Annotated in this window: 304 protein-coding genes, 10 tRNA genes and 2 other RNA genes (1 of these 316 only partly in view); 118 read left to right on the plus strand and 198 right to left on the minus strand. The window is 59.7% G+C overall.

Going from position 1 to position 323424, the window contains the following annotated elements; translation table 11 throughout:
* Positions 1-677, minus strand: partial view of a glutamine synthetase family protein gene (locus ACJ8IP_RS08070; protein ID WP_033643789.1) — the 5' end (the start) only. The gene continues 742 nt to the left of window position 1, outside the view; the window shows 677 of its 1419 coding nt (coding positions 1-677); its start codon is at positions 675-677; its stop codon lies off the left edge, out of view.
* A 394-nt stretch (positions 678-1071) separates the two neighbouring features.
* Here ACJ8IP_RS08070 and puuR point away from each other — a divergent pair, with 394 nt between their 5' ends.
* The 5 genes from puuR to ACJ8IP_RS08095 all read left to right on the plus strand — a co-directional run bounded on the left by puuR (position 1072) and on the right by ACJ8IP_RS08095 (position 7524).
* Positions 1072-1629 (plus strand): HTH-type transcriptional regulator PuuR, encoded by a 558-nt coding sequence (puuR, locus tag ACJ8IP_RS08075; protein ID WP_016927000.1) that lies wholly within the window; start codon positions 1072-1074, stop codon positions 1627-1629.
* 155 nt (positions 1630-1784) lie between these two features.
* The gene (locus ACJ8IP_RS08080) at positions 1785-3296 is read left to right on the plus strand and encodes a sugar ABC transporter ATP-binding protein (protein WP_129992838.1); all 1512 of its coding nucleotides are present in this window, start codon (positions 1785-1787) and stop codon (positions 3294-3296) included.
* Positions 3293-4288, plus strand: a complete 996-nt coding sequence (locus tag ACJ8IP_RS08085; protein WP_046687512.1) for an ABC transporter permease — start codon at positions 3293-3295, stop codon at positions 4286-4288. Before ACJ8IP_RS08080 ends, ACJ8IP_RS08085 begins: the two co-directional genes overlap by 4 nt.
* A 244-nt stretch (positions 4289-4532) precedes the next feature.
* A complete protein-coding gene (locus ACJ8IP_RS08090) occupies positions 4533-6521 on the plus strand; it encodes a ligand-gated channel protein (protein WP_273974266.1) in 1989 nt (662 codons plus the stop codon).
* A gap of 55 nt (positions 6522-6576) precedes the next feature.
* Positions 6577-7524, plus strand: coding sequence for a siderophore ABC transporter substrate-binding protein (locus ACJ8IP_RS08095; protein WP_108681568.1), 948 nt, complete (start codon positions 6577-6579; stop codon positions 7522-7524).
* 32 nt (positions 7525-7556) lie between these two features.
* Here ACJ8IP_RS08095 and ACJ8IP_RS08100 read toward each other — a convergent pair whose 3' ends face one another.
* Together ACJ8IP_RS08100 and ACJ8IP_RS08105 are read right to left on the minus strand one after the other, a co-directional pair.
* Positions 7557-8345, minus strand: coding sequence for an ABC transporter ATP-binding protein (locus ACJ8IP_RS08100; RefSeq protein ID WP_033643795.1), 789 nt, complete (start codon positions 8343-8345; stop codon positions 7557-7559).
* Complete coding sequence (locus ACJ8IP_RS08105) at positions 8342-9424, minus strand: FecCD family ABC transporter permease (protein ID WP_033643796.1); 1083 nt, start codon at positions 9422-9424, stop codon at positions 8342-8344. Before ACJ8IP_RS08105 ends, ACJ8IP_RS08100 begins: the two co-directional genes overlap by 4 nt.
* A 369-nt stretch (positions 9425-9793) precedes the next feature.
* Between ACJ8IP_RS08105 and ACJ8IP_RS08110 the strand changes: the two genes are divergently transcribed.
* A complete protein-coding gene (locus tag ACJ8IP_RS08110) occupies positions 9794-10894 on the plus strand; it encodes a GGDEF domain-containing protein (protein WP_089192030.1) in 1101 nt (366 codons plus the stop codon).
* A 45-nt stretch (positions 10895-10939) separates the two neighbouring features.
* Here the strand turns inward: ACJ8IP_RS08110 and ACJ8IP_RS08115 are convergent, their stop codons facing one another.
* The 3 genes from ACJ8IP_RS08115 to ACJ8IP_RS08125 form a co-directional block, all read right to left on the minus strand.
* Positions 10940-12418: an amino acid permease gene (locus tag ACJ8IP_RS08115; protein WP_033643798.1), complete on the minus strand. Its 1479-nt coding sequence runs from the start codon at positions 12416-12418 to the stop codon at positions 10940-10942.
* Positions 12419-12639: 221 nt separating this feature from the next.
* Entirely contained in the window at positions 12640-13506 is an 867-nt protein-coding gene (gene yieE / locus ACJ8IP_RS08120) for a DNA-binding transcriptional regulator YeiE (protein WP_021505917.1), read from the minus strand.
* Between the two features lie 99 nt (positions 13507-13605).
* Positions 13606-13803 carry a hypothetical protein gene (locus ACJ8IP_RS08125; RefSeq protein ID WP_164107135.1) on the minus strand — a complete coding sequence of 66 codons (198 nt, stop codon included), beginning with the start codon at positions 13801-13803 and terminating at the stop codon, positions 13606-13608.
* A 193-nt stretch (positions 13804-13996) separates the two neighbouring features.
* Here ACJ8IP_RS08125 and ACJ8IP_RS08130 point away from each other — a divergent pair, with 193 nt between their 5' ends.
* A complete protein-coding gene (locus ACJ8IP_RS08130; RefSeq protein WP_033652542.1) occupies positions 13997-15070 on the plus strand; it encodes a YeiH family putative sulfate export transporter in 1074 nt (357 codons plus the stop codon).
* Positions 15071-15168: 98 nt separating this feature from the next.
* Positions 15169-16008, plus strand: a complete 840-nt coding sequence (gene nfo, locus ACJ8IP_RS08135) for a deoxyribonuclease IV (protein ID WP_033643802.1) — start codon at positions 15169-15171, stop codon at positions 16006-16008.
* A gap of 17 nt (positions 16009-16025) precedes the next feature.
* On the opposite strand, the gene ACJ8IP_RS08140 is transcribed toward nfo, so the two are convergent.
* From ACJ8IP_RS08140 to fruB, 4 genes are all read right to left on the minus strand, one after another.
* Positions 16026-16619 carry a DJ-1/PfpI family protein gene (locus tag ACJ8IP_RS08140; RefSeq protein ID WP_084819325.1) on the minus strand — a complete coding sequence of 198 codons (594 nt, stop codon included), beginning with the start codon at positions 16617-16619 and terminating at the stop codon, positions 16026-16028.
* Between the two features lie 161 nt (positions 16620-16780).
* Positions 16781-18463, minus strand: a complete 1683-nt coding sequence (fruA, locus tag ACJ8IP_RS08145) for a PTS fructose transporter subunit IIBC (protein WP_442524367.1) — start codon at positions 18461-18463, stop codon at positions 16781-16783.
* An 11-nt stretch (positions 18464-18474) separates the two neighbouring features.
* Positions 18475-19416: a 1-phosphofructokinase gene (gene fruK, locus ACJ8IP_RS08150; protein WP_015378523.1), complete on the minus strand. Its 942-nt coding sequence runs from the start codon at positions 19414-19416 to the stop codon at positions 18475-18477.
* The gene (gene fruB / locus ACJ8IP_RS08155; RefSeq protein ID WP_442524368.1) at positions 19413-20546 is read right to left on the minus strand and encodes a fused PTS fructose transporter subunit IIA/HPr protein; all 1134 of its coding nucleotides are present in this window, start codon (positions 20544-20546) and stop codon (positions 19413-19415) included. Before fruB ends, fruK begins: the two co-directional genes overlap by 4 nt.
* A gap of 247 nt (positions 20547-20793) precedes the next feature.
* On the opposite strand from fruB, the gene ACJ8IP_RS08160 reads away from it, so the two are divergent.
* The 4 genes from ACJ8IP_RS08160 (at position 20794) to ACJ8IP_RS08175 (ending at position 26426) form a co-directional block, all read left to right on the plus strand.
* Entirely contained in the window at positions 20794-21216 is a 423-nt protein-coding gene (locus ACJ8IP_RS08160; RefSeq protein WP_033652539.1) for a nucleotide triphosphate diphosphatase NUDT15, read from the plus strand.
* A 231-nt stretch (positions 21217-21447) separates the two neighbouring features.
* A complete protein-coding gene (locus ACJ8IP_RS08165) occupies positions 21448-22608 on the plus strand; it encodes a NapC/NirT family cytochrome c (protein ID WP_033652538.1) in 1161 nt (386 codons plus the stop codon).
* Between the two features lie 12 nt (positions 22609-22620).
* Positions 22621-25095 (plus strand): trimethylamine-N-oxide reductase TorA, encoded by a 2475-nt coding sequence (torA, locus tag ACJ8IP_RS08170; protein WP_033652537.1) that lies wholly within the window; start codon positions 22621-22623, stop codon positions 25093-25095.
* Positions 25096-25250: 155 nt separating this feature from the next.
* Entirely contained in the window at positions 25251-26426 is a 1176-nt protein-coding gene (locus tag ACJ8IP_RS08175; RefSeq protein ID WP_117189009.1) for a sugar efflux transporter, read from the plus strand.
* Here the strand turns inward: ACJ8IP_RS08175 and ACJ8IP_RS08180 are convergent.
* Positions 26423-26677, minus strand: a complete 255-nt coding sequence (locus ACJ8IP_RS08180; protein WP_019453627.1) for a YkgJ family cysteine cluster protein — start codon at positions 26675-26677, stop codon at positions 26423-26425. The genes ACJ8IP_RS08175 and ACJ8IP_RS08180 overlap by 4 nt on opposite strands.
* A 271-nt stretch (positions 26678-26948) precedes the next feature.
* Between ACJ8IP_RS08180 and mtr the strand changes: the two genes are divergently transcribed.
* Both mtr and yeiP read left to right on the plus strand, forming a co-directional pair.
* On the plus strand, positions 26949-28193 hold the full coding sequence (gene mtr / locus ACJ8IP_RS08185) for a tryptophan permease (protein WP_164107137.1): 1245 nt from the start codon (positions 26949-26951) through the stop codon (positions 28191-28193).
* A 126-nt stretch (positions 28194-28319) separates the two neighbouring features.
* Complete coding sequence (gene yeiP / locus ACJ8IP_RS08190; protein ID WP_004935725.1) at positions 28320-28892, plus strand: elongation factor P-like protein YeiP; 573 nt, start codon at positions 28320-28322, stop codon at positions 28890-28892.
* 42 nt (positions 28893-28934) lie between these two features.
* On the opposite strand, the gene uxuA is transcribed toward yeiP, so the two are convergent.
* Entirely contained in the window at positions 28935-30125 is a 1191-nt protein-coding gene (uxuA, locus tag ACJ8IP_RS08195) for a mannonate dehydratase (RefSeq protein WP_164107138.1), read from the minus strand.
* 291 nt (positions 30126-30416) lie between these two features.
* Between uxuA and ACJ8IP_RS08200 the strand changes: the two genes are divergently transcribed.
* Positions 30417-31889 (plus strand): mannitol dehydrogenase family protein, encoded by a 1473-nt coding sequence (locus tag ACJ8IP_RS08200; RefSeq protein ID WP_047574310.1) that lies wholly within the window; start codon positions 30417-30419, stop codon positions 31887-31889.
* A gap of 61 nt (positions 31890-31950) precedes the next feature.
* Here ACJ8IP_RS08200 and ACJ8IP_RS08205 read toward each other — a convergent pair whose 3' ends face one another.
* Positions 31951-32259 (minus strand): type 1 fimbrial protein, encoded by a 309-nt coding sequence (locus ACJ8IP_RS08205; protein WP_004935734.1) that lies wholly within the window; start codon positions 32257-32259, stop codon positions 31951-31953.
* Positions 32260-32578: 319 nt separating this feature from the next.
* On the opposite strand from ACJ8IP_RS08205, the gene ACJ8IP_RS08210 reads away from it, so the two are divergent.
* From ACJ8IP_RS08210 to yejF, 8 genes are all read left to right on the plus strand, one after another.
* Entirely contained in the window at positions 32579-33553 is a 975-nt protein-coding gene (locus ACJ8IP_RS08210) for a CobW family GTP-binding protein (RefSeq protein ID WP_164107139.1), read from the plus strand.
* A 78-nt stretch (positions 33554-33631) separates the two neighbouring features.
* Positions 33632-34342, plus strand: a complete 711-nt coding sequence (locus ACJ8IP_RS08215) for a phosphatase PAP2 family protein (RefSeq protein WP_033643814.1) — start codon at positions 33632-33634, stop codon at positions 34340-34342.
* 410 nt (positions 34343-34752) lie between these two features.
* Positions 34753-35328 (plus strand): bifunctional murein DD-endopeptidase/murein LD-carboxypeptidase, encoded by a 576-nt coding sequence (mepS, locus tag ACJ8IP_RS08220; protein WP_033643815.1) that lies wholly within the window; start codon positions 34753-34755, stop codon positions 35326-35328.
* A 389-nt stretch (positions 35329-35717) separates the two neighbouring features.
* The gene (locus ACJ8IP_RS08225; protein ID WP_033652531.1) at positions 35718-37304 is read left to right on the plus strand and encodes a cyclic di-GMP phosphodiesterase; all 1587 of its coding nucleotides are present in this window, start codon (positions 35718-35720) and stop codon (positions 37302-37304) included.
* Between the two features lie 89 nt (positions 37305-37393).
* Entirely contained in the window at positions 37394-39205 is a 1812-nt protein-coding gene (locus ACJ8IP_RS08230) for an extracellular solute-binding protein (RefSeq protein ID WP_164107140.1), read from the plus strand.
* Between the two features lie 9 nt (positions 39206-39214).
* Positions 39215-40309: a microcin C ABC transporter permease YejB gene (locus tag ACJ8IP_RS08235; protein ID WP_033643818.1), complete on the plus strand. Its 1095-nt coding sequence runs from the start codon at positions 39215-39217 to the stop codon at positions 40307-40309.
* Positions 40306-41331, plus strand: a complete 1026-nt coding sequence (locus tag ACJ8IP_RS08240; protein ID WP_042785062.1) for an ABC transporter permease — start codon at positions 40306-40308, stop codon at positions 41329-41331. Before ACJ8IP_RS08235 ends, ACJ8IP_RS08240 begins: the two co-directional genes overlap by 4 nt.
* Before the next feature lies 1 nt (position 41332).
* Complete coding sequence (yejF, locus tag ACJ8IP_RS08245) at positions 41333-42943, plus strand: microcin C ABC transporter ATP-binding protein YejF (protein ID WP_164107141.1); 1611 nt, start codon at positions 41333-41335, stop codon at positions 42941-42943.
* Positions 42944-42951: 8 nt separating this feature from the next.
* On the opposite strand, the gene ACJ8IP_RS08250 is transcribed toward yejF, so the two are convergent.
* The 3 genes from ACJ8IP_RS08250 to rsuA form a co-directional block, all read right to left on the minus strand.
* Positions 42952-43296: a YejG family protein gene (locus ACJ8IP_RS08250; RefSeq protein WP_004935763.1), complete on the minus strand. Its 345-nt coding sequence runs from the start codon at positions 43294-43296 to the stop codon at positions 42952-42954.
* Between the two features lie 594 nt (positions 43297-43890).
* Positions 43891-45087, minus strand: a complete 1197-nt coding sequence (locus ACJ8IP_RS08255) for a Bcr/CflA family multidrug efflux MFS transporter (RefSeq protein WP_033643821.1) — start codon at positions 45085-45087, stop codon at positions 43891-43893.
* A 41-nt stretch (positions 45088-45128) separates the two neighbouring features.
* Positions 45129-45842 carry a 16S rRNA pseudouridine(516) synthase RsuA gene (rsuA, locus tag ACJ8IP_RS08260; protein WP_033652527.1) on the minus strand — a complete coding sequence of 238 codons (714 nt, stop codon included), beginning with the start codon at positions 45840-45842 and terminating at the stop codon, positions 45129-45131.
* A gap of 316 nt (positions 45843-46158) precedes the next feature.
* Between rsuA and ACJ8IP_RS08265 the strand changes: the two genes are divergently transcribed.
* Together ACJ8IP_RS08265 and rplY are read left to right on the plus strand one after the other, a co-directional pair.
* A complete protein-coding gene (locus ACJ8IP_RS08265) occupies positions 46159-47916 on the plus strand; it encodes a DEAD/DEAH box helicase (RefSeq protein ID WP_042785066.1) in 1758 nt (585 codons plus the stop codon).
* Between the two features lie 162 nt (positions 47917-48078).
* Positions 48079-48363, plus strand: coding sequence for a 50S ribosomal protein L25 (gene rplY / locus ACJ8IP_RS08270; protein WP_004935776.1), 285 nt, complete (start codon positions 48079-48081; stop codon positions 48361-48363).
* 84 nt (positions 48364-48447) lie between these two features.
* On the opposite strand, the gene yejK is transcribed toward rplY, so the two are convergent.
* On the minus strand, positions 48448-49455 hold the full coding sequence (yejK, locus tag ACJ8IP_RS08275) for a nucleoid-associated protein YejK (protein ID WP_042785067.1): 1008 nt from the start codon (positions 49453-49455) through the stop codon (positions 48448-48450).
* Between the two features lie 211 nt (positions 49456-49666).
* Between yejK and ACJ8IP_RS08280 the strand changes: the two genes are divergently transcribed.
* The 4 genes from ACJ8IP_RS08280 (at position 49667) to ACJ8IP_RS08295 (ending at position 52003) form a co-directional block, all read left to right on the plus strand.
* Positions 49667-49894, plus strand: a complete 228-nt coding sequence (locus tag ACJ8IP_RS08280; RefSeq protein ID WP_004935782.1) for a YejL family protein — start codon at positions 49667-49669, stop codon at positions 49892-49894.
* Positions 49895-49903: 9 nt separating this feature from the next.
* Complete coding sequence (yejM, locus tag ACJ8IP_RS08285) at positions 49904-51685, plus strand: LPS biosynthesis-modulating metalloenzyme YejM (RefSeq protein ID WP_033652524.1); 1782 nt, start codon at positions 49904-49906, stop codon at positions 51683-51685.
* Between the two features lie 78 nt (positions 51686-51763).
* Positions 51764-51840, plus strand: a tRNA-Pro gene (locus ACJ8IP_RS08290).
* Positions 51841-51873: 33 nt separating this feature from the next.
* Positions 51874-52003: non-coding RNA, RtT sRNA (locus ACJ8IP_RS08295), on the plus strand.
* Between the two features lie 138 nt (positions 52004-52141).
* On the opposite strand, the gene maiA is transcribed toward ACJ8IP_RS08295, so the two are convergent.
* Genes maiA through mhbT form a run of 4 tightly spaced genes read right to left on the minus strand, consistent with a single transcriptional unit; the run spans position 52142 to position 55930 of the window.
* Positions 52142-52786, minus strand: coding sequence for a maleylacetoacetate isomerase (maiA, locus tag ACJ8IP_RS08300; RefSeq protein ID WP_033643826.1), 645 nt, complete (start codon positions 52784-52786; stop codon positions 52142-52144).
* 20 nt (positions 52787-52806) lie between these two features.
* The gene (locus tag ACJ8IP_RS08305) at positions 52807-53508 is read right to left on the minus strand and encodes a fumarylacetoacetate hydrolase family protein (protein ID WP_164107143.1); all 702 of its coding nucleotides are present in this window, start codon (positions 53506-53508) and stop codon (positions 52807-52809) included.
* A 15-nt stretch (positions 53509-53523) separates the two neighbouring features.
* A complete protein-coding gene (gene gtdA / locus ACJ8IP_RS08310; protein ID WP_042785069.1) occupies positions 53524-54561 on the minus strand; it encodes a gentisate 1,2-dioxygenase in 1038 nt (345 codons plus the stop codon).
* Positions 54562-54580: 19 nt separating this feature from the next.
* Positions 54581-55930: a 3-hydroxybenzoate transporter MhbT gene (gene mhbT / locus ACJ8IP_RS08315; protein ID WP_042785071.1), complete on the minus strand. Its 1350-nt coding sequence runs from the start codon at positions 55928-55930 to the stop codon at positions 54581-54583.
* A 125-nt stretch (positions 55931-56055) separates the two neighbouring features.
* On the opposite strand from mhbT, the gene ACJ8IP_RS08320 reads away from it, so the two are divergent.
* On the plus strand, positions 56056-56967 hold the full coding sequence (locus tag ACJ8IP_RS08320) for a LysR family transcriptional regulator (RefSeq protein ID WP_033643831.1): 912 nt from the start codon (positions 56056-56058) through the stop codon (positions 56965-56967).
* Between the two features lie 178 nt (positions 56968-57145).
* The gene (locus ACJ8IP_RS08325) at positions 57146-57388 is read left to right on the plus strand and encodes a DinI family protein (RefSeq protein WP_042785072.1); all 243 of its coding nucleotides are present in this window, start codon (positions 57146-57148) and stop codon (positions 57386-57388) included.
* Between the two features lie 157 nt (positions 57389-57545).
* Here ACJ8IP_RS08325 and ACJ8IP_RS08330 read toward each other — a convergent pair whose 3' ends face one another.
* The 17 genes from ACJ8IP_RS08330 to ACJ8IP_RS08410 form a co-directional block, all read right to left on the minus strand.
* Positions 57546-59567, minus strand: a complete 2022-nt coding sequence (locus ACJ8IP_RS08330) for a phage tail fiber protein (protein WP_108681597.1) — start codon at positions 59565-59567, stop codon at positions 57546-57548.
* Complete coding sequence (locus tag ACJ8IP_RS08335) at positions 59564-60724, minus strand: tail fiber domain-containing protein (protein ID WP_108681599.1); 1161 nt, start codon at positions 60722-60724, stop codon at positions 59564-59566. Before ACJ8IP_RS08335 ends, ACJ8IP_RS08330 begins: the two co-directional genes overlap by 4 nt.
* 50 nt (positions 60725-60774) lie before the next feature.
* A complete protein-coding gene (gene gpJ / locus ACJ8IP_RS08340) occupies positions 60775-64362 on the minus strand; it encodes a TipJ family phage tail tip protein (RefSeq protein WP_089192041.1) in 3588 nt (1195 codons plus the stop codon).
* Between the two features lie 53 nt (positions 64363-64415).
* On the minus strand, positions 64416-64916 hold the full coding sequence (locus tag ACJ8IP_RS08345) for a tail assembly protein (protein WP_404757993.1): 501 nt from the start codon (positions 64914-64916) through the stop codon (positions 64416-64418).
* Between the two features lie 168 nt (positions 64917-65084).
* Complete coding sequence (locus ACJ8IP_RS08350) at positions 65085-65423, minus strand: hypothetical protein (RefSeq protein ID WP_143557036.1); 339 nt, start codon at positions 65421-65423, stop codon at positions 65085-65087.
* A 36-nt stretch (positions 65424-65459) separates the two neighbouring features.
* Positions 65460-66164: a C40 family peptidase gene (locus ACJ8IP_RS08355; RefSeq protein WP_108681601.1), complete on the minus strand. Its 705-nt coding sequence runs from the start codon at positions 66162-66164 to the stop codon at positions 65460-65462.
* Positions 66165-66173: 9 nt separating this feature from the next.
* Positions 66174-66926, minus strand: a complete 753-nt coding sequence (locus ACJ8IP_RS08360; protein ID WP_033639816.1) for a phage minor tail protein L — start codon at positions 66924-66926, stop codon at positions 66174-66176.
* A 9-nt stretch (positions 66927-66935) separates the two neighbouring features.
* On the minus strand, positions 66936-67274 hold the full coding sequence (locus ACJ8IP_RS08365) for a phage tail protein (protein WP_072627296.1): 339 nt from the start codon (positions 67272-67274) through the stop codon (positions 66936-66938).
* Positions 67274-69565: a phage tail tape measure protein gene (locus ACJ8IP_RS08370; RefSeq protein ID WP_072627295.1), complete on the minus strand. Its 2292-nt coding sequence runs from the start codon at positions 69563-69565 to the stop codon at positions 67274-67276. The genes ACJ8IP_RS08365 and ACJ8IP_RS08370 overlap by 1 nt, the downstream gene beginning before the upstream one ends.
* Positions 69558-69779 carry a hypothetical protein gene (locus ACJ8IP_RS08375; protein WP_004935830.1) on the minus strand — a complete coding sequence of 74 codons (222 nt, stop codon included), beginning with the start codon at positions 69777-69779 and terminating at the stop codon, positions 69558-69560. The genes ACJ8IP_RS08370 and ACJ8IP_RS08375 overlap by 8 nt, the downstream gene beginning before the upstream one ends.
* Positions 69780-69796: 17 nt before the next feature.
* The gene (locus tag ACJ8IP_RS08380; protein ID WP_025160180.1) at positions 69797-70162 is read right to left on the minus strand and encodes a phage tail protein; all 366 of its coding nucleotides are present in this window, start codon (positions 70160-70162) and stop codon (positions 69797-69799) included.
* 126 nt (positions 70163-70288) lie between these two features.
* Entirely contained in the window at positions 70289-70744 is a 456-nt protein-coding gene (locus ACJ8IP_RS08385) for a major tail shaft subunit (protein ID WP_033652513.1), read from the minus strand.
* A 40-nt stretch (positions 70745-70784) separates the two neighbouring features.
* Positions 70785-71177 (minus strand): HK97-gp10 family putative phage morphogenesis protein, encoded by a 393-nt coding sequence (locus ACJ8IP_RS08390; protein WP_033652512.1) that lies wholly within the window; start codon positions 71175-71177, stop codon positions 70785-70787.
* Positions 71174-71563 (minus strand): hypothetical protein, encoded by a 390-nt coding sequence (locus ACJ8IP_RS08395; protein WP_042785078.1) that lies wholly within the window; start codon positions 71561-71563, stop codon positions 71174-71176. The genes ACJ8IP_RS08390 and ACJ8IP_RS08395 overlap by 4 nt, the downstream gene beginning before the upstream one ends.
* A 57-nt stretch (positions 71564-71620) precedes the next feature.
* On the minus strand, positions 71621-72061 hold the full coding sequence (locus ACJ8IP_RS08400) for a lysozyme (protein WP_042785079.1): 441 nt from the start codon (positions 72059-72061) through the stop codon (positions 71621-71623).
* On the minus strand, positions 72048-72368 hold the full coding sequence (locus ACJ8IP_RS08405; RefSeq protein WP_033652509.1) for a phage holin family protein: 321 nt from the start codon (positions 72366-72368) through the stop codon (positions 72048-72050). Before ACJ8IP_RS08405 ends, ACJ8IP_RS08400 begins: the two co-directional genes overlap by 14 nt.
* 901 nt (positions 72369-73269) lie before the next feature.
* Positions 73270-73632, minus strand: coding sequence for an antiterminator Q family protein (locus ACJ8IP_RS08410; protein WP_042785760.1), 363 nt, complete (start codon positions 73630-73632; stop codon positions 73270-73272).
* 242 nt (positions 73633-73874) lie between these two features.
* Between ACJ8IP_RS08410 and ACJ8IP_RS08415 the strand changes: the two genes are divergently transcribed.
* Positions 73875-74552: a LexA family protein gene (locus tag ACJ8IP_RS08415; RefSeq protein ID WP_089192046.1), complete on the plus strand. Its 678-nt coding sequence runs from the start codon at positions 73875-73877 to the stop codon at positions 74550-74552.
* Between the two features lie 91 nt (positions 74553-74643).
* Here the strand turns inward: ACJ8IP_RS08415 and ACJ8IP_RS08420 are convergent.
* The 4 genes from ACJ8IP_RS08420 to ACJ8IP_RS08435 all read right to left on the minus strand — a co-directional run bounded on the left by ACJ8IP_RS08420 (position 74644) and on the right by ACJ8IP_RS08435 (position 75895).
* Positions 74644-74719, minus strand: a tRNA-Thr gene (locus ACJ8IP_RS08420).
* A 6-nt stretch (positions 74720-74725) separates the two neighbouring features.
* Positions 74726-74813: transfer RNA gene (locus ACJ8IP_RS08425), tRNA-Ser, on the minus strand.
* A gap of 157 nt (positions 74814-74970) precedes the next feature.
* A complete protein-coding gene (gene osmE, locus ACJ8IP_RS08430; RefSeq protein WP_004935874.1) occupies positions 74971-75300 on the minus strand; it encodes an osmotically-inducible lipoprotein OsmE in 330 nt (109 codons plus the stop codon).
* A gap of 127 nt (positions 75301-75427) precedes the next feature.
* Positions 75428-75895: a nuclear transport factor 2 family protein gene (locus tag ACJ8IP_RS08435; RefSeq protein ID WP_033643833.1), complete on the minus strand. Its 468-nt coding sequence runs from the start codon at positions 75893-75895 to the stop codon at positions 75428-75430.
* Positions 75896-76003: 108 nt separating this feature from the next.
* Between ACJ8IP_RS08435 and ACJ8IP_RS08440 the strand changes: the two genes are divergently transcribed.
* Complete coding sequence (locus ACJ8IP_RS08440) at positions 76004-76582, plus strand: TetR/AcrR family transcriptional regulator (RefSeq protein WP_072627291.1); 579 nt, start codon at positions 76004-76006, stop codon at positions 76580-76582.
* Here the strand turns inward: ACJ8IP_RS08440 and ACJ8IP_RS08445 are convergent.
* Positions 76576-76992, minus strand: a complete 417-nt coding sequence (locus ACJ8IP_RS08445) for a VOC family protein (protein ID WP_164107145.1) — start codon at positions 76990-76992, stop codon at positions 76576-76578. The genes ACJ8IP_RS08440 and ACJ8IP_RS08445 overlap by 7 nt on opposite strands.
* A gap of 159 nt (positions 76993-77151) precedes the next feature.
* On the minus strand, positions 77152-78282 hold the full coding sequence (gene ompC, locus ACJ8IP_RS08450; RefSeq protein WP_033643836.1) for a porin OmpC: 1131 nt from the start codon (positions 78280-78282) through the stop codon (positions 77152-77154).
* A 695-nt stretch (positions 78283-78977) separates the two neighbouring features.
* Between ompC and ACJ8IP_RS08455 the strand changes: the two genes are divergently transcribed.
* From ACJ8IP_RS08455 to rcsB, 4 genes are read left to right on the plus strand one after another with little or no spacing between them, the layout of a single operon-like run.
* On the plus strand, positions 78978-79385 hold the full coding sequence (locus ACJ8IP_RS08455) for a DUF4186 domain-containing protein (RefSeq protein WP_071991658.1): 408 nt from the start codon (positions 78978-78980) through the stop codon (positions 79383-79385).
* A gap of 54 nt (positions 79386-79439) precedes the next feature.
* The gene (locus tag ACJ8IP_RS08460) at positions 79440-80594 is read left to right on the plus strand and encodes an MFS transporter (protein WP_047025315.1); all 1155 of its coding nucleotides are present in this window, start codon (positions 79440-79442) and stop codon (positions 80592-80594) included.
* 20 nt (positions 80595-80614) lie between these two features.
* The gene (rcsD, locus tag ACJ8IP_RS08465) at positions 80615-83317 is read left to right on the plus strand and encodes a phosphotransferase RcsD (RefSeq protein WP_047025314.1); all 2703 of its coding nucleotides are present in this window, start codon (positions 80615-80617) and stop codon (positions 83315-83317) included.
* Complete coding sequence (gene rcsB / locus ACJ8IP_RS08470) at positions 83310-83960, plus strand: response regulator transcription factor RcsB (protein ID WP_004935900.1); 651 nt, start codon at positions 83310-83312, stop codon at positions 83958-83960. Before rcsD ends, rcsB begins: the two co-directional genes overlap by 8 nt.
* Before the next feature lie 62 nt (positions 83961-84022).
* Here rcsB and rcsC read toward each other — a convergent pair whose 3' ends face one another.
* Together rcsC and gyrA are read right to left on the minus strand one after the other, a co-directional pair.
* A complete protein-coding gene (gene rcsC / locus ACJ8IP_RS08475; protein WP_033643839.1) occupies positions 84023-86884 on the minus strand; it encodes a two-component system sensor histidine kinase RcsC in 2862 nt (953 codons plus the stop codon).
* 166 nt (positions 86885-87050) lie between these two features.
* Positions 87051-89693, minus strand: coding sequence for a DNA topoisomerase (ATP-hydrolyzing) subunit A (gene gyrA, locus ACJ8IP_RS08480; protein ID WP_033643840.1), 2643 nt, complete (start codon positions 89691-89693; stop codon positions 87051-87053).
* Between the two features lie 212 nt (positions 89694-89905).
* On the opposite strand from gyrA, the gene ubiG reads away from it, so the two are divergent.
* From ubiG to yfaE, 4 genes are all read left to right on the plus strand, one after another.
* Positions 89906-90631: a bifunctional 2-polyprenyl-6-hydroxyphenol methylase/3-demethylubiquinol 3-O-methyltransferase UbiG gene (ubiG, locus tag ACJ8IP_RS08485; RefSeq protein ID WP_033644327.1), complete on the plus strand. Its 726-nt coding sequence runs from the start codon at positions 89906-89908 to the stop codon at positions 90629-90631.
* 438 nt (positions 90632-91069) lie between these two features.
* Positions 91070-93358 carry a class 1a ribonucleoside-diphosphate reductase subunit alpha gene (nrdA, locus tag ACJ8IP_RS08490; protein ID WP_033632525.1) on the plus strand — a complete coding sequence of 763 codons (2289 nt, stop codon included), beginning with the start codon at positions 91070-91072 and terminating at the stop codon, positions 93356-93358.
* Positions 93359-93425: 67 nt separating this feature from the next.
* Positions 93426-94556: a class Ia ribonucleoside-diphosphate reductase subunit beta gene (gene nrdB, locus ACJ8IP_RS08495; RefSeq protein WP_019453694.1), complete on the plus strand. Its 1131-nt coding sequence runs from the start codon at positions 93426-93428 to the stop codon at positions 94554-94556.
* A gap of 3 nt (positions 94557-94559) precedes the next feature.
* Positions 94560-94820: a class I ribonucleotide reductase maintenance protein YfaE gene (yfaE, locus tag ACJ8IP_RS08500; RefSeq protein WP_015378558.1), complete on the plus strand. Its 261-nt coding sequence runs from the start codon at positions 94560-94562 to the stop codon at positions 94818-94820.
* Between the two features lie 59 nt (positions 94821-94879).
* Here yfaE and ACJ8IP_RS08505 read toward each other — a convergent pair whose 3' ends face one another.
* Positions 94880-95032, minus strand: coding sequence for a Hok/Gef family protein (locus ACJ8IP_RS08505; RefSeq protein ID WP_004935921.1), 153 nt, complete (start codon positions 95030-95032; stop codon positions 94880-94882).
* A gap of 231 nt (positions 95033-95263) precedes the next feature.
* A complete protein-coding gene (locus ACJ8IP_RS08510; protein WP_164107146.1) occupies positions 95264-96085 on the minus strand; it encodes an AraC family transcriptional regulator in 822 nt (273 codons plus the stop codon).
* A gap of 116 nt (positions 96086-96201) precedes the next feature.
* On the opposite strand from ACJ8IP_RS08510, the gene ACJ8IP_RS08515 reads away from it, so the two are divergent.
* Positions 96202-97410 (plus strand): FAD-dependent oxidoreductase, encoded by a 1209-nt coding sequence (locus ACJ8IP_RS08515; RefSeq protein WP_233092647.1) that lies wholly within the window; start codon positions 96202-96204, stop codon positions 97408-97410.
* Positions 97411-97413: 3 nt separating this feature from the next.
* Here ACJ8IP_RS08515 and ACJ8IP_RS08520 read toward each other — a convergent pair whose 3' ends face one another.
* Positions 97414-98610, minus strand: a complete 1197-nt coding sequence (locus ACJ8IP_RS08520; protein ID WP_164107147.1) for a nicotinamide mononucleotide deamidase-related protein YfaY — start codon at positions 98608-98610, stop codon at positions 97414-97416.
* Positions 98611-98855: 245 nt separating this feature from the next.
* Between ACJ8IP_RS08520 and tyrP the strand changes: the two genes are divergently transcribed.
* Positions 98856-100064, plus strand: a complete 1209-nt coding sequence (tyrP, locus tag ACJ8IP_RS08525) for a tyrosine transporter TyrP (protein ID WP_004935940.1) — start codon at positions 98856-98858, stop codon at positions 100062-100064.
* A gap of 61 nt (positions 100065-100125) precedes the next feature.
* On the opposite strand, the gene ACJ8IP_RS08530 is transcribed toward tyrP, so the two are convergent.
* Entirely contained in the window at positions 100126-100665 is a 540-nt protein-coding gene (locus tag ACJ8IP_RS08530; protein ID WP_033643844.1) for a YfaZ family outer membrane protein, read from the minus strand.
* Between the two features lie 338 nt (positions 100666-101003).
* Between ACJ8IP_RS08530 and katA the strand changes: the two genes are divergently transcribed.
* A complete protein-coding gene (katA, locus tag ACJ8IP_RS08535) occupies positions 101004-102440 on the plus strand; it encodes a catalase KatA (RefSeq protein WP_033651930.1) in 1437 nt (478 codons plus the stop codon).
* A 44-nt stretch (positions 102441-102484) separates the two neighbouring features.
* On the opposite strand, the gene menE is transcribed toward katA, so the two are convergent.
* From menE to idnO, 8 genes are all read right to left on the minus strand, one after another.
* Entirely contained in the window at positions 102485-103870 is a 1386-nt protein-coding gene (menE, locus tag ACJ8IP_RS08540) for an o-succinylbenzoate--CoA ligase (protein WP_164107148.1), read from the minus strand.
* Positions 103858-104841 (minus strand): o-succinylbenzoate synthase, encoded by a 984-nt coding sequence (gene menC / locus ACJ8IP_RS08545; protein ID WP_033651932.1) that lies wholly within the window; start codon positions 104839-104841, stop codon positions 103858-103860. Before menC ends, menE begins: the two co-directional genes overlap by 13 nt.
* Entirely contained in the window at positions 104841-105698 is an 858-nt protein-coding gene (gene menB / locus ACJ8IP_RS08550) for a 1,4-dihydroxy-2-naphthoyl-CoA synthase (RefSeq protein ID WP_033639797.1), read from the minus strand. The genes menC and menB overlap by 1 nt, the downstream gene beginning before the upstream one ends.
* Positions 105699-105709: 11 nt before the next feature.
* Entirely contained in the window at positions 105710-106480 is a 771-nt protein-coding gene (gene menH, locus ACJ8IP_RS08555; RefSeq protein WP_033643848.1) for a 2-succinyl-6-hydroxy-2,4-cyclohexadiene-1-carboxylate synthase, read from the minus strand.
* Entirely contained in the window at positions 106477-108153 is a 1677-nt protein-coding gene (gene menD, locus ACJ8IP_RS08560) for a 2-succinyl-5-enolpyruvyl-6-hydroxy-3-cyclohexene-1-carboxylic-acid synthase (RefSeq protein ID WP_164107149.1), read from the minus strand. The genes menH and menD overlap by 4 nt, the downstream gene beginning before the upstream one ends.
* A gap of 380 nt (positions 108154-108533) precedes the next feature.
* Positions 108534-108845: a stress response protein ElaB gene (elaB, locus tag ACJ8IP_RS08565; RefSeq protein WP_033643850.1), complete on the minus strand. Its 312-nt coding sequence runs from the start codon at positions 108843-108845 to the stop codon at positions 108534-108536.
* An 81-nt stretch (positions 108846-108926) separates the two neighbouring features.
* Positions 108927-109958 (minus strand): L-idonate 5-dehydrogenase, encoded by a 1032-nt coding sequence (gene idnD, locus ACJ8IP_RS08570; protein ID WP_033643851.1) that lies wholly within the window; start codon positions 109956-109958, stop codon positions 108927-108929.
* A gap of 23 nt (positions 109959-109981) precedes the next feature.
* Entirely contained in the window at positions 109982-110746 is a 765-nt protein-coding gene (gene idnO / locus ACJ8IP_RS08575; RefSeq protein WP_033643852.1) for a gluconate 5-dehydrogenase, read from the minus strand.
* Between the two features lie 268 nt (positions 110747-111014).
* Here idnO and ACJ8IP_RS08580 point away from each other — a divergent pair, with 268 nt between their 5' ends.
* Positions 111015-111998: a LacI family DNA-binding transcriptional regulator gene (locus ACJ8IP_RS08580; RefSeq protein ID WP_033643853.1), complete on the plus strand. Its 984-nt coding sequence runs from the start codon at positions 111015-111017 to the stop codon at positions 111996-111998.
* Here ACJ8IP_RS08580 and ACJ8IP_RS08585 read toward each other — a convergent pair.
* Complete coding sequence (locus ACJ8IP_RS08585; RefSeq protein WP_033643854.1) at positions 111978-112487, minus strand: DUF1097 domain-containing protein; 510 nt, start codon at positions 112485-112487, stop codon at positions 111978-111980. The two genes, ACJ8IP_RS08580 and ACJ8IP_RS08585, sit on opposite strands and share 21 nt — an antisense overlap.
* A gap of 130 nt (positions 112488-112617) precedes the next feature.
* Positions 112618-113853 (minus strand): MFS transporter, encoded by a 1236-nt coding sequence (locus ACJ8IP_RS08590; protein WP_042785096.1) that lies wholly within the window; start codon positions 113851-113853, stop codon positions 112618-112620.
* Positions 113854-114141: 288 nt separating this feature from the next.
* Here ACJ8IP_RS08590 and ACJ8IP_RS08595 point away from each other — a divergent pair, with 288 nt between their 5' ends.
* Positions 114142-115017 carry a LysR family transcriptional regulator gene (locus ACJ8IP_RS08595; RefSeq protein ID WP_033643856.1) on the plus strand — a complete coding sequence of 292 codons (876 nt, stop codon included), beginning with the start codon at positions 114142-114144 and terminating at the stop codon, positions 115015-115017.
* 59 nt (positions 115018-115076) lie between these two features.
* On the opposite strand, the gene nuoN is transcribed toward ACJ8IP_RS08595, so the two are convergent.
* The 14 genes from nuoN to lrhA form a co-directional block, all read right to left on the minus strand.
* Positions 115077-116534 carry an NADH-quinone oxidoreductase subunit NuoN gene (gene nuoN / locus ACJ8IP_RS08600; protein WP_033635324.1) on the minus strand — a complete coding sequence of 486 codons (1458 nt, stop codon included), beginning with the start codon at positions 116532-116534 and terminating at the stop codon, positions 115077-115079.
* A gap of 6 nt (positions 116535-116540) precedes the next feature.
* Complete coding sequence (nuoM, locus tag ACJ8IP_RS08605) at positions 116541-118070, minus strand: NADH-quinone oxidoreductase subunit M (protein ID WP_033643857.1); 1530 nt, start codon at positions 118068-118070, stop codon at positions 116541-116543.
* A 95-nt stretch (positions 118071-118165) separates the two neighbouring features.
* Complete coding sequence (nuoL, locus tag ACJ8IP_RS08610; RefSeq protein ID WP_004936005.1) at positions 118166-120013, minus strand: NADH-quinone oxidoreductase subunit L; 1848 nt, start codon at positions 120011-120013, stop codon at positions 118166-118168.
* Complete coding sequence (gene nuoK, locus ACJ8IP_RS08615; protein WP_004936014.1) at positions 120010-120312, minus strand: NADH-quinone oxidoreductase subunit NuoK; 303 nt, start codon at positions 120310-120312, stop codon at positions 120010-120012. Before nuoK ends, nuoL begins: the two co-directional genes overlap by 4 nt.
* Entirely contained in the window at positions 120309-120866 is a 558-nt protein-coding gene (gene nuoJ / locus ACJ8IP_RS08620; RefSeq protein ID WP_019453717.1) for an NADH-quinone oxidoreductase subunit J, read from the minus strand. The genes nuoK and nuoJ overlap by 4 nt, the downstream gene beginning before the upstream one ends.
* Positions 120867-120879: 13 nt before the next feature.
* Positions 120880-121422, minus strand: coding sequence for an NADH-quinone oxidoreductase subunit NuoI (nuoI, locus tag ACJ8IP_RS08625; protein WP_025160170.1), 543 nt, complete (start codon positions 121420-121422; stop codon positions 120880-120882).
* A 14-nt stretch (positions 121423-121436) separates the two neighbouring features.
* Positions 121437-122414: an NADH-quinone oxidoreductase subunit NuoH gene (gene nuoH / locus ACJ8IP_RS08630; protein ID WP_442524369.1), complete on the minus strand. Its 978-nt coding sequence runs from the start codon at positions 122412-122414 to the stop codon at positions 121437-121439.
* Positions 122411-125149, minus strand: a complete 2739-nt coding sequence (gene nuoG / locus ACJ8IP_RS08635; protein WP_084587990.1) for an NADH-quinone oxidoreductase subunit NuoG — start codon at positions 125147-125149, stop codon at positions 122411-122413. Before nuoG ends, nuoH begins: the two co-directional genes overlap by 4 nt.
* A 76-nt stretch (positions 125150-125225) precedes the next feature.
* The gene (gene nuoF, locus ACJ8IP_RS08640; RefSeq protein ID WP_015378579.1) at positions 125226-126572 is read right to left on the minus strand and encodes an NADH-quinone oxidoreductase subunit NuoF; all 1347 of its coding nucleotides are present in this window, start codon (positions 126570-126572) and stop codon (positions 125226-125228) included.
* On the minus strand, positions 126569-127120 hold the full coding sequence (nuoE, locus tag ACJ8IP_RS08645) for an NADH-quinone oxidoreductase subunit NuoE (protein ID WP_033651941.1): 552 nt from the start codon (positions 127118-127120) through the stop codon (positions 126569-126571). Before nuoE ends, nuoF begins: the two co-directional genes overlap by 4 nt.
* A gap of 2 nt (positions 127121-127122) precedes the next feature.
* Positions 127123-128919 (minus strand): NADH-quinone oxidoreductase subunit C/D, encoded by a 1797-nt coding sequence (nuoC, locus tag ACJ8IP_RS08650; protein ID WP_033651942.1) that lies wholly within the window; start codon positions 128917-128919, stop codon positions 127123-127125.
* A 96-nt stretch (positions 128920-129015) separates the two neighbouring features.
* Complete coding sequence (locus ACJ8IP_RS08655; protein ID WP_004936039.1) at positions 129016-129690, minus strand: NuoB/complex I 20 kDa subunit family protein; 675 nt, start codon at positions 129688-129690, stop codon at positions 129016-129018.
* A gap of 15 nt (positions 129691-129705) precedes the next feature.
* Positions 129706-130143: an NADH-quinone oxidoreductase subunit NuoA gene (nuoA, locus tag ACJ8IP_RS08660; protein ID WP_004936040.1), complete on the minus strand. Its 438-nt coding sequence runs from the start codon at positions 130141-130143 to the stop codon at positions 129706-129708.
* A 723-nt stretch (positions 130144-130866) separates the two neighbouring features.
* On the minus strand, positions 130867-131811 hold the full coding sequence (lrhA, locus tag ACJ8IP_RS08665) for a transcriptional regulator LrhA (protein WP_033643860.1): 945 nt from the start codon (positions 131809-131811) through the stop codon (positions 130867-130869).
* Positions 131812-132667: 856 nt separating this feature from the next.
* Between lrhA and ACJ8IP_RS08670 the strand changes: the two genes are divergently transcribed.
* Both ACJ8IP_RS08670 and yfbR read left to right on the plus strand, forming a co-directional pair.
* Positions 132668-133882 carry a pyridoxal phosphate-dependent aminotransferase gene (locus ACJ8IP_RS08670; RefSeq protein WP_019453720.1) on the plus strand — a complete coding sequence of 405 codons (1215 nt, stop codon included), beginning with the start codon at positions 132668-132670 and terminating at the stop codon, positions 133880-133882.
* 107 nt (positions 133883-133989) lie between these two features.
* Positions 133990-134589, plus strand: a complete 600-nt coding sequence (yfbR, locus tag ACJ8IP_RS08675) for a 5'-deoxynucleotidase (RefSeq protein WP_015378582.1) — start codon at positions 133990-133992, stop codon at positions 134587-134589.
* 27 nt (positions 134590-134616) lie between these two features.
* On the opposite strand, the gene ACJ8IP_RS08680 is transcribed toward yfbR, so the two are convergent.
* The 4 genes from ACJ8IP_RS08680 to yfbV all read right to left on the minus strand — a co-directional run bounded on the left by ACJ8IP_RS08680 (position 134617) and on the right by yfbV (position 138311).
* Entirely contained in the window at positions 134617-136449 is a 1833-nt protein-coding gene (locus ACJ8IP_RS08680; RefSeq protein WP_233092645.1) for an SLC13 family permease, read from the minus strand.
* 97 nt (positions 136450-136546) lie between these two features.
* Positions 136547-137203 (minus strand): sugar phosphatase, encoded by a 657-nt coding sequence (locus tag ACJ8IP_RS08685; RefSeq protein WP_033643863.1) that lies wholly within the window; start codon positions 137201-137203, stop codon positions 136547-136549.
* Between the two features lie 17 nt (positions 137204-137220).
* Positions 137221-137715 carry a YfbU family protein gene (locus ACJ8IP_RS08690; RefSeq protein ID WP_033643864.1) on the minus strand — a complete coding sequence of 165 codons (495 nt, stop codon included), beginning with the start codon at positions 137713-137715 and terminating at the stop codon, positions 137221-137223.
* Between the two features lie 140 nt (positions 137716-137855).
* The gene (gene yfbV, locus ACJ8IP_RS08695; RefSeq protein WP_004936061.1) at positions 137856-138311 is read right to left on the minus strand and encodes a terminus macrodomain insulation protein YfbV; all 456 of its coding nucleotides are present in this window, start codon (positions 138309-138311) and stop codon (positions 137856-137858) included.
* A 358-nt stretch (positions 138312-138669) separates the two neighbouring features.
* Here yfbV and ackA point away from each other — a divergent pair, with 358 nt between their 5' ends.
* Together ackA and pta are read left to right on the plus strand one after the other, a co-directional pair.
* Complete coding sequence (gene ackA, locus ACJ8IP_RS08700) at positions 138670-139872, plus strand: acetate kinase (RefSeq protein ID WP_004936063.1); 1203 nt, start codon at positions 138670-138672, stop codon at positions 139870-139872.
* Positions 139873-139946: 74 nt separating this feature from the next.
* On the plus strand, positions 139947-142106 hold the full coding sequence (pta, locus tag ACJ8IP_RS08705) for a phosphate acetyltransferase (RefSeq protein ID WP_004936066.1): 2160 nt from the start codon (positions 139947-139949) through the stop codon (positions 142104-142106).
* 111 nt (positions 142107-142217) lie between these two features.
* Here pta and ACJ8IP_RS08710 read toward each other — a convergent pair whose 3' ends face one another.
* From ACJ8IP_RS08710 to ACJ8IP_RS08740, 7 genes are all read right to left on the minus strand, one after another.
* Positions 142218-142664 carry a hypothetical protein gene (locus ACJ8IP_RS08710; RefSeq protein ID WP_046687549.1) on the minus strand — a complete coding sequence of 149 codons (447 nt, stop codon included), beginning with the start codon at positions 142662-142664 and terminating at the stop codon, positions 142218-142220.
* Between the two features lie 89 nt (positions 142665-142753).
* Positions 142754-143224, minus strand: a complete 471-nt coding sequence (locus tag ACJ8IP_RS08715) for a putative T6SS immunity periplasmic lipoprotein (RefSeq protein WP_229597901.1) — start codon at positions 143222-143224, stop codon at positions 142754-142756.
* A gap of 223 nt (positions 143225-143447) precedes the next feature.
* A complete protein-coding gene (locus tag ACJ8IP_RS08720; protein WP_442524370.1) occupies positions 143448-144407 on the minus strand; it encodes a transketolase family protein in 960 nt (319 codons plus the stop codon).
* Entirely contained in the window at positions 144400-145251 is an 852-nt protein-coding gene (locus ACJ8IP_RS08725) for a transketolase (RefSeq protein ID WP_122004446.1), read from the minus strand. Before ACJ8IP_RS08725 ends, ACJ8IP_RS08720 begins: the two co-directional genes overlap by 8 nt.
* A 13-nt stretch (positions 145252-145264) precedes the next feature.
* Positions 145265-146644: a PTS ascorbate transporter subunit IIC gene (locus tag ACJ8IP_RS08730; RefSeq protein ID WP_004936074.1), complete on the minus strand. Its 1380-nt coding sequence runs from the start codon at positions 146642-146644 to the stop codon at positions 145265-145267.
* 23 nt (positions 146645-146667) lie between these two features.
* Positions 146668-146949: a PTS sugar transporter subunit IIB gene (locus tag ACJ8IP_RS08735; RefSeq protein WP_025303676.1), complete on the minus strand. Its 282-nt coding sequence runs from the start codon at positions 146947-146949 to the stop codon at positions 146668-146670.
* 92 nt (positions 146950-147041) lie between these two features.
* Positions 147042-147485 (minus strand): PTS sugar transporter subunit IIA, encoded by a 444-nt coding sequence (locus tag ACJ8IP_RS08740; protein WP_033643869.1) that lies wholly within the window; start codon positions 147483-147485, stop codon positions 147042-147044.
* Positions 147486-147795: 310 nt separating this feature from the next.
* Between ACJ8IP_RS08740 and ACJ8IP_RS08745 the strand changes: the two genes are divergently transcribed.
* Positions 147796-148815: a LacI family DNA-binding transcriptional regulator gene (locus tag ACJ8IP_RS08745; RefSeq protein WP_033651947.1), complete on the plus strand. Its 1020-nt coding sequence runs from the start codon at positions 147796-147798 to the stop codon at positions 148813-148815.
* A gap of 54 nt (positions 148816-148869) precedes the next feature.
* Here ACJ8IP_RS08745 and yfcD read toward each other — a convergent pair whose 3' ends face one another.
* Both yfcD and yfcE read right to left on the minus strand, forming a co-directional pair.
* Positions 148870-149415, minus strand: coding sequence for an NUDIX hydrolase YfcD (gene yfcD, locus ACJ8IP_RS08750; RefSeq protein WP_004936086.1), 546 nt, complete (start codon positions 149413-149415; stop codon positions 148870-148872).
* Between the two features lie 100 nt (positions 149416-149515).
* Positions 149516-150067, minus strand: a complete 552-nt coding sequence (yfcE, locus tag ACJ8IP_RS08755; protein WP_033643871.1) for a phosphodiesterase — start codon at positions 150065-150067, stop codon at positions 149516-149518.
* Positions 150068-150300: 233 nt separating this feature from the next.
* Between yfcE and yfcG the strand changes: the two genes are divergently transcribed.
* The 3 genes from yfcG (at position 150301) to ACJ8IP_RS08770 (ending at position 152344) form a co-directional block, all read left to right on the plus strand.
* Positions 150301-150930 carry a GSH-dependent disulfide bond oxidoreductase gene (gene yfcG, locus ACJ8IP_RS08760; protein WP_016926886.1) on the plus strand — a complete coding sequence of 210 codons (630 nt, stop codon included), beginning with the start codon at positions 150301-150303 and terminating at the stop codon, positions 150928-150930.
* Positions 150931-151041: 111 nt separating this feature from the next.
* Positions 151042-151413: a dihydroneopterin triphosphate 2'-epimerase gene (gene folX, locus ACJ8IP_RS08765; protein ID WP_025303682.1), complete on the plus strand. Its 372-nt coding sequence runs from the start codon at positions 151042-151044 to the stop codon at positions 151411-151413.
* Positions 151414-151429: 16 nt separating this feature from the next.
* A complete protein-coding gene (locus ACJ8IP_RS08770; RefSeq protein WP_033643873.1) occupies positions 151430-152344 on the plus strand; it encodes a TIGR01777 family oxidoreductase in 915 nt (304 codons plus the stop codon).
* A 7-nt stretch (positions 152345-152351) separates the two neighbouring features.
* Here ACJ8IP_RS08770 and hisP read toward each other — a convergent pair whose 3' ends face one another.
* The 15 genes from hisP to ACJ8IP_RS08845 all read right to left on the minus strand — a co-directional run bounded on the left by hisP (position 152352) and on the right by ACJ8IP_RS08845 (position 166672).
* Complete coding sequence (gene hisP / locus ACJ8IP_RS08775) at positions 152352-153125, minus strand: histidine ABC transporter ATP-binding protein HisP (protein ID WP_004936098.1); 774 nt, start codon at positions 153123-153125, stop codon at positions 152352-152354.
* A gap of 21 nt (positions 153126-153146) precedes the next feature.
* Positions 153147-153851 (minus strand): ABC transporter permease, encoded by a 705-nt coding sequence (locus tag ACJ8IP_RS08780; RefSeq protein ID WP_033643875.1) that lies wholly within the window; start codon positions 153849-153851, stop codon positions 153147-153149.
* Positions 153848-154534, minus strand: a complete 687-nt coding sequence (locus ACJ8IP_RS08785; RefSeq protein WP_033635345.1) for a histidine ABC transporter permease HisQ — start codon at positions 154532-154534, stop codon at positions 153848-153850. The genes ACJ8IP_RS08780 and ACJ8IP_RS08785 overlap by 4 nt, the downstream gene beginning before the upstream one ends.
* Before the next feature lie 82 nt (positions 154535-154616).
* Complete coding sequence (gene hisJ, locus ACJ8IP_RS08790; protein WP_033643876.1) at positions 154617-155399, minus strand: histidine ABC transporter substrate-binding protein HisJ; 783 nt, start codon at positions 155397-155399, stop codon at positions 154617-154619.
* A 304-nt stretch (positions 155400-155703) separates the two neighbouring features.
* A complete protein-coding gene (locus ACJ8IP_RS08795) occupies positions 155704-156276 on the minus strand; it encodes a UbiX family flavin prenyltransferase (protein ID WP_033643877.1) in 573 nt (190 codons plus the stop codon).
* A gap of 139 nt (positions 156277-156415) precedes the next feature.
* A complete protein-coding gene (gene purF, locus ACJ8IP_RS08800; RefSeq protein WP_033632500.1) occupies positions 156416-157933 on the minus strand; it encodes an amidophosphoribosyltransferase in 1518 nt (505 codons plus the stop codon).
* Between the two features lie 21 nt (positions 157934-157954).
* Positions 157955-158455 (minus strand): colicin V production protein, encoded by a 501-nt coding sequence (cvpA, locus tag ACJ8IP_RS08805; RefSeq protein WP_004936119.1) that lies wholly within the window; start codon positions 158453-158455, stop codon positions 157955-157957.
* 234 nt (positions 158456-158689) lie between these two features.
* Positions 158690-159442, minus strand: coding sequence for a cell division protein DedD (gene dedD, locus ACJ8IP_RS08810; protein WP_033643878.1), 753 nt, complete (start codon positions 159440-159442; stop codon positions 158690-158692).
* Positions 159443-160708 carry a bifunctional tetrahydrofolate synthase/dihydrofolate synthase gene (folC, locus tag ACJ8IP_RS08815; RefSeq protein ID WP_033643879.1) on the minus strand — a complete coding sequence of 422 codons (1266 nt, stop codon included), beginning with the start codon at positions 160706-160708 and terminating at the stop codon, positions 159443-159445. It abuts the gene before it with no gap.
* 191 nt (positions 160709-160899) lie between these two features.
* Positions 160900-161808 (minus strand): acetyl-CoA carboxylase, carboxyltransferase subunit beta, encoded by a 909-nt coding sequence (gene accD / locus ACJ8IP_RS08820; protein ID WP_033643880.1) that lies wholly within the window; start codon positions 161806-161808, stop codon positions 160900-160902.
* Between the two features lie 232 nt (positions 161809-162040).
* Positions 162041-162703, minus strand: a complete 663-nt coding sequence (locus ACJ8IP_RS08825) for a DedA family protein (protein ID WP_004936130.1) — start codon at positions 162701-162703, stop codon at positions 162041-162043.
* A 78-nt stretch (positions 162704-162781) separates the two neighbouring features.
* Positions 162782-163603, minus strand: coding sequence for a tRNA pseudouridine(38-40) synthase TruA (gene truA / locus ACJ8IP_RS08830; protein WP_033651950.1), 822 nt, complete (start codon positions 163601-163603; stop codon positions 162782-162784).
* The gene (locus tag ACJ8IP_RS08835) at positions 163603-164613 is read right to left on the minus strand and encodes an aspartate-semialdehyde dehydrogenase (protein WP_164107069.1); all 1011 of its coding nucleotides are present in this window, start codon (positions 164611-164613) and stop codon (positions 163603-163605) included. Before ACJ8IP_RS08835 ends, truA begins: the two co-directional genes overlap by 1 nt.
* 110 nt (positions 164614-164723) lie before the next feature.
* On the minus strand, positions 164724-165845 hold the full coding sequence (gene pdxB, locus ACJ8IP_RS08840) for a 4-phosphoerythronate dehydrogenase PdxB (RefSeq protein WP_442524371.1): 1122 nt from the start codon (positions 165843-165845) through the stop codon (positions 164724-164726).
* Positions 165846-165898: 53 nt separating this feature from the next.
* Positions 165899-166672 (minus strand): AraC family transcriptional regulator, encoded by a 774-nt coding sequence (locus tag ACJ8IP_RS08845; protein ID WP_033643885.1) that lies wholly within the window; start codon positions 166670-166672, stop codon positions 165899-165901.
* Positions 166673-166789: 117 nt separating this feature from the next.
* Here ACJ8IP_RS08845 and ACJ8IP_RS08850 point away from each other — a divergent pair, with 117 nt between their 5' ends.
* Positions 166790-167710, plus strand: a complete 921-nt coding sequence (locus ACJ8IP_RS08850; protein WP_164107071.1) for a DMT family transporter — start codon at positions 166790-166792, stop codon at positions 167708-167710.
* Here ACJ8IP_RS08850 and ACJ8IP_RS08855 read toward each other — a convergent pair.
* From ACJ8IP_RS08855 to ACJ8IP_RS08865, 3 genes are all read right to left on the minus strand, one after another.
* Positions 167707-169125, minus strand: coding sequence for a sensor histidine kinase (locus ACJ8IP_RS08855; protein ID WP_033651954.1), 1419 nt, complete (start codon positions 169123-169125; stop codon positions 167707-167709). The two genes, ACJ8IP_RS08850 and ACJ8IP_RS08855, sit on opposite strands and share 4 nt — an antisense overlap.
* A complete protein-coding gene (gene tctD / locus ACJ8IP_RS08860; protein ID WP_033643888.1) occupies positions 169112-169786 on the minus strand; it encodes a transcriptional regulator TctD in 675 nt (224 codons plus the stop codon). Before tctD ends, ACJ8IP_RS08855 begins: the two co-directional genes overlap by 14 nt.
* A gap of 167 nt (positions 169787-169953) precedes the next feature.
* Entirely contained in the window at positions 169954-170283 is a 330-nt protein-coding gene (locus tag ACJ8IP_RS08865; protein ID WP_164107072.1) for a hypothetical protein, read from the minus strand.
* Positions 170284-170557: 274 nt separating this feature from the next.
* Here ACJ8IP_RS08865 and ACJ8IP_RS08870 point away from each other — a divergent pair, with 274 nt between their 5' ends.
* The 3 genes from ACJ8IP_RS08870 to ACJ8IP_RS08880 are packed head-to-tail and all read left to right on the plus strand — an operon-like array spanning position 170558 to position 173514.
* Entirely contained in the window at positions 170558-171538 is a 981-nt protein-coding gene (locus ACJ8IP_RS08870; RefSeq protein ID WP_033651957.1) for a Bug family tripartite tricarboxylate transporter substrate binding protein, read from the plus strand.
* Positions 171539-171553: 15 nt separating this feature from the next.
* Positions 171554-171985, plus strand: coding sequence for a tripartite tricarboxylate transporter TctB family protein (locus ACJ8IP_RS08875; protein ID WP_033643891.1), 432 nt, complete (start codon positions 171554-171556; stop codon positions 171983-171985).
* 11 nt (positions 171986-171996) lie between these two features.
* Positions 171997-173514 carry a tripartite tricarboxylate transporter permease gene (locus ACJ8IP_RS08880; protein ID WP_033643892.1) on the plus strand — a complete coding sequence of 506 codons (1518 nt, stop codon included), beginning with the start codon at positions 171997-171999 and terminating at the stop codon, positions 173512-173514.
* 34 nt (positions 173515-173548) lie between these two features.
* On the opposite strand, the gene ACJ8IP_RS08885 is transcribed toward ACJ8IP_RS08880, so the two are convergent.
* Positions 173549-174178, minus strand: a complete 630-nt coding sequence (locus ACJ8IP_RS08885; RefSeq protein ID WP_164107073.1) for a CatB-related O-acetyltransferase — start codon at positions 174176-174178, stop codon at positions 173549-173551.
* A 156-nt stretch (positions 174179-174334) separates the two neighbouring features.
* A complete protein-coding gene (locus tag ACJ8IP_RS08890; protein ID WP_164107074.1) occupies positions 174335-175330 on the minus strand; it encodes a DMT family transporter in 996 nt (331 codons plus the stop codon).
* Between the two features lie 172 nt (positions 175331-175502).
* Here ACJ8IP_RS08890 and pdxR (ACJ8IP_RS08895) point away from each other — a divergent pair, with 172 nt between their 5' ends.
* Entirely contained in the window at positions 175503-176969 is a 1467-nt protein-coding gene (pdxR, locus tag ACJ8IP_RS08895) for a MocR-like pyridoxine biosynthesis transcription factor PdxR (protein WP_164107075.1), read from the plus strand.
* Here pdxR (ACJ8IP_RS08895) and ACJ8IP_RS08900 read toward each other — a convergent pair.
* The 4 genes from ACJ8IP_RS08900 to ACJ8IP_RS08915 are packed head-to-tail and all read right to left on the minus strand — an operon-like array spanning position 176966 to position 180620.
* On the minus strand, positions 176966-177466 hold the full coding sequence (locus ACJ8IP_RS08900) for a protein disulfide oxidoreductase (RefSeq protein WP_147880753.1): 501 nt from the start codon (positions 177464-177466) through the stop codon (positions 176966-176968). The genes pdxR (ACJ8IP_RS08895) and ACJ8IP_RS08900 overlap by 4 nt on opposite strands.
* The gene (locus ACJ8IP_RS08905) at positions 177459-178175 is read right to left on the minus strand and encodes a DsbA family protein (RefSeq protein WP_033651962.1); all 717 of its coding nucleotides are present in this window, start codon (positions 178173-178175) and stop codon (positions 177459-177461) included. The genes ACJ8IP_RS08900 and ACJ8IP_RS08905 overlap by 8 nt, the downstream gene beginning before the upstream one ends.
* On the minus strand, positions 178172-180208 hold the full coding sequence (locus ACJ8IP_RS08910; protein WP_164107076.1) for a protein-disulfide reductase DsbD family protein: 2037 nt from the start codon (positions 180206-180208) through the stop codon (positions 178172-178174). Before ACJ8IP_RS08910 ends, ACJ8IP_RS08905 begins: the two co-directional genes overlap by 4 nt.
* 49 nt (positions 180209-180257) lie before the next feature.
* Positions 180258-180620, minus strand: a complete 363-nt coding sequence (locus tag ACJ8IP_RS08915; RefSeq protein ID WP_033639760.1) for a hypothetical protein — start codon at positions 180618-180620, stop codon at positions 180258-180260.
* 205 nt (positions 180621-180825) lie between these two features.
* On the opposite strand from ACJ8IP_RS08915, the gene flk reads away from it, so the two are divergent.
* Positions 180826-181854 carry a flagella biosynthesis regulator Flk gene (flk, locus tag ACJ8IP_RS08920; RefSeq protein WP_164107077.1) on the plus strand — a complete coding sequence of 343 codons (1029 nt, stop codon included), beginning with the start codon at positions 180826-180828 and terminating at the stop codon, positions 181852-181854.
* A gap of 4 nt (positions 181855-181858) precedes the next feature.
* Here flk and ACJ8IP_RS08925 read toward each other — a convergent pair whose 3' ends face one another.
* A complete protein-coding gene (locus ACJ8IP_RS08925) occupies positions 181859-182314 on the minus strand; it encodes a rhodanese-like domain-containing protein (RefSeq protein WP_047025289.1) in 456 nt (151 codons plus the stop codon).
* 93 nt (positions 182315-182407) lie between these two features.
* Between ACJ8IP_RS08925 and pdxR (ACJ8IP_RS08930) the strand changes: the two genes are divergently transcribed.
* Positions 182408-183841 carry a MocR-like pyridoxine biosynthesis transcription factor PdxR gene (pdxR, locus tag ACJ8IP_RS08930; protein WP_198793278.1) on the plus strand — a complete coding sequence of 478 codons (1434 nt, stop codon included), beginning with the start codon at positions 182408-182410 and terminating at the stop codon, positions 183839-183841.
* Positions 183842-183868: 27 nt separating this feature from the next.
* Here the strand turns inward: pdxR (ACJ8IP_RS08930) and ACJ8IP_RS08935 are convergent, their stop codons facing one another.
* The gene (locus ACJ8IP_RS08935) at positions 183869-184765 is read right to left on the minus strand and encodes an endonuclease/exonuclease/phosphatase family protein (RefSeq protein WP_016926861.1); all 897 of its coding nucleotides are present in this window, start codon (positions 184763-184765) and stop codon (positions 183869-183871) included.
* A gap of 217 nt (positions 184766-184982) precedes the next feature.
* On the opposite strand from ACJ8IP_RS08935, the gene pepT reads away from it, so the two are divergent.
* Positions 184983-186230: a peptidase T gene (gene pepT / locus ACJ8IP_RS08940; protein WP_164107079.1), complete on the plus strand. Its 1248-nt coding sequence runs from the start codon at positions 184983-184985 to the stop codon at positions 186228-186230.
* Here the strand turns inward: pepT and ACJ8IP_RS08945 are convergent.
* Positions 186227-187339 carry an SLC13 family permease gene (locus ACJ8IP_RS08945; RefSeq protein WP_033643905.1) on the minus strand — a complete coding sequence of 371 codons (1113 nt, stop codon included), beginning with the start codon at positions 187337-187339 and terminating at the stop codon, positions 186227-186229. The two genes, pepT and ACJ8IP_RS08945, sit on opposite strands and share 4 nt — an antisense overlap.
* A 153-nt stretch (positions 187340-187492) precedes the next feature.
* On the opposite strand from ACJ8IP_RS08945, the gene apbE reads away from it, so the two are divergent.
* Positions 187493-188524: an FAD:protein FMN transferase ApbE gene (gene apbE / locus ACJ8IP_RS08950; protein ID WP_047025285.1), complete on the plus strand. Its 1032-nt coding sequence runs from the start codon at positions 187493-187495 to the stop codon at positions 188522-188524.
* A 51-nt stretch (positions 188525-188575) separates the two neighbouring features.
* Here apbE and ACJ8IP_RS08955 read toward each other — a convergent pair whose 3' ends face one another.
* Complete coding sequence (locus ACJ8IP_RS08955) at positions 188576-188797, minus strand: hypothetical protein (RefSeq protein WP_004936201.1); 222 nt, start codon at positions 188795-188797, stop codon at positions 188576-188578.
* A gap of 212 nt (positions 188798-189009) precedes the next feature.
* A complete protein-coding gene (gene fabB / locus ACJ8IP_RS08960) occupies positions 189010-190230 on the minus strand; it encodes a beta-ketoacyl-ACP synthase I (RefSeq protein WP_016926857.1) in 1221 nt (406 codons plus the stop codon).
* A gap of 170 nt (positions 190231-190400) precedes the next feature.
* Between fabB and mnmC the strand changes: the two genes are divergently transcribed.
* The gene (gene mnmC, locus ACJ8IP_RS08965; protein ID WP_164107080.1) at positions 190401-192422 is read left to right on the plus strand and encodes a bifunctional tRNA (5-methylaminomethyl-2-thiouridine)(34)-methyltransferase MnmD/FAD-dependent 5-carboxymethylaminomethyl-2-thiouridine(34) oxidoreductase MnmC; all 2022 of its coding nucleotides are present in this window, start codon (positions 190401-190403) and stop codon (positions 192420-192422) included.
* A 40-nt stretch (positions 192423-192462) separates the two neighbouring features.
* On the opposite strand, the gene ACJ8IP_RS08970 is transcribed toward mnmC, so the two are convergent.
* The 6 genes from ACJ8IP_RS08970 to prmB all read right to left on the minus strand — a co-directional run bounded on the left by ACJ8IP_RS08970 (position 192463) and on the right by prmB (position 197152).
* Positions 192463-192744 carry a YfcL family protein gene (locus ACJ8IP_RS08970; protein ID WP_016926855.1) on the minus strand — a complete coding sequence of 94 codons (282 nt, stop codon included), beginning with the start codon at positions 192742-192744 and terminating at the stop codon, positions 192463-192465.
* Between the two features lie 32 nt (positions 192745-192776).
* On the minus strand, positions 192777-193334 hold the full coding sequence (locus ACJ8IP_RS08975) for an elongation factor P hydroxylase (RefSeq protein ID WP_033651970.1): 558 nt from the start codon (positions 193332-193334) through the stop codon (positions 192777-192779).
* 91 nt (positions 193335-193425) lie between these two features.
* Positions 193426-194232 (minus strand): sulfite exporter TauE/SafE family protein, encoded by an 807-nt coding sequence (locus ACJ8IP_RS08980; protein ID WP_033651971.1) that lies wholly within the window; start codon positions 194230-194232, stop codon positions 193426-193428.
* A 3-nt stretch (positions 194233-194235) separates the two neighbouring features.
* Positions 194236-195063, minus strand: a complete 828-nt coding sequence (mepA, locus tag ACJ8IP_RS08985) for a penicillin-insensitive murein endopeptidase (RefSeq protein ID WP_025303719.1) — start codon at positions 195061-195063, stop codon at positions 194236-194238.
* 5 nt (positions 195064-195068) lie between these two features.
* Positions 195069-196154: a chorismate synthase gene (gene aroC / locus ACJ8IP_RS08990; protein ID WP_033643909.1), complete on the minus strand. Its 1086-nt coding sequence runs from the start codon at positions 196152-196154 to the stop codon at positions 195069-195071.
* Positions 196155-196219: 65 nt separating this feature from the next.
* Positions 196220-197152 carry a 50S ribosomal protein L3 N(5)-glutamine methyltransferase gene (prmB, locus tag ACJ8IP_RS08995; protein ID WP_025160157.1) on the minus strand — a complete coding sequence of 311 codons (933 nt, stop codon included), beginning with the start codon at positions 197150-197152 and terminating at the stop codon, positions 196220-196222.
* 170 nt (positions 197153-197322) lie between these two features.
* Between prmB and smrB the strand changes: the two genes are divergently transcribed.
* Complete coding sequence (gene smrB / locus ACJ8IP_RS09000) at positions 197323-197853, plus strand: endonuclease SmrB (protein WP_089192081.1); 531 nt, start codon at positions 197323-197325, stop codon at positions 197851-197853.
* A gap of 69 nt (positions 197854-197922) precedes the next feature.
* Here smrB and sixA read toward each other — a convergent pair whose 3' ends face one another.
* The 4 genes from sixA to ACJ8IP_RS09020 form a co-directional block, all read right to left on the minus strand.
* Positions 197923-198405: a phosphohistidine phosphatase SixA gene (gene sixA / locus ACJ8IP_RS09005; protein ID WP_004936230.1), complete on the minus strand. Its 483-nt coding sequence runs from the start codon at positions 198403-198405 to the stop codon at positions 197923-197925.
* Between the two features lie 389 nt (positions 198406-198794).
* Entirely contained in the window at positions 198795-200960 is a 2166-nt protein-coding gene (gene fadJ / locus ACJ8IP_RS09010) for a fatty acid oxidation complex subunit alpha FadJ (RefSeq protein ID WP_164107088.1), read from the minus strand.
* Positions 200960-202270, minus strand: coding sequence for an acetyl-CoA C-acyltransferase FadI (fadI, locus tag ACJ8IP_RS09015; protein ID WP_046896287.1), 1311 nt, complete (start codon positions 202268-202270; stop codon positions 200960-200962). The genes fadJ and fadI overlap by 1 nt, the downstream gene beginning before the upstream one ends.
* A 195-nt stretch (positions 202271-202465) precedes the next feature.
* Positions 202466-202762 (minus strand): YfcZ/YiiS family protein, encoded by a 297-nt coding sequence (locus tag ACJ8IP_RS09020; RefSeq protein WP_072145088.1) that lies wholly within the window; start codon positions 202760-202762, stop codon positions 202466-202468.
* A gap of 405 nt (positions 202763-203167) precedes the next feature.
* Here ACJ8IP_RS09020 and fadL point away from each other — a divergent pair, with 405 nt between their 5' ends.
* The gene (gene fadL, locus ACJ8IP_RS09025) at positions 203168-204490 is read left to right on the plus strand and encodes a long-chain fatty acid transporter FadL (RefSeq protein WP_033651974.1); all 1323 of its coding nucleotides are present in this window, start codon (positions 203168-203170) and stop codon (positions 204488-204490) included.
* Between the two features lie 117 nt (positions 204491-204607).
* On the opposite strand, the gene mlaA is transcribed toward fadL, so the two are convergent.
* From mlaA to ccmA, 10 genes are all read right to left on the minus strand, one after another.
* Positions 204608-205366, minus strand: coding sequence for a phospholipid-binding lipoprotein MlaA (gene mlaA, locus ACJ8IP_RS09030; RefSeq protein WP_033643913.1), 759 nt, complete (start codon positions 205364-205366; stop codon positions 204608-204610).
* Positions 205367-205394: 28 nt separating this feature from the next.
* Positions 205395-206609 (minus strand): c-type cytochrome biogenesis protein CcmI, encoded by a 1215-nt coding sequence (gene ccmI, locus ACJ8IP_RS09035; protein WP_042785125.1) that lies wholly within the window; start codon positions 206607-206609, stop codon positions 205395-205397.
* Positions 206609-207076 carry a cytochrome c-type biogenesis protein gene (locus ACJ8IP_RS09040; protein ID WP_033643915.1) on the minus strand — a complete coding sequence of 156 codons (468 nt, stop codon included), beginning with the start codon at positions 207074-207076 and terminating at the stop codon, positions 206609-206611. Before ACJ8IP_RS09040 ends, ccmI begins: the two co-directional genes overlap by 1 nt.
* Positions 207073-207624, minus strand: a complete 552-nt coding sequence (locus ACJ8IP_RS09045) for a DsbE family thiol:disulfide interchange protein (protein WP_033643916.1) — start codon at positions 207622-207624, stop codon at positions 207073-207075. Before ACJ8IP_RS09045 ends, ACJ8IP_RS09040 begins: the two co-directional genes overlap by 4 nt.
* The gene (locus ACJ8IP_RS09050; RefSeq protein ID WP_033632468.1) at positions 207621-209591 is read right to left on the minus strand and encodes a heme lyase CcmF/NrfE family subunit; all 1971 of its coding nucleotides are present in this window, start codon (positions 209589-209591) and stop codon (positions 207621-207623) included. The genes ACJ8IP_RS09045 and ACJ8IP_RS09050 overlap by 4 nt, the downstream gene beginning before the upstream one ends.
* On the minus strand, positions 209588-210082 hold the full coding sequence (ccmE, locus tag ACJ8IP_RS09055; RefSeq protein WP_042785126.1) for a cytochrome c maturation protein CcmE: 495 nt from the start codon (positions 210080-210082) through the stop codon (positions 209588-209590). The genes ACJ8IP_RS09050 and ccmE overlap by 4 nt, the downstream gene beginning before the upstream one ends.
* Positions 210079-210315: a heme exporter protein CcmD gene (ccmD, locus tag ACJ8IP_RS09060; RefSeq protein ID WP_033651976.1), complete on the minus strand. Its 237-nt coding sequence runs from the start codon at positions 210313-210315 to the stop codon at positions 210079-210081. Before ccmD ends, ccmE begins: the two co-directional genes overlap by 4 nt.
* On the minus strand, positions 210312-211049 hold the full coding sequence (locus tag ACJ8IP_RS09065; protein ID WP_004936270.1) for a heme ABC transporter permease: 738 nt from the start codon (positions 211047-211049) through the stop codon (positions 210312-210314). The genes ccmD and ACJ8IP_RS09065 overlap by 4 nt, the downstream gene beginning before the upstream one ends.
* Before the next feature lie 120 nt (positions 211050-211169).
* Positions 211170-211829, minus strand: a complete 660-nt coding sequence (ccmB, locus tag ACJ8IP_RS09070; protein ID WP_025303731.1) for a heme exporter protein CcmB — start codon at positions 211827-211829, stop codon at positions 211170-211172.
* On the minus strand, positions 211829-212461 hold the full coding sequence (gene ccmA / locus ACJ8IP_RS09075) for a cytochrome c biogenesis heme-transporting ATPase CcmA (RefSeq protein WP_015378626.1): 633 nt from the start codon (positions 212459-212461) through the stop codon (positions 211829-211831). The genes ccmB and ccmA overlap by 1 nt, the downstream gene beginning before the upstream one ends.
* Before the next feature lie 229 nt (positions 212462-212690).
* Here ccmA and ACJ8IP_RS09080 point away from each other — a divergent pair, with 229 nt between their 5' ends.
* Positions 212691-213617 carry a formate/nitrite transporter family protein gene (locus ACJ8IP_RS09080; RefSeq protein ID WP_046687571.1) on the plus strand — a complete coding sequence of 309 codons (927 nt, stop codon included), beginning with the start codon at positions 212691-212693 and terminating at the stop codon, positions 213615-213617.
* Between the two features lie 129 nt (positions 213618-213746).
* Positions 213747-213821 (plus strand) — tRNA-Arg (locus ACJ8IP_RS09085).
* A gap of 71 nt (positions 213822-213892) precedes the next feature.
* Here the strand turns inward: ACJ8IP_RS09085 and ACJ8IP_RS09090 are convergent.
* From ACJ8IP_RS09090 to ACJ8IP_RS09105, 4 genes are all read right to left on the minus strand, one after another.
* Positions 213893-214135: a hypothetical protein gene (locus ACJ8IP_RS09090; RefSeq protein ID WP_442524372.1), complete on the minus strand. Its 243-nt coding sequence runs from the start codon at positions 214133-214135 to the stop codon at positions 213893-213895.
* A gap of 19 nt (positions 214136-214154) precedes the next feature.
* Positions 214155-214955: a helix-turn-helix domain-containing protein gene (locus ACJ8IP_RS09095; RefSeq protein WP_047574208.1), complete on the minus strand. Its 801-nt coding sequence runs from the start codon at positions 214953-214955 to the stop codon at positions 214155-214157.
* Positions 214956-215654: 699 nt separating this feature from the next.
* A complete protein-coding gene (locus ACJ8IP_RS09100) occupies positions 215655-215876 on the minus strand; it encodes a hypothetical protein (RefSeq protein WP_033643922.1) in 222 nt (73 codons plus the stop codon).
* A 1-nt stretch (position 215877) separates the two neighbouring features.
* A complete protein-coding gene (locus ACJ8IP_RS09105) occupies positions 215878-216849 on the minus strand; it encodes a hypothetical protein (protein WP_442524373.1) in 972 nt (323 codons plus the stop codon).
* A 227-nt stretch (positions 216850-217076) separates the two neighbouring features.
* On the opposite strand from ACJ8IP_RS09105, the gene ACJ8IP_RS09110 reads away from it, so the two are divergent.
* From ACJ8IP_RS09110 to dsdC, 3 genes are all read left to right on the plus strand, one after another.
* Complete coding sequence (locus ACJ8IP_RS09110) at positions 217077-218573, plus strand: PAS domain S-box protein (protein ID WP_042785130.1); 1497 nt, start codon at positions 217077-217079, stop codon at positions 218571-218573.
* Between the two features lie 134 nt (positions 218574-218707).
* Positions 218708-218959, plus strand: coding sequence for a CsbD family protein (locus tag ACJ8IP_RS09115; RefSeq protein WP_273974283.1), 252 nt, complete (start codon positions 218708-218710; stop codon positions 218957-218959).
* A 453-nt stretch (positions 218960-219412) separates the two neighbouring features.
* Positions 219413-220342, plus strand: coding sequence for a DNA-binding transcriptional regulator DsdC (gene dsdC / locus ACJ8IP_RS09120; protein WP_273974284.1), 930 nt, complete (start codon positions 219413-219415; stop codon positions 220340-220342).
* Between the two features lie 11 nt (positions 220343-220353).
* On the opposite strand, the gene ACJ8IP_RS09125 is transcribed toward dsdC, so the two are convergent.
* The 3 genes from ACJ8IP_RS09125 to ACJ8IP_RS09135 are packed head-to-tail and all read right to left on the minus strand — an operon-like array spanning position 220354 to position 221920.
* The gene (locus tag ACJ8IP_RS09125; protein WP_047025277.1) at positions 220354-220656 is read right to left on the minus strand and encodes a hypothetical protein; all 303 of its coding nucleotides are present in this window, start codon (positions 220654-220656) and stop codon (positions 220354-220356) included.
* A gap of 3 nt (positions 220657-220659) precedes the next feature.
* Complete coding sequence (locus ACJ8IP_RS09130; protein WP_072627247.1) at positions 220660-221583, minus strand: DMT family transporter; 924 nt, start codon at positions 221581-221583, stop codon at positions 220660-220662.
* Between the two features lie 46 nt (positions 221584-221629).
* Positions 221630-221920: a hypothetical protein gene (locus tag ACJ8IP_RS09135; protein WP_033643929.1), complete on the minus strand. Its 291-nt coding sequence runs from the start codon at positions 221918-221920 to the stop codon at positions 221630-221632.
* 403 nt (positions 221921-222323) lie between these two features.
* Here ACJ8IP_RS09135 and ACJ8IP_RS09140 point away from each other — a divergent pair, with 403 nt between their 5' ends.
* Positions 222324-223469: a porin gene (locus tag ACJ8IP_RS09140; RefSeq protein WP_376697688.1), complete on the plus strand. Its 1146-nt coding sequence runs from the start codon at positions 222324-222326 to the stop codon at positions 223467-223469.
* A gap of 56 nt (positions 223470-223525) precedes the next feature.
* Here ACJ8IP_RS09140 and mltB read toward each other — a convergent pair whose 3' ends face one another.
* Positions 223526-224614 carry a lytic murein transglycosylase B gene (gene mltB, locus ACJ8IP_RS09145; RefSeq protein WP_033632457.1) on the minus strand — a complete coding sequence of 363 codons (1089 nt, stop codon included), beginning with the start codon at positions 224612-224614 and terminating at the stop codon, positions 223526-223528.
* A 279-nt stretch (positions 224615-224893) separates the two neighbouring features.
* Between mltB and ACJ8IP_RS09150 the strand changes: the two genes are divergently transcribed.
* The 3 genes from ACJ8IP_RS09150 to ypdK all read left to right on the plus strand — a co-directional run bounded on the left by ACJ8IP_RS09150 (position 224894) and on the right by ypdK (position 226500).
* Positions 224894-225346, plus strand: a complete 453-nt coding sequence (locus ACJ8IP_RS09150; RefSeq protein WP_033651987.1) for a DUF805 domain-containing protein — start codon at positions 224894-224896, stop codon at positions 225344-225346.
* Positions 225347-225429: 83 nt separating this feature from the next.
* A complete protein-coding gene (locus tag ACJ8IP_RS09155) occupies positions 225430-225867 on the plus strand; it encodes an antitoxin HicB (RefSeq protein WP_033651988.1) in 438 nt (145 codons plus the stop codon).
* A gap of 558 nt (positions 225868-226425) precedes the next feature.
* Positions 226426-226500, plus strand: coding sequence for a membrane protein YpdK (gene ypdK, locus ACJ8IP_RS09160; RefSeq protein WP_099782600.1), 75 nt, complete (start codon positions 226426-226428; stop codon positions 226498-226500).
* Positions 226501-226558: 58 nt separating this feature from the next.
* Here ypdK and ACJ8IP_RS09165 read toward each other — a convergent pair whose 3' ends face one another.
* The 3 genes from ACJ8IP_RS09165 to ACJ8IP_RS09175 form a co-directional block, all read right to left on the minus strand.
* The gene (locus ACJ8IP_RS09165; protein WP_033643933.1) at positions 226559-227083 is read right to left on the minus strand and encodes a cytochrome b; all 525 of its coding nucleotides are present in this window, start codon (positions 227081-227083) and stop codon (positions 226559-226561) included.
* Between the two features lie 112 nt (positions 227084-227195).
* Positions 227196-228425, minus strand: a complete 1230-nt coding sequence (gene alaC, locus ACJ8IP_RS09170) for an alanine transaminase (protein WP_033643934.1) — start codon at positions 228423-228425, stop codon at positions 227196-227198.
* A gap of 119 nt (positions 228426-228544) precedes the next feature.
* Positions 228545-229084 (minus strand): GNAT family N-acetyltransferase, encoded by a 540-nt coding sequence (locus tag ACJ8IP_RS09175; RefSeq protein WP_033643935.1) that lies wholly within the window; start codon positions 229082-229084, stop codon positions 228545-228547.
* A gap of 168 nt (positions 229085-229252) precedes the next feature.
* Here ACJ8IP_RS09175 and ACJ8IP_RS09180 point away from each other — a divergent pair, with 168 nt between their 5' ends.
* From ACJ8IP_RS09180 to ACJ8IP_RS09190, 3 genes are all read left to right on the plus strand, one after another.
* Positions 229253-230497 (plus strand): DUF1479 domain-containing protein, encoded by a 1245-nt coding sequence (locus tag ACJ8IP_RS09180; RefSeq protein ID WP_033651992.1) that lies wholly within the window; start codon positions 229253-229255, stop codon positions 230495-230497.
* Positions 230498-230589: 92 nt separating this feature from the next.
* The gene (locus tag ACJ8IP_RS09185) at positions 230590-232281 is read left to right on the plus strand and encodes a sensor histidine kinase (RefSeq protein WP_025303750.1); all 1692 of its coding nucleotides are present in this window, start codon (positions 230590-230592) and stop codon (positions 232279-232281) included.
* Positions 232278-233012 (plus strand): LytR/AlgR family response regulator transcription factor, encoded by a 735-nt coding sequence (locus tag ACJ8IP_RS09190; protein WP_025303751.1) that lies wholly within the window; start codon positions 232278-232280, stop codon positions 233010-233012. The genes ACJ8IP_RS09185 and ACJ8IP_RS09190 overlap by 4 nt, the downstream gene beginning before the upstream one ends.
* Before the next feature lie 4 nt (positions 233013-233016).
* Here ACJ8IP_RS09190 and ACJ8IP_RS09195 read toward each other — a convergent pair whose 3' ends face one another.
* Positions 233017-233349, minus strand: a complete 333-nt coding sequence (locus ACJ8IP_RS09195) for a DUF2502 domain-containing protein (RefSeq protein WP_033643938.1) — start codon at positions 233347-233349, stop codon at positions 233017-233019.
* A gap of 396 nt (positions 233350-233745) precedes the next feature.
* On the opposite strand from ACJ8IP_RS09195, the gene ACJ8IP_RS09200 reads away from it, so the two are divergent.
* Complete coding sequence (locus ACJ8IP_RS09200) at positions 233746-234975, plus strand: L-lactate MFS transporter (protein ID WP_033643939.1); 1230 nt, start codon at positions 233746-233748, stop codon at positions 234973-234975.
* A gap of 70 nt (positions 234976-235045) precedes the next feature.
* Here the strand turns inward: ACJ8IP_RS09200 and glk are convergent, their stop codons facing one another.
* Complete coding sequence (glk, locus tag ACJ8IP_RS09205) at positions 235046-236008, minus strand: glucokinase (protein ID WP_025303754.1); 963 nt, start codon at positions 236006-236008, stop codon at positions 235046-235048.
* Between the two features lie 310 nt (positions 236009-236318).
* Between glk and ACJ8IP_RS09210 the strand changes: the two genes are divergently transcribed.
* Entirely contained in the window at positions 236319-237566 is a 1248-nt protein-coding gene (locus tag ACJ8IP_RS09210; RefSeq protein WP_033643940.1) for an ion channel protein, read from the plus strand.
* Here the strand turns inward: ACJ8IP_RS09210 and ACJ8IP_RS09215 are convergent.
* Together ACJ8IP_RS09215 and ACJ8IP_RS09220 are read right to left on the minus strand one after the other, a co-directional pair.
* A complete protein-coding gene (locus tag ACJ8IP_RS09215; protein ID WP_087763440.1) occupies positions 237563-238255 on the minus strand; it encodes an aspartate/glutamate racemase family protein in 693 nt (230 codons plus the stop codon). The genes ACJ8IP_RS09210 and ACJ8IP_RS09215 overlap by 4 nt on opposite strands.
* 67 nt (positions 238256-238322) lie before the next feature.
* On the minus strand, positions 238323-238775 hold the full coding sequence (locus ACJ8IP_RS09220; protein WP_016926809.1) for a multidrug/biocide efflux PACE transporter: 453 nt from the start codon (positions 238773-238775) through the stop codon (positions 238323-238325).
* A 96-nt stretch (positions 238776-238871) separates the two neighbouring features.
* Between ACJ8IP_RS09220 and ACJ8IP_RS09225 the strand changes: the two genes are divergently transcribed.
* Positions 238872-239762 (plus strand): LysR family transcriptional regulator, encoded by an 891-nt coding sequence (locus ACJ8IP_RS09225; protein WP_198793275.1) that lies wholly within the window; start codon positions 238872-238874, stop codon positions 239760-239762.
* Here the strand turns inward: ACJ8IP_RS09225 and ACJ8IP_RS09230 are convergent.
* Positions 239738-241399, minus strand: a complete 1662-nt coding sequence (locus ACJ8IP_RS09230) for an alpha-keto acid decarboxylase family protein (RefSeq protein WP_198793274.1) — start codon at positions 241397-241399, stop codon at positions 239738-239740. The genes ACJ8IP_RS09225 and ACJ8IP_RS09230 overlap by 25 nt on opposite strands.
* 191 nt (positions 241400-241590) lie before the next feature.
* Here ACJ8IP_RS09230 and mgrA point away from each other — a divergent pair, with 191 nt between their 5' ends.
* On the plus strand, positions 241591-242580 hold the full coding sequence (mgrA, locus tag ACJ8IP_RS09235) for an L-glyceraldehyde 3-phosphate reductase (protein ID WP_198793273.1): 990 nt from the start codon (positions 241591-241593) through the stop codon (positions 242578-242580).
* Here the strand turns inward: mgrA and ACJ8IP_RS09240 are convergent.
* A complete protein-coding gene (locus ACJ8IP_RS09240; protein WP_127897177.1) occupies positions 242572-242805 on the minus strand; it encodes a hypothetical protein in 234 nt (77 codons plus the stop codon). The genes mgrA and ACJ8IP_RS09240 overlap by 9 nt on opposite strands.
* On the opposite strand from ACJ8IP_RS09240, the gene ACJ8IP_RS09245 reads away from it, so the two are divergent.
* A complete protein-coding gene (locus tag ACJ8IP_RS09245; protein WP_197752176.1) occupies positions 242804-243214 on the plus strand; it encodes a DUF2502 domain-containing protein in 411 nt (136 codons plus the stop codon). The genes ACJ8IP_RS09240 and ACJ8IP_RS09245 overlap by 2 nt on opposite strands.
* A gap of 41 nt (positions 243215-243255) precedes the next feature.
* Here the strand turns inward: ACJ8IP_RS09245 and ACJ8IP_RS09250 are convergent, their stop codons facing one another.
* Entirely contained in the window at positions 243256-244491 is a 1236-nt protein-coding gene (locus tag ACJ8IP_RS09250; RefSeq protein ID WP_042785141.1) for an Nramp family divalent metal transporter, read from the minus strand.
* A 377-nt stretch (positions 244492-244868) separates the two neighbouring features.
* Here ACJ8IP_RS09250 and ACJ8IP_RS09255 point away from each other — a divergent pair, with 377 nt between their 5' ends.
* Complete coding sequence (locus ACJ8IP_RS09255) at positions 244869-246056, plus strand: NupC/NupG family nucleoside CNT transporter (protein WP_004936373.1); 1188 nt, start codon at positions 244869-244871, stop codon at positions 246054-246056.
* A 311-nt stretch (positions 246057-246367) separates the two neighbouring features.
* Here ACJ8IP_RS09255 and ACJ8IP_RS09260 read toward each other — a convergent pair whose 3' ends face one another.
* A complete protein-coding gene (locus ACJ8IP_RS09260) occupies positions 246368-247432 on the minus strand; it encodes a hypothetical protein (RefSeq protein WP_046896264.1) in 1065 nt (354 codons plus the stop codon).
* 472 nt (positions 247433-247904) lie between these two features.
* Here ACJ8IP_RS09260 and ACJ8IP_RS09265 point away from each other — a divergent pair, with 472 nt between their 5' ends.
* The 4 genes from ACJ8IP_RS09265 to ACJ8IP_RS09280 all read left to right on the plus strand — a co-directional run bounded on the left by ACJ8IP_RS09265 (position 247905) and on the right by ACJ8IP_RS09280 (position 252767).
* On the plus strand, positions 247905-248441 hold the full coding sequence (locus ACJ8IP_RS09265) for a fimbrial protein (protein ID WP_049866699.1): 537 nt from the start codon (positions 247905-247907) through the stop codon (positions 248439-248441).
* Positions 248442-248510: 69 nt separating this feature from the next.
* Positions 248511-249191: a fimbrial biogenesis chaperone gene (locus ACJ8IP_RS09270; RefSeq protein WP_072628514.1), complete on the plus strand. Its 681-nt coding sequence runs from the start codon at positions 248511-248513 to the stop codon at positions 249189-249191.
* Positions 249192-249217: 26 nt separating this feature from the next.
* Positions 249218-251674, plus strand: coding sequence for a fimbria/pilus outer membrane usher protein (locus tag ACJ8IP_RS09275; RefSeq protein WP_147838356.1), 2457 nt, complete (start codon positions 249218-249220; stop codon positions 251672-251674).
* A 112-nt stretch (positions 251675-251786) separates the two neighbouring features.
* Positions 251787-252767: a fimbrial protein gene (locus tag ACJ8IP_RS09280; protein ID WP_442524374.1), complete on the plus strand. Its 981-nt coding sequence runs from the start codon at positions 251787-251789 to the stop codon at positions 252765-252767.
* Positions 252768-252924: 157 nt separating this feature from the next.
* On the opposite strand, the gene ACJ8IP_RS09285 is transcribed toward ACJ8IP_RS09280, so the two are convergent.
* Positions 252925-253000 (minus strand) — tRNA-Ala (locus tag ACJ8IP_RS09285).
* Positions 253001-253060: 60 nt separating this feature from the next.
* Positions 253061-253136, minus strand: a tRNA-Ala gene (locus ACJ8IP_RS09290).
* A 308-nt stretch (positions 253137-253444) separates the two neighbouring features.
* On the opposite strand from ACJ8IP_RS09290, the gene ACJ8IP_RS09295 reads away from it, so the two are divergent.
* A complete protein-coding gene (locus ACJ8IP_RS09295) occupies positions 253445-254230 on the plus strand; it encodes a formate/nitrite transporter family protein (RefSeq protein WP_042785144.1) in 786 nt (261 codons plus the stop codon).
* Between the two features lie 66 nt (positions 254231-254296).
* Here the strand turns inward: ACJ8IP_RS09295 and gltX are convergent, their stop codons facing one another.
* A complete protein-coding gene (gltX, locus tag ACJ8IP_RS09300; protein ID WP_033643946.1) occupies positions 254297-255712 on the minus strand; it encodes a glutamate--tRNA ligase in 1416 nt (471 codons plus the stop codon).
* A 294-nt stretch (positions 255713-256006) separates the two neighbouring features.
* Here gltX and ACJ8IP_RS09305 point away from each other — a divergent pair.
* The 5 genes from ACJ8IP_RS09305 (at position 256007) to ACJ8IP_RS09325 (ending at position 256583) form a co-directional block, all read left to right on the plus strand.
* A tRNA-Val gene (locus ACJ8IP_RS09305) sits at positions 256007-256082 on the plus strand.
* 28 nt (positions 256083-256110) lie between these two features.
* A tRNA-Val gene (locus ACJ8IP_RS09310) sits at positions 256111-256186 on the plus strand.
* Between the two features lie 38 nt (positions 256187-256224).
* Positions 256225-256300: transfer RNA gene (locus ACJ8IP_RS09315), tRNA-Val, on the plus strand.
* A gap of 7 nt (positions 256301-256307) precedes the next feature.
* Positions 256308-256383: transfer RNA gene (locus ACJ8IP_RS09320), tRNA-Lys, on the plus strand.
* 75 nt (positions 256384-256458) lie between these two features.
* Positions 256459-256583, plus strand: a non-coding RNA gene (locus ACJ8IP_RS09325) — RtT sRNA.
* An 84-nt stretch (positions 256584-256667) separates the two neighbouring features.
* Here the strand turns inward: ACJ8IP_RS09325 and ACJ8IP_RS09330 are convergent.
* Positions 256668-257078 carry a GNAT family N-acetyltransferase gene (locus ACJ8IP_RS09330; RefSeq protein ID WP_071883572.1) on the minus strand — a complete coding sequence of 137 codons (411 nt, stop codon included), beginning with the start codon at positions 257076-257078 and terminating at the stop codon, positions 256668-256670.
* 216 nt (positions 257079-257294) lie between these two features.
* Here ACJ8IP_RS09330 and fepB point away from each other — a divergent pair, with 216 nt between their 5' ends.
* The 4 genes from fepB (at position 257295) to ACJ8IP_RS09350 (ending at position 261438) form a co-directional block, all read left to right on the plus strand.
* Entirely contained in the window at positions 257295-258302 is a 1008-nt protein-coding gene (gene fepB, locus ACJ8IP_RS09335) for a Fe2+-enterobactin ABC transporter substrate-binding protein (RefSeq protein ID WP_042785145.1), read from the plus strand.
* A 215-nt stretch (positions 258303-258517) separates the two neighbouring features.
* The gene (gene fepD, locus ACJ8IP_RS09340) at positions 258518-259573 is read left to right on the plus strand and encodes a Fe(3+)-siderophore ABC transporter permease (protein WP_108681673.1); all 1056 of its coding nucleotides are present in this window, start codon (positions 258518-258520) and stop codon (positions 259571-259573) included.
* Positions 259573-260610 carry an iron-enterobactin ABC transporter permease gene (fepG, locus tag ACJ8IP_RS09345; RefSeq protein ID WP_108681675.1) on the plus strand — a complete coding sequence of 346 codons (1038 nt, stop codon included), beginning with the start codon at positions 259573-259575 and terminating at the stop codon, positions 260608-260610. The genes fepD and fepG overlap by 1 nt, the downstream gene beginning before the upstream one ends.
* A gap of 21 nt (positions 260611-260631) precedes the next feature.
* On the plus strand, positions 260632-261438 hold the full coding sequence (locus ACJ8IP_RS09350) for an ABC transporter ATP-binding protein (RefSeq protein WP_004936408.1): 807 nt from the start codon (positions 260632-260634) through the stop codon (positions 261436-261438).
* 28 nt (positions 261439-261466) lie between these two features.
* On the opposite strand, the gene ACJ8IP_RS09355 is transcribed toward ACJ8IP_RS09350, so the two are convergent.
* From ACJ8IP_RS09355 to budA, 3 genes are all read right to left on the minus strand, one after another.
* Positions 261467-263053 (minus strand): ABC transporter substrate-binding protein, encoded by a 1587-nt coding sequence (locus ACJ8IP_RS09355; protein WP_442524375.1) that lies wholly within the window; start codon positions 263051-263053, stop codon positions 261467-261469.
* A gap of 143 nt (positions 263054-263196) precedes the next feature.
* Complete coding sequence (gene alsS / locus ACJ8IP_RS09360) at positions 263197-264882, minus strand: acetolactate synthase AlsS (protein WP_033643950.1); 1686 nt, start codon at positions 264880-264882, stop codon at positions 263197-263199.
* Positions 264883-264914: 32 nt separating this feature from the next.
* Positions 264915-265694, minus strand: coding sequence for an acetolactate decarboxylase (budA, locus tag ACJ8IP_RS09365; RefSeq protein WP_033643951.1), 780 nt, complete (start codon positions 265692-265694; stop codon positions 264915-264917).
* A 449-nt stretch (positions 265695-266143) separates the two neighbouring features.
* On the opposite strand from budA, the gene ACJ8IP_RS09370 reads away from it, so the two are divergent.
* Positions 266144-267046, plus strand: coding sequence for a LysR family transcriptional regulator (locus ACJ8IP_RS09370; RefSeq protein WP_042785148.1), 903 nt, complete (start codon positions 266144-266146; stop codon positions 267044-267046).
* Here the strand turns inward: ACJ8IP_RS09370 and eutC are convergent.
* Both eutC and ACJ8IP_RS09380 read right to left on the minus strand, forming a co-directional pair.
* The gene (eutC, locus tag ACJ8IP_RS09375) at positions 267025-267816 is read right to left on the minus strand and encodes an ethanolamine ammonia-lyase subunit EutC (protein WP_042785149.1); all 792 of its coding nucleotides are present in this window, start codon (positions 267814-267816) and stop codon (positions 267025-267027) included. The two genes, ACJ8IP_RS09370 and eutC, sit on opposite strands and share 22 nt — an antisense overlap.
* Positions 267813-269198: an ethanolamine ammonia-lyase subunit EutB gene (locus tag ACJ8IP_RS09380; protein ID WP_060660400.1), complete on the minus strand. Its 1386-nt coding sequence runs from the start codon at positions 269196-269198 to the stop codon at positions 267813-267815. The genes eutC and ACJ8IP_RS09380 overlap by 4 nt, the downstream gene beginning before the upstream one ends.
* Before the next feature lie 160 nt (positions 269199-269358).
* On the opposite strand from ACJ8IP_RS09380, the gene ACJ8IP_RS09385 reads away from it, so the two are divergent.
* Positions 269359-269907, plus strand: coding sequence for a nucleotidyltransferase family protein (locus ACJ8IP_RS09385; RefSeq protein WP_072627219.1), 549 nt, complete (start codon positions 269359-269361; stop codon positions 269905-269907).
* A gap of 52 nt (positions 269908-269959) precedes the next feature.
* A complete protein-coding gene (locus ACJ8IP_RS09390; RefSeq protein WP_016926792.1) occupies positions 269960-270427 on the plus strand; it encodes a FlxA-like family protein in 468 nt (155 codons plus the stop codon).
* Between the two features lies 1 nt (position 270428).
* Here ACJ8IP_RS09390 and ACJ8IP_RS09395 read toward each other — a convergent pair whose 3' ends face one another.
* Complete coding sequence (locus ACJ8IP_RS09395; RefSeq protein WP_442524376.1) at positions 270429-271349, minus strand: LysR family transcriptional regulator; 921 nt, start codon at positions 271347-271349, stop codon at positions 270429-270431.
* 97 nt (positions 271350-271446) lie between these two features.
* Here ACJ8IP_RS09395 and ACJ8IP_RS09400 point away from each other — a divergent pair, with 97 nt between their 5' ends.
* Positions 271447-272439, plus strand: a complete 993-nt coding sequence (locus ACJ8IP_RS09400) for a bile acid:sodium symporter family protein (RefSeq protein WP_042785152.1) — start codon at positions 271447-271449, stop codon at positions 272437-272439.
* A 27-nt stretch (positions 272440-272466) separates the two neighbouring features.
* Here the strand turns inward: ACJ8IP_RS09400 and ACJ8IP_RS09405 are convergent, their stop codons facing one another.
* From ACJ8IP_RS09405 to zipA, 3 genes are all read right to left on the minus strand, one after another.
* Complete coding sequence (locus ACJ8IP_RS09405) at positions 272467-272682, minus strand: DUF3820 family protein (RefSeq protein ID WP_172755763.1); 216 nt, start codon at positions 272680-272682, stop codon at positions 272467-272469.
* Positions 272682-274703: an NAD-dependent DNA ligase LigA gene (gene ligA / locus ACJ8IP_RS09410; protein ID WP_047025266.1), complete on the minus strand. Its 2022-nt coding sequence runs from the start codon at positions 274701-274703 to the stop codon at positions 272682-272684. Before ligA ends, ACJ8IP_RS09405 begins: the two co-directional genes overlap by 1 nt.
* Before the next feature lie 79 nt (positions 274704-274782).
* Positions 274783-275808: a cell division protein ZipA gene (gene zipA, locus ACJ8IP_RS09415; RefSeq protein ID WP_442524377.1), complete on the minus strand. Its 1026-nt coding sequence runs from the start codon at positions 275806-275808 to the stop codon at positions 274783-274785.
* Between the two features lie 221 nt (positions 275809-276029).
* Here zipA and cysZ point away from each other — a divergent pair, with 221 nt between their 5' ends.
* From cysZ to crr, 5 genes are all read left to right on the plus strand, one after another.
* Positions 276030-276788 (plus strand): sulfate transporter CysZ, encoded by a 759-nt coding sequence (gene cysZ / locus ACJ8IP_RS09420; protein ID WP_047574154.1) that lies wholly within the window; start codon positions 276030-276032, stop codon positions 276786-276788.
* A gap of 185 nt (positions 276789-276973) precedes the next feature.
* Positions 276974-277942 carry a cysteine synthase A gene (cysK, locus tag ACJ8IP_RS09425; RefSeq protein WP_016926786.1) on the plus strand — a complete coding sequence of 323 codons (969 nt, stop codon included), beginning with the start codon at positions 276974-276976 and terminating at the stop codon, positions 277940-277942.
* 399 nt (positions 277943-278341) lie between these two features.
* A complete protein-coding gene (gene ptsH, locus ACJ8IP_RS09430; RefSeq protein ID WP_004936458.1) occupies positions 278342-278599 on the plus strand; it encodes a phosphocarrier protein Hpr in 258 nt (85 codons plus the stop codon).
* 46 nt (positions 278600-278645) lie between these two features.
* The gene (ptsI, locus tag ACJ8IP_RS09435) at positions 278646-280373 is read left to right on the plus strand and encodes a phosphoenolpyruvate-protein phosphotransferase PtsI (protein WP_004936461.1); all 1728 of its coding nucleotides are present in this window, start codon (positions 278646-278648) and stop codon (positions 280371-280373) included.
* Positions 280374-280422: 49 nt separating this feature from the next.
* Entirely contained in the window at positions 280423-280932 is a 510-nt protein-coding gene (gene crr / locus ACJ8IP_RS09440; protein WP_004936467.1) for a PTS glucose transporter subunit IIA, read from the plus strand.
* A gap of 76 nt (positions 280933-281008) precedes the next feature.
* Here the strand turns inward: crr and ACJ8IP_RS09445 are convergent, their stop codons facing one another.
* The 10 genes from ACJ8IP_RS09445 to ACJ8IP_RS09490 form a co-directional block, all read right to left on the minus strand.
* Positions 281009-282334 (minus strand): ATP-binding protein, encoded by a 1326-nt coding sequence (locus ACJ8IP_RS09445; protein WP_099782511.1) that lies wholly within the window; start codon positions 282332-282334, stop codon positions 281009-281011.
* A gap of 6 nt (positions 282335-282340) precedes the next feature.
* Positions 282341-283021, minus strand: coding sequence for a response regulator transcription factor (locus ACJ8IP_RS09450; RefSeq protein ID WP_033652557.1), 681 nt, complete (start codon positions 283019-283021; stop codon positions 282341-282343).
* A gap of 250 nt (positions 283022-283271) precedes the next feature.
* Positions 283272-284153: a cysteine synthase CysM gene (gene cysM, locus ACJ8IP_RS09455; protein ID WP_033644334.1), complete on the minus strand. Its 882-nt coding sequence runs from the start codon at positions 284151-284153 to the stop codon at positions 283272-283274.
* Positions 284154-284233: 80 nt separating this feature from the next.
* Positions 284234-285322 carry a sulfate/thiosulfate ABC transporter ATP-binding protein CysA gene (cysA, locus tag ACJ8IP_RS09460; RefSeq protein WP_033643965.1) on the minus strand — a complete coding sequence of 363 codons (1089 nt, stop codon included), beginning with the start codon at positions 285320-285322 and terminating at the stop codon, positions 284234-284236.
* Entirely contained in the window at positions 285312-286187 is an 876-nt protein-coding gene (cysW, locus tag ACJ8IP_RS09465) for a sulfate/thiosulfate ABC transporter permease CysW (RefSeq protein WP_033643966.1), read from the minus strand. The genes cysA and cysW overlap by 11 nt, the downstream gene beginning before the upstream one ends.
* Positions 286187-287026 (minus strand): sulfate/thiosulfate ABC transporter permease CysT, encoded by an 840-nt coding sequence (gene cysT, locus ACJ8IP_RS09470; RefSeq protein ID WP_164107351.1) that lies wholly within the window; start codon positions 287024-287026, stop codon positions 286187-286189. Before cysT ends, cysW begins: the two co-directional genes overlap by 1 nt.
* Complete coding sequence (locus tag ACJ8IP_RS09475; RefSeq protein ID WP_164107353.1) at positions 287027-288049, minus strand: sulfate ABC transporter substrate-binding protein; 1023 nt, start codon at positions 288047-288049, stop codon at positions 287027-287029.
* 200 nt (positions 288050-288249) lie between these two features.
* A complete protein-coding gene (locus tag ACJ8IP_RS09480) occupies positions 288250-289149 on the minus strand; it encodes a Dyp-type peroxidase (RefSeq protein ID WP_198793266.1) in 900 nt (299 codons plus the stop codon).
* Between the two features lie 182 nt (positions 289150-289331).
* Entirely contained in the window at positions 289332-289919 is a 588-nt protein-coding gene (locus tag ACJ8IP_RS09485; RefSeq protein ID WP_004936494.1) for an RpoE-regulated lipoprotein, read from the minus strand.
* 157 nt (positions 289920-290076) lie between these two features.
* A complete protein-coding gene (locus ACJ8IP_RS09490) occupies positions 290077-290541 on the minus strand; it encodes a DUF2919 domain-containing protein (protein ID WP_072627209.1) in 465 nt (154 codons plus the stop codon).
* A 174-nt stretch (positions 290542-290715) separates the two neighbouring features.
* Between ACJ8IP_RS09490 and ACJ8IP_RS09495 the strand changes: the two genes are divergently transcribed.
* Entirely contained in the window at positions 290716-291114 is a 399-nt protein-coding gene (locus ACJ8IP_RS09495; RefSeq protein ID WP_016926776.1) for a YgiW/YdeI family stress tolerance OB fold protein, read from the plus strand.
* 42 nt (positions 291115-291156) lie between these two features.
* Here ACJ8IP_RS09495 and ACJ8IP_RS09500 read toward each other — a convergent pair whose 3' ends face one another.
* Entirely contained in the window at positions 291157-291582 is a 426-nt protein-coding gene (locus tag ACJ8IP_RS09500; protein WP_004936504.1) for a GNAT family acetyltransferase, read from the minus strand.
* 204 nt (positions 291583-291786) lie between these two features.
* On the opposite strand from ACJ8IP_RS09500, the gene amiA reads away from it, so the two are divergent.
* From amiA to ACJ8IP_RS09515, 3 genes are all read left to right on the plus strand, one after another.
* Entirely contained in the window at positions 291787-292668 is an 882-nt protein-coding gene (gene amiA, locus ACJ8IP_RS09505) for an N-acetylmuramoyl-L-alanine amidase AmiA (RefSeq protein WP_033652564.1), read from the plus strand.
* Positions 292669-292733: 65 nt separating this feature from the next.
* Positions 292734-293654, plus strand: a complete 921-nt coding sequence (gene hemF, locus ACJ8IP_RS09510) for an oxygen-dependent coproporphyrinogen oxidase (protein WP_069100654.1) — start codon at positions 292734-292736, stop codon at positions 293652-293654.
* Positions 293654-294109, plus strand: coding sequence for a YaiI/YqxD family protein (locus ACJ8IP_RS09515; RefSeq protein ID WP_004936514.1), 456 nt, complete (start codon positions 293654-293656; stop codon positions 294107-294109). Before hemF ends, ACJ8IP_RS09515 begins: the two co-directional genes overlap by 1 nt.
* 22 nt (positions 294110-294131) lie before the next feature.
* On the opposite strand, the gene ACJ8IP_RS09520 is transcribed toward ACJ8IP_RS09515, so the two are convergent.
* The 4 genes from ACJ8IP_RS09520 to ACJ8IP_RS09535 form a co-directional block, all read right to left on the minus strand.
* The gene (locus ACJ8IP_RS09520; RefSeq protein ID WP_164107357.1) at positions 294132-296372 is read right to left on the minus strand and encodes a TonB-dependent receptor domain-containing protein; all 2241 of its coding nucleotides are present in this window, start codon (positions 296370-296372) and stop codon (positions 294132-294134) included.
* Between the two features lie 121 nt (positions 296373-296493).
* Positions 296494-298620 carry a S9 family peptidase gene (locus ACJ8IP_RS09525; protein WP_164107359.1) on the minus strand — a complete coding sequence of 709 codons (2127 nt, stop codon included), beginning with the start codon at positions 298618-298620 and terminating at the stop codon, positions 296494-296496.
* A gap of 54 nt (positions 298621-298674) precedes the next feature.
* Positions 298675-299472, minus strand: a complete 798-nt coding sequence (locus ACJ8IP_RS09530; protein ID WP_094143245.1) for an energy transducer TonB family protein — start codon at positions 299470-299472, stop codon at positions 298675-298677.
* A gap of 102 nt (positions 299473-299574) precedes the next feature.
* Entirely contained in the window at positions 299575-300414 is an 840-nt protein-coding gene (locus tag ACJ8IP_RS09535) for a ChaN family lipoprotein (protein ID WP_164107375.1), read from the minus strand.
* A gap of 177 nt (positions 300415-300591) precedes the next feature.
* Here ACJ8IP_RS09535 and mmuP point away from each other — a divergent pair, with 177 nt between their 5' ends.
* Positions 300592-302001, plus strand: coding sequence for an S-methylmethionine permease (mmuP, locus tag ACJ8IP_RS09540; protein ID WP_033643976.1), 1410 nt, complete (start codon positions 300592-300594; stop codon positions 301999-302001).
* A complete protein-coding gene (mmuM, locus tag ACJ8IP_RS09545) occupies positions 301991-302929 on the plus strand; it encodes a homocysteine S-methyltransferase (protein ID WP_164107361.1) in 939 nt (312 codons plus the stop codon). Before mmuP ends, mmuM begins: the two co-directional genes overlap by 11 nt.
* A gap of 195 nt (positions 302930-303124) precedes the next feature.
* Here mmuM and ACJ8IP_RS09550 read toward each other — a convergent pair whose 3' ends face one another.
* From ACJ8IP_RS09550 to ACJ8IP_RS09585, 8 genes are all read right to left on the minus strand, one after another.
* Positions 303125-303379 (minus strand): colicin E3-like toxin immunity protein, encoded by a 255-nt coding sequence (locus tag ACJ8IP_RS09550; protein WP_047571055.1) that lies wholly within the window; start codon positions 303377-303379, stop codon positions 303125-303127.
* Positions 303380-303392: 13 nt separating this feature from the next.
* Complete coding sequence (locus ACJ8IP_RS09555; RefSeq protein ID WP_164107363.1) at positions 303393-305918, minus strand: colicin-like bacteriocin tRNase domain-containing protein; 2526 nt, start codon at positions 305916-305918, stop codon at positions 303393-303395.
* A gap of 391 nt (positions 305919-306309) precedes the next feature.
* A complete protein-coding gene (locus ACJ8IP_RS09560) occupies positions 306310-306519 on the minus strand; it encodes a type II toxin-antitoxin system Phd/YefM family antitoxin (protein WP_004936539.1) in 210 nt (69 codons plus the stop codon).
* 109 nt (positions 306520-306628) lie between these two features.
* The gene (gene maeB / locus ACJ8IP_RS09565) at positions 306629-308908 is read right to left on the minus strand and encodes an NADP-dependent oxaloacetate-decarboxylating malate dehydrogenase (RefSeq protein WP_016926766.1); all 2280 of its coding nucleotides are present in this window, start codon (positions 308906-308908) and stop codon (positions 306629-306631) included.
* 215 nt (positions 308909-309123) lie between these two features.
* Positions 309124-309297, minus strand: a complete 174-nt coding sequence (gene lysC / locus ACJ8IP_RS09570; RefSeq protein ID WP_004936544.1) for an Rz1-like lysis system protein LysC — start codon at positions 309295-309297, stop codon at positions 309124-309126.
* A complete protein-coding gene (locus ACJ8IP_RS09575; protein ID WP_164107366.1) occupies positions 309278-309658 on the minus strand; it encodes a DUF2570 family protein in 381 nt (126 codons plus the stop codon). The genes lysC and ACJ8IP_RS09575 overlap by 20 nt, the downstream gene beginning before the upstream one ends.
* Positions 309655-310056, minus strand: coding sequence for a M15 family metallopeptidase (locus tag ACJ8IP_RS09580; protein ID WP_033643981.1), 402 nt, complete (start codon positions 310054-310056; stop codon positions 309655-309657). Before ACJ8IP_RS09580 ends, ACJ8IP_RS09575 begins: the two co-directional genes overlap by 4 nt.
* Positions 310046-310372 (minus strand): phage holin, lambda family, encoded by a 327-nt coding sequence (locus ACJ8IP_RS09585; protein ID WP_033643982.1) that lies wholly within the window; start codon positions 310370-310372, stop codon positions 310046-310048. The genes ACJ8IP_RS09580 and ACJ8IP_RS09585 overlap by 11 nt, the downstream gene beginning before the upstream one ends.
* 293 nt (positions 310373-310665) lie before the next feature.
* Between ACJ8IP_RS09585 and ACJ8IP_RS09590 the strand changes: the two genes are divergently transcribed.
* Positions 310666-312165, plus strand: a complete 1500-nt coding sequence (locus ACJ8IP_RS09590) for a glycosyl hydrolase family 18 protein (RefSeq protein ID WP_164107370.1) — start codon at positions 310666-310668, stop codon at positions 312163-312165.
* 85 nt (positions 312166-312250) lie between these two features.
* On the opposite strand, the gene ACJ8IP_RS09595 is transcribed toward ACJ8IP_RS09590, so the two are convergent.
* The gene (locus ACJ8IP_RS09595) at positions 312251-313192 is read right to left on the minus strand and encodes a LysR family transcriptional regulator (protein WP_025303805.1); all 942 of its coding nucleotides are present in this window, start codon (positions 313190-313192) and stop codon (positions 312251-312253) included.
* Between the two features lie 404 nt (positions 313193-313596).
* Between ACJ8IP_RS09595 and ACJ8IP_RS09600 the strand changes: the two genes are divergently transcribed.
* Positions 313597-314190 carry a lytic polysaccharide monooxygenase gene (locus ACJ8IP_RS09600; RefSeq protein ID WP_033643984.1) on the plus strand — a complete coding sequence of 198 codons (594 nt, stop codon included), beginning with the start codon at positions 313597-313599 and terminating at the stop codon, positions 314188-314190.
* A gap of 66 nt (positions 314191-314256) precedes the next feature.
* Here the strand turns inward: ACJ8IP_RS09600 and ACJ8IP_RS09605 are convergent, their stop codons facing one another.
* From ACJ8IP_RS09605 to ACJ8IP_RS09630, 6 genes are all read right to left on the minus strand, one after another.
* A complete protein-coding gene (locus tag ACJ8IP_RS09605) occupies positions 314257-315219 on the minus strand; it encodes a sugar-binding transcriptional regulator (protein ID WP_004936575.1) in 963 nt (320 codons plus the stop codon).
* A gap of 95 nt (positions 315220-315314) precedes the next feature.
* Positions 315315-315971, minus strand: coding sequence for a dihydroxyacetone kinase subunit DhaL (gene dhaL, locus ACJ8IP_RS09610; protein WP_033643985.1), 657 nt, complete (start codon positions 315969-315971; stop codon positions 315315-315317).
* A 3-nt stretch (positions 315972-315974) separates the two neighbouring features.
* On the minus strand, positions 315975-316976 hold the full coding sequence (locus tag ACJ8IP_RS09615; RefSeq protein ID WP_442524378.1) for a dihydroxyacetone kinase subunit DhaK: 1002 nt from the start codon (positions 316974-316976) through the stop codon (positions 315975-315977).
* 29 nt (positions 316977-317005) lie between these two features.
* Positions 317006-317776 carry an SDR family oxidoreductase gene (locus ACJ8IP_RS09620; protein ID WP_089192109.1) on the minus strand — a complete coding sequence of 257 codons (771 nt, stop codon included), beginning with the start codon at positions 317774-317776 and terminating at the stop codon, positions 317006-317008.
* A 35-nt stretch (positions 317777-317811) separates the two neighbouring features.
* Positions 317812-319080 carry an MFS transporter gene (locus tag ACJ8IP_RS09625; RefSeq protein WP_004936588.1) on the minus strand — a complete coding sequence of 423 codons (1269 nt, stop codon included), beginning with the start codon at positions 319078-319080 and terminating at the stop codon, positions 317812-317814.
* A 66-nt stretch (positions 319081-319146) separates the two neighbouring features.
* Complete coding sequence (locus ACJ8IP_RS09630; protein WP_089192110.1) at positions 319147-320259, minus strand: MDR/zinc-dependent alcohol dehydrogenase-like family protein; 1113 nt, start codon at positions 320257-320259, stop codon at positions 319147-319149.
* 318 nt (positions 320260-320577) lie between these two features.
* Between ACJ8IP_RS09630 and rpiB the strand changes: the two genes are divergently transcribed.
* From rpiB to ACJ8IP_RS09645, 3 genes are all read left to right on the plus strand, one after another.
* Positions 320578-321036: a ribose 5-phosphate isomerase B gene (gene rpiB / locus ACJ8IP_RS09635; protein ID WP_033643988.1), complete on the plus strand. Its 459-nt coding sequence runs from the start codon at positions 320578-320580 to the stop codon at positions 321034-321036.
* Positions 321037-321229: 193 nt separating this feature from the next.
* A complete protein-coding gene (tal, locus tag ACJ8IP_RS09640) occupies positions 321230-322180 on the plus strand; it encodes a transaldolase (RefSeq protein WP_016926754.1) in 951 nt (316 codons plus the stop codon).
* 18 nt (positions 322181-322198) lie between these two features.
* A partial coding sequence (locus tag ACJ8IP_RS09645) for a transketolase family protein (protein WP_442524379.1) occupies positions 322199-323424 on the plus strand: 1226 nt, incomplete at its 3' end.

Genomic DNA, 323424 nt, shown 5'->3' on the forward strand with positions numbered 1-323424 from the left:
GCCTCCGCCACCGCGCCGTCCGCCGGCAGCCCCTGCAGCTTCGCCAGCGCGTCGATATCGTTCAGCACCTCGGCGAAATGGTTCAGGTTATCGACGGAGTACACCTGGCTTTGGGTGTTGCGCTCCTGCGTGCCGGGCGCACACGGCGGTTGCAAATCGCCTTCCGCGTCGCGCTGCCGATCGATGAGATAAAACTCCAGCTCTACCGCTGCCACCGGGAACAAGCCGCGCTGTCGCAGCGCCTGCCACACGCGGTTCAGCACATTGCGGGGTTCAACGTCAAAGGGAGTGCCATCTTCATCCAGCATGGTGAGCAGCACCTGGCCGATGTGCTGCGGATCGGCCGCCGACGGCGTCAGCGAACCGGGCACCGGCAGGCATACGCGATCCGGTTCGCCGAGTTCCTGCCCAAGGCCGGCCTCCTCCACCACGTTGCCGAGGATGTCCATAGCGAACACCGACGCGGGGAAGTAGCTGCCTTTTTCCAGTTTTTTCAACCCTGAGACGGGTATGCGTTTGCCGCGGAAGGAACCATTGAGATCGGTGAGAAGGATATCGATATACTGCGTGGCGGGATGGCGTTCCAAATAATGAGCGACCTCATTTTGGAACGCGCTACTTCGCCTCTCTTCATGATGCTGTGCAAAATGTTCAACTGCTGCGCTATTGGTTTGCATACGTCACCCGCCATTATGCTCTTAAGGCGCGTTGGCGCCCGTCCGCCGTTCGATTCAACACATGATTGGATTTCTCGCCAGGTCGCGCCGCTGCGGGCGCTCAAAATAACATCCACAACATGAAACATAGTCTTAACAGAATGGGTTTGCAAATGTTACAATCCTGTTTGATTATTCGCCACCGGCTGCTAAATTGATAAAATATTGACCGAAAAGGCCTTGCCGCCATTTTCACGTCAACTATTTTGTCCGCCGCGCCGACGGTGAGCATGGGCAATATATTTTCCAAACCTACCCTAACTACCGATATCATGCAGCATCGTTATCGACCAGGCAGGCGCCCGATACCGATCGTCATTTCAGCCTGTCGCCCTTACCAGAAGGAAGTACCGCTATGAGCGAAGCCAGCTTGGCACCGGGCAAACGCCTGTCGCAGATCCGCCAGCAATTGGGTTTGTCGCAGCGCCGGGTCGCCGAACTGTCCGGGTTAACCCACAGTGCGATCAGCACCATCGAACAGGACAAAGTCAGCCCGGCCATCAGCACGCTGCAAAAGTTGCTTAAGGTGTATGGCCTGTCGCTGTCGGAATTCTTTGCCGAACCGGAGGCCGTCGACGAGCCGCGCGTGGTGATCGACGCCGAGGATCTGATTGAGATCGGCAGCCAGGGGGTGTCGATGAAGCTGGTGCACAACGGCAGCCCGACGCGCAACCTGGCGATGATGCTGGAAACCTACCAGCCCGGCACCACCACCGGCGAAAAGATCAAGCATCAGGGCGAAGAGATAGGCACCCTGCTGGAGGGCGAGATCGTGCTGACCATCAACGGCCAGAGTTACTGCCTGACCGCCGGTCAGAGCTACGCCATCAACACCGGCATTCCGCACAGCTTCAGCAATACCTCGGCGCGCATCTGCCGCATCGTCAGCGCACACACCCCCACCACCTTCTGACCGTTTATCGCTCCGGCGCAGCCTGACGCGGGTTGCGCCCCTGTCCGCCCACGCTTTTCATCGCCGTTATGCCATTTTGTTGGTTGCCAACGGCGCAATCTGTGTTACAACAGAGCAAAACAGCCATCTAAACATCTAAACGGCCTCACTACGCAATGTCAACCGCAACGCCTTCGCGCCTCGAGATGCGCAATATCTCGATCGCCTTCGCCGGCTTCAACGCGCTGCAGGACGTGGACTTCACGCTGCACGGCGGCTCAATCCACGCGCTGGTCGGCGCCAACGGCGCGGGCAAATCGACGCTAATGGCGATCCTCTCCGGCGCCCACGATCACTACCGCGGCGAGATCCTGATCGACGGCCGGGCAGTGGAAATTCATTCCCCGCTGCAGGCGCGCCGCCACGGCATCCACGTGGTGCAGCAAGAAGTCGATGTCGCGCTGATCCCCACGCTGTCGGTGGCGGAAAACATCATGCTGGACTGGCTGAACGAACCGGGCCACTGGCTGAACTGGGCGGAGCTGCACCGCCGCGCCGCACAGCTGCTGCAGCAATGGGCGCTGCCACTCAACCCGCGCAGACGCCTGGCGGACTGCACGCTGGCGGAAAAACAGCAGGTGCTGCTGGCGCGCGCGCTGTCGCACCGCTGCCGTTTTCTGGTGCTCGATGAACCGACCGCGCCGCTCGATCGCGCCGAGAGCGAGCGCCTGTTCAACGTGGTGCGCCGCCTGCAATCTGAAGGCATCGGCATCGTGTTCATTTCTCACCGCATCCACGAACTGAGCGACATTTGCGATCGGCTGACGGTGCTGCGCGACGGCCGCCGCGTCAGCGAAGACGCCATGCGCGGCCTCGGCGGCGAACAGATCGTCGAGAAAATGCTCGGCCACCGGCTGGACGACATTTTCCCGCCGCCGCGCCCGCCGCACGCGGAGCGTACGCTGCTGCAGGTGGAGGGCTTGCGCGATCGCCATAAGCTGCGCGACGTTTCGCTGCGGCTGCATGAAGGCGAGATCCTCGGCATCGCCGGGCTGGCCGGGGCCGGGAAAAGCGAGCTGTGCAAGGCATTGTTCGGCGCCGGCGCCGCGCTGCTGGAACGCGGCGAACTGCGCGGGCAGCCCTGGGCGCCGCGTGCGCCGCATCTGTCGGTCGAACAGGGGCTGGCGCTGGTGCCGGAAGAACGCCGCAAAGAAGGCATTTTTATCGATGAGGCGATCCCGATGAACCTGAGCGTCAGCGCCGATGACAGCTTCTCGCGCTGGAGCCTGTTCAGCCGGCGGCAAGAGCTGCGCTGGGCGCGCGAGATCATGCAGCGTCTGAACATTCGCGCCTCCGGTCCGCAACAGCGGCTGGCGCGCCTGTCCGGCGGCAATCAGCAAAAAGTGGCGATCGGCAAGTGGCTGCGCGGCGACGCCGACGTGCTGATCTTCGATGAGCCGACCAAGGGCGTGGACATCAAGGCCAAACAGGAACTGTTCAGCCTAATCGACGGCCTGGCCCGCGCCGGCAAAGGCGTGATTTACGCCTCCGGCGAGTTCGCCGAGCTGGTTGGCCTGTGCGATCGCATCTGCGTGCTGTGGGATGGCCGCATCGTGGCGGAGCTGAACGCCGCCGATACCGACGAAGAAACCTTATTGCTCTATTCCACCGGAGGAACCCCTGCGTGAGTAAAGAATTTGCCTTGCGGCCTGCGCTGCCCTGGCGCCAACAGCTGTTTGATTTCCTCTACAAGTGGGGCATGCTGCTGACCGTCGCGGCGCTGGTCGCCCTGTTTGGCCTGGCGTCGGACAACTTTCTCGATGCCAACAACATCATCAATATCCTGCGTTCGATCGCCATCGTGACGGTGATCGCCATCGGCGTCTCTATCTCGCTGTCGGTCGGCGGTTTCGATCTGTCGGTCGGCTCGACCGCCTCGCTGGCCAACGCGCTGGTGATTTCCCTGTTCGTCTGGCACGGGTTCGGCACCGCCGGCGCCATCGTGGTGACGCTGTTGCTGTGCACGCTGGTCGGCCTGTTCAACGCCCTGCTAATAGTGGTGCTCAAAATCCCCGATATGCTGGCGACGCTGGCCAGCCTGTTCGTGATCCAGGGCGTGGCGATGACCTACAGCTACGGCGGCTCCATCACCCAAAACATGGTGCTGCCGAATGGCGACATGGCGGAAGGCCTGATCCCGGAAGTGTTTTCCGCCCTCGGCCAGGTGCCGGTGATCGTGCTGATCATGCTGGCGGTCACCGTGGCGGTACAGCTGTTCCTGTCGTTGACCAAGCACGGCCGCCGCATGTACGCCATCGGCGGCAACCCCGAGGCGGCACGCCTGTCGGGCATTCGCACCGTACGTTACAGGGTTGCCGCTTACGTCATTTCTTCTTGGCTGGCGGCGCTTGGCGGCATCCTGCTGGCGTCACGTATCGGCTCTTCGCAGGTCAATGCCGGCGGTGGCTATCTGATGGATGCGGTGGCGGCGGCCTACATCGGCTTCTCGCTGGCCGGCGCCGGCAAACCCAATGCGCTCGGCACCCTGATCGGCGCGGTGATCCTCGGCGTGCTGCAAAACGGCCTGGTGATGCTGTCGGTGCCCTACTACGCCATGGACATTATCAAAGGCCTGGTGTTGGCGCTGGCGCTGGCCATCACCTATATCCAGAAACGCTGATCCTCTCCGGCGCACGTCTGCTGCGCCGCTTTTCCCTTTAATTCATCCGGTTACTCTTTCCCGCCAGAATAACAAGCATACAAATGATATGAATTATCATTAGCGTTTACATTCAGTAAAAAATCCTTACAATGGCCTCACGCAACGCTGACGAAGCGACGGATTTCTCAGCGAACGATGAATTATTTCATTAGAAATTCAATTGGTTAATTACTTTCACTTCAATCCAGGAAAGGTTTACCTCATGGAAACGCCACGTTACAGCAAGCTCGCCGCTCTGGTGATCGCCTCACTCAGCGCCACCGCCGCACTGGCCGCGCCGCAGGACGACACCCAAGACACCATGGTCGTCACCGCCTCCGGCTTCCAGCAAAAAATTCAGGACTCCGCCGCCTCCATCTCGGTGATCCCGCGCCAGCAGATCGAAGATAAGGCCTATCGCGACGTGACCGACGCGCTGAAAGACGTGCCGGGCGTGGTCGTCACCGGCGGCGCCAGCAGCAGCGACATCAGCATCCGCGGCATGTCCTCCAAGTACACGCTGATCCTGGTGGACGGCAAGCGCGTTGACACCCGCGGCACCCGGCCGAACAGCGATAACGCCGGCATCGAACAGGGCTGGCTGCCGCCGATGGAAGCCATCGAGCGCATCGAAGTGGTGCGCGGGCCGATGTCTTCGCTGTACGGTTCCGACGCCATGGGCGGCGTGATCAACGTCATCACCCGCAAGACTTCCCGCACCGAGTGGAAAGGCTCGCTGCACGGCGACGCCACCCTTCAGGAAAACCGCGATTCCGGCGATCTGTTCCAGACCAACGCCTACGCCTCCGGCCCACTGATTGAAGGCCTGCTCGGCGTGCGGGTCAACGGCCTGCTGTCGCGCCGCGCGGAAGATAAAATCGCCAACGGTTACAACGAACAGCGCATGCGCAGCGGCACCGCGGTGTTCACCCTGACCCCGGACGAGAAAAACGAATTCGACTTTGAAATCGGCCGCTCGCTGCAGGATCGCAACAGCACGCCGGGCAAATCGGTGGCGGCGGAGCGCTGCAGCAGAGGCAAGTGCAAACCGTCCTCACGCAGCGAAGATCTCTACACCCGCACCAACTACTCGCTGACCCACAACGGTTATTACGACTTCGGCAACTCCACCAGCTACGTTCAGCGCGAAGAGACCAACAACCCGGGCCGCAAGATGAAGATGTACAACACCATCTTCAACACCCAGAACCAGTTCGAGCTGGGTGCCCACATGCTGAACCTCGGCGGCCAATACCGCTATGAGAAACTGGGCGACAGCGGCAACCAGCTGAGCTCGGCGCAAGACGTCAACCAGCTGACGCGCTGGAGCTGGGCGCTGTTCGCCGAAGACGAATGGGCGCTGACCAACGACTTCAGTCTGACCAGCGGCATCCGTATGGATCGCGATCAGAACTTCGGCAGCCACTGGTCGCCGCGCATGTACGGCGTGTGGCACCTGACCGAACAGTGGACAATGAAAGGCGGCGTCTCCGCCGGCTACCGTTCGCCGGATCTGCGCCAATCCTCCGCCAGCTGGGGCCAGTCGACGGGCGGCGGCGTGCGTAAAGGCATCATCGTCGGCAACCCGGATCTGCAGCCGGAGAAGAGCCTGAGCGAAGAGATCGGCCTGATGTGGGATAGCCTGAAAGGCGTCAATGCCGGGGTGACGGTCTTCAACACCGACTTCAAGAACAAGATCACCGAAGTGCGCCGCTGCGAAGACACGCCGGATTGCACCATCGGCGGTACGCCCTACGACTTTATCAGCGATCGCGTCAACGTCGACAAAGCCAATATGCGCGGCGTAGAGGCCACCTTCGGCTGGCAGATCAATAAAGACTGGAAGTGGAACACCAATTACACCTACACCGCTTCCGAGCAGAAGAGCGGCGAGTTCCAGGGCAAGGCGCTGAACCAGATGCCTAAGCACATGATCAACACCGTGCTGGACTGGCAGGCCACGCAAGACCTCAGCCTGTGGTCGCGCGTTAACTTCCGCAGCCGCACCTCAGACTACCTGAGCCGCACGTCGATGGAGACCAGCACCCCATCCTACACCTTCGTCGATGCGGGCCTGAGCTACCAGGCGGCGAAAAACCTGCAGCTGACCGGCGGGGTCTACAACATTCTCGACAAGACCGTGGATTACGATCACTACCGCACCACGCTGGACGGCCGCCGTTACACCGTCGGCATGACCTACAACTTCTGATGCCCCCGGGCGCGCGCTGCGCGCCCTTTTCATTCCATCACCGAGAGGAAGCCCCATGAGATTACGCCGCTCCCCCCTGATGATCGCCCTGCTGGCCGCGATGGCGCTGGCGGGTTGCCACAGTAAAACCGACGCACCGGCGGCCTCGGCCACCGTCAACGTCCAGCACCTGAACGGCAGCACCGAGGTGAAGAAGCACCCGCAGCGCATCGTGGTGCTGGATTACGCCTCGCTGGAAACGCTGCAGCTGCTGGGCGTCGAGCCGCTGGCGCTACCCGGCAACCGTAAGAACTTGCCGGATAGCCTGAAGCGCTATCAGGATGACAAATACCTCAATGCCGGCACCCTGTTCGAACCGGATATGGCCGTGCTGCGCGCCGCCAAACCGGATCTGATCCTGATCGCCGGCCGGGCGTCCAAAGCCTATGACGAGCTGAACGCGCTGGCGCCGACGTTGAACATGTCCGTCGATCAGCAGGATCAGTTGGGCAGCCTGAAACAGCGCACCCGCCAGCTGGGCGAGCTGTTCGATAAACCGCAACAGGCGCAGGCAGCGATCGATAAGCTGGATGCGCAGATCGCGGCGGTCAAACCGCAGGCCGCCCAGGCCGGACGCGGGCTGGTGGTGCTGTTCTCCGGCGGCAAGATCAGCGCTTACGCCCCCAAGAGCCGTTTCAGCTTCGTCTATGACGCCCTCGGCTTCTCGTCCGCGCTGCACTCCGATGAAAAAGACGTGCGCGGCAATAAGCTGACGCCTGAGCAGGTCGCCAAACTGAACCCGGACTGGCTGTTCGTCATCGACAGAGATGCCGCGACCGGTCGGCCGAACGCGGTGGCGCCGCAGAAAATCCTCACCGGCACCGCGCTGAAGAAAACCACGGCGGTGAAAAAAGGCCAGGTGGTTTACCTGCCGGCGGCCGAGGTCTATCTGTCCGGCGGCATCGTCACCGCCCAGCACGTCGTCGAACGCGTGAGCGAAGCACTGAACCGCGCTGCGCGATAAAAAAAGCCCGGTGATGCCGGGCTTTTCTTGGACTATATCGTCGGCTGGTTCACCAGACCGTCTATCAGCACCTGCGGCGTGCCCTGCGAGCAACGCTCGATGCGCCCGCGCACGCCATAGACCCGCGCCAGGCTCTGCGGCGTAATCACCTGATCCGGCGCGCCGTCGGCGATCAGATCGCCATCCTGCAGCATCAGCACGTGGTCGCCGTGACGCAGCGCAATGTTGATGTCATGCACCACCACCACCGTCACGATATCGCGCTTGCGGGTTTCGCGGCGCACCAAATCCATCACGTGGAACTGGTAGTTGAGATCGAGCGCGCTCAGCGGCTCATCCAGCAGCAGCAGCGACGGCTGACGGATCAGCGACTGCGCCAACCCCACCAACTGTTTCTGGCCGCCGGACAGCTGATCGAGATAACTCAGCGCCAGGTGGGCGATGCCCAGCTGTTCCAGCAAAGCCATCACTTCCGCTTCGCTGCCGGCGTTGCTGCGGCCGCCCGAGGCGCGCTGCGCCACGATGATCGACTCCAGCACGTGCAGATGCACCCCGGCGGGCAGCGACTGCGGCAGGTACACCACTTTCTCCGCCCGACGGGCGAACGGCATCTGCATCAAATCGCCGTCGTCCAGCCACAGCTTGCCCTGCGCCGGGTTCAGCCCGGCCAGCGAGCGCAGCAATGTCGATTTGCCGCTGCCGTTCGGCCCCAGCAACACGGTGATTTGCCCGCGCGGCAGCATCGGCACCGAGAGATTGTCGATCACCTGGCGTTTCGGGTAACCCGCCGAGAAGTTTTCTATCCGTAAACCCTGGCTCATACGTTCCCCCGGTGGCGCAGAATAATGCTCAGGAAGAACGGCACCCCGACCAACGACGTCACGATCCCCACCGGGATGATTACCCCAGGCACCAGGTTTTTCGACGCCACCGAGGCCATCGACAGCACCAGCGCGCCAATCAGCGCACTGGCCGGCAGGTAGAAACGGTGATCTTCGCCGAAGATCATGCGGGCGATGTGCGGCGCCACCAGACCGATAAAGCCGATCGGCCCGACGAAAGCCACCGCCAGCGCCGAGAGCATGCTGATGCGCAGCAGCGTGGTCAAACGCAGCCGACGCACGTCGATGCCGAAGCTCACCGCCCGGTCTTCACCCAGACGCAGCGCGGTCAGTTTCCACGAGCTCATCATCGACAGCGGCAGCAGCACGGCGAACACCCCGAACAGAATGCCCAGCTTGTCCCACGAGGCGCGCGCCAGGCTGCCCATGGTCCAGAACACCAGCCCCTGCAGCGTGTCCTCGCTGGCGATGAACTGCATCATCGAGACCAGCGCGTTGAAGGTAAACACCAGCGCGATGCCGAACAGCACCACGCCGGAGGTGGCGACCCGCGTCCAGCGCGTGATGCCGTCCAGCATCAGCGCGGCGAACAGCGCGAAGATAAAGGCGTTGGCGGAGATGAACCACTGATCGGGGATCCCCGGAATGCCGATGCCGAGCACGATCGCCAGCGCGGCGCCAAAGGCCGCGGCGGAAGACACCCCGAGGGTGAAGGGGCTGGCCAGCGGGTTATTCAGGATGGTCTGCATTTCCGCCCCGGCCAGGCCGAGCGCAAAGCCCACCACCACCGCCATCAACGCATAGGGCAAACGGATGTCCCAGACGATCACCCGCGTGCCGGCATCGGCCGCGGCGGGATCAAGCAGCGTTTGCCATAAGGATGACAACGACAGGCCGGACGGCCCCATGGTGAAATCCAGCAGCAGCGAGCCCAGGATCGCCAATGCCAATACGCCCATCATCAACAGGCGATGGCGAAGAATATGCTGATAACGCCCCATCACGCCGGCGTCGGGTTGCCCCTTGGCTTCAGTCATGGGATCGGTGGATACGCTCATTAGTTAAGATACCTGTTGCAACCATCATGACAGCGGCGCGAAAGCGGCCGCCGTGAACCGAAAAGTGTGCGGCAGCAGCCTGCTGCACAGCCGTTAACAATAAAACAAACGATAATACTTATCAATCATATCAATAGGTGAAAACGGCGTTGTCGAAATGTAATAATTTGTTTTTTATCGCCATTTTTCAAACCACCACGCTTTCCCCCGCCAACGGCCAGTAGGTTAATTATTCTGAAAATTCTTCCTGATCCGACCAGACTCTGACAAATAACGGCAAAACCACATAGAATCCAAAATCACAGCACCGCGCGTGCAAAAAAACTTCAGGCCGCCGCAAGAGCGGCCTTATTGATTGACGAGGCTGTAATGAGAAGTCCATCTCCGGCGGTAACGCCCAAACGCCCGGCGCTGCTGAACTGGCTGTTATACAGCCCGCTGCACGCCGATGACGAGCCGTTTCAACGCCAGCTGCGTCTCACGCTGACGCCCTCTCCTCTCACGCCCTGGCTGAATGCCGCGGGGCCGGCCGCGCTGCTGGCGGGGTACGCCTGGCTGGTCCAGCGGCCGCTCGGCATCGGTTTGTTGCTGCTGCTGTTGTTGTTGACCGCCGGGCGAGCCTGGCTGGCGCGCCGGCGTCAACCGGCCTGGCCGAACGCCATGCTGGTGACGGTGCTGCTGTGGGCGCTGCTGGTCGGCGCCAGCGCCGCTCTGGCGATGCTCTCGGGCCGCTTCGTCTTAATGCTGTTCGCCGGCCTGACGATCACCGCCCTGGCCTGCTGGCTGATGCAACGCCACGCCGCCGCCCCGCGCTTCGCGCTGCTTGAGGTGATCGCTCTGACTCTGCCTTACCTGCTGGCGGCGCCGCTGTCGCGCGTGCAAAACCTGTTTGTCCTGGCGGACCTCGCGCCGCTGTGGCTGGTGCTGGCCCACGGCATGATCGCGCGCTACCACCGCCAGCTGGTGCAGCACGTCACGCTGGCGTGGGAGAAGCAGCAGGCGTCGCACCGCGATCGCCTGACCGGCTTTCTCAACCGCGCAGGCGGCGAGACGGTGATGCGCAGCATCTGCCGTCCCGGAACGGCGCAGCCGATCTCCCACCTGTTCATTCTTGAATTCGGCCCGCTGGCGGCGCTCTACCAAAGCCACGGCGTCCAGATCGGCGACGACGTGCTGCGCACCGTCGGCGAGCGCCTCAAGACGCTGATCCGCCCCAGCGACTATATCTGCCGCTATACCGGCGGCCAGTTTCTGATTCTGGTGCACGATCTGCCCTACGGCGCGGAAAGCGAGTTTCTGGCGCGCATTGTGCCGCCGCTGGAGGCGCCCTACGATTTTGGCGCGTTCGGCGAGGTGAACATGCAGCTTAACGCCGGCATTGTGGCGCTGACGCAGGATTACGCGACGGTAGAGAGTTTGATGAGCTCGGCGCAGCAGGCGCTGGCGGAAGCCAAAGGCGGGAAAAAGTAAAACAAAACGCGGCGGGAGCCCCCGCCGCGTGTCACTCACCGAAAATTACTTCACGTCCATCTTCGGGAATTCCATCTCGCTGTACTTCACGACACGGGTGCCTTGCGACAGCTTGTAACCAAACCAAATCAGCAGGAACAGCGGAATACCGATGTAGGTCGCGGTCACGCCGTACCAGTCGATCTTGTCTTGCAGGAAGGCCTGGTAGTTCTGCCCCAGGGTGATGATCAGACACAGCACGAAGGCGAAGATCGGCCCCAGCGGGAAGAAACCGGAACGGTACGGCAAATCGTTCAGATCGCGCCCCTGCAGCATGTAGCCGCGACGGAAACGGTAGTGGCTGATGGCGATGCCCAACCAGGCGATGAAACCGGTCATGCCCGAGGTATTCAGCAGCCACAGGTAAACCGACTGGTTACCGAACATCGACGTCAGGAAGCACAGGCCGGCCACCACGCAGGTCGCGTACAGCGCGTTGCGCGGCACGCCGCCTTTCGACAGCTTGGCGAAGATGCGCGGCGCCTTGCCTTCCGAAGCCAGGGTGTACAGCATTCGGGTCGACGCATACATGCCCGAGTTACCGGCCGACAGCACCGCCGTCAGGATCACCGCGTTCATCACCGCCGCCGCCGACAGCAGGCCGGCATGTTGGAACACCAGCGTGAACGGGCTGACGCTGATGTCTTTCACGTCGTTGCGCAGCAGGCTCGGATCGGTGTACGGAATGATCAGGCTGATGATCAGAATGGCGAAGATATAGAACAGCAGGATACGCCAAAATACCTGACGCACCGCGCGCGGGATGTTTTTACCCGGGTTTTCCGATTCGCCGGCCGCGATGCCGATAAGTTCGGTGCCCTGGAACGAGAAGCCGACGATCATGGCCACGCCGATCATCGCCGAGAAGCCACCGGCAAACGGCGCGTCTCCTATTGTCCAGTTCTGCCAGCCGGCATGCTCGCCGCCCTTCAGAATGCCGACGATCATCATCACGCCGACGGCGATGAAGATAATCACGGTGCTGACCTTGATCAGCGCGAACCAGTATTCCGCCTCGCCGAACCCTTTCACCGAAATGTAGTTCAGCAGGAACATCAGGCCGAGGAACAGCGCGCTCCAGATCCAACCCGGGGTGTCCGGGAACCAGTAGCTCATCACCAACTGCGAGGCCACCAGGTCAACGGCGATGGTCACCGCCCAGTTGTACCAGTAGTTCCAGCCCAGCGCGAAGCCGAAGCCTTCTTCTACGTATTTGGCGCCGTAGGTGGAGAATGAACCGGAGACCGGCATAAAGGCCGCCAGTTCGCCCAGGCTGGTCATCAGGAAGTACACCATCAAACCGATCAGAGCGTAAGACAGCAGCGCCCCGCCGGGGCCTGCCTGAGAAACCGTGGCGCCCGAGGCGACGAAGAGGCCGGTGCCGATGGAGCCGCCGATGGCGATCATGGTCAAATGCCGGGCTTTCAATTCACGGCGCAATCCGGGTGCTTGCTGCCCCGATGTTTTTATATCCTGCTGAGCCATTCGTTCCCTATCTATCTGCTCTTCGAAAAATGAGGGCGGATTGTAACAAATACCCGCCGGTGAACTAGCAACATTGCACCGATATAAGATAGCTTCATAATTCAGAGGCAATTATTAGCTGCGGCCCTTATAGCCTTACTTACTCTCATTAATGTGAGCGCGCGCAGGTTTTTATGCTTTTTCCGGCCTGCGCGGCAGCAGAGCGCTTGACGTGCCGCCGGTTACAGCACGCAATAGCTGAGAAAACGTTGCAACGCGTTGGAGACGTGCTTTTGCCGATGGCGGATCAGGTACAGGGTGCGGCGCAGCGGCGGCAACGGCACCGGCAGTTCCACCAGCGCGCCGCTGGCCAGCTGTTCCGCCACCACCCGCCGCGACAGGCAGCTGATGCCGATGCCGTGCCTCACCGCATGCTTGATCGCCTCCGAGTTGCCCAGCTCCATCACCAGTTGGAAGTGCGGCAAATGCGCCAACAGCAGATGGTCCAACACCTCACGAGTGCCGGAACCGCGCTCGCGCAGGATCCACGGCGCATTGGCCAGCGCCTCCAGCGTCGGCGGTTGACGGGTCAGCGGGTTATCCGGCGCGGCGAACACCACCAGCTCGTCCTCCAGCCACGGCTGCGTCACCAGCTCCGGCATATGGCAAGGCCCTTCGATCAGCCCCAGATCGACGCGAAAATCCGCCACCGCCACGATCACGTCCTGGCTGTTGCCGACGTTCAGCTCCAGCGGCGTGGCGGGAAAATCCCGGCGGTAGCGGGCGATCATCTCCGGCAGCATGTAGTTGCCGATGGTGCTGCTGGCGGCGATGCGCAACGCCCCGCCGTCATGGCGAAACAGCTGCTCTATCTCCCCCGCCTGTTCCAACAGCGCCAGCGCCTTGGGATACAGCAACCGGCCGTGCTCGTTGATCACCAGCCGTTTACCGACGCGATCGAACAGCTGCACGCCCAATTGCCCCTCCAGATCCGCCAGCGCCGCGCTGACCGCCGACTGCGACAGCGCCAGCACCACAGAGGCCTGCGTGGTCGAACCGCTTTTCAGCACTTCGGTAAAGACTTCCAGTTGACGCAACGTGATATGCATAGCTGTCCCGGTATTGAAAGAAGGTTCTGCCAGAGAACCCCAACATGGTGTTGTGGGCAGCCCGGCCAGGCTACCCCTGTTTGCGGCCAGATCGACGCGCTATTTGCCCAACGCAACCAGCTGCGCCGCCTCAGCCAGCACCGGCTCTCGCGGCGTGCCGGTTTCGTCCCGCAGTATCAATTGCAGCATCGCCGCGAGATGGTCGCGGTCGATCGCCTTGTTTTCTTCAATCAACCGCCGCACCGCGCGGCCCACTTCCTGATCTACCTGCTCTCTGCGTTGATCGTCGGTATCCATCGCCTGCTCCTGTTAGTTGGAAAATTGACGGCGGCTCGCCGCTCCTCCACACCCTAGCCGCAATGCGGCGTTATGCCAATGGCTGACCCCATACCACTTATTCAGATAGGTTATAAATATATAATCAATTTCTCTTTTATTCAGCCCAAACGTACTCTTGACCGCAAGAAACAGACTGAAGGACTGACTTTATATGGCGACTGATACCACTCACACTTACCCCGAGCGACGCTTCCCGCTGTTCGGCCTGCCGCGGCTGGTGCCGGGGCTGGCGCTGACCGGCGCGCTCACCGCGCTGGCCGTCTGGGCCGGCGACATTCCCTGGGTGGCGGAGCTGGGGCTGGGGGCGCTGACGCTGGCGATCCTGCTCGGCATTCTGGTGGGCAACACGCTGTACCCCCGCTGGCAAACCGTTTGTCACAGCGGCGTACAGCTGGCCAAACAGCGCCTGCTGCGTCTGGGCATTATCCTTTACGGCTTCCGGCTGACCTTTCAGCAGATCGCCGACGTGGGCGCCAGCGGCATCATCATCGATGCGCTGACCCTGATCACCACTTTCCTGCTGGCCTGCTGGCTCGGCAAGAAAGTGTTCGGCATCGACAGCCAAACCGCGATACTGATTGGCGCCGGCAGCAGCATTTGCGGCGCGGCGGCGGTGATGGCCACCGAGCCGGTGCTGAAGGCCGATTCCAGCAAAGTGGCGGTGGCGGTTTCGACCGTGGTGGTGTTCGGCACCCTGGCGATCTTCGCCTATCCGTGGCTGTATCAGTTGAATGAGCACTTCCAGTGGCTGCCGTTCAGCCAGGAAACCTTCGGCATCTACGCCGGCTCCACCATCCACGAAGTGGCTCAGGTGGTCGCCGCCGGGCACGCCATCGGGCCTGACGCCGAAAATGCGGCGGTGATCGCCAAGATGATCCGCGTGATGATGCTGGCGCCGTTCCTGCTGCTGCTGTCGGGCTACATCAGCCGCGGCAGCGCAGGAAAGGCGGAAAAATCCGCCATCACCATTCCGTGGTTCGCCGTGCTGTTTATCGCCGTCGCCGGGCTGAACTCCTTCAACCTGCTGCCAGCCACGCTGGTGCGGCACCTGATCACCGCCGACACCTGGATGCTGGCGATGGCGATGGCGGCGCTGGGGCTGACCACCCACATCAGCGCCGTGCGCCAGGCCGGGATGAAACCGATTCTGCTGGCGACGCTGCTGTTCGTCTGGCTGCTGGTCGGCGGCGGCGCGATAAACCAACTGGTGCAACACCTGCTGTAATCTCCCTCGGCGGCCCGCTTCGGCAGGCCGCCGCTTTTCGCCATTCAATCCGCCCGCCATCAATGCCATAATGTCACCGATAACACAGGAGAATGAAGATGAAGTTTGTCGGTGCACATGTCAGCGCGTCAGGCGGCGTGGATCAGGCGGTTATCCGCGCGCACGAATTGGAGGCGACCGCGTTCGCCCTGTTCACCAAAAATCAGCGTCAATGGAAGGCCGCCCCGCTGGCCGCCGACGTGATCGATAAGTTCAAGAGCGCCTGCGCCCAGTACGGTTACGGGCCGGGGCAAATCCTGCCGCACGACAGCTACCTGATCAATCTGGGGCACCCGGTAGCCGACGCGTTGGAAAAATCGCGCGAGGCGTTTATCGACGAGCTGCAGCGCTGCGAACAGCTGGGGCTGACGCTGCTGAACTTCCACCCCGGCAGCCACCTGCTGCAAATCGACGAAGATAAGTGCCTGGCGCGCATCGCCGAATCGATCAACATCGCGCTGGATAAAACCGCCGGCGTGACGGCCGTGATCGAGAACACCGCCGGCCAGGGCAGCAACCTGGGCTTCAAATTCGAGCACCTGGCGGCGATCATCGACGGCGTCGAAGACAAAAGCCGCGTCGGCGTTTGCATCGACACCTGCCACGCCTTCGCCGCCGGGTACGATCTGCGCACCGAAGAAGAGTGCGAGCGCACCTTCAAGCAGTTGGGCGACATCGTCGGTTTCAACTACCTGCGCGGCATGCACCTGAACGACGCCAAGAGCGAGTTCAACAGCCGCGTCGACCGCCATCACAGCCTGGGGGAAGGCAACATCGGCAAAACGGTGTTCAGCTACATCATGCGCGATCCGCGTTTCGACAACATCCCGCTGATTCTGGAAACGGTAAATCCGGATATCTGGGCCGAAGAGATCGCCTGGCTGAAGGCGCAGCAGTAACCCCCCTGGCCGCTCGCTTAAGCGCGAGCGGTTTCCCCCACCGCGTGCTCCGCCGCCAGCATGGCGCCGAACTGACGCAGCGTTTCTTCATCCAGGCCCGCAGCCCTGAACACCGCGGTGGTAAAACTGACCGGCGCCGATCCCGGTGACGTAATGACGCGGTCATCCACAACGGCGACGGCGCTCGCAACGTAATGGCGCTGCCCGCTGTAGCCCGCAACGTTGCGCGTCAAGAACTCAGCATCGTTGGAGGTATGCGCCCTGCTGTTCAACAGGCCGGCCCGCGCCAACGCCAACGTCCCGCCGCAAATGCCCGCCAGGGTCGCGCCGCGTTGACGCTGCTCATTGAGCAACGCGCGGATATCCGGCGCCCGTTCGGTTTCCCACAGGGTGCCGCCGACCACCACCAGCACCTCGGGGCGCCAGTCCGCCAATTCAGCCACGCCGTGAGCAACGTCCACCGTCAACCCGCCCTGTGAGCGAAGCGTTCCGGCCCGCGGCGCAAAAAACGCCACATCCAGCCCATAAAACGGGCCGCCAACGCCGGCAATCAGCGCGTATTCCCAATCGGCGAAACCGGATGTCAGTACGATCGCCACTTTTTTAGCCACTGATGAATCTCCTTGAGTCATTCCTTGTTCGCAGGAACAAAGTCGCGCTATCAGCTTAGAAAGCCTTGTGGTTTCTGACCAGGGGTAAATCGTGCTAACTGCCTAAGACACAAATAAAAACGCGCAGCTCTGGGCTGCGCGTTTTGCGGTATCGGCGAGGCTTACGCCGCGGCGGCGACCGGCGTTTCAGCACGTTTCAGCAGGGCATAAGCCCCCCCGGCCAACAGCGTGCCGGCGGCGATCGCCACCAGGTACAGCAACACCGGCGAAATCGCGCCCGGGATCAGCAGCACGAACAAGCCGCCGTGCGGCGCCATCAGCTTGGCGCCGAAGGCCATCGACAGCGCGCCGGTCAGCGCCCCGCCGGCGATGCAGCACGGCAACACGCGCATCGGATCGCGGGCGGCGAACGGAATCGCCCCTTCGGTGATGAAGCACAGCCCCAGCACCAACGCCGCCTTGCCGCCTTCCTGTTCGGATTTCGGGAACTTGCGGCGCGCCAGCAGCGTCGCCAGGCCCATCGCCAGCGGTGGCACCATGCCCGCCGCCATGATGGCCGCCATCGGCGCATACACCGAGGAGCTGAGCAGCGCCACGCCGAACGCGTAGGCCGCTTTGTTCACCGGGCCGCCCATGTCGGTGCACATCATGCCGCCCAGGATCGCCCCCAGCAGTACGGCGTTGGCGGTGCCCAGCGATTGCAGCCAATGGGTCAGGCCTTCCATGATTTTCGCCACCGGCGTACCAACCACGTAAATCATGATGAGACCGGTGATCAGGCTGGCCACCAGCGGAATGATCAAGATGGGCTTCAGCGCTTCCATACTCTGCGGCAGACGCAGCTTGCTGCTGATCGCCTTGGCGACGTAACCCGCCAGAAAACCGGCGATGATGCCGCCAAGGAACCCGGCGCCGGTGCTCACCGCCAGCATGCCGCCGATCAGGCCCGGCGTCAGGCCCGGACGATCCGCAATGGAGAAGGCGATGAAACCGGCCAACACCGGCACCATCAGCGCGAAGGCGGAGCCGCCGCCGATCTGCATCAGCGCCGCCGCCAGGGTGCCCTTGACCTCAAAGGCCTTGATGCCGAACACGAACGACAGCGCGATGCACAAACCGCCCGCCACCACCATCGGCAGCATGTAGGACACGCCGGTCAGCAGGTGACGATACGGGCCGTTGCCCTCTTTCTTCTTCGCCGTCGGCGCCGCGCCGCTGCGCTGCTGCGGCTGGAACACTTCGGCTTCGGCCAGCGCCTTGTCCAGTTCCTGCGCGGTTTTCTTCAGCGCCAGACCGGTGGAAGTACGATACATCGGCTTACCGGCAAACTTGTCCAGATCCACTTCGATGTCCGCCGCGACGATCACCAGATCCGCCGCCGCCACTTCTTCCGGGGTGATGGCGTTGCCGGCACCGACGGAGCCGCGCGTTTCCACCTTCACCCACCATCCGCGTTTCTTGGCTTCACTTTCAATGGCTTCGGCCGCCATAAAGGTGTGCGCCACGCCGGTTGGGCAAGCGGTGATCGCCACGATGCGTTTTTGTCCATCGGCTTTCACCGCAGCCGCCTGCGGCGCCTGATAGGTTTCAGCTTCGGCCTGGGCGCGCGCCAGAAACGCGTCCGGTTCACGTACCGCCTGTTCTACCTCGCCCACATAGATCAATTTGCCGTTCAGCGCGGCGTCAGCAGGAGCAGCCTGCCCCGCCACCGCCACCAGTTCGGCGTCCTGCAGCGACTCGACCAGCGTCAGGCCGGCTTTGGCCGCGGCGGCCTCCAGCATGCGTTTCGCCAGGTGGCCACGGGCCTGTCCCTGCGAACTGTCTACCATCAGCAGCGTTTTCATTCTGCCTCCTGCTATTGATTGAAAGGTTTCAGATCGACGCGCGCCATCATCGCGGCCAACTGGGGACGATCGGTCACGCCGACATTGCTCTGGCTGACCGCCAGCGCCGCTACCGCCGTGGCCAGACGCAGGGTGTGTTCGCTGGATTCGCGCATCAGCAGGCCATAAATCAGGCCGCCGACCATCGAATCGCCGGCGCCCACGGTGCTGACCACCTCACAGGACGGCGGTTTGGCGATCCAGGCGCCGGATGCGTTAACCCACAGCGCGCCTTCCGCGCCGAGGGAGATGACCACGTGGGCGATGCCCTGTTCGCGCAGCGCATGCGCGGCCTCGACCACGTCTGCCAGCGTCGGCAGCGGGCGCCCGGCCCAGATTTCCAGCTCGCGGCGGTTCGGTTTGACCAGCCACGGCGAGGCCTTCAGCCCGGCGACCAGCGCTTCGCGGCTGCTGTCGAAAATGATGCACGGGCACTTGGCGCGCAGTTGGGTCATCCAGTCGGTAAACGCGTCAGGATCGACGCCGGCCGGCAGGCTGCCGCTCACCGCCACCATGTCAAACTGGCCCAGCCAGCTCAGCGAGTCGCTGACGAAGCGATCCCAGTCCTGCGGCGTCACTTCGAAGCCGGAGAAGTTGAAGTCAGTGACTTCGCCGTCTTTTTCCGTCAGCTTGACGTTGATGCGGGTGCGCCCCGGCACCACCTGAAAGCGGTTGGCGATCCCCAGATCGCTGAACAGCAGCTGGAAACCGTCCTGATTATCTTTGCCCAGGAAGCCGCCGACGGTGACGTCGATGCCTAAATCTTTCAACACTTTGGCGACGTTGATGCCCTTACCGGCGGCGTGCAGGCCGGCGGTTTTTACCCGGTTGACTTCCCCGCGTTCAATCTGCGGGCAGAAACCCACCAGATCGTACGCCGGGTTCAGGGTGATTGTTGCTACTCTTCTGCTCATGCTGCGCCCTCGCCCAGTCCTTCATTAATCGCTTCGCCAATCGCCTTCAGCGCGGCTTCAGCATCTTCTCCATTGGCGGTAAAGCGCAGGTGATGCCCTTTCTTCACGCCCAACGCCACCACCTTCATCAGGCTGCGCCCGTTGGCCGGCTTGCCGCTGCCGTCCAGGTTGGTGACGGTGATGTCACTGTTGAAACTTTTGATCACGTTGACCAGCGCCGTGCCCGGCCGCGCGTGCAGACCGTGCTCGTTGCGGATCACGAATTCGGCGCTCAGCACGCTGCTCTCTTCCGCCACGTCGCTGGTCAGCAGCGCCAGCACGCCGGCGGCATCCGCCTTCAGCAAGCGTTCAGCTTTGTTGGCCAGCAGCAGATCGCTGAGGTAGTTGATCACCGCCAGCGGCTGCGCATCGGCGACCGACACCGTCAGCAGCAGCGCCACCGGCTCGCCGTCTTCCACGAAAGCCTGCGCCGGGCGGCTGACGGTGGCCGCGCTGGCCAGGTTGCCTTCAACGCTGTCGCTGAGCCAAATGCCCTGCCCCAGATTCAGCGGTTTGCGGGTGATGGCATCGCTGACGAACTGCGCGTTGACCGCCCCGATTTTTTGCAGACGGCCGGCGTTCAGCGCCTGCAGCGTCATCAGGCTGTCGGCGGCGACGTCGAGCGCAATCAGCGAAACGTCGAACTGGAATTCGGCGCTCTGCCGTTCGCCCATCAACAGGCTGCGCAGCTCTTCCGCGGAGGTGGTTTTCGCCAGCCGCTCCGCCACGCTGTCATCGCTCAGCACGTGGGTGAGCTGACGCAGCAGCGCCAAATGCTCGTCGGAACGGGCGGCGATGCCGATCGCCACATAGGCGGTCTGGCCCTCCCCCCACGCGATGCCCTGCGGGAACTGGAACACCTGCACGCCGGTTTTCAACACCAGATCGCGGGTATCGGTGGTGCCGTGCGGAATGGCGATGCCGTTGCCCAGGTAGGTGGACGTCTGCAGTTCGCGCTGCAGCATGCCGTCCACATAACCGGCGCTGACGCAGCCGGCGTCGGTCAGCGCGGCGGCCACCTGACGGATGGCCTCCTGCTTATCGGCGGCAGCGGCGCCCAGATGAATGTCTTGCGGTGACAACTGGAACATGATTCTCCTCTCCTGCTGAATTGAATCGTTTCAGCTTCATTGAGAAAAAGGAGCGTTACCCGCTGCCCACAAGCGGTCGGATAACGCTGAAACGTTTCAAGGAGTGTGTAAGCAGCGCAAGATGAAAGCAAGTTTTCTCCCTTTCGCCATTGCAGATTTTTGAGCTTACGCACACTTTCATCGGCGCATTGGTCAGCGCCGGGGCAAAATGACATACTGTGCTGAAACTTTGCTGACGGAGAAAAGCATGAATGTAGTGACGGGCGTCGGGGTGATCATCGTGAACCCGCAAGGCGAGATTTTGCTGGGCAAACGCTGCGGCTCCCACGCGCCCTTTTGGTCGATCCCCGGCGGGCATCTGGATGCCGGTGAAACCTTCGAGCAGTGCGCCCAGCGCGAAATTGCCGAAGAAACCGGGTTGATCATCGATCCGCCGCGCTTCGTTGGCGTCAGCAACAATCTGCAAACCTGGCGCGCCGAAGGCAAACACACGGTGTCCATCTGTCTGCAGGTGGCGCATCCCGGCGGCGAAGCCGAGCTGAAAGAACCCGAAAAATGCGCCGAATGGCGCTGGTGCGCGCCAGACTCTCTGCCGGAACCCCATTTCGAAGCCAGCCGCACGGCGATCCGCCTGTGGCTGAGCGGCCAAACCTACTTGCCAACGGCCTGAGCCCTTCGCGAGCGCGCGGCGTTCGCGTTGCCTGCCTCACAGCCCATCGCTATATAAAATAGAATATAACGCTATTTTTTGCGATATACGCCATTTTTTTGACTACGGATAACCCCATGGGGTTAACCCTCTTCTATCATTACCCCTGCAATCGACGTGGCATTCTGACCTCCGGTCGGCGGCCTTTTGGCAAGATTTTATTTTAAATTCATAATTATAAGCGGGTTTACCATGAGCAAAAAACTGACTGGCTTTGAAAAAAAGCGCCGGTGGGGATGGCTATGGCTTTTGCTGCTGGGGATTATCCTCGGCGCGGCGCTGTTGGCCGGGACCGCCACCGTATTCCATAAAACCAGCGATACCGCCTTCTGCGTTTCCTGCCACACCATGCAACAACCGCTGGCCGAATATCAGGGCAGCGTCCACTTCCAAAACACCAAGGGTATCCGCGCCGAGTGCGCCGACTGCCACGTGCCGCACCAGCCGATCGATTACCTGTGGACCAAAATCCGCGCGGTAAAAGACATCTACGGCGAGATGGTCGGCACCATCGATACGCCGGAAAAATATGAAGCGCACAAGCTGGCGATGGCGCAGTCGGTCTGGAAGACGCTGAAAGAGAACGACTCGGCCACCTGCCGCTCCTGCCACAGCTACGACGCCATGGACATCACCGCCCAGCGCCCTGAGGCGCGCCTGCAGCACCCGGTGGCGATCAAACAGGGCGAAACCTGCATCGACTGCCATAAAGGCGTGGCCCACATCCTGCCGGACATGAGCGGCGAAACCCAGGCCGGCGCCGCCGAGCTGGCCAAGGCCGCGGCGCTGACCGCACCGGGCGCCACCACCCTCTACACCATCGCCACCGAACCGTTCTTCCTCAGCGCAGACGACAGCCATAATGCCGGCAACCTGATGCCGTCCACCGAAGTGCAGGTGGTGAAACAGGATGGCGACAAGGTGCTGGCCACCGTGAGCGGCTGGCAGCAAGACGGGGTCAGCGAAGTGTTCTACGCCGCGCAGGGTAAGCGCATCCTCAGCGTGCTGCTGGGTGAAGACGCGCGTAAACAGCTGAAGACCGCGTCCACCCAGACCGATGCGGAAACCGGCCTGGTCTGGCATCAGGTCTCTCTGCAGGTGTGGCTGCCGCGCAAGCAGCTGATCGACGATCAGCAAAAAATCTGGCGCTACGCCGCGGACATGATGTCGGCCAACTGCACCGGCTGCCACGGGCTGACCGCGCTCGATCGCTTCAACGCCAACCAATGGATCGGCGTCATCAAAGGCATGGCGCCGCGTACCTCGCTGACGCAGGAACAGCTGCGCGTGCTGACACAATACGTACAAAAACACGCCAGCGACATGCCACCTGCCGCACCGGCCAAGCTTTAAGGGAGAAGCGCAATGAGCAACCAAAAACCGTTAACCATGAGCCGCCGCCGCTTCCTGACCGGCGCCGCCGCGCTCACCGCCGCCCCGCTGTTGGCGGGATTATGGCCCAAAGCGGCGCTGGCGCAGGCCATCAGCGAAGCGCTGCCGCAGTTCATCGTCTTGCGTCAGGCGCAGAAAGGCATCCTGACCGGCGCCCACTGGGGCGCGTTTGAAGCCATCGTGCAGGACGGCAAGATGGTCGGCGTGCAGCCGGTGCAGGACGATCCGTATCCCAATGAGCTGATCACCATGGCGCCTTATCAGGTGCACGCCGAGAACCGCATCAAATACCCGATGGTGCGCAAAAGCTGGCTGGAAGGCGGCCCCGGCAGCCGCACCGAGCTGCGCGGCCGCGACGAGTGGGTGCGCGTCAGCTGGGACAAAGCGACCGAGCTGGTGTGCAATGAGATCACCCGCCTGCAAAAAGATCACGGCCCGCAGTCGATCTACGCCGGTTCCTACGGCTGGAAAAGCGTCGGCATGCTGCACAACAGCCGCACGCTGCTGCAGCGCCTGATGAACCTGACCGGCGGCTTCCTCGGCTACGCCGGCGACTACTCCACCGGCGCGGCGCAGGTGATCATGTCGCACGTGGTCGGCTCGATGGAGGTCTACGAACAGCAGACCGCCTGGCCGAACGTGATCGAGAACAGCGAGCTGGTGATCCTGTGGGGCTGCAACCCGATGGTCACGCTGAAAAACAGCTGGAACGTGCCGGATCACGTCGGCCAGACCGGCTTCGAGGCGCTGAAGAAAAAAGGCACCCGGGTGATCAGCATCGATCCGGTACACAACGACAGCGCCAAGTTCGTCAATGCGCAGTGGATCGCCCCGCGCCCATACACCGACGGCGCCATGCTGATCGGCATCGCCCATACGCTGCTGACCGAGAAGCTGCATAACCCGGACTTCCTGAAAACCTATACCGTCGGCTTCGACAAGTTCCAGGCCTACCTGCTGGGCGAGAGCGACGGCGTGGCGAAAACCGCCGAATGGGCGGCCGACATCAGCGGCGTCGATGCCGACACGCTGCGCGCGCTGGCGCGCGAGATGGCGAAGCACCGCACCATGATCATGGGCGGCTGGGGCATTCAGCGCCAGCATCACGGCGAACAGCAGCACTGGCTGCTGGTGACGGTGGCGGCGATGCTCGGCCAGATCGGCCTGCCGGGCGGCGGCTTCGGCTTCAGCTACCACTATTCGTCCGGCGGCAGCCCGACCGCCAAGGGCGGCATCATCGCCGGCATCTCCGCCGGCAACGCGCCGAAGAACTCGCCGGCGCCGATCCCGGTAGCGCGCATCGCCGAATGCCTGAGCAATCCGGGCAAAACCATCGACTTCAACGGCGCCAAGGTCACCTACCCCGAGGTGAAAATGGTGTATGTGGCGGGCGGCAACACCTTCCACCAGCATCAGGACACCAATAACCTGGTCAAAGCCTGGCAGCGGCCGGACACCATCGTGGTCAACGAGCCTTACTGGACCGCCACCGCCAAGCATGCCGATATCGTCCTGCCGGCCACCACCAGCTACGAGCGCAACGATCTGGAAATGGGCGGCGACTATTCGCAGCTCTACGTGTTCCCGATGCATCAATGCGTGCCGCCGCAGCACGAGTCGCGCAGCGACTTCGACATCTTCTCGGCGATGGCGGCCAGGCTGGGCGTGCAGGAGGCCTTTACCGAGGGCAAGGATGAAACCCAGTGGCTGAAAGGCATGTACGACGACATGAAAAACCAGGCGCGCGCCGCGCGGGTGGCGCTGCCGCCGTTCGACATGTTCTGGCAATCCAATAACTACGTGCGTTTCCCGGTGCCGGAGGCCAATAAGCAGTGGGTGCGCTTCGCCGATTACCGCGACAACCCGCTGCTGAACCCGCTGGGCACGCCGTCGGGCAAGATCGAAATCTACTCCGACGCCATCGCCAAAATGCATTATGCGGATTGCCCCGGCATCCCGACCTGGATGCCGCCGCACGAGTGGTATCGCGGACCGGAAGCGGCCAAGTATCCGCTGTCGCTCAATACCGCGCACCCGACCAACCGGCTGCACTCCCAGCTCGACAATACGCCGCTGCGCAAGAAATACGCGGTGGCGGATCGTGAAGCGATCCTGATCCACCCGCAGGACGCGCAGCCGCGCGGCATTACCGGCGGCGATCTGGTGCGGGCGTTTAACGATCGCGGCCAGATCCTGGTGGGGGCGGTGGTCAGCGAAGACGTGCGGCCTGGCGTGGTGCGCATCAGCGAAGGCGCCTGGTTCGATCCGGCCGATCCGGCGCAGCCCGGCTCACTGTGCAAGAACGGCAACGTCAACTGCCTGACCTTCGACATCGGCTCCTCCAGCCTGGCGCAGGGCAACTGCGGGCAGATGGCGCAGCTGCAGATCGAGAAGTATCAGGGGCCGGCGCTGAAAAATACCGCGCACGCCGTGCCGCAAGGCGCCTGATCCCGCGATAAACAGAGGGCGCAACGCGCCCCCTGTTTTCCTCGTCGCCGCGCGACATAGCCGCTTACCCTCCGCCGAGGGATAGCGGTTTGCGTTTCTTTTCAACGGGCGTATGATGCGCGCGACCTCACTTTTTCGACGAATTCTCCATCGCCATGCCGACTTCATCCGCAGTAACGCGACGCACGCCCGATCTCACTTCGCTGGCCTTTTTGGCGGTGGCCTTCCTGACCGGCATCGCCGGCGCGTTGCAAACCCCGACGCTGAGCCTGTTTCTGGAAACCGAAGTCAAGGTGCGGCCGGCGCTGGTTGGCCTGTTCTTCACCGGCAGCGCGGTGATCGGCATTCTGGTCAGCCAGTTTCTCGCCGGCCGCTCGGATAAAAAAGGCGACCGCAAATCGCTGATCTTCCTCTGCTGTATGCTGGGTGCGCTGGGGTTCACGCTGTTCGCCTGGAGCCGTAATTACTCCCTGTTGCTGCTCGTCGGCGTGCTGCTCACCAGCTTCGGTTCCACCGCTAACCCGCAAATGTTCGCCCTGGCGCGCGAACACGCCGATCGCACCGGGCGCGAGGCGGTGATGTTCACCTCCATCATGCGCGCGCAGGTCTCGCTCGCCTGGGTGATAGGCCCGCCGATCGCCTTCGCGCTGGCGCTGGGTTTCGGCTTCAAAACCCTGTATCTGGCGGGCGCGGCGGCCTTTGTCCTGTGCGGCCTGCTGGTGTGGAAACGGCTGCCCTCCATGCCGAAAAGCGCCGTGGCGAGCGCGCCTCTGGCCGCACCGCGGCAGCATCGCCGCGACGCGCTGCTGCTGTTTGGCGCCAGCACCCTGATGTGGACCGCCAACAGCATGTACCTGATCAACATGCCGCTGTATATGGTGCACGAACTGCGGCTGCCGGAGCGGCTGGTCGGCGTGCTGATGGGCACCGCCGCCGGGCTGGAAATCCCGATCATGCTGATCGCCGGCATGGTGGCGAAACGCTGCGGCAAACGGTGTTTGATGCTCGGCGCCGCCGTCGCCGGCGTACTGTTCTACTGCGGCCTGCTGTTTATCACCGGCAGTGGGCAACTCATCGCTCTGCAGCTGTTGAATGCGGCGTTTATCGGCGTGCTGGCGGGGATCGGCATGCTCTACTTCCAGGATTTGATGCCCGGTCAGGCCGGCACGGCCACCACGCTGTTCACCAACACCATTCGGGTCGGCTGGGTTATCGCCGGCGCCATCGCCGGCGCGGTGGCGGAAATCTGGAACTACCATGCGGTGTTTTACGCCGCGCTGGCGATGGCCGCAGGCGCGACGCTGTGTCTGTGGCGGTTGAAAGACGCTTAAGGCGCGGTGTCCGCTTCCAGCCTGGCGAGATAAATCAGCGCCTGATCGCGGTGATCGTGGCACATGTCGCGGCTCGGCTGCAGGCTGCCGCACACCTTCGGCCGCAGCGGCGAATGAAACAGGCCGCAGCGCAGCTGTTCATCCAAATGAATGCAGCGGGTATTGGCGGGCTTGCCGTTCGGCATGCCGGGGATCGGGCTGGATATTGACGGCGCGATACAGCAGGCGCCGCAGTCGCTGCGACAGTCCATCAGCGCTACTCCTGGTGGGCTGGGGAAAAGAAGCGCGACAATAGCAGCCGCGTGCGGCGGCCGCCAGCAGAATCCCTGCGCCTTGGCGATCTTTACACTCGTCCCGCAACCGTCTTGCCCCGCCGGATTCGCCACCTGACGAATAAATGCCCAAAAAGCCGCAATTTAAAGACAAAAACGCGTGAAGCGTGCAATTCCCACGCTTTACATGCGCCATGCACCCATGTACCATTGAGCTAGTACAAAAGAACCTCTTCCATCAGGAGCGCACATGTCTACGGACACCATCCAGAAGCTGGCCCGCCCTTCCGTTCTCGGCGGCGCGATGATCATTGCCGGTACCGCCGTAGGCGCCGGCATGTTTTCCATTCCGATCGTCACTTCCGGTGTCTGGTTCAGCGGCTCCGTCGCGCTGCTGGTGTATACCTGGGCCTGCATGTTGCTTTCCGGCCTGATGATCCTTGAAGCCACGCTGCACTACCCGAGCGGCGCCAGCTTCAACACCATGGTCAAGGATCTGCTGGGCAAAGGCTGGAACGCCGTGAACGGCCTGTCGGTGGCGTTCGTGCTGTACATCCTGACCTACGCCTATATCTCCGCGGGCGGTTCGATCATCGCGCACACGCTGGAGGGCATCGTCGGCGTCGGCCAGACCACCGCCGGCCTGGTGTTCGCGCTGGTCGTGGCGTTTATCGTCTGGCTCTCCACCCGCGCGGTCGACCGCCTGAGCACCATTCTGATCGGCGGCATGGTGATCACCTTCGTGATGTCGGTGGGCGACATGTTCACCCACGTGCAGCCTGCGGTGCTGTTCAATACCGGCGATGACCAGGCCAGCTATCTGCCTTATGCCCTGGCGGCGTTGCCTTACCTGCTGACCTCGTTCGGCTACCACGGCAACATTCCCGGGCTGGTGAAGTACTACCACAAGGACAGCGGCTCCGTGGTGCGCAGCCTGGTGTACGGCACCCTGTTGGCATTGGCTATCTACATCCTGTGGCAGTATGTGATTCAGGGCAATATCGCGCGCGACGCCTTTAAGCAGGTGATCGCCGAGGGCGGCAATATCGGCAGCCTGCTCAAGCAAATGGGCAACGTCTCCAGCAGCCAGACCGTCAGCCAACTGCTGAACGCTTTCTCCTATATGGCGCTGGCCAGCTCGTTCCTCGGCGTGTCGCTGGGCCTGTTCGACTACCTGGCGGACTTCTGCAAATTCAAGGACGACGCCGTCGGGCGCAGCAAGACCGCGCTGGTGACCTTTGTGCCGCCGACCCTGGCCGCGCTGCTGTTCCCGAACGGTTTCCTGTACGCCATCGGCTTCGCCGGGCTGGCGGCCACCATCTGGGCGGTGATCGTGCCGGCGCTGATGGCGCGCGCCAGCCGCCGCCGCTATCCGCAGGCCGGTTATCGCGCACCGGGCGGCAACGGCGTGATCCTGTTCGTCATCCTGTTTGGACTGATCAACGCCGCCGCGCATATTCTGTCGCTGTTCGACCTGCTGCCGGTCTTCCGGTAATCCCCGACGGGAGGGCTGCCGCCCTCCCTTTCCCGCACTGTTTTTGCGCCGGGCTATTGCCTGAAATCGGCGGCGCGAGTACCTTGTCGCAACTTCTCTAATACTCTTCATTGCGGATGAATTGAAATGGCAAGAGCTAACGAAATTAAACGCGGCATGGCGATCAGCTACAACGGCAAGCTGCTGCTGGTAAAAGATATCGACGTGCAGAGCCCGAGCGCCCGCGGCGCCAGCACCCTGTACAAAATGCGCTTCTCCGACGTGCGCACCGGCCTGAAAGTAGAAGAACGCTTCAAGGGCGACGATATCCTGGACACCATTTCCCTGTCGCGCCGCAAGGTGAACTTCTCCTATATCGACGGCGAAGAATACGTGTTTATGGATGACGAAGATTACACGCCGTACATCTTCAAGAAAGACCAGATCGAAGACGAACTGCTGTTCATTCCGGAAGGCGGCCTGCCGGGCATGCAGGTGCTGACATTGGACGGCCAGGTGCTGGCGCTGGAGCTGCCGCAGACCGTGGATATGGAAATCGTCGAGACCGCGCCGGGCATCAAAGGCGCTTCCGCCAGCGCCCGCAACAAGCCGGCCACCATGGCGACCGGTCTGGTGATCCATGTGCCGGAATACCTCAGCGCCGGCGACAAGATCCGCATTCATATCGCCGAACGCCGCTACATGAGCCGCGCCGACTAGTCGCGCCAGCGGGGCCGATACTCGGCCCCGTTTCATTTTCCGCTACGGCAATTCCGGGAAAAAGCGCCGCTTGAGCGCCAGCTCGACGCCGCGCAGCTCCGCCAGCCCTTTCAACCGCCCGATGGCCGAATAGCCCGGATTGGTTTTCTTTTTCAAATCGTCCAGCATCTGATGCCCATGATCGGGGCGCATCGGGATCGGCCGCCGATCGCCCGCCCGCTGCCGACGCCGTTCTTCGGTCAGGATCGCTTCGATCACCGCCACCATGTCCACATCGCCCTGCAGATGCGCCCCCTCGTGGAAGCTTTTCGGGTTTTCCTCGCGGCAGGTGGCGCGTAAGTGGGTAAAGTGAATGCGATCGCCGAAGGTTTCAATCATCCGCACCAGATCGTTGTCGGCGCGCACGCCGTAGGAACCGGTGCATAGGGTGAAGCCGTTATGAATACTGTCGACGGTCTGCTTCAGCCACTGCATGTCTTCGATCGTGGAGACGATGCGCGGCAGGCCGAGGATCGGCCGCGGCGGATCGTCGGGATGCACCGCCAGCCGGATGCCGGCCTCTTCCGCCACCGGCACGATGGCGCGCAGAAAGACCGCCATGTTTTCGCGCAGTTGCGCCTTGTCGATGCCGTCGTATTCCGTCAGGCGGCGGCGGAACTGCTCCAACGTATAGCCTTCTTCCGCCCCCGGCAGCCCGGCGATGATATTGCCCGTCAGCGTGGCTTTCTCCTCCTCGCTCATGGCGGCGAAATAGGCCGCCGCCTGACTACGCTCTTGCGCCGTATAGTCCGCCTCGGCGCCGGCGCGTTGCAGGATATGCAGCTCGAACGCGGCGAAGGCGATTTGATCGAAACGCAGCGCTTTGGCGCCGTCCGGCAGCGAATAGGCCAGATCGGTGCGCGTCCAGTCGAGGATCGGCATGAAGTTGTAGCAGACGGTGTCGATGCCGCAGGCCGCGAGGTTGCGCAGCGTCTGTTGATAGTTGGCGATATGCCGCCGCCAATCGCCGCTGTGGGTTTTGATCTCTTCATGTACCGGCACGCTCTCTACCACCGACCACACCAGCCCTTTTTCCGCCAGCAGCGCCTGCCGCGCGCGGATCTCGTCGATCGGCCAGACTTCGCCGTTCGCAATATGGTGCAGCGCCGTGACCACCCCGGTCGCCCCAGCTTGACGCACGTCATCCAAAGAGACCGGATCGTTCGGGCCATACCAACGCCATGTTTGTTCCATGTTGTGTCCTTATGCCTGTCTCGCATCGCGATGTTGTTATACCAGTTTAATTTAGATGTCAGCTAGCTTTAACTTACTCTTTCACCGCGCGCTGTCAAAATTGAACCGTTCATTGGTTGATCCGCTTCACGATTCTGGCTTATTTTGGCCTGACCAATTCCCTTAACCTGCCGACAACTTTAGACTGGTGGCAGTTTTTTATCGCCGGGCCACGCTGCCCATGCGTCGGCAAACTGGTCCGCTAACTTGACGCAAGTGGCCCGCCAGCTGTCTACTCGCTTTGGAGATGAGATGAATACGATCGCCAACACCCCGCTGCCGGGCGCCGTCCGGCAACCGAATTATGATCGCCGGGCCCTGCGCAGCCGCATCGTGCACCTGGGTTTCGGCGCGTTCCACCGTGCGCATCAGGCGCTGCTGACCGATCGGGTGTTGAACGCCCAGGGCGGCGACTGGGGCATTTGCGAGATCAGCCTGTCCGGCGGCGTGCCGCTGTTTCAGGCGCTGCGGCAACAGGATCATTTATACAGCGTGCTGGAGAAAGGCGCGGACGGCCATCAGGCCCTGGTGATCGGCGCAGTGCATGAGAGCGTGCACCGCAAGCTGGAGGGCATCGCCGCGGTGTTGGAGAAGCTGGCCGAGCCGCAGGTGGCGATCGTCTCGATGACCATTACCGAAAAGGGCTACTGCATCGAACCCGGCAGCGGGCGGCTGGATCGGCGGCATCCGGGGATCGTCGCCGATCTGGCGGCGCCGCATCAGCCGCAGACCGCGCCCGGCATTTTGGTGGAGGCGCTGCGGCTGCGGCGTGAACGCGAGCTGCCCGCCTTCACCCTGCTCTCCTGCGACAATATTCCGGAGAACGGCCACGTGCTGCGCCGGGCGGTGCTCGATTTGGCGCAGGCGCGGGATCCGTCGCTCGCCGACTGGATCGCCTCCGCCGCCACCTTCCCCTGCACCATGGTCGATCGCATCGTGCCGGCCGCCACGCCGGCCACGCTGGATGAGATCGCCGCCGCGCTGGGCGGCGTGCGTGACGAATGCGCCATCGCCTGCGAGCCCTTCATTCAATGGGTCGTGGAAGACAATTTCGCCGCCGGACGCCCGGCGTGGGAGCTGGCCGGCGCCCAGTTGGTCCGCGATGTGCTGCCGTTTGAGCATATGAAGCTGCGCATGCTGAACGGCAGCCACTCGTTCCTGGCATATCTCGGTTACCTGGGCGGCTACCGCTATATCAACGAGTGCATGGCGGACGAGCACTACCGCCGCGCCGCACAGCGGCTGATGCTGTGCGAGCAGGCCCCGACCCTGAGCGTCACCGGCATCAGTCTGCCCGACTACGCCGCGCAGCTTATCGCGCGTTTCAGCAATCCGGCGCTGCAACACCTCACCTGGCAGATCGCCATGGACGGCACGCAAAAGCTGCCGCAGCGCCTGCTGGACGCCGTGCGCTGGCATCTGCGGTACGGCGGCGACTATAGCGGGCTGGCGCTGGGCGTGGCGGGCTGGATGCGGTACGTCGGCGGTGTCGATGACGCCGGCCAACCCATCGACATTCGCGATCCGCTGGCAGATGTCCTGCAACAGACGATCGCCGCCACTCCGGACGATCGGCGGCGCGTAACGGCGCTCCTGGCGCTGAAATCGGTGTTTGGCGAACAGCTGGCGACGCATGCCGCGTTTATCGAGGCGGTGACGCAAGCCTATTTGTCACTGCGCGATCGCGGTGCGCGTGAAACGGTGAAGGAGTGGGTGAAGCGGTGAAGTGCCTGCAGGCTGAGAATAACCATGCCGGCGTAACGTTACGCCGGCATGGCGGAACGACTTAACGATAAACGACCGTCATAACAGCAAGTTTCTTCTGTTGGTCTACCCACTTCATTTCGGTTGTGCCAAGATTCAGCGGAAGTTCTTTGCGTGTAGTATCAAAACCTGACAACGCTTGCTGGGCCTGATAATGCTGGCCGTTGCGGTAACATTGCGTATTCGCCTTAGAATCTGCAATCTTGACCGTGCAAGGACTTTCAACGATAGAGCCGACGAAGCGAATTACCCCGCCGGCCACTCCTGCCTGACTCACTGCCGTCCATGAAAACAACATTCCTACGATCAAAAATAACCGAAAGGTATTCATGGCAACCTCATTTTTAGTTAAGCCAATTTAACCATAGAGGATCTTGTTCGGAATAATCGCAAGGAAAGGGACGAGATTTGATCGTTAATCGCGTCATTAACAATGTAAAAACAAGCTACTAACAAAAGTTAACCGTATCTAATACAGGGTTTTATCTAAGAATTTTCTTGCCAAAAAAAGTGGATTTTGCCGGTTGAAAAGCGCAGGGGGGCGTGCAAAATTTGCGAGGTAGAGCACAAATTAAATCGCGCTCGCCGCCGCGACCGCGCAGAATCGCTCATTTATTAGGCGGGTTGATTTTTGCACCCAGGAATGATTAATGACTAAAACCAATCTGATTACCGGCTTCCTCGGCAGCGGTAAAACCACCGCCATCCGCCATTTGCTGGCCCATAAGCCCGAGCATGAACGCTGGGCGGTACTGGTCAACGAATTCGGCGAGATCGGTATCGACGGCGCGCTGCTGGCGGACAGCGGTGCGGTGCTCAAAGAGATCCCCGGCGGCTGCATGTGCTGCGTCAACGGCCTGCCGATGCAGGTGGGTCTGAATATGCTGTTGCAGCAGACCAAACCGGACCGTCTGCTGATCGAGCCGACCGGGCTCGGGCATCCGAAGCAAATCCTGTCGCTGCTGACCCAGGAGAGCTATGCCGGCTGGATCGATCTGCAGGCCACGCTGTGCCTGCTGGATGCCCGTCAACTCAGTCAGCCCCGCTACCGCGACAACGAAAACTTCCGCGATCAGCTGGCCGCGGCCGACGTTATCCTGGCGAGCAAAAGCGATACCTATCGGCCGGAAGACAGACGGGCGCTGGAAGCCTGGACGGCGCAAGATCCGCTGCAGCGGCCCTGCTACGCCATCGCGCAAGGCGAGGCGGATGTCGCGTTGTTGTCACTTCCTCGCACAAATCGTACAGAATTGCCGGACGCACGACATCATCATGGTCAGGCGAAAACGCAAGGACTGGCGGCGTTGCGGCTGCCGGAGAACGCGCGTTGGCGGCGAGCGCTGAACGAAGGGCAAGGCTTCACCAGCTGCGGCTGGATTTTTGACGCCGACACCCGGTTCGACACCGTCGGCTTTATGGAATGGGTGCGGCTGGCGCCGGTCGAACGTGCCAAAGGCGTGGTGCGCATCCCCGAAGGCACGTTGCTGATCAATCGCCAGGGCCAGGATCTCAACATCGAAACCCGCCCGAACGCGCCGCTCGACAGCCGGGTTGAACTGATCCACAGCGAAAATGCCGACTGGAACGCCCTGCAATCCGCCTTGTTTAAGATTCGTTTAAGTTAAACCCCGTACCGTTGCCCCCCCGGTTGCCGCAGGGCGGCCGGTTTTGTTTCGTTTTCATTTTTCCAACAGGTTTATGTCATGACACGCCGCAATTTACCCTTCATTCTCTTCTTCAACTTACTGGGCGTTGCGCTGTTTCTGTCCTGGTTCCTGCCGGCTAATCACGGCGGCTGGTTTACCCTGGATTCGGCGATCTTCTTCTTCTTTAACCGCCATCTGGCTACCGACCCGGCATTTTTGCACCTGGTCGCCATCACCAACAACCGCGCGTTCGATGTGATTTCGCTGCTCGCCATGGGCCTGCTGTATTTGTACTTCTACCTGAAGCAGGACGCCGCCGGCCGCCGCCGTCTGGTGATCACCGGCGTGGTGATGCTGCTGACCGCCGTGGTGCTGAATCAGCTTGGCCACCTGCTGCCGGTGAAGCATCCGAGCCCCACCCTGACCTTCGACAATATCAATCGCGTCAGCGCATTGACCGGCATCCCCACCAAGGACGCCTCCGGCGACAGCTTCCCCGGCGACCACGGCATGATGCTGATTATTTTTTCCTGCTTTATGCTGCGCTATTTCGGCCGCGGCGCCTTCGCCGTCGCCCTGCTGATTACGCTGATCTTTTCATTGCCACGCGTGATGATTGGCGCCCACTGGTTTACCGATATCGCCGTAGGCTCGCTGTCCGTGGTCTTGGTTGGCGCCAGTTGGGTGCTGATGACGCCTTGCAGCGACTGGATTATCGAACGGTTGAATCGCCTGTTGCCCGGCAAGCACCGCCCCGGCCAACCATAACTTACGTCTATGAGTCATTCCGGGAGGCGCCCGCCTCCCGCGTTTTATCCCCTCGCGATGCGCAAAATTTCTCCGCCCCCCGTTAACGCTTTTGCAACCTGATTTCACGCCAGATTCATACATCGGACAATTGGCGTTTTTTATATGAAGATTTACATTATGTTACATCACAAATTCATATAAAAAAGACCGGAAAAAGACTCGCAATCCCCTATTTGTTCCGGTAATCTCAGATGCGTTTGTGCCTGGTTTAAGTCGAATCAGTACGGAATCCGATAAAAATGTGCGTTCCCGCACGTTTTCAACGGTAACTGATTGTCGATGCAACAGGTGCGGACTAGGCTCGTTTCGTTTGGCATTTTTCAGGTAGCGACTTTCGTCGTTAAGGACTTCAAGGGAAAACAACAACAATGGTCAAATCTCAACCGTTTCTGAGATATTTTTTGCGGGTAGTCCCTGCAATTGCCGCTGCGGTTATGCTGTCAGCGTGCAGCTCGACTCACACTTCGAACTTGAGTAACGCACAAACTGAGATGCGTGCAGTTAATGACAAAGACGGTCTTTTACTGCAAGCCTCTCAGGATGAATTCGAAGCGATGGTCCGCAACGTTGACGTCAAGTCAAAGATTATGGATCAGTACGCGGACTGGAAAGGCGTTCGCTACCGTTTAGGCGGTGACACCAAGCGCGGCATCGATTGCTCGGCGTTTGTACAGCGCACCTTCCGCGAACAGTTCGGCATGGATTTACCGCGTTCTACCTACGAACAGGAAGATCTCGGTAAGAAAATCCAGCGCACCAAACTGCGCGCCGGCGATTTGGTGCTGTTCCGCGCCGGTTCTACCGGGCGCCATGTCGGCATCTATTTAGGCAATGATCAGTTCGTTCACGCTTCTACCAGCAGTGGCGTCATGATTTCCAAGCTGACCGATAACTATTGGAATAAACGTTATCGAGAAGCGCGCCGAGTGTTGACCAACGGCTGACGGCGCAACGCCCTGAAGATCCTGAATACCAAACGAGCGATAAACGCCGCCTACGGGCGGCGTTTTTTTTGGCTGTCGAACGAGCCACCGGGGCTGAACCAGGCCTTATCGTCACCTCACACCATTATTTTGATAAACTGCCGGCCGGAAATCGCGCCGACGAGGAAAAACTCGCCTATTATCGTCAGATGACGGCAACGGCGCGCCCGGCGTTATTTAAAACGTTTCCGCTTAATAGGTGCATTATATTTCTGTCGGCGACGCCTTGTATTTAAACGCGTCGCCGGTTGGGTACGGGATAAAAGGCAAAAAATGAAAAAAAAGCCGTTGGCACAATCCATTAAATGGCTGCGCGACACGCCTGACGCCCCGTTGCAGAGGTCTCGGTTATGGGCTTGAAAAGGGCGTTCTCTCGCAGCGTGTCGCACCGACAGCGCAGTCTGGCCAAAAGCGTCGTCGCCGCCCTGCTATTTTTTACGCTATTCACCGCGGTCACACTTTCTTTGATCAACCACCAGCGCACGCAATATCAACACAAGGTTGAAGCGCGTACGCAAAAATTCGCGCTGGGTTATATCTCGCACCTGACGGATGTCATGCAAAAAATGATGCCGCTGCTGGACAAACCCTGTCTCTCAAGCCAGTCGGACATCACCTATCAGGCGGCCTTTACCAGCGGCGTACGCACCTTCCTGCTGGTGAAAGACGGTTACGCCTACTGCTCCTCCGCCACCGGCGACATGATGCTGCCGATGAAAAACCTGTATCAGGACATCGATACCCACCTGCCTTTGGATCTGAAGCTGCAGCAGGGCACGCCGATCGTGCCGGACAAGCCGGCGGTCGCGGTTTGGCTGCGGCATCCTGGCGCATCGGCGACCGGCATCCTCGCCACGCTGGACATCAATTTGATGCCCTACCTGCTGTTCACTTCGCATGACGAGCAGGCGCCGGGCATCGCCATCGTGATGGGCAACCGCGCGCTGACCACCTTCAGCCCGAACCTGATGCCGATCGCGCAGTTGCCGCAAGACAAGGCGGACACCCTGACGCTGCCCAATCTGCCGCTGAGCATCCTGTTCTACAACGAGAAACTGACGCCCAACGATATTCGCCTGACGCTGCTGGGCAGCCTGGTGCTGTCGCTGATGATCGGCGTGCTCTGCTACTACATGCTGCTGTTGCGGCAAAGCCCGGAGCGCGCGCTGCTGCGCGGCATTAAGCGCAACGAGTTCTTCATCGAATATCAGCCGGTGTTCCATACCGGCAGCAACAGCATCGGCGGGCTGGAAGCGTTGATCCGCTGGCAGCATCCTATCGAGGGCCGCATTCCCCCGGATGTCTTTATCCCGTACGCCGAAAGCAACGGGCTGATCGTGCCGCTCACCCGCCATCTGTTCAGGCTGATTGCCGAAGATGCGCCGCAGCTCGCCAAGGCGCTGCCGCGGGGAGGCAAGGTCGGCCTCAATATTTCCCCCGCCCACCTTAGCGCGCCGTCATTCCATCAGGACGTGTATGAACTGTTGGCGCAGCTGCCGGGCGATTACTTTACGCTGGTGTTTGAAATCACCGAACGCGGCATGGTGGAAGAAGAGAGCGCGCTGGCGGAGTTCGACTGGCTGCATAAACAGGGCATCGAGATCGCGGTGGACGATTTTGGCACCGGCCACAGCGCGTTGATCTATCTTGAGCGTTTCACCATGGATTACCTGAAGATCGATCGCGGCTTCGTCAACACCATCGGCCAGGACACCGTCACCGCACCGGTGCTGGATGCGGTGATTTCGCTGGCGAAAAAGCTGAAAATGCTGACGGTAGCCGAAGGGGTGGAAACCGCCGAGCAGATGCAGTTCCTGCAAGAACGCGGCGTTAACTTCATGCAGGGCTATTACTTCAGCAAGCCGCTTAGCATCGCTAATTTCGTCGCTTACTGCAACGCTCATCAGGTCTTTGATTATCAGGAAAAAAATAGTTAATCTTTAAGCATCTTTACCCTGCGCCCGCCCGAAGAATGTTATGCTGGGCGCCGGTTGTACTTTATTCCACAGCAGGAGCTTACCGTCTGATGTCCGTGCGCATTTTCGCTGCTCTGGTGCTCTCGGCACTGAGCTTCGCCTCGCAGGCCGAAGCCCTCAACGAAAGCTACGCTTTCGCCCTTCTCGGTGAACCGAAATACGCCGCCGACTTCAGCCATTTCGACTACGTCAATCCGGCGGCTCCCAAGGGCGGCGACGTGCGCCTGGCGGCCATCGGCACCTACGATAACTTCAACCGCTTTGCTACCCGGGGCGTGCCCGGCGCGCGTACCGACGAACTCTACGATACTCTGTTCGCAACGTCCGACGACGAACCCGGCAGCTTTTATCCGCTGATTGCCGAATCGGCGCGCTTCCCGGCCGACATGCGTTGGGTGGAAGTGGATATCAACGCCCGCGCGCGTTTCCACGACGGCAGCCCGATCACCGCCGCCGACGTGGCCTTCACCTTCAGCAAATTCATGGCCGAGGGCGTGCCGCAGTTTCGCTCCTACTACAAAGGCGTCACGGTCAAAGCCATCTCTCGGTTGACGGTGCGCATTGAATTCCCGCAGCCGAACAAAGAAGCGATGCTGTCGTTATTCGGCAGCCTGCCTATTCTCCCGGCCGCCTTTTGGCAAAACCATAAGCTCAACGAGCCGCTCAACACGCCGCCGCTGGCCAGCGGCCCGTATAAAATCGGCGATTATCGCCTCGGCCAGTACATCACCTATCAACGGGTGCGCGACTACTGGGCCGCCAACCTGCCGGTGAACCGCGGCCGCTATAACTTCGACAGCATTCGCTACGATTATTATCTGGACGATAAAGTGGCGCTGGAAGCGTTCAAGGCCGGCGCTTACGATTTCCGCATCGAGCCGTCGCCCAAGAGCTGGGCCACCCAGTATCAGGGCGGCAACTTCGCGCGCAACTACATCATCAAACAGGACGAGACCAACCAGGCGGCGCAAAACACCCGCTGGCTGGCGTTCAACATCCAAAAACCTCTGTTTGCCGACCCGCGCGTGCGCGAGGCGATCACCCTGGCTTTCGACTTTAACTGGATGAACAAGGCGCTGTATTACAACGCCTATCAACGCGCCGACAGCTATTTCCAAAACACCGCCTACGCCGCCCGCGGCTATCCGGACGCCGCCGAACTGGCGCTGCTGGCGCCGCTCAAAGGCCAGGTGCCGCCTGAGGTGTTCACCAGCATCTATCAACCGCCCGCCTCCGACGGCAGCGGCAACGATCGGCAAAATCTGCTGAAGGCGACCCAACTGTTGAAAGAGGCCGGTTGGGTGGTCAAAAATCAAAAGTTGGTCAACGCCAAAACCGGCCAGCCGTTCACCTTTGAGCTGATGCTGCTGAGCGGCAGCAACTTCCAGTACGTGTTGCCGTTCCGCCACAACCTGCAGCGGTTGGGCATCGATATGGCAATCCGCGAGATCGACGCCTCGCAATATACGCGCCGCATGCGCGAACGCGACTTCGATATGATGCCGACGGTGTACATGGCGATGCCGTTCCCCACCGCCAATTTACGCATCATTTGGGATTCGGAGTACATCAACTCCAGCTATAACACCCCCGGCGTCAAGGACCCGGCGGTCGACAGCCTGGTCAGGCAAATCGCTGAGCATCAGGGCGACGAAAAAGCGCTGCTGCCGCTCGGCCGCGCGTTGGATCGGGTGTTGACCTGGAACCGCTACATGCTGCCGATGTGGTACTCCAACCACGACCGCTACGCCTATTGGGACAAGTTCTCCACACCGCCGATCCGCCCGGCCTACGCCATCGGCTTCGACAACTGGTGGTACGACGTCAACAAGGCGGCGCGCTTGCCGGCTCAACGGCAATAAGGAGTCGGCATGGCAGCCTATCTGATACGCAGACTGTTGCTGGTGATCCCCACGCTGTGGGCGATCATCACCATCAACTTTTTTATCGTGCAAATCGCCCCCGGCGGCCCGGTCGATCAGGCCATCGCCGCCATCGAACTGGGTCAGGGCAGCGGTTTCGGCAGCGGCGGGGTCAATGAAGGCCTGGGGCACGCCAGAGCCGGCGTCCCGGCCGCGACCGAAGGGCAATACCGCGGCTCGCGCGGACTGGATCCGGAGGTGATCGCCGAGATCACCCAGCGTTATGGCTTCGATAAACCGCTGCACGAACGCTACTTCACCATGCTGTGGAACTACATGCGTTTTGACTTCGGCGACAGCCTGTTTCGCGGCGCTTCGGTGATGCAACTGATCGGCCAAAGCCTGCCGGTCTCCATCACGCTGGGCCTTTGGAGCACGCTGATCATCTATCTGGTGTCGATCCCGCTCGGCATCCGCAAGGCCGTCCACAACGGCAGCGCGTTCGATACCTGGAGCAGCACGCTGATCATTATCGGCTACGCCATTCCGGCGTTCCTGTTCGCCATCCTGCTGATCGTGCTGTTCGCCGGCGGCAGCTATCTCGACTGGTTCCCGCTGCGCGGCCTGGTCTCCAGCAACTTCGATACCCTCTCGTGGCCGGCGAAGATCGCCGACTATCTGTGGCACATCACGCTGCCGGTGCTGGCGACGGTGATCGGCGGTTTCGCCACCCTGACCATGCTGACCAAAAACTCGTTCCTCGACGAGATCCGCAAACAGTACGTCACCACCGCCCGCGCCAAGGGCCTGGACGAGAAAAAGATCCTGTACCGCCACGTGTTCCGCAACGCCATGCTGCTGGTGATCGCCGGTTTTCCGGCCACCTTTATCAGCATGTTTTTCACTGGCTCGCTGCTGATTGAGGTGATGTTCTCGCTCAACGGCCTGGGGCTGCTGGGTTACGACGCCACGCTGCAGCGCGACTACCCGGTGATGTTCGGCACGTTGTATATCTTCACCCTGATCGGCCTGCTGTTGAACATCCTCAGCGATATCACCTATACCCTGGTCGATCCGCGCATTGACTTCGAGGCCCGCCAATGAGCCGCCTTAGCCCAATCAATCAGGCGCGCTGGGCGCGTTTTCGCCGCAACCGCCGCGGTTACTGGTCACTGTGGATCTTTCTGGCGCTGTTCACGCTCAGCCTGGCCGCCGATCTTATCGCCAACGACAAACCGCTGTTGGTGCGTTATGAAGGCCGGCTATACCTGCCGTTTATGATCAACTACAGCGAAACCGCGTTCGGCGGCGAACTGAACACCGAAGCCGACTATCAGGATCCGTTCGTCCAGCGCCAAATCGACCGGCATGGCTGGGCGATCTGGGCACCGATCCGTTTCAGCTACGACACGATCAACTTCGCCACCGAGGTGCCCTTCCCCTCCCCGCCTTCGCGCCATAACCTGCTGGGCACCGACAGCAACGGCGGCGACGTGCTGGCCCGCGTGCTGTATGGTTTTCGCATTTCGATGCTGTTCGGCCTGGCGCTGACGCTGTTTTCCAGCCTGATCGGCGTGTGCGTCGGCGCGACACAGGGGTATTACGGCGGGCGTTTCGATCTGTGGGGGCAACGCTTTATCGAAGTGTGGTCGGGCATGCCGACGCTGTTTCTGATCATTCTGCTGTCGAGCATCGTCCAGCCCAATTTCTGGTGGCTGCTCGGCATCACTATTCTGTTCGGCTGGATGAGCCTGGTGGGCGTGGTGCGCGCCGAGTTCCTGCGCACCCGCAACTATGACTATATCCGCGCCGCGCGCGCCATGGGCGTGCCGGATCGCGTGATCATGTCCCGCCACATGCTGCCCAACGCCATGGTGGCGACGCTGACCTTCCTGCCGTTTATCCTCTGCGGCTCGATCACCACCCTGACGTCGCTCGATTTTCTCGGCTTCGGTCTGCCGATCGGTTCGCCGTCGCTCGGCGAACTGCTGCTGCAAGGCAAAAACAATCTGCAGGCGCCGTGGCTCGGCATCACCGCCTTCCTGGTGCTGGCAGTGCTGCTGTCGTTATTAATCTTTATCGGCGAAGCGGTACGCGACGCCTTTGACCCCAGCAAGGCGCATTGATATGGCTACACCTCTGCTCGCCATCCAGGATCTCAGCATCGCCTTCCGCCAGGGCGACGCCGTCACGCCGGTGGTCAACGAACTTTCTTTGCAAATAGCCCCGGCGGAAACGCTGGCGCTGGTGGGAGAATCCGGCTCCGGCAAAAGCGTCACCGCCCTGTCGATACTGCGACTGCTGCCCGCGCCGCCGGTGGTTTACCCTGGCGGCGATATTCTGTTCAACGGCAACTCGTTGTTGCATGCGCCGGAGGCTGAACTGCGCAAGGTGCGCGGCAATCAGATCGCGATGATCTTTCAGGAACCGATGGTGTCGCTCAATCCGCTGCACACCATTGAGAAGCAACTGGCGGAAGTGCTGATGCTGCACCGCGGCCTGCGGCGCGAAGCCGCACGCGCAGAGATCGTCGACTGTCTGGAGCGCGTCGGCATCCGCCAGGCCAAAACCCGGTTGCAGGACTATCCGCATCAGCTCTCCGGCGGTGAACGCCAACGCGTGATGATCGCCATGGCGGTGTTAACCCGCCCGAAATTGCTGATTGCCGACGAACCCACCACCGCGCTCGACGTGACTATCCAGGCGCAGATCCTGACGCTGTTGCAAGAATTGAAACAAGAAATGGGCATGGGGTTGCTGTTCATCACCCATAACCTGAATATTGTGCGCCGTCTGGCGGACAACGTGGCGGTGATGCGTCAGGGCCGTTGCGTGGAGCAAAACGGCCGCGCACAGCTGTTCAGCCGGCCGCAGCATCCCTACACACGGAAACTGCTGGCCGCCGAGGACGTCGGCGAACCGCTGCCGCTGCCGGCCGCAGCCAGCGCGCGCCCCGGCGATGAGCGGCCGCTGCTCAAGGTGGAAGATCTGCAGGTGCGATTCCCCATTCGGCGCGGCCTGCTGCGCCGCACGGTGGACTATCACTATGCGTTGAAGTCATTGAGTTTCGAACTGCGCGCCGGAGAAAGCGTGGGGCTGGTGGGGGAATCCGGATCGGGTAAAAGCACCACCGGGCTGGCGCTATTGCGTCTGCTGGCCTCGCAAGGGGCCATCTGGTTCGACGGCGAACCGCTGCACCCGCTGACGATGAAACAAATGCTGCCCTACCGCAGCCGGATGCAAATCGTCTTCCAGGATCCGTATTCCGCCCTCAACCCGCGCCTGAACGTACAGCAGATCATCGCCGAAGGGCTGGAAGTGCACCAGCGGCTGAACGCCGAACAGCGGGAACAGCGCGTGATCGAGGTGTTGCAGGAGGTCGGCCTGGATCCGCAGCTGCGCCACCGCTACCCCACCGAGTTTTCCGGCGGCCAGCGCCAGCGCATCGCCATCGCGCGCGCGCTGATCCTGCAGCCGCAGTTGCTGATCCTCGACGAGCCGACCTCTTCGCTGGATAAATCGGTGCAGGCGCAGATCCTGACGCTGCTGAAATCGCTGCAGCAACGCCACCGGCTGGCTTATCTGTTCATCAGCCATGACCTGCAGGTGGTGCGTTCGCTGTGCCACCAGGTGATTGTGCTGCGACAGGGAGAAGTGGTTGAGCAGGGAGACTGCCGGGCGATTTTCGCGGCGCCCGCAGCCGACTATACCCGACAACTGTTGCAGTTGGCGGATTAGAGGCGAATTCAGAAGGGGTATTGTGCGCTGAGCGGTTCGGCGATCGCGGCGCCGACGTTTTTCAGGCGGCACATCGTCGCGCTCTCATCGCTGCGCTGCACGAACAGGCAAGGTTCCCCTTCCCATTCGACGATCGCGCAGTCGACCTGAATCTCCTGCAACGACAGATTAAGCTGTTGCATCACCTGCCAGGCCTCGGCCCCTTCATGGCTGAGCAGCTTCAGCCCAATCAGGTTGTTATCCTCGTCTATTCCGTTAAACGGAATCGGTTCGACCTTTACGCCGGTGAAACCGGATAGCCAACGATAACTTTGCGGCAAGCGATGCACTACCGAAAGTTGGATACTCTCCACATGAAATCCCTAGTTTGAAAAGGTGAAACACTTTTACCTGACAGGGTTACTAAGTTATAGCCGTTGACTCCCGACTCTGCCGCGCACAAATGTTATTTAAATGTAAATTTTGCCGCAAGCCATTAACCTGACCCCGTGCTTGCCGATGCCGTGCCATTTTTTGGCGCGCCGTGCGGTGTTATTTCACGGCATTTTGCGACTCAGCTCGCATTTTTGCGTTATATGTAACCCTTTCCCGCAGCGATCTCAACTCTTTTTTCTTGCAATGCGACTACTTTTTCGTCGCCATATTTTTACATTGAAGAAACATTTCACCTGTCGCGTTAGCGCACCTTCCTCCGCTAATACCTTGATTTACATCACCCCTAATGCAAACAGCCCGCACCGACCCGCCGGCAAAACGCCGCGCATACCGGAGGATATCGGGCAGCTCAGCGACGGTATTTTTTAACAAAAAGCACACAGAAGGGTAAATGACTCATTGATTAGCAGGCATATGTTTAGCAACAAAATTTTCATTGCCGGTTGCACCACAAACTGGCAAGGCGCAACCCTGTGACGGCTCGGGGCAACTTCGCCCCGAACCAGGGAACGTCAGGCTGCGCGATCGCGCGGCCGGCTGGCGTACAGATAGAACAACACCGCCACAATGCTGCACAGCGCCATCGAGGTGACCATCGGCCAGGCGCTCTTGCCCGGCGCCATCGACAGCACCGCGCCCACCAGCGCGCCGATGCTGAACCGCAACGTGCCGGCCAGGGAAGACGCGGTGCCCGCCATATGCGGAAAATCATCCAGGATCACCGCCATGGCGTTGGAGGAGATCATCGCGATGCACCCCAGATAGACCGCTACGCCGATCACCAGCGCCCAGAAGCCCAGCCCGACGGCGCTCACCGCCAGCAGCCACAGCCCCATCGCCAGCTGCACCAGCAGCCCCAGTTTGAACATCTTGACCGCGCCGAACCGCCGCACGTTGCGGCTGTTGATCAGCGTCGTCAGGAACAGGAAGACGATATTCAGCGCAAAGTAGTAACCGAAGTGCTGCGGCGAAACATGGTTCAGTTCGATGTAGACGAACGGCCCGGCGCTGAGGAACGAGAACATGCCGGCGAACGAGAAGGCGCTGGCCAGCATGTAGCTCAGCACCCGCTTGTGGCGGAACAGCGAACCGAAATTGCCCAGCGTAGTGCGCAGGTGGAACCGCTGTCGCCGCTCTTTCGGCAACGTCTCCTTGATGAACAAGGCCACCAGCAGTGAACCGATCAGCGCCGCGGCGCCCATGGTCCAGAAGATGGCATGCCAGTTGAACCACAGCAGCAGCGCCCCGCCGATCATCGGCGCCAGCAGCGGCGCGATGGTCATCACCAGAATGACGAACGACATCATGCGCGAGAACTCGTCCTTGGTGAACATGTCGCGCATCAAGGCGTTGATCACCACGCTGGCGGCGGCGGCGGCCAGGCCGTGCAAGAAACGCAGTCCGATCAGTTGATCGATCGACTGCGCCATGGCGCAGGCGCAACCGGCGATGGCGAAGATCAGCGTTCCCCACAGGATCACCGGTTTGCGGCCGATGCTGTCCGACATCGGCCCATAGAACAGCTGCCCGAAGGCGAAGCCGAGCATATAGGCGCTGAGCGTCATCTGCACGCTGCCGGACTCGACGCCAAACTGGGCGGCGATCACCGGCATGCTGGGCAGGTACATGTCGATGGCCAGCGGCATCAGCATGGACAGCAGGCCCAGAATGAAAATCAAACCGAGATGAGAGGTTCGGTTCTGTTGCACGTTCCACGACTCCTTAATCGGCCGCAATCAATGATCGGTTATCAGTCCTGCAGGTGCGGCGCGCCCACGCTGGCGATCTCTTCTTCAGTCAGTGGGCGGTATTCGCCCGGCGCAAGATCGTCATCCAGCACGATGGCGCCGATGCGCTCACGGTGCAACTCGATCACCCGGTTGCCCACCGCAGCGAACATCCGCTTCACCTGGTGGTAGCGCCCTTCGCTGATGGTCAGGCGCACCACATGCTCGTCAACCTGCTCCAGCGTCGCCGGCCGCGTCAGATCTTTCTCGTTGTGCAGTTGCACCCCTGCGGCGAAACGCTGCGCGGTGTCTTCCGCCAGCGGGTGCTCCAGCGTCACCAGATAGGTTTTCTCGCAGTGGTGGCGCGGCGAGGTGACGCGGTGCGACCACTGGCCGTCGTCAGTCATCAGCACCAGCCCGGTGGTGTCGATATCCAGCCGCCCGGCGGCGTGCAGTTTGTACGCGACCGGCTCATCGAGGAAGTACAGCACCGTCGGATGATCGGGATCGTCGGTGGAGCAGACGTAGCCCTGCGGTTTGTTGAGCATGAAATAGCGCGGGCCATTCTGCTGCTGCAGCGGATTGCCGTCGAACGCAACTTCTTGCTCCGGGGTCAGTTTGACAGCCCCGCTCTTCACCACCTCACCGTCTACGGTGACGCGTTTAGCCCGAAGTTCGCGCGCGACCAGCGCACGGCTGATGCCTAACTGCTGAGATAAAAACTTGTCCAATCGCATGGGATCTGCTTTGCCTGTCATTGTTATGATCGCATTGATCGTATTGCCAAAATATGACGCCCGCCGTTGCACCGGGTGCAAATGGCAGGCTCAGGGGGGAAATCGCGTGGGGGCACAGCGATTGCTGTCACACGAGTATAGCGGCACAACGCGTTGCCCGACAGGGGTAATTTTCACGCTTCTCGCACCGCGCGCGCTCAGAAGGCATAATATAGACATTTCTCGGTCGCCCGGGGCGTAAAATGTCAGCGTTTCTGTGGCAACAGCGCTGACAAACCTAACCCCCGCGGCCCATTCCAACCTACGGCGTTCATTTATGGCCTTTACCCTACGCCCCTACCAACTGGAAGCGGTCGAAGCCACCATCAACCATTTCCGGCGGCATCCCGAGCCTGCGCTGATCGTGCTGCCGACCGGCGCCGGCAAAAGCCTGGTGATCGCCGAGCTGGCGAAGCGCGCCCGTGGGCGAGTGCTGGTGTTGGCGCACGTCAAGGAACTGGTGGCGCAAAACCACGCCAAATACTGCGCCTACGGCCTGGAGGCGGACATCTTCGCCGCCGGGTTGCAACAAAAAGAGAGCGCAGGCAAGGTGGTGTTCGGCAGCGTGCAGTCGGTGGCGCGCAACCTGCCGCTGTTCGACGGCGCCTTCTCGCTGCTGATCGTCGATGAATGCCATCGCATCAGCGACGACGACGACAGCCAGTACCAGCAAATCATCCAGCACCTGCAGAAAACCAACCCGCAATTGCGGCTGCTGGGGCTGACCGCCACGCCGTACCGGCTGGGCACAGGCTGGATTTATCAGTACCACTACCACGGTTTCACCCGCGGCGACAGCGCCAGTCTGTTTCGCGACTGCATCTATGAGCTGCCGCTGCGCTACATGATTAAACACGGTTTTCTGGTGCCGCCGGAGCGGCTGGATATGCCGATCGTGCAATACGACTTTAGCCGTCTGGAGGCCAGGAGCAACGGCCTGTTCAGCGAAGCGGACCTGAACCGTGAGCTGAAACGGCAAAACCGCGTCACGCCGCACATCATCAGCCAGATTGTGGAGTATGCCGACGATCGCAAAGGGGTGATGATCTTCGCCGCCACCGTCGAGCACGCCCGCGAGATCCACGGCCTGCTGCCGAACGGCGAAGCCGCGCTGGTCAGCGCCGAAACGCCGCCCGCCGAGCGCGATGCGCTCATTGAGGCGTTCAAGCAGCAGCGGCTGCGCTATCTGGTCAACGTGGCGGTGTTAACCACCGGCTTCGACGCGCCGCACGTCGATCTGATCGCTATCCTGCGCCCCACTGAGTCCGTCAGCCTGTATCAGCAGATCGTCGGGCGCGGGCTGCGTTTGGCGCCCGACAAAAAGGATTGCCTGATCCTCGACTACGCCGGCAACCCGCACGATCTGTTTACGCCGGAGGTCGGCGTCAGCAAACCGCACGGCGACAGCCAGCCGGTGCAGGTGTTCTGCCCGGCCTGCGGTTTCGCCAACCTGTTTTGGGGCAAGTGCACCGAAAACGGCGACATCATCGAACACTACGGCCGCCGCTGCCAGGGCTGGCTGGAGGACGACGACGGCCACCGCGAACAGTGCGATTACCGCTTCCGGTTCAAGAGCTGCCCGCACTGCGGCGCGGAGAACGATATCGCCGCGCGCCGTTGCCATCAGTGTCAGGAGGTGTTGGTCGATCCCGACGACATGCTGAAGGCGGCGCTGAAGCTGAAAGACGCGCTGGTGCTGCGTTGCGGCGGCATGGAGTTGCAAAGCGGCCGCGACGAAAAGGGCGAATGGCTGAAGGCCACCTATTACGACGAGGACGGCACCAGCACCAGCGAGCGCTTCCGCCTGCAGACGCCGGCGCAGCGCAAAGCGTTCGAGATGCTGTTCCTGCGCCCGCACCAGCGCGCGCCGGGCGTGCCGTTCGCTTGGCACACCGCCGCCGACGTGCTGGCGCAACAGCAAGCGCTGCGCCATCCGGATTTCGTGGTGGCACGCAAGCGCGGGCAGTTTTGGCAGGTGCGTGAGAAAGTGTTCGATTATCAAGGCCGTTTCCGCCGTGCCAATCAGTTGGCCTGAGCGAACGGCCCTCAATCTGGGCAGGTTTTCGTTGCCCTGTGGGCGGCTTTCCGTTAAAATGCCGCGCGCTTTACCTGGGCCTGCCCAGCGTTAAAGCGGAATTCCGAACTTGCTACTTGGGTCGCCTGTAGCAGGGTAAATTTTCTTTTAAGAGAAAAAACAATGTTCACTATCAATGCAGAAGTACGTAAAGACCAGGGTAAAGGTGCGAGCCGCCGCCTGCGTGCAGCAAACAAATTCCCAGCTATCGTTTACGGTGGCAAAGAAGCTGCAGTTTCCATCGAATTGGATCATGATTCTGTCAAGAACATGGAAGCTAAACCAGAATTCTACAGCGAAGCAGTAACTCTGGTTATCGACGGTAAAGAAACCAAAGTTAAGGTTCAGGCTGTACAGCGTCACCCGTTCAAGCCAAAACTGGCTCACATCGACTTCGTTCGCGTTTAATCGCTACGTTTTCGAACCTTTCGGGACGCCGAAATAAAGAACGCCGCAATTGCGGCGTTTTTTATTGTCTGCGATTCGGCAAGCTTACTTGCCGCTGCCGGTCCGGCGCTGCAGCTGATCGCGCAGGTTCGGCGGCGTGCCTCTGATGGTCAGCGTGTCGGTGGCCGCATCCCAGAAAATGCGCTCGCCCAGCAGCATGGCGTCGAAGTTCAGACTGATACCGCCGCCGCTGCCGGCGAATTTGGTCAGCTGGCGCAGCGTGCCGCGATCCGCCGGGAAGCTGTCTTCCAGCTGATAGCCTTGCTCGCTGGAGAACTGCATGAAGTCTTTCTCACCGACCGGCGACAGTTCCTGCGACAGCGCCTGCAGTTCGATCTCTTCGCCCGCCTGCAGCTGTTCGTTGCAGTAGCTGTACACCTGCTGGCGCACCGACTGGCGCTCATTCTTGTCCAGCTGCGCGTCGGCGCAGTAGTCATCCACCGCCTGCAGCAGCCCGCGGTTTTGCGCCTTGGTGTCCAACCCTTCGGACGCCGCCAGGAAATCCATGAAGAAGTCGGCGACCTTACGGCCCACGCGCCCGCGCAGGAAGGTCAGATAGCGGGTCGATTCCGGGTTGGTTTCCCACTCGGTCAGATCGATGCGCGCAACGATATCGGCGTTGTTGATGTCCAGATAGTGCGTAGTGTTGATATCCAGCTCTTCGTTGACGCGCATGCTGTTACGGCTGTTCAGCACCGCGATCAGCAGGTACTCGACCGCCAGATAACGGTATTGACCGAACAGCACCACGCCGCCTTCGGCGAATGGATACTTCGCCAGTTCGTCGCGCAGACGGCCGGTCGCCGCGCGGCTGAAGGCCAGAAAGTCCTTATCGTCCTTGCGGCAGGTGCGCAACGCTTCCGCCAGCTCGCTGCCCTCGTTGAACAAGCCCAGGGCCTTGCTCTTGGCGCTGTAGACGCGATGCAGTTCCGCCATCATTTCTTCCACCGCCGCGTTGGTGGGAAGCAAGGAATCGCGCAGCACCACGTCCAGCGTTTGCTCGTCGCGTTTCACCAACTGGTGCAGAGCGATCTGGTCGATATCCAGACTCATGGTAAATCCTCCTGTTCTTTAGGCGCGTATTCAAACACTGAAGGCCCCGCCCTGCAATACTAAAAAACCGCGGCAAACCGGAAAGGCGCAGCGGTGAGCCGCCCCGCCGCGGGCGAACCCTTTCCCGAATGACAGGAAGTGATAAAAGAGCGGAAAATCACTGTCCTATACGGTAAGATAGGGCACTTTGCAGATTACTAAGCGCAATTTTATGCCACAATCATCCCGTTACAGTGACGAACACGTTGAACAACTGCTCTCAGAGCTGGTCAATGTTCTGGAAAAACACCATACCCCCACCGATCTTTCCCTGATGGTGCTGGGCAATATGGTCACTAATTTGATCAACACCAGCGTTGCCCCCGCGCAGCGGAAAACCCTGGCGAGATCGTTCGCGGAAGCCCTGCAGGCTTCTGTCCGTGAAGATAAAGCGCATTAATATTTATTTATGGTGACAAACCGTCAGCGTTATCGTGAAAAAGTCTCCCAGATGATCAGCTGGGGGCACTGGTTCGCCTTATTCAACATCCTGCTCGCCCTTGGGCTGGGCAGCCGCTACCTGTTTGTCACCGACTGGCCCGCTTCCCTGCTGGGCCGGGTCTATGCCTTGGTCAGCCTGCTGGGGCATTTCAGCTTTATCGTATTCGCCGGCTATTTGCTGGTGATCTTCCCGCTCACCTTCGTGGTGATGTCGCAGCGGCTGCTGCGATTTATTTCCGCCGCGCTGGCCACCGCCGGGCTCACGCTGTTGCTGGTCGACAGCGAGGTGTTCTCCCATTTCCACCTGCACCTCAATCCGGTGGTGTGGGATCTGGTGGTCAACCCGGATCAAAGCGAGCTGTCGCGCGACTGGCAGCTGATGTTTATCTGCGTGCCGGTGATCTTCCTGGTGGAGATGCTGTTCGGCACCTGGAGCTGGCAGAAGCTGCGCAGCCTGAACCGCCGCCGTTTCGGCAAGCCGCTGGCGGCGCTGTTCATCAGCGCCTTTTTCGCCTCGCACCTGATTTACATCTGGGCCGACGCCAACTTCTATCGCCCGATCACCATGCAGCGGGCCAACCTGCCGCTCTCGTACCCGATGACCGCGCGCAAGTTCCTCGAAAAACACGGCCTGCTCGATCAGCAGGAATATGAACGCCGCCTGGTGCAACAGGGCAATCCGGAAGCGGTGGCGGTGGAGTACCCGCTCAGCGATCTCAGCTACGGCGATAAAGGCAGCGGCTATAACCTGCTGATGATCGTGGTGGACGGCATTCGCGCCAAAGACGTGGCGCAGGACATGCCGACGCTGACGCGTTTCGCCCAGGAAAACGTGCGCTTCAGCGATCACTACAGCTCGGGCAACCACGCCGACACCGGGCTGTTCGGCCTGTTCTACGGCATTTCCCCGACCTATCTGGACAGCGTGCTCGCCGGCCGCAAGCCGTCGGCGCTGATCAACGCGCTCGGCGAGCAGGGTTACCAACTGGGGCTGTTCTCGTCCGACGGCTTCAACGCCAGCCTGTACCGTCAGGCCCTGTTGACCGACTTCTCGCTGCCGACGCCGGCGCCGCAAAGCGACGCGCAAACCACGCAGCAATGGCAACGTTGGCTGACGGATCAGGGCGACAAAGAGCCGTGGTTCTCCTATATCAACTTCAGCGGCGCCGAGCCGGCCGAAGGCGCTAAAACTCCGGCGCCGGCCGATTTTATCCAACGCTATCGCACCGGCGCTCAGGACGTGGACGCCCAGATAGCCCAGGTGCTGGATACCCTGAAACAGCGCGGCCTACTGGATAAAACCGTGGTGGTGATCACCGCCGAGCACGGCGTCGAGTTCAACGACAGCGGCAAAGGCCAATGGGGCGCCGGCACCGCCTTCAACCAGGCGCAGCTGCAGGTGCCGCTGGTGATCCACTGGCCGGGCACGCCGGCGCAGACCATCAACAAGCTGACCGGCCATAACGACGTGATGCGTACCTTGATGCAACGGCTGCTGCACGTGAAAACCGCGCCGAAAGACTATTCGCAAGGCGAAGATCTGTTTACCGCCCAGCGCCGCAACAACTGGATCGCCACCGGCGATGGCAATCAGCTGGTGATCACCACGCCGACGCAGACGCTGATGCTGGACAACAGCGGCAACTATCGCGTCTACGATCAGAACGGCGATGAAATAAAAGACGAGAAACCGCAGCTTGCTCTGCTGTTGCAGGTGCTGACCGATGTAAAACGCTTTATCGCCAACTAACTGCTTAAAACTAAAGCAATCAAGTGGTAAGGCGCTTGCATAAACATCGAGAATCGGTAGTATGATTTTTCATAGCGTCGGCATGTAGCGCAGCCTGGTAGCGCACCGTCATGGGGTGTCGGGGGTCGGAGGTTCGAATCCTCTCATGCCGACCAAATTCAAGAAAACCTGCTGTAACAGCAGGTTTTTTTTCGTCTGTACGTGAGAGGATGAGAATCTCCGAAGGAGGTTTGAGCCGAACGTAGTGAGACCACGTTGCTTTAGCAACGGCCCGCAGGGCAAGCATCGAAGATGCGCATAATCCTCTCATGCCGACCAAATTCAAGAAAACCTGCTGTAACAGCAGGTTTTTTTTCGTCTGTACGTGAGAGGATGAGAGCGCAGACGCTGCCCCCCTGCCTCCCCCAACGATCATTGCGCGCCTCGCTTTCGCGACGGCCTTTCTCTTTACCAGGCTCAGGCTGAGATTTTGTCTTGTTGGTTTTCGGGCGCTGCGGCGATGAACGCCGGTAGCTGAGTACAGGCGTCGTAAATCGCTTTACAGCGCGGGTACCCGCTCAGATCGCACCCCATCCGCAGGGCATTCGCCCACTGAGGGATCAGACAGCAATCTGCCAACGTCGGGCTGTCGCCAACGCAGAAGGGCCCTGGCGGCCTCTGGAGCAACAGCTGTTCCACGGCGCTCAGCCCTTGCCGGATCCAGTGCGCATACCAGCGTTTTTTCTCTTCCTCACTCACCTTCAGCTCTTCACTCAGGTAGCGTAACACCCGTAGGTTATTGACCGGGTGAATATCGCAAGCGATGACATAAACGATTTCCAGTACCCGGCTGCGCGCCGGATCGGCCGTCGGCAACAGCGGCGACTGGGGGAAATGGCGATCCAGCCAGTCGGTAATCGCCAGCGACTGGCTGAGAGACTCGCCGTCGTCCGTGAGCAGCGTCGGCACCAGCCCGACCGGGTTCATACGCCGATAAGCCAGCTCATTCTGCTGCCCGATGCGAATATTGACGCCCACCGTCTGGTAATGGATACCTTTCAGCGCCAGCGCAATGCGCACGCGGTAGGACGCAGAGCTATTAAAAAAACTGTACAGCTTCATCATTCACCTCAGAATCAGCCTCAGACAATCTTCACGGCGATAGGGGTAAGCCCCTCTACATTCCCGGTAATCACATCGCCTTTCACCACCGCCCCCACCCCTTCCGGCGTGCCGGTAAAAATCAGATCGCCGGGCTGCAGCTCAAAAAAGCCGGACAGATAGCTGATGGTTTCATTCACCGACCAGATCAGATGACGGATGTCGCTGCGCTGACGATCGCTGCCATTGACCTGCAGCCAGATAGGCGCATGGTTGACGTCTGCGCTGTCGCCGGCTTTATGCAGTGGCGCGATGGGCGCAGAGAGATCGAACGACTTACCGATTTCCCATGGGCGCCCCATTTGACGCATGTCCATCTGCCGATCGCGGCGGGTCATATCCAGGCCCGTGGCATATCCCCAGATATATTCATGCGTGTTTTCCAACGGAATATCGCTCCCCCGTTTACCAATCGCCACCACCAGTTCGATTTCGTAGTGATAGTTGTCCGTTTGCGCCGGATACGGCAGCGCCAGCGTTTCGCCGGCCGCCACCGGCACCACCGCATCGGCAGGCTTGCAGAAGAAGAACGGCGGCTCACGATCCGGATCAAAGCCCATTTCGCGAGCATGGGCGGCATAGTTGCGCCCGACGCAGTAGACACGGTGCACGGGGAACTGTTTATCACTCCCCACGACAGGAACAGTCACGGGGGCTGGCGGTGCAAATACGTATTGCGTCATTTTGTCTCTCCCAAATTAATAACGTGCTTCACGGAACAGCCCCAGGGCTTCCTGAACCGGCCGGTCCGAAAAACTGAATAACACGGTGTCTTCATGCGCCTGAAACGACACGTCGAACCAGGTCGGCGCCACAAAGATATCTTTTGCCGAAAAGTGAAGGGTTTCGTTGCCGATGCTGACCTGGCCGCGCCCTTCCACCACGTGGTAGAGGGTGCTGTCCGTGGTGCGCGCTTTTCGTGAGGAAAAGCCTTTCGGCAACAGTTGCAGGAAGGCGCCCATCGAGGGCATGGGATAGCCGCCGGTCACCGGATTGACGTAGCGCATCTTGTAGCCGTCCCACTCGTCGGCGTCCCCCATGCGGGTGAGGTCGTACAGCGTTTCGCGGCTGCGATCGTAGCGGTAGTTGAAAATGGGCGATGAGTTGCCTTTCTGATGGCGCAGCGGCAGCATATTGGCCGCATAACGCGGTAAATAGTCCCCCTCCCGGCGCGTCACGGGCTGCTGTTCTTGCGGATAGTCTTCCGCGAAACCGCAGCCCAGCAGATTCACCAGCGGCAAATCCAGCCCGTCCAGCCATACCACCGGCTCAGCGCCGGGATTGCCGTGATCGTGCCAGCGCCACTGCGGCGTCAAAATGAAGTCGCCTTCATGCATTTGCGTTCGTTCGCCGTCAACGGCGGTAAACGCCCCTTTCCCTTCGACGATAAAACGCAACGCGGACTGATTATGGCGATGGCTCGGCGCAATTTCGCCCGGCATGATCAACTGCAATCCGGCGTACAGCGTCGGGGTGATGGCGGCTTGTCCGCGCAACATCGGGTTTTCCAGCACCAGCACGCGGCGCACTGCTTCTTTGGTGCCAATCAACTCGCCGCTGGCCAGCAGGTGCGGGCGAATCTCCTGATAGTTCCAGTAAGCCGGGGCGCAGTTTGCATTCGGCGTTGACGGTACCAGATGGTGCAGCGACTCCCACAACGGGGTCAGGTTCTGCCCGGAAATCTGCCGGTAAAACTGCTGGCGGCTGGGGTTAACATCCTGATGGCGTTCAGGCATAGGGATTCTCCTTTTTCATTCACGACGCTGCGCGAGGCAACGTGTCAGGGGCTGGGGCAGACAGACGAACGACAGCCGTCAACAGCATTAACATCACCGTACTGAGCGCCGCCGGAAGGGCAATAATGAAAAATAGCGTATCGAATGAGAAATTCATCGCCATCATCACGCCGCCGGAAAGCGAGCCGACAATCGCGCCGCAGCGGCCAATGGCATTGGACCAGCTGACGCCCGTCGCCCGGCTTTGCGTCGGATAGAGCGTGGCGGTCAAAGCATTCAGCCCGACCTGCGACCCGCTGATGCCGATGCCGGTGCCGAAGATGGCCAGCGCCATTTGCCACAGGCCGTTCTCGCTCAGGCCAATCATGACGATACACACGGCGCCCAAGGCGTAGCTCACCGCCAACACCCGGAAGGGATTGCATTTGTCCATCAACACGCCCAGCCCCAGCGCGCCCACCGTGCCGCCTATCTGGAAAGCGGCGGTTACCCAGGAGGCATGCCGCAGATCAATACCGCGGTGGTTAAGCAGCGTCGGCATCCAGCTGGAGAGCAGGTAGATGATCAGCATGCTCATGAAAAAAACCGCCCAGAGCATGAGGGTGATGCGCAACTGGCGGCCGGCGAACAGCGGGCTGATGCTGCCTTTGGCCGCCGTGGCGGCTTCGTTCAGATAAAAATGGGTTTCTTCATCGCACTCGCCAGTCATGGCGCTGACCGTTTTGGCAATCACCTTTTGCGGCAGTTGGCGGCGAACCTGCCAGCGCGGGGATTCCGGCAGGGCAAACAGCAGCGCCGCAAAGAGCATCAACGGCAAGACGCCGCCGAGCACCAAAATGCCGGACCACCCCACCCTCGGCACCAGTTGGGCGCTGACGATCCCGCCCAGGGCCGAACCGAGCGTGAAACCGCAGAACATCAGCGTGACCAGCGCGCCACGGCGGCGAGCGGGCAGATATTCAGAGGTCATCGTGATGGTGTTCGGCATCGCGCCCCCCAGGCCCAGGCCGGTGAGAAAACGCAAAACGACCAGCGTTTGCAGATCGGGGGAGAAGGCCGAAATCAGGCTCAGCGCGCCAAACAGCGCCACGCAGAGTTCGATAACGCGCTTGCGGCCAAAGCGGTCAGAGAGCGGACCGCAAAGCAGCGCGCCCGCCGTCAACCCCAGCAGCCCCGCGCCAAACAGCGGCGCCAGCTCACCGGCGGACAGCTGCCACTGGGCACGGATGTCGGGCGCGATGAAACCAATGGCCGCGGTGTCAAAACCATCGAGCATCACCACCAAAAAGCAGCAGAGAATGACGCGCCACTGCGTCTTGCCGATAGGGGCTGCGTCGATCAGTGCTTGTAAATCACGCCGTTGAGTCATAGTGAGCGCCTCGCAGCAGGTAGGGAGATGTCTGTGTTGTTTTAGGTATGTTACGAATTTGTATCTTTAGCGATAAAATGTACAATGGCTTTTCGGGCGGAGACATAACCGGAGGGTTATAACAAATGGCGAACTGGGCGCAGAAATTGAAGCTGCACCATCTGCAAATGTTGGTGGCATTGGGTGAACAGGGAAATCTGACCCACGTTGCGCGGATGATGAACATCTCCCAACCCGCTCTGTCAAAATGGTTGTCGCAGCTCGAAGATGAGATTGGGCTCACGCTCTTTGAGCGGCATAGCAAAGGGCTACGCCCCTCCGAGGGGGGGAAATTGCTGCTTCAGCATGCGCAGCGTTTGATCAATGATCTGGAGCGTTCGCAGTCTGAAATCGCCCGCTTTAAGCAAGGCGGGCTGGTGGGAAGCCTGAAAATCGGCTGCTCGCCGGTGGCGACCGACTGCGTTTCACAGGCCATATTGAGCCTGCTGCAGGAAATGCCGACGCTGCATCTCAATATTGAGGAAAAGGTGATGACCCCACTGCTGCACGATCTGCTCGCGGGCGCGGTGGATGTCGTCGTGGGCCGCGTCGGGGGGCGGGCGCTGCAGCTGCCGCTCAACTATCAAGTGCTCTACACCGAACCGGTATGCTTCGTTGCCCGCCCTCACCATCCGCTGGCAAAATCCGCCTCCCTCACCTGGCACGATCTCACCCACTGGCGCTGGATAGTCTGGCCGACCGGCACGCCAATCCGCCTCAGCATCGATAATGCGTTGGCAGATAACGGCGTGATGCTGCCTGAAAACACGGTTGAATCGGCATCGATGAACGTCAGCACCAACCTGCTGCAAAGCAGCGACATGATCTCCATTCTTTCACTACGGCTGGCGCAGCGTTATGCCAGCCAGGGGCAACTGGCGATCCTGAACCTGCCGAAGATTGAGCAGAAAGGCAGCGTGGGTGTTTTCTGGCGCAACAGCGAGCCGCCTTTTGCCGCGCTGAGCCGCTTTTTGCAGCTGCTGACGCAGGCCAGATAAAAATCGCCTTAACGCGACGGCTCCCTTTTCTCGCAGAACGGGGATTCAGCGGCGGGCTTTACCGCACGCCGCGCAAGCAAGAATGATCGCATCATGCAAAATTCCGTCCCCCCCTCTTGCCAACCCGAGCGGCTCAGGCCAGAATACTGTACATTAAATCAGTGTTTACAGGTGAGTCATGTTTGTAGAATTGGTATACGACAAACGCAACGTCGCTGGGCTGCCCAACGCCGCCGAGATTATTCGCAGCGAGCTGGAAAAACGCGTGCATGTGCTGTTCCCGGAGGCGGAAGTGCGCGTGAAACCGATGCAGGCCAACGGCCTGAACTCCGACGCCAGCAAAAGCGATCGCGAAAAGCTGAACCGGATGTTGGAAGAGATGTTCGAAGAAGCGGATCAGTGGCTGGTCACTGATATTTGACGGGAAAGAACGTTATTCGCAGGGGCGAACTCCCACTCAGCGGGAACCCTGCATAGCGGAACGGGCAGTGACTCTGCCCGAGCCTGGCGTCGATGATGCCGGCGCAGATACCTGAAACCGACTGCACCGGCATTATTTACCTGGCATCCATTCGAGTTTATGAAACCGCGTTGGTTTCCGATGGCGTGTCATCGTTTAACACCAGCGCCTCCGGCGGCAACACTTCCACCTCTTCACGCACCGGCATGGCGAGGCGCAGATCGATCCAGCGTCCCTCAGGGATATCCATCGCTTCGCCGGCCACGACCGTCGCGGTATCGATGTCAAAACGACGTTTGCTGATTTTCACCGTAATGACGCCGTCGTTATCGGTGGCGGTTTCCACAAAGCACAGGCGGTTGCCGTTCACGTCCTGCGGCACTTCGATAGTCCAGCCCTCCTTTGCCAACCCCAGCGATCCATTCAGCTGATAAAGTCCGGTAGCGATTCGTTCCGCGCTCACCCCGGCCGCTTCGCCATTAACGGCGACATAGCCGGCCAAATCAAAGCCGCCGTCCAGATAGTCCGCTTGCATATGCTGCGGCGCCGCGGACAATCTGGCGATCGGCGAGGCTTTCTTGATAAAGCCGTTGGCGTCAACGGTGGTGTTGGCTTCCGACCACATCCAAACCCAGGGGGTAAACGTAGCGCCATTCCAGCTGCGCACGGCAATTTTCCCCGATTGCGCCGCACTTACACCATAGCCGTAACAGGTTTGCACCGTCCGGTAACTGTCGTCGGTTCCCGCCTGCGTCACCGCCCACGATCGCGTATCGAGAAAGTGAGTGCCGACATCTTTGAAGGGATTGCCAATGGGATCTGTGCTCACATAACCCCGTCGGCTCTGCATTTGCGCATTGAAGTTGCCTTTATTTGCGGCGGTAGCACCTTTACTCAAGCCCCAATCTTTCAGGTTTGCAATATCCGCGACGGTGGGTTGATCGGACGAGCTAAATAATCGCGACCAGGTGATAGTCGAAGGCAATGCGGTAGATGAACTCCCCACCCAAGCCTGCCGCGAAACCGATGTGGCAAAATACGCGCAAGATGGCCCGCCATCCACCGGCAGCGTTAATATGCCCCCGGACACGTTGCCCGGCCGATTGGCCGTCGCTACCGTGTAGCGCTGAATGGAGGATTTATTATCCTTCGCAAATGCATCCTCGGTATGAATTGGTCCGGTACCAAAACCACCGATAGCAGATTGGGCGACAGTAGCATAATCAGGTAACGCCTGGGATTGCGAAAACGAAACGCCCGTGCGCATATCAATTTTCATCACCCCGCTCGGTTCCACCGATTGCTTTACCGCCTTATGCTCCCAGCGCAAGCCGGCCGCGTTCGCGTAGGTGATTTGCTCAACCGTATACCAGCAGTTGATGGTGAAAGTATTCACTTTCACATAGATATCATAATTATCGCGACTGGATTCAATAACCTGAATATCCAAGATCGCCGTTCCGGTATCGTTAAGAAAGGTGCCGCCGATACGATTGGCCTTATTGGTCGTATCGCTGGCGCCAAGATTACCCGTCCTCAGCATCAGGCGTGACAGGCCAGCGTTATAAACAAATCCGTTATAGCCGTTCGAACCGTAGAAATTGAGCGCGATCCCGACACCATTTTGCCCCACATTTTTAAACTGCCCCAACAGGAACCAAGTGGCGATATTGGTGTTGTTTTCCGGGAACTTGAACCGCACATTATCAAAGGCGGTCACCACCTGTGCGGCGCTCTTCGCCGCATTTTGCTCGCTGGTTTTCGCCGCCGCAGCGGAGGAAGAAGCCTTGCCTGCGGAGGCGGCCGCCTCTGCACGCAAACGATCGACGGTTTGCACAATCTCCGGCGTGATATCGCTTTCCCCTGGCCGGCTCAGGAAATCATTGAGCGTGCCGGGCAAGGAATCGCTATACACCTCGATAGCCCCCACCCGTTCCGGCTGTGCGCCATAGACAGAGATGATAACCTCGTAAGCGCCCGGCTCCACGGATAGAGCGTATTTACCGCTGTCATCCGTCACCGATTGTGATTTAGCCAGGCTCAATACCGTTGACGAGGTTCTGACTGCGCGCATGGTAATGGTTACGCCGGAACGAGGATCGCCATAAGGCCCTTTTAATACGCCGCTGATTAAAGTCATTGCACTTTCTCCATGAGTTCTTTGATTAATTCATCCTGGCGATCGATTCTATCCAGAGCCTGATTCAAGGCAGCCAAGGCCACATATCCCAACGTTGAATAATCGACGGATTTTACTCGAGTAACGGTTTCGCCATTTTGCAACTCTAAAGAACCACCTTCAGCAACAACCTGAGGAAGCTTCTTTTCAATTTCTTGTGCGATACCACCGATAAAGGGCTTGCCATCGCGCTTGCCGGTATAGAGTTTTAGACCACGAATGAGTGTTATGGGATCTTCAATTTCTTTTACTTCAGTTTTAATTCTAAGATCTGAGCCGGTCACCCAATTTCCAGTTAAGTTATTAAAGTCTCCGTTATTCTGTAGACGAACCTCATGCCAAACATTGGCATAATCCTTAAATGAAATCGCACCATAATCAGTTACACCAATTTCACGGCGACAAAACATTTGCATAGCTGTGACAACACCACCTGCAGTTGTCATAACCGATAGTAATGTCGGGCCATCTACAGTTCCGGTAGATCTAGTAAACGTCTTTTCAGCACGGACATTAGACGACCCCGTATCACCAGAGTTCAAATGAATCCCATTTCGCCCCATCATGGTATCATCAAATGTCGTTGACTTACGGAAGCGTGAATATCCCCCCACGTCAAGGTTTGCCGTTTGCCCTGTCACCAAAGAACCCTGTAAAGACAGTGAACCTTTAATTTCCTGGGCAGCGCTAATCGTCTTGTCTAATTTATTATTGAGTGAATCTGCAATATTATTCCAGGCTGGACCGGTATAGGTGCTGCCATCAGGGAGCGTTACCGTAATATTTCCGCTGCCGCTGAAGACCTGCTGCCAATTCTCTTTATCGGAATTCAACCCACGCAGGGCTTTCGCCGTCTCGGCAGCCAGCTGGGCAGTGATGGCGTTCATTGCATCGCGCGGTACAGCATTCCAGGCAACACCGACCTGAGTCGAGCCGTCATAGGCTTTAACCAGCGTTGCCTGCGTAGCATTATCAACGGTTTTAACCGGCAGCGTATAGGTTACGCCGCCGACCACGCTCACGATGAAATCACCGTCTTTCAGCTCGGTATTAAAGGCCGTTCCGGTACCTTTTACTATTGTGGAATTATTTGTTAGGGTGAGAGTGCCTGCTGGCATAAATATCCTCCTGAATTAGCCTGATAAAAACCTCGTTACGGAGATGATGGTTACTCCAGCCCAAAGGCTGTATATTGCGGAGTGGCAAAGATGTTCACAATAAAAGTCGTTGAGTGCGATTGTCCTTGGTCAAGCTCTCCTGCGGCAAGCTGCCAAAAGGCAGTCGAAGACTTTCCAATTAATGTATCGATATAAACGATGGATACTGAAGGTTGCCCGCTACTAGAACTGGAACTAACGGAAACCTCTGGCATATAGCCTCCGCCGGTTGTGTTTTGCCTAACCCCGCCATAACCGTGAGGATAGCCTCGTCCACTTCTTTTAATTTGAATCTGTCCAAAGACACGAACGGGAATAACATTATTACCGCCAAAGCGTAATAACCGACTCGCATTAGTATGATAACCCGTCCAGCTTAACATCGAGCCATCCATGATCGCGCCTTCGATATTCGCGGCGGAAAGTTTTCCCTCAATGGAGCAATTCTCAAGGATCCGGCAATTGCCAATCACGCCATTTTTAAACTCACCAGTGTCGGCATATATCGCTCCACGGGCGCTAATGTTATTGAATTGTGCCCCGCCATCTTTATTTATCGCCCAGCCACGCTGCCCACTTACCCAATTAGAAGACTGGATATGCTGTGCGATCTTTGCGCTATCGATAGTACCATTGCGAATAAACGCGTCGCTAATAAACACCTGCCCATCCACCACGGCAAACGGCGAATACTGATTGCTGTTGTTGCCGCTCATCAGCACGAACTGGTTGGCGTTAAAGCCCACGCGGGTGGTAACCGGCCTGCCGTTTTCCGCCAATACCGCGATCGACATGCCGGCGTTGTAGAAGGTGCCGTTCACCCGCACGCCCGCTTTCAACGTATGGATGGCCGTGGCGCCGTCGGCGTCTACCGTCGCCGTCAGTTTGTCTTCCAGCACCGCCGCCACGTCGTCAATCTGCGCCTGCACCTGGGTTTTCATCTCGGCCAGCCCGCGATCGACCTCCGCGATGGTGGTTTTCACCACCATGATATCGGCGCGCACCGTACCGTACTGCGCCCATTGGTGATCCACCGTCGCGTTGTTGGCCAGCGCATTCTGCAAGATAGCGTCGATGTTGGTGTCGATATCGCCCACCAGCCGCTCGCCGTCTTTCGCGGTCAGGAGATCGTCGCCGATGTTCTCGAGATAATCGCCGGCGTCCGCGTTCGCCTGCCCAGCGGTCCAGCCTGTCCAGTCGCCCTGATTGCCGGTGCGGTCTTGCAACCGCGCGCGGAACCAGAACTCCTGCCCCGCCTTCAACCCTGTCATGGCGTGGGTGTGCAGCGGGTACGGGATATCGGCCAGCAGCATCGCGTTATTTCCGGCGGCGTTGTCCGCATACTGAATTTCGGTCTTGAGCGTATCTTCAGCGCCGCCAGGGAACGCCCAGTCGAGCTGGATGCCCCACAGCAAAGGCGATGCCTTGAAGCCAACCGGCATCGGCGGTTTACCCTCTTTGCCCTTGAGGTAGGTTTCCATCGACGTCGCCCAAATAGACGATACGTCACTGGCGTTGATGGCTCGCACCCGCACCCGATAACGACCGGCGTAAATCCCCGGCACCTCGAAGCCGAGCGCCGAGGTGCGCGGCACCGACACCCAGTTGCCGTTATCTTTGCGCCATTCCGCCTCATAGGCGATGGCATTTTCAACCGCGCCCCAGGCGGCGCGCAGGGTGGTAATGGCGATACCCTGGCTCACCAAGGAGTAGCTGTCGATGATGATGTTCTTCGGCGGCGCCTGCACGCCGGGCGGAATGATGGAGATCGGACGATCGTCGATACGCGCGCCGGTATCGATGCGGGCGTACTTGTTCGGATCGTGTTCCGCCGCGTTGACGGTATAGGTGTTGTCGCCGTTGTCGGCGATACCCACCACGCGGTAAAGCTGCACCGCCAGGTCGTCCGCGTCGATGGACCAGGCCGCTTCCGGCGCCGGCGTCTCGCTGTAGGCCGTGGTGACGGTCACTACGCGTTCATTCACCGCCTGCACGGTGCGCGCCTGCGCCCGGCCGGAAGGCAGGTTGACGATCAGGCGATCGCCGGCTTTGGCGCCCGGCGTCCTGTCCAGCGTCAGTTTACGGCCGTCCACGCCGCTGAGGCGCCCGCCAATCACCCGCCCGGCCAGCATCTGGTCTGCCACGCCGACGATATGCCCCGGCATGGGGATCATGCCGTCCAGCCCCACGGAAAAGCTGACCGTACGATCCTTGCTGTTAGTCAACAGCGCCCAGCGGCCGCGGCGGTTCGCTTCGCTCGGCGTGGTGCAGCCGATAGCCGTCAGCTCGGTCTGGTTCACGTCGTAGCGGCGCACCAGATCGCTGTCGAATACCGCCTCTATCGCATCGGCGTAATGGTTGCCCGGATCGGACCAGCTGACCATCGCCGTACTGTAGCGGGTGCGTTCGCTGGCGGATGAGTAGGTAAACTTGCCGTCGATCACGTTGGCGCGGGTGTAGGTGAAGTCCATATCGCGCGGCATGTCCGCCAGGGCGACCATTTGGTTTTGTCCCCAATAGGTCATACCGCGGAAAATGCCGGCCAAATCGCTCAGCACCGTCCAGGCCTCTTCCCGCGACTGCAGATAAACGTTGCAGGTGAAACGCGGCTCCATGCCCTCGCCGCCGCGCCCGTCCGGCACCGGCTGATCGCAATACTGCGCGATGCGGTACAGTTCGGACTCGGAGACCTGGGAGGCGTCGATGCGATCGCCCAGGCCAAAGCGCTCGGCCAAAATAATGTCGTAAAACACCCACGCCGGGTTATCGCTGTAGGCCCACTTAAAGCCGCCGCTCCAGAGGCCGGTATAACTGCGCGTTTGCGGATCGTAGTTGTCCGGCACGCGGATCAGGCGGCCGCGCGGTTTGCAGCTGATCTTCGGGATGTTGGGGAACTGCTTTGAATCAAACTCCACGTAAAGCAGCGCAGTGTTCGGGTAGCGCAGCTTGGCGTCGATGATTTCGGTCAGCGCCTCGATGTTCATCCGGTCGGCGATCCGGGCGCTGTTGGCGTTAGGCGTCAACCGGCGCACGCGCAGCTGCCATCCCGTGGTGGCCTTCGGCAAATTGATGCGGTGCGAGCGTTCATACAGCGAGGTGGTTTTATCGTCGATCGCCGCCGTTAGCACCTCCTGGTAGCTGCCGCCGTCGGTCGCCACGTCGATGGCGTACTCGATGCGATAGCCGTTGACGTCGCCGTTGTCCGCCTGTTTTTGCAGCATAGGCCAACCCAGGCGCAGGCGGACGGCGGAAAGTTGCAGGTTCGAGACGGAGCGCACCCACGGCGCGCCGCTTTTCAGTTCGCTGCCGACCGAGATCTCATTTTCAACGGCGGGAATGCCCTGGATATATTCCTGCGCCTGCGAGCCAGGGCGGAACTCCCAGCGGAAACCGGGAAAGTTTTCCGTGCCGTCGATGTTCAGTACCGGCGTACCGTCAACAAAAATGTTTGTGCCATCCAGCCCGCCGGCAAATTCCCCTTCGCCTAATGCGAACAGCATCTTCGCTCTGGCGATCGACTGAATGCTGTCCGGCGATTCTACCGGCGTGTGGCCGCCACCGCCGCCGCCTTTTCGCCCACGGATCATGTTCTGTGCCATATTTCGCCCATAAAAAAAGCCGCTATTGCGGCTGTCTGTTCAAACGGATGTCGTTATTGCTGGTCTTCGGTATAAATACCTGCGGAGATAATCGCCCCGCCAATTTCACGCGTGCCGTACAGCACGCCGACGGGGTTGCCCTGCGCCGTGGTGTTGACCGGCCCGCCAAAGGCATAGCTCGGTTTATTTTCCGGGCCTTGCCGCATGCGCAGCCCGCCCATTTGCGGGGAAAGCATTTGGACGACGCCGCCGAGGGCAAGGGAAGCACCCATCAGGCCAACGGAAGTGGCTGTGGTTGCCGACATCATTGCCGCTCCACCTATAACTGGGTTCCAAGCAGCCAGAGCAATTAATGCTATTCCTGCAATAGTTTGAAAAAGCCCTGCACGTTTACTTCCAATAACCACTGGCACCAGGTGAATGTCTTCCGTGCCTTTCGTCAGCTCCATCTCGTCTTGACCAACGTTACGTTTCCCCACAAATACAGCGAAGGTCAGTCCGCGCTTATGTGCTTCCAACATATATCGTTCAAATCCGTCTATTAGATTTTTCATAGCATCGATAGCTTTTGGAACATTGTGAGCACGATATTTAAAGTTTTTACCAAACAACCTAACCATCGGGCCGTGGAAGTGAACTACTCTTAATGGCACCTCGATAAAGCTCATATGACCCCCAATAAAAAACCCGCCTAGGCGGGTATATAGCGTGTAACCAAGATACTATTTACATGCATTAACTGCCGCCTCATAGAAGTCCATATCTCGTTTTTTATAAAATAAGAAATCGCTACCAGAGTCAGTCTTTTTCACGTCAATTAACATTACAACACCTCTAGACATATCATTTATCTGAGCTGTATAACCGCGCTCCGCAGGCTGTGGGCTAATTGGTGAGATGGTGTTTTTTTCATTCCAAACATTAAGAACACATCCAATATATACATCCGCTGCTTTAATTGTATGGCCTTGGATAGCCGGTGTTGTCAATCGAAGTTCGTTAGCCGTAGTTGAACAGCCAGACAAAATTACTGTGGCAATTGCAGCGATAATTTTCTTCATTACCTTTTCCTTAAGCTGAAAAGTGGAATGATAGCATCACATCAGGGCTTTGTAGCGCAACACCTTCACCGTTCGCTCTTTCCAATACCCACCGTAAGGCACCCGCTGGCTAAGCATGCCGTACATATGGTGCAGCAACAGGCCATCTGCCAGCAGAATACCGGCGTGGTTGGCCACCGGCGCCGAAACCTGCATGACCGCCATGTCGCCTGGGCGTGGCGGGCCATCGAACTCGCGAAAGCCACAGACATGCCAGTTTTCCAGATAGCGGTTTTCACCCTGCTCCCACCACGGGTAATCAACGCGGTAATCCTGGAGCGTTATGCCGTGCTCCTGGCGGAAATAGCTCATGATCAGTCCCCAACAGTCGGTATGCCCCAGCACGAACTGGCGGCCCACCAGCGGCAGTTCGCCGCGCGGCAAAATGGTGCGCAAATCCCCCTCCGGCCAGCTGGCTATCGCCCAGGGCAACTCCATCGCGTCGCACTGCGCTTTGTCCAGTTCACTCGGCTGCGTGGTGGCGTCCGGGTGGCTGTGCACTATGAGGGTGATGGTGCCCCATTCGGCGGCGGCCACGTAGTCTTCCGGCGCCAGATGAAACTGCTCGGTGGGGTTGTCCGCCAGGTTACGACACGGGAAATAGCGCTCCACGCGGGACTTTTGCGCCACCACACCGCAGCATTCGCGCGGATACTCGGTCCTGGCGTGCGCCATAATGGCTGCCGCGGTTTTTTCTTTCATGCTCGCCCCCTACTGCCGGATCAACGCCGCGCCGGGGAAGCCGCCGAACGGCAGCGGCTCGTGCTCGCCAAAGCGTTTTTGGCAGTCGCTCAACAGCCCGCCGCAGCGATCCTGGCTCGGGTCATCCACCGGGTTGCCCTTGTCGTCAAAGTAACGGCTACCGGCGTAATCGCAGCCCTTGCCGGTGCGATAGCCGCCGCGCGAGCACCAGGTGCACAGGCTGTGGATTTGCCGGGTCGGGATGCGCAATCCCCGCAGGTCCGCCGGACTCGAGAGTTCGAATTCCACCGCTTCGTCGCTTTCCGTCGCCTTGCGATCGATGTAGAACACCTGCAGCTTTTCCTGCAGCGGATCGGCCGAAGAGTTCCCTTGCGGGAAGTTGCGGGCATCAAGGTAGTGCACCAGCGTGTCGTGGATCCGCACCTTGGCCTGCGCCATGTCCTCAAACTGCAGGCAGAGCGCGCTGATCAGGCCGTTGATATTGGCGACCGACAGCTTGGGCGCGTTGCCCTGGCTGTCGGCGGAAATCTCCAGCCCTTCAACGCTAAACGGCCACGGGCCGTACTCCAGCCCCTGCCACCAGACCGATTTCGCCGGCAGTTTGCTTTCATCACCGCCGGCGGCGGCCAGCTCTTGCGGCGTAAACGGCAGGGTATCGCAATGAAAGCGCAGAATATCGGCGCCAAACCGGGTGCCATCCACCTCAATCAGGCGGATGCGGTTGCCCGGCTCCAGCTTTTGCAAATCTGAATTCAGCATCATCTCCCCCGGTTAAACGTGAAAAGCCTCGGTAAACGTGGCCGTCAGTGAATAGTTGTCCCCGCCCATCGCGACCGGCTTATAACCCTCGCAGCGGTAAAGGCCGGGAACCTGCGTCGGTGGCGTCCATTGGAAAGATTTCACCCCATGATGATTTTCCAGAAAGACGATGATCGGCGTGATGTAGTCATACTTGCCGACAAAGGTCAGCTCCCAGGAGCGCACGATCGGATTAATGCCGTCGCCGGAGACCTGCGCATAGCCGTCGCCGAACTGCGCCTTTCTGACGCGAAAGCGCATATCGCCGGCGGCATTGACGCGCGCCGGAAATTCAAATGTCTGAATGCCCATTACATCCCCTTGATTGCTTTCCAAATCGGCTGGCCCGGCATCAGGTTACGGTTGATTACCTTTTGGCTTTCCTGCGCGGCGATATTGCCCATCCGTTTACCGAACTCGCCCCATCCCGGATCGGCCTGCGAACTGACGTTGCCGCCGTTCTCGATGGTGATGTAGACATTCGGCGCCGCCGCAGACTGCTGGCCGCCGCCGATCGCCCGCACGCCGAGCGAACCGTCCGCGCCGCGTTTGAGCGGCATAATGGCCTCCGGCCCGGCTTCGCCCATCAAGCCGGCGCCTCTGGCGAACGCGAACAACGTGGGATTGCTGACGATCTGGCCGCTGAATGCGCTCAGCGAAGGCGAGGCGTATACGCCGCCTTTGGCGTTGGGGACATAGCCTTGCCAACCGGTCGGCATGCCCATCGCGCCTGAACCGGCCGCGCCCGCGCCGGCGCTTGCAGCCCCGCCCAGCAAGCCGCTGCCGATATTCATAAAGGTGGAAAGAATGGTTCTGGTCAACAGCGCCTGCATCGCCAGATCGATCAGTTGCTGAATGATGGACTGCGTCATGGATGTCATCAAACCGAGCATGCTTTGCTTAAAGTTTTGCGTCCCGGTCAGCAGATCGAACATCATGCCGGAGGTCCGTTCCCGCGTCATGTCCACCAGCCCCAGCGCCATCTTGTGCACGCGGCTCTGCCCGCCGAACAGGCTCAGCGCCTGCTGATACTGAGCGTCCGACGATTCTTGCGTCGCCGCCTGCATCAGCTGTTCATAGCGCTGTTTATCCAGAATGCCTTGCTGGTGGTAAGCCTGGTATTGCGCCAGCTGCTGCACCAGCTGGTTGTTAAGGCGAGCGACCGGATCCACATCACCGGCAATGTTCATACGCGGCGCGGCAAGCGCATCGGTTTCGGCCTTCAGCCGCTGGCGCGTCGTTTCTTGCTGTTGCATCCGGCTGGCGGTGTGGTACTCGCGTTCGGTCAACAGCCGCCCGTCATACAACGCCTTCAGCTCCTTGCCAACCTCCTGCTCTTTGCGCACCGCCGCCTGCCCTGGCGCGTATTGTTCAGCGAGCTGTTGCCGCTGCCGCTGATACTTCTCGGCGTTCAGCGCCATCGCACGCTGCACATCGGCCTGCCCGGCACCGGCTGCCTTGGCCGTTGACGCCAGCCTGGCCTGCGCGCTTTGTTCATCCTGGGTGATTTTTTCGAGGCTGCTCAGATGCGCCTGTTCGATTTCCTGACGCAGCTGTTGGTACTGATCAAGAGCCTGCTGCTTGCCATTATCGTTAAAAGTACGGCTAACAGGAGCGACACTTGCTTGAAGGCCCTTAGGCTTATCAGCTTTGGTCTCAACATGGCTGTCATTGCCATTTTGTGCATTAACGGCATTGCTTCGCTGAAGCCGGATCGCTTTCTCGCCCTCAATGATATCTTCCAACTGCGCTTGCAAGGCGTTCCGTTCTTTCCTCACCTCTTTTGGATCAGAGTAGAGGAATCCCAATATCCCTTTGCTTCGGCGCTCTAAGAGAGCAAGTCGGATATCGCTCCGATTCGCCAGTTGGTTCTCGATCTTGGCTTTTTCCTCACTGAGCGTCTTTAGCTGATCGTCGAAGGTATCAATTTTGACGGCGAGCTTTGCCTTGGAGAGCTTGCTGAGATCTTCGGCCGTCTCGACCGCCGCATCTTTCAATGCCAAAGCCGACTTACGGGCCAATTGGTTTTGCTCATGGAAGTACAGCATCGCCAATCCCGCCTGGATGGCGACACCGATCGGGCCGCCAAGCATCCCCAGCGCGACGTTGGCAACGCGAGACGCCGCGCCGACGCCTGATGTCGCCTGAGCCGCCCCGCGCGCCGCCGCCGCCTGATCGCGCCAGGCCGCCGCGCTGTCATTCAGGCCGCCGGCCAATTTCAGCATCTCCTCCGCGCGGCTGCCGCCGTCGCCGGAGGCGCTGCTCGCCTGGCGAGCCGCGTCGTCCAACTGCTTCATCTGCGCCGTCGCGGCGACGGTGATGGACGCAAGTTCGGTGAGCGCCTGTCCATACTGGCGCGAGGTGGCGGCGAGGCCCTGCAGCGACAATTCAACGCCGGCCAGCCCCGCCAGTTTCCCCGCCAGGCCGCCAAGCGTGCCGCCGATGCGTTGATAGGACTCGTCGGTCTTTTTCGCGTCCTGCTGAGCCTGGCGGTTAAATTTGGCGGATTGTTCCCCGGCGGTACGGTAAGCCGCCGTCAGTTTGTTTTTAAAGTTGGTGTCATTCAGTTGCAACCCGACGACCAACTGTGCGGTATCAGCCATTTCCCAGCACTCGCATAACGTCAGCACACTGCATATCAATACTGCTTTGCGCGGGCTGACCGGATTGATGAACGGGGGCACTCTCCGCCGCATCGGCCGTCATGCCTTGCAGTTTGAAGTATGCCCGCCAGTGATTCAGGATGTGCGCCGGCATCGCGGCGATCTTGCGAGGATCCGACTCACCCCAGCGATCGGCCAGTTGGAACACCAACATCAGCCAGGGCGAGTCAGTCAGTTTTTTTCCGCTTCCTCCAGGCTGCCGACCGCATGGCGCTTGACGGCGCCGATGGCTTCGACCAGCGTTGGGTTATCGTGCGCCGCCAGCAGATCGTCAACGCTCGGCAAGGCGCCGGCCGGGATACGTTTGCCGTCCGGCGTCATCAGGCATGACAGCAGCAGTTGCACGTTAAGCTGCGCGGCTTTGTTCATGTCACCGCTGTCGATGGCGGCCTTCATGCCGTCTTCATTTTCCTGCAGCTCCGCCGCTTTCAGGCGGCGGATAAAGGCTTTGGCGCCAAAGATCTGCGTTTCAATCACGTGGTCGTCGGATTTCAGCAGCGCCGCTTTCAGCGCTTTCAGATCGTATTTCTCTGTCATCAGTTTTTCCTTGTTCAATTCGGTTTACTCTGTACATAAGCGGGTTGCCGCAGGCCACATGGCCCGCGGCTGAAGCGTTCGCGCCGAACGCCCTCAGACGTTAAGCCAGCGCGAACCGTCGGTTTGTCACACTTTCGGGGTGACCGTGCCCCAGGTGTTGCTGTTTTGCTTGCCCTGGACGGTAATCTGAATGACTTCGCTCGCCGGGGCGGTGATCTCATTCATTTTCCAGCCGGACAGCGACAGGATGGAGGTGGAGGTGCGGCCGTTCGGCAACTCGACGTAGAACTGCACCGTTTCGCGCTTGTCCGCCGCATTCAGCAGCGCCGCAAAATCGGCGTTGGACGGATCGTCGATGAAACCGATGGATTTCTCCGCGCCTTCCGGCAGGTCGGAAATAAACTGCTTGGCGGTATCCAGCAGCGTGGTGCAATCGACAAAACCGCCGGTTTGCCCCATTTCACCTACCGCTTTACAGTTGGTCAGCGCCTTCATGGCCGTGGTTGCAGCCCCGACGGTGCCCCATTTGACGATAGTGCCGGCAGGCAGCATGGCGTATTCTGGCGAAGTTTTATCAGCCATAGTTTTTCTCTCTCTTTTTGATGAAGGATGGTAGCGGTCGCTACCGGTTTTCGATGCCATAGCGGACGTGAGCCGCCAGGATGCGTAACACTTGGTGCTTGTGGTGATCCAGCGCAGGGCGAATAAACGGGGCGGCGGCTTGCGTTGCCGTGCCGTACTCCTGTTCCAGGGCTCTGCGGTAATGCTGTTTACTGGGGCCGACGCGCAACGTCACCGCGTTCCATCCGGTAACGGCCGGGCGTATCGCGATACCGGCGCTCAGCGAGGGTTCGCTGTTTGGCGCCCCTCGTTCGGCGCACTGCCGCATGGTGCCAAGAACCGGGGCCAATGCGGCGTGGCCGGCCTCCGGCAGAATGTGACTGGCTACCTCGCGCCGAATCGCTTCCAAACGGCGAGTCAATTCCGCCATGCCGGTAACGTTTATGGCGATCACGCCGCCACCTCGGAATGGGTGATGAGGTAATCGCGGGCCATCCGATACTGGACGCGGTTATCCGCCAGGGGCGTGGCGCTCTGCAAAAGGGTGCTGCGCGTGACCGCTTGTACCGGCCATTCGCCGATATGACCATGTTGAACCCCTTCCCAGGCATTCAAAACCGCTTTGTCCAGAGCGATCAGCCGGGAGTAATCGTCGATCACGTACAACACGACCTGAAAACGGCTCTGCACCAGCGAGCTGTCAACCAGACCGGTGTTCACTTTCAGATCGCTGATCTTCTGATAGGTCACGCCTTCTTGCTGCGGATCCGGCAGGATCAGCGGATGAACCGCCAGATGGGTTAGCGCAGTCAGCGAGCGTTGAATTTCATCTTCAATCATTTGGACAAGGTCTCCGTCGTTTCGAGAGTTGAATCGTTCTGCAGATGCATTTGGGCATCAGGAAAGGAATAGCGCGCGTTCCGCCGCGCGCCGGGCAACCAGCCCATCGAGCCGCACACCGCCCGCATTCACCCATCGGCCGAACTGGTCGGCCGCCCCCTGCCGATCGCCGGCGTTCAGCCTGCGCAACAGCGTCGAGTTTTCCAACGCGCGCAGGCCCAGGTTATAGGCGAAGCTCACCAGCGCATCGAACTGCCCCTGCGTGACTGTCACCGCCACCAGCCGTTCGACGCCCTGTTCGAATTGAGCGACACCGCACACCAGCAAACGCTCGGCCGTTGCGGCATCGATCGCCATGCCGGCCCCAACTTTTCGTCCCGCTACCGGTTGAGTCCACCCGTAGCCGATCGTCCAAACGCCGACCGAGTCCTGATAAGCCTGCAACCGCAGGCCTTCGAAACGCTTAATCAGCGCCATGCCGTCGTCACTTATCTTCATGGTTTCCTCCTGACGCTTTATTGAGAAATCGACGTTCCAATGCCTTGATCAGCGATGCTCCCGACCATCCCGCCATACCGCATACGCCGCCCATCACCTCCGAAGGCCAGTCGTAATGCAGCGCAATCATCACCATGGTCAAACCGGCGAAAATAGAAACGAACAGCTGCAAAAACAGCGTCCTCCAGCTAAAGGTTTCGCCGTTCAAGACCTTGAAGGAATAGCTGGCGATCGCCCCCAGCAGCGTCATACCGAAAGCAAGCAGCATTGAAAGGATGTTTGGTTCATTTTTCCAAGGCATAGTCATCACCCTCCCCTTACCGGGGCATAGCCCGATCGTCGGGAGTCATGGAAAAGAGCGGCGAAATGCAGCCCCTAACCGTCATTCCTGTTCCATTTAAAAAACGGCCATTTACGCTGTCGAAAATGGCTTGTCCGTTCTGCCCAACCTGAGCAGATAAATAAGGATTGCGCCGTTTTATAAAGGAGAAGGATTAGCCTCCCGTCGTGGCCATTCAACGACAGTCATTATTCAGTGAGTGATTGACCGTTTTGACAAGGAGGCTAAAAATGAAAAACCCCGCCGAAGCGAGGTTTATTTGTCGTGCGGCGGCGCCGGCAATAATTCAGCTTTATCAGATTACACGCTTATTTGCGTACGCGTGAGTCTTTTATCATAAAAAATAAAACCCCGCCGGAGCGAGGTTTAGCTATCGTGCGGCGGCGCCGGCAACAATTCAGTTTTATCAGATTACACGCTTATTTGCGTACGCGCGAGCCTTTTATCATAAAAAATAAAACTCCGCCGGAGCGAGGTTTAGCTATCGTGCGCCGGCGCAGGCAACAATTCAGTTTTATCAGATTACACGCTTATTTGCGTACGCGTGAGTCTTTTATTATAAAAAATAAAACCCCGCCGAAGCGAGGTTTAGCTATCGTGCGGCGGCGCCGACAACAATTCAGCTTTATCAGATTACACGCTTATTTGCGTACGCGTGAGTCTTTTATTATAAAAAATAAAACCCCGCCGAAGCGAGGTTTAGCTATCGTGCGGCGGCGCCGGCAACAATTCAGTTTTATCAGATTACACGCTTATTTGCGTACGCGTGAGCCTTTTATTAATTATTGCAACGCGCATGCGCTATTGCTATTCCTGACGCAATAGGGAAACAAGAAATAAACCCTCATCAACGTCAACGACAGGCGTTTCAGCGATCCATACTCAACTTTATATCCAACATCGCCAGGCATCCCCCGATAAATCCCTCCGCCGTTTGCATCTCTTTGCGTATCGTACCGTCTGAACATTTCCTTTTCAGGGCGATCTTACGCAGAGATATGCCATAAACATGGTGGGCAATGATGAGATCGAACTCTTCGGGTTTGTATTTCTTCAATCTGCCCACGCAACCGTCGATCACCAGGCCGTCATCATCGCAGCAGGAACGCTCGCCATTCGACTTATAGGACAACAGCCCTTTGAACCCGGCAGCAATGGGGGAATAGTCGATGCCGCTGTTATCCCTGGCCCATACGCCCCACCGCTCCAAAACTTCATTCATATCTCTCATGCTTCCACCTCCTTTGGGCGTTTGCCATATCGCCAGGGCTCCATGTTGTTGACCGACGTCGTTCGAGCCGTTCTTCTGCTCGGCGTGCGCCAAGACGCAACAACCGATCCGCCCGACGGGCTCACCGAGGGATATCGCACAAAATACTGTACAAATAACCAGTATCAAGTATACCCAGAGGTATCTTTTTTTCAATAGCGAAAATCCATTTACCTGCAGGTAAATTTAGGTACGATGGCCTCATGAAAAACGAGCAAAAAATGCACCTGCAGGAGATGCGGCGAGAGCGCCTGATCATCCTGATCGATAACCTCGGCGTCGGGGGGCAAAAGCGCCTTGCCGAGGCGCTCGGCATTGCCGCAGACTATGTTTCTCGTCTGCTCTACCCGCCGGGCAAGAAGGGTAAAAAGGGCATCAGTGGGGACATGGCGCGAAGGATTGAACAGTACTTCGCCGTGCAAATCGGCTGGCTGGATGGCCTGGAGCAGACCGGGCAACGCCCCGTCAGGCAGAAGGCCGCACAGGCCTTGGCTAAAACGCTGCCGCTGCTGGCGTGGACATTGCCGTTGTCTCATGAACAGTTGCGCAAAGGAACGACCGTCCACTACCCGGCGATGGTGCAATGCAGCGCTCTGGCCTACTGGTTGCCGGTGCGGGATGACACGATGAGCGGCTCTGCCGGCGCCAATTACCCAAAGGGAGCATTGATTCTTGTCGAACCCATGACTGCCGGTATAACCGAGCTCGTGTCCGGCGATAAGGTGATAGCGAAACGCTGCGACAGCGCAGAACTTATCTTTAGAAGGTATGTTGAGGAAGCCGGTCATCAATGGCTTAAGGGGAACATGCCGGGTTGTCCGACTTTGAATGCCGATGAGTACATGATTCTCGGGGTGGTGCTCGGTGCCTGGCTGCCCTGACCTGCCCGTTTGAGACGACATAATGCAAAAAACCGCCAACCTTACGGCTGACGGTTTTTTTGGCACTCAGGGCGCCGGTACTGCTTTATCATGGTGCCGGCTACCGGAATCGAACTGGTGACCTACTGATTACAAGTCAGTTGCTCTACCTACTGAGCTAAGCCGGCTGAATTTGGCGGAAGGACAGAGATTCGAACTCTGGGAGCTGTTACACTCGACGGTTTTCAAGACCGTTGCCTTAAACCACTCGGCCATCCTTCCAATGGGCGCTGATATTAGCGATACCGTTATGAAATGTCTATCGTTTTGATGCAAAAAAATCGCATCGGCGGCGCAGTTGCCTAAACTTCAGGCCTTAAACGCTTAAAAAATGAAAAGCCCCGCAAAAGCGAGGCTTTTATGTTCGGCTGAAACGCGATTACTTCGGCTGCGAATCGTAGTCTGAACAGGTTTGATAGCCCTTGTTCATGACATGGCCCGTGTCGTTGTAGCTGACAAAATACGTTTGCACTTTGCCATCGCGCGGCGCGACCGCATAGGTGTCGCAAGTGCCCTGCGCATGGATCAGCGTGGCGGACGTCGACGGCGGACCGGCAATCGCCCGCACCTGCTGCTTGGTCATCCCTACTTTGACATCGCTGACCACCGGCTCATTGACATAACTGGTTGCACGGTCATAGGCGGTGCAGCCGGCAAGAATGGAAAATACCGCCGCAGTGCCGACGGCCAAAACCAACTTCTTCGTCATAGCTTGTCCTCTTGGAGTACGTTTGTTGTCCCCTAAGTCTAGAAGTGGAAAGGCTTTTCTACAAACTCCCCTTTGTCGATCGGTGCGCTTTTTCTCGCGATCGGCCGGCGCGGGCGCGACATCGGATTCAAAAGCCGAAATCGCTCAGCGCCGGGACATCGTCCGGGCGCCGACCCAGCGGCCAATGAAAACGCCGATCCTGTTCGCGAATCGGCATGTCGTTGATGCAGGCATGGCGGTTGATCATCAACCCTTCCTGATTGAACTCCCAGTTTTCGTTGCCGAAGCTGCGATACCAGTTGCCGGAATCGTCGCGCCACTCATAGGCGAAACGCACCGCGATGCGCGCGCCGTCAAACGCCCACAGTTCCTTAATCAGCCGATACTCCAGCTCTTTCGCCCACTTGCGTTGCAAAAATGCGACCACCGCCGCGCGGCCGTCGACAAACTCCGCGCGATTACGCCAATGGGTATCGAGGGAATAGACCTGCGACACCCGCTCAGGATCGCGGCTGTTCCAGGCATCTTCCGCCAACCGTACTTTTTCGATGGCAGATTCACGGGTAAAAGGCGGCAATGGGGGTTTAATGCTCATGATCATCTCCTGGGTGAAGGTGCGTAGACAACTCTGTCTACATCATTACGCTAGCGCATGTAGACAGAGTTGTCTACAATCACTCGAAAATAGCCAGGGAGAAAAATGATGACCACCGATCGCAATACCTTGCCCGCCCGTCAGCGCATCCTGCTGACGGCCCACGATCTGTTCTATCAGGAAGGGATCCGCGCCACCGGCATCGATCGCATCATCAAGGAATCAGGCGTCACTAAGGTGACGTTTTATCGCCACTTTCCCAGCAAGAACGATTTGATTACGGCGTTTTTGGCCTATCGCCACCAGCAGTGGCTAACCTGGTTCAGTACAGCGTTGGATCGACATGTGGCGCAGAGCGGCGGGTTACTGCCGGCGCTGGCGCCCTGCCTGGCGGAATGGTTCGACGATCCGCGTTTTCGCGGCTGCGCGTTTATCAATACGGCCGTGGAGATCGCCGATCTGCTGCCGGAAAGCCTGCACCTCGCCGGCCGGCATAAGCAACAGATGACGGATGAACTGGCGCGCCACCTGCCCGCAGGCCCGCAGCGGGAACAGCACGCCGCGATATTGGCGATGCTGATCGACGGCGCCATCGTCAGGGTGCAGATTGAGCGCCAGCCGCAGCCGGCGTTGCAGGTGCTGAATGCCGCGCTGGCGTTGTTGGCGCAAGGCGGGTTCGATCAGTAATTGGCCCAGATGCCCGGCGTCACCAGTTCCAACAGGTGGGCGTCGGGATCGCGAAAGTAGATGCTCTCGCCACCGTGATCCCAACGCATGCGCCCCTCAATTTCCACGCCGTTGGCCGTCAGATGCCGTTCCCAGTGCGGCAGTTGGTCTTTTGCCACCGCCAGCCCGATATGCGCCGGCCCCACGCCATCGTGCGCGGGAATAAAGCCGGTCGGATAATGCGCCCCACGCAGCAAATCGCCCTCGACAAACAGCAACAATACGCTCCGATCGCCAACGTTATAGGCGCGGAACCGCTCGTTGGCGACCATCGCCGGCAGCTTCAGCACATCTCGGTAGAAGGCGTCCGCTCGCTCAATATCGCTGACGTACAGCACCGTTTCGATCACCTTATCGATCTTGAGTTCCATATCATCCCCCCTCTTTTTTGTACTGACAGCGTAGGCTTAGAGGAGGAAAACCACGGTGCTTCCCGTGCCGATAGCGGATCAATCCGTGCTTTTTTACCGGTTTACAGGCAAAAAAAAACGCGGCCCGAAGGCCGCGCGATGACGTTCACACCGAGGTGCTTAGAACTGGTAAACCAGGCCCACGGCAACCACGTTGTCGGTGTTGATCCCGGCAGCGTCGGTGAAGTCGTTGTTGTCCACCAGGTTGATTTTGTAATCAACATAGGTAGACATGTTTTTGTTGAAGAAGTAGGTCGCACCCAGGTCGACGAATTTGACCAGGTCTTGATCGCCGTAGTCCTTGCCGTTACCGGCGCGGCCCAAGTCTTTACCTTTGGTCTGGTTATAGCCGACGAACGGACGCAGACCGAAATCGAACTGGTAGTGCGCGTAGGCTTCGAAGCTCTGCGCCTTGTTGGCGTAGCCGTAAACGCTGCTGTCGGAGCTGCCGAAACGCGCCGCGTTGTAGGACTGGGTGAACATCACCGCCAGGTAGACGTCGTTGGCGTCATATTTCAGACCGCCGGAGTAACCTTCGGCCTTGTCGCCGCGGCCCATGATGTTCTGGTGACCGTTAGCGCCGTTCTGCTCGCTGGTGCGGCGAGAGTTAAAGAAGGCGCCCGCCGCGCTGATGCCGTAGCCCATGTCATAGCTCATGGACATACCGTAGCCTTCGCCGTTCTGGCCAAGGACGTCGCGACCGTTGTTGGTCTCTTCGCCATTGCCGTTTTTACCCTGGTACTGCAGGGCGAAGTTCAGGCCGTCAACCAGACCGAAGAAGTCGTTGTTACGGTAGGTCGCCAGGCCGCTGGAACGCTGGAACATGAACTGGTCGGCGCCGTAGGTCATACCGTCGAACTCAGGCTGCAAGTCGGTATACGCCGCGACGTCGTACAGCACGCCGGTATTACGGCCGTAGTCGAAGGAACCGTAGTCGCCGAATTTCAGACCGGCGAAGCCGTAACGGGTGAAGTTCTTGTTGTCCTGGTTTTCAGCGTGGTTCAGGTTAGCCTGATATTCCCACTGGCCGTAGCCGGTCAGCTGATCGCTGATTTGCGTTTCGCCGCGCAGGCCAAAACGCATATAAGACTGGTCACCGTCCACGCCGTTGTTGCTGGAGAAATAGTGAAGACCGTCGACTTTACCGTACAAATCCAGTTTATTACCGTCTTTGTTGTAGATTTCCGCCGCGCCTGCTGTGCCTGCAACCAGCAGTGCGGGTACCATCAGAGAGAGTACTCGAAGTTTCATCGTTATTATCCTCGTTAATTATGTCGAGCTACGGCCACTGCCCTTTTCGAGCATTATTAGCACGACTGTGCATTACCATTCTGGTAACAAGGGTTATATTAATCCAGAAAGAAAATGATACCAAGTATCCGATAGTGTTTCAGCGTGATTAATAAAGGTTTCAAAATGTAAATGTGCGCGAACTTTCACAAAACATTACCGACAAACAAAATAAAGCACTTAAAGACAAAGAATAGATTAATTGATAAAAAATCATGTAGTTATACAAATCTTTAAGAAAAAAAAGCCAACCATACAATTGTGCTGGACAATAAGCACATTGTGCCAAAACGCCGCCTGCACGCAGCCGCTATAATCACCTCGCTATCATCATTATTTTCATTATTACCTTCATTATCCGAAGATAATTTCTGCATACCTTTAACCGGCTTCTGGCCGGTTTTTTATTTTCCTCCACACTGTCCTCACAATTTCAATTCGCACAAATAGCACGCAAATAAATAACCTCGCGATATAGTTTCGCCAATTTACATCCGCACTAATTGCTAATCTTTTCTCTTATTTTGGTCTACAAATTGAATTTGTTTTTCATTTCGTGCTTTATCTCGCCGAATATTGTGTGTCGCAGGCAAAATTGGCCGCAGAGTTTCACTTCTGGTAGCCTGAAAAAAAGCTCACCCTCAGCGAGTAAAGTCATGATGCCATTTCACCCAGAGGCGCTATGGCGGCGGCTGCAAGGCTCCCCCTTCCGCGCCCGTTTCCGTTTGAATCCCAAAGACCAGAGCTATCTTGACGACAAAGGCTTGCCGCTGATCCTCAGCCATGCCCGCGACTTTATCGATCGCCGTCTGGCCGCCGCCCACCCCAAAAACGATGGCAAGCAGACGCCGATGCGCGGCCACCCGGTGTTCGTCGCCCAACACGCCACCGCCACCTGCTGCCGAAGCTGCCTGGAAAAATGGCACGGCATACCGCAGGGCGTCGCGCTGGACGAACAGCAAAAAGACTATATTGTCCAGGCGATCGCCCTGTGGCTGGTGCGCCGAGGCGGCGCCAGAGAGGAATCAGGCGCGAATCTTTTCGACCCGGATCGCGGATTGTGATAAAAACTGTCAGTAACTTTCGCCACTCTTTTGACCCAAGATCCTGACGCTTACATGACAGCCACCTTGTGCAATGAACAGCAAACGCCCGGCGTTCCTCAACAGATCGCCACCCGCCTGGCCTTTTTCGTCGCCGGCCTCGGTATGGCCGCCTGGGCGCCGCTGGTGCCCTTCGCCAAAACGCGCATCGGCCTCGATGACGGCTCGCTCGGCCTGCTGTTGTTATGTATCGGCGCCGGCTCCATGTTGGCGATGCCGCTGACCGGCTTCCTGACCGGCAAACTGGGCTGCCGCGCGGTGATCCTGATGGCGGGGCTGGGGCTGTGCATCGATTTGCCGTTGCTGGCGCTGATGGACTCCCTCGGCGGCATGGCCGTGGCGCTGCTGTTGTTCGGCGCGGCGATCGGCATGATAGATGTGGCGATGAACGTGCAGGCGGTGATCGTCGAGCGCAACAGCGGCAAGGCGATGATGTCCGGCTTTCACGGCTTCTTCAGTATCGGCGGCATCGCCGGCGCAGGCGGCGTCAGCGCGCTGCTGTGGCTGGGGCTGACGCCGCTGCAATCCACCCTGATCACCGTGCTGGCGGTGATCGTGCTGCTGGCGTTCGCCAGCCGCCATCTGCTGCGTGACAGCGGCGCCGACGACGGCGGACCGATGTTCGTCTTGCCGCGCGGTTGGGTGATGTTTATCGGCATTCTGTGCTTTATCATGTTCCTGGCGGAAGGCTCGATGCTCGACTGGAGCGCGCTGTTCCTCACCACGCTGCGCGGCGTCGAACACAGCCAGGCCGGGCTGGGCTATGCGCTGTTTTCCATCACCATGACGCTCGGCCGCCTCAATGGCGATCGGGTGGTGAACTCGCTGGGCCGCTACCGGGTGCTGCTGCTGGGCAGCCTGTGCGCCGCTGTCGGTCTCAGCTTGGCTATCGCCTTCAATCACGCCACCGTTTCGCTGGTCGGCTTTATGCTGGTTGGCCTGGGCGCTTCCAACGTCGTGCCGATTCTGTTCAGCGCCGCGGGCAACCAACGCGATATGCCGGCCAATTTGGCGATCGCGTCCGTTACCACCGTCGGCTATGCCGGTATTCTGGCCGGCCCGGCGCTGATCGGCTTTATCGCTCAGTTTTCCAGCCTGACGGTGGCCTTCGCCTGCGTAGCCGCTCTGCTGTTGGCGGTGACCGCCAGCGCCAGGGCCGTCACTCGCTGATTCAGGAATGCGCAGCCACTATGCAAAATAAACAACTGACCATTAGCTCCAGCAATATCACTCGCTGCTTCCTGCTGTTTATCGTGCTGCTGACGATCGGCATCGGCCTGTATGGCTACAACTACACCAACGCCTGGCTGGCGGAAAAGAAGTACACGCTGAACAGCATCGCCGGTTCGCTGCAAAAGCGCATCGATACCTATCGCTACATGACCTATCAGGTCTATGACAAATTCGGCAACGCGCCGGCGCAGAATGTCGATCCCGGTTTGCAGGAAACCCGCCTGCGCCCCGACGTCTACTATGTCGAGAAGCCGCACAAGAAAACCGACGCGGTGATCTTCGGCAGCCATGACGAGAACACGCTGGCGATGATCGCCAACATTTCGGACTACCTGGACAACCGTTGGGGCGCCAAGACCGAGAGCTACGCCATGTATTACCTCAATGGTCAGGACAACAGCCTCAGTCTGATCACCACTCAGCCGCTCAAAGAGCTGGCTTCGCGCTTTAGGGAAAGCTACCTGACCACTTCGGCGGACGAACGCCGCGCCGAGATGCTGCAACAGGCCAATATGCTCGACGAACGCGAGAGCTTTTCCGATCTGCGCAAACAGCGCTTCCAGAACGCCTATTCGTTCTCGATTCGCACCACCTTTAATCAGCCGGGGCATCTGGCGACGGTGATCGCCTTCGACTTGCCGATCAACGACATCATTCCGGCCAACCTGGCCCGCGCCAATTTCCTGCTGCAGCCGGACGATGTCGAGCTCGACGACAGCGCCATCCCGGCGGAAACCGCCCTCGGCGCCCAGGCGGCGATGAGCGGCGGCTGGGTGGAGTTCAGCGCCGCCCTGCCCAATGCGCCGCTGAAGGTGGTGTATCGCGTTTCGGCCATTAATCTGGCCATCGATCTGCTGCGCAACAACATCTGGCTGATCGCGGTCAATCTGCTGCTGTTGGCGCTCTCGATGCTGAGCATCTACTTTATCCGCCGCCAGTACATCCGCCCGAGCGAAAACATGGCGGTTGAGCTGGAGGCCGAGCGCGCGCTGAATCAGGAAATCGTCTCCAGCCTGCCCTCCGGCCTGCTGGTTTACAGCTTCGCCAACAATGCGGTGATCGCCAGCAACAAAATCGCCGAGCACCTGCTGCCGCACCTCAGCCTGCAAAAAATCGCCCATATGGCCGAACAGCACCACGGCGTCATTCAGGCAACGGTCAACAACGAGGTGTATGAAATCCGTATTTTCCGCAGCCAACTGTCGCCGGATACCTACCTGTTCCTGATGCACGATCAGGATAAAGAGGTCATGGTGAACAAGCGGCTGCAGCAGGCACGGCGTGAATACGACAAGAACGTGCAGGCGCGCAAACTGATGTTGCACAACCTGGGCATCGAACTGAATCAGCCGGTGCGCCAGATGTACGATCTGGTCGACAGCCTGCGCAACCAGCCGGATGAGGAACAACAGCAGGCGCTGCTGGGCCAACTGACGGCGGCGTCGTCGTCGGTGCTGGGATTGATCGATAACATCACTCTGCTGACGCGGCTGGAAACCCAGGACTGGCAACCGACGCGCGAGCCGTTCAACCCGGCGGCAATGATCGACGAGTTGCTGCTGGAAGCCCTGCCCGCCCTCAATCAAAAGGGGCTGGCGCTGTTCAAGCATTTCCAGTTGGACGTCGAACAGAACTACATCGGCGACGCCAACGCGCTGCGCAAAGTGATCTCACTGCTGGTGCATTACGCCATTATCACCACCGCCTGCGGCAAGATTTCTCTGGTCATCGACCATGAGCCCGAACACCCGGATCGCCTGATTTTCCAAATCAACGACACCGGCTCCGGCATCTCCAACGAAGAGATCAGCAATCTCAATTACCCGTTCCTCAGCCAGACGCTGGTGGACCGCTTCAACCACGGTTCCGGCCTCACTTTCTTCCTGTGCAATCAGCTGTGCAAAAAGCTTAACGGCCAGTTGGACATTCGCAGCAAAGTGGATATCGGCACTCGCTATACCATTCGCGTCGCCATGGAGATGGAGAGAAAAGAGCCGCAGGAACAGGAAAAGCTGCTCGACGGCGTCACCGCCCTGCTGGACATCACGTCAGATGAAGTGCGCGGCATCGTGACCCGCCTGTTGCAGGCTTACGGTGCCGACTGCCTCGTCGCCGAAGATCGCGCGGTCAACCGCGATTATGACGTGCTGCTGACCGATAACCCGCAGCGAGCCGATGATTACACGCTGTTGCTGGCGACCGATGAACCGGGTTGGCAAGCGCTGGATAAACGCTACATTCGGGTGAACTATAACCTGAACGGCGCATTAATCGACGCCGTGCTGATGCTGATCGAACAGCAAATGGCCGCGCTGGAGCAGGAAGAAAGTCCGCTTTCATTGAGCTCAGAAGATATCCAACTCTATGAAAAACAATTGAAATCAAGTGATTACTATGGGCTGTTTGTCGATACAGTACCCGATGATGTCAAAAAACTGTATACTGAGGCGGGCAGCAGTGATTTCAATGCGCTGTCACAAACCGCACACCGCCTGAAAGGCGTGTTTGCCATGTTAAATCTGCTTCCCGGCAAGCAGCTGTGCGAATCGTTAGAACAGCGCATCGCAGAAGGTGATGCGCCCGAGATCGAGAATAACATCAGTCAGATTGATTTTTTCGTCAGCAGACTGCTGAAGCAAGGTAGCCAACAACATGAATAACCTGAACGTAATTATTGCTGATGACCATCCTATCGTACTGTTTGGCATCCGGAAGTCACTTGAGCAAATTGAATGGGTGAATGTCGTTGGGGAGTTCGAAGACTCAACCGCACTGATCAACAATCTGTCCAAGCTGGATGCCAACGTGCTGATCACCGATCTGTCGATGCCGGGTGACAAGTATGGCGACGGCATCACGCTGATTAAGTACATCAAGCGTCATTATCCGCAGTTGTCGATCATCGTGCTGACCATGAACAACAACCCGGCGATCCTCAGCGCGGTATTGGATCTGGATATCGAAGGCATCGTGCTGAAACAAGGCGCGCCGACCGATCTGCCGAAGGCGCTGGCCGCCCTGCAGAAAGGCAAGAAGTTCACGCCGGAAAGCGTCTCCAAACTGCTGGAGAAAATCAGCGCCAGCGGCTATGGCGACAAACGCCTGTCGCCGAAAGAGAGCGAAGTGCTGCGTCTGTTCGCCGAAGGTTTCCTGGTGACCGAAATCGCCAAGAAACTCAACCGCAGCATCAAAACCATCAGCAGCCAGAAGAAATCGGCGATGATGAAGCTGGGCGTAGAAAACGACATCGCCCTGCTCAACTACCTCTCGTCCGTCAGCATGACGCCGTTGGACAAAGACTAAAGCCCGCCTCACGGCAGGTTAACGCCAAACAGGCACGGCAATCCGCCGTGCCTGTTTGCTTTTCAGGCCTCGCTGCGGTTGTAGCGTACCTGCTGGCTGTAATAAGCCAATGTCTGCTCCAGCGTCTCCAGCGTAACCGGTTTCGACAGGCAATTATCCATGCCCGCCTCGAGACAGCGCTGCTTCTCCTCCGCCAACGCGTTCGCCGTCACGCCGATCACCGGCGCGCTGAACTGCATCTCCCGCAGCGCCTGCGTCAGGCGATAGCCGTCCATGTTCGGCATATTGACGTCGGTCAACACAATATCGACGTGGTGCTGTTTCAGTACGGCGAGCGCGTCTACGCCGTCGTTGGCGGTCACCACCTGATACCCCAGCGACCCCAGCTGATCGGAAAGCAGACGACGGTTGATCGGATGATCGTCGACCACCAGCAGATGAATATCGCCGTTGTCCGCCGCGCTGGCCTTGGCGGGTACCGGCAGCTGCACCAGCGCCTCTGCCGCGCCGTTGCCGACGCCGAACAATCGGTTGATCAAGGTCAGCGTTTCACGTGGCGTAGAGGTGCTGTGCATCCAATAGCCTGGCCGGGTTTCCAGCGACGGGCCGATATGTTCGGTCGAGAACTGGATCTGAGCCAACAGCGGCGTGTTCAGCATCAGCGGATAATCGCTGAGCATCACTTCGTCGGCGGCGGTCTCCTGCCCGTCATAGCGCTGGATATCGGCGCCGTAGCCGCCCAGAATCGCCATCAGGTAGCTTTCCAGCCGCTGATTGCGGATATCCAGCCACAGCCGCCGGCCCTGCCAGGTATCGCTGGCCTGCGGGATCGGGAACTGGGCATTAAACAATGGAATGCGAATACTGAACAAGCTGCCCAGCCCCGGTTCGGACTCGACGGAGACGTCGCCGTCCATCAGGTTGACCAATTTCTCGCAGATCGCCAGCCCCAAACCGGTGCCCTGGAAGTGGCGCTGCACGCCGGTGCCCACCTGGAAGAACGGATCGAACAGGCGTGAGATCTCCTTCTCCGGAATACCGACGCCGGTATCGCGCACGCTAAATTCCAGGTAGCTGCCGCGGGTGCAGACCTGCAAGACGATGCAGCCGGTATCGGTGAACTTGATGGCGTTGTTCACCAGGTTGGACAGCACCTGCTGCAGCCGCACCGGATCGCCGAAGATACGCTCCGGCACGTTTTGCTCGATAAAGCAGTACAGCCCCAAACGTTTCTTCACCACCAACGGCAAATAGTTGCCGGCGATATGGGTGATCACCTCCAGGCAGGAGAACTCACGCGGTTCAATCTTCAGCTGCTCAGACTCGATTTTGGAGAAGTCGAGGATATCGCTGATGATTTTCAGCAGCAGCCCGGAAGAGTTGTTCATCGCATTGACCAGCCGATCGACCCCTGGCGGTAACGCCTTGGTCTGCAGCAGATCGAGGTTGCCGATAATGCCGTATAGCGGCGTACGCAGCTCATGGCTGACGGTGGCCAGGAACATCGATTTAGACTGGCTGGCCTGCTCCGCCGCCGCCGCCATCTCCTGCAGCGACTCTTCCATTTTCACGCGCGCGCTGACGTCCACCAGCACGCAGATCGCCACCTCTTCGTTGCGGTAACGCGAATGGACAAAGCTGATCTGCAGGTTATTGTTGTTGCTGGTCATCACATCGACGAAGTTCGCCTGCTGTTCGCAGATGATGCGCGTAATGCGATCGCGATCTTCGTGGGTCAACAGGTTGATGTAGTTGTGCGCCAGTTCGTTACTCAGAATATTGGTGCCATCGCTGATGCGCAGGATACAGATGCCCACCGGCGCCGAGGCGACGATCTTGCGGTTGAACTGTTCGTGTTCTTCCAGCCGGAAGGCATTGTCCTCCGCCGGCAGGAACATCTTGCGCTCAAACAGCCACGCCAGCGTGAACAGCACGATAGCCGACAACAGGTTCAGCAACAGCGCATTGAGGATCAGCATTTTGAAGCGTTCCACCACGCTTTTCACCGGCAGCGCATAAACGATGCTCAGCGATGAAGGCGGCAGCGCTTTTTTCAGGATCAGATCGCGATAGTTGTCGACATAACCGAAGTAAGCATGCTCTTCCGGGTAACTGTTGAGCGCAGCGGCATAGCGATCGCCATCCGCCAGGCGCAGTATCGGATCGTTGTTTTCATCCAACAGCGTGACGCCGATCGGCAGGTTGCCGGCGGTGACGAAATCTTCCAGCCGGACAGTTTGCTCGATGCCCAGCAGCGCCTCCAGCTTGTTGCCGATATAGAGAGGCGTCAGCACATACAGATAACCGATGTCAGGCCGCTGCGCGCTGGGACTAATCCAATACAGGTTGTTGTCTTTGTCCAGATTCTTGGCGTTGCGGTATTTCAGAATGCGCTCGTGCAGCAACTTCAGCATGTTTTCCCGGTTGGCGACCGCGTTGCCGCCGCCGAATTCCGCCAGACACAGGCTGTCGCCGCCGATAAAGAACACCCGGTTGAGATCGTAGGCCGCCACGAAGTTCTCTTTCCAATACTGGATCAGGCCGCTCAGCGAATCGAGTGAACTGCGGTAAGTGGCGCTCAGGGCGCAGTTAGACTCTGGATACAGCGGATAGAATTGCGGTGGGCTGCCCTTGCCGGGGATCACACCGCTGAACATGTCCAGGCCGCTGACCGAACCGTTGAGGCGGTTTTCCGCCATGTACTTGATGTCGCGTATGATGTCGGCGGAATGGCGAATATAGCCCTGCGCCTGATCGAAATTGAGGTTGTACTCCTGGCGGATGTCCGATTCTTTCTGATGCAGGATATTCAGAATATAAAAGGTGGTGAGCAGCGCTCCCAACGACCACAGCAAAATCGCCAGCACCCGGAACAGATAGCGGGATATCTTCAGCGTAGTTCGAAAAGAGGCTAAATATTTCAATCGGATACCATACGAAAGTCAGTGGCGGCGCGCGTTGTCGCCGGCGCAGCGGCCGGCGGCTCGGTACGCCAATTAAACCATATAACTGAAAAAGGGCCTAGCATCGCTGCCAGGCCCTTTTGTCTCAGTGCATTACGGTGTCGGCATGCCGACGCCCTCACCTTGCTTAAACGTTGTCGTCGTCCATCGGCTCAGCCGCGTCGTCGCCATCGTCCAGCGGCGTAGTGTCTTCTTCCACCGCTTCCGCGCCCGGTTCCAGGCTGTCCAGCTCTTCGTCTTCCACCGGCTCGGCCACACGCTGCAGACCGACGACGTTTTCGTCTTCCGCCGTACGGATCAGCGTCACGCCCTGGGTGTTACGACCGACCACGCTGACTTCCGAAACGCGGGTACGCACCAGCGTGCCGGCATCGGTGATCATCATGATCTGGTCGCTGGTTTCCACCTGCACGGCGCCGACCACCTGGCCATTACGCTCGCTCACCTTAATGGAGATAACCCCCTGGGTGGCGCGTGACTTGGTCGGGTACTCGGTGACTGCAGTACGTTTACCGAAGCCGTTTTGCGTGACGGTCAGAATGTCGCCCTCGCCGCGCGGCACGATCAGCGAAATCACGCTGTCGCCTTCGCCGAGGTTGATGCCGCGCACGCCGGTCGCGGTACGGCCCATCGAACGCACCTGCGTTTCCGGGAAGCGCACCACTTTACCGTTGGCGGAGAACAGCATCACTTCGTTGGTGCCATCGGTCAGATCGACGCCGATCAGCTCGTCGCCCTCGTTGAGGTTGACGGCGATAATGCCGGCGCTGCGCGGACGGCTGAACTCGGTCAGCGCGGTTTTCTTCACGGTACCGCTGGCGGTGGCCATGAACACGTGACGCCCTTCTTCATACTCGCGCACCGGCAGAATGGCGGTGATACGCTCATCGGCTTCCAGCGGCAACAGGTTGACGATTGGGCGGCCGCGCGCGCCACGGCTGGCTTCAGGCAGTTGATACACCTTCATCCAGTACAGGCGGCCACGGCTGGAGAAGCACAGGATCGTATCGTGGGTGTTGGCCACCAGCAGGCGATCGATAAAGTCTTCTTCTTTAATGCGCGCGGCGGACTTGCCTTTGCCGCCGCGGCGCTGAGCTTCATAGTCGGACAGCGGCTGATACTTCACGTAGCCCTGGTGAGACAGGGTCACCACAACATCTTCCTGGTTGATCAGGTCTTCGATGTTGATGTCGGAAGTATTGGCGGTGATCTCGGTGCGACGGCCGTCGTTGTACAGCTCTTTGACCGCCACCAGCTCTTCGCGGATCACTTCCATCAGGCGCTCTGGGCTTTCCAGAATAAAGATCAGCTCGGCGATGAAGTTGAGCAGCTCTTTATATTCGTCCAGCAGCTTTTCGTGCTCCAGGCCGGTCAGTTTCTGCAGACGCAGATCCAGAATCGCCTGAGCCTGCTGCTCGGTCAGGTAGTACTTGCCGTCGCGGATGCCGAACTCCGGCTCCAGCCACTCAGGGCGAGCGGCGTCGTCACCGGCGCGTTCCAGCATGGCGCTGACGTTGCCCAGATCCCACGGCTGAGCCACCAGTGCGACTTTCGCTTCCGCCGGCGTCGGCGCACGGCGAATCAGCTCGATGATCGGATCGATGTTAGCCAACGCGATAGCCAGCGCTTCCAGGATATGGGCGCGGTCACGGGCCTTGCGCAGTTCGAAGATGGTGCGGCGGGTGACCACTTCGCGGCGGTGGCGCACGAAGGCTTCGAGGATATCTTTCAGGTTCAGCAGCTTAGGCTGCCCCTGATGCAGCGCGACCATGTTGATGCCGAAGGTGACCTGCAGCTGCGTCAGCGCATACAGGTTGTTCAGCACCACTTCGCCGACCGCGTCGCGTTTGACTTCGATCACGATGCGCATGCCGTCTTTATCGGACTCGTCACGCAGCGCGCTGATGCCTTCTACGCGTTTTTCTTTCACCAGCTCGGCGATCTTTTCGATCAGACGCGCCTTGTTCACCTGATACGGGATCTCGTGAACGATGATGGTTTCGCGGCCGGTTTTGGCGTCGGCTTCCACTTCCGCGCGCGCGCGCAGGTAGACTTTGCCGCGCCCGGTGCGGTAGGCCTCTTCAATGCCGCGACGGCCGTTGATGATCGCCGCCGTCGGGAAGTCCGGCCCCGGGATGTGTTCCATCAGCCCTTCGATGCTGATGTTTTCATCATCGATATAGGCCAGGCAGCCGTTGACGACTTCAGCCAGGTTGTGCGGCGGAATATTGGTGGCCATGCCCACGGCGATGCCCGACGAGCCGTTTACCAGCAGGTTCGGGATCTTGGTCGGCATAACGGCCGGGATCTGCTCGGTGCCATCATAGTTAGGCACGAAGTCGACGGTTTCTTTTTCCAGATCCGCCAACAGTTCGTGAGCAATCTTGGACATGCGCACTTCGGTATAACGCATCGCCGCGGCGGAGTCGCCGTCGACGGAACCGAAGTTACCCTGACCGTCCACCAGCATGTAGCGCAGTGAAAACGGCTGAGCCATACGCACGATAGTGTCGTAAACCGCGCTGTCACCGTGCGGGTGATATTTACCGATCACGTCCCCGACGACACGGGCCGATTTCTTGTATGGTTTATTCCAGTCGTTACCCAATACACTCATCGCGTACAGAACGCGGCGGTGAACCGGCTTCAGTCCATCACGAACATCTGGCAGCGCACGTCCGACAATAACGGACATCGCGTAGTCCAGATACGAGTTTTTCAACTCGTCTTCGATGTTTACCGGTGTGATTTCTCTGGCAAGGTCGCTCATGGAGCTGCTATCCCTCTACTAATGATTCATCTGCCCGCTGCCATAGTGGCAAAGGTGTAAAACTATATCACAAAGCACGCTTTACGGGAAAATAACCGCCGCTGTTTCACGGAAATTGTACAGATTAGTGCGCTAAAAACGCATCGACGCAGACGATGCCGCGCCGGAACATGTATAATCCGCGCAACGAGAATAAGGAGCCAGACAAGCCCATGAACGCAGAATCATCCAGCCGAGTGCAAAACGTTGACCACCAGGAAATCGCCAAGTTCGAGGCCGTCGCCTCCCGCTGGTGGGATCTGGAAGGCGAGTTCAAACCGCTGCACCGCATCAACCCGCTGCGCCTGAACTACATCATGCAGCGCGCCGGCGGCATTTTTGACAAGCAGGTGCTCGACGTGGGCTGCGGCGGCGGCATTCTGGCGGAAAGCATGGCGCGCGAAGGCGCCGAAGTGACCGGCCTGGACATGGGCGGGGAGCCGCTGCAGGTCGCCCGGCTGCACGCGCTGGAAAGCGGCGTGAACGTGACTTACGTGCAGGAGACGGTGGAAAGCCACGCTCAGGCCAACCCGCAGCGCTACGACGTGGTCACCTGCATGGAAATGCTGGAGCACGTGCCCGATCCGGCCTCGGTGGTGCGCGCCTGCGCCCAACTGGTGAAACCGGGCGGCCACGTGTTCTTTTCCACCATCAACCGCAACACCAAAGCCTGGCTGATGGCGGTGATCGGCGCGGAGTACGTGCTGAAGATGGTGCCGCAGGGCACCCACGATCATAAGAAGTTTATTCGCCCTTCCGAACTGATCGGCTGGGTCGACGGCACGCCGCTGCGCGAAAAGCACATGATCGGCCTGCATTACAACCCGATCACCGATCATTTCAAGCTTGGGCGCAACGTTGACGTGAACTACATGGTGCACACCCAGCACGAAGGCTGAGCGCTGTAAACCGCGCCGGCCCTGCGTTATCGGGGTTCGGCGCCAACGCGGTGTTAGGAAAAATACCTAATTTCCGCGACTTCGATCAAAATCGTGGTTGTAGACAGTTTTTTAGAATATTAAATCAGATCAATATGCCGTTTTTTTCTAACGTTTAATAAAACGCCAAACGATCGGTTTTTTCAGTTTTTCAGTAAAATCTGATCTCGCTTATTGACAAGCTTGTCGCGCCAGTCACGGCGCGCACTGCGAACGGCAAGTTACATTTCACCCCCAAGTTATCCACAAATTAGGCCGGTTTTGTTCACTTGCAAACGCCGTTTTTTCTCACTATCTTGTTACCTCACCGACATACAACCCCTATATATAGTGTTTACATACTGAGCAGAGCGACTACACTTCTGCTTAGGGGCACCATACGGACAGGTAAAACACCACATGAACCAAAGTCTGCTTGTAACTAAACGCGATGGCCGTAAAGAGCGCATCAACCTCGACAAAATCCACCGGGTCATCGATTGGGCCGCAGAAGGATTGCACAACGTCTCGGTTTCTCAAGTAGAGTTGCGTTCCCACATTCAGTTTTATGACGGCATCAAAACCGCCGACATTCACGAAACCATCATCAAAGCCGCTGCCGATCTGATCTCCCGCGATGCGCCGGACTATCAGTACCTGGCCGCTCGCCTGGCGATCTTCCACCTGCGTAAAAAGGCTTACGGCCAGTTCGAACCGCCGAAGCTGCACGCTCACGTGACCCGCATGGTCGAGATGGGCAAATACGATAAACATCTGCTGGAAGACTACAGCGCTGAAGAGTTCGAGCAGATGGACTCCTTTATCGATCACTGGCGCGACATGAACTTCTCTTATGCCGCCGTCAAGCAGCTGGAAGGCAAGTATCTGGTGCAGAACCGCGTCAGCGGCGAGATCTACGAAAGCGCCCAGTTCCTATATATGCTGGTGTCCGCGTGCCTGTTCTCCAACTACCCGCGTGAAACTCGTCTGGATTACGTCAAACGTTTCTACGACGCGATTTCCACCTTCAAGATTTCGCTGCCTACGCCGATCATGTCCGGCGTGCGCACCCCAACCCGCCAGTTCAGCTCCTGCGTGCTGATCGAGTGCGGCGACAGCCTGGACTCCATCAACGCCACCTCCAGCGCCATTGTGAAATACGTTTCGCAACGCGCCGGCATCGGCATCAACGCCGGCCGCATCCGCGCGCTGGGCAGCCCGATCCGTGGCGGTGAAGCCTTCCATACCGGCTGCATCCCGTTCTACAAACACTTCCAGACCGCCGTCAAATCCTGCTCGCAGGGCGGCGTGCGCGGTGGCGCGGCAACGCTGTTCTACCCGATGTGGCACCTGGAAGTGGAAAGCCTGCTGGTGCTGAAAAACAACCGCGGCGTTGAAGGCAACCGCGTGCGCCACATGGACTACGGCGTGCAGTTGAACCGCCTGATGTACCAGCGCCTGATCAAGGGCGAAGACATCACCCTGTTCAGCCCGTCCGACGTGCCGGGGCTGTATGACGCGTTCTTCGCCGATCAGGACGAATTCGAGCGCCTGTACACCCAGTACGAGAAAGACGACAGCATTCGCCAGAAGCGCGTGAAAGCGGTTGAGCTGTTCTCGCTGATGATGCAAGAACGCGCCTCTACCGGCCGTATCTACATCCAGAACGTCGACCACTGCAACACCCACAGCCCGTTCGATCCGCAGATCGCGCCGGTGCGCCAGTCCAACCTGTGTCTGGAAATCGCCCTGCCGACCAAGCCGCTGGAAGACGTCAACGACGAAAACGGCGAGATCGCGCTGTGCACCCTGTCCGCCTTCAACCTGGGCGCGATCGACAGCCTGGACGATCTGGAAGAGCTGGCGACCCTGGCGGTGCGTTCGCTGGACGCCCTGCTGGATTATCAGGATTATCCGATCAAGGCCGCGCACCGTGGCGCAATGGGTCGCCGCACCCTGGGCATCGGCGTCATCAACTTCGCCTATTATCTGGCGAAGAATGGCGTGCGCTACTCCGACGGCAGCGCCAACAACCTGACCCACAAAACGTTCGAAGCCATTCAGTACTACCTGCTGAAAGCCTCCAACCGTCTGGCGCAGGAACAAGGCGCTTGCCCGTGGTTCAACGAAACCACCTATTCGCAGGGCATCCTGCCGATCGACACCTACAAGAAAGACCTGGATGCGATCTGCAGCGAGCCGCTGCACTACGACTGGGAAACCCTGCGTAAAGAGATCCAGGAAACCGGTCTGCGCAACTCGACGCTGTCCGCCCTGATGCCGTCGGAAACCTCTTCGCAGATTTCCAACGCCACCAACGGCATCGAGCCGCCGCGCGGTCACATCAGCATCAAGGCGTCGAAAGACGGCATCCTGCGCCAGGTGGTGCCGGAGTATGAGCGTCTGAAAGACAACTACGAGCTGCTGTGGGAAATGCCGAGCAACGACGGCTATCTGCAGCTGGTGGGGCTGATGCAGAAATTCATCGACCAGTCGATTTCGGCCAACACCAACTACGATCCGACCCGCTTCCCGGGCGGCAAGGTGCCGATGAAGCAGCTGTTGAAAGACCTGCTCACCACCTACAAGTTCGGCGTGAAAACGCTGTACTACCAAAACACCCGCGACGGTGCGGAAGACGCCCAGGAAGATTTGCAGCCTGCCAAGGCCGGCGATGACGACTGCGAAAGCGGCGCCTGCAAGATCTAAAGTTTGACCTAGCGGGCCGGAATTTTCCGGCCCCTTCATTTAGCCACGTTACGATGGATTCAGGCTTATGGCTTACACCACTTTTTCTCAGACCAAAAACGACCAGCTGCAAGAGCCGATGTTCTTCGGCCAGTCGGTAAACGTTGCGCGTTTCGACCAGCAAAAGCATGAAATCTTCGAAAAACTGATCGAAAAACAGCTCTCCTTCTTCTGGCGCCCGGAAGAGGTTGACGTTTCCCGCGATCGCATCGATTACCAGGCGCTGCCGGAGCATGAGAAGCACATCTTCATCAGCAACCTGAAGTATCAGACCCTGCTGGACTCCATCCAGGGCCGCAGCCCGAACGTCGCCCTGCTGCCGCTGATCTCGATCCCTGAGCTGGAAACCTGGGTGGAAACCTGGTCGTTCTCCGAGACTATCCACTCCCGTTCCTACACCCACATCATCCGCAACATCGTCAACGATCCGGCGCTGGTGTTCGACGACATCGTCACCAACGAAGAGATCAAGAAGCGAGCGAAAGACATTTCCGGCTACTACGACGATCTGATCGAGATGACCAGCTACTATCACCTGCTGGGTGAAGGCACCCACCAGGTGAACGGTAAAACCGTCACCGTCAATCTGCGTGCGCTGAAGAAGCAGCTGTACCTGTGCCTGATGAGCGTGAACGCGCTGGAAGCGATCCGCTTCTACGTCAGCTTTGCCTGCTCCTTCGCTTTCGCCGAGCGCGAATTGATGGAAGGCAACGCCAAAATCATCAAACTGATCGCCCGCGACGAAGCGCTGCACCTGACCGGCACCCAGCACATGCTGAACCTGATGCGTTCCGGCGCCGACGATCCTGAAATGGCGGAGATCGCCGAGGAATGTCAGCAGCAGTGCTACGATCTGTTCGTGCTGGCCGCCCAGCAGGAGAAAGAGTGGGCGGAATACCTGTTCCGCGACGGCTCGATGATTGGCCTGAACAAAGACATCCTGTGCCAGTATGTGGAGTACATCACCAATATCCGCATGCAGGCGGTCGGCCTCGGTCTGCCGTTCGAAACCCGCTCCAACCCGATCCCGTGGATCAATGCCTGGTTGGTGTCCGACAACGTGCAGGTAGCGCCGCAGGAAGTGGAAGTGAGCTCTTACCTGGTTGGCCAGATCGACTCGGAGATCAACGCCGACGACCTGAGCGACTTCGAACTGTAAGCGATGGCGACGCCTACCGTAACGCTGCGCGCCGCCGGCACGCAGCTCTCTTGCCCTAACAGTGAAAACTGCCTGCTCGACGTGCTGGAACTGCACGACGTGCAGGTGGAGTACCAATGCCGCTCCGGCTATTGCGGCGCCTGCCGCCTGAAGCTGGTGAAAGGCGAAGTGGCCTACCGCCAACAGCCGCTGGCGTTTATCAACGCCGGTGAAATCCTGCCCTGCTGCTGCATGCCGCTGACGGATATCGAGCTGGAAATGTAAAGTCGGGTGCCGGAAACCGCGCCTGGAGACCAGAAGGCGGGGTTGCCCCCGCCCTAGGATTACCGCTTCACCTCACACGCCAACCTGATCAGGATAGTGATATTTTCCTGGTAGATTTTCAGCTCGCACAGCGAGTCTCTTATCATCCAGATAAATAACAAAACCGTAATACATACAACGGTTAGCGAGTGAAACACATGCCTTAAGCGCATGCTTGCCTCCTTGCTGTGAAGGGGCTACCATACCGGTGTCTAGGCGGTATGTGCAGCCCCATTCTGATTGAGAGTCAGTCTGGGGCTTTCATCTATCCGCCTTGTCACACAATGCCCAAGACGAACAGTCTCAAGCACCCGTCAAGAGAGTAACAGCATTCCCTCACCGCGAATATCCCCTATAAGATTATGATTAATCAGGGATATATAACTATCCTCAAAGTATTTCCCTTAGCGCCCCTTTCCCGCCGATGTGGAAAAATAACGCGCCGGGGAATCGCCGAAGGCTTTACGAAACATGGCGATAAAATTGCTCGGCGAGGCATACCCCAGCGCCTCCGCAATCTGCAGCACCGTTTCGCCTTCGGCCAGCTTCGCCAACGCATATGACAAGCGAGCCTGCTGACGCCACTGGGCAAAACTCAACCCCGTCTCGCCGATCATCAGCCGCCGCAGGGTACGCGGCGACATCGCCCCCCATTCAGCCCACGCCTCCAGTGAACGTTCGCTCCCCGGTTGCGCCAGCAAGGCCTGCAGAACGCCGGCCAGGCGCGGATGGGACGACATCGGTAAATACAGCGGCTCCGTCGGCGCCAGCCGTATCTCGTCACGCATCACCTGCGCCATACGCTCCTGCTCCAGGGTAAGCGCGCTGCGTTTGTCCCAACCTTCCGCACGCTGAGCCAGCGCCTGTAGCACTGCGCTGATGCCGATAACGCAAGGTGTATTCGACAGATCGTGGCAGGCCTCCGGCGCCAGCAGTAAACTCCAGCCGCTCAGCGCGCCGCAAACCTGCACCCGGTGCTCCGTCGCCGGCGGGATCCAACCCGCCCGCTGAGGCGGCAGCACCCAATCGCCCTGCGCCGTGCTTACATACAGCAAACCGCTTTCAACGCACAGCAACTGCCCGCGCACATGCTGATGCCAGTCGTATTCGCGCGTGCCCAACCGATACTCCCGGCCTGCCGCGTCGCGGCCGCCGAGGGCGATCAGCCAGGGGCCCGTCGACCATTCGCTGCAGTCAGCGTCGAGGGCGTGAAGGTTCGCATTCATATTGGCCACTAATCACTATTTTTAGTCCAGATACCGTTATACCAACCTTTTCCTGCACCGACATAATGAAATGCTTCCGGCCGCGACCGTCTGCGGCCACTGACTCACGAGGGAACATGATGACAACACTCAGCATTGGCATTATCGGCGCCGGGCCCGGCGGCCTGTGTCTGGCTCAGGGACTGCGCCGCTTTGGCATCCACGCCACGGTGTTTGAACGCGACACCACACCGCAAGCACGCGATCAGGGCTACCGGCTGCGCATCGATCCGTCGGGCCAGCAGGCGCTGGCCGCCTGCCTGCCGCCGGCGCACTACCGCTTGCTCTGCGCCGGCAGCGCGCAAAACAGCGGCGAGAGTAATCTATGGGATCCGCAGCTTGCCCCGCTCACCGGCCGGCGCCCCAAGCACTGGTTGCCCTCCAGCCAGCGCCAAACGCAAGAACCGGGCGGCGATCTCGGCATTCATCGCCAAACGCTGCGCGAGATCCTGCTTGCCGGCCTGCAAGACCGGGTGCGTTTCGGCCATACCTTGCGTGAATTTGCACAAACGCCGCAGGGTGTGGAACTTCAGTTCGCCAACGGCGAACACGTGCGGGTCGATGTGCTGATCGCCGCCGACGGCGTCAACTCGCTGGTGCGGCGGCGCTGCCTGCCCGAGGCGGGGCCAGAAGACAGCGGTACGGTCACCCTCTACGGCAAAACGCCGCTCGATGCGGCGACCCGGGCCCAATTGGCCCCTGAGCTGCTGAACGGCGTATCGGTGATCTTCGCCGACGGCGTGTCGCTGGTGGTTGAGCCGATGCGCTTTCAGGCCCCCATGGCGCAACTGGCGGCCGACTACGCGCCCGATTGCCGCCTCTCGCCGGTCGACGACTATCTCTATTGGGCCTGTATCGGTTCGGCTGAACGTCTCGGCGGAGCCCCGGGACTGGAGGAGAACACCGCGTTGCAGGCGCGCGTACGGCATATCTCGCAAGGATGGGCGCCCGCCTTGCAAACGGCGTTAGCGCTGGCGGATCCCCTGTCGCTCAGCGTGCGGACGGTACAGGTTACGGCGGCGATGCCGGAATGGCACAGCGAACGCATCGCCTTTCTCGGCGACGCCGTGCACGCCATGAGCCCGGCAGGTGGGCTCGGCGCCAACACCGCGCTGGTAGACGCCGCCAGCCTGGCGGCGCATCTGGCGCACTCAGACAGCGCCGCGCAGGCGCTAAGGAACTACGGTACAGAGCTGCAAACGCGAGGCGCGGCGGCAATACGTCTTTCACGCCTGGCGTCCGAACGGCTACAACAAAACAGTGAGGCAGACAACTCAGCGCCATGAGCGTCACTCGATAATTTCCACCACCTCCAGCCAGGCGTTTTTACCGCACGCCTGGCCCCCATTCAGCCAACGACGCAGCATATCCAGCGCCAGCATCGCCACCGACTCCTGCCGCAGCCGCAGCCCGTGGCGCGACGCGCGATAACGCACGGTCTGGCCAATCCCGCCGCGCGGCGTGTGTAGCGCAATGCTCACCTGCTCATCGTGCATGGCGCTGACCGCCAACGCCAACGGCGCGCCGGTCAATTCCGCCAGCGAGCGGGCGCGCGCCAGCGTCGTTTCCAGCGTTTCGATGCAGTGGGCCGGCAGCAGCTCTCCCCCCGCCAGCGGCGCGCCTTCGCTCTGCAGCTGCAGGTTGATCAAGCCGCCGCTGAATTGCTCGCTCAACGCCAGCTTCAGCCCTTGCTGATTCAAGCGCTGCGTCAGCGTCGCCGGCAACCCGACGGTGCCTTCGAAGATGCAGTTGTCCCCCGCTACCTCGCGCACGCGTCGCCAGGCCAGCTCCATCTCCGCGCGCCGGCTTTCCGGCCCGGTCAGCTTCAGCTCAATGATCGGGCTGGACGAGCGGTAACCCAGCACCACGTCCGGCGGCAGCGGCAGGCTATCCAGTTCGGCAGCCAGATCGCTCTCGGAGGTGCCGAACGTCGTCAGGCGCAGGCACAGCGGCGGCGCCGGCAAAGTGAAGCGCTGGCGCAGACGCGGCACGATCTGCTGTTCGACCATCACTTTGAATTCCGAAGGCACGCCGGGGGTGAAAAACATCAGGCATTGGTTCAGCTGCAACGCGAAACCGCAGGCGGTGCCCACCGGGTTATCCAGCATTTCCGCATTGGCCGGGATCTGCGCCTGCTTGCGGTTGGAAGGGGCCATCGGCCGCCCGCGCTCGGCGAAATAGGCTTCCATACGCGCCAGCCAGTCAGCCCGTTCAATCAGCTCTACGCCGCAGGCTTTCGCGGCGGCCAGCGCGCTCAAATCGTCGCTGGTCGGCCCCAGGCCGCCGTTGACAATCAGCACATCGGCGATATGGCTGCGTTCCTGCAGGATCTCGATCAAAGCAGAGAGGCTGTCCCCTACCGTTTCCCGCCCGCTCATCGGCACGCCCTGCTGGAACAGGTAGTCCGCCAGCCAGGCGGCGTTGGTATCAATAATTTGCCCGTGCAGCACCTCATCGCCGGTGCTGAGCATCTCCACCCTTAACATTGATCTCTCCCACATTTTTTGGTCATTCCACTATAGAAGCCCGTAAATAACTTTTCACTAGCCGCCGTCGGATTATTTCCGCCATCGCGTCGTTCATCATGCGCCATGCTGCTCGCAAGATTGTAAACTTTAATTTACAATGCGCGTAACGCCGGTTTGACACAAATTAGGGCTTCCACTATCCTGCCATCCTCATAAATCGTTACCTATAATTTTCAAAATCTTTCGGCTGGTAGAGAAAAAACGTGAAGAATCGCACTCTTGGCAGTGTTTTTATCGTGGCGGGCACCACCATTGGCGCCGGGATGCTGGCGATGCCGCTGGCGGCGGCCGGCGTCGGTTTCGGCGTCACGCTGGCCTTACTGGTCGGGCTGTGGCTGTTGATGTGTTACACCGCGCTGTTACTGGTAGAGGTTTACCAGCATGAGCAGGCGGATACCGGTCTGGGCACGCTCGCCAAACGTTATCTCGGCGGCGGCGGCCAGTGGCTGACCAGCTTTAGCATGATGTTCCTGATGTACGCCCTCACCGCCGCCTACATTAGCGGCGCCGGCGAACTGCTCGCCACCAGCATCAGCCAATGGACATCACAGGACTTCCCGGTGTCGCTCGGCGTCCTGCTGTTCACCCTGGTGGCCGGCGGCGTGGTGTGCATCGGCACCCACTCGGTCGACTTGTTCAACCGCATCCTGTTCAGCGCGAAAGTGGTGTTTCTGGTGGTGATGCTCGGCCTGATGTTGCCGAATATCCACCAGACCAATCTGATGACGTTGCCGCTGGAGCAAGGCCTGGCGTTATCGGCCATTCCGGTGATCTTCACCTCATTCGGCTTCCACGGCAGCGTGCCGAGCATCGTCAACTACATGGGCGGCAACATTCGCAAACTGCGTTGGGTGTTCATCATCGGCAGCGCCATCCCGCTGATCGCCTATATCTTCTGGCAGCTGGCAACGCTGGGCAGTATCAGCTCCGACACCTTCGTCGGCATTCTGGCGCAGCAGGCCGGGCTGAATGGCCTGTTGCAGGCGGTGCGTGATGCAGTAGCTTCGCCGCACGTTGAACTGGCGGTGCACCTGTTCGCCGATCTGGCGCTGGCGACCTCGTTCCTCGGCGTTGCGCTTGGGCTGTTCGATTTCCTGGCTGACCTGTTCAAGCGGCAAGATAACGTGCGTGGCCGCCTGCAAACCGGCGCCATCACCTTCCTGCCGCCGCTGGCCTTCGCGCTGTTCTATCCGCGCGGTTTCGTGCTGGCGCTGGGTTTCGCCGCCATCGCCCTGTCGGTGCTGGCGCTGCTGCTGCCTTCGCTGCTGGTGTGGAAAACTCGCCAAAAGCATCAGGCGCAGTACCGCGTCTGGGGCGGCACCCCTGCGCTGGCGCTGGTGTTTGTCTGTGGGGTAACGGTGATCGCCATCCAACTGGGCATCGCCAGCGGCATGCTGCCGGCGGTCGGGTAAGCGACGAAAGACAAGGAATGATAAAGAGAAAGGGGCCGCAATGGCCCCTTTTTGCTGAGCGTCAGAAGCTCAGACCGACACCGACATAAGGGCCATCGGCCAGGGTGTTGTCGCGACGCCCGTCTTTGCCTTCCATCTGCATGTAACGGTAGCCCACGTCCACGCTCAGCGGACGGAACTTCCAGCGCAGGCCGCCGCTGGCTTCGTTATAGGCCTTCACGCCGCTGGTGAAAGACTCAGGGGCAAAGTAACCTTCGCCGTGCAGGCTGAAGTAACGGTTAATTTCCCACTCCAGGCCGCCGCCCAGCGCCACCGCCCCGCCGCTCTTCCCGTCTTTCGGGCTGAGGTACAGCGCTTTGGCGCCCACGGTCGCCGTCAACGGCCCCAGCGGCACGCCGAAGTTCAACCCCACGCTGCCGACGTTGCCGTCGTGGTCGCTGCGCGCCCAGTTGCCGGTCAGGCCCAGACCTGAAGAGCCGGTGCTCATGCCAACGCCCAGGTTGGTGTAGTGTTGCCCGGCCTCGCCCGACACGCTGATGGCGTTCGCCGCGCCAGTCACAAACAGCAATCCTGCCGCGCACGCGACCCAAGTCTTTTTCATCATCTTTCCCTCTGGTTTGTCATCCGTACCGAATGATCGAATCAACGCAAAATAATAACGTCATGAGTCTATACCAAAGCGCAATGAGTATTTAAGGGATAAAAGCGAAAAAATTCTTCAATAATCAAATAAATGTAAAAATTTGCAAACAAAAATCCATATTCGTCAAGGCGATGCCAACGATAACCGAGACCTATTTGCCGTCGCTCGGCAATAGGGCTACAACTAGTAATGGCTTTGACCAAGGTCAGGGGAAGAAGCCCCGCCAAAGGACTATGCTGATGAACGCTTAAACCGCCCGAGTCTTTACTTAACTGCACTACGATAAGGAGCAAGTGATGAGCAAGAAAGGACTGACCACCGCAGCCGGCGCCCCGGTTGTCGATAACAATAACGTGATCACCGCGGGCAAACGCGGCCCGATGCTGTTGCAGGACGTGTGGTTCCTGGAAAAACTGGCCCACTTCGACCGCGAGGTCATCCCCGAGCGCCGCATGCACGCCAAAGGATCCGGCGCCTACGGCACCTTTACCGTCACCCATGACATCACCCGCTACACGCGCGCCAAGATCTTCTCCGAAATCGGTAAGCAGACCGACATGTTTATCCGCTTTTCCACCGTCGCCGGTGAGCGCGGCGCGGCCGACGCCGAACGCGACATTCGCGGTTTCGCCATGAAGTTCTATACCGAAGAAGGCAACTGGGATTTGGTGGGTAACGATACGCCGGTGTTCTATCTGCGCGATCCGCTGAAATTCCCCGACCTTAATCACGTGGTGAAACGCGATCCGCATACCAACCTGCGTAATCCGGTGTACAAGTGGGATTTCTTCTCTCACCTGCCGGAATCGCTGCACCAGTTGACCATCGACTTCAGCGATCGCGGCATTCCCAAGTCCTACCGCCACATGCACGGTTTCGGCAGCCACACCTTCAGCTTTATCAATGCCGCCAACGAGCGCTTCTGGGTGAAATTCCACTTCCGCTGCGAACAAGGCATTGAAAACCTGATGGATGAAGAAGCGGAAGCGATCATCGCCAAGGATCGCGAAAGCTCACAGCGCGATTTGTTCGATGCGATCAAACGCGGCGACTTCCCGCGCTGGAAACTGCAAATTCAGATCATGCCGGAACATGAGGCCTCGCAGACGCCGTATAACCCGTTCGATCTGACCAAGGTCTGGCCGCACGGCGACTACCCGCTGATCGACGTCGGCTTTTTCGAGCTGAACCGCAACCCCGACAACTACTTCTCCGAGGTTGAGCAAGTGGCGATGAACCCCGCTAACGTGGTGCCGGGCATCAGTTTCTCGCCGGATAAAATGCTGCAGGGCCGCCTGTTCTCCTATGGCGATGCGCACCGCTACCGCCTGGGCGTCAACCACCACCAGATCCCGGTGAACGGCGCCAAATGCCCGTTCCACAACTATCATCGCGACGGCGCGATGCGCGTGGACGGCAACAGCGGCAACGGCGCAACCTACGAACCGAACAGCTTTGGCCTGTTCCAAGAGCAGCCGGACTTCAGCGAACCGCCGCTGAGCATTGAAGGCGCGGCCGACCACTGGAATCATCGTGAAGACGACGATTACTACAGCCAGCCGCGCGCGCTGTTCAACCTGCTGAGCGCCGAAGAGCACCAGCGCATGTTCACCCGCATCGCCGGCGAACTGTCGCAGGTGCCGGAACACATCCAGCGCCGTCAGGTCGAGCTGTTCACCAAGGTGCACCCGGACTACGGCGCCGGCGTCGCCAAGGCGTTGGGACTGAAATAACCCGCCGTCATCCTTCGCTCAGCCGCCCTTTCGGGCGGCTTTTTTTATGCCTGACGCAGGCGCTCCGCCACCCACGCCTGCAACCGGCGGCGCGAAATCTTGATGCCGCCGTTTTTCAGCTCGTCAGGCAGCGGAAGCAATGCCGTCGGGCGTTGGAAATTGGCGAGCTTATCCTGCGACCAGGCGAGCAGCGTCGCCAGCAACAGCGACGGATCGCCGTCGATCACCGCCACCGGCCGCTGACCGAATTCGGCGTCCGCCACCGGCACGACAAACGCCTGTGTGATCTGCGGATGCGCCGCCAGCACGCGTTCGATATCTTCCGGCTGCACCCCTTCGCCGCCGCTGAAAAACAGGTTGTCCAGCCGGCCGAGAATTCGCAGTTCCCCCTCGATCATCGCGCCGCGATCGCGGGTCGGGAACCAGCCCTGCTCATCGGCCAACGGCTGCAGATGCCCATGGCGCCAGTAGCCGAGCGCCAGGCTGTCGGCGCGGATCCAGACCTCTTCATCCACCAGTTTTACCTCGCGGCCGCCGAGCGGCAGGCCGACGCCCGCCCGCGCATCGGCGCGCTTGGCGCACACCGTGGAGGCCAGTTCGGTCAGCCCGTAGCCGCACCAGCAACGGATCCCCGCCGCCTCCGCCCGTTCGGTCAGCTCCACCGGGATCATCGCGCCGCCGAGCAGCACCGCCTTCAGCGTCATGTCCGCCAGCGGTTGCGCCAGCAGCCGCCACAGCTGGGTCGGCACCAACGAGGCATGCGTGCATCCCGCCAACGCCTCGTTCAGCGGGTGCATCTCGCGCACCGCCAACCGGGCGCCCGCCGCCAGCCAGCGCCAGACAATGCCCTGTCCGGAGACGTGAAACAGCGGCAATGACAGCAGCCAGCAATCCTCGCGCTGAAACGCCATCAGCCCCAACACCCCGGCGGCGCTGGCCAGATGGTTGGCATAGCTGTGCGCGGCCGCTTTCGGCATGCCGCTGGAACCGGAGGTCAACGTCAGCGTCGCCAGACGCTGCGCATCCCACGTCGGCAGGTCTGGCCAACGCGGCTCGGTCGACGGCGGGGTCAATCGAATCACGTCTTCCGGCAGCGCCGGCAACGAGTCCGGGCCGAAGACAAAGGTCATATCCAATTCCGACAACAGCTGCGCCAGCAGCGGCGTCGGCAAGGCGGGATTGAGCGGCAACAGGCGTGCGCCGCACTGCAACAGCGCCAGATAGGCCAGCAGCAGTGGATAGCTGTTTTTACCGCACAGCGCCACGCCGCAGCCCGGTTCAACGCCCTGATGCTGGAAATCCGCCGCCAGCTCATCCACCTGGCTCTGCAACGCCAGCCAGCTCAGCGGTTGTTCGCCGAGCATCAGCGCCGTCGCCTGCGGCTGAGTGCGCGCCCAGTGTCGCCACGGCCAATCGTTCAACGGCGCCATAGGCACTCCAGCGCCGAGACATCCAGCAGCGGCAACGCGCTGCCCGGCCACGGGCGCAGCACCTGCGCCTGCATCAACCCCAGCGTGTCCAGGCCCGGCACGGTATCCGGCGTCAGCCAATGGGCGATGCGCGCCAGCTGGGTCAACCCCAGGCTGGATTCGAGGCTGGAACTGATCACCGCCGTCAGGCCCGCCGCGTGCGCCTGCGCCACCAGCGTCTGGCAACGCGCCAGGCTGCCGACCAGCGTCGGCTTGATCACGATGGCCGCCACGCCCGGCTCGGCCTGCACCACAAAGTCCGCCTCCCGCACGCTCTCATCCCAGGCGATGGCGATACCGGTCGCCCGGGCGAAGTCGCGCGATTCATCACGGGTCTTGCAGGGCTCTTCCAGGAAGGCGATGCGATCGCGCCACGCCGGGTTAACGTACCTGGCGAAGCCGTCGGCCTTGGCGCGGGTCCAGCTGCGGTTGGCGTCCAGCCGCAGCCGCAGATCCGGCAGCGCCTCCAGCAACACGTTGACGATCATGCCGTCCCGCACCGCCTCATACAGCCCCACCTTCACCTTGGCGACTTTCTCGCCCGGCAAAGCGCTCAATGTCTCGAACAGCTCATCCGGATCGCCGGTGCACAGCGGCGCCTTGCGAAAATCCGCCTGCATCGGCAAACGCTGCTCCAGCTCGGCCTGCGCACAGCTGAGCCCAAAGGCCACCGAGGGCAGCGCGCTGTGCTCCGGTTCGTTGCCCGCCAACCACGCCTGCAGCCAGCCCAACGCGGCCTGTTCGGCCTGCGCCGGCGTTTCCCGGCTGAATTCCGGCAGCGGCGCGATCTCGCCCCAACCTTCACGCTCGCCCTGACGCAGCTGCACCACCCATCCGTCACGCGTTTTCAACCGTTGATTGCGCAGCACCACGCCCGCCTCCATCGGCAGGCTGTAACGGTATAGCGCCGCGCTGCGGTTTGCCCCGCTCATTACGGGTTACGCTTGAATTTGCTGAAGTCCGGTTGGCGCTTCTCGTTGAACGCGTTGCGCCCTTCCTGCCCTTCGTCGGTCATGTAGAACAGCATGGTGGCGTTGCCCGCCAGCTCCTGCAAACCGGCCTGGCCGTCGCAGTCGGCATTCAGCGCCGCCTTCAGGCAGCGCAGCGCCATCGGGCTGTTCTGCAGCATTTCGCGGCACCAGCGCACCGTCTCTTTTTCCAGATCGGCCAGCGGCACGACGGTATTGACCAGGCCCATGTCCAGCGCGGCGGCGGCGTCGTACTGGCGGCACAGGAACCAGATTTCGCGCGCCTTCTTCTGGCCGACGATGCGCGCCATGTAAGACGCGCCCCAGCCGCCGTCGAACGAGCCCACTTTCGGGCCGGTCTGGCCGAAGATGGCGTTATCCGCCGCGATGGTCAGATCGCACATCATGTGCAGCACGTGGCCGCCGCCGATCGAATAGCCGGCCACCATCGCCACCACCGGTTTCGGGCAGGTGCGGATCTGGCGCTGGAAGTCCAGCACGTTGAGGTGATGTACGCCGCTGTCGTCGCGATAGCCGCCGTAGTCGCCGCGCACTTTCTGATCGCCGCCGGAGCAGAAGGCCTTATCGCCGGCGCCGGTCAGAATAATGACGCCGATGCCGTCGTCGTAACGGGCGTTGGCCAGCGCGTCGATCATCTCTTTGACCGTTTGCGGACGAAACGCGTTGCGCACCTGCGGCCGGTTGATGGTGATTTTGGCGATGCCGTCGGCGGACTTGTGATACAGAATGTCTTCGAAATCGCCGGTGCAATCCTGCCAGGCGATAGCGGCATACAGGTGTTCTTCATTCGGATAAAGCATGTTCGGTTCCTTTAACCAGGGTTAACGAGAAAGGTCTGCAGCTCGGCGACGAAATCCTGCGGATTGGCCAGATGCGCGTTGTGGCCGGCCTGCGGCACGATGCGCAACGGCAACCCGGCGTCGCGCGCCAGCCGTTGAAATTTGGGGTCGTTCTCACCGCACAGCACCCGCAGCGGCACGGTCAGTTGGCGCAGCTGCGGCGCCAGATAAGGCTGTCTCCCGAGCGAGGTGGCTTCGAGCATGTCGGCAATCGCCGGGCCGCTGTTGACCGAACGCGCGGCGATCAGCGCCTGGCGGTGCACATGGCTAAGCTCTTTGAACACCGGCTGCTGATACCAGTCCGCCAGGACTTCGGCAATCGGCTCACTGCGAAAACGCGCCGCCCATCGCGCATCCTGCTCGCAACGATCGCGGCGCTGTTGTTCGTCCTCAAGCCCCGGGTTGCCGCCCTCGACGATCACGCCTTGCAGGCCGTCATGGCGGCCGTGGCAAGCGTGATACATGGCGATGCGCCCGCCGAGCGAGTAGCCCACCAACCAATAACGTTCAATATTGCGCAGTTGCAGGGTCGCGGCGATTTGCGCGCTGATGTCGTCGAAGCCGCGGCAGCTCACCGCCACGGAATCGCCGTGGCCGGGCAGATCGATGGCCAGCGACGGCCATTCCGGGCAACGCGCGGCGATCACCCGCCATTCATTGTTGTTGCCCAGCAGGCCGTGCAGCCATACCAGCCACGGACGCCCCGCTTCGCCCTGTTGCAAAATTCGCGTCGCCAGCATCATTGCACCGCCATCTGTTGCACCAGGTATTGCAGGCTTTCGGCCCCTGCGCTCGGCGACACCTGCAGTTCTATCAGCGTGGCGCCGCCGCGCCGCCAGCCTTGCTCAACCGCCTGTTGCAGTTGGCGCCAGTTTTCCGGCCGCGCGTAGCCAAGCTGGAACATCGCCGCCGCGTGGCTGAACTCGACGTTCTGCGGCATGCAGTAAAAGCGTTGGCGCTCCTCGTCCGGCGTCGGCAACAGCGAGAAAATTTGGCCGCCGTTGTTATTGACGACGATCAGCACCGTCGGCGCCGAACAGTGGCGCAACAACGCCAGCGCATTGAGGTCATACAACGCGGAAAGGTCGCCCACCACCGCCAACGTCGGCCTGGCGGTGGCGCGCTGTACGCCGGCGGCGGTGGAAATCAGACCGTCGATGCCGCTGGCGCCGCGGTTGCTGAATACCGGGTAAGCGACAGGCAGCGTCGTTAACGCGTCGATCAGTCGCACCACCAGGCTGTTGCCGAGAAACAGCTGGCCGTTCTCCGGCAGCAGTTCCGGCAGGCGGTGCGCCAGCTGCGCTTCGCCAAAGTTATCGTGCAGATGCGTGGACGCCGCCGTCAGCGCCTTATCCGCCAAGGCCGCCAGCCCGGCGGCCCACGGCGCGCGCGGTTGCGCCGGATGCTGCGCCAACCACTGCGCCACCCCGGCACGCAGACGCCGCCCCCGGTGCTGGGCTGGATCGAGCCGCCCCGGCAGCTCGTCGATAACCCAATACTCTTCCGGCCGACACTGCGCCTGCCACTGCAGCAAGCGTTTACCGGTCAGACTGTCGCCGAACTGCACCACCAGCTGCGCGTCTTGCAACACGCGCTGTGCCTGCGGATGAGCGAGCCATAAATCGGCGCAGGGCAGCGGTTGCCCGGTCTGCGACAGCACATCGCCGATCAGCGGCCAGCCCAGCGTCTCAGCCCAGTCGGCCACCTGTGCGCCCTCTTCCGCGCTCATGCGGCCGGCCAGCACCACGCCGCGTTTTTGCCGCCAGAAGAACCAGTCCGGCTGCGGCGACGGCGCCGCACGCGTCTCGCTTTCCTGCAGCCAAGGCCGATCGCTCTGCCACCAGTCGCCCAGCGCGGCGGACCAATCGGCATACAGACGTTCATCGCCGCCGTACAGCGGTTCGGCGAACGGGCAGTTGATATGCAACGCGCCGTGCTGCAGGCGCGCCATCGCGCTGTCGACGCTGGAGGCCAGCCACGCGGCCGGAATATCCGGCGTAGGACGCGGCAGATCGATCGCCAACGTCGGGTGGCTGCTGTAGAGGCCGTTTTGACGGATCGCCTGATTGGCGCCGCAGTCGATCAGTTCCGGCGGCCGATCGGCGGTGAGAAACACCAGCCGCTCACCGGTCAGGCCGGCCTCGATTAAAGCCGGGTAAAGGTTCGCCGCCGCGGTGCCGGACGTGACAATCACCGCTACCGGCTCACGCGCCGCCTTCGCCAGCCCAAGCGCCAAATGGCCAAGCCCGCGTTCATCAAAGTGGGTATGACAGATAAAAGATCGGTTGGCCGCAGCGGCCAGCGTCAACGGCGTGGAGCGCGATCCCGGAGCGATACAAACATGCCGCACCCCATGGCGGGCCAGCGCCTCGAGCAGCACAGCCGCCCACCGGCGATTAAAAACACTTGTCGACATAGTTCGCTCACAAGTCAGTTAGCAGAGATCGTCCCCGGCGCAGCCGACGGACGCCGCGCCTGTAGTTACGCTCTGTATTATATGAGGTGTTATTTTCACGGCTTTTGCGCCAGCGCAAAAACGCCGTATATCCCTGGGTGTTTACACCAGATAATTATTTGATTTAGAACAAAAAACAAACAATAAATACACAAACACTTTACACCTGCGGCGACATGGCCTCAATTCGTCCGCACAAAAAACAGGGGAATAGCGCCCCGCCTGCGGCGGCTAGCGGAAAGTATAGGCGGGATATGGAAGAACTATCGGAGAAACAGCGGGATGAAGCACACAGTCTGCAGAAAAGAACGAGGCGGCTTGCGCCGCCCCTGGGGCGTGATTTATTTGCGGGCCAGCAGCAGCCCCAGCACCAGCCCGACGGTGGCGCCGATGCCCACGCTGTGCCAGGGTTTATCCCGCACATAGTCGTCGGTGCGGTGCACCGCTTCTTTGGCGCGAGCATAGTAGGATTCGCCGGTGTTCACCCAGCGCGCCTTGACCTCACTCAGCGCCTGCTCGGCGTGCGACTTGATGTCGATGTAGGCCTGATCCGCGCGATCGCCGCTGTATTGCAACACTTCTTCCAGCGTTTCGGTCAGCATTCTCAGATCGTCATCCAGCGTAGTTTGCTCAGCATCCGTATGTCTTGCCATCGTGAGATCTCCGTGGTTGAAAAATTAAGCGTTCCTACACTATAGACAACGATCGTCACCTGCGGCCATCGGACTTTTACCCTAAAACACTAATTGCACCTTGGCGGCCTGGCGCTTGTCGCCGGCAAACTCCAGCGCCTGCGCCAGTTGGTCCCCGGCGAACTCCGCCGACAGCAGCGGCAGCGGATCGACCACATCGCCGGCCAGCCAGGCCACCGCCAGCGCGAATTCCTCCACGAAGCGGAAGGAGCCGAGCAGATTCAACTCCTTGGCGATCAACAGCATCAGCGGGAAATCAGGGAAGCTGCCGCCCATCCCGACCTGCACGACGGTGCCCTTGGCGCGCGTGACTTCCAGGCAGCGCTGCAGCGACGTCGGATGCCCTGCTGCCTCGAAAGCGATGTCGAAATAGCCTTTGTGTTGCTGATATACGCTGAAATCGTCGTCTGCGGCATGCAGACAGCGATCCGCCCCCATCTGGCCGGCGAGCGCCAGACAGCGCGGGCTGAGATCGGCGCAGACGATCTCGGCGGCGCCCAGCGCTTTCAGCGCCGCCACCAGCAAACAGCCGATCGGGCCGACGCCGGACACGAAAACCGTTTTACCCTTCACCGCGCCGGGCTGTTTCGCCGCGTGGATCGCCACCGCCAGCGGTTCGGCGAATACCATCACCCTGTCGTCGCGATCGGCGGCGTAAGGAATGCACTGCGCGCTATCCACCACCTTGTATTGGGTGAAAGCGCCGTCGACGTGCGGGAAATACATCGCGCTGCCGAAAAAGCGCATCTCGACGCACTGATTGCTTTGCTGCGCCAGACAATATTTGCACTGCCCGCAGGGTTTGCTGGGATTGAGCGCCACCTTCTGCCCGATCGCCAGCTGCGGCGAATCGCTGGCGACCACCTCGCCGATCGCCTCGTGGCCCAGCACCATCGGCTGGCGTACCTGAAAATTGCCGACCTTCCCTTCCTGAAAGTAATGCAGATCCGAGCCGCAGATGCCGCCGCGGCGGATTTTCACCAGCGTGCCCTGCCCCTGATAATTCACTTCTTGCGCGATCACCGCCACGTCTCGTTTGCCGTTAACCATGCAGGACTGGGTTTGAATTTTCATCTCAACACTCCACGAAAGAGGGATTACACCGCGGCGGACATGCCGCCATCGACAAACAGCAGCTGCCCGTTGACGAAGCTGGAAGCGTCGGCGGCCAGGAACACCGCCGCGCCGATCAGCTCCTGCGGATCCCCCCAACGCGCGGCGGGCGTGCGCTGGGTTAGCCAGGCGGTAAAGGCCGGGTCGTCGGCCAACGCCTGTGTCATCTCGGTTTTGAAATAGCCGGGGGCAATGCCGTTGACCTGAATGTTGTAACGCGCCAACTCCACGCACATGCCGCGCGTCAGCATTTTCACCGCCCCTTTGGACGCCGCGTAAGGGGTGATGGTGTCCCGCCCCAGCTCGCTTTGCATCGAGCCGATATTGACTATCTTGCCGCGCCGGCGCGGCACCATGTAACGGGCCACGGTCTGCGACACGATGAAGACCGCCTTCTGGTTGACGGCGATGATGTCGTCCCAGTCTTGCTCCGGGAACTCGGTGAAGGGATGACGGCGCTGGATGCCGGCGTTGTTGATCAACACGTCTATCGCGCCGATGTCCGTTTCGATACGGCCGATGGCGGCATGCACCGCCTGAGAGTCGGTGACGTCGAACGCCGCCGCGTCGGCGCGCAGCCCCTCTTCGCGCAGGCGATCGGCGGCGTGCCGGGCATGTTCTTCGGTGGTGGCGTTGACCAGAATATGCGCGCCTTGCTGCGCCAGGCCACGCGCCAGCAGAAAACCGATGCCGCGCGAGGCGCCGGTGATCAAGACGGTTTTGTTATCCAGAGAAAACAGGTTGTTCATGGTGATTCCCGGCCTTCAGGCCTCCAATCGGACAGGCCTCTATCTCAGCCGATTGTTACCGGTAAAAACGTGATGAAAATCACTGAAAATAATGTTACGAAACCCTGTTACCCTTAACGTGAACTCACGCAGACAGCGAGAGAACAAAGCCAATCTATCCAATTGAAAAATAGCCACTTTCAATAAAATCGCATGCATTGTTATCACCAAATCGATTTGTTAACATACCGCTATCCACCCTTGCCGCGCCGCCCGTTAAGGCTACCGAATGAAACACCCCCGCGTAACGCTACAGGACATCGCGCAATTGGCCGGCGTGACCAAAATGACCGTCAGCCGTTTTCTGCGCACGCCGGACAAAGTGGCGGCCGACACCGCTGAACGCATTGCGCAGGTCATGCGGGAGCTGAACATCACTGACGCCGATACCGCACAGGCCGGCAGAAAACCGCGCATCGGCGTGTTGATCCCCTCTTTCAATAACCAGATTTTCGCCGATCTGCTGGCCGGCATCGAATCCGTCACCCAGGCGCGGGGTTATCAAACGCTGGTGGTGAACTACGATTACAGCCCGCAGCGGGAAGAAGAGCAGATTGCACAGCTGCTGGCTTATCCAATCGCCGGGCTAATCCTCACCGATTCGGCGCACACCTTGCGCGCTGAGACCTATCTCGCCGCCGCGAAAATTCCCATCGCGCAGGTGATGGATCTCGACGCGCCGCCGGGGCGGATCGCGGTGGGATTTGACAATGAACAGGCGGGGTATGACATGACCGCCGCGCTGCTGGCCAGCGGCAAACGCCATATCGTTTACTTTGGCGCCATGTCCGACGCCCGCGACATTAAACGTTACCAGGGTTACTGCCGCGCCATGGCGGCTCAGGGGCAAACGCCGCGCCAGATCACGCCGCATCGGGTCTCATCGGTTTCGATCGGCGCCGACATGCTGGCAATGGCGCGCGAACGCTACCCGCAGTTGGACGGTATCCTGTGCACCAACGACGATTTGGCGGTAGGCGTGTTGCAGGCCTGCCTGCGTCTCGGCGTGCGCGTGCCGCAGGAGGTTGCGCTATCGGGTTTTCACGGTCTGGATATCGGCCAGGCGACCACGCCGGGCATCGCCAGCGTGATCACGCCGCGCTTTGAGATGGGTAAGGCCGCCAGTGAACTGTTGCTGCAGCGGATCGCGGGCGAGCCCTGCGCCGAGCGTCTCGATCTGCACTACCGCCTCTCACTCGGCGGCACCGTTTGAGCCGGCATGCCGGCTGACCGGCTGTGCGGCGCGGGCTTTTTCGCTGCGCGCCGCCCACCACAGCCCGCTGTTTTTCATCGCATAGCCGAATAGCAGGCCCACCAGCAAAGAGAGCGTCACCAGCGGCCAGTCGCCGCCGCCGGCGAAGGTCGCACAGGCGCCGATAAAGGTGCCGGGCACGAACCCCAGCCATTGCTGTTTGGCCTGTATGCACATCAAGAACGCCACGGCGCCGGTCAGCAGATACCCCAGCAAATTCCATTGCGGCGCCAGTTCGCTGCCGTGGATGATGACCATTGCCCAGAAAACGCCGCTGCAGCAGGTCAACGCGCCGATCAACAGCCCTTTCAGGCCGCCCTGCGGGCAGGCGAAATAGGCCGTGCAGCCGAGAAAACCGGCCCAACCGATCAGGCCCAGACTGACGGCAACCCATCCCCAAACGCCGGACAGGATCCCGGTGGTGACGGCAATGGCGAAAAGAACGTTCATAAAGTGACCTGCAGCAAAAAGAAAGCGCGCAGTTTACCCGAAAACAGGCCAATTTATGCGATACAAATCACATCATAAATGTAATTAAAGAATAATTAATTATAAAAAATAGATATTAATCACAAAATAATTAGCAAGGGAACCCCACCCGGGACGTTTTCCATGCCAGCAACAGGCACACTGCGCTGCTGCTCAAGAACAGCAAATGGGTCGCCTGCTGCAGATCGACGCGATCGACCACCACGCCCAGCAAGATCGGCACCCAGTTGGCGATATAAGCGATAACGTAAAACAGAGAAAGCAAACGCGCATGGCTGGTCGGCGGCGAAATCAAGTTCACCAGGGTCGCGCTGCCGACGAAAATGGCGCCGTAAGCATAGCCGGCCACCACCAGCCCCACCGCCGCCAGCCCCAGAGAATGCCACTGGATCGCCATGGCGAACACCACTGCCGCCAGCACCTGCGCCAGGCAACCGAACAACAGCGAATGACGGGCGTTAACGCGGCGGCTCAGGATCTGGCTGATGCCGGCGATCAGCAGATACACCGCAATCGCATAGCCAAAGACGCCACGCTGGTGCATGCCTAACAGCGTTTCCGCCACGCCGGGGCCGATTGCCAAAATACTGGCGGCCAGCGCCCAACAGACAAACAGCGCGCCGGCGCACACAAAGAATTTACCGCCGGTAGCGCGCAGGCCATCGAGCAGCGTGCTTTTTTCCTGTTCGGCCGGCACAGCGCGGGCCGGCGACGCAACCTGGCCACGCGGCCACAGCAGCATGACGCCCAACGCCGCCATGGCGGCAATGGCCATGATGAAAACGAACGGCAGCGTCGTAGGATGAAAACCGGTCTGCAAAGCGATGCCGCTGAAGATCGGCCCCAGCGCTAATCCGGTGGTGAATGACAGCGTTGCGATTAACGCCGCGCTTTTACCGCCGTCGCGCGGCCCAAACCGCACCAACGCGATGTTCGCCGCGCCGGTCAGCGCCCCGGTGCCTACCCCGGCCAGCAGCCGTGCCATCAGCATCATGGCAAAGGTATCAGCCAGCGCGAACAGCAGCGCGCCGCTCAACACCACCAGCAACGCCGGCACGATCATGCTGCGTAAATCCTTTACTTTGCCGGCCAGATTGCCGACGCCGAACAAAGAGATCAGCACGCCGGCGGCATAGGCGCCGTAGATGACGGTCAGACTGACCGAGCTTAGCGCAAGCTGCTGCTGATACAGCGGATAAAGCGGCGTCGGCGCGCTGCTGTTCAGCAATGCCGACATCAAAGCCAGCGCCAGGAACAGTAAAATGGCCGTGCGCGACGCCTGTGCGTTTGCTGGCGCCGCGTCCTGGATGGCGGTATTTTCTGACATGCTTCCACTCCCAAAGTCGGCAGGCGGCGGCCTGCCATCGTCGTCTTTCCTCACCCGGTCTGCCGGGAACGGCGCTTATCATAGCGTTACGGCGACGGGCGAAGTATCGTCAAGAATGAATCACCCTGATGCATTCTTGCATCACCGGAGAAATAACCGCCGATGTGCGTGCCGTTGACCGTCTTTCTCTCCCTCCAGACGGAACAACGCTTTATGATAGATACCGGTATCGTTCGCCCGGCCCGCACTGCTCCCCTGGCGCCGACAAATCTGCAGAGAGGAAATGGCATGATGAATTGGGATGACGCGCGCTTCTTTCTGGCCGTCGCACGCTGCGGCACGTTACGTAAAGCCGCCAACCAGCTGCAGGTTGATCAAGCGACCGTCGGCCGACGTCTCACCGCCCTGGAAAACTCGCTGGGTTCGAAATTGTTTATCCGCACGCCAAAATCCTTCTCCCTCAGCCCGCTGGGCGAATCCATGCTGGCGGACATGATGAAGATGGAAAATGCCGTGCAGGCGATCGCTCGCAAAGCCGCCGGCGGCGACGAAAGCCTGTGCGGCAACGTGCGCATCGCCACCACCGATACCCTGGCCGAAGCCTTCGTGATACCGGCGCTGCAAGATCTGCGGCAACGCTATCCGGCCATCACCGTCACGCTGTTGACGGCGCTGAACATCACCGATATCGCTTACCACAGCGCGGATCTGGCGATCCGCGGCGCCCGCCCCGATAACGATGAGCTGATCATCAAACGCTTAGCCACTATCGAAATGGGCCTGTACGCCAGCCCGCACTATCTGACGCGGCGCGGCATGCCGGTCAAAGGCGAGCAGCTGCGCGGCCACGATCTGCTGATGTTCCCGCGCGAACTGGTGCCGCGCCACTGGAGCAATTTCGGCGGCGAGACCCTGTACGAGCCCAACGCCGTGCTGCAATGCAATTCGCAGCTGTTGTTACGTTCGGCCACCCGCAGCGGGCTGGGCATCGGGCTGCTCTTGTCGTGCCTGGCCGACCACGACCCGGAACTGGTGCGCCTCTTTCCCGAGAGCAAAGACTGGGTGGATATCTGGCTGGTGCTGCACCCCGATTTGCAACGCGCCGCTCGCGTGCGCGCGGTGGTGCAGGCGCTGGAAACGTCGTTTAGCGCCCATTACGACTGAGTGCCGTTTCTCCATAAAAAAAGGCCGCCGAAGCGACCTTTTTACCGTCAGAAGCGTTATCAGAACGTCGGCTGAGCCATCTGCACCAGCGAAATCAGCGGCTGAGGATAAACCCCCAACAGCAGCACCAGCGCGGCTGAGATCAGCACCACGACGCCACCGGCAGTCAACGCCCAGTTGTTCGGGGTGTCGCGCTGCAGCGATTCCGGCGCGCTGAGGAACAGACTGACGGTCACGCGCAGGTAGTAGTACAGGCCGATGGCGCTGCCTACCACGACTGCGCCGGTCAGCCACCACAGGTGCGCGCTGACGCCCATCGCGATCACGAAGAACTTACCGATAAAGCCCAGCGTCATCGGGATACCGGCCAGCGACAGCATCATCACCGTCATTACCGCGGACAAGATTGGCTTGTGCCAGAACAGACCACGGTAAGAGAACAGCGAATCCGCATCCGGGCCGCGGTATGGGCTGGACATCAGGCTGACCACGCCGAAGGCGCCCAGGCTGCTGAACAGGTAACCGGCCAGATAAACGCCGGCGGTTTCCAGCGACAGTTGATGGGTTTGCACCGCAATCAGCGCCACCAGCAGGTAGCCCAGATGAGCGATCGACGAGTAGCCCAGCAGACGCTTGATGTTGGTCTGGCTGATGGCCATCAGGTTACCGAACAAGATGGAGCAGAACGCGATGATCGACAATACCATGCGCAGCGCTTCGTTGTCGGCGGCCGGGGCATACAGGAACAGACGCATCACGACCGCAAAGATCGCGATCTTGCTGGCGGTCGCCAGGAAGGTCGAGACCGGCGCAGGCGCGCCCTGATAAACGTCCGGCGTCCACAGTTGGAACGGCACCAGCGACAGCTTGAAGCCCAGACCGACGATCATCATGCCCATGCCGGCCAGGATCAGCGGCTGGTGCATCATGTTTTCCTGCAGGCTCTTGCCGAGGCCGGCCAGCGACAAATCGCCGGATTCGGCGTACAGCAGCGCCATGCCGAACAGCAGGAACGACGACGCGGCGGCGGACAGCAGCATGTACTTGATGGCGGCTTCCAGCGGGCGCTTCTGGCGGTAGGCGTAGCCCACCAGGCCGAACAGCGGCAGCGAGATCAGCTCGATACCGATGAACAGCGAAGCCAGATGGTTGGCGCTCGCCAGCAGGATGCCGCCCATGGCGGCGATCAGCACCAGCAGGTAGAACTCTTCGCGGTTATCCGGATAGCCGACCAGCCACGGATACGCGAAGGTGCAGGTCGCCAGACTCGCCAGCAGCACCAGCCCGGTGTAGAACATCGAGTAGCCGTCAACCCGCAGCAGCGGGGTGACGTCCATTGGGCCTGCCTGGCCGACAAAGTACAGCGAAAGCAGCGCCAGGTTGAGACCGATCACGGTCAGGGTGGCGTTGATAAAGTGGTCGCGTCGCCACGCAATGCCTAGCATCACAACCACCACCGTCAATCCGACGATCAACAGCGGCAGCAGTGCGATCAGTTGTTGAGGAGTTATTGTCATGGCGAATTACGGCCTTGTTGTTGAAATTGCTGAAACTGACGAACCAAACCAGTGTTGCACGTTGCTCATCGCCGCATTGGAAGTATCCAGAATCGGCTGCGGGTAAACCCCCAGCAGAACCAGCAACACCACCAGCAGCAGAATGATGAACAGTTCGCGCGCGGTCATGCCCTGCAGCGGCTGGTCGGATTTAGGCGCACCGTAGTAAGCGCGCTGCATCATGATCAGCGAGTAAACCGAAGCGAACACCAGACCGAAGGTGGAGATCACGGTGATCACCGGCACCACCTGGTAGCTGCCGAACAGAATCATGAATTCGCCGACGAAGTTACCGGTACCCGGCATCCCCAGCGTAGCCACGGCGAAGAACAGCGACAGCGCAGGGATGAACTTGATGCGCCCCCACAGGCCGCCCATCTGACGCATGTCGCGCGTATGCAGACGTTCATACAGCTGGCCGCAGATGATAAACATGCCGGCGGCGGACAGGCCGTGCGCGATCATCTGGATAACCGCGCCCTGGTAAGCCAGCTGGCTGCCGGTGTAGATGGCGATCAGCACGAAGCCCATGTGCGATACCGAGGTGTAAGCGATAAGGCGCTTGATGTCGGTTTGCGCGAACGCCATCCAGGCGCCGTAGAAGATGCCGATCACGCCCAGCCACATGGCGATTGGCGCGAACTCGTGCGAAGCCTCAGGGAACAGCGGCAGACTGAAACGCAGCAGGCCGTAGGCCGCGGTTTTCAGCAAGATGCCCGCCAGGTCGACGGAACCTGCGGTTGGCGCCTGGCTGTGCGCATCCGGCAACCAGCCGTGCAGCGGCACCACCGGCATTTTCACCGCGAAGGCGATGAAGAAGCCCAGCATCAGCATATATTGCACGTTGTGGGACATCGGCGTTTGCAGCAGGTCTTCGTAATCGAAGGTCCACACGCCGGTGGCGTTGTAGTGCACGAACACCAGGCCCAGGATCGCAATCAGCATCACCAGACCGCTGGCCTGGGTGTAGATGAAGAACTTGGTCGCCGCGGTGATGCGGGTTTTACCGTCCGACGCCTTGTGACCCCACAGCGCGATCAGGAAGTACATCGGCACCAACATCATTTCCCAGAAGAAGAAGAACAGGAACATGTCGATGGCGAGGAACACGCCGATAACGCCGCCCAGGATCCACAGCAGGTTGAGGTGGAAGAAGCCCTGATACTTCTGGATTTCACGCCAGGAACAGAGGATCGCCAGCACGCCCAGCAGACCGGTCAACACCACCATCAGCAGCGACAGACCGTCCAGCGCCAGGTGGATGGAGATGCCGAAGCGCGGGATCCACGGCAGCAGGAATTCGCTCTGCCACTGCGGAATGCCTTTCGGCGTGGTCAATGTATAGCCGCCCTGCATCCACAGCTGCAGAGAGAGCGCCAACGTCAGCCCCATTGCGATCAGCGCTATCCAGCGCGGCACCTTAGTACCGAAGCGCTCAAGCTGCCAGCACAGCAGACCGCCGATAAAGGGGATAAGAATTAGCCAAGGTAATAGCATGGCGTTTTGTGTCCCTTATACGAATAATTTCAAACTTTGTACGTAGCGCCTGCCCGGCGCTACGCCCGAAAAATGCGTCTGTTTAAATTATTCAATTAAACCAAAATCAACAGAGCCAATACGACCACTGCACCCACACCCATAGACGCTATATACCAACGCACCTGACCGTTCTCGCTCACCGTTAGACCGCGGTTCCCCCAGCGGGAGAAGACGGCCGGCAGGTTCATCAGCGAGTTCAGCGGATCGCGTTGCAGCAGCTTCGCAATGCCCAGGTACGGCTTGACGAACACTTTGTCATACAGCCAGTCGAAGCCCCAGGCATGGAACCACCAGGTCGAGAAGAAACGACCCGGCGCGCTGTTGGCGATGCTGTTGACCAGGCTGCGTTTGCCCAGCCACAGCGCGGCCGCCAGCAGAATGCCGACGATAGCCACCACGCCGGAGGTGATTTCAAGCCGCAGCACGCTGCCGTGCGCCAGCTCGGTGGTCTCCGGCAGCACGCCCTGCAACGGCGGCACGATCATCGCGCCGACGAAGGTGGACAGCACCAGCAGAACCAGCAGTGGCAAGTGGTGAGTGATGCCTTTACCGGCATGCGCTTTGATTTTCTCTTCGCCATGGAACACGATGAAAATCATACGGAAGGTGTACAGCGAGGTCATGAACGCACCGACCAGGCCGGCAACCATCAGGTTGATGTGGCCGTTGGCCATCGCGCCCGCCAGGATCTCGTCCTTACTGAAGAAGCCGGCCGTGACCAGCGGCAACGCAGACAGCGCCGCGCCACCCACCAGGAAGCAGACGTACACCAGCGGGATGCTCTTGCGCAGGCCGCCCATCTTGAAGATGTTTTGCTCGTGGTGGCAAGCCAGGATCACCGAACCGGATGACAGGAACAGCAGCGCCTTGAAGAACGCGTGGGTCATCAGGTGGAAGATCGCCGCGTCCCATGCCTGCACGCCCAGCGCCAGGAACATGTAACCGATCTGGCTCATGGTGGAGTAAGCGAGCACGCGCTTGATGTCGGTCTGCACCAGCGCGGCGAAGCCGGCCAGCAGCAGAGTGACCGCACCGACGATGCCCACCAGGTGCAGCACTTCCGGCGCCATCAGGAACAGGCCGTGCGTGCGGGCGATCAGATAGACGCCCGCGGTCACCATGGTCGCCGCGTGGATCAGTGCGGAAACCGGGGTTGGGCCCGCCATCGCGTCCGCCAACCAGGTTTGCAACGGCAGCTGCGCCGATTTACCGACCGCGCCGCCCAGCAGCATCAGGGTCGCCCAGGTGATGGCTGTGTCGCCCACCGCCAGTTTCTGCGGCGCCAGGATCATCAGCTCGCGGATGTTCAGCGTGCCCAGCTCGTTGTAGAGGATGAACAGCGCGAACGCCAGGAACACGTCGCCCACGCGGGTCACGATAAAGGCTTTCATCGCCGCCGCGCCGTTGGCCGGATCTTTGTAGTAGAAACCGATCAACAGGTAGCTGCACAGGCCCACGCCTTCCCAACCCAGGTACATCAACAGCAGGTTGTCCGCCAGCACCAATACCACCATGCTGGCGATAAACAGGTTGGTGTAAGCGAAGAAGCGCGAATAGCCCTCTTCACCGCGCATGTACCAGGAAGCGAACATGTGGATGAAGAAGCCGACGCCGGTGACCACCGACAGCATGGTCAGCGACAGGCCGTCCAGCACCAGGGTCACGCCGATATTGAAGTTGCCGACGGCCATCCAGGTCCACAGGCTTTGCTCGAACAGCTGCACGCCGGCGGCTTTCTGGGCGAAGAAATCCATCGCCACATAGACCGTGACCAGCGCAGCCAGGCCGATAGAACCCACGCCGACGGTGGCCGCCGTGTTTTCAGACCAACGACCGCGGGAAAATGCCAACAGCAGGAACCCGATCAGCGGTAGCAGAATTGTTAAATATAATAGGTTCATCCGCGCATCTCACTGACAGTATCAATATTCAGGGTATGACGACGACGGTAGAGCTGCAGCAGCAGCGCCAGGCCGATACTGGCCTCGGCTGCCGCCAGGCTGATCGCCAGGATGTACATCACCTGTCCGTCCGCCTGGCCCCAGTAGCTTCCCGCCACGATAAACGCCAACGCCGCAGCGTTGATCATCACTTCCAGGCTGATCAGCATAAACAGCAGGTTGCGGCGCACCAGCAGCCCGGTCAGCCCGAGCACAAACAGGATAGCCGCCAGGATCAGGCCGTGTTGAAGAGGGATCATGCTTGCTCCTCCGATTTTCTTCTCGCCATTTCGCCACTCGCCGGCGCGTTGCTCAGCACCTCGCCAGGCTTGTGTTCGCGGCCGATATGGAAGGCGACAACCAAACCCGCCAACAGCAGCATTGAAGCCAGCTCAACCGCCAGTACGTAAGGCCCGAACAGGCTGATGCCCACCGCCTTCGCGTCGACCATCTCACCGCTGATACCCTGATCGGATACGCTGCGGATCGCGACGATCAATACCACCAGCAGCGCCAGCGACAGCAGGCCAGGCCCGATCCACACCGTCGGCTTCATCCAGTCGCGCTCTTGCTGCTGCACGTTGCCGAGGTTCAGCATCATCACCACGAACACGAACAGCACCATGATGGCGCCCGCATAAACGATGATTTCCAACGCGGCGGCAAAGTAGGCGCCGAGAGAGAAGAAGACTGCCGAGATCGCCAATAACGAGACGATCAGATACAGCAGCGCATGCACAGGGTTGGTATGGGTGATCACGCGAATCGTCGCGGCCACCGCAATCAAACCTGCCAGATAAAATGCAATTTCCATGCTTGCTGGCTCCTTAGGGCAACAGACCTTTGACGTCGATCGGTTTGGCTTCGTTTTCGGCTTCGCCTTTGGCTTTGCCGTCAATCGCCATACCGGCCATCCGGTAGAAGTTATATTCCGGATATTTACCCGGCCCCGAGATCAACAGATCTTCTTTTTCGTACACCAGATCCTGACGCTTGTACTCACCCAGTTCGAAATCCGGCGTCAGCTGGATAGCGGTAGTCGGGCAAGCCTCTTCGCACAGGCCACAGAAAATGCAGCGCGAGAAGTTGATGCGGAAGAACTCCGGATACCAACGGCCGTCTTTCTGTTCCGCTTTTTGCAGCGAGATACAGCCGACCGGGCAGGCAACCGCACACAGGTTACAGGCGACGCAGCGCTCTTCGCCGTCCGGATCGCGCGTCAGCACGATGCGGCCGCGGTAGCGCGGCGGCAGGTAAACCGGTTCTTCCGGGTACATCTGGGTTTCACGCTTGGCGAAGGCATGCATGCCAATCATCCAAATGCTGCGCACCTGGGTGCCGAAACCAACCACTAACTCTTTCAATGTCATGGTTTATTCACCCCTTATTGAGCGTTGTACAAAATGACCGCGGCGGTTGCCAGCAGGTTCAGCAGCGTCAGCGGCAGGCACACTTTCCAGCCGAAAGACATCACCTGGTCATAACGCGGACGCGGCAGCGCGGCGCGGATCAGGATGAACATCATCATGAAGAAGGCCGTTTTCAACGCGAACCAGATGAATGGCGGCAGGAACGGACCCTGCCAGCCGCCGAAGAACAACGTCACAATCAGGGCGGACACGGTGACGATACCGATGTATTCCCCCACGAAGAACAGACCGAACTTCATGCCGGAATATTCGATGTGGTAACCGTCAGCCAGTTCCTGTTCGGCTTCCGGCTGGTCAAACGGGTGACGGTGACACACCGCCACGCCGGCGATCGCGAAGGTCACGAAGCCGAAGAACTGCGGAATGACGTTCCAGACGTGCGCCTGCGATTCAACGATAGCCTGCATGTTGAACGAACCCGCCTGCATCACCACGCCCATCAGCGACAGGCCGATGAACACTTCGTAGCTCAGGGTTTGCGCGGAGGCACGCATCGCGCCCAACAGCGAGTATTTGTTGTTGCTCGACCAGCCGGCGAACAGCACGGCGTACACCGCCAGGCCGGCCATCATCAGGAAGAACAGAATACCGATGTTGAGATCGGACACCGCCCAGGTCGGGCTGACCGGTACGATGGCAAATGCCAGCAACAGGGAAGTAAAGGCGATCATCGGCGCCAGGGTGAAGATCACCCGGTCGGAGAATCTCGGCACCCAGTCTTCCTTGAAGAACATTTTGATCATGTCGGCGACCAGCTGCAGCGAGCCGCCCCAGCCTACGCGGTTCGGTCCGTAACGGTTCTGGAACAGGCCGAGCAGGCGGCGTTCGCCGAAGCTCATGAACGCCCCGCACGCCACGACCACCAACAGGATCACGACCGCTTTAAGAACGGCGATCAGAATGTCGATCACCTCAGGGATAAACCAGCTCATCGTGCCGCCTCCCGCAGATTGTCTACCTTAGCACCCACCAGAATCGGCGGGATCCCTGGCAAGCCGAGCGGCAAACCAACCTGGCCCTGGGTCAGGGTTTCACTCAGACGCACCGGCAGACGCAAGGTCTGGCCCGCACAGCTGAACTCCACCAGGCTGCCCGCGTTGACGCCAAGCGTCGCCGCGTCGGCCGGGTTGACCATCACGTAGGCTTCCGGCATGCGCTGCTGGATCACGTGAGAGCGCTGCGACATTTCATCGCTGCCGAACAGGTGGTAGTAAGGCGCGACACGCCAGCCGTCGTTCGGATTGAAGGCGGCTGGTACGCGGTCGAAGTAACCGAGGCTGCCCTCCCCCGCTTCGATCAGGCGCACGCCCGGATCGCCGTGGCGCAGTTTGCCGCCCACTTCGGCCTGGAACTTGTTCCATGCCTGCGGTGAGTTCCAGCCTGGCGCCCAAGCGAACGGGATCTGCTGACGATCGGCCAGCGGGCTGTTGTTCCCTTCCATCGAGAAGGCGAACATGGTGTCTTTATCCTGCGGCTGACGCGGCTCGTGCACGCTGATGTTGGCGCGCATGGCGGTACGGCCGCTGGAACGGTGCGGCGAACGCGCCAGCTTCTGACCGCGAATGCGGAAAGTCGCGTCCGGCGCGGCATCGACGATGCCCTGCAGCTGCGGCAACGCGGCGACGCAAGCGGCGATCACGTCATCGAGCTGAGTCCAGTCCACATGGCGGCTGGTGTAGGTGGAGTGCAGCGAGTGCATCCAGCGCCAGCTTTCCAGCATCACAGTGAACTGATTCTTCTTGGCGTCGTCGTAGTAAGCCGGATCGTATACCTGGAAGAAGCGCTGCGCGCGGCCTTCCTGGTTGATCAGCGTACCGTCGCTCTCGGCAAAGCTGGCCGAGGAGAGGATCAGGTTGGCTTTGTCCATGATCGCGGTGCGCTGGTGATCGGCGACGATCAGGTTGCTGACCTTAGCCAACGCTGCGTCCACCTGCGCCGCCGGCGCATGGCGATAGAGATCGTTTTCCATCACGATGGCGGTATCGGCTGCGCCGCTCGCCAGCTGTTCCAGCGCCTGATCGAGCGAACCGCCGCCGATCATCGCCAGGCCCATGCTGTTGGCGGCGCCCGCCACGAAGGTGATGCCGACGTCGGAACCGCGGCCCTTCAACGCTTTGGCGATGTTGGCCGCCGCTTCGATGATGGCTTCGCTGCCGGCGTTGCTGCCGGTAATGATCAGCGGTTTGCGTGCGCCGGTCAGCGCCTGCACGATGATGTCGACTTTCTTGTTCAGGCCATCGGCCAGATCGTTCACCGCCGGCGCTGCGCTATCCAGCGCGTGCGCGATGGCGAAGCCGAAGCGCGCCTGCTCGTCTACCGGCGCGCGGTAGTTCCAGGCGGCGATGTCGTCCAGGCGGGTGTTGTCGACGTTGGTGGTGAACAGCGGGTACTTGGCGTGCTGGCCGATGTTCTGCACCGCCGCGATCTGCCAGTCGGCAACGCGCTGCGCCGCCGCCATCGCGCGGGCTTTACCCTTGACGGCCTGACGCACGGACAGCGCGATGCGCGCGCCGGTTTGCGTCAGGTCTTCGCCCAGCACCAGCACCGCGTCGTAATCTTCGATCTCACGCAGCGCCGGCGTATGAACGCCGCCGTTCTTCAGCACGTTCAGCATCAGCGCCAGGCGTGATTGCTCCGCCTGAGCGATACCGGTGTAGTAGTTCTCGGTGCCGACCAGCTCGCGCAGCGCGAAGTTGCTTTCCAGGCTGGCGCGCGGGGAGCCGATGCCGATGGTTTTCTTCGCCTGACGCAGGATGTCCGCCGCGCCCTGCATCGCCTGCTCGGCGTTCAGGGTGATCCAGTCGTCGCCGCGCAGCTGCTGCGGTTGACGCGGACGATCTTTCTGGTTGACGTAGCCGTAACCGAAACGGCCGCGGTCGCACAGGAAGTAGTGGTTCACGCTGCCGTTGTAACGGTTTTCGATACGGCGCAGCTCGCCATAGCGCTCGCCCGGGCTGGTGTTACAGCCGATGCTGCACTGCTGGCAAATGCTCGGCGCGAACTGCATGTCCCATTTACGGTTGTAGCGTTCGGAGTGCGTTTTGTCGGTGAAGACGCCGGTCGGGCACACTTCCACCAGGTTGCCGGAGAACTCGCTTTCCAGCGTGCCGCTTTCCGGGCGACCGAAGTAGACGTTGTCGTGCGCGCCGTACACGCCGAAGTCGGTGCCGTCCGCATAGTCTTTGTAGTAACGCACGCAGCGATAGCAGGCGATGCAGCGGTTCATCTCGTGCGAGATAAACGGCCCCAGCTCCTGGTTGTTGTGGGTGCGCTTGGTGAAGCGGTAGCGACGGAAGCTGTGGCCGGTCATTACCGTCATATCCTGCAGGTGACAGTTACCGCCTTCCTCACAGACCGGGCAATCGTGCGGGTGGTTGGTCATCAACCACTCGACCACGCTTTCACGGAACTGCTTCGCTTCGCCGTCATCGATGGAGATGAAGGTGCCATCGGATGCCGGGGTCATACAGGACATCACCAAACGGCCGCGCGTATCTTCCGCGTTTTGGTATTGCTTTACCGCACATTGGCGGCAAGCGCCGACGCTTCCCAGCGCCGGATGCCAGCAAAAGTAAGGAATATCAAGGCCGAGGGAGAGACAAGCCTGCAGCAGGTTGTCCGCTCCGTCTACCTCATACTCTTTGCCGTCTACATGAATCGTAGCCATAGTCAGCATGCTTCCAAGTGGCCTGCCTTGCGGCAGGCGTTAATCAAAAATTCTGGCCGTGTTCGGGCGAGTCGGCTTACCAGCGTTGCTTCAGCAGATTGTTCGGCTGAATGCCGCCAATCGCATGCGCGTTGCCGAAGTGCTGCACGGCGATACCCGCCTCGAACTCTTCACGGAAATATTTAATCGCGCTTTGCAGTGGCTCTACGGCACCTGGCGCGTGGGCGCAGAAGGTTTTGCCCGGGCCGAGGGAACGGCACAGCTGTTCGAGGGTTTCGATATCCCCCGGCTGCCCTTCGCCGTTTTCCAACGCACGCAGGATCTTCACGCTCCACGGCAGGCCATCGCGGCATGGCGTACACCAGCCGCAGGACTCGCGGGCGAAGAACTCTTCCAGGTTGCGCACCAGCGGCACCATGCCGATCTCGTGGTCTACCGCCATCGCCAACGCGGTGCCGAGACGGCTGCCGGCTTTGCCGATCGCGCCGTATTCCATCGGCAGATCGAGGTGATCGGCGGTCAGGAAGTCGGTGCCCGCGCCGCCCGGCTGCCAGGCTTTGAAACGCAGACCGTCGCGCATGCCGCCGGCGTAATCTTCCAGGATTTCGCGCGCGGTGGTGCCGAACGGCAGCTCCCAGACGCCCGGATTTTTCACCCGGCCGGAGAAGCCCATCAGCTTGGTGCCTTTGTCTTCACTGCCGGAGATGCCGGTGTACCACTCCACGCCGTTCGCCAAAATGGCCGGCACGTTGCACAGCGTTTCGACGTTGTTGACGCAAGTCGGCTTGCCCCAGACGCCGGCGCTGGCCGGGAATGGCGGCTTGGAACGCGGGTTGGCGCGGCGGCCTTCCAGCGAGTTGATCAGCGCGGTTTCTTCGCCGCAGATGTAACGGCCGGCGCCGGTGTGCACGATCAGCTCGAAATCAAACCCGGTGCCGAGAATGTTCTTGCCCAGATAGCCGGCTTCGGTGGCTTCCGCGATGGCGCGACGCAGGTGCGCCGCCGCTTCGATGTACTCGCCGCGCAGGAAGATGTACCCGCGATAGGCTTTCAGCGCGAACGCGGAGATCAGCATGCCTTCCACCAGCAGGTGCGGCAGCTGCTCCATCAGCAGGCGGTCTTTATAGGTGCCCGGCTCCATCTCATCGGCGTTACACAGCAGGTAACGGATGTTCATGGATTCGTCCTTCGGCATCAGGCTCCACTTCAAACCGGTGGAGAAGCCCGCGCCGCCGCGGCCCTTCAGCCCGGAATCTTTCACCAGGCCGACGATCTCGTCCGGGGCCAGGCCTTTGAGGGCCTTCTCTGCGCCGGCATAGCCGTTTTTGCTGCGGTATTCGTCCAGCCACAGCGGCTGCTTGTCATCGCGCAGACGCCAGGTCAGCGGATGCGTTTCGGGAGTGCGTACAATGTGCTTGGTCATTGATACTGCTCCAGTAGCGTCTCGATATCTTCAGGCTTCAGCTGACTGTGCGTGTCGTCATCAATCATCATGGTCGGCCCTTTATCGCAGTTGCCCAGACAGCAGGTCGGCAGCAGCGTGAAGCGGCCATCAAAGGTGGTTTGACCCGGTTTGATGTTCAGCTTCTTCTCGATAGCGGCCTGAATGCCCTGGTAACCGGTGATGTGACAAACAACGCTGTCACAATAACGGATCACGTGACGTCCTACTGGCTGACGGAAAATCTGGCTGTAGAACGTGGCCACGCCTTCTACGTCGCTGGCGGGGATGCCCAGCACTTCCGCGATGGCGTAAATCGCACCGTCCGGAACCCAGCCGCGCTGCTTCTGCACAATTTTCAGTGCTTCGATGGAAGCGGCGCGCGGATCCTCGTAATGGTGCTTTTCGTGCTCGATCGCATCACGTTCTTCCGCGCTCAGTACAAATGCATCAACGCCGCTCTGAGGAGCGGCTGCATTGATGGGCTCGAGCGCATCGTTGACTGCGTGATTGTCTTTTTGAGAGTCCATAGTTAGCGGTCCACATCTGACATTACAAAATCGATACTACCCAGATAGACGATCAGGTCGGAAACCAGGCTGCCTCGGATGACCGATGGGATCTGCTGCAGGTGCGCAAAGCTCGGCGTACGTACCCGGGTGCGGTAGCTCATGGTGCTGCCGTCGCTGGTCAGGTAGTAGCTGTTGATCCCTTTGGTGGCTTCAATCATCTGGAATGATTCGTTGGCTGGCATCACCGGGCCCCAGGAAACCTGCAGGAAGTGGGTGATCAGCGTTTCAATGTGCTGCAGCGTGCGCTCTTTCGGCGGCGGCGTGGTCAGCGGGTGATCGGCCTTGAACGGGCCTTCCGGCATATTGTTCAGGCACTGTTCGAGGATGCGCAGGCTCTGGCGCAGCTCTTCCACCTTCAGCATCACGCGGGTGTAGCAATCGCTGTTGCCGTCGCCGACCGGCACTTCGAAGTCGAAGTTCTCGTAGCCGGAGTACGGGCGCCATTTACGCACGTCGAACTCGACGCCGGTGGCGCGCAGACCGGCACCGGTCACGCCCCATTCCAGCGCTTCTTTGGCGTTGTAAGACGCGACGCCGATGGAACGGCCTTTCAGAATGCTGTTCTTCAGCGCCGCTTTCACGTAGGAATCCAGACGCTTCGGCATCCATTCGAGGAATTCACGCAGCAGGCGATCCCAGCCGCGCGGCAGATCGTGCGCGACGCCGCCGATGCGGAACCAGGCCGGGTGCATACGGAAGCCGGTGATCGCTTCCACCAGATCGTAGATCTTCTGGCGGTCGGTAAAGGCGAAGAACACCGGGGTCATCGCGCCGACGTCCTGAATGAAGGTGGAGATGTACAGCAGGTGGCTGTTGATGCGGAACAGTTCGGACAGCATCACGCGAATGGTGTCAACGCGCTCCGGCACCTTGATGCCGGCCAGCTTTTCAACCGCCAGCACGTAAGGCATTTCGTTCACGCAGCCGCCGAGGTATTCGATGCGGTCGGTGTACGGAATGTAGCTGTGCCAGGATTGACGCTCGCCCATCTTCTCAGCGCCGCGGTGGTGATAGCCGATATCCGGCACGCAGTCGACGATCTCTTCGCCGTCCAGCTGCAGAATGATGCGGAACGCACCGTGCGCAGACGGGTGGTTCGGGCCGAGGTTGAGGAACATGAAGTCTTCGTTCTCGGTGCCGCGCTTCATGCCCCAGTCTTCCGGTTTGAAGGTCAGCGCTTCCATCTCCAGATCTTCTTTCTGCTTGGTCAACACGAAAGGATCGAATTCGGTGGCGCGCGCCGGGTAGTCCTTGCGCAGCGGGTGCCCTTCCCAGGTCTGCGGCATCATGATGCGCGACAGGTGCGGGTGGCCGTCGAAGGTGATGCCGAACATTTCCCAGGTCTCGCGCTCATACCAGTTGGCGTTTGGGAACACCTTGGTGGCCGTCGGCACGTGCAGGTCTTTTTCAGACAGCGCCACCTTCAGCATGATGTCGCGGTTGCGCTCGATGGAAATCAGATGGTAGAAAACGGAGAAATCCGCAGCGGGCAGGCCGTCGCGGTGGGTGCGAAGACGTTCGTCCACGCCATGCAGATCGAACAGCATGACATACGGCTTCGGCTGTTTTCTCAGGAACGTCATTACTTCCAGTAACTGGTCAGGTTTAACCCATACCACGGGCATGCCGGTGCGGGTGGCCTGAACAGTAAAGGCTTCCGGCCCAAAACGGTTGCGCAGTTCGCCGATCACCGGGTCGTCAAGGTGATCTCGGGTCTGCCAGGCAGGCAAGGCGTCGTGCGTCGTCAAATCTGTCATAATTTTTTTTCACCACACTAAAGGGTTATTCGCCGCAAGTTTCACTTTTCGCTGTGTTAACCAATAGCGCACTAAGATGGACGTTAAATGAACGTCTTAAATCTCGTCAGGCGTCCGGAGGTTGGTCACCGCGATGCGCTCGCCGTGTTTACGCTCTCTTTCAGACTGCATATTGGCGCGGTAAACGCCCTGATCGCCGACAACCCACGACAGTGGGCGACGTTCTTTGCCGATGGATTCCTGCAGCAGCATCAGCGCTTGCATGTAGGCTTCCGGACGCGGTGGGCAGCCGGGAATGTACACGTCGACCGGCAGGAACTTGTCCACGCCCTGCACCACGGAATAGATGTCGTACATGCCGCCGGAGTTGGCGCAAGCGCCCATCGAGATCACCCACTTGGGTTCCAGCATCTGCTCGTACAGGCGTTGGATGACCGGGGCCATCTTGGTGAAGCAGGTGCCGGCCACCACCATCAGGTCAGCCTGACGCGGGGAGGCGCGCAACACTTCCGCACCGAAACGCGCCACGTCGTGAACGGCGGTAAACGACGTCACCATCTCCACGTAACAGCACGAAAGGCCGAAGTTATACGGCCAAATAGAGTTTTTACGCCCCCAGTTCACCATGTCATGCAGCGCATGCTCGAGTTTACCCATGTAAACCGTGCGGTGGACCTGTTGTTCCAGGGGATCGGCGACGATCTCCTGTTTTTGCAGGGGATAACGGTCATTCTCACCGTTCGGGTCTATGCGGGTGAGCGTATAGTCCATCTTAATGCCTCGCTGTTACTGCGGATGACTGTTGGTGTTAGTGATCGTGCTCGGTTTGCTGCGGCGTTGGGAACGCGCCGGAGTCCAATCCAACGCGCCGATGCGCACCAGATAAACCAGACCGGCCAATAGCACCAAAATGAAAATGGCGGCTTCGATAAAGCCTACCCAGCCGCTCTCGCGAATCGAGACCGACCAGGCATACAGGTATAAGGCTTCAACGTCGAAAATAACGAAGAACATGGCCACCAGGTAGAACTTGGCGGACAAACGCATGCGCGCCGTGCCGACCGAGTCGATGCCTGATTCAAACGGGGTGTGTTTGGCGCGCGCCCGGGCTCTCCCGCCCAAGAAGAACGCGCCCAGCAGCATTAAGCCGCAGAGCCCGATAGCCACAACGAGAAATACGGCGAGCGCCCAGTGATGAGCGATAACTTCAGTGGTTGTTGACATACTCTATGCTTACTCATCAAAAGTGGCGTCGATCGCACTGCTCTTGTCACCGGCAGTTAGTGCGCCACATCGATTTAAGGGAAGGATAAATAACCACACAAACAAACTGCTTTTACAGCGAGTTAGGCAGCGTTTTTCTGTGGGCTTTTTACTCCTTTCTATAACCTTTTGTCAACTTTGACAAAAGTATCTACACACTAGTTTACATACGTATCATTTGATTAACATTTGATGCGCCAGGGACAGGCTAAATCGTGTCAGTTAATTTTTGTGTAGAAACAGATAGATATAAACCAACATGCACATTTCAGTTTTACTATACCATTGTCTCAGGAATTCCCTGTTCTTCCACTCACTACCTAGGGGTATTTTTTTGATCCAGGACACGTTTTCAGCATAAATCCTCAAAAAAAGTGTGGCCCTTTAACAATTTTCCTCAAATTGAGCCGCAAAAACGGCCGCTATAAGCTAACAAAATAACCCTGCTATTACCATGCCTTTAACCCATTCAATCTTATTGCTCAAAAAACGAACTTAGCGTATTAAACCCGGCCAAACTCTCTTTTCAGTAACGCTTAAAAGTTAACAAAACAGCCAACTCAATTTAAAAAACAAACCAAATACATATAAATACAATTTTAGGTAAAAAAAGGAAAAAAAAACCTCCGCCGAAGCAGAGGTTTTCATCAGATATCGCGCCGCAGCAGATATCGCGCCGCAGCGTTATTCTTCTTCGTCCACCAGGCTGGCGTCATCCTGATCGCTCTGGAGACCGCCTTCCGCGCCGTTGAAGCCATAGCCGTCATTGCCGCCCTGCATCGCGCTGAAGATGGCCATCGCCAGCTCGTTGCTGCACTGCGCGTTTTTGCACAGCGCATACTGGGTATCCGGCAACGGCGGCAAACCTTCCGCCGCGCCCAGCACCCGCAGGTCAGGGCTCATCATCTCGATCGGCCGCGCGGTCACGCCCAGGCCGGCCTTGCAAGCCGCCCGCACCGCGGACAGCGTGGAAGCGACGTAGGCGATGCGCCACGGGATGCCTGCTTCGTCCAACTGCTTGATCGCCAGCGAACGGAACGGGCTTGGCTCGTCCATCACCACCAGCGGGATCGGCTCGCCGGCCTGGTAATGGTAATCGGCGGCGCAGTACCACAACGTCGGCGACGTGCGCAGCACGATGTGCGGATGCCCTTCGGGATCGGCCGTGGTCACCGCCAGATCGATCTCGCCCTCTTCCAGCAGATCGACCATCGTCGTGCTGCGCTTCACGCGCACGTCAATAGCCAGCTTCGGATAGATGGCGGTTACGCGGTTCAGCAGGAAAGGCAGAATGGTATCGGCGGTGTCGTCGGAAGCGCCGATGGTCAGAACACCTTTAATATTGTTGTACATCAGAGAGGTACAGGCTTCATCGTTAAAGCGCAGGATTTTTCTGGCATAACCGAGAAGCTGAATACCATGCTCAGTCAGAAGTTTGTTGCGCCCATGGCGGGCAAACAGTTCTTTGCCGACCAGTTGCTCTAATCGCTGCATTTGTTGGCTGACGGCTGATTGAGTACGGCAAACGGCGACAGCCGCCGCTGCGAAAGTATTCAAATCAGCAACCGCAACAAAGGTTCTTAGCAGATCGAGGTCGAGATTAAGTATCGGACGATTTGCAGTTGTCATAGTGTATTCTTCACTTTTTTAAATTCTAATTTACGAACTACTACCCTGGTGTGTTTCTCAGACGCCGTTGAAAAAGGACGGAGCCTGTTATGACAGTACCCCACTCATAAGTGGAGGGCAAAAAAATTACTTATGATTCGTTACCTCTATCGCTTTTTGAAATGCGATCTATCGATGCTGCTTATAGAACGCGGGGGACTAAATGCCGGCATACGGGGAAAACCCCCACCGGGCCTGAGATTTTACTCATTCATACTGCCTAATTTCCACTCCATTCGTGCTACTGATAACCCTTATCAACTGGCGTTCAGACTGCATTTACGAGCAAGAAATATAAATAATTAACGGCACCGACTTCGTGTCACCACGCAATGAATTTAATAAATTCAATCAGTAAGATTTTTACTTTAAATAATATTCTCATAACCACATAAACAATGCTTAAGATAAAATATAAAGTAAAGCTTATGTAAATATGCCATTTTTCTTAGTGTGGTGTGTCATCTGACAACCCGCTATCAGACAACTCCGGTATTATCGTTCCTTTACAGTTACTGAAAACCATTCTCCCTTATGGCTTATCAGTTCTCCACACCCAAGCGCTGACGCCAGCGCGTCGCGTTGAACGACGCTCGATTTCACAGAACAAAACCCTAGTAAAATTATAGTTCATGAAATTATGAACCACAAAATAACTTTACCTTTGCTTATCATAACTAAAACCCCCCGTTACGACATGCATTTGCACCAAAGGCGTGCAAAACCCTTCAAAAGCAACTACGCCAGGAGTACATTGGGCGGGTTGCGGCGTCCCACGGTAGGAGCGCCCCTATCCCAGCAAAAGGCTCAACTTTTTATGTCCCCCATTGAGAAATCCAGCAAACTGGACAACGTCTGCTATGACATTCGCGGCCCGGTGCTTAAAGAAGCTAAACGTCTTGAAGAAGAAGGCAATAAAGTCCTGAAACTGAACATCGGCAACCCTGCCCCGTTCGGCTTCGACGCCCCGGACGAAATCCTGGTCGACGTGATCCGCAATCTGCCCACGGCGCAAGGCTACTCCGATTCCAAAGGCCTCTTCTCGGCGCGTAAAGCGATCATGCAGCACTATCAGGCGCGCAACATGCGTGACGTGACCGTTGAGGATATCTACATTGGCAACGGCGTCTCCGAGCTGATCGTTCAGTCCATGCAGGCGCTGCTCAACAGCGGCGACGAAATGCTGGTGCCGGCGCCGGACTATCCGCTGTGGACCGCCGCAGTGTCGCTGTCCGGCGGCAAGGCCGTACATTACCTGTGCGATGAGCAGGCCGGCTGGTTCCCGGATCTGGACGACATCATCAGCAAGATCACCCCGCGCACCCGCGGCATCGTGATCATCAACCCGAACAACCCGACCGGTGCGGTCTACAGCAAAGCGCTGCTTGAGCAGATCGTCGAGATCGCCCGTCAACACAACCTGATCATCTTCGCCGACGAGATCTACGACAAGATCCTGTACGACGAAGCAGAGCACCACTCTATCGCCGCGCTGGCGCCGGATCTGCTGACCGTGACCTTCAACGGCCTGTCGAAGACCTACCGCGTGGCGGGCTTCCGCCAGGGCTGGATGGTACTGAACGGGCCGAAAAAGCACGCCAAAGGTTATATCGAAGGGCTGGAGATGCTGGCTTCGATGCGCCTGTGCGCCAACGTGCCGATGCAGCACGCGATTCAGACCGCGCTGGGCGGTTATCAGAGCATCAGCGAATTCATTCAGCCCGGCGGCCGCCTGTACGAACAGCGCAACCGCACCTGGGAATTGCTCAACGACATCCCGGGCGTCTCTTGCGTGAAGCCGCAGGGCGCGTTGTACATGTTCCCGCGCATCGATGCCAAACGCTTCAACATCCATGACGACCAGAAGCTGGTGCTGGATCTGTTGCTGCAGGAAAAAGTGCTGCTGGTGCAGGGCTCCGCGTTCAACTGGCCTTACCCCGATCACGTGCGCATCGTCACCCTGCCGCGCGTAGACGAACTGGAAATGGCGGTCGGCAAGCTGGGCCGCTTCCTGGAAGGCTATCACCAATAATCATCAGGGGCGCAGCGCCTCGCTGCGCCCTTTCCTCACAGCCCGGTTGCAAAATTCGCCGACACTGCTTCACAATGGGGCCCTCACTTGCCGTTAAAGAGAGCACCATGAGTCAGAGCCATTTCTTCGCCCATCTGTCCCGCCTGAAACTGATCAACCGCTGGCCGCTGATGCGCAACGTGCGCACCGAGAACGTCTCCGAACACAGTCTGCAGGTGGCCTTTGTCGCCCACGCGTTGGCGGTGATCAAGAACCGCAAATTCAACGGCAACCTCAACGCCGACCGCGTTGCGCTGTTGGCGATGTACCATGACGCCAGCGAAGTGATCACCGGCGACATGCCGACGCCGATCAAATACTACAATCCGCAGATCGCCCATGAGTACAAGAAGATCGAAAAGATCGCCCAGCAAAAGCTGCTGGACATGATCCCGGCGGAGCTGCGCAACGATTTTCGCACCATTCTCGATGAGCATTATTACAGCGAAGATGAAAAGCAGGTGGTGAAGCAGGCTGACGCGCTGTGCGCCTACCTGAAATGCCTGGAAGAGCTGTCTGCCGGCAACAACGAATTCACCCTGGCCAAGGCGAGGCTGGATAAAACCCTGGAACAGCGCCGCAGCCCGGAGATGGACTACTTCATGGAAGTGTTCATTCCCAGCTTCAGCCTGTCGCTGGACGAAATCAGCCTCGACAGTTCGCTGTAACCCCGCCGGCGCAGCCTCGCTGCGCCGTTAAAAACCATAGAGCCACGGCACCACAATCACGCTGACCGCCATCACCAGCAGGGTGAACGGCACGCCGAGACGCACGAAATCGCCGAACTTGTAATTGCCCGGCCCCAGCACCAGCGTGTTGACCGGTGAAGAGACCGGCGTCATAAAGGCGGCGGACGCGGCGATGGCGATAATCATCGCGAACGGGTATGGCGAGACGCCCATTTCGCGCGCGGCGGCGATGGCGATCGGCGCCATCAGCACCGCCGTCGCGGTGTTGGAAATAAACAGCCCGATAGTCGCGCACAAGACGAACAGGCACAGCAGCATCACGCGCGGCCCCGCGCCGCCGGCGACATCCATCAGCCCGCTGACGATCAGACTAACCCCGCCGGTCTTTTGCAGCGCCTGCGCGAACGGCATCATGCCGACTATCAAAATGATGCTCGGCCAATGGATCGATTTATAAGCGCTCTCCATGTCGATACAGCGGAATTTGCCCATCAGCAAACAGGCGATCAGCGCCGCAATCGGGTTGGGGATTTCGTCGGTCAGCATCATCGCCACCATCAACGCCAGGCAAAACAGCGCGTGCGGCGCCTGCGTGATGGCCGGCGCCACTTCGTCCACTTCGGCCGGCAAGTTGAGCACGATAAAGTCATGGGTTTTGGCCTGCAGTTGACGGATCGCCTTCCAGTCGCCGATCACCAGCAAAATGTCGCCCAGCTCCAGCGGCTCGTTCACCAGTTTGCCGCCGAGCGTCTCGCCGTGGCGGCGGATGCCCACCACGTTCAGATCGTAGCAGCTGCGGAACGCCGCTTCGCGCAGGCTTTTGCCCAGCAGCGCCGAGTCAGGGATCAGCGAGACCTCCGCCATGCCGACGTTGCGCGACTGTTCCGAGAAGTAATCGCCGCGCAGCACCATCGGCTCCAGCCGCTGTTCGCCGCAGAATTCGCGCAGATCGATCTGGCTGTCCGACATGTCGATCAAGAGAACGTCACCCTCGCGCAGCTCGGTGCTGCCGGAGGCGCTGACCATCACCCGCCGAAAGCGTTTCCAGCGTTCGATGCCCACCACGTTGGCGCCGTAGCGCGCACGCAGGTGCAGTTCATCCAGCGAACGCCCAATCAGCGGCGAAGCGCTGCGGACAGCCAGCCGCCGCGCGCGGCCGGTCAGTCTGTAATCGCGGATCAGATCGCGGAAGGTGCGGCGCTGCCAGCCGTCGCCGGCTTTGCCCGTGTCACCGCTGCCCAGCCAACGCCGGGCGATCAGCATGTAGCCGACGCCCAGCGCCAGCACCACCAGGCCGATCGGCGTCACGCTGAAGAAACCGAAACCATGGATGCCTTCGCGCACCAGCTCGCTGTTGACCACCATATTGGGTGGCGTGGCCACCAACGTCATCATGCCGCTGATAAGCCCGGCAAAGCTGAGCGGCATCATCAGCCGCCCCGGCGCGATCTTCATTCTGGCCGTCACGCTGAGCACCACCGGGATAAAGATCGCCACCACGCCGGTCGAGCTCATAAATGCCCCCAGCCCGGCGACCGTCACCATCAGCAGCATCAACATTTTGGTTTCGCTGCTGCCGGCCACTTTGACCAGCCAGTCGCCCACCTGATAGGCCACCCCGGTGCGCACCAACCCTTCGCCGATCACGAACAGCGCGGCAATCAGAATCACGTTGGGATCGCTGAACCCGACCGTCGCCTCCTGCAGGCTGAGCGTGCCGCTCAGCACGAAGGCGATGATCACCAACAGCGCCACCACGTCCATGCGCAGCTTGTTGGTGGTAAACAGCACGATGGCAATCAGCAGTAAACTCAGCACCCACAGTAATTCGCTGTTCAAAACGGCCTCATCCGGCAAATGTCCAAGGGCTTAAAAAATAGCATAAAAAAACCCCGCAAAGGCGGGGTCTAATCAATTAGGGTGAAGATAATGCCACTCAGGCCAGTAGGCGAACGATCGCGCCCTGCGCCGTTTTATCAACGGCGATCTGCGCCAGCGAATCCAGCCGCAGGTCAACCTGCTCCAGCTTCGGCGCGTCGGCCGGGGCGTTGACCGCAATCACCTGGCAGCCCGCCGCCAGCCCCGAAAGAATGCCGGCCGGCGCGTCTTCAACCACCACGCACTCGTGCGGTGCCAGCCCCAGACGTTCGGCGCCCAGCAGGTAGGCATCGGGCTGAGGCTTGCCGTGTTTAACCTGCTCGGCGGTGATGAACACCGCCGGCTGCGGCAAACCGCCGGCCTGGCGGCGAGCGCCGGCCACCGGCACCGAACCGGAGGTGACGATCGCCCAAGGAATGCCGAGCGCGTTCAGGCGCTCCAACAACGCGATGGCGCCCGGCAGCGCGCGAACGCCTTCGGTATCCTGCGCTTCCACCTGCTCCAGCAGTTGGAACTCGCGCTGAATTTCCGCTTCGCTTTCACCCGGCATAAAGTGGCGCAGAGAAGTAATGGCCTGTTTACCGTGAATGAAGTCCAGCACCGCTTGCGGATCGACGCCGCGGCGCTCGGCCCAGTGCGTCCAGGCGCGCTCTACCGCCGGCAGCGAATCCACCAGGGTGCCATCAAGATCGAACAGAAAACCCTTACACTCCACAGAAAACCTCTTTTTAATCAAGCATTGATGATTTGCGCTATCTCAACGGCGCTCAAGTGATACTGGCGCGGGCAGGCCAGCCAGATCGCCAGCATACGCTGGTATTTTTCCCACATTTTGGTCTGGGCGTTGAAACCGTGGCTGCCGGAATCGAAGTGAGTATAGCGCCCCTCGGTGTTGACCAGGAAACGCACATAGCTCAGGTAGCGCGCCTCGGTGGCGGCGTCGAAGCCGAGAAACGCCAGGCGGCGCTCGTCCAGCCCCTGTTTCTCTTTCAGATTGCCCCAGGAAACCTGCAGCGCATGGTGCATCTCCATCACGTTGATGATGGTGCGGCACACCTCTTCGCTCAGTTCGCCAAAGTCACGATCCAGCTCGCGCATTTGCAAGCCGAAGCCGCGTTCGACGATGGTTTGCAACCGGCGATAACGATCGCTGTTGTCCGGATCGAGTAGCGTCATCATCTTGTACTGATTCGACAGGATCAGGCGCTGGGCATGGGTCATTTCCATCAGGATTTCCTCATTTCTGTATGATGGCGGGAGCATCGCACAGCGCAAGAACGCAGGAAATCACAACTCGACCGTTCTTTGATTTAAACCGGGGTTATTGGCGCTTTCACGAGAAAGGCCGCATCAGCGCGGCCTTTTCATTACAGATCGTCGAGGAAGGTTTTATCCAACTGCTTGAAGGCGCGCTTAAGCAGATCGGCCAACGTCTGATAGGTGGGCGTGCCCTCGAGCGGCGCCACCGCCTGCCCGGCTTCCGTCAGCTTGTTGCGCACCTCATGGAACCATTGCAGCAGCGTCGGCGGCAGCGGCGTAACAGAACGGCGCCCCAGCCACCACAAGCCCTGCATCGGCAGGCTGCAGGCAAACAGCGCGGTGGCGATCGCCGGGCCGAGCTGGCCGCCCAGCGCGATCTGCCAGGTCAGCGTGAAAATCGCCAACGGCGGCATGAAACGGATAGCGAAACGGGTGGCACGCGCAACGCGGTTCTCCGGAAAGACCGGTGCCAGACGTTTGTCTGACGGCCAGGTTTTCATATAATGCTGCCCGCGCTGGAAGACCTGAAACCAGCTTACGGAACCGGACGGTTTGCTCGTCATTGCGTACCTCAACGTCACGTAAAGAAACTAAAAGCGTGCTGCCAGAGCCCATACTAAAAAATTTGAAGCTTTAAATTTATTTTGTGTTTGCACCGGGCTATCGGTATCCTAAGCCGGCCTTGTGGCCGGTAGAAGATGACGTAAATTTTGTCAACTTTTAGCCCTATAAAAATCAAGATTATTTAAACCGCAGAGAAATCATCGGTTTTTCCATCATCCTGTGATTTGTGCACTTCACATGATGTTAATCATAAATGTCATCGGCACTATGCGCTACGCTTGTTGTCTGATTGACGATTAATTCACCACGTGTGTTCGATTTTCTTTTAACAACACGACTATTTAAGTAGGTACTTCCATGTCGAGTAAGCTAGTACTGGTTCTTAACTGCGGCAGTTCTTCTCTGAAATTCGCCATCATCGATGCCGTTAACGGCGACGAATTCCTCTCCGGTTTGGCCGAGTGTTTCCACCTGCCTGAAGCTCGCATCAAGTGGAAAATGGACGGCGCCAAACACGAAGCTGCCCTGGGGGCCGGCGCTGCACACAGCGAAGCGCTGAACTTCATTGTTAATACTATTCTGGCACAAAAACCAGAGCTTTCTGCGCAGCTGACCGCTATCGGCCACCGCATCGTGCACGGCGGCGAGAAGTTCACCGCTTCCGCCGTGATCAACGACGAAGTTCTGCAGGGTATCAAAGATTCCGTGCCGTTTGCACCACTGCACAACCCAGCTCACCTGATCGGCATCGCGGAAGCGCTGAAATCCTTCCCTCACCTGGCTGACAAGAACGTTGCCGTGTTCGACACCGCGTTCCACCAGACCATGCCGGAAGAATCTTACCTGTACGCCCTGCCGTACAGCCTGTACCGCGACCACGGCGTTCGCCGCTACGGCGCACACGGCACCAGCCACTTCTACGTGACTCAAGAAGCCGCGAAGATGCTGAACAAGCCGGTAGAAGAAGTGAACGTGATCACTTGCCACCTGGGCAACGGCGGCTCCGTCACCGCAGTGCGCAACGGCCAGTGCGTTGACACCTCCATGGGTCTGACCCCGCTGGAAGGCCTGGTGATGGGCACCCGCAGCGGTGACATCGATCCGGCTATCATCTTCCACCTGCACGATTCTCTGGGCATGAGCGTTGACCAGATCAACAAGATGCTGACCAAAGAATCCGGCCTGCTGGGCCTGACCGAAGTCACCAGCGACTGCCGTTACGTTGAAGACAACTACGACAGCAAAGCCGACGCCAAACGCGCCATGGACGTGTTCTGCCACCGTCTGGCCAAATACGTCGGCGCCTACAGCGCGCTGATGGAAGGCCGTCTGGACGCGGTGATCTTCACCGGCGGCATCGGCGAGAACGCCGGCATGGTGCGTGAGCTGACCCTGAACAAACTGGGCCTGCTGGGCTTCGAAATCGACCACGATCGCAACATGGCCGCTCGCTTCGGCAAATCCGGCGCCATCACCAAAGACGGCAGCCGCCTGGCGCTGGTGATCCCGACCAACGAAGAGTTGGTCATCGCGCAGGACGCATCCCGCCTGACCGCGTAATGCTCTCAAAACACCGTCAGCCCAGGCTGACGGTGTTGTTTTAGCCTCATGTTAATCGTGAAGAGGACTATTCTGTGTCACGTACTATTATGTTGATCCCCACCGGCACCAGCGTCGGCCTGACCAGCGTCAGCCTGGGTGTCATCCGCTCCATGGAGCAAAAAGGCGTTCGTCTGAGCGTGTTCAAACCTATCGCTCAACCGCGCACCGGCGACAACGCACTCGACCAGACCACCACCATCATCCGCAGCAACTCCACCATTCCGGCGGCCGAACCGCTGCGCATGGACTACGTTGAGGGCCTGCTGAGCTCCAACCAGCAAGACGTGCTGATGGAAGAGATCGTGGCGCGTTACCACGAGAACACCAAAGACGCGGAAGTGGTGCTGATCGAAGGCCTGGTGCCGACCCGCAAACATCAGTTCGCCAACGCGCTGAACTACGAGATCGCCAAAACCCTGAACGCCGAGATCGTCTTCGTGCTGGCGCTGGGCAACGACTCCCCGGCGCAGCTGAAAGAGCGCATCGAACTGGCGCGCACCAGCTTCGGCGGCAGCAAGAACAAAAACATCACCGGCGTTATCATCAACAAGCTGAACGCGCCGGTCGACGATCAGGGCCGCACCCGTCCTGACCTGTCCGAAATCTTCGACGACTCCACCAAGGCCAGCATCGCCCACGTCGATCCTGCACAGCTGTTCGCCAACAGCCCACTGCCGGTTCTGGGCTGCGTGCCGTGGAGTTTCGATCTGATCGCCACCCGCGCCATCGACATGGCTCGCCACCTGAAGGCCCGCGTGGTCAACGAAGGCGACATCATGACCCGCCGCGTGAAGTCCGTGACTTTCTGTGCGCGCAGCATCCCGCACATGCTGGAACACTTCCGCCCAGGCTCCCTGCTGGTGACCTCCGCAGACCGCCCTGACGTGCTGGTCTCCGCCTGCCTGGCGGCGATGAACGGCGTGGAAATCGGTGCCATCCTGCTGACCGGCGGCTACGCCATCGACGAGCCGATCAAGAAGCTGTGCGAACGCGCCTTCCAGACCGGCCTGCCGGTGTTCATGGTTGACACCAACACCTGGCAAACCTCGCTGAGCCTGCAGAGCTTCAACCTCGAAGTGCCGGCGGACGACCACCAGCGCATCGAGAAAGTGCAGAACTACGTGGCCAGCCACATCAGCACCGAGTGGATCGACTCGCTGACCGCCACCTCTGAGCGTTCACGCCGCCTGTCTCCACCGGCGTTCCGTTACGAGCTGACCGAGCTGGCGCGTAAAGCCGGCAAGCGCATCGTGCTGCCGGAAGGCGACGAGCCGCGCACCGTGAAAGCGGCGGCCATCTGCGCCGAACGCGGCATCGCGGAATGCGTGCTGCTCGGCAACCCGGACGAGATCCAGCGCGTCGCGGCAGCGCAAGGCGTTGAGCTGGGCAAAGGCATCGAAATCGTCGATCCGGTCGCCGTGCGTGAAAACTACGTGCCACGTCTGGTTGAGCTGCGCAAGAGCAAGGGCATGACCGAAGTGGTCGCGCGCGAGCAGCTGGAAGACAACGTGGTGCTCGGCACCCTGATGCTGGAACAAGGCGAAGTCGACGGCCTGGTCTCCGGTGCGGTTCACACCACCGCCAACACCATCCGTCCGCCGTTGCAGCTGATCAAAACCGCACCGGGCAGCTCGCTGGTCTCCTCCGTGTTCTTCATGCTGCTGCCTGACCAGGTACTGGTCTACGGCGACTGCGCGATCAACCCGGATCCGACCGCCGAGCAGCTGTCTGAAATCGCCATCCAGTCTGCGGATTCCGCCGCGGCCTTCGGCATCGAGCCGCGCGTGGCGATGATCTCCTACTCCACCGGCAACTCCGGTGCGGGCAGCGACGTAGAGAAAGTGCGCGAAGCGACCCGTCTGGCGCAGGAAAAACGCCCGGATCTGATCATCGACGGCCCGCTGCAGTACGACGCCGCCATCATGGCCGACGTTGCCAAGTCCAAGGCGCCGAACTCACCGGTGGCCGGCCAGGCGACCGTGTTCATCTTCCCGGATTTGAACACCGGCAACACCACCTACAAAGCGGTACAGCGCTCCGCTGACCTGGTTTCCATCGGCCCGATGCTGCAAGGCATGCGCAAGCCGGTGAACGACCTGTCGCGCGGCGCACTGGTTGACGATATCGTCTACACCGTCGCGCTGACGGCGATCCAGTCTTCCCAGGCTGACGCTGCCGCCGCCAAGGCGTAATAAACCGTTAAAAAAAGCCAGTCAGGTAATCCTGACTGGCTTTTTTATGCCTGATATTCTTGGTGATGATGCTGTTTTAGACAATACCCGCCAAATCCGCAGCACCCACCATCATCGCCAAGCGCTGACGCCCCGTGCAGAAAAATCAATGGTAGGCATGATGGGGATTTGGCTGTTCGTGGCATAGAAAAATGCCGAATTCGTAAAGGAATACACCTTCCCGGAAAAATTGATGGTGACGCGGTTGCCCTCGCCGCGGATAGTTGCATCAGCCCGATCCGCCGTCAAAATTGGCGCGCTTTGACTCAGCACGTTGATAGGGTCGCCATCCAGGCTTCCGTTCAAATAGTAACGATACACATCCGTGTCGGTGGCCCCCGCATTCTGGTACTCGGTGACATAGAGCCAAATCTCGTCGGTCAACTGCTTTTTGCTGTAGAGCTTATCGTCATAAGTATCGCGGGTGGCATACCAATACCCCGCAAAGCCAACGACAATAACCAACAAAACCGTCGTCAATAGCCGATGAGCCCATTTAGTAACCATGCCGAGTTGCATAATCAATTCCTTCTCAAGCGTTATACCAATCACCCCGCTTCACACACATTGCTGCCCCAGTCATCTCATTCATCCCTTCTCTGGCTTTATTACTTCGCGCTGGCAATAACCTGCGAAATCTGGCCGTCACTGATTTTCAGCGAGAAACTGCGCTGCCAGAAACGTTTGGAATCTGCATCCTGAGGATCTACGGTACTGATTGCCACGGTGTAGGGCACATTGCTCTCAAATGCCTTGAACGAGTATGGGATACATTGGCCGGGCGTAATCGTCTCAACGGGCTTCGGCGGTAGAATGGTCCTACGCCAGAGTTCATGCGTTTGGCTACCCAACCGGTGTTCAATAGCGATACTGACCAGACTGACCCTGCCACTCTGTGTTGGGTCGGTTTGCGGTAAAGAGAAACAGAGATCATTTCCCCTCAGCGTAATATCCGCAGTGTAAAAACGTTGCTTTTCAAGCATACAGCCACTGAGCAACATCATCATGATGAGCGTAGAACGGGATAGCGTGATCTCGCCTAGCGTCAGCCTTCTGAACGAGCCTCTTGCTGTTATCATTATTCACTCCATGAATATAACTAATTGTATTTATTATACTATTTTTATTATCTCTTTTTACCTAAGCATTGGCCATCTATTATCCATTAAAAACAAAAAGCCCCCTAAGGGGCTTCTCAGTTGATAACGCGTGAGTCATGACTCAGATACTGGGCAGGAAGCTATGTGCTTTGTCCAGAGCACCAGACCTCATTCGTTACAGCAGTTGTTATTGACTCGAGAACTATTTTTGCAGCAGCTGCCCAGCAGCCTCCAGAATATGCTCGGCGGTCAGGCCGTACTCCTGCTGTAAAAACGCCTGGGTGCCCACCTGGCCGTAACGCTCCTTCACCCCCACGCGCCGCATCGGCGTCGGGCATTCCTCCGCCAATACCTCCGCCACCGCCGACCCCAGCCCGTTATGAATGCTGTGGTTTTCACAGGTGACGATGCGTCCGGTCTTGGCCGCGTAGGTTTTGATCAGTTCACGGTCAATAGGCTTGAGGGTGAACATATCGATCACCGCCGCGCTGACGCCCTGCCGCGCCAGCATCTCCGCCGCCTTCAGCGCCTCCGCCACCATGATGCCGTTGGCGATCAGCGTGACGTCGTCGCCATCGCGCAGCAGGTTGCCCTTGCCGATGGTAAAGCGCGAGCCTTCCTGGTAGATGCGCGTCGCCTGCTTGCGAATGGTGCGCACCCAGTAGAAGCCGCGCAGATCCATCAGTTGGCGCAGAACGTCGGCGAACACGGTGGCGTCGGTCACTTCCAGCACCACCGAATGCGCCAGCCCGCGCACAATGCCCATGTCCTCGAACGACATGTGGGTGCCGCCGTTGTGGCAGGCGCTTACCCCGGCGTCGGAAGCGATCACTTTGACGTTGTTGCGCTGGTAATCCAGCGACATGAACAGCTGATCGAAACAGCGGCGGCTGGCGAAGGCGGTGAAGGTATGCACGAACGGCACCCGGCCGGTAAGCGACAGCCCGGCGGCGACGCCGATCACGTTGGCCTCCATGATGCCGCAGTTGATCACGTGCTGCGGGTGATCCTTGTGCACGCCGTCCATCGCCATCGAGCTCATCAAATCCGCCTCCAGCGCGATGATCGGCGCGCCCGCTTCAATCTGCCGCCGGACCGCGCCGGCATAGACTTTGCGCATTTCGACGGCGTCGTTCTCCAACTGCGTCACTACGTTAAACATGGGCGGCCTCCAGTTCGGCGATGGCTTTTTCGATTTCCAGCTGCACGTCCGGCGTCAGGCGCAGGTGGTGTGAGTTCGACAGGTTTTCCAGATAGGTCACGCCCTGCCCTTTGATACTATCGAGCACGATCGCCAGCGGCCGCTGTTCTCCGCCGCGCACCGGCGCTACCGCCGCCAGCAGCGCCGTGATGTCGTCTCCCTTGATGGTTTGTACTTCAAAGCCGAAGGCGCGGAACTTGGCGGCCAGATCGAACGGTTGGATCACCTCGTCCAGCGCGCCGTCCAGCTGCTGTTTGTTGTAATCGATAAACAGCGTCAGGTTGTTCAGATTGTGGTGGGCGATAAACTGGAACGCCTCCCAGCACTGCCCTTCGTTCAGCTCACCGTCGCCGAGGATGCTGAACACCCGGTTACGACGCCCCGCCAGCCGATGGGATAACGCCATGCCGGCGGCGATCGACACGCCCTGCCCCAGCGAGCCGGTAGTGGCATCCACGCCGCGCGTGCGCAATCGGTCCGGGTGGCTAGGCAGACGCGTGCCGTTCTGGTTGAGGGTTTTCAGCTCCGCCAGCGGGAAGTAGCCCTTGATCGCCAGCGTGCTGTACAGCGCCGGGCCGGCGTGCCCTTTCGACAGCACGAAGTCATCGCGCTCCGGCCAATCCGGATCCGCCGGATCGATACGCATCACGCTGCCGTACAGTACCGCCAGCGTCTCCACCACCGACATGCAGCCGCCGTAGTGACCGAAGCCCAGCCCGGTCAGCGCTTTCAGCGTTTCCAGGCGGATCGCCCGCGCCAGGGCGTGCAGCTCTTCAATTTCCGTTTCGTTCGTTGTGTCGTTCATCAGTCTGCCCTCGTTATTTCTCGACGCGGTCAGCGGCCGGTGCGCCTTTGCGTTTTCCCAGGAAGTTATGCGCCACCAGCAGCGCAAACACGGCGACAATCGCCAGCATGATCATCTCTTTCGACATAAAGCGCGCCATGTTGCCCAGCAGGATGCCGATCGCGCCGAAGTCGGCGTCGGAGAAGGTGGTGTTGGCAAAGCCCAGCGCCCCCAGCACCGGCAGCAGCAGCACCGGCAGGAAGGTGATCAGCAGACCGTTGGCGAAAGCGCCCAGCATCGCGCCGCGCCGCCCGCCGGTGGCGTTGCCGAACACCCCGGCGGTAGCGCCGGTGAAGAAATGCGGCACTACGCCGGGCAGGATCAGCACCATCTTCAGTTGCCCCAGCAGGAACAGCCCGGCCAACCCGCCGAGGAAGCTGAACAGGAAGCCGATCAGCACCGCGTTGGGGGCATAGGGGTAAACCACCGGGCAATCCAGCGCCGGCCGCGCGTTAGGCACCAGTTTTTCCGAGAAGCCGGTGAACGCCGGCACGATCTCCGCCAGAATCAAGCGCACGCCCTGCAGGATAATGAATACCCCGGCGGCGAAGGTGATGGCCTGGATAATCGAATACACCAGGTAGTTCTGGCCGCCGCTGAGCTCGCTTTCCACATAGGCCCGCCCGGCGCAGATCGCCAGGATCAGGTAGATGACGATCATGGTCATCGAGATCGAAATGGAGCTGTCGCGCAGGAAACTGAGGTTTTTCGGCAGGTTCATCTCTTCGGTCGAGCGCGAGTTTTTCCCCACTTTCGAGCCGATCCAACCGGACAGCACATAGCCCAGGGTGCCGAAGTGGCCGAAGGCGATATCGTCGTTGCCGGTGATGCGGCGCATATAGCGTTGGGCGATCGCCGGGAAGAACGCCATCACCAGCCCCAGGGTCAGCGCGCCGGTGAACACCAGCTGTACGCCCTCGAAGCCCGCCACCGTCAGGATGATGCCGATCATGCAGGCCATGTAGAAGGTGTGGTGGCCGGTGAGGAAGATGTATTTCAATCGGGTAAAGCGCGCCACCACGATATTCGCCACCATGCCGAACGCCATGATCAGCGCGGTGGAAGCACCGTATTTCTCCAACGCGATGGAGACGATGGCTTCGTTATTCGGAATGATGCCCTGAATATTAAACGCGTGTTCGAACATGCCGCCCAGCGGATTGAGCGATCCGACCAATACCGTGGCGCCGCCGCCCAAAACGATAAAGCCGAGAATGGTTTTTACCGTGCCTTTCACCACGTCGGAAAACGATTTCTTTTGCGCCAGCAAACCGATCAGCGCAATAAGCCCGACCAGTACCGAAGGCACCTTTAATATATCCACCACAAACTTAAGCGTTTCCTGGATAAACATATCCACCTCGCCAATCGTTTTATTCAGATGATTGAGTGGGCTTCGAAGTAAGCGCGCAGCTTGGCTTCCAGCTCATTAATGTCGATGATGTTGCTGATCACCACCAGCTGCTCGGCCGGTACGCTGGCGCTGTCGGCGATGTCTTTCGCCATCACGAACACGTCGGCGGCGCCGGGAGTGGCGGACGACAGATCGGAGTGTTCGACCTCGGCCTCCACCCCCATCTTTTTCAGCACCTTTTTAATGTTCATTTCCACCATAAAGCTGCTGCCGAGGCCTGAACCGCAAATCGCCATGATTTTCATGATATCCACCTGTTGAATTTAGCGTGTAGGGTAGCGCCGCCGGGAATATTCCCGGCGTTATGGGCATTAATAATGTTCCTGGTGATTAAACGTTAATAGCGGGCGATAATATCCTCAATTTGCCGTTTATCTGTGGCGTGAAATAACGCCTCCATCGCCGTGTTATCGGAAAATAATTCCGCCAACTGCGAAATCATTTCAATGTGACTGTTGCCGTCGGGTGCGGAAAGCATCACCACCACCTGAACCGGATCGTTATCCGCAGAATGAAAATTCACGCCCTGGTGGATCTTCAACAGCGACAGCCCCAGCGCGTTGGCGCCCTGCTCCGGCCGCGCGTGCGGCATGGCGATGCCCGGCGCCAGGACGAAGTAGGGGCCAAGCTGCTCCTGCTGATGAAAGATGGCCGTCAGGTAATTCGGCGTAATCACGCCGCGTTGCAGCAGCGGTTGCGCGCTCAGCGTTACCGCCTGGCGCCAGTCCTCCACCCGTTCGCACAGCTGGATATGATCGGCGGTCAGCCATTCTTTCAGCACGTTACCCTCCCAAGCGTTGATGGTTTCGGCCGGTGATTAATTCACCGACGACGATAAAACTTTAATCAACCCCTCTCGGCTGCACAGTGATTGGCATCACAAAGATAGCGCTACCAAAGCGCTATCATGCAGAACTGTGATAGCGCTATCAAAACGCCATGCCGCGGCGCGGCGTTAACCACAATTTTTTCTCGCTCTTCCGGGTTACGGGGTAGAATGTGCCGCATACTGGGATCGTCGAAGCCGCGCCGTCGGCTTCCCACCATCACAATCTTTATGCGCCGCGCGCGCATTTCAGTCGGGATTAGGCATGTCGATCGGTAAAAAACGCCGCAGCACAGGCAGGGTGACGTTGGCTGACGTAGCGCAGCTGGCGGGCGTCGGCACCATGACGGTGTCGCGCGCGCTGCGCACGCCGGAACAGGTTTCGGACAAACTGCGCGAGAAGATAGACGCGGCGGTAAACGAGCTGGGCTATCTGCCCAACCTGGCCGCCAGCTCGCTGGCCTCGGCCTCGTCCTACACCATCGCCATGGTGGTGCCCAGCCTGTCCGAATCCGGCTGCGCCGAGATGTTCGCCGGCCTGCAGAAAGTGCTGCAGCCCGCCGGCTATCACATCATGCTGGCGGAGTCGCAGCACCACCTGGAACGCGAGGAGAAACTGCTGGAGACGCTGCTCTCTTACAACCTGGCGGCGGCGGTGCTGCTCAGCGTCGAGCATTCGCAAAATGCCCGCAACGCGTTGATCGCCGCCAACATTCCGGTGGTGGAGATCGGCGCCGTACGCGCCGATCCGATCGACATGAGCATCGGCATCGATTACGTGGCGGCCATGTATCAGCTGACGCAAACGGTGATCGCCAGCGGTTACCAGAATATCGGGCTGCTGTGCGCCAATCAGGAGCAGTGGATTTTCCAGCAGCACCTGCAGGGCTGGCACAAGGCGCTGCTGCGCAACCATATGTCGCCGCATCGGGTCATCAACGCCGCGCAGCCCGCCAGCTTCAGCACCGGCGCGCAGCAGCTGCCGGAATTCTTGCTGGCCTGGCCGGAGCTGGACGCGCTGGTGTGCGCGTCGGACGAACTGGCGGGCGGCGTACTGTATGAATGCCAGCGGCGGCGCATCAAGGTGCCGGATAATCTGGCGGTGGTGGGCTTCGGCAACAGCGAGTTCAGCCGGGTGTGCCAGCCGCCGCTGACCACCATGACCATTCCGCATCGCGATATCGGCATTCAGGCCGGCCAGGCGCTGCTGGCGCGGCTGAACGAGCATCCCTGGCAGCCGCCAGGCTCCCTGCCCGCCACGCTGTGCCGCCGCGACAGCTGCTGAATCCGTCCGTAAAAAAAAGCCGGTCGATGACCGGCTTTTCCATGCGCAGGCGGCTCAGTGATTGTCGAGCGGCTTGCCGTAATCCTGTTCATTGTTGCGCGTCAGCCACAGCGACAGCGCCTTCAGCGAATCCGGGGTAAACTCGTCGCAGCGGGCGGTGATCTCTTCCGGCGTCAGCCAGCACACCTCGGCCACTTCTTCTTCCTGCAGCGCGAACGGCCCGTGCGATACGCAGCTGAACAGCGCCCCCCACACCCGGCACTGCTCTTCCTCGAAGTAGAACAGACCGTGCTCGGCGAAAGGCACGCCGGCGATGCCCAGCTCCTCTTCCGCCTCGCGGCGCGCCGAATCCAGCACGTTTTCACCGCTTTGCACTACGCCGCCCGCCGTCGCGTCCAGCCAGCCCGGGTAGAAGTCCTTGATCTCGGTGCGACGCTGCACCAGAATTTTTCCCATCCCATCATGCACCACAATATAGGTAGCACGATGACGCAGCCGCTCCGCCCGCATCTGTTGACGACTGGATTGAGCAATCACCTCGTTTTGCTCGTCGACGATATCAACCCACTCGGTATCTGCAGCCTGACCCTGTTCCGCCATCCTCTAAAACCTTCTATTTTGGCGCGATGCAATCCCGCGCGCTGGTTAATCAATGAGTGTTTTTCAAAGATTTTTATTGTGTGTGTATAAATTAGTGCGTTTAGCGTGTTAACGCCACCTCCGCGACGACCTTGCCGTCGTCGAGCGTCAGCACGCGCAAAGTGCCGCTTTCCAACATGCCGTAGCTGGCGGGAAAGCCCCCTTTCGGGATGCTGACCGAGCCCGGATTGAAGCAATAGATCTCACCCTGCCGCTCCGCCTGCGGCAGATGCGTATGGCCATAGGCCAAGACGTCACCGCAGGATAACGGCGGCAGTGCCGAGGGATGATAAAGGTGACCGTGGGTCAAAAACAATCGTCTTTTTTGCAGTAAAACCTGTTGCCAGGGCGCCTCGATGGGAAACGTCAGCAGCATCTGATCGACCTCGCTGTCGCAATTGCCGCGAACGGCGATGATCTTGTCGCTATAGCGATTCAATCGTTCGGCAACCTGAGCGGGCTGATACCCGGCGGGCAGCGCGTTGCGCGGGCCGTGATTCAGCAAATCACCCAGAAGAATCAACCAGTCGGCGCCGTGTTGTGCGAACAATTCCAGCACGCGTTCGGTCGCCGGCAGCGAACCGTGGATATCCGAGGCGAACATCAGCTTCATAACCTTGTCCTATAGAGGGAAATAAGCGCCATTTTACCGCGCCGGCGCCGTGCGGCAAACCGCCGCCCGCCCCGGTGGAGAATTGTGATCCAACTGCGCAGATAGCATCGGACGAATCCCACATAGCCTGCTATCCTTAGCTGCTATTGTTGGATCTCTGATATACCTTTGTGCGCGGCGAAGACCGCAGCAACGTGTAATGAATTACAGATCACCTTACCGCAGGAGGCAACATGATTGACCTGTATTACGCGCCTACTCCCAATGGTCACAAGATCACCTTGTTTTTGGAAGAGGTCGGCTTACCCTACCGTATCCATCGCGTAAACATCAGCGCCGGCGAGCAGTTCAAACCGGACTTTCTGAGCATTTCTCCCAACAACAAAATCCCGGCGATCGTCGATCAGCAACCGGTGGACGGCGGCGCGCCGATCAGCCTGTTCGAATCCGGGGAAATCCTGCTGTATCTGGCGGAGAAGACCGGCAAGCTGCTGAGCAAGGGCCTGCGCGAACGCGCCGCTACCCTGCAGTGGCTGTTCTGGCAGGTGGCCGGATTCGGGCCGATGCTCGGGCAGAATCACCACTTTAACCACTACGCGCCGCAGCCGGTGCCTTACGCCATCGAGCGTTACCATCTGGAGACCAAGCGGCTGTACGGCGTGCTGGAAGCTGAACTGCAAAAACACCCGTACCTGGGCGGCGATAACTACAGCATCGCCGATATCGCCACCTACCCGTGGGTCGTGTCGCATCCGCGCCAGCGCATCGATCTGGCGGATTACCCGGCGGTGCGCAACTGGTTCGAGCGCATCAGCAATCGCCCGGCGACCGAGCGCGCCTACAAACTGGCCGAACAAGCCTAAGTGCCTCCCCCGACTCCCCGTCGGCCGGGGAGTCACATCGTCCCTGCGTTATCATTTCCCTACTTTCCGTGTATTCTGAACGCTAATAATCAGACCTATGGAGAATCTCTGATGTCTTTCAGTCAACCCGACGCCGTTATTCGCATTAAAAATCTGCGGCTGCGCACGTTCATCGGTATCAAGGAAGAGGAAATCAACAACCGACAGGACGTCCTGATCAACGTGGTGATCCACTACCCGGCGGACAAGGCGCGCAACAGCGAAGATATCGCCGATGCGCTCAACTACCGCACCATCACCAAAGCGATCATCCGCCATGTGGAAGATAACCGTTTCGCGTTGCTGGAAAAATTAACGCAGGATGTGCTCGATATCGTAAAAGAACACGCCTGGGTGACCTATGCTGAAGTGGAGATAGATAAACTTCTGGCCCTGCGCTACGCCGACTCGGTTTCCATGACCATGAGCTACCGCCGGGACTAATTCAGGGAGGTCGACCATGCGGATCCTGATCACCGGCGCAACGGGATTGATAGGCAGCAGCCTGACGGCAAGACTGCTGGCGCTTTCTCACCACATTACGGTGCTGACCCGAGACGAACGGCGAGCCCGAGCCCGGCTGGGCGACCGGCCGAGCTATTGGCGAACGCTGGACGACCGGCAATCGCTGGATGAATTCGACGCGGTGATCAACCTGGCCGGCGAACCTATCGCCGACAAGCGCTGGAGCGCGCAGCAGAAAGAGCGGCTGTGCCGCAGCCGCTGGGATCTGACCGAACGCTTGGCGAAGCTGATCAAGGCCGGCAGCACGCCCCCCGGCGTGCTGATTTCCGGTTCCGCCGTCGGCTACTACGGCGATCAGGGGCAGGCGGTGGTGACCGAAGAGGAGCCGCCGCACGACGAATTCACCCACCAGCTGTGTCAACGCTGGGAAGCGCTGGCGCTGCAGGCGCAAAGCGACGCCACCCGCGTCTGCCTGCTGCGCACCGGCGTGGTGCTGGCGCCACAGGGCGGCGCGCTGGCCAAAATGCTGCCGCCGTTCCGCTTCGGGCTCGGCGGCCCGATCGGCGACGGTCGCCAATACCTGCCGTGGATCCACCTCGAAGACATGGTCAACGGCATTATTTATCTGCTGGATCACGCCACCCTGAGCGGCCCGTTCAACATGGTCGCTCCCTACCCGGTGCACAACGAGCAATTCGCCGCCCAATTGGCCAACGTGCTCGATCGCCCGGCGTTTCTGCGGGTGCCGGCGTTCGTCATGCGGCTGTTGATGGGGGAAGCGGCGGTGCTGGTGCTCGGCGGCCAGCGGGCGGTGCCGAAGCGCCTGGAAGAGGCCGGTTTCCACTTCCGTTATCTGGAGCTGGAACAGGCATTGGATGACGTTGTCAATCAGCGGGCCGAAGCCCGCTGATCTGAGGTTACTTCAACGCGCCGGACAGGAACTGCTGCAGGCGCGGGCTTTTTGGATTGCCGAACAGCTCGGCCGGCGGGCCCTGCTCTTCGATCAACCCTTTGTGCAGGAAGATCACGTGGTTCGAAACGTGGCGCGCAAATTCCATTTCGTGCGTCACCACCACCATGGTTTTTCCCTCCTCCGCCAGCTTCTGCATGATGCGCAGCACCTCGCCCACCAACTCGGGATCCAGCGCCGACGTCGGTTCGTCAAACAGCAGCACTTCCGGCTCCATCGCCAATGCGCGTGCAATGGAGACGCGCTGCTGCTGGCCGCCCGACAGGTGCACCGGGTACTTGCCGCGCGCCCGCTCGTCGATGCCCACTTTATCCAGGTAGCGCACCGCGCGCTCGTGCGCGTCGGCCTTGCTCAGCCCCAACACCTGCACCGGCGCCTCCATCACGTTCTCCAGCACCGTCATATGGCTCCACAGGTTAAAATGCTGGAACACCATGGTCAGGCGGGTGCGCAGCAGCTGCAGCTGCTTCTTGTCGAATACCTTCAGCTGGCCGTCCTTGTCGCGCACCATGCGAATATCTTCGTTGTTCAGGCTGATCGAGCCTTCGCTCGGCTTCTCGAGGAAGTTGATGCAGCGCAGAAAGGTGCTTTTGCCGGAGCCGGAGGAGCCGATGATGCTGATCACATCCCCGGCGTTGGCCGCCAGCGAGACGCCCTTCAGCACCTCGTGATCGCCATAGCGTTTGTGCAGTTCCGTGACGGCTAATTTATTCTCAGACATGGTTTTTCTTCCCGTCATTTATCAGTGACTAACGTGTGCCATCCAGCGTTTTTCAGCTTTGCGGAACAGGCTGATTAACACGTAGGAGATGATCAGGTACAACACCGCCGCAATGCCGAAAGCGTAAAACGGCTGATAGGTCGCGGCATTGATGTCGCGCGCAATCTTCAGCAGGTCCGGCACGGTGGCGGTAAACGCCAGCGCGGTGGAGTGCAGCATCAGGATCACTTCGTTGCTGTAGGCCGGCAGCGCGGTGCGCAGCGCCGAAGGCAAAATGATGCAGCGATACATCTTGAAGCGCGAGAAACCGTAGGCGTTGGCGGCCTCGATTTCACCGTGCGGCACCGAGCGGATCGCCCCGGCGAAGATCTCGGTGGTATACGCGCAGGTGTTGAGCGTCAGCGCCAGGATAGTGCAGTTGAGCCCGCTGCGGAAAAACGCGTTGAGAAACTCGCTGCCGCGCACGATTTCCAGGCTGTACATGCCGGAGTAGAACACCAGCAACTGCACGTACAGCGGCGTGCCGCGAAACACGTAGGTGTAGAGCCACACCGGGAAACGCACCCAGCGCAGGGAAGAGACGCGCGCCACCGCCATCGGGATCGCCAGCAACCCGCCCATCACCACGGAGGCGATCAGCAGCCACAGCGTGACCGCCACGCCGGTGAAACGGTAGCCGTCGCTCCACAGCAGCGACTGCCAATACTGTTGCAAAATCTCGATCATAGCTCGGCCCTCTTGACGCCCAGTGAGTAACGCCGTTCAAGCCACAACAGCACGCCGTTGGAAACGGTAGTGAAAATCAGGTAAACCACGCCGGCTACGATGGCGAAGAAGAACGGCTGATAGGTGCCTTTCCCCGCCAACTGCGTGGCTTTCACCACGTCGTTCAGGCCAAGGATAGACACCAGCGCCGTCGCCTTCAGGATCACCTGCCAGTTGTTGCCGATGCCCGGCAAGGCGAAGCGCATCATCGCCGGGAACAAAATGCGCCGAAAGATCTGCGCGCCGCTGAAGCCGTAGGCCGTCGCCGCCTCAATCTGCCCTTTCGGCACCGCCAAGTAGGCGCCGCGGAAGGTTTCGGTAAAGTACGCGCCGTAAATAAAGCCGAGGGTAATGATGCCGGCGCCGAGCGGGTCAATATCGATCTGCGAGAAACCGAGCAGCGTGGTGATGTTGTTCAAGGCGATTTGCAGGCCATAAAAAATCAGCAGCATCAGCACCAGATCGGGCACGCCGCGGATCAGCGTGGTGTAAGCGCCGAACAGGCCGGAAATAAGGGGGTTGTGGGAGAGTTTGCCGCCGGCGCCGATCAACCCGATCACCACCGCCAACAATACGGAACTGAGGGCCAACTCCAGCGTCACCAGAGCCCCCTCGAAAATCAGTTGGGAATAGCCTTGCAGCATCTACTTCACCCTGTCGTCTAGGATCCGAACCATCGGAGCCGGCGCACCGGCCCCGCAGTCACAGCATGGAACGGTTAGCGGATTAGCCGCCGTAGACGTCGAAGTCGAAGTACTTTTTCGCGTATTTATCGTAGGTGCCGTCTTTGCGCATCTCGGCGAAGGCTTTGTCCAGCGCCGCTTTCAGCTCGGTATCGGTTTTGCGCAGCCCCATGCCGGTGCCGACGCCAAAGAATTTGTCATCCTTCACCGATTCGCCGGCGAACGCATAGTCTTTGCCCGGCGGCTGTTTCAGGAAGCCATCGCTGCCCGCCACTTCATCCTGGAAGGCGGCGTCGATACGCCCGGAGGCCAGATCGGCGTAGACCAGATCCTGGTTCTGATAAGGCACTACGGTGACGCCCTTCGGCTGCCACATGGCGTTGGCGTAGGCTTCCTGGGTCGTGCCCTGCAGCACGCCCACGCTCTTGCCTTTCAACGCATCCACGGTAGGCAACAGCTTAGACCCCTTCGGCGCGATCAGGCGGGCGTTGGCGGCATACAGCTTGTCGGTAAAGGCGATTTCCTGCTGGCGTTTTTCGGTGATGGACAGCGAAGAGATGATAGCGTCGATCTTTTTCGCCTTGAGGGATGGGATCAGCGCGTCAAAGTCGCTCTCCACGAAGGTGCATTGGGTATTTATGCGTTTGCACAGCTCTTTGGCCAAATCGATATCGAAGCCGACCAGCTCGCCTTTGGCGTTTTTGGATTCAAACGGCGCATAAGTCGGATCGGTGCCAATCTTCAATGTCGATGGGATAGCGGCGAATGCGCTGTTTGCGGCCGCCAAAGCCAAGACTAAAGGAAGAACCTTAACCAGCTTTTTCATAAATTACCCTCAAATTGATTTTTTTGATGCCACTACGGGCATTACTTTTCCCCACCAAATCAATTTGCAGTAATCGTGCCACATTAGGTGCTACGGGCGGAGGGAACGGCTCCGGCCTTCACAATACTGTTTCCTGGGACGATAACCGCAAAATTAAATCGGCCGCTCGGGGCCGCGCCACTGGCAGCCGCGACAGGACGGCGCCATGAAACAGTGAACGTGATGAAGTGGGATCATTATGGTGCATGCGCCGCCCTAATTCAGTGCGGTGTTGCACAAATGTACCAATTTGGGGATGAAAATGTTAATCAGCACCCTGCCAACGGGTGAACAGATCGGCCGGCAATTCGATATCAAACTGATCGATCACCCGATTGACGGTCTGATCGATGATGTCTTCCACGCTTTTCGGCTGGTGATAAAACGCCGGCACCGGGGGCATGATCACCGCGCCCATTTCCACCGCCTGCGTCATCAGCCGCAGGTGCCCAAGGTGCAACGGCGTTTCACGCACGCACAATACCAGGCGGCGGCGTTCTTTCAGCACCACGTCGGCGGCGCGGGTCAGCAGTCCGTCGCTGTAGCTGTTGACGATGCCGGACAGCGTTTTGACTGAACAAGGCAAAATCGCCATGCCCAGTGTTTTGAAGGAACCGGAAGAGATGGCGGCGGCGATATCGCGCGCATCGTGAACCACATCGGCCAGCGCCTGCACTTCACGCAGACTGTACGGCGTTTCCAGCGCCAGCGTCTGCCTTGCAGCGTTGCTCATCACCAGATGGGTTTCCACCTCTGCGACGTCGCGCAAGACCTGCAACAGGCGCACGCCGTAGATCGCGCCGCTGGCGCCGGAAATGCCGATGATGAGTCGTTTCATGAAGAATGGCCTCTGCCGTAAAAAGTAAAAAATAAGATCAGGCAGACTTTGCCGCAATGGCGAGGGATAAGCAAGTTCACAGGAGCAAGGCGCACCGCCGCAGACGCGACGATGCCCCCTGATGGATCAACACAGGCGGTTAGCCTTCGTTATGCAGTTCCAGATTTTCCGCTTCGGTTTGTCCCCGCAGCGCCTTGGCGTCGTCGTTGCGCAGCGACTCCAGGTATTCCAGATAGCTTTGATCGACGTCTTTGGTCACGTAGATGCCGTTGAATACCGAGCATTCGAACTGGGTGATGTCCGGGTTTTCTTCACGCACCGCTTCGATCAGATCGTCGAGGTCCTGGAAGATCAGCCCATCGGCGCCGATGATTTGGCGGATTTCATCCACTTCGCGCCCGTGGGCGATCAGTTCGTTGGCGCTCGGCATGTCGATGCCGTAGACGTTAGGGAAACGCACTTCCGGCGCGGCGGAAGCCAGGTACACGCGCTTGGCGCCCGCTTCGCGCGCCATCTCGACGATCTGCTCTGAGGTCGTGCCGCGCACGATGGAATCATCCACCAGCAGCACGTTCTTGTCGCGGAACTCGGCGCGGTTGGCGTTCAGCTTGCGGCGCACCGACTGACGACGCGCCTGCTGGCCCGGCATGATGAAGGTGCGGCCGACGTAGCGGTTCTTCACAAAGCCCTGGCGGTAGGGTTTGTCGAGAATGCGCGCGATCTCCAGCGCGATGTCGCAGGAGGTTTCCGGAATCGGGATCACCACGTCGATGTCCAGATCTTCCCATTCGCGGGCAATCTTCTCGCCCAGCTTCTGGCCCATGCGCACGCGGGCGCTGTAGACCGAGATCTTGTCCATAAAGGAGTCCGGGCGCGCGAAATAGACGTATTCGAACAGGCACGGATTGGTTTTCGGATTCTCTGCGCACTGGCGGGTGAACAACTGGCCTTTGGTGGTGATATACACCGCTTCGCCCGGCGCCACGTCGCGCAGGAATTCAAAGCCCAGGGTATCCAGCGCCACGCTCTCGGAAGCCACCATATACTCGCTGCGGCCATCTTCCAGCGTGCGTTTGCCGATCACCAGCGGACGAATGCCGTACGGGTCGCGGAACGCCAGCAGGCCGTGGCCGATAATCATCGCCACGCAGGCGTAAGCACCGCGCAGTTGCTGATGCATGGCGGCGACCGCGGTAAAGATGTTGTCGGCCTCCAGCGGATAATGCGGGAAGCGATCCAGCTCGCTGGCCAGCACGTTCAGCAGGATTTCCGAGTCGGAGGTGGTGTTGACATGGCGGCGGCCGCTTTCGAACAGCTTTTGGCGCAGCTCATGGGCGTTGGTCAGGTTGCCATTGTGGGCCAGCGTAATGCCGAACGGCGAGTTGACGTAGAAAGGCTGGGCCTCAGAGGCGCTCGAGCTGCCGGCCGTCGGGTAACGCACATGGCCAATGCCCATGTTGCCCTGCAAGCGTTGCATATGGCGCGCCTCAAATACATCCTTCACCAGGCCGTTGGCTTTGCGCAAACGGAACCCGTTGTGGGCGTCAATGGTGACGATGCCTGCGGCATCCTGGCCACGGTGCTGAAGCACCGTCAGCGCATCATAAATCGACTGGTTTACCGGCATAAAACCGGCGATACCGACAATACCGCACATGTTGTCTTTTCCTCATCAGCGCTACCGCCCCGGCAATTGGGTCGGCAAGAAACTCGACGTGCTCTGCAGGTAGTCAAAGAACCACCTGATGACGTAACTGAACTGGGGAATCAGCTGCGACTGTTTCCAGTCGGCACTTTGTGAAAAGCCGGTAAAGGTATCCAGGAAGAACAGGATCGCCGCAACGATCAACACGCCGCGCAATGCGCCGAAGCAGATGCCCAGCACCCTGTCGGTGCCCGACAGCCCGGTTTTCTCTACCAGTGAGCTAATCACATAGTTAACAATAGCCCCTACGATCAGGGTCGCGATGAACAAAATCGCGATCGCGATGCCGTTTCGCACCAGTTCATCTTCAAAACGAGTGAAATAGACCGCAAGGTAAGAGTAGAAATGGCTGGCAACAAAAAACGCACATCCCCATGTCACAAGTGACAATGCTTCGCGAACAAACCCTCGGATCAGACTCACCAGAGCCGAAAATCCAATCACCGCTATAATGACGTAATCAATCCAGACCATGAACTATTCCAATGATGAATCGCCCCTGCATCCAATTCGCGGCGAATTCTAACAGAAAAAGAAAACGTTTGCGTAGGGGATTTCCTACCACGTTACAAATAAAAAGCGGCGATTAAAAAATTCCCAATCGCCGCGCCTACATAGGTGATTTCGCCTGTAAAAGGCGCGGTTTCTCTAGCGATCTCTCCACCACTCCTTAATTCAGGGGCGCATCCTGCTGCGCCCCTGCGGGGTTTAACGACCGTACGGCTTCACCTGTCCGCTCAGCCCGCTGATCGAGTTCAGCGACGGCAATGCCGCCTGCAGCTTCTGCTTGGAAGCATCCGGGCCGACGTAGATGCGGGTGATCTGCCCTTGCACCGGCGTTGACGGCACGGTGAAGGCGCGATAGCCCGAAAGACGCAGCGAAGCGACAATCTCGTTCGCCTTGGCGGCATTCTTCAACGCCCCGAGCTGCACGACATAGGCTTGCCCGGCCGGCGCTTTTTCTTCCGCCGGTTTCGGCTGCGGTGCCGGCTCAGGCTTCGGCGTCGGTTCAGGTTTCGGCTCCGGCTTTGGCGTCGGTTTCACTTCCACCGGCTTCGGCTGCGGCGCCGGTTTCGGTTTCACCTCTACCGGTTTGGTTTCCACCGGTTTCGGCTTAGGCTGCTGCTGCACCGGCTGAGGACGCGTCTCGACCGGCGGCGGCGCCACCTGCGTCGGTTGCTGAGCATTCTGTCGCACCGCCTGTTGCGCCGCCGCTTCGTTGGCCGCCTGCTGCTCGACCAGCGCCCCCGCCCCTTCCGGCGGCTGCGCCGGCAACGGCTGCGTCACCGGCGGCAACACGTCGTTCTCTTCGACGTCGCCCGCCTTCGGCACCAAAGGAATGGCCGCGAATTCATCCTCGTAATGCTTCTTTTTGCCGTCCAGCAACCCTGGCAGGATGATCACCCCCAGCGCCACCAGAATCACGGTTCCGACCAGTCGGTTCTGAAATTTACTCGCCACTCACACTCCCCGCATCTCGTCTGACGCCGCCATCACCTGCGCAACGGTGTGGAACGATCCACAGACGATCACAATATCCTGTTTATCAGCATCCTGCATAGCCTGCCGCCAGGCAGTTTCGACATCATTAAAGCGTCGCGGTTCCGCCAGATGTTGCGCCAGCAGTTCGACGCTGGCGCCGCGCGGGCCGTCGAGCGGTGCGCAGTACCATTCATCTACCTGCTCGCTCAGGCAGGCCAGCGTACCGGCGATGTCCTTGTCCGACAGCATGCCCACCACCGCGCGCACCTTGCCGCCGTCGCGCGGCAGCTTGGCCAGACGCCCGGCGAGATAGCCGGCGGCGTGCGGGTTGTGCGCCACATCGAGGATCAGCATCGGCTCCCGCCGCACGATCTGGAAACGCCCCGGCAGCGTCGCCTGCTGCAGCCCGGTGAAGATCGCGCGCTCGTCGATTTCCAGCGGGGAACAGTTCAGCGCCGCCAGCGCGGTAGCGGCGTTGGCCAGCGGCACGTTCGGCGTCGGCAGATCGGTCAGCAGCGTGTCGCCGCCCTGCCACTGCCAGCGATCGCCCTGCTCGCTGAAGCTCCAGGCTTCACCACGGCGATACAGCGGCGCGCCCAGCGTTTCGGCGACCTGGCGAATGCTGTCCGGCATGTCGGGTTCGCCCACTACCGCCGGCTTGCCGCTGCGGAAAATGCCGGCCTTTTCACGGCCGATGCTTTCGCGATCGTTGCCCAGCCAGTCGGTGTGATCGAGCGCGATGCTGGTGATCACCGCCACGCTCGGATCGACGATGTTGGTGGCGTCGAGACGCCCGCCCAGGCCGACTTCCAGGATCACCACGTCCAGCCGCGCCTGTTTGAACAGCTGCAGCGCCGACAGGGTGCCGAATTCGAAATAGGTCAGCGACGTTTCGCCGCGGCCGGCTTCAATGGCGGCAAACGAGCGGCTGTGCTCCGCTTCGCTCAACTCTTCCCCCTGAATACGCACGCGTTCAGTGTAGCGCACCAGATGCGGTGAACTGTAAACGCCGACGCGCAGGCCGGCGGCCAGCAGAATAGCTTCAAGGGTGCGACAGGTCGTGCCTTTGCCGTTAGTGCCGGCAACGGTGAACACCGTGGGAGCGGGGGTCAGTAAGTCCAGATGCGCCGCGACGCGCTGTACGCGCTCGAGGCCGAGTTCGATCGCCTGGCTGTGCAGACGTTCCAGATAGTAAAGCCACGAGCTCAATGGCGACGTGGCTTGGGGAATTTGGTGGTTTTGCATGAGTCCCATCACTGAACTTGGGTTCATTAATCCATCAGGGCACCACCCTCACCGCGGTAAAGGCGATGCGCTTCGTCACTGCCGCCCACCTGCAAACCGCAACGTCATAGGCTGCGGCCGGCAGGGAACGGGCATCAGCCGTCACTTAGCCACAAAGTGGCGGCTGAACCCGGGCGGGATCCGTCTTTGCCTCAGGCGTCGGCCTGCTGCTCCGGCTCAATGACCGGCGCGGCCTCATCGAAATGCGGCTGCGGCTGGTTGGTCAGTTTGGACAGAATGCTCGCCAGCGTTTGGCGCATTTCCGGGCGGCGAACGATCATATCGATCGCGCCTTTTTCGATCAGGAACTCGCTGCGCTGGAAGCCCGGCGGCAGTTTCTCGCGCACGGTCTGTTCGATCACGCGCGGGCCGGCAAAGCCGATCAGCGCTTTCGGCTCGGCGATGTTGATGTCGCCCAGCATCGCCAGGCTGGCGGAGACGCCGCCCATGGTCGGGTCGGTCAGCACGGAGATGTACGGCAAGCCGCGCTCCTGCATTTTGGCCAACGCCGCGCTGGTTTTCGCCATCTGCATCAGCGACATCAGCGCTTCCTGCATGCGCGCGCCGCCGCTGGCGGAGAAGCACACCAGCGGACAGTTGTCCTCCAGCGCCTGCTCAACCGCACGCACGAAACGCGCGCCAACCACGGAAGACATCGAACCGCCGATGAAGGCGAATTCAAAGGACGCCGCGACGATCGGCATGCCGTACAGCGTGCCCTTCATCACCACCAGCGCATCTTTCTCGCCGGTCGCTTTCTGTGCGGCGACCAGACGATCTTTATAGCGCTTGGAATCCTTGAATTTCAGAACGTCTTTCGGCTCCAGATCGCTGCCCAGCTCCACTTCGCTGCCTTCATCCAGCAGGGTATGCAGACGCGCGCGCGCGCTCATACGCATATGGTGGTCGCACTTCGGACACACTTCCAGATTACGCTCCAGCTCGGCGCGGTAGAGAACCTGGCCGCAGCTGTCGCATTTGGTCCAGACCCCTTCAGGAATGCTCGCCTTACGGGTTTGTGTGATATTGCTCTTGTTAAGAATTCGTTCAATCCAGCTCATCGATGACCTTTCTGTTTGAACCTGGCACACGCCAGTCCGCTGTTCATGCTTTAACAATCCCCCCGAAAACACCCCCAATGAAAAAATGCCCGTTCGCCGCGCGGCAAGCGCGCGACCGAGGCATCGGCTTCAGGGTTGTTCGCAGGAACAGACCATAATGTCGCTCATTAAACCATATCGGCCCGACGCTGTGGACAAAAAACTGGTCGAACCGACAGGTTGAGCGATGTTTTTATTGTTTTTGCTGGCGGGCGGCGGCGCGCTTGTGGCGCCAAATTTCAATCACGCCCGGCAGAATCGAAACGATGATGATCCCGACGATCAGCAGTTTCAGGTTCTCCTGCACCACCGGCAGATCACCGAACAGGTAGCCAGCATAAGTGAAGAGCAGCACCCAAACCAGTGCGCCAATCACGTTGTAGGCGGCGAAGTGGCGATAGGACATATGCCCCATGCCGGCGACGAACGGCGCAAAAGTACGCACGATCGGCACGAATCGCGCCAGAATAATCGTTTTCCCGCCGTGCTTCTCATAAAACTGATGCGTTTTATCCAGGTAGCTGCGGCGGAAGATTTTCGAATTCGGGTTGCTGAACAGCTTCTCGCCGAACAACCGCCCGATAGTGTAGTTCACCGCATCGCCGATGATCGCCGCCACGGCCATCAACGCCACCATGGTGTGCACGTTCAGATCGTTGGTCGGCAAAGCCGCCAGCGCGCCGGCGACGAACAGCAAAGAATCCCCCGGCAGGAACGGCGTCACCACCAAACCGGTCTCGCAAAACAGGATCAGGAACAGAATAGCGTAGACCCACATGCCGTATTGTGCGACCAGTTCGGCCAGGTGCACATCAATATGCAGAATGAAATCAATAATAAACTTGATGATGTCCATAAATTCTCTCATTGATACCGGGCGTTTCAATCACCCGGCAGAAGCACAAGGGAGCGACGCTTTCAGGCGTGCCGGCGTTTAATCGTCGGGTAAAAACAGCGGCCCCATCGGCGGCCGCGGGATGCCAAAGTGGTCGGGATAGTCCACGGAAACCAGATACAGCCCCTCGGCTCGCGCCGTCGCCGCCGCCAGATTGCGATCCTTCAGCGCCAGCAACTCGGCCATCCAGTTCTCATCCTGATTGCCGCAGCCGATCTCCATCAGGCTGCCGACGATGTTGCGAACCATGTGATGCACGAAGGCATTCGCCTTGATATCTACCACAATATATTCGCCGTAGCGCGTAACCTTAACGTGTTTTACGCAGCGCCACGGGGTGCGCGACTGGCATTGCACCGCGCGAAACGAGGTAAAGTCGTTCTCGCCCAGCAATGCCTGCGCCGCCCGATGCATGCGGTCCGCGTCCAGCGGGTGATAAAAATGCGTCACCCCCTGTTGCAACACCGCCGGCCGGTAGCGATGGTTGAAAATAATATAGCGGTAACGGCGCGCGGTGGCGCTGAAACGCGCGTGAAAATCATCGGCGACGGGGCTCACCCAGCGCACCGCGATGTCCGGCGGCAAATGGGTGTTGACGCCCATCGTCCAGGCGGCGTCCTTGCGGCGCGCGGTGGTTTCGAAGTGCACCACCTGCCCGGTGGCGTGCACCCCGGCGTCGGTGCGCCCGGCGCACAGCACGTTGATCGGCGCATCCGCCACCTTGCTCAACGCCTGCTCCAGCCGTTCCTGCACGCTGGCCACTTCTTGCTGCCGCTGCCAGCCGTAGTAACGGCTGCCGTCATATTCGATGCCCAGCGCTACCTTCAGCGTCGGCTGAGCGGGCGAGACCACCTCAGACATCAGTACATCTGCTCCTGCACCAGACGCTCGGCGGTTTCGATCGCCATCAACGCGCCGCCGAAGCGGACGTTGTCCGCCACCGTCCAGAACTGCAACAGCTCGGGGATGCCGTAATCGTTGCGCAGACACCCGATGCTGAGCGCATCGCTGCCGGAAGCTTCGGTGACCTGAGTCGGGTAATCATCCTCTTCACTCAGTTGAACGTCTTCGACCTCTTCAAGCTCGCTGCGCGCCTCTTCGGCGGACAGCGGACGCAGCGCTTCCAGATGCACGACCTGGGCGTGGCCATAAAACACCGGCGACTGGATGCAGCTCACCGAAATCGGCAACCCTTCGTCCTGCAGCACCTTGCGTACCTGATCGACGATCAGGCGCTCTTCGCGCACGCTGCCCTGCTCGTCGGCGACAAGCGGCAGCATATTAAACGCCAGCTGTTTAGTGAAAACGCCTTCTTCGGCCGGGATGCCGTTCAACAGGCGCGCGCTCTGGCCGGCCAGATCGTCCACCGCCGCCTTGCCGCGCGAGGATACCGACATCAGCGTCGTGACGTGCAGGCGCGACATCCCCGCCTGTTCGGTCAGCGGTTTGATCGCCGTCAGCAGTTGGCTGACCATGCTGTCGGCCACCGCGACGATGTTGCGGTTGCGGTAATCCGCCAGCACCTGCGGGTTCACGCCCGGCACCACCAGCGGCACATCCGGTTCCATGGCGAACAGGCCGCTGGTGTCGATCACCAGACAGCCCATGTTGCCGGCCTCTTCGGCATAGCGCGCTGAAGCGTCGCTGCCGGCGACGAAGAAGGCCAGTTGCGCCTGCGACCAATCGAACTCTTCGGCGTTTTGCACCAGAAGAGACTTGCCGTTGAAGCGCACATTGGCGCCCGCGCTGCGTTCGCTTGCCAGAGGATAGAGCTCACCCACCGGGAACTGGCGTTCCTGCAACAATTCCAGCAACGCTTCACCTACCGCGCCAGTGGCGCCGAGCAGCGCGATATTCCAGCCGTCAGACATTGGGTTTTCTCCAGAGTATTTCATTCATAAAAGCAGACGGGCAGTGCAGCCACCGCCCGATAATCTTTGCCGCTCACTGTAGCGGCGTTGGCTTAAGACAACCTTACGCGCTACGCGATGCTGAAGCCCAACTTGCCGAGCAGCTCGGCGCTGGCGCTGTCATCGCATTGCACGGCCAGCGAAGACCACTCGCGGCGTTCCTGGTAGTGCTTGCGCAGGCGATCGAACTCGCCCGGTTGCCCGGCGACTTTGCGCAGCGGCGCATCATCGCGGCGCACATCATACACCAAGTGCATCAATCGTTTTAACCGCGCTTCATCCAGCGGGCCGTTGAGACGGATCTGGCTGAACTCCGGCACCGGCAGCAGCGAGGCCAGCGCCACCTGTTGCGGCTGCCCCAGATGGCGGCTGAACGCTTCGAACACCTGGGTGGTGCCGCGCGCCTTGCCTTCCAGCGTATACCCGGCGATGTGCGCGGTGCCGATATCCACCCGCGCCAACAGCGGCAAGGCGAGATCCGGCTCCGGTTCCCACACGTCCAGCACCGTGCTCAGCTTTTTGCCTTTTTCCAGCGCCTGCAGCAACGCGGCGTTATCCACCACCGGCCCACGGCAGGCGTTGATCAGAATGCGGTTGTCCTGCAACGCCGCCAGCAGCTCGGCGTCCGCCAGGTGCAATGAATGATACGGGCCGGATTTATTCAGCGGCGTATGGAAGGTCAGCACGTCGGCCTCGGCCACCAATTTCTCCAGTGGCCAGAATTCCCCGGCGTCGCCGCGATCGGCGCGCGGCGGATCGCACAGCAGCGTGCGCACGCCCAGCGCTTTGAGGCGCACGTCCAGACGCGAACCGACGTTGCCCACGCCGACGATGCCGACGGTTTTATCCCGCAGTTGGAAGCCGTCGCGCTCGGCCAGCAGCATCAATGCGGAGAACACATACTCGACCACCGCGATGGCGTTGCAGCCCGGCGCGGCGGAAAACCCGATGCCCTGCCGTTGCAGCCAGGCGTCATCGACGTGATCGGTGCCGGCGGTAGCGGTGCCGACAAAGCCGATGCGGCTGCCGGCCAACAAGGCTTCATTGACCTTGGTGACCGAACGCACCATCAGCGCGTCGGCATCCGCCAGCGCCTCAAGCGGGATCGGACGCCCCGGCACCGCCCGCACGTCGCCCAGGCGGCTGAACAGCTCGGCCGCATACGGCATATTTTCATCAACCAGAATTTTCACTGCGTTCTCCGACGGTTTACGGCTATTTGTCTGCGAAATAGTGTGCCACTGAATCAGGCACGGCGAAAGCGCTCAGGGGTGGTGCCGGCGATCTGCTGGAACATGACGATGAAGGCCGACGCGGAGCTGTAGCCGACTTCCAGCGCCACGTCCTGCACGGTTTTGCCCTGTTCGAGCAGCGACACGGCGTGCAGGAACCGCAGGCGCTGGCGCCATTCGCTGAACGGCATGCCCAAATCCTGCTGGCAGCGGCGAGACAGCGTGCGCTCGGTGGTGTATACCCGCTTCGCCCACGTCGCCAGCGAAGTGTTGTCCGCCGGGCAATGTTCCAGCGCTTCCAGCACCGGCGCCAAAAACTTGTCGTCCGACGACGGCAGATAGGTTTGCTGGCGCGGCGACAGATGCAGCTGGTCGATCAGCACCTGGCAGAGGCGCAAATCCGCCTCCGCCTGCGGAATGTACTGTTTGCGCGCATAGAAATCCTCGGCGATGGCGCGAAAGATCGGCGTCACATTGACCAGGCAAGGATCGGCCGGCATGCCGGCGCACAGCGCCGGCGCGATGTCCACCATGCGGCACTGCGCCAGCCGCTGGTTGTAACAGGAGTGTTCGATGCCCGCCGGCGTCCACAGCACGTACTCCGGCGGCGCCAGAAAGCGCTGCCCGCCGATGCGCAGCACCATCACCCCGGCTTTGACCCACATCAATTGGCCCCAGGTATGGCTGTGCGGCTGGAATTCGGTGCGGACGTTGAACTCCTCGCAACGAAACTGCACCGGGTTTGGCGCCGGGATCAGCGACTCGGGGAAATGGCGGATTTCTGGCATGGTTTCGTCCCGTGATTTGTCTTATTTACGCCGATTTTTGTCTGAATATCGTTATATATGATAAACCGGACACGCGTAGACTAGCCAGCATGTTGGACGCTATTGAGAATAATTGTCATGAATATGCTTTTCCCCCTGCTGGCCGTGCTGATTTGGTCGATTAACGCCGTCGTCAGCAAACTCTCCGCCACCGCCATCGATCCGGCGGCCATCTCGCTCTACCGCTGGCTGCTGGCGCTGATCGCCCTGACGCCGTTTGTGCTGCCGGGCGTGCTGCGCAATTGGGCGCAGGTGCGCGCCAACTGGTGGAAGCTGATGATCCTCGGCTTGCTCGGCATGGTGCTGTATCAAAGCCTGGCCTATTACGCGGCGCACAGCGTCAGCGCGCTGTTTATGGGCATCATCGTGTCGCTGATCCCACTGCTGACCATCCTGATCAGCATCGTACTGCTGCGCATTGCGCCGACCGTCGGCGTGCTGCTCGGCAGCATTCTCTCCTTCTGCGGTTTGATCTGGCTGGTCAGCGGCGGTCAGCCCGGCGCGCTGTTGCAGCACGGTATCGGCAAAGGGGAATTGATGATGCTGCTCGCCACCGCCTCTTACGCACTGTATGGCGTGTTGACCAAACGCTGGGCCATCGCGCTGCCGAACTGGCAATCGCTCTACGTGCAGATCCTGTTCGGCGTGCTGTTGCTGCTGCCGAATTTCCTGATGGCGCAGGATGTCGGCTTGAACGGCCATAACCTGCCGCTGGTGCTGTTCGCCGGCATTCCGGCCTCGATCATCGCGCCGTACCTGTGGATCCAGGGCGTCCTGCGCCTGGGCGCCAACACCACCTCGATCTTCATGAACCTGGCGCCGGTGTTTACCGCCGCTATCGCGGTGCTGTTCCTGCATGAACAATTGCACGGTTACCACCTGATCGGCGGCGGCATCACCCTGCTGGGCGTGATCCTGTCGCAGCGGCTGCGCACGCCGCTGACGCGTAAAGCCAAAGCCCCGGCGGCAAGCGCAGATTCCTGCAAAGAACAGGCCTAAGCCAGCAACCTGAAACGCACCCGCACCAACAGGCCGCCCAGCGCGGCGGAGCTCAACAGCTCCGGGCGGGTGCCGTGATACGCGGTGATGTCCTTCACCAACGCCAATCCCAAACCGGCGCCCGGCTGATCGCCCACGTTGTCCAAACGATGAAACGGCTGCAGCGCCAACGCCTTGTCCTGCAAGGCGATGCCCGGGCCGCTGTCTTCTATCTCCAGCACCCCTTCCCCCGTAGCCTTGTCCCGCGTAAGGCGGGCGGTCACCACGCCCTGGCGCGGCGTGTATTTCAGCGCGTTGTCCAGCAGATTGGCGCACAGCTCGGCCAACAGCAGCGGCTCCCCCGCGACCTGACACGCCGCTTCACCCTCGAAACCAAGATCGATCTGTTTGCTGCGCGCCTGCGGCAAGCGAGAGAAACAGGCGTCGCGCAGCACCTGCGCCAAATTGACAGGCTGCAGCTTGCGATCGGCGCTGTGCTCGCTGGCTTTCAGGCGCGAGAGGTGCAGCAGACGGTCGGTGAGCGCCACGGTGTTATCCAGCGTCGCGCTCATCGCCTGCAGACTTTCGCGCCACTGCTGCGGCCGATCGCTGGCCAGCGCCACCCCGACCTGGGTCTTCAGCACCGCCAGCGGGGTGCGCAGCTGGTGAGAGGCGTCGGCGCTGAAGCGTTCCTGACGCGCCACCATCAGCCGCAGCCGTTCGATGTAACGATTAAAGGCCACCAGCAGCGGCTGCATCTCCGACCAGGGAAGAACCCGCGGCAAAGGCGTCAGTTCGCCCGGATCGCGCCGCAGCATGATGCCGGAGAGTTTACGCATCGGCTTCAACACCCGCTTGAGCAGCGCGAACGCCAGGATCAGGGTCAACACCACCACCGTGCCCTGGCTCAACAGCGCCGCGATCATCATCTGCCGCGCCAGGTAACGACGCGATTCCAGGGTTTCCGCCACCAGAATGGTCGCCATGCCGCTCACGCCCGACTCGTTGACCGGTTGAAACAGCGCCGCCACGCGGATCGGCCGGCCGAGGTATTCCGCATCGTAGAAATGCACCAATGCCGGATAGAGGGTGGAGCGTGGAATGTGGGGCGGCAACGACGGCAAATCGTCATAGCCCGAGATGCTTTTCCCCTGCGGCGAGATCACCTCGTAATAGAGCTGATCGTTCATGTTGCGCTCGAAGCTGTCGAGCACCACATAAGGCACATCGACCGCCAGCTTGCCTTCGCGCACCACCAGCCGCTCCGCCACGGTGCGCGCCGACGCCAGCAGCGTGCGGTCGTAGGCCAGGGTGGCGGCGCTCATGGCGCTGAAGTAGTGGGTGTAGATAGAGATGCCGCCCAGCGCCAGCAGCGGCAGGCCAAAAAACAGCAGCAGTTGATAAAACAGCGAACGCGGCGCGTTAAACCACCGCATTGCACAGTTCCAGGCTGTAGCCCAGACCGCGCAGCGTGACGATCGCCACGTCGCTGCCCTGCAGCTTTTTCCGCAAACGGTGTACGTAAAGCTCAATGCTCTCCGGATTGGCCTCGTCAGACAGCGTAAACACCTGCTCAAACAGCTGCTGCTTGGCCACCGGGCGGCCGCGCCGGTGCATCAGCGCGGTCAGCACCGCCAGCTCGCGCGGCGTCAGCGCCAGCGGTTTGCTCTCCAGCAGGAAATAACCTTCGTCATGATAGGTCAACGCGCCGTATTGCAACGCCGGCTGCGCGGCGCCGACGCTGCGGCGCAGCAACGCCCGAATGCGCGCCTCCAGCTCGTCCAGTTCGAACGGTTTGGTCAGGTAGTCGTCCGCCCCCAGATTCAGGCCTTTCACCCGGTCGGTCACGTCGGTGCGCGCCGTCAGCAACAGCACCGGCAGATCCTGCCCGCGCTTGCGCAGGCGCGCCAGCAAATCGAGACCGTTCAGACGCGGCAACGCCACATCCAGCACCGCCAGCGCATAGCGTTCATTAAGCAACAGGTGGTCGGCGGCCACGCCGTCCGGCGCGACGTCGACGGCAAATCCGGCGCCGGTCAGCGCCTTTTGCAACCAGTGAGACAGCTCGGGGTGATCTTCAACCAATAACAGTCGCATGTTCCCATTCCATTGATTTACCTGAACAACCAGACACCGATGCGGCGTCTGTTAACAGGTCGATAACAGAGAATGGCATGGAAAATAAGGGGATAAAAGAGCGCCGCGCCGCCAGTTTTGGGAGCTGGCACACAATTATGCGTACTGGGGCGCGCTCGTGTGACGCCTCAGATCAGCGTGATGGGGCTATCGGCGAGAGCAAGATCCAACACCGGACGCAGCTTGTCGGCGGTAAACGGCGAAGAAACCAGCACGGAGCGGTTGTTGGCGGCAAACACCAGATCGATGCCGGTCACGCAGGCGGTCATCGGGCAAACATACTTTTCACCGTCGGCGTTGACGAAATGCAGCTCAAATACGCCAATCTCAGGGCGCAAGCGCTTCAAACGACACTGCCCGGCTTCTCCCGCCATCTCGGCGTAGATCTCTGGCAACCGTTTAATCGCACATACCTTGGCGCTGTCCCTGCCGCCAAACAATTTCCCTAACGAAAACATATCACTGCATCTCTATTCATTTTATTACAGATGATTTTAACGCGAACGACTATCGGCAATCCTGACATTACGCAGGGTTTTGGCCGGTTTTGCGCGCTGTTCTCTGCGCCCATTCTATGTTAGCGCACCCGCCGTTCGCTCGCGACAAGAGACCCTAATCACAGACTGGAAACTTTTCCGGCCACTGAAAGGTAAATGAAAGGTTGTTGTTTTAACAATTCCGCAACCGCATTCGGCGGGATTCACCATCAGACAATACCGAGGGTAAGTCACAATGAAAAAAATAATGACCCGTACCTTTACCGCCGCCGCCCTGTTGCTGGCGGCCTCTCAGGCCTTTGCCGTGGAAGCGCCCAAACGCACCGAATGCATTGCGCCGGCCAAACCCGGCGGCGGCTTCGATCTGACCTGCAAACTGATTCAGGTATCGCTGCAGGACACCAAGGCCATTGATAAACCGATGCGCGTCACCTATATGCCCGGCGGCGTCGGCGCGGTGGCCTACAACGCCATTGTCGCGCAGCGCCCGGCGGAGTTCGGCACCGTGGTGGCCTTCTCCGGCGGTTCACTGCTCAACCTGGCCCAGGGCAAGTTCGGCCGCTACAACGTGGACGACGTGAAATGGCTGGCTGCGGTCGGTACCGACTACGGCATGATCGCGGTGCGCGCCGACTCGCCTTACAAAACCTTGAAAGACTTGATGGACGCTTTCCAAAAAGATCCCAACAGCGTGGTGTTCGGCGCTGGCGCCTCGATCGGCAGCCAGGACTGGATGAAAACCGCGCTGCTGGCGCGCGAAGTCGGCGTGGACCCGCGCAAGATGCGCTACGTAGCGTTCGAGGGCGGCGGGGAACCGGTCACCGCGCTGCTGGGCAACCACATCCAGGCGGTATCCGGCGATCTGAGCGAAATGGTGCCTTACCTGCAGGGCGACAAGATCCGCGTGCTGGCGGTGTATGCAGAGCAACGTCTGCCGGGCCAGTTGGCCGATATTCCCACCGCCAAAGAGCAAGGATACAGCCTGGTGTGGCCGATCATTCGCGGCTTCTACGTCGGGCCGAAAGTCAGCGATGAAGAGTATCAGTGGTGGATCGACACCTTCCAGAAAATGATGGCGACCGACGAATTCAAGCAGCAGCGCGATCTGCGCGGCCTGTTCGAATTCAACCTGACCGGCAAAGAGCTGGACGCCTACGTGAAGAATCAGGTTGCCCAATACCGTGAGCAGGCGAAAGTGTTCGGCCTGGCTAAATAACCGCAGGGGAAAACCATGAGCGATCGTATTTTTGCCGGCTTTTGGCTGCTGCTGTGTATCGGCGGGCTGTTCATCGGCTGGGGCATCCAGAGCGAATACAGCTATGAACCGCTGGGGCCGCGCCCGTTCCCGCTGGCGATCCTCAGCCTGATGGCGCTGTGCGCGGCGCTGCTGTTGCTGCGCCGCCCGCAGGCGGTGGAATGGCCGCACCACAAGGTGATGCAGCGGCTGCTGGTGCTGGTGATCACCCTGGTGCTGTATGCCTGGGGGTTTGAATGGCTCGGCTTTCCACTGGCGACCGCGCTGCTGACGTTCAGCATCGGCCTGCTGTTTCAGGCCAGCCTGCCGGCGGCGGCCATCTCCGGCGTCATCATGGGCGCAGCGCTGTACTACGCCTTTGACCAACTTCTCGATGTCACACTGCCGCTCGGCGCCTGGCTGAGCTAACGGGAGCGATGATGGATACCTGGATGTATTTGACCCAAGGGTTTGAAGTGGCGCTGGTGCCGCAAAACCTGATTATCGCCCTGATCGGCTGCTTCGTCGGCACCATCGTCGGCCTGTTGCCAGGGTTGGGGCCGATCAACGGCGTGGCGATCCTGCTGCCGCTGGCGTTCGCCCTCAAACTGCCGGCCGAATCGGCGCTGATCCTGCTGGCGACGGTGTATATCGGCTGCGAATACGGCGGGCGCATCTCGTCAATTCTGCTCAACGTGCCGGGTGATGCGGCGGCGATCATGACCGCGCTGGACGGCTACCCGATGGCGCAGCAGGGGCGCGCCGGCGTGGCGCTGTCCATCTCGGCGGTCAGCTCGTTCGTCGGCTCGATGATCGCCATCGGCGGCATTATTCTGTTCGCGCCGCTGCTGGCCCGCTGGTCGCTGGCCTTCGGCCCGGCGGAGTATTTTGCCCTGATGGTGTTCGCCATCGCCTGCCTCGGCAGCATGATGAGCCAAAACCCGCTGAAATCCCTGCTGGCGGCGCTGATCGGCCTGGGGCTGGCGACGGTGGGCGTCGACGCCAACACCGGCGTTTACCGCTTTACCTTTGACAGCGTGCACCTCTCCGACGGCGTGCAGTTTATCGTGGTGGTGATCGGCCTGTTCTCGGTCAGCGAGATCCTGCTGATGCTGGAAAGCACCAGCGCCGGGCAAAAGCTGGTGCGTAAAACCGGCCGGTTGCTGTTCAACCGCAAAGAGGCGGCGCAGTGCGCAGGCCCTACCCTGCGCTCGTCGGTGATCGGCTTCTTCGTCGGCATTCTGCCGGGCGCCGGCGCCACTATCGCCAGCGCGCTGACCTACATGACCGAAAAGAAAATCAGCGGCAACAGCGACACCTTCGGCAAAGGCGACATCCGCGGCGTAGCGGCGCCGGAAGCGGCCAACAACGCCTCGGCCTGCGGTTCGTTCATTCCGATGCTGACGTTGGGGGTGCCCGGATCCGGCACCACGGCGGTGATGATGGGGGCGCTGACGCTGTATAACATCACCCCCGGTCCGGCGATGTTTACCGAACAACCGGATATCGTCTGGGGGCTGATCGCCGCGCTGCTGATCGCTAACGTCATCTTGCTGATCATGAACCTGCCGCTGGTTGGCCTGTTCACCCGCATGCTGACCATCCCGCTGTGGTTCCTGGTGCCGGCGATCGCCGCGGTTTCCGCGGTGGGGGTTTATGCGGTGCACAGCACCACCTTCGACCTGCTGTTGATGGTCGGGTTGGGGGTGTTCGGCTATATCCTGCGGAAAATGCACTTCCCGATGTCGCCGCTGATTCTGGGCTTCGTGCTGGGTGAGATGCTGGAGCAGAACCTGCGCCGCGCGCTGTCGATCAGCAACGGCGAATTCGGCATCCTGTGGAGCAGCAGCATCGCGCAAACGCTGCTGGTGTTGGCGGTCGCGGTGCTGGCGCTGCCGCCGCTGCTGCGCCTGATGCGCAAACGCCGCCATCCGGCGGCCGAGGCCAAGGCCGAGTAACGCGAAACGGGCGGGAATTTCCCGCCCGTTGTGTTTAACGGCCCAGGGCCGCGATCCCCCTTTCCAGCGCCCCGATATCGTCATCGACGAGCAGGGGCTGAATTACCGCAAAGTCCGCCTCAGGCAACTCATAGAGGCGCAAGGCGAGCAAGCGCGCGATAACTTCCGGCGCGAATCGCCAACGGATAAACCTCGCCGGATTGCCGCCGACGATAGCATAGGGTTCAACATCGCCGGCCACCACGCTGCCGGCGGCGACGATCGCCCCCTCGCCTATCGAGACCCCTGGCATCAACATCGCCCGCATGCCAATCCAACAACCGTCGCCCAGCCGGGTATCGCCTTTGGGGCGGTACGCCTGTTTGATGGTTGCCATAAACGGGTACAGGCTCAACCAGTCGATGCGATGGGTGTGATTGCCCCCCATCAGGATCACCGCTTCGGCCGCGATGCACACGTAATCGCCGATCAGCAGGCGATCTATTTCGCCCAGCGGCTGCCATTGCCGGCTGACCGCGTCGCCGTGCAGATAGCGCACCACCGAGCGTTCGAAACCGTTATCCCAACAGTCGCTGTAGTAGCTGTGGGTGCCTTTGACGATAATATTCGGGTTAGTCACCGTCTGATGCAGCAGCTCGGTGTTGGACCAGTGTTTTTCGGACATGGCGTATTCTCTTGTTACGGGAATAAAAGCCACGGAACGGAATGTCTGTGGCCGTGTTGTCGTTCACTCAACACGGCCATTCAAGCGATAAGCGCTCGTTTCAATCTCGGGTTATTCATGATTACCGCCTCTCTTGCGAGGCGAAATGGTAACCGATCACGCCTCGGCGGTCTTGCTTTTCAACAGCAGCACCCCGCCCATCACCAGCGCACTGCCCAGCAACTGCAGTTGATTCATGTTTTCCCCCAGCAGGAAATAGGCGATCACCGCGGTGAAAACCAGCTCCAACGACAGGATCAGGTTGGCTACGGCCAGCGGCAGCGTTTTCAGGCTGATGTTATACAACCCGAAGCCCAACAGCGTGGGCCCGGCGGCCAGCGCCAGCAGCAACAGCCAGCCGCTCCACTGAATGCCCTGCGCGCCGTGCGACAGGAACCACAGAGAGCCGGCCATGCCGTGGAACGCTGCCAGCGGGAACGCCGTCAGCGCCGCGTTGAACACCAGCTGATACAGCGCCGAAAAACCGAAAACGTACAAAATGGTGTTCCACACCGGATAGCCCCGTTCGCTGGCCACCCGCCCGCCGAGGGTATACAGGGTATAGCCGATGCCCGACAGCATCCCCACCAGCAGCCCCAACAAATCGAAGTGCTGGTTGCCCATGCTGTCGCCGTTGCTGACCAGGAAACAACCGCCCAGGCTGATGGCGATCACCAGCAGTTGGCGCAGCGTCAGGCGTTCGCTGTACATCACCCAGCCGAGGAACACGGTAAAGCCCACCGAACAGTAGGTCAGAATGGTCGCCACCGATGCGCCGTTCAGCGCCACCGACAGCGTCCACAGGCTGTTGAACAGCGCCAGCAGCAGCCCGTAAAGCGCGTAGAACAAGACCTGTTCACGGCGCAGGCGCGCCCACTGCGGTTTCACCACCAACAGCAGCGGCAACAGCACCAACGCCACCAGCGCCGCGCGCCAGAACGCCAGCACGAAGGTCGGCAGGTGATAGTACTCGGTCAGCGCGCGGATGATGATGGCGGTAAAGGCCAGCAGCATGGCGCTGATCATGGCGATGACGTAACCCTGGCGGCTGCCCTGAAAGAGACGCGCGCCGGGCAGCGCCGGCCGGGCGGAAACGCCTGACGGTAATGACATGAGATCCTCGGAAAAATGGCGACGTAAATGCTCAGGCGCACAGTGTAACGCGGCCATTTTTTCTCACTATAGCCACTTTACGGCATTGTCATGCAGGCCACTTTTCTGCGCTTGAAGCCCTGTTGACATGGGGTATAGTAAAAAGCTCTCTCCCTAACCGGGCCAATTTCGCATGCACATTCCGTTAGATCGCGAGCAGGACGTTCCGCTCTATTTACAGATCGAAGAAGCGCTGCGGCGCGCCATCCTTACCGGCGTGTTCGTGGATGGCGACAAGCTGCCCTCAACGCGCACGCTGGCGGCCGAACTGGCGGTCAGCCGTTTGACGGTGGATAACGCCTATGCCGAACTGGCGGCCAAGGGCTTTTTGCATCAGCGGCGCGGCAGCGGCGCCTACGTTGCGCACCCGCAGGCGCAAACGCGCCCGGCCCGGCCGAGCAGCGATGCCCCCTTCCCGCTGGAGAGCTTCACCACCCTCACCTCGCGGCTGGACGGCTACGCCGACGCCCCGCTGCCGGAGGGGCTGATCAACTTCGCCGCCGGCGTCGGCAGCCCTAAGGTGTTTCCGCTGGAGGCGTTTCGCAAAGTGCTGCTGTCGGTGCTCAGCCGCCATGCGGAAGAGGCCTTCAGCTACGGAGAATACTGCGGCTACTACCCGCTGCGCGATACGCTGAGCCGCATTCTCAGCGCGCAGGGCATCCCCACGCAGGCGGAACAGGTGCTGATCACCAACGGCTCGCAGCATGCCATCAGCCTGGTGGTGCAAAGCCTGCTGGCGCCGGGCGATACGGTGATCGTCGAAGAACCGACCTACGCCGAAGCGCTGGGCCTGCTGCGCCAGCACCGCATCAATATCGTCACCGTGCCGGGCGATCGCCACGGCATGCTGGTCGAACGATTGCCCGAGTTGCTGGAACGCCACCGCCCCAAATTGATCTACACCATCCCCAACTTTCACAACCCGACCGGCCGTTGCCTGAGCGAAGCTCGCCGGCGGCGCCTGCTGGCGATCGCCCAACGGGCCGGCGTGGTGATCCTGGAGGACGATTTCGTCGGCGATCTGCGTTACCAGGGCAAACAGCTGCCGTCGCTGCGTGCGCTGGCGCAGCCGGGCGCGGTGATCTACGTCAGCACCTTCTCCAAGATGCTGCTGCCCAGCATGCGCATCGGCTATCTGGTGGCGGACAGCGAGCACTATCAGCGCTTTGCGCGGCGCAAGCACGTTGACAGCTTCACCAGTTCCAGCCTGATCCAGCGGGCGCTGGACGCGTTTGTCACCGTCGGCCGTTACGACAAGCAGCTGCGCCGCGCCGGGCGCGTCTATCGCCTGCATCTGGAAGTGATGATCGACGCGTTGCAACGGCGGTTGCCGCCGGGGTGCCGTTTCGAAACGCCGCAAGGCGGCTTGTTTATCTGGCTGACGCTGCCCGCGGCAGTGACCACCACCGAGCTGATGCCGGTGGCCTGGCGGCACGGCGTCACTTTCGCGCGCGGCGAATGCTTTTATGCCCAGGAACAGCTGGGCGCGCACAGTCTGCGGCTAAACTTCGCCGCCAACTCGCCGCCGCAGATTGAAGAAGGTATCGCCCGGCTTAGCCGGGCGATTGAGGAAGTGATAGCAGAGAAAAACGCCGGTTAGACGGCGGCCCACCACAGCCGCAGCTTCATCCCCCAGTAGCTGGTCCAGCCGGTGGTGCTCTGCACCACCTTGCCCTGCGAGACCACCACGAAGGTCGGCGTCACGCCAATCTGCCACTGCGCCGACAGCGTACCGGCCGGATCGTTGACCACCGGCAGCGCCAGCCGTTTGCGCGCCAGCCACTGTTTCACCTGGGTATCGTCGCCCGATCGCAGCGCGACGGTCAGCACGTTGCCGCCCGCCGCCTGCAAACGGGCGACGTCCGGCGTGGTGAAACGACAAACGCCGCACCAGCTGGCCCAGAAGTAAACCAGCAGCGGCCGCTCATGACTGAGCTGCGCCAACGACACGCGCTCGCCGTCCAACGTGGTCAGCGTCTGGGCATCGAAGGCCGGCGGCGCCTGCGGCGCGTTCAGCCAATCCATCACCGTAATCACCGCCAGTGCGATCAGCGCCAGCAGCAGCAACTCGCGCCCCCAGCGCTTGAGCTTAGCCATGGTTGGCCTTCGCCAGCTGCTGCTTCACCATCGTTTCCAGCTCTTCATAGGACACCGCCCCCGGCAGCATCCGATCGCCGATCAGCGTCGCCGGCGTCCCTTGTACGCCCAGTTGTTCCGCCAATTCCATATTGGTGCGCAGCGTGGTCATGCTCTGTTCGCTCGGCGCCACCGCCTTGACGCCGGTTTTCTCCTGCGCGGCGGCGATGCTGGCCTTGTCGTGGAAGCCCTTTTTCGCCATCAGCCGCTGATGCAAGGCCCAGAATTGCTCCGGGTGCTGCTGCCAGGTGGTGAGCGCCACGCGCGCCGAACTGACCGAACTTTCGCCCTTGAACGGCAACAGCTTCACCACCAGCGCCACATCCGGGTATTGCTTGACGATTTTCTCCAGCATCGGATCAAACCGCTTGCAGTACGGGCAGTTATAGTCGGTAAAGGTCACCAGCGTCAGTTTGGCGTTGGCGGCGCCGAGGCGCGGGCTGGCCGGATCCTGATACAGCGTTTTGGCATTCTGCTTGATAGCCTGGCTGATTTGCTGGCCGGCGGTTTGCTGCTGCCAGGCGTCCACCGCCTGCGCCAGAATGTCCGGGTTGGACACCAGCGTTTCGCGGATCATCTCTTTGATACGCGCCTCTTGCGCCGGGGTGAAAGGCTCGGCGGCCCACACCGGGGCGGCGATGATCATCAGTAAAATCAGTAGCTTTTTCATTGTTCGGTTCCTTTGGCATGGGAAAGCGTTTGCAGCACGGCGTCACGGGTCAACAGCGGGGATAGCACCACGCCGTCCGGGCTGCCGGGGCCATAGATTTGGTTGAAAGGCACGGCGACGCTGCCGCGCCTTTGCAGGAAGGCGCTGATGTCGGCCGACGGGCGACTCCAGTCGCCGCGCAGCGCGACCACGTCATCGGCGTTCAACGCCCGCTGTACGTCATCGCGCAGCAGCACATTGAATTTGTTGGCTTTACAGGTCACGCACCAGTCTGCGGTGACGTCGACGAACACCCGTTTATGCTGCGCCAGCGCCTCGGCGATCGCCTGTTCGCTCAGCGGTTGCCACTGAACCCGATCCTGCAACGGCTGGCGCCACAGACCGGCGGTCAGCGAACCGGCCAGCAAGGCCGCACCCGCCAGCACCACAGTGCCCGCCGCCAGCTTGGCCGCCAAGCGCGCCCCCTGCCGGCGCCACACCGCCAGCAGCAACGCCAGCAGCGCCAACCCCCCCAGCCACAGCGTAGCCTGCACGCCGATATGATTGCTCAGCAGACTCAGCAACCACAGCGACGACGCCAGCATCAGCAATCCCATCGCCAGCTTGACGGTATTCATCCAGCGGCCGGGACGCGGCAACCGCAGCGCCAGCGAAGGCCAGGCGGCGATCAGCAGCCACGGCAGGCTCATGCCGATGCCGAGCGCGATGAACATGCCCCACAGCACCGGCAGCGACGCCGCCAGCGCGAAGGCCACCGCCGTGCCGAGAAACGGCGCCGAGCACGGCGTCGCCAGCAGCGTGGCGAAGGCGCCCTGCCAGAAATGGCCGCTCAGGCCGTGCCCGTTATGGGTGGCCAGCGAGGTATTCAGATCGGACGAGAGGCGCAGATGGAACAGGCCGAACAGGTTGGCGCTGAACAGCAGCGTCACCAGCACCATAAAGCCGATAAACCACGGATTCTGGAACTGAATGCCCCAGCCGAGCGCGTGGTTGCCGAGCCGCAGCAGCGTCATCAGCAGGGCCAACGCCATAAACGAGGCGACAATACCCAGCGACGATGCCAGGAACTGCAGCCGTACGCTGCGCCGATCGCGCCGCTCCACCTGCAGGATGGAACCGAGCTTGATGCCCAACACCGGCAGGACGCACGGCATCAGATTGAGGATCAACCCGCCCGCCAGCGCCATCAATACCGCCTGCCATAACGGGAACGCCGCACCGGCCGGCGCGGCCAGCGGCTCGCCGATCGGCAGCGTTATCTGCTGCGCCATGCCGCCGTCGTCGATCACCAGCGTCAGCGTTTTTCCGCGCAGATCCGGCGCCGCCTCTCCCCAGCCATCGCTCACCGGGACTCGCGCCAGCAACTGATCGCCGTCGGTTTCAACCTGCGGCTTGCCGAGATCGGCATCCGCCAGCGTATCGAAGAACAGCGCGGGCCGCTGCCAACCGTCGGCGCGTTCGGCGGCAATCTGCAGCTCGCCGCTGCGATACCCGGCCTTGACGTTATCCGTCAACCCGGCGGCGATCGGCACTTGCCCCATCGCCTGCGCGAAGTCGTGATTAAACTGCGGATCGTTCGGCGCCGTCAGATCCAGACTGAAGGGGTAGTCGGTCAGAATGCAGACATTGCTGCAGGTGGACAGCGTCAGGGTGCCCGCCAGCGGGCCGGACACCTGGCCTGGCATCACGATCGGCAGCGTGACCCGATCGTGATAGCCCTGGGTGGAAATGCCGGCCACCTCGAAACGCTGCGGCGTCGGCCAGTGCCAGGTCGCCGGCGGTGGGTGGCCTTGCCAGACGATAGCCGGCGCGATGCCGCCTTCGCCCGGGGAACGCCAGTAAGTTTTCCAGCCTTTTTGCAGCTCGACCGACAGCAGCAGACGGGTCTCTCCCGGCTGTGACGTGTCGGCGCGCAGCCGCACCTTGGCATGATCGTTGGCCGGATTTTGCAGCCAGCCGCTGTCCGCCGCCTGCAAGGCGGGCAGCCACAGCATAAACAGGCAAGCGCAGGCCAGCCTGATAATTTTCAACATGTTAATTCTCCATAAATGATTAATTCACCGCGAAAAACGGGCGATTAACTCATTCACGGAAGACGCATAATCGAAGGTGCACCCTGAGGGTGGGCGGAGAAATGGCGCGAGGAGGAGGAATGCGCAGACGCGCGGCAATGGTCGGCGCCAACAGCGCCAGCAGCAGACCCAGCCCGAACAGCACGGTTTCGAACATTACCGGCGGCGCGGCCAGCAATGATTTGGCGCTCAGTTCACAGGGCGTCGGCTGCGCTTCGGCGGCGGCATCACTGGACTGAACGGCGGTAGCGGCCGGGATCCCCAGCGTTTGCTGCAGCGCATGCAGGCCCGCCATGCGCTGGGTCATGCACGTCAGCACCACCAGGCAAGCCAGGCATAAAAACCATTTTGCAATCCGCTGCCGTTTAACCATGCCACCCTCATGTTCAGATCTGGGGTTATCTTAGCGGCGCAGACGCGATTAGCAACGTTTTGTCGGTAAAGAAATGTCTGAGCGGCGGTATTGATGGCGGCGAATTACAGGTATCATAGAGGGTAAGCCTGCGCTTTTCGCCGGGTACAATGACGATTCTCTCCTCCAGGCACACTGCGGGGATACACAGCGAAGGACTGGTGATATGCAACCTTTGAGTGGGCCGGGCACCCCAATCGCCGGCGAGCGCCTCCCTTCCCCGGGCAAAACGGCGGCCACTGACGATCAACCCCTCTCTCCGGCGCAGCGCACAACGCTGGAAAAACTGATCGTGAAAATCATGACGCTCAGCCCGATAAAATCGGCGGAGATCTGGGCGTCTCTGCGTCACGATCTCGGCGCCGACAAAGGCGGCGAACTGCTGGCGCGCCATTTTCAACCGGCGGAACAGCTGCTGCAAACGCGTCTGACGCAGGCGCAGCAAAACCATGCCGGGCGCCAACTGCTGCAACAGCTGGCCGAGTTGCTGCCGCAGGGCAATAATCGCCAGGCGGTCAGTGACTTTATTCGTCAACGGTTCGGCCATACGGTGTTGAGCCAGTTAAGCCCGCCGCAGCTGCAGCAGGTGCTGAATCTGTTGCAGACCGGCGGCCTGACCATTCCCCAACCGCAGCAAACCGCCACCAGCGATCGCCCGCTGCTGCCCGCAGAGCATCAAAGCCTGCAGCAGCAGGTTACCAAACTCAGCGCCGCGACCGGCGAAGCGCCGGCTAAAATTTGGCAAACGCTGTTCGATCTGGCGGGCGTGAAAACCAACGATCCGCTGCCGGCGCGCCACTTCCAGCTGCTGAACCAGTTTTTACAGGTGAAGGTGGCGCTCAGCCCGCAGAACGCGCCAACGCTGAACAACCTGCTGGCGGCGCTCAAACAGCCGGCGGATGAGCAAGAACTGCAGCAGATGAACGACTATTGCCAGACGCGCTTCAACTGCGGCGCCAACGCGCCGCTGACGCATCCGCAAATGAGCGACGCCATTCATCAGCTGTTTGCCCGCCGTCTGGAGAAAGCCGGCCAGGCGCAGCCGATCGCCAGCCCCCCTATCGAACCGCAGCCGCTGCTCAACCCGCTGATCGCCGCCCTGCCTCTGCCGCTGCAAAAAGCGCTGAGCAAGCCCGCCGTGGCGCTGATCCTGCTGCTGTTGGCGCTGGCCGTCATGCTGGCGCTGGTGTTTTAACGCCTCAGGCGCAGCCGCAGTCCGCTGCGGCCGCCCGGGAGCGCAGCGACCCCGGCAGTTCGCCGATGGCCAACGGATGGCCGTCGCGCAGCCAGAAATCCAGCCCGCCAATCAACTCCTTCACCCTGAACCCCAACTTCGCCAGCTTGTAGGCGCCTTTGGTGGAACCGTTGCAGCCGATGCCGTCGCAGTAGGTCACATACACCTTTTGGCGATCCAGGTGCGCCGTGCCGGCTTCATCCATCAGGCGATGCGGCAAGCTGAGCGCGCCGGGGATATGCCCGGCGGCGTACAGCGCCTCCGCACGGGTGTCGATCACCACCATCCCGTCCACGCCATTGCGCAAATCTTCCGCCACGTCCCAGGCATCCGCATAGCGGCTCAGCTTGGCCGCCAGATAGGCCAGGCTCTCTTCCGGCTCTGCCGGCGGAAAGGCCAGCACCAAGGATTCTTTCGACATATCACTCACTCCCGTTGATCAAGACAGATGACAATAGTGCCCGATTTTGGTCTTATGATTGATACCCATTTTTTACTCATGATAAGACCCATTATGCGGCACACGCTGATCACGCTGTTTCAGCAATCGCCCCAGGCCATCGGCACGCTGCGCGATCGTCTGTGTGCGGCATTGCGGCAGGCCATCCACCACGGCGCATTGAGCGTTGGGCAACGGCTGCCCTCCAGCCGAGTGCTGGCTGGGGATCTGAACCTCTCAAGGGTGACCGTCGAAGCAGCCTACGGTCAGTTGGAAGCGGAGGGGTATTTGCAGCGCCGCGTCGGCCAGGGCACATTTGTGGCTATCCGCATCGCCAAATCGCCGCCGCCGGCGACCCGCACCGCCATGCCGCGCCTTTCGCTGCGCGGCCAACAGATCGTGCACACCGGCGGCTGCCGCGATCCGCAGAACCCTCAGGCCTTCGCTGCCGGCTCGCCGGACCTGCGCGCGTTTCCGCTGGCCCTGTGGAAGCAGTTGACCGCTCAACGCCTGCGCCTACAGGGGGAAAGCCTGCTGCGCTACGGCGATCCGCAAGGCTATCTGCCGCTGCGCGAAGCCATTGCCGCCCACGTCAACCAAACGCGCGGCGTAGTCTGCGATGCGAGCCAGGTTATCGTGCTGACCAGTTCGCAGCAGGCGCTGCAAATGATCGCCACCTTACTGTTGGACAGCGGCGACAGCGTCTGGATGGAAGAGCCGGGTTACGCCGGGGCGAGAAACGCCTTTATCAGCGCCGGCGCCGCGCTGACGCCGGTGGCGGTAGACGACGATGGCCTGCGAGCAGAACCTTCCTTGCCCGATCCGCGTTTGATTTATCTGACGCCCTCGCACCAATACCCGACCGGCGCGGCGCTCAGCCTGGCACGCCGCTTGGCGTTGCTGGCGCAGGCGGAGCGGCAACAGGCCTGGATCATTGAGGACGATTACGACAGCGAGTTTCACTACGACGGGCTGCCGATTCCGGCGATGCAAGGCCTGGATCGCCATGGCCGGGTGCTCTATCTCGGCACCTTCTCCAAATCGTTGTTCCCTTCGCTGCGGCTGGCGTACCTGATCGTGCCGCCCGCGCTGGTCGCCCCCTTCGTCACCGCACGCACGGTCTATGACGGCCACAGCGCGCAGTTGATGCAGGCGGTGACCGCCGAGTTCATTCGCCAGGGGCACTTCGCCGCGCATATTCGTTACATGCGCCAGCTCTACCACAGCCGGCGCGATGTGCTGCTGACGGAAGTGCGCGAAAAGCTGAGCCACTTCGCCACGGCCGCTCCCGCCGCCGGCGGCCTGCAGCTCAGCGTTTGGCTGCCGCCCGGCCGGGAGGCGGCGCTCAGCCAACAGGCGCGGCGGCTCGGCGTTCTTACGCCCGGGTTAACGGCGCAATACCAAACGGTTCAGGCCCAGCGCGACGGCTGGCTGCTGGGTTTTTCGGCCCTGACGCCGGGCGAGATCCGCAGCGCCGTCGAGCGGCTGGCGCGGATCGCCGCGGCTTAGCCCTGCCCCGGAGAGACGCCGGCCGGCTTATTGCTCGGTCAGGCGCATCTCCGCCACCAGCGGCAGGTGATCGCTCACCGCCGGCCAGTGCACGCCGTTCCAATCGCCGCTGGCGTTCGGCACCGTCAGGCTGTCCAGATGCCAACGCTGCGCATTGCCGCTAAAGATGTAATCCACCTTGATTTCGGCGTTTTCCGCCGGCCAGCTGCGGCCATCTTGCCCATTGGGCATGATATCGTTCCAATAGCGGCTCAGCTCCAGCCAGGTGACGCTGCCCGGCACGTCGTTCATGTCGCCGAACAGCAGTTTGATGCCGCGCACTTCGATGGTGCGATCGTTCAGCTCCCGCACCTGATCCAGACGCATCGTCGGATCTTCCTTGGTGTCGAGGTGGGTGTTGAACAGGGTGATCGGCGTCGGGAACTCCGGCACATCGACCTTGGCGCTGAAGGCGATGCGCTGCTCGCGCTGGCCGGACGGCAACGGATAGATCACGGCGTCGTGCAGCGGATACTTCGAGAGAAACGCCAGGCCGTATTCACCGCCGTCGAAATCGATCGCCCGGCCGAACACCGCCTGCATGCCGGTCAGCTTCGCCAGTTCCGCCGCCTGATCGACCCGCCCGCTGCGGGCGGTGAGTTTATCCACCTCCTGCAGCGCCACCACGTCGACGTTCATCGCGCGAATCGCCTTGGCGATGGCGGTCATGTCGCTGACCTTGCCGGCGGCGATATTGAAGCTGGCGACGCGGATCTTCGGCGCCTGTTCCAGTTCGTAGGTTTTGTTCTTCAGGCCGCCCAACGCGCTGGCCACCTCGCGGCTGTTGGCGTTGCTGTTGGCGTGCCCGGTATCGGCGGACGACCAGGCGCTGTGAGAGATGCCCAGGGACAGTAAGGTGATGAGCAAAGCGTGACCGGTGTGCATGAATTCTCCTTGAGGGACAGATAAGTGTTATGCGGGCGCTTCCCGGCCCACAGCTAACACCGATTTTGCCGCAGAAACCTGCGACTATTTCCTAGTTGCACCGCTATTTTTCGTTTCTGCGCGATGCTTCGCATTCTGGCGGTTTACGCATTGCGCCGTTGGACAATCGGCTGATTTCGTTTTAAAACCGGTAGATTGCCAACCGCGAGGAGTTCCGATGACCAGCCCGATTGCCGAACAGCTTACCGAACGTTTCTTCCGCTATCTGGCGGTGACCAGCCAGAGCGACGCCGCCGCAACCGCCCTGCCCAGCACGCCGGGGCAGCATGAGATGGCGCAACTGTTGGCGGACGAGCTGCGCCGGCTCGGCCTGGCCGACGTTCAAATCGACGAGCACGCCACCGTGACCGCCCGCAAGCCCGGCACCCAACCCGGCGCGCCGCGCATCGGCTTCATCACGCATATCGACACCGTGGACGTCGGCCTGTCGCCCGAGATTCGCCCGCAGCGCCTGCGCTTCACCGGCGAGGATTTATGCCTGAATGCCGAGCAGGACATCTGGCTGCGTACCGCCGAGCATCCGGAGATCCTGCCCTACCGGAACGAAGAGATCCTGTTCAGCGACGGCACCAGCGTGCTGGGCGCCGACAATAAGGCGGCGGTCACCGTGGTGATGACGCTGCTGGCCAACCTGACCGCGGCCGATCGCCACGGCGATATCGTGGTGGCGTTCGTGCCGGACGAAGAAATCGGCCTGCGCGGCGCCAAGGCGCTGGATCTGCAGCGTTTCCCCGTCGATTTCGCCTACACCATCGACTGCTGCGAACTGGGTGAAGTGGTGTACGAGAATTTCAACGCGGCGGCGGCGGAGATCCGCATCGAGGGGGTGACCGCCCACCCGATGTCGGCGAAAAACGTATTAATCAACCCGATACGCATCGCCAACGACATCATTAACCGATTCGACGTGCAGGATACCCCAGAGCACACCGAAGGGCGCGAGGGCTATTTCTGGTTCACCGATCTGGCCGCCAACGCCAATCAGGCGACGCTGAAGGTGTCGATTCGCGACTTCTATCGCGCGGCGTTCGAGGCGCGCAAGGCCCGCCTTGAGGAGACGGTGCGCCAGGTGGCGGCCAACTATCCGCGGGCCAACGTCAGCTGCAGCGTCAGCGACATCTACAGCAACATCAGCAACGCCATTGGCGAGGACCGCCGCGCCATCGATCTGATCTTCGGCGCCCTCGCCGCCCACGGCATCCCGCCGAAGGTGATCCCGATGCGCGGCGGCACCGACGGCGCGGCGCTCTCCAGCCGCGGCATCCTGACGCCCAATTACTTCACCGGCGCGCATAACTTCCACTCGCGCTTCGAGTTTTTACCCGTCAGCGCCTTCGTGAAATCCTATCAGGTGACCCGCAGCATTTGCCTGCTGGCCGCACGACAAAGCGGCCAACCGGCTTAGCTCATCACCCAGCCGAGCAACGCGGCCCATACCAACAGCGGCAGCGAATAATAGTGGAAGCGCAACCAGATCTTGCGCTCCCCCGCCATGCGCAGCGCAATCAGGTTGGCGAGCGATCCGATCGCCAACCCGAAGCCGCCGGCGTTGACCGCATAGGCCAGCTGAGCGCTGGAGGGCACATAGTTGAGCAACAGTATGGTGGCCGGCACGTTGCTGACGATCTGCGACAGCCCGACGCCCAACGCATACACGCTCCCCTCGCTCAGCCCGGCGATGGCGGCGAACGCCGGCTGAAGCGGCGGCAAACGGGTAAACAGGCCGACATCGATGAACATGGCGGCGAACACGAAAATCAGACTCCAGTCGATCTGCAACAGCACTCGGCGCGCCAGCAGCAAGAAACCGGCGAACACCGCCAGCAGCCCGTACAACGGCAGATCGAAATCGAGACACAGCAGGAAAACCGCATACAGCCCTACACAGCTCAGCAACAGCGGCCGCTGGTAGGGATATCCCTCGGTATTCGGCGTTTTCACGATGTCGCGCGCCGGGAAGCTGAACCAGGTCAGCGCCAGCAGGCTCAACATCATTGCGGCGCCAAACGGCGCCATCTGGCCGATGAAACCGAGGAAAGAGAGGCCGGAGCGGCTCCACAGCAGGATATTTTGCGGGTTGCCGATCGGCGTCAGCAACGAACCGGCGTTCACCGCCAACGCCTGGAAGATGATCAAGCGGCCAACCGGCAGCGCCGACAGCTTTTTCAGCGTGATGGTGAGCGGAATGACGATAAACAGCGCCACATCGTTGGTCAGAAACGACGACAGCAGCGCGGCGGAAAACACCAGGAACAGCGCCAGCCGCCGTTCGCTGTGCAAGCGGTTGATAATCTTGCGGCCGACAAAATCGAAGTAGCCGCTGACCTCAACCCCTTTGGTCAGCAGCATCAGCCCCAACAGGGTGATGAGGGTACGGCCGTCGATGAAACCACCCAGCGCCGACAGCGGTTGCGGATGAAAAGCGAACATCGCCACGCCGGCCAGCAGCAATGCATGCAAGAAGCGATCTTTGACAAAGGGGTGGATAAGCCGAGAAATGGCGGTTGAACTCATAGCGGCAGTGTGAACCTCACCGAAAAGAATGGGCAGACGTTAGCTCAGACGCGGCTTCAGCGCCAGCAAAATGCTATTTTACCTTTATCCGCTTTTCATTTGCCGCGCTTTACTTTATTTGTAGCGGCTTTCACGGTTTTCAAAGGACATGTTATGGCTTCCCTGCTCGCTAAAGGGGCGTTGCTCAGCGCCTTATGCGCCCTGCTCGCCGCCTGTGACGATCCCGCCTCTCGCCCGCAAATCGATATCGATGGCAAGACCATGGGCACCTTCTACAGCGTTAAGGTCAGCGGTGACGTCGCGATCGGCAAACAAGAGCTGCAGCGGCAGATCGACACGGTGCTCGAACGGGCCAACGACGATATCTCTACCTACCGCGCCGATTCGGTGCTGTCGCGGTTTAACCGCAGCGCCAGCCTCGAGCCGCAGCCTATCCCGCGCGGCATGGCGGACATCGTATTGATGGCCCAACGCATCGGCCGCGATACCGGCGGCGCCATGGACATCACCGTCGGCCCACTGGTGAACCTGTGGGGGTTCGGCCCAGACAAGCATCCGGTCAAGGTGCCGGAACAGGCGCAGATCGACGCGGCGAAGCAGAACATCGGCCTGCAGCACCTGAAGCTGATCAGCGACAATCGCGGGGAGTGGCTGCAAAAAGATCTGCCGGGCATGTATGTCGATCTCTCGACGCTGGGCGAAGGCTATGGCGCCGATGAGCTGGTGCGCCTGATGAACCGTCACGGCATTACCAACTACCTGGTGTCGGTAGGCGGCGCGGTCTCTTCGCGCGGCGTCAACGGCCAGGGCAAACCCTGGCGGGTGGCGATCCAAAAGCCGACCGACCGTGAAAATGCGGTGCAGGCGCTGGTGGATCTGCACGGTTACGGCATCAGCACCGCCGGCAGCTACCGCAACTACTTCGAACAAAACGGCCAGCGTTACTCCCATGTCATCGATCCGACCACCGGCAGGCCGATAAACCACCGACTGGTTTCCGCCACGGTGATCGCCCCGACCGCACTCGAGGCCGACGGTTGGGATACCGGCTTGATGGTGCTGGGCCCGGAGAAAGCGTTGCAGCTCGCAGAAGAGAAAGGGCTGGCGGTCTACCTGATCAGCAAAACCGACGACGGTTTCAGCGCCGTGATGACGCCGCAGTTCAAAGCATTTTTAGTGCAGTGAGATAAAAAAGCCCGGCGCGCAATGGCCGGGCTTATTCCTGTTCCGCGCCGATCACTTGGTCAGCGCGATGATGCCGAGGGTCAGACCGGCAACCGCCGCCGCACCGCCGGCGATCGCGCCCGCGGTTTCCCAGTTATCCTGAGTGGTGCCCTTCATACAGGTGTTGGTGTGCACCAGACGCCCCTGGTCATCGTAGACCGGCACGCAGGGAGAATCGGTGGCGCATCCGGCCAACACGGCCGACAGTAACCCAACCGCAATTAACTTTTTCATACTTCTTGCCTCAATGTTCGATCACTTTAGAAAGCTACGCCGAGCGATAATCACGCTACCTGGCTATTGTATGCCCAACGCGTGTAATGGCGAGGTAATGATGTGTCAGGGGATGTGATTTGGGAAAACTCCGAGCGCCCGGCCGGTGGGCTTCGGGCAGTAAAAAGCCCGCGAAAACGCGGGCTTGTTGGCGGAATGACGCGCCGGCGGGATTATTTCGCCAGTTTGCGCATCACCAGCGTGGCGTTGGTGCCGCCGAAGCCGAAGCTGTTGGACATCACGGTGGTCAGCTCGCGCTGGGTCGGCTGAGTCACGATGTTCATGCCGGCCGCCTGTTCATCCAGGGTTTCGATGTTGATGCTCGGCGCGATAAAGCCGTGCTCCAGCATCAGCAGGCTGTAGATCGCTTCCTGCACGCCCGCAGCGCCCAGCGAGTGGCCGGTCATCGCCTTGGTGGAGGAGATGGCCGGGGTATTGTCGCCGAACACTTCACGAATGGCGCCCAGCTCTTTCACGTCACCTACCGGCGTAGAGGTGCCGTGCACGTTGATGTAATCGATCGGCGCATCCAGATCCTGCATCGCCATCTTCATGCAGCGCACTGCGCCTTCGCCCGAAGGGGCAACCATGTCGGCGCCGTCGGAAGTCGCGCCGTAGCCGACGATTTCCGCATAGATGTGCGCGCCGCGCGCCAGTGCGTGCTCCAGCTCTTCAACCACCACCATGCCGCCGCCGCCGGCGATGACGAAACCGTCACGATCGGCGTCATAGGTGCGGGACGCTTTTTCCGGCGTGTCGTTGTATTTGGTGGACAACGCGCCCATCGCATCGAACTCGCAGGCCATTTCCCAGCACAGCTCTTCGCCGCCGCCGGCGAATACGATGTCCTGTTTGCCCAGCTGGATTTGCTCAACCGCGTTGCCGATGCAGTGCGCGGAGGTCGCGCAAGCGGAGCTGATGGAGTAGTTCACGCCGTGGATTTTGAACGGCGTTGCCAGGCAGGCGGAAACGCCGGAAGCCATGGCCTTGGTCACCACGTACGGGCCAACCGCTTTCAGGCCGCGCGGGCTGCGCATCGCATCGGCGCCGAACACCTGGAAGCGCGGAGAACCGCCGCCGGAACCGGCGATCAGGCCCACGCGCGGGTTGTTTTGATACTCTTCTTCCTTCAGGCCGGAAGACGCGATCGCTTCTTGCATCGCCAGGAAGGCATAAATGGAAGCGTCGCTCATGAAACGCACCGCCTTGCGGTCGATCAGGCCGGTAGTGTCGAGCTTAACTTGCCCCCATACGTGACTACGCATGCCGGAATCTTTCAGCTCCTGGGAGAAAGTGATCCCAGAACGTCCTTCCTGCAGGCTTGCCAGGACCTCCTGCTGGTTATTACCAATGCTGGAGACAACTCCCAGGCCAGTAATCACTGCACGTTTCATTCAATACCTCTTCCACTATTAACCTACGGGATTTTGCATCGCACTTTAGCGTACAGATGTAAGCCGAACAAGTCCGATCAGCGTTTTTCAGCTTTATTGTTGTCCAGTTTGCGCCGGGGCGCCAGCGCCGTTAGAATTCGCGGCATCCCTTGAATTTCGAGCCATTGACCGTGAACCACGCCCCCATCCAAACCGCAACGCTAACCTGGAACGAACAGGGTACACCTGTTTCGAAACAGTTTGATGACGTCTATTTTTCCAATCAGGATGGGCTGGAAGAAACCCGCTACGTCTTCCTGCACGGCAATCGGCTGTCGCAACGTTTCGCCGCCCATCCGCGCTCGCTGTTTGTCGTGGCGGAAACCGGGTTCGGCACCGGGCTCAATTTCCTCACGCTGTGGCAGGCCTTCGCCGGCTTCCGTCAGGCCGAACCGGACGCAGCGCTGCAGCGCCTGCACTTTATCAGCTTCGAAAAATTCCCCCTGCAGCAGGCTGACCTGGCGGCGGCGCATGCGCGCTGGCCGGAGTTGGCGCCTTATGCCGACGAGCTGCGCGCCCAGTGGCCGCTGCCATTGCCGGGTTGCCATCGCCTGCTGTTAGCCGAAGGCCGCATTACGCTCGATCTGTGGTTCGGCGACGTCAACGATCTGCTGCCGCAGTTTGACGCCAGCATGAATAACCAGGTGGATGCCTGGTTCCTTGACGGTTTCGCGCCGGCAAAAAACCCCGACATGTGGACCGATCAACTGTTCGCCGCCATGGCGCGCTTCGCCCGGCCGGGAGGCAGCTTCGCCACCTTTACCGCCGCCGGCTTCGTGCGCCGCGGCTTGCAACAGGCCGGTTTTCAGGTCAACCGCTGCAAAGGCTTCGGCCAAAAGCGTGAGATGCTCGCCGGCGAGCTCCCGGCCGATGCGCAGCCCGCCGCACATCCGGCGCCCTGGTATCGACGCCCGGCGGCGGACAACACCGCCGACATCGCCCTGATCGGCGGCGGCGTCGCCAGCGCGCTCACCGCGCTGGCCTTGCTGCGCCGCGGCGCCACCGTCACGCTGTACTGCGCCGATGAGCAGGCGGCCGAGGGCGCATCCGGCAACCGCCAGGGCGCGATTTATCCTTTGCTGAACGGCAGCGGCGACGCGCTGGAGAGCTTTTTCAGCGCCGCGTTTCCCTTCGCCCGCCGCCAATACGATGCCCTGTTGCAACAAGGCGTCGCCTTTGATCACCAGTGGTGCGGCGTCAGCCAGTTGGCCTATGACGAAAAGAGCGGCGCCAAGATCGCCAATATGCTGAAAACCGACTGGCCGCAGGCCTTGGCGATGGCGGCCGACCGCGAGACGCTCAGCGAACGGTGCGGCGTAGATACCGGCTTTGGCGGCATCACCTACCCGCTAGGCGGCTGGCTCTGCCCGGCCGAGCTGACGCGCGGCGCTATCGCGCTGGCGCAGCGTCAGGGCTTGGTCTGCCACTACCAGCACGATGCACAGAGGCTGACGCAGGAAGAGAACGGCTGGCGCATCGATTTCGCCAACGGCGACAGCCGGCGCCATGCGACGGTGATCCTGGCCAACGGCCATCGGTTGGCCGAACTGGCGCCGACGGAGGCCCTGCCGCTGTATTCGGTACGCGGGCAGGTGTCGCATATCCCGACCTCGCCGGCCCTCGGTCAATTGAAACAGGTATTGTGTTACGACGGCTACCTGACGCCGGTTAATGCCAACAACGGCCACCACTGCATTGGCGCCAGCTACCAGCGCGGCGACATCGCCACCGACTACCGCGAGCAGGAGCAACAGGAGAACCGCGAGCGCCTGCTGCGCTGTCTGCCGGAGCAGGCCTGGCCGCAGCAGGTGGACGTCAGCGCTCATCAGGCGCGCTGCGGCGTGCGCAGCGCCACCCGCGATCATCTGCCGATGGTCGGCGCGCTGCCGGACTATCAGGCCACGCTGGCGCAGTATCAGGATTTGCAGCGGCAGAACCAGCGCGGCGAAACCGTCGCCGATGCGCCGGTCTATCCCGGTCTGTTCGCTATCGGCGGGTTAGGCTCGCGCGGCTTGTGCTCGGCGCCGTTGGCGGCGGAAATTTTGGCGGCGCAGCTGTTCGGCGAGCCGTTGCCGGGCGATGCGCGCCTGCTGGCGGCGTTGAATCCGAATCGGATGTGGGTGCGGAAATTGCTGAAAGGGCGTGCGGTTTAATCAACCTTGAGGGGCGCGGCGACGCGCCCCGGCATGACGATCAGGCGGCAGGGGTTGCAGCCTGATAGAGGTTTTCCCACATGCCGCGCACCAGGATCTGATCCGGCGGCGAGAGTTCCCCGGCGGCGATCGCTTTGTGCAGGCTCTCCTCCACCCGCGCTTTCAGCGCTTCGGCGGTGTGTTCGCCCTGCTCTTCCGCCTCGGCCACCGCCAGCGTCAGATGACCGCGCAGGTAGCCACCGGCAAACAGTTCATCATCGCTGGCGTGCTCTACCATGTCATCAATCAGCGCCAAAATGCGCGCTTCAAATTCTGCGATCATCAAATTTCCTCATTAAATAACGGGCTGTGGCGTCAGTTGAGATCTTCCGGATACGGAAAGTGCTCGGCCGCCAACGGTGGCGTATTGTAGAACGATTGCAACGCCTGAATAAAGCGCGCAGGCCTTGTGGGTATTCCCTGCTCCAGCAGCGCCAATACCCGGGCGCGCACCTTGCGTTGGAACGCGATGCGATCCGGCTCGCAGTCGCCGTTCAGGTTGTCGCAGCTGACGTTGAACGGGAAACCGGCCGCCACGCAGAACATCCATTCCAGCGCCTGCGGTTTGATCTCTACCGCTTCAAATTCGCTCTGGGTCTGCGCGTCCCGCCCATCCGGGCAATACCAATAGCCGAAGTCCACCAATTGACGGCGCGCTTCACCGGCGATGCACCAGTGCGAAATTTCGTGCAGGCCGCTGGCGTAGAAACCGTGGGCGAACACGATGCGGTGATACGGCAATTCGTCGTCGGCCGGCAGGTAGATCGGTTCGTCGTCGCCCTTCACCAGGCGGGTGTTGTAGTCATCGCTGAAGCAGCGATTGAAGATCTCGATCAACTGCTCATAATGATGGCGGGTCTGCGTGTCTGACATAAAAAACTCTATAACCACAAAAATAAAGAGGCCATTATACCCGATAACCGGCGGGGGGATACGGGCGCATAAACGGCGCCCATTTTCATCGTCAGCGGTGCAAGAAGGCGGACAGCCACTGCTGAATCTCTGCGCCGTGATTGTCGTAAAGCAGCTTGAGGCTCATCACCAGCGAGACGATCACGATCATCGGCCGAATCAATTTCTGGCCACGGGTCAGCACCATGTGCGCGCCCAAACGCGCCCCCAGCACCTGCCCCACCAGCATCACCAGACCGATGCTCCACACCACTTTGCCGCCGATGATGAACAGCGCCAACCCGCCGACGTTGGAGGTAAAGTTCAGCACTTTGGCGTGCGCCGTAGACTTGGCGAGGTTGAAACCGCACAGCGTCACGTAGGCCAGCGCGTAGAATGAGCCGGCGCCGGGGCCGAAGAAACCGTCGTAAAACCCGACGCAACCGCCGGCTACCAGCCCGAACGGCAAGGCGCCGAGGCGGCGTTGACGATCTTCCTCACCCAGTCGCGGCATCAACAAGAAATAGAGACCGATGCCGATCACCAGCAGCGGCAACATCTGCCGCAGCAAATCGGCGCGCATATGCTGCACCAGAATCGCGCCGGCGATCGAGCCGATCAGCGTCAGAAAAATCGTCAGCTTCTGGTCGTTGAGGTTCACCGCTCGCCGACGAATGAAGTACAGACTGGCGGAGAAAGAGCCGCCGACCGACTGCAGCTTATTGGTCGCCAGCGCCTGCGCCGGAGGAACCCCCACTGCCAGCAAGGCCGGCACCGTCAGTAATCCGCCGCCGCCGGCGATGGAGTCGATAAACCCCGCCAGCAGCGCTACCGCAAACAACACCCCGAGCATCTCGGGGCCAATGACGAACCAGTCCATGTGTTATTCCGCTGAGAAATGGTGATCCAGCAATGCCTGACAGGTAGGCGGTAACGGCGGCGGCACGGGTTTGCCCGGCTTCGCGTTCGGCTGATGCGGTACGAACCAACTCGCCAGTTCGGCGCCGCAGCCATCGCCCGGCGGCGGCGTATCCTGCTCCTGGCACTCCAGGCTGCCGGCCGGACAACGCAGACGCACGTGCATATGCGCACGGTGGCCGAACCACGGCCGCACCTTGTGCAGCCAGGCGCGATCGGCGCCGGCGTCCAGGCACAGACGCTGCTTGATCGCCGGGTTGACGAAGATGCGCGTCACGTCCGCATCCTGCGCCGCCAGTTTGATCAGCGACTCAATCTGCGGTTGCCATTGGCTCGCCACCACCTGTTTGCCGTCGCCCGACACCAGGTCGATCGGCTGCGGCTTGAGCAATTGCTGCGCGCTCCAACGTTGGCGCGGCAGCTGCAGCCAGATGTCGACGTCGAGCCCAGACTGGTGGCTGGCGTGGCCGCTGCTGAAGCGCCCGCCGGCCGGCATCGCCATGTCGCCGATCAGCACCGTGCCCAGCGCTTTCTGGTTCGCTTTGCTGCTGAGGCGCTGTATGAACGCCAGCAGATCCGGATGGCCGAAATAGCGGCGCTGGTCAGTACGCATCACCTGATAGTCCGGTGAATTCAGCGGCAACGGCTGCGCGCCGATGATGCAGCCGTTGGCGAAACCGCCCACCGCCTGCGGCGCGCCGGCCACCGGATGGTCGATTTTCTGCCACGGCGTCAGCGCCATGGCGGAAGCGGAGGCCGTCAGGGCCACCAGGCCCAACATCCAGTTTTTCATGGCGATTACCAGCGAGGCACGTCGGAAACCACATCACCGTTTTGCGCACGCTGGCGCAGCAGGTGATCCATCAACACGATCGCCATCATCGCTTCGGCGATCGGTACGGCGCGGATGCCCACGCACGGATCGTGGCGACCGCGGGTCACCATTTCCACCGCTTCCCCGTGGCGATTGATGGTGCGGCCCGGCACCATGATGCTGGAGGTCGGCTTCAGCGCCAGATGCGCGATCACCGGTTGGCCGCTGCTGATGCCGCCGAGAATGCCGCCGGCATGGTTGCTTTGGAAGCCTTCCGGGGTGATTTCATCGCGGTTTTCGCTGCCGCGTTTGGTCACCACGGCGAATCCGTCGCCGATCTCCACGCCTTTCACCGCGTTGATGCTCATCAGCGCGTGCGCCAGATCGGCATCGAGGCGGTCAAACACCGGCTCCCCCAGGCCAACCGGCACGTTTTCCGCAATCACGCTGACCTTGGCGCCGATGGAGTCACCCTCTTTTTTCAGCGCGCGCATCAGTTCGTCCAGCGCTTCCAGCTTGTCCGGATCCGGGCAGAAGAACGGGTTCTGTTCGACCTGATCCCAGTCTTTCAGCTCGCAGGTCACGTCGCCGATCTGCGCCAGATAGCCGCGCACCTGCACGCCGAACTTCTGCTGCAGGTATTTCTTGGCGATAGCGCCCGCCGCGACGCGCATGGCGGTTTCACGCGCCGAAGAGCGGCCGCCGCCGCGATAGTCGCGCAGACCGTATTTCTGTTCGTAGGTGTAGTCGGCATGCCCGGGACGAAACACGTCTTTGATGGCGCTGTAGTCTTGCGAGCGCTGATCGGTGTTTTCAATGATCAGACCGATGCTGGTGCCGGTGGTCACGCCTTCGAATACGCCGGAGAGAATGCGCACCTGATCCGGTTCGCGACGCTGGGTGGTGTAACGCGAGGTGCCCGGACGACGGCGGTCCAGATCGTGTTGCAAATCGGCTTCGGTGAGCGGGATGCCGGGCGGCACGCCGTCGACGATACAACCCAGCGCCACCCCGTGAGATTCACCGAAGGTGGTGACGCGGAAAATCTGCCCAATACTGTTTCCTGCCATCACGGCTCCTTACCGTTAGTCTTTTATCGTTATGAGGCTCGCCATGCGGGCCTTGGAAATGCGGCTTAGCTGCGATAGAGGCTGAAGTGATCCTTGCAATCCACCAGCTGCTGTTTGGTCAGCATGAACACGCCGTCGCCGCCGTTTTCGAATTCCAGCCAGGTGAACGGGATGTCCGGATATTGTTCCATCAGATGTACCATGCTGTTGCCCACTTCACAAATCAGCACGCCGTCGTCGGTCAGGTAGTCCGGCGCGCAGGCCAGAATGCGGCGCACCAGCTTCAGGCCATCGCTGCCCGCCGCCAGGCCCAGTTCCGGCTCAAAGCGGAACTCCTGCGGCAGATCCGACATGTCTTCCGCATCGACGTACGGCGGGTTGGTGACGATCAGATCGTACTGGATCGCGGGAACGTCGCGGAACAGATCGGAACGGATCGGGATCACCTGGTGCTCGACGCCGTGCGCCTGAATATTGCGCTCGGTCACCGCCAGCACTTCGCTGGAGATGTCCACCGCGTCCACTTCCGCTTCCGGGAAAGCGTAGCCGCAGGCGATGGCGATGCAGCCGCTGCCGGTGCACATGTCGAGAATATGGCGCGGCGGGTGCGGGATCAGCGCGCTGAAACGATCGTTGATCAACTCGCCGATCGGCGAGCGCGGCACCAGCACGCGTTCGTCGACGTAGAATTCCATGCCGCAGAACCAGGCCTTGTTGGTCAGGTAGGCGACCGGGATACGCTCGTTGACGCGGCGGATCACGCGCTCAACGATGCGATGGCGCTCGCTGGAAGTCAGACGAGCGGTATGCATGTCCTCCGGAATGTCCAACGGCAGAAACAGGCTTGGCAGCACCAATTGCACCGCTTCGTCCCACGGATTGTCGGTTCCGTGACCATAATAGATATTGGCGGCGTTGAAACGGCTTACCGTCCAGCGCAGCATATCTTGAATGGTGTGCAGTTCGTTCACTGCTTCGTCGACGAAAATTTTGTCCAATTTGCCCTCCGGCAGGCGCTGTGTTTCATGATTTAGCCGCATAGTTTGCCATGAAGCCCGCGACAAATCACGCGCGCCCCTCGCGCTTTTCACTCTGGCCCGAGTTTTGCGTCGACAGCGCTCATTCACAAGGTAAACTAGCGAAATAAACGATTTCCGGTGAATGAAGCATGAAGAACAAGCCCCCTCTGAGCAAAGACGAACAACAGCTCTTCAGAGAGTCGGTGGCGGGCGCAAAAAAGCTGCGCCAGGACACCGTCGTCCACCGCCCACCGAAGCTCAAGGTCAAACAGGTCGCGCCGCAGCGGCTGCTGCAGGAGCAGGTCGATGCCAGCTATTATTTTTCAGATGAATATCAGCCGCAGTTGGAAGAGGAAGGCCCGACGCGCTACGTGCGCCCCGGCAGCAGCCCGTATGAGCTGAAGAAGCTGCGACGCGGCGATTATTCGCCGGAGCTGTTTCTTGATTTGCACGGCCTGACTCAGCTGCAGGCCAAGCAGGAATTGGGGGCGCTGATCGCCGCCTGCAAACGCGAGCATGTACACTGCGCCTGCGTGATGCACGGGCACGGCAAACACATTCTCAAACAGCAAACGCCGCTGTGGCTGGCGCAGCATCCCGACGTGCTGGCGTTCCATCAGGCGCCGAAGGAATGGGGCGGCAACGCCGCCGTCCTGCTGTTGGTGGAGCTGGCAGAATAGCCTCCCGCAGAAACGACTCAGGGCAATGTCAGACATCGCCCTGAGTTTATTCCGCACCGCATCCGCGGCTCACACTTTGGCCATCACCTGCGACGGGCTGACCTGCCATTCAAATTTGCCGTAGCTGCCGTCCGCCGGCAGATCGACGTTGGCGATCGCCGAGGTCGCGAACATCGGCGGGCACTCGCCCGGACACAGTTCCGCCACCAGATACCCCACCAGCGGCAGGTGCGACACGATCAGCACCGAGCTCACCCCTTGCATCGCCAGCGCCTGAAGATAGCTGCCGACTTGTTCGGCGTTCCCGCCCGGCGTCAGTTCGGGCAGCACTTCTTCGCCCTCCGGCAGCGTCAAGGCTTCACGCACCGTCGCCAGCGTCTGTTCGGCCCGCAGATAGGGGCTGACCAGCACGCGTTCAATATCCACAGACTTGGTGTTCAACCAGGCCGCCATCTGACGGGACTCGTCGCGGCCGCACAGGGTAAGGGGCCTTACCGCATCGCTGGCTGCCTCGAGCGCCGCCTCTCCGTGACGCATAATCAAAACTTGCATATTGCACCGCTGTTGTTGACAAAGTAACGCTATACAGAAACGCCGTGCGTGCTGTACCGCCGAGTTTTACAACCCCAAAGCCAAAGCTTTAAAACGATAACGCGCCGTCTCTTTATGGCGGCCGGGCATTTTGCCTGAAAGTTTGCGTAAAGAAAATGCTGTTTTTTACAGCAATCCTCCCCGGGCAAACCTCGATTGCTCATAGAACAATCAATTCAACGGGTTAAATTTTAACCTTTTCGCCATGAAAATTATTGATGGCGCTCAAGCTAACTTACCGCTGCCGCAGCCTTGCTGTACAGCCTCACGGGCTGACGCTGTCGCAAGGAGTGATGGCGATCACAACGCGGCCCTGTTGCAACTATAGTGCAAATCGGGCCGCCCTGCGTTCAACTCCCCAGCGGGTAAAAACGTTCGCCCTGCTGCGCCATGCGCTGCAGGCGCTCGCACGGCGCGAAGTGCTCGCCGTGCTGCTGACGCAGGTAGTCCAGCGTCTTCACCACTTTCTCGGCGCCGAGTTCATCCATATAACGGAACGGGCCGCCAAGGAACGGCGGGAAACCGATGCCGAATACCGCACCGATGTCGCCGTCGCGCGCGCTGCGGATCACGCCTTCATCCAGGCAGCGCGCCGCTTCGTTCAGCATCATCATCACGCAGCGCTGGGCAATGGTCGCCGGCAGCATGTGCGCCTTCGGCGTGACGCCGAGCAACGTATACAATGAGGTATCCGCGCGCTTACGCCGCTGACGCTGCTGCCCCTCGCTCGGGTAAAGATAGAAGCCGCGGCCGTTCTTGCGCCCTTTGCGCCCGTCCTTCAGCACCGCATCGAACGCGGCAGGCGCGGCGAAGCGCGGCCCCAGCGCCTCAACCAGCACCGGAATGATCTTGGTGCCGACGTCGATGCCCACTTCGTCCAACAGGGTGATGGGGCCGACCGGGAAGCCGAAGTCCACCAGCGCTTTGTCCAGCGATTCAATGGGCTCGCCTTCCAGCAGGCAGCGCGCCGCTTCGTTGATGTACGGCGCCAGGATGCGGTTGACATAAAAACCGGCGCTGTCGCCCACCACGATGGCGGTCTTGCCCTGCTTGTGCGCCAGCGATACGGTGGTCGCGATAGTCTCTTCGCTTGTGCCGGCGTGCGGGATCACTTCCACCAGCGGCATTTTGTCCACCGGGCTGAAGTAGTGCAGACCGATCACCTGCTGCGGCCGCTGGGCCTGTTCGGCGATTTGACCGATAGGCAGCGAGGAAGTATTGGAGGCGAACACGGTATGCGGCGCGCAGTTCGCTTCGACCTCGGCCACCATCTTCTGCTTCAGCGCCAGATCCTCAAACACCGCCTCGACCACGATATCCACCTGCTCGAAGCCGGTGTAATCGGTAGAGCCGGAGATCAGCATCATCTGTTTTTGCCGTTCCGCCGGGCGCATGCGCTTGCTGCGCACCCGCTTGCCGAGCACGTCCCAACTGTATTTCAGCGCATGATTGATGCCAGTTTCATTGATGTCTTTGATGCGAACCGGCAAACCGCCGCGCGTGGCGGTGACGCAGGCGATGCCGCCACCCATCAGGCCGCCGCCGAGAATGCCGACGCGATGCAAGGCGCGCGGCTGAGCATCGCCGCCCCGCTCTTTTTTCAGCGCGGTGGAAGCGAAGAACAGGCTGCGCAACGCCGCCGATTGCGGCGTCATCGCCAGTTCGCCAAAGGCGCGCGCTTCGGCTTCATAGCCGCTGACGCTGCCGTGATCCAGCCCGGTGCGCACCACTTGAATGATGCGCTCCGCCGCCGGGTAGTTACCGTGCGTTTTCGCCAACGTTTTCTTGCGCACGATGCTGAACAGCAGATTTCTGCCCAGCGGGCCGTTGAGCAGACGATCCTGCCACGGCAGCTCGCGCTGATGCTTCCAGCCCTGTTTCACCCGCTCGATGGCGGTCTGCAGCAAAATCGATTGCGGCACGGCGTCGTCCACCAGCCCCATGCGCAGCGCCTGGCGGGCGCGAATGTGCTTGCCGGTCAGGATCATGTCCAGCGCCTTGGCGGCGCCTACCAGGCGCGGCAGGCGCTGCGTACCGCCGGAGCCCGGCAGCAGGCCCAGCTGCACTTCCGGCAGACCGAGCGCGGTTTTGTCATCCAACGAACAGACGCGGCCGTGGCAGGCCAGCGCTAATTCCAGTCCGCCGCCCAGGCAGGCGCCGTGGATGGCCGCCACCACCGGTACCGGGAAGGCGGCGATCTGCGCCAGCGTGCTCTGCCCTTTCTTGGCCAGCGTTTCCGCCTCTTTGGCGCTGGTGCAGGCGGCGATCATGGTGATATCAGCGCCGGCGATAAACGAGTCCGGCTTGCCGGAAACGATCACCAGCCCTTCCAGCGCAGTATGCTGCTGCGCGCGGATCAGCACGTCGTTAACCTGTTCGACGAACTCGGCCTTGAGCGTATTGACCTTGTCGCCCGGCACGTCGATGGTGATCACCCCGATGTTGTCGGGGCGGATCGTCAGTTGAAAGGCCGACGGTTTGGCGCGCTGCTCGTGCAATGCGTTTTCGACGCTCATCATTCCACCTCCACGATCATCGCGGCCCCTAACCCGCCGGCGGCGCAGGCGGTGGTCAGACCCAGCCCGCCGCCGCGGCGTTTCAGCTCACGCAGCGTCTGGGTAATCATGCGCGCGCCGGTGGCGGCGAACGGGTGACCATAGGCGATAGAACCGCCCAATACGTTGAATTTGTCCATGTCCACTTCGCCGATTGCCTGGCTGCGGCCAAGCTTCTCGCGGGCGAACGCTTCGCTGGCGAACATCTTCAGGTTGGCCAGCGTTTGCGCGGCGAAGGCTTCATGCATGTCGATGAGCGTCAGATCGGCCAGGCCGATGCCGGCGCGATCCAGCGCCAGCGGCGTGGCGTAGGAGGGCCCCAGCAGCATGTCTTCCCACACGTCGATGGCGGCGAAGGCGAAACTGCGCAGATAGCCGAGCGGCTGCAGCCCCAACTCTTTGGCGCGCGATTCGCTCATCATCAGTACCGCCGCCGCACCGTCGGTCAACGGCGTGCTGTTGGCCGCAGTGACGCTGCCGTGTTTGCGATCGAACGCCGGTTTCAGCTTGGCGTAGGAAGCCAGGCTGGAGTCTTTGCGGATATTGTTGTCTTCAGAAAGCTGAGCGCGGTAAGGCGGCACGTAAGCGGTCATGACCTCGTCGCGCAGCCACCCCTCCCGCCAGGCCTTGGCCGCCAGCTCGTGGGAACGATGCGCCAGCGCATCTTGCGCTTCACGGGTGATGCCGTGGCTTTTCGCCATCTGTTCGGCGGTATCGCCCATGCGCAGGCCGGTGGAATACTCCGCCACCGCCGGCGGCACCGGCATCAGATCGCGGAATTTCAGCCGGCTGAACAATTTGAGGCGCTGCGACAGCGTGCGCGCCTTGTTGACGTCCACCAACGTGCGCGCCAGCGCCTTGCTGACGCCGATCGGCAAGACGGAAGAAGAGTCGGCCCCGCCGGCGATGCCGACGCTGATGCTGCCGGCCATGATGCTCTCCGCCACGTTGGCGATCGCCTGGAAGCTGGTGGCGCAGGCGCGCGACACGCTGTAGGCGTCGGTATGGACGCTCATGCCGGTGCCAAGCACGATCTCACGCGCGATGTTCGGCGCCTCGGGCATTTGCACCACCTGGCCGAACACCAGCTGTTCGATCAGTTGCGGCTCGATACCGCTGCGCGCCAACAGCTCGCTCACCGCCGTTTTCCCTAAATCCACCGCCGGAATGCCGTGATAGGCGGTCGCCTGTTTGGCAAAGGGGGTACGCAGTCCATTCACAATCGCAATGCGGTCACCATGACGGGTCACCAACGGCAGTGCCTTACTCATAAATGCTCCTGAAGAAAATAACGTCAGCGCAATGGGCAGAAAGAGGTCTGACCTGATGAGGTCATTGTTAACCAAACGGTTACATTTGGCAAACCGGCAGAGATCAAAACTGCGAGCAGGCGCACTTTCTATCGGGAACGAGCTGGGAAGGAAATCCCCGGCGCGCAGCAGGCGGCGCCGGGGGTAAAGCGGGGATTAACGCAGGCCGAGCTGGAAGATCAGGGTTTCCGCCTGGCAGGCGAAGGTAAAATCGGCTTCCAATTGTACGCCGCCGTCAACCGGTTTAATGCTACTGCTGATGTCACAGGGATCGGATTCGACCGCGCGCGCCTTTTCGCTCAGGGCCGCCAGCATCGCCTCCGCATCTTGTTGATTGCTGAACACCTGGCTGTAGGATGCGGTGCAATCGGTGTTATCCATCACGGTGCCGACATCCACGCAGCAACACGCGGCGGTTTCCTGGGCGCTGCATTTATTAATTGCATCTGACATGGTTGGTTCTCCTCAAGGGCCTCTGTTATCAGCCCAAATTGCCGTTTTATTCACCGGCGCAAAGCCACAAAATTCTGTGGGTATTTTACGCTCCCAAGCCGGCAATCACTAGCACTTACTTTTACTGGGTGTTTTAAGTGATGGAAATCACAAATAAAAATGAGCGCCTGCTAAGAAATGGTAAGAATTTTGTTATTTACCACTGTCTTTTTGTTAAGCAGATCTCTTTTTTGATATCAGAGTGGAAATATTTCAAAAACAAACTTGCAACATTTTCACAGGTCAGACCTATACTTCAGCCACTGGTCTGATTTGTCTGAACGATAACGGACCCTACAATCCCGCGCTCCTTGTTACTTCGTGTAACAATAGTTTAAATAATAAACACATAATGAGGTTTTGGTCATGAGCCAGAAAAACCTATTGACTAAATCAGCTCTCGCAGCTGCAGTGGCAATTATTTCTTCAAACGTGTCTGCCGCAGGATTCCAGCTGAATGAGTTCTCATCAGCTGGTTTAGGACGTTCGTATTCTGGCGAAGGCGCCATGGCGGATACGGCGGCCTCCGCAAGCCGCAACCCGGCGTTGCTGATGATGTATACCCGCCCGGAACTCTCTTTCGGCGCAGTCTTCATCGATCCGGACGTCGATATCAGTGGCCAATCCCCTTCCGGCGCCAGTCTGGATGCGAAAAACATCGCGCCGACCGCCTGGGTGCCGAACCTGCATTATGTTCACCCGATTAACGATCAATTCGCCGTAGGCGGCTCGGTCACCAGCAACTTCGGTTTGGCGACCGAATACAACAACGGTTATGCGGCGGGCTCCATGGGCGGCAAAACCGATCTGGAAACCCTGAACCTGAACCTGAGCGGCGCTTATCGCCTGAACAAAAACTTCAGCTTCGGTCTGGGTTTTGACGCCGTCTACGCCAAGGCTAAACTCGAGCGTTACGCCGGCGATCTGCCAAAATTGATCGCCGGTTCAGGCAAATTGCCGCCACAGTTGGCCGGCCCGGTTTCGCAGATCCCGGCAGATACCCAAATTTCTCACCTGAAAGGCGACGAATGGGGCTTCGGCTGGAACGCCGGTATTCTCTACGAAGTGGATGAAAACAACCGTTACGGCTTCACCTATCGCTCTGAAGTCAAAATCGACTTCGACGGCGATTACAAGAGCAGCCTGCCTTCAGCCTTCAACCCGCTGCTGGCCTCTCAAGGCCTGCCATGGGGCACCAACGGCACCACCATCCCGGGTTCTCTGAGCCTGCACCTGCCTGAAATGTGGGAGCTGTCCGGTTACAACAAAGTGGCGCCGCAGTGGGCCGTTCACTACAGCCTGGCCTACACCAGCTGGAGCCAGTTCCAAGAGCTGAAAGCCACCGGCAACAACGGCCAGACGCTGTTCCAGAAGCATGAAGGCTTCAAAGACGCTTACCGCATCGCGCTGGGCACCACCTACTTCTACGACGATAACTGGACCTTCCGTACCGGTATCGCCTTCGATGACAGCCCGGTGCCTGCCCAAAACCGTTCGATCTCCATTCCCGATCAGGACCGTTTCTGGCTGAGTGCCGGTACTACCTATGCGTTCAACAAAGACGCCTCGGTCGACGTCGGCGTGTCCTACATGCACGGCCAGAAAGTCACCATCAATGAAGGTCCTTACACCTTCACCTCCGAAGGCAAGGCCTGGCTGTACGGCGCCAACTTCAACTACCGCTTCTAATCTCGCTTGAGATGGATGCCAAAGCGCCCCGCGGGGCGCTTTTTCTTTGCCTGTCGCTCGCCGCGGGCGTAAAAAAACCCGCCAGACGGCGGGTTTTCATGGGCATAAGGCCGGCGGTTACTGCGAGTCGATCTCGTCCAGATCGCCCTGAATCGCCTTGGCGTTCGGGTTCTCTTCCGGCTTGAGCGAACCGCCGTTGGCGATGAAGTCGTGGCGCTGGAAGTAAGCTTCGCGCACCATGACATAAGGATCGGAGGAGTTGCGCAGCAGGCCGTCGGAATCCAGCAGTTGAGCGCGAGTTTCGATACCCTCGACCACCCATTTGCCCGCCGACATCCAGAAAGTCAGGTAGCTCAGCATCGGATACAGCGTATCCGCAAAGTCGCCGCCGTCTTCACGCAGGGTAAAGCTGCCGTAGCCCGGCAGCATCACGTACGGACCGTAGCCCACATCGTAATGCCCCAACGTGCTGCCGAAACGGTTCGGCTCTTCGCGCGCCAGTTTCGGGTTGGCCATGCCGGCCACGTCGATCAGGCCGCCCATTCCGAGCAGGGTGTTCAGGAAGAAACGGTTAAAGTGGATCATCCCGCGGTAAGGATCGCCCTTCAGGAAGGCGTTGACCATGCTGGCCGGCTCTTCCAGGTTGGAGGTGAAGTTGCTGATGCCGTTACGCGCCGGCATCGGCACGTAGTCACGCCAGGCCACCGCGACCGGACGCAGGATATAAGGATCCAGGACGTTGTAGTTGAAGTCGAACATCGTCCGGTTAAATCCTTCCAGAGGATCGGAACGCCCTTGCGGCTCATTGTCTGGCGCGCTGGCACAGCCCACCAGTAATGCCGCTGCGAATGCCACCCCAGTCAGGCGAAAGTTCATATTTTTCTCCATAAAAACACGTTCGGTCTTATTTTTCAGGGACCTGCTTGTTTATCTGAACGCTAACCTGCTCTTTGCCGCTGAATGTCTGCAGCGAGCTTTCGCCGAACCAGTCCCCCGGCTGCGGCGTGGCCAATCCGTCCTGTGAGAGGCGCACACGCACCTGCACCTGATGCTGTGCCGAGAGTAGACGCTCGGGCATCATGGCGTTGCTGTCGTCCAGAGAGAAAGACAGCGGAAAACGGCTCAACGGCAATTGTTTTACCGCGACCGGCACCGGGCTGACGCCGTCGGTCACCGAGATAACCAGCGTCCCCTGCGGCGGCATGGCTTTCGCCGCCTGCGGTGACAGTGAAACAGTCACATTCAGTTTAACAGTTTCTCCGCCGGCCTGGGCTTTTGCTTGTGCAATACTGCGCTTTATCACTTCCGCGCGCGGATCGTTAGCCGGCAGCAGCTGCAGCATCACTTGCCAGGCGCCGATCGCCTGTTTGAAATCGCCCTGTTCGAAAGCGTTGAACGCCAACAGGCTGAGCACCCGCGGATCGCTGTGATTTTCCGCGATCATGCGCCGCAACAGCTGCGTCGCCTGCTTGTTATCCTCCGGATCGTTGGATCGCGTCAAGACCTCGGCATAGCCGAGCCGCACTTCCAGACTATTCGGATCCAATTGATAGGCATGAGCAAATGCCTGCGTGGCGGTGGTGGCGTTGTTCAACGCCATGCCGACGCGCCCCAGCATCATCCAGTCATTGATATTGCGATCGTCCTGCTGCAGCTCGGTGCGCAGCCCCAGCCCGAGGCGCGCGATCTCTTCCATGCTCAGCGGTTTGGCGCGCTCATTGGCGACGCGCTCACGCAATTCCGGCATTTGCGCCTGCACCAAACGCCAATCCAGCACCTGCGCCAACCCGCCGGTTTTCAGATAAAAGCCAACGGTCACCGCCAGCAATAACAACACGCCCGGCACTAACGCCCAACGGTTGATCGGTTTCACCTGCTCTGCCTGTTCGACGGGGATGTCGTTCAACAGGTTCTGTTGCAGCTCTTTAACCAGCTCCGGGCGCTCGGCCACCACGCCCTGCTGCTCGTCCTGCTCCAGTTCGCTGAGGCGATCCTGATAGAACGCCTTGTTCAGCGCATCGCGCGTAGCGGCGCTCTGCTTGCCGTGGCGCATCGCCGGCACCACCAGCAACGCGGCGGCGCCGGCCAGCAACACGCAAATAATCAGCCAAAAAGCCATTAGGGTTTCTTCCTGTCAGTCTCTTGCAACAACGCCGCCAGGCGCTGCCGTTCCCGTTCGGAGAATTCATCGTCCACCGCCGCGTCGGGCCGGCGACGGGTGCGCAGGATCACCACCGCCCCGCCTATCAGCACGAACAGCAGCGGGCCGATCCACAAGATCAGCGTCGCCGGCGTTACCGGCGGTTCGTAGGTGACGAAATTGCCATAACGCGCCACCATGTAATCGATGATCTGCTGCTTGCTTTGCCCCTGCATCATCAGCTCGTACACCTTGGTGCGCATGTCTGCGGCGATAATGGCGTTGGAATCGGCAATGCTGTTGTTCTGGCATTTCGGGCAGCGCAGCTGTTCGGTCAACTCGCGATACTGTTGCTCCTGCTCAACGGAGTTGAAGCGATAGGTATCGATCGCCGCAGCGGCGCTCCAGCTCAGCAATGCGGCGAACAGCAGGGCAATCAGCCTCATGCCTCACCCCCGTACTTTCTATACAGCGGCAGCACTTCCTGCTGCCAGACGCGCTCGTTCATGTCGCCGGCATGGCGATAGCGAATGATCCCCTGTCCGTCGATAAGGAAGGTCTCAGGCGCGCCGTACACCCCGAGATCCAATCCCAGCATGCCGTCGCCGTCGTACAGGCTGAGCGCATAGGGATTGCCGAGGGAATTAAGCCAGGTCACCGCCTTGGCGCGATCGTCTTTATAGTTCAGGCCGACCACCCGCACGCCGCGCGCCGCCAGCGTATTGAGATACTGGTGTTCCGCGCGGCAGGTCGGGCACCAGGTCGCCCAGACGTTGAGCAATATCGGCTTGCCGTCGCGCAGCACCGCCTGATCGTAGGTTTTGCCCGGCTGATCCAACGATTCCAGCCTGAAGGTCGGCACCGGTTTGCCGATCAGCGCCGACTCCAGCATGGTCGGATCTTCGCCGCCGGCGTTGCGCGTCAGTTGCACCATCAGGGCCGCCACCAGCAGCAGGAAGAGCACCAACGGGATAAACAGCAGCTTACGCTTCATGATTGCGCCTCCAGCTTGCCTTCACGCTTGAGCTTTTTGCTCATGCGATAACGCGGATCGAGAATGCACAGCAGGCCGCCAATCGCCATAAAGACGCCGCCGAACCAGATCCAGCGCACGAAGGGTTTGTAATACAGGCGCACCGCCCAGGATCCGTCTTCCAGCTCCTCGCCCAGCGCTGCGTACAGATCGCGGCTGAACCCGCCGTCGATCGCCGCCTCGGTCATCATGCTGCGCGCCACGCTGTAGTAGCGTTTCTCCGCGTGCAGCGTCGCCTCCGGCTTGCCGTTGCGCGTGACGTCGATGATGCCGACGCCGCCGCTGTAGTTCGGGCCGCGAATGTCGTGCACGTCGCGGAACACGAAGTGATAGTTGTGGATATCCACGCTGTCGCCGGCCTTCATCCGTACGTCGCGCTCCACGCTGTAGTTCTGGCTGAAGGCGATGCCGATCACCGTCACCGCCACGCCGAGGTGGCCGAGCACCATGCCCCAGTGGCTGCGGGACAGCTGCCGCAGGCCGCGCCAGAAACCGTGACGATGGGTGGCGCGCTCATGCAGCTCCATCAGCGTCAGGATGATCACCCACAGCGCCATAATCAGGCCCACCACCGTCATGCCGGCGATGCTGTCCTGCAACAGCCACGGCAGCAGAATCGACAGCACCAGCGTCACCAGCAGCGCCACGCCGAGGCGGCGCCACAGCTTGCCCGGCTCATCGCGGCGCCAGCGCACCAGCGGCCCGATGCCCAACAGCAGCGCCAGCGGCGCCATCAGCCAGGTGAACATGGTGTTGAAGAACGGCTCGCCGATCGAAATGCTGCCCAGCCCCAACTGTTTGTGCACCAACGGCAGCAGCGTGCCCAACAGCACCACCAGCATGGCGGCGATCAGCAGCACGTTGTTGCCCAGCAGGAAGGTCTCGCGCGAGAAGGTCTCGTGCTGCACCCGGCTGCGCACCTGGCCGCCCTTGACCGCGTACAGCAGCAGCGAACCGCCGATGACGATCACCAGATAGGCGAGAATAAACATGCCGCGCGCCGGATCGGAGGCGAAGGAGTGCACCGAGACCAGCACGCCGGAGCGCACCAGGAAGGTGCCCAGCAGGCACAGCGAGAAAGCGGTGATCGCCAGCAACACCGTCCAGGCTTTGAACGTGCCGCGTTTCTCGGTCACCGCCAGCGAATGCATCAGCGCGGTGCCGGCCAGCCACGGCATAAAGGAAGCGTTCTCCACCGGATCCCAGAACCACCAACCGCCCCAGCCCAGCTCATAGTAGGCCCAGGCCGATCCGAGCACGATGCCCAGCGTGAGGAACACCCAGGCGGCGGTGGTCCACGGGCGCGACCAGCGCGCCCAGGCGGTGTCGAGCCGGCCGGCCATCAGCGAGGCGATGGCGAACGCGAAGGCGACCGAGAAGCCGACATAGCCCATGTACAGCAGCGGCGGGTGGAAGATCAGGCCGATATCCTGCAGCAGCGGGTTGAGATCGCTGCCGTCGATCGGGAAGTTAGGCAACGTGCGGGTGAACGGGTTGGAGGTCATGATGATGAACAGCAGGAAGCCGGCGGTGATCATGCCCATCACCGACAACACCCGCGCCACCGCGTCCTGTGGCATCGCCCGGCTGCACAACGCCACCGCCAGCGACCAGCAGCTCAGCAGCAGCACCCACAGCAGCAACGAACCTTCGTGCGCCCCCCAGGTGGCGGCGATGCGGTAATACACCGGCAGTTGGGTATTGGAGTTGGTGGCCACGTAGGCGACGGTAAAGTCATTGACCACGAAGGCATGCACCAGGCACAGGAACGCCAGCGCAATCGCGGCGAACATGCCGTAGGTCAGCGGGCGGGCCACCGCCATCATGCGGCTGTCCTGCCGCGCCGCGCCCCACTGCGGGTAAATGCTCAGCAACAGCGCGATCGCCAGCGCCAGGCACAGCAGAAAACTGCCCAGTTCCGGCATCATGACTTGGCACCCTCCGCCTGCGGCGCGTTATACGCTTCCGCCGGCCCTTTGTGATTCTCTTTCATCGCGTCGGCCACTTCCGGCGGGGTGTATTTCTCGTCGTGCTTGGCCAGCACTTCGCGCGCGTTGACCACGTTGCCCTCGCCCAGCACGCCCTGCGCCACCACGCCCTGCCCTTCGCGGAACAGGTCCGGCAGAATGCCGGTGTAGGTCACGCCGATCGCGCCGCGCGCATCGTAAATCTTGAAGCTGACCTGCAGCGTATTGGGATCGCGTTTCACCGAGCCGGGCATCACCATGCCGCCGATGCGCAACCGCTGGCCAACCTTGGGCTTCTCATGGTTTTCGCCCTTGCCCTGCAGGATTTCACCCGGGGTGTAGAACAGATCGATGTTGGAGCGCAGCGCGTACAGCATCAGAGTTGCGGTCAGCGCGATGCCGATCAGCACAACGATCGCCAGATAAAGGCGGCTTTTACGACGTGGATTCACAATGATTTCTCCCGCGGTGCGGCGGATTTTTGTTTTGATTGTTGCGCATGGCGAATGCGCCGCTCGCGCGCCTGACGGCGGCCGATCTCGGCGAGCAATAGCCGTCGCTGCCAGACGGTGTGCGCCACCAGCCCCAACAGCGAAATCAGCGTGACGGCGACCGCCAGCCAGACATAAAAGGCATAACCGCCCATGGCGAAAAACGCCGGCCAGGAATCGAACGCGGCATTCATGACTGACGCTCCTTATTCACCAGCCCGGCAACCCACGGGCGCTGGCGCTCCTGGAACAGGATCAGATTGCGCAAGCGCATCAGCGTCAGCGTGACGAACAACAGCAGGTAGCCGAGGATCGCCCAGCGCAGCGGGGTGCGCATGCTTGGCGCGATGGATTGCTGCATGTTGGTCGAGCCCTGATGCAGCGTATTCCACCATTCGACGGAGAAATGGATGATCGGAATGTTCACCACGCCCACCAGCACCAGAATGCCGGCGGCCCGGCCCGCCAGGCGACGGTCTTCAAAAGCGTTATACAGCGCGATGACACCCATATAGAGGAACAGCAGCACCAGCTCGGAGGTCAGCCGCGCGTCCCATACCCACCAGGTGCCCCACATCGGCTTACCCCAGGCGGAACCGGTCACCAGCGCGATAAAGGTGAACACCGCGCCGATCGGCGCCATCGCCGCCACCACGGTATCGGACATTTTCATCTGCCACACCAGGCCGATAAACGCCGCCACCGCCATCGAGGCGTAGATGCCCATCGACCACATGGCCGCCGGCACATGAATATAAATGATGCGGAAGCTGTCGCCCTGCTGATAATCCTTCGGCGCGAAGCCAAAGCCCCATGCCCAGCCGAGCAGCAGGCAGGCCGCCGCCGCCAGCCCCAGCCAGGGGATAAAGCGGCCGCAGACGTGATACAGCCGTTCGGGCCGCGCCAGTTGATGTAACCATTTCCACATTGTCGTCAGTGCTCACGGTAATTTTTATGCGTCGGCCGCTCCGAGCGTTCGAAACGGCGAAAATCTTCTGCGGGGTACGCTCTTGTCGGCCTTGCCCCGTCTGTTCATTCAATACGTTAGCTAGTGCACGCTCACTCGCAGCGCCGCCGCGGTGGCAAACGGCGCCAATGTCACGCTGCCCGCCAGCATCGCGCCGAGTATCGCCAGATAACCGTCGATCGGCATGCCCATCGAGGCGGCGTCGATCGCGCCGGTGGCGAAGATCAGCACCGGGATATACAGCGGCAGCACCAGCAGGCTGAGCAGCACGCCCCCTTTGCGCAGGCCGACGGTCAGCCCCACGCCGATAGCGCCGATCAGACTCAGCGTCGGCGTGCCGAGCAGCAGCGTACCCGCCACCGCCAGCCAGGTTTGCATATCGAGCGACAGCAGCAGCGCCACCAGCGGCGACAGGATCAGCAGCGGCAATCCCGTCACAACCCAGTGAGCGCACACTTTGCCCAGCACCGTCATCGGCAGCGGCGTCGGCAGCAGCAACAGCTGCTCCAGCGAACCGTCGAGAAAGTCGTCGCGAAACAGCCGCTCCAGCGACAGCAGCGAAGCCAGCAGCGCCGCCACCCACACGATGCCCGGCGCAATGCGCGCCAGCAGCTGCGGTTCAGGGCCAATCCCCAGCGGGAACAGCGTGATCACAATCAGGAAAAACCACAGTGGGTTGACGATCTCCGACCCTTTACGGCAGGCGATCTTCAATTCGCGACGCACCAGAGTCAAAAACATCACAAACTCCCCGCGTCGTGTTCCGCCAAACGAATTTTGCCCACCGTTTGGCTGACGCCGGCCAAATCCTGATGCGTGGTCAACAATACCATGCCGCCCCGCTGCGCATGTTGTTCAAAAAGGCTAATCAACTCGGCCACGCCCTGTTTATCGATTGCCGTCAACGGTTCATCGAGGATCCACAGCGGCGCCGCGCTGAGCCACAATCGCGCCAGCGCCACCCGCCGCTGCTGCCCGGCCGAAAGCTGCGCCACCGGCAGATCTTCGTACCCCACCAACCCCACCTGCTCCAGCGCGCGCCAGATGGCCTGATGCTCGGCCGCGCCGCGCACCGCCTGATAAAACTGCAGATTTTCAAAGGGTGTCAATACGGCTTTGATGCCCGGTTGATGGCCGATAAACAGCAAATCTTGCTGATACGCCGCGCGATCGCGCAGCGTGTTGCGCCCGCGCCAACACACCTCACCGCCGTCCGGCCGCGCCAGACCGGCGAGGATGCGCAGCAAACTGGTCTTGCCCGCGCCGTTCGGCCCTTCTACCTGAATGATATCGCCCGGCTGAACTGAAAAGCTTAGCTCGCTAAACAGGATGCGCTCATCGCGCACGCAACTCAGACTTTTGGCTTCCAGCATCAGGGAACTCATATTTTTCTTTGGGATAGCGAATCATAGCATAAGCCTTTCCCCGCACGCAGCCTGCGGCGGGCGCGCCGAGGGGCCAATATGGCGAGCAGGATCAAGAATGCGTGGAAAAAATCGGCGGATTTTAACTCTTGTTACCTTTTTCTGTATTTCGCCGCATTTAGACCGGGCAACTACGCTTAATGACGTGAACTCACCCTTATTGAGCAGGAGCGACAGCATGAACGAACAGCCACGCCAGGAGCACGAGCCGGATGAGACAATGCAGGTAGAGAGCGAAGAGCAGGAACAGGGCAAACGCGAAATCGAAGTCAGGGAAGAAAATTTGCCTTCGCGCGCGGCGGCGGTGCATGAGCAGATCCGGATGGAAGGCGAAAAAGAACTGGAGCGCGACGGGCTGGCGCTGCTGTGGTCGGCGATCGCCGCCGGGCTGTCGATGGGCGCCTCGCTGGCGGCGAAAGGCATTTTCCACGCCCGCTTGCCGGACGATCCCAGCCGCTTTTTCATTGAGAACCTCGGCTACACCTTCGGTTTTATCATTGTCATTATGGCGCGCCAGCAGCTGTTTACCGAAAACACCGTCACGGCGGTGTTGCCGATCATGCATAAGCCCACGCCGCGCAACCTGCTTATCCTGCTGCGCCTGTGGGGCGTGGTGCTGCTCGGCAATCTGATCGGCACCGCGCTGGCGGCGCTGGCGTTTACCCATATGCCGCTGTTCGACGCCGAAACGCGCCGCGCCTTCATCAGCCTGGGCGAAGAGGTGATGCGCCATACGCCGGGAGAAATGTTCGCCAACGGCATCCTGGCCGGCTGGATCATCGCCACCATGGTATGGATGTTCCCGGCCGCCGGCGCGGCGAAAATCTGGGTGATCGTGTTGATGACCTACCTGGTGGCGATTTGCGATTTGACGCATATCGTGGTCGGCTCGGTGGAGATCCTGTATCTGGTGTTCAACGGCGCGATGGAATGGCAAGCATTCGTTTATCCGTTCGCCCTGCCGACGCTGGCGGGCAACATCATCGGCGGCACCTTTATCTTTGCGCTGATAAGCCACGCGCAAATCCGCAACGATTTGAGCGCCAAAAATAAGGCGGCGCGCCTGCAAGAGGAAAAACGGCGCCACGGCGGGGAAAAACCGTGATCGCCGTCGGTTAGCCGAGGAAATTTCGGCGCGAACTGGCGAGGTATTGAGCAAACGCGCCGCTAAGCGCTTATTCTGCGGGTAAAAAAAGGTATAATGCCCCGGCAGCTTCGGTTGCCGGTCCGCAGCGTCCCCGTAGTTAAACGGATATAACAAGCCCCTCCTAAGGGCTAGTTACTGGTTCGATTCCAGTCGGGGACGCCATTTTTCCTTATCGAGACAATGCGCATCGACCGCCCGCGGCCCCTGCTTCAATCCCTTGTTCAGCCCTAATTTCATCCCTGCAGGTGCAGGCACGCCATCCAGGTCATTCCTGCCAACGCGATTGGCTGATGTTCCCGATTATTGGCCATCGCATTTCCTGAAAACATGAACAGAATGAATGCCAGCGTGAATTGAATGGCCCGTTTTCCTAAACCGGCGACGATGATTCGGCCAAAGGCAGACAGCCTTAAATACAGTAGCAGGAGTGCGCGGTGCCGTTTATTCATCGAATCGGGGCGATTTTCTCTATTCATGACGTCTCCTTTTCCATCACTACGTCACAGGAATAAGTATATCGACATTGATAACCTTACTGTTTGAACTTTCATCTCTATATAGCTCGATAAAGAAGCTCTCCCTCATTTTGACGTTGATAGCCGGCAAGTAAGCATCATATATCCCCTCAAAAAAATTAACGTACTCAGGCAACTCGCCCATAAAGGGAATAACAATATATTTGCCCATTGGGATATAGAAGTTGAAGATGGAGTGAAAAACCGCCTGCTCCTTGCCGTTGGCATGGCATTTATTCCCCCTGCTTTTCTCTACATTATATGCCCCCCAATTTTTGCTTAGCCGTTTCTCATTAGTCTGCGCAATATCATTGGCATCTCTGTATTTCCTTATAGAATGAAAAATTAATGTTTTGTAATGCTTCAGCATCTCGATGTCATCCGGCATGACCGTATGATAGAAATAGGGTTTATTATCGTTGCCGTACGGGGGGATCTGCGTGGAAAAATCCCATCCCCGGCTGTTTCTAAAGCTGTTGGGCGTTTCGCCAAAGAAACGTTTGAATGCCCGGGTGTAGCATTGCTGAGAGGCAAACCCCGATGCTAAGGCGACATCCAATATGTTCCCTTGATGCTGTTTGAGCAAGACAGCCGATCGGCTCAGCTTTCTATTCCTGATATACGTCCCGAGCGTAATGCCAAAATAATGCTTAAACAACCGCTGTAAATGCCATTTAGAGTAACCCGAGATAATTGAAACCTTCTCAACCGAAAGCCCCTCCACAATATTCTTTTCCATATACTCCAATACTTGTAAAAGAATATCTCTTCTGTAATCCATGTGCGCTCCTTGCATTTATAAAAGTCGTATCCTTTTCATTAAAATCGTTAAGCGAAGAAATTAAGTCATTAAGATTAATCCTAAAAAATCACGCCCTCTTCTTTTTATTCTCACACCCTCAGAGAGGTCATTATATAAATAACTGAAAATGATCATGTTATATAAATCCACCCACAAGAAAATCGAAAAACAAAATTTAACGACACAAAGTGCATCTATTGAAGGAGCACTTGCGCCGCCAGTGAGAATCACACTTTCTGTTAAATTTTTTATCTTAAAGTGTTTTTTATCGCATCAATTGCATGGCCGAATAGGAATTTCATCATCAGAAATGAAATCGCATTTTATAGCCTTGATTGTTGATAACACTTATTGCAGCTAATGGGTAAAGCCTGAGCCGTGGCTAAGGAAGCTGAGAGGAATAAACGCAAAGCCTGAACATCAGGCTTAATAATCACATGTCGCAACAGTGAGTTTCTTTTTTATCTTTCCCTGCACAGAAAAAGCGGATGCATCAACAAATCATGTTAGAGGTCATATATTGCCTTCCCGTCCCGGGGGCATTGATGCTCCCGCACCGCGCCAGCCTCTCCGCCGTCAAGCGCCAAGCCGATACGCGCCATAGTTTGTTACCGTAACCGCCCGCTCCTCAAAAAAAAGCCCAGCACGCAAAGCTGGGCTTTTCATCCAATGAGCGGATTAGTCCGTCAGGTTGTCGATTTCTGCCGCTCTGTGCTTACGCAACAGATACAGCAGCAAGGACACCCGTCGCTCGGTCCGTTCCGGGGTATCCGGCGGCAAGTTATAGCGCAAGGTGTAACGCTCGTTGTTCTCGTTGCAAAAATCGATGACCAGTACGGGCGCGGACGCTCCCGCCACTTTTCGATAATTCAGCGAGATGCACGACAGGTTTTTGCCCATCTCAACTCACCGCGACGGTACGGCGGGTTGACTCGGCAATTCGCCCCACGCCGGCGCTCAACGCAGCGCCCAGCAACAGTATCAGCAGTGAGCCCCACGCGGCGCGAGAGAGTTGCTTGGCCGCTTCATCAGCCGCTTCACGCGCTTTCTGCTCGGCCTCGGCCTTGAGTTTTTCCACCTTCTGCACCGCCTGCTGATAAGCCTGGGCGTAGTTATCGACGATTTGGCTCGCTTCATCACGGCTCTTGCCGGTGCGTGCCGCAACAATATTCACCAGCGCGTCCTTATCGGCGGCGCTCAACGTCGGCTCACCGGACTGCTTAACGCGCTCGAACCACTGCTTAAGCTCGGTGGCAGCCTGCGCCGGATCGGCCACAGCATCCACGGCCGACTGTTTGCCGTCGGCGGCCGCCCGATTGGCTTTCTGCTCCAACCGAGCCGGATCCAGCTCCGGCTTACCGGTCTGCTTAAGCGTTGCGTTCAACTGGCTTTCCAGGTTTCCCCAGTCGAGGCTGATGCCCTTTTTATCCAACTGTTGCTTCAGGCTGTCGCCCACGCTTGGCGCCGCCGCCGCCAGGCCGCTGCCCGCCAGCGAGAGCCCTTTGCCAACCGCGTTGCCAGCCAGCCCCACCACGCCGCTTGCCAGCGACACCATCAACCAGGTGGTCAGCAAGGTGGTGATCGCCCAGCTCAACAGGCCATGCAAGCCGCCGCGATTCGGCGCGGTGCGGCCGGCGACGAACGCGCCTGCGGCCAACGACGCCAGCGTTGAAACCAGCAGCCAGATCCCGGTGCCGGTGCCAAATCCGCTCAGCGGGTTGCCCTTTTGCATCATATCCACGGCCTGGGCGCCGATCGCCGTCCCCAGCACGCTGAATATCAGATAAGTCACCAGCGCCACGGCACTCCCGGCCAATATCGAGCCCCATGACACCTGAAATGCAAAGCGATTTGATTCATAGACAGTGGTCATCGTTGTTCCTTATATTTTCTGGACAAGTGATTGCACGCACGGCAGAAAACCGCGCAGACAAATTCAGTCTGCCGCGCGACATCATTGGCCGTCCCGGTTCATTTGCACCAGAACGCCTGGTGCATTCACACCCTGCGAATACGCACGTTATGCACTAAGCTGCTCAGCGAGTAGCGTAACCCGCGGCCCCTAGAGAGGCCGCTCCCCTTCTGTCTAGCGGAGAACACATGAGCCAATCCGTCTTGGCCAGCGAAACCAACCGCGGCCACCTACAGCAAATCATCTCCGGCTTGTCCGACGGCGTGATCCTGACGGATACCGATCAAACCCTGCTATGGGCCAACGAGGCCGCGTTAGCCATGCATGGCGTGAGCCACCAGCAAGCCCTGGGGGCCAATGCCGGCGAGTACGCGGCGCGTTTTGCCCTGCGCTATCGCAACAACCATCCGCTGGCTTTGGAGCAGTACCCTTTGAACCGGGTTGCCGATGGCGAGACCTTCACCGATGTGGTGGTGGAAGTTCGCCAGGTCGACGATCCGGACAGTTTCTGGGTGCACCGCCTGCGGAGCCTGATCGTCACCGATCCGCAGGGGCAGCCGGAGCTGCTGGCGCTGATCATGAGCGACGCGACGGAGTGGGCCAGCGCCGAACAGCGCTTTGAAAAAACCTTTAACGCCAATCCGGCGCCGGCGGTCATCTGTCGGCTCAGCGATCTGCGCTACGTCAAGGTCAATCAAGGGTTCCTTGATATGACCGGTTACCAACGTGAACAGGTCTTGGGGCGTTCGGTTTATGAACTGGACGTCCTGCAACAGGCCGAGCATAAAGAGCTGGCCGTGCAGCGCCTGGGGGAAGGCGCCACCATTCCGCAGATGGAGGCCGAGCTGAAACTGCCCGACGGAGGCAGCAAGCTGGTGGTGGTTGCCGGTCAACCGTTGGACATCAATGAAGACGACTGCATGCTGTTCACGTTTACCGATCTCGAACCCCGGCGCCAGGCTGAATCGGCGCTGCGAGAAAGTGAAGAGCGGTTCGCCAAATCTTTCCGCCTGAGCCCGGTGCCAACGCTGGTGTGCACCGCAGACGGGCGGCGCGTGCTGGATGTTAACGAAGCCTTCACCCGCGCCATCGAATACGACGCCGAAGCCTTGATCGGCAAATCGGTCGACGAGATCCCGGTTTTTGACGATCCCGAGGCGGGCAGCCGTTTGTTTGCCGCCCTGGAAAAAACCGGCAATGTCGAAGGGATGGACATCCGGGTGCGCAAGAAAGGGAGCGAGTTAATCGACTGCGTGGCCTCGGCGGATGCCGTCAGCATCCATAATGCGCCCTGCTATCTGTTGGTGCTCATGGACATTACCGAACGCAAGCGCTCGGAGCTGGAGCTGGTGAACGCCATCGAGGAAGTGATGCAGGACGCCTCGTGGTTTAGCCAAACCCTGATCGAAAAACTGGCTAATGTGAAAAGCATCAATCGCTCCAACCAGGCCGGGTTTGCCGCCAGCGATCTCACCCCGCGCGAGCGCGATGTGCTGGGTTTGATCTGCGAGGGACTGCCGGACAAGAAAATCGCGGCGCGCCTCAATCTGGCGCTCAACACCATTCGCAATCATGTCGCGACGGTCTATTCCAAACTCGGCGTGCACAGCCGCAGCGAAGCCATCGTATGGGCCAGAGAACGCGGGCTGTTTACCGGCGGACCGGCCTCGATGAATGGCAAGTAGCCTGCAAATGCACTAGCCATACCGATGCAAACGCCCCTTATGAGCACCGAGTGAAGTGCATAACATGGCGGTGCAAATGCAGGCTTTCGCCCTGTGCGAACGCCAAACGGATCGAACCTAAGGAGCGCATCATAATGAACAGCGAAAAAGCCAATGGCATGATGGAAAAAGTGGCGGGCAAAGCGCAGGAAATCGCGGGCGACGTCAGCGGCAACGAACGTTGGCAGGCCGAAGGCGTCACGCGCCAGGCAGTGGGCGCGCTGCAAGAAAAATACGGCGACGCCCTGAGCTGCGCCGGCAGCATGGTGAAGAAAAATCCCCTCGCCGCGTTGGCACTCGTTGCCGGCGCAGGTCTGTTGGCCGGCCTGCTGCTGCGTCGCCGTTGATGGGCGCCGACCAGCAAACCGCTTTTCCCTGAATGCCGTGTCCGGTGGGCAGCCACCGGGCACGGTTCTTTGGCCAGGCGGGGGATTGCTGCCTCCCTCTCGTTGGCATCCGGGCTTAACGCGTGCTCTGCGTCGCCATGCGACGGATTATTATGGCGAAACCGTTATATCCCGCATGGAACATGAGCCTTTATCGTTCAGGCTGTCGCACACCGCCTTTACTCGCGGCTTAACGACACCTCTTTTATTATATTCGTCTTATTGCTGATTATCATCGCCCTCTCAGTCAACGCCCCCTGTGTCTGTTATTTCCGCGTGTTATGCCAGTAAGTTAATTTTCCCTCAACATAACGAAATTCCTCGGCATAAAAACCGAATATATCAATCAGGCTGGGTTTATCCTCCGCGCCATTAAATGTTAATATTGCCGGATTATGCGCACGGAGAAATAGCATGTTCCCCAGTAAAAAACATTCGCAGCGGGCGACCCCGCTGACCAGCTATCAATTTTCCAGGCTGCATACTTTCGAATGCGTCGCCCGTCATTTATCTTTTGCGCTGGCGGCACAAGAATTGTCGATCACCCCCAGCGCCGTGAGCCACCGCATTAATTTGCTCGAAAAGGAATTGGGGTTTCTGCTATTCCAACGCTTTCATCGCAGAATTACGCTGACGCCGGAGGGCGAGCGCATGCAATGGGCGCTGGACAGCTCCTTCAACACCTTGAATCAGGAAATCCTGGACATCAAAAATCGCGAGTTGACGGGGACCTTGACCCTCTACTCGCACCCGTCCCTGGTGCAATGTCTGCTGCTGCCGCGCATCGGCGACTTTATCGCCCAGCACCCCACCATTCACCTCAACATTCTGACCGGGCAGGAAATCATCAACCTGGCCAACCGCGGCGTGGATCTGGCGATGTACTTCGGCAAACTGCGCTCGGGGCGGCATCTGGAAGAGGCCTTTATGCAGGAATCGATGGTGCCGATCTGCACGCCGCAGTACGCCGCCGCACACAATCTGTATGGTGCGCCGGAAAACCTGGCTCGCTGTACGCTGCTGCACGATCGCTACAACTCCGGCGAAGATGAGTGGCAAACCTGGTCACAACACTTTGCGCTGGGGCTGGATACCGACAGTAAAAGTATGGAGTTCGACCGTTCCGATCTCGCGGTGCTGGCCGCTACGCGGCACCTTGGCGTCGCCATGGGGCGGCTTAATCTGGTGCAGGACTGGATCAAAAGCGGCGAGCTGATCATTCCGTTCGCCGATATGACCGTGCCCTGCGAACACTGCTATTTTACCTCGACCATCTCCGAGCGGCAGTGGCCGAAGATCCTCGCGTTTAAGCAGTGGATAATGAAAATATCCCCTCTGGTCTGATGGCCAGAGGGTTATCGCCATACTTTGGGAGAATAAGAAAAATGCAACGCGCAGGCATAGAGCCGGCCGGCCTTTGAATAAGAGATATATTTGCGATTTTTATCCCAGGTCAGCAGGGAATTATTGGCAAAGTAATAAACCTCCAGCGGCATCCCGTTAGCCAATTTCGACCAACCTCGGCTTCTTATCACGGTAAAGTCACCGTTATCGCTGAGCGTAATCAACGGCACGCCCCAGGCATAGCGGGATATTTGCATATGAATAATGAATTGGCTTGCGCAGCTTATTTGGTAATTCTGTACATCAACATCCATAATTTATATTTTTGGTGCCACCCTACGGTCAAAATAAATAAGATATGAACAACTCACCACGATTAACCCCAGCACGATCAGCACGGCACCCAATACAAACTCAATTTGCAGCGGCTCGCCGAGCATGACGACGCCGGCCAGGATGCCGAATACCGGCGTCATAAAGGTGAGAATGCCCAGCGAGGACGCCTGATAACGGCGCAACAGTGAAAACCAGATCAGGTAGCTTAAAAACGACACGATCACCGTTTGGAACAGCAGGCTGCTCCAGGCCACCCGGCTCAGAGCGACGTGCAAATTGCCCGACGCTATCGCCAGCAACGACAGCAGCACGCAGGCGCCCGTCAACTGGAACAGCAGCGTCTGTTTAGCCGGGCACTCCGCCAGACGCGTGGTACGGATCACCAGCGTAGAACCGCCCCAGGCGATCCCCGCCAGCAGGCCGTAGAGATCGCCCTTCAACCGAGCTGCGTCGCCGCTGCCCTCAGCCATGCCCGATATGGCCAACACTACGCCGCCAAAGGCGATGAGCATGCCAAGCCACTGCACCGGCGACAGGCGTTCCTGGCGAATCAGAAAATGCAGGCCGAGAGCGGAAAACAGCGGCGCGGTGTACAAAAACACCGCCATATGCGAAGCGCTGGTATAGCGCAGCCCTTCGGAGACAAAAAAGAACTCCAGCGCGAACAATGCCCCTACGCTCAAACCGGCGCTCAGCGTGGCGCGATCCCAGGTGAAGCACTCGCCGCGGCAGCGCGCCAGCAGGTAAACCCCCAGCGCGGCGAGACCGGAGCGAATGGCAATTTGCAGCACCGCCGACACATCCGGCTCGGCGGCCTTGATCGCCACCTGCTGCATCCCCCAAATGGCGCATAGCATCACCATGGCGGCGGCAGCCCTGCCGTCGATACCGATTCTTGCATTCATAATAGGGTTCCCGCCGCCGTTGAAATAATCACAGGCTGCCGCCGCGTTATTCTTTATACACCACGATTTCCTGATAAAGCTTAATAACTTCGCCATCGCTGTCGACGGAGTCGGTATATTCAGTTTGCTGCGCCAGGTGAATCACCTTCCAGCCTTTTCGCGCCAATTCAGGGATCGTCAGGCGCCCCACGCCGCGGCAGAAAAACAGAGTATCGTCAGACAACCTTAGTTTACTAACCTCTGCATAATCATAAGCTTGAGAATGACAGACGTGCGACTCCGCCGCCATCGCCGGTAATGAAAACAGCCCCACCAACAACATTAACAGGTTTCTCATGGCGACCTCCCAATCGCTTATTCCTGCCAACCGATTACGCAAAAATGCCTCACGTTAATACGGCGGTGACAGGCTGGAATTAATTATCTCTTGCATGGCTGAAATTACAGGCTGGGGTTGGTGACTGACAAATGAAAAATATAAACCTTGGCGTTAAATGAATTCATCCGAGTGGAGAGAGAGGCAGAGCGGCCACTTTCACCGCACGAAATGGTCAAAAACCGGCCAATAATTAGCAAGAAAAGTAATTATTTATTTCACCGTTTATGCTACAAATGCCGCCCGCCGCTAAAACACCAAAAAAAACCGTCAAAATGCGCAAAAACGCAGCTTTTTGCGCAAAACATCGGCATGGCGGCGCTGATGAGGGCGGTCATACCTAAAACAGGGATAACACATGGCAATGAAATTGCGCGTAATGACTCAAGCGGTGGCGCTGGGTCTGGCGATCGGCAGCGCGTCGTTCGCCGCTCAGGCGGAAATCACCCTGCTGAAGCAAGATCCACAGGCCGGCGATCCGCTCAGCCGCCTGAACTTCACCGTTGGCGGCAGTATTCGTCCGCAGTTCAACAACATGACGGGCGACGGTGACAAGGGCTCGTACAAGCGTAACGGCTTCGACGGCGGCACCCGCTTCCGTTTCGCGGCGGACTACTATCTGTTCGACGATATCAGCTGGATCAGCTACTACGAGCTGGGCGTGAACATTCCGGCGCTGTTTGACTGGGATCATCACTATGCCGACGGCGCGAGAAACACCAGCCGCCGCATGCTGTACACCGGCCTGAAAAGCAACACCTGGGGCCAGATGACCTTCGGTCAACAGAACAGCGTTTATTATGACGTGGTGGGCGCCAAGACTGATATTTGGGACTACGACATGCTGGCCCAGGCGCCGGGCAACGGCATTAACGGCGACTACGACGGCTCTTACCGTTCACGCAAAATGCTGAAGTACAAGAACCGCTTCGGCGATGCGGACGTTTACGCCTCGTACCTGTTCAGCGACAGCGACTATCTGCCGGGCAACGGCCTGCGCTACAAGCGCAAAGGCGGCGGCTCTCTGGGTGTGGATTACCATATTACGCCGGACCTGACCTGGGGCACCGCCTGGAACTACACCCGCGCCGAAATGCGCAACCCGTCCACCAGCGGCAGCAAAAGCTACGATCAGAACATCGTCGGCACCGCCATCAGCTGGAAACCGGACAACTGGACCCTGACCTTCGGCGGCGGTTACTACAACGACTTCCTGACCACCAAGAAAGCCGACGTCAATAATTACTTCGCCGGCGATGCGTGGGGTATCGAATACCTGGCCGGTTATACCGTGCCGGTAGGTCAGTACGCGGTGAAATCGGTGATGCCGTACTTCATGGGCGACCGCCTGGAATACATCACCGGCCGCAACTACCAGCGCATCGATAACGGCCTCGGGGTGACCGTACAGTTTGACTACGGTTTCCGCGTTGACGTAGAGCACGTGCTGACATCGAGCACCGACAACCTCGGCGATATGACCGTGGTGCGTCTGCGCTACGATTTCTGATTGCTCAGAATGCAAAAAAGGCCGCGCAAGCGGCCTTTTCGTTTATTGACGCAGCGTCAGAAGCCGCCGCGCGCCGAGCGCCCGACCGCTTCGCCCAGTTGCCATACCGCCATGGCGTAATGGGTGCTGTGGTTATAGCGGGTGATGACGTAGAAATTCGGCAGACCGTACCAATACTGGTAGCCGGTGCCGACATCCAGCCGCAGCAGGCTGGCCTCTTGGTTATCACCAAGCGACCCCTGCGGGCTCAGGCCGGCTTCGGCCAGCGCGGCGACCGAGTAGCGCGTCTTGAAGCCGTTTTCCAACCCCGGCGCCTGGCCGTTGGCCTGAATGGCGACCGGCTCGCCTTTGGACCAGCCGTGCGCTTTGAAGTAATTGGCCACGCTGCCGATGGCATCGACCGGATCCCACAGGTTGATATGCCCATCGCCGTTGAAATCGACCGCATAGCTTTTGAAGGAAGAAGGCATGAACTGCCCGTAGCCCATCGCACCGGCGAAGGAACCGCGCAACTCGAGCGGATCGTCGCCTTCGGTGCGCGACATCAGCAAGAAGGTTTCCAGCTCACCGGCGAAGTAATCGGCGCGGCGCGGGTAGTCGAAGGCCAGCGTCGCCAGCGCATCGATAATGCGGGTTTTACCCATTACGCGGCCCCAACGGGTTTCCACGCCGATAATCCCCACGATAATCTCCGGCGGCACGCCGTACACCTGCCAGGCGCGCTGCAGCGCATCCTGATATTGATTCCAGAACACTACGCCGTTTTGCACGTTATCCGGGGTGATGAACTTGTTGCGGTAGCGCAGCCAGGAGCCATTCGGCCCGGTTGGCCCCTGGGTAGACGGCGTCGGCGCCTGCCTGTCCATCAGCCGCAGCACCGAATCCAATCGCCGAGCCTGCGCCAGCACGTCGTGCAGCTGCTGCCGGTCAAAACCGTGTTCCTGCACCATCTTCTCGATAAAGCGCGCGGTATTCGGGTTATTGGCGAAATCCCCACCCAGCGGCGCGCCGCTGTGCGCCGGGCTCAGCAAAAAGCCGCCCTTTACCGGGGCGCTCTGCGGCGTAGCGGTGGTACTGGGTTTCGGCGTGCTGCTACAGGCAGCAAGCAAGGTAATCAGCGGTAAAAGCGCAACCAGGTGACGCATCGGATATCCATATAGCCATGCAAGAGATAAGTGGGAGTTATGTTAATGCATTGTTCAACGCGAACAAACAGGATTATGCCGCCAATGACCGCGTCAGGTAGCCAAACGTGCCAAATTGTGACGTTTTGCACGGGCAAAGAACGCCCGGTGCGGCCGCGCTGAATCTCAACCGCAACTAAATGAGAAAAGTTATCACCTTGACGCCCACGTTTGCCCCGATAAAATGCCCGACTGCTTGCCACCCGGCTATCGCCGCAATGATCACGACAATGGACTGTGATGGAATCTCTCGGACAACTCGCCAAAGACCTGTACCGTGGGCGCATCTCGCGCAAACCGTTTATTTTCTCGCTGGCGATCTTCGCCATCGGTATCGTGCTGCTGTCGTTTCTGTCGACCTATCTGGATAAAAACCATTTTCGCGCCTACGCGCACGGCGACGGCGCCGAATTCGTCTCGGTGCTGCTGTATCTGCTGTGCATTATGGTGTGGGCGTTGTTCTGTTTCGGCCTGGTCACGTGGTTCATGGCCAAAACCGCGTTCCGACTCAACGATATCGGCCTGCCCGGTTGGGCGTTGGCCGTCGCGTGCTATGTTTGCTCGGTGCTCAACAACTACTCCCCCGGCCCGGTAGCGCGCTGGCTGCCGCTGTTCAGTCTGGCAGTCATGCTCTGCGCCCTGCTGTTGCCGCCCGACGGGCTGCGACGCAAGCCGCGTGAACAGACTGATTGAGCGCCATTCCGCTCAAGGCTATGGCTATCCGCCGGCCGTGCCGTCACAATAGCGCCTCATTCAGGTTTTAATCAGGGATCGCCATGTTCAGCCATTACTTCGCCCATTACGCCTTCGATCGCGACAGCGACGCCTGGCAGATCGGTTTTCGCGACTTCCCCGAGTGGCAAACCGCCTGCTATAAACGCGAAGACATCGAACTGGAGGCGCAGGAAAGCCTGTTGGCCGCCATCGCCGCCACGATGGATGAAGGTTTGCCCCTGCCCGCCCCTTCCCCTCTGCAAGCCGATGAGTTGAGGGTACACCTGCCGGCGCTGGTGGCGCTGAAAATCGAACTGCACAACGCCATGCTGCGCAAAAACACCGGTAAAGCGGCGCTGGCGCGCAAGCTGGGTTTCAACGGCGGGCAAATGGAGCGGTTGCTGGATATCGGTTACGCCTCGAAGGTGGAAGCGTTGGAGCAGGCGCTGTATCTGTTGGGCTACGACGTGCGCGTGACAATAAGTGAAGTTTGCCAATAAGTTAGCAACAGGTAAGCAAAATATTATCCGCAGGGGCTAAATTTTCCTCCATTCGCGCCGATGTGATCGTTACCTAATCCTCTGTCGCAACAACGAAGGCTAAAAATGGAGTGGAGTCGCCGTCATATTTGGGCCGTTATTCTGCTGTCTTGTCTCGTTTTTTGGGTCATTCTGGCGACCGGCATCAACGCCGTCGCCTGAGCGCCTGCCGCTGCATTGCTTCATCCCTTATTTTACAGCCCGCCACGGCGGGCTAGTTCCTGTCGCCCGCCGATAAAAAGCGTTATAAAACAGCGCACCCTGTTCAAAAAACAGCCAAAAATTGTGATCAAAAACACAGTATTGAAATCAGACCAGTATTGAGAGTACATTAGCGCCGATCCTGTCGCGGTTCGGATTTTACCTCACGGAGCATGAGGCGCGACAACCGGACAACCCGCGCGCGAGGACGTTGTTCTTTCGTTTGGAAGAACCCGCCCGACAAACAGGTTGCCCATAAAACACTCAGCACAACAATCGGGATCATTGCTGGCGAGGACTCCAGACAGGAGTTGTTCAGTGAAATATTTTTTGATGGGCGTGTCATTCATGCTGGTTGCCTGGGTTGGCACCTTCATGTTGATGGTTGCCTGACCGGGAACACAGCCAAAGGGACGCGCGAGCGTCCCTTTGTCGTTTCCGTCGTTCGCCGTTATTTGCCCGGCATCATGCGGCGCAGGGTGTCGTCCTTGCGTAGGTAGTGGTGATACAGCGCCGCCAGCGCATGCGCGCCAATGATAAAGTAGCCGATATTCGCCAGCGTCTCATGAACCGTTTTAACCAGCTTGCGCATCACCGGATCCGGCGTCACCCATTGCGGTACCGGCCACCCCAGTAAAGTCCACGATTTCCCGCCGTAGGCCAGGGTTAACACGCCCAGCAGCGGCAACATCAGGAATACCACGTACAGCAGCCAATGGAAGATCTTGGCGCCCACTTCCTGCCATTCCTCCAGCGGCGGCGTGGTCGGCGGCGTCGCGTGGAGGGTGCGCACCGCCAGCCGAATCAGCATCAGGGCAAAAACCGAAGCCCCAAAATTAAAGTGCAGATTTTTGACCAGCGGCGCCCACGCCTCCGGCACCGAATCCTTCAGCAACATCGCCGCGTAGGTGAGGATCACCATCAGCAGCGTCAACCAATGTAAAACGATTTGCGATCGCGCATAGCGGTTGCTCATACACTCTATCCAAAAAAATAAAATTCAGCGTAGTCGAGCATAATGGGGAAATAATGAAGAAAACCTTGGGACGGGAAAAAATAAGGCCGAACAAACGTCCGGCCTGACAGGATTATTTGGCGCCGCCGCCTTTGCCCGGCATCAGCAACCCGTCCGCGCGGAACATGGCCTTGATGCCGCGCACCGCCTGGCGAATACGGTCCTGATTTTCGATCAGAGCGAAGCGCACATGGGTATCGCCATAGTCGCCGAAGCCGATGCCCGGCGAAACGCAAACCTTGGCTTCCGCCAGCAGGCGTTTGGCGAACTCCAGCGAACCGAGATGGGCATAAGGTTCGGGAATTTTCGCCCAGACGTACATCGACGCCTTCGGGTTTTCCACCATCCAGCCGGCCTCGTGCAGCCCTTTCACCAACACGTTGCGGCGCTGCCGATACTGCTCGGCGATATCGCGCACGCACTGCTGATCGCCTTCCAGCGCGGCGATGGCCGCCACCTGCAGCGGCGTAAAGGTCCCGTAGTCGTGATAGCTCTTGATGCGCGCCAACGCGCTGACCAGTTCGGGATTGCCGACCATGAAACCGATGCGCCAGCCGGCCATGTTGTAGCTTTTCGACAGGGTGAAGAACTCCACCGCAATGTCTTTCGCCCCCGGCACCTGCATGATCGACGGCGCTTTCCAGCCGTCATAGACGATATCGGCATAGGCCAGATCGTGGATCACCAGCACGTTGTACTGCTTGGCCAGCGCCACCACCCGCTCGAAGAAATCCAGCTCCACGCACTGCGCGGTCGGGTTGGACGGGAAGCCGAGGATCATCATTTTCGGGCGCGGAATGGTTTCGCGAATGGCGCGCTCCAGCTCGCCGAAGAAATCCACGCCGTCCACCAGCGGCACCGAGCGCACCTGAGCGCCGGCGATCACCGCGCCGTAAATGTGGATCGGGTAACTGGGGTTCGGCACCAGCACGGTATCGCCGTGATCGAGGGTCGCCAGCATCAGGTGCGCCAGCCCCTCTTTCGAACCGATAGTGACGATGGCTTCGCTTTCCGGATCGATATCCACCTGATAACGATCGGCATACCAGCGCGAAATGGCGCGGCGCAGGCGCGGAATGCCGCGCGAGGTGGAATAACCGTGGGTGTCGTCGCGCTGGGCGACGGCGCACAGTTTTTCCACGATGTGCGGCGGCGTCGGGCCGTCGGGGTTACCCATGCTGAAGTCGATAATATCCTCGCCGCGACGGCGTGCGGCCATCTTCAGTTCGGCGGTGATGTTGAATACGTAAGGGGGAAGGCGTTCAATGCGCGTGAAACGGCGCTGTGGACTGTTATCAGCCATAGGGGATTCCTCGATAGACGTTAGCGCCCGGACCGTCCGAGCGACGCTGGCCAGCGAACTGACCGAATATCGAACATAGCGCAGCGCCGACGAGCTTGTCGATACCCTGCGCGATATTTTTATTTAGCGCTCTGAAACTCCGCCGCCAGCAGCCCGAACAGCCAGTCGTCGCACCACTGATCCGCCAGACGGTAGTTGTCGCGCAGCGTGCCCTCCAGCTGGAAACCACACGACTCCAGCAGGCCGCGCGAGGCGACGTTACCGGCGGTCACGGTGGCGGTCAGCTTGTGAAAACCGCAGGCGTTCACCGCAAAATCCAGCACCGCCCGCAGCGACTCCTTGCCATAGCCCTTGCCCTGCCCGGAAGGCAAACTCCCATATCCCACTTCCGCCTGCCGATACGGCGCCCAGTGCGGGCGAAAGCCGGTAATGCCCACCGCCTCTCCGCTGTGCTTCTCACGCATCACCAGGCACAGCCACTGGTCGCCGTGTTTGTCCCAGACCGGCAGGCGCTCCTCGAACCGTGCGCGGATCTCCGCTTCGCTGCGCGGATCGGAGATGTAACGGATCACCTCGGGATCTTGGTACAGGCGCAGAAACAGCGGCCAATCCTCGGCGGTTATCGACTGTAACTGCAGACGTTCAGTGACCAGCTTCATAAAATCTCCGAAAAACGAAAAAGAGGAACTTACGAATGAAAGATATCTCTTTATTTTCCCCGATTGGTTGCCGATAATCATTTACGTTAAAACCACAAAACCATAACGTCTTGCCCGATTCCCTACAACTGCCCGCCGCCGTTACCCACGCGGCATCAGGAGAACACCATGGCCTCTTTAGTCATCGACGATATTCCGCAGGCGATCGTTAACGTCAAGCGTCAGCTGCGCCAGGCATTGCCCAACTATCGCGACGTATTCCAGGCGCTGGAAGAGAACATCCGCGGCCAAGTCGAACAGATTCGCCGCGAACTGGCCGCCGGCCACAACCCGGTGCCGCAAATTGACGCGGAAGATATCCTGCAGCAGCGCGTCACTGAACAACAAAAAGCGCTGATCAAACAACGCGGCGCCTGCGCTATTCGCGGGGTGTTTCCGCGCGCCAAAGCCGAGGGCTGGAACCGAGAAATCGGCGATTACCTCGATCGCAACAACTTCGTCGAGCGATTGAAGAACGCCGCCGAAGACAACTATTTCGGCAAGCTGGCCGCCAGCAAGCCACAGATCTACGGCATCTATTGGTCAAAACCGCAGGTTGAAGCGCGGCAGGACGCGCGCATGCATGCGGTGCAGGTGTTTCTCAACAGCCTGTGGGCCACCGAAAGCAACGGCAAACAGCATTTCGATCCGACTCGCGTCGCCACCTACGCCGATCGCACCCGCCGCCGCCCGCCGAACTCCTCGTCGCTGGGCCTGTCGCCGCACGTCGACAGCGGCACCATCGAGCGCTGGCTGGACGAGAACTTCCGCTATGTGTATCGCCACGTCTTCTCCGGCGACTGGCAGCAGTACGATCCCTTCGCCGCCGACGGCCGCACCGAAGTGCGCGAGATAGCCTCTCCGGCGGTCTGCTCGATGTTCCGCACCTTCCAGGGCTGGACGGCGCTGACGCCGCAGCGCACCAACGCCGGCACGCTGAACCTGGTGCCAATCGCCAACGCCATGGCCTATGTGCTGCTGCGCGCGCTGCAGGACGACGTCGCCGATGACGATCTGTGCGATGCGGCGCCGGGTCGCGCGCTGTCGATCTCGGAAAAATGGCATCCCCTTTTATTAAGCGGGATTTCCCCTATTCCCGATCTGGAGCCGGGCGACACGGTCTTTTGGCACTGCGATGTGATCCACGCGGTGGAGAACGAACATAACGGCGAGTTCGACAGCAACGTGATGTACATCGCCGCCGCGCCGGGCTGCGAGAAAAACGACGCCTATCTGCAGCGCCAGCTGCCGAGCTTTATCGACGGCAGAACGCCGCCGGACTTCGCCCCCGACGACTTCGAGGTGGATTTCGACGGCCGCGCCACCGTCGAGCTGCTGACGCCGCTGGGCAAAGCGCAGCTCGGCATGCGCTGACCGCCGCCTCCAGCCACGGGCCTCTCTCGCTGTGGTATACTGCCGTCATCCGTAGGCCGCAGCGAGAACCCGTCGTGCACCCTTTTTTTGAAATGCTGTTGGCGGTGTTTGATCGCGCCGCGCTGATGTTGATCTGTCTGTTTTTCCTGACCCGCACCCGGCTGTTCCGCCAACTGCTGCAAAAAGAAGACCATACGCCGCTTGAGCTCGGCATCGTCACGGCAATCTTCTCGCTGTTCGCGCTGTTCAGCACCTACTCCGGCATCAACGTTGAGGGCTCGCTGGTCAACGTGCGCGTCATCGCCATCATGGCCGGCGGCATCCTGTTCGGCCCCTGGGTGGGGATCGTCACCGGCATCATCGCCGGGGTGCACCGCTATCTGATCGACATCGGCGGCATCACCTCGGTGCCCTGCCTTATCACCAGCATCATCGCCGGCATCAGCGCCGGTTACATCAACCTCAAGGTCAAAAAAGAGCAGCGCTGGCGCGCCGGCATCGTCGGCGGCATGCTGTGCGAATCCCTCACCATGCTGCTGATCGTGCTGTGGGCCAAGCCGACCGAGCTTGGGCTGGACATCGTGTCGCAGATCGCCCTGCCGATGATCCTCGGCACGGTGTGCATCGGCCTGATCGTGCTGCTGGTGCAGAGCGTCGAAGATGAAAAAGAAGTGATCGCCGCGCGCCAGGCCAAGCTGGCGCTGGATATCGCCCACAAGACGCTGCCCTATTTCCGCAACATCAACAGCGAATCGCTGGCCACCATCTGCGATATCATCCGCCAGGATATCCGCGCCGACGCGGTGGCGATCACCGATACCCATCAGGTGCTGGCTTACGTCGGCGTAGGGCGCGAAGCCTACCCGATCGGCCGCGAAGGGCTGAGCCGCGTCACTCGCGAAAGCATTCGCCACGGCAAAATCATCATCAAAAACAACCTGGAAAACCCGGCCGCGCCGCAGATCCATTCGCAGCTGGTGGTGCCGCTGTGGGAAAAAGGCGAAGTGACCGGCGCGCTGAAAATTTACTACTGCCACGCTCACCAGATCACCAACACGCTGAAGGTGATGGCGGTCGGGCTGTCGCAGATCATCTCCACCCAGATGGAGGTTTCGCGCATCGAGCACCTGCGTCAGATGGCGGATAAAGCCGAAATGCGCGCGCTGCAGAGCAAGATTAACCCGCACTTCCTGTTCAACGCGCTGAACGCCATCTCTTCCTCCATCCGCCTGAATCCGGACACCGCGCGCCAGCTGATCATCAACCTGTCGCGCTACCTGCGCTACAACCTGGAGCTGAACGACGAACTGATCGATATCCGCAAGGAGCTGCATCAGATCCAGGATTACATCGCCATCGAACAGGCGCGTTTCGGCGCCAAGCTGACGGTGATTTACGACATCGACGACGACGTCTCGGTGCGCATTCCGAGCCTGCTGATCCAGCCGCTGGTGGAGAACGCCATCGTGCACGGCATCCAGCCCTGCAAGGGCAAAGGGGTAGTGGTGATCGCAGTGAAAGATCAGGGCGACCGGGTGAAAATATCGGTGAAGGATACCGGCCACGGCATCAATCAGGAAACCATCGATCGAGTGGCGCGCAACGAGATGCCGGGCCACAATATCGGCCTGCTCAACGTACACCACCGCGTGTCGCTGCTGTACGGTGAAGGGCTGCATATCCGCCGCCTGGAGCCGGGCACCGAAATCGCGTTCTACATCAGCAAAAACGGCGGCAAGCTGCATCAGGAGCCGAGCGCGCCGCCGGTCGGGGAGGCCTCATGAAAGCCATTATCGTGGAAGACGAATTCCTCGCGCAGGAAGAACTCAGCTACCTGATCAAGAAACACAGCAATATCGATATCGTCGCCACTTTCGAAGATGGCCTCGACGTCCTCAAATACCTGCAGACCCACCAGGTCGACGCCATTTTCCTCGACATCAACATCCCGTCGCTGGACGGCGTGTTGCTGGCGCAAAACATCAGCAAATTCGCGCATCGCCCGTCTATCGTGTTCATCACCGCCTATAAAGAGCACGCGGTGGAAGCGTTCGAGATCGAAGCGTTCGACTATATCCTCAAGCCCTATCACGAGGCGCGCATCGTCACCATGCTGCAAAAGCTGGAGGCGCTGCATCATCGTCCCGCCGGCGCGACGGAGCCGGCCAGCGCGCCGAGCCGCGGCAGCCACAGCATCAACCTGATCAAAGACGAGCGGATCATCGTTACCGACATCAACGACATCTATTACGCCGCCGCCGATGAAAAGGTGACGCGGGTCTATACCCGCCGGGAAGAGTTCGTGATGCCGATGAACATCACCGAGTTTTACGGCCGGCTGCCGGAAGAGCATTTCTTCCGCTGCCACCGCTCTTACTGCGTTAACCTGGCGAAGATCCGCGAGATCGTGCCCTGGTTCAACAATACCTACATTCTGCGGCTGAGCGATCTCGAGTTTGAAGTGCCGGTCAGCCGCAGCAAGGTGAAAGAGTTCCGCAAGCTGATGCGCCTGTAAGCGCTTACCAGCGCGGGCCCGGACGGTAGTAATACCCCGGCGGCGGCGGTGGCGGCATGCGGTAATGCGGCCGGTCGCGCCAGTCGCGCCGCGGCGGCCCGTAGTAAATCACCCGGGGCGGCGGGCCGTAATAGTACCCGCGCGGGCGTTCATACCGGCGGTGATCGGCCCACCAGCGCGGATCGCGCCAGCGATAGCCGTCCCAGTAATGGCCGCGATTGTCGCGATCGCCGATATGCAACGACAGGCCAGGCACGTTCACGCCGATGGAGACGTCGGCCTGGCTCGCCAGCGGCAGCGCCAGCAGCGCAGCCAGTAACAACAGCGTTTTTTTCATTTCATGGCTCCTGCAGAGCGGACCTTGTCCGATCGCAGATAACATAGCCCCGCGCTCACCGCCGCTCTATAGGCGCAATGCCGATTTACGCCTTTCAGACGCATCCTTCACAATTCCACCACAATCGTTCACCGGCGATTAACAATAAATCGTTGATATCTTTGATGTAGATCACGTGTCACCCCCGGCATTTCACGGGCTTTCAGGCGCAAAAACGGCAACTCACGCCGCATAAAATGCATTTCATTCCTTCCGTCGTGCAACTCATTCCCGATCCGCCGCCCGCCGCAGGGGCCGGCCATATAATAAGCCCATACCGCGGGAACGCTGATTCACCCCGCAAATTTCAGCCAACGGCTCACGCCCGGCAACGCACACACAGGAAGGAGACCGGCCATGAACACCAAACCGGCAAATCGTAGCTTAATCGTTCTCGGCACCATCATCTGTCAGATGGGTCTGGGCACCATCTACACCTGGAGCCTGTTCAACCAGCCGCTGGTCGACAAGTTCCACTGGGGGCTGGCGGACGTCGCCACCACCTTCTCCATCACCAGCTTCTTCCTGGCCTTCGCCACGCTGTTCGCCGGTAAGCTGCAAGAACGCTTCGGCATCCGCAACCTGACGCTGTGCTCCGGCATTCTGGTCGGCCTGGGCCTTATCGCCAGCGCCCACGTCAGCTCTCTCGACATGATCTACCTGCTGGCCGGCGTGGTGGTGGGCTTTGCGGTCGGTATCGCCTACATCTCCACCCTGTCCAACCTGATCAAATGGTTCCCGGCCAACAAAGGCCTGATTTCCGGCATCTCCGTCGGCGCCTTCGGCAGCGGCAGCCTGCTGTTCAAATACGTCAACGCCGCCCTGATCGCCGACGTCGGCGTTTCCGGCGCCTTCTTCTACTGGGGTGCCATCGTGATGGGCCTGATCGTCGTCGGCTCCCTGCTGCTGAAAGAGCCGGTGCTGGCGACCAACGCCGCACAGCCAGGCGCCAACGGTCTGGGCAACGACTTCAGCGTGCGCCAGATGCTGGCCACCAAAGAAGCCTACCTGCTGTTCACCATCTTCTTTGCCGCCTGCATGAGCGGTCTGTATCTGATTGGCATCGTGAAAGACATGGGCGTTCAACTGGCCGGGATGGACTTGGCCACCGCCGCCAACACCGTGTCCGCCGTCGCCATCTTCAACACCGCCGGCCGCATCATCCTGGGGACACTGTCCGATAAAGTGGGCCGTATGCGCGTCATCAGCTTCACCATGCTGGTTACCGTGCTGGCGATTGTCGCCCTGAGCTTCATGACCCTGAACCACACGCTGTTCTTCATCTGCGTCGGCGCGGTGGCCTTCTGCTTCGGCGGCAACATCACCGTGTTCCCGGCGATTGTCGGCGACTTCTTCGGTCTGAAAAACCACAGCAAGAACTACGGCATCATCTACCAGGGCTTCGGCCTGGGCGCGCTGGCCGGTTCGTTCGTCGCCAAATACTTCGGCGGCTTCCACGCCACCTTCATGGTGATTGGCGTCCTGTCCGCCGCCTCCTTGCTGATTACGCTGTTCATCAAAGCGCCGAAAGCCGTGGAAGTGGAAAGCGAAGAAACGGCACAGGCGGCAGAGTTGGCCAAAGCCTGATACCCCGCGAAAACGACAAGGGGCGCAACCTGCGGGTTGCGCCCCTTTTTTTATCGTGCCGCCGCGTTGCTTACAGCTGCATGCCCAGCGTCTGGCGCAGATGCGCGCCGGCTCCCAGCAGGCCCGGTTGGCCATGGGTTATCATGAACACCGGAATGTCTCGCACATAGTCACGGAAACGCCCTTTATCTTCGAAGGCGGCGCGGAAGCCCGAGGCCTTGAAGAATTCCATAAAGCGCGGCACGATGCCGCCGGCGATGTACACGCCGCCAAAGGTGCCCAGATTCAGCGCCAGGTTGCCGCCGAAGCGCCCCATGATCACGCAAAACAGCGACAGCGCACGGCGGCAGTCGATGCAGCTGTCGGCCAGCGCCCGCTCGGTAATGTCCTTCGGCTCCAGTTTCTCCGGCAGGCGGTTGTCCGCCTTGACGATGGCGCGATACAGGTTGACCAGGCCCGGCCCGGACAGCACGCGCTCGGCGGAAACGTGCCCCACTTCACCGCGCAGCACCTCCAGAATAATGTCTTCTTCTTCGCTGTTCGGTGCGAAATCGACATGGCCGCCCTCGCCCGGCAGGCTGACCCAGCGGCGATCGACCTGCACCAGGTGGGCAACACCCAGCCCGGTGCCGGCGCCGTACACCGCGATCGGTTTGCCCGGCTGCGCATCGCCGCCGCCAAACTGCAGCACGTCGTCCGGCGAGAGCATCGGGATCGCCATCGAGACGGCGGTGAAATCGTTGATCACTTCCAGATGACTCAACCCCAGGTTGGCCTTCATTTCTTTGATAGAGAACGCCCAGCTGTGGTTGGTCATCGCGACCCAGTCTTCCGTCACCGGGCAGGCGATCGCGATACAGGCGTCCTGCACCTCGATATCGCACGCTTTCAGATAGTGGCGGATCACCGCCTCCAGGCTGTCGAACTCCAGGCCGGAATAGGTTTTCGCCTGGGTAATCTCACCCGTCGCAACAGTGCACAACGCCAGGCGGGCATTGGTGCCGCCAACATCACCTACGAGGGCATAGGTCATTGATTTCGTCTCCGCAAAATGAAAAATAAAAAGCTGCCCACACTGTAAAATCCTGCTGCGAAAACAACAATCACCCGCCTCGGATCTGCGCCCCAATAGCGATCCGGATCACAAAAAACGTTTCAGCTGGCCCGCCAAGCCGCGATTTGAAACAAATTGCGGCAAAAAACGCGCCGCCGCGACTGTTAACCGTCATCGACGCCGGGCAATATCAATGCGTGCCTGCTCGCCGATAGTCTGGCAAGCTGTGGTCACTGTCCAACCACCCGCTCTCCCTGCCCTGCATGGAGGCATCGACAAGGGATTATCCATGCTGCATCCGCGCGCCAATGCCATGTTGGCCTTTGCTTTGCCTGCGCTGATTATCGGTTCCGCCTCCAGTCTGGTGCTGCTGTTGATGATGAAAGTCGCCGCTACGCTGCAGCAATGGCTGTGGGTGACGCTGCCCGACGCGCTGAGCCTGGACGCCCAGGCACCCTGGTGGCCGCTCGGCATGCTGACGCTGACCGGCGTGGCGGTCGGCCTGATCGTGCGCTACATGCCGGGCCATGCCGGGCCGGATCCGGCGACGGAATCGCTGATCGGCATGCCGCTGCCGCTCTCCGCCCTGCCGGGGCTGGGATTGGCGCTGATCGTCGGCCTGGCCGGCGGCGTCAGCCTGGGGCCGGAGAACCCGATCACCGCCATCAATATCGCGCTGGTGGCGGCGGCGGGGGCGCGCCTGCTGCCTAAGGTGCCGCGCATGGACTGGATCATCCTGGCGGCCGCGGGCACCATCGGCGCGATGTTCGGCACGCCGGTCGCCGCCGCGCTGATTTTCTCGCAAACCCTGGCGGGCAATAACGAAACGCCGCTGTGGGATCGGCTGTTCGCCCCGCTGGTGGCCGCCGCCGCCGGCGCGGTCACCACCCAGCTGTTCTTCGTGCCCAATTTCGCCCTGCAGCTCGACGCCTATGACGTAACCCGGCTGCCGGACATCTTCAGCGGCGCCATCGTGGCGCTGATCGCCATCGCGCTCGGCATGGTGGCGCTGTGGTGCTTCCCGCACGTTCACCGCCTGTTCCATTCGATGAAGAATCCGGTGTTGATGCTAGGACTGGGGGGCTTTGTGCTGGGCCTGCTGGCGCTGGTGGGCGGTGAGATTACCCTGTTCAAAGGGTTGGATGAAATGAAGCGCCTCGCGGCAGACGGCAACTATTCGGTGCCGGCGCTGTTGGCCGTTACCCTGACCAAGCTGGCGGCGCTGGTGATCGCCGCCGCCTGCGGCTTTCGCGGCGGGCGCATCTTCCCGGCGGTGTTCGTCGGCGTGGCGCTGGGGCTGATGCTGCATCAGCACGTTCCGGCGGTGCCGGCGGCGATCACGGTCTCCTGCGCCATCATGGGGCTGGTGCTGGTGGTCACGCGCGACGGCTGGCTCAGTCTGTTTATGGCGGTGGCGGTGGTGCCGGATCTGCACCTGTTGCCGATCTTGTGCATCGTGATGCTGCCCGCCTGGCTGGCGCTGGCGGGCAAACCCTTGATGCTGGTGAACCGCCGGCAACCGCCGCACGACGATTAGGCCAGCGCGAACGCCGCGGCGGCGCGAGCGTGGATCGCGGTGGTGTCGAACACCGGCACCGAGGCATCCCGCTCGCTCACCAGCAACCCTATCTCGGTGCAGCCGAAAATAATCCCCTGCGCGCCCTGTTGTTCCAGATCGCTGATGATCCGGCGATACTCGTCGCGCGAGGCGTCGCAAATTTTGCCGAGGCAGAGTTCGTCATAGATGATGCGGTGCACGATGTCACGATCGGCGCTGACCGGCGTCACCACATCGATGCCGTGCAATTCCTGCAGGCGGCCGCGGTAGAAGGTCTGCTCCATGGTAAAACGCGTGCCCAGCAGCCCGACGCGGCGAATGTTTTTCTCCCGCACCTGCAGCGCCGTGGCATCGGCGATGTGAATCAGCGGCAGGCCGCTGGCCTGCTCGACCGCCTCCGCCACCTTGTGCATGGTGTTGGTGCAGATCACGATAGCTTCGGCGCCGGCGGCGCGCAAAGCCACGGCGGCGGCGGCCAGCAGCCGGCCGGCGCCATCCCAATCGCCCTGGTGCTGCAAGCGTTCAACCTCCTGAAAATCGACGCTGTAGAGCACGATTTTGGCCGAATGCAGCCCGCCGAGGCGCGCCTTTACCTGCTCGTTGATAGTGCGGTAATACGGAATGGTGGATTCCCAACTCATGCCGCCCAGCAGACCCAACACTTTCATCCTTCACTCCTCAGCATTTTCCGACGATCCTCTGACCTTACCTGAGAATCGCCGGGCTGACGACGCCTTATTTGGCGCCGGAATTGATCGGCTGGCGCGCTTCGAACCAGCGTTGGCGCAGCGTGTCGTACAGCCAGTTGTAGGCCATGGTGTACGGCAGGAAGAACAGGAAGAAACCGATTTCCAGCATAAACGCCTGCGCCCAGGAAATGCTCAGCATCCAGGCGGCGATCGGCACGCCGATCAGAATAAAACCGGCTTCAAAGCCGACGGCGTGCAGCGCACGCACCTTCAGGTTACGCACCACCCGGCTGACCGGCCACAGGCGGTCGAACACCGTGTTGTAAACCATGTTCCACAGCATCGCGACGGTGGACAGCATCACCGCCAACGCACCGACCTGCACCATTGAGCGGTTCAGCAGCCACGCGCCCAGCGGGGCGCAAACCATCACGGCGATGGCCTCGAAACCGACGGCGTGGACGATACGTTCAATGAGAGACTTGTTTTGCAGTTGCATACATCACCTTTTTTTCAACAGTTGTTGCGAAAGCCAGGTGATTATCATCGCTTTTTTGGGTAGATTAAAAATAGATTCCATCGATAAAGTAGATATATGCACTATTCACCGGAAGCGTTACAGGCGTTCGTTGAAGCCGCCGCCCTCGGCTCATTTTCCGCCGCCGCGCGCAAGCTGCGCAAAAGCCAATCCACCGTCAGCACCGCCATCGCCAATCTGGAAGCCGACCTGGCATTGACGCTGTTCGATCGCAGTGCGCGCCAACCGGTGCTCACCGCCGCCGGCCGCAAGGTGCTAGGGCACGTGCAGGAGATCCTCGCCGCCAGCGAGCGACTCGACGCGCTGAGCATTCAGCTGGCGGGCAATGTCGAACCGCGCCTGAGCATGGTATTTTCCGATACCTACCAACCGAAGCATCACGACAGCCTGATGCAGCGGTTTGAACAACGTTACCCGGAGATTGAGCTGGAATGGATGATCGCCGAGGAAGGCGACGTCATCGATCTGCTGCAAAGCGGCCGCGCACAGCTGGGCATGGTGGAAGTGCAAAAAACCTATCCGCCGGATATCGCCTTCTCCCGCCTGCCTGAGCAGACCGAAATGGGGTTGTTCGTCGCGCATGGGCATCCGCTGGCGCAGGTCGCCGCGCCGACCCCGGAGCAATTATCCAGCACCCGTCAGCTGCTCCTGAACACTTACACCGGCGCCGAAGCGGCCAGACAAGGCGGGCTGGTCTGGTCGGCGCCCAGCTATCTGCTGTTGCTGGAGATGGCGGAACAGGGATTCGGTTGGGCGGTGCTGCCGCACTGGCTGGTGCAACAATACGGCCACGGCAGGCTCACCCAGCTGCGCCCGCGCGGCTGGCCCAAACTGATTTCGGTGGATGCGGTATGGTCCAAACTGACCCCGCCGGGCCCGGCGGGGTACTGGATGCTGGAGCGATTGCTGGAAGACGACGCGGCTCAGGCGGCGGCGTTGCGCGACTGAATGACGCGCGAGATCGTATCGAGCAGTTCGGGAATATCCATCTTCGGCAGCATCACTTCGATGAAAGCCAGCCGGTCGCCCTGCGCCGCCTCACTCAGCGCCTGGCGCAGCGCCTCCGGCTGACTGACCCGCAACGCCGTCACCGGCCGCCCACCGGCCAATGCCGTTGGCAGCTGCGTCCAGTTCCACCGGGCGATGTCGTTGTAACTCTGCTCCGGCCCGTGGATAGCGCGTTCAATCGTGTAGCCCTGATTATTCAGCACGAAGATCACCGGTTTAAGCCCGTCGCGCAGCATCGATCCCAGCTCCTGCACGGTCAATTGCGCGGCGCCGTCGCCGATCAACAGCACCACCCGGCGCTGTGGTTCGGCGGTTTGCACCCCGAAGGTCGCCGGTAAGGTATAGCCGATCGAGCCCCAGAGCGACTGCACGATCATCCGGCTGCCGCGCGGCAGCGTCAAGGTCGCGGCGCCGAAACAGGCCGTGCCCTGCTCGGCCAGCACGATATCCCCCGGCCGCAGGAAATCCTGTATCTGCCGCCAGAAGGCGTGCTGATCCAACCCTTCCCCATCGCCTTCCGGCAGCGCCGGACGGCCGATCGTCGGCAACGGCCAGCGCGACGCCAGCGACAGAGTCAGGCGGTGCAGCGCCTGCACGGCGGCGCACATCGGGATGCGGCTGAACCGTTGACGACCGACCCAGGATTCGAACGGTTGGATATCGATGCATTTTTCCGCCGACAGATGATGCGTGAATCCTCCGGTAATGGTGTCGGTGAGACGCACGCCAACGGTGATCACGACATCGGCATTTTCAATCAGCGCTTTGGTCGCCGCAGCGCTGGCGCCGCCGCTGTAGGTGCCGACAAAACCGTCGCGGTTCTCATCCAGCACGCCCTTGCCGAGCAGCAGCGTGGCGTGCGGGATAGCCACCTCCTGCATCCAGTTATCCAGCGCCGTTTCAACACCAAAGCGGTCCGCCAGAAAGTCCGCCAGCAATGACACTTGCCGCGCCGATTGCAGCTTTTCACGCGCTGCGGCGATAAACGACTGCAATGCGCTCCGCGACAGCCTGGCCTGGCGCAGCATCAGCGGCGCCGGTTTGGCCGGCAGCGGCGCTTCCGCTACGTCGCTGGGCAGCATCAGATAAACCGGACGATGCTCCAGCAAGGCGGCGTCGATCAGGCGGTCGATCTCCCTGGCGGCGTTGTCGGCGGTCAGGTTGGCCTGTGCGACGCTGACTTCTTTGGCTATCCGCGCAAAGTGAGTGAAGTCGCCATCGCCCAGCGAATGGTGCAGCAAATCGCCGGCGCGCTGGGCACGCTGCGCCGGTGTGCCCACCACGTGGATCACCGGCAGGTATTCGGCATAACTGCCGGCCACGCCGTTCAGCGCGCTCAGCTCCCCGACGCCGAAGGTGGTGAGCAGCGCCGCGGCCGGTTTGCAACGCGCATAGCCGTCGGCGGCGTAGGCGGCGTTCAGTTCGTTGGCGCAGCCTACCCAGGTGATTTGCGGATGAGCGATGACGTGATCGAGGAATTGCAGGTTGTAATCCCCCGGCACGCCGAAGACGTGGCGGATGCCAATCTGGGCCAGACGATCGAGCAGATAATCGGCCACCGTGTAGATCTGAGTCATGATCATCACCTGTCTGCAGCTGAAGCGATTATCTTTAAGTATCGAAGATACCGGTTAATTTTCGAACAGCGCTTTCCGTGTCGAGCGGCAACCTGGCGTTACATGCCGGCCTTGTGATCGCCCCCTCGGCGGCACGCTGTGAAAACGCATACACTCAAAACACGCCACTTCTTCGCCGACAAAGGATCACAATGTCCTACTCAGCCTCCCCCTCGCGTTATCAAGATATGGAATACCGGCGCTGCGGCCGCAGCGGATTGAAGCTGCCCGCCGTCTCGCTCGGGCTATGGCACAACTTTGGCGACGCCACGCTGTACGACAACGCCCGCGACCTGATCCGCTGCGCCTTCGATCGCGGCATAACCCACTTCGATCTGGCCAACAACTACGGCCCGCCGCCCGGCGCCGCCGAGGAAAACTTTGGCCGCATTCTCAACGCCGATCTGCGGGCCTGGCGCGACGAGCTGATCGTCTCATCCAAAGCCGGTTACACCATGTGGCCCGGCCCCTACGGCGATTGGGGCTCGAAAAAGTACCTGGTCGCCAGCCTCGATCAGAGCCTCAGGCGCATGGGATTGGAGTATGTAGATATCTTTTATCACCATCGGCCGGACCCGGACACGCCGCTGGAAGAAACCATGGCGGCGCTGGATTTGTTGGTGCGCCAGGGCAAAACGCTGTATGTCGGTTTGTCCAACTACCCGGCCGAGCGCGCGCGCCAGGCGTTCGACATCCTGCAGCGGCTCGGTACGCCGTGCGTGATCCACCAGCCCAAGTATTCGATGTTTGAACGCGGGCCGGAGGCGGAATTGCTGGATACGCTGGCGGATCATGGCGTCGGCGCGATCGCCTTCTCCCCGCTGGCGGGCGGCCTGCTGACCGATCGTTATCTGCACGGCGTCCCGCAAGATTCCCGCGCCGCCAGCGGCAGCCGTTTCCTGCAGCCGGAACAGCTGACCGCCGACCGACTGGACAAGGTGCGCCGCCTCGATGCGCTGGCGCGGCAACGCGGGCAGAAGCTGTCGCAGATGGCGCTGGCCTGGGTGCTGCGCGGCGATCGCGTCACCTCGGTGCTGATCGGCGCCAGCAAGACTGCGCAGATAGAAGACGCGGTGGGCATGCTGGCCAATCGTCACTTCACTGAAGAAGAGCTTGCGCAGATCGAGAACATTTTATTGTAATCGCTTACAAATTCCGCCGCTCAGTTGAGCGGCGATGCCCCAGAAAAATCTCAAATCTCGACCTCCGGCGCCCTTTTCAGAGTGGCTCTCAGATTCAACCCCATGCGCCGGCGCTATGATGCCGATATTGCAGTAAAAATAACGATAAGGCCGTTTTTTAAACTGATGAACGCGCTTCATAAAGTGATCAACGGCCAGGCCGCGCAAGCGGAAAGGAGAAGTCATGTTTAAACCTCTGCTCTTGGCCGCCATCTTGGCGGCGACGGTACTGCCCGCCGCACAGCAGGCGCACGCCGAAGGGATCAGCATCGATCTGATGCCGGGCGTTTCATTGCGCATCGGCGATCAGGACAATCGCGGCCGTTACTGGGACGGTTACGACTGGCGCGATCGCGACTGGTGGCAAGGCCATCAGGGACGCTATCTCGGCGATCGCAGCCCGCGCGGCTATTACTGGGATGGCTATCGCTGGCGCGACCGCGACTACTGGCGCAAATATTACTACTCGCGCGACGGGCGCTATTACAAATGCGACCGTCATTGCGACAAGCATTACTGGAAGAAAGAGAAAAAACACCACCACGATCATGACCGCGATCGCTGGCGCCGCCACGGCGATGACGACCGCGATTAACAACAACGGGCCGGCGCAACGCCGGCCCGCACTGTTTTCGCCTACAGCACACTGCCGATCAGCAAGTAGCCATTCAACCCCACCACCACCAACACGATCAGCTTGCCCAGGTTTTGCACCACGGGGCCGTTAACCATCTCCCCCATCAGCGCCCGATTGCCGGTGAAAGCCAGCAGCGGCACCAGCGCCAGCGCAATGCCGAAGCTGAGCAGCACCTGGCTCAGCACCAGAATGCGCGTGGCGTCCACTCCCAGCATGATGACGATAAACGACGGCAGCATGGTCACCGCGCGGCGCAGCCACAGCGGGATATGGAAATGCACAAACCCTTGCATCACCACCTGCCCCGCCAGCGTGCCCACCACGGTGGAAGAAAGACCGGCGGCCACCAGGCTCAGGCCAAACACGGTGGCGGCGGCTTGCCCGAGCAGCGGTTGCAGCGTCAGATAGGCCACGTCAAGATCGGCGATGCCGCTGTGGCCGCTGAAATGAAACGCGGCGGCGGCAGTGGCCATCATCGCCAGGTTAACGAAACCGGCGATGGTCATGGCGACGGCGACGTCGACTTTGGTGGCGGCATAGCGCTCCGCCTTATCGTGCTCACCGCCAACTTGGGTGAGCGACGAATGCAGATAGATCACGTGCGGCATGATGGTGGCACCCAATACCCCGGCGGCCAGGAATACCGCGTCGCCGTTGGGCAAATCGGGCAACGCCATGCCTTTCAGCAGCGGCGCAAGCTGCGGCTGGGAAAACGCCAGCTCGACGATGTAAGCGGCGGCGACGAACAGCAGCAGGCCGCCGATCACCCATTCCAGCGGCTTTTGTCCACGCTTTTGCAGCATCAGAATTAAAAAGGTGGCGATGCCGGTCAGCACCGCGCCCTGCAACAAGGAGACGCCGAGCAGCAGCTTGAAGCCGATTGCCGCGCCGATGAATTCGGCCAGATCGGTCGCCATGGCGATAATCTCCGCCTGCACCCAATAGGCCCACACCGCCGGCCGCGGAAAGCGATCGCGAATATGCTCAGCCAGGTTTTTTCCGGTGGCGATCCCCAGCTTGGCGGACAACAGCTGGATCAGCATCGCCATCACGTTGGCCCAGACCACGACCCACAACAGGCTATAGCCGAACGAGGCGCCGGCCTGGATATTGGTGGCGAAGTTGCCGGGGTCGATGTAGCCGATAGCGGCGATGAAGGCGGGCCCCATCAGCGAGAGTTTGATTTTTCTGGCGGAGCGACCGGAGGTGGTTTCAACCACGCGACTGTTCAGCATATGTTGAACCCTTACTGAAATTACGTTTATCTCCACTCTATATAAATGATAATAATTATCAAGCGCATTTAGAGTGGTAAAACTTATCTCTGCAATAGCCAACATTAACGGTTTTATCGAAGGGTTCGACACCGTACTTGCCGATTTCCGTGCTTTTGGGTTGGGATTTTGGCTGCAATACCCCTGAAAGACAGGTTAGCACAAGAATACGAATTTCCTATGTCTGAGTTAACATCTTGATTTTTTATGCTTTTGCGCAACACTTTAGGAGAACTCCCACTATGATTTTCCATATTTGCAATAGAAGTCTCGTTTTTAAACGTAGCGTTACATAAAATGACAGCCGAAATTCAGCCTGCCTCAAATTTGGAGCAAACATGTCCCATATTGCGCACTTTGCGTTGGCGATAGTGGTGGTGGCGATCCTGGCCCTGTTGGTGTGCCGCGATCGCAAAAGCATCCGCATTCGCTATGTTATTCAATTATTGGTTATCGAAGTACTGCTGGCCTACTTTTTCCTGCATTCGGAAGCGGGTTTGGGCTTCGTAAAAGGATTCGCCGCGCTGTTTGACAAACTGCTCGGGTTTGCGGGACAAGGGACTGATTTCGTGTTCGGCGGCATGGGCGACAAAGGCCTGGCGTTCTTCTTCCTGAAGGTGCTGTGCCCGATCGTCTTCATTTCGGCGCTGATCGGTATTCTGCAGTACATCAAAGTGCTGCCTTTCATCATCCGCATTATCGGTACCGTGCTGTCGAAAGTGAACGGCATGGGCAAGCTGGAGTCGTTCAACGCCGTCAGCTCGCTGATCCTGGGCCAATCCGAAAACTTCATCGCCTACAAGGATATCCTGGGCAAGATGTCGGAAAAGCGCATGTACACCATGGCGGCGACCGCGATGTCTACGGTGTCCATGTCCATCGTCGGCGCCTACATGACCATGCTGGACGCCAAGTTCGTGGTGGCGGCGCTGGTACTGAACATGTTCAGCACCTTTATCGTGCTGTCGTTGGTCAACCCGTACGACACCAATAAAGAAGAAGAGCTGCACCTCGGCAACCTGCACGAAGGCCAGAGCTTCTTTGAAATGCTGGGCGAATACATCCTGGCCGGCTTCAAAGTAGCGATTATCGTCGCCGCGATGCTGATTGGTTTCATCGCCCTGATCGCCGCGCTTAACGGCGTGTTCAGCGCCATCTTCGGCCTGAGCTTCCAGGAAATCCTCGGCTACTTCTTCTATCCGTTCGCCTGGATCATGGGTATTCCTAAGCACGAAGCCCTGCAGGTCGGCAGCATCATGGCCACCAAGCTGGTTTCCAACGAATTCGTGGCAATGATGGAACTGCAGAAAGTCTCTGCCGAGCTGTCGCCGCGCAGCCTGGGGATCCTGTCGGTGTTCCTGGTGTCCTTCGCCAACTTCTCTTCCATCGGCATCGTGGCCGGTGCGATCAAGGGCCTGAACGAACACCAGGGCAACGTAGTGTCCCGCTTCGGTCTGAAGCTGGTCTACGGCTCTACCTTGGTCAGCATCCTGTCCGCTTCCATCGCGGGTCTGGTGTTGGGCTAAGCCTGAAATTTACAGCAATGATAAGGCGCCTGCAGGCGCCTTTTTTATTATTCTTCAGCCCTTAGTAACTCGTCCTATCCGCAAAGCGGAAGTCAATCTCAAAATCGGTTAGCGCCAAGCCATAACGCCGCTTATGCCGGTTTATATACAAAGGCAACACGTTGAAAGAATCGCTTCTCCCGTTAATTTAGAGCCTGCGCGTTCCCATATCGCAATGAGATAAACGCAATATCATTGCAATGGCGATGAGCACATCCTTTCGGCTATGGACAAGGCGTGTCTTTATTCTGAGTTGATTTTATGAAATAACGTTAGTTGAAGGAATTCGCTAACAGCGTTGTAATTTCCTCAGAAATAATTGGCGACGCGTTGTAATAAGAATCTACACTTTCAACAACCACGATTTTTTTATTATCCTCACTCGCCGTCCAACAGGGTACGACCGCCAAGGTTCCTTCCGCATAGGAAAAGGAAGAGATAATGGTAAACAATGATTCGGATATAATGTCCAACTTCCTGCGATCACAATAAGCATCAATATCTAAACTTCGCATCAGCAAGTCAGCGGATTGCGGGACATGCACATCAGCCCCCACTCTAATGACAGTCCCATCAACAGAAGGGACAACCCATAGATTGTACTCTTTTTCCGTTATCAGTATCGGCGAGAGAAGATTTCCCACGGAGTGGGAAAGATAATAATCTCTAAATACCCGATTCACGGCAGGGCAAACTTGATAAATTGAACTTATCTCATTGATCTTATAGCCATTTGTGAATTTTATAATAGTGTCATATATACGCTTGTTTTCATCAAAAAAAATCACACCACTTTCAATGCTGTTTAAGTCTCCAATGTTTTTGTTTCTAAAAACATTGACACTGGTAAAGAACGCCAGCTCATCCTGAAAGTAGGAAAAAATCTCTGCCGTGTTTAGCAGAATGGAGTCATAACTCACAAAAACAGATTTGTTTTTGCAGTTAATGAAAGAGGGAAAATTGATGGCCCCATCATCACCACAATTCTGCACCTCATAGGGCAAGTCATGCTGTTCGTAAAGGCGGGCAAGATGAGCGACTTCTGATCTTTCGATAATACGAATCATTTTCTCTTTTCTGCCAAACTCTCCGCTGGAGGACAGAATAAACTTTTCCCACATCCATTGTGACTGCGTGGAAAAACGGCTGAGGCGTTGATTATTCTCGTGAATGCGTCGCCACAGACAATGATTTCCAAAGGAGGTTTTAAAGTCATCATAATCACTGTCATCAAGGAAGAAATCGACGGAAATTCCTTTTCTGGCGCAAGCCAGGGCCGTCATTACCGCAGTTACCCCGCCGCCACCCACAATTGCGATATTTTTATTTTTTTTCATGGATAACCTCATCCAATAGTAACGAAACACTAACAATAGTTTCTTCAAGAAAACAACATCAATGTCAATAGATACAAACAGTCAACATTAATTAGCATATTAACTATCACGCGGTTAATCAGAATATAAAACTATTCACGTTGCTGAAATTTGAGATGAATTCGCAATCACTTAGCATAAAAAACCATATATGCAGAATTATACTCTAAAAATATCGATATTGGCGCACATTAAGACTGCTGATTTTTTTTTCATGTAGACTGAATTTCATTAACAAATCACACCCGCAAGGAGGTCTAGTGGCAGAATAAAAATCCAATAAAAAAACAAAAACAGGAATTTTATAAGAACTTAACATGTTAATGATGGCATCAATCACCTGAAAAGAGGGGGTTTATCACCCATTTACATATGATAGCGTGATGGTTGAAAATTTATAATTTACGCGCAGTTACTATACAAGGATATTTATATGAATAAGCATATGCAGAGATCCCTACTGCTTGCCGGCATTCCTTTGGCAATGTCCGTCATTGCCACAGCTACCGCAGCAGACGGCACCATAAACTTTACCGGTAATGTCACCGACCAAACCTGCACAGTTGAAGCAGGCAGTGCCAACCAAACCATTCCAATGGGCAACATCAGCGCTAAGGCATTCAAGACCGCTGGCGATACCGCTCTGCCGACAAAATTCAGCATTGCCTTAGCCGGCTGCCCTGAATCGGTAACAAAAGCGTCGGTAAAATTCGACGGCGCATACGCACAAGGCAATTCGACCTTGTTGTCACTCAATGCGGAGAAAGGCGTGGCCACGGGTCTTGGCGTAGCCATCTATGAGGCCGATGGCACCACACAAATTCCAATGGCTTCATTTTCTACAGCGCAGAGTGTGCAAAAAGATATCAGCAATGTCTTTACCTATGTCGCGAAATACATGGCGACATCAGACACCGTCACCGTCGGACCGGCGAATGCCACGACACAATTCAGCATCTCTTATAACTGATCATCTTAGTCTATCAGGTCAGCAAATATTGCCGGCCTGATAGCACGCGCCATCAAGGACGGCTTGCTTATGAAGCAGAGTAAATATTATTTGCTGGCAATATTATTTTTTTCATACGGCGCTTCGGCAAGCGTAACGCTAGGCGGTACTCGTATCGTATACGAAGAAAGTAAAAAAGAAGCGAACATTTCAGTCAGCAATCAAGATAAAAATAGCCCCGTACTTATTCAAACATGGGTGGAAAGTTTCTCACCTGACGATAAAAAAGAGGTTCCGTTTATTGTTACGCCCCCCTTATTTAGGTTGGAGGCAGAGCAAGAGAACATCCTTAGAATTATTTATTCCGGAGATAACCTGCCGCAGCATAAAGAATCAATATATTGGTTAAGTGTAAGATCGATACCATCAACCCAAAAATCAAAAGAGAACAAGTTACTCATTACCGTTCAAAACAGAATAAAAATATTTTACAGGCCTAAACATCTATCAAAAGATGAAGCCATTGACGCCTACAAAAAAATTCGTTTTTCACTGAAAGGAAAAACCTTAGAGGCAAAAAACCCAACGCCATTCCACGTCTCTTTTTACTCTGTAAGCATCGATGGTAAAGAAGTGAAAGAGGCCGACATGATTGCGCCGCAGAGCACCAAGAAGTGGTTATTGCCAAAAGAAATTCATGCTAAAGAAATACGATGGCAAGCGATCAATGATTATGGAGGAATAACTCAGGCGATAAGCGCACCATTATAGTAAGTTTGCAAGAGGAGGCAAAAAAGATGATAAGAAATAATACCACTCATAAAACATCGGTGTGGTTATTTTGTGTTCTTTCTTCACCTGCGGCTCTCGCTGAAGATTATTTTGACCCCTCGGCATTAAACAGGAATCATCAGACTATTGTTGACTTATCCAAATTTAATAACTCGAGTCATCAACTGCCGGGCGATTACTGGGTAGATATCTATGTGAACAACGTGTTTTTTGCCAATCAAAAAGTGTCTTTCTATCATGCAGAGGGCATTTTGCAACCCCGCATCCATCGCAGCGATCTCGATTCTTGGGGGGTTCGCATGGATAAAATAAAAACAGTCAATGACAGTGAATTGGCGGCATCCCCCATCAGTGAAATTATTCCTGGCAGCCAGGCGAAATTTGATTTTAACAAACAAAGATTGGATTTAAATATCCCACAGGCATACATTGAAAATCATCCCAGGGACTGGGTTAACCCCGCGCTTTGGGATGATGGCATCCGCGCCTTTTTGTTAGATTACAGTTTTAGTGGTACCGAGACGCGGAAAACGAAAAATAAAGATAATCAATACTTAAATTTGCGCAGCGGTTTCAACTATGATGCCTGGCGCTTTAGAAACTATGCCACCTACTCAAGCCAAAACAACGCCAAGTGGAAAAGTATTAACACCTATGCCGAACGCAGCTTTAGGGACAGTAAAAACACGCTGACCATTGGCGATAGTTCAACATCCGGCGACGTTTTTGACAGTTTTCAATTTCGCGGAGTGAAACTGGCAAGCGATCCGAGCATGTTGCCCGATAGCCAGAGAGGGTTTGCCCCGACGGTGAGAGGCATAGCGCAAAGCAATGCAGAGATCACTATAAAACAAAATGGCTATATGATTTATCAAACATATGTGCCTGCGGGGAGTTTTGAGATAACTGATATTTACCCTACCACTTCCAGCGGTGGGTTACAGGTGATCATAAAAGAAGCGGATGGTTCAGAAAGGAGTTTCTTTCAGCCTTTTTCCTCCGTTCCCATTATGCTCAGGGAGGACATGAAAAAAAATGAACTCACAATCGGAGAATATCGCTCTGCGCGGGACGATAGCCAAAATGCTAAGTTCCTGCAGTCATCCGTAATTTATGGTCTTAACGATGATAAAACACTCTATGGCGGTGCCATTATTTCAGAAAAACACCAGGGAATCTCTTTCGGCATTGGCAGCAGTCTGGGGTTGCTGGGCTCCCTCTCTACAGATGTCACGCATAGCAAAAGCCGGTTGGTCACCGGGCAGGATCGTAATGGGCAACAATATCGTATCCAGTATGCAAAAAATATTGAAACAACGGGTACCAACTTTACGCTGGCCGGCTATCAATACTCAACGTCAGGCTACTTAAGCTTTTCGCAACTAAATGATATGAATGCCAATCTTAAAAGAAAGTGGCTGACACGCGGCGTAAAAAGAAACAAGTTGGTTATCAATATTAATCAGCCCATACGAGACTTTGGCAGTTTATATATCAATGGTTACCAACAGAGCTATTGGCACAGCGACGCCGTTGAACGAAATGTTCTAATGGGATTCTCCACGAACCAATTTGGGGTTAGCTGCAATATTGGGTTCGGCTACAATAGCAGCCGCTATACGGACAGACCCGACAAGATCGCCACGCTCAATGTTCAGATCCCGCTGAACAAATGGCAATCAAACAGCTGGGTAAATTATACCTCAAGCAAGAGCAGCAAAGGAAAACTCAATCAACAACTGGGGTTAAGCGGAACCGCGCTGGAAAATAATCAGATCAGTTATAACGTTTCTGCATCCCAAAGCAGCAATCGCCCCGGCAACGCTGGCAACAGCTCTGTTTATTATCGCAGCAGATATGGCGAAATTGGCGCCGGATACAGCTTTGATAAAGATATGCAGCGAATAAACTACAGTCTGCGAGGCGGCGCCGTGGCTCATCGCAACGGCATTACATTGTCCCAATCGCTGGGTGACACTATTGCTTTAGTTGAGGTGCCGAATGCACGCGATGTTGAAGTCATCAACAGTACCGGCGTAACGACCGATTGGCGAGGTTACGCCGTGGTGCCCTATATCAGCAGCTATCATAAGAATCGAATTAATTTAAATCCGCAATCCTTTGATGACTCTGTTGAAATAGAAAAAAATAGCCAAACGGTCATCCCGACGAAAGGTGCGATTGTTGTTGCCAACTTTGCCTCTCAAATCGGCAATCGCATTATTTTTAACGTTGCCCACCAGAGTACAACGATTCCTTTCGGCGCCGTTGCGACATTGCTTACCGACCGAGGAAAGACGGGCATCGTCGGCAATAACAACACGGTTTATATGAGCGGCATGCCCGACTCAGGAACAATAGCGTTGAGCTGGGGAGCAGAAAGAGGTTGCCAGGGTAATTACAATATTGCCCCTAACACCCCTGCCTCAAGAATTAAGCGTATTAACTTGCAGTGTGAATAAGACAAACACGATAAACCACTATCGCTTGCCATATTAAATTTTAGAACATGGTAGCCAGTAACAAGCAGACTGATAAATCATCTGCGAGAGAACATCGCCAAAGGACATCAGCATGATGACATCAAGGCTAATCACAGCCGCACAGATCGCCAAAACCGTAAGCATTCTGGTCTTGTTATTTTCTTTTTCAGCCAAGGGAGACGGTGATTGCCGTGCAATATGGCACAATCCACTACGCATCGAGCAATCCGGCATTACCGTCCCGGCTGGCGCCCAAATAGGCGATCTTATCGGCCAGGGAGAATCTTACTTTTCAGTAAAATTACTGGAAAATAACACGGGCTTCTCCTTGGGTGAGCGTGGCGACTTGGTTATGCAGCCCTTCTCCGACCTGACTGCGACAGACTTAAAGTACAATGGCATCACTGTCTATCAAACGAGTTGGAAGGGCGTCGGCATTGCCATGTCGCTTAATGACAAACCGGGCCTCATCGAGTTCTATGGCCCCCGTGAGACGCCTGTCGGCTATATCCTGGGCGCTAACTTTAAACATTATCTGATCAAGACAGGCGATATACAGCCTGGCACCATGCCCTCGTTCGCGCCTTTCTTTTTCAACTATGCCTGCTTAAGAGCCTCAAATGCCAGGAGATTGGGTCACGTTTATTATCCTGCCGTCAATATTGCCGTCGAGGGCTGTCGCCTGAACACGCCGTCGAAACAGGTTATTTTAGACAAGGTTAATCGGCGGGTATTTTCCGGTCCCGGCAGCGTGGCCGGGAATACTCCCTTTAACATCGCTCTAGAGTGCAATGCCAACACAAAAGTTGATTTGGAAATACGCGGGGAAACGGTTAATGGCCATCATCAAGTCTTGGCGATTACGCCCTCCACAGAGTCCGCCACCGGCGTGGGCCTACAGATTCTGCACAACGGCGTTCCCTTTGAACTGGGTTCCGCAACCAACGTATTAAACGAAACATTAATAGGGATGAATGAAATCCCACTCAGTGTGCAATATTACCAAACTGAAGAGAAAATCACGCCGGGAGAAGTCAATGGCATCGCGCATTTCACCGTCTCATATCGCTGATTTTAGTATTGTTATGACGTGCCAAGACAAAAGCGGACGGAATAGTGGCAACGTCTAGCGAGGGTATCAAGGAAAAATTTTGCGTAAAAGTAGCGGACAAAGGCAGCTAAAAGGATATAAAGCAAAAAGCCGACCCTAAGGTCGGCTTTTCAAATGGTGGTGGAGCTAGACGGGATCGAACCGTCGACCTCTTGCATGCCATGCAAGCGCTCTCCCAGCTGAGCTATAGCCCCACAAAAGTGGTACGCGTTGACCGGCGTTATGGTATTCCCCAACCTCTCTGAGAAGAAGGTTGGTGGAGCTAGACGGGATCGAACCGTCGACCTCTTGCATGCCATGCAAGCGCTCTCCCAGCTGAGCTATAGCCCCGTTCCACAATCACTTTGTGCTGTGAACGGGGCGCATAATATGAAACCCGCTCAAAGCTGTCAACGGCTAAATTGAATTACTGAATCAAGCGTTGAAAAAGCCGCCAAATCAGCATCTTTGGCGCCAAAAAATCATCACTTTGCGCAGAGTTCATCCATTTTGCGCGCTACTTCTCAAAATGGCAAAAGACCCTGCATATCACGTTGATTTTTAATTAATGGAATGTTAGCGAAATGCGCTTGAGTCGGGCTCCCGAGCGGCATAGACTGCCCGCGCCATAAACTTTATTACTATAAACCGAGTCCGTCATGTCTTTGCATTCACCAAAAGAAATCGCCGCCCTCGCCGTTCAGGCCGGGGTAAACAAAAGCCGCGCTCCTCTCGCTAATCTGCTGATTCTGGGCTTTCTCGCCGGCGCCTTTATCGCCACCGGCTTCCTGCTGGATATTCACGTCATCGGCACACTGCCGGCCGAATGGGGCTCTTTCGGCGCGCTGTTGGGCGCCGCGGTCTTCCCTATCGGTTTGATCCTGACCATTCTGGCCGGCGGCGAACTGCTGACCGGCAACATGATGACCTTGCCAATGGCCTGGTTCGCCCGTGAAATTCCCGCCATCGCCGTGCTGCGCAACTGGTTTTGGGTCACCCTGGCCAACTTCGCCGGCAGCGTGGCCGTCGCCTACTTCTTCGGCCACCTGCTGGGCCTGACCGAAGGCGCGTTTTTACATAAGACGCTGGCGATCGCGCAGGCCAAAGTGGATGCGGACTTCCTGCACGCCTTCATTTCCGGCGTCGGCTGCAACTGGCTGGTATGCCTGGCGGTGTGGTTAGCCTTCGCCAGCAAAGATGTGCCGGGCAAAGTGATCGGCATGTGGTTCCCGGTCATGGCTTTTGTCGCCATCGGCTTCCAGCACGTGGTGGCGAATATGTTCATCATCCCGGCGGCCATCTTTGCCGGCGGCATGGGCTGGGAGCAGTATCTGCCTAATTTCGTCGCGGTATTTCTCGGCAATGCGCTGGGCGGCGCCGGCTTTGTCGGGTTGATGTATTTCCTCGCCTACCGTCCGGGTTTGCCGGCTAGCGAACAAGCCTGACAAAGCGCAATAAAAAAGCCCCGGGATCGCTCCACGGGGCTTTTTCTTTAAGGCGTATCAGCCTAATCAGGCTTGGGCTTCACGCTCGGCGATGTAAGCCAGCGCCATATCGATACGCTGCAGCGAACGCTTCTGGCCGATCGCATGCACGGTCACGTCCATGCCCGGCGACTGGCCGGCGCCGGTCACCGCGACACGCAGCGGCATGCCGACTTTACCCATGCCGACGCCCAGCTCATCCGCCGTGCCCTGAATGGCGTCGTGCACGTTTTCCGGCGTCCAGACGGTGATGGCGGCCAGCTTGGCGCGCACCGCTTCCAGCGGCTGACGCGCGACCGGACGCAGGTGCTTCTTGGCGGCGTCGGCGTCGAACTCGCTGAAGTCTTCGTAGAAGTAACGGCAAGACTCCGCCATCTCTTTCAGCGTCTTGCAGCGCTCGCCCAGCAGCTTGACGATGTCCTTCAGTTCCGGCCCGTTGCGGGTTTCAATGCCCAGTTGCTCAACGTGCCATGCCAGATGCACCGCCACTTCTTCCGCCGGCATATGGTTGATGTAGTGGTGGTTCAGCCACTGCAGCTTCTCGGTGTTGAACGCGCTGGCGGATTTGTTGATCGCTTCCAGCGTGAAGAACTCTTTCATCTCGTCGATGGAGAAGATCTCCTGATCGCCGTGGGACCAGCCCAGACGCACCAGGTAGTTCAGCAGCGCCTGCGGCAGATAGCCGTCGTCGCGGTACTGCATCACGCCCACGGCGCCGTGACGTTTGGACAGCTTTTTACCGTCGTCGCCGAGGATCATCGACACGTGCGCGTATTCCGGCACCGGCGCGCCCAGCGCTTTCAGAATGTTGATCTGGCGCGGGGTGTTGTTGATGTGGTCTTCGCCGCGGATCACGTGGGTGATTTCCATGTCCCAGTCATCGACAACGACGCAGAAGTTATAGGTTGGCGAACCGTCGGTGCGGCGGATGATCAGATCGTCCAGCTCCTGGTTGCTGAATTCGATCGGGCCGCGAATTTTATCGTCGAAGATCACCGACCCTTCCTGCGGGTTGCGGAAGCGCACCACGTGCGGCTCGTCGTCGGTGTGGCTGCACTGGCTGTCGCGGCAGTGGCCGTCGTAACGCGGCTTCTCGCCGTTTTCCATCTGCTTCTCGCGCAGCGCTTCCAGGCGTTCCTTGGAGCAATAGCATTTATAAGCGGTGCCCTGCTCCAGCATTTCGTCGATGACCGCGTTGTAGCGATCGAAACGCTTGGTCTGGAAGTACGGGCCTTCATCCCAATCCAGGTTCAACCAGTTCATGCCATCCATAATTGCGTCGATCGCGTCCTGGGTAGAGCGTTCCAGATCGGTATCTTCGATACGCAGAACGAACTCACCGCCCGCATGGCGGCTGAACAACCAGGAATAAAGTGCGGTACGCGCGCCGCCGACGTGAAGATAGCCGGTCGGGCTCGGTGCAAAACGGGTTTTGATTTTCATTGGGTTCACTGCCTTATTACGCAACGCGTGTCGGCGATGGCCGACGATTGCTCGGAATTGAAAAAAGAGTGGACGACATTGTATCACCACGCGCTAATTCCTCAACGCCGACACGATATTGCGCCGGTCGATTTCGCGCGTTTTGCGGCGAGTTTCGCATAGCATTGCGCAAAGAATCGACGCCGTTGGCGATAATTATCGCGCCCTGCCTAAATTTGCGGCGAACGATTGAAATCATTTTAAAAACCGTTGACTCACTTTGAACTATCCCTATAATGCGACTCCAACAAGACGGGGCGATTAGCTCAGTTGGTAGAGCATCTCCTTTACACGGAGGGGGTCGGCGGTTCGAGCCCGTCATCGCCCACCATCTTGTTGAGAAAAATGAGAACGAATGAGGGTGATTAGCTCAGTTGGTAGAGCATCTCCTTTACACGGAGGGGGTCGGCGGTTCGAGCCCGTCATCACCCACCATCATTCTCTCGTTTAGCAGTGCCTGGAAGTCCTGAAGTGGGTGATTAGCTCAGTTGGTAGAGCATCTCCTTTACACGGAGGGGGTCGGCGGTTCGAGCCCGTCATCACCCACCACTTCTGCGGGTCGTTAGCTCAGTTGGTAGAGCAGTTGACTTTTAATCAATTGGTCGCAGGTTCGAATCCTGCACGACCCACCAATTCAGAAAAAAGCGCCTTTTGGCGCTTTTTTCGTTTCTGCGCCATCTGAATCTGCTTTTATCTTCTTACTGACATGGCCCACTGAGTCGTGCGGGTGAGATCCTGCGTTCAGGTTCGAGCATCGCGCAGCGATACGACAACGCGCAGCGTTGCCCGCAGGGTGAGGCCACAGGCCGAATCAATCCTGCACGACCCACCAATTCAGAAAAAAGCGCCTTTTGGCGCTTTTTTCGTTTCTAAAGACCGTATTATACAGCCCTCTTTATCTCTCGTCAGTGAACGCTCATCCGCCATGGCCCTTTGTCAGATCAATTAAACCTGCAGCGGTAGGGCGAAAACCGCACCCGCAATAAAAACCGGTCAGATGGGGTTCGTAATCGACGTGCAGCCAGCTTGCTCCACGCATTTTTGCGATCGCTATCGCCGCTTGAACCAGCCCGGTCGCCACCCCCTGCCGTTGATAATGACGATGGACGCAGGTATCTAAAATAAACGCGTGCTTGCCACCGTCCCAAGCCACATTCACAAATCCAATCATCACATCTTCTGCGTAAGCGCCGATATGGGCCAAACTGCGGGATAATATCGCCGGCATGTCAGCCGGTAGCGGTTCTCCCCAAGCGGATAACCATAGCTCGTTCAACACAGGAAAAGCCGGATGAGGATCCGTTCGAAACTCAACATCCCGAACCATACGCCCCCTCTTAATCGATTAAGTTGAAACAGGAAACTTCTATCATCTCTCTATTATGGACAGGCCTCGTTAAAACTGCCTGCGGTTGCCTGGGAAACACGAGATACGAATGGTTATCATTTTGACGGCTTGAATGGTAAATTAGCGGGCAAACACTCCCCAGCGATCCGCACGCGGATTGATACGCCTTTGTGCAAGGAAAGAAAGAGCCCGCTCATGACCCTATCCTTACGTCAGCTGTTTATTGCATTCATCGCCACTTCCAGCCTGTTGCTCAGCGGCTGCGGCCCGGACGACAAGAGCGACGGGCAGAAACCGTCCGCCCCCGCTGCCGACAGCAGTTGGCCGCGCACCATCGATAGCGCCAAAGGGAAGTTCACGCTGGAAAAACCGCCGCAGCGCATCGTATCCACCAGCGTCACCATCACCGGCACGTTACTGGCTATCGACGCCCCGGTGGTCGCCAGCGCCGCCACCAGTCCAAATCCCCTGGTGGCCGATCAACAAGGCTTCTTTACCCAGTGGAGCGAAGTGGCCAAACAGCGCCACGTCGAACGGCTGTATCAGGTGGAACCCAATGCCGAAGCCGTTGCCGCCGCCGCGCCGGATTTGATCGTCGTCGCCGCGACCGGCGGTGATTCGGCGCTGAAACTGTACGATCAGCTGTCCGCCATTGCGCCGACGCTGGTGCTCGATTACGGCGACAAAAGCTGGCAACAGCTGGCCAGCGAGCTCGGTGAGATCACCGGTCACGAAGCCGGCGCCAAACAGGCGGAAGATCGTTTCGAGCAGCGCGTGGAACAAGTGAAGCAGGCGATTACCCTGCCGCCGCAGCCGACCACGCCGCTGGTGTATGCCGACAACGGCCGCGAAGCCATGCTGTGGACGCCGGGCTCCGCCCAAGGCAAGCTGCTGACCCAGCTCGGCTTCCAGCTGGCTACCCCGCCGGAAAGCGCCAAAGGCAACGCCAGCATGGGTAAACGCCATGACATCATCCAGATCTCCGGCGAAAAAATGGCCGAAGGCCTGAACGGCAAAACCCTGATCCTGTTCGCCACCAATGAGCGCAAAGTGCAAGAGGTGCTGGCCAACCCGTTCCTCAAACATCTGGAGCCGGTGGAACAGCGGCACGTCTACGCCGTCGGCAACGATACCTTCCGCCTCGATTACTACAGCGCCACCAACATGCTGAACCAAATCGAACGGCTGTTCAAAAAGCCCTGAATCACGCCGTCGGCAGGCCAGTCCCCTGCCGACGCTTTTCGCAAACGGGGCAACCATTCACATTCAATCAATTGAAATATCAATAGTTATTAACATCGTCCACGCGCCTTCGCCACCAACCGGCGGGTGCATGCGGGCGTAAACTCGTGTTACTATTGGCGCCCTTCACGAACGCAAATAACAATGAGAATAAAAATCATAAAGGAGTTACCGGTGTGAACGTACCCACTCCGACTGAGCGGACGCTTTCGTCCGCACCGCACGCAGCTTACGCCAGTGGCTTCAAACGCATCGCCGGGTTCGGTATCGGCTTGGCGTTGTTGTTGCTGTGCATCATTGCCAGCCTGATGCTGGGTTCCAAAGCCATCCCCTTCCATACTGTCTGGCTCAGCCTACAGGGCGCCGCGAGCGGCTCCGACAGCACCATCATTCTCAACGCCCGGGTGCCCCGTACGCTGGCGGGCATTTTGGCCGGCATGGCGCTCGGCGCCGCCGGCGCGCTGATTCAGGCGCTGACGCGCAATCCGCTGGCCGATCCCGGCGTGCTCGGCATCAACGCCGGCGCTAGCTTCGCCGTGGTCATCGGCATCATGTTTTTCGGCGCCGCCACCACCGAAAGCTATATGGCCTACGCCTTTGTCGGCGCCGCCGTCACCACCCTGCTGGTCTACCTGATCGGCACGCTGGCGGGCGGGCGCATCAACCCGGTGCGGCTGACGCTGGCCGGCGTGGCGATCGGCGCGGTGTTGCTCGGCATCACCACCGGGCTGTCGCTGATCGATCCGCAAACCTTCGACCAACTGCGCTTCTGGCAGGCCGGCACGCTGGATATCCGCACGCTGGCCACCCTGCCGGTGACCGCCCCCGCCATTTTGCTCGGCTGCCTGCTGACGCTGCTCATCGCCCGGCCGCTGAATACCATCGGCATGGGGGAAGATCTGGCTATCGCGCTCGGCGCGCGCGTAGTGCTGACTCAGGCGATCGCAGTGCTCGCCATTACGCTGCTGTGCGGCGCGGCGACCGCCACCGTCGGCCCGATCAGTTTCATCGGCCTGATGGTGCCGCATATCGCCCGCTGGTGGGTCGGCCCCGACCAACGCTGGATCCTGCCCTACTCCATGCTGCTGGCGCCGATTTTACTGCTGTGCGCCGACGTGGTCGGCCGCTTGCTGGCGGCCGGTGAGCTGCGGGTTTCCATCGTGGCGGCCTTCATCGGCGCGCCGGTGCTGATCTGGCTGGTGCGCCGCAAGAAAACGCTGGGGGGTCTGTGATGAGTCTGCCGCACACGCTGCATATCGGCCGCCCGGACGGCGTCATCAACGGGCGCCTGCCGCTGCGCCTGCTGCTGGTCAACCTTTCACTGTTGGCGCTGTGTCTGGCGATGGCCGTCGCCGCCCTGTGCTACGGCACGCTGCAACTTTCGCTGGAGCAGGTTTTTGCCGCGCTGACCGGCGAGGCGCCGAAAAACCTGGTCACCGTGGTCACCCAATGGCGCTTGCCGCGCATCGCCATGGCGCTGCTGTTAGGCGCCGCGCTCGGCATGAGCGGCGCCATCTTCCAGTCGATTATCCGCAACCCGCTCGGCAGCCCGGACGTGATTGGCTTTAACATGGGGGCTTACACCGGCGCGCTGATCGCCATCACCCTGTTCAACGGCGGCTATTACTACATCGCCGGCGGCGCGTTGGCCGGCGGCATTCTCGCCGCGCTGGCCATCTACCTGCTGGCCTGGCGGCAAGGCATCGCCGGCTTCCGGCTGATCATCGTCGGCATCGCCATCAGCGCGGTGCTGGTCTCCACCAATACCTGGCTGATCATCACCGCCTCGCTCGAGCGCGCCATGGACGCCGCCATGTGGCAAGCCGGCTCGCTCAACGGCATGACCTGGCAGAAAGCCCAGCCCGCCACGGCGTTTATCGTGCTGGCGGCCGCGGCCGCGCTGTTGATGGGCAAACGGCTGCAGCTGCTGGAAATGGGCGACGACACGGCGCGCGCGCTGGGCGTGAACGCCGAAGGCAGCCGGCTGTGGCTGATGCTGTTCGGCGTCACCCTCACCGCCGCCGTCACCGCCACCGCCGGGCCGATTTCCTTTATCGCGCTGGCGGCGCCGCAAATCGCCCGCCGCTTGGCCGGGCAATCCTCGGTCACCCTGACGTCTTCGGCGCTGATGGGCGCGGCGCTGCTGCTCGGCGCCGACGTGGTGTCCCAACATCTTTTCGCGCCGATCCAACTGCCGGTCGGGATCGTGACCGTCTGCATCGGCGGCCTGTACCTGATTTGGCTGCTCATCCGTGAGGCCCGCAGATAGATAATGAAGAGTGATAATGCCATGAGCCACCGCCTGCACGCCTCGCACCTGAAGCTGGGCTACGACAATAAAATCATCGCTGACGATCTGAGCGTGGCGATCCCCGACGGCGCCTTTACGGTGATCGTCGGGCCGAACGCCTGCGGCAAATCGACGCTGTTGCGCGCCCTGTGCCGCCTGCTGAAACCCAGCGCCGGCGAGGTGATGCTGGACGGCAAGAACATCAGCAGTTTCGCCACCAAGGCGCTGGCGCGCGAGCTTGGCCTGCTGCCGCAAACCTCGATCGCACCGGACAGCATCACCGTGGCGGACCTGGTGTCGCGCGGCCGCTATCCGCACCAGAGCCTGCTGAAACAGTGGACACAGGCCGACAAACAGGCGGTGGAAGCCGCCATGGCGGCCACCAACGTCAGCCAACTGGCGGATCGCAGCGTCGACGAGCTGTCCGGCGGGCAGCGTCAGCGCGTCTGGGTAGCGATGGCGTTGGCGCAGCAAACGCCGCTGCTGCTGCTGGATGAACCGACGACGTATCTGGACATCGCGCACCAGATCGAGCTGCTGGATCTGTTTCGCCAGCTCAACCGCGAGCGCGGTCAAACCCTGATCGCGGTGCTGCACGATCTCAACCACGCCTGCCGTTATGCCGATCACATCATCGCCATGCGCGACGGCAAGATCGTGGCGGAAGGGAAACCGGCGGAGATCATTACCGCCGAACTGGTGGAGCGGGTGTTCGGCATGCCGTGCATGATCATCGACGATCCGCTGTCCCACACGCCGCTGGTGATCCCGCGCGGCCGCTACCACTGCGACGCGCCGCAGGCATGAAAAAGGCCGGGTTATCCCGGCCTTGTCGTTACTTCTCCAGCGACACCTGTTTGAAAATGTGTTTGCCGAACGGGTCTATCTCGTAGCCTTTCACTGCCTTGCGCACCGGTTCGAAGATGGTCGAGTGCGCAATCATCAATGCCGGCATCTGATCGTGCATTATCACCTGCGCCTGCTGATACATCGCCACCCGTTTGGCGTGATCGTTCTCCTCGCGCGCCTGCAGGATCAGCTGGTCGAACGGTTTATAGCACCATTTCGCCGAGTTCGAACCGCCGAGCGAAGCGCAGGTGAACAGCGGGCCGAAGAAGTTGTCCGGATCGCCGTTGGCGGTGGTCCAGCCCATCAGCGCGGTCTGGTGTTCGCCGTTTTTAATCCGCTGTAAATACTCGCCCCACTCGAAGGTGACGATTTTGGCGCGCACGCCGATTTTAGCCCAATCGGCCTGGATCATCTCCGCCATGCGCTTGGCGTTGGGGTTATAGGGCCGCTGCACCGGCATCGCCCACAGATCGATGTCGAAGCCCTGCCCCAGCCCGGCCTCCTGCAACAGCTGCTTCGCCCGCTCCGGCGAATACGGGTAGTCTTCAAGCTGCGCGTTGCTGCCCCATTGAGCCGGCGGCAGCAGGTTCTTGGCCGGCTGACCGGCGCCGTGGAACACCGCGTCGATGATCGCCGGCTTGTTGACCGCCAGCGCCAACGCCTGGCGCACCTTAACGTTATCCAACGGTTTCTTCTGGGTGTTGAACGCCAGGAAACCGATATTCAAGCCGGATTTTTCCATTACCTGAATGTTGCCGTCCTGCCGCATGCGTGCCAGATCCGCCGGATTGGGGAACGGCATCACCTGGCATTCGTTCTTTTGCAGCTTGGCGTAACGCACCGCCGCATCCGGCGTGATCGAGAATACCAGCCGATCAAGCTTCGGCTTGCCTTCCCAGTAGCGGTCGAACGCCTTGTAGAGGATTTTCGCGTCCTTCTGGTACTGCACCAGCTGGAACGGCCCGGTGCCGATCGGATCGTTGTCCACCCGCTGCGGCGTGCCGGCCTTCAGCATCGCGTCGGCATATTCCGCCGATAAAATGGTGGCGAAATACATGCCCAGATCGGCGACGAACGGCGCCTCGGCGCGGGAGAGCTCAAAGCGCACGGTGTGCTCATCCACCTTGACGATCCGGTCAATCAGCGTGCCGAACTCCATCGACTCGAAGTTGGTGTAGGCGCCATTGGAGACCTTGTGATACGGGTTGTTGGCGTCCTTCTGGCGCATAAACGAGAAGATGACGTCATCGGCGTTGAAATCGCGGGTGGGCGTGAAATATTTATTGCTCTGGAATGCCACGCCCTTGCGCAGATGGAAGGTATAGCGCTTGCCGTCTTCGCTCACCTCCCAGCTTTCCGCCAGGCCGGGTTGCAGCTCGACGGTGCCGGGTTTGAAATCCACCAGCCGGTTGTAGATCGCCGCCGAACTGGCGTCTACCGTGGTGCCGGAGGTGAATAGCTGCGGGTTGAAGCCTTCCGGCGAGCCTTCGGAACAGTAGACCAGCGTATTGGCCCGCGCGCCGCCGGCAATCGCCAACGCCAGCAGCCCGATCGTTATTGCTTTTCTTTTCATTGCGCTATCCCCAGTGGTGAAAAAACAGCCGAACGGATAGCAATAAATCATGCAGTTAGCGATGTAAAGGACAAATTCCGCGCATAAAAACGGGCAGGCGCGCAAGCGGCCTGCCCCGGTGAAACGGCGCGAGGATGATGAAATTAAATCATCTGGCTGAAGTTCATCTGCGCCATCAGCTTATAGTTATCGGCGTAGTCGACCGGAATGGCCACCACCACCGGCCCCTGGATCTCCATCGCCTTGCGCAGCATCGGCCGCAGATCTTCCACCGACTGCACGGCGAAACCGACCGCGCCGCAGGATTCCGCGTAGGCCTTGAAGTCGATCGGCCCGAACTCCACGCCGGATTTGCGCTGGTATTTGTTCACTTCCTGCATTTCCACCATGTTGTAAGCGTTATCGACCCAGATCACGTGCACGATGTTGTTTTTCAGCCGCACCGCGGTCTCCAGCTCCATGCTCGACTGCATGAAGCCGCCGTCGCCGGAGATTGACACCACCTTATCGCCGGGGCGCACCAGCGCCGCGCCAATGGCCCACGGCAGCGCTACCCCCATGGTTTGCTGGCCGTTGGAGATCAACAGCTGGCGAGCGCGGAAGCTGTAAAGATAGCGGGCGATCCAAATGTGGAAACTGCCCATGTCCACGCACAGCGTCACGTCGTCGCTGACGATGTCCTGCAGCTCCTTGACGATGCGCAACGGATGGATCGGCATGCCGCCGCGGCGCGCGGCGCGTTCCGCCAATTCGGCGCGCTGGCGGCCGAGATCGGTCAGGATCAGTTCCACCTCCGCCGGAACGCAGACCGCCTCATTGAACGCTTCGGTCATCATGTTCAACGTGGCGCTGATGTTGCCCACCAGCTCGACGTCCGGCCGATAGCAGGTATCGATGTCCGCTGGCAGCACGTCGATATGCACCAGCTTCAGCCGCCCGTGGCTGTTCCACATGCACGGATCGTATTCGATCGGATCGTAACCGACGCTGACCACCAGATCGGCCTTTTGCAACAGCTGATCGGCCGGCTGGTTGTTGAACAGGCCGACGCGGCCGGCGAAACGGGCAAAGTGATTGACGTCAATCACCCCCGCCGCCTGATAGGTGCCGACCACCGGCATATGGGTGCGGTACAGCAGATGGCGCACCGCCTCGCTGTTCTCCGGCCGGCTGGCCTGCAAGCCCAGCAGCAGCACCGGGCATTTGGCTTGGCGGATCAGTTTCACCGCCGCCTGAATGTCGTCCGCCGCCGCGGCCCCCATGCGCGGCAAGCGGCAGCCCGCCAGCACCGGCGCCGTGACCGGCTCATTGACGATATCCATCGGCAGGCTGACGAACGACGCCCCCGGCCGGCCGAACTCGGCGCGGCGGAAGGCGTTGGCGATCACCTCGGAAATCGCCGAACCGGCATGCACTTCGGCGCAGTACTTGGTCACCGGCCGGAACATGCTGACGGTATCCATGCTCTGGTGCGTCTGCTTCAGGCTGTCGGCGCGCTTCACCGCGCCGCCGAAGGCCACCACCGCATCCCCTTCCGAGGTGGCGGTCGCCAGCCCGGTGATCAGGTTGGAGCTGCCCGGCCCGGAGGTGACCAGCGCCACCCCCGCCTTGCCGGTCAGGCGGCCGACCGCCGCCGCCATAAAGGCCGCGTTGGCCTCATGGCGCACCACTACCGTTTCGATCGACGGCGCATCTTCCAGCGAATCGAACACCCGGTCAATCTTGGCGCCCGGAATGCCGAAAACGTGTTTGACGCCCTGCGCTTCCAGGTTTTTCACCACCAAGTCGGCGCCGCATTGCCAGTCATTGCCTGTTTTTTCCTGTGCCATGGTTCCACCTCCTAAGAAAACGATCGCCGGGATTAGCCCTCGGCGGAACGAATCGCGCGATCCAAATCCTCTGGACAGAGGTTGGCGCGCAAGAAATCCGCATCATGCGGCAACTGAAGATTGAGACGGGTGATGACGCCGAACTGCAGGCGGCCATGATCGAGCTGGTAATCCAGCACGTGGCCGCCGCCGCTGCGGTCGTCGGTAACGAAGTGTTCGTGATAGCCGGCCACGCCGATGCCCTGCATGTAATCGGGCGAGCGGAAGCCGACCAGCGTGCCGCGCCGCTGATGGAACGAGAAGGTCGGCTGCTCTTCTATCGCTTCCAGCATTGGGCGGTAAGGCCGTTCCTGACGCGGCACGGTGCGGGTTTCGACATGGCTGAACTCACCGTCGACCCGCACCGCGCAGAACAGGTTCGGCGAGGCGACCTGTTCATCGATGCATTGGTGCAGTTGCGCCTTGGTGATCGGCCGATCGAATTGCTGGCTGACGCTGGGCTGGAAAAAGGTGACGACGGCGAAAGGGGTTTTCTGTTGCAAACCGGCCGGGCGGGCGCTGCCGTCGGCGCGCAGCTGGTGTATTTCCTGATCGAACGCGATCAGTTCGCCATCCAGATGATTGAAGGTGCCGAGGCCGAAATCGCCGTGTTTCAGCAATTCGGCGATGGTGGTCTCCCCTTCATAAACCCCGTCGATGAGCGCGCTCATCAGCGAGATTTGATAGATTTCGCCCTCCCCGGCGTTGATCGACTGCCTGGCGAAACCCTGCGCCAAATGGCGCGCACAGGAACACCCGTGTTTTTCGTTCATGCTGACTCCTCCACCAGCGCGGAACTGCGGTTCCACGCGTTCAAAAGACCCGCCGACGGCGGGCCAAGATGTCCCTCAGGCGCGTTCATCAGTTGGAACGATTCAGCCTGAGGCGACAAAAAAACCGGCACGGCTGGCCGGCCGATATCCAGAAACAACAGGAAGATAAGTGAAAGTAAAGACTCACTAATCATTAAGGTTGAGTCGGATATCAAATTGAACGGTTAATCTGGTGTTGGAGCGACAATCAACGCCACAGGCGGCTGACGCAGCCTGGGAAAAACATCTGCTATTTGGTGCTAAACGCCGCGAGGTTTATGCGTTTTCTCTCTATGCGGCCGGGATGCGGCGGCGCTGAATCCCGTCGTCAACCCGCAATCAGAGTAGCCGCAGCATCGCCAACAGAGAAGCGGGTATTCATAAGAAACGCTTTTGCATATAATGCAAAAATGAATGACGCCCGCTATGTAGAACATCTGCCAATCTTTCTCGACGTGGCCCGCCTGGGCAGCTTTTCCGCCGCCGCACGCCAGCTGGGTATGGTGCCTTCTTCGCTGGTGCGCCATATCGATGCGCTGGAAAGCGCGCTCGGCGCGACGCTGTTCGTGCGCTCCACCCGCGGCCTGTTGCTGACCGACGCCGGCGAGCTGCTGCTGGCACGCGCCGCCACGCTGATGACGGACATTACCGGCATTCGCGCCGAGCTGAACGCGCTGAACGAAACGCCGCAGGGCACGCTGCGCATCAGCTGCCTGCCGACCTTCGGCAAAACCTATGTGCTGCCGCTGCTGCCGACGCTGGCGGAACGTTACCCTCAGCTGTGGGTCGATCTCGATCTGACCGAACGCCAGACCGATCCGACCCAGGAACGGCTGGACGCCGCCATCCGCATCGGCGAGCAGAAGGACAGCGCGCTGTACGCCAGCCGCATCGCCACCCAACGCTGGGTGATGTGCGCCAGCCCCGGCTACGTCGCCCGCTATGGCCTGCCGAGCGATCTGGAGGCGCTGCCGCAGCACCGGCTGATCGCCCGCTACCACAAACAACAGCCGGCCTGCTGGGCGCAGATCCTCGACGCGGCGTTGATGAACCGCTGCACCATGGCGCTGCGTTGCGATGACTTCACCGCGCAGCGTCAGGCGGCGCTGCTCGGCCTCGGCATCGCCTTTCTGCCCAACTGGGTGGTGGGGCCGGACGTGCAGCATGGGCGGCTGGTGCAGATGCTGGAAGATCCGCGCCATGAACAGCAAGGCATCTATCTGCTGCGGCCGGTGGCGAAAGTGTCCGCCCGCCTGGCGGCCTTCACCGCCCTGCTGCAGCAAACCATCGGTCAACCGCCCAACTGGGCGTAAAGCGGGGTGACGCGGCCGCGCAGCGCCGGGTTGTCGCTCTCGTCTTTCAGTTCGACGCCGGTCAGCCGTCGCCGGCACGCCTGTTCCAGCAACCAGGCCAATTTGAACGCCGCCTGCGGATAATCCAGCCCCTCCGGCCGCACATTGGAGATGCAGTTGCGCTCTGAGTCCCTTCTGCGCCCGTTCGGCTCCCAGGTCAGATAAACCCCCAGGCTGTCCGGCGACGACAGCCCCGGCCGTTCGCCGATCAGCACCGCCACCGCCCGGGCCTGCAGGCACTCGCCGATCTCATCCCCCAGCGCCACTCGCGCCTGATGCGCCAACACCACCGGCGCGATCGCCAGCCCCAACGTATCGAGATAGGGCCGCAGCGCCTGCAGCAGCGGCAATGCCTGGCGGTGCACCGCCTTGGAAGAGAGGCCATCCGCCACCACCAGCAGCAGATCGGTCCGGCGCGGCGGCACGCCGAGCAGCAGGCGGCGGCTGTCCAGCGCCAATCGCCGCCCCAGATCCGGACGGCGCAGATAGGCGGCGCGGTCAACGGCCTGGCTGTGCACCGCCAGCGTGGGCCAACCGGCATCGTGCAGATCCGCCGCCAGCCGTTCGCTCTCGAATGGCTGATGCACCGCGTCGCGCGCCTGGGCATGGGCCAGGCCGAAGCGCAGCAGCTCGTCGGTCGGCAGACTGGCGCCGGTGCGCCCCAGCGCGATGCGCGCGTCGGTAAAGGCGCGCAGCGCGTCCCAACTGTTGACGTGAACCGGTTTGCTCATGTCCGTTCTCCCTGCAGCGCCAGCAACAGCGGGTGATTGGCGGCGGCGTCGCGCAGCCGTCCGCGTTCATCGGTGATGTTCATCGCCGCCAGCCAGGCGGCGAACTCCGGCGCGTGCTTCAGCCCCAGCAGTTCACGGATATAGAGCGCGTCGTGGAACGAGGTGCTTTGGTAATTGAGCATGATGTCGTCCGCGCCCGGCACGCCGATCAGGAACGTCAGCCCGGCGGCGGCCAACAGCGTCAGCAGCGTGTCCATATCATCCTGATCGGCCTCGGCATGGTTGGTGTAACAGACATCGCAGCCCAGCGGCAGGCCGAGCAGCTTGCCGCAGAAGTGATCCTCCAGCCCGGCGCGGATAATTTGTTTGCCGTCATACAGGTATTCAGGGCCGATAAACCCCACCACGGTGTTGATCAGCAGCGGTGAGAAATGCCGCGCCACCGCATAGGCGCGCGCCTCGCAGGTCTGCTGATCGACGCCGTGATGCGCGTTAGCCGACAGGCAACTGCCCTGCCCGGTTTCGAAGTACATCACGTTATCGCCCAACGTGCCGCGCTTGAGGCTCAGCGCCGCCTGCTGCGCCTCCGCCAGCAGCGCCAGACTGATGCCGAAACCGCGATTGGCCGCTTCGGTACCGGCGATCGACTGAAACACCAAATCCACCGGCGCGCCACGCTCCATCAGCCGCAGCGTGTTGGTCACGTGGGTCAGCACGCAGGATTGGGTGGGTATGGCGAAGCGCTGGATCACGTCGTCCAGCATGTAGTTGAGTTTTTCCAGCAGCGGCAGGCTGTCGCTGGCCGGATTGATGCCGACCACCGCGTCGCCGCTGCCGTACAGCAAACCGTCCAGCATGCTGGCGGCGATGCCTTGCAGGCTGTCGGTCGGGTGATTGGGCTGCAGCCGCACGCTGAGGTGGCCCGGCAGGCCAATCGTATTGCGAAAGCGCGTCACCACCCGGCATTTCTTCGCCACCAGGATCAGATCCTGATTGCGCATGATCTTGCTTACCGCCGCCGCCATCTCCGGCATAATGCCGGCGGCCACCTGCGCCAGCATGGCACTGTCCGCCTGCTCGCTCAGCAACCAGTCGCGAAAATCGCCGATCGTGAGGTGCGAGATGGGCTCAAAGGCGGCGGCGTCGTGGCTATCGATGATCAGGCGCGTCACCTCGTCCTGCTCGTACGGCACCAGCGGCTGCTGCAGGAAAGTCTTGAGCGGCACATCCGCCAGCGCGATGCGCGCCGCCATGCGCTCTTCGGCGCTTTCCGCCGCCACCTCCGCCAGATAATCGCCGGAACGCGCCGGCGAAGCTTTCGCCATCAGCTGGCGCAGGCCGCCGAAGCGATAGCCGCGTTGGCCCAACGTTGCCTGATACATAGCCCCCCTCCCTTGCCCTGAGTGACGAGATAAAAGCCCTGCACCAAGTGTAGTCAGTGAAGCAAGAAAATTAATTTGCCTGCTATCGCCGCCATCGCGCATCCCCCCATTTCACCCGCCGCCGCTTCGGGTTACAGTAGCCGCGAAAACAGGAGGGGTGATGGATCCGCAACGGCAAATTATCGACTGGCTGCAACAAGATAGCGCGCGCATGGCCGCCCTGCGCACCGTGCGCCGGCTCGGCCTGAATGACTGGTGCCTCGGCGCCGGCTTTGTGCGCAACCTGGTGTGGGATCGGCGCCACGGCTATGCGGAGCCCACGCCGCTCAACGATATCGACGTGATCCACTTCGATGCGGAGCGGGCGGACGCCGAACGCGATCGCATGCTGGAGGCGCGGCTGCAGCAGTGGCTGCCGCAGCCGTGGTCGGTCAAGAACCAGGCGCGCATGCACCTGCGCAGCGGCCGCGCGCCCTACCGCAACAGCGAAGAGGCCATCAGCTTCTGGACCGAAGTGGAAACGGCGATCGGCGCACGCCTGAACGCCGACGACAGCATCACGCTGGTCGCCCCTTTCGGGCTCGCGGCGCTGTTCAACGACACCATTACCTTCAACGTGAAAAATGGCGATCGCACGGCCTATGCCCAGCGCGTGGTCGACAAAGGCTGGCTGCTGCGCTGGCCGCGTCTGCGGCAGGTAAAGATTTAGCCGCCGCTGCCGATACCCTGAACAGCGAGATCCAGACTCAGGGAGAGCAACCATGTCGACCACCATCACCATGATCGTACCGATCAAGAATACCGTCCCCGGCGTCAGCAACGTCTTCAGCGCGCCGGGCCATCAGGGCGAATTGCTGATGGCCAAGCCGGTCAACAACCAGCCGCAAGGCGGCAAGATGGAGAAAAACGAACGCGCCAACGGCAATGATGAACCGGTTAATCTCAACGAAAGCCGCGCCTCGGCGCGCATCAAGGCGCTGAACCGGCAGATTCAGGCGCTGCAGCAAAAGCTGGTAGAACTGAAGGACTCCGACGCCGATCCTAAGGAAATCGAAAAGCAGAAACAGCTGATCGAAGCGCAGATCAAGATGTTGCAAGCCGAGATCGCGCGCATCCAGAAAGAAGAAATGGAAAAGCAGCAGCAGGAGCAAATGGAAAAAGCCGCGGCGCGAGCCGGCGACGGCGTAAACCGCCCAACGCCGCTCAACGCGGTGGACGTCTATATCTGAGTCAATATTCCGCGTTTTCCCGCCGGCGCTGTTGCAGCAGCGCCGCCTGCTGACGCGCCACCTGCCAGATGGCCTCCGCCGCCGGCGTCAGCGAGCGGTTCTTGCGCCGCACCAGCATCAGCGCGCGGTTAATTTCCGGCACCAGCCGCCGTACCCGAAGCCGCCCCCCTTCCGGCAGCGGCAGCGCCAACGCCGGGAAAATGCTGATGCCGATCCCCTCCGCCACCATCGGGAACAGCGTCGCCGGATGGCCGATTTCCTGCACCACCTGCGCTTCCACACCCTGCTGCCTCAGCGCGCTGTCGATCAGCGGCCGGCTGCCCGACGCATAATCCTGCAGCACCAGACGGCAGCCGTTCAATGCCGACCAACGCACCGCCTGCTGCGCAGCAAACGGGTGATCGTCGCGGCACAGCAACAGGAACGGTTCATGCAGCACCGCTTCGCACTCCAGATCCACCGCTTGCACCGGATCGACCACGATGCCGAAATCCACCTCGGCGTTACGCACGCTGTGCAGCACCTGCTGCTGCGCCTGATCGCGCAGCATGATGCGGATCTCCGGGTATTCACGCTCGCCGGCGGCGATGCACTGCGGCATCAGATGGGCGGAAATGGTTTGGCTCGTCGCCACCCGCACCGTGCCGCTGCGCTGTACGCCAAAGCTGCGCGCATCCAGCAAAGCGGCCTGCAGTTCATCCAGCAGCCGCTCGACCCGGTTGGCCAACCGCAGACCGGCGTCGGTCAACACCACTTCACGCGTGGTGCGATCCAGCAGCCGCACGCCGACCTCCGTTTCCAGCTCTTTCACGCTGTGGCTGACCGCCGATTGCGTCAGGCCGATCGCCTCACCGGCGCGGCTGAAGCTGCCGTGGCGGGCGATGGCGACGAACACCCGCAGCTGTTTGAGTGAGTAATTCATGTGTTTTATTCATATATGAATTAAATAAATCAATTTAATTATTATATGTCCGCGCGGGAGAATAGCCCTATCGATTTTCGACCCTGAGCGCACCGCCATGAGATTTCTGCCCGATCGTTTTACCCTGACGCTGATCGCTACCGTGCTGCTGGCGTCGTTCCTGCCGGCGCGCGGCGAGTTCGTCGGCTGGCTCAACGCCCTGACCATCGCCGCCATCGCCCTGCTGTTCTTCATGCACGGCGCCAAGCTGTCGCGCGAGGCCATCCTGGCCGGCAGCAACAACTGGCGGCTGCATCTGTGGGTGATGTGCAGCACCTTCATCATTTTTCCGGCGCTGGGCGTGCTGTTTGCCTGGTGGGCGCCGATCGACGTCAGCCCCGAGCTGTACGCCGGTTTCATCTACCTGTGCATCCTGCCGGCCACCGTGCAATCGGCCATCGCCTTCACCTCGCTGGCGGGCGGCAACGTCGCGGCGGCGGTATGCAGCGCTTCCGCCTCCAGCCTGCTCGGGATCTTCGTATCGCCGCTACTGGTCGGCTTGTTGATGAATGTGCACGGCGATACCGGCGGCCTGCGGCAGGTCGGTTCGATCGTGCTGCAGCTGCTGGTGCCGTTCGTCGCCGGTCACCTGCTGCGGCCGCTGATCGGCGGCTGGATCGAACGCCATCGGCCGCTTATCGGTAAAACCGATCAGACTTCAATTCTGCTGGTGGTGTACGCCGCCTTCAGCGAGGCGGTGACGCACGGCATCTGGCATCAGGTAGGGATGGGCTCACTGGCGTTTATCGTCGGTGGCAGCATCGTGCTGCTGGCGATCGTGCTGGTGGTGAACACTTACATGGCGCGCTGGCTGGGGTTCAGCAAAGCGGACGAGATCACCATCGTATTCTGCGGTTCGAAGAAGAGCCTGGCGAACGGCATTCCGATGGCCAATATCCTGTTCCCGGCGGCGACGGTGGGGATCATGGTGCTGCCGCTGATGGTGTTCCATCAGGTGCAGCTGATGACCTGTGCGGTATTGGCGAAAAGGTATCAGCGCAAGCAGCGGGCGCAACAGGCGGTGCCCAACGCGCAGGCGTCGCGCGGGTAAAAAAAAGACGGGCCAAGGCCCGTCAGTTCAGCTTTTCTTCAGCGGCTTGACCAGGTGGTCAAGCCCTTCGATTTTAATCGCCAGCGTCATCTCCATCAGCATGCCGAGCTTGCCTTTGGGGAATTCGCCCTTACGGGCGAACCACAGCAGGTACTCTTCGGGCAGATCGATCAGCACCCGCCCCTGGTACTTGCCGAACGGTATCACGGTGTTGGCGATCTCCAGCAGGTTTTCCTTTTCCATCAGTCACCCAGCAGGCGGATCATTTCCGCTTCGTCGATCACGGCGATACCCAGCTCCTGCGCCTTCGCCAGCTTGGAGCCGGCCGCCTCGCCGGCGATCACCAGATCGGTTTTCTTCGACACGCTGCCGCTGACCTTGGCGCCCAGCGCCGTCAGGCGATCTTTGGCTTCGTCGCGCGACAGCTGGCTCAGCGAGCCGGTCAGCACCACGGTTTTTCCGGCGAACGGGCTGTCTATCTCTTCCGCTACCACCACCACCGGCGCCGGCCAGCGGATGCCGATCTCGGCGCCCACCAGCTCGTTGATCACCTGCTGATTGAGCGCTTCATCGAGAAAATTGCGGGTGTGTTTGGCCACCACTTCGCCGACGTCCGGCACCTCTTTCAGCGCCTCGATATCGGCGGCGAACAGCTTCTCCAGCGAACCGAAATGCGCCGCCAGGTTGGCGGCGGTCGCTTCGCCGACCTCGCGAATGCCGAGCGCATACAGGAAGCGAGCGAAGGTGGTCTGCTTGGATTTCTCCAGCGCGTTGACCAGATTCTGCGCCGATTTCGGCCCCATGCGATCCAGGCCGGTCAGAATGCCGGCGGAGAGCCGGAACAGGTCGGCCGGGTTCTTCACGTACTCCTTGTCCACCAGCTGCTCGATGATCTTGTCGCCCATGCCTTCAACGTCCAGCGCGCGGCGGGAAACGAAATGCTTCAACGCCTCTTTGCGCTGCGCGCCGCAGATAAGACCGCCGGTGCAACGCGCCACGGCCTCGCCTTCCACGCGCTCAACGTCGGAACCGCACACCGGGCAGTGCAGCGGGAACACCACTTCGCGCGCATCCTGCGGCCGACGGTCTTCCAGCACGCCCACCACCTGCGGGATCACGTCGCCGGCGCGGCGCACGATCACCGTATCGCCGATGCGCAGCCCCAACCGCTCAATTTCATCGGCGTTGTGCAAGGTGGCGTTGCTGACGGTCACCCCGGCCACCAGCACCGGCTCAAGGCGCGCCACCGGCGTAATCGCGCCGGTGCGGCCAACCTGAAACTCCACTTCGCGCACCACGGTGATCTGCTCCTGCGCCGGGAATTTGAACGCCGTCGCCCAGCGCGGCGCACGCGCCACGAAGCCCAGCGTTTCCTGCAGATCGATGTCGTCAATCTTGATCACCACGCCGTCAATATCGAAACCGAGCTGTGCGCGGTCCCGCTCGACCTGGCGATAGAACGCCAGCACTTCCTCGCTGCCGGTGCGGCGCTGGGCGCGATCGCTGACCGGCAGGCCCCAGGCCTTGAACTGCATCAGGCGTTCAAAGTGGCTGCGCGGCAGCTCGCCGCCTTCCAGCAGCCCGACGCCATAGCAGAAGAAGGTCAGCGGGCGTTTGGCGGTAATGCGCGGATCGAGCTGGCGCAGCGAACCGGCGGCGGCGTTGCGCGGATTGGCGAACACCTTACCGTCTTTGCGCCGCGCCTCTTCGTTCATCTGTTCAAACCCGGCCTGCGGCATGAACACTTCGCCGCGCACTTCCAGCCGGCGCGGGATGTTGTCGCCGGTCAGGCGCAGCGGGATGGCGCGAATGGTGCGCACGTTGGAGGTGATGTTCTCGCCGGTGGTGCCGTCGCCGCGCGTCGCCGCACGCACCAGCTCACCGTCTTCGTACAGCAGGCTGACCGCCAGGCCGTCCAGCTTCAGCTCGCAGCAGAAGGTCAGCGGATCGCTGCTCTTGAGCCTGTCCTGCACGCGCTTGTAAAACGCCAGGAAGCTCTCTTCGTCGAACACGTTGTCCAGCGACAGCATCGGCACTTCGTGACGCACCTGGTCAAACGCCGCCAGCGGCGCCGCGCCCACGCGCTGGGTCGGCGAATCGGCGGTGATCAGCTCCGGATGCGCGCTCTCTAGCTCGCGCAGCTCGCGCATCAGGCGGTCATATTCCGCATCCGGCACTTCGGGCGCATCCAGCACATGATACTGGTATTCATGATGGCGCAATGTGGCTCGTAGTTGATTGATTTGTTGGATTATCGATTCCATGGCTCACCATCAAAGATAAAAAACCCCCGGCTAGCGGGGGCTTTGTTGTTACGGATGTTCAGTGCGCGCGGCAACCCGGTCAGGCGTTGTTTTCCAACACTTCACGGATACGCGCTTTGTAGGTTTCCAGCTTCTGCGGCGTCATCATGCGGCGCTCGTCGTCCAGCACCACACCGCCCACGTCGTCGGCGATGCGCTGCGCCGACTGCAGCATCAGCTTGAAGTTCTGATTGGCGTCGCCGTAAGACGGCACCATCATGAACATCGACACGCCTGGCGTGGAGAAATCGGACATCATGTCAGGATCGAACGACCCCGGCTTGACCATGTTCGCCAGGCTGAACAGCACCGGGCCGCTGCCGGCCGGGCTGATATGGCGGTGGAAGATGCCCATCTCGCCAAACTGGAAGCCCGCCTGCAACACGCTCTGCAGCAGCACTTCGCCGCCGATCACGCCGCCCTGATGGGCCGCGACGTGCAGCACCAGCACGGTCTCTTTCAGTTTAGCCTGTACTGGCGCAGCGGCCGGCTGTTGCGGCTGCGGTGCAGGTTCCGACACTGGCTTCACTTCCGGCGCTTGCTGCACCGGGGCGGGTTCGGCGCGGAATGCCGGTTCCGCCGCCAGCGGCGCCTCATGTTCATGCGGCAGATCGTCAACGCGCGGCTCGCGGCGCGCGGCCGGTTGCGGTTGCTGCGGCTCGGCCGGTTCTTCGTCCGGCGCGTAGTTGTTCAGCAGGATGTCATCGTACTCCGGCCGCTGAGACAGCGGAGGCGGCGTCTGATGAGCAGCCGGCTGAACGGCGCGGGGCGCAGGCGCAGCCGCCGGAGCGGGCTTCGGCGCGGCCACGGGTTCTTCGCGTGCGGCATCGAAATGGCCGAATGACGGCTCGTCTTGCGGGTGAGCGGCGCGTACGCGCACCTCACCGACGCCTTCTTCGAGATCGTCGATCGGAGTTTGTTCACGTTCCTTTTGGGAACGTTTGGCTGGGCGATCGCGGAAGAGCGCTGACCGTTCTTTGCGACTGGTCCACAGACCGTGCAATAACAGCGCTATTATGGCGATCGCGCCAACAACGATTAATATCAGACGCAAATCCTGCATCATTGCTATCTCTGTTGTTCCAATACATTGCCACCGCGGCAAACATTCACTCTTTAACTCTATTTGCCCGCGCACACAAGTGCAAGTCCGTGCTGAACTTTATGCCAATAAAGATGATTATACTGCCTTTTTCTGCTGGTTTTTCAGCCAACCCTACCCTAGCCAGTGGAAAATCATCCCTATATGATAATGATGCCTGTTCAGACAACGAGATAACTTAAGATATGTCCTATACGCAGCCCCCTTCCCGTTCCACCAGCGGCATTCATTATTTCGCCGAAGGCTGGCGCCTGATTTCGCGCCCGGGGATTAAACGCTATGTGGTCCTGCCGTTGCTGGTCAACGTGCTGCTGATGGGCTCTGCTTTCTGGTGGCTGTTCAGCCGCCTCGGCGACTGGATCCCGGCGATGATGAGCCACGTTCCCGATTGGCTGCAATGGTTGAGCTACCTGCTGTGGCCGCTGGCGGTCATTTCGGTGCTGCTGGTGTTCAGCTATCTGTTCAGCACCCTCACCAACCTGATCGCCGCCCCGTTCTGCGGCCTGCTGGCCGAACAGCTCGAAGGCAGCCTGACCGGCAAACCGCTGCCGGACACCGGCCTGCTCGGCATCGCCAAAGACCTGCCGCGCATCATGGCGCGCGAATGGCGCAAGCTGATGTATTACCTGCCGCGCGCGCTGCTGCTGCTGGCGCTGTACTTCGTGCCCGGCATCGGCCAGACGGTGGCGCCGGTGCTGTGGTTCCTGTTCAGCGCCTGGATGCTGGCGATCCAGTATTGCGACTATCCATTCGACAACCACAAGGTGAGCTTTGCCGATATGCGCCGCGCACTGCGCCAGCACAAAACCGACAATCTGCAGTTCGGCGCGCTGGTCAGCCTCTTCACCATGATCCCCATCCTCAACCTGGTGATCCTGCCGGTCGCCGTCTGCGGCGCCACCGCGATGTGGGTCGATCGTTATCGCACGCAATTCGTCCGATAATCGCCGTTTTTTACCGCCGACAGCGCGGGAATTTTCGACAGGGCGCGCATTTCGCGCCCTTATCATTGTGCTTAAAACTTATTTCCTAATAACATATAGATATACCAATTCTTTACTTCCCTGCCGGTACTGTTAGCGTATGCTTTCGATGTTCCCCACATTTTCATAGAGTTAAAGGACGGGCTATGAGCAAGATATATGAAGACAACTCATTAACAATCGGCCATACGCCGCTGGTTCGTCTGAACCGTATCGGCAACGGACGCATTCTGGCCAAGGTTGAATCACGCAACCCGAGCTTCAGCGTCAAATGCCGCATCGGTGCCAATATGATTTGGGATGCGGAACAACGCGGCGTGCTGACCGCCGGCAAGGAACTGGTGGAGCCGACCAGCGGCAACACCGGCATCGCGCTGGCCTTCGTGGCCGCCGCGCGCGGCTACAAGCTGACGCTGACCATGCCGGAAACCATGAGCATCGAGCGCCGCAAGCTGCTCAAGGCGCTGGGCGCCAATCTGGTGCTGACCGAAGGGGCGAAAGGCATGAAAGGCGCCATCGCCAAAGCGGAAGAGATCGTCGCTACCGATCCGAACCGCTACCTGATCCTGCAGCAGTTCAGCAACCCGGCCAACCCGGCCATCCATGAAAAAACCACCGGCCCGGAAATCTGGGAAGACACTGACGGGGAAGTCGACGTGTTCATCTCCGGCGTCGGCACCGGCGGCACGCTGACCGGCGTCAGCCGCTACATCAAGAACACCAAAGGCAAAGCCATCACCACCGTGGCGGTCGAGCCGACCGACTCGCCGGTCATCAGCCAGGCGCTGGCCGGTGAAGAGCTGAAGCCGGGCCCGCACAAAATTCAGGGCATCGGCGCCGGCTTCATTCCAGGCAACCTCGATCTGGACCTGGTGGATCGCGTCGAAAAAATCTCCAACGACGAAGCCATCAGCATGGCGCGCCGCCTGATGGACGAAGAAGGCATCCTGGCAGGCATCTCCTCCGGCGCAGCGGTCGCGGCGGCGGTAAAACTGGCCGAAGAACCGGCGTTCGCCGACAAGACCATTGTGGTTATCCTGCCCTCTTCCGGCGAACGTTATCTCAGCACTGCGCTGTTTGCCGATCTGTTCACCGAGCAGGAATTGCAGCAGTAATTCCGACACTGCACAAATCGCTAAAAAAGCACCCTGCGGGGTGCTTTTTTGTGGACTGGATCAAACTTTATAGCAGTCCAAGATTGCTTTTGCCCGTCGGCTTTAGTATTTAACGGTGCATTATTTCGATGCGCAAAATTAATCATCCCCCGAGCCCGGTCAAGGCTGAATCGATTTACTCATCTGTCGCCGACGCGTCGAATCGGGCATAATGGGGAGCGGATTGGAACGACGTCTAAAGCCGAGTTTTTTGATCTGAAGTGCCTAACGCGTCGTTTTCTGTTGCATCAACGTTCGCCCCTGTCCATAGTCAGGCGCTATAACCAGACAAGCTAAAGTCAGGCCCCTGGGCTAAACTTTAGCTCCACAACATTAATCCAATAAGTTGGGGAAACATCAATGTTCCAGCAAGAAGTTACTATTACCGCTCCGAATGGTCTGCATACTCGCCCTGCCGCTCAGTTCGTTAAAGAAGCAAAAGGCTTCACGTCTGACATCACCGTAACCTCCAACGGCAAAAGCGCCAGCGCCAAAAGCCTGTTCAAACTGCAAACTCTGGGGCTGACTCAAGGGACCGTAGTGACCATCTCCGCTGAAGGTGAAGACGAGCAGAAAGCCGTTGAGCACTTGGTAAAACTGATGGCAGAGCTTGAGTAATCGGCCCGTCTTTTTAGTTAACACCAGTCAAGAGTAAGGTAGGGTTATGATTTCAGGCATTTTAGTATCACCGGGCATCGCTTTTGGTAAGGCTCTCTTGCTGAAAGAAGACGACATTGTCATCAACCGGAAGAAAATCTCTGCTGATCAAGTAGAGCAGGAAGTCTCGCGTTTTCTGGCCGGCCGCGCGAAAGCGTCCGAACAGCTGGAAGCGATCAAGACCAAAGCTGGCGAAACCTTCGGCGAAGAGAAGGAAGCTATCTTCGAAGGCCACATCATGTTGCTGGAAGACGAAGAGCTTGAGCAGGAAATCATAGCCCTAATCAAAGACGATCTGGCCTCCGCAGACGCCGCCGCCTACACCGTAATCGAAGGCCAGGCGAAAGCGTTGGAAGAGCTGGACGACGAATACCTGAAAGAACGCGCCGCCGACGTGCGCGACATCGGCAAACGCCTGCTGCAGAACATTCTGGGCATGCCTATCGTCGATCTGGGCTCCATTCAGGACGAAGTGATCCTGGTGGCCACCGATCTGACCCCGTCCGAGACCGCGCAGCTGAACCTGGACAAAGTGCTGGGCTTCATTACCGATCTCGGCGGCCGCACTTCCCACACCTCTATCATGGCGCGCTCCCTGGAGCTGCCGGCGATCGTCGGCACCAGCGACGTGACCAAGCAGGTGAAGAACGACGACTATCTGATTCTGGACGCGGTTAACAACCAGATTTACGTTAACCCGACCGCTGACGTTATCGATCAGCTGAAAGCCGCCCAGAACCAATACATCACCGAGAAAAACGATCTGGCCAAGCTGAAGGACCTGCCGGCGATTACGCTGGACGGCCATCAGGTTGAAGTCTGCGCCAACATCGGCACCGTGCGCGACGTCGCGGGTGCAGAGCGCAACGGCGCGGAAGGCGTCGGCCTGTATCGTACCGAATTCCTGTTCATGGATCGCGACTCGCTGCCAACCGAAGACGAGCAGTTCCAGGCTTATAAAGCCGTGGCGGAAGCCATGGGCTCGCAGGCCGTGATCGTCCGCACCATGGACATCGGCGGCGACAAAGACCTGCCGTACATGAACCTGCCGAAGGAAGAGAACCCGTTCCTCGGCTGGCGCGCCATCCGCATCGCGATGGACCGCCGTGAAATCCTGCACGCCCAACTGCGCGCCATCCTGCGCGCCTCGGCGTTCGGCAAACTGCGCATCATGTTCCCGATGATCATCTCTGTGGAAGAAGTGCGCGATCTGAAAGGCGAAATCGAGACGCTGAAGGCGCAGCTGCGCGAAGAAGGCAAGGCGTTTGACGAGAGCATCGAAGTGGGCGTGATGGTGGAAACACCGGCTGCGGCGGTCATCGCTCACCACCTGGCGAAAGAAGTCGACTTCTTTAGTATTGGGACAAACGATCTAACCCAGTATACTCTGGCGGTAGATCGCGGCAACGAGCTGATTTCTCATCTCTATAACCCGATGTCCCCATCAGTGCTTGGCCTGATCAAACAGGTTATTGATGCATCTCACGCGGAAGGCAAGTGGACCGGCATGTGCGGCGAACTGGCTGGCGATGAGCGTGCTACACTGTTGTTATTGGGCATGGGGCTGGATGAGTTCAGCATGAGTGCGATTTCAATCCCGCGCATCAAGAAAATTATTCGCAACACGAATTTCGAAGATGTGAAGGCGTTGGCAGCGCAAGCCTTGGCACAGCCAACGGCACAAGACCTGATGAATTGCGTCAATAAATTCATCGAAGAAAAAACGCTCTGCTAAACTTCCACGACACTGGAACGCCGCCCAATTTAATGCTTAGGAGAAGATCATGGGTTTGTTCGATAAACTGAAATCTCTGGTTTCTGATGACAAGAAAGACACGGGCACTATCGAGATCGTCGCTCCCCTTTCTGGCGAAATCGTCAATATCGAAGATGTGCCGGACGTAGTGTTCGCTGAAAAAATCGTTGGCGACGGTATCGCCATCAAACCGGCCGGCAACAAAATGGTTGCTCCGGTTGACGGCACCATCGGTAAGATTTTCGAAACCAACCATGCATTCTCTATCGAATCCGACAGCGGCATTGAGCTGTTCGTCCACTTCGGCATCGATACCGTAGAACTGAAAGGCGAAGGCTTCAAACGCATCGCCGAAGAAGGTCAGCGCGTCAAGAAAGGTGACGTCGTTATCGAGTTCAACCTGCCACTGCTGGAAGAGAAAGCCAAGTCTACCCTGACGCCGGTCGTTATCTCCAACATGGACGAGATCAAAGAGCTGATCAAACTGTCCGGCAGCGTAACCGTTGGCGAAACCCCGATCATCCGCATCAAGAAGTAATCGCGAATGAGCAAGATAAACGGCGCCCTCGGCGCCGTTTTTTTTATCCCCTTCGTCGTATCCCAATCTCGCTACGTTATGACGACCAGCGCGGGATACGCAGGGTAATGACCAGCCCCTCTCTGTCGCCGTTGCGCGCCTCAACCTGGCCGCCGTGCGCCAATACCACCTTGCGGGTAATCGCCAGCCCCAGGCCGTAGCCCTTGCCCGACTGCGCCGACTTCACGCGCACGAATGGATCGAAGATGCTCGACAGTTTCGACTCCTCTACGCCCGGCCCCTGATCGCTGACGGCGAGCTGGAACTGGTTGTCGATGCGCGACAGCGCCACCGTCACCCGCTGGCCCTGGCTGGAAAAGCGCAGCGCATTGCGCACGATGTTGTCCACCGCGCGCCGCATCAGCTCCGCATTGCCCTTGACGGTATACTCCACGTCCGACTCGGCCTGCAGCACGATCTCCACGCCGGGCACCTGCGCCTCGTAGCGCGCATCGCTCACCACCGCATCCACCAGGCCGTACAGATCGAAGTACTCCTCGTCCGGCAGGCTGCTGTGTTCGGTGCGCGACAGCGCCAGCAGCTCGCCGATCATTTTATCCAGCCGCCCCGACTCATGTTCGATGCGCTTGAGCGAGGTTTCGACGTTGCCGGCATTCTGCCGCGCCAGGCCGATCGCCAACTGCAGGCGAGCCAGCGGCGAACGCAGTTCGTGCGAGACATCGTGCAACAACTGCTCGCGGGCGCTGACCAGCAGTTCCAGCCGCTCGGCCATGGTGTCGAAATCGCGCGCCACGTCGGACAGCTCGTCATGACGGCGCCGCATTTTCGGGAACAGCCGCACCGACAGATCGCCCTGCGCCACCCGATCCAGGCCGCCGCGCAGCTGACGCATCGGCCGGGTCAGGTTCCAGGCCAATACGGCGCTGAACAGCAAACCGCCCAGCCCGCCGACCCACAACATCGGCGCAGGAATGTTGAAGAAATGGGAACGCCGCTCCGGCCGATACTCTTCCCGCAGCCCGCGCACGTTATAACTCAGCCAGTATCCCTGCCCTTCCCCGGTCTGCACCCAGGTGGAAATCGCTTTCGGCATCCGCCGCCCTTCAAACAGCGGTTCTTCCGGCGCGGGCGGCGGCGGTTGGGTCATCGGCGTTACCGACAGCAGACGCCTGTCGTCCTCGGGCCAGTCGCGCATCAGCGCTTCCAGCGCCGGCATGCCGCCGCTGCGCAATTGGGTGGCTGCGGAGGTCAGCTGCAGGCCGATCGCCCGCCGCGCCATGGCGTTCTCCGGCGGCACATAGCGATCGCCATAAAGAGAAAACGCCACCCACAGGGCCTGCGTCATGATGAGAAAGGTCAGCCAAAAGCCGAGCAAAATTTTCCAGAACAGTCTTCCGCGCATGTCAGGTTACCGGATGCGATAGCCGATGCTGCGCACCGTTTCGATGCTCAGCGTATTGCCGGCCAACGCGCTCAGCTTCTGGCGGATATTGCTGATATGCACATCCACGCTGCGGTCATAGGCTTCACGCGGGCGCCCCAGCCCCTTCTCGGACAATTCGTCCTTCGACACCACGCGGTCCGGCGCGCGCAGCAACAGCTCCAACAGATTGAATTCCGAAGCGGTCAGATCGAACGCCTTGCCGCGCCATTCGCTGCTGCGGGTTGAAGGGTTTAACGTCAGCTCGCCAACGCTGATGGCGGCCTCGTCGTCCGCTTCTTGCGGCCGTTCTTCGAAACGGCGCAGCACCGCGCGCAAACGCGCCACCAATTCGCGCGGATAGCAGGGTTTGGGCATGTAATCGTCGGCGCCCATCTCCAGACCAATCACCCGATCGATGTTGTCACCTTTGGCGGTCAGCATGATGATCGGCAGCCGGCTCTTTTTGCGCACGTCGCGCAGCACGTCGATGCCGCTCATATCCGGCAGCATGATGTCGAGGATCATCGCGGTATAGTCGCCCGACAGCGCGCCCTCTACCCCCGCCTTGCCGGTCAGCACCAGCGTGGCGTCGAAACCTTCGCCCGTCAGGTATTCGCTCAGCATGGTGCCAAGCTCCAGGTCATCGTCGACCAGTAAAATTTTCATGCCTTGCTCCTTCACCGATTTTCGTTATTTTCCCGCCAATTTCGCCGGTCCGCAGCCGGTTTTACTCAATCCTTACACATCGCTTTTGGCGTCTCGTCACCGTTATTGTGGCCGCTGTCGCGCGATTTCTCTACTTCAGTCATGGCATTGGCGCACGGGCAAGCGGTAGCCGCCGCAAGCGGGGCTGCCGTCTGTCGAAAGGAAAGGAGGAAAGGTTTTCCCGACGGAACACACCGCCGGGAGGGCGCGCTCAGCCGAACACGCCGGTTGAAAGGTAGCGATCGCCGCGGTCGCAGACGATCGCCACCACCACGCTGCCGGGGTGAGCCGCGGCGACGCGCAAGGCGCCGACCACCGCGCCGCCGGAGCTGACGCCGCAGAAGATGCCTTCACGCTGCGCCAGCTGGCGCATGGTCTGCTCGGCATCGCCCTGTTCAATATCCAGCACCTGATCCACCAGCTCCGGGCGGAAAATACCCGGCAGGTAAGCGGGCGCCCAGCGGCGAATGCCGGGGATGCTGCTGCCCTCCGCCGGCTGCAGGCCGATGATCTGCACCTGCGGATTCTGGCTTTTCAGGTAACCGCCCACGCCGGTAATGGTGCCGGTGGTGCCCATGCTGGAAACGAAATGCGTGATGCGCCCTTCGGTTTGGCGCCAAATCTCCGGGCCGGTGGTGGTGAAATGGGCGTAGGGATTGTCCAGGTTGTTGAACTGATCCAGCACCTTGCCCTGCCCCTGACGCTGCATCTCCAGCGCCAGATCGCGCGCCCCTTCCATGCCCTGCTCACGGCTGACCAGGATCAGCTCGGCGCCGTAGGCGCGCATCGCCGCCTGCCGCTCCAGGCTCATGTTCTCCGGCATCAGCAGCTTCAGCGTATAGCCTTTCAATGCAGCGATCATCGCCAGCGCAATGCCAGTGTTGCCGCTGGTGGCCTCAATCAGCACGTCGCCGGGCCTGATCTCACCGCGCAGTTCCGCCTGCTGGATCATCGCCAACGCAGCGCGATCCTTCACCGATCCCGCCGGATTGTTGCCTTCCAGTTTGACCCATACCTCGCTGCCCGCCTGGGCGGCCAGCCGTTGCAGTTTTACCAGCGGGGTATTCCCGATGCATTGTTCGAGCGTTGTCACGATCTTTGCCTGTGTGTTGGTGTGCGTAAAGTAAAAAGGCAACCCTGGGGTTGCCTTGAATAAAGGGCTGCTAAAACCTATCAGGCGCTTTTGGCTAACGCAACAGGTTGCAGCAGTTGATCGCCGGCATACAGCCGCGCATTGAGGCTGCCGACGTAATAACGGCCGCCGCGCACCGGCGTGGCGTTGCCTTCCGGCAGCACCACGCTGATCGGTTCCTGGTGCCAGCCGATCGGCTGCACCGTCAACTGCCAGAAATGGCCGCGCGGACTGACTTCCAGCACCTGAACCGGTAGCGGGCAACGTTCGCTGCTTTCGGTCGCCACTTCCATTTCCCACGGGCGCAGGAACAGATCGACGCTGCCCTGGTGCATCGGCTGGAACGACAACGGCCACTGATGCGCGCCGACGAACAGCTGGGAGCCGCGAATTTCGCCGTTCAGGCGGTTCACTTCCCCCATGAATTCCAGCACAAAGCGGCTCGCCGGTTCGCGCATGATGTCGACCGGCGACCCGACCTGTTCGATATTGCCCTGGCTCATCACCACGATGCGGTCGGCCACTTCCATCGCCTCTTCCTGATCGTGGGTGACGAACACGCTGGTGAATTTCAGCTCTTCATGCAGCTGACGCAGCCAGCGGCGCAGCTCTTTGCGCACCTGCGCATCCAGCGCGCCGAACGGTTCATCCAGCAGCAGAATCTGCGGTTCCACCGCCAGGGCGCGCGCCAGCGCCACGCGCTGTTTCTGGCCGCCGGACAGCTGCGACGGATAGCGGGTAGCCAGGTGGCCCAGCTGCACCATTTCCAGCAGCTGAGTGACTTTCTGTTTGATCGCCGCGGCGTTCGGGCGCTCACGGCGCGGCAGCACGGTCAGGCCGAAGGCGATGTTATCGAACACCGTCATGTGGCGGAACAGCGCATAGTGCTGAAATACGAAGCCCACGCGCCTGTCGCGCGCGTGCATGTGGCTGACGTCGGTGCCGTGGAAGCCCAGCTTGCCGCCGCTCTGGCTTTCCAGCCCGGCGATGATGCGCAGCAGCGTGGTCTTGCCGGAACCGGACGGCCCGAGCAGCGCCACCATTTCGCCGGAAGCAATATCGAGCGAGATATCGTTCAATACCTTGGTGCGACCGAAGGACTTGTTGATGCCGTTAATCTCAATGCTCATGATTTTCCTCCCGCTCGAGACGCGCGTTTTGACGTTCCAGACGCCACTGCAGCGCGCTCTTCAAAAATAGGGTAACGATCGCCATCAGGGTCAACAGGGCCGCGGCGGTAAAGGCCCCGACGGTGTTGTAATCCTGCTGCAACAGCTCGACCTGCAGCGGCAGGCTGTAGGTTTCGCCGCGAATCGAACCGGACACCACCGACACCGCGCCGAACTCACCGATGGCGCGCGCGTTGGTCAGCACCACGCCGTACAGCAGCGCCCAGCGAATGTTGGGCAGCGTCACGCGGCGGAACATTTGCCAGCCGGACGCTCCCAGCAGAATGGCGGCCTCATCTTCCTGGCTGCCCTGGCTGAGCATCATCGGCACCAGTTCGCGCACCACGAAGGGACAAGTGACGAAAATGGTCACCAGCACCATGCCCGGCCAGGAGAACATCACCTGAATGTTATGCGCATCCAGCCAGCCGCCCAGCAGGCCGTTGCTGCCGTAAAACAGCAGATAAATCAGCCCCGCCACCACCGGTGAAACGGCGAACGGGATATCGATCAGCGTCAGCAGCAGCTGGCGGCCGGGGAAGGTAAAACGCGTCACCAGCCACGCCAGCAACGTGCCGAACACCAGGTTGAACGGCACGGTGATCAGCGCGATCAGGACCGTCAGCCAAATGGCGTGCAGCATGTCCGGATCGAGCAAATTGCTCCACATCGCGCCGAATCCTTTGGAGAAGGCCTCGGCGAAAATCGATATCATCGGCACCACCAGCAGCAGCGCCGAAAACAGCGTGCCGATGGCGATCAGCGTCCACTTGCCCCAGTTAACGCGCGGGCGCTCGGCGCCGTTGAAGGCGGAAATATCAGCCATCAGTGCCCTCCTCCCAAACGTCTGCCGAAGCGGCTTTGCAATACGTTAATGCTGAACAGCAGCAGCAGCGACGCCGCCAGGATCACCGAGGCGATGGCGCTGGCCGCCGGATAATCGAACTCCTGCAAACGCACAAAAATCATCAGCGAGGTCACTTCCGTCTTCCAGGCGATGTTGCCGGCGATGAAAATCACCGCCCCGAACTCGCCCAGACTGCGGGTAAAGGAAATGGCGGTGCCGGCCAGCAGCGCCGGCGCCACTTCAGGCAGCACGACGCGACGAAAACTCTGCCAGCGCGTGGCGCCCAGCGTCTCGGCCGCCTCTTCGTACTCCGGCCCTAACTCTTCCAGCACCGGCTGCACGGTACGCACCACAAACGGCAGACTGGTGAACGCCATCGCCACCGCGATCCCAAGCCAGGTGAAGGTGACCTTGATGTCGAAGTGCGCCAGCCACTGCCCGTACCAGCCCGTGGTGGAAAACAGACCGGCCAGCGTCAGGCCGGCTACCGCCGTCGGCAGCGCGAACGGCAGGTCGATCAGGCCATCCAGCAGCGCACGGCCGGGAAAGCGGTAGCGCGTCAGGATCCAGGCCATCAGCATGCCGAACACCGCATTGAACAGGCTGGCGACAGCGGCCGCCAGCAGCGTCACTTTATACGCCGCCACCACCTGCGGGTTGGAAATCACTTCCCAATATTGCGCCAGGCTCATCTGCGCCAGCTGCATCACCAGCGCACTGAGCGGCAGCAGCAGAATCAAACAGGTATAAAACAGGCTGCTGCCGAGGCTGAGGCCAAATCCGGGCAGCACCCGCTTACTGGACGACAACGCCAACATTTACTTGCGCCCTGCCGCTAACAGCTGATCCAGCTCGCCGCCGGTGGCGAAGTGGGTTTTCATCACCTGCGGCCAGCCGCCGAATTGATCTTCCACGCGGAACAGTTGGGTGTCCGGGAATTGCCCCTTGGCCGCCGCCATCGCTTTCTGGTCATACACGCGGTAGTAGAAACTGGTGATCACCTGCTGCGCCGCCGGGCTGTAGAGATAGTTCAGATAGGCTTTGGCCGCCTGTTCGGTGCCGTTGCGCGCGACGTTTTTGTCGACCCAGGCCACCGGGAACTCCGCCAGAATATCGACCGGCGGCACGATCACGTCGTACTTGTCTTCACCGTATTGCTTGCGGATGTTGTTCACTTCGGACTCGAAGCTGATCAGCACGTCGCCCAAACCGCGCTCGACGAAGGTGGTGGTCGCGCCGCGGCCGCCGGTATCGAACACCAACACGTTTTTCAGGAAACGGGTCATGAAGGCGCGGGTCTTGTCCGCATCGTTGCCGTCGGCCTGGCTGGCGGCGCCCCAGGCGGCCAGATAGGTGTAACGGCCGTTGCCGGAGGTTTTCGGGTTCGGGAACACCAGTTTCACATCGTCACGCACCAGATCGTTCCAGGTGTGGATACCCTTCGGGTTGTCCTTGCGCACCAGAAACGCCATGGTGGAATAGAACGGCGAGCTGTTGTTCGGCAGACGCGACTGCCAGTCCGCCGGGATCAGCTGCCCGCGATCGTGCAGGATCTGCACGTCGGTGACCTGGTTGTAGGTCACCACGTCGGCGCGCAGGCCCTGCAGGATCGCCAACGCCTGCTTCGACGAGCCGGCGTGCGATTGTTTGATGGTCAGCTTGTCATTCGGATGCTGCTGATTCCATTGCTGTTCAAAGCCGGGATTCAGCGCGACGAACAATTCACGGGAAACGTCATAAGAGCTGTTCAGCAATTCCGCCGCCGACGCGGCGCCGCTCGCCAACAGCGCAGCCGCCAGCCAACCTTTCAGCACGAGATTTTTAACCCGGTTTTGTTTCATTCTGCACCTTATCACTGAGTCATTCCTTCAGGCTTTCGCCTTATTGACGACCAGTGTATTTATAACTCGGTGCGGAGCTGTAACGCTTTTATATACCGTTTAGTGATTTACAAGCATCAAACGCTATAAGGCAGGAAATGCGAGGCGTTTTGGGGCGGGAAAACAGACCGAAGCCGGACGCGCCGGCTTCGGCAACGGCGTCAAAGTGACAGCAAGCGCGTCAGCGATGGCGCAAAGTAGTAGCTGCCGGTGACCGCACGGCTGAAACGCAGCATCGCGTCGCGTTTGCCGTCCAGATCGCCGAACATGCTCAGCAGTTGCTGCTCGATATTGTGCAGGCGCGCGCAATAGGCGATGAAGAACAGGCCGTGCTTGCCGCTGGCGGTGCCGTAAGGCAGGCTCTGGCGCAGAATTTTCAGGCCTTTGCCGTTCTCTTTCAGATCGACGCGGCTGACGTGGGAGGTATCCGGGCGCCGATCCGCCGGCAGCTCTTCGCTGTCGTGCTTGGTGCGGCCGATGATCTGCTCCTGCTGTTCGGTGGTAAAGCGCTGCCACTGGCGCAGGTTGTGCTCGTAGCGTTGCACCAGCACGTAGCTGCCACCAGCGTCCTCTTTACCTTCGGCGATCGTCGCCACTGCCGGGCGTTGGTCGCCCTGCGGGTTTTCGGTGCCGTCGATGAAGCCGCTCAGATCGCGCTCTTCCACCCAGCGGAAACCGTGGGTTTCTTCCTCAATCTTGATGACGTTGCCGAACGCCGCCAGCGCGGCCTGCGCCAGCGTGAAGTTGACGTCGTGGCGCAGCGACTGGATGTGGATCAGCATATCGCGCTGGGTGGCCGGCGCCAGCCCTTTGCCGAGCGGCGTGAATGGCTTCAGCTCTTTCGCGCCCTGGCCGCTGGAGAGATCGTGCCAGACGTCGTAGCCGAAAGCGATCACCGCGCCGAGGCGCGCATCGGGGAACTGCTGCTGCAGCTCGCTCAGCGTCTGACAAAACTGTTTGCAGCCCTGGCGCAAATCGGCGAATTCGCCCTGTACGCTGGCTTCCATAAAAATGGCGAAACGGCAGTGCTCCAGCAGAATGCCGCTCTGAACCTGTGTCATGTTGTTATCCTCAATACCAGAATCCGGCAACAGGTAAGGTATGGCGGTTGACGCGCGGGGTCCCTGTTACAAACGCGCGCTATCATACCGCAAGCACAGGCGATTGCCTTGCAGCAGCGCAAAGAAAATAGGGGTAATGATTTGGACAAGCAGGCGCCGGGAACCGGCGCCCGTTGAACGCGTTACTGCTGCGGCTTGGCGTGCCAAATGATTTTGCTGACCGTCCAGCTTTTCAGGGTGTCGTCCGGCGGGATGATATCCTGCGCTCCGGCCCACTTGCCGCTGAAGATGTAGGTGACGTATTTGCTCTGCTCCGCCACGCACTCCACTTTACCGGCGTCTTCGCCGCTGCCCGGCTTACAGGAGCCAAACGCCTTGCTGTACATGTCGCCGAACGGCGTGCCGAGCTTGTTGCCCCACTCCGTCGCCACTTTCGGATCCAGCACGTCCACCCGCTGCAGGCGCCCTTTCGGTTCGCCGGTGATCACCAGCTTCACCTCGTCGCCGGACAGCGCCTGATAATAAGAGACGATCTGGCCGTTGTTGGTCGCCATGCCGCCGCGCAGGCGGTAGTTGCCGTCCAGCCCGTCGTTGATGGCGCTTTCCGACATCGGCGTGCCGGCGTTGAGCTTGCCGACGCCCTTGGCGCCGACTTCCAGGCTGCTGCCGAACCAGTTGAACGGCGACAGGCTGGACCAGGAGAAGTTGGACATGCTCGAACAGCCGGTCAGTAACAGCGGAAGCCCTAACAACAGGGGGCGAATATTCATCTCTAGCTCCTTAGACATCAATGGCACGGGGCGGGTCACCCGCTCCTGCCGCATTCGGCGTTTTGCTGCGTGCCAGCCTCTCACAACGGCCCGCACTACGCCAACGGTTGCCAGCTTGGAGTGCGGAAAATGCGAAAAGTGCCGCACTTCTCGGCAATTAGTCGGCGCGCTCCGCCGGCGCGAAACAGGCTTTCAGACGCGCATTCAGCAGCAGATAGCTCAGCGCCAGCGCGTCGAGCAGCGCCAACGTCAGCTCCAGCCCCGGCGCATCGCCGTCCTGGCGCCACAGGCTGAACAGCGAGCCGCCGAACGACGCCAGCAGCGAGACAGCCAGCCCCCAGCGCCAACCGCGCCACAGCCGCGGCCATTGGTGGCGACGGCCGCTCAGCAAAAACGCCAGCGCCGCCGGCAGACCGAGCAGCATGCCGAACCAAAAGCGTTGGGTATCCGGATAAAACAACGCCAACAAGCTTTCGCCCTGCTCGCGCGAAGCGCCGGCCATCACGAACAACAGCCAGGTGCGCGCCTGCAAAATCAGCACGGCCCAAAATCCCAGCGGCAGCCGCAGCGCGCCGTGCTGATCGTAATCGTCCGGGGAAAACCGGGGTGAGAATGGCTTCAACGCTCGTTCCTTGCCAACAGAATAAAGACTATGGCTACAGATGGGCGCCGACGATGGGAATTTCAATGCGTCGGCTTAAGAAGCTCTTAAGATCGGTGTGTTTTAATCCTTATCACTTAGCAAGCCCCCGATATCAGCGGGATGTGATTTTCGATAACGATAAGGAAGCGCAACATGAAAAAACTGACTCTGGCCGCTCTGATCGCGCTGTGCAGCGCACCGGTACTGGCGCAACAAGGCGGGTTCCTCGATCCGGCCGCGCCGCAGGCTCAAACGCAAACCACCGCACAAGGTGGTTTCTCCGGCCCCAGCGCGGCGCTGACCACCGTGGACAAGGTGAAATCGCTGAGCGACGACACCTGGGTGATGCTGCAAGGCAACATCGAGCAGCGCATCGGCGACGATACCTACACCTTCCGCGACGCCACCGGCACGCTGACGGTCGAGATCGATCGCAAGCGCTGGAACGGCCAAACCGTCACGCCGAAAGACAAAGTGCAGTTGGAAGGCAAAGTGGATAAAGACTGGAGCAGCGTCGAAGTGGACGTGAAAACCGTCAAAAAGCTGCCGTAATGCGTTGCGGCGGGCGGGGCAACGCCGCCGCCCGCCGCTCGATCAATATTCCTGATCTTCGATCAGCCGCTTGCCCAGGCTGGTGATGCCCTGGATCTCGTAGCCGAGCTTCTCGTACATCTCAACCACCGTGTCGTTGTCTTCGCGCACCATAATCTGGATCTTCGGGCAGCCGCGAGCGATCAGCTTCTTCTCCAGACGATTGATCAACGCATTGGCGATGCCGCGCCCACGATAGTCGGGATGCACCCCGAGGTAATACGCCGAGCCGCGGTGGCCGTCATAGCCGCCCATCACCGAACCGACCACTTCGCCGCCGACTTCCGCCACCAGGAACAGCTCAGGATCGTGGTTCAGCTTGCGCTCGATGTCCATTTCCGGATCGTTCCAGGGCCGCAGCAGATCGCAGCGCTCCCACAGGGTAATGACTTCTTCAAAGTCGTCTTGTCGAAATACGCGAATTTCCATCGATGTTGGCCGCTGTTAATTAAGGTGTTTATCTGATTATCGCGTGATTATTCACTTACGCAATATCAAACTGCGATTTACCGCGCTATTTGCCCCGAAATCGCCGGTAACAGGCGTAATAAATGGAAATAGTTATCGGGTCGATTAATGATTATCAATACGATATAACGTCGCGAAATAGAATCGTCGATGGAGCGTTGCGTAATGAAAAAGCAGGGTAAACAATTCCTCAATTTTAAGCCGCTTGCCGTTTCCCCGACGCGACGCCAACTGTTGCTTTCCGGCCTGGCGGTAGCGCTGTTCGGCGTGAAAAACCCAAGCGCCAAGGCGGAAGGCATGCTGCGCAATCAGCACAGCAAACCGGCGGCGAAACCGGCCGGCGGCAAAAAGCGGGTGATGATCGATCCCGGCCACGGCGGAATCGACTCCGGCGCGGTCGGCCACGAAGGTTCGCAGGAAAAACACATTGTGCTGGAAATCGCCAACCACGTGCGCCGTTTCCTGCATGAGCACGATCACATCGAGGCGCGCCTGACGCGCGAAGAAGACGAATTCATTCCGCTGTTCCAGCGGGTGGAGATCGCCCACCAGCACCAGGCCGATCTGTTCATTTCCATTCACGCCGACGGTTTTACCAGCCCGTCGGCCTCCGGCGCTTCGGTATTCGCCCTCTCCAACCGCGGCGCCAGCAGCGCCATGGCGCGCTACCTGTCCAACCGTGAAAACGCCGCCGACGACGTAGCGGGCGGCAAATACAAGGATCAGGACAACTACCTGCAGCAGGTGCTGTTCGATCTGGTGCAAACCGACACCATCAACAACAGCCTGACGCTCGGCCGCCACGTGCTCGGCCAAATTCGTCCGGTACACCATCTGCACAGCGACAGCACCGAACAGGCGGCGTTCGCGGTGCTGAAATCCCCGTCCATCCCCTCGGTGCTGGTAGAAACCTCGTTCATCACCAACCCGAACGAAGAACGACTGCTGGGCACCACCGCGTTTCGCGAGAAAATCGCCCGCGCCATCGCGGACGGCATCGTCAACTTCTTCGACTACTTCGACGCACACCAACGCAAACCCCGCTGATGCCGCGGGCGGCGAATAAGAGTATACTCAGCGCCTTGTTCAGCCAGACGCTATAAAGACCCCGCATGAGTTTACCTAACATCGCTGAAGTAAAATCCTTCCTGCTGGCGCTGCAGGATCATATCTGCGCGCAGCTCGCCCAGGCCGATGGCGGCGCCGTGTTCACCGAAGACCAATGGACGCGTGAAGAAGGCGGCGGTGGCCGCAGCCGCGTGCTGACCAACGGCGCGGTGTTCGAACAGGCGGGGGTCAACTTCTCGCACGTCTCCGGCGCCACCCTGCCGGCCTCGGCGACCGCGCACCGTCCGGAACTGGCCGGGCGCAGCTTCCAGGCGATGGGCGTCTCCCTGGTTATCCATCCGCTCAGCCCCTACGTGCCCACCAGCCACGCCAACGTACGCTTTTTCATCGCTGAAAAGCCGGGCGAAGCGCCGGTGTGGTGGTTCGGCGGCGGTTTTGACCTGACGCCGTTCTACGGTTTCGCAGAGGATGCCGTGCACTGGCACCGCACCGCGGCCGAGCTGTGCGCGCCGTTCGGCGACGAGGTCTACCCCAAATATAAACAGTGGTGCGACGATTACTTTTTCATCAAGCATCGCAACGAAGCGCGCGGCATCGGCGGCCTGTTCTACGACGATCTTAACACCCCGGATTTCGACCATTGTTTCGCCTTCACCCGCGCGGTGGGCCAGGGCTTCCTCGACGCCTACCTGCCGATTGTCGAAAAACGCAAGGCCTTGACCTGGGGCGAGCGCGAGCGCCAGTTCCAGCTGTATCGCCGCGGCCGCTATGTGGAGTTCAACCTGGTGTGGGATCGCGGCACGCTGTTCGGGCTACAAACCGGCGGGCGCACCGAGTCCATCCTGATGTCGATGCCGCCGTTGGTGCGTTGGGAATATAACTACCAGCCGGACGCCGACAGCCCGGAAGCGGCGCTGGCGCGCGATTTCCTGCCGGTGCGCGACTGGCTGCGGGAGACGAAATGATGCAGATTTGGGTCGATGCGGACGCCTGTCCGAACGTGATCAAGGAAGTGCTGTTCCGCGCCGCCGATCGCACCGCCATCACCGTGACGCTGGTGGCGAACCAACCGCTGCGCACGCCGCCGTCGAAGTACATCCGTTCGCTGCAGGTGGCGGCCGGCTTCGACGTGGCCGATAACGAGATCGTGCGCCGCTGCGAAGCGGGCGATCTGGTGATCACCGCCGACATTCCGCTGGCGGCGGAGGTGATTGAGAAAGGCGCGGTGGCGCTGAACCCGCGCGGCGAACGCTATACGCCGGACACCATTCGCGAGCGCCTCAACATGCGCGATTTTATGGATACCCTGCGCGCCAGCGGCATTCAGACCGGCGGCCCGAACGCCCTGAACCAGCGCGACCGCCAGCAGTTCGCCAACGAGCTGGACAAATGGCTGCTGCAGGCGAAACGGGCGCAGTGACTGCGCCCTGCTCTGCTGCGGTTTAGAAGCGCACCTCCCCGCCGAAGATATAAGTCCGCCCACGGGCGGTGTTGGTCGGCGTCTCATACTGCGACTGCGACGGCAGCGAGTTCATTTTGTTCAGCGCGTCCGAATAGTCTCTGTCCATCAGGTTTTGCACGCTGAGCTTCAGCAGCAGATTGCGATTCACCTGATAGGTGCCGTACAGATCGATAATGGTCGGAATATGCGGCGCCGGCTCCTTCAGCAACTGCTCATTCTCATCGTAATCAGAGTCCGGCGACAGGCGCACCGACTTGCCGGTGTATTTCACCACCCCGCCCAGCGTCAGTTTTTCGTCCAGCAGGCGCACCCCGCTGTCCAGCGTGAAGTAGAATTCCGGCAGCTCGCTGATATCGCCCGCGCCGAATACGTTGCTGGCCTGGTTGGTCGGCTGGGAGGTATGCTCCTTGCTTAACGACAGTTTGGTGAAGGCGAAACCGGCGTCGTACAGCGCTTCAAGCTCCACCCCGCGCGTTTTGACCGGATCGGGAGCATTGCTGTACATGGTCATGCTGACGTTGATGTCCGCGTTATCCCACTCTTCCTGCGTCGCCTGCGAACGGTTGCACTTCTGACGGTTTTTACACACCAGGTAGGTTTGGCTGGATATGTAGTTTTTGAGCTTGGTTTCGAAATAGACCGCTTTCAGTTGGAAGCTGTCCTGCTTGAACAACAGATCGTGGGCATTGGCGTTGAACCCGCCCTGCCAGGTCTCCGCTTTTTCACCCTTCAGGAACGGGTTCATCGACTGGCCGCCGCTGTTGGCGAAGAACACTTCCTGGATATTCGGCCCGCGCATCGACTTGCTGTAGCTGACGAACGGCTGCAGCCACGGCGTCACCTGCGCCGACAGCATGACCGACGGGTTGAAGCCGTGTTCGTTGCGGTTGATAGTGCCGGCGCCCTGAGGGAAGCACTCTACGCGCTCATCACAGGCCGGCTTGTAGCCGGAGAGGCGATAGGCGGTGTAGTTCAGGTCGAAATTTCCCTGCCAAATGCCGTAGTTGGCCTGCAACCCACTGTACAGGCTGGAGATATCTTGTTTGCCGGCAATGCCCACCGGCATGCTTTCCGCCTGATCCTGATCCGTCACCAGCCCGGATGCCTTTTTCTTATACTCGTTGCGCACCAGCTTGCCGCCGTAGCTGAAGGCGAAATCAATATCCCGCAGGCTGAAACGGCTGGTGTTGTTGATATCCAGCGCATCGGAAATGTTTTTCGCCGTGCTGTCGCTGAACCCCGCCATGTTGTTGGACATGAACTTCTGCTCACCGCGACTGGTGCTGGCGGTCAATTTGAAATCGATCAGTTCCGAGAACGGCGCGTAGTGGTATTTGAGGTAAAAATCGTCGCTGTCGATGTGGCGGCGGGTGATTTTATTCTGGTAGCTGCGCGCCGACAGTTCGATGCTGTTGAAGGCATCCGGCTTGATGTCCACTTTGAACAGCTGGGATTTCGGGTTCTGGCGGTAGGTTTTATCGACGTTGAACATCTCGCTGTCGAAACCGGCGCCGTTTTTGTAGTTAGAGGTGATGGAGCTGCCGCTGATCGCCGCCATCGCCCCCAGGCTGCCGCCGTCGGCAAAGGCGGCAGTTTTGGCGCCCACGGCGATCATGCCGCTGCGGCCGATGCCGTTATTGCCCACCGAGAACTTGGTGCGTACGCCGAACGGGTTATCGGAAAACACCACGTCATCCACGCCGATGGTGCGGAAATTGGCGCTGCCCGCCAAGGCATTCACCCCGTCGGAACCGGTGGCGTTGCCGCGCGCCACATCGACGCCGACGATAAAGTTAGGATCGATCAGCGCCCCGAACTGGCTGGTGGGCATGCCGCCGTGCGCTGCATCGCTCGGGGAGTTGCCGTAGTAGTTTTGCGTGATGCCGTCGACCATGGTGTTGACCCGGCCGAAGCCGCTCAGGCCGCGAATATTGACGCTGACCGATCCCTGGCCGGGGTCGATCTGGGTATAGGTGCCCGGCATGCTGCGCAGAATGCTGTCCACCGACTCCAGATTTTGGTTCTCGTCGCGCGAGCTGAACGCGCCCGGCCTCGCCAACGCCTCTTTTTCGCTGCTTTTGCCGCCGTCGGCGGCCGAGACGTTGAGCGGGCTGAACGCCACGCTGCCTTTATTGTTTTCCGCCTGTTCCTGCGCGGCCACAGCCTGCCCGTGCAGCACCAGTCCCGCGCCGATCAGGCTCGCTATCATTTTAATTTTCATATATCCCCAGAAATAGCCAATAAGGTTTGATGGCCGACAATGCCCAGCAAAAAGCCCGCCGAAAGCGCGGTAAAAGATTGTTATTGTTTTATTGCGCCGCAGCGTGCCGCGGCGCTGAAGGTTATTTCTGCGCCTGCCGATCCGCCGCCAAAATAAAGGCGTACTCCAGCGCGCCGTTTTCCAGCCGCGCCAGGCGGCCCGATTTGCCACCGTGGCCGGCGGTCATGTCGGTGGAAAGCAGCAGCAGCGAATCGCCCTGTTTGAAACGCCGCAGCTTCGCCACCCATTTGGCCGGTTCCCAATACTGCACCTGCGAATCGTATAAACCGCTGGTGACCAGCAGGTTCGGGTAACGCTGTTTGCGCACGTTGTCATACGGGCTGTAGGACTTCATCAGCGCATAGGCGGCCGGCTGGTGCGGGTTGCCCCACTCCTCGTATTCGCCGGTAGTGAGCGGAATGCTGTCGTCCAGCATGGTGGTCACCACGTCGACGAACGGCACCTGCGCCACCACCGCGTTGTACAGCTGCGGCGCCTGATTGATCACCGCCCCCATCAGCAAACCGCCGGCGCTGCCGCCCATGGCGTAGATGCGCCCCGGCTGGCCGTAGCCGCCGTTGATCAGCGCCTGGGTGGCGTCGATGAAATCGTTGAAGCTGTTCGGTTTGTGCGTCAGCTTGCCCTGTTTGTACCAGCTCTGCCCCAGTTCGCCGCCGCCGCGCACGTGGATCAGCGCATAGACGAAGCCGCGATCCAGCAGGCTGATGCGGTTGGCGCTGAACGCCGGATCCATGCTCATGCCGTAAGCGCCATAGCCGTACACCAACAGCGGGTTATGCCCGTTTTTGAACAGCGACTTGCGATACACCAGCGAGACCGGCACCTTCACGCCGTCGCGCGCCGTGACCCAGATGCGCTCGCTGTGATACAGGCTCGGATCGACGCCTTTCACTTCCTGCTGCTTGAGCAGAGTGCGCTCGCCCTTGTTCAGATCCCACTCATAGGTGCGGGTCGGCGTGGTCATCGCCGAATAGCCGTAGCGCAAACGATCGCTGTCCGGCTCCGGGTTATAGCCCAGCCAGGCCATGTAGCTGGCGTCGTCGAACGGGATGGCGCGCTCGGTTTTGTCGTCCCAGCTGATTTGCCGCAGCTGCACCAGCCCGTTGGCGCGTTCCTGCACCACCAGCCAGTCGCGGAACAGGCTGAAGCTTTCCACCTCATGCTGCGCCTGCGGCGCAATCAGCGTCTGCCAGGGGTTGCCCGCCGCCGCCGTGCGGTACAGGCCGAAGTTCGGATCCTGATGGTTGGAACGCAGATAGAACTCGCCGCGGTAGTGATCGAGATAATACTCGCGGCCGTTTTGCCGGGCGGCGAACAGCTGAGGCTCGCGCTGCGGCTGGTTGGCGTCGATCAGGCGCACTTCGGACGTGGTGTTGCCGCTGATGGTCAGAATCAGGTAATCGCGCGAAGAAGAACGGCCGAGGCTGAGGTAGAAAGCCGGATCGTTTTCCTGATACACCAGTTTATCTTCCGCCGGCGGCGTACCGTACTGATGGCGGTAGACCTGGTACGGCAGCAGCGTTTGCGGGTGGTTGCGCACGTAGAACAGGGTTTGGCTGTCGTTGGCCCACACCATGTTGCCGGAGGTGTTTTCCAGCGTTTCCGGCGACCAGCGTTCGCTGTCTATCTCGCGCAGGGAGATGCGGTATTGGCGGCGGCCCTGCAGATCTTCGGCCACCGCCAGGCGGCGGTTGTCCAGGCTCACGTCCAGCGCCCCCAGGCGATAATAGGCATGGCCGGCCGCGCGCTGATTGGCGTCCAGTAAGGTTTGCCACGGCGCGTCGGCGGTGAGCGCCTGGCGCTGATACCGCGCGAAATCTTTACCGGCGGCGTAGCTTTCCTGATAGCGATAGCCGTTGAGCTGATACGGCACCGAACGTTCGTCAGGGTTCATGCGGCCCAGCATCTCCTGATACAGCGTGGCGCGCAGCTTCTGGTACGGCGCCATCATCTGCTCGGTGTAGCGGTTTTCCGCCTTCAGGTAGTCCAGCACCTTCGGTTCTTTTCGGCTGTCGTCGCGCAGCCAGTAGTAATCGTCGGTACGCGTCTCGCCGTGGGCCGTCAGCGCTTTCGGCGCCCGTTCCGCCAACGGCGGCTGCGGTTGCGCCAGCGCGGCGCCGGCGATGCCTAAAGAAAGCCAGAGCGCGGCCGCGATGCGACGGCGCGGGGTAAATAACAGCGGATTCATAATCCCTCACGAAGTTTGAAGAGCCGGACGGCGGCGCTGCCGCGTCTGCGGGCATTAACGGCGGGCATTCAGCTCCGCCAGATTGAAATCGATCGGCATCCTTACCCTGACGGCCCCCTGCTGCAGCATCTCCGGCGGCGGCGGCGGCAACGGCTGCGCGCGCGACACCACCGCCACCGCTTCCCGATCCAGCGACGCGGTGCCGGAACGGATCTGCAGGGTCACGTTCGACACCCGCCCCTGCGCATCGACGCTAAAACTGACCTGCGGCATGCCGCTGCGCCGGCGGTTGCGGGCATCCAGGGGATACTCTTTGATGCGGTTCAGTTTGCCTTTCACCAGGCTCTCCCACGACAGCTTGGCCTGCGCGTTGCTGTTGGCGTCGCTGTTGATCGGGGCGGCGGTTTGGTGAGAGAGCGTCTGCGCCTGCGGCGCGGCGGCGCTGGACGCGGCGGCGTTGCGTGTCTCTTTCGCCTGTTCCTGCGGCTTCGGCTGCGCTTTTTGCGGGGGACGGTGCTCGGCGCGCTTCTTGTCCGCCGTCACGATCTTCGCTTTATCGGCGCGCGCCAGCTTGGGCAGATCCGGCTGTTGCTGCTGCTCCGCCGGCTGCGCCGCAGCGGATTCCGCCTGCTGCACGCCCAGCGGCAAGGGTTTGCTTTCCGGCGCTTCAATCTGCGCCGCCCAGCTCATCATCACCGCCGGCGGCGGCAGCTCGACCGGCTCGAGCGCCGTCTGCGGCCAATAAAACAGCAGCACCAACGCCGCGTGCGCCGCCAGGGCGAGCAGCAAGCCGCGCGCCCAGCGCGGCTGCGGCAGCGCAAAGGCCGGAGGGGGATAAGACTGACTTAACATAGGGGCATTAGCTTACTTAATTGCGAATGATTGCAGATCACATTTACTAATGATAATCATTTGCAACCATAATTAACACCCCTTTTCACTGTCTTAACGTATTCATTTCACTGATGGTGTGATCCACAGGTAGTCCGCCGTGTGCGCGTCAACCTGTACGCCCGGCTCCGCCAGCATCAGCACCGTCGGCGCCGCCGCCGGTTGCAGATCCCGCACGTGCAGCGGCACGCCCACCGATTTGGCGGCGTGATAACCGCCGGCGATCAACAGCGCGGGCGTCGGCGCCGCCAGCAGGCGCTCCGCCATGCGCCTATCGCGCTGCTGCTGGATCGCCAGCATCGCATGCAGCTGCGCGGCCTCAATCTGGCCGCCGTGCGAAGTGCAGATAGTCTCTTCCAGCGCCTTGCGCACCGCCGGCTGCGACGAGAGCTGCCCCGCCGGGAACTGCGGCTGCTGATAGAACGCCGCGATCTCGCTGCGATCCAGGTTGGCCGACCACAGCGGGTAAGGCGCGCGCATCGCCGCCATCGTCACCCCGCCATACAGCGCCCATTTCCAGCCCGGCTGCCAGGCGATCAGCTCCGCCACGCGGCCGTCACGCACCGTGGGATCGCTCTGCAGCCACTGCTTGACTTTGTCGACCTGCGCCTGCTGGTTCGGGTTGATCATCTCCATCAGCACGCTGCCCTGCGGCCGCCGTTGCGGCAGCTGCTGCACCAGCCATTGCTCAATCTGATGGTGGTAAGGATTGTCATGCTTTTCCCCGACGATCACCCGCGGCTGCTGCGCCAACCGCGACAACAGCTGCTCGGGCGTCAGGGTCGCGCCGCTGTGCAGATCGGTGATATTCCCCAGGCTCGCGACGTCGCTGGCCGGCGTCTTCACCGGCGTTTGGCTGCAGGCGCCGAGCGCCAACGCCGCCAATAAAATCAGATATCTCATCATGTTGCCCCATTAGCGAAAATGGCGACATTATAGATAATAATTATCATTTGCATATAGATCTGGCCTGACGATTTTTTTACGCGGCGATCGCCGGTGACGCATTGCGTTGAAACGGCATTGCGGGTATAACCAATAGCCATTCAGATATTTAGACGTCTATACGGATAGATTATTATGCACTCATCGGCGCCCGCCGCAGGGCAGTTCAAACGCAGCATGAAGGCCCGGCATCTGGTGATGCTGTCGCTGGGCGGCGTGATCGGCACCGGGCTGTTTTTCAATACCGGCTACATCATCTCCACCACCGGGGCGCTCGGCACGCTGCTGGCCTACCTGATCGGTGCGCTGGTGGTGTATCTGGTGATGCTGTGCCTGGGCGAGCTGTCGGTGGCGATGCCGGAAACCGGCGCCTTTCACGTCTATGCTTCGCGCTATCTGGGGCCGGCCACCGGCTATGCCGTCGCCTGGCTGTATTGGCTCACCTGGACGGTGGCGCTGGGCTCCAGCCTGACCGCCGCCGGATTCTGCATGCAGTACTGGTTCCCGCAGTCGCCGGTGTGGCTGTGGTGCCTGATTTTCTGCGCGGCCATTTTCCTGCTTAACGTGGTGACCACCCGTTTTTTCGCCGAAAGCGAATTCTGGTTTTCGCTGATCAAAGTGGTGACCATTCTGGCGTTTATCATTCTGGGCGGCGCCGCCATGTTCGGCCTGCTGCCGATGAAAGACGGCACGCCGGCGCCGTTCCTACATAATCTGACCGCTTCCGGCTGGCTGCCGCACGGCACGCTGCCGATCCTGATGACCATGGTAGCGGTGAACTTCGCCTTCTCCGGCACGGAGCTGATCGGCATCGCCGCCGGTGAAACCGAGAACCCGGAAAAAGTCGTGCCGCTGGCAATCCGCACCACGGTGATCCGCCTGATGCTGTTCTTTATCGGCACGGTCTTCGTGCTGGCGGCGCTGATCCCGATGGATCAGGCGGGGATCGTCAAAAGCCCGTTCGTGCTGGTGTTTGAACGCATCGGCGTGCCTTACGCCGCCGATATCTTCAACTTCGTGATCCTGACCGCCATCCTGTCGGCGGCCAACTCCGGCCTGTACGCTTCAGGGCGTATGCTGTGGTCGCTGGCCCACCAGCGCACCCTGCCGGCCTACTTTGCGCGCGTCAATGCGCGCGGCATTCCGATCAACGCCCTGACCTTCAGCATGCTCGGCGGCGTGCTGGCGCTGCTGACCAGCGTGATCGCGCCGGATACGGTGTTTGTCGCCCTGTCGGCGATCTCCGGCTTTGCGGTGGTGGCGGTGTGGCTGAGCATCTGCGCCGCCCACTATGCTTTCCGCCGCGCCTATCTGCGCAGCGGCCAGCCGATAAACGGCCTGAAATACCGCGCGCCCGGCTATCCATTGACGCCGATCCTCGGCTTTGCGCTGTGCCTGCTGGCCTGCATCGGGCTGGCGTTCGATCCGGAGCAGCGCATCGCGCTCTACTGCGGGCTGCCGTTCGTCGCCTTGTGCTACCTCACCTATTTCCTGACCCGGCGCGCCGGGCAAAAAAACGCTTTGGGAGAACAACATGTCGGTTAACAACCCCGTCGCCCGCCTGCTGGCCGAACGGCCGACGCTGCTCCTGGACGGCGCGCTGGCCACCGAGCTGGAAGCGCGCGGCTGCGATCTGACCGATCCGCTGTGGTCGGCCAAGGTGCTGATTGAAAATCCCGAGCTTATCTATCAGGTCCACCTCGATTATTTCAACGCCGGCGCCCAGTGCGCTATCACCGCCAGCTATCAGGCCACGCCGCAGGGCTTCTCGCGCCGCGGCCTGGATCAGGCTCAGTCGCTGGCGTTGATCGCCAAAAGCGTGCAGCTGGCGCAGCGCGCGCGCCGCGATTATCTGGCCGCGCACCCGCAGGCGGCGCCGCTGTTGATCGCCGGTTCGGTGGGCCCGTACGGCGCCTATCTGGCCGACGGCTCGGAATACCGCGGCGACTACCGGCTGGCGCAGGATGACTTCATTGCCTTCCACCGCCCGCGCATCGCCGCGCTGGCCGCCGCCGGCGTCGATCTGCTGGCCTGCGAAACGCTGCCGTCGTTTGCTGAACTGCAGGCGCTGCTGACGCTGCTGCAGGAGTTCCCGACGCTCGGCGCCTGGTTCGCCTTCACCCTGCGCGACAGCCAACACCTCAGCGACGGCACGTCGCTGACGGAGGTCCTGTCCGCGCTGCGCGGTAACCCGCAGGTGCTGGCCATCGGCATCAACTGCATCGCGCTGGACAAGGTCGCCCCGGCGCTGCGTCAGCTGAGCGCGCTGGCCGACAAACCTCTGCTGGTCTACCCGAACTCCGGCGAGCACTACGATGCGGTGAGCAAAACCTGGCACGCCTGCGGCGGCGAGCACGGCAGCCTGGCCGATCAGGCGACGGCGTGGCGCGCGCTCGGCGCACAATTGATTGGCGGCTGTTGCCGCACCACCCCGCAGGATATTCGCGCCATCGCCGCGCGCTGCAAGGCATGAGAAAGGGAGTTATTCGGTTAGCCGGCACAGTTGCTCCGCGGCTTGTTCAACGTTGAGGCGGCCTTGGGTGGCCTCGACAGTATAGTACAGGCAATAAATTAAACATCGAATCAGTTTGGATGTCTAAACCGCATAACAAAACGCTCGACAATACTTAAATTGTCGAGCGGAGTAGATGCTAATGATATTTTTCTATTACCATTTATCTCTATAATTGAATGAAAGGAAGTAGTCAAATTTCTCGGTCGATATCTTACTTGTGAAATAGGGTTGAATCAAAGCTACCCAGCTCTCCTTTACATCAAACTCACCATTATTCATTGTATCGTCCAAGGGGAGGCCTAAAGCATCGATGAGAGAGTCATCGTCCCCAAAATCTTTTGAATACTCTTCTCCCTTAAAATCATCATTATTTTTGTCAAACCATGTAAGACGTAATTTTAATCCCATGACACTATCTCCCCTATAAATACTTTTTGATATTTCGTTTTGGATCTGGACTTTTCAACTGCTTACCCGTTTTGGGATCAAAAGCCCCCAGATGTTCGCCGTCGCTGGCACGATATCCTTCCAACTCACCATGCTGTGAGTCCCACTCATAAATTTTACGCCCCTTGTCGCCATACCACCGAGCCCGGCGGCCCCCTCCTGACTGCTTGGGAGTTTTTGGTCTACCTACTTTAAGCTCCCCCAACCCCTTAATTTCATCAGTTTTTGGGGCAGGATGATATTTGTGCCCGCGCTCCTGAGTTCCTTCTCGAGGTTTAATAAGCTCTGGCTTGTCTTCTCGAGCCGGTTTTTTCCGTGGTTTGTTGAACATGACATAAATCGGCTCAAGACCACTTTCAACCGGTGGAACCAAAATATAGTCATGGATCTGCTGAACGTCGCCATTAGGCAATGCAACCAGCGTTCCTTTCCCTGACACATCGACACGGCCTCCTGTCGAAAGTTTGCCTGCAGGCGCACCAACCGGCGTGACGGTAATAATATAACCGGATACGCCCTTATCATCCGCCGGTGTCCAGGTCAGAGAGATTGCACCGTCGTCAGTGGTAAATCGCAACTCCCTTTTCACCGTATCCCATGATAGTGGCCGCAGTGGCACCGCACCTTTTACGTTCCGCTCATCAGGGCGAACGATATTGATGTGGATTTTCTCTTCCCCGACATCCCCCGTATCACGAGAAACAAGTCGATAAGGTAACCGCACAGAATTATAGTTGCCGAGCGCATTCCTCACATCGTCTCGCGTCAATCCGAACCGACCGATCCCCAGGGATGACATGACACTCAATGCCGGCACGTCCAAACTCTCGGAAAAGACAAAAGAGAGTTGAGCAAACTCAGCCGTGGTGACTTGCCCGTTATTATACAGTTTTTCCGCAGGTGTCTTCGTCAATGCCGCCGAGGCCCGGGCAAACGCGCCACGGATACCGGTTTCCAGTGTCTCCGTCGCCGCCACCGAATTATAGTTGCTGATAGCAAACCCGCTTTCACGCCAGAAGTAGGCAGGCTGCTCCAGAAACAGCGGACTGGGTTTGCTACCCATGACCGGCGGATATTTTGGCAAATCGCCATCGCCAACCGTAAGAACGAATTCTTTCTTCGCCTGGTTGCGCCAGAACGCCGCTTGCGCTTGCGGTGACAACGAAGCAATATCCTTATCAGTCGGCTGCCGCGCACGAATTTTGCTCATATTGTCTTTGGCAATGCGATCGAATTCAGCAACCTGAGCCGATAGATCCTTTTCTTCCTGACGCAGCCGGGAAAGATCTTCGTTTAATGCAGCAATGGTGCCATTGGTTCTTTCCACGTCACGATGAAATTGTTCGGCACGTCCCGCCTGACGGCGAGCACGCGCATTGGCTTCCTGGATGGTTTGACGTTCAGCAATTCGTTGATTGAGGGCAATGTGAGACTGCTTTTCCTCAATTTGTCGCTGGTTGATAGTCAGTTCAGGCAGTAGCCATTGATAACTGTGTGACTTTCGATACTCATCCGTTTGAACTGATTCACGACGTTGGCGCGCATCCTGATAAGTCAGAAGTGCCTTGCGTTCGGCTTCACGTGCATTGACTTCATTTTGCGGAATGATCTCCACCACGGCAACATAAGCCGGCGGCAGATTACTGCCTGGAGGGAACACCACGATACCATCGTGCGTGTTGCCACCCGGTTGCGTCGCAGGCAACGGTTTGGCTTCAGCATTATTTATCTCGGTAACACCGTCCACAGGTTTCGCCGTGGTTGGCGGCGCCGGCGCATTGACGCGAATATGAATATCAGGCATGCCCGGTACAATTCCTACCGTATAGACGTCCGGTCGCTTGGTGGGCTTTGCCTCCACAACCGGAACGCTCATCGGTAACGACGGTGAACGAACAACGGCTACTTTTTGCTGCCCCTCGTCAACGAGGTCAGCAATACGGGCGCTGACCAGGGTTGCCGGTTGAGTGGGCAGTTGGCCCGGCGGTGTCTGAGTGACCAAATCTGCGGGGAGCGTCGTCGTGATATGTCGTACCATCGACATATCATCAGGAGCGATCTTGGTTGGCGTAATGCCTTCCACGACCAATCCCCAGAGACTAGTCCGCCACAACGTGCCTACCGTGGGAATACCGAGCGTTTTCACTTTGGCTATCGATTTCGTGATAAACGATTGCACCGTTTGGGATTTCAGTAGGCTGAATCCCCACGCACCGTCGATCAACGAAAGATTGAATTGTGCCCCCACCGCGACAGACGCTTGTGCTTCTGGAAACAGACTCAGGTTAACATTGCCGCCACTGTTGGCGGGATCCCTGTCCCCACCATTGTTGCCACCGCCAGTATGCCCGCCAGTGTCCTTATCCTTACCTCCCCATGGATTATTTTCCGAACTCCAGCCGGAGTGATCGGATGCATCCACACCACCACCCAGGCCTGTCGGGCCACCATTCACTCCACCGCCAGGACCGCGGCTGTCTTTACCATCACCACCACTCATAACTCATCTCCTATTGAAATTGCACACAAATACTGTATGCATGAACAGTAATTTAGAAGAATTTAAGAGGAGGAGCAATTCATTAACCCAGCAAGCTGTTGTGCTGTATATCAGACAAAACAGAGAGGGGATTTGCGTGAGTAAGTTCGTCGTCATATGGACGAACAATGCAGATAATATGTGGCGGCTAGGCACTACGCGAAGGAATTAAGCGAAGTCAATGAGCTGAAGTTTAACGGGCAAAATATGAGCTTAACGTACAATAACTACCAATATTGACACTCTCCCCTAAGCACACGATTGGCTACGGCCTCAACTTTGCTGCCTTCCTGGCGGCCGTGAGGCACAATTTCAGCGTTGAATTCCGCAATATCCTCTGCGGTCAAAAAGATCATCTATTCGCCAGCGCCTTAATCGTATCCGCGTGTTTAGCCTGAATGCGCGCTTTCACCTTGGCTTTGACCAAAACCTCATAGTCGGCCTTACTGATGATGTAAACCTCATCGTGCCCGCGGCGCGTCACTTCCACCGGTTGTTTTTGCGCTTCCAGAAGCACCTCAGCCAAATTGTTTCTCGCCGCTGTGTAGCTTATCGTGGTCATTTTCTTTACCTGTACATGTACATATTTGACCACTATTTGTACCATGTCAGATGAAGATAAAAAAGCCCCCGGCGCCAACGGCGCAGGGGGCCAGTCATTCAACCCGGGCTTACAGCGGTTCGGTCTGGGCTTCCACCACCGCCAGCGCCACCATGTTGACGATGCGGCGCACCGAGGCGATCGGCGTCAGGATGTGCACCGGTTTGGCCACCCCCATCAGCACCGGCCCGACGGTCACCCCTTCCGAGCAGGAGACGCGCAGCAGGTTGTAGCTGATGCGCGCCGCTTCCATGTTCGGCATGATCAGCAGGTTGGCCGAGCCTTTCAGCGGGCTGTCCGGCATCAGATCGTGACGGATGCTTTCCACCAGCGCGGCGTCGCCGTGCATTTCGCCGTCGATCTCCAGCTCCGGCGCCAGCTCGTTCACCAGCTCCAGCGTTTTACGCATCTTGCGCGCCGCCGGGCAATCAGACGAGCCGAAGCTGGAGTGAGACAGCAGCGCCACCTTCGGTTCGATCCCGAAACGGCGCACGGTTTCCGCCGCCATCAGGGTGATCTCAGCCAGCTGTTCCGGCGTCGGATCGTCGTTGACGTAGGTGTCGGCGATGAAGGTGTTGCCGCTCGGCAGCAGCAGCGCGTTCATCGCGCCCGCGACGTGCGCGCCTTCACGGAAGCCGAACACGTTCTTCACCACGTCGTAATGCTCGTGGTAGCTGCCGATGGTGCCGCAGATCATCGCGTCCGCTTCGCCGCGGTGCAGCATGATGGCGGCGATCAGCGTCGGGTTGCCGATCACCGCGCGGCGCGCCTGCTCTTGCGAAACGCCGCGGCGTTTCATGATCTGGTAGTACTCGCCCCAGTATTCGTTGAAGCGCGGATCCGACTCGTTGTTCACCACTTCGAAATCTTTGCCCGGCGTCAATTGCAGGCCCAGCTTTTTCAGGCGCATCTCGATCACGCTCGGACGGCCGACCAGGATCGGGAAAGCCAGCCCCTGCGACACCAGCTCTTGCGTGGCGTGCAGCACGCGCTCTTCCTCGCCTTCCGCCAGCACCACCCGCTTCACCTCTTTGCGCGCCTGCGAGAAGATCGGTTTCATGAACAGATTGGTTTTGTAGACGAACTCCGCCAGCTTCTCCACGTAGGCGTCGAAGTCTTCGATCGGGCGCGTCGCCACGCCGGAGTCCATCGCCGCCTTGGCCACCGCCGGCGCGATCTTGACGATCAGACGCGGATCGAACGGTTTCGGAATGATGTATTCCGGCCCGAAGGAGAGATCCTGATCGTCATACGCGGAGGCCACCACGTCGCTCTGTTCCGCCAGCGCCAGATCGGCGATGGCATGCACGCAGGCCAGCTTCATCTCTTCGTTGATGGTGGTGGCGCCCACGTCCAGCGCGCCGCGGAAAATGAACGGGAAGCACAGGACGTTGTTCACCTGGTTCGGATAGTCGGAGCGGCCGGTACAGATGATGGCGTCCGGGCGCACCGCTTTGGCCAGCGGCGGCAGAATTTCCGGTTCCGGGTTGGCCAGCGCCATGATCAGCGGATCGCGCGCCATGGTTTTCACCATATCCTGCGTCAGCACACCCGGGCCGGAGCAGCCGAGGAAGATGTCGGCGTTCGGGATGGCGTCGCCCAGCGTGCGCTGGCCGTTATCCTCGATGGCGTAGGCGGCTTTGGTCTGTTCCATATTGGCGTCGCGGCCTTTATAGATGACGCCCTTGGAGTCGCAGACGGTGATGTTCTGTTGACGCAGCCCCAGCGCCACCAGCAGGTTCAGGCAGGCGATGGACGCCGCGCCGGCGCCGGACACCACCAGCCGCACGTCGGAGATATTCTTCTTCACCACGCGCAGGCCGTTGAGCACCGCGGCGGTGGTAATGATCGCCGTGCCGTGCTGGTCGTCGTGGAACACCGGGATCTTCATGCGCTCACGCAGTTTCTGTTCGATGTAGAAACACTCCGGCGCCTTGATGTCTTCCAGGTTGATGCCGCCGAAGGTCGGTTCCAGCGCGGCGATAATGTCGATTAATTTGTCAGGGTTATGCTCATCCACTTCGATATCAAATACATCGATACCGGAAAACTTCTTGAACAAAACGCCCTTGCCTTCCATCACCGGCTTACCGGCCAACGCGCCGATATTGCCCAGACCCAGTACCGCCGTGCCGTTGGAAATTACCGCCACCAGGTTGCCGCGCGCGGTGTATTTGTAGGCCGCCAGCGGATCTTCGGCGATCTCGAGGCAAGGCGCGGCGACGCCCGGCGAATAGGCCAGCGCCAGATCGCGCTGGGTCGCCAACGGTTTGGTTGGGGAAACCTGGATCTTCCCTGGGACAGGAAACTGATGGAAATCAAGGGCACTCTGTTTGAGCTGTTCGTCCATTATGGATTCCTTTGTTTTTTGCTTTTATGTTGAGGTAAGGCTTTGAGGCTGCGCCCTGCCGTGGGCCATGGCGCCCAGGTACAATGACAGGGCACAGCCTTGAAGTATAGTGAGAGAAACATCACAAACTTTGAAGCGCGCCATAACCTTGGTCGAAAGACCGTTTTAAAAGTAAAAAAAGAAGGCCTGCGGGACAAGTCAGACAAGCGCCGCCGTCAGCGCGGCGGCAGCGTGGCGCGCCAGGCGTTGAGCGTCTCCACCTGGCCGGCGCAAATGTGTAACGAGGTTTGTAACGCCAGGGCATAGCTTACCGCATCGCCCCAGGTCTCCCCCTGCAACTGCGGCTGCTCACAGGGAGCGAATACCGACTCAGGGGGCAACAGCGGCACGGCCTGCGGCGCCGGCGGCCGGGCGCAGGAGCTCAAACACAGCGCCAGGCAGAGGCTGAGCGGCGCAGGGATCGTTTTTAATCGCTTCACGGTATTTCCTCTGATAAGCCTCGTGTTGTTGGCGCAGCTGCTGTTCCTGCCGCTGCTGCGCCGCCATCAGCGCACGATTTTGCGCATCCTGGGTCTGCAGGGTGGCGATAAGCCCCGCCCGCTGCGCCAGGCTTTTTTGCAATTCCGCCGCCTGTTGCCGCGCGGACACCAACTGATGCGACAGCAACGCGCTGTAGCCGCCGAGGCAGATAGCCGCCAGCAACAGCAGCAGCAAGCCGCCCTGCATCAGTTTTTGCAGCCAGCCGCTCATGCCGGATAGTCCCGAAACGGCAGCTGGAAGTGCGGGCCGTCCTTGAGGGTCTTCCATTCGCCGCCCCATTCGACGTTGATGCCGCATTCACGCGCCGCTCGCCGCACCGCCACCGCAATTTGCGCGTAGTAATCCCACTCCCAGGAGACCACGCCCGCCGGCATCGCCACCACGTCCACCGCGTGTCCGGTCAGATGGCGGCTGCGCAGCGTTTGGCTGTTGCCGGCGCGCACCATTTCCCGCTGGCGCGCCATGCTGCGCAGCCCCTCGCTGACGGAAAACGGCACCAGGGAATAGCGCAGCGCCAGACGAATAACGCGCACCAGATCCGGATGCACGCCGCGCAGATTCTCTTCGCTGCGGGCGGTAAAGCGAATCTCTTCGATGTCATTTAACATTTTTAAACCCCGTTTTTTTGCCGATGAATTTTTTAATTAAGGCGTTGATGTAATCCGCCCCCATAAAGCCAATCAATACGCTGGCCAAATTCGCCCAGTTTAATTCCAGGCCCATCAACGCCAGCGCATCGCGCACCGTCCAGGCCAATAACGCGCACATCGCCGCATTCAATAAACGTCGCCGAATACCCACGTTGCGATAGGCGCCGTGTAATAGCGCCATCACGCCGGCCAGAATGGCGTTCAATACCGGCTGAAGATATTCACATACTCGCTGGACTATTAAGCCAACAGCGTCAGGCTCTATGCTGGACATAGCTCATCTCCTTTTTTATTTTTAATTAAATGCCAATCACGGCCGGTGGGACATCGGATACTCAGAATCTAGTTAAGGATGCTATTACAAAGCAAATGAATAAATACAGGCCCTATGGTCGAATTCATTCATGCTGAATGCTGGCACAACACATAAACGCCAAGGCAGGCGGCAGTGAATAAAAAATTCATTCTTATCGTGATTTGTTTCGACTGTTATTTCCGAGAAAAATAAACATTAATGGCAACGGGAAATATTTCCCCATCCAAAAACATCCACTCTGGAGAAATGCCATGTCCACACGTAAAGCCGTTATTGGGTATTATTTTATTCCGACCAACCAAATCAATAATTACACCGAGACCGATACGTCTGTCGTGCCGTTCCCGGTTTCCAACATCACGCCGGCCAAAGCCAAACAGCTGACGCACATTAACTTCTCGTTCCTGGATATCAACGACAATCTGGAATGCGCCTGGGATCCGGCCACCAACGACGCCAAGGCGCGCGATGTGGTCAACCGCCTGACCGCGCTCAAAGCGCACAACCCCAGCCTGCGCATCATGTTCTCCATCGGCGGCTGGTACTACTCCAACGATCTGGGGGTGTCGCACGCCAACTACGTCAACGCGGTGAAAACCCCGGCGTCGCGCGCCAAGTTCGCCCAATCCTGCGTGCGCATCATGAAGGATTACGGCTTCGACGGCGTGGACATCGACTGGGAGTACCCGCAAGCCTCGGAAGTGGACGGTTTCATCGCCGCGCTGCAGGAGATCCGCACCCTGCTGAACCGGCAAACCGTCGCCGACGGCCGCCAGGCGTTGCCGTACCAGTTGACCATCGCCGGCGCCGGCGGCGCCTTCTTCCTGTCGCGCTATTACAGCAAGCTGGCGCAGATCGTCGCGCCGCTCGATTACATCAACCTCATGACCTACGATCTGGCCGGCCCCTGGGAGAAAGTAACCAACCACCAGGCGGCGCTGTTCGGCGATGCGGCCGGGCCGACCTTCTACAATGCGCTGCGCGAAGCCAACCTGGGCTGGAGCTGGGAAGAACTGACCCGCGCCTTCCCCAGCCCGTTCAGCCTGACGGTCGACGCCGCGGTGCAGCAACACCTGATGATGGAAGGCGTGCCGAGCGCCAAAATCGTGATGGGCGTGCCCTTCTACGGCCGCGCCTTCAAGGGCGTCAGCGGCGGCAACGGCGGGCAATACAGCAGCCACAGCACGCCGGGCGAAGATCCGTACCCGAACACCGATTACTGGCTGGTGGGCTGCGAAGAATGCGTGCGCGACAAGGATCCGCGCATCGCCTCCTATCGCCAGCTGGAGCAGATGCTGCTGGGCAACTACGGCTATCAGCGGCTGTGGAACGACAAGACCAAAACGCCTTACCTGTATCATGCGCAGAAAGGGCTGTTCGTCACCTATGACGATGCCGAGAGCTTCAAATACAAAGCGAAATACATCAAGCAGCAGCAGTTGGGCGGCGTGATGTTCTGGCATCTGGGGCAAGACAATCGCAACGGCGATCTGCTGGCCTCGCTGGATCGCTATTTCAACGCCGCGGACTACGACGACAGCCAGCTGGATATGGGCACCGGGCTGCGCTACACCGGCGTCGGCCCCGGCAACCTGCCGATCATGACCGCGCCGGCTTATGTGCCGGGCACCACTTACGCGCAGGGCGCGCTGGTGTCCTACCAGGGTTACGTCTGGCAGACCAAATGGGGTTACATCACCTCGGCGCCCGGTTCTGACGGCGCCTGGCTGAAGGTGGGCCGCGTGGCGTAAGCCGTAAAAAAACCCCGTAGCCGAATGCTGCGGGGTTTTCATTGAGTTAACAGTTTGATTTTCGCGTCCCTTCGTCTCTATTCCTTCAGTTGTGGCACCAAGGATAACCGCCATCCCGCACCACTTCGCGGCCCATCAGGCTGTAGACATCGCTTTTGCGCGTCAGCCGCTCATGCCACCAGTTAAACCCAGCGCCCTTGCTGGCCGGGTGCCACGCCAGCCAAATCATTTCGTCGCCCTTTTGCATCTCCACCGGCACCGTCACCAGTTCGCCGCTGGCCAATTCCTTTTCGATCAAAGCAGGCGGCAGAAAAGCGTGGCCGATGCCGCGTTTGAGCAGCGCCAGGTTGCTTTCCACGTCGCATACCACCAACTGACGCTGCAAGGGCAGCGTGCCGTGATTACGCTTGGGCAGCTCATGGCTGCTGTCGGCGATCACCACCACGATGTCGTTCAACCGCTGTTTCTTGCACACCGGCTTTCTCTGCGCCGCGAACGGGTGCGAAGGCGACACGCACAGCACAAAGTTGAGCTTGCCGAGCATCAGGGTTTTAGCCTGCACGCTGTCGGGAATTTGGCCGATGGCGATGATCAGATCCGCCCGGTTGTTCTTCAGCGCATCCCAGGTGCCGTTCAACGCTTCTCGCTGCACCGAGATACTGGCGTTCGGGCAATGCTGAATATAGTCGCGGATATCCTGCGTCAGGGTTTCCAACGGGAAGAAGGTGTCTACCGCCAGGCGGATATTATTGTCCAGCTTGGGGATGTTGCGCACCCGGCTTTCCAGATCCTGCACCGCATTTAATATCCAGCTGCCTTCCTGCAGGAGAAATTCCCCTTCATCCGTCAGGGTAATCATGGGGCCATTGCGATGAAAAAGTTTCACGCAGAGTTTGCTTTCAATATTGGAAACCCGATAAGAGATCGCCGAAGGCGTTTTATGCAGCGCCTCCGCCGCCATAGAGAAAGAACCGGTGCTCTTGATGGTGCTGATTATTTTAATCGCGTCCAGGGATAATCTAGTCATACAAATTCCTCTTTAAAATAAAATAAGAAAAATGACACTAAATTCCCAAGGTGGTGGCGCACAAAAATCGATCAAATCGAACAAGGGTACTCATAGCAACAAGCAATATACTTCATAAATGAGAGCGCTATCTTAAATACTATTCATCACGACCTGATATAAAATTCATCATAGCGCCCTACTTTTACACAGCGACAGTTAAATAAATTCAGCCTAACGATCAAAGATCGTCATCATAATAATTTTCGTTAATAGCCGTTAAAACATTCCGCTCTATCGCACGACCAGAATGATAAAAATAAAACAAGCCGACAAGGAGGGTTATTTCTAATTGCGTTATTAGTCTCTCATTTTGTCGGTGAAATACGCTCAACTTACAACATAATTTCAGTCAGGAGTGACTTATGAACAAAACTTCCCGTACCCTGCTCTCTCTGGGCCTGCTGAGCGCGGCCATGTTCGGCGTTTCGCAACAGGCGAATGCTCACGGTTATGTCGAGTCGCCGGCCAGCCGCGCCTACCAGTGCAAACTGCAGCTCAACACCCAGTGCGGCAGCGTGCAGTACGAACCGCAGAGCGTCGAAGGCCTGAAAGGCTTCCCGCAGGCCGGCCCGGTTGACGGCCATATCGCCAGCGCCAACAAGTCCACCTTCTTCGAACTGGATCAGCAAACGCCGACGCGCTGGAACAAGCTCAACCTGAAAACCGGCCCGAACTCCTTTACCTGGAAGCTGACCGCGCGTCACAGCACCACCAGCTGGCGCTATTTCATCACCAAGCCGAACTGGGACGCTTCTCAACCGCTGACCCGCGCTTCCTTTGACCTGACGCCGTTCTGCCAGTTCAACGACGGCGGCGCCATCCCTGCCGCGCAGGTCACCCACCAGTGCAACATACCGGCAGATCGCAGCGGTTCGCACGTGATCCTTGCCGTGTGGGACATAGCCGACACCGCCAACGCCTTCTATCAGGCGATTGACGTCAACCTCAGCCACTGATCCGTCAAAAGGGGGATGTCTCTGGAGGGTTCAGCCTGCCGCTGAACCCTTTTTTTGCGGGTGCCGCTATTGCGACATGTTGAGGATAGTGCGCACATTGAGCGCGCTGGTGGCGATAATGTCGATGGCGCCGGTGCGCAACGCGCCCAAAATCGCCAGCGCCTTGGTATTCTCGGAGGCAATGGCGATCACGCACGGAATTTTGCGCAGCTCATCAATGCTCAGCCCAATCACACGGTCATTCATCACCGTATCGACATGCTGCCCCTGGGCATTGAAAAAGTCATAGCCGGCGATGTCGCCGATCACGCCCTGATTAAGGCTGGCGTCGATAATCTCGTGCGGCGTAAACCACCCCAATTTCACCATATAACTGTTTTCATTCATGTCGCCAATGCCGACTAACGCCACATCGGCCTTACGCGCGCGATCCAACGTTTCCTTGATCGTGCCGTTCTGCATGAAGGCGTCTTTCAACGCGCGATTTTCGACGTAGGCCGGCGCATAGAGCGTCTCGCTGCTGCCGCCGAACTTCTTCGCCAGACGCCGGCTGATATGGTCGGCGTTGATCGCATCGCCCGGACGGTGGGTGCCGCCGATGCCGCAGATGAACTTGCAGTTGCGCTCCGTCACGCTGCCGACGTGATCGGCGATCGCCGCCACGTTGCGTCCCTGCCCGACCGCCAACACCATATCGTCTTTCAGCGACATCGCCAGGTAGTTGGACACCAGCGCCGCCACCTGCCGACGCTGTTCCTCTTCGTCCTGATGATCGAGCGCGATCAGCGCGCGGCTGATGGGAAAACGTTCCATCATCTGCTGTTCCAGCCGGGTGCTGAACACCGGGTGATAACGCACGTTGATCTCGACGATGCCTTCTTCCTTGGCGCGCTTGAGCAAACGACCGACTTTGATCCGTGAGATGCCGAACTTTTTGGCGATCTCTTCCTGCGTGATCTCATCCTGATAATAAGCAACGGCGATTTCGGTCAGCAGTTCGTTATCCTGGGACACAGTTTGTTTTTCCATCCGTTAGACGTTTCCCCACGGCAGGCCGGTTAATCATGGCGGAGGGACGATACACGCCCCTCCGACAATGCTGAATGCCCGCTAGTATAACGCGTTCAGGCGGCAACGGTATTCAGTCGTTGCTCCACCTCGTCCGCCAATCGGGTCAAGAGCAGGCAGCAAGATACCGCGCCGGCGTCCAGTACGCCGCGCGAACGCTCGCCCAGGCGGCTGGCGCGGCCGATTTTCGCCACCAGCTCGCGCGTGGAATCGCGCCCGCGCGCCGCGGCGATCCTCATCTGTTCCAGCGCAGCGGCGAAGTCGTCACCGCGCCCCGCCGCCTGCTCAAACGCCGCTACCGCCGGTATCAGCGTATCCATCAGACACTTGTCCCCCACGCCCGCGCTGCTGATGTCCTGCAGTTCGCGCAAACCGCCGTGCAACATCGCCAAAAATGCCTGCTTATCCAGCACGCTGCGCTCGCGCACGCTCTCCGCCATGCCCATGAACAGGCTGCCGTACAGCGGCCCCATCGAACCGCCGATGCCCTCCATCAGCGCATCGGAAACCGCATCGAACGCCTGCGCCAACGTGAGCTCGCGGCCGCGAATGGCATCGCCGCACATCGCGAATCCCTTCGACATGTTAATGCCGTGGTCGCCGTCGCCGATGGCGCCGTCGATTTCGCTCAGGTATTCGCGGTTGCTGACAATGGTTTCTATCAGCCCCGTAACGATCTCACTGCCGTACCGGGTTGAAATTTGTTCCGTCATGATTCACTCCACCTGGGTTAAGCCTAAAGATTGCGCCGGCATGTCCAGCAGCGTTTTCAGTTCGTCATCCAGCGTCATCAGCGTCAGCGTCACGCCCATCATTTCCAGCGACGTGAAGTAATTGCCGACGTAGCGCCGATGCACCAGCACGCCTTTCGCCGTCAACCGACGCTCTATTTCGGCATAATAGATATACAGCTCCATCACCGGCGTGGCGCCAAGCCCGGAGATCAGCAACGCCACCTCCTGCCCCTGTTCCAGCGGCATGTCGTTGAGCACGAAATCGAGCATGGTGCCGGCCATCGCCGACGCCGACTGGATCGGCGACACCTCAATGCCCGGTTCGCCGTGATGGCCAATGCCGATCTCCATCTTGCCGTCTTCGATATGAAAATTGGGTTTGCCGACCGCGGGAATGGTGCAGGAACTGAGGCCGACGCCGATCGAACGACACCGGTCGATGGCTTTTTGCGCCGCGCCGATCACGCCGTCCAGATCGTATCCCTTGGCCGCCGCCGCCGCGCCGACCTTCCACATCAGAATTTCTCCGGCCACGCCGCGCCGTTTATCGATCTCACTGGCCGGCGCCGAGGCGACGTCATCGTTGGCCACCACGGTTTTCACCCGTATGCCGGCCGCCGTGGCCTTCTTGATCGCCATCTTGACGTTCATGTTGTCGCCGGCGTAGTTGCCGTACAGGCAAGCGACGCCCGCACCGCTGTCCGCCGCCTTGAACGCGTCGAGAAAAGCCCCCGCCGTAGGCGATGAAAAAATCTCGCCAATTGCGACGGCATCCAGCATGTTTTTGCCGACATACCCCAGAAACGCCGGCTCATGGCCGGAACCGCCGCCGGTGACGATGCCCACTTTGCCGGCGATCGGCGCCGGCGGATATTTCAACACCCGCGCATTGTCAGTGGCGGCGTAATAGTCCGGGTGGGCCAGCCTATAGCCCTGAATGGCGTCTTCCACTACGTGATCGGGATCGTTAATGATTCTGTTCATCGCGGCCTCTCTGTCGCCTGAATAAGAAATTATTGAATGGTGTAACCGCCGTCGACCACCAGGTTGGCGCCGGTGATCATCGCCGCCGCGTCACCGGCCAAAAACAGGGCGCTGGCGGCGATATCTTGCGGCTCAGCAAAGCGCCGCAGCGGAATTTTCTGCTTCATCTGCTCAGCCACCTCGCCAGACCAGGCTTTGCGCCCCAGCTCCGTCAAAACCACGGTGGGTGAAATGGCGTTGACCCGCACGTTGTGTGGCCCCCACTCCAGCGCCAGCACCTGGGTCAACCCGATAACGCCCGCTTTGCTGGCGCAATAGGCCAGGTGATTCGGCAATGCCACCACCCCGGCCTGCGAGGCGAGATTGATGATGCTGCCGCCGCGCTGGCGAATGAAATGGCGGCCCACCGCCTGGCAGGTGAGAAACACGCCTTTCAGATTGACCGCCAGGGTTGCATCCCACGCCGCTTCAGGCAGTTCCTCAGCGGGATGCAGCGCGACGATGCCGGCGCTGTTGACCAGCACGTCCAGCCGCCCGAAATGCGCCTCAATCTGCGCCACCGCCCGCTCCACCGACGCGGCATCGGTGACGTCGGCCACGACGCCCAGCGCCGCCTCGGCGTCCAGCTGTCGCGCCACTTCAGCAACCTGCGGCGCACGATCGAGCAGCGCCACGCGCGCGCCGTTTTGCAGATAGCGTTCGGCGATAGCGAGGCCGATCCCCGCAGCGCCGCCGGTAATCAGCGCCACCTTGCCCTTTAGCGAGAGCTCGCGCGGCGCCGTAGTTTGATGATTAATCATAAATTTCCCCTTAAAACTGTGAACTTCACCCTCGGTCAGGATATTTTCGCCAAACTCGCGCCGCGTTCTTCCTGCGCCGTCGCGCTTTCTTTCGGCAGCGTGACAAATTTCATCAGCACGCCGCTGAACAGGTACAAACCGGTAAAGATCCAGATCACGCCAACGGTGCCGAGGCTGCCGATAAACAGCCCCACCACCGCCGGGCCGACAAAGGTGCTCAGGCCGGCGCCCAGATTGAGAATCGACATCGCCGCGCCCTTATTGTCCGGCGCCAGCGACGGCATGATGGCCGACAGCGGCACGAACGCCGCCAGGCAGGCGCCGAACAAACCGGCGGCGCAAACGGTCAGCAGGTAGTTGGCGCCGAAGAATTGCGGCACGTAGTAGAACATCAGCGTGGTCAAGGCGCAGCCGACGCAGCCGAACCACATCACCACATTGCGCCAGCCGAGACCGTCGCTGATCACGCCGAAAATCAGGTTGAAAATGATGTTGACCGTCCACAGCGCGGCGTACATCTGCAGCCAATGCGTGCGGGTGAATCCCATATCCATCATGTACATGGGCATGAATACGACGAAGCCGTATGCCGCAGAGGTATTAATGGTGCGCACGATGCCGCCCAGGCCAATCTTCGGGTTTTCAAACGCGATGGTGATGCCCTTCAAGACGTAACCCAGCGACGCTTTTTCCCGGTTGCCGCTCTGTGCCGCGCCGTCGTCGCGATTGAGCATCAGCGCAATCACCGCGCCCAGCACGACGAAAATCAGCGCGCTCCACAGCGTGTGGATCTCGCCGAGATAAGGCAGCATGATGCTGGAATACAGCACGCCCAGCACGCTGAGCCCGCCGCTGTAGACGAACCAGAAAATCCCCACCGCCGACCCTAGCCTTTCCGGCGGCGCCTCATACGCCACCCACACCAGAAAACCGTAGGCGAACAACGGATAACCCAAGCCGCGCAGCGCATAGGTCGGCACCATGATCGCCAGGTTGTTGCTCGGCAGGCCGAACGTCAAAAAGCACACCGAACCGAACAGAAACAGCAGCAGGCCGGCCAACATCACCCGCCGGGCGGTAAAGATTTCCGCCAGCACGCCGGAAAACCAGGCGGCGATCGCGGCCGCAAAGCCATAAACGCTGAACAGCAGCGCCGATTCCTGAATGCTCAGCCCCTTGCCGATCAGATAAGGCGACAGCCATCCTTGTTCCAGCCCTTCGCCCATCATGAACACCAACACGCCGGCATAGCCCAGCAGCAGTTTCGGTGACAGACCAATGCGATGAATCAGTCCATGCAACATAGAACACCCCAGCACATGTGATTATGGAGGCGCAGGCTCGCCCGCACCCGAAGAACGATGCAGGTTTCAGAGGTTTGGATTAAGCACCACTTTGATTGAACCGATGCCGCGCTTCATCAGCTCGAAGCCCTCGGCGAACTGTTCCAGCGGCAGCGTATGCGTCACCACGCCTTCGGTCGGCAGATCGCCATTGGCGATGCCTTCGATCACCAGCGGGTAGCAGTAAGGGCCGAGGTGCGAACCGAGCACGTCCAGCTCCTTGCGGTCGCTGATGATGCTCCAGTCGACGGTCACCGGATCCTTGAACACGGAAAATTCCACGAAGGTGCCGAGTTTGCGGATCAGCGTCAGGCCCTGTTCCACGGACTTTTGGGCGCCGGTCGCCTCGATGTAGATGTCGCAGCCGTAGCCATCGGTCATCGCTTTAACCGCCGCGGGCACGTCGTCACGGGTCGGGTTCAGCGTCACATCCGCGCCGAAGCGCTTCGCCAGCGCCAGACGCTCGTCGGACAGATCCAGCACCACCAGCTTCGAGGGCCCGGACTTTTTGATCGCCCCGATCATGCCCAGCCCCAGGGTGCCGGCGCCGGCCAGCACCACGATATCGCCCAGTTTGATATTGGCGCGTTGCACCGCATGGAAGGAGCAAGCATAGGGTTCGATCAGAATGGCTTTTTCGATCGGCAGATCGGCCGGCACGTGATAGTTAATCGCCTCTTTGGTGAACTTCATGTACTCGGCCATGCCGCCATTGACGTTTTTCTGGAAACCGTACAGGTCATGCTTTTCGCACATCCAATACTGGCCGCGGTTGCAGAAGCGGCATTGCCAACAGGGAACGATCTGTTCTGATATCACCCGATCGCCGAGATTGAAGCCCTCGACGCCTTCGCCGTATCCCACCACGTGGCCGATAAACTCATGACCGGGGATCATCGGCGCCTTGATGTATGCCGGTTGTTTTTCATCGCCCCAGAAGCTGGGCGCCCCTTCGAACGCTTTAACATCGCCGGCGCAGATGCCGCAGGCCTCGATCTTCACCAGGATCTCTTTCGGGCCGATCTTCGGTACCGGCACCTGTTCCAGGCGGTAATCTTTCGGGGCGTACGCCACAACCGCCTTCATGATCTCGGGGATACCGTCCGCCATTTTCGCCTCTGTCATGCAGGTCTGACACATAGCACTCTCCTCTGGTAGGGTGACTCTTTATGATCAATAACACAAACAAAGAACAAATGAACACTAACGTCACGCGTTCAATTTGCCCACAGAGAACTTGCCAAACTGTGATATCGCTCAAAAACCCGTCTACATGAGGATAAATAACGATTAAAACCTCTTTTTTAGTGACGACCGTCACCTTTTAAAGGGAGGAACAGAAAAATCAGGCAAAAAACAAAAGAGCACCAATTGAACATTTGATTAAACAGGGATACGGTAATGAACGTGGCGCCACCGAGGATCGCCGCCCTTTTCGTTACCAATCAGGAGACCGCTATGCTGCCTATCGCCATCGGCGCCGACGATGCCGCCATTGAACTGAAGGATCTGATCGTCGCCCACCTGCAACGACGGGACATTCCCGTCATTGACTACACGACGGATCGCACCGCAGAAACGGGGATCTATCCCGATATCGCCTATCGCGTCGCGCAGGCGATACGGGAGGAAAAACATCGGCGGGGGATCCTGCTGTGCGGCACCGGCATCGGTATGAGCATCGTGGCCAATAAAGTGCCCGGCATTCGCGCGGCGCAATGTCACGATACCTACTCCGCCCAACGGGCGCGCAAAAGCAATGATGCGCAGATCATCACGCTGGGCGCGCGGGTCATCGGCGCCGAACTGGCGAAAACCATCGTCGATGCCTGGCTGGAATCGGAGTTTGAAGGGGGAGGATCGGCGCCGAAAGTCGAGCGGATCGGCTATTACGAAAACGCGGTCGGTCGGCGTTAAACCGCCTGCAGTCTCGATGGCGGTCGCGCGCAAGCCGCGCTCCGCCTGGGTTTATTCGTCATTCATTGTTATTATCCATCGCAACAATCAGAAAAAGCGCATTTTCATTCTCGATCCGATGATGCAGTGTGTTCCCCCTATGATGAAAAAGGTTCTCATTTCCCTACGTTGAGCTTGGTCAAGGAGCTTATCAATGAATCAATTAGACGCACTCAAGCAGCTGACCACGGTGGTCGCCGACAGCGGCGATATCGAATCCATCCGCCAGTTCGAACCCCAGGACGCCACCACCAACCCTTCGCTGATCCTGAAAGCCGCCGCGCTGCCGCAGTACAAAGCGCTGATCACCGAAGCGCTGGAGTATGCCCGCCGCCAGGGCGGCAGCAAGGAAACCCAGCTGATCAACGCCAGCGATAAACTGGCGGTCAACATCGGCGTCGAGATCCTCAAAAGCGTGCCGGGCCGCATCTCCACCGAAGTGGACGCCCGCCTGTCGTTCGACCGCGGCATGTGCGTCGCCAAAGCGCGCAAACTGATCGGCATGTATCAGGAACAGGGCATCGACAAATCGCGCATCCTGATCAAGCTGGCTTCCACCTGGGAAGGCATCAAAGCCGCCGAAGAGCTGGAAAAAGAAGGCATCAACACCAACCTGACGCTGCTGTTCTCCTTCGCTCAGGCCCGCGCCTGCGCCGAAGCCGGCGTGTATCTGATCTCGCCGTTCGTCGGCCGCATCTATGACTGGTACCAGGCTAAACAGCCTGCCGCCGACTACGACGCCGATCAGGATCCGGGCGTGAAATCGGTGCGCACCATCTATGAATACTACAAGCGTCATCGTTACCAGACGGTGATCATGGGCGCCAGCTTCCGCAAAGTTGAGCAGATCCTGGCGCTGGCCGGCTGCGATCGCCTGACCATCGCGCCGAACCTGCTGGAGCAGCTGAAAAACAGCGAACAGCCGGTCGAGCGCAAGCTGACCCCGTCGACCGAGGGCTTCCACCAACCCGCTCCGCTGGCCGAAGCGGAATTCCGCTGGCTGCACAATCAGGACGCCATGGCGGTAGAAAAACTCGCCGAAGGCATCCGCCTGTTCGCCGTCGACCAGCAGAAGCTGGAAGACATGTTGGCCGCTCAACTGTAATCGCACTGGAGTTTCGTTATGTCTTCTCGTAAAGAGCTTGCCAACGCCATCCGCGCACTCAGCATGGACGCCGTACAAAAAGCAAATTCCGGCCACCCGGGGGCCCCTATGGGCATGGCGGACATCGCCGAAGTCCTGTGGCGCGACTACCTCAACCACAACCCGACTAACCCGCACTGGGCTGACCGCGACCGTTTCGTGCTCTCCAACGGCCACGGCTCCATGTTGATTTACAGCCTCCTGCACCTCACCGGCTACGACCTGCCGATGCGCGAGCTGGAAAACTTCCGTCAGCTCCATTCCAAAACCCCGGGCCACCCGGAGTACGGTTACACCCCGGGCGTTGAGACCACCACCGGCCCGCTGGGCCAGGGCATCGCCAACGCCGTCGGCTTCGCCATCGCCGAACGCACCCTGGCGGCGCAGTTCAACCGCCCTGGTCACGACATCGTCGACCACCACACCTACGCCTTCATGGGCGACGGCTGCATGATGGAAGGCATTTCGCACGAAGTCTGCTCCCTGGCCGGCACCCTCAAGCTCGGCAAGCTGACCGCCTTCTACGATGACAACGGCATCTCCATCGACGGACACGTCGACGGCTGGTTCACCGACGACACCGCCCTGCGTTTCGAAGCCTACGGCTGGCACGTGGTGCGCAACGTCGACGGCCACAACCCGGACGCCATCAAGGCCGCGATTGAAGAAGCCCGCAAGGTGACCGACAAGCCATCGCTGCTGATGTGCAAGACCGTTATCGGCTTCGGCTCGCCGAACAAGGCCGGCACCCATGACGTGCACGGCGCCGCGCTGGGCGCCGCCGAAGTGGCCGCCACCCGCGAAGCGCTGGGCTGGAAATACGCCGCCTTTGAAATCCCGCAGGACATCTACGCCCAGTGGGACGCCAGGGAAGCCGGTCAGGCCAAAGAAGCGGCCTGGAACGACAAGTTCGCCGCCTACGCCAGGGCCTTCCCGGAACTGGCCGCCGAGTTCAAGCGCCGCATGAACGGCGAGCTGCCGGCGGACTGGAAAGCGGACGCCAAGGCGTTCGTGGAAAAACTGCAGGCCAACCCGGCCAACATCGCCAGCCGCAAGGCGTCGCAGAACGCGCTGGAAGCGTTCGGCAAGGTGCTGCCGGAGTTCCTGGGCGGCTCCGCCGACCTGGCGCCGAGCAACCTGACCATGTGGTCCGGTTCGAAAGCGCTGAACGTTGACCCGGCGGGCAACTACATTCATTACGGCGT

The organism is Serratia sp. CY52157 (genome assembly GCF_052168495.1).
Taxonomy (GTDB): Bacteria; Pseudomonadota; Gammaproteobacteria; order Enterobacterales; family Enterobacteriaceae; genus Serratia; species Serratia ureilytica.

What these genes read in the sequence shown, in the direction of transcription:
- mmuM (WP_164107361.1), top strand. Translation starts at nt 301,991, where the DNA reads ATGTCGGTTAACAACCCCGTCGCCCGCCTGCTGGCCGAACGGCCGACG.
- nrdB (WP_019453694.1), top strand. Translation starts at nt 93,426, where the DNA reads ATGGCTTACACCACTTTTTCTCAGACCAAAAACGACCAGCTGCAAGAG.
- ACJ8IP_RS09480 (WP_198793266.1), bottom strand. Translation starts at nt 289,149, where the DNA reads ATGACACAGGTTCAGAGCGGCATTCTGCTGGAGCACTGCCGTTTCGCC.
- ACJ8IP_RS09350 (WP_004936408.1), top strand. Translation starts at nt 260,632, where the DNA reads ATGAGCCACCGCCTGCACGCCTCGCACCTGAAGCTGGGCTACGACAAT.
- nuoE (WP_033651941.1), bottom strand. Translation starts at nt 127,120, where the DNA reads ATGGACTCTCAAAAAGACAATCACGCAGTCAACGATGCGCTCGAGCCC.
- ACJ8IP_RS09355 (WP_442524375.1), bottom strand. Translation starts at nt 263,053, where the DNA reads ATGAAAAGAAAAGCAATAACGATCGGGCTGCTGGCGTTGGCGATTGCC.
- cvpA (WP_004936119.1), bottom strand. Translation starts at nt 158,455, where the DNA reads ATGGTCTGGATTGATTACGTCATTATAGCGGTGATTGGATTTTCGGCT.
- mmuP (WP_033643976.1), top strand. Translation starts at nt 300,592, where the DNA reads ATGCACTCATCGGCGCCCGCCGCAGGGCAGTTCAAACGCAGCATGAAG.
- fadJ (WP_164107088.1), bottom strand. Translation starts at nt 200,960, where the DNA reads ATGAGCGTCGAAAACGCATTGCACGAGCAGCGCGCCAAACCGTCGGCC.
- ACJ8IP_RS08915 (WP_033639760.1), bottom strand. Translation starts at nt 180,620, where the DNA reads ATGGTTAAACGGCAGCGGATTGCAAAATGGTTTTTATGCCTGGCTTGC.
- ACJ8IP_RS08180 (WP_019453627.1), bottom strand. Translation starts at nt 26,677, where the DNA reads ATGGACTGTCGCAGCGACTGCGGCGCCTGCTGTATCGCGCCGTCAATA.
- ACJ8IP_RS08515 (WP_233092647.1), top strand. Translation starts at nt 96,202, where the DNA reads ATGATGACAACACTCAGCATTGGCATTATCGGCGCCGGGCCCGGCGGC.
- yejF (WP_164107141.1), top strand. Translation starts at nt 41,333, where the DNA reads ATGGCTACACCTCTGCTCGCCATCCAGGATCTCAGCATCGCCTTCCGC.
- ACJ8IP_RS09180 (WP_033651992.1), top strand. Translation starts at nt 229,253, where the DNA reads ATGGCCTCTTTAGTCATCGACGATATTCCGCAGGCGATCGTTAACGTC.
- ACJ8IP_RS08125 (WP_164107135.1), bottom strand. Translation starts at nt 13,803, where the DNA reads ATGGATACCGACGATCAACGCAGAGAGCAGGTAGATCAGGAAGTGGGC.
- yfcG (WP_016926886.1), top strand. Translation starts at nt 150,301, where the DNA reads ATGATTGACCTGTATTACGCGCCTACTCCCAATGGTCACAAGATCACC.
- ACJ8IP_RS08395 (WP_042785078.1), bottom strand. Translation starts at nt 71,563, where the DNA reads ATGATTGAAGATGAAATTCAACGCTCGCTGACTGCGCTAACCCATCTG.
- ACJ8IP_RS08970 (WP_016926855.1), bottom strand. Translation starts at nt 192,744, where the DNA reads ATGATCGCAGAATTTGAAGCGCGCATTTTGGCGCTGATTGATGACATG.
- zipA (WP_442524377.1), bottom strand. Translation starts at nt 275,808, where the DNA reads ATGATGCAGGATTTGCGTCTGATATTAATCGTTGTTGGCGCGATCGCC.
- nuoH (WP_442524369.1), bottom strand. Translation starts at nt 122,414, where the DNA reads ATGAGCTGGTTTATCCCTGAGGTGATCGACATTCTGATCGCCGTTCTT.
- ACJ8IP_RS08835 (WP_164107069.1), bottom strand. Translation starts at nt 164,613, where the DNA reads ATGTCTGACGGCTGGAATATCGCGCTGCTCGGCGCCACTGGCGCGGTA.
- ACJ8IP_RS08335 (WP_108681599.1), bottom strand. Translation starts at nt 60,724, where the DNA reads ATGCCAGCAGGCACTCTCACCCTAACAAATAATTCCACAATAGTAAAA.
- ACJ8IP_RS08520 (WP_164107147.1), bottom strand. Translation starts at nt 98,610, where the DNA reads ATGTTAAGGGTGGAGATGCTCAGCACCGGCGATGAGGTGCTGCACGGG.
- ACJ8IP_RS08510 (WP_164107146.1), bottom strand. Translation starts at nt 96,085, where the DNA reads ATGAATGCGAACCTTCACGCCCTCGACGCTGACTGCAGCGAATGGTCG.
- folX (WP_025303682.1), top strand. Translation starts at nt 151,042, where the DNA reads ATGTCTTTCAGTCAACCCGACGCCGTTATTCGCATTAAAAATCTGCGG.
- mtr (WP_164107137.1), top strand. Translation starts at nt 26,949, where the DNA reads ATGTCTACGGACACCATCCAGAAGCTGGCCCGCCCTTCCGTTCTCGGC.
- maeB (WP_016926766.1), bottom strand. Translation starts at nt 308,908, where the DNA reads ATGGACGAACAGCTCAAACAGAGTGCCCTTGATTTCCATCAGTTTCCT.
- ACJ8IP_RS09255 (WP_004936373.1), top strand. Translation starts at nt 244,869, where the DNA reads ATGTCCCATATTGCGCACTTTGCGTTGGCGATAGTGGTGGTGGCGATC.
- ACJ8IP_RS09140 (WP_376697688.1), top strand. Translation starts at nt 222,324, where the DNA reads ATGAAATTGCGCGTAATGACTCAAGCGGTGGCGCTGGGTCTGGCGATC.
- ACJ8IP_RS09190 (WP_025303751.1), top strand. Translation starts at nt 232,278, where the DNA reads ATGAAAGCCATTATCGTGGAAGACGAATTCCTCGCGCAGGAAGAACTC.
- ACJ8IP_RS09040 (WP_033643915.1), bottom strand. Translation starts at nt 207,076, where the DNA reads ATGAGGCTGATTGCCCTGCTGTTCGCCGCATTGCTGAGCTGGAGCGCC.
- ACJ8IP_RS09475 (WP_164107353.1), bottom strand. Translation starts at nt 288,049, where the DNA reads ATGAAACAAAACCGGGTTAAAAATCTCGTGCTGAAAGGTTGGCTGGCG.
- ACJ8IP_RS09515 (WP_004936514.1), top strand. Translation starts at nt 293,654, where the DNA reads ATGCAGATTTGGGTCGATGCGGACGCCTGTCCGAACGTGATCAAGGAA.
- ACJ8IP_RS08505 (WP_004935921.1), bottom strand. Translation starts at nt 95,032, where the DNA reads ATGCGCTTAAGGCATGTGTTTCACTCGCTAACCGTTGTATGTATTACG.
- ACJ8IP_RS09395 (WP_442524376.1), bottom strand. Translation starts at nt 271,349, where the DNA reads ATGAATTACTCACTCAAACAGCTGCGGGTGTTCGTCGCCATCGCCCGC.
- ACJ8IP_RS08320 (WP_033643831.1), top strand. Translation starts at nt 56,056, where the DNA reads ATGGCGAACTGGGCGCAGAAATTGAAGCTGCACCATCTGCAAATGTTG.
- dhaL (WP_033643985.1), bottom strand. Translation starts at nt 315,971, where the DNA reads ATGACGGAACAAATTTCAACCCGGTACGGCAGTGAGATCGTTACGGGG.
- ACJ8IP_RS09485 (WP_004936494.1), bottom strand. Translation starts at nt 289,919, where the DNA reads ATGAATATTCGCCCCCTGTTGTTAGGGCTTCCGCTGTTACTGACCGGC.
- fruA (WP_442524367.1), bottom strand. Translation starts at nt 18,463, where the DNA reads ATGAAAACGCTGCTGATGGTAGACAGTTCGCAGGGACAGGCCCGTGGC.
- ACJ8IP_RS08880 (WP_033643892.1), top strand. Translation starts at nt 171,997, where the DNA reads ATGGATACCTGGATGTATTTGACCCAAGGGTTTGAAGTGGCGCTGGTG.
- ACJ8IP_RS08080 (WP_129992838.1), top strand. Translation starts at nt 1,785, where the DNA reads ATGTCAACCGCAACGCCTTCGCGCCTCGAGATGCGCAATATCTCGATC.
- budA (WP_033643951.1), bottom strand. Translation starts at nt 265,694, where the DNA reads ATGAACGAAAAACACGGGTGTTCCTGTGCGCGCCATTTGGCGCAGGGT.
- ACJ8IP_RS08365 (WP_072627296.1), bottom strand. Translation starts at nt 67,274, where the DNA reads ATGGGCATTCAGACATTTGAATTTCCGGCGCGCGTCAATGCCGCCGGC.
- rplY (WP_004935776.1), top strand. Translation starts at nt 48,079, where the DNA reads ATGTTCACTATCAATGCAGAAGTACGTAAAGACCAGGGTAAAGGTGCG.
- ACJ8IP_RS08885 (WP_164107073.1), bottom strand. Translation starts at nt 174,178, where the DNA reads ATGTCCGAAAAACACTGGTCCAACACCGAGCTGCTGCATCAGACGGTG.
- ACJ8IP_RS09185 (WP_025303750.1), top strand. Translation starts at nt 230,590, where the DNA reads ATGCTGTTGGCGGTGTTTGATCGCGCCGCGCTGATGTTGATCTGTCTG.
- nuoL (WP_004936005.1), bottom strand. Translation starts at nt 120,013, where the DNA reads ATGAACCTATTATATTTAACAATTCTGCTACCGCTGATCGGGTTCCTG.
- cysW (WP_033643966.1), bottom strand. Translation starts at nt 286,187, where the DNA reads ATGGCTGATATTTCCGCCTTCAACGGCGCCGAGCGCCCGCGCGTTAAC.
- ACJ8IP_RS09150 (WP_033651987.1), top strand. Translation starts at nt 224,894, where the DNA reads ATGGAATCTCTCGGACAACTCGCCAAAGACCTGTACCGTGGGCGCATC.
- ACJ8IP_RS09390 (WP_016926792.1), top strand. Translation starts at nt 269,960, where the DNA reads ATGTCGACCACCATCACCATGATCGTACCGATCAAGAATACCGTCCCC.
- mhbT (WP_042785071.1), bottom strand. Translation starts at nt 55,930, where the DNA reads ATGACTCAACGGCGTGATTTACAAGCACTGATCGACGCAGCCCCTATC.
- ACJ8IP_RS09245 (WP_197752176.1), top strand. Translation starts at nt 242,804, where the DNA reads ATGTTTAAACCTCTGCTCTTGGCCGCCATCTTGGCGGCGACGGTACTG.
- nuoI (WP_025160170.1), bottom strand. Translation starts at nt 121,422, where the DNA reads ATGACATTGAAAGAGTTAGTGGTTGGTTTCGGCACCCAGGTGCGCAGC.
- ACJ8IP_RS09625 (WP_004936588.1), bottom strand. Translation starts at nt 319,080, where the DNA reads ATGTTGCATGGACTGATTCATCGCATTGGTCTGTCACCGAAACTGCTG.
- ACJ8IP_RS08865 (WP_164107072.1), bottom strand. Translation starts at nt 170,283, where the DNA reads ATGTTTTCGTTAGGGAAATTGTTTGGCGGCAGGGACAGCGCCAAGGTA.
- apbE (WP_047025285.1), top strand. Translation starts at nt 187,493, where the DNA reads ATGGCTTCCCTGCTCGCTAAAGGGGCGTTGCTCAGCGCCTTATGCGCC.
- ACJ8IP_RS08215 (WP_033643814.1), top strand. Translation starts at nt 33,632, where the DNA reads ATGACACGCCGCAATTTACCCTTCATTCTCTTCTTCAACTTACTGGGC.
- puuR (WP_016927000.1), top strand. Translation starts at nt 1,072, where the DNA reads ATGAGCGAAGCCAGCTTGGCACCGGGCAAACGCCTGTCGCAGATCCGC.
- ACJ8IP_RS08975 (WP_033651970.1), bottom strand. Translation starts at nt 193,334, where the DNA reads ATGTCAGACACGCAGACCCGCCATCATTATGAGCAGTTGATCGAGATC.
- fepG (WP_108681675.1), top strand. Translation starts at nt 259,573, where the DNA reads ATGAGTCTGCCGCACACGCTGCATATCGGCCGCCCGGACGGCGTCATC.
- ACJ8IP_RS09110 (WP_042785130.1), top strand. Translation starts at nt 217,077, where the DNA reads ATGAGCCAATCCGTCTTGGCCAGCGAAACCAACCGCGGCCACCTACAG.
- ACJ8IP_RS09050 (WP_033632468.1), bottom strand. Translation starts at nt 209,591, where the DNA reads ATGATGCCGGAACTGGGCAGTTTTCTGCTGTGCCTGGCGCTGGCGATC.
- ACJ8IP_RS08655 (WP_004936039.1), bottom strand. Translation starts at nt 129,690, where the DNA reads ATGGACTATACGCTCACCCGCATAGACCCGAACGGTGAGAATGACCGT.
- ACJ8IP_RS09065 (WP_004936270.1), bottom strand. Translation starts at nt 211,049, where the DNA reads ATGTGGAAATGGTTACATCAACTGGCGCGGCCCGAACGGCTGTATCAC.
- ACJ8IP_RS08905 (WP_033651962.1), bottom strand. Translation starts at nt 178,175, where the DNA reads ATGAAAAAGCTACTGATTTTACTGATGATCATCGCCGCCCCGGTGTGG.
- ACJ8IP_RS09600 (WP_033643984.1), top strand. Translation starts at nt 313,597, where the DNA reads ATGAACAAAACTTCCCGTACCCTGCTCTCTCTGGGCCTGCTGAGCGCG.
- ACJ8IP_RS09135 (WP_033643929.1), bottom strand. Translation starts at nt 221,920, where the DNA reads ATGAGAAACCTGTTAATGTTGTTGGTGGGGCTGTTTTCATTACCGGCG.
- alaC (WP_033643934.1), bottom strand. Translation starts at nt 228,425, where the DNA reads ATGGCTGATAACAGTCCACAGCGCCGTTTCACGCGCATTGAACGCCTT.
- ACJ8IP_RS09090 (WP_442524372.1), bottom strand. Translation starts at nt 214,135, where the DNA reads ATGAATAGAGAAAATCGCCCCGATTCGATGAATAAACGGCACCGCGCA.
- ACJ8IP_RS09225 (WP_198793275.1), top strand. Translation starts at nt 238,872, where the DNA reads ATGCACTATTCACCGGAAGCGTTACAGGCGTTCGTTGAAGCCGCCGCC.
- ACJ8IP_RS09500 (WP_004936504.1), bottom strand. Translation starts at nt 291,582, where the DNA reads ATGGAAATTCGCGTATTTCGACAAGACGACTTTGAAGAAGTCATTACC.
- ACJ8IP_RS08100 (WP_033643795.1), bottom strand. Translation starts at nt 8,345, where the DNA reads ATGAGCCAGGGTTTACGGATAGAAAACTTCTCGGCGGGTTACCCGAAA.
- ACJ8IP_RS09215 (WP_087763440.1), bottom strand. Translation starts at nt 238,255, where the DNA reads ATGAAAGTGTTGGGTCTGCTGGGCGGCATGAGTTGGGAATCCACCATT.
- ACJ8IP_RS08780 (WP_033643875.1), bottom strand. Translation starts at nt 153,851, where the DNA reads ATGATCGAGATTTTGCAACAGTATTGGCAGTCGCTGCTGTGGAGCGAC.
- ACJ8IP_RS08115 (WP_033643798.1), bottom strand. Translation starts at nt 12,418, where the DNA reads ATGGCTCAGCAGGATATAAAAACATCGGGGCAGCAAGCACCCGGATTG.
- yfcD (WP_004936086.1), bottom strand. Translation starts at nt 149,415, where the DNA reads ATGGCGGAACAGGGTCAGGCTGCAGATACCGAGTGGGTTGATATCGTC.
- ACJ8IP_RS09615 (WP_442524378.1), bottom strand. Translation starts at nt 316,976, where the DNA reads ATGAACAGAATCATTAACGATCCCGATCACGTAGTGGAAGACGCCATT.
- ACJ8IP_RS09265 (WP_049866699.1), top strand. Translation starts at nt 247,905, where the DNA reads ATGAATAAGCATATGCAGAGATCCCTACTGCTTGCCGGCATTCCTTTG.
- ACJ8IP_RS09155 (WP_033651988.1), top strand. Translation starts at nt 225,430, where the DNA reads ATGTTCAGCCATTACTTCGCCCATTACGCCTTCGATCGCGACAGCGAC.
- ACJ8IP_RS08595 (WP_033643856.1), top strand. Translation starts at nt 114,142, where the DNA reads ATGATGAATTGGGATGACGCGCGCTTCTTTCTGGCCGTCGCACGCTGC.
- ACJ8IP_RS09580 (WP_033643981.1), bottom strand. Translation starts at nt 310,056, where the DNA reads ATGTTAAATGACATCGAAGAGATTCGCTTTACCGCCCGCAGCGAAGAG.
- idnO (WP_033643852.1), bottom strand. Translation starts at nt 110,746, where the DNA reads ATGAACAACCTGTTTTCTCTGGATAACAAAACCGTCTTGATCACCGGC.
- ACJ8IP_RS08165 (WP_033652538.1), top strand. Translation starts at nt 21,448, where the DNA reads ATGAGCAAAAAACTGACTGGCTTTGAAAAAAAGCGCCGGTGGGGATGG.
- ACJ8IP_RS09585 (WP_033643982.1), bottom strand. Translation starts at nt 310,372, where the DNA reads ATGTCCAGCATAGAGCCTGACGCTGTTGGCTTAATAGTCCAGCGAGTA.
- ACJ8IP_RS09380 (WP_060660400.1), bottom strand. Translation starts at nt 269,198, where the DNA reads ATGTATCAGGCAACGTTGGGCCAACGCGGCTATCGCTTCGGCGGCCTG.
- ACJ8IP_RS08875 (WP_033643891.1), top strand. Translation starts at nt 171,554, where the DNA reads ATGAGCGATCGTATTTTTGCCGGCTTTTGGCTGCTGCTGTGTATCGGC.
- ACJ8IP_RS08945 (WP_033643905.1), bottom strand. Translation starts at nt 187,339, where the DNA reads ATGAGTTCAACCGCCATTTCTCGGCTTATCCACCCCTTTGTCAAAGAT.
- fruB (WP_442524368.1), bottom strand. Translation starts at nt 20,546, where the DNA reads ATGTTCCAGTTGTCACCGCAAGACATTCATCTGGGCGCCGCTGCCGCC.
- ACJ8IP_RS08415 (WP_089192046.1), top strand. Translation starts at nt 73,875, where the DNA reads ATGAAAAACGAGCAAAAAATGCACCTGCAGGAGATGCGGCGAGAGCGC.
- menD (WP_164107149.1), bottom strand. Translation starts at nt 108,153, where the DNA reads ATGTCGACAAGTGTTTTTAATCGCCGGTGGGCGGCTGTGCTGCTCGAG.
- ACJ8IP_RS08345 (WP_404757993.1), bottom strand. Translation starts at nt 64,916, where the DNA reads ATGAAAAATCTAATAGACGGATTTGAACGATATATGTTGGAAGCACAT.
- ccmB (WP_025303731.1), bottom strand. Translation starts at nt 211,829, where the DNA reads ATGTTTTTGACTCTGGTGCGTCGCGAATTGAAGATCGCCTGCCGTAAA.
- ACJ8IP_RS08405 (WP_033652509.1), bottom strand. Translation starts at nt 72,368, where the DNA reads ATGACTATGCCTTGGAAAAATGAACCAAACATCCTTTCAATGCTGCTT.
- ACJ8IP_RS09275 (WP_147838356.1), top strand. Translation starts at nt 249,218, where the DNA reads ATGATAAGAAATAATACCACTCATAAAACATCGGTGTGGTTATTTTGT.
- ACJ8IP_RS08720 (WP_442524370.1), bottom strand. Translation starts at nt 144,407, where the DNA reads ATGTTTAACGTAGTGACGCAGTTGGAGAACGACGCCGTCGAAATGCGC.
- ACJ8IP_RS08925 (WP_047025289.1), bottom strand. Translation starts at nt 182,314, where the DNA reads ATGTCGAAAGAATCCTTGGTGCTGGCCTTTCCGCCGGCAGAGCCGGAA.
- accD (WP_033643880.1), bottom strand. Translation starts at nt 161,808, where the DNA reads ATGAGCTGGATTGAACGAATTCTTAACAAGAGCAATATCACACAAACC.
- smrB (WP_089192081.1), top strand. Translation starts at nt 197,323, where the DNA reads ATGAAGAACAAGCCCCCTCTGAGCAAAGACGAACAACAGCTCTTCAGA.
- ACJ8IP_RS08330 (WP_108681597.1), bottom strand. Translation starts at nt 59,567, where the DNA reads ATGACTTTAATCAGCGGCGTATTAAAAGGGCCTTATGGCGATCCTCGT.
- ACJ8IP_RS08110 (WP_089192030.1), top strand. Translation starts at nt 9,794, where the DNA reads ATGAGAAGTCCATCTCCGGCGGTAACGCCCAAACGCCCGGCGCTGCTG.
- cysZ (WP_047574154.1), top strand. Translation starts at nt 276,030, where the DNA reads ATGTCCTATACGCAGCCCCCTTCCCGTTCCACCAGCGGCATTCATTAT.
- nuoC (WP_033651942.1), bottom strand. Translation starts at nt 128,919, where the DNA reads ATGACAGATTTGACGACGCACGACGCCTTGCCTGCCTGGCAGACCCGA.
- ACJ8IP_RS08380 (WP_025160180.1), bottom strand. Translation starts at nt 70,162, where the DNA reads ATGACAGAGAAATACGATCTGAAAGCGCTGAAAGCGGCGCTGCTGAAA.
- ACJ8IP_RS08265 (WP_042785066.1), top strand. Translation starts at nt 46,159, where the DNA reads ATGGCCTTTACCCTACGCCCCTACCAACTGGAAGCGGTCGAAGCCACC.
- ACJ8IP_RS08130 (WP_033652542.1), top strand. Translation starts at nt 13,997, where the DNA reads ATGGCGACTGATACCACTCACACTTACCCCGAGCGACGCTTCCCGCTG.
- mlaA (WP_033643913.1), bottom strand. Translation starts at nt 205,366, where the DNA reads ATGAACTTTCGCCTGACTGGGGTGGCATTCGCAGCGGCATTACTGGTG.
- ACJ8IP_RS08410 (WP_042785760.1), bottom strand. Translation starts at nt 73,632, where the DNA reads ATGAGAGATATGAATGAAGTTTTGGAGCGGTGGGGCGTATGGGCCAGG.
- ACJ8IP_RS08200 (WP_047574310.1), top strand. Translation starts at nt 30,417, where the DNA reads ATGAATACGATCGCCAACACCCCGCTGCCGGGCGCCGTCCGGCAACCG.
- lrhA (WP_033643860.1), bottom strand. Translation starts at nt 131,811, where the DNA reads ATGACAACTGCAAATCGTCCGATACTTAATCTCGACCTCGATCTGCTA.
- cysK (WP_016926786.1), top strand. Translation starts at nt 276,974, where the DNA reads ATGAGCAAGATATATGAAGACAACTCATTAACAATCGGCCATACGCCG.
- ptsH (WP_004936458.1), top strand. Translation starts at nt 278,342, where the DNA reads ATGTTCCAGCAAGAAGTTACTATTACCGCTCCGAATGGTCTGCATACT.
- tctD (WP_033643888.1), bottom strand. Translation starts at nt 169,786, where the DNA reads ATGCGACTGTTATTGGTTGAAGATCACCCCGAGCTGTCTCACTGGTTG.
- idnD (WP_033643851.1), bottom strand. Translation starts at nt 109,958, where the DNA reads ATGAAAATTCAAACCCAGTCCTGCATGGTTAACGGCAAACGAGACGTG.
- ACJ8IP_RS08375 (WP_004935830.1), bottom strand. Translation starts at nt 69,779, where the DNA reads ATGTTGGTGTTCCAACTGGCCGATCGCTGGGGTGAGTCGGATCCTCGC.
- ACJ8IP_RS09220 (WP_016926809.1), bottom strand. Translation starts at nt 238,775, where the DNA reads ATGCAACTGCAAAACAAGTCTCTCATTGAACGTATCGTCCACGCCGTC.
- mgrA (WP_198793273.1), top strand. Translation starts at nt 241,591, where the DNA reads ATGTCCTACTCAGCCTCCCCCTCGCGTTATCAAGATATGGAATACCGG.
- pdxR (WP_198793278.1), top strand. Translation starts at nt 182,408, where the DNA reads ATGCGGCACACGCTGATCACGCTGTTTCAGCAATCGCCCCAGGCCATC.
- crr (WP_004936467.1), top strand. Translation starts at nt 280,423, where the DNA reads ATGGGTTTGTTCGATAAACTGAAATCTCTGGTTTCTGATGACAAGAAA.
- ACJ8IP_RS08890 (WP_164107074.1), bottom strand. Translation starts at nt 175,330, where the DNA reads ATGTCATTACCGTCAGGCGTTTCCGCCCGGCCGGCGCTGCCCGGCGCG.
- ACJ8IP_RS09575 (WP_164107366.1), bottom strand. Translation starts at nt 309,658, where the DNA reads ATGAGCGGCTGGCTGCAAAAACTGATGCAGGGCGGCTTGCTGCTGCTG.
- ACJ8IP_RS09630 (WP_089192110.1), bottom strand. Translation starts at nt 320,259, where the DNA reads ATGTGTCAGACCTGCATGACAGAGGCGAAAATGGCGGACGGTATCCCC.
- ACJ8IP_RS09550 (WP_047571055.1), bottom strand. Translation starts at nt 303,379, where the DNA reads ATGGGATTAAAATTACGTCTTACATGGTTTGACAAAAATAATGATGAT.
- fepB (WP_042785145.1), top strand. Translation starts at nt 257,295, where the DNA reads ATGACCCTATCCTTACGTCAGCTGTTTATTGCATTCATCGCCACTTCC.
- nfo (WP_033643802.1), top strand. Translation starts at nt 15,169, where the DNA reads ATGAAGTTTGTCGGTGCACATGTCAGCGCGTCAGGCGGCGTGGATCAG.
- ACJ8IP_RS09400 (WP_042785152.1), top strand. Translation starts at nt 271,447, where the DNA reads ATGAGATTTCTGCCCGATCGTTTTACCCTGACGCTGATCGCTACCGTG.
- ACJ8IP_RS08845 (WP_033643885.1), bottom strand. Translation starts at nt 166,672, where the DNA reads ATGCCAGAAATCCGCCATTTCCCCGAGTCGCTGATCCCGGCGCCAAAC.
- ACJ8IP_RS09450 (WP_033652557.1), bottom strand. Translation starts at nt 283,021, where the DNA reads ATGAAAATTTTACTGGTCGACGATGACCTGGAGCTTGGCACCATGCTG.
- ACJ8IP_RS08460 (WP_047025315.1), top strand. Translation starts at nt 79,440, where the DNA reads ATGACAGCCACCTTGTGCAATGAACAGCAAACGCCCGGCGTTCCTCAA.
- rcsD (WP_047025314.1), top strand. Translation starts at nt 80,615, where the DNA reads ATGCAAAATAAACAACTGACCATTAGCTCCAGCAATATCACTCGCTGC.
- truA (WP_033651950.1), bottom strand. Translation starts at nt 163,603, where the DNA reads ATGTCTGAGGTGGTCTCGCCCGCTCAGCCGACGCTGAAGGTAGCGCTG.
- yejM (WP_033652524.1), top strand. Translation starts at nt 49,904, where the DNA reads ATGGTGACAAACCGTCAGCGTTATCGTGAAAAAGTCTCCCAGATGATC.
- rsuA (WP_033652527.1), bottom strand. Translation starts at nt 45,842, where the DNA reads ATGCGATTGGACAAGTTTTTATCTCAGCAGTTAGGCATCAGCCGTGCG.
- flk (WP_164107077.1), top strand. Translation starts at nt 180,826, where the DNA reads ATGCAACCTTTGAGTGGGCCGGGCACCCCAATCGCCGGCGAGCGCCTC.
- ACJ8IP_RS09405 (WP_172755763.1), bottom strand. Translation starts at nt 272,682, where the DNA reads ATGGAAAAGGAAAACCTGCTGGAGATCGCCAACACCGTGATACCGTTC.
- menB (WP_033639797.1), bottom strand. Translation starts at nt 105,698, where the DNA reads ATGCTTTATCCGAATGAAGAACACCTGTATGCCGCTATCGCCTGGCAG.
- rpiB (WP_033643988.1), top strand. Translation starts at nt 320,578, where the DNA reads ATGCTGCCTATCGCCATCGGCGCCGACGATGCCGCCATTGAACTGAAG.
- yfbR (WP_015378582.1), top strand. Translation starts at nt 133,990, where the DNA reads ATGAGTCAGAGCCATTTCTTCGCCCATCTGTCCCGCCTGAAACTGATC.
- ACJ8IP_RS08955 (WP_004936201.1), bottom strand. Translation starts at nt 188,797, where the DNA reads ATGAAAAAGTTAATTGCGGTTGGGTTACTGTCGGCCGTGTTGGCCGGA.
- ACJ8IP_RS08090 (WP_273974266.1), top strand. Translation starts at nt 4,533, where the DNA reads ATGGAAACGCCACGTTACAGCAAGCTCGCCGCTCTGGTGATCGCCTCA.
- gpJ (WP_089192041.1), bottom strand. Translation starts at nt 64,362, where the DNA reads ATGGCACAGAACATGATCCGTGGGCGAAAAGGCGGCGGCGGTGGCGGC.
- ACJ8IP_RS08350 (WP_143557036.1), bottom strand. Translation starts at nt 65,423, where the DNA reads ATGAAGAAAATTATCGCTGCAATTGCCACAGTAATTTTGTCTGGCTGT.
- ACJ8IP_RS09370 (WP_042785148.1), top strand. Translation starts at nt 266,144, where the DNA reads ATGAATGACGCCCGCTATGTAGAACATCTGCCAATCTTTCTCGACGTG.
- ACJ8IP_RS08735 (WP_025303676.1), bottom strand. Translation starts at nt 146,949, where the DNA reads ATGAAAATCATGGCGATTTGCGGTTCAGGCCTCGGCAGCAGCTTTATG.
- ACJ8IP_RS08785 (WP_033635345.1), bottom strand. Translation starts at nt 154,534, where the DNA reads ATGCTGCAAGGCTATTCCCAACTGATTTTCGAGGGGGCTCTGGTGACG.
- ACJ8IP_RS09250 (WP_042785141.1), bottom strand. Translation starts at nt 244,491, where the DNA reads ATGCTGAACAGTCGCGTGGTTGAAACCACCTCCGGTCGCTCCGCCAGA.
- ACJ8IP_RS08160 (WP_033652539.1), top strand. Translation starts at nt 20,794, where the DNA reads ATGAATGTAGTGACGGGCGTCGGGGTGATCATCGTGAACCCGCAAGGC.
- nuoJ (WP_019453717.1), bottom strand. Translation starts at nt 120,866, where the DNA reads ATGGAAATTGCATTTTATCTGGCAGGTTTGATTGCGGTGGCCGCGACG.
- hemF (WP_069100654.1), top strand. Translation starts at nt 292,734, where the DNA reads ATGAGTTTACCTAACATCGCTGAAGTAAAATCCTTCCTGCTGGCGCTG.
- ACJ8IP_RS09080 (WP_046687571.1), top strand. Translation starts at nt 212,691, where the DNA reads ATGAACGAACAGCCACGCCAGGAGCACGAGCCGGATGAGACAATGCAG.
- ccmI (WP_042785125.1), bottom strand. Translation starts at nt 206,609, where the DNA reads ATGGCTTTTTGGCTGATTATTTGCGTGTTGCTGGCCGGCGCCGCCGCG.
- ACJ8IP_RS09105 (WP_442524373.1), bottom strand. Translation starts at nt 216,849, where the DNA reads ATGACCACTGTCTATGAATCAAATCGCTTTGCATTTCAGGTGTCATGG.
- yieE (WP_021505917.1), bottom strand. Translation starts at nt 13,506, where the DNA reads ATGCATATCACGTTGCGTCAACTGGAAGTCTTTACCGAAGTGCTGAAA.
- ACJ8IP_RS09560 (WP_004936539.1), bottom strand. Translation starts at nt 306,519, where the DNA reads ATGACCACGATAAGCTACACAGCGGCGAGAAACAATTTGGCTGAGGTG.
- ACJ8IP_RS09260 (WP_046896264.1), bottom strand. Translation starts at nt 247,432, where the DNA reads ATGAAAAAAAATAAAAATATCGCAATTGTGGGTGGCGGCGGGGTAACT.
- ligA (WP_047025266.1), bottom strand. Translation starts at nt 274,703, where the DNA reads ATGGAATCGATAATCCAACAAATCAATCAACTACGAGCCACATTGCGC.
- gtdA (WP_042785069.1), bottom strand. Translation starts at nt 54,561, where the DNA reads ATGCCTGAACGCCATCAGGATGTTAACCCCAGCCGCCAGCAGTTTTAC.
- aroC (WP_033643909.1), bottom strand. Translation starts at nt 196,154, where the DNA reads ATGGCAGGAAACAGTATTGGGCAGATTTTCCGCGTCACCACCTTCGGT.
- ACJ8IP_RS09095 (WP_047574208.1), bottom strand. Translation starts at nt 214,955, where the DNA reads ATGGATTACAGAAGAGATATTCTTTTACAAGTATTGGAGTATATGGAA.
- nuoA (WP_004936040.1), bottom strand. Translation starts at nt 130,143, where the DNA reads ATGTCAACAACCACTGAAGTTATCGCTCATCACTGGGCGCTCGCCGTA.
- hisP (WP_004936098.1), bottom strand. Translation starts at nt 153,125, where the DNA reads ATGTCTGAGAATAAATTAGCCGTCACGGAACTGCACAAACGCTATGGC.
- ACJ8IP_RS08280 (WP_004935782.1), top strand. Translation starts at nt 49,667, where the DNA reads ATGCCACAATCATCCCGTTACAGTGACGAACACGTTGAACAACTGCTC.
- ACJ8IP_RS08670 (WP_019453720.1), top strand. Translation starts at nt 132,668, where the DNA reads ATGTCCCCCATTGAGAAATCCAGCAAACTGGACAACGTCTGCTATGAC.
- ACJ8IP_RS08230 (WP_164107140.1), top strand. Translation starts at nt 37,394, where the DNA reads ATGTCCGTGCGCATTTTCGCTGCTCTGGTGCTCTCGGCACTGAGCTTC.
- ACJ8IP_RS09125 (WP_047025277.1), bottom strand. Translation starts at nt 220,656, where the DNA reads ATGGATGTTGATGTACAGAATTACCAAATAAGCTGCGCAAGCCAATTC.
- ACJ8IP_RS09525 (WP_164107359.1), bottom strand. Translation starts at nt 298,620, where the DNA reads ATGAATCCGCTGTTATTTACCCCGCGCCGTCGCATCGCGGCCGCGCTC.
- ACJ8IP_RS09330 (WP_071883572.1), bottom strand. Translation starts at nt 257,078, where the DNA reads ATGGTTCGGGATGTTGAGTTTCGAACGGATCCTCATCCGGCTTTTCCT.
- ACJ8IP_RS08825 (WP_004936130.1), bottom strand. Translation starts at nt 162,703, where the DNA reads ATGGACATCATCAAGTTTATTATTGATTTCATTCTGCATATTGATGTG.
- fadL (WP_033651974.1), top strand. Translation starts at nt 203,168, where the DNA reads ATGAGCCAGAAAAACCTATTGACTAAATCAGCTCTCGCAGCTGCAGTG.
- ACJ8IP_RS08900 (WP_147880753.1), bottom strand. Translation starts at nt 177,466, where the DNA reads ATGGCTAAGCTCAAGCGCTGGGGGCGCGAGTTGCTGCTGCTGGCGCTG.
- ACJ8IP_RS08205 (WP_004935734.1), bottom strand. Translation starts at nt 32,259, where the DNA reads ATGAATACCTTTCGGTTATTTTTGATCGTAGGAATGTTGTTTTCATGG.
- menC (WP_033651932.1), bottom strand. Translation starts at nt 104,841, where the DNA reads ATGAGCGGGGCAAACCGCAGCGCGGCGCTATACCGTTACAGCCTGCCG.
- fabB (WP_016926857.1), bottom strand. Translation starts at nt 190,230, where the DNA reads ATGAAACGTGCAGTGATTACTGGCCTGGGAGTTGTCTCCAGCATTGGT.
- ACJ8IP_RS09595 (WP_025303805.1), bottom strand. Translation starts at nt 313,192, where the DNA reads ATGACTAGATTATCCCTGGACGCGATTAAAATAATCAGCACCATCAAG.
- ACJ8IP_RS08175 (WP_117189009.1), top strand. Translation starts at nt 25,251, where the DNA reads ATGCCGACTTCATCCGCAGTAACGCGACGCACGCCCGATCTCACTTCG.
- ACJ8IP_RS09495 (WP_016926776.1), top strand. Translation starts at nt 290,716, where the DNA reads ATGAAAAAACTGACTCTGGCCGCTCTGATCGCGCTGTGCAGCGCACCG.
- cysA (WP_033643965.1), bottom strand. Translation starts at nt 285,322, where the DNA reads ATGAGCATTGAGATTAACGGCATCAACAAGTCCTTCGGTCGCACCAAG.
- ACJ8IP_RS08770 (WP_033643873.1), top strand. Translation starts at nt 151,430, where the DNA reads ATGCGGATCCTGATCACCGGCGCAACGGGATTGATAGGCAGCAGCCTG.
- ACJ8IP_RS08580 (WP_033643853.1), top strand. Translation starts at nt 111,015, where the DNA reads ATGAAACACCCCCGCGTAACGCTACAGGACATCGCGCAATTGGCCGGC.
- ACJ8IP_RS09555 (WP_164107363.1), bottom strand. Translation starts at nt 305,918, where the DNA reads ATGAGTGGTGGTGATGGTAAAGACAGCCGCGGTCCTGGCGGTGGAGTG.
- menE (WP_164107148.1), bottom strand. Translation starts at nt 103,870, where the DNA reads ATGGCGCCGTTGAACGATTGGCCGTGGCGACACTGGGCGCGCACTCAG.
- ACJ8IP_RS08710 (WP_046687549.1), bottom strand. Translation starts at nt 142,664, where the DNA reads ATGCAACTCGGCATGGTTACTAAATGGGCTCATCGGCTATTGACGACG.
- ACJ8IP_RS09210 (WP_033643940.1), top strand. Translation starts at nt 236,319, where the DNA reads ATGCTGCATCCGCGCGCCAATGCCATGTTGGCCTTTGCTTTGCCTGCG.
- ACJ8IP_RS09530 (WP_094143245.1), bottom strand. Translation starts at nt 299,472, where the DNA reads ATGTTAAGTCAGTCTTATCCCCCTCCGGCCTTTGCGCTGCCGCAGCCG.
- ACJ8IP_RS08400 (WP_042785079.1), bottom strand. Translation starts at nt 72,061, where the DNA reads ATGAAGATAAGTGACGACGGCATGGCGCTGATTAAGCGTTTCGAAGGC.
- yfcE (WP_033643871.1), bottom strand. Translation starts at nt 150,067, where the DNA reads ATGAAGCTGATGTTCGCCTCGGATATCCACGGTTCGCTGCCGGCGACC.
- hisJ (WP_033643876.1), bottom strand. Translation starts at nt 155,399, where the DNA reads ATGAAAAAGCTGGTTAAGGTTCTTCCTTTAGTCTTGGCTTTGGCGGCC.
- ACJ8IP_RS08935 (WP_016926861.1), bottom strand. Translation starts at nt 184,765, where the DNA reads ATGCACACCGGTCACGCTTTGCTCATCACCTTACTGTCCCTGGGCATC.
- ccmA (WP_015378626.1), bottom strand. Translation starts at nt 212,461, where the DNA reads ATGCTGGAAGCCAAAAGTCTGAGTTGCGTGCGCGATGAGCGCATCCTG.
- dsdC (WP_273974284.1), top strand. Translation starts at nt 219,413, where the DNA reads ATGTTCCCCAGTAAAAAACATTCGCAGCGGGCGACCCCGCTGACCAGC.
- ACJ8IP_RS08105 (WP_033643796.1), bottom strand. Translation starts at nt 9,424, where the DNA reads ATGAGCGTATCCACCGATCCCATGACTGAAGCCAAGGGGCAACCCGAC.
- ACJ8IP_RS08530 (WP_033643844.1), bottom strand. Translation starts at nt 100,665, where the DNA reads ATGAAAAAGACTTGGGTCGCGTGCGCGGCAGGATTGCTGTTTGTGACT.
- ACJ8IP_RS08980 (WP_033651971.1), bottom strand. Translation starts at nt 194,232, where the DNA reads ATGGACTGGTTCGTCATTGGCCCCGAGATGCTCGGGGTGTTGTTTGCG.
- ackA (WP_004936063.1), top strand. Translation starts at nt 138,670, where the DNA reads ATGTCGAGTAAGCTAGTACTGGTTCTTAACTGCGGCAGTTCTTCTCTG.
- rcsB (WP_004935900.1), top strand. Translation starts at nt 83,310, where the DNA reads ATGAATAACCTGAACGTAATTATTGCTGATGACCATCCTATCGTACTG.
- ACJ8IP_RS09175 (WP_033643935.1), bottom strand. Translation starts at nt 229,084, where the DNA reads ATGAAGCTGGTCACTGAACGTCTGCAGTTACAGTCGATAACCGCCGAG.
- ACJ8IP_RS08725 (WP_122004446.1), bottom strand. Translation starts at nt 145,251, where the DNA reads ATGAACGACACAACGAACGAAACGGAAATTGAAGAGCTGCACGCCCTG.
- ACJ8IP_RS08370 (WP_072627295.1), bottom strand. Translation starts at nt 69,565, where the DNA reads ATGGCTGATACCGCACAGTTGGTCGTCGGGTTGCAACTGAATGACACC.
- ACJ8IP_RS09195 (WP_033643938.1), bottom strand. Translation starts at nt 233,349, where the DNA reads ATGAAAAAAACGCTGTTGTTACTGGCTGCGCTGCTGGCGCTGCCGCTG.
- folC (WP_033643879.1), bottom strand. Translation starts at nt 160,708, where the DNA reads ATGCAAAACCACCAAATTCCCCAAGCCACGTCGCCATTGAGCTCGTGG.
- pdxR (WP_164107075.1), top strand. Translation starts at nt 175,503, where the DNA reads ATGCACATTCCGTTAGATCGCGAGCAGGACGTTCCGCTCTATTTACAG.
- amiA (WP_033652564.1), top strand. Translation starts at nt 291,787, where the DNA reads ATGAAAAAGCAGGGTAAACAATTCCTCAATTTTAAGCCGCTTGCCGTT.
- ACJ8IP_RS08590 (WP_042785096.1), bottom strand. Translation starts at nt 113,853, where the DNA reads ATGTCAGAAAATACCGCCATCCAGGACGCGGCGCCAGCAAACGCACAG.
- nuoM (WP_033643857.1), bottom strand. Translation starts at nt 118,070, where the DNA reads ATGCTATTACCTTGGCTAATTCTTATCCCCTTTATCGGCGGTCTGCTG.
- menH (WP_033643848.1), bottom strand. Translation starts at nt 106,480, where the DNA reads ATGATGCTGGCGACGCGAATTTTGCAACAGGGCGAAGCGGGGCGTCCG.
- ACJ8IP_RS08435 (WP_033643833.1), bottom strand. Translation starts at nt 75,895, where the DNA reads ATGAGCATTAAACCCCCATTGCCGCCTTTTACCCGTGAATCTGCCATC.
- yfbV (WP_004936061.1), bottom strand. Translation starts at nt 138,311, where the DNA reads ATGACGAGCAAACCGTCCGGTTCCGTAAGCTGGTTTCAGGTCTTCCAG.
- ubiG (WP_033644327.1), top strand. Translation starts at nt 89,906, where the DNA reads ATGAACGCAGAATCATCCAGCCGAGTGCAAAACGTTGACCACCAGGAA.
- gyrA (WP_033643840.1), bottom strand. Translation starts at nt 89,693, where the DNA reads ATGAGCGACCTTGCCAGAGAAATCACACCGGTAAACATCGAAGACGAG.
- ACJ8IP_RS08910 (WP_164107076.1), bottom strand. Translation starts at nt 180,208, where the DNA reads ATGTTGAAAATTATCAGGCTGGCCTGCGCTTGCCTGTTTATGCTGTGG.
- ACJ8IP_RS09230 (WP_198793274.1), bottom strand. Translation starts at nt 241,399, where the DNA reads ATGACTCAGATCTACACGGTGGCCGATTATCTGCTCGATCGTCTGGCC.
- ACJ8IP_RS08850 (WP_164107071.1), top strand. Translation starts at nt 166,790, where the DNA reads ATGAATATGCTTTTCCCCCTGCTGGCCGTGCTGATTTGGTCGATTAAC.
- fadI (WP_046896287.1), bottom strand. Translation starts at nt 202,270, where the DNA reads ATGAGTAAGGCACTGCCGTTGGTGACCCGTCATGGTGACCGCATTGCG.
- torA (WP_033652537.1), top strand. Translation starts at nt 22,621, where the DNA reads ATGAGCAACCAAAAACCGTTAACCATGAGCCGCCGCCGCTTCCTGACC.
- ccmD (WP_033651976.1), bottom strand. Translation starts at nt 210,315, where the DNA reads ATGAATGCCGCGTTCGATTCCTGGCCGGCGTTTTTCGCCATGGGCGGT.
- cysT (WP_164107351.1), bottom strand. Translation starts at nt 287,026, where the DNA reads ATGTTGGCGTTGTCGTCCAGTAAGCGGGTGCTGCCCGGATTTGGCCTC.
- nuoN (WP_033635324.1), bottom strand. Translation starts at nt 116,534, where the DNA reads ATGACAATAACTCCTCAACAACTGATCGCACTGCTGCCGCTGTTGATC.
- yeiP (WP_004935725.1), top strand. Translation starts at nt 28,320, where the DNA reads ATGGCAAGAGCTAACGAAATTAAACGCGGCATGGCGATCAGCTACAAC.
- ACJ8IP_RS09115 (WP_273974283.1), top strand. Translation starts at nt 218,708, where the DNA reads ATGAACAGCGAAAAAGCCAATGGCATGATGGAAAAAGTGGCGGGCAAA.
- ACJ8IP_RS08225 (WP_033652531.1), top strand. Translation starts at nt 35,718, where the DNA reads ATGGGCTTGAAAAGGGCGTTCTCTCGCAGCGTGTCGCACCGACAGCGC.
- ACJ8IP_RS09045 (WP_033643916.1), bottom strand. Translation starts at nt 207,624, where the DNA reads ATGAAGCGTAAGCTGCTGTTTATCCCGTTGGTGCTCTTCCTGCTGCTG.
- ACJ8IP_RS09385 (WP_072627219.1), top strand. Translation starts at nt 269,359, where the DNA reads ATGGATCCGCAACGGCAAATTATCGACTGGCTGCAACAAGATAGCGCG.
- ACJ8IP_RS08455 (WP_071991658.1), top strand. Translation starts at nt 78,978, where the DNA reads ATGATGCCATTTCACCCAGAGGCGCTATGGCGGCGGCTGCAAGGCTCC.
- ACJ8IP_RS09295 (WP_042785144.1), top strand. Translation starts at nt 253,445, where the DNA reads ATGTCTTTGCATTCACCAAAAGAAATCGCCGCCCTCGCCGTTCAGGCC.
- ACJ8IP_RS09620 (WP_089192109.1), bottom strand. Translation starts at nt 317,776, where the DNA reads ATGATTAATCATCAAACTACGGCGCCGCGCGAGCTCTCGCTAAAGGGC.
- katA (WP_033651930.1), top strand. Translation starts at nt 101,004, where the DNA reads ATGAGCAAGAAAGGACTGACCACCGCAGCCGGCGCCCCGGTTGTCGAT.
- ACJ8IP_RS08795 (WP_033643877.1), bottom strand. Translation starts at nt 156,276, where the DNA reads ATGAAACGACTCATCATCGGCATTTCCGGCGCCAGCGGCGCGATCTAC.
- alsS (WP_033643950.1), bottom strand. Translation starts at nt 264,882, where the DNA reads ATGGCACAGGAAAAAACAGGCAATGACTGGCAATGCGGCGCCGACTTG.
- ACJ8IP_RS09200 (WP_033643939.1), top strand. Translation starts at nt 233,746, where the DNA reads ATGAACACCAAACCGGCAAATCGTAGCTTAATCGTTCTCGGCACCATC.
- ACJ8IP_RS09520 (WP_164107357.1), bottom strand. Translation starts at nt 296,372, where the DNA reads ATGAAAATTAAAATGATAGCGAGCCTGATCGGCGCGGGACTGGTGCTG.
- maiA (WP_033643826.1), bottom strand. Translation starts at nt 52,786, where the DNA reads ATGAAGCTGTACAGTTTTTTTAATAGCTCTGCGTCCTACCGCGTGCGC.
- nrdA (WP_033632525.1), top strand. Translation starts at nt 91,070, where the DNA reads ATGAACCAAAGTCTGCTTGTAACTAAACGCGATGGCCGTAAAGAGCGC.
- mepS (WP_033643815.1), top strand. Translation starts at nt 34,753, where the DNA reads ATGGTCAAATCTCAACCGTTTCTGAGATATTTTTTGCGGGTAGTCCCT.
- ACJ8IP_RS09130 (WP_072627247.1), bottom strand. Translation starts at nt 221,583, where the DNA reads ATGAATGCAAGAATCGGTATCGACGGCAGGGCTGCCGCCGCCATGGTG.
- ACJ8IP_RS08445 (WP_164107145.1), bottom strand. Translation starts at nt 76,992, where the DNA reads ATGGAACTCAAGATCGATAAGGTGATCGAAACGGTGCTGTACGTCAGC.
- ACJ8IP_RS08585 (WP_033643854.1), bottom strand. Translation starts at nt 112,487, where the DNA reads ATGAACGTTCTTTTCGCCATTGCCGTCACCACCGGGATCCTGTCCGGC.
- ACJ8IP_RS09240 (WP_127897177.1), bottom strand. Translation starts at nt 242,805, where the DNA reads ATGACTTCTCCTTTCCGCTTGCGCGGCCTGGCCGTTGATCACTTTATG.
- gltX (WP_033643946.1), bottom strand. Translation starts at nt 255,712, where the DNA reads ATGAAAATCAAAACCCGTTTTGCACCGAGCCCGACCGGCTATCTTCAC.
- ACJ8IP_RS08360 (WP_033639816.1), bottom strand. Translation starts at nt 66,926, where the DNA reads ATGATGCTGAATTCAGATTTGCAAAAGCTGGAGCCGGGCAACCGCATC.
- ACJ8IP_RS09165 (WP_033643933.1), bottom strand. Translation starts at nt 227,083, where the DNA reads ATGAGCAACCGCTATGCGCGATCGCAAATCGTTTTACATTGGTTGACG.
- yejK (WP_042785067.1), bottom strand. Translation starts at nt 49,455, where the DNA reads ATGAGTCTGGATATCGACCAGATCGCTCTGCACCAGTTGGTGAAACGC.
- ACJ8IP_RS09270 (WP_072628514.1), top strand. Translation starts at nt 248,511, where the DNA reads ATGAAGCAGAGTAAATATTATTTGCTGGCAATATTATTTTTTTCATAC.
- ACJ8IP_RS08870 (WP_033651957.1), top strand. Translation starts at nt 170,558, where the DNA reads ATGAAAAAAATAATGACCCGTACCTTTACCGCCGCCGCCCTGTTGCTG.
- ACJ8IP_RS09590 (WP_164107370.1), top strand. Translation starts at nt 310,666, where the DNA reads ATGTCCACACGTAAAGCCGTTATTGGGTATTATTTTATTCCGACCAAC.
- ACJ8IP_RS08730 (WP_004936074.1), bottom strand. Translation starts at nt 146,644, where the DNA reads ATGTTTATCCAGGAAACGCTTAAGTTTGTGGTGGATATATTAAAGGTG.
- ACJ8IP_RS08440 (WP_072627291.1), top strand. Translation starts at nt 76,004, where the DNA reads ATGACCACCGATCGCAATACCTTGCCCGCCCGTCAGCGCATCCTGCTG.
- ompC (WP_033643836.1), bottom strand. Translation starts at nt 78,282, where the DNA reads ATGAAACTTCGAGTACTCTCTCTGATGGTACCCGCACTGCTGGTTGCA.
- osmE (WP_004935874.1), bottom strand. Translation starts at nt 75,300, where the DNA reads ATGACGAAGAAGTTGGTTTTGGCCGTCGGCACTGCGGCGGTATTTTCC.
- ACJ8IP_RS08855 (WP_033651954.1), bottom strand. Translation starts at nt 169,125, where the DNA reads ATGCGGTGGTTTAACGCGCCGCGTTCGCTGTTTTATCAACTGCTGCTG.
- ACJ8IP_RS09280 (WP_442524374.1), top strand. Translation starts at nt 251,787, where the DNA reads ATGATGACATCAAGGCTAATCACAGCCGCACAGATCGCCAAAACCGTA.
- ACJ8IP_RS09020 (WP_072145088.1), bottom strand. Translation starts at nt 202,762, where the DNA reads ATGTCAGATGCAATTAATAAATGCAGCGCCCAGGAAACCGCCGCGTGT.
- ACJ8IP_RS09535 (WP_164107375.1), bottom strand. Translation starts at nt 300,414, where the DNA reads ATGAGATATCTGATTTTATTGGCGGCGTTGGCGCTCGGCGCCTGCAGC.
- ACJ8IP_RS08235 (WP_033643818.1), top strand. Translation starts at nt 39,215, where the DNA reads ATGGCAGCCTATCTGATACGCAGACTGTTGCTGGTGATCCCCACGCTG.
- nuoF (WP_015378579.1), bottom strand. Translation starts at nt 126,572, where the DNA reads ATGACCAAGCACATTGTACGCACTCCCGAAACGCATCCGCTGACCTGG.
- ACJ8IP_RS08355 (WP_108681601.1), bottom strand. Translation starts at nt 66,164, where the DNA reads ATGAAAGAAAAAACCGCGGCAGCCATTATGGCGCACGCCAGGACCGAG.
- ptsI (WP_004936461.1), top strand. Translation starts at nt 278,646, where the DNA reads ATGATTTCAGGCATTTTAGTATCACCGGGCATCGCTTTTGGTAAGGCT.
- ACJ8IP_RS09445 (WP_099782511.1), bottom strand. Translation starts at nt 282,334, where the DNA reads ATGCGCGGAAGACTGTTCTGGAAAATTTTGCTCGGCTTTTGGCTGACC.
- ACJ8IP_RS08240 (WP_042785062.1), top strand. Translation starts at nt 40,306, where the DNA reads ATGAGCCGCCTTAGCCCAATCAATCAGGCGCGCTGGGCGCGTTTTCGC.
- elaB (WP_033643850.1), bottom strand. Translation starts at nt 108,845, where the DNA reads ATGGCAAGACATACGGATGCTGAGCAAACTACGCTGGATGACGATCTG.
- ACJ8IP_RS08325 (WP_042785072.1), top strand. Translation starts at nt 57,146, where the DNA reads ATGTTTGTAGAATTGGTATACGACAAACGCAACGTCGCTGGGCTGCCC.
- nuoK (WP_004936014.1), bottom strand. Translation starts at nt 120,312, where the DNA reads ATGATCCCTCTTCAACACGGCCTGATCCTGGCGGCTATCCTGTTTGTG.
- ACJ8IP_RS08715 (WP_229597901.1), bottom strand. Translation starts at nt 143,224, where the DNA reads ATGATAACAGCAAGAGGCTCGTTCAGAAGGCTGACGCTAGGCGAGATC.
- sixA (WP_004936230.1), bottom strand. Translation starts at nt 198,405, where the DNA reads ATGCAAGTTTTGATTATGCGTCACGGAGAGGCGGCGCTCGAGGCAGCC.
- fruK (WP_015378523.1), bottom strand. Translation starts at nt 19,416, where the DNA reads ATGAGCAGAAGAGTAGCAACAATCACCCTGAACCCGGCGTACGATCTG.
- glk (WP_025303754.1), bottom strand. Translation starts at nt 236,008, where the DNA reads ATGACCTATGCCCTCGTAGGTGATGTTGGCGGCACCAATGCCCGCCTG.
- eutC (WP_042785149.1), bottom strand. Translation starts at nt 267,816, where the DNA reads ATGAGCAAACCGGTTCACGTCAACAGTTGGGACGCGCTGCGCGCCTTT.
- ACJ8IP_RS09605 (WP_004936575.1), bottom strand. Translation starts at nt 315,219, where the DNA reads ATGGAAAAACAAACTGTGTCCCAGGATAACGAACTGCTGACCGAAATC.
- ACJ8IP_RS09100 (WP_033643922.1), bottom strand. Translation starts at nt 215,876, where the DNA reads ATGGGCAAAAACCTGTCGTGCATCTCGCTGAATTATCGAAAAGTGGCG.
- ACJ8IP_RS08745 (WP_033651947.1), top strand. Translation starts at nt 147,796, where the DNA reads ATGTCGATCGGTAAAAAACGCCGCAGCACAGGCAGGGTGACGTTGGCT.
- pepT (WP_164107079.1), top strand. Translation starts at nt 184,983, where the DNA reads ATGACCAGCCCGATTGCCGAACAGCTTACCGAACGTTTCTTCCGCTAT.
- uxuA (WP_164107138.1), bottom strand. Translation starts at nt 30,125, where the DNA reads ATGGAACAAACATGGCGTTGGTATGGCCCGAACGATCCGGTCTCTTTG.
- ACJ8IP_RS08210 (WP_164107139.1), top strand. Translation starts at nt 32,579, where the DNA reads ATGACTAAAACCAATCTGATTACCGGCTTCCTCGGCAGCGGTAAAACC.
- nuoG (WP_084587990.1), bottom strand. Translation starts at nt 125,149, where the DNA reads ATGGCTACGATTCATGTAGACGGCAAAGAGTATGAGGTAGACGGAGCG.
- ACJ8IP_RS08305 (WP_164107143.1), bottom strand. Translation starts at nt 53,508, where the DNA reads ATGACGCAATACGTATTTGCACCGCCAGCCCCCGTGACTGTTCCTGTC.
- ACJ8IP_RS08095 (WP_108681568.1), top strand. Translation starts at nt 6,577, where the DNA reads ATGAGATTACGCCGCTCCCCCCTGATGATCGCCCTGCTGGCCGCGATG.
- ACJ8IP_RS08690 (WP_033643864.1), bottom strand. Translation starts at nt 137,715, where the DNA reads ATGGAAATGACCCATGCCCAGCGCCTGATCCTGTCGAATCAGTACAAG.
- ACJ8IP_RS08385 (WP_033652513.1), bottom strand. Translation starts at nt 70,744, where the DNA reads ATGGCTGATAAAACTTCGCCAGAATACGCCATGCTGCCTGCCGGCACT.
- mepA (WP_025303719.1), bottom strand. Translation starts at nt 195,063, where the DNA reads ATGAAAAACTGGATGTTGGGCCTGGTGGCCCTGACGGCCTCCGCTTCC.
- tal (WP_016926754.1), top strand. Translation starts at nt 321,230, where the DNA reads ATGAATCAATTAGACGCACTCAAGCAGCTGACCACGGTGGTCGCCGAC.
- mltB (WP_033632457.1), bottom strand. Translation starts at nt 224,614, where the DNA reads ATGCGTCACCTGGTTGCGCTTTTACCGCTGATTACCTTGCTTGCTGCC.
- yfaE (WP_015378558.1), top strand. Translation starts at nt 94,560, where the DNA reads ATGGCGACGCCTACCGTAACGCTGCGCGCCGCCGGCACGCAGCTCTCT.
- purF (WP_033632500.1), bottom strand. Translation starts at nt 157,933, where the DNA reads ATGTGCGGTATTGTCGGTATCGCCGGTTTTATGCCGGTAAACCAGTCG.